Annotated in this window: 395 protein-coding genes, 1 tRNA gene, 4 pseudogenes and 2 riboswitches (2 of these 402 cut by a window edge); of the genes and pseudogenes, 155 read left to right on the top strand and 245 right to left on the bottom strand. The window is 37.3% G+C overall.

What is annotated here, in order from left to right; genetic code table 11:
• Positions 1-1025, bottom strand: the 5' portion of a protein-coding gene (locus ABXH06_RS00760) for a DegT/DnrJ/EryC1/StrS aminotransferase family protein (RefSeq protein WP_353516965.1). The gene continues 64 nt to the left of window position 1, outside the view; the window shows 1025 of its 1089 coding nt (coding positions 1-1025); the start codon lies at positions 1023-1025; its stop codon lies off the left edge, out of view.
• 186 nt (positions 1026-1211) lie between these two features.
• On the opposite strand from ABXH06_RS00760, the gene ABXH06_RS00765 reads away from it, so the two are divergent.
• Positions 1212-1967: a Stf0 family sulfotransferase gene (locus tag ABXH06_RS00765; RefSeq protein ID WP_353516966.1), complete on the top strand. Its 756-nt coding sequence runs from the start codon at positions 1212-1214 to the stop codon at positions 1965-1967.
• Entirely contained in the window at positions 1968-3926 is a 1959-nt protein-coding gene (locus tag ABXH06_RS00770; protein ID WP_353516967.1) for a hypothetical protein, read from the top strand.
• Between the two features lie 75 nt (positions 3927-4001).
• Here the strand turns inward: ABXH06_RS00770 and ABXH06_RS00775 are convergent, their stop codons facing one another.
• From ABXH06_RS00775 to ABXH06_RS01005, 47 genes are all read right to left on the bottom strand, one after another.
• On the bottom strand, positions 4002-5837 hold the full coding sequence (locus ABXH06_RS00775; protein WP_353516968.1) for a tetratricopeptide repeat protein: 1836 nt from the start codon (positions 5835-5837) through the stop codon (positions 4002-4004).
• Between the two features lie 95 nt (positions 5838-5932).
• Complete coding sequence (locus ABXH06_RS00780; RefSeq protein WP_353516969.1) at positions 5933-6511, bottom strand: hypothetical protein; 579 nt, start codon at positions 6509-6511, stop codon at positions 5933-5935.
• A gap of 97 nt (positions 6512-6608) precedes the next feature.
• Positions 6609-7967, bottom strand: coding sequence for a Slr4 family S-layer protein (locus tag ABXH06_RS00785; protein ID WP_353516970.1), 1359 nt, complete (start codon positions 7965-7967; stop codon positions 6609-6611).
• A gap of 404 nt (positions 7968-8371) precedes the next feature.
• On the bottom strand, positions 8372-10441 hold the full coding sequence (locus tag ABXH06_RS00790) for a secretin GspD/PilQ domain-containing protein (protein WP_353516971.1): 2070 nt from the start codon (positions 10439-10441) through the stop codon (positions 8372-8374).
• Positions 10431-10892, bottom strand: coding sequence for a hypothetical protein (locus ABXH06_RS00795; RefSeq protein WP_353516972.1), 462 nt, complete (start codon positions 10890-10892; stop codon positions 10431-10433). Before ABXH06_RS00795 ends, ABXH06_RS00790 begins: the two co-directional genes overlap by 11 nt.
• The gene (locus ABXH06_RS00800) at positions 10889-11437 is read right to left on the bottom strand and encodes a hypothetical protein (RefSeq protein WP_353516973.1); all 549 of its coding nucleotides are present in this window, start codon (positions 11435-11437) and stop codon (positions 10889-10891) included. The genes ABXH06_RS00795 and ABXH06_RS00800 overlap by 4 nt, the downstream gene beginning before the upstream one ends.
• Positions 11427-12539, bottom strand: a complete 1113-nt coding sequence (locus ABXH06_RS00805; RefSeq protein WP_353516974.1) for a hypothetical protein — start codon at positions 12537-12539, stop codon at positions 11427-11429. Before ABXH06_RS00805 ends, ABXH06_RS00800 begins: the two co-directional genes overlap by 11 nt.
• Positions 12539-13441: a type II secretion system minor pseudopilin gene (locus ABXH06_RS00810; protein WP_353516975.1), complete on the bottom strand. Its 903-nt coding sequence runs from the start codon at positions 13439-13441 to the stop codon at positions 12539-12541. The genes ABXH06_RS00805 and ABXH06_RS00810 overlap by 1 nt, the downstream gene beginning before the upstream one ends.
• 2 nt (positions 13442-13443) lie before the next feature.
• Positions 13444-14175, bottom strand: a complete 732-nt coding sequence (locus ABXH06_RS00815; protein WP_353516976.1) for a prepilin-type N-terminal cleavage/methylation domain-containing protein — start codon at positions 14173-14175, stop codon at positions 13444-13446.
• Positions 14169-14585, bottom strand: coding sequence for a PilW family protein (locus ABXH06_RS00820; RefSeq protein WP_353516977.1), 417 nt, complete (start codon positions 14583-14585; stop codon positions 14169-14171). Before ABXH06_RS00820 ends, ABXH06_RS00815 begins: the two co-directional genes overlap by 7 nt.
• Complete coding sequence (locus ABXH06_RS00825) at positions 14566-15054, bottom strand: type II secretion system protein (RefSeq protein ID WP_353516978.1); 489 nt, start codon at positions 15052-15054, stop codon at positions 14566-14568. The genes ABXH06_RS00820 and ABXH06_RS00825 overlap by 20 nt, the downstream gene beginning before the upstream one ends.
• Entirely contained in the window at positions 15041-16240 is a 1200-nt protein-coding gene (locus tag ABXH06_RS00830; RefSeq protein ID WP_353516979.1) for a type II secretion system F family protein, read from the bottom strand. The genes ABXH06_RS00825 and ABXH06_RS00830 overlap by 14 nt, the downstream gene beginning before the upstream one ends.
• Positions 16240-17898: a GspE/PulE family protein gene (locus tag ABXH06_RS00835; protein WP_353516980.1), complete on the bottom strand. Its 1659-nt coding sequence runs from the start codon at positions 17896-17898 to the stop codon at positions 16240-16242. Before ABXH06_RS00835 ends, ABXH06_RS00830 begins: the two co-directional genes overlap by 1 nt.
• Positions 17895-18290 carry a type II secretion system major pseudopilin GspG gene (gene gspG / locus ABXH06_RS00840; RefSeq protein WP_353516981.1) on the bottom strand — a complete coding sequence of 132 codons (396 nt, stop codon included), beginning with the start codon at positions 18288-18290 and terminating at the stop codon, positions 17895-17897. Before gspG ends, ABXH06_RS00835 begins: the two co-directional genes overlap by 4 nt.
• 100 nt (positions 18291-18390) lie before the next feature.
• Positions 18391-19443: a UDP-N-acetylglucosamine--undecaprenyl-phosphate N-acetylglucosaminephosphotransferase gene (wecA, locus tag ABXH06_RS00845; protein ID WP_311577859.1), complete on the bottom strand. Its 1053-nt coding sequence runs from the start codon at positions 19441-19443 to the stop codon at positions 18391-18393.
• Positions 19444-19668: 225 nt separating this feature from the next.
• Positions 19669-22401, bottom strand: a complete 2733-nt coding sequence (locus ABXH06_RS00850) for an SLBB domain-containing protein (RefSeq protein ID WP_311577862.1) — start codon at positions 22399-22401, stop codon at positions 19669-19671.
• A gap of 96 nt (positions 22402-22497) precedes the next feature.
• Positions 22498-23283: an MlaA family lipoprotein gene (locus tag ABXH06_RS00855; RefSeq protein WP_311577865.1), complete on the bottom strand. Its 786-nt coding sequence runs from the start codon at positions 23281-23283 to the stop codon at positions 22498-22500.
• A 123-nt stretch (positions 23284-23406) separates the two neighbouring features.
• Complete coding sequence (locus tag ABXH06_RS00860; RefSeq protein ID WP_353516982.1) at positions 23407-23853, bottom strand: DUF2802 domain-containing protein; 447 nt, start codon at positions 23851-23853, stop codon at positions 23407-23409.
• Positions 23854-23928: 75 nt separating this feature from the next.
• The gene (locus ABXH06_RS00865; RefSeq protein WP_311577871.1) at positions 23929-24423 is read right to left on the bottom strand and encodes a chemotaxis protein CheW; all 495 of its coding nucleotides are present in this window, start codon (positions 24421-24423) and stop codon (positions 23929-23931) included.
• A gap of 90 nt (positions 24424-24513) precedes the next feature.
• Complete coding sequence (locus ABXH06_RS00870; protein WP_353516983.1) at positions 24514-25329, bottom strand: chemotaxis protein CheW; 816 nt, start codon at positions 25327-25329, stop codon at positions 24514-24516.
• A 6-nt stretch (positions 25330-25335) separates the two neighbouring features.
• Entirely contained in the window at positions 25336-26112 is a 777-nt protein-coding gene (locus ABXH06_RS00875; RefSeq protein WP_311577878.1) for a ParA family protein, read from the bottom strand.
• A gap of 42 nt (positions 26113-26154) precedes the next feature.
• Complete coding sequence (locus ABXH06_RS00880) at positions 26155-27279, bottom strand: protein-glutamate methylesterase/protein-glutamine glutaminase (RefSeq protein ID WP_353516984.1); 1125 nt, start codon at positions 27277-27279, stop codon at positions 26155-26157.
• 32 nt (positions 27280-27311) lie between these two features.
• Positions 27312-29423: a chemotaxis protein CheA gene (locus tag ABXH06_RS00885; RefSeq protein WP_353516985.1), complete on the bottom strand. Its 2112-nt coding sequence runs from the start codon at positions 29421-29423 to the stop codon at positions 27312-27314.
• A gap of 13 nt (positions 29424-29436) precedes the next feature.
• Positions 29437-30180 carry a protein phosphatase CheZ gene (locus ABXH06_RS00890; RefSeq protein ID WP_311577887.1) on the bottom strand — a complete coding sequence of 248 codons (744 nt, stop codon included), beginning with the start codon at positions 30178-30180 and terminating at the stop codon, positions 29437-29439.
• A 30-nt stretch (positions 30181-30210) separates the two neighbouring features.
• Positions 30211-30594 carry a chemotaxis response regulator CheY gene (gene cheY, locus ABXH06_RS00895; RefSeq protein ID WP_303448718.1) on the bottom strand — a complete coding sequence of 128 codons (384 nt, stop codon included), beginning with the start codon at positions 30592-30594 and terminating at the stop codon, positions 30211-30213.
• A 63-nt stretch (positions 30595-30657) separates the two neighbouring features.
• On the bottom strand, positions 30658-31377 hold the full coding sequence (locus ABXH06_RS00900; RefSeq protein WP_311577893.1) for an RNA polymerase sigma factor FliA: 720 nt from the start codon (positions 31375-31377) through the stop codon (positions 30658-30660).
• An 18-nt stretch (positions 31378-31395) separates the two neighbouring features.
• Positions 31396-32238: a MinD/ParA family protein gene (locus ABXH06_RS00905; RefSeq protein ID WP_311577896.1), complete on the bottom strand. Its 843-nt coding sequence runs from the start codon at positions 32236-32238 to the stop codon at positions 31396-31398.
• A gap of 43 nt (positions 32239-32281) precedes the next feature.
• Complete coding sequence (gene flhF, locus ABXH06_RS00910; RefSeq protein WP_353516986.1) at positions 32282-33814, bottom strand: flagellar biosynthesis GTPase FlhF; 1533 nt, start codon at positions 33812-33814, stop codon at positions 32282-32284.
• 65 nt (positions 33815-33879) lie between these two features.
• Positions 33880-35982, bottom strand: a complete 2103-nt coding sequence (flhA, locus tag ABXH06_RS00915; RefSeq protein WP_311577901.1) for a flagellar biosynthesis protein FlhA — start codon at positions 35980-35982, stop codon at positions 33880-33882.
• A 94-nt stretch (positions 35983-36076) separates the two neighbouring features.
• Positions 36077-37207 carry a flagellar biosynthesis protein FlhB gene (flhB, locus tag ABXH06_RS00920; protein WP_311577904.1) on the bottom strand — a complete coding sequence of 377 codons (1131 nt, stop codon included), beginning with the start codon at positions 37205-37207 and terminating at the stop codon, positions 36077-36079.
• Positions 37207-37989 carry a flagellar biosynthetic protein FliR gene (gene fliR / locus ABXH06_RS00925; RefSeq protein ID WP_353516987.1) on the bottom strand — a complete coding sequence of 261 codons (783 nt, stop codon included), beginning with the start codon at positions 37987-37989 and terminating at the stop codon, positions 37207-37209. The genes flhB and fliR overlap by 1 nt, the downstream gene beginning before the upstream one ends.
• Before the next feature lie 16 nt (positions 37990-38005).
• On the bottom strand, positions 38006-38275 hold the full coding sequence (fliQ, locus tag ABXH06_RS00930; protein WP_311577908.1) for a flagellar biosynthesis protein FliQ: 270 nt from the start codon (positions 38273-38275) through the stop codon (positions 38006-38008).
• Complete coding sequence (gene fliP / locus ABXH06_RS00935) at positions 38275-38955, bottom strand: flagellar type III secretion system pore protein FliP (protein WP_311578900.1); 681 nt, start codon at positions 38953-38955, stop codon at positions 38275-38277. The genes fliQ and fliP overlap by 1 nt, the downstream gene beginning before the upstream one ends.
• A 147-nt stretch (positions 38956-39102) precedes the next feature.
• Positions 39103-39615, bottom strand: coding sequence for a flagellar biosynthetic protein FliO (gene fliO / locus ABXH06_RS00940; RefSeq protein WP_353516988.1), 513 nt, complete (start codon positions 39613-39615; stop codon positions 39103-39105).
• Between the two features lie 33 nt (positions 39616-39648).
• The gene (gene fliN / locus ABXH06_RS00945) at positions 39649-40038 is read right to left on the bottom strand and encodes a flagellar motor switch protein FliN (RefSeq protein ID WP_311577912.1); all 390 of its coding nucleotides are present in this window, start codon (positions 40036-40038) and stop codon (positions 39649-39651) included.
• A gap of 12 nt (positions 40039-40050) precedes the next feature.
• Complete coding sequence (gene fliM / locus ABXH06_RS00950; protein WP_311577915.1) at positions 40051-41118, bottom strand: flagellar motor switch protein FliM; 1068 nt, start codon at positions 41116-41118, stop codon at positions 40051-40053.
• A gap of 73 nt (positions 41119-41191) precedes the next feature.
• Positions 41192-41740 carry a flagellar basal body-associated protein FliL gene (gene fliL, locus ABXH06_RS00955; RefSeq protein WP_311577917.1) on the bottom strand — a complete coding sequence of 183 codons (549 nt, stop codon included), beginning with the start codon at positions 41738-41740 and terminating at the stop codon, positions 41192-41194.
• Positions 41741-41818: 78 nt separating this feature from the next.
• The gene (locus ABXH06_RS00960; RefSeq protein ID WP_353516989.1) at positions 41819-43804 is read right to left on the bottom strand and encodes a flagellar hook-length control protein FliK; all 1986 of its coding nucleotides are present in this window, start codon (positions 43802-43804) and stop codon (positions 41819-41821) included.
• 95 nt (positions 43805-43899) lie between these two features.
• On the bottom strand, positions 43900-44340 hold the full coding sequence (gene fliJ, locus ABXH06_RS00965; protein WP_311577921.1) for a flagellar export protein FliJ: 441 nt from the start codon (positions 44338-44340) through the stop codon (positions 43900-43902).
• A 56-nt stretch (positions 44341-44396) separates the two neighbouring features.
• Positions 44397-45764: a flagellar protein export ATPase FliI gene (fliI, locus tag ABXH06_RS00970; RefSeq protein ID WP_311577924.1), complete on the bottom strand. Its 1368-nt coding sequence runs from the start codon at positions 45762-45764 to the stop codon at positions 44397-44399.
• 29 nt (positions 45765-45793) lie between these two features.
• A complete protein-coding gene (gene fliH / locus ABXH06_RS00975; RefSeq protein ID WP_311577928.1) occupies positions 45794-46591 on the bottom strand; it encodes a flagellar assembly protein FliH in 798 nt (265 codons plus the stop codon).
• A 15-nt stretch (positions 46592-46606) separates the two neighbouring features.
• A complete protein-coding gene (gene fliG / locus ABXH06_RS00980; protein WP_311577929.1) occupies positions 46607-47656 on the bottom strand; it encodes a flagellar motor switch protein FliG in 1050 nt (349 codons plus the stop codon).
• Positions 47649-49394, bottom strand: a complete 1746-nt coding sequence (gene fliF, locus ABXH06_RS00985; RefSeq protein WP_432280208.1) for a flagellar basal-body MS-ring/collar protein FliF — start codon at positions 49392-49394, stop codon at positions 47649-47651. The genes fliG and fliF overlap by 8 nt, the downstream gene beginning before the upstream one ends.
• A gap of 74 nt (positions 49395-49468) precedes the next feature.
• Complete coding sequence (gene fliE / locus ABXH06_RS00990; protein WP_353516990.1) at positions 49469-49804, bottom strand: flagellar hook-basal body complex protein FliE; 336 nt, start codon at positions 49802-49804, stop codon at positions 49469-49471.
• 321 nt (positions 49805-50125) lie between these two features.
• A complete protein-coding gene (locus ABXH06_RS00995) occupies positions 50126-51466 on the bottom strand; it encodes a sigma-54-dependent transcriptional regulator (RefSeq protein ID WP_311577934.1) in 1341 nt (446 codons plus the stop codon).
• Positions 51453-52658, bottom strand: coding sequence for a sensor histidine kinase (locus tag ABXH06_RS01000; RefSeq protein ID WP_353516991.1), 1206 nt, complete (start codon positions 52656-52658; stop codon positions 51453-51455). Before ABXH06_RS01000 ends, ABXH06_RS00995 begins: the two co-directional genes overlap by 14 nt.
• Before the next feature lie 155 nt (positions 52659-52813).
• Positions 52814-54292: a sigma-54 interaction domain-containing protein gene (locus tag ABXH06_RS01005; protein WP_311577939.1), complete on the bottom strand. Its 1479-nt coding sequence runs from the start codon at positions 54290-54292 to the stop codon at positions 52814-52816.
• A gap of 307 nt (positions 54293-54599) precedes the next feature.
• Here ABXH06_RS01005 and ABXH06_RS01010 point away from each other — a divergent pair, with 307 nt between their 5' ends.
• The 8 genes from ABXH06_RS01010 (at position 54600) to pseI (ending at position 62813) form a co-directional block, all read left to right on the top strand.
• Positions 54600-54893: a hypothetical protein gene (locus ABXH06_RS01010; RefSeq protein WP_311577942.1), complete on the top strand. Its 294-nt coding sequence runs from the start codon at positions 54600-54602 to the stop codon at positions 54891-54893.
• Between the two features lie 176 nt (positions 54894-55069).
• On the top strand, positions 55070-56071 hold the full coding sequence (gene pseB / locus ABXH06_RS01015; RefSeq protein ID WP_311578904.1) for a UDP-N-acetylglucosamine 4,6-dehydratase (inverting): 1002 nt from the start codon (positions 55070-55072) through the stop codon (positions 56069-56071).
• The gene (gene pseC, locus ABXH06_RS01020) at positions 56068-57216 is read left to right on the top strand and encodes a UDP-4-amino-4,6-dideoxy-N-acetyl-beta-L-altrosamine transaminase (RefSeq protein ID WP_353516992.1); all 1149 of its coding nucleotides are present in this window, start codon (positions 56068-56070) and stop codon (positions 57214-57216) included. Before pseB ends, pseC begins: the two co-directional genes overlap by 4 nt.
• Positions 57213-58103: an aldo/keto reductase gene (locus ABXH06_RS01025; RefSeq protein WP_353516993.1), complete on the top strand. Its 891-nt coding sequence runs from the start codon at positions 57213-57215 to the stop codon at positions 58101-58103. The genes pseC and ABXH06_RS01025 overlap by 4 nt, the downstream gene beginning before the upstream one ends.
• Positions 58104-58149: 46 nt before the next feature.
• The gene (locus ABXH06_RS01030) at positions 58150-58911 is read left to right on the top strand and encodes a cytidylyltransferase domain-containing protein (RefSeq protein WP_353516994.1); all 762 of its coding nucleotides are present in this window, start codon (positions 58150-58152) and stop codon (positions 58909-58911) included.
• Positions 58908-60200 (top strand): aminotransferase class III-fold pyridoxal phosphate-dependent enzyme, encoded by a 1293-nt coding sequence (locus ABXH06_RS01035; RefSeq protein WP_353516995.1) that lies wholly within the window; start codon positions 58908-58910, stop codon positions 60198-60200. The genes ABXH06_RS01030 and ABXH06_RS01035 overlap by 4 nt, the downstream gene beginning before the upstream one ends.
• Positions 60201-60202: 2 nt before the next feature.
• Positions 60203-61738: a UDP-2,4-diacetamido-2,4,6-trideoxy-beta-L-altropyranose hydrolase gene (pseG, locus tag ABXH06_RS01040; RefSeq protein WP_353516996.1), complete on the top strand. Its 1536-nt coding sequence runs from the start codon at positions 60203-60205 to the stop codon at positions 61736-61738.
• Between the two features lie 22 nt (positions 61739-61760).
• Positions 61761-62813 carry a pseudaminic acid synthase gene (gene pseI, locus ABXH06_RS01045; RefSeq protein WP_311577954.1) on the top strand — a complete coding sequence of 351 codons (1053 nt, stop codon included), beginning with the start codon at positions 61761-61763 and terminating at the stop codon, positions 62811-62813.
• A gap of 62 nt (positions 62814-62875) precedes the next feature.
• Here pseI and ABXH06_RS01050 read toward each other — a convergent pair whose 3' ends face one another.
• Positions 62876-64639 carry a B12-binding domain-containing radical SAM protein gene (locus ABXH06_RS01050; RefSeq protein ID WP_311577956.1) on the bottom strand — a complete coding sequence of 588 codons (1764 nt, stop codon included), beginning with the start codon at positions 64637-64639 and terminating at the stop codon, positions 62876-62878.
• Between the two features lie 269 nt (positions 64640-64908).
• On the opposite strand from ABXH06_RS01050, the gene ABXH06_RS01055 reads away from it, so the two are divergent.
• From ABXH06_RS01055 to ABXH06_RS01080, 6 genes are all read left to right on the top strand, one after another.
• Positions 64909-67053 (top strand): GSCFA domain-containing protein, encoded by a 2145-nt coding sequence (locus ABXH06_RS01055; RefSeq protein WP_353516997.1) that lies wholly within the window; start codon positions 64909-64911, stop codon positions 67051-67053.
• Between the two features lie 163 nt (positions 67054-67216).
• Positions 67217-68614: a flagellar filament capping protein FliD gene (fliD, locus tag ABXH06_RS01060; RefSeq protein ID WP_353516998.1), complete on the top strand. Its 1398-nt coding sequence runs from the start codon at positions 67217-67219 to the stop codon at positions 68612-68614.
• Positions 68615-68641: 27 nt separating this feature from the next.
• Positions 68642-69058 carry a flagellar export chaperone FliS gene (gene fliS / locus ABXH06_RS01065; protein WP_311577963.1) on the top strand — a complete coding sequence of 139 codons (417 nt, stop codon included), beginning with the start codon at positions 68642-68644 and terminating at the stop codon, positions 69056-69058.
• Positions 69059-69061: 3 nt separating this feature from the next.
• Positions 69062-69385: a hypothetical protein gene (locus tag ABXH06_RS01070; protein ID WP_353516999.1), complete on the top strand. Its 324-nt coding sequence runs from the start codon at positions 69062-69064 to the stop codon at positions 69383-69385.
• Between the two features lie 16 nt (positions 69386-69401).
• Complete coding sequence (locus ABXH06_RS01075; protein WP_353517000.1) at positions 69402-71522, top strand: motility associated factor glycosyltransferase family protein; 2121 nt, start codon at positions 69402-69404, stop codon at positions 71520-71522.
• 70 nt (positions 71523-71592) lie between these two features.
• Entirely contained in the window at positions 71593-72570 is a 978-nt protein-coding gene (locus ABXH06_RS01080; protein ID WP_353517001.1) for a GNAT family N-acetyltransferase, read from the top strand.
• 22 nt (positions 72571-72592) lie between these two features.
• On the opposite strand, the gene ABXH06_RS01085 is transcribed toward ABXH06_RS01080, so the two are convergent.
• The 18 genes and pseudogenes from ABXH06_RS01085 to ABXH06_RS01165 all read right to left on the bottom strand — a co-directional run bounded on the left by ABXH06_RS01085 (position 72593) and on the right by ABXH06_RS01165 (position 90023).
• Entirely contained in the window at positions 72593-73045 is a 453-nt protein-coding gene (locus ABXH06_RS01085; protein ID WP_353517002.1) for a flagellar protein FlaG, read from the bottom strand.
• A gap of 107 nt (positions 73046-73152) precedes the next feature.
• Positions 73153-73431, bottom strand: a pseudogene (locus ABXH06_RS17865) (flagellin); the annotation flags it as partial.
• A 167-nt stretch (positions 73432-73598) separates the two neighbouring features.
• Positions 73599-74067 (bottom strand): annotated as a pseudogene (locus ABXH06_RS17870) (flagellin N-terminal helical domain-containing protein); the annotation flags it as partial.
• 327 nt (positions 74068-74394) lie between these two features.
• A complete protein-coding gene (locus tag ABXH06_RS01095) occupies positions 74395-75312 on the bottom strand; it encodes a flagellin N-terminal helical domain-containing protein (protein ID WP_311577977.1) in 918 nt (305 codons plus the stop codon).
• Positions 75313-75941: 629 nt separating this feature from the next.
• On the bottom strand, positions 75942-76856 hold the full coding sequence (locus ABXH06_RS01100) for a flagellin N-terminal helical domain-containing protein (RefSeq protein WP_311577980.1): 915 nt from the start codon (positions 76854-76856) through the stop codon (positions 75942-75944).
• Between the two features lie 503 nt (positions 76857-77359).
• Complete coding sequence (flgL, locus tag ABXH06_RS01105; protein ID WP_353517003.1) at positions 77360-78574, bottom strand: flagellar hook-associated protein FlgL; 1215 nt, start codon at positions 78572-78574, stop codon at positions 77360-77362.
• Between the two features lie 9 nt (positions 78575-78583).
• Positions 78584-80605, bottom strand: coding sequence for a flagellar hook-associated protein FlgK (gene flgK / locus ABXH06_RS01110; protein WP_353517004.1), 2022 nt, complete (start codon positions 80603-80605; stop codon positions 78584-78586).
• A gap of 56 nt (positions 80606-80661) precedes the next feature.
• Positions 80662-81621, bottom strand: a complete 960-nt coding sequence (gene flgJ, locus ABXH06_RS01115; RefSeq protein ID WP_353517005.1) for a flagellar assembly peptidoglycan hydrolase FlgJ — start codon at positions 81619-81621, stop codon at positions 80662-80664.
• Positions 81622-81636: 15 nt separating this feature from the next.
• Positions 81637-82728, bottom strand: a complete 1092-nt coding sequence (locus tag ABXH06_RS01120; RefSeq protein WP_503012477.1) for a flagellar basal body P-ring protein FlgI — start codon at positions 82726-82728, stop codon at positions 81637-81639.
• Between the two features lie 49 nt (positions 82729-82777).
• On the bottom strand, positions 82778-83461 hold the full coding sequence (flgH, locus tag ABXH06_RS01125) for a flagellar basal body L-ring protein FlgH (protein ID WP_353517007.1): 684 nt from the start codon (positions 83459-83461) through the stop codon (positions 82778-82780).
• Positions 83462-83478: 17 nt separating this feature from the next.
• Entirely contained in the window at positions 83479-84267 is a 789-nt protein-coding gene (gene flgG / locus ABXH06_RS01130) for a flagellar basal-body rod protein FlgG (protein WP_311577993.1), read from the bottom strand.
• Between the two features lie 20 nt (positions 84268-84287).
• Positions 84288-85031, bottom strand: a complete 744-nt coding sequence (gene flgF, locus ABXH06_RS01135) for a flagellar basal-body rod protein FlgF (RefSeq protein ID WP_311577996.1) — start codon at positions 85029-85031, stop codon at positions 84288-84290.
• Between the two features lie 174 nt (positions 85032-85205).
• On the bottom strand, positions 85206-86555 hold the full coding sequence (gene flgE / locus ABXH06_RS01140; RefSeq protein ID WP_311577999.1) for a flagellar hook protein FlgE: 1350 nt from the start codon (positions 86553-86555) through the stop codon (positions 85206-85208).
• A gap of 57 nt (positions 86556-86612) precedes the next feature.
• The gene (locus ABXH06_RS01145; RefSeq protein ID WP_311578001.1) at positions 86613-87299 is read right to left on the bottom strand and encodes a flagellar hook assembly protein FlgD; all 687 of its coding nucleotides are present in this window, start codon (positions 87297-87299) and stop codon (positions 86613-86615) included.
• Between the two features lie 19 nt (positions 87300-87318).
• Positions 87319-87738, bottom strand: a complete 420-nt coding sequence (flgC, locus tag ABXH06_RS01150; RefSeq protein ID WP_311578003.1) for a flagellar basal body rod protein FlgC — start codon at positions 87736-87738, stop codon at positions 87319-87321.
• A 16-nt stretch (positions 87739-87754) separates the two neighbouring features.
• Positions 87755-88150 (bottom strand): flagellar basal body rod protein FlgB, encoded by a 396-nt coding sequence (gene flgB, locus ABXH06_RS01155; protein ID WP_311578006.1) that lies wholly within the window; start codon positions 88148-88150, stop codon positions 87755-87757.
• 71 nt (positions 88151-88221) lie between these two features.
• Positions 88222-89055, bottom strand: a complete 834-nt coding sequence (locus ABXH06_RS01160) for a CheR family methyltransferase (protein WP_311578007.1) — start codon at positions 89053-89055, stop codon at positions 88222-88224.
• 35 nt (positions 89056-89090) lie between these two features.
• On the bottom strand, positions 89091-90023 hold the full coding sequence (locus ABXH06_RS01165) for a chemotaxis protein (protein WP_353517009.1): 933 nt from the start codon (positions 90021-90023) through the stop codon (positions 89091-89093).
• A gap of 177 nt (positions 90024-90200) precedes the next feature.
• Between ABXH06_RS01165 and flgA the strand changes: the two genes are divergently transcribed.
• The 3 genes from flgA (at position 90201) to ABXH06_RS01180 (ending at position 91746) form a co-directional block, all read left to right on the top strand.
• Complete coding sequence (gene flgA, locus ABXH06_RS01170; RefSeq protein ID WP_353517010.1) at positions 90201-90893, top strand: flagellar basal body P-ring formation chaperone FlgA; 693 nt, start codon at positions 90201-90203, stop codon at positions 90891-90893.
• A 74-nt stretch (positions 90894-90967) separates the two neighbouring features.
• Positions 90968-91282: a flagellar biosynthesis anti-sigma factor FlgM gene (flgM, locus tag ABXH06_RS01175; protein ID WP_311578014.1), complete on the top strand. Its 315-nt coding sequence runs from the start codon at positions 90968-90970 to the stop codon at positions 91280-91282.
• A 32-nt stretch (positions 91283-91314) separates the two neighbouring features.
• Positions 91315-91746: a flagella synthesis protein FlgN gene (locus tag ABXH06_RS01180; RefSeq protein WP_353517011.1), complete on the top strand. Its 432-nt coding sequence runs from the start codon at positions 91315-91317 to the stop codon at positions 91744-91746.
• Positions 91747-91828: 82 nt separating this feature from the next.
• Here ABXH06_RS01180 and ABXH06_RS01185 read toward each other — a convergent pair whose 3' ends face one another.
• A complete protein-coding gene (locus ABXH06_RS01185) occupies positions 91829-92296 on the bottom strand; it encodes an LPP20 family lipoprotein (RefSeq protein WP_311578018.1) in 468 nt (155 codons plus the stop codon).
• A gap of 12 nt (positions 92297-92308) precedes the next feature.
• The gene (locus ABXH06_RS01190; RefSeq protein WP_311578020.1) at positions 92309-92956 is read right to left on the bottom strand and encodes a FlgO family outer membrane protein; all 648 of its coding nucleotides are present in this window, start codon (positions 92954-92956) and stop codon (positions 92309-92311) included.
• 143 nt (positions 92957-93099) lie between these two features.
• Here ABXH06_RS01190 and ABXH06_RS01195 point away from each other — a divergent pair, with 143 nt between their 5' ends.
• Together ABXH06_RS01195 and ABXH06_RS01200 are read left to right on the top strand one after the other, a co-directional pair.
• Positions 93100-94260: a flagella assembly protein FlgT gene (locus ABXH06_RS01195; protein ID WP_353517012.1), complete on the top strand. Its 1161-nt coding sequence runs from the start codon at positions 93100-93102 to the stop codon at positions 94258-94260.
• 143 nt (positions 94261-94403) lie between these two features.
• Positions 94404-94479 (top strand) — tRNA-Arg (locus tag ABXH06_RS01200).
• 174 nt (positions 94480-94653) lie between these two features.
• On the opposite strand, the gene ABXH06_RS01205 is transcribed toward ABXH06_RS01200, so the two are convergent.
• On the bottom strand, positions 94654-94788 hold the full coding sequence (locus ABXH06_RS01205; RefSeq protein WP_311578024.1) for a hypothetical protein: 135 nt from the start codon (positions 94786-94788) through the stop codon (positions 94654-94656).
• A 534-nt stretch (positions 94789-95322) separates the two neighbouring features.
• Between ABXH06_RS01205 and tkt the strand changes: the two genes are divergently transcribed.
• The 7 genes from tkt to ABXH06_RS01240 all read left to right on the top strand — a co-directional run bounded on the left by tkt (position 95323) and on the right by ABXH06_RS01240 (position 103436).
• Positions 95323-97308, top strand: coding sequence for a transketolase (tkt, locus tag ABXH06_RS01210; protein ID WP_353517013.1), 1986 nt, complete (start codon positions 95323-95325; stop codon positions 97306-97308).
• Between the two features lie 65 nt (positions 97309-97373).
• Complete coding sequence (gene epd / locus ABXH06_RS01215; RefSeq protein ID WP_353517014.1) at positions 97374-98387, top strand: erythrose-4-phosphate dehydrogenase; 1014 nt, start codon at positions 97374-97376, stop codon at positions 98385-98387.
• Between the two features lie 52 nt (positions 98388-98439).
• Complete coding sequence (locus tag ABXH06_RS01220) at positions 98440-99612, top strand: phosphoglycerate kinase (RefSeq protein WP_353517015.1); 1173 nt, start codon at positions 98440-98442, stop codon at positions 99610-99612.
• A 379-nt stretch (positions 99613-99991) separates the two neighbouring features.
• Entirely contained in the window at positions 99992-101056 is a 1065-nt protein-coding gene (fba, locus tag ABXH06_RS01225) for a class II fructose-bisphosphate aldolase (RefSeq protein WP_311578032.1), read from the top strand.
• 280 nt (positions 101057-101336) lie between these two features.
• Positions 101337-102167 (top strand): mechanosensitive ion channel family protein, encoded by an 831-nt coding sequence (locus ABXH06_RS01230; protein WP_311578034.1) that lies wholly within the window; start codon positions 101337-101339, stop codon positions 102165-102167.
• Complete coding sequence (locus ABXH06_RS01235; protein ID WP_311578036.1) at positions 102157-102927, top strand: DUF481 domain-containing protein; 771 nt, start codon at positions 102157-102159, stop codon at positions 102925-102927. The genes ABXH06_RS01230 and ABXH06_RS01235 overlap by 11 nt, the downstream gene beginning before the upstream one ends.
• Positions 102928-103025: 98 nt before the next feature.
• Positions 103026-103436, top strand: a complete 411-nt coding sequence (locus tag ABXH06_RS01240) for a GNAT family N-acetyltransferase (protein WP_353517016.1) — start codon at positions 103026-103028, stop codon at positions 103434-103436.
• Positions 103437-103506: 70 nt separating this feature from the next.
• On the opposite strand, the gene ABXH06_RS01245 is transcribed toward ABXH06_RS01240, so the two are convergent.
• Complete coding sequence (locus ABXH06_RS01245; protein ID WP_353517017.1) at positions 103507-104001, bottom strand: GAF domain-containing protein; 495 nt, start codon at positions 103999-104001, stop codon at positions 103507-103509.
• Between the two features lie 128 nt (positions 104002-104129).
• On the opposite strand from ABXH06_RS01245, the gene ABXH06_RS01250 reads away from it, so the two are divergent.
• The 9 genes from ABXH06_RS01250 (at position 104130) to ABXH06_RS01290 (ending at position 114799) form a co-directional block, all read left to right on the top strand.
• Complete coding sequence (locus tag ABXH06_RS01250) at positions 104130-104294, top strand: hypothetical protein (protein WP_353517018.1); 165 nt, start codon at positions 104130-104132, stop codon at positions 104292-104294.
• Between the two features lie 175 nt (positions 104295-104469).
• Positions 104470-106143, top strand: a complete 1674-nt coding sequence (gene ettA / locus ABXH06_RS01255) for an energy-dependent translational throttle protein EttA (protein WP_353517019.1) — start codon at positions 104470-104472, stop codon at positions 106141-106143.
• Positions 106144-106271: 128 nt separating this feature from the next.
• Complete coding sequence (locus ABXH06_RS01260) at positions 106272-106634, top strand: PilZ domain-containing protein (protein ID WP_353517020.1); 363 nt, start codon at positions 106272-106274, stop codon at positions 106632-106634.
• A gap of 55 nt (positions 106635-106689) precedes the next feature.
• A complete protein-coding gene (locus ABXH06_RS01265) occupies positions 106690-107187 on the top strand; it encodes a glycine cleavage system transcriptional repressor (protein WP_353517021.1) in 498 nt (165 codons plus the stop codon).
• Positions 107188-107284: 97 nt separating this feature from the next.
• Entirely contained in the window at positions 107285-109384 is a 2100-nt protein-coding gene (ppk1, locus tag ABXH06_RS01270) for a polyphosphate kinase 1 (protein WP_353517022.1), read from the top strand.
• A gap of 11 nt (positions 109385-109395) precedes the next feature.
• Positions 109396-110934, top strand: coding sequence for an exopolyphosphatase (gene ppx / locus ABXH06_RS01275; RefSeq protein ID WP_311578055.1), 1539 nt, complete (start codon positions 109396-109398; stop codon positions 110932-110934).
• 336 nt (positions 110935-111270) lie between these two features.
• On the top strand, positions 111271-113484 hold the full coding sequence (locus tag ABXH06_RS01280; protein ID WP_353517023.1) for a TonB-dependent hemoglobin/transferrin/lactoferrin family receptor: 2214 nt from the start codon (positions 111271-111273) through the stop codon (positions 113482-113484).
• A 477-nt stretch (positions 113485-113961) separates the two neighbouring features.
• On the top strand, positions 113962-114207 hold the full coding sequence (locus ABXH06_RS01285) for a DUF6868 family protein (protein ID WP_349254879.1): 246 nt from the start codon (positions 113962-113964) through the stop codon (positions 114205-114207).
• 127 nt (positions 114208-114334) lie between these two features.
• Positions 114335-114799 (top strand): GNAT family N-acetyltransferase, encoded by a 465-nt coding sequence (locus ABXH06_RS01290; protein ID WP_353517024.1) that lies wholly within the window; start codon positions 114335-114337, stop codon positions 114797-114799.
• A 63-nt stretch (positions 114800-114862) separates the two neighbouring features.
• Here ABXH06_RS01290 and ABXH06_RS01295 read toward each other — a convergent pair whose 3' ends face one another.
• The gene (locus ABXH06_RS01295) at positions 114863-115429 is read right to left on the bottom strand and encodes a bacteriohemerythrin (RefSeq protein ID WP_353517025.1); all 567 of its coding nucleotides are present in this window, start codon (positions 115427-115429) and stop codon (positions 114863-114865) included.
• A gap of 308 nt (positions 115430-115737) precedes the next feature.
• Here ABXH06_RS01295 and ABXH06_RS01300 point away from each other — a divergent pair, with 308 nt between their 5' ends.
• From ABXH06_RS01300 to ABXH06_RS01320, 5 genes and pseudogenes are all read left to right on the top strand, one after another.
• Entirely contained in the window at positions 115738-117366 is a 1629-nt protein-coding gene (locus ABXH06_RS01300; protein WP_311578068.1) for a cytochrome D1 domain-containing protein, read from the top strand.
• A gap of 87 nt (positions 117367-117453) precedes the next feature.
• A pseudogene (locus ABXH06_RS01305) lies at positions 117454-118002 on the top strand (NapC/NirT family cytochrome c); the annotation flags it as partial.
• Positions 117991-119241, top strand: a complete 1251-nt coding sequence (locus ABXH06_RS01310) for an ethylbenzene dehydrogenase-related protein (RefSeq protein ID WP_503012478.1) — start codon at positions 117991-117993, stop codon at positions 119239-119241. The pseudogene ABXH06_RS01305 and the gene ABXH06_RS01310, both read left to right, overlap by 12 nt.
• Positions 119242-119561: 320 nt before the next feature.
• The gene (locus tag ABXH06_RS01315) at positions 119562-119741 is read left to right on the top strand and encodes a hypothetical protein (RefSeq protein ID WP_353517026.1); all 180 of its coding nucleotides are present in this window, start codon (positions 119562-119564) and stop codon (positions 119739-119741) included.
• Between the two features lie 584 nt (positions 119742-120325).
• Positions 120326-122200, top strand: coding sequence for a TonB-dependent receptor (locus tag ABXH06_RS01320; RefSeq protein ID WP_353517027.1), 1875 nt, complete (start codon positions 120326-120328; stop codon positions 122198-122200).
• 32 nt (positions 122201-122232) lie between these two features.
• On the opposite strand, the gene ABXH06_RS01325 is transcribed toward ABXH06_RS01320, so the two are convergent.
• The 8 genes from ABXH06_RS01325 to ABXH06_RS01360 all read right to left on the bottom strand — a co-directional run bounded on the left by ABXH06_RS01325 (position 122233) and on the right by ABXH06_RS01360 (position 129553).
• Positions 122233-123288: an ABC transporter ATP-binding protein gene (locus tag ABXH06_RS01325; RefSeq protein ID WP_353517028.1), complete on the bottom strand. Its 1056-nt coding sequence runs from the start codon at positions 123286-123288 to the stop codon at positions 122233-122235.
• The gene (locus ABXH06_RS01330; RefSeq protein ID WP_353517029.1) at positions 123285-124877 is read right to left on the bottom strand and encodes an ABC transporter permease; all 1593 of its coding nucleotides are present in this window, start codon (positions 124875-124877) and stop codon (positions 123285-123287) included. The genes ABXH06_RS01325 and ABXH06_RS01330 overlap by 4 nt, the downstream gene beginning before the upstream one ends.
• 72 nt (positions 124878-124949) lie before the next feature.
• Positions 124950-125960: a Fe(3+) ABC transporter substrate-binding protein gene (locus ABXH06_RS01335; protein ID WP_353517030.1), complete on the bottom strand. Its 1011-nt coding sequence runs from the start codon at positions 125958-125960 to the stop codon at positions 124950-124952.
• A 124-nt stretch (positions 125961-126084) separates the two neighbouring features.
• Positions 126085-126990: a sulfite exporter TauE/SafE family protein gene (locus tag ABXH06_RS01340; RefSeq protein ID WP_353517031.1), complete on the bottom strand. Its 906-nt coding sequence runs from the start codon at positions 126988-126990 to the stop codon at positions 126085-126087.
• Positions 126987-127484: a YcxB family protein gene (locus ABXH06_RS01345; protein ID WP_311578083.1), complete on the bottom strand. Its 498-nt coding sequence runs from the start codon at positions 127482-127484 to the stop codon at positions 126987-126989. Before ABXH06_RS01345 ends, ABXH06_RS01340 begins: the two co-directional genes overlap by 4 nt.
• A gap of 124 nt (positions 127485-127608) precedes the next feature.
• Positions 127609-128070, bottom strand: a complete 462-nt coding sequence (locus ABXH06_RS01350; protein WP_353517032.1) for a hypothetical protein — start codon at positions 128068-128070, stop codon at positions 127609-127611.
• Between the two features lie 299 nt (positions 128071-128369).
• Positions 128370-128927: an NAD/FAD-utilizing enzyme gene (locus tag ABXH06_RS01355; protein WP_353517033.1), complete on the bottom strand. Its 558-nt coding sequence runs from the start codon at positions 128925-128927 to the stop codon at positions 128370-128372.
• 164 nt (positions 128928-129091) lie between these two features.
• Positions 129092-129553 carry a GNAT family N-acetyltransferase gene (locus tag ABXH06_RS01360; protein ID WP_311578090.1) on the bottom strand — a complete coding sequence of 154 codons (462 nt, stop codon included), beginning with the start codon at positions 129551-129553 and terminating at the stop codon, positions 129092-129094.
• Between the two features lie 326 nt (positions 129554-129879).
• Between ABXH06_RS01360 and ABXH06_RS01365 the strand changes: the two genes are divergently transcribed.
• Positions 129880-130965 carry an aldose epimerase family protein gene (locus ABXH06_RS01365; RefSeq protein ID WP_353517034.1) on the top strand — a complete coding sequence of 362 codons (1086 nt, stop codon included), beginning with the start codon at positions 129880-129882 and terminating at the stop codon, positions 130963-130965.
• A gap of 109 nt (positions 130966-131074) precedes the next feature.
• Here the strand turns inward: ABXH06_RS01365 and argR are convergent, their stop codons facing one another.
• The 4 genes from argR to ABXH06_RS01385 all read right to left on the bottom strand — a co-directional run bounded on the left by argR (position 131075) and on the right by ABXH06_RS01385 (position 136360).
• Positions 131075-131545 (bottom strand): transcriptional regulator ArgR, encoded by a 471-nt coding sequence (gene argR, locus ABXH06_RS01370; RefSeq protein WP_311578094.1) that lies wholly within the window; start codon positions 131543-131545, stop codon positions 131075-131077.
• A 197-nt stretch (positions 131546-131742) separates the two neighbouring features.
• Positions 131743-132786, bottom strand: coding sequence for an ACP S-malonyltransferase (locus tag ABXH06_RS01375; RefSeq protein WP_353517035.1), 1044 nt, complete (start codon positions 132784-132786; stop codon positions 131743-131745).
• Positions 132787-132796: 10 nt separating this feature from the next.
• Complete coding sequence (locus tag ABXH06_RS01380) at positions 132797-135091, bottom strand: dehydrogenase E1 component subunit alpha/beta (protein ID WP_353517036.1); 2295 nt, start codon at positions 135089-135091, stop codon at positions 132797-132799.
• Positions 135092-135178: 87 nt separating this feature from the next.
• Entirely contained in the window at positions 135179-136360 is a 1182-nt protein-coding gene (locus ABXH06_RS01385) for an acyl-CoA dehydrogenase (protein WP_353517037.1), read from the bottom strand.
• A 142-nt stretch (positions 136361-136502) separates the two neighbouring features.
• Between ABXH06_RS01385 and ABXH06_RS01390 the strand changes: the two genes are divergently transcribed.
• From ABXH06_RS01390 to ABXH06_RS01415, 6 genes are all read left to right on the top strand, one after another.
• Positions 136503-137336 (top strand): LysR family transcriptional regulator, encoded by an 834-nt coding sequence (locus tag ABXH06_RS01390; RefSeq protein ID WP_311578105.1) that lies wholly within the window; start codon positions 136503-136505, stop codon positions 137334-137336.
• A 210-nt stretch (positions 137337-137546) separates the two neighbouring features.
• Positions 137547-138398, top strand: coding sequence for a MipA/OmpV family protein (locus tag ABXH06_RS01395; protein ID WP_311578107.1), 852 nt, complete (start codon positions 137547-137549; stop codon positions 138396-138398).
• Positions 138388-138843, top strand: a complete 456-nt coding sequence (locus ABXH06_RS01400) for a DUF3019 domain-containing protein (protein ID WP_311578110.1) — start codon at positions 138388-138390, stop codon at positions 138841-138843. The genes ABXH06_RS01395 and ABXH06_RS01400 overlap by 11 nt, the downstream gene beginning before the upstream one ends.
• A 24-nt stretch (positions 138844-138867) precedes the next feature.
• The gene (locus ABXH06_RS01405) at positions 138868-139569 is read left to right on the top strand and encodes a response regulator (RefSeq protein WP_311578112.1); all 702 of its coding nucleotides are present in this window, start codon (positions 138868-138870) and stop codon (positions 139567-139569) included.
• A 3-nt stretch (positions 139570-139572) separates the two neighbouring features.
• A complete protein-coding gene (locus ABXH06_RS01410; protein WP_311578114.1) occupies positions 139573-140874 on the top strand; it encodes an ATP-binding protein in 1302 nt (433 codons plus the stop codon).
• 98 nt (positions 140875-140972) lie between these two features.
• Positions 140973-141605 (top strand): DsbA family oxidoreductase, encoded by a 633-nt coding sequence (locus ABXH06_RS01415; RefSeq protein ID WP_353517038.1) that lies wholly within the window; start codon positions 140973-140975, stop codon positions 141603-141605.
• 45 nt (positions 141606-141650) lie between these two features.
• Here ABXH06_RS01415 and ABXH06_RS01420 read toward each other — a convergent pair whose 3' ends face one another.
• Positions 141651-142328, bottom strand: a complete 678-nt coding sequence (locus tag ABXH06_RS01420; protein ID WP_311578118.1) for an alpha/beta hydrolase — start codon at positions 142326-142328, stop codon at positions 141651-141653.
• Between the two features lie 168 nt (positions 142329-142496).
• Between ABXH06_RS01420 and ABXH06_RS01425 the strand changes: the two genes are divergently transcribed.
• From ABXH06_RS01425 to ABXH06_RS01480, 12 genes are all read left to right on the top strand, one after another.
• Entirely contained in the window at positions 142497-143420 is a 924-nt protein-coding gene (locus ABXH06_RS01425) for a 4Fe-4S binding protein (protein WP_353517039.1), read from the top strand.
• A gap of 14 nt (positions 143421-143434) precedes the next feature.
• Positions 143435-143794, top strand: coding sequence for a cupredoxin domain-containing protein (locus ABXH06_RS01430; RefSeq protein ID WP_353517040.1), 360 nt, complete (start codon positions 143435-143437; stop codon positions 143792-143794).
• Positions 143795-144016: 222 nt separating this feature from the next.
• Positions 144017-145201, top strand: a complete 1185-nt coding sequence (locus tag ABXH06_RS01435) for a hypothetical protein (RefSeq protein ID WP_311578125.1) — start codon at positions 144017-144019, stop codon at positions 145199-145201.
• A gap of 174 nt (positions 145202-145375) precedes the next feature.
• Positions 145376-146191 (top strand): CbbQ/NirQ/NorQ/GpvN family protein, encoded by an 816-nt coding sequence (locus ABXH06_RS01440; protein WP_353517041.1) that lies wholly within the window; start codon positions 145376-145378, stop codon positions 146189-146191.
• Positions 146184-146765 (top strand): cytochrome c oxidase subunit 3 family protein, encoded by a 582-nt coding sequence (locus tag ABXH06_RS01445; RefSeq protein ID WP_311578130.1) that lies wholly within the window; start codon positions 146184-146186, stop codon positions 146763-146765. The genes ABXH06_RS01440 and ABXH06_RS01445 overlap by 8 nt, the downstream gene beginning before the upstream one ends.
• 30 nt (positions 146766-146795) lie before the next feature.
• Entirely contained in the window at positions 146796-147047 is a 252-nt protein-coding gene (locus tag ABXH06_RS01450) for a cytochrome C oxidase subunit IV family protein (protein WP_353517042.1), read from the top strand.
• 21 nt (positions 147048-147068) lie between these two features.
• Entirely contained in the window at positions 147069-147419 is a 351-nt protein-coding gene (locus tag ABXH06_RS01455) for a hypothetical protein (RefSeq protein ID WP_353517043.1), read from the top strand.
• 134 nt (positions 147420-147553) lie between these two features.
• A complete protein-coding gene (locus tag ABXH06_RS01460) occupies positions 147554-148000 on the top strand; it encodes a c-type cytochrome (RefSeq protein ID WP_303448891.1) in 447 nt (148 codons plus the stop codon).
• A gap of 5 nt (positions 148001-148005) precedes the next feature.
• The gene (locus ABXH06_RS01465; protein ID WP_311578135.1) at positions 148006-149391 is read left to right on the top strand and encodes a cbb3-type cytochrome c oxidase subunit I; all 1386 of its coding nucleotides are present in this window, start codon (positions 148006-148008) and stop codon (positions 149389-149391) included.
• A gap of 78 nt (positions 149392-149469) precedes the next feature.
• The gene (locus ABXH06_RS01470) at positions 149470-149748 is read left to right on the top strand and encodes a hypothetical protein (protein WP_353517044.1); all 279 of its coding nucleotides are present in this window, start codon (positions 149470-149472) and stop codon (positions 149746-149748) included.
• A 103-nt stretch (positions 149749-149851) separates the two neighbouring features.
• Positions 149852-151696 carry a nitric oxide reductase activation protein NorD gene (locus ABXH06_RS01475; protein ID WP_353517045.1) on the top strand — a complete coding sequence of 615 codons (1845 nt, stop codon included), beginning with the start codon at positions 149852-149854 and terminating at the stop codon, positions 151694-151696.
• Position 151697: 1 nt separating this feature from the next.
• Complete coding sequence (locus tag ABXH06_RS01480; protein ID WP_353517046.1) at positions 151698-151916, top strand: DnrP protein; 219 nt, start codon at positions 151698-151700, stop codon at positions 151914-151916.
• 121 nt (positions 151917-152037) lie between these two features.
• Here ABXH06_RS01480 and eda read toward each other — a convergent pair whose 3' ends face one another.
• The 7 genes and pseudogenes from eda to ABXH06_RS01515 form a co-directional block, all read right to left on the bottom strand.
• Complete coding sequence (gene eda / locus ABXH06_RS01485; protein ID WP_311578145.1) at positions 152038-152658, bottom strand: bifunctional 4-hydroxy-2-oxoglutarate aldolase/2-dehydro-3-deoxy-phosphogluconate aldolase; 621 nt, start codon at positions 152656-152658, stop codon at positions 152038-152040.
• Positions 152659-152713: 55 nt separating this feature from the next.
• On the bottom strand, positions 152714-153652 hold the full coding sequence (locus ABXH06_RS01490; RefSeq protein ID WP_353517047.1) for a sugar kinase: 939 nt from the start codon (positions 153650-153652) through the stop codon (positions 152714-152716).
• A 68-nt stretch (positions 153653-153720) separates the two neighbouring features.
• A complete protein-coding gene (locus ABXH06_RS01495; RefSeq protein WP_353517048.1) occupies positions 153721-155016 on the bottom strand; it encodes an MFS transporter in 1296 nt (431 codons plus the stop codon).
• Positions 155016-155414, bottom strand: coding sequence for a cupin domain-containing protein (locus ABXH06_RS01500; RefSeq protein WP_432280211.1), 399 nt, complete (start codon positions 155412-155414; stop codon positions 155016-155018). The genes ABXH06_RS01495 and ABXH06_RS01500 overlap by 1 nt, the downstream gene beginning before the upstream one ends.
• Before the next feature lie 10 nt (positions 155415-155424).
• A pseudogene (locus tag ABXH06_RS01505) lies at positions 155425-157633 on the bottom strand (heparinase II/III domain-containing protein).
• 36 nt (positions 157634-157669) lie between these two features.
• On the bottom strand, positions 157670-159925 hold the full coding sequence (locus ABXH06_RS01510; RefSeq protein ID WP_353517049.1) for a polysaccharide lyase 6 family protein: 2256 nt from the start codon (positions 159923-159925) through the stop codon (positions 157670-157672).
• A gap of 109 nt (positions 159926-160034) precedes the next feature.
• Positions 160035-163334: a TonB-dependent receptor gene (locus tag ABXH06_RS01515; protein WP_353517050.1), complete on the bottom strand. Its 3300-nt coding sequence runs from the start codon at positions 163332-163334 to the stop codon at positions 160035-160037.
• Between the two features lie 312 nt (positions 163335-163646).
• Here ABXH06_RS01515 and ABXH06_RS01520 point away from each other — a divergent pair, with 312 nt between their 5' ends.
• On the top strand, positions 163647-164384 hold the full coding sequence (locus ABXH06_RS01520) for a FadR/GntR family transcriptional regulator (RefSeq protein WP_353517051.1): 738 nt from the start codon (positions 163647-163649) through the stop codon (positions 164382-164384).
• 414 nt (positions 164385-164798) lie between these two features.
• Here ABXH06_RS01520 and ABXH06_RS01525 read toward each other — a convergent pair whose 3' ends face one another.
• A complete protein-coding gene (locus ABXH06_RS01525; RefSeq protein WP_311578164.1) occupies positions 164799-165683 on the bottom strand; it encodes an NAD(P)-dependent oxidoreductase in 885 nt (294 codons plus the stop codon).
• Between the two features lie 803 nt (positions 165684-166486).
• Here ABXH06_RS01525 and ABXH06_RS01530 point away from each other — a divergent pair.
• Together ABXH06_RS01530 and ABXH06_RS01535 are read left to right on the top strand one after the other, a co-directional pair.
• The gene (locus ABXH06_RS01530; RefSeq protein WP_353517052.1) at positions 166487-166966 is read left to right on the top strand and encodes a hypothetical protein; all 480 of its coding nucleotides are present in this window, start codon (positions 166487-166489) and stop codon (positions 166964-166966) included.
• Between the two features lie 48 nt (positions 166967-167014).
• Complete coding sequence (locus ABXH06_RS01535; protein ID WP_353517053.1) at positions 167015-167377, top strand: hypothetical protein; 363 nt, start codon at positions 167015-167017, stop codon at positions 167375-167377.
• A 205-nt stretch (positions 167378-167582) separates the two neighbouring features.
• Here ABXH06_RS01535 and ABXH06_RS01540 read toward each other — a convergent pair whose 3' ends face one another.
• From ABXH06_RS01540 to ABXH06_RS01600, 13 genes are all read right to left on the bottom strand, one after another.
• Positions 167583-168275, bottom strand: coding sequence for a PEP-CTERM sorting domain-containing protein (locus tag ABXH06_RS01540; RefSeq protein ID WP_311578169.1), 693 nt, complete (start codon positions 168273-168275; stop codon positions 167583-167585).
• A 346-nt stretch (positions 168276-168621) separates the two neighbouring features.
• Entirely contained in the window at positions 168622-169908 is a 1287-nt protein-coding gene (locus ABXH06_RS01545) for a tetratricopeptide repeat protein (protein WP_311578172.1), read from the bottom strand.
• A gap of 24 nt (positions 169909-169932) precedes the next feature.
• The gene (locus ABXH06_RS01550; RefSeq protein ID WP_311578175.1) at positions 169933-170577 is read right to left on the bottom strand and encodes an energy transducer TonB; all 645 of its coding nucleotides are present in this window, start codon (positions 170575-170577) and stop codon (positions 169933-169935) included.
• Between the two features lie 8 nt (positions 170578-170585).
• Complete coding sequence (locus tag ABXH06_RS01555; protein WP_311578178.1) at positions 170586-170999, bottom strand: ExbD/TolR family protein; 414 nt, start codon at positions 170997-170999, stop codon at positions 170586-170588.
• Positions 171000-171066: 67 nt separating this feature from the next.
• Positions 171067-171594 carry a MotA/TolQ/ExbB proton channel family protein gene (locus ABXH06_RS01560; protein WP_311578181.1) on the bottom strand — a complete coding sequence of 176 codons (528 nt, stop codon included), beginning with the start codon at positions 171592-171594 and terminating at the stop codon, positions 171067-171069.
• Between the two features lie 3 nt (positions 171595-171597).
• Positions 171598-172974, bottom strand: a complete 1377-nt coding sequence (locus tag ABXH06_RS01565; RefSeq protein ID WP_353517054.1) for a MotA/TolQ/ExbB proton channel family protein — start codon at positions 172972-172974, stop codon at positions 171598-171600.
• Between the two features lie 9 nt (positions 172975-172983).
• Entirely contained in the window at positions 172984-173772 is a 789-nt protein-coding gene (locus ABXH06_RS01570; protein WP_353517055.1) for a DUF3450 domain-containing protein, read from the bottom strand.
• Positions 173773-174070: 298 nt separating this feature from the next.
• A complete protein-coding gene (locus ABXH06_RS01575) occupies positions 174071-176758 on the bottom strand; it encodes a TonB-dependent receptor domain-containing protein (RefSeq protein ID WP_353517056.1) in 2688 nt (895 codons plus the stop codon).
• A 74-nt stretch (positions 176759-176832) separates the two neighbouring features.
• Positions 176833-178434, bottom strand: coding sequence for a beta-helix domain-containing protein (locus ABXH06_RS01580; protein ID WP_311578190.1), 1602 nt, complete (start codon positions 178432-178434; stop codon positions 176833-176835).
• Positions 178435-178763: 329 nt separating this feature from the next.
• Positions 178764-179723 carry a PstS family phosphate ABC transporter substrate-binding protein gene (locus tag ABXH06_RS01585; RefSeq protein WP_353517057.1) on the bottom strand — a complete coding sequence of 320 codons (960 nt, stop codon included), beginning with the start codon at positions 179721-179723 and terminating at the stop codon, positions 178764-178766.
• Positions 179724-179971: 248 nt separating this feature from the next.
• Positions 179972-181276, bottom strand: a complete 1305-nt coding sequence (phoR, locus tag ABXH06_RS01590; RefSeq protein WP_353517058.1) for a phosphate regulon sensor histidine kinase PhoR — start codon at positions 181274-181276, stop codon at positions 179972-179974.
• Positions 181277-181287: 11 nt separating this feature from the next.
• Positions 181288-181989 (bottom strand): phosphate regulon transcriptional regulator PhoB, encoded by a 702-nt coding sequence (gene phoB, locus ABXH06_RS01595; protein WP_311578198.1) that lies wholly within the window; start codon positions 181987-181989, stop codon positions 181288-181290.
• Positions 181990-182160: 171 nt separating this feature from the next.
• The gene (locus ABXH06_RS01600) at positions 182161-183087 is read right to left on the bottom strand and encodes a porin (RefSeq protein ID WP_311578201.1); all 927 of its coding nucleotides are present in this window, start codon (positions 183085-183087) and stop codon (positions 182161-182163) included.
• Between the two features lie 300 nt (positions 183088-183387).
• Here ABXH06_RS01600 and ABXH06_RS01605 point away from each other — a divergent pair, with 300 nt between their 5' ends.
• A complete protein-coding gene (locus tag ABXH06_RS01605) occupies positions 183388-185127 on the top strand; it encodes an ATP-binding protein (protein ID WP_353517059.1) in 1740 nt (579 codons plus the stop codon).
• 104 nt (positions 185128-185231) lie between these two features.
• Positions 185232-186152 carry a recombination-associated protein RdgC gene (gene rdgC / locus ABXH06_RS01610; protein ID WP_311578208.1) on the top strand — a complete coding sequence of 307 codons (921 nt, stop codon included), beginning with the start codon at positions 185232-185234 and terminating at the stop codon, positions 186150-186152.
• Positions 186153-186228: 76 nt separating this feature from the next.
• On the opposite strand, the gene ABXH06_RS01615 is transcribed toward rdgC, so the two are convergent.
• Positions 186229-187071 carry an HDOD domain-containing protein gene (locus tag ABXH06_RS01615; protein WP_311578211.1) on the bottom strand — a complete coding sequence of 281 codons (843 nt, stop codon included), beginning with the start codon at positions 187069-187071 and terminating at the stop codon, positions 186229-186231.
• A gap of 240 nt (positions 187072-187311) precedes the next feature.
• On the opposite strand from ABXH06_RS01615, the gene trhP reads away from it, so the two are divergent.
• Together trhP and ABXH06_RS01625 are read left to right on the top strand one after the other, a co-directional pair.
• Complete coding sequence (gene trhP, locus ABXH06_RS01620) at positions 187312-188682, top strand: prephenate-dependent tRNA uridine(34) hydroxylase TrhP (RefSeq protein ID WP_311578214.1); 1371 nt, start codon at positions 187312-187314, stop codon at positions 188680-188682.
• On the top strand, positions 188682-188927 hold the full coding sequence (locus ABXH06_RS01625; RefSeq protein WP_311578218.1) for a YfhL family 4Fe-4S dicluster ferredoxin: 246 nt from the start codon (positions 188682-188684) through the stop codon (positions 188925-188927). The genes trhP and ABXH06_RS01625 overlap by 1 nt, the downstream gene beginning before the upstream one ends.
• 50 nt (positions 188928-188977) lie before the next feature.
• Here the strand turns inward: ABXH06_RS01625 and ABXH06_RS01630 are convergent, their stop codons facing one another.
• The 4 genes from ABXH06_RS01630 to rppH form a co-directional block, all read right to left on the bottom strand.
• Positions 188978-189811: a thymidylate synthase gene (locus tag ABXH06_RS01630; protein WP_311578221.1), complete on the bottom strand. Its 834-nt coding sequence runs from the start codon at positions 189809-189811 to the stop codon at positions 188978-188980.
• A gap of 121 nt (positions 189812-189932) precedes the next feature.
• Positions 189933-190724, bottom strand: coding sequence for a sulfite exporter TauE/SafE family protein (locus ABXH06_RS01635; protein ID WP_311578224.1), 792 nt, complete (start codon positions 190722-190724; stop codon positions 189933-189935).
• A 59-nt stretch (positions 190725-190783) separates the two neighbouring features.
• Positions 190784-193060, bottom strand: a complete 2277-nt coding sequence (gene ptsP / locus ABXH06_RS01640; protein WP_311578227.1) for a phosphoenolpyruvate--protein phosphotransferase — start codon at positions 193058-193060, stop codon at positions 190784-190786.
• A gap of 166 nt (positions 193061-193226) precedes the next feature.
• The gene (gene rppH, locus ABXH06_RS01645) at positions 193227-193730 is read right to left on the bottom strand and encodes an RNA pyrophosphohydrolase (protein ID WP_311578231.1); all 504 of its coding nucleotides are present in this window, start codon (positions 193728-193730) and stop codon (positions 193227-193229) included.
• Between the two features lie 185 nt (positions 193731-193915).
• On the opposite strand from rppH, the gene mutH reads away from it, so the two are divergent.
• Entirely contained in the window at positions 193916-194593 is a 678-nt protein-coding gene (mutH, locus tag ABXH06_RS01650) for a DNA mismatch repair endonuclease MutH (protein WP_353517060.1), read from the top strand.
• A 27-nt stretch (positions 194594-194620) separates the two neighbouring features.
• Here the strand turns inward: mutH and ABXH06_RS01655 are convergent, their stop codons facing one another.
• From ABXH06_RS01655 to ABXH06_RS01695, 9 genes are all read right to left on the bottom strand, one after another.
• Entirely contained in the window at positions 194621-195505 is an 885-nt protein-coding gene (locus ABXH06_RS01655) for a D-hexose-6-phosphate mutarotase (RefSeq protein ID WP_353517061.1), read from the bottom strand.
• A 343-nt stretch (positions 195506-195848) separates the two neighbouring features.
• Positions 195849-197093, bottom strand: coding sequence for an amidohydrolase family protein (locus tag ABXH06_RS01660; protein WP_353517062.1), 1245 nt, complete (start codon positions 197091-197093; stop codon positions 195849-195851).
• A 17-nt stretch (positions 197094-197110) separates the two neighbouring features.
• Positions 197111-198493 (bottom strand): amidohydrolase, encoded by a 1383-nt coding sequence (locus ABXH06_RS01665; protein WP_311578244.1) that lies wholly within the window; start codon positions 198491-198493, stop codon positions 197111-197113.
• A gap of 175 nt (positions 198494-198668) precedes the next feature.
• Positions 198669-199280, bottom strand: coding sequence for a protein-methionine-sulfoxide reductase heme-binding subunit MsrQ (msrQ, locus tag ABXH06_RS01670; protein ID WP_353517063.1), 612 nt, complete (start codon positions 199278-199280; stop codon positions 198669-198671).
• Complete coding sequence (gene msrP, locus ABXH06_RS01675; protein ID WP_353517064.1) at positions 199280-200284, bottom strand: protein-methionine-sulfoxide reductase catalytic subunit MsrP; 1005 nt, start codon at positions 200282-200284, stop codon at positions 199280-199282. Before msrP ends, msrQ begins: the two co-directional genes overlap by 1 nt.
• A gap of 119 nt (positions 200285-200403) precedes the next feature.
• Positions 200404-200766, bottom strand: a complete 363-nt coding sequence (locus ABXH06_RS01680) for a glutaredoxin family protein (protein ID WP_353517065.1) — start codon at positions 200764-200766, stop codon at positions 200404-200406.
• Positions 200767-200912: 146 nt separating this feature from the next.
• On the bottom strand, positions 200913-201464 hold the full coding sequence (locus ABXH06_RS01685; protein ID WP_353517066.1) for a DUF2058 domain-containing protein: 552 nt from the start codon (positions 201462-201464) through the stop codon (positions 200913-200915).
• 86 nt (positions 201465-201550) lie between these two features.
• Positions 201551-202162 (bottom strand): nucleotidyltransferase family protein, encoded by a 612-nt coding sequence (locus ABXH06_RS01690; RefSeq protein ID WP_353517067.1) that lies wholly within the window; start codon positions 202160-202162, stop codon positions 201551-201553.
• Between the two features lie 83 nt (positions 202163-202245).
• On the bottom strand, positions 202246-203511 hold the full coding sequence (locus ABXH06_RS01695; protein ID WP_353517068.1) for an aminotransferase class V-fold PLP-dependent enzyme: 1266 nt from the start codon (positions 203509-203511) through the stop codon (positions 202246-202248).
• Positions 203512-203804: 293 nt separating this feature from the next.
• Between ABXH06_RS01695 and ABXH06_RS01700 the strand changes: the two genes are divergently transcribed.
• The 3 genes from ABXH06_RS01700 to pheA all read left to right on the top strand — a co-directional run bounded on the left by ABXH06_RS01700 (position 203805) and on the right by pheA (position 208075).
• Positions 203805-206210 carry a penicillin acylase family protein gene (locus ABXH06_RS01700; protein WP_353517069.1) on the top strand — a complete coding sequence of 802 codons (2406 nt, stop codon included), beginning with the start codon at positions 203805-203807 and terminating at the stop codon, positions 206208-206210.
• A gap of 16 nt (positions 206211-206226) precedes the next feature.
• On the top strand, positions 206227-206610 hold the full coding sequence (locus ABXH06_RS01705) for an MAPEG family protein (protein ID WP_311578267.1): 384 nt from the start codon (positions 206227-206229) through the stop codon (positions 206608-206610).
• Between the two features lie 289 nt (positions 206611-206899).
• Positions 206900-208075, top strand: coding sequence for a prephenate dehydratase (pheA, locus tag ABXH06_RS01710; protein WP_311578270.1), 1176 nt, complete (start codon positions 206900-206902; stop codon positions 208073-208075).
• 70 nt (positions 208076-208145) lie between these two features.
• On the opposite strand, the gene ABXH06_RS01715 is transcribed toward pheA, so the two are convergent.
• Positions 208146-208547 (bottom strand): hypothetical protein, encoded by a 402-nt coding sequence (locus ABXH06_RS01715; protein ID WP_311578273.1) that lies wholly within the window; start codon positions 208545-208547, stop codon positions 208146-208148.
• Positions 208548-209072: 525 nt separating this feature from the next.
• On the opposite strand from ABXH06_RS01715, the gene ABXH06_RS01720 reads away from it, so the two are divergent.
• From ABXH06_RS01720 to ABXH06_RS01730, 3 genes are read left to right on the top strand one after another with little or no spacing between them, the layout of a single operon-like run.
• The gene (locus ABXH06_RS01720) at positions 209073-209822 is read left to right on the top strand and encodes a hypothetical protein (RefSeq protein ID WP_353517070.1); all 750 of its coding nucleotides are present in this window, start codon (positions 209073-209075) and stop codon (positions 209820-209822) included.
• Between the two features lie 43 nt (positions 209823-209865).
• Entirely contained in the window at positions 209866-210465 is a 600-nt protein-coding gene (locus ABXH06_RS01725; RefSeq protein ID WP_311578278.1) for a hypothetical protein, read from the top strand.
• Between the two features lie 43 nt (positions 210466-210508).
• Positions 210509-210682, top strand: coding sequence for a DUF3012 domain-containing protein (locus ABXH06_RS01730; RefSeq protein ID WP_353517071.1), 174 nt, complete (start codon positions 210509-210511; stop codon positions 210680-210682).
• Between the two features lie 56 nt (positions 210683-210738).
• On the opposite strand, the gene ABXH06_RS01735 is transcribed toward ABXH06_RS01730, so the two are convergent.
• The 4 genes from ABXH06_RS01735 to acs all read right to left on the bottom strand — a co-directional run bounded on the left by ABXH06_RS01735 (position 210739) and on the right by acs (position 215861).
• On the bottom strand, positions 210739-211230 hold the full coding sequence (locus ABXH06_RS01735; RefSeq protein ID WP_353517072.1) for a thioredoxin family protein: 492 nt from the start codon (positions 211228-211230) through the stop codon (positions 210739-210741).
• A 30-nt stretch (positions 211231-211260) separates the two neighbouring features.
• Positions 211261-212388 (bottom strand): bifunctional chorismate mutase/prephenate dehydrogenase, encoded by a 1128-nt coding sequence (gene tyrA / locus ABXH06_RS01740; RefSeq protein ID WP_503012472.1) that lies wholly within the window; start codon positions 212386-212388, stop codon positions 211261-211263.
• Positions 212389-212436: 48 nt separating this feature from the next.
• Positions 212437-213531 carry a 3-deoxy-7-phosphoheptulonate synthase gene (locus ABXH06_RS01745; RefSeq protein WP_353517074.1) on the bottom strand — a complete coding sequence of 365 codons (1095 nt, stop codon included), beginning with the start codon at positions 213529-213531 and terminating at the stop codon, positions 212437-212439.
• Between the two features lie 386 nt (positions 213532-213917).
• Positions 213918-215861 (bottom strand): acetate--CoA ligase, encoded by a 1944-nt coding sequence (gene acs, locus ABXH06_RS01750; protein ID WP_353517075.1) that lies wholly within the window; start codon positions 215859-215861, stop codon positions 213918-213920.
• A gap of 423 nt (positions 215862-216284) precedes the next feature.
• Here acs and ABXH06_RS01755 point away from each other — a divergent pair, with 423 nt between their 5' ends.
• From ABXH06_RS01755 to ABXH06_RS01765, 3 genes are all read left to right on the top strand, one after another.
• A complete protein-coding gene (locus tag ABXH06_RS01755) occupies positions 216285-217904 on the top strand; it encodes a methyl-accepting chemotaxis protein (protein ID WP_311578297.1) in 1620 nt (539 codons plus the stop codon).
• Between the two features lie 83 nt (positions 217905-217987).
• Entirely contained in the window at positions 217988-219172 is a 1185-nt protein-coding gene (locus ABXH06_RS01760; protein ID WP_311578301.1) for a hypothetical protein, read from the top strand.
• Positions 219173-219181: 9 nt separating this feature from the next.
• On the top strand, positions 219182-219592 hold the full coding sequence (locus ABXH06_RS01765) for a type 2 periplasmic-binding domain-containing protein (RefSeq protein WP_311578304.1): 411 nt from the start codon (positions 219182-219184) through the stop codon (positions 219590-219592).
• A gap of 94 nt (positions 219593-219686) precedes the next feature.
• Here the strand turns inward: ABXH06_RS01765 and rplS are convergent, their stop codons facing one another.
• The 5 genes from rplS to ffh all read right to left on the bottom strand — a co-directional run bounded on the left by rplS (position 219687) and on the right by ffh (position 223341).
• Positions 219687-220040, bottom strand: a complete 354-nt coding sequence (gene rplS, locus ABXH06_RS01770) for a 50S ribosomal protein L19 (protein ID WP_311578308.1) — start codon at positions 220038-220040, stop codon at positions 219687-219689.
• Between the two features lie 37 nt (positions 220041-220077).
• Positions 220078-220830 carry a tRNA (guanosine(37)-N1)-methyltransferase TrmD gene (gene trmD / locus ABXH06_RS01775; protein WP_311578919.1) on the bottom strand — a complete coding sequence of 251 codons (753 nt, stop codon included), beginning with the start codon at positions 220828-220830 and terminating at the stop codon, positions 220078-220080.
• 40 nt (positions 220831-220870) lie between these two features.
• Positions 220871-221401, bottom strand: a complete 531-nt coding sequence (rimM, locus tag ABXH06_RS01780) for a ribosome maturation factor RimM (RefSeq protein ID WP_311578923.1) — start codon at positions 221399-221401, stop codon at positions 220871-220873.
• Positions 221402-221433: 32 nt separating this feature from the next.
• Positions 221434-221682, bottom strand: coding sequence for a 30S ribosomal protein S16 (rpsP, locus tag ABXH06_RS01785; RefSeq protein WP_303449102.1), 249 nt, complete (start codon positions 221680-221682; stop codon positions 221434-221436).
• Between the two features lie 273 nt (positions 221683-221955).
• Positions 221956-223341, bottom strand: a complete 1386-nt coding sequence (ffh, locus tag ABXH06_RS01790) for a signal recognition particle protein (RefSeq protein WP_311578312.1) — start codon at positions 223339-223341, stop codon at positions 221956-221958.
• A 199-nt stretch (positions 223342-223540) separates the two neighbouring features.
• On the opposite strand from ffh, the gene ABXH06_RS01795 reads away from it, so the two are divergent.
• The 3 genes from ABXH06_RS01795 to ABXH06_RS01805 all read left to right on the top strand — a co-directional run bounded on the left by ABXH06_RS01795 (position 223541) and on the right by ABXH06_RS01805 (position 226899).
• On the top strand, positions 223541-224629 hold the full coding sequence (locus ABXH06_RS01795; protein WP_311578316.1) for an SO_0444 family Cu/Zn efflux transporter: 1089 nt from the start codon (positions 223541-223543) through the stop codon (positions 224627-224629).
• A 106-nt stretch (positions 224630-224735) separates the two neighbouring features.
• Positions 224736-225533, top strand: coding sequence for a cytochrome C assembly family protein (locus tag ABXH06_RS01800; RefSeq protein ID WP_353517076.1), 798 nt, complete (start codon positions 224736-224738; stop codon positions 225531-225533).
• A gap of 79 nt (positions 225534-225612) precedes the next feature.
• Positions 225613-226899: an HlyC/CorC family transporter gene (locus tag ABXH06_RS01805; protein ID WP_311578323.1), complete on the top strand. Its 1287-nt coding sequence runs from the start codon at positions 225613-225615 to the stop codon at positions 226897-226899.
• Positions 226900-227634: 735 nt separating this feature from the next.
• On the opposite strand, the gene ABXH06_RS01810 is transcribed toward ABXH06_RS01805, so the two are convergent.
• Both ABXH06_RS01810 and gshA read right to left on the bottom strand, forming a co-directional pair.
• Positions 227635-228252, bottom strand: coding sequence for a transglycosylase SLT domain-containing protein (locus tag ABXH06_RS01810; protein ID WP_311578326.1), 618 nt, complete (start codon positions 228250-228252; stop codon positions 227635-227637).
• Between the two features lie 871 nt (positions 228253-229123).
• A complete protein-coding gene (gene gshA, locus ABXH06_RS01815; protein WP_353517077.1) occupies positions 229124-230698 on the bottom strand; it encodes a glutamate--cysteine ligase in 1575 nt (524 codons plus the stop codon).
• A gap of 313 nt (positions 230699-231011) precedes the next feature.
• On the opposite strand from gshA, the gene ABXH06_RS01820 reads away from it, so the two are divergent.
• Together ABXH06_RS01820 and ABXH06_RS01825 are read left to right on the top strand one after the other, a co-directional pair.
• Positions 231012-232370: a Na+/H+ antiporter NhaC family protein gene (locus ABXH06_RS01820; protein WP_311578334.1), complete on the top strand. Its 1359-nt coding sequence runs from the start codon at positions 231012-231014 to the stop codon at positions 232368-232370.
• Positions 232370-233068: a TIGR01621 family pseudouridine synthase gene (locus tag ABXH06_RS01825; RefSeq protein ID WP_353517078.1), complete on the top strand. Its 699-nt coding sequence runs from the start codon at positions 232370-232372 to the stop codon at positions 233066-233068. The genes ABXH06_RS01820 and ABXH06_RS01825 overlap by 1 nt, the downstream gene beginning before the upstream one ends.
• 47 nt (positions 233069-233115) lie before the next feature.
• Here the strand turns inward: ABXH06_RS01825 and ABXH06_RS01830 are convergent, their stop codons facing one another.
• Complete coding sequence (locus ABXH06_RS01830; RefSeq protein ID WP_353517079.1) at positions 233116-233997, bottom strand: LysR family transcriptional regulator; 882 nt, start codon at positions 233995-233997, stop codon at positions 233116-233118.
• Between the two features lie 110 nt (positions 233998-234107).
• Between ABXH06_RS01830 and trxA the strand changes: the two genes are divergently transcribed.
• Positions 234108-234422, top strand: a complete 315-nt coding sequence (trxA, locus tag ABXH06_RS01835; protein WP_353517080.1) for a thioredoxin — start codon at positions 234108-234110, stop codon at positions 234420-234422.
• A 60-nt stretch (positions 234423-234482) separates the two neighbouring features.
• Here trxA and ABXH06_RS01840 read toward each other — a convergent pair whose 3' ends face one another.
• The gene (locus ABXH06_RS01840; RefSeq protein WP_311578342.1) at positions 234483-235829 is read right to left on the bottom strand and encodes a sodium-dependent transporter; all 1347 of its coding nucleotides are present in this window, start codon (positions 235827-235829) and stop codon (positions 234483-234485) included.
• Positions 235830-236634: 805 nt separating this feature from the next.
• On the opposite strand from ABXH06_RS01840, the gene nhaD reads away from it, so the two are divergent.
• The 3 genes from nhaD (at position 236635) to ABXH06_RS01855 (ending at position 239100) form a co-directional block, all read left to right on the top strand.
• A complete protein-coding gene (gene nhaD, locus ABXH06_RS01845; RefSeq protein ID WP_311578345.1) occupies positions 236635-238056 on the top strand; it encodes a sodium:proton antiporter NhaD in 1422 nt (473 codons plus the stop codon).
• Between the two features lie 117 nt (positions 238057-238173).
• Positions 238174-238473, top strand: coding sequence for a hypothetical protein (locus tag ABXH06_RS01850; protein ID WP_311578348.1), 300 nt, complete (start codon positions 238174-238176; stop codon positions 238471-238473).
• 63 nt (positions 238474-238536) lie between these two features.
• Complete coding sequence (locus ABXH06_RS01855; protein ID WP_311578351.1) at positions 238537-239100, top strand: CBS domain-containing protein; 564 nt, start codon at positions 238537-238539, stop codon at positions 239098-239100.
• Positions 239101-239488: 388 nt separating this feature from the next.
• On the opposite strand, the gene ABXH06_RS01860 is transcribed toward ABXH06_RS01855, so the two are convergent.
• Entirely contained in the window at positions 239489-241438 is a 1950-nt protein-coding gene (locus tag ABXH06_RS01860) for a BCCT family transporter (RefSeq protein WP_311578354.1), read from the bottom strand.
• Between the two features lie 229 nt (positions 241439-241667).
• Between ABXH06_RS01860 and ABXH06_RS01865 the strand changes: the two genes are divergently transcribed.
• The 3 genes from ABXH06_RS01865 to ABXH06_RS01875 all read left to right on the top strand — a co-directional run bounded on the left by ABXH06_RS01865 (position 241668) and on the right by ABXH06_RS01875 (position 247681).
• Positions 241668-244328 carry a TonB-dependent receptor gene (locus ABXH06_RS01865; protein ID WP_353517081.1) on the top strand — a complete coding sequence of 887 codons (2661 nt, stop codon included), beginning with the start codon at positions 241668-241670 and terminating at the stop codon, positions 244326-244328.
• 130 nt (positions 244329-244458) lie between these two features.
• Positions 244459-246438 carry a tetratricopeptide repeat-containing sulfotransferase family protein gene (locus tag ABXH06_RS01870; protein WP_353517082.1) on the top strand — a complete coding sequence of 660 codons (1980 nt, stop codon included), beginning with the start codon at positions 244459-244461 and terminating at the stop codon, positions 246436-246438.
• Between the two features lie 55 nt (positions 246439-246493).
• A complete protein-coding gene (locus ABXH06_RS01875; protein WP_353517083.1) occupies positions 246494-247681 on the top strand; it encodes an esterase in 1188 nt (395 codons plus the stop codon).
• Between the two features lie 196 nt (positions 247682-247877).
• Here ABXH06_RS01875 and ABXH06_RS01880 read toward each other — a convergent pair whose 3' ends face one another.
• Positions 247878-248360: a YajQ family cyclic di-GMP-binding protein gene (locus tag ABXH06_RS01880; protein WP_311578366.1), complete on the bottom strand. Its 483-nt coding sequence runs from the start codon at positions 248358-248360 to the stop codon at positions 247878-247880.
• 122 nt (positions 248361-248482) lie between these two features.
• On the opposite strand from ABXH06_RS01880, the gene ABXH06_RS01885 reads away from it, so the two are divergent.
• Positions 248483-248839: a VanZ family protein gene (locus tag ABXH06_RS01885; RefSeq protein WP_353517084.1), complete on the top strand. Its 357-nt coding sequence runs from the start codon at positions 248483-248485 to the stop codon at positions 248837-248839.
• The gene (locus ABXH06_RS01890) at positions 248836-249753 is read left to right on the top strand and encodes a ketopantoate reductase family protein (protein ID WP_353517085.1); all 918 of its coding nucleotides are present in this window, start codon (positions 248836-248838) and stop codon (positions 249751-249753) included. Before ABXH06_RS01885 ends, ABXH06_RS01890 begins: the two co-directional genes overlap by 4 nt.
• 42 nt (positions 249754-249795) lie before the next feature.
• Here the strand turns inward: ABXH06_RS01890 and thiI are convergent, their stop codons facing one another.
• The 3 genes from thiI to pomA form a co-directional block, all read right to left on the bottom strand.
• Positions 249796-251250 (bottom strand): tRNA uracil 4-sulfurtransferase ThiI, encoded by a 1455-nt coding sequence (thiI, locus tag ABXH06_RS01895; RefSeq protein WP_311578375.1) that lies wholly within the window; start codon positions 251248-251250, stop codon positions 249796-249798.
• A gap of 141 nt (positions 251251-251391) precedes the next feature.
• On the bottom strand, positions 251392-252342 hold the full coding sequence (locus ABXH06_RS01900; RefSeq protein ID WP_311578378.1) for a flagellar motor protein MotB: 951 nt from the start codon (positions 252340-252342) through the stop codon (positions 251392-251394).
• Positions 252343-252353: 11 nt separating this feature from the next.
• Entirely contained in the window at positions 252354-253118 is a 765-nt protein-coding gene (gene pomA / locus ABXH06_RS01905) for a flagellar motor protein PomA (protein WP_311578381.1), read from the bottom strand.
• A 294-nt stretch (positions 253119-253412) separates the two neighbouring features.
• On the opposite strand from pomA, the gene ABXH06_RS01910 reads away from it, so the two are divergent.
• The 4 genes from ABXH06_RS01910 to ABXH06_RS01925 all read left to right on the top strand — a co-directional run bounded on the left by ABXH06_RS01910 (position 253413) and on the right by ABXH06_RS01925 (position 258317).
• Positions 253413-253661 carry an exodeoxyribonuclease VII small subunit gene (locus ABXH06_RS01910; protein WP_311578384.1) on the top strand — a complete coding sequence of 83 codons (249 nt, stop codon included), beginning with the start codon at positions 253413-253415 and terminating at the stop codon, positions 253659-253661.
• Positions 253661-254551, top strand: coding sequence for a (2E,6E)-farnesyl diphosphate synthase (ispA, locus tag ABXH06_RS01915; protein ID WP_311578387.1), 891 nt, complete (start codon positions 253661-253663; stop codon positions 254549-254551). Before ABXH06_RS01910 ends, ispA begins: the two co-directional genes overlap by 1 nt.
• A gap of 41 nt (positions 254552-254592) precedes the next feature.
• Positions 254593-256455: a 1-deoxy-D-xylulose-5-phosphate synthase gene (dxs, locus tag ABXH06_RS01920; RefSeq protein WP_353517086.1), complete on the top strand. Its 1863-nt coding sequence runs from the start codon at positions 254593-254595 to the stop codon at positions 256453-256455.
• Between the two features lie 320 nt (positions 256456-256775).
• Entirely contained in the window at positions 256776-258317 is a 1542-nt protein-coding gene (locus tag ABXH06_RS01925; RefSeq protein ID WP_353517087.1) for an amidase, read from the top strand.
• Between the two features lie 80 nt (positions 258318-258397).
• Here the strand turns inward: ABXH06_RS01925 and ribBA are convergent, their stop codons facing one another.
• The 11 genes from ribBA to ABXH06_RS01980 form a co-directional block, all read right to left on the bottom strand.
• Positions 258398-259507 (bottom strand): bifunctional 3,4-dihydroxy-2-butanone-4-phosphate synthase/GTP cyclohydrolase II, encoded by a 1110-nt coding sequence (gene ribBA, locus ABXH06_RS01930; protein WP_353517088.1) that lies wholly within the window; start codon positions 259505-259507, stop codon positions 258398-258400.
• A 22-nt stretch (positions 259508-259529) separates the two neighbouring features.
• Positions 259530-260192, bottom strand: coding sequence for a riboflavin synthase (locus ABXH06_RS01935; RefSeq protein ID WP_353517089.1), 663 nt, complete (start codon positions 260190-260192; stop codon positions 259530-259532).
• Between the two features lie 19 nt (positions 260193-260211).
• The gene (gene ribD, locus ABXH06_RS01940; RefSeq protein ID WP_353517090.1) at positions 260212-261339 is read right to left on the bottom strand and encodes a bifunctional diaminohydroxyphosphoribosylaminopyrimidine deaminase/5-amino-6-(5-phosphoribosylamino)uracil reductase RibD; all 1128 of its coding nucleotides are present in this window, start codon (positions 261337-261339) and stop codon (positions 260212-260214) included.
• Positions 261340-261366: 27 nt separating this feature from the next.
• Positions 261367-261822, bottom strand: a complete 456-nt coding sequence (gene nrdR / locus ABXH06_RS01945) for a transcriptional regulator NrdR (protein WP_311578404.1) — start codon at positions 261820-261822, stop codon at positions 261367-261369.
• 135 nt (positions 261823-261957) lie between these two features.
• Positions 261958-263214 (bottom strand): serine hydroxymethyltransferase, encoded by a 1257-nt coding sequence (gene glyA, locus ABXH06_RS01950; RefSeq protein WP_311578408.1) that lies wholly within the window; start codon positions 263212-263214, stop codon positions 261958-261960.
• Between the two features lie 302 nt (positions 263215-263516).
• On the bottom strand, positions 263517-264230 hold the full coding sequence (locus tag ABXH06_RS01955) for a hypothetical protein (protein ID WP_353517091.1): 714 nt from the start codon (positions 264228-264230) through the stop codon (positions 263517-263519).
• Positions 264227-264871 (bottom strand): RNA polymerase sigma factor, encoded by a 645-nt coding sequence (locus ABXH06_RS01960; protein ID WP_311578414.1) that lies wholly within the window; start codon positions 264869-264871, stop codon positions 264227-264229. Before ABXH06_RS01960 ends, ABXH06_RS01955 begins: the two co-directional genes overlap by 4 nt.
• 36 nt (positions 264872-264907) lie before the next feature.
• Positions 264908-266071: an ABC transporter permease gene (locus tag ABXH06_RS01965; protein ID WP_311578417.1), complete on the bottom strand. Its 1164-nt coding sequence runs from the start codon at positions 266069-266071 to the stop codon at positions 264908-264910.
• Positions 266068-266814 (bottom strand): ABC transporter ATP-binding protein, encoded by a 747-nt coding sequence (locus tag ABXH06_RS01970; RefSeq protein WP_311578420.1) that lies wholly within the window; start codon positions 266812-266814, stop codon positions 266068-266070. Before ABXH06_RS01970 ends, ABXH06_RS01965 begins: the two co-directional genes overlap by 4 nt.
• A 10-nt stretch (positions 266815-266824) precedes the next feature.
• Positions 266825-268297, bottom strand: coding sequence for an alpha/beta hydrolase (locus ABXH06_RS01975; RefSeq protein ID WP_353517092.1), 1473 nt, complete (start codon positions 268295-268297; stop codon positions 266825-266827).
• Between the two features lie 216 nt (positions 268298-268513).
• The gene (locus ABXH06_RS01980; RefSeq protein ID WP_353517093.1) at positions 268514-271474 is read right to left on the bottom strand and encodes a TonB-dependent receptor; all 2961 of its coding nucleotides are present in this window, start codon (positions 271472-271474) and stop codon (positions 268514-268516) included.
• 452 nt (positions 271475-271926) lie between these two features.
• On the opposite strand from ABXH06_RS01980, the gene ABXH06_RS01985 reads away from it, so the two are divergent.
• Positions 271927-272145: an EF-hand domain-containing protein gene (locus ABXH06_RS01985; RefSeq protein WP_303449056.1), complete on the top strand. Its 219-nt coding sequence runs from the start codon at positions 271927-271929 to the stop codon at positions 272143-272145.
• Positions 272146-272278: 133 nt separating this feature from the next.
• Complete coding sequence (trhA, locus tag ABXH06_RS01990) at positions 272279-272914, top strand: PAQR family membrane homeostasis protein TrhA (RefSeq protein ID WP_311578432.1); 636 nt, start codon at positions 272279-272281, stop codon at positions 272912-272914.
• A gap of 24 nt (positions 272915-272938) precedes the next feature.
• On the opposite strand, the gene ABXH06_RS01995 is transcribed toward trhA, so the two are convergent.
• The 21 genes from ABXH06_RS01995 to ABXH06_RS02095 form a co-directional block, all read right to left on the bottom strand.
• On the bottom strand, positions 272939-275149 hold the full coding sequence (locus ABXH06_RS01995) for a carbohydrate binding family 9 domain-containing protein (RefSeq protein ID WP_353517094.1): 2211 nt from the start codon (positions 275147-275149) through the stop codon (positions 272939-272941).
• A gap of 290 nt (positions 275150-275439) precedes the next feature.
• Positions 275440-276582 carry a pyridoxal phosphate-dependent aminotransferase gene (locus tag ABXH06_RS02000; protein ID WP_353517095.1) on the bottom strand — a complete coding sequence of 381 codons (1143 nt, stop codon included), beginning with the start codon at positions 276580-276582 and terminating at the stop codon, positions 275440-275442.
• Positions 276575-278701: a 5-histidylcysteine sulfoxide synthase gene (gene ovoA, locus ABXH06_RS02005; RefSeq protein WP_353517096.1), complete on the bottom strand. Its 2127-nt coding sequence runs from the start codon at positions 278699-278701 to the stop codon at positions 276575-276577. The genes ABXH06_RS02000 and ovoA overlap by 8 nt, the downstream gene beginning before the upstream one ends.
• 14 nt (positions 278702-278715) lie before the next feature.
• On the bottom strand, positions 278716-279912 hold the full coding sequence (locus tag ABXH06_RS02010) for a hypothetical protein (protein ID WP_353517097.1): 1197 nt from the start codon (positions 279910-279912) through the stop codon (positions 278716-278718).
• Positions 279913-279939: 27 nt separating this feature from the next.
• Positions 279940-281835, bottom strand: a complete 1896-nt coding sequence (locus tag ABXH06_RS02015) for a tetratricopeptide repeat-containing diguanylate cyclase (RefSeq protein ID WP_353517098.1) — start codon at positions 281833-281835, stop codon at positions 279940-279942.
• Between the two features lie 324 nt (positions 281836-282159).
• Positions 282160-284079 carry a TonB-dependent receptor domain-containing protein gene (locus ABXH06_RS02020; RefSeq protein ID WP_353517099.1) on the bottom strand — a complete coding sequence of 640 codons (1920 nt, stop codon included), beginning with the start codon at positions 284077-284079 and terminating at the stop codon, positions 282160-282162.
• A 36-nt stretch (positions 284080-284115) separates the two neighbouring features.
• Positions 284116-284252, bottom strand: a riboswitch (cobalamin riboswitch).
• A 43-nt stretch (positions 284253-284295) separates the two neighbouring features.
• Positions 284296-285144 carry a cobalamin-binding protein gene (locus ABXH06_RS02025; RefSeq protein WP_353517100.1) on the bottom strand — a complete coding sequence of 283 codons (849 nt, stop codon included), beginning with the start codon at positions 285142-285144 and terminating at the stop codon, positions 284296-284298.
• Between the two features lie 57 nt (positions 285145-285201).
• Positions 285202-285804 (bottom strand): cob(I)yrinic acid a,c-diamide adenosyltransferase, encoded by a 603-nt coding sequence (gene cobO, locus ABXH06_RS02030; protein ID WP_311578456.1) that lies wholly within the window; start codon positions 285802-285804, stop codon positions 285202-285204.
• Entirely contained in the window at positions 285801-287282 is a 1482-nt protein-coding gene (locus tag ABXH06_RS02035; RefSeq protein WP_353517101.1) for a cobyric acid synthase, read from the bottom strand. The genes cobO and ABXH06_RS02035 overlap by 4 nt, the downstream gene beginning before the upstream one ends.
• Positions 287282-288022, bottom strand: a complete 741-nt coding sequence (locus tag ABXH06_RS02040; RefSeq protein ID WP_353517102.1) for a histidine phosphatase family protein — start codon at positions 288020-288022, stop codon at positions 287282-287284. The genes ABXH06_RS02035 and ABXH06_RS02040 overlap by 1 nt, the downstream gene beginning before the upstream one ends.
• Positions 288015-288620 (bottom strand): bifunctional adenosylcobinamide kinase/adenosylcobinamide-phosphate guanylyltransferase, encoded by a 606-nt coding sequence (gene cobU / locus ABXH06_RS02045; RefSeq protein WP_353517103.1) that lies wholly within the window; start codon positions 288618-288620, stop codon positions 288015-288017. The genes ABXH06_RS02040 and cobU overlap by 8 nt, the downstream gene beginning before the upstream one ends.
• Entirely contained in the window at positions 288620-289435 is an 816-nt protein-coding gene (locus tag ABXH06_RS02050) for an adenosylcobinamide-GDP ribazoletransferase (RefSeq protein WP_353517104.1), read from the bottom strand. Before ABXH06_RS02050 ends, cobU begins: the two co-directional genes overlap by 1 nt.
• An 11-nt stretch (positions 289436-289446) precedes the next feature.
• Entirely contained in the window at positions 289447-290514 is a 1068-nt protein-coding gene (gene cobT / locus ABXH06_RS02055; protein WP_353517105.1) for a nicotinate-nucleotide--dimethylbenzimidazole phosphoribosyltransferase, read from the bottom strand.
• 2 nt (positions 290515-290516) lie between these two features.
• On the bottom strand, positions 290517-291506 hold the full coding sequence (locus tag ABXH06_RS02060) for a FecCD family ABC transporter permease (RefSeq protein ID WP_311578474.1): 990 nt from the start codon (positions 291504-291506) through the stop codon (positions 290517-290519).
• A complete protein-coding gene (locus ABXH06_RS02065; RefSeq protein ID WP_311578477.1) occupies positions 291499-292281 on the bottom strand; it encodes an ABC transporter ATP-binding protein in 783 nt (260 codons plus the stop codon). Before ABXH06_RS02065 ends, ABXH06_RS02060 begins: the two co-directional genes overlap by 8 nt.
• A 104-nt stretch (positions 292282-292385) precedes the next feature.
• A riboswitch (cobalamin riboswitch) is annotated at positions 292386-292618 on the bottom strand.
• 68 nt (positions 292619-292686) lie between these two features.
• Positions 292687-293565 (bottom strand): sugar phosphate isomerase/epimerase family protein, encoded by an 879-nt coding sequence (locus ABXH06_RS02070; RefSeq protein ID WP_311578480.1) that lies wholly within the window; start codon positions 293563-293565, stop codon positions 292687-292689.
• A 49-nt stretch (positions 293566-293614) separates the two neighbouring features.
• The gene (locus tag ABXH06_RS02075) at positions 293615-295348 is read right to left on the bottom strand and encodes a GMC oxidoreductase (RefSeq protein ID WP_311578483.1); all 1734 of its coding nucleotides are present in this window, start codon (positions 295346-295348) and stop codon (positions 293615-293617) included.
• Positions 295349-295376: 28 nt separating this feature from the next.
• Positions 295377-296015 (bottom strand): gluconate 2-dehydrogenase subunit 3 family protein, encoded by a 639-nt coding sequence (locus ABXH06_RS02080; protein WP_311578486.1) that lies wholly within the window; start codon positions 296013-296015, stop codon positions 295377-295379.
• A gap of 28 nt (positions 296016-296043) precedes the next feature.
• Positions 296044-297288: an MFS transporter gene (locus ABXH06_RS02085; protein ID WP_311578489.1), complete on the bottom strand. Its 1245-nt coding sequence runs from the start codon at positions 297286-297288 to the stop codon at positions 296044-296046.
• 41 nt (positions 297289-297329) lie between these two features.
• On the bottom strand, positions 297330-298451 hold the full coding sequence (locus ABXH06_RS02090) for a sugar phosphate isomerase/epimerase family protein (protein ID WP_311578492.1): 1122 nt from the start codon (positions 298449-298451) through the stop codon (positions 297330-297332).
• A 1-nt stretch (position 298452) separates the two neighbouring features.
• Positions 298453-299613 (bottom strand): Gfo/Idh/MocA family protein, encoded by a 1161-nt coding sequence (locus ABXH06_RS02095; protein WP_432280219.1) that lies wholly within the window; start codon positions 299611-299613, stop codon positions 298453-298455.
• Positions 299614-299775: 162 nt separating this feature from the next.
• On the opposite strand from ABXH06_RS02095, the gene ABXH06_RS02100 reads away from it, so the two are divergent.
• Entirely contained in the window at positions 299776-300510 is a 735-nt protein-coding gene (locus ABXH06_RS02100; protein ID WP_353517106.1) for an AraC family transcriptional regulator, read from the top strand.
• A gap of 24 nt (positions 300511-300534) precedes the next feature.
• Here ABXH06_RS02100 and ABXH06_RS02105 read toward each other — a convergent pair whose 3' ends face one another.
• The 3 genes from ABXH06_RS02105 to ABXH06_RS02115 form a co-directional block, all read right to left on the bottom strand.
• On the bottom strand, positions 300535-301263 hold the full coding sequence (locus tag ABXH06_RS02105) for a pseudouridine synthase (protein ID WP_353517107.1): 729 nt from the start codon (positions 301261-301263) through the stop codon (positions 300535-300537).
• Between the two features lie 42 nt (positions 301264-301305).
• Positions 301306-301632 carry a hypothetical protein gene (locus tag ABXH06_RS02110; RefSeq protein ID WP_353517108.1) on the bottom strand — a complete coding sequence of 109 codons (327 nt, stop codon included), beginning with the start codon at positions 301630-301632 and terminating at the stop codon, positions 301306-301308.
• A 99-nt stretch (positions 301633-301731) separates the two neighbouring features.
• Positions 301732-302079: an EF-hand domain-containing protein gene (locus ABXH06_RS02115; RefSeq protein ID WP_311578504.1), complete on the bottom strand. Its 348-nt coding sequence runs from the start codon at positions 302077-302079 to the stop codon at positions 301732-301734.
• Between the two features lie 350 nt (positions 302080-302429).
• Between ABXH06_RS02115 and ABXH06_RS02120 the strand changes: the two genes are divergently transcribed.
• From ABXH06_RS02120 to ABXH06_RS02130, 3 genes are read left to right on the top strand one after another with little or no spacing between them, the layout of a single operon-like run.
• On the top strand, positions 302430-303920 hold the full coding sequence (locus ABXH06_RS02120) for a sensor histidine kinase (RefSeq protein WP_311578507.1): 1491 nt from the start codon (positions 302430-302432) through the stop codon (positions 303918-303920).
• A gap of 2 nt (positions 303921-303922) precedes the next feature.
• Positions 303923-304495, top strand: a complete 573-nt coding sequence (locus ABXH06_RS02125; protein WP_353517109.1) for a hypothetical protein — start codon at positions 303923-303925, stop codon at positions 304493-304495.
• Complete coding sequence (locus tag ABXH06_RS02130; RefSeq protein WP_311578512.1) at positions 304492-305889, top strand: sigma 54-interacting transcriptional regulator; 1398 nt, start codon at positions 304492-304494, stop codon at positions 305887-305889. The genes ABXH06_RS02125 and ABXH06_RS02130 overlap by 4 nt, the downstream gene beginning before the upstream one ends.
• A gap of 105 nt (positions 305890-305994) precedes the next feature.
• Here ABXH06_RS02130 and ABXH06_RS02135 read toward each other — a convergent pair whose 3' ends face one another.
• Positions 305995-307314 carry an amidohydrolase gene (locus tag ABXH06_RS02135; RefSeq protein ID WP_311578514.1) on the bottom strand — a complete coding sequence of 440 codons (1320 nt, stop codon included), beginning with the start codon at positions 307312-307314 and terminating at the stop codon, positions 305995-305997.
• A gap of 247 nt (positions 307315-307561) precedes the next feature.
• On the opposite strand from ABXH06_RS02135, the gene ABXH06_RS02140 reads away from it, so the two are divergent.
• Together ABXH06_RS02140 and ABXH06_RS02145 are read left to right on the top strand one after the other, a co-directional pair.
• A complete protein-coding gene (locus ABXH06_RS02140; RefSeq protein ID WP_311578517.1) occupies positions 307562-308674 on the top strand; it encodes a DUF3083 family protein in 1113 nt (370 codons plus the stop codon).
• A 249-nt stretch (positions 308675-308923) separates the two neighbouring features.
• Positions 308924-309535, top strand: a complete 612-nt coding sequence (locus ABXH06_RS02145) for a LysE family translocator (protein WP_353517110.1) — start codon at positions 308924-308926, stop codon at positions 309533-309535.
• On the opposite strand, the gene ABXH06_RS02150 is transcribed toward ABXH06_RS02145, so the two are convergent.
• Together ABXH06_RS02150 and ABXH06_RS02155 are read right to left on the bottom strand one after the other, a co-directional pair.
• Positions 309525-310649, bottom strand: a complete 1125-nt coding sequence (locus tag ABXH06_RS02150) for a PepSY-associated TM helix domain-containing protein (RefSeq protein WP_353517111.1) — start codon at positions 310647-310649, stop codon at positions 309525-309527. The two genes, ABXH06_RS02145 and ABXH06_RS02150, sit on opposite strands and share 11 nt — an antisense overlap.
• Before the next feature lie 135 nt (positions 310650-310784).
• Positions 310785-312917 carry a TonB-dependent receptor gene (locus ABXH06_RS02155; protein WP_353517112.1) on the bottom strand — a complete coding sequence of 711 codons (2133 nt, stop codon included), beginning with the start codon at positions 312915-312917 and terminating at the stop codon, positions 310785-310787.
• Between the two features lie 208 nt (positions 312918-313125).
• On the opposite strand from ABXH06_RS02155, the gene ABXH06_RS02160 reads away from it, so the two are divergent.
• Positions 313126-313476, top strand: a complete 351-nt coding sequence (locus ABXH06_RS02160; protein WP_353517113.1) for a MazG nucleotide pyrophosphohydrolase domain-containing protein — start codon at positions 313126-313128, stop codon at positions 313474-313476.
• Positions 313477-313609: 133 nt separating this feature from the next.
• Here the strand turns inward: ABXH06_RS02160 and gabT are convergent, their stop codons facing one another.
• Positions 313610-314887 carry a 4-aminobutyrate--2-oxoglutarate transaminase gene (gene gabT, locus ABXH06_RS02165; RefSeq protein WP_353517114.1) on the bottom strand — a complete coding sequence of 426 codons (1278 nt, stop codon included), beginning with the start codon at positions 314885-314887 and terminating at the stop codon, positions 313610-313612.
• Between the two features lie 27 nt (positions 314888-314914).
• Entirely contained in the window at positions 314915-316372 is a 1458-nt protein-coding gene (locus ABXH06_RS02170; protein WP_353517115.1) for an NAD-dependent succinate-semialdehyde dehydrogenase, read from the bottom strand.
• A gap of 99 nt (positions 316373-316471) precedes the next feature.
• Between ABXH06_RS02170 and ABXH06_RS02175 the strand changes: the two genes are divergently transcribed.
• Complete coding sequence (locus tag ABXH06_RS02175) at positions 316472-317392, top strand: LysR family transcriptional regulator (RefSeq protein ID WP_311578536.1); 921 nt, start codon at positions 316472-316474, stop codon at positions 317390-317392.
• 12 nt (positions 317393-317404) lie between these two features.
• Here the strand turns inward: ABXH06_RS02175 and ABXH06_RS02180 are convergent, their stop codons facing one another.
• Entirely contained in the window at positions 317405-318337 is a 933-nt protein-coding gene (locus ABXH06_RS02180; RefSeq protein WP_311578538.1) for a LysR family transcriptional regulator, read from the bottom strand.
• A 193-nt stretch (positions 318338-318530) separates the two neighbouring features.
• Between ABXH06_RS02180 and ppc the strand changes: the two genes are divergently transcribed.
• The 4 genes from ppc to ABXH06_RS02200 all read left to right on the top strand — a co-directional run bounded on the left by ppc (position 318531) and on the right by ABXH06_RS02200 (position 325729).
• Entirely contained in the window at positions 318531-321092 is a 2562-nt protein-coding gene (ppc, locus tag ABXH06_RS02185; RefSeq protein ID WP_353517116.1) for a phosphoenolpyruvate carboxylase, read from the top strand.
• A 332-nt stretch (positions 321093-321424) separates the two neighbouring features.
• A complete protein-coding gene (locus tag ABXH06_RS02190; protein WP_353517117.1) occupies positions 321425-323110 on the top strand; it encodes a hypothetical protein in 1686 nt (561 codons plus the stop codon).
• Positions 323100-324788, top strand: a complete 1689-nt coding sequence (locus ABXH06_RS02195; protein WP_353517118.1) for a zinc ribbon domain-containing protein — start codon at positions 323100-323102, stop codon at positions 324786-324788. Before ABXH06_RS02190 ends, ABXH06_RS02195 begins: the two co-directional genes overlap by 11 nt.
• On the top strand, positions 324788-325729 hold the full coding sequence (locus tag ABXH06_RS02200; RefSeq protein WP_311578547.1) for a hypothetical protein: 942 nt from the start codon (positions 324788-324790) through the stop codon (positions 325727-325729). The genes ABXH06_RS02195 and ABXH06_RS02200 overlap by 1 nt, the downstream gene beginning before the upstream one ends.
• Before the next feature lie 52 nt (positions 325730-325781).
• On the opposite strand, the gene ABXH06_RS02205 is transcribed toward ABXH06_RS02200, so the two are convergent.
• The 11 genes from ABXH06_RS02205 to ABXH06_RS02255 all read right to left on the bottom strand — a co-directional run bounded on the left by ABXH06_RS02205 (position 325782) and on the right by ABXH06_RS02255 (position 332154).
• Positions 325782-326381, bottom strand: coding sequence for a hypothetical protein (locus ABXH06_RS02205; protein WP_353517119.1), 600 nt, complete (start codon positions 326379-326381; stop codon positions 325782-325784).
• A 45-nt stretch (positions 326382-326426) separates the two neighbouring features.
• Positions 326427-326879 carry a hypothetical protein gene (locus ABXH06_RS02210; RefSeq protein ID WP_311578555.1) on the bottom strand — a complete coding sequence of 151 codons (453 nt, stop codon included), beginning with the start codon at positions 326877-326879 and terminating at the stop codon, positions 326427-326429.
• A gap of 90 nt (positions 326880-326969) precedes the next feature.
• Positions 326970-327614 (bottom strand): hypothetical protein, encoded by a 645-nt coding sequence (locus ABXH06_RS02215; RefSeq protein ID WP_353517120.1) that lies wholly within the window; start codon positions 327612-327614, stop codon positions 326970-326972.
• Between the two features lie 331 nt (positions 327615-327945).
• Complete coding sequence (locus ABXH06_RS02220; RefSeq protein ID WP_311578561.1) at positions 327946-328326, bottom strand: VOC family protein; 381 nt, start codon at positions 328324-328326, stop codon at positions 327946-327948.
• A gap of 107 nt (positions 328327-328433) precedes the next feature.
• Entirely contained in the window at positions 328434-328892 is a 459-nt protein-coding gene (locus tag ABXH06_RS02225; RefSeq protein WP_353517121.1) for an ASCH domain-containing protein, read from the bottom strand.
• Positions 328893-329014: 122 nt separating this feature from the next.
• The gene (locus ABXH06_RS02230) at positions 329015-329380 is read right to left on the bottom strand and encodes a cupin domain-containing protein (RefSeq protein ID WP_353517122.1); all 366 of its coding nucleotides are present in this window, start codon (positions 329378-329380) and stop codon (positions 329015-329017) included.
• A 128-nt stretch (positions 329381-329508) separates the two neighbouring features.
• Positions 329509-329733 carry a hypothetical protein gene (locus ABXH06_RS02235; protein WP_353517123.1) on the bottom strand — a complete coding sequence of 75 codons (225 nt, stop codon included), beginning with the start codon at positions 329731-329733 and terminating at the stop codon, positions 329509-329511.
• Between the two features lie 206 nt (positions 329734-329939).
• Positions 329940-330329 (bottom strand): RidA family protein, encoded by a 390-nt coding sequence (locus ABXH06_RS02240; protein WP_311578576.1) that lies wholly within the window; start codon positions 330327-330329, stop codon positions 329940-329942.
• A gap of 114 nt (positions 330330-330443) precedes the next feature.
• The gene (locus ABXH06_RS02245) at positions 330444-330851 is read right to left on the bottom strand and encodes a GFA family protein (RefSeq protein ID WP_353517124.1); all 408 of its coding nucleotides are present in this window, start codon (positions 330849-330851) and stop codon (positions 330444-330446) included.
• A 144-nt stretch (positions 330852-330995) separates the two neighbouring features.
• Entirely contained in the window at positions 330996-331307 is a 312-nt protein-coding gene (locus tag ABXH06_RS02250) for a hypothetical protein (RefSeq protein WP_353517125.1), read from the bottom strand.
• Positions 331308-331410: 103 nt separating this feature from the next.
• Positions 331411-332154, bottom strand: a complete 744-nt coding sequence (locus ABXH06_RS02255) for a toll/interleukin-1 receptor domain-containing protein (protein WP_353517126.1) — start codon at positions 332152-332154, stop codon at positions 331411-331413.
• 599 nt (positions 332155-332753) lie between these two features.
• Here ABXH06_RS02255 and ABXH06_RS02260 point away from each other — a divergent pair.
• The 4 genes from ABXH06_RS02260 (at position 332754) to ABXH06_RS02275 (ending at position 337000) form a co-directional block, all read left to right on the top strand.
• The gene (locus tag ABXH06_RS02260; protein ID WP_353517127.1) at positions 332754-334154 is read left to right on the top strand and encodes a site-specific integrase; all 1401 of its coding nucleotides are present in this window, start codon (positions 332754-332756) and stop codon (positions 334152-334154) included.
• 639 nt (positions 334155-334793) lie between these two features.
• The gene (locus tag ABXH06_RS02265) at positions 334794-335120 is read left to right on the top strand and encodes a hypothetical protein (protein ID WP_353517128.1); all 327 of its coding nucleotides are present in this window, start codon (positions 334794-334796) and stop codon (positions 335118-335120) included.
• Positions 335121-335177: 57 nt separating this feature from the next.
• The gene (locus tag ABXH06_RS02270; protein ID WP_353517129.1) at positions 335178-335651 is read left to right on the top strand and encodes a hypothetical protein; all 474 of its coding nucleotides are present in this window, start codon (positions 335178-335180) and stop codon (positions 335649-335651) included.
• Positions 335652-335662: 11 nt separating this feature from the next.
• The gene (locus ABXH06_RS02275; protein ID WP_353517130.1) at positions 335663-337000 is read left to right on the top strand and encodes a relaxase/mobilization nuclease domain-containing protein; all 1338 of its coding nucleotides are present in this window, start codon (positions 335663-335665) and stop codon (positions 336998-337000) included.
• A 176-nt stretch (positions 337001-337176) separates the two neighbouring features.
• On the opposite strand, the gene ABXH06_RS02280 is transcribed toward ABXH06_RS02275, so the two are convergent.
• Both ABXH06_RS02280 and ABXH06_RS02285 read right to left on the bottom strand, forming a co-directional pair.
• On the bottom strand, positions 337177-339888 hold the full coding sequence (locus tag ABXH06_RS02280; RefSeq protein WP_353517131.1) for a TonB-dependent receptor: 2712 nt from the start codon (positions 339886-339888) through the stop codon (positions 337177-337179).
• 277 nt (positions 339889-340165) lie between these two features.
• Positions 340166-344275, bottom strand: coding sequence for a polysaccharide lyase family 8 super-sandwich domain-containing protein (locus tag ABXH06_RS02285; protein ID WP_353517132.1), 4110 nt, complete (start codon positions 344273-344275; stop codon positions 340166-340168).
• 333 nt (positions 344276-344608) lie between these two features.
• On the opposite strand from ABXH06_RS02285, the gene ABXH06_RS02290 reads away from it, so the two are divergent.
• From ABXH06_RS02290 to pgi (ABXH06_RS02315), 6 genes are all read left to right on the top strand, one after another.
• Positions 344609-347185, top strand: a complete 2577-nt coding sequence (locus ABXH06_RS02290) for a DUF4962 domain-containing protein (protein ID WP_353517133.1) — start codon at positions 344609-344611, stop codon at positions 347183-347185.
• A gap of 24 nt (positions 347186-347209) precedes the next feature.
• On the top strand, positions 347210-348862 hold the full coding sequence (locus ABXH06_RS02295; protein WP_353517134.1) for a sulfatase family protein: 1653 nt from the start codon (positions 347210-347212) through the stop codon (positions 348860-348862).
• A 177-nt stretch (positions 348863-349039) separates the two neighbouring features.
• Positions 349040-350569 (top strand): sulfatase family protein, encoded by a 1530-nt coding sequence (locus ABXH06_RS02300; protein WP_353517135.1) that lies wholly within the window; start codon positions 349040-349042, stop codon positions 350567-350569.
• Between the two features lie 101 nt (positions 350570-350670).
• Positions 350671-352125 (top strand): sulfatase, encoded by a 1455-nt coding sequence (locus ABXH06_RS02305; protein WP_353517136.1) that lies wholly within the window; start codon positions 350671-350673, stop codon positions 352123-352125.
• A complete protein-coding gene (locus tag ABXH06_RS02310; protein WP_353517137.1) occupies positions 352113-352964 on the top strand; it encodes a DUF1961 family protein in 852 nt (283 codons plus the stop codon). The genes ABXH06_RS02305 and ABXH06_RS02310 overlap by 13 nt, the downstream gene beginning before the upstream one ends.
• Positions 352965-352989: 25 nt before the next feature.
• Entirely contained in the window at positions 352990-354639 is a 1650-nt protein-coding gene (gene pgi, locus ABXH06_RS02315; protein ID WP_353517138.1) for a glucose-6-phosphate isomerase, read from the top strand.
• Positions 354640-354725: 86 nt separating this feature from the next.
• On the opposite strand, the gene ABXH06_RS02320 is transcribed toward pgi (ABXH06_RS02315), so the two are convergent.
• The 14 genes from ABXH06_RS02320 to ABXH06_RS02385 all read right to left on the bottom strand — a co-directional run bounded on the left by ABXH06_RS02320 (position 354726) and on the right by ABXH06_RS02385 (position 369792).
• On the bottom strand, positions 354726-355973 hold the full coding sequence (locus ABXH06_RS02320) for a glycoside hydrolase family 88/105 protein (RefSeq protein WP_353517139.1): 1248 nt from the start codon (positions 355971-355973) through the stop codon (positions 354726-354728).
• Positions 355974-356127: 154 nt separating this feature from the next.
• Positions 356128-357744, bottom strand: a complete 1617-nt coding sequence (locus tag ABXH06_RS02325) for a sulfatase (RefSeq protein ID WP_353517140.1) — start codon at positions 357742-357744, stop codon at positions 356128-356130.
• 23 nt (positions 357745-357767) lie between these two features.
• Positions 357768-358715: a DUF4861 family protein gene (locus ABXH06_RS02330; RefSeq protein WP_353517141.1), complete on the bottom strand. Its 948-nt coding sequence runs from the start codon at positions 358713-358715 to the stop codon at positions 357768-357770.
• 13 nt (positions 358716-358728) lie between these two features.
• Complete coding sequence (locus ABXH06_RS02335; protein WP_353517237.1) at positions 358729-360030, bottom strand: TRAP transporter large permease; 1302 nt, start codon at positions 360028-360030, stop codon at positions 358729-358731.
• A 2-nt stretch (positions 360031-360032) separates the two neighbouring features.
• The gene (locus ABXH06_RS02340; protein WP_353517142.1) at positions 360033-360530 is read right to left on the bottom strand and encodes a TRAP transporter small permease; all 498 of its coding nucleotides are present in this window, start codon (positions 360528-360530) and stop codon (positions 360033-360035) included.
• Positions 360527-361510, bottom strand: a complete 984-nt coding sequence (locus ABXH06_RS02345; protein WP_353517143.1) for a TRAP transporter substrate-binding protein — start codon at positions 361508-361510, stop codon at positions 360527-360529. The genes ABXH06_RS02340 and ABXH06_RS02345 overlap by 4 nt, the downstream gene beginning before the upstream one ends.
• Positions 361511-361629: 119 nt before the next feature.
• On the bottom strand, positions 361630-362475 hold the full coding sequence (gene kduI, locus ABXH06_RS02350) for a 5-dehydro-4-deoxy-D-glucuronate isomerase (protein WP_353517144.1): 846 nt from the start codon (positions 362473-362475) through the stop codon (positions 361630-361632).
• Positions 362476-362490: 15 nt separating this feature from the next.
• Positions 362491-363255: an SDR family oxidoreductase gene (locus ABXH06_RS02355; RefSeq protein ID WP_353517145.1), complete on the bottom strand. Its 765-nt coding sequence runs from the start codon at positions 363253-363255 to the stop codon at positions 362491-362493.
• Between the two features lie 262 nt (positions 363256-363517).
• Complete coding sequence (locus tag ABXH06_RS02360) at positions 363518-364762, bottom strand: MFS transporter (RefSeq protein ID WP_353517146.1); 1245 nt, start codon at positions 364760-364762, stop codon at positions 363518-363520.
• Positions 364763-364873: 111 nt separating this feature from the next.
• A protein-coding gene (locus tag ABXH06_RS02365; RefSeq protein ID WP_353517147.1) for an IS3 family transposase occupies positions 364874-366024 on the bottom strand; the annotation gives its coding sequence in 2 pieces (ribosomal slippage) (positions 364874-365754 and positions 365754-366024; 1152 coding nt in all).
• 78 nt (positions 366025-366102) lie between these two features.
• Positions 366103-366876 carry a glucosamine-6-phosphate deaminase gene (gene nagB, locus ABXH06_RS02370; RefSeq protein ID WP_353517148.1) on the bottom strand — a complete coding sequence of 258 codons (774 nt, stop codon included), beginning with the start codon at positions 366874-366876 and terminating at the stop codon, positions 366103-366105.
• Positions 366877-366892: 16 nt separating this feature from the next.
• Positions 366893-367882, bottom strand: coding sequence for an ROK family protein (locus ABXH06_RS02375; RefSeq protein WP_353517149.1), 990 nt, complete (start codon positions 367880-367882; stop codon positions 366893-366895).
• A gap of 213 nt (positions 367883-368095) precedes the next feature.
• Complete coding sequence (locus tag ABXH06_RS02380; protein WP_353517150.1) at positions 368096-368845, bottom strand: IclR family transcriptional regulator; 750 nt, start codon at positions 368843-368845, stop codon at positions 368096-368098.
• Positions 368846-368886: 41 nt separating this feature from the next.
• Entirely contained in the window at positions 368887-369792 is a 906-nt protein-coding gene (locus ABXH06_RS02385; RefSeq protein ID WP_353517151.1) for an ROK family protein, read from the bottom strand.
• Between the two features lie 352 nt (positions 369793-370144).
• Between ABXH06_RS02385 and ABXH06_RS02390 the strand changes: the two genes are divergently transcribed.
• Both ABXH06_RS02390 and ABXH06_RS02395 read left to right on the top strand, forming a co-directional pair.
• Entirely contained in the window at positions 370145-371089 is a 945-nt protein-coding gene (locus ABXH06_RS02390) for a sugar kinase (RefSeq protein WP_353517152.1), read from the top strand.
• Positions 371090-371524: 435 nt separating this feature from the next.
• On the top strand, positions 371525-373909 hold the full coding sequence (locus ABXH06_RS02395) for a hypothetical protein (protein ID WP_353517153.1): 2385 nt from the start codon (positions 371525-371527) through the stop codon (positions 373907-373909).
• 63 nt (positions 373910-373972) lie between these two features.
• Here the strand turns inward: ABXH06_RS02395 and ABXH06_RS02400 are convergent, their stop codons facing one another.
• The 8 genes from ABXH06_RS02400 to ABXH06_RS02435 all read right to left on the bottom strand — a co-directional run bounded on the left by ABXH06_RS02400 (position 373973) and on the right by ABXH06_RS02435 (position 379140).
• Positions 373973-374776 (bottom strand): ADP-ribosylglycohydrolase family protein, encoded by an 804-nt coding sequence (locus tag ABXH06_RS02400; RefSeq protein WP_353517154.1) that lies wholly within the window; start codon positions 374774-374776, stop codon positions 373973-373975.
• A gap of 9 nt (positions 374777-374785) precedes the next feature.
• Positions 374786-375007 carry a hypothetical protein gene (locus tag ABXH06_RS02405; protein WP_353517155.1) on the bottom strand — a complete coding sequence of 74 codons (222 nt, stop codon included), beginning with the start codon at positions 375005-375007 and terminating at the stop codon, positions 374786-374788.
• Positions 375008-375070: 63 nt separating this feature from the next.
• Positions 375071-376240 carry a hypothetical protein gene (locus ABXH06_RS02410; RefSeq protein WP_353517156.1) on the bottom strand — a complete coding sequence of 390 codons (1170 nt, stop codon included), beginning with the start codon at positions 376238-376240 and terminating at the stop codon, positions 375071-375073.
• Positions 376233-376664 (bottom strand): hypothetical protein, encoded by a 432-nt coding sequence (locus ABXH06_RS02415; protein ID WP_353517157.1) that lies wholly within the window; start codon positions 376662-376664, stop codon positions 376233-376235. Before ABXH06_RS02415 ends, ABXH06_RS02410 begins: the two co-directional genes overlap by 8 nt.
• Positions 376657-377022 (bottom strand): hypothetical protein, encoded by a 366-nt coding sequence (locus ABXH06_RS02420; RefSeq protein WP_353517158.1) that lies wholly within the window; start codon positions 377020-377022, stop codon positions 376657-376659. Before ABXH06_RS02420 ends, ABXH06_RS02415 begins: the two co-directional genes overlap by 8 nt.
• Positions 377023-377030: 8 nt before the next feature.
• The gene (locus tag ABXH06_RS02425; RefSeq protein WP_353517159.1) at positions 377031-377228 is read right to left on the bottom strand and encodes a hypothetical protein; all 198 of its coding nucleotides are present in this window, start codon (positions 377226-377228) and stop codon (positions 377031-377033) included.
• Positions 377229-377282: 54 nt separating this feature from the next.
• Positions 377283-377657: a hypothetical protein gene (locus ABXH06_RS02430; protein WP_353517160.1), complete on the bottom strand. Its 375-nt coding sequence runs from the start codon at positions 377655-377657 to the stop codon at positions 377283-377285.
• Between the two features lie 826 nt (positions 377658-378483).
• Positions 378484-379140 carry a TetR/AcrR family transcriptional regulator gene (locus tag ABXH06_RS02435; protein WP_353517161.1) on the bottom strand — a complete coding sequence of 219 codons (657 nt, stop codon included), beginning with the start codon at positions 379138-379140 and terminating at the stop codon, positions 378484-378486.
• A 137-nt stretch (positions 379141-379277) separates the two neighbouring features.
• Between ABXH06_RS02435 and ABXH06_RS02440 the strand changes: the two genes are divergently transcribed.
• The 3 genes from ABXH06_RS02440 to ABXH06_RS02450 all read left to right on the top strand — a co-directional run bounded on the left by ABXH06_RS02440 (position 379278) and on the right by ABXH06_RS02450 (position 384441).
• Entirely contained in the window at positions 379278-380378 is a 1101-nt protein-coding gene (locus ABXH06_RS02440; RefSeq protein ID WP_353517162.1) for an efflux RND transporter periplasmic adaptor subunit, read from the top strand.
• Positions 380379-380388: 10 nt separating this feature from the next.
• Positions 380389-383433, top strand: coding sequence for an efflux RND transporter permease subunit (locus ABXH06_RS02445; RefSeq protein ID WP_353517163.1), 3045 nt, complete (start codon positions 380389-380391; stop codon positions 383431-383433).
• A 507-nt stretch (positions 383434-383940) separates the two neighbouring features.
• Positions 383941-384441, top strand: a complete 501-nt coding sequence (locus ABXH06_RS02450; RefSeq protein ID WP_353517164.1) for an RDD family protein — start codon at positions 383941-383943, stop codon at positions 384439-384441.
• A 14-nt stretch (positions 384442-384455) separates the two neighbouring features.
• Here ABXH06_RS02450 and lptG read toward each other — a convergent pair whose 3' ends face one another.
• The gene (gene lptG / locus ABXH06_RS02455; RefSeq protein WP_311578599.1) at positions 384456-385523 is read right to left on the bottom strand and encodes an LPS export ABC transporter permease LptG; all 1068 of its coding nucleotides are present in this window, start codon (positions 385521-385523) and stop codon (positions 384456-384458) included.
• A gap of 2 nt (positions 385524-385525) precedes the next feature.
• Positions 385526-386656 (bottom strand): LPS export ABC transporter permease LptF, encoded by a 1131-nt coding sequence (gene lptF / locus ABXH06_RS02460; RefSeq protein WP_353517165.1) that lies wholly within the window; start codon positions 386654-386656, stop codon positions 385526-385528.
• A gap of 274 nt (positions 386657-386930) precedes the next feature.
• Here lptF and pepA point away from each other — a divergent pair, with 274 nt between their 5' ends.
• The 5 genes from pepA (at position 386931) to ABXH06_RS02485 (ending at position 393218) form a co-directional block, all read left to right on the top strand.
• The gene (gene pepA, locus ABXH06_RS02465; RefSeq protein ID WP_311578605.1) at positions 386931-388439 is read left to right on the top strand and encodes a leucyl aminopeptidase; all 1509 of its coding nucleotides are present in this window, start codon (positions 386931-386933) and stop codon (positions 388437-388439) included.
• Positions 388440-388458: 19 nt separating this feature from the next.
• The gene (locus ABXH06_RS02470; protein WP_353517166.1) at positions 388459-388944 is read left to right on the top strand and encodes a DNA polymerase III subunit chi; all 486 of its coding nucleotides are present in this window, start codon (positions 388459-388461) and stop codon (positions 388942-388944) included.
• 28 nt (positions 388945-388972) lie between these two features.
• Positions 388973-391828 (top strand): valine--tRNA ligase, encoded by a 2856-nt coding sequence (locus ABXH06_RS02475; protein ID WP_353517167.1) that lies wholly within the window; start codon positions 388973-388975, stop codon positions 391826-391828.
• A gap of 311 nt (positions 391829-392139) precedes the next feature.
• Positions 392140-392349, top strand: coding sequence for a cold-shock protein (locus tag ABXH06_RS02480; protein ID WP_303454427.1), 210 nt, complete (start codon positions 392140-392142; stop codon positions 392347-392349).
• Between the two features lie 188 nt (positions 392350-392537).
• Positions 392538-393218 carry a lamin tail domain-containing protein gene (locus tag ABXH06_RS02485; protein ID WP_353517168.1) on the top strand — a complete coding sequence of 227 codons (681 nt, stop codon included), beginning with the start codon at positions 392538-392540 and terminating at the stop codon, positions 393216-393218.
• A gap of 38 nt (positions 393219-393256) precedes the next feature.
• Here ABXH06_RS02485 and hemH read toward each other — a convergent pair whose 3' ends face one another.
• Genes hemH through ABXH06_RS02510 form a run of 5 tightly spaced genes read right to left on the bottom strand, consistent with a single transcriptional unit; the run spans position 393257 to position 398604 of the window.
• Entirely contained in the window at positions 393257-394288 is a 1032-nt protein-coding gene (gene hemH, locus ABXH06_RS02490) for a ferrochelatase (RefSeq protein WP_503012473.1), read from the bottom strand.
• A 51-nt stretch (positions 394289-394339) separates the two neighbouring features.
• A complete protein-coding gene (ccmI, locus tag ABXH06_RS02495) occupies positions 394340-395593 on the bottom strand; it encodes a c-type cytochrome biogenesis protein CcmI (RefSeq protein WP_311578618.1) in 1254 nt (417 codons plus the stop codon).
• Positions 395594-395596: 3 nt separating this feature from the next.
• Positions 395597-396052, bottom strand: a complete 456-nt coding sequence (locus tag ABXH06_RS02500; protein WP_353517169.1) for a cytochrome c-type biogenesis protein — start codon at positions 396050-396052, stop codon at positions 395597-395599.
• Positions 396052-396603, bottom strand: coding sequence for a DsbE family thiol:disulfide interchange protein (locus ABXH06_RS02505; RefSeq protein WP_311578624.1), 552 nt, complete (start codon positions 396601-396603; stop codon positions 396052-396054). Before ABXH06_RS02505 ends, ABXH06_RS02500 begins: the two co-directional genes overlap by 1 nt.
• A complete protein-coding gene (locus tag ABXH06_RS02510) occupies positions 396604-398604 on the bottom strand; it encodes a heme lyase CcmF/NrfE family subunit (RefSeq protein ID WP_311578626.1) in 2001 nt (666 codons plus the stop codon). It abuts the gene before it with no gap.
• 319 nt (positions 398605-398923) lie between these two features.
• On the opposite strand from ABXH06_RS02510, the gene ccmA reads away from it, so the two are divergent.
• The 5 genes from ccmA to ccmE all read left to right on the top strand — a co-directional run bounded on the left by ccmA (position 398924) and on the right by ccmE (position 401756).
• On the top strand, positions 398924-399565 hold the full coding sequence (ccmA, locus tag ABXH06_RS02515; protein WP_311578629.1) for a cytochrome c biogenesis heme-transporting ATPase CcmA: 642 nt from the start codon (positions 398924-398926) through the stop codon (positions 399563-399565).
• Positions 399566-399648: 83 nt separating this feature from the next.
• Positions 399649-400302, top strand: a complete 654-nt coding sequence (gene ccmB / locus ABXH06_RS02520; protein WP_503012479.1) for a heme exporter protein CcmB — start codon at positions 399649-399651, stop codon at positions 400300-400302.
• Entirely contained in the window at positions 400302-401048 is a 747-nt protein-coding gene (locus ABXH06_RS02525) for a heme ABC transporter permease (RefSeq protein WP_311578632.1), read from the top strand. Before ccmB ends, ABXH06_RS02525 begins: the two co-directional genes overlap by 1 nt.
• Positions 401048-401287 (top strand): heme exporter protein CcmD, encoded by a 240-nt coding sequence (ccmD, locus tag ABXH06_RS02530; RefSeq protein ID WP_353517170.1) that lies wholly within the window; start codon positions 401048-401050, stop codon positions 401285-401287. The genes ABXH06_RS02525 and ccmD overlap by 1 nt, the downstream gene beginning before the upstream one ends.
• Positions 401271-401756 carry a cytochrome c maturation protein CcmE gene (ccmE, locus tag ABXH06_RS02535; protein ID WP_353517171.1) on the top strand — a complete coding sequence of 162 codons (486 nt, stop codon included), beginning with the start codon at positions 401271-401273 and terminating at the stop codon, positions 401754-401756. The genes ccmD and ccmE overlap by 17 nt, the downstream gene beginning before the upstream one ends.
• A 100-nt stretch (positions 401757-401856) precedes the next feature.
• Here the strand turns inward: ccmE and ABXH06_RS02540 are convergent, their stop codons facing one another.
• From ABXH06_RS02540 to ABXH06_RS02565, 6 genes are all read right to left on the bottom strand, one after another.
• On the bottom strand, positions 401857-402078 hold the full coding sequence (locus ABXH06_RS02540) for a TIGR02922 family protein (RefSeq protein ID WP_311578639.1): 222 nt from the start codon (positions 402076-402078) through the stop codon (positions 401857-401859).
• Positions 402079-402398: 320 nt separating this feature from the next.
• Positions 402399-403691: an N-acetylglucosamine MFS transporter NagP gene (nagP, locus tag ABXH06_RS02545; RefSeq protein WP_353517172.1), complete on the bottom strand. Its 1293-nt coding sequence runs from the start codon at positions 403689-403691 to the stop codon at positions 402399-402401.
• Positions 403692-403726: 35 nt separating this feature from the next.
• Positions 403727-404860: an N-acetylglucosamine-6-phosphate deacetylase gene (gene nagA, locus ABXH06_RS02550; RefSeq protein ID WP_353517173.1), complete on the bottom strand. Its 1134-nt coding sequence runs from the start codon at positions 404858-404860 to the stop codon at positions 403727-403729.
• Complete coding sequence (gene nagB-II / locus ABXH06_RS02555) at positions 404860-405858, bottom strand: glucosamine-6-phosphate deaminase NagB-II (protein ID WP_311578648.1); 999 nt, start codon at positions 405856-405858, stop codon at positions 404860-404862. The genes nagA and nagB-II overlap by 1 nt, the downstream gene beginning before the upstream one ends.
• A 65-nt stretch (positions 405859-405923) precedes the next feature.
• On the bottom strand, positions 405924-406817 hold the full coding sequence (nagK, locus tag ABXH06_RS02560; protein WP_353517174.1) for an N-acetylglucosamine kinase: 894 nt from the start codon (positions 406815-406817) through the stop codon (positions 405924-405926).
• 214 nt (positions 406818-407031) lie between these two features.
• Positions 407032-409710: a beta-N-acetylhexosaminidase gene (locus ABXH06_RS02565; RefSeq protein WP_353517175.1), complete on the bottom strand. Its 2679-nt coding sequence runs from the start codon at positions 409708-409710 to the stop codon at positions 407032-407034.
• Positions 409711-410001: 291 nt separating this feature from the next.
• On the opposite strand from ABXH06_RS02565, the gene ABXH06_RS02570 reads away from it, so the two are divergent.
• A complete protein-coding gene (locus ABXH06_RS02570) occupies positions 410002-411519 on the top strand; it encodes a tryptophan halogenase family protein (RefSeq protein WP_353517176.1) in 1518 nt (505 codons plus the stop codon).
• 77 nt (positions 411520-411596) lie between these two features.
• On the opposite strand, the gene ABXH06_RS02575 is transcribed toward ABXH06_RS02570, so the two are convergent.
• The 4 genes from ABXH06_RS02575 to pgi (ABXH06_RS02590) all read right to left on the bottom strand — a co-directional run bounded on the left by ABXH06_RS02575 (position 411597) and on the right by pgi (ABXH06_RS02590) (position 420009).
• Complete coding sequence (locus ABXH06_RS02575; RefSeq protein ID WP_353517177.1) at positions 411597-413111, bottom strand: tryptophan halogenase family protein; 1515 nt, start codon at positions 413109-413111, stop codon at positions 411597-411599.
• 16 nt (positions 413112-413127) lie between these two features.
• Positions 413128-414645, bottom strand: coding sequence for a tryptophan halogenase family protein (locus ABXH06_RS02580; protein WP_353517178.1), 1518 nt, complete (start codon positions 414643-414645; stop codon positions 413128-413130).
• Positions 414646-414990: 345 nt separating this feature from the next.
• Entirely contained in the window at positions 414991-418002 is a 3012-nt protein-coding gene (locus ABXH06_RS02585; protein ID WP_353517179.1) for a TonB-dependent receptor, read from the bottom strand.
• A gap of 360 nt (positions 418003-418362) precedes the next feature.
• Complete coding sequence (gene pgi, locus ABXH06_RS02590; RefSeq protein ID WP_311578669.1) at positions 418363-420009, bottom strand: glucose-6-phosphate isomerase; 1647 nt, start codon at positions 420007-420009, stop codon at positions 418363-418365.
• Positions 420010-420231: 222 nt separating this feature from the next.
• Here pgi (ABXH06_RS02590) and ABXH06_RS02595 point away from each other — a divergent pair, with 222 nt between their 5' ends.
• Positions 420232-421251, top strand: coding sequence for a LacI family DNA-binding transcriptional regulator (locus ABXH06_RS02595; RefSeq protein WP_311578671.1), 1020 nt, complete (start codon positions 420232-420234; stop codon positions 421249-421251).
• Between the two features lie 74 nt (positions 421252-421325).
• On the opposite strand, the gene ABXH06_RS02600 is transcribed toward ABXH06_RS02595, so the two are convergent.
• From ABXH06_RS02600 to ABXH06_RS02610, 3 genes are read right to left on the bottom strand one after another with little or no spacing between them, the layout of a single operon-like run.
• Positions 421326-421487 carry a hypothetical protein gene (locus tag ABXH06_RS02600; RefSeq protein WP_303454866.1) on the bottom strand — a complete coding sequence of 54 codons (162 nt, stop codon included), beginning with the start codon at positions 421485-421487 and terminating at the stop codon, positions 421326-421328.
• A gap of 27 nt (positions 421488-421514) precedes the next feature.
• Positions 421515-421865 carry a ribonuclease E inhibitor RraB gene (gene rraB, locus ABXH06_RS02605; protein ID WP_311578677.1) on the bottom strand — a complete coding sequence of 117 codons (351 nt, stop codon included), beginning with the start codon at positions 421863-421865 and terminating at the stop codon, positions 421515-421517.
• A complete protein-coding gene (locus ABXH06_RS02610) occupies positions 421862-422578 on the bottom strand; it encodes a 1-acylglycerol-3-phosphate O-acyltransferase (RefSeq protein ID WP_353517180.1) in 717 nt (238 codons plus the stop codon). The genes rraB and ABXH06_RS02610 overlap by 4 nt, the downstream gene beginning before the upstream one ends.
• 383 nt (positions 422579-422961) lie before the next feature.
• On the opposite strand from ABXH06_RS02610, the gene ABXH06_RS02615 reads away from it, so the two are divergent.
• The gene (locus ABXH06_RS02615; RefSeq protein WP_353517181.1) at positions 422962-423693 is read left to right on the top strand and encodes a MipA/OmpV family protein; all 732 of its coding nucleotides are present in this window, start codon (positions 422962-422964) and stop codon (positions 423691-423693) included.
• Between the two features lie 109 nt (positions 423694-423802).
• On the opposite strand, the gene ABXH06_RS02620 is transcribed toward ABXH06_RS02615, so the two are convergent.
• The gene (locus tag ABXH06_RS02620) at positions 423803-425584 is read right to left on the bottom strand and encodes an acyl-CoA dehydrogenase C-terminal domain-containing protein (RefSeq protein WP_353517182.1); all 1782 of its coding nucleotides are present in this window, start codon (positions 425582-425584) and stop codon (positions 423803-423805) included.
• Between the two features lie 165 nt (positions 425585-425749).
• Between ABXH06_RS02620 and ABXH06_RS02625 the strand changes: the two genes are divergently transcribed.
• Complete coding sequence (locus ABXH06_RS02625; RefSeq protein ID WP_353517183.1) at positions 425750-426811, top strand: hypothetical protein; 1062 nt, start codon at positions 425750-425752, stop codon at positions 426809-426811.
• Positions 426812-426861: 50 nt separating this feature from the next.
• Here ABXH06_RS02625 and dbpA read toward each other — a convergent pair whose 3' ends face one another.
• The 3 genes from dbpA to ABXH06_RS02640 all read right to left on the bottom strand — a co-directional run bounded on the left by dbpA (position 426862) and on the right by ABXH06_RS02640 (position 431331).
• A complete protein-coding gene (gene dbpA / locus ABXH06_RS02630) occupies positions 426862-428250 on the bottom strand; it encodes an ATP-dependent RNA helicase DbpA (RefSeq protein WP_353517184.1) in 1389 nt (462 codons plus the stop codon).
• Between the two features lie 119 nt (positions 428251-428369).
• Positions 428370-430940: a sensor domain-containing phosphodiesterase gene (locus tag ABXH06_RS02635; protein ID WP_353517185.1), complete on the bottom strand. Its 2571-nt coding sequence runs from the start codon at positions 430938-430940 to the stop codon at positions 428370-428372.
• 97 nt (positions 430941-431037) lie between these two features.
• Entirely contained in the window at positions 431038-431331 is a 294-nt protein-coding gene (locus ABXH06_RS02640; protein ID WP_311578698.1) for a hypothetical protein, read from the bottom strand.
• Between the two features lie 155 nt (positions 431332-431486).
• On the opposite strand from ABXH06_RS02640, the gene ABXH06_RS02645 reads away from it, so the two are divergent.
• The 4 genes from ABXH06_RS02645 (at position 431487) to ABXH06_RS02660 (ending at position 437362) form a co-directional block, all read left to right on the top strand.
• The gene (locus ABXH06_RS02645; protein ID WP_353517186.1) at positions 431487-432326 is read left to right on the top strand and encodes an isopenicillin N synthase family dioxygenase; all 840 of its coding nucleotides are present in this window, start codon (positions 431487-431489) and stop codon (positions 432324-432326) included.
• 278 nt (positions 432327-432604) lie between these two features.
• Positions 432605-435529 carry an RNA polymerase-associated protein RapA gene (gene rapA / locus ABXH06_RS02650; RefSeq protein ID WP_353517187.1) on the top strand — a complete coding sequence of 975 codons (2925 nt, stop codon included), beginning with the start codon at positions 432605-432607 and terminating at the stop codon, positions 435527-435529.
• An 83-nt stretch (positions 435530-435612) separates the two neighbouring features.
• Positions 435613-436245, top strand: a complete 633-nt coding sequence (gene rluA / locus ABXH06_RS02655; protein ID WP_353517241.1) for a bifunctional tRNA pseudouridine(32) synthase/23S rRNA pseudouridine(746) synthase RluA — start codon at positions 435613-435615, stop codon at positions 436243-436245.
• Between the two features lie 133 nt (positions 436246-436378).
• A complete protein-coding gene (locus ABXH06_RS02660; RefSeq protein WP_353517188.1) occupies positions 436379-437362 on the top strand; it encodes a DUF3530 family protein in 984 nt (327 codons plus the stop codon).
• Positions 437363-437453: 91 nt separating this feature from the next.
• Here ABXH06_RS02660 and ABXH06_RS02665 read toward each other — a convergent pair whose 3' ends face one another.
• From ABXH06_RS02665 to ABXH06_RS02680, 4 genes are all read right to left on the bottom strand, one after another.
• Entirely contained in the window at positions 437454-438002 is a 549-nt protein-coding gene (locus tag ABXH06_RS02665; RefSeq protein ID WP_311578710.1) for a lipid-binding SYLF domain-containing protein, read from the bottom strand.
• Between the two features lie 109 nt (positions 438003-438111).
• A complete protein-coding gene (djlA, locus tag ABXH06_RS02670; protein WP_353517189.1) occupies positions 438112-438909 on the bottom strand; it encodes a co-chaperone DjlA in 798 nt (265 codons plus the stop codon).
• Positions 438910-439623 carry an N-acetylmuramate alpha-1-phosphate uridylyltransferase MurU gene (gene murU, locus ABXH06_RS02675; protein ID WP_353517190.1) on the bottom strand — a complete coding sequence of 238 codons (714 nt, stop codon included), beginning with the start codon at positions 439621-439623 and terminating at the stop codon, positions 438910-438912.
• A complete protein-coding gene (locus ABXH06_RS02680; RefSeq protein ID WP_503012474.1) occupies positions 439620-440633 on the bottom strand; it encodes an aminoglycoside phosphotransferase family protein in 1014 nt (337 codons plus the stop codon). The genes murU and ABXH06_RS02680 overlap by 4 nt, the downstream gene beginning before the upstream one ends.
• A gap of 135 nt (positions 440634-440768) precedes the next feature.
• On the opposite strand from ABXH06_RS02680, the gene ABXH06_RS02685 reads away from it, so the two are divergent.
• The 7 genes from ABXH06_RS02685 (at position 440769) to ABXH06_RS02715 (ending at position 449640) form a co-directional block, all read left to right on the top strand.
• Positions 440769-443048 (top strand): LPS-assembly protein LptD, encoded by a 2280-nt coding sequence (locus tag ABXH06_RS02685; protein ID WP_311578721.1) that lies wholly within the window; start codon positions 440769-440771, stop codon positions 443046-443048.
• A 19-nt stretch (positions 443049-443067) separates the two neighbouring features.
• Positions 443068-444366: a peptidylprolyl isomerase SurA gene (surA, locus tag ABXH06_RS02690; protein ID WP_311578724.1), complete on the top strand. Its 1299-nt coding sequence runs from the start codon at positions 443068-443070 to the stop codon at positions 444364-444366.
• Entirely contained in the window at positions 444366-445349 is a 984-nt protein-coding gene (pdxA, locus tag ABXH06_RS02695) for a 4-hydroxythreonine-4-phosphate dehydrogenase PdxA (RefSeq protein ID WP_353517192.1), read from the top strand. The genes surA and pdxA overlap by 1 nt, the downstream gene beginning before the upstream one ends.
• A 55-nt stretch (positions 445350-445404) precedes the next feature.
• The gene (rsmA, locus tag ABXH06_RS02700) at positions 445405-446232 is read left to right on the top strand and encodes a 16S rRNA (adenine(1518)-N(6)/adenine(1519)-N(6))-dimethyltransferase RsmA (RefSeq protein WP_353517193.1); all 828 of its coding nucleotides are present in this window, start codon (positions 445405-445407) and stop codon (positions 446230-446232) included.
• Position 446233: 1 nt separating this feature from the next.
• Entirely contained in the window at positions 446234-446653 is a 420-nt protein-coding gene (gene apaG, locus ABXH06_RS02705) for a Co2+/Mg2+ efflux facilitator ApaG/CorD (protein ID WP_353517194.1), read from the top strand.
• Between the two features lie 2 nt (positions 446654-446655).
• Entirely contained in the window at positions 446656-447486 is an 831-nt protein-coding gene (locus ABXH06_RS02710; protein WP_353517195.1) for a symmetrical bis(5'-nucleosyl)-tetraphosphatase, read from the top strand.
• 135 nt (positions 447487-447621) lie between these two features.
• Positions 447622-449640, top strand: a complete 2019-nt coding sequence (locus ABXH06_RS02715; RefSeq protein WP_353517196.1) for a HAMP domain-containing methyl-accepting chemotaxis protein — start codon at positions 447622-447624, stop codon at positions 449638-449640.
• A gap of 96 nt (positions 449641-449736) precedes the next feature.
• Here the strand turns inward: ABXH06_RS02715 and ABXH06_RS02720 are convergent, their stop codons facing one another.
• Positions 449737-450087, bottom strand: coding sequence for a phosphorelay protein (locus tag ABXH06_RS02720; RefSeq protein ID WP_353517197.1), 351 nt, complete (start codon positions 450085-450087; stop codon positions 449737-449739).
• A 292-nt stretch (positions 450088-450379) separates the two neighbouring features.
• Here ABXH06_RS02720 and folE2 point away from each other — a divergent pair, with 292 nt between their 5' ends.
• The 4 genes from folE2 (at position 450380) to ABXH06_RS02740 (ending at position 458593) form a co-directional block, all read left to right on the top strand.
• A complete protein-coding gene (gene folE2 / locus ABXH06_RS02725; protein ID WP_311578745.1) occupies positions 450380-451303 on the top strand; it encodes a GTP cyclohydrolase FolE2 in 924 nt (307 codons plus the stop codon).
• 459 nt (positions 451304-451762) lie between these two features.
• A complete protein-coding gene (gene gltB, locus ABXH06_RS02730; RefSeq protein WP_353517198.1) occupies positions 451763-456223 on the top strand; it encodes a glutamate synthase large subunit in 4461 nt (1486 codons plus the stop codon).
• A gap of 30 nt (positions 456224-456253) precedes the next feature.
• A complete protein-coding gene (locus tag ABXH06_RS02735; protein WP_311578751.1) occupies positions 456254-457669 on the top strand; it encodes a glutamate synthase small subunit GltD family protein in 1416 nt (471 codons plus the stop codon).
• Positions 457670-457840: 171 nt separating this feature from the next.
• Positions 457841-458593, top strand: a complete 753-nt coding sequence (locus ABXH06_RS02740; RefSeq protein ID WP_353517199.1) for a substrate-binding periplasmic protein — start codon at positions 457841-457843, stop codon at positions 458591-458593.
• An 86-nt stretch (positions 458594-458679) separates the two neighbouring features.
• Here the strand turns inward: ABXH06_RS02740 and ABXH06_RS02745 are convergent, their stop codons facing one another.
• Positions 458680-460581: a beta-ketoacyl synthase gene (locus tag ABXH06_RS02745; RefSeq protein WP_353517200.1), complete on the bottom strand. Its 1902-nt coding sequence runs from the start codon at positions 460579-460581 to the stop codon at positions 458680-458682.
• A 137-nt stretch (positions 460582-460718) separates the two neighbouring features.
• Here ABXH06_RS02745 and ABXH06_RS02750 point away from each other — a divergent pair, with 137 nt between their 5' ends.
• Positions 460719-461373, top strand: partial view of a GlxA family transcriptional regulator gene (locus ABXH06_RS02750; protein WP_353517201.1) — the 5' portion only. 341 nt of this gene lie beyond the right edge of the window; the window shows 655 of its 996 coding nt (coding positions 1-655); the start codon lies at positions 460719-460721; its stop codon lies off the right edge, out of view.

The following is a 461373-nucleotide window of genomic DNA, read 5'->3' on the forward strand; positions in this document are numbered from 1 at the left end:
AGCGGTAAACACAGCACCCGATTAGCTATATCTGAGCACTTTTCCAAACCTTGTAATTCGGGCAGTTCCAAAAACTTATAATGCTGAGGTAAAAAATATCGTCGTGCAAATACTCCTTGAGCCTTAAGCGCTTCCTCTACTGAACAAAGTAGTCTTTCCGTAGCAAATTGAACTGGCATATATATTGGTTGACTTACACAAGGAAATGGCGTCGTTTGAAACTGTAATAAATCACCTAGTTTTTGCTTATAGTAATCTACTAAATAATCTCGCTCGTTAACAAGCTCATCAAGTTCATCTAACACACAAAGCCCCATTGCTGCATGAAACTCACTAAGCTTACCATTTATCCCCGCATCATGAATATCACCCAACTCATCTATACCAAAATTAATCAGATTTTTAGCTTTTATGTAATCAGCTTCTTGGTTGAAAATTAAAGCCCCACCTTCAATACAATGAAATAATTTTGTAGCATGAAAACTAATGCTGTGTATGTCACCGTATTGATAAATATTTTTACCTTTATATTCACTCAATAAAGCATGGGCTGAATCATAAATAAGGGGAATATTATATTTTGACTTTAACTCTTCAAATGCATCTAAATCACAAGGTACTCCAAAAAGATTAACAGGTACAATTGCATCACCTTTGCCTGTAGCAAGTTTCTGCTCTACACTTTCCGGTGATAAATTCCAGTGAGAATTATCTATATCAGCAAATAAAACATTAGCACCAAGCCATTTTATTGCTGTAGACGTCGCTGCAAAAGTATATGGTGTAGTTATTATGGTTTTATTTACTAAGTTTTTAATGTGATAAGCAAGCAATAATGACGTAGTTCCATTATTAACTAATAACAAATATTTAACTCCAAGCTTTTCTTTTAGTCGCTGGGTTAATTCTTGAACTAAAGGGCCATTATTGGTCAATATATTTCGTTGATATATTTGATCGATATATTGGTTTAATTTTATTTTTGAAGGCAAATAGGGCCTAGAAACATAAATGGATTTTTTCACAATAACGCCGCATATAAAAAGAATGCAGATCATAAAGCGAGTAATCAAGCTTTACAAGCTATCAAGCTATTATTTAATAAATAATATTGTCTCTTTAATAGTTTATACGAGCCAAGAATATAGATGCTTTTATAGTAGATCGTTATACTATGTTCATAATCAATAATTTAATCTCGGGACTTCTATATGAAAATGGCCTATGAACTTTTATTAGAATTAATGCAACGACTTTCTAAGCAAAAAGTAACAGCAATAAAAAGTATAACTAAAAAAATTCTAATTTTATCAACACCACGTTCAGGTTCTACATTATTTTGCAACGTATTGAATAACACCGAATGTATAGGTGAGTGTGCTGAATGGTTTAATCAGAAATACATCATCTCATATGGCCGTATGAACAACACTACAACCGTTGATATTAATGAATATTTACAGTTTATTATGGAAAGAAGCGCTTCCAGTGATGGTGTATTTTCAGCTAATGTCCACATAGAAGATGTTATAGCGATGCATAAAAAAGGAGTTGATATATTTAAACTCAATTTTGATCACATCATATACCTAAACCGAAAAAACAAATTAGCTCAAGCTGTTTCATTAGCAAAATCGAATTTGACCGGTTCATGGAGCAAGGAAATAAAGGGAGACGGCCAAGCATTAGAGTTATTAAATCACACTCATATAGTTAATGCTTTGAAGCAAATCATAGACTCTGAGGATCACTGCCGTACACAACTACAAAAGTTAATCAACGCCAGCTACAACTATGAAGATTTTGTTAACCTCAAGGATACTCACGTTTACCATGAGTTTTTTGCTTTGGTTGGCCTTAATGCTAATTTTAGTGATTTACACTCAAATATGAGAAAACAAAGAGACGAGCACTCTATCAACAGCACAGAAGATTTTCTTAAATACCTAACAGGGAGTGAAAGCTAAATGTCTGCCAAAACCCAGCAAGCACTAGAACTCGTAAAAACACATAAACACAAAAAAGCATTAGCTATACTTAAAAAAATAAATCAAAAAAAATCAAACCAGTCTTTTCTTTCTTTACATTTAGAAGGCGTCTGTCTTGCTCAAATGAAACATTATCCTTTAGCTGAAATGACGCTCAATAAAGCCCTTTTATTGGCCTCAAAAAGTGATGAAGAAGTAGATGTATTAACTAATCTTTCTAAAATAGCTATCGTACAAAAAAAACAACAACAAGCGTATAAGATAATAAAGAAACTTTTTATTCTAGATACACCACAAAAAGCAAGTTTGCATTTAAAAAACATCTGCTCATTAAGTTTTGATGCTAATAACTTTTCAACAACTATAGAATACGCAGATAAATTATCACTATCGACAAATGAAGAAGACCAAGCTTTCAGTCTAGTTTACTTGTTACTTTCTTCTGCCGCCTTAAGAGACAAAAAGAAACTAGAAAAATACTTTGAATTATTAACCCAATGCTTAAATTATTTAGAAAAAGAACTTATATTATTTACTGTAAATAACTTAAAAAGATTGGAACATATAGAGTACATACTGCCTATTTTAAAAATAATTTCACCTAAATTTGAACATCAGCTTTGGTACAGAAATGCAATTGAGGAATATTCTAATAGTACGCATAAAAAAAATGATACAACAAAAGACAATTTAAATGATGTACCATCAGAAATTGTAATCAGCGACAATTTAGAAATAAAAAAAATCATAGAAAAACTCCTAGACCAATTAAAACTAATGGGTGCTAAATTCCACAAAGATCTACGATTCATAGAAAAGAATGAAGAATTATCAATACATTCATATGCCAGCCAAGATAAAGCAGCTCTTTTAATGCAAGTACCCGTAAAATGCATGCCCCTAATACACGATTTTAAATTTTCATTGTCCGGGGATGAATTATTAGTAAAAGCACACAAAAATTTAGATAATCCGACTGCTGAACCCATAATGATGCTCATGGTTGAGTTATATAATAAAACACATAAAATTTCGCATTGGGTCAATACCTATCCTCTTTTAGTATTTCAAGATTACCCAGCCGTAATTGATAGGTTATTTCATTTTAGACCTATGGGGGAAAAACTCACACAATACAAAGAACGCTTTGACGAAAAAAACACAAATGAGCTGTTGATCTCAAGTTTTCTAGGGGCCAGAGAGTTCATCTATAAAAAAGAGCTTTTAGTAAATGCCGGTATAAAAACACAACACAATTCTGACAAAGGCCTCCTTTCGATAATTGATTTTCTTAATCATAAAATGGGAGACTCTTTTTATCTTACAGATAAAAAACAAGGTCTAGTAGCAATATCAGCGAAACCTGACGAAAAAACAAAAGAAGTTTTTGTACAATATTCCGTAATGGATCCAATATTAACTTACCTCACTTACGGTTTTGTAGATGAAGCCTCGCCAATACTATTTAGTGGGTGTTTATCTTTTGAAACATTAACCAAGCTTAAATTTCAAATTGTAAGCGTTTCTGCTGTTTTGGAAAGTAAAGTTAGTGATCCACAAAATGCTCACTTAGAATACTTCTTACCCGCAGGGATAGAAAGAAAGGAGAATGATATTTATATTAGTGACATCATAATCCCTAATAAGTCAGCAGAAAATACATTGACTCAAGTACTTTCAATAATACTAAAAAAAATAGATAAAGAGGGGTTCTATCAAAACGATGAATATTTACAAAAAGAAATTAATCATTTAAAACAACAAATCATTTTTGGTAATTACAATTTTTGGCAACAATATAAAGACTGGTTAAATGAATACTTACCTGAAAATAAGATAGGATTAGACGCTAAAACAAGTCTAATTATGTTGTGTGATAATTCATTAGAACATATAAGTGATTATGCAAAGTCACAAAATATAAGCATCAGTAACTAGAGGTTCAATCAGCAGCTATATTTCAACTTATTAAATATAGCTGCTGAAAGCAATTCATTTAGAAAAAATTAAACTTTATTCAATCAAGTTATTGAGAGAGCGCAGGAGACGATCATCAGATTTTTCTGTCCCTGTACTAAAGAACCTTTCAATATCAATTTTAGACACTTTAGCTTTAGCTTCTAATAACTTTTCAGGTTGATTAACAAACTCAACCGCCCTTTCTATCATCTCCTCAACATTACTACATAAACCGCTTAACTCATTAAACTCTTTCCACATATAATAATCGGTTGCTCCCGGTAAATCTGATTCATCTAAAATATATAGCTTAGGTATTCCTAAACGTACAAGGTCAATATTACTATTTGCTCCTCCGAAAGGGAGTGTTGGTAAAGCAAAATCGCAAACAGCAAGATTATTCATGTAACTATTGTAATCGCCAAAAGGATGTATTGTTGCATTTGGTAATATACGTCTCATGACACTCAAAGCTGAAAAGTACTCAATATCATGGGTCGGCGAGTTCATAAAAAAATGGAAATGAACTTTATTTTGCCCTTGTATTGTTATTTTTTGACAAATATCTATCAAAACTTCTGTTACTTTTGGAATAACACCGTTAATTGCAATATGGGTAACATCAGTCGGGCTTAGTTCTTCAAGCTTATAATTGATTGGCACTACCTTTATCTGCTTGGAGGCCATGATTATCGGTTTCTCTGTCAGAATATTTTCAAGGTTATTTTCAGAGATTCCTAAATCTTCTAAGATCATATAGTCGATATTATTGAAGTAAGTACTAGAAGGGTGACCTGGTAATACGCATTGAATTGGTGCTAAACGCTGAGTTGCCATAAATAATGAAAGATTATTCATTCCTAATGACGTATACATCAAAATATCAACTTTCAATGCTAACACTTCATTAATTGTTTCATTTATACGGCGCTCATCTTCAAACTCGATAAATTCATGATGGTCTGCCTTACCAATATCATCAATAATACCTTTTTGCCCAATACCAACCACATGAAATTTTTCTTGTAAACTTATAATTAAGCTATGGTAACAACGATACATAGCATGGTTTTCGCTATAACGTTCATGAAAAATTGCTAAGACAGGTTTTTCTTTTCTAATTTTTGGGTTACTTATTTCTGCAATTGCGCGTTTATTATCAGCTGTTAAATAGGTATCCATAAAATTTTCGATATGCTTAACAACCCACTTTTTGAATACATACTTTCCAACACCAGTGAGTGTACTCACATTAAAATAAGTACTGCTTAAAAATGAAATGGTACCTGGTTTATCAAATGTTAAAGTCGGTAGTTTATCAGCTAACAAAGCAAGTTCATTTAATTGCTCTGAAGATCTTTTAGAAAAATTAAACTCGGCACAATACATTAAGCCTATATAAGTTCGTAAGGTTTCCATTGGCAGAAATTTAGCTAATTGCAACCAAGGTAAATCAAAACTGGTTTCCGGGGTTACAAGCATAAAAAGTTTTCGAACATCAGAGCGGCTGTAGTTATTTTTACCATTTAGACCTAAGGCAATAACAATATGTTCTGTATTTCTATAGCTACTGGCAGTAAATAAATTATTTATAAATCGTTTATTCGCGACGAATATAGAAAAAAAGCCATCTGATGCTTCATAAGATTTGTCACATAGTAATTGAGATAGCAAACAGGTTAATCGTTCAATAGATTGATAAGACATGATTTCCATTTGGCTAGCTGTCAAATTATTTACATCACTTTGTGAAACAAAATTTAATTTAGCTCTTAACTGCATATCAATAAATGCACCAATTATCCCTTCAGCTCGACTATACTCACGATTAACAACACAAGAAGATAGCTCATTTAAATCTAATGGTTGTGGTGTTTTTTCTTTACTCATTTACTTACCCATAATTTTTAATTTTTGATTTTTGATTTTTGATTTTTGATTTTTGATACACTCTAGTTTAATTTAGGCAATCATTGATTTTCAAATCACTCAAAATTGATAGCATTAGTCACTTGTTTAAATTCATTTATAACTTGTTTTTCAATCATACTATGACCACTCACTGAAACCGTATACAGTGTATTTGATGCTTTATTTAATATGGTTAAATTATAAATCATTTGATCACCTTCGTTAAAAGTGCCAAAAAATTTATATTCTCGAAATGGTAAGTTCCCTTTATATACTTGTCTGTCTGTACCTACAATAGTCATTTTTAGGTTTTTCACGCCTTTTTTCGACAAAGTATTTATTGAATTATTGAAAAAAGTCTTCCACTCCTCTTCACTCCCAGAATAGTCCATACCCTCGATAGATTGACAGGTTATATTAGTCGCTATAGTTGCACCAGAGACAACCCTAGTTGATAAGAATTGAAATATACTTAAATTTACTTCATTAGAAAGCGAATATTGACTTCGACTTTCTTTATAAGGAGTTGTAAATAATACTGCTAAACCACAAACATTTGCACTTAATGGCTCCTCTTTTTGAGAGGTTCCAAAAGCAAAGGCTTTAAATTGAACAAGCGATACTATTAATACAATAAAATACTTAACTAACATTTAACACCTACTATAAAATAAATTGTAATCACCTATAAAATAAAAACCCAGCAATAGCTGGGTTTTTTAATTTAAAACTTACGATGCGTAAGAAATATTAGTTACCACGTTGTTGTGACGTAGAAATCTCTGTACGACCAGTTGAGTCAGTAGTAAATGCATAACCATTAACATCACCTTCGTTTGCATCGATGTTAAACGTTACACTTAACTTAGACTCAGCAGGAGCACCTAATAAAGTCATTAGAGCACCTTGAGTAATTTTAGTTACTGTTTGCTTAGGTAAGTCCATACCTAAATCAACAGCTGGGTAAACATTACCAGCTTGGTCAATCGCTGAAACAATTACGTCAACAGCAGTAGTTTTTTCATTAGATAAATGTACTGAAGATGAAGTACCTTCAAAACCTACTGGTAAGTAAGGAACATTGATGATTGTAGCATCAATTTTCCACTGACCTGCATCAGCATCTGTAACGATTTGCTTTTTATTTAATGCAGCAGCACCAAAGTCATTAGAGTTAACAATGAAGTCTAACTCAACCGCACCTGTTGCAGCAATTGCCGATACGCCATGTTCAAATATAACAGAATAAACATCAGCAGAGCCATTAGTAGTCGGTGTTGCCCCACCATCAATATCGAAAGTAATAAAGTCAGCACCGCCGTTTACAGTTGCAGCAGCAGAAGTAGCTGGAACGTTAACTTCACCAGATGTAACGCCTGTAAAAGTACCTGTAAGTACAGCGTCATATGCTGCGTTAGCACCAGCATCAACTGTAATACTCATATCTAAATCATCGTAGTTAACAATTGAAAGAGCAAAAGTATCGTTAGCTGTATTGTCTGTATAAATAGTATTAGTAGTACGGTTAATAACAGCATCTAATGGTGTTTTAACTGAAACTGCAAATTGAGTATATTCAGCAGCAATTGTACCTGTACCTGTATCAATTACAGAACCTGCGTGAGAAGCAGAGTAATCTGCAGTAGCTGCACCTGAAACTTCACCATTAACGATTGCAACATTAAATGCAGCATTTTTAGCTAAAGGTTGACCTAAGCTAATATCGAAAGTAATAGTATCCATACCGCCTTTGCTGTTGTCGTTATCTGTAACTACAACATTGTTAAACGTAAAACTACCATTACCATAGTTGAAATCGATATCGCCTGCATCACCTTGTTGTGGTGTAGTGTTATCAACTGCATTGTTAGCAGCAACATTTACTAAATCTACAGCATTGCTGAAAGTTAAAGTAACTGTAGCACCTGCTGGATGTTCAGCACCAATAGTTACGTCAAAATCAAAAGCACCATTATATGCAGCTACACCAGCAGCTACACCTTCAGCAGACAATTTAAGTGCTGATGTAGATGGCTGAACTGTCGCAGCAGAAGCACCAAATGATGCAACGATAGCTGAAGCTACTAAGCCTTTTTTAAAAAAATTCATTATATTCTTTCTCCTAGTTTCATGAAACTAGTATATCGTTAATCTTCAATATACTAATATTTTTATCTGTACGGCTAGGCGCCTAGCCGAACCAATGCAAATTTAATGATAAAGCTCAACAGATGTCAAGTAAATAGGTTTTTATTTTTATATTTTTGTTGGTTTTACAACCAATTAATACTTTAACCAGGTTATTTACTACATTTTTGAGCATTATTTACTTAATATCTAGTTTATTTACACATACTAAAAATAGAATTTCATTATTTGAAAAACTATTTTTAGTTTTATGGCGCTTCTTTCTAATTATTATAAAAATACTTAAAAAAATCGCCAGTAAAAAAACTTACGCTAAATTAACCCTTATTTTTTTTATTTACAAGTACTTCAAATCAAAAAAACATTCAAAATTTAATATTTTCTAATCCCTTCATAAAGCTTTGCTGAATTCTTTGCCATTCTTGAGGATTGCTTACAATCCTTGGAGTTACCAATACTACTAATTCAGTTTTATCTCTACTCTCAGAATCATTTCTAAACAAGTGTCCAATAACAGGGATAGAACCTAGAACAGGCACTGATGATGCATTAGAGCTTTTATTTTCACTAATTAAACCACCTAGCATAACTGATTGTCCGTCAGCCGCAACGACTTCTGTTGATATTTTACGTTCAAATACAGAAGGTGAGCCGCCAACACTTAAACCGTCAGGTGAAATATTTGAAATGTTTTGTACGATCGTCATAATAACCGTACCTTGTGCATTTATAGTAGGGGTTACTGATAGGTCAACACCTGTTTTTCGATATTGTATTGTCGTTGTTTGACGTTCACCATTAATTGGGTCGGATGTGGTACTGCCTACTGTTGGAATATCGTCACCTACGCTTATAGAGGCAGAAACACCATCTCTAACTAAAATAGTCGGACGCGACAATACATTTATTAAACCGTCGGTTTGATTTAAATTTATATTCACATTGCCATTTAAACCTACAACTGAGTAACTAAAACCTTCCTTACTGGCATAATTAAAATTTTCAGTTTTAGTACCCGTAGGCCCATTTTGAATCGCAAAGTTAACTCCTTTAGCAAAACTACCGGTTAACTTGACTTCTGCTATGACAACTTCAAGCATGACTTGTTTCGGCATTACATCCAAGTTTCTTACAATAGGCAACAGTTCTTGATAAAACTTACCCGTAGAATAAAAAATTAGCGAATTAGATCGTTCATCAACCACTAAACGTAAATTATCTCCTTCAATTGTTTGTGTGCTACTTTGACTATTTGAGTTAGTTATTTGTTGGTTATTTATACTACTTCTTTGCAGTCGGTTATCATTTGCTTGACCATCAAAACTGTTAGAAGCACTTATCAATGGAGCTAAGCTTTCGCCTAAGTCAGTTGCTCTCGCATATTGAGGATGATAGGTATAAAAACTTTGTTCCGAACCAGTTGCCGGTTGGTCTAATTGCTTTGTCCAATATTCAACCCTATCTAATATTTTTTCAGATGTAGCGAAAACAACTACCTTGCCTAAGTGCTCTATCGGTACAAATTTAATAACAACAGAATTAGCAACACTTCGACTTGCTTCAATACCTTCCAGTGCTAATAACTCAGTAATTTTTTCAATAAATGTTTGAGAGTCAATATAGTTAAAACTGAGCATAGCGACGGCTTTATTTTTTAAACGCTCACTGTCAAAAATCGCGATTAATGATAGTGCTCTTATTATTTGATCTCTTTTTCCTTGAAGAATAGCCAAGCCTTGTGCGCTATCCATCGAAATTTTGACATTTACTAAAGATGCAATAACCCCTCTCAAACTTCCGGAGGTCCCATAAACAAGCGGCACCATCTGTATTATATCACTAGATACTGAAGGTACATTTTCCTCACTTGCGCCATAACCAAAGGCAATATTATCTTTAGTCCCATTATCGATAAGAGGATGAACAAAAAATATGTCGTTATCTAAAGCTATAGTTGTATTATTTTGATTTAAAATTTGCTGTAATAATTGAAAAAGACGCTTGGCTGATACTTTTTCTTTTAAATCTAATGTGACTGGCGTTACGTTAGATTTAACGCTAGGTTCAATTAAGTAAGATACCTTTAAAAGATCGCCTAATACATAATGCAACAAATCATTCAATGGTAATTCATTTACAGCAAACTGATAGACAGATTCACTGTCAAACTTATTAGAAAGATCAATCTCTAACTTAATCCCTTCTTCTACGCCTGAATTATTAAGGCGCGTAAACTCACCATTCTTTAATTCTGATGATACTAAATCAGCATTTACTATAGTTGTAGTGAGATTATCCTGTTTAAGATAGGAAGAATTAACAGAAACATTATCAGCCGTAACTGATTCATTTGGCTTCCAAATAGATGAAGCACACCCGCTAACAAATAAGACGAGTAAAGTTAAGAGGATTTTATTACAGTTATTATTTTTCATTATATTTACGTTCAAAAAGTTTAAATTTCACTTGTTTATCTCCATTAACAAAAACAATTGTATTTTCATTAATACTTGTTAATACATATTTCCCAGGTAAGGCTTGTCCAATATATAATTTGATAACCTCATTCTCTTCATTACGAAATGAAACGAATTCAAGCTTACTCTTCTTAAATATACCTAATAGGTCATATTTTTTGTTGCCTAATAATATTTCATTATTATTCTCAATAACTGGCTCTTCTGTAACAACAGCTACATCCTCTTTCTTTGATGCTATCCACTTTGATTCTACTGAGAGTTCATTACTCGGAAGCGGTTTGGGAATAATCATTGTGAAATTTTCATTTTCATCACTATGAACATTCATGTTATCACTAGTAAGATCTAAATCTAGTATTAAGATAGATAATGTAAATAATGAAAAAAAAACTGCCAAAAGTTTCATTGCTTACTCCATATTTCAAAAGTCATTTGCGCATTAAACATACCGTCAACAACCTTAGTTAACCCCCTATGATTAAAGTTATAACTAAAAATTTTCACATATGGAGTTAAAGATTCAATTGCACGAGTTGTACTTACTAAACAACGAATGTCGCCACGATACCTTGTTTCAAGTTGCCAGCGTTTAATGTTGGCACTTATAGGAGTATCACCTTTAAAGCCAATTCGCTCTATTGTGCACCCCCCTGTCATGATAGCTTTCTCTATTATTGATTGTGCTATAAGCTTAAAATCTTCGTCATTATCCGCATCAAAAAGAACTGTTTCATAATTCTTTACTCTATTGCTTGATTCTTGTAACGATTCATTCAAAAATTCTTCACGCTGAAACAATGACTCAACTTTTGTCTGTTTTTTAACCAACAAAGTTAAGCTTTCTTGTTGTTCATCAGTATATTCAACTAAGGGTATTATAAGGTAATTAACTAACATTAAAGCAGATATAATAATTAAATAATGCTTATACTTTGCAAAATTAATTAGCATCGTTATTTCTCACTTCTAGATTAATTTCAAATAGGTCCAACCCTTGTGATTTTCGAACTTCCCCTTTAAAGGTTGCACTTTTTACTTTTGGGTGTTTAGAAATAGCCAATAAAACGCTTGAAGCTTTATCAGCTAAGCCACGAATAGACAATATACCTTCACTGTAATTAATACGAATAATATTCATATCCATGTCTAATAGTTCATCTATCAATAACCAATGATAATGAACGTATTGGTTGCTATTTTTAAACTCTAACGATAAAGCAGCAAGTATTTTATTATATTCATCAATTTTATTTTTATTATTTATAAGTCTACTGACTTGCTGACTATCAGTAAGCAATTCACTTTCTATTTCTGAGCCTTTTAAGTAAAGATACCCCGTAAAAGTAAGGTAAAAAAACAAAGAGGAAAGTATAGGCGCCCAATACAAAAGGTGTAAGTGAGAACTATTAAACCATGCTTTTATATCAAAAGTACTTACTCTGCCAAATTGAGAAAAATTAAGTTTTAATAATTGAGTCAGTAAAAATTTGGAAAAATCTTTAACCTGAATGTTTAACACTTCTATGTTTAAAGGTAAGCCAACACTTAACTTATAAGTATCGATGTTATTTACAATTCCTTTTGCATAAGAGGTTCTTATTTTATTATCTACTTGACTACAAAACATACTCCCAGCTATTGTTTCAATTTTTAGCAATTGATTTTCTTGATAAGGATTAAATAGCTCTGTTTCAGGAATATACACTCTATCTTTTCCTAAAATTTCAATAATAGATGAATTAATCTTTATAGTTTTAACTTCATAACCATCAATAGCTTCATTTCTATATGACTGAAACAAAAGGCCAATTTTAGACTCAGTAGCTTTTTTCAGTGTAAGTATTTTTTCTAAGTCTTTTTTACTGATAGACGAAAAGGTCTGCCATGATTCACTGTAATGACACTTAGCGATAATAATAACTTTGGTATTCACTTCAGGTGAATAAACTAACTCTTCGTCATTAAATATATACAACTGTTTTGAGTAATAGCCTACATTATTTACTAGCCAATTTTTTATTGCTGGGTACTGATTAACAAAGTTTAAAGTCACTATTCATTCCACTTCACATTAGAAATTGTTATAGGCCGGAGATTGGCAATTGGACGTAATTCTACCTGAAAACTCTTACTTAGTTGATTACTTTCTCTAGTAACAGTTATTTTAATATTGATAATACTTCCAGTTAAGAACGTAATAAAATTATCTGCTTCTATTCCTGTTGCTTGATAAAATGAAAATGTATTTAAGCGTTGTTGTGACCTTAAACTCATAACCTGAGTGAAAGCTCGATCGTTATCAATAAAAGCTTTAATAATTTCAGGTGACGAATTCAACGGATTAAACTGTGATACAAGCGCTATTGAAAAATACTTTCTCCATTGTTCTTGGGTTAATATATTTGCTCCCTTAATATTCATAACCTCATCTATACTTTGTAAAAAGTTATTTCTAGGTAATGGTAACCTTTCTTTATCATAGTAATAACTTTCTGCCCCATTTAAATGTTTTAAATCGTCCTCATCTTTCCAGTCTTTTAGTGAATCTAAAAATATTCGAACATCACTTTCAGTAAACCCCAACTGTGAAAACAACCTTAATGCCACACTGTTGCTCATATAATTAAGACTAAGTAATCCATTAAGATCTTGCATTTGTATGCTTACATTATCATTGAGATGAAATACCTCTCCATGAAAGTTCCAGCTTTTAACCCACTCATTCAGGCTACTACGGTCTTTATACCGCTTTTGAGTCAATAAAGCATGAATTAATTCCGCTTCAGTACTCTCAAGTAGCAAATCTAAATGATGGTTGCTTTTTATTAACTGTGCTGTTTTTATCTGAGACCCAATCGTCTGATTAATAAATATACCGAGCATAGTTAATATAATGGCAATAATTAATACTTGGATAAGTGCCATACCTTTTTGATTTGCGCTTGTATAACTCATAATCAAGCATCGTTTCTAAAGTTGGCGATTAATAAAAAAATAGTATTATTAGGTAAGTCTATATTAAACAAGCTTTGATTTTTATTTTTACTCAAATGAAGTTTAACACTAGCAGGTAAGATTCTTGTGTTAGCTAATTCATGCTTTGTATAAAATTTTCTTAATTCTATTTTTTGATTATTCCCTGCAATATTAGCTTGTTCTAATGCGTCGGCAAATGAAGTCCAACCATAATAAGACCAAGATATTGATGAATAGCCTTGAAATAATATCGCTTGCTTTTGCCATTGAGTAATTTTTTCAAATCCATCGAGTGTAAATACCGGTTTATTTAAAAGGTTACTCTCTCGGTAGATTAAACTTTCTTTATCACCAACACGCAATACTTCCAATTCTACAAGTGCCGTGCCTTTTGAAAATATAGGTGAATTTGACACGAAACGTAAATGCTGTTGATCTCCTTCAAAGTAGATACTTTCTTTATCATTATTATTTTTAACCACATAACTTACTGCCGAAATAAATAATTTGTTAACAGCATCTAAACCTATGCCTTGATTTGTACCCTGCCAAAACACATCCACTCTTTTCTGCCATTTTTGACTGTATAAACTGTAAGCATAATACCCCGTAAACATAATCATCATTAGTAACGACGTTGCTAACATTAATTCTATTAGTGTAAAGCCTTTACTTTTTTGTATGCACTGTATATGAGTTGTTTGAATTACCATGAGGCCACCTTAAAAACAAAAGGGGGATATACTTTTTCATTAACTTCTGCGGTCACATTAACACTGAACAAGCTAAACTGTTTATGTGGTGGTTCAGCATCTGATAACTCTATTGCTCTCGATTCGAATTTTTCCCGCACAGCTTTCCATTGAAAATTTATACCGCTAATTAGTACTTGCCCTGAATGCTCTGCTAGTTTTCTATTTTCAGCGAGCTTTCTTAAATCTGATTTAATTGCTTGTACTGCGACAATACTTGATTGTGAAAATCTTGCACTTTCAGTAATTTTATTAGCAGACAAACTAGAAGCATTGTATAGCTCAGCTGTAAGTGCCAATGCAGTAAATAATATTACTGCAGCAATTAAAACTTCTATTAAGGTGAAACCTTTATTCTTCTGTAATTTCATTAAAAATAGCATTTAATGGTAAGTGTTTTATTTCATTTTTTAAGATAAAACCGAAAGTGTTCGGTGAGACTACACCTTTACTTGTAATAAAATAATCTTGGGCGACAAAGGTTAGCTGCTTAAATGTTAATAATTGAGATGTTAATTCTGCGCTATATTTTTGCTCTGATAGTTCATTTTCATTAATACTAGGATCTATTTCTTCACCGTAGTGGCTTACAGTGTTTTGCTTAATTAACGTAATTTTATTTTCTTGTAATCTAACAGTTATTGGTCCTTTGCCATAATATGACTGGTAAGCGAGTTGATGAAATAGTTGCGTTACTTGTTCAAGTTCTACTACACGTTCTTGTTTAGCTATATTTTGTTGCATAATACCGCCGGTTAAAGTGAGTAACACTGCGACAATGGCCATAACAACCATTAGCTCAATTAAGGAAAATCCTTGATTATTGTTAGAATGGAACATCGTTAATCGACACCATACTCATTAACATTGATATCACAATGCCACCAACAAAACCTCCCATAAAAACTAACATAAGAGGTTCTAACAAGGTAGTTAATTTTTTGATAACTGCATCTAAATCAATTCTACTTCTACTTGCAACTTCATTAAACACTCGAGGTAAAGTACCCGTTTCCTCACCTACCTTAATAATTGATAAGAAGAACTCGGGAAATATTTGAGTTTTAGATAACACAAAACTTAACTGTTTACCTGACTTCAGTTGTCCTAGAGCTTGTTTGGCTTCGCGTTTTAGATCTTCATGCTTCAACGTATTACTTGTAAGTTCAAAGGTTGTATCTAATTGAAGTCCCGCTTCCAACATCATAGCCATAGAGGAAGCAAAACGAATTCGTTCAGAGGTTAAAATTATCTTTCCTATCCCTGGAATTTTCGCTGCGGTTACATAACACCAGTTTCTAAACTTAACCTGTTTATAAGCGTAACTCATTCCAATTAAAGCCGCGACTATTCCCCCAACAATTAAATGTTCGTTGGCAACAAAAAAATTACTTACCCCAATTATCATTTGTGTATACCAGGGAGCTAGCGATAAGTCGGTAAATATACCGGCCATTTTAGGTACGATAAAAGTTAAAACAAAATAAACTGCGGCTAAACAAACAAACATAATGACGCTTGGATAAGTTAATGCTTGCGAAATTTGAGATTTGAGCTCTTTTCGAAATTTTAGGTCATCAGCCAATCGTTGCAATACTTCCGGTAAATTACCTGATGTTTCACCTATTTCTAATAAACTAATATAAAGAGGGTCAAATAATTCATCATGTTCAGCAAAAGCTTTACTTAATGATGAACCTTTTTTTAGAGAAGCTGATATTTTAAATAATAATTGGTTTAATGCAGGTTGAGAGTTTGTTTGTTGAATAATTTCAATACCTTTATCAACTCGCACTCCACTTTCTAATAATAACGACAATTGTGAAGTAAAAAACTCTAACTCATCTAAAGTAATACCACGTTGAAAATAATCTTTAAGCGTTTTTTTATTACTTAACGCAATGAGCTCAATAACATGAATACCATCTTTTTGAAGTTTTTTTTGTGCGTCAGCATTATCTATCGCTGTAATACTACCTTGATGCCTGCTACCTTCAGCATCTATGCCTTTATATTGAAAATCCATTAGCCTGCAACTCGTAACACTTCTTCGATAGTAGTGACGCCTAGCAAAGCTTTATAGAAGCCATCTTCCAAAAGGTTTCGACGTTGAAGTGCATCGTTATGAGCTTGTGCTTGACGAATAAACTGATCATTTTTGGGTATTTGCTTAATATCGTCATCGCAACGCAAATATTCATTGATCGCTATTCTACCTTTATAACCAGAATGATTACATTGCTCACAACCAACCGCTTCTAGTAAAGTTATAGAATCCAGTGACGCTTTCTCTTTTACTTTTTGTAAAGGATAATTGATAAATAATTCATCTATATTTTCTGCAGGTTTAGCGCAGTGTGTACAAACTTTACGCGCTAAACGCTGAGCAACAATAGATACAAGTGCTGCATTTAATAAAAACTCATCCACTCCTAAATCAAGTAAACGAGTATAAGCACTTGCGGCATCATTAGTATGTACCGTAGAAAAAACTAAATGACCTGTTAATGCTGATTGCAATGCTATTCGCGCTGTTTCAGCATCACGAATTTCACCAACCATAATAATATCTGGATCTTGTCTTACAATTGAACGAAGACCAGCCGCAAAATCGAAACCTATCTCTGGGTTCACATGCACCTGATTAATACCTTCTAGTTGATATTCAACAGGGTCTTCAAGGGTAATAATTTTGACGTCTTCACTATTTAATTCATTTAAAAAGGTATAAAGCGTTGTAGTTTTACCTGAGCCGGTTGGGCCTGTTAATAGAATTACACCTGTTGTTTTAGCTAAATCTTGTTGAATCAATAATTGTGTATCGTTGGCCAACCCTAATACCGACATATCATATCGAATAGCATCTTTCTTTAAAAAACGTAAAACAATGCTCTCGCTTTCATTTAACGGCAATGCTGACACTCGAATATCCAATTCTTGATTGGCAATTCGCATTTCAATTTTGCCATCTTGAGGTCGCCTTTTTTCTGCAATATCCATCCCTGATAATATTTTTAACCGGGTGATAATTGGCATTTGCATTTTCGTCGCCAAATTTTCAACCGTATGTAAAACACCATCAATTCGATATCTCACGCGATATTTATTGTTGTAAGGTTCAAGATGCATATCAGAAGCGCCTCGAGCAAGCGCTTTGGTGATCAACGTATTGAGTAAATTAACGGTTGGCGCTTCAACTGCTAGCTCTCTAAGCCTAGCTTCTTCATCACCACTTAATTCATCTTCATCAGGTAAACTTTCAGTTAAGGCTTGTATTTGATAAAAATAAGCTTGTAAATCTGACTCTTTAGCCAGTTCAAATTCAACATCTAAATTATTGTTTTGAACGTACTCAATTAATTCAAGGTTTAAAGGATCTTTGGCTGCTACAATCCTTTTATTATCATTTGATTCGAGTAATAAAGCATTTTTAGATTTAAAAAAACTTAACTCTTCTAAAGATTGATCATCAGCCTTCCAGTCTTGCCATTTACTTGCGTCAAAAATTGGCAGACTCAATAGGGTAGAAAACAATGGAATAAGATCGTCTTCAGTAAGACATCCCATATTTACTAGGATTTGTTCTAAACGACCACCATTTCGACTTTGAAATCTTTTACCTTTTTCAAGGTCAGATTTAGTCACTTGAAAGGTAGTTAATAATTCATTTTCTAATGAGATCATTGATGAATAATATCTTCATTTTCGTCGGTACCACCAACTTTACCATCAAGACCATATGACATTAATGAAAATGGCATGCCATTTTCTCCTGGCGTTTGATAAACGTATGGTTGACCCCATGGATCTAATGGAATAGCTTTAGGTAAATATGGACCGTCCCAATTTGGATTAGTACTTGCCCGTAATTCTTCTAATGAACTAGGTACCGAACCGATATCTAATCGGTAAGTGTCAATAGCGGTTTCAAACATTTGCATTTGTGCAACAGCAGTTTTCTTTTTTGATGAACTTACTTTTGAGAATAATTTTGGTGCTACTAATGAGCCAAGAAGTCCAAGAATGATCAATACGATCATTAACTCCATTAAGCTAAAGCCTTTAGATTTTTTCATAATAAAATTGTTTTACTATCTGATATATACTAGTTGAAAGTATATTAACGTTTGACGCCTATCTTAAGCAATGAAAAACTTATAATTCAATTGTTATAAATTATTTTAACGCTCGAATAAATTTCCAAGCGTGTTGAATCGCATATGAATATGTAATAAAGGCAACTAGATAAAGCGATAATAAAATCCACTCAGCCACCATAAAAATTTCACCAAGAATACCTACTAATGCAAAAGAAATCGCTAAAGCACTAATTGCCCATAATGATTGGCGAGATGATAAACCTAAACGCATGCAAATATGATGAAGATGCCCATTATCAGCTTTAAAGGGTGAATCTCCTTTACGAATACGACGGATCATAATAGCGAACATATCCATCAGAGGAATAGCAATGATCCATAAGGCAGTAACTGGTCTAAAAGCAGCTTCTGATAACTCCGTAGTTTGGGTACTAAGCGCTAATAGCCAAATAACGGTGAGTCCCATAAACATGCTACCGGCATCTCCCATAAATATTTTTTTACCTCGAGGATTACGAGTACTAACGTTATAAAATAAATAAGGAATGATAGCTACGACTAAAATAAGCGGTAGCAAAATATCGGCTGAGTTATCATTTAATACGGTAAGTATTGCCACTGAAGAGATAGTCACAATACTCATGGAGCCTGCTAAACCATCTATCCCATCTATCATATTAAAAGCATTGATAGCAGCTACACAGGCTAGCATAGTAAATATCATGCCGAAATTTCCTAACTCAACGGGCCCAGTCGCAAAAAGGTTACCAAAATCATGAATATAGATACCTGCGCCAAACACCATGATTGTGGCAACTATGCCTTGGAATATCATCCTAGGTGCAACTTTTAAGTCGTAAATATCATCCATCGTGCCGATAAACACTAACAGGGCTGATGAAATAAAATATAAATTAAGTAATTTACTTTGATCAATAAAAAGAGTCGAGGCAATTAGTACCCCAGTATAAATCGAGATCCCGCCGATTAAAGGAATTGCACCATCATGCTTTTTTCTTGCATTAGGTAAATCAACTAAGCCAATCTGCGGCGCTAGCGGTAATAAAATTTTAATAGTAGAAATAGAAACAACAAAAGCGACTAAAAGTGCACTTATAGTAAATAGCATTAGATAACCCTGTTTATTAGCCTTAAAATTCCTTTTTTAGCTAATTTTTTATATTTAAATGTTACAAATAAAAAGCGCGCTAATTATAGTATTCAATTAGCCGCTAATCTAGGCTTTGACAAAAATATTACTCGTAAAATTAACATAAATGTAAATAAATTTGCTTTTTACCAGTAAATGCCATTATTGAAGAGTGATATTTACTGGTATTCAATCTAATTATTTTTATAAACCTGAAATTGCCGCTACAGCAACCGCTGCCTGATAAACGATTTGTGTAGCTGCCTGCCATAAAGATAAATCTTCCATAAAATATGAATCTAAAGGTACTACCACTGTATCGCCCGGTTTTAAGCTTTCATCGGTTGATTCAAACCAGTTACTGTTATTTGGTATTTCAACCGCGCCATTGGCTTTAATAACATAAATTCGATCATTATCTGCTTGTTTTTTACTACCGCCACTTAAATCCACATAATCATATGCGGTTAAGCCTTCCTGATAGATATGTGAAGAAGCCACTTGTACCTGACCAACAACATTGATGGAGTTTTGTTTCGATGGAATATAAAGCACATCGCCATCTTCCAAGATAACATCAACGTCAGTATTTGCAGTGATTTTTGGTATATCAATAACTAAGCGACCAATCGGTTTTATGTTAGTTAGATCCGCAAGTAACTGACTGGTTTGTTTATAATCAAAATTAGCAGAGCCTTCACGTTGTGATAAGTTTTTAGAAGCTATCTCCATTCTTAAACTTTCAGACACTTTAACCAGATTTTTCAATTCAAGTTGCTTTAATTTTTCACGTGTAAATAACGACGCTTCTATATAAGCAAACTCAGTAAAGCCACCAACGCGTTCGATTAATTGCCCCAATGTTTCACCGCGTTTAATGGTGTATTTTCCTGGGAATTTAAACTCGCCTTTTAGCTCTACATTATGGTTTTCTTGCCAAGAAGGAATATGGTGTACATTGATACGATCTTTACTTTCCAATAAATGGTTATCTTGCTCACTACCATTTAAAGCGGCTGATAATTTAAAATTAATCGACGTTTTATCGGCTTTCTCATTTACGATAACGTTTCGTGTAATTTCAGACTTCATTAAATAGGCTGACTCTAGTAAGCCACCAGAAGCTTTAATTAAATCGTTGACTCTGCCATTTTTCGGTAAAGGATACAGACCCGGATATTTTACCGCGCCATCAACTTCAACCATTTGAATAGGTTGTCCAGAAGCGGCTTGTCGTTTAAGTTGTTCTATAATTGGCGCTAATAATCGTTTACGAGAGAAAAAACCTAGCTCTCGAATTTCAAGTTCTTTATTTGTTTCACCCGCAAGCTCTTCAATTGACTGGTATGTTTGTTTTAGCGTTTCTTTTGCCTGATCAACTTCATTAATCTCTTTTATTGCTGTACTGGAATCTTCATCGCCGTAATGATCCCAAAACTTTCGAGATTCATATTTTTTTTCTGCATTTTCTTTTTCAAGATCAAACAGTTCAGTTTTTGTTAGGGCAAAATCATCTAGCGAATCAATATTTGAAGCAATAGTTTCAATATTTGAGAAAACAACAATTTTATCACGTGGTTGTAATGTTAAATTATCTGTTGAAGAAGTGTCGCTTAAAGCATCGAATAAACTAAATTGCAGTACTTCAATATTTCTTCCAATGTCTTTTTCACGAATAATTAAACTATAAGTTAGATCTGCATCATCTTCTAAATACGCATGAATATCAGGGATTAGATCCGTCACTTTTTGATGTTCTTTCCACTGGTAACGACCTGGACGAGCGACAGCACCAATAATGGTTACGGCATCCTCATATAAATCAGAAGTTTTCATCACACGGATAACATCACCTGATTTAACCGAATGTTTTAATGATTCTTTATCTGTTAAATCAACACTTTGAACAATCCTAAGATTTTCGTCATTGAAACGTTCTACAATCGTAGATGCTGGGTAAGCTGAAGGTAATAACCCACCAGCCATAGATAATGCCGATGCAAATGTATCTTGCTTGGAAAGTTCATAAATTGCAGGACGAGTAACTTCACCATCAACGGTTATTTTATCGCCAACAGGATTGATAAAGACGACATCACCAGATTTGAGCATTACATCGTTAGAAGAATCACCTTTAATTAATAAGTCGTATAAATCTAACGTTGTAATTAATTTACCGGCTCTTTTTAATTGGATATTTCGTAATGAGCCAATATCATTAATACCACCAGCGGCAAATAAAGCATGGGTAATACTTGATAATGAATTCATCACATAAGGACCAGGTTTAAAAGCTTCGCCCAAAACAAATACTCTAATAGAACGCAAGTCACTTAACGTTATAATGGCTTCTACACCTAAAATTTTACTGCTAATTTGATTTGCTAAATATTTTTTGACCTCTAAAAAGGACATGCCAATCACTGAAAATGCTCCGAGCTCTGGCAGAATGATTTGTCCTTCTCGAGTTACTTCTACGTCGTACTGATTATTTTCTTTACCAAAAATTTGAACGGTTAAAACATCTCCAGGACCAATTAAATAAGACTCTGGCACTGCGATATCAATGTTGGGTGCAAAGGTTAAAGGTGCGTTAGCAAAAACATCATAGCCAAAAGGTTGAGGGCCTTTTTCTTCTTCCTCGGTATCTGTTGTAGGTTGGTTATCGAAAATTGGATTACCAAATTCATCGAACTGAGTGCCTCTTGGGTAATACTGTTGTAGTGTTTCTGCATTTTCAGTGGTGTTACTTTGGCTAGTCGACATTTGACTTTGAAGCGCAGAAAAATTGATTCCCATGCTTTGTGCCAACGATTTTTGTTGGGCAGGCGATAACTTTTTAAATTGCGCAAGTTGCTGTGGAGTAATATTACTTGGCATTTGCGCCGCAGATAATTCACCAACAAACATCACACTCAAAAAAAGAGCTATAAACATACTGAAAATTTTACTTACTTTAATCATTTATCACGCCAAAAGTTACTTAATTCAAACAAAGGTTTAATTATTTTTATCTTCAAAATTAATTAGTTGTTAATCAATTTCTTCAAATTCATCCATAAAAGCTTCTAAATCTGCTTCACTTTCATCTACCTCGATTGGAGGGTTACCATCATACACTTTATAGTTAATATTTTGAAAGTATGCGTTTTTAACAAATTCATAAGAGTCTACTGAATCGTTGATTAATTGCTCTTGATCAGCAAGTGCGGCTCGTTTCTCTAATCCGATCACGCCAACTCTTAATAAATTTGGCCAAAAATCTATAATCGCAAGAGGCCAATAATATCGATCAACATAGTCACCAACTTCTTCTCTAACAGACGTTGGACCCATTGCAGGTACGACTAGATAAGGCCCATCACCTACTCCATAAACGCCGAGCACTTCACCAAATTCTTCTTGCTCTCGTGTCCAACCAAAATCACTGGCAGGATCAAAGATCCCGAATAAGCCTATGGTCGAGTTTAAAACAAACCGGCCAGTATTTTTAGCCGCCGCTGAAAACTTACCTTGCAATAAATGATTAATAATTGACGATGGCTCATTCAAATTCATCGCCATATTAAATAAGCCTGTACGCACATCTTCATTAACATATTCAACATAGGCTTGCGACGTGGGTTTTAAGACATATTTATCGGCATAATTCCAAGTAAAATCCCAAAAAGGTCGATTAATAGACTCTAACGGATCTAACGGTGCATTCGCATTTTGTTCAACTTTGGGTGTTGACGAGCAACCAGCAAGAACGAATAAAAATACACTCGCTAAAAGTTTACTATTTGTAGAAAAGTTTTTTATAAAAGCAAAAGACAAAACAATCTTTCCTTGGTTCAATATTGTACGTCTGTAAATTGCTGAGGAGTTTAACATGCAAGACCGCTACACGGTACTTTTTGATGTTTAAAAATGATGGAAATATTAATAAAAATTGTAAAATTAGGTGTTTTTCTGTTTATGCATAGCGATAAGTATTTCTGCTTCCGCATGAGGTAGATCACATTCTCGAACGAGTTCTTCAACATCTGCCCCTAACTTCACCATTTTTTGGGCGCGACTATACAACTTATCTTCGGGTTGCTGCTGTTGAATTTGTTCTATAATTTCATGGGTTTGCGTGAGTTTTTCTTGCAAAACTTTTATTCGATGTTCAAGTTGTTGACTAATTTGTTGGTGCTCTAACTGCCAGGCTTGCAGGGAATTTTCTTTCGCCGTTAACTCACTTTGTTGTTGTTGATTAGCAAGTTTTAATTCATTAATTATAAACTCGTAACTTTCAATTTGTACTTCTAACGCACTGAAACGAATTTGATTTTTTTTGTTTTGAAAGAAAATGAGTACAAATAAAAATAACACTAGTGCTAAAGCAGCAAGACTATAAACCATCAATACATCCATAGCAGTCGTTTCTTTTCCATACTCATTTCAAAAGGCACTCAATACCGTTAAGTGCCTGATCAGTTAGAATTGTTTCAATTCATCCCATTCATCATCAGAAAGTAATTTATTCAAGTCGACTAAAATAAGTAATTCACCATCTCTATTTGAGACACCTTGAATGAATTTAGCACTTTCATCATTACCAACATTTGGCGCAATATCGATTTCAGAAGCTCTTAAGTAAACAACTTCGGCAACACTATCCACTAAAATGCCAATTACTTGCTTTTCAGCTTCAATAATAACGATGCGAGTATTATCAGTGACTTCTGATGATTCGAGACCAAATCTAGAACGAGTATCAATTACGGTGACAACATTACCACGTAAATTAATAATCCCTAAAACATACAAAGGTGCACCTGGAACGGGTGCTATTTCGGTATAACGCAAGACTTCTTGAACTTGCATAACATTAATACCATATGTTTCACTATCTAATTTAAATGTTACCCATTGTAGAACTTCATCATTGGTATCAACATTATCATTTGCACTGCGTCTTTCTTCAGACATACCGCTTGCCTCTTAAAGTTATTCACTTTTCCACTAGAATATTATTAATATAGTCTATCGTTCAAGTTTTTAATATTAATTCTATAAATATTAATGTGTTGACTGATTTACATTCGCACCTTCTTCAAGCATATGGATTAATGCATCAACATCTAATAAAGCGCACATTCGCTCTTTGACTAATCCTGCTAACCAAGGCCTTTTCTGAGAATCTTCTAACCATTTCACATCTTCGTGCTCTAAAGTAACCGTATCAATTAAATTTTCAGCCATCAATCCCCAAGGACTATTATTTAACATGATGATATATTGATAGTTTAGCGAATCTTTTAGCGTTTGGTTACATTTTTCTGGCATGACCCAAACGGCAGTATCAACAACATTGATTTTTTCTTCTCGATGAAGCATCACGCCTGTAAACCACTCAGGTTTACCGACTAAACTATTAATTTTATCTACGTTATGAATACCACCTAATTCAATCAGAGGTACAGCAACGGTTAAGCCTGCCACATCAAAAAACATGGCTTGAAAACTACCCTTTCGATAATTTTTATCGGCGTCAATTTTAAACTCAGCTAAGCTTTTTTTCGTTTGAATTTGCGGCTCTGTTTCGATCTCAACTTCAGGAATGACTTCAACTTCAGGCGGTGTTTTACTTTCAACTTTAACCTTAGCAGGTTCCATTATTTTATTTGCTGATTTAGCAGAGGTGACCGCTTCAAGCGTTGATTTTTCAATGTTGTTAGCAACACTTGCTTGTTGTAATAATTTATCGAGCTTTTCTTTCTCGGCAGTTTTAGATAGTGCTTCAGCTTCCAAATTTGGACTGTTCTCTTCTTCTGTCATTAACTCTGACAGATAGTTTTGCATTAATTTTTGGCTCGCAGCTAAAGACTTTTTCATAAATAATTAGCTCTTTTTCTTATGAAGTTTAATTAAATAGTCTAGCAGTTTTTTATAAGCTAAAACCCCTCGACTAGAAGGAGAATAGTCAGATGGCACACGTTGAATATTACTAGCATTTCTAAAATTGGTGTCAATCGGCACAACGCCATTCCAAACAGCATCACCGTATAAGTCTTGTAATTTTTTGTATGCTAATAAAGAAGCTTTAGTTCGTTTATCAAACATGGTCGGAATGATGGTATAAATAAAAGGCTTTTGTTGTTCACCTTGCATTATTTCCATTGTTTTCATCATTCTATCTAAGCCTTTTAGCGCAAGAAATTCTGTTTGCACCGGAACAATGATCCTATCAGATGCAACTAGCGCATTTACCATTAATACGCCAAGAACGGGTGGACAATCCATTAAGACATAATCGTATTCATCTGAAAGCTTTTGGATGGCTTTTTTAAGAACTAGCCCCATGCCTCCTTTAGCACCTAAAGATCTATCTAATGTAGCTAAGCCCATTGTCGCCGGCAAAATATCAATATTTTTATAGGCGGTAGGACAAAGTGTTTGCATGATTTGTTCTTTGGTCGAAACTTGAACGAATAGATCATAAACACTTAGCTCAAGATCTTCCGATTCTATACCAAAATAATAACTAAGAGATGCATGGGGGTCAGTATCCACTAATAAAACTCTTTTGCCACGTTCGGCTAATAATCCGCCTAACGAGATAGTTGAAGTAGTCTTACCTACACCACCTTTTTGATTTGCTATTGTCCAAACAACCAAAAGTTCACCTATTGTGTTATTAAATTAATCAAAAAATGAAAGCTATTTATAATTAATCTCTTTCAAGATAGCTTTAGAAAAATCAAGTAAGGGTAATTCAAGCGATGAAATTCCAGCATTGGCCACAGCTTGCGGCATACCATAAACGACACATGTTTCCTCATTTTGAGACCATATCACTGACCCTTTGCTTTTTAACATTCTTGAGCCATCACGTCCGTCAGATCCCATCCCTGTTAATATTATAGCTAAAACATTATTAGAAAATATTTTTGAAGTAGAACCAAAAGTTATATCAACACTTGGTTTAAATGCTATTCGTGCAGAATCATCATCTAAAATTTTAATTCTAGGGTTACTTTCCTTCCCTTCTAACACCATTTGTTTACCGCCGGGCGCTAAATATGCACAACCGGGTTTAAGTGAATCACCATCTTCCGCTTCTTTGACGGTTATTTTACATAAGGAATTCAGCCGAGTTGCAAACGCTTTAGTAAACGCTGCCGGCATATGCTGCACCATAATAATAGGTAGTGGGAAATCACTCGGTAATTGAGTTAATATTTTTTGTAAGGCAACTGGCCCGCCGGTAGAAGTTCCTATGGCTAAGAGTTTATAGGTATTTCCTGACGCTTTATTGAAGCTAGTTGACCTTGGTGTCGTTTTGTTAGCATCAAGCGGTACTTTTTCTTTCACACTTTGAGTGCTTCTAGACGTTTTTAACGCGGACGATTCTTTATTAAAACTAGTTCGCGGTATCCTACCAACTTTTTTATTGGCTAACTCTAATACTCGTTGCTTTAATACACTACCAGCATCGCCTGACGTTTTTGCTATCTCATTAAATTTTTTAGGTAAAAAATCTAATGCCCCTGCATCTAAAGCTTCTAGCGTTGCTTTTGCCCCTTGGTGAGTTAATGAAGAAAACATTAAAATAGACGTGGGTGAATTCGCCATAATCTGCTTAACAGCTTCAATACCATTAAGCAGCGGCATTTCGATGTCCATAGTGATGACATCAGGTTTTAATTCTTTTGCTTTTTTTACTGCTTCGACACCATTTACAGCAACATCTATTACCGTTAAGTTTCTATCACTATTAAGGATATCACTGACTCTACGACGGAAAAAACTTGAGTCGTCAACAACCAAAACCTTATAGGCCATTTATCATCTCTTTAAACTTGCTTTATCAGCAATTATGAACGCAATTTTTTATTTACGATGGATTTTTTTGCGTAATACTTCAGCATACTAGGCACATCAATAATAAGCGCAATACCACCATCACTTGTAATTGTTGCACCAGCCATGCCAGGAGTGCCATGTAAAAGTCTATCTAAAGGTTTAATCACAACTTCTTCTTGACCAATTAAGCTATCAACAACAAAACCGATTTGTTGTGCGCCTAACTGAACAATAACAACATGCCCTTTATCTTTAGGTTTATCATCACAGCCTTTCACTAACCATTGATCTAAATAAAACAATGGAATAGCTTTTTCTCGAACAATAATGGTTAATTGACCATCAACTAAATTAGTATTGGTTAAATCTAAATGGAATATTTCATTCACTCCAGCGAGCGGTAAAGCAAAAGTTTGCTCGCCAACAACCACCATCAAAGTAGGTAAAATCGCTAATGTTAATGGAACTTTAATCTCTAAAACCGTACCTACACCCATTTCAGAGTCAATATTTACAGTACCGTTTAATTGGGTGATTTTTGTTTTAACCACATCCATACCAACGCCACGACCAGAAACTTCTGAAATTTCTGTTTTCGTTGAAAAGCCAGGGGCAAAAATTAGATTAAACGCATCTGAGTCAGACATTCTATTGGCAGCATCGGCATCTAAAACGCCCCTTTCAATAGCAATTTCTTTTAATTTTTCAGCATTCATGCCGGCACCGTCATCTCTAATGGTTAATAAGATATGATCACCTTCCTGCGATGCTGATAACACAACTGTCCCTTCTCGAGGTTTACCAGTAGCTTCTCTTCGATCGGGCTCTTCAATACCATGATCAACAGAGTTTCTAACTAAATGCACTAATGGATCCGCTAAAGCCTCCACTAAGTTTTTATCTAAATCGGTTTCTTCGCCTTCGAGAATTAATTTAATTTCTTTATTTAAACTTCTCGCTAAATCACGTACAACGCGCGGAAAACGTCCAAAGACCTTTTTAATCGGTTGCATACGAGTTTTCATTACAGCCCCTTGAAGGTCTGTAGTAACGGCATCTAAATTGGAAACCGCTTTGGTTAAGTCTTCGTCTTCTTTGGTCATTCCTAAACTAGTTAAGCGATTTCTCACTAACACTAGTTCACCTACCATATTCATAATTTGGTCTAGACGTTGAGTATCAACACGAACCGTTGTTTCGCCCTGTGGTGCAGCTGGAGCAGCTTTTTTATCTGCGGCTTTTTTAGCTGGCGCTTTTGCCGGAGCTGGTTTAGCTGCCGGAGCTGGTTTAGCGGCCGGAGCTGGTTTTGCTGCTGGGGTTGGTTTTGCTGCTACAGGTTTTTCAACTGGCTTAGGGGCAGATGGTTTTGTCGTATTTTGCGGAGCTTTACCTTGACCATGCAATTCATCAAGTAAGCTTTCAAATTCATCATCATCAATTTCATTAGAAGACTTTGCCGGCGTGTTTTTACTCTCAATATCAGGAGAAAATGCGCCTTGGCCATGTAATTCATCAAGTAAATTTTCAAACTCATCGTCTGAAATTTCATTACTATCGCTTGAAACTGGTGCAGGTTTTGCGGCAGAAGCGGTCGGAGAGCCACCATGTAATTCATCTAAAAGACGTTCAAATTCATCTTCACTCATTTCATCATTTGAGGAAGAGTCGGTTGCTGCTGGTGTTTCTACTTCTGCCACAGGTTCTGGCTCACTTGCAACTTCTGGCTCTGCACCTTCAGGTGTACTTAATCGATGCAATTCTGCAAGTAATTCTGCATCTGCGGCAACCAGTTCTTCTCTTGCTTGTACCAAAGCAAACATCTCATTAATCGTATCTAATGCTTGTAAAATAACATCCATTAAATCCGATGAAACTGAACGTTGACCATTGCGAAGCAAATCGAAAATATTTTCAGCACCATGACAAACATCGACAAGTTCAGTTAAGGCTAAAAATCCCGCGCCACCTTTAACGGTATGAAATCCCCTAAAAATCGCATTAAGTAAATCGGCATTGTCAGGATCATTTTCTAGTTCTACAAGTTGCTCAGATAAACTTTCAAGTATTTCACCAGCTTCGATTAAAAAATCCTGAAGAATTTCTTCATCCGCTTCATAAGACATCCAGCAACTCCTATTAAAAACCTAAACTAGATAAAAGATCATCAACGTCATCTTGGTCAGCGACCACGTCATCTCTTTCTTTTGCATTAACAATTGGACCTTCAACTAGGTTCTCACCTACTTTAGGTTTAGCTGATTCATCAGCCTCACCAGAAGAAATACCAAAGGCTGTTAACATATTAATTAAACTATCTTCAACTTCTCTTACTAAGTCGATAACCTTACGAATCACTTGTCCGGTAAGATCTTGGAAATCTTGCGCCATTAATACATCGGTCATCAATGCATGCATATGTGCAGTATCGCGGTCTGTCGTTTTTAATAACGCATCTATGTCTTTACATAGCACTTTAAACTCGGTCACCGATAAATCATTGTTCATTAATTTATCCCAGAGCGGGTTCACTGCTTTAACTTGCGCTTGAATATTATCAACGACCGGAAAGATTGATTCTACGGCATCCATCGTTTTATTAGCCGCCTCTTCTGTGCGAGTAATAACGTAATTTAGTCGCTCTTTAGCATCTGGAATATCAGCATTAGCAAGATCGTTCAAGCGAGAATCAACTTGAAAATTCATAAGAGAATCATGAAGTTGTCGCGTTAACTTGCCTATTTCAGCAAATAATTCAGTGTTGATAGGATTCTGAATTTCAGCGATTAAGTCGTCCGCTTTATCTTGCTGCCCTGTTTCTATGTATTCAACAAGCATTTTCGCTTGTTCCAAAGAAACATGCACACCATTATCTTTACTCATGCAACATCCTTACCTGACAGAGAGTGCCAATTATCCTAAGCGTTCAAAAATTTTATCAAGCTTAGTTTTTAACGTTGCTGCGGTAAATGGTTTAACAATATAGCCATTAACACCCGCTTGGGCTGCCATAACAATCTGCTCTTTTTTCGCTTCAGCGGTTACCATCAATACAGGTATATGAAGTAACTTTTCATCAGCGCGAATCGCTTTGAGAAGGTCTATACCTTGCATTCCAGGCATGTTCCAATCAGTTACTACAAAATCAAATTCACCTTCTTTAAGCATAGGTAATGCAGTACTACCATCATCAGCTTCTTGAATGTTAGTGAACCCTAAATCACGCAATAAATTTTTAACTATACGTCTCATTGTTGAAAAATCATCAACAACAAGCACTTTCATATTTTTATCCAAGGCACCCTCCAGGGAGATCATTCAAAATTTTTAAATCTAAAAAACTACTGGTATATATTGTACTTAACTTTGCCAAGATTGCATACGAGCTTTTAATCTATGTAATGCTTGACTATGAATTTGACTAACTCTTGATTCACTCACATCGAGAACTTGGCCAATTTCGCGTAAATTCAATTCTTCATCATAGTATAGTGACAGTACTAAAGCTTCTCTCTCGGGTAAAGTAGTAATGCATTCAGAAAGCGCTTTTTTAAAGATAATTTGTTCTATGTCCTCATAGGGGTCATGATTGTTTTTATCTTCAAATGATTGAATGACATCTTCACTCACGCCGAGGTCATCAATTCCTATTATTTTACCCGAACTTACCTCACTAAGAATATGATGGTACTCATTGAGCGAAATATCAAGTTTTTCAGCAACTTCAATATCTGTTACATCACGACCAAGTTGTGCTTCTAAGGCTTTTATCGCTTCACTCACCATTCGGCTATTTTTATGAACCGAACGAGGAGTCCAGTCACCGCGGCGTATTTCATCTAACATGGCACCGCGGATCCGTATACCAGCGAAAGTTTCAAAGCTTGCGCCTTTGCTAGAATCGAAATTATTTGCCGCTTCAAGTAAGCCAATCATGCCTGACTGAATAAGGTCATCAACGATGACACTAGAGGGGAGTCTTGCCAATAAGTGATAGGCAATACGTTTGACTAAAACGGTATGCTGTTCAAGCAATGCGCTTTTATCAATGTGAACATTATAAGTATTAGCTTTTACCAAAGTAGTCTACTCTTTTGACTAGTTTTCTAATAACTGCTCAATGAAAAATTCAAGATGGCCAGATGGGTGATGGGGAATTGGCCATTTAGTAATTTTACTCGCTAATGCTTTAAAGGCTTTAGCGGCAGGTGAGTCTGGAAACGCCTCAACAATTGCTTGCTGCTTTCTTACTGATTTTCTGATATTTTCATCGAAAGGGATTACGCCAACTAAATCCAAAGCGACATCTAAAAATCGGTCAGATACCTTGGAAAGTTTAGCAAAAAGTTGTTGGCCTTCTTTTGGACTTCTCACCATATTTGCCACAACTTTAAATTTAAAGACATCGTGATCACGACTAAGTAGTTTCATTAATGCGTAACAGTCAGTGATTGACGTTGGTTCATCACACACCACCAATAATACATCTTGTGCGGCACGAGTAAAACTTAGCACCATATCTGATATACCTGCTGCGGTATCAACAACTAACACGTCAAATTGCGTTCGCATATCACTAAAAGCACGAATTAAACCAGCGTGTTCTGACGGGGTTAAATCCACCATAGATTGAGTGCCCGAGGTAGCAGGAATAATATTGATTCCAGCAGGGCCTTTTAAAATAATATCATCAAGCTCACATTCACCTGATAATACATGTGAGAGATTACGTTGAACTCTTAAACCTAGCATTACATCGACATTGGCGAGGCCTAAATCAGCATCTAAGACTAAAACCCTTTTCCCCAATTGCGCCATGGCAATTGACGTATTTAATGAAACATTGGTTTTGCCTACCCCACCTTTACCACCAGAAACTGCTATGACTTTTATTTGATGATTTTCTTGCATTTTTCGTAAGCCACTCGCCTGATCTATCATTAATTTTTTTCTCTATTTTGCTCAATATCTGCGTCGATATTGTTTACATACTCACTGCATGACTTGTTGGCATTGGCCGCCATGAATTTTGGCAATTTACTTTTGTTGCTAATCTATCTGCAAGCGTAACTAACTTTTCAGCATTTGCAACTTTAATATCTTCAGGAACTCTTTGTCCATCAGTAAGATAACCTATTGCTAATCCATTTTGAATAGAAGTTGCAATGATTTCGCCAATACTTAGACTTTCATCAAGTTTAGTATAAATAGCACCCGCTAATGGTACTTTTTTAAATCGTTCCACATTTTCTTGCATCACACGCTGTTGCGTATTCGCAGCCAGCACTAAATAATTACGAATTCTAACACGAGAATTTGCCATTAATGCGGTTAAATGTTCAGAAAGACGCATATCTCGTTGCCCCATTCCTGCAGTATCAATTAAAACTAGTTTTTTATCAGCATATTGCTCTAATAGAGTATCTAACGCTTTTGCATCTTTAGCTAGCTTTACTTGGCAACCAATAATACGTCCGTAAGTAGAAAGTTGTTCAAAACCGGCAATTCGGTAACTGTCTGTTGAGATCATAGCCACTTTGTCCGCGCCATGAATTTGAGCAAATCTTGCCGCTAATTTAGCGATAGTGGTGGTTTTACCCACCCCCGTAGGTCCCACTAATGAAACCACGCCACCACGATGAATAATATCATTGTTAGTGGTGTTTAATTGTTGAGCTAATAATTCTTTCGCCGTCTCCCACGCTTGTTCTTCATTATTGTGAACAGGAATTGCGCTTGAGATTTGATCCGCAACTTGATCATTAATGCCAATATTTAATAAACGGTTGACCATCAAGGCTTTGCAAGGATCTTTTTTCGCCATATCTTGCCACATTAACCCTGATACTTGGTGCTCAAGTAATTCTCTGATAGACGCCATTTCTTTACGCATCTTTTCAACTTCTTCCGACGCGCCAATATCTACACGATTATTTTTACTTGATGGACTGATCCCTGACGCTTGATGATTTTCTAAGGGTTCATTAGCCTGTTGTTCATTTTGGGTAAAATTATGTTGATTGTTTACAGGTTCGCTAGTGATCTGTTTTTCTGAATTATTGGATGTATAAAGCGAACCTTGTTCCAATCTATCAGTGAAACTTTTTAGCTGTTGTTCTATGTCTTGTTGCGCGAGGTTAGATTGAGGCTTTGCTTGTTGACTAGCTTGTTCACGTTGTACTTTACGTTGAAGCAATGCCGATAAACTATCAACACCCCCTGCAGAGTTTTGTTCGTTAGGTATAGGCTGTTTTAAATTTTTACTAGACGACAGTGACACCACGTCATTTTCAACATCTCTTGATTCCATGGATGCCTGAGTAGAAGTACTTTCTTGATTGTTAGCCTTTTCGCTTGCAGGTGCTGGGGTTTGCTGACTGTAATCAACTGCCGCCATTAATTCGACACCTTCAGGAATTTTTTTATTTGACATAATGACGGCATCAACACCTAATTCGTGTTTGATTTGTTCTAATGCCGTTCTCATATCTTTTGCTACAAAACGTCTAATTTTCACGAAAAACCCCTTACCGAATACTTAACGGCTATAGTCATTTACCAATACTTTTGCTTTACAGGTGATTACTGGCCAATCGAACTAACAATCTTGATTTGCTTGTCATCTGGTATTTCCTGATAAGAGATAACTCTTAAACTAGGAATAGTATATTTAACAAACTTAGCTAAGACCGTTCTTAAAATTCCTGAGGTCAACAATATTGGGGTATTTCCTGCCAATTCTTGTTGTTGTGCTCCGTCAGTTAAAGAGGTTTGTAGTCGTTCAGCTAAGCCTGGTTCAATACCGGCGCCATCATCACCTGCCATTTGCATTGACTGGTGCAACATTTGTTCCAACTCTGGTGACAAAGTTATGACAGGCACTTCAACATCAGGACCCACTAACTCTTGAACGATAAATTTACGTAAAGTAATTCGCACGGCAGCGGTTAATACTTCTGGATCTTGACTCTTACCTCCGTATTCAACAAGGGTTTGAATAATGCTTCTCATATCACGAATTGCAACACCTTCATTCATTAAGTTTTGTAACACTTTAACTATAGTGCCTAAACTTAAGATATCCGGAATTAATCCTTCGACTAATTTAGGGTAATTTTTCCCTAAAATATCTAAAATATTTTGTACTTCTTCATGCCCTAATAATTGTGAAGCATTATTAGTGAGGATTTGACTTAAATGTGTCGCTAAGACAGTTGCAGAATCAACCACGGTATAACCAAGCGCTTGTGCTTGTTCACGTTGTGATTGCGTGATCCACACGGCGTCTAAACCAAAGGCGGGATCTTTCGTCGCAATCCCCTCTAATTTTCCATAAACCTGACCAGGATTAATCGCTAAATCATGATCATGTCTTATTTCCGCTTCCCCAACAGTGACGCCCATTAAGGAGATTTGATAGGTGTTAGGATCTAAATCTAAATTATCACGAATATGCACCGCGGGAACGAGGAAACCAAATTCTTGAGACAGTTTTTTCCTCACCCCTTTGATGCGATTAAGCAACTCACCACCTTGTGATTTATCTACTAATGGGATCAAGCGATATCCGATTTCCAAGCCAACTATATCAACATGGTTAACATCATCCCAACCTAAGTCTTTTACTTCCGCTTCTTGTTGCTTCGTTTCTATTTGAGCCGCTTCTTTTTGTTTTTCCAGATCTATAGCTTTTGCCGCTTTAAATTTACTACTGAAAAAAGCACCGCCGGCAATCAGAACTGCAAACAACAAAAAGGCAACATGTGGCATACCAGGCACTATTCCCATGATAAACATCACACTAGCAGCTATATATAAAGACTTTTCTTGACCTAGTTGTCCACTCACTTGCGAGCCCATGTCTTCACTCGTATTTTGTCGAGTCACAACAATCGCAGTACCAACAGACAACAATAATCCCGGAATTTGGGCGACTAAGCCATCACCTATGGTCAGTAACGTATAAATTTCCACCGCACTATCAAAATTCAAATCATGTTGGATCATGCCAATGACTAACCCACCAACAATATTGATAAAAAGAATTAAAATGCCAGCTATTGCATCCCCTTTAACAAATTTACTTGCACCATCCATCGAGCCATAAAAGTCCGCTTCATTGGTGATTTCAATACGACGCTCTCGCGCTTGATCCGCATTAATAAATCCTGCGTTTAAGTCAGCATCAATCGCCATTTGTTTGCCAGGCATTGCATCTAAGGTAAAACGGGCTGTTACTTCTGCAATTCTGCCAGCCCCTTTTGTCACAACAACAAAGTTGATAATGATCAGGATAATAAACACCACTAAACCAACCGCGTAGTTACCACCGATAACCACTGAGCCAAACGCCTCGATAACTTTACCTGCGGCATCGGGACCTTCATGCCCTTCTAATAAAACAACACGGGTACTAGCAACATTTAAAGCCAGTCGTAAGATAGTCGCGATCAATAATACCGCTGGAAATGAGCCAAACTCTAAAGGTTTAAGGGTGTAAACTGTAATTAATAACACCACTAAAGATAACGCGATATTAAAAGAAAAAAGAATATCGAGTAAAAAAGCCGGCATAGGTAAAATCACCATACCTAAGGTCGCCATGACTAATAACGGTGTTCCCAGCCCTGACAGAAAGCTAAACTTTTTTTGTTTTATTTGATTTAAATGAGCGACTAGTTGCATTTAATTACATGATAAATTTTTGACACATACCTTGGCAGAGCAATAGTTATACCAAAAGTAACGGGAAGAGTTAAAAGCTTATCGTAGTAAGAAATTAATATTTGAAATCGTCTGGGATCGGTAGGTTTTTAGCAAGCGGAATGGGTCTATTCGCTTTGCCTCTTTTATGCGCATTTAATTGAAAAATAAAAGCAAGTACTTGAGCAACTGCGCCAAACAATTCTTCAGGAATGTCCTCATTCACCTCAGCGGTATAATACAAGGAACGAGCAAGTGCTGGCGATGCTATAATTTCAACGCCATGCTCTTTGGCAATGGTACGAATATGAATTGCCATTTCATCCACACCTTTCGCCACTAACTGCGGCGCCCCTCCTTGTTCAGCATCATATTTTAAAGCTACGGAAAAATGCGTAGGGTTAGTGATCACAACATCAGAATTAGGGACTTCAGCCATCATACGACGTTGCGACAATTCATATTGAGTACGCTTGATCCTACCTTTGTTTTCTGGGCTACCTTCCGAGCTTTTATGTTCGTCTTTCACTTCTTGTTTAGACATTTTTAGCTCTTTATTATGAGACCAAGTTTGATATGGCGCATCAACAATGACGATTATCACCAAAGACAATGCAAGCGCTAAAAACATCCAAAGTAATAAATCGACTGCATGTGCAAAATTAAATGGAATAGCCTCAATACTTAAAGATAATATTTGTTCAAATAAACTCGTTAACAGCAAATAGGCCGAGAAAAAAACAACAAAAAATTTCAATAATGATTTAAATAATTCAACATAGGCTTTTAGGCCAAACATCCTTTTAAAACCAGCAATGGGAGACATTCGACTGGCTTTTGGTGACATGGCTTCCCATGACCAACTAATACCACCTAGCATAGTATTTCCAATAAAACCCGCCAGCATTACAATGGCAAAAATCCACGCCAACGGGGTAAAAATTAAAGAAACATTTTTTCTCACTTCGCCAAATAACGCATTGACATCCATGATTTCTTCACGGGTCAAACTAAATTGATTTTTCATGACATGTGAAAGGCTTTCAACCAGCGAATCCCCCATTAGCATCAAAGAAATGGCGCTGCCAACTAACACAAACATAGTACCGAGATCTTTAGAGCGAGCTATCTGGCCTTTTTTCCTCGCATCGGCCATTTTTTTCGCGGTGGGTTCTTCGGTTTTTTCACCACTATCAGACTCGGCCATTACGGTGCCTCACAATCAATAAGGTAACAGCTAAAATCAAGCGCTCGCTGCCACTGAGCTTCAAAATGGGTCAGAAAATTCCCCATAGTCAACCACATAATTAATAAGCCTGAACACATAGTGATGGGAAAACCAATAGCAAAAATATTCAGTTGTGGTGCGGCTCTTGTCATAATACCAAATGAAAAGTTAATCAATAACATGGCCGTCAGTGGTGCCATAGATAAAGAAAGTGCGGTGGCAAACATCCAGCCGCCCCATTCAACCAACTCTTTAAACTTCATCGAGTTAAAACTTTCCATGGGAATAGGCATAGTTTCAAAACTAGCAACAACAAAATGCAAGTAAGCAAGATGACCATCCATCACCCAAAAAAGTAAGGTTGAAAGGATCAGAAAAAATTGACCAACAGCGGGAACATTCATACCACTGGCAGGATCGACCAAAGACGCAAAACCTAAACCAGTTTGCATGGCGATAATTTGGCCAGCCATGGTAAATGTATTCACCACCATAATGGTCATTAACCCCAACATGACACCAATAATGGTTTGTTCAGCAACTAATATCACCGTCTGAAAAGAAAATAAGGCTTCAATACTGGTTGGCGGAATAGCTGGCATAATAGCGACAGTGATCGCAATCGACAGATAAATTTTGATATTACGAGGGATTGCTTTCGCACCAAAGCCCATCATCGACATAATTAATGCTGAAACACGCGATAACGGCAGTAAAAAATCAGCGAGATATTGGTTGATAACGGCTTCTGAAAATTCCATCAGCTAAGTTCACTTCTCAACTTACAACACTAGGAATGCTCGAGATTAATCGTATGGCATAATCCATCAACTTTTGAACTAACCAATGTCCTCCTAGTATTAAGGCTAATAAGGTAACGATTAAACGAGGTAAAAAACTTAAGGTTTGCTCGTTAATTGAAGTGGCAGCTTGAAAGACGGCAACAATTAAACCAACAATTAAACTCGGCACTATCACGGCACTAACTAATACTATGACTAAGAAAAGTGCATCCCGTAGAATATCAACAAAGACCTCTGGGCTCATTACGTGACTCCCATACCGTAACTGGTTGCAATTGTGCCAATCACGAGGTTCCAACCGTCAATTAACACAAATAGCATCAATTTAAACGGCAAAGAAACTATCATTGGGGATAACATCATCATCCCCATCGCCATCAAAATACTCGCGACCACCAGATCAATAATCAAAAAAGGAATAAATAACATAAAGCCAATTTGAAATGCCGTCTTTAATTCACTGATGACAAAGGCAGGAATGATCACTGTCATGGGTAAATCTGTTGGTTTATCCACACTAGTAATACCTGCCATTTGCGCCAAAGTATCTAAATCTTTTAACCGGGTTTGCTCTAGCATAAAAGCCCGCAGTGGTACTTTAGCTGAGTCGATTGCTTGAACAGACGTCATTTGATCCGCCAAATACGGCTGAATGGCGGTTTCATTAATTTTATTATATACCGGTGTCATAATAAAAAGTGTCATGAACAAAGTAAGGCCAATAATCACTTGGTTTGACGGCGTTTGTTGCAAGCCAAACGCTTGTCGTAATATGGACATTACCACGACAATTCGAGTGAACGAAGTCATCATAATGACCGCTGCAGGTATAAAGCCCAACGCGGTCATAAAGATCAATATTTGTAAGGTAACTGAGTATTCTTGTGAGCCATCAGGGTTTGTAGTGAGCTTTAAAGCTGACATGGATAAATCATCCGCAGCATGCGCTGAAGACAAAAACAAAAAGCTTACAATGACAATAAAGTAAACCAAATGAATTGGCGTAATATTTTTGCTGTTAACGCTTTTTGGGAATACTTTATTTAACATAATGATGATTAGCCCTAGTTACTAGACACTCGATGAAGCATTATTTTCTGCTTGTTTATTGGCAGTATTTTTTTGCGGGGAAGGTTGTTCTGTTGTTTGACTACCTGCTTTTTTGGCCATAAACCGATTCAATGTTTGACTTAAATCAGAAGTAATCGGAGTGTTGATTGCCAACGGTTTATCTAACGTTTTTATTAAATTAATTTGCTGGCTACTAACGCCTAACAATAATTGTTCTTCTGCAATTTGAACAACGACTAACTTTTCTTTATGTCCTAAAGGCAAACTTGAGATCACTTGCATGCCTGATACCGATTTATTCGCGAGATTAAACTTTTTCAATACCCACGCACTTATGACAATTAACGCTAATACCATAAGTAAAGAAAGCACCATACTCATAGCATCCAAATTAGGATTCGCGTGTTTACCAACCTCAACCGTTTCTTCTTGCGCAAAAACATTCATAGAAGCGGCCAAAAGAGTAAACAAGGTTATTTTAAATTGAGTACGTTTAATCGCCAACCCCTTCATAATTATTGATGCTATTAGCTGAATTTAACACGTTTACTTAAGCTTTTTAATGCGTTCAATTTGACTGATCACGTCAGTTAATCGAATACCAAACTTATCGTTCACAACAACCACTTCGCCATGGGCGATTAACGTGCCGTTAACCATTACATCTAATGCTTCACCCGCGACTCTGTCAAGCTCAACCACAGAACCTTGGTTTAACTGTAATAAATTACGAATACTAATATGACTTCGGCCCACTTCCATTGAGATAGTGACAGGAATATCGAGTATCGCATCTAATTTACGTTTTTCATCGCCTGTAATAGGAACATCTTCATCTTGAAGTTCGTCAAGTTCAACAGTTTCTGCTTCAGCATCAGCCTGTTCATCCATCGCTTCATCCCACATGCTTAGATCTTCGTTTTCTTCATCACTCATGCTTTTGCCTCTCTAATACTCTAAATCATCTTCTAAAAGATGTAACTCTGCGTCACTGTCTAATCGTTTACCACCTTTCGTTAAGATAGTAAGTTCGTTTTTAACAGACTCAGGACGTTTAATTTTTTCTTGAATTTGTAATGCCACATGGTCACGACTTCGACCAAGTTTCGCTCTAAAGCTCGGCAAGTCTTCAATTAATACCGTGATATGTTCCGGCATTTCTATGGGGATAATATCACCAGCTTCTAAGCTCATGACTTTCGTTAACGGAATATCGACTTCTAAGAATTTTGTCGACAACTCAACCGGTACATCTAAAATTTCATCACGTAGCGCCTTAGACCAACGCATATCTGTGTCTTCTTTATCACTTTGTACACCAGCATCAAGCAATTCACGAATAGGCTCTAACATAGAATATGGCAAGGCAACATGGAAATCTCCGCCACCACCATCGAGTTCAATATGAAAAGAACTGATCACGACAACTTCTGTTGGACTGACAATATTCGCCATCGAAGGGTTAACTTCAGAATCAAGGTATTCAAAAGACACATCCATTACCGGCGACCATGCTTCTTTATAATCCTCAAAAATGAGTTTTAATAACATTTGAATAATACGACGTTCAGTAGGAGTAAATTCACGGCCTTCAATTTTAGCGTGATAACGACCATCCCCACCAAAAAAGTTATCCACTAAAATAAACACTAAACGGGCTTCCATAGTAATAAGCCCCGTACCTTTTAATGGTCTAAATCGCACCATATTCAAACTTGTAGGTACAAATAAGGTGTGAACATACTCACCAAATTTGATCATTTGAATACCATTGATAGATACTTCTGCCGTTCTGCGCATCATGTTAAACAAGCTAATTCGCATATGACGAGCAAAACGTTCATTAACCATTTCAAGCGTAGGCATACGACCACGCACAATACGATCTTGTGAAGAAAAGTCATAGTCACTGGTACCTTGCTCTTCAGCAAAGTCCTCTACTATTTCTTCTTCTTCAACTTCATCAACGCCATGCAGTAGTGCGTCAATTTCGTCTTGCGATAATAAGTCACTCACTCGATTTCTCTTTATTAACTCGTTTAAATGATTAAATGTTCAACGTTATAAATGCGTATTAGCTGCTGGTTTGCTATTGCATAACAAAGCCAGTAAACAATACTTTCTCAACGATGTTACTTCCTTCAACGTCAGTCATAATTTTATGAACTTCTGCTAAAGACTTTTGCTTTAATGATGTTTTACCTGCACTGGTAGCTAGATCATCAGCGTTTGATTGTGAAAAAACAGCAAGCAACGTACTTTCTATCAGTGGCACATGCTTTTTCGCAGCTTCTTCATTATCTGCGCCACGAACTAACAATTGAACTCTAATTTCGACAAATCTATCTCGCGCTGATCCTGGAACATTAAACCGAAAAGGTCTTGGCATTGGTACATATAACGCTGTACCTATACTTGCTCCAGACGGCGCAGAAGCAGCACCATCCGCTGAAGCTTCACTGCCGGAATTTAAGGCTGCATCTAACTCTGCTTGGCTAACTTCGGGTTCTCCGCCTAAAAATAAAAAGGCCCCACCACCTATGGCTAATAACGCGACTACGGCACCAATAATGATTAGTTTTTTCTTTTTGCCAGAATTGTCTAATTCTAATTCTTTATCTTTTTCTTCATCTGCCATGAACAATCCTTAACGTTTTGATACTTTAATATCTCAACTATATCCTTGATTAAGCTAAGTGAAAACGCTTTTCTGAAATTATGCGTAGTAATCAACACCACTTGCTGAAGCTTTATACAAATTTGCTGCGGACAAGGTTAATTCTTCAACATCAGTGTCTTGTCCAGCCATCGCATCTTTTGCGCTTTGGCCTTGAGCGGTTTCTTCGCCTTCATTGGCTTGTTGATTTCTTTGTTCTATATTCGCATCACCAACATCAACGCCAGTTTGCGCTAACATATCTTTAAGCTTATCGATATTTTGTTCTAATGCTTCTTTCGCTTGTTGATTTTGTACAACAAAATTGACCGCGGCTTGTTCGTTCTGCAAATTCAATTTTACATGCATGCTACCTAATTCAGGTGGATCAAGTCGAATTTCTAGTTGTCTAATTTTTTGATTAATCATCACCATCACTTTGTCTTTTACGGCATCGACAAAGTCTTTTCGATTAATAGAAATAGTTTCCGCTTGGATATTAAAGGCTGATTTAGCCGACTGAACAGAAATTGAATCAGCGGTGGCTTTAACAATACTGCTCTGAATCGCTTGCTCTTCTGCATAATGTAAACTTTGTTGTGATAAAACTTGATGATGAGAAGTTTCTCTTACTTGCGATTGCACCGCACTTTTTTCCGCCATATTCGCGGTTGTTTTTTCATCAACATCAATTTCAAATGCTTGCTTTGCAGCTACTTGTTGTGTTTCTTTAGTAAATTCTGCGTCACTTTTTTCTAACGGTTGCTGTGACATATGTTGCTGTTTGGTCGATTGTTCTTTTGACTGACCTTGTGAATCTGCTGTTTGATTATCAGCTAAAGAGCCACGATTGTTAATCGTTTGGCTAATCGCACGTTCAGCAGTTTGATCGCTTTTAGCGACATTTTTCACTTCTTCTTTGCTTATCTCTGAATCTTTGGTGACAACGGGAGTTACTCCTTGCGGCTCTGTTTGAACTTGACTCGTATCAACTTTGTCAGCCTTGCCTTTCGTCGCCGCGCTCTGCTCAGTTATCAATGTTTCTACGTTAGAATTTTTACTTGCCTTTGCATCTTTATTAATTGCTTGAGGAATTTCTTCATCCGCAACCTTCTCCTCAATTATGTTGGCATCAGTTGCTGCAACTTGCGCAGGGTTAACCGATGGACTTTTTAGTTTTTCATCGATTGCCGTGGCTACGCCATCAGTTGCCAGTGAGTTATCCACCCAAATAGCTTCTTTCACCGATTTTGCTGTTTGGGTTAAGGTTAAATTTTCCGCTGAGTTTATTTTATCGGCTGCAGTAATTGATGCGGCATTAGTTTTATCAAGCGTAACTTTTAATTCACTCGTCTCTTTCGACGTTTTTTCCGGTTCAGTTGTTATTTCACTGGTGTTGGTTTGATCGCTATTTGCTACTGTTTTATTGATGACCTCAGATGTTGTCGATGAAGATGATGCCACTTTACCTTCAAGATCATGCTTTTTATCGGTAAAGTCTGCTTTTATCCCAATAGTTTTGTCTGTTTGTGAACGGCCTTCTTGCGTTGCGTTAAATTTGCCATCAATCGTTTCTGTTGATACTTCATCTGAAGCCGCAATAAATGATAACAGTTGTTTGGCAATATCATCTGCCGTGTTTAAACGAGAAGAGGTATTCCCCTCAATCGCAGGCTTCTGCTCGATATTTTCTTCAATGTTTTCATCGACACTAAGTTGCGTTTGTTCTTTATTTTCGGCATCAGATAGATCTGATGTATCATCTTTTATTGGAGTTTTACTTTCTGAGCGAGTTGCTTTATCTGCTTTTGGCTCAGCACTTTTAGTTTCAGTATCCGTCAGCTTAGTTTGTTCGTCGGTCACCTCTTGATGACTTGCCTTGCCACTTTGCTGCGATTGTTTGCCGCTTTCTTGTTCTTGATGTTTAGCCATCATCGCTGAAAAGCTGGCAGATTGCTGCTCACCTTGATCTAAGTTTTTTGTTGAAACAGCAGTATTATCAACACTTTGAGCTAAATCGATCGCTAACAAATTAACTTGTGACATAAATCAACCTTTGAAAAAGTTATCCGAGAAAACATGTAAATTTTGTCTGTACTGGTACTACAAAGCAAAACCCGTTCCAATTAAGTAATCTGGCCTTACATATGTCGTCGAATAAATTGTTGTTGTGCGATTTCATCAAACATCTTTTGTTCTAGTTTGTTGGCTTTGACTTGCATCACTTTTAATTTTTTTGCTTTTAAATGCTCTACGGCTTGTACCTTTTGCCTTTGAGCCAACCATTGTGTTTTTCGTTGTGCCATTAATGATTTTGCTTGCTCAATAGCAATTTCAACCTGTTTTGCCGCATTATCCAGTTTGGCGACAAACGCATGAAAATGTCGATAAGTTGCACTATCAATCCCTTTTAATGATCGTTGATTTAATCGTTTCATATATTCCAAACGATAATCTCCCACATTTTGTAATCGCATCAGGTTATCTTGATAATCGTGCTCAGCCAATTGTAATTGTTGTGCAGCCTTGCGTTCTTTATCACTTTCATATTTATACAAGGTATCTAGTTGTTTCATTGACATAATTCACTCAACCTCTTTTTACAGTTTACCGCCCAACTCATCTTTATTTTTAAAGATTATTGATTCGGCATTTGTTGATTGTTTGCATGTGCTTGCGCAGCAGATAAAATTTCTTGTAACTGAGTTAAACTTTGATCATATGGAATGACGTCTGTCATTTTTTGTTGCAAGAAAAAACGAATAACCGGCAATAATTGTATTGCCTGATCAATGCGAGGATCACTACCTTTGCTATAAGCACCAATAGCAATCAAATCTTTGTTTTGTTGGTATAACGAATAAACTTGTTTGAGTTGCTGAGCAAGTTCTTGATGCTCAGGACTCGTTACCATAGGCATAACTCGACTAATAGAGCCTTCAATATCTACAGCCGGATAATGTCCCGAATCGGCTAACTCACGCGATAAGACAATATGTCCATCTAAGATTGCTCGAGCGGCATCAGCAATAGGATCTTGCAGATCATCGCCTTCAGTTAGAACGGTAAAAAAAGCAGTAATAGCACCTTGTCCGTCCCCTCCATTTCCTGCACGCTCAACCAATTGAGGTAACTTTGAAAATACCGATGGTGGATATCCTTTCGTGGCAGGCGGCTCACCTACCGCTAAGGCAATTTCGCGCTGCGCTTGGGCATAACGCGTGATTGAATCGACTAGCAGCAAAACATTTAAACCTTGATCGCGAAAATATTCACTGATTTGTACCGCAGTTTCACATCCTTTTAACCGCATTAAAGGGGAATTATCGGCAGGTGCTGCAACTACTACGGCACGTGAACGGCCTTCCTCGCCTAGTATTTCTTCAATAAATTCTTTTACTTCTCGGCCACGTTCTCCGACGAGTCCAACAACAATAACATCAGCCGTGGTACCACGAGTCATCATACCGAGTAATACACTTTTCCCAACCCCTGAGCCGGCAAATAACCCCATACGTTGACCTTGCCCTACGGTGATAAAGCTATTAATAGCGCGCACACCAACGTCTAAAGGTTCTGTAATTGCTCGACGAGAAAGTGGATTAATAGGTGAACTATTATGGTGATAATTTTCTGTGGCTTTAATGGGTCCTTTGCCGTCAAGGGGTTTACCAACCCCGTCGATGACTCGACCTAGTAAATCCATCGACAAAGGTAAGCGTGTTTTCTTTGATAAAGGTACAACCCTTGCTCCAGGTAAGACCCCTTGTAAACTCTGCTCTGGCATTAAGTATGTAATATCATTGGCAAAACCAACAATTTCTGCAATTAAATCACCTTGTGCGGTTTCCACTAGGCATTGACTACCTACAGCCGCTTTCACACCTACTGCTTCTAAAGTTAGCCCGACAACTCGCACTAATCGCCCCGCCACAGAAACTTTATGTGGATGGATAAATTTTTGGCTATTCTCTAGTCGTTGATTGAGTCGTTGTACATCTATCATGAATGTTTTTTTGACACTTTCAGGCTATTTTACTGGTGTAATGCTTCTTGCAAAAACGATTCCAATACTTCTTTTATACGAGATTTAATCGACAGGTCGATATTTGAGGTGCTGTTTTCAATTTGGCAACTACCTTGCGCCAGCTGTGGGGCTGAAACAAAACGCCAACCTTGTTCTTGAATATGTTCTGAACTGAATTGCTGTTCAATTAAAGTGATATCATCGGGATGAAGTAATATTTGCGTTTGCGCTTCATGGCTCGGTAATGCTTTCATGCCTTCTGCAAGTGCCGACAAAATGATATCTGGATTGGTTTTAGCTTCTTGTAACGTCACCGCTTCTGTGAGTTGTACTACAAGCTGCAATAATTGTTGTTCAACATTTTTTTCAACCACCGATAAAGGTTGATGTAATTGCTCGGTTAATAATGACCATTGTTCAGCCAATGCTTTTATCTCTTCTTGGCCTTGCTCTAGTCCTTTAGCTAGGCCCTCTTCGTGACCTTGTGATAAGCCTTCTTCATGGCCTGATTTTTTTCCTTCATCAAAGCCGGTTGAAAAACCTTCTTCTTTTCCTTGATTAAAACCTTCTTCATATGCCGCTTGTCTAATCTCTTCAATTTCTTCAGCAGTTAAAGGTTGTACTTCTTCTTCAACTTCCTCTGGTGGCTCAAAACGCCAGGTTGGCTTTCTACCTAAGGCATTCGTTTTAAGCGTTGATTCGTCTATTTCTACTTCGACAGATGGCAGTGGCCAAACATCTAGCTCGTCTTCACCTTCGACTTTAAGCAGCTCATCAGCACTTTGATTAGTAGGAAAATTTTTCATGAACTAATGCATTCCCTATAAGAATTCGTCACCGCCGCCAGCACCACCTAGCATAATTTCACCCGCGTCAGATAATCGTCGTGCCACCGATAGAATTTCTTTTTGTGCGGCTTCAACTTCACTAATACGCACTGGACCCATAGCTTCAAGGTCATCCGCCATCATTTCAGCTGCACGTTTAGACATATTTGACATGATTTTTTCTTTCAGTGCATCGTCGGCACCTTTAATCGCTTTCATTAATGCATCTTGTTGTACATCACGTAAGATAGCTTGGATACCACGATCATCAACGTCAGCAAGGTTTTCAAAGACAAACATCAAGTCTTGAATTTGTTGACTCATTTCCTCGTCATGCTCACGAATAGAATCCATTAACATACCTTCAACATTGGTATCTAAGTAGTTCATAATATCTGCAGCCGCTTTCAAGCCGCCCATTTTCGCTGCTTGTGCACCGGCTTGACCAGCAAATTGTTTTTCCATAATTTCATTCAATTCTTGTAATGCCGCTGGTTGAACTTCTTCTAAATTCGCAATTCGCATCATGAGATCTAAGCGGGTTTTCTCAGCAAACTGACTCATAATTTCGGCAGATTGTTCTGGTTCTAAATATGACAATACAATGGTTTGAATTTGAGGATGTTCATTTCGAATAATATTGGCAACTTGTTTAGAGTCCATCCATTTCAATGAATCAAGGCCTTTCGCGCCGCCTCCCATCACAATTTGATCAATTAAATTACCCGCTTTATCTTCACCAAGCGCAGCGGTTAATGCTTTACGCACAAAGTCATCACTGTTAAAACCTATCGTACTAAAGTTTTGAATTTCATTGATAAATAACTTATGCACCGCGGTGATTTTTTCTTGAGTAAAATCTTCCATGGCCGCCATCACAGTACCCACTTGCTGTACTTGCTTAGGTTCAAGGTGCTTTAATATTTGCGCGGCATCTTCTTCGGAAAGGCTCAATAATAAAATTGCTGCTTTCTCTGCGCCATCTAATTTATCAACATCAAAACCTGACGGAACTGGTGCTAATTCTTGGGTTTCATCACTCATCTTCTATCAACCAACTTTTCACTACTTGAGAGGATAATTCAGGCTCATTTGCCACTAAAGCTCGAACTGCTTTTAAGACATCTTCATCACGATGAAGATCAGGTAATTGTAAGCTACCATCTGGTGCAAACCCTACCGCACCTGCATCAAACTCTGATGTTAGCATATCCATAGTTTCATCACCTAAGTCAATATGAGAATCAAGTGATTTGTCACCATAGTCTGACGGTGTTTGATCTGGGTAAATTAAGCGTTTTAACATTGGACGAACAACCGCTAATATCAAGATGATAATAACTAACGCTCCCATGCCTAGTTTTAACATTTTAAAGAACCAAGCTTCTTGATAAAACGGTACTGCTTCTACCTCGTCAACAACAGAACGAGAGAAAGGTAAAGTAACGACTTCAAGAGCATCACCCCGTTGTAAATCAAAGCCTATGCTTCCTTGCAATAAACGGCGGATATTTGAAAGTTCTTCAACCGAGCGAGGAACTTGAGTCGTAGTCGGTTGAGCATCTTCAACCCCTTCAGCTGGCGGTACTGTCGATGATAAGTAATCAAGGGCAACTGACACACTGATACGACGAATAACGCCCGTTTGTTGTTTCGTATAACTAACAGCTTCATCTAACTCGTAGTTTTTTGTCGACTCGACATGCTTACGACTTGGCATAGCTTTTTGTGCATTGCCTGAGGTTGCATTTTCTGGAATATTTGAATCTAGTGGAGGTTGATTGGTTAATGCCCCTGGAATACCACCTAAAGCGCCACCTAATGTATTATCTTCTACTTTCATTTCACTGCGAAGGGCTGGTAAATCAGAATTGTAACGTCGTTGTGTTTCTTCGGTATTAGTGAAATCCATGGTTACGTCAACCTGCGCGGTATAGTTACCTAACCCCACAACAGGAATAAGAATACTGTCAATTTTATCCATATATTCTTTTTCACGTTTTTGTTCTATTTCAAACTCTTTTCTTGAACGTGATGAAACAGAGTCTTGCGAACCAGAATTTAATAATCGACCATTTTGATCTGTGACAGTGACTCGGTTTGGATCTAAACTTTGTACCGCAGAAGCAACAATATCAACAACCGAATCAACTTCTTCTTCTGATAATAAACGCCCTTTACGTAACGTTAGTACCACAGTTGCCGATGGATTTTTCTCACGTTTTGCAAACACATTATCTCGTGGAATAGCTAATAAGACCCTTGCACGACTAATGGTTTGTAATTCTTCAATCGTTCTTGCTAATTGTTGCTCACGCGAATGTTTTAATCTTTCTCGTTCAAGGCGCTGACTCACACCAAACCCCATATCTTGCATAATGATATCACTACCTTGATCAGGCTCATCAGCTAGGCCTTCACGAGCCAACAATAGACGGATGTTTTGGTATTCTTCGGCAGGAACAGAGATAGTATTATTTTCTTGACGATAATCAACTTTATTCGCATCAAGAAAATCCATGGTTTTTATTAATTGTTCAGTCGGCAGCTTTGTCAGATAGCGATATTCAGGTTGATTCGCCCACATAATTACAAATACCGCAATCGCTAAACAAATAGCTAGTGCCATAATCAGAGTCAACTGACGTAAAATATCAACATTGCCCATCGCAGATGCAAAGCCTGATTTTTGCTCATCAATGTTACTCTCTGCATTATCCGCAGCGACTAAATCTGATCCTGAATCAGGTGCTGCTAATGCTGTATTGCTTATATCTGCCACTTCACTTCTCCGCTTGCTTCAACTGCGTTACTACGTTTTTTTACTCTAATTGCTTGACTAAACTGATTAAACACCTAAACCTGCATTGACATGATTTCTTTATAAGCTTCAACAAACTTATTACGTACTTGCACCGTTGCATCAAATGCTATACTTGCTTTTGCTGCGGTTACCATAGTATCCGCTAACGTTACGCTTCTATCGCCCATCTCAAAAGCATTACGCTTATCTTTGGCTTCATGCTGCACATCATTAACCGCATTAACGGCTTGCTTAAGCATACTGCCAAAGTCGCTTGTTGATTGGTTAACAGAAGTAATATTGTTTTCAACATTTGACATACGATTGCCCATCGCTTCAAGCTGCATATTTTGCATCTGGGCATAAAGTGAATTCGTTTTGATATCCATGTTTTTTCTCGCTTGTGTCAATATTTTGTATATTTAACGCTGTAACGAGTTACTGCAAGCAAGGTGCCAAGAATAAACTCAAGATTTTCGGAAGGGAATTAAGCAAATTAATTCATTTGATATCAGTTAGTTATATTGTTACTAATATTTGAAAAACTATGTATTAAAGCTGAGTTTATGAAAGAATCTTAGGTTAATATCAGAGAAATCCTCCGTGACTCTGCATTTAAAACCAACAGAAATAAAAGAGTGGTATTAAACGAAAACAATAGAAAAAACACCAACAAGCTAAGCTCATTGGTGTTAATGCTTTAATATAATTTAAGCCGGTATTTGAATACCTGAATCACGCATTCGTGCAATTTTATAACGTAAAGTGCGTGGACTGATCCCTAATCGTTCAGCGACATCCTTTCGACTTCCTCGACATGCTTGTAAAGTATCGAGAATAATTTGATGTTCTTGCAGTTTTAACTCATGACCTAATTTATCTTCAGTGACGGTTTCAGTTGGCGATTCAATCAGTACCGGCGTATCAAAGTTTTCGATAAGTAAATCGCTAGCATCAATTTTTTGCTCACTATGTAAAATTAATGCACGTTGCACAACATTATCAAGTTCCCGCACGTTGCCAGGCCAATGGTAAGCAAGTAGCTTGCTGCGCGCAGCTGCAGTGAACTCCGGTATCGCTTCGCCACTTTTTTGACATAAGCGTTCGACTAAATGTTTAGCAAGTGGAATGATATCGTCGCTTCGTTCAGACAGCGCTAACCAAGTCAGTGGGAAAACATTTAAACGATAATATAAATCTTCCCTAAAAACTCCCGCTTTCACCGCTTCTTTTAAATCACGGTTACTGGTTGCTATGACACGAACATCTAGTTGAATGGTTTTTCTTCCAGCCAAGCGCTCGACTTCACGCTCTTGTAAAACACGAAGAATTTTTGCTTGTAATGCTAAATCCATCTCCGTGATTTCATCTAATAAAATGGTACCACCTTGCGCTTGCTCAAACTTACCAGGACAAGCTTGAACCGCCCCAGTAAATGCCCCTTTTTCGTAGCCAAATAAGGTAGCTTCCAACATGTTTTCAGGGATCGCCGCACAGTTAATTGCGACAAAAGGAGCTTCGTGTCGAGCTGAATTGTAATGAACATATTGAGCCAGAACTTCTTTACCCGATCCACTAGGGCCAAGCACCATCACAGATGCATCCGTAGTCGCAACTTTTTTCGCAAGTGCTAATAATTTAATACTTTTCTTATCGGCAACAACGGGTTCAAAGATGTCTTGCGTTTGCAAAGGGATATACTGGTTAACCATGTTTAATAAAACTTCTGGAGCGAATGGCTTTGCCATATAATTGCTCGCCCCGTCTTTAATTGCCTGAACAGCATCATCAATAGTACCATAAGCGGTCATGATCAACATCGGAATTTTCGGATAGGTAGATTTAATACTTTTCAGTAAAGATAATCCTGACATGCCGCCCATTTGAACATCGCTGACAACCAAATCAACCGCCTGGTTTTTCAATAACAATAACGCTGTTTCTCCTGAATCAGCTTCTACACATTGGTAGCCTGCTAAGTGCAGAGTATCAACTAATGCTTCGCGCAAGCCTTCATCATCTTCTACTACTAAAATTTTACTTTGAGTCATGCGCATTCTCCTGTTGAAAGTTAAATTCACTCTCTTTGGTAACACTACTTTTTGAAAAGCCTTCACTCACCAATAATGGTAACTTAATGCAAAAATGTGCGCCTTCATTGGGTTTACTCAATAAATGCACGGTGCCTTGATGAGCTTGAGTCACTGATTTCACAACGGCTAATCCTAAACCTGTTCCTTGAACCCGAGAGGTATAAAAAGGTTCAAAAATTTTCTCTGCTAAATCGGCACTGATACCCTTGCCATTATCTTTCACACTAATGTAGGCAAATTGATCCTGACAATAAGACGAGATTTGAATCTGCGCCTCACTCTTAATCACTTCTAAACTATTATGTATAAGATTTTGGATAGCCCCCGTTAAGGCACTTTTATTACCAAGAATATGACAATCATCAGGACAAGGCTGAAAAGTAATCTTCGCCTTAGCTTTATCGATCAAAGCTTCTAATCCTGCGGTTGACTCATTCACTAATTCATTAATAGATAAAGGTTCGACGACTTGTTGCTGACCACTTTTCGCAAACAACAACATGTCATTTACTTGCTGCTCTAAATCTTGCAAACGTGACATGAGTTTGCCTTGAAAGTTATCTCGGTCTTGATCGGTTATTTTTTTATTTTTTAAATTAGCCCCATATAACATTGCCGCCGAAAGAGGCGTACGTATTTGATGAGCTAATTTTGATATCATTTGTCCCAGCGAAGACAATCGTTGTAATTGACTTAATTTATCTTGTAATAAACGCGTTTCGGTAAGGTCTGTGATCATAATAAGCTGACCAGGCTGATCTTCTAATGCAGATATTTCTAATTTTACTCGCCTGCCATCATTCAGTGACACTTCATGCCAGTCATCAGCGCGCGGTTTGAAAGAGCGTCGAATAACGTCAAACCATGGGTAACCTAAAATAGGTTCATCAAGTAGTTTACTGGCAATTTTATTGATTTTTACCACCACACCATCACCATCTAGCATGATCATACCTGTCGGCATTGCATCAATAATTTTTTCGAGTTGACTAGATTGCTTTCTTAGATGAGGTAATTCACCTTGATAAGATTCTTTTTGTAAACCTGAGCTAGCGTGCAGGTACGATTGTTCAATAAACGGAAAGACCGTTTGATGATGCGAACTGCTAGTACCACTATTTGTAGATTGATTTGAATAGGCAACGACCATAATGCTTCACTCGGTTTACTAATAACAACCAGATAAAGCATTTTTTGTGCCAGATGAAAATACCCTTTAATTTCAGATAATTACAAGGTATTTATTATGGGTCAAGAATTTGGCTTCCTTGTAATTCGATTAAATATCAATAAAGATATTGCCGACTAAACATCATTTTTTTGTAAGGCATATTTTCGCATTTTTTCCACTAAGGTGGTGCGACGCATGCCAAGCAATTCCGCGGAGCGAGCGACTACCCAATCATTTTTATCCAGAGATTGGGTGATCAGTGATACTTCTAATTCCGCTAAATACTCTTTTAAGTTTAAGCCTTCGCTAGGTAAAATATCAACTTGCTTTCCTTGGCTAGCTTCGTCTTCATAACTATCTGGCTCAGTGTCATCATCGTCACTGTATTCAAATCCAGCAAAAAGTTCATTTATTGCTTCACGCTCTTGCAGCTCTTCAGGGTATTCCGGCGTATATTCTTCAACATCAATATGACGATATTTATTTGGCAGCTCGCTAACATTCACCACTTGTTCAGCGTACATAATAATCATACGCTCAATTAAATTCGACAGTTCACGAACATTACCCGACCATGCATGCTCTTGCAGTGAGGCAATTGCTTGCTCAGTAAAACGCACCGTTTGACCTTGGTCTTGCTCAAAACGTGCGACTAACTCTTTTAGCAATAAAGGGATATCTTCTTTTCGATCACGAAGCGCCGGCGTTTCAATCGGAAAAACATTTAATCGGTAGTATAAGTCTTCCCGAAAGCCCCCTTCTTTGATCATTACTTCAAGGTTTTGATGGGTAGCGGCAATAACGCGAACATCAGCTTTTATACTTTTAGCCCCGCCAACACGTTCAAAGGTACGCTCTTGGAGAACTCTCAGGAGCTTTACTTGCATCGGTTGTGGCATATCACCGATTTCATCGAGAAATAATGTACCGCCTTCGGCGAGTTCAAAACGACCTTTGCGTGTTGAAATCGCGCCAGTAAATGCACCTTTTTCATGACCAAATAATTCACTCTCTAATAAATCAGGTGGGATCGCGCCACAGTTCACAGGAACAAATGGTGCTTTATTACGATGGGAAAGATTATGAATATTACGCGCAACCACCTCTTTACCTGTACCTGACTCTCCTAAAATCAATACATTGGCATGAGTACTAGCCACTTGTTCAATTAAAAAACGTACTTGCTGCATTGGTTCGCTTGTACCAACTAAAGAGCGAAATAACAATTTGTTGCCCGCATTCCCGGCTTTTTTATGGGGTAACTTATTATGATACTGATGACAATGATGAATCATTTCCGTTAATTGTGCGTAATTTAATGGCGTGGTCATTTCACCAATAACATTGGCACAATTTTCTATCGCATTTTTATCAATAACATCATGAAGAATGAAAGGACAAGCAGGGTTACTTTTTATAAATTCAATTAAGTTAGTCGATATTTCACCACACAATATAACGGTCAAAATATTATTATTCTGAGCAAAAACTTGTTCTATTTGATGATCAAGACAGGCATCAGAATTTTCTCCGATAAACGATAACACTGTTTCTATTTGCTGACGCCTTGCAGCGTCATTATCAATAACAATTATATGTTTATGACCTTGCATAATTCTTTGATAAACCTGTAAGTTCTTATTCTAATATTTAAGATTGTATCTGGCACCACAGATTAATCAACAAATTTTTGACGCTTTTTTGCTTTCTAGGCATTTTTTTGACACTTGACGGTGACTCTCGTAAAAGCTGTCATCAAGCTGTCATTTTCATGGGAAAAAATCAGCAATTTAGCGATTCATTGTCCCAATAAAAAACAAATTACCTTCAATCATACAAATTGGTTTGAAAAATGCTTTGCCTTAGTTCAGGTCAAATAGATGTCAGTAACAATGTCTGGCACGAGTAAAAGAGGTTATTATGATAGTAATTAGTGGTTTTGCCGAGTATGCAATAGAAGACGACAGCAAGTTTACCAAAGGTGACCGACATTCTATCGGGCTGTTTTCAAAGAACAAAGATTGTCCTAAAAATCGCGATGCGTTGAAAAGTTTCGTCAATCAATTAGGTTGGGGCTCAATCATGTTCACTCATATTGAAGAAATTAAAGATACTGAAACTATCACTCATGATATTTTACGACAAGCATTCAAACGTGCTTCGAAAAATGGTCAATCATTTGTGGTCAATGATTTACCAATTCGTGTTCATTAAAGCACATGAACTTTATGATTCGCTGATTAACTCAAATAATTCTATAATAAAATTCGATTAAATATGGCTAAAACATTGTATTATAGAAAGATTCAATGGATAGTAATTAATTTGAACAATAGTCAGATACATCATCCGTTACATAGGGCAAAGCAAGAAGGTTTTCAATGACAACTATTTTCGACAATAAAGTAATTTTAATTACTGGTGGTACAGGTTCGTTTGGCAAGCTTTATGTGAAAACATTATTGGCTCGATATAAACCGAGAAAAATCATTATTTTTTCACGAGATGAATTAAAGCAGTTTGAAATGCAGCAAGTTTATAATGATCCATGCATGCGTTACTTTATTGGTGATGTTCGTGACGGACACCGTTTACGTCGTGCCATGCGAGGTGTTGATTACGTGATTCATGCCGCCGCCTTAAAACAAGTTCCGGCAGCTGAATATAACCCTATGGAATGTATTAAAACCAACATTAATGGCGCCGAAAATGTCATTGAAGCCGCTCTTGATAACAATGTTGAAAAAGTTATCGCCTTATCGACTGATAAAGCCGCAAACCCAATCAATTTATATGGAGCAACAAAACTCGCATCAGATAAGTTATTTGTTGCAGCAAATAATATCAGCGGTGGACATAAAACCTCTTTTTCCGTGGTTCGTTATGGCAATGTTGTTGGTTCTCGCGGCTCGGTAGTGCCATTTTTTGAAAGTTTAGTTAAAAATGGCAGTGATCATTTGCCTATCACTCACCCGAATATGACCCGCTTTTGGATTTCATTACAAGGTGGAGTTGATTTTGTTTTGAAAAACTTTTTGCGAATGTTAGGCGGTGAAATATTTATTCCCAAAATACCGTCTATAAAAATAACCGATTTAGCCACGGCAATTGCCCCTGATTTACAACAAAAAACCGTCGGTATTCGCCCAGGGGAAAAATTACATGAAGTGATGTGCCCTGCTGATGACTCTTATCATACTTATGAATATGAGGATCATTTCGTGATCGCGCCAAGCATTAATTTTAGTAGTCGTAGTAATGATTTTACCAAAAACGCTATTGGTGAAAAAGGTAAATTAGTGACTCAAGGATTTGAGTACAATTCAAATACTAATCCAGATTTTATGTCTGTGGAGCAAATTAAAATTTTTAATTATGAGGCACATGAATGATCCCTTACGGTAAACAAAGTATTACCACAGAAGACATCAATGCCGTTACTGATGTTTTACAGGCAGATTTGATCACTCAAGGCCCATTAGTTCCAGAGTTTGAACAATCCATTGCTGATTTATGCCAAGCTCAATATGCTACTGCGGTAAGTAATGCGACGGCGGCTTTACATATTGCTAATTTAGCCTTGGAAGTTGGAGCAGGCGATATCGTATGGACAACCCCGATTTCTTTTGTTGCCTCGGCTAATTGTGCCCTCTATTGTAGCGCTACCATTGACTTTGTCGATATTGATATAAACACCGCCAATATTTGTCCTATTCAATTACAAGGAAAATTAGCAAAAGCTCAGCGGGAAAATCAATTGCCTAAAGTGTTAGTTGTCGTACATATGGCAGGAGCAAGTTGTAACATGCGCGCCATTGCTCAACTGGCTAAACAGTATCATTTCAAAGTTATTGAAGACGCTTCTCACGCTATCGGAGGAAAATACCTCGACCAACCTATCGGTAGTTGTCAGTATTCTGATATTACGGTCTTTAGTTTTCACCCTGTAAAAATTATCACCTCAGGTGAAGGCGGCATGGCGCTCACGAATAACCAACAATTAGATAAGAAATTAAAACGTTTACGATCTCATGGAATAACGGCTGATCCAGCAGCTATGACCCAAGAAAGCCATGGGCCATGGTATTATGAACAAGTTGAATTAGGGTTTAATTATCGCATGACCGATATACATGCAGCCTTAGGATTAAGTCAGCTAAACCGCTTAACCAGTTTTGTACAAAAACGGAACGATATTGCCAAAAGATACGATAATGCATTTAATCATACGAATGTTATGCCAATCAAGCCTGAATCAGACTGTTACAGCGCCTATCATTTATATTTAGTGCGATTGCCAGAAATGTCACTTGCCGAACAAAAGCATTTATTCGAAAAACTAAGAGGCGATAAAATATTTATTCAAAAACATTATATTCCTATATATTTACAGCCTTATTATCAACAATTCAATTTTGACCCTGCTGATTACCCGCAAGCCCAAGCTTATTATCGAAGTGTGATCACTTTACCTTTATACCCTGAATTAGATATAGCTCAACAAGACTATATTATCGATAAAATTTTACGCTTATGATGAAGCTGGCATTAGGCTGTGTACAATTTGGTCTCGCTTATGGTGTAACCAATAAAATGGGTCAAGTGCCATTGACTGAAATTGAAAAAATATTGGCTTGTGCGAAACAAGTGGGTATTAACACGTTAGATACGGCTGCAGCGTATGGCAATAGTGAGCAAATATTAGGGCAATTAGCCCTGACCAATAGTTTTGATATCGTCACCAAAATCCCCACATTATCAAACGGTGACACTCAAAGTATTCATGAAATCGTAACAGAGAGCTTAGCGAAACTTAATGTTCAATGCCTTAAAGCATTAATGTTTCATAATGCTGATGACTTACTCACGAGTAATGGTTCTTTATATTACCAAGGAGCTAAGCAATTCAAGACTGATCGAACCATCGCTCAACTAGGTATTTCTGTTTATCATGTTCAGCAATTATCTACATTACTCAATCAATATTCATTCGATATTGTTCAGCTTCCCGCAAATTGGTTAGATCAACGATTTCTGACCACAAAGCTGCTGAACCAACTTTCAAATAAACACATTGAAGTGCATGCTAGATCCTTATTTTTACAAGGCATATTGATACAACCATTCGAAGAATTACCTGATTATTTTTTACCGTTTAAGGCGTGGATAATGGCATTTCATGCACTTTGCCAGCGCTGTAACTGTCAACCCTTAACCTTAGCTTTAGCACTTATTCATCTACATCCAATGATCGATAAAGCCGTTGTCGGTTGTTGTTCGCTACAACAATTAGAAGAAATAATCGAGCATTACCAAAAAGCAGAACAACTCACACATCAATACCATGAATTATTAACACGAGTAGGCGCAAATATTGCTTCTGATGAACAGGAGCTAATAAACCCGAGTCTTTGGTCGATATAAATAATAACTCGCTATAACTAATCAAGATAAAGTAAACGACAATATCATGACAATACATGCAATTTTACAAGCAAGAATGACGTCAACACGTTTGCCCGGTAAAGTGTTAAAAGAAATTTTGGGGCAACCCATGTTAAGCAGACAAATAGAACGCTTACAGAAAGCTTCTATGATAGATAAAATCATTATTGCTACCAGTAATGAGCCAAGTGATGATCCTATTGCCCTACTTTGTCAACAACTCTGCATTCCCTGTGTTCGAGGCAGTCTTCATGATGTACTAGGGCGTTATTATTTAGCCAGTCAAACCTATCCAAGCCAACATGTTGTTCGCATTACCGGTGATTGTCCATTAATTGACCCTGCGATTGTCGATCAAGTCATTCAATTACATTTAGAAAAACTTGCGGATTATACCAGTAACTGTCTTCATCAAAGTTTTCCAGACGGTTTAGATATAGAAATTTTCACGCAACAAGCACTGATACAAGCGTATCAATTTGCCAAAAAGCCTGAAGAACGTGAGCACGTCACCCCTTATATTTATAATCACCCCGATCAATTTTCACAAAGGGAATTATATTACCCGCACGATCTTTCTTTTCATCGTTGGACCGTTGATCAACCCGAAGATTTCACGTTAGTGAACAAAATATACGAACAGCTTTATCCTGAAAATCCAAACTTTGCCTTAGCTGATATTTTGCGACTTATTGAACAACAACCCTCATTGTCCAGCATTAATGCCAAACACCCCCGCAATGACAGTTTACTTTCACCTACAACGCGACAAGAAGTTCAATCATGAATAAAAAAACTTTTCAGCAATCGCTCACTTTTTTAAACCGCGCCGAAAAAAGTATTCCGCTAGGCTCCCAAACCTTTAGTAAAAGTAAAGTCGCCTTTCCAAAAGGTGTAACCCCGCTTTTTATCAATCAAGGTAAAGGGTGCCAAGTATGGGATTTAGATGGTAATCAATTTACAGATTATGTCAGTGGCTTGTTAGCGGTTTCCATCGGTTATTGTGATAATGATATCGATCAGGCAGTGATTGAACAGTTAAAATCTGGCGTGAGTTTCTCATTGCCACACCAATTAGAAACCGAAGTGGCGGAACTCATTATCGATTCAGTTCCATGTGCAGAAATGGTTCGTTTTGGTAAAAATGGTACAGATGCAACGTCTGCGGCTATTCGTTTAGCGCGAGCATACAATCATAAAGAACATATCGCGGTATGTGGTTATCATGGTTGGCAAGATTGGTATATTGGCTCAACCACTCGAGATCTTGGCGTTCCTCAATCAACGAAAGCGCTCACCCATAAATTTGAATATAACAATATTGCTTCACTTACTGCGATATTTGAGCAATTTCCAGATCAAATATCTGCAGTCATGTTAGAGCCGATGAATATTGCTTACCCAGAGAAAGACTTTCTTGAACAGGTAAAAACCTTATGTCAGCAACACAATGCTGTGTTAATTTTTGATGAAACCATCACAGGTTTTCGATTTTCTATCGGCGGTGCACAACAATTATTTGGAGTTACGCCTGATTTAGCGACTTTTGGTAAGGGAATGGCAAATGGTTACCCTATTTCGGCGGTCGTAGGAAAGCGTGAAATAATGACATTAATGGAAGATATCTTTTTTTCGGGTACCTTTGCTGGGGAAACTTTGTCATTAGCAGCTTCTAAAGCAGTATTAACCAAGATGAAAAACGAAAAGGTTTTGAGCCATATTCACGCTATGGGTGAGTTATTACACACTCAGTTGCAAGCGACTATCGACCAGTATCAGGCGCACAAATGGTTGAGTATTTCAGGTCACCCAAGCTGGTTATTTTTCATGATCAAAAGTTGTGGTGGTTATTCGGATCTACAATTAAAATCCTATTTTATACAAGAGATGATACAACAAGGGATACTGATCAATGCTAGTCATAACTTAAGTTATGCCCACAAAGAAAAAGACATACAATCACTAGTAAGTGCTTACAAACACGTTATTCCTTTAGTGAATGAAATGATCAAACAACAAGATTTTGACCAGCGTTTTCACGGCGAAGTATTACAACCGGTTTTCAAGGTACGTTAAACATGCATATTGCTTTTCGAGCCGACGCATCAGCAAAAATCGGTACCGGCCATATTATGCGCTGCTTAACATTAGCTGATTTGCTAAGCCAATATTACCATTCACGACAATCGAACAATGTACCACGTTTAATGATCAGTTTTTTATCTGCGCCATTACCCCAAAGTCTTCAACAAAAAATTATCACTGCCGGCTATCATTATCGTGAACTAAAGTTAGATAAGCATGATCATTCACAAGAACACGATGCTTCCTGTTGTCATACATTGTTAAAACGCTTACCAAAAATAAATTTATTAATCGTCGACCATTATCAATTAGCACAAAAATGGCAACAATTACTCACAGCAGATTACGATAAAATCATGGTGATTGATGACTTAGCTAATCGTCAGCATCAATGCGACTATCTTCTCGATCAAACCTTTGCTCGTCGTAGTCAAGATTATCAGCCATATGTTAATAGTCATTGCCTTACATTTATTGGTCAGCACTATATTTTGCTGCGTGATGAATTTTTATCTGCTGTAAAAACTGCCGAAAAGCGTCGCGCCAGTACTGAAAAAATAGACAATATTTTAGTGACGATGGGTGGTATGGATGAAGACAACTCCTCGACAACCATTATCAATTATCTCATTGCGCTTAGGACACAAGAACAGCTAAGTTTTAGTGTAACTATAGTGCTAGGCAGTCAAGCGCCTAATTTAACGTCATTAATGGCATTAATCGAACCCTATCAATGGATAACACTGCAGATCGATAGTAATTCGATGGCACAATTAATGTTATCCGCTGATCTAGCTATAGGTGCAAGTGGTACTACCGCATGGGAAAGATGTAGTTTAGGACTTCCGACTTTAGTGGTTATTATGGCGGACAATCAAAATTTAGTTGCCAGTAACTTAGCTAAGCAAGGTGCCGTCATCAACCTTGGTGATTTTCAATCACTAAGTTATTTCAAACTTGAACAAGCATTTTTACAGTTAACTGCCAGCCCTAAAGCGTATCAAACCTTAGTTAGACAATGTTTTGACACCATTAAACAAAGTAAAGTATCAACAATGCTTGATATCATTATGACTTCAATCAAACTGGCCCCCGCAACGAATGACGACAAAGACATTATATTCAGTTGGCAATCAAACCCCGATATACGACGCTTTTCAAGAAACAATCAAGCCATTCCTTATCAAGAGCATTGTCAGTGGTTTAGTCAAGCGATAGCAGATCAAACAAGACATATTTACTTAATTCAACAATGCTCAAGCTCTGAACAAGCCAAAAATGCAGGCATGATCCGCTTTGATGAAATAAATGCTCGCGAAGTTGAGGTGTCTATTTTAGTCGCGCCTGATTTGCAAGGTAAAAAAGTAGCACTTAGAGCATTATTTGCCACACCTAAAATATTTAAACAAAAGACTATCCATGCTTATGTCCATCCAGATAATATTGCATCGCAACACTTGTTCCGTAGCGCGAATTATCGTCAAATAGCAGACGATCACTTCATATTATCGTCAGAAAATAATCAGTGAGTTAACCTGTGAGAGTAAAATAATGCTTAATCATGAAATATCTATCAATGGCCGTAAAATAGGGAAAAATCATCCTCCATATATTATTGCCGAAGTTTCAGCCAACCATAATGGTTCAATTGAAAAGGCGTTGCAGACTATTTCTATGGCTAAAAACATGGGGGCTGATGCGGTAAAAATACAAACCTATACCGCTGATACAATGACCATAGACAGTGAATTAGATGATTTTAAGATAAAAGGCGGATTATGGGATGGCCATAATCTTTATCAGCTTTATCAACAAGCTCATACCCCATACGAATGGCATCAAGAATTATTTGAACATGCCAAGAAAATTGGCATTACATTATTTAGTACGCCGTTCGACGACAGTGCCGTTGATTTATTAGAACAACTCAATACCCCAGCTTATAAGATTGCTTCATTCGAATTAACCGATATACCATTAATTACCCGCGTTGCAAAAACGGGGAAGCCTATGATTATGTCAACGGGTATGGCTAATGAACAAGAAATCACTGAAGCTGTGACTGCCGCGACGCAAGCAGGTTGTCAGCAACTGGTATTATTACATTGTATCAGTGCTTACCCTGCCCCAATTGCCCAATGCAATTTAGCAACTTTAGTAGACATTGAACAACGATTTAACACATTATCCGGACTTTCTGATCACACATTAAGTACGACTGTCGCCATCACGGCTGTTGCATTAGGGGCTTGTGTGATAGAAAAACATGTGACATTAAGCAGAGAAGATAAAGGACCTGATTCAGAATTTTCTATCGAGCCAGCGGAATTAAAAAACTTATGTCAGGAAAGCCGTATAGCTTGGCAAGCTATTGGAAGTGCTGGCTATGAACAAAAACAAGCAGAACGTGATAATGTTAAATTTAGACGTTCCATCTACTTTGTTGAAGATATCGCTAAAGGAACAACTATCACAGCTAAACATATTAGGCGTATTCGCCCTGGTTTTGGTTTGGCACCAAAATATTTTCAAGAAATTATCGGCAAGGTAACGACTGAGGATATTAAAAAAGGCACGCCGACAGAATGGCGATTATTCAACTAAAGACTAGTAAGAATCTCGCGTGATAAGTTTTCACTTATCACGCGATTCAATACGATTAACGCTTAAGCACCGCTTCCTGTCAGTAACATTTCTTCGTTATAAACGTCGATTAACGCTAAAACAATCGTCTGTTTCATTTCAGTTGTAATCGCCAGTTTTAATAGTTTGCTAAACAAAGTAGGCACTTGCACATCTAGATCTAAAGTCGTGAGTGCCGAATCTTCTGCAATTAAGTCAGCTAACGAGGTCGTTGGTAATGTCGTATTAGATAATTGTGCGACAGTAAGTTTAGTTAGCTCATTTAAAAAGACATTCCCCAATTCAGTTTGCGCTTCGGCAAAATAAATAACCGGATATAAGCCTTTGGGTAACATAAGATATAAATTAAACGTAGAACGAAGGCCAAGCAATTCGTCTGACGACATTTCAGAGAAACCTAAGGTATGGCCAATATCAATGGTTGGAATATTTCCTTCACCATCGCGTAATGGAATTTTTTGTTCAACGGCAATTGGCGTGCCATGATAAGGATATAATACATAAGCATTCGCGGCGTTAGAGCCAATTTGTCTGTTTAACTCAATCGTTTCAAAAACATTTTCTCGTGTTTCACCAGGGAAACCAATGATGTTAAAAGTCGAGACGCGAATCCCGTAACTTTGCGCCATTTTCAGTTTTTTCACTACGTTATCATTTCGATAAAAACGTTTCACGGAACGTCTAACTTCATCGTTGCCACTTTCAATGCCGACACTCATCGCGACACAACCCATTTCAACGGCAAGCTTAACTTTGTCTTCACGAATAGTATTAGGCATTACCGAACAACCAAACATAATGTTTAGCGGTGCAATTAAATCACGCAATTCTTCTAAGTGGCTGATTTGTGGCATTAAAAACGTATCATCAACAAATTTAAACCAAGTGGCATTAAACTGTTCTTTTAACTCACTTAGTTGATTAAAGGTGACTTGCGGATCTTGAATTCTAAAGTAATTTTTACGACCACCGGTTATCTCAGCAATCGTAGGGTCGACACAATATGTACATTGCATTGGACAACCGCGCGCTTGAGAATAAAAAGAGCCTTGATAAATTTCACCATCAAAAGGTCTAAATAAGTGACGAGAGTCAAACAATCCCCAATCAGGAGTCGGTAGATCGTTTAATTCAACACGAGGGGCAATAGGATTTTTGATAATTTTGCCATCAGGGAGTTTAAAATTCATTGACTTAACATGGAAATAATCTTCGCCTTTATCCATTAAATCTAACAATTCTAAAAAGGTATCATCCGCTTCCCCGACACAGGCAATATCGATGACATCTTGCGCCAAACAATCGTCACTTGCGATAGTTGGATGAACACCACCAACAATCACTTTTGCGTCATAAGTCACTTTACGTAATAAATTTACCGCCGAATCAAACGTTGCTGTCATCGTTGATAACGCGATCACATCCGGTTTAAATTCGTCGATTTTTTTCTGTAATTCATCTTCTAGAACAACATAAGGATCATCACGAATTAAGTCGTCCATACTGTACGCTGTTTCTTTAAACAAACCGGCAGATTGTTTCCCAGCCAGTTCGCTATTTTCTTCGTCATCAATAGGAACATCAAAGACATCACCCGCTGAAGCGTTTTTACTATCATCATTGACTTCAAGGTGATGACCATCATTTTTATCTTTAGTTTTTAAAAACGTAGTATCAAATAAATCAACGGTATGACCTGCTTTTTTAATAATGGCACTTAAAATTGAGATTCCCGCGGGAATTCCATAGTTTAAATACTTTTCTGGATGAAAAAATAAAACTCTCATGATTGTCCCTCAATCTATAAGTTGTTACCAATTGCTCTTAATCATTAAATAAAGCAATTTATGAACCAACATTATCAAAAAATTACTACCGTATATTGAAGCAGTAAAATAGACTTTACTAAACTTCGATCAACATAACCATTATCTTACTTGTTATCTTCTGTTTGGTCGAAAACTTTAATTTATTTTGAAATACGCCCCTTATTTTATGGCATAAAGTATGCTTAAAATTAGACAATAACGTTGCAAAAAAGGCGAGATAAGAAACAATGAAATCTATCAAAAAAGTGAATTTATTTCATGGCGCTTCCGAACATGAGATCACAACAACCATTGAAGATGAAACTTACCACTTAATGCCTGATGCTCATTATAATTTACATAGTTATTTTGAAAAAAAACACCGTTATGCCGAATTAAATAGCATCGCGAAAAAAGCCTTTACCCGCGAAAGTGATTTGATCGACAGTGAACTTAATCATCATCATCAAATGCATTATAAACATGCTATTCCTGCTGATTTATGTCAAAAATTTATCCAACAAGTACTTGAAGATAAAACAGCATTTAATCACCATAAAGTTATCACGAGCATTTTGGATCTGATCCTTGATAAAAATTTAGATCAAGTGCTGAGTTCATATTTTAACAGTGAATATACACTGTCTTGGTACTCGTACCTTGAGACGTTACCTGATAGAGAAAATCGCTCTTATTCATCCTATTGGCATTGCGATGGTGGACCAGAAAATCATTTAAAAATATTAATCTATTTAAACCCTTATAAAGAACATTTAGGGAACACAAAATTTTTAACGAAGGAAACCACAGATCAATTAAAAAAAATTGGTTGTTTATTTAATGACATTGAAAAAAGAACTGAAAATTTAGCCCCGTTAGCAAATGCAAAAGGCATTGAACTAGAAGAAATCATGTATGAAAATATTGAGGCTGGTGATGCCTTAATTTTTAATCCAAATCAATTAGCTCATATTGGAAAAATTCCAGAAACGGGAACTCGTCATGTTCTTCAATTGTGTTTTATCCCTTCTCCTTTTCATTGGAAGGATACCATTAACCATGCGGCCCCGATCCAAATTGGTTGTCAGCCTTTTGAAGGATTAGCAGAAAAATTATTAAATTATTATGATAAAAGTGCGCATCAAGTACCTGATAATATCATGATCCCAGATGACGGCACTATCCAATCAAGCATGCAATTACGTTGGTTAATAGAAAATATTTTTCCCGACAAAGTCTTCGCGGAAACGATGTTTACACGGCTGATTGAATTAGATCCAAAACTAGAATATTTGCATGCGTATGACAATGTCTTTGAAACATTAAAATTATCGTTTAGAGACAGTATTAATTGGGGCGGCGAAATTGACCGTGAAGACATAGAACACTTAGCGCAATTAACCGAGTATTTAAACGAGTTTACCCATAGTTGTGAACGATATGCGCCCACCAACAAACCGAATCATAAAGCGATTTATTGGCCGAACCCTGAGCACGAACATCACCCCTCTTCAAAATATCAGGTTTTACCTTACGTCAAAAAGTACCCTATCATGGATAAATCGACACCGATAGGCTCTGCGGGAAGTTGTTTCGCGTTTGAAATTGCTCGAGTTTTTCAAGAGTCGGGGTTCAACTATGTTGTCACTGAACGTAATGATGACCCCATGTCAGGAGTATTGGTTGATGGTTATTCACCAGGTGATCAATATGCAAAATTTTGTGCTAATTACGGCATTTTATTTAACAGTATCAGTTTTAAACAATTAGCAGAAAAAGCCTTTGATACTAAACCCATTAAACAACTATTATTTCAACAGCCACAAGGATACTGGGTAGATCCTTACAGAGAAGGCGTCGCATTTTTAGATAGACAAAATTATTTACTTGATTACCCACAGCATATAAATGCCACAAGAAATGCGCTAGAAATGGCCGAAGTATTTATCATTACCTTAGGTTTGAACGAATGTTGGGAGTTTAGAGATGGTACGGTATTATCTAGAAACCCGCGTGATAATATGTATCCCTATGTGAAACATAAAACGCTGAGCGTGCAAGAAAATATTGAGAATATACAAAGCTTTTTCGATACGGTTAAAAAATTTAACCCTAATTTTAAGCTCATCATTAGTATTTCACCTATTCCATTTCTTGCAACAGGTCATGGTGAAACCAAGCATGTTATTACAGCCAATACTCACTCAAAAGCAACATTAAGAGTTGCCGCAGAAGAATTAGTAAACAACAACGAAGATATCTATTATTTGCCAAGTTATGAGTTAGTAACCGAATGTATCGAAGATGCTTGGGATAATGATCAAAGACATGTCAAACGAAGTACCGTAGAAAAAGTTGTTGAAATGTTTAAAGACATTTTTGTCAAAACATAATAGTTCGCTGGGCGGGTAACAAAATAACTTTGCAATGCTAAACAGTATTCAAGTTTTACTAATACTTGCCGATATAGGAAAACAAGTCATACTTTATAAATAAAGTTCAGTCATTAATAACCAATATTCAGTCAGTTTTATGAGTATTTAGAGGAAATTCACTATGACAGGTATCACATCAGCAGGCGTTGGTTCTGGTTTAGATTTAGAAGCAATTATTGAGGTAACTGTTAATGCTGAAAATCAACCTAAAGTTGAAGCATTAGATAAAAAAGAATCATCATTAGACATAAAATTGACGGCACTTGGTCAAATGAAATCTGACATCAGTGCTTTAGAAGATGCAATTGAAGCTTTGTCTGATATTGAAAATTTTAATAAAAGATCTGCGACAGTGAGTCAACCAGCCAATGGCGACGTTATTTCGGTATCAGCAGAAAGTACTGCAACGGCTGGAAATTTTGAAATTGAAGTGAAACAACTTGCTCAGGGTAGCCGAGCTGTTCAAGATGACGCAAATTCTTACAGTTCAACAACCGATGTGGTTACAGCTTCCGGCGGAACGCTAACCTTAACAGCAGGTGCTAACACCTTCGACGTGACTTTAGCGGCGGGTGCCACTTTAGAAGATTTAAGAACAGCAATTAATGAACACGCTGATAACTTTGGTCTGTCTGCTAATATAATAAACACTGGCGGTGCTACGCCTTTATCTAAATTAGTGATCACCTCATCAGAAACCGGTACAGGTAATGATCTTGTGATCACCAATAATACCGCTGAATTAGATAAAGTTTCGACGGTTGCTAACGGTGGTGGCAACGGTGGTTTAGTGATAGCAGCAACCGACCAAGCACAAGATGCCATTATTCTAATTGATGGCATCACAACAAATAGCAGCACCAACACTTTTACCAATACCATTCAAGATATCACCATAACCGCGTTAAAAGTAGATACTGAAAAAGCATCGTTAACCGTTGATACTGACAAAGAAGCGGTAAAAGAAACCATCGAAAGTTTTGTTGATGGCTTCAACACTGCAATGAATACTTTAGATCAAGTGGTGACTTCGAGAGTTACTGATGGCACGGCACGTGGTTTAAGAACAGCCTTGATCAATCAAGTAAGTAGCATAGTATCTGGTGCTGGCTCACTCACCAGTGTTTATGACTTAGGCTTATCATTAAATAAAAATAATGAATTAGAAATAAACAATACAGGTGTCAATACCTTAGAAGATAGTTTAAATGAAAATTATGATGATATTGGCAACTTGTTTGCCGGTGCTGGGGGGATTGCGCAAATTTTAAATGATACCGTTGAGTTATACACAAAGTCTGGCGGTATCATTGCTCAACAAGAAGATTCTGTTAATCAACAATTAAAAGATGTAGAAAATGATCGAGAACGGCACGAATATCGCATGGAACAATTTGAGAAACGATTAAGAGAGCAATACGCCTCGTTAGATGTATTAATCGCCTCAATGAGAGCACAAGGTACTGCGGTTACTTCGGCACTATCTAACTTACCAGGCTTTTCAAGTGGTAAAAGCTAACGATCATTAACCTTAGGAATTATGATTATGAACAAGAACTTACAAGCTTATGGCAAAGAAAATATTAAAAGCCAAATAGCAGGAGCAGACTCATATACAATTATTAAAATGCTGATGCAAGGGGCTTTAGATCGTCTAGCTCAAGGCAAAGGTTTCCTTGAAAGAAAAGATCTTCATGGTAAATCTAAAAGCTTATCTGGCGCAGCCGCCATTATTAAGGCGCTTAACGAGTCGTTAGATTTTAATGCTGGCAGTGACGCTGTCGAAAATTTGTCAAGTCTTTACGAATATATGGATGAGCGTATTTCTGATGCAACCATCAACAATACCACAGACCCAATTGTTGAAGTTATCTCGTTATTATCAGAGATAAAAAGTGCATGGGATGAAATACCTAGTTCAGAAGTAGAAAAAGCGTTAGCGATTCAAGCTAGTCAAGGTTAACGTATGCCTGACTTATTTCACCAGCGATTATCAGCTTTAGAGCAGTGTGAAGTAAACTTAATGAACTGCTTTGACAATGAAGATTGGGACGCAGCTCTGGCTATTTCAGAAAAAAGAGCCGCGCTCATCTCAGATGTCATAGATACCATAGGCACTTGTAATGATGAGCAACTCATTCAAGTAAGAAAATTATTAGAAAAACTTGCCGCATCAGAACATAATTTCATCTCAACAGCCTCTGAGAATCAAAAAAACATTGCGGCACAATTAAAAAAAATGAAAGATGCCCAAAAGGCGTCAATCGCCTACCAGGCATGTAAAGAATAAAGGTGGTAACCTAAAAATGTCATTTTCAGATGATTATAATGAGCTATTAAATTCAGCAGAAAAAAATCTCGAAAAGTTAAAGAAAAAACATCAGTTAGAGCAAGAACTTGTCGAAAAAATGCAAAGCAAGTTCGATAAAAATATTATCGCCTTTCAAAAGTATTATCCTGATATTGCAGAGAAGTTTAAACAAGATGCGCCTCAAAATTTACCTTTCTTCTGTGCGCCTTCCGGTGATGCTAATATCTTATTTGGTCCTGATAGTGCACCACTCTATAGTGAAGATCCTGTTTCGCAATGTAAAACTCAAATAGACATAGAAATCGCAAATCCTAAGTTTAGTTCACTCAGTTTTACCCTAGAAGATAAAGAGAATAGAGAAGATAATTTTATTCATTCCAAATATCTAAACCAGATCCATGATGTTTATTTGGAAAACAAAGAGAAACTTGAACCACTAAAACAAATGCCAGATCACATAGGCAGTATGATCGTTTTTGGTATTGGATTAGGTTATCACTTAGACTATTTAATTGAAAAAATAACCATTGGTCACCTCTATTTATGTGAGCCAAGTTATGAGCTGTTTTATGCCAGTTTGTATACTTGTGATTGGTCAATGATTTTAAAAACTTTAGATGAGCGAAACGGCTATTTACATCTTCACATTGGTGTCAGTTACGAACAGTTTACCACTGATTATATTAATGAAATTAAAGATAAAGGTTCATTCAATTCCGTCAATGCTGTCCTTATTCAACATTATCCTTCGAAAGAATTACGACAAATAATCGATCGATTTTGTGAAGAGTTTCACCTTGTAGCTATCGGCTGGGGATTTTTCGATGATGGTGTTATTAGCATCGCTCACGATTATGCAAATGCGAAAAACAACATCCCTGTCCTTAAACGAGATGTTGTTTTACCAAAGAAATGGCAAAACACTCCTGCTTTTGTGGTGGCAAATGGTCCTTCATTAGATGCAACGATAGAAACAATTAAAGCCTATGAAAAAGATGCCATTATTTTCAGCTGCGGTTCCGTTTTACCTAGTTTGATCGCACATAACATCATTCCTGACTTTCATATAGAATTAGAACGAACAAAGCTTACCTTTGATTACTTAAATGATCTTATTGATCATGAACATATGAAGCAGCTTAACTTCTTAACGTTAAATATCATGCATCCAGATTGTCCACAGCTTTTCAAATGGACAGGTATTGGCTTTAAACCAACAGAATCTTCTACGATAATTGCTTGTGATTTTATTAATAAAAATAAAGATTTTGTGCAAATGAAGTTTTCTAATCCTGCGGTGGCCAACACAGGAATGTCGTTTGCCTGTTATATGGGATTTAAAGATATTTATTTATTTGGCGTAGATAACGGATATAAAGACAGGAAGCATCATCACTCTAAAAAAAGTTTGTATTACACTGATGACGGAAAAGAAAAAGAGGCTATTGGTGATATCGTTAGAGCGGGCGAAATTGAAGTAGAAGGCAATTTTGGAGAACCTATCCTTAGTACCGTTTTTTTCAATACCAGTAACTTTTATGAAGGCAAGCTGTTAGAAAATTTCCCACAGGTAAATTGTTATAATTGCAGTGACGGCGCCAAAATTGAGAATACCTATCCTTTAAGAGTTGATGATATTTTACTGGCTAAATCGAACGCAGATAAGTCAGAATTAGTAGAGTACCTAAAGGCTAACGTTTTTATTGATCGTGAATTCTCAGAAGAAATCTATAAAAACTGTATTGCTGTAAATATGTTTGATGAAATATGTGATAATTTGGTGTCATATTTAGATAAAGAATTTGATTCTCGTGCTGAAGTTCTTGAACAATTAATGCAACAAGTTCGATATCTACATTCATTTGCCTATACCCCTTACCGTCATATATTCTTTATGTTGGAAGGGTCATTAACATATATTCAAACGATGTTCAGATTGATGTTATTTGATTTTGCTGATGAAAAAGCCACCTTACAATGTGTCCATCAAAGCATCGAAATTTTTAAAACTTATATGCATGAAGCGAAAATTAAATATGCTAACGTATTAGATGAGGTTGATAGCCATAATTATAATGTTATCAGTATGTTTAAAGAAAAAGATACCGCTGAATAACGCAACGGACAAACGCAAGCCTATAACAATATAAGCTTGCGTTGAAATTTTACAAATTAGAGAAAGCTCCTTGAAAATCATACCCGCTAATGATCCAAAGTTTATTCGTTATAAAGCTGATTTACTTCATCATAGCAAAGATATTTCACCTTTATATCAAGAAACTAACAGCCGTTATTATCGGTGTTATTATCAAGATGACTTGGCTGATATCTCTTTTTGTATTGAGCTAGGCTCTACGGCTGTATTGTTAGTATTATTAACAGCCCCAAATAATAACCTGATCAGTTTTATAAATATGCCAGTGCAATTTGTTTGGCATCATCAAATCAGCGAACAACAAAAAAAAGGCGCTAATAAAGTCGCCATAAAACACCTAAAACAATTAATGGCAACATCAAATGCTAGTATTTTTTATCAAGAGTCTAGTCAGTGTTCATTATCTGAATTCGGTCAATTTTTATTAAAACAGCATTATCATATTCAACCTTTTTTTTCGCAAAAAATATCATTAACACTTGATGAACAACAAATTTTTACTGGTATAAGAAAAATATTTCGGGCAAATATTCGCTGGGGCGAGGAAAATTTACGTTTTAACATTATCGATAAGTCTACGTTAACACCAGGTGATATTTTCGATTTTCAGCAGTTACATATTCAAGCTGCCGGAAAAGAAACAAGAAGTGATGAAAGTTGGAGAATTCAAGAGCAAATGATTGTTGCCGAAGAAGCATTTGCTATCTATGGATATCTTGACAATAAACTCGTCTCTACAGGGTTATTTCCTTACAACCAACATGAATGTTATTACGGCGTTGGCGCATACGACCGAGCATTATTTGATAAACCCTTAGCGCATGCCTTAGTTTGGTTAGCGATAAAACATGCAAAAGGGTTAAATTGCCAGTATTTCAATTTTGGAGAAAGCCATTTCCCCGGTATAGAAACCCAAGGAGGTTTACCGTCAGAAAAAGAATTAGCAATTGCTCATTTTAAGCAAGGCTTTGGTGGCAATTTTCAATCTATTTTACAGTTTAAAGGGTAAAATGAGTCAAAGTATTGTCATATTACACTTTAGAATCAAATAAAATACCTTTTGTAGAAGAAAGCTCATCTAACAGATCATTAATTTTATTGGCCACTTGCAAAAATTCTTCCGACGGAATCTGACGAATGACTTCGTCTGTATCTTTATCGACGACCTTAACGACAACATCACCTGAGTCATCAACAATATCAAAATTTAGATGCCGATTTTGTACCGAAAATAGATTTTGGTTATTCTCCAATAAAGATTGGATCGCTTTCGCAGCGTCTTCACTTTCTTTTTTTTGTGTTTCACGGTCAATCAGTTGTTGCGCACTAATGTTTTCATTCACCAAAGATTGGGTATTACTTTCTGAATAGGCAACATTTTGCCTCTGTATTGATTGATTATCAGACGAATTATTACTCAATTCACTTGAACGTTGAACCTTACTTAATATATCGCCTTGTTTAATCACTATATCGTTATTCATATCATCCTCACGAACAAATATAGCGATGAGTTAAAATAAGCTCTCCACAGTTACTTACTTCAACTCCCCACTTACTTAAATAGCATGTTTCACAATATATCTTTATATTAACCTAATAAAGATAACGCCGTTTGCGGACGTTGGTTTGCTTGTGAAAGAATTGATGCACTTGCTTGCTGTAGGATTTGAGCCTTAGTCAAGTTAGCAGTTTCTGTTGCAAAATCAGCATCTTGAATTCGTGAACGTGCAGATGATAGGTTTTCAATGATATTCGTTTGATTACGAATCGTTGAACTAAAACGGTTTTGTACCGCACCTAACTCAGCTCGTTTAGCATCAATCGCACCGATCATTGCATCAACACCAGCTAAAATAGACTGTGCTTTATCAATTGAAGTGAATGACATGCTAGTTAAATTAGCAAAAGAAGTTACCGCTGTACCAGCAGAAGTACCGGCAATATCACTGGCAACGGCCGCAACATCACACATTTTAAAGCTGGTCATAGAAACGGCAGAACCGTCAAAACTAGTAACGGCAGTCATTGTCATACTTATGACTTGACCCGCATCAGCACCAACCTGAAATTCAGCCGAAAATGAGCCATCAAGTAAGTTTGTACCACCAAAACTTGTATCACCAGCGATTCGGTTAACCTCTTCCCCTAACTCACGCATCTCTAATTGTAGAGCCGCACGGTCAGAATCTGTATTTGAACCATTTGCCGCTTGCGCCGCTAAAGTTCTAATACGCTGATACATACTGGTCATTTCATCCATTGCACCTTCAGCAGTTTGTGCTAAAGAAATACCGTCATTTGCATTACGGTTACCTTGCATTAAACCGCCAATTTGGCCAGTAAGTCGATTTGAGATTTGCATACCAGCAGCATCATCTGCTGCGTTATTGATACGTAAACCAGATGATAAGCGTTGAAATGCAGTATCTAATACATCTGACGACTTATTTAACTGTCTTTGAGCATTTAAACTCGAAATGTTGGTATTGACATATAAAGCCATATAGCCTCCTGTTTATGATTTATTTAGGAATCCTTGTTTAGGCTTCTTTAACGAAATTACAAACGCCCGAATGATTGCAATCAAATTAAAGTAAACAATGTTCCTACAAGTAATCAAATATATAAAATTACTCCATCTTTGTTATCGACAGAGCAAAAGAAAGCTTTAGTGGTTTTTTAAAATAAATTGAAAAAAAACCAATAAAAAATAAAATAACTATATTTTACATATAGTTATTTTATATATTTTTTTGGTTTTTTTATCGATTCAAACAAATCAAAAAGGATTTTGAGTTGTTTGAGTCGATAAGAAAAGAAAGCTAATTCATTATCCTTGTAGTAAAGATAAGGCTGCTTGAGGACGTTGATTCGCTTGCGCTAAAATAGTACTACTTGCTTGTTGCAATATTTGCGCGCGTGTTAACGCTGCTGTTTCAGTAGCAAAGTCAGCATCTTTCATTCGAGAGCGTGCCGCTGATAAATTTTCAATTACGTTCGTTTGGTTACGAATGGTTGAACTAAAGCGGTTTTGCACCGCACCTAATTCAGCACGTTTAGCATCAATCGCACCAATCATTGCGTCAACACCAGCCAATATAGACTGTGCTTTATCAATTGAGGTAAATGACATACTGGTTAAATTAGCAAATGACGTCGCAGCAATACCTGCAAATGTTCCTGCAATATCACTTGCTACAGCAGCTAAGTCACACATTTTAAAACTAGTAATAGAAACAGCAGTACCGTCAAAACTAGTAACAGCTGTCATTGTCATACTTATGACTTGACCTGCATCCGCACCAACCTGGAATTCAGCTTTAAAGGTGCCATCAAGTAAGTTGGTACCACCAAAACTAGTATCTGAAGCAATACGATTTATCTCACTACCTAACTGACGCATTTCTAGCTGTAATGCTGCTCGGTCAGTAACCGTATTTGAACCATTTGCCGCTTGCGCCGCTAAAGTTCTCATACGTTGGTACATATTAGTCATTTCATCCATGGCACCTTCGGCAGTTTGTGCTAATGAAATACCATCATTAGCATTTCGATTACCTTGAGTTAAACCATTGATTTGCGATGTTAAACGGTCAGAAATTTGTAATCCGGCAGCATCATCTTTTGCACTATTGATACGTAACCCAGAAGATAACCGTTGAAAAGCAGTATCTAACGAGTCACCTGATTTCATCAAGTTACGCTGTGCATTTAAACTTGATATATTAGTATTTACAAACAAGCTCATTTTATTTCTCCTGAGTTAAGAAAACAGTCAGTAAAATTACCTTGCTGTAACAAAAGCAAAGAATGAGCCAAGTGATAACAAACCTGCTCTATTATTAAACAAAAAATTATTTATCACCAAAATAATCAATAGGTTAACAGTTTAAAAAATTAAGTTTTTTGATATTAGTTTATCAATAAAGCATGCATATTTAAGAAAATTAAAGGGGAGTAAATCGTGCTGACAGATTTTTGCCGCTAGCGGTGGCAAGTGTTTTCCTAATAACAGTGGTAAAAAAATTGAAGGCTATATAAAGCAGAGGTTACTCCACAATATATTTTTGGCATACATAATGCTTAATTAAAATTGATTAATCTTATTGACGTATTGCGTTAATAAATTGACGGACTAACAAAAAGGATTACCCGAATAATGCTTTTTATTAGAAGAATACCAAAACAATTAACGCCTCCTGTTATTGCTTAATTTATTCTTTTATCCGTTGTCTTGATTAATCTATTATCGAGAAGCTCTTGGGAGTTTGATTTTGAATCAAATTTCCCAAGGGTTTTCTTGACTTCCCATCCAATCTTAACCTAGTGACACCTTTCCAATTAAAGTTATGTAACACTATAGTTTGCTTATCGTGCTTACCCTAGTAACGATAATGCAGCTTGTGGACGTTGGTTTGCTTGCGATAATATTGTACTACTTGCTTGCTGCAAGATTTGCGCTTTAGTTAACGTTGCCGTTTCTGTCGCAAAGTCCGCATCTTGGATACGTGAACGTGCAGCTGATAAGTTTTCAATGATATTCGATTGATTACGAATCGTTGAGCTAAAACGGTTTTGAACAGCACCTAACTCAGCGCGTTTTGCATCAATCGCACCAATCATTGCATCAACACCGGCTAATATAGACTGTGCCTTATCAATTGAAGTGAAAGACATACTCGTTAAATTAGCAAAAGAAGCCGCAGGAGCCCCAGCCGAAGTACCGGCAATATCACTTGCTGCTGCCGCGAGATCACACATTTTAAAGCTGGTCAATGAAACGGCTGATCCGTCAAAACTGGTAACGGCAGTCATCGTCATACTAATGACTTGACCTGAATCCGCGCCAACCTGAAATTCAGCAGAAAATGTGCCATCAAGTAAGTTAGTACCACCGAAACTAGTATCACCAGCGATACGGTTAACCTCTTCGCCTAACTGACGCATCTCTAATTGTAGTGCCGCTCGGTCAGAAGTCGTATTTGAGCCATTCGCTGCTTGCGCCGCTAAAGTTCTGATACGCTGATACATGTTGGTCATTTCATCCATAGCACCTTCAGCCGTTTGCGCTAAAGAAATGCCGTCATTGGCATTACGATTACCTTGCGTTAAACCATTAATTTGACCAGTTAAGCGATTTGAAATTTGCAAACCTGCGGCATCATCTGCTGCATTATTGATACGTAAGCCAGAAGATAAACGTTGAAACGCAGTATCTAAAGTATTACTTGAATTACTTAATTGTCTTTGAGCATTTAAGCTCGATATATTAGTATTGACATATAAAGCCATAACTAAACTCCCATGCTATTTATTTGCCTTAGAAGAATAATCCTTCTAAGTAATACATCTAAGAGAACAAGTAAAATGACGTGAAAGGTATTATTCGAAGCACTCTTTAACTAGCGTAAACTTGATTATTTTTAACTTTATTCTGTGGAAATAAAACTAAAAATTTCAAACTTAAAATACTTCTGAACTCACTTCCTCTACTAGCTGTTTTAACTCTTAGAACGTAGCTTTTATCAAGCTTACTAATGATATCGACACGATTATTGAAACCTTTAGAAAAAATTTAAAATCAATCCTTCTGATTAGACAAATAGATTTTTATTTATTGATTTATTTAGACTTTTTTGATTGGAGTGTATTTTATTTAATTGTGAAAAGGCAATATATTGACAATATTCCCAAGAAAAAAACGATGAAAAAACAAACAGGCGGTAAGCGGGAACAATCAAGATTGCTCCCTATTTTTACCTTAATTGAAAGACATGAATTAAACGGCCTTTTGCTTAAATATAATTAAATAAGGAAAGGTCTTTTATTTGTATAAATGACTGTTGCGCAACTTGAAGCGCGGTTTGTGCTTGATCAAACTCAGAGACAGCTTTTGCGTAGTCGAGATCTTCAATACTCGAACTACTTTGCGCTAAATATAATGCAGTATCAGCATGTTTACTTTCTTGATTTTCTGTCATCTGTAAACGTATGCCCACTTCTCCTCGTTGAGTACTCATGTAATTTAAAGAAGCATTCACCTTATTCAACACATCAGAGTATTCGGCCGCGTTTATTGCACTATTACTCGTTGAAGTAACCCAATCAATGGCAGACTTAATTGTTTCGAAGACACTAATTTCTTGTTTAGGCTCAATATCAATTTGATCTCCTGGTTCAGGAACGCCATCAAACTGTACTTCTAAACCATTAAAATTAAGTATCTGCCCAGCAGTATATGGATTAACTACTAAAAGAGTGTTCGATGCGCTGTCTGTCACAGTTACTTGATTAGCTTCACCATCAGCGGTGGTATCAGTAAAATCAAAACGAAAATTTGGTGCATTAGTTAAAGGATCATAGGTGCTAGGATCGATAATAACCGCTTTATTGATAGATATACCGCTGGTGTTATTTTGATAAATAGCTGAAAAATCACCATCTGGATTAGGAATTTTTAAAAAAGCAAGATCGCCTGGTTGATTCGTTGCTACAGCAAGATTTTTACTTATTTGTAATTCTCTCACTCCAGAATCACCTTCATAGCTAACTGAATTATCTAGTTGTAAGGTAAAAGGTGTTTTATCTGTTTGATAACCTGCAAAAATATAACTGCCATTTTCATCTTTAGTGTTCGCTATATCGAGCATTTGATTTAATGAATTTTTAGCTTGTGCCGCAATAACATTACGTTCAGTTGAGCTTAACGCGCCATTATTAGCTTGGATCATCATTGTTTTAATTTCTTGCATGACATCTTCAGCTTGCGAAAAAGAAATTTCTTGAAGACTATTTCTATTAGTCGCTTGAGTTATATTGGTTTTATATTTCTCAATCGCTGCTAGCTGTTCTTTATAACCGATCAACGTACTATATTGCACCGCATCATCTTTTGCCGTTAATACACGTTTACCACTGCTTAAATATTTAGCTTGTTCATTTAGCCCAGATTCTTTATTACTCATCTGTAAAGCATTTTGATAATAAAATTGAGTCGTTGATACACGCATTTTAAAGCCCTACCTTGCCGCAGCTAATAAAGTATCGAAAATAGTGGTGGCTACTGAAATTATTTTTGATGACGCTTGATATGCTTGTTGAAACCTCAGCATGTTGGCAGCTTCTTCATCTAAATTCACCCCAGCTGTTGCTTGATTACGATTAAAAGCTTGCGTATACATAGCCTCTGCAGTGCTTGACACTAATTCCGCTGAGTTAGCTTTTGAACCAACATTTGCCGTAGAAATCCCCATACTTTGGCCAAAAGTTTGTTGATTCCCATTAATAATTCCTGTTTCTTGGGTTAACGCCATAAAACTAGCATTAGCACCATTGCCTACGCCAAACGCATCATTAATTTCATAGATTTCAGGAGCTAATGGCCCTTGGCCAACAGGATCACCACTGATCTCAATTTGAAAAGCCATCGTCCCAGGAGCTGGAGGTAAGTCAACAACAGCAGAGTTTCCAGCAGTAAAACTCCCCGAAGCTATTGCACCAACAACTGAAGGAGGTGTCGGCGGCAAACTCGCAGGATCGCCATCATAAACTCGGTAAGAATATGTACCAGGTGCGCTTTCATAAACATCTACCCTCAACCCTGTGTTGGTTGTGCTTGTAAATGTTCGAGCGGCAACTGGATCATCCATTGTTATAATACTTACACCGCCAGTGCTGACATTGTTTGATGATGCCTTTGCTTCAATTGGGGTACTTGCCGCAATACCATTAACATCACGTAAAGTAACGTCCATAAACGAAGCACTATTTTCTGTCGGATGAATAACAAATTTATCGCCAACAGCAGGAGAACCACCATCAATAACAAATGAAAAACCAAGGCCAGTGTCATATTCATTTGGCGGGGTCAAAACTAAGGTCTGATTCGTGCCGGTATTTAAATTTGTCATGGTATAGTTTGCACCATCCCATTCAATTTCGTATTCATCAATCGGTACTAAAGAAACATCCGTTATTCGCACACTAGCCGCTACAGTACCGGTATTATCTGATGGAATACCTACACGCCCTTGCATCAACTTAGTGGTATTAATATCGGTAAATATATTTAGCCCTTGTTGCTGGTTTAGATCTAATCCGTCAGCCTGAGCATCATTGAAGGTACCTGAAATAGCCATGGCAATGCGATTAATTGAACTTCGCGTTTCGGCTAAATGCTGATCCCTAAATTCAAATTTAGCTTCTAAAATGCCACCTAAATTGGCAGGGTTCATAGCAAATGTGCTGTTTGGACCTACGAGTTGTATTTCCGTTTTTAAGGGATCAGGGTCCCCTGCTTTTACGGTAGCCGTTAACGGAGTTATACCCGCAACCAAGGTTGAGCCGTTGCCGATAATCACGTTCATGACACCATTAGCATCATGAACGGTACTAACTGTGGTATATTCACCCAGTTCATTAATTAATTGATCACGACGATCTAATAAATCGTTAGGCTGCCCACCAACTGATTGCCCTTGGCTCTGTAACACTTGCTCATTAATTTTTGCTAGTTCGACAGAAATTTCAGAGATTTTATTCGCAATTTGATTGATTTCACCATTAACAGACTTCTCAATTTGATCAAAATTTTCATTCAGGGATTGAAAGTCCGCCGCTAAAATTCCCGCTTGACTCAGTGCAATACTTCTTATTCCTTGGTCATTTGGATTATCAGCAACACTATTTATGGTTTGATAAAGCTTATCAATAGAATTTAATACCGAAGTGCCTGAGAAGCTCATGACTTCGTTTAATTGATTTAAGTCTTTATGAAGAGAGTCTGCATTGCCTAAGTTACTGGTGGTAAACAACTGTTCTTTATAAGTAAATTGATTATATAAACGAGTTACATCCTCAATATAAGTACCGGTGCCAAGATAGTTTCCGCCACTTGCTAGACCGATACTTGCATTTTGCTCAGCTCTTTGACGGGTATAGCCTTCAGTATTAACATTGGAAATATTATGACCAGTAGTCGCTAACTGTTGTTGTGCAGCTAATAAACCACTCACTCCAGTTTGAAATAAACTAACCGCCATAATGAACACTCCTAATGATGCACATATCTTTTCTCAATGAATTAAATAACGCTTCGTTATTTGTTAATTAAACCTGTTACCGTACGCAGTGTTCCCATTATTTTGTTAGCATAGTTGGGATCTGTCGCATAACCAGCACCTTGTAAACTATGCAGAAACTGTTCCACATTTTTAGCTTGTTTAAGTGCACCTTGATAACGTTCATTTGAAGAAAGAAAATTAATGTAGTCATTGATACTGTCACCAATGCTTTGATAGACACGAAAAGGTTCACGTTTTTTAACCATTGCACCTTGCTGATATTCTAAGGTTTCTTTATGAGTTTTATCGCCAGACCAACGTGCATCGGCTTTGATATTGAACAAGTTATTTGAACTTTCTCCTTGAGCCGTTTTGATCACTTTTTGTCCCCAGCCCGTTTCTAACGCGGCTTGTGCAATCACAACTTCAAAGGGAATATTTAGTTTTTTCTCAACATGTTTTGCCGGTTCAGTTAATGCCGTAACAAAATCTTGCGGCTCATTAAAGGCATGATTTGCAACGTTATTGTTCGTTGTAGTGTCTGAAGTTTCAAGCGTCGTATTGTCAGGAAATTGACGACGATGAGGTATTTGGAGATCATTCTTTTTCGTTGCTTCTTCTCCACCTTGAAAAACATTCGCTTTAAAATGGCTTTTGGGCGTAAAGTTCTCGCTATCACCACCTAACTGTCTAACAATTAATTCAGATAAACCTAACGAACCATTATTCGATAGCTCTAATGACATTTGCTGATCGTGCATATCACGATAAAATTTAGTGGACTCAGAATTAAAAGGGCTATCTGATTCTAAAACTTCTTCGGCTTTTCGCATGCTTTTGAGCAACATTTGCATAAATATCGCTTCAAATTGTTTTGCTGCCGTTTCTAATGCCTGTTCTTTCGAGGCTTTATCGTCAGAATTTGACTGTTGACGAATATTATTTAAGCCATTTAAATCTAAGAAGTTTTGTGCATCAGCAAGTTTAGTATTCATAGCGATTTCAGATCATTAAATAATGATCAGCTCTCCTCGTAATGCGCCTGCCTGTTCTAACGCTTCCAATATCGCCATCACATCTCCAGGCCCTGCCCCAACATTATTGATGGCTCGAACTAAGGTATCTAAGGTGATCCCAGGGTCAAAAACAAACATGCGATTATCCGTTTTATCAACGTCAACAATGGATTGCGTTGTAACTACGGTATCCCCTTCAGCAAAAGCATCAGGTTGGGTAACATCTTGTGCCTCATTTATTGTCACTGTGATGCCACCATGGGTAATTGCCGCGGGTAACAATCGAACATCAGAGCCAATAACTATGGTGCCCGTTCTAGAATTAACAATGACTTTTGCCGCAGGTGTGTCTGGCTCAAATTCTAAATTTTCTAACACGGCAAGAAAGCTAACACGTTGGCTGGCATCTCTTGGTGCTGATACTTGAACTGACGTAGCATCAATGGCTCTGGCAATAAAAGTAGATGGATCATTAGGGTTAGCAAACTCGCGATTGATCGCTTTTTCTAAATTTTTAGCCGTACTGAAATCAGAATTTCTCAAGTTAAAGGTAATATGATCTCCTGTGGCAAAGGGAGACAGCACTTCACGCTCTACAATGGCTCCATTGGCAATACGTCCAACCGTTGGCGTATTAACGATAACTTTCGAGCCATCTAATCCTTCCGCGCCTAAACCACTAACCACTAAACTCCCTTGAGCCACGGCGTAAGCATTACCATCAATTCCCATTAAGATGGTTTGTAATAAGGTGCCGCCACGTAAACTTTTCGCACTCCCCATGGAAGAAACAGTAATATCAATGGTTTGTCCCGGTTTAGCAAAAGCAGGTAACTCAGCATGTACGGCAACCGCAGCAACGTTTTTAATTTTAGGCTTTAAACTAGCTGGCATAGTAATGCCGAAATTACTTAACATCGTCTTAAAACTTTGTTCTGTAAAAGGGCTTTGCTCCCCCGTACCAGGCAGACCAACCACCAAACCGTAACCGACTAGCTGATTCGATCTTACGCCGGCAACATCAGTTAAGTCTTTTACCCGTTGAGCATTTGACGACTGACTAGCAAAAGTAAGCGCTAATAACATTACTATTTGAATAACAACTTTCATATTCATTTCCACCTATATATGGCAATTATAAGGGCCACCAAGAACTACTAAAAAACTTAGATAACCAGCCTTGTTCTTGTACTTCCGCAAAGGCACCTGTACCAGCATATTGAATACGAGCATTGGCAACTTTCGATGAAACTATGGTATTACTTGAACTAATATCTTGTGCGCGAATAATGCCTGTTAAGCGAATATATTCATCGCCATTATTTAATGACATCCATTTTTCACCCCGGATCATTAAATTGCCGTTAGGTAACACTCTTAATACATGAACCGAAATATTACCGCTTAAGCTATTGCCTTGGTTTGACTTTGAATCACCTTTAAAATCAGAGGTTTGATTTAAGCCAAATTGAATCGCATCATCTTTAAAGGTAATCGGAGAAGCTCCCAAACCGGTTATCGGATCCAGTACGGCACTATTTTCTTTTTTCAGCTCGGTTTTGGCATTTTTTTGAGCTTGCGTACTCTCACTTAAAATTACCGAAATAATATCGCCTACGCGGTGTGCTTTTGAGTCTGAATAAATATTATTGACATAATTAGCTTGGAATAAAGAGCCTGTAGGTACAATCGGCGATTCTTGCATTTCAGGTAAGATCGGCGCAAAATCAGGATCATCAGGTAAAGTTTTCGCCTGTTCAATACTGGCACAGCCAGATAACGTCATCCATGCACATAATATTATCGTTACAATTTTCATATGACGCTCCCTATTGGTTATAACTGTTGATTGATATAGCTAAGCATTTGATCAACCGCAGAAATGACCTTTGAGTTCATTTCGTAAACCCGTTGACTCTCAATTAAATTGACCAGCTCTTCTGTCGTATTGACGTTGGAGGTTTCAAGTGCTCCTTGTAAAATCATGCCGAAGCCCTCTAAACCGGGAACACCTTCTTGTGGCGCACCACTTACCGAGGTTTCAACAAATAAATTTTGTCCGATGGGCTCTAATCCCGTTGGATTAACAAAGTTAACTGTGTTTAATTGTCCAACGACAGCGGGCTCAGCTTGACCTTGTAAGGTCACCGACACTTCGCCATCTTGAGAAACAATAATACTAATAGCATCAGGCGGTATCGTGACTTGTGGTTGTACTAAATAACCAGCACCAGGCGTTACCATATTGCCTTCTTCATCCATAGTAAATTGGCCATTCCTTGAATAAGACAACGAGCCATCAGGCATTTGTACTTGGAAAAAACCTTCCCCTTGAATCATTAAATCCAACGCATTATCCGTTGAAATCATATCCCCTTGGGTATGAATTTTTTGCGTGGCGACAACTTTTGAACCAGCCCCTAACATTAAGCCGGAGGGCATTTCGGTGTCTTGAGCAGAACGACCACCAGGTTGATTAATCGTTTGATAAAGCAAATCTTCAAAGACTGCTCGACTCTTTTTAAAGCCAACCGTACTCGCGTTTGCTAAGTTGTTTGAAATAACGGCAATATCTTTCGTTTGCGCGTCTAAGCCTGTTTTACTGATCCACAATGCTGGGTTCATAAATCACCTCAATAATTAGTTTAGAAAGCACGCAATAGCGATGCACTAGCTGAATCAATTTCTTCAGCGGTTTTCATTAATTTCAAATGCATTTCAAATTGACGTTGAATGGAAATCATGTCTGTCATTTCGCTGACAGGATTGACATTACTCGATTCCAACATGCCACTTTGAACGGTAATACTGATATCGGCATCTTCATTAGTACCGTTACCCCCTCGAAATAAACCATCGTTACCACGCACTAACGTACGAGTTTCAGGGTTAACAAGTTTAATTTTACCGACTTCTTCTTGAATGGTCGTAGGGGCACCGGCTGGCTGAACCATGATAGTGCCATCTTTAGTGATCTGAATATTATTAACCGGTAAAGGTAAAGACACAGGTCCGGCATCGCCAATCACCAAATCACCATTTGGAGTTTGTAAAAAACCTTCTTCGGTTAATGTTAAATGACCGTCACGTGTATAGGCTTCGGTACCGTCCTTTGCTTGAACGGCAATCATGCCATGCCCTTGAATCGCAATATCTAAATCTCGGCCTGTGGTTAAAAGTGCGCCACTGTCAAAGTTTTGGCTAGCTTTTTCTGTCATAGCAAAAACACGGGTTGGTAAACCTTCACCAAAAGCCTGCATTGAGCGAGCCTGTGCTAAGTCAGCTTTAAATCCCGTGGTCTTAGCATTGGCTAAGTTATTGGCATTTATCGCTAAAGCTCTCATATTTTGCTTGGCGCCACTCATGGCAATGTAAAGCATCTTATCCATCATGAACCCAGATTTATTAAGTATTACGTAGATAAATGCAAAGAAAGTGCCAACTAAAGAAGTTAATTTTGAGGGGGAAAACTTATGACTTGTCGTGTCGTATTTGATGATGATAGCAATAAAAAAGCCCTTAAGTAATCTACATTACTTAAGGGCTTTTCCTAAGAGGGTCGATTAACGAATTTGTAAAATCGTTTGGTTCAATTGATTATCAACTTCTAACGAACGAGAGTTTGCTTGGAAGTTTCGTTGCGCTGAAATCAAATCAATCAACTCACTGGTTAAGTTGACGTTAGATGACTCTAGAGCAGAAGCATTAATAGTACCGTATGTACCTGCCCCTGCTTCACCTGCTAAACCTTCACCAGAGAGAATACTTTCTTTCCAGTTGGTATTCCCCACTTGCGTTAATCCTTGGTTATTTGCAAAATTTACTAATGCTACGCGAGAGAGCGGTTGCGAAGTACCATTACTATAGGTCGCCATAACTAAGCCATCAGGGCCAATATCAAGCCCGGTTAAACGTCCAACCGGTAAACCATCTTGCTCAAGTGACGTCACTTCAAAATTTGAAGCAAACTGCGTAGGTTCATTAGGGTTTGCGCCAGCAGTATCAAGGTTAAAGTCGATAACTATTTGCTGAGTGTCATCAGAGCCGTTAGTCAAAATACCAGCACCTAATGCCGCCGTTTGAAATCCTGCAGCAGGTACTTGTGAGAAAAAGTCACCACCAGGGCTAAAGTTTAATCGTGCGCCATCGAAACCATTTATATCAATACCTGTTGCCGCATTAGCCGGATCAACTAAATCAACCCGTTGATTATCAACCGCAGCTGTAACTAACCAAGGGTTAGAGGCCGGAGGACCAGCAACGGGTGCTTCTTTAATAAAGTAATATGTCATGATATGACTATCACCTAACGAATCAAATACCGTTACCGAGGTAGAATGGTTAAACGTTAATGGGTCAGTTAAATCGAAATTGCCTGGAGAACCAGTGATCACAGCATCACCTGCAGGTAAATTCATTCTTACGTCTACTTCACTAGTTTGAGCAGGCGCACCAGATGCTGTTGGAATTCTAATTGGCTCAGAAGTACTTAAACTAACCGAAGATGAACTACCATCAGGGTTTACTGGAAACCCTAATAAATGCTCACCCGCAGAGTTAACAATAAAGTTATCGTTATTTAACTTGAATTGGCCTGCACGCGTATAAGAAAACTCTAAACTATCGATATCAGGAACAACAGCAAAAAAACCATTACCTGTAATTGCAAGGTCTAGTGCATTGTTTGTAAATTGAATACTACCTTGACTAAATTGTTGAGCAACATCTGATGTTAACACACCATCACCAACTTTTGTTTTGCCGGCAGCAAGTAATGACGCAGCATACACATCAACAAATTCAGCACGAGATTCTTTAAAACCTACGGTACTCACGTTTGCAATATTGTTGGATGTTACATCCAAATCTTTTTGAGCAGCGTTTAAACCACTTAGTGCTATATTAAATGACATAACTATACCTCATTGTAAACAATTGTTTTTTAACCTAAATAGGCTATAAAATTCGATTTAACTTTCTGAAACTTCAACAACATCTATTAATGCCATTGAACTACCACCATTTAGATTTAATACTATATTTCCGCCAGCTCCAGCTAGTGTGACACTATCTACTTTACGATAAGTCATGGCCTGAATTTCAGAAGCTTGGCCATCAACTAAACCTGCAATTCTAAATCGATAAGCACCTTCTGCGGCAGGCTCACCAGCTGAAGTCATACCATTCCAAGTAAAGCCAAATTCCCCTGACTCAACATTACCAACAGGAACAGTTTGAATAATTTCACCGGCTGCATTTTCCACATAAATATTAACGTTACTTGCCGGTTGATCAGTCACTAGCTTACCTTTCACCTCTTCACCTGTAGACATACCAAAGACATTGTCATCAACTAAAACACTTCTTCCTACTAGTGATGAAGCTTGTAATGCTTGGCTTGAAGACATAGATGTAGCGAAATTTGTAAACTGCTCATTTAACTGCGAAACACCATCAGTGGTTGAAAAAGCCGTCATTTGAGAGATCATTTCATTGTTATCAGTAGGATTAGTTGGGTCCTGATGCGCAAGCTCTTGCGTGAGCAACGCGAAAAAATCTTCTTGCGTCAACATACCTTGATTGCCGTCAGAAACCTTAACTTCTTCCTTCTGCCATCGCATTCCTTCTAAAGGACTACCACCTGTAACCGATTCCATAATTACTCCTAACTAAGTATTATTTCTGACCTAACAACAAGGTTTTATTCAGCATGTTTTTTGCTGATTCAGCCAGTTGAATATTAGTTTGATATGAACGAGAGGCAGATATCATATTCGTCATCTCTTCAATCACATTAACATTAGGCTTATATATATAACCTTCCGAGTCTGCCATTGGATGCTCTGGTGAGTATTCAACATTTAACGGTTTGTTACTTTCAACAATACCAAGTACCTTAACTCCAACAGACTGATCTTGCCCAGCGGCAGCTTTTTGCATCTCAGCGGCAAAAACTGGATGGCGAGCACGGTAAGTTTGATCGATGCTACTACTAACACTATCTGCATTGGCAATATTACTTGCCGTTGTGTTTAAACGTACTGACTGAGCACTCATGCCCGTGCCAGAGACATCAAAAACATTAAATAAACTCATTAGCCTTGCCCTCCTGTTACTGTCCAGTTATTGCTTTTTTCAAGCCTTTTATTTTGCCATTCATAAATTGAAGACTCGCTTGATAATGCATTGAGTTTTCTAAATACAAGTTTCGTTCCACTTGTGCATCAACTGTATTACCATCACCTGTATCTGGTTGATTTGGAACGCGATAATCTACACCGTTATTTATTTCAGTGCGTACATCAAAGTGCTTTTCATTAGTACGGGTCATGCCGGTTTGTTGCCGGCTTGCCGCTTGCGCTAAAGCAGATTTAAAATCCATTCCTTTAGCTTTGTATCCGGGAGTGTCAGCATTAGCAATATTTCCAGCAATCACTTCCGCATTTTGGGCGCGAATTTGCAAACTTGCTGGGTGAATACCAAACGCTTTTTCGAAACTAATGGCCATAAGGCTACCTCCAATCTAATGAAGATAGCTATTCAATATTTGTGCCATTAAAAAATATACGGGGAAAGGAATTAAGATTTTTTTTGATAAACTATGCCAGGATTACAACGGATCATATCGAAATCTTGACTCAAATTAGAAAGAGATTCAGAGGCACCTAAAAACAGATACCCCCCTTTATTTAATACACCATGAATCTGAGAAAGTATTTGCATTTTTATTTCTGGGGCAAAGTAAATCAATACGTTACGGCAAAATACAATATCAAACCGTCCCATTAAACTATAACTGCCTAACAGATTTAATTGTCGAAAACTAACAGATTTTTTTACCGAGTCTTTCACTTTTGACATGCCGTTATCACCGTTCTCAAAAAAGAGTCTTTTTCGTTCAGGAGATAAACCGCGAGAAAGTGCTAAAGAATCATAATGCGCATATTTACAGTGTTCTAACATGGTGTTTGAGATATCAGTGCCAATAATTTGAACATTTCCCGGTAAACTACCAGGATTAGCTTGTTGATATTCAAGTGCAGACATAGCAATAGAATAAGGCTCTTGTCCTGAAGAACTCGCCGCTGACCATATTTTTAATGGTGTTCTTTGGCCAGTAAAGCTAGGAAATAATCTCGACTTCAATAACTCAAACGGGTATTCATCACGAAACCATAAGGTTTCATTCGTTGTCATAGCATCTATCACAGCGGCACGTAATTGACGTTCGGTAGGACTTAAAGTGCGAGAAACAAGATCGCCTAATGAGTCAACATTAAACTTTGCCATTAAAGGAGCAAGGCGGCTTTTAACTAAATATTGTTTATTTTCTCCTAGAACGATACCACATTGTTGTTCTAGAAATTCTCTAAACTGATGATAGCTTTTATCATCTAGCTGTCTAGCTGACACTATATTATTTCCGCCTTTAAACTACTATTATACAATTAGGATACATCACTAGGTTTCAACCATTTTTTCACTGCTGTTGCCAGTTCATCAGGATGAAACTTAGGAATAAAATCTTCTGCACCAACTTTTTCAACCATGGCGTTATTAAATACACCACTTAACGATGTATGTAAAATCACCGGCATTTTTCGTAATTGTTCATTACTTTTTATTTCAGCGGTAAGTGTGTAACCGTCCATTTCTGGCATTTCAATATCAGAAATCAATAAAGCGACTTTTTCAGTGATACAATTTAATCCCTCGGCGAGGTCTTTTAATTGATCCAACGCATCTTGGCCATTTTTAGCTAAGACCATATTTAAACCAAGTGGCTCTAATGCTCTTTTCACTTGGTTACGAGCAACAGTAGAGTCATCCGCAATCATAATGACACGTTCACCGATGCTATCACCTACACTATCATCTATGACATCATCACTGAGTTCAGTGGAAATAGGACTAATTTCATTCAGGATTTTTTCAACATCTAAAATAGAAACCATTTGTTTATCGATTTCTGTTACTGCGGTTAAATAACTTGATTTACCGGCACCTTCAGGAGGAGGCATAACATCTTTCCAACTTAAGGTAACTATTCGTTCGACAGCAGCAACTAAAAAGCCTTGAACACTTCTATTATATTCAGCAATAACCACAAAAGAGTTTTCATCAGGGATAATTTCAGGACCGCCAGTCGCTTTACTTAAATCGATGACTGAAATAGTTTGTCCCCGAATATGAGCAACACCTTTAATGTACTTATCTTGTTTTGGTAAAGATGTTAAGCGCGGACATGGCATGACTTCTCGCACTTTAAAAACGTTAATACCAAAGCGTTGAGGCCCTACTAATCTAAAAAGTAAAAGTTCAAGTCGGTTTTGCCCCACCAATTGGGTACGTTGATTAACCGAGTCTAAAATTCCTGCCATACAAACCTCTTATAAAGCGCTTCTATTTATACTATGTGTCTAACAAGGCACAATTCTTGATAGTAAAAGAGTAAATGAAATGAGTCGACTGAAAATTGACACTATTTTTACATTTACAATATCTCTACTAAGCATAGACGAGTATTTAAATTTCCCTAATAAAAGATTACAAAATTTATGAGCAAATTAAAGATATTTATAACTTTTTTATTTTTGATAAGTCATTTTCCATCTTTAGCTTATTCAAATATTTATGATCGTGCGTTTATTATAAACCTCGCCAAAGAATTTGTAGAAAGCAATACACCCGTTCCTATAAGAGGTAAACGTGTTATTGAACCTGCATCAATTGACTCAAGGATTACCTTAAAACCTTGCGCAATTCCATTAACGGCAAATATACCCGATAATTACTCAAGTAGAAATGTAAATGTTAAAATTTCTTGTGAAAGTTCAACGCCATGGCATTTATTTCTTCCAGTTAGAGTCACAGTAACTGTTCCCGTGTTAGCGACCAAATATAAAATAAATAAAGGAACTATACTTGATAAAAGTAATATTATGGTTGAATGGCGAGAGTTAAATAGCATACGTAGTGAAATTTTAGACGACATAGATTTAATTATCGGCGCTCGCTCTAAAAGAACACTTTCTCAAGGTGCCATCATCACCAAAAGAGCAATTTGCGTTGTATGTAAAAATGAGAATGTCACCATCATTGCAAAGTCTGATAATTTTATGATTAAAACGGCGGGTATTGCACTTAAAAATGCTACTTTTGGTGAACAAGTAAAGGTGAAGAACACGCGTTCAGGTAGAACAATAAATGCGCAAGTTAACGCTATCAACCAAGTAGTAATTAATCTATAATATTTTTTAAAGATTTTAGGCGTTTGGCCGATAACAAGATAGTAATAAAGTTTAATTGCCGATAGGAATTAATTATGGCTATAAATATCAATAACTTGTCGAATAACAATCAAGTTAAACAAAAAGTTGATCAGCAAACCCAGGTTAAACAACAAGCAACACAAAGTTCAGTTGTTGCCGAACAAGCCAAGGTTGCCAGTAAAGATTCTGTTTCTATTACACCTCAAGCAAAACAATTAGGTGAATTACAGAAAAAAGCAAATGATGCGCCTGCCGTCAACCAAAAGAAAGTTGAGCAGTTGAAAAAAGCGATCATTTCGGGTGAATATAAAATTGACCCAGAAAAATTAGCAGCAAGTATTGCTGGCTTTGAGTTTAAACTTAATTAAAACTTTTTTTCAATCTGTGAAAGGATTTTTGTGTGACAACTGAAGCAACTAATTTGAGTCTAATTGAAAAGCAATTAATGCAATTACAACAATTAGAAATAATAATAGATCGCGAAAAAGATGTATTACAAAAACAAGATCCTGACAAATTACTAGAAATTACCGACGAAAAAAATCACTTACTCGTAGCAATTCAAACTCTTGATCAACAGTTTGAGCAAAGTATTTTGTTTAAACAAGAGAAATCTCAAGGACTGTACGAAGAGCAATTAAGTTTGATTGAAGAAATATTGTTACGTTGCAAAGACAAGAATCATGTCAATGGCCAAATCATTGCGCAATCTCAATTGGCAGTAGAGCGTATGAAAACCTCTCTGCTCCATAGCCATAATAAGTCTTCAATGACTTATGATAGCAAAGGTAAAACAAGTGGTGGTTTAAGTAGTTTAGACCTCAAAGCTTAATAACTTTCCTTTTTAAACTTTATAAAAAAACGCCAGTATTTACTGGCGTTTTTTCTAGCTGTCTGAGCAGTACGAAAGTTCGTTAATAATATCGAACTTCTTTAATTTCTTTATGATGACTTGAGGCAATATATAATTCATAAACGTCTTTAAAATCCAAATGAAGCTCTGTTGTATAAGTATCGCCAACAGGATAACTTTTTATCACTTTTGCCCCACGGATAACCCCTTGCACTGACGTTTTAAACTCTTGATCATTTAATATTAAGTTAGACATAGACGTTGAACTATTAATTTGTTGCCCATACACTTGTTCGGCAAGTTCAGCATACGCGGCAATTTTTGAGGCATTAATGGCCATTAACATCCGTTGAGTTTCATTATTCGATTTTTGTAAGCTGATTGGAGCCTGGCCTATTGCAGTAATCACCGGAAAACTTTCAGGCTTTATCGTTTGCCATTGCACATGCTTATCATAAATCGTACTGCAACTCGTTAATGTAAGAATAGTAATTCCCAATAACGCAACTTTCTGTAATGAATTAATCATAAAGTTTACCTTTTATTGATGAATTTCAACTGCACGAGCATCTTCAGTCAACATGTCACTTTTACGTAAAATCATACCGTCTTTTATTCTAACGTTTTCATCTCGATGCAATTCATCACCGACAACCCAATTGGGAATAAAAGACTGGGCGGTAGCAACAACAACCCTTGATTGCATACCAATCATTCTGGCATTAACCAAAATACCATTTTCTTGCTTCATCATGGTACCTGTAACTACATAGTCAATAATCTGGCGTTCTGGTAATTCTTTCCAATCGCGACTAAAAACATAATCGCCATCTTTCGTCACACGAATATGGCCAGTGGTTTTAAAGTCCACTAAGATAAGCCCATGACGTTGCAGTTCATGTACAAAGCTTTCTGAAAGTTGATTCCCTAGCCAGTTAGTCGACTCTAAATCTTTTAGATCAACAAATGAGGCAACGGCTATAGGTGTTTGAGGATTTACAAAGGAGCTGCTTTCAAGCATTTGATAAGCTAATCCTTTTACAACATCGTTAATCGCATGCTTTGGCAGTTCATAACTATCTATTTCACTCTTTTCTTGTTGTGAAATTCGATAAAAGTCATCATCAGATGAAAGCATACTGCAGGATACCAAAGTTGGTACCACTAAAACTAATAGCCAATTTTTCATTAGGCGCCCCTCAATTACAACGCGATATTTTAGGTTTTACAAAGCATAAATTAAGCCAACTTTCACAACTCTACTTTTAGGCATAAAAAGTGCATACGTCAGGTTAATTAAAATATTCTCCGTGGTTTAAAGTCGAGATAGTTATGCGCAGCTTAATTTTTATCATATTTACCGCTATTTTCAGTGTGCCATCGTTTGCACAATGGTATGAAACACAAGGGCATGCAATCATCAATAGCTCTAAAATGCAGGCAAGAACTAAAGCCATTGAAAATGCGCTAAAAAAAGCATTGTTAGTTGCGGGGGCTTCTGTATCAAGTGTCCAACAAGTCGTTAATGGTTTATTAATGCAAGATGAGATCAATATTAGAGCCAGTGGTGAAGTAAATTCATTTGAACTAATTGATGAACTATATAGTGGTAATGTGGTAACTGTCACTATTCGTGCAGATATTTTCCCTAAAGAACGGCAATGTTTCTCCGCTGATTATCGTAAATCCTTATTAATTACTAAAAGTCATATTAAAAACCGTGAACAAGCCAATATTGGTGGTATTTATTCACTAGATAAAGTACTTGTTAAAAGACTTGCGAAAAAAATAAATGCTGACGGTTTATATTTAGACACTAAACTTGTACTAAAAAACAATACGGAATTTTCACGTTATAACTATAGCTTACAAGCAGATAAAATAAAAAAACTGACGATGTCTCTATCAGATCTCAGTGGCAGTCAATATGTATTATTTTCTGAAATTAACGATATTTCTTTTGCGAACGTAGAAAATAATAGTTGGCAATTTTGGCAAGAAGATATTTACGATCGTCATTTTAATTTTAGTATCTATATATACAATGGCAGTAATGGCGAACTAGTATTTAATCAAAATTACAAAAACTCTGCGCCTTGGCATTACTCTATTAGAGATCAAGTAGACGTTAACTCTAATACCTTTTGGCAAGGTGAATATGGCAATATTATCAATCAAACTTTAAATGCCGTGATCACAGACATTGATGACAATATGATGTGCCAACCCACCAGAGGGAAAATAGTGAAGGTTTCTGGTAATGAAGTGATGATCAACCTTGGCAAACGCCAAGGAGTAAAAGAAGGTGATGAGTTTTCTTTATTACACACCAAAAATTTTACCTCTGATTTAGGAAAGGTTTACGCGGGCTTTAATATTAGTCCTTTTACAGTAAAAATAATCCAAGTATCTGAGGAAAGTGCGTTAGCCGTATCATCAAAAGGTGAAATGCTCGATAATATACAACAAGACGATTTAGCGGTTAGGTATTAAAACTACGATTGTTATGAACTCCCCCACTAGTTTCTCGATTTTGTAGAATAAAATGGTTCAACTGCATTTCATTCTACAAAGTCATTTTACTTTCCCGCGCAAGCAAAATATTATTAGCCTAGTTCATTTTAAATAAAACCTACGTCCTCATAGTTTAACTGGATAAAACTGCGGCCTCCTAAGCTGCTGCTCCAGGTTCGAGTCCTGGTGAGGACGCCACTAGCTTTTCACTATTTGAAAGATTTACCAATGCCTTTTAACGATTATAAAATGACGAATATTTGATAAAAGGAAGTATTCATTTCCTAGCAAGAAAATTTCAGCCGCAAAACATTATTTTATTGATAAAAAAAACCCCGTAAGTACGAGGTTTCATTTATATTCACTCGAAAACTAATTCGATTGTTCTGTCGTTACGTCCGTGTCTCCAGCTACTGAGGTATTACTCAATATGGCTGACAACGCTAATACAAGTACGGCAAATATTACGGTTGTCAGTTTTATCCCTTTCGAAGACGATTTGTTCATTATAGATCCTGCCAGCAAGGAATATTTTTATTATTAAATTTTACTGCGGTTAAAACTTATACGATTCAGATTGCTATTTCAATGATTTTAATAGAAAAAGTAAATAATGAGCCACTTTTTATTCTATTGCAAGGCAGCACCACCTATTTATCCATGAATGTTTGACGAAAACAGAACATCAAAAACGCCTCAGTATTTACCGTAATTATTGCGCCCTTGAAAGTGTTCCATTTATTTAGTCATGAAGAAAATAACCAGTAAGCGTAGTAATTATTCTTTGGTGCGATATAACTAACCCAACGAGTTAACCCCTACTAACCCAATTCAACTAACTCGATTTCACTAAAAAAGAGGTTAGAAAAAGTCATTTAATTTAGTAATCAACTGAATCAAGGCCGATATGTTCAGTGAAGCACATTTTTAGCAAGAAAATATAACAAATAACGTAATAACATTTGCAGTGAAGGGCTACTCTAGGCGAAAATAGCGGCACTTTTATATACCCTCAATAAAATTAGAATAGTTGGAGCTATTATGCCGTCGCGTCAAGAACTCGCCAATGCCATCCGTGTATTAAGTATGGATGCCGTACAAAAAGCAAAATCTGGTCACCCTGGTGCCCCAATGGGCATGGCTGACATCGCCGAAGTATTATGGCGTGATTTTTTAAAGCATAACCCTACCGATCCTAATTGGGCAGATCGTGACCGTTTTATTTTATCGAATGGTCACGGTTCGATGCTTATCTATTCTTTGTTACATTTATCAGGATATGACTTACCGATTGAGGAAATTAAAAACTTCCGTCAATTACATTCTAAAACTCCTGGCCACCCAGAATATGGTTACACACCGGGCGTTGAAACCACCACAGGTCCATTAGGTGCGGGGATTTCAAATGCCGTTGGTATGGCTATCGCAGAAAAAACCTTAGCCGCGCAATTTAATAGAGAAGGTCACGATATTGTTGATCACTTCACTTATTGCTTTTTAGGTGATGGCTGTTTGATGGAAGGTATTTCTCACGAAGCCTGTTCACTCGCCGGTACTTTAGGCTTAGGTAAGCTGATTGCTTTTTGGGATGATAACGGCATTTCTATCGATGGTGAGGTAGAAGGTTGGTTTACTGATAATACGCCTCAACGCTTTGCCTCATATGGTTGGCACGTTATTGCCGATGTTGATGGCCATGACCCTCAAGCTATTACTGCAGCTATTGAAGAAGCTAAATCAGTCACCGATAAGCCAACCATGATTTGTTGTAAAACAATTATCGGTTTTGGTTCGCCAAATAAAGAAGGGACACACGATTGTCATGGTGCACCTTTAGGCGATGACGAAATAGCTTTAACACGCGAAAAATTAAATTGGTCGCATGGTCCTTTTGAAGTGCCTGCCGATATCTATGCTGATTGGGATCAAAAAGAAAAAGGCCAAACAAGCCAAGTTGCTTGGAATGAAAAATTTGCTGCTTACCAAACCGCACACCCTGCACTGGCGGCAGAATACGAACGTCGTGTTTTAAAAGGTGAATTGCCAAAAGAGTTTGAAGCAAAAGCCAATGATTTTATTCAACAATGCCAAGCTAAGTCAGAAAATATCGCCTCTCGTAAAGCATCACAAAATATTATCGAAGAATTCGGCGCTATGTTGCCTGAATTATTAGGTGGTTCAGCTGATTTAGCCGGTTCAAACCTTACGTTATGGTCGGGTTCAAAAGGTATACAAGACGATGCTGCAGGTAATTACATTTTTTACGGTGTTCGTGAATTTGGCATGTCAGGCATAATGAATGGTATTTCGCTACACGGCGGTTTTATTAATTACGGTGCGACTTTCATGATGTTTATGGAATATGCACGAAATGCTGTTCGTATGTCAGCGTTAATGGGGATTCAGAATATTTTTGTTTACACCCATGACTCTATTGGCCAAGGTGAAGATGGTCCAACCCATCAGCCGGTTGAACAATTAACTAACTTACGTACGACACCAAATATGGTGACATGGCGTCCAGCTGATGCAACAGAATCTGCTGTAGCCTGGAAAAATGCCGTTGAGCGTCAAAATGCTCCGACGTCATTGATCTTCTCTCGTCAAGGTTTACCTGCACAAACGCGTACAGCAGAACAAGTCGCTTTAATTAAAAAAGGTGGCTACATTTTACGAGACAGCCAAGGTACACCTGAAGTTATTTTAATTGCGACTGGCTCTGAAGTAGCCCTAGCAGTCAAAGCTGCTGAAGCACTTGGTGACCACGTTCGTGTTGTATCTATGCCTTCAACAAACATTTTTGATGCACAAGATGCTCAATATAAAGAGTCGGTATTACCTAGCTCAGTAACAAAGCGGGTCGCAATAGAAGCGGCACATACTGATTTTTGGTATAAATATGTTGGCTTTAACGGTGGTGTTGTCGGTATGACTACTTTTGGTGAGTCAGCACCAGGCGGAGTATTACTCGAACACTTTGGTTTTACTGTTGATAATGTAATAAAAACAGTAAACAGCCTCGCTTAAACATAAGGCACCCTAGCAATTAACTATCTAGGGTGCCAGTTAATTCTCTTAAATGATCTTTCTATATGTCTGTAAATATTGCTATTAACGGTTTTGGTCGTATCGGCCGAAGTGTTGCGCGCGCTCTTTATGAAAATAACCATAAAACTGATATTAATTTAGTTGCTATCAATGAAATCGCAGATCCAGAAGGTATTGCTCACTTATTAAAGTATGACAGTACCCATGGCCGATTTTCATGTCCGGTTCAACTCATTGGCGAGCATTTAAATATCGCTGGTGATGATGTAATGCTTTCTCATCACAAAAATTTTCAAGAAATAAACTGGGCCGAAAAACACGTTGATATTGTTTTAGATTGCACAGGCTTTTATGCAAGTAAGGCTGATGGTTTACAACATATCGCCAATGGCGCTAAAAAAGTTTTATATTCACATCCGGCAGCAAATGATGTCGATGCCACCATTATTTTTGGGGTAAATGAACAAACCTTAACCCCGTCAGACAATATTGTCAGTAACGGTTCATGCACAACCAATTGTATTGTCCCTGTCATTAAAGTCATTGATGAAGCTTTTGGTGTCGAAAGTGGTTCTATTACTACGATTCATTCATCCATGCATGATCAACAAGTAATAGATGCATATCATCCAGATTTGCGCAGATCACGTGCCGCTAGTCAGTCGATTATTCCGGTAGATACCAAACTTTCAATTGGCATAGAGCGAATTTTACCTAAATTCTCAGGCCGTTTTGAAGCCATTGCAGTGCGAGTGCCGACCATCAATGTAACCGCAATGGACTTAAGCTTAACAGTATCAAATGATGTTTCTATTGCCGATATAAATCAGGCAATCATCAATGCGCAAAAAAATGGTTTACAGGGGATCCTTGGTTATACTGAAGAACCTCTGGTTTCTATTGATTTTAATCATGACCCTCATTCAGCCATAGTGGATGGTAATCAAACTCGAGTGAGTCATAAACGCTTAGTAAAAATGTTAGTGTGGTGTGATAACGAATGGGGCTTTGCCAACAGAATGTTAGACACCACAAGGGTACTATCTACCCTACTTTAACAATAAACTTTAGTATTTAGCTTTATAAACATTAACGAACAGGAAATTTACCATGTCAGTTATTAAAATGACCGATTTAGATTTAGCAGGAAAAAGAGTATTAATTCGTGAAGATTTAAATGTGCCAATTAGCGAAGGAAAAGTAACTTCCGGTGCTCGTTTAAGAGCCGCATTACCAACCATAAAGCTTGCCTTAGATGCAGGGGCAAAAGTTATGGTAATGTCTCATCTTGGCCGTCCTACCGAAGGTGAATTTAATCAAGAATTTTCATTGCAACCTGTTGTTAATTACTTAACAGAAGCATTATCAGCACCTGTTAAGTTAGTTAGTAATTACTTAGACGGTGTAGAAGTTGGCGCGGGTGAATTAGCCGTATTTGAAAATGTTCGCTTTAATATCGGTGAAAAGAAAAATGATGATGCGTTAGCAAAAAAACTTGCAGCATTATGTGATGTATTTGTTATGGATGCTTTTGGCACAGCTCACCGCGCCCAAGCAAGTACCCATGGCGTAGCAAAATTCGCGCCTGTTGCCTGTGCAGGTCCTTTATTAACAGCGGAATTAGATGCTTTAGGTAAAGCACTAGATAACCCTGCTAGACCATTAGTAGCAATTGTTGGTGGTTCAAAAGTTTCAACGAAATTAACTGTTTTAGATTCGTTATCAAAAATTGCTGATACGCTAGTTGTTGGTGGAGGCATCTCAAACACTTTTGTTGCTTCCGCTGGTAATGAAGTGGGTAACTCGTTATACGAAAAAGATTTGATCCCTGAAGCACAACGTCTTTGCCAAGAAACACAAGTAATTTTTGCTGATGACGTTACCGTAACAAGAGACGGTTTCAGTGATTGGAAACATGATTCTAAAACAGCAATAAAAGCATTATCTGAAGTTTCAGCAGAGGATGACATTATTGATTACGGACCACAAACAGCAGAAAAAGTGGCTGAAATTATCAAGGCTGCTGGAACCATTTTATGGAATGGTCCAGTAGGCGTTTTTGAAATTGACGCTTTTGCAAAAGGTACTGAAGTAATTTCACACGCCATTGCTGAAAGTCCTGCTTTTTCTATTGCCGGTGGCGGAGACACATTAGCAGCGGTTGATAAATATGATATTGCTGATAAAGTTTCTTATATCTCTACAGGCGGTGGTGCTTTTCTTGAATTTCTTGAAGGGAAAAAATTACCTGCGGTTGAAATTTTAGAACAACGCGCGAAATAAAATCGTATTATCCACCGTAATACTTAAGTAAAAAACCACAGCTTTCGGCTGTGGTTTTTTATTTTAATCATATATTTAAAAAAAAAAATAAATAGTTTGTTTGCTTTCATTTAACTCTAAAACGTACTTTCGTAGTAAAATTACTAAACAACCAATTTACCTTTCGTTCCTCTTTCGTTTTACAGCGCATTTTGTTGTAATTTTTCTATAAAGTTGACTAACATTAGAATAATTACTGCTTAAATATAAACATCTAATCGTTTTAGTTAGTGCCAAAGTGTTTTTTTTTCTGATACAATTACGACTTGAAAGAATATTGTTTCGTTATGAAACTTATTTATAGTGTGTATTGTTACAATGATAACTTAGGAGTTCATTCATGGCTTTAGTCTCTATGCGCCAAATGTTAGATCACGCCGCGGAAAACGGATACGGCATCCCGGCATTTAATGTTAATAATTTAGAGCAAGTTCGCGCAATTATGATTGCCGCAGATAAAACCAACAGCCCTGTTATATTACAAGGCTCTGCGGGTGCCCGTAAATACGCTGGAGCTCCTTTTTTACGTCATTTAATTTTAGCCGCTATCGAAGAATTTCCTCATATTCCAATTGTTATGCATCAAGACCACGGTACTTCACCTAGTGTTTGTCAGCGTTCAATTCAATTAGGCTTTTCATCTGTCATGATGGATGGTTCATTAATGGATGACGGCAAAACACCTGCAAGTTATGAGTACAATGTAGATGTAACTCGAAGAACTGTTGAAATGGCTCATGCTTGTGGCGTTTCAGTTGAAGGTGAACTAGGTTGTTTAGGTTCATTAGAAACCGGTGAAGCTGGTGAAGAAGACGGCATTGGCGCGGCAGGAAAGTTAACAATGGATCAAATGTTAACTGACCCAGAAGAAGCGGCTGATTTTGTCAATAAAACACAAGTAGATGCATTGGCAATTGCTTGTGGTACATCACATGGAGCCTATAAATTTACTCGCCCACCAACAGGGGATATATTAGCCATTGACCGCATTAAAGCGATTCATGCTCGCATTCCAAATACACATTTAGTGATGCACGGCTCTTCATCGGTTCCACAAGATTGGTTAGCGATTATCAATGAATATGGTGGAGCGATACCTGAAACTTATGGTGTGCCTGTTGAGCAAATTTGTGAAGGAATCAAATACGGTGTGCGAAAAGTAAATATCGATACGGATTTACGTTTAGCTTCTACCGGAGCAACACGTCGATTTTTAGCCCAAAACCCGAGCGAATTTGACCCTCGTAAATTCTTAGCTGAAACAACCAAAGCGATGACAGATATTTGTATTGCTCGTTATGAAGCCTTTGGCACTGCTGGAAATGCCGATAAAATCAAACCGATTTCTCTTGAGAATATGTTTGAAAAATATCAACGCGGCGAATTAGCAGCTTTAGTTAAATAAGCATAAGTAGATCAAGTCCCAAAAGTATTCCTTGGGCAATCAATAAAGGCGTTATCTTTGAGGTTACGCCTTTTTTAATGGCAATTTTTTGCCACCGCTTCACATACAACTCACTTAAAATAACTGTAACTTTCGCTTGCAACCTTTATTAACAAAATATTAACAAGTTCACCTAGGTTTCGTGGTAATCCCTTCTTTTATGTAAAAATAACCAAATTATAGTTGGTAAGCAGTTAATCATTGATTATAATTCGCACTCACAATAAACGGGAGATTTTTTATGGAATTTATCACATCGTGGTTTAATAACAACCAAGTAATGCTTCAGGATATAGCAATTAAATTTATTGTTGCTTTGCTTATTTTATTTATTGGTAAGATGGTCGCCAAGCTAATACGTAAAGGCGTGCAAAAACTGCTCGAACATAAAAATGTCGACAACACCGTTATTTCTTTTACCTCTAGCTTGGTTTACGGTTTAGTTATTTTAATCTCGTTTATTGCTGCTATTTCGCATTTAGGATTTAACACCTCTTCATTGGTTGCTATTGTAGGTGCTGCTGGTTTAGCGATTGGTTTAGCCTTACAAGGCTCATTATCTAACTTTGCTTCTGGAATTTTGCTGATCACGTTAAAACCTTTTAAATCAGGTGACTTCGTTGAAGTATCAGGTACTGCAGGTGTCGTTGAAGAAGTGAATATTTTTTCAACACAGCTTCGTACCGGCGACAATAAAACCGTAATAATCCCTAACGGCTCTATCACCAGTGGCACAATAACTAACTACTCGAAAAAGCCAACCAGGCGTATCGATTTAATTATTGGTGTTAGTTATGATGCTGATCTTGCCAAAACACGCGAAATTTTAACTCAAATTACGTCAAATCATGAACTCGTCTTGAAAGATCAAGCGGTTACTATTGGTGTGAGTGAACTGGCTGACAATTCAGTTAATTTTGTAGTACGTCCTTGGGTTAAAACCGAAAATTACTGGCCTGTTTACTTCGAATTATTAGAAAGTATTAAATTAGCTTTAGACGAAGCTGGCATCGAGATTCCTTATCCACAACTATCTGTACACGTAAATCAAGAGAATTCAAATGAATCATAAAATTATTATCGCAACGCTTTGCTGTCTGCCTTTTATTAGTGTTGCACAAGAAGATGAAGAAAAATCCCCAATTACTGCTTCTGCAGAATTAGGCTTACTTTATAAAACTGGTAACACGAAAAGTGCCGATATAAAAACTGGCTTTGACGTTAAATATGAAGAAGCGCTTTGGCGTAGTACTTTTGCTATGGATTTATTAGTAAAAAAGACAGAAAAAACCGATGCAGACGGCAACGAACAATTTGAAACGTCAGACCAAAAATGGACTGTAGAATCTAAAACAAATTACACTTTAGATAAATCCAGCAAAAACTATATCTATGGTGATATCGCCTATGAAGATAATCGCTTCAGTGGTTTTGAAAACCAGAGCTCTATCTCTGCTGGTTGGGGTCGTGAATGGTTTAAAAATAAAAAAGCATCTTTGTTTGCTGATATTGGTCCTGGTTATAAACGAGATGTAATTAAAGCAACAGATACCATGGAAAGTAAAACGCAAAGTGCATTTATTATCCAGGCTCAAGCGTTATATTTAAGAAAAATCAATGATCATGTTAACTTTAAACAACTTTTAAGTGCTAAATATGCACCTGGTAGTGGTGATAATAGTAAATACAAAGCTGAAACTTCAATAACGACAAAATTAATTGAAACCTTAGCGTTAAAATTCTCCTTTATTATTGATCACAATACAGAAGTAGATGAAGGTACGGATAGAACCGATACTCAAACAGCGATGACTTTAGTTTATAGCTTTTAATCATCACATCTACTTAATTAACTGACTTAAAAGCAACCATTTATCTTAACTGGTTGCTTTTTTTAACGACAAAAATCAAGAGAACATAAAAGATTAACATGCAGTATTGTATAAAACATGAGCCGCCTTCCCCCGAAGAGTTTGCTGCATTAAGGGAGCTAGTAGGCTGGGGGTCTATTGATTTAGCAATGGCTCAACAAAGTCTTGAACAATCTTTATTTCACGTGAGTGTATACCTTGAAAACAAACTGATAGGTATGGCTCGAGTGATTGGCGATGGTGTTATGTATTTTTATATTCAGGATCTCGTCGTATCGCCACAGTTTCAACAAAAAGGTGTTGGTCATGCGATTATGCAGGAACTAGAAAGTTATTTAGCGAAAACGGTTAAACAAGGTGCTACAATTGCTTTATTGTCGGCTCAAGGTAAGGAAGGGTTTTATACTCGATACGGTTATATTGAACGTACAGGGCTCCCCTTAGGGAAAGCAATGTGTAAATTCATTTAATTACTTATTTTATATTAACTTATTTTTACTTTGACTGAAAACTTGTACGCTTTTTAATGAAAGGTTGAGACTAATAACTATTACTGATAAATAAAGATGCCTTAGTTGAAATATTTTTTAATATTTCTATTTCATCCGTTTTCCACTTCGCTATATTGCCTGTTCGTTCACAACAGATAATCCCTAAAGGGGTATCGTTATCTTTTGTGAAGGTCACATCAAGCAACGAATAAATATTATGTACATCAAAATATCCAAGGTTAAAGCACTTAGAAATAGCATGCTCTCTCGCATCTGATGCGACTAAAATTTGATGGTTAATTATATGAGAGAAATAATCACCATAATCTTTTGAAAATAACTTTTCTCCTGCCGATTTTTGCCCGTTTTCATCAATACAGATTAATGACGTCATTTCAGAATAATCATCATTAAACAGCCAAATACTGACGCGATCACACGCTGAAACATCCGACTTAACGGCTCGACATATTTTATGTAACTTGTCCTTAAGTGATACTCGTGGGTTACTTAAATAGAGCGAGAGCTGAGCAGATTGCGGCATAAAAACATAGAAATATATGATCAATATTGCAATTATAGCGTGAATAAATGATTTCACCGATAAAAGAATTAAATAAATTCCGCAAGCTGTCGATATATAAAGTACCGATACTTAACTAAGGCATTCAAATGGAAGCTAAATTAAAATTACAAACACATTCGATCAAATTGTCTGAAAAACAAATTGAAACGGAAATGGCTCAACATTTCAATTCGCCACAGAAAAATATGTTAAGAATGTTAAATGAAAAAGCACTAGACCGAGCCTTTCAACTTCATACAGCCCATAATTAATTTTGAATTTGGCAACGCTATAGACAAAATAATGACGTACTGGCACATTGTTTTGTCGCACTATCACTTTAAACACTTTCCTCTAACAACTCGTTTAAATCACATTTGCTTGCCCTGCACCTTTGCCCTAAAATATTAATCAGTTAATTTCCTCTTCAAAATAAAAGGTTTCCACATGGCATTGCCAGACAAATTTATATTCTCGATGAACCGAGTCTCAAAAGTTGTACCCCCTAAAAAAACCATCTTAAAAGATATTTCGTTGTCATTTTTCCCTGGAGCAAAAATAGGGGTATTAGGTTTAAATGGTTCAGGTAAATCAACATTATTACGTATCATGGCTGGCGTTGATAAAGAATTTGAAGGTGAAGCCAATGCATTATCTGGAACCAACATCGGTTATCTGCCACAGGAACCTCAACTCAACGAAGAAAAAACCGTTCGTGAAGTCGTTGAAGACGCAGTTTCAACCGTTAAAAATGCGATGGCAAGGCTTGATCAAGTCTATAACGAATATGCAGAAGAAGGTGCTGACTTTGATGCGCTTGCAAAAGAGCAAGGCGAATTAGAAGATATAATCAACAGCCAAGACGGTCATAATATTGATAACGTACTAGAACGCGCTGCAGATGCATTACGCTTACCAGAATGGGATCAAAAAATAGCCGTACTCAGTGGTGGTGAACGTCGCCGCGTAGCTTTATGTCATTTATTACTTCAAAAGCCTGATATGCTTTTATTGGATGAACCAACAAACCATTTAGATGCTGAATCTGTTGCTTGGTTAGAACGTTTCTTACACGATTATTCAGGCACTGTTGTTGCTATTACCCATGATAGATATTTCCTTGATAATGTTGCGGGTTGGATACTAGAGCTTGACCGCGGCCATGGTATCCCTTGGGAAGGTAATTATTCTTCATGGCTTGAACAAAAAGATGCGCGTTTACAACAAGAACAAAAAAGTGAAAATGCTTTACAAAAAACGATCAAACAAGAGCTTGAATGGGTGCGTTCAAATCCAAAAGCAAGACAAGCTAAAAGTAAAGCACGTATGGCTCGTTTTGAAGAGCTTAACAATCAAGATCATCAAAAACGTAACGAAACCAACGAACTATATATTCCACCTGGGCCACGTTTAGGCGACAAAATTTTAGAGGTGAATAACTTAGTCAAATCATACGGAGATCGCGTATTAATTGATGACTTAAGCTTTAGCATCCCTAAAGGCGCAATTGTCGGCATAATCGGGGCAAATGGTGCTGGTAAATCGACTTTATTTAAAGTCTTATCAGGGGCTGAATCGCCTAACTCTGGTACTGTTGAGCTAGGAGAAACGGTTAAACTTGCCAGTGTTGATCAATTTCGCGATGACATGGGGGAAGACAACACGGTTTATCAAGAAATTTCTGAAGGCCATGATATTATTGAAATTGGAACTTACCAAATTCCTAGCCGCGCTTACTGCTCTCGCTTTAATTTTAAAGGTAATGATCAACAAAAATTTATTAAAGACTTATCTGGTGGTGAACGAAACCGTGTACATTTAGCTAAATTAGTGAAAACTGGCGGTAATTTATTGTTGTTAGATGAACCAACCAATGACTTAGATGTTGAAACCTTGCGTGCACTCGAAGAAGCGATATTAGAATTCCCGGGTTGTGCCATGGTGATTTCGCATGATCGCTGGTTCTTAGACCGCATTGCCACTCACATTTTAGATTATCGTGACGAAGGACAAGTCAACTTTTTCGAAGGAAACTTTACTGAATACGATGAATGGCTGAAAAAAACATATGGCCCTGCAGCGGTTGAACCACATCGCATCAAATATAAGAAAATTGGATAATTCACTCTAGTTCAAAGTTAATATTTTGATTTAAGGCATCTTTTTTACCCAAAAATCGTGTAATAAAGATGCCTTTTTATAAAAATGGGGCTATGCTGAATATAACTATTCATCAACTAAACAGTACAATGGAAAATAGACGTCAATTTACCCGAATCTTATTTTCAATCGATGCTCAATTGGAAGTAGAAGAACAAACATATACTGTTAACATTCATGATATATCATTAAATGGTGCGTTAGTTACCGCGCCTAAAAATGCAGAAAAAATTAAAAATAAACTTGGCTTATTAACCTTTCAACTTGCCGATAGTGAGATGCAAGTTGCAATGCACGTTGCCATTGTTCATGTTAAGCAGGATGAAATAGGCCTACAATGTAACGCTATAGATATAGACAGCGTTACCCATCTTCGTCGCCTTGTTGAGTTAAATTTAGGGGATGATAGTCAATTGAATAAAGAGCTTTCGCAACTCTCTAGTCAATCGTAAACCCGTAACAATTAACCCATTCTCATTCTTTTTATTTATGGTAAAAGGACGCTTTATGAACCACCTTATCATTTCATTTATTAGCCCAGATCGCCCCGGACTTGTAGACACTCTTTCTAATGCAGTAAGTCAACACCAAGGCAATTGGCAAACCAGTAGTTTGCATCATTTATCTGGATATTTTGCCGGTGTTATCGAAATTGCTGTTTCGGCTGAACAAACATCAGATTTAATCGATAAAATACAAAGTATTAAAGATTTTAAATGTCAGATTGAAACAGCAAACGCCAATCAAACAACCACACATGCTGATATCGTGATTGAGTTAACTGCCAATGATCGCTCCGGTATTGTTCAAGAAATATCATCGGTGATCCATAATCAAGGTGGCAATTTATTAAAACTTGTTAGCTCTCACGACAGCGCTCCACATTCAGGACAAGAATTGTTTAAAGCTAAGGCGACCATTTCGGTTGCAGAAAATACCGTGGATGATCTCATTAATGCGCTAGAAAGTCTGGCTGATGATTTGATGGTAGATATCTCTCGATAATATAGTTATTTCTTTACAAATTTATGTAATATTTCTCTTTTATACTTATTTTTTTAAACAAAAATAATAAGTTGAAAAATTAATGATTGATGATGGTATGAAGTTTAATAAAGAGCTTAGTTGGTTATCATTTAATGAAAGAGTACTGCAAGAAGCAGCTGATAAAACGGTACCGCTAATTGAACGTATCCGGTTTTTAGGCATTTACTCCTCTAATTTAGACGAATTCTTTCGTGTACGAGTGGCCGATGTTCGTCGCAGAGCCATTTTAGAAACAGCTCAAGAAACTTCGAAAGATAAGTGGCGAACCATCAATAAAAAAATAAACAACAAAGTTAATACCCTGACAAAGAATTTCAACCAAATCACCCAAGAAATTTTTTCCTTATTAAACCAAGAGAATATCTATACCATTTTTGATGATCAGCATAATGACACATTTAATGAAAAATTAAATACTCAACAATTAGCCTGGCTTAAACAGTACTTTGAACATCGAATTATTCGACATATTACCCCGATAATCCTTCACTCAAAAACGCAACTAGCCAACTGTATTGATGACGACGGGATTTATTTTTTAGTCGCATTACATCATCAAAAGCAAATTAACTATGCGTTGGTAGAAATTCCTCGGGAAAATGTTAAACGCTTTATTGAACTACCAAATGAGCACAGTAAGGAATCTAAAGCAAAATACATCGTTCTGCTTGATGATGTTGTTCATTATTTTATCAAAAAACTATTTGTCGGTGTTTTCCCTTTCGATCATATAGAAGCATATTCCATGAAATTAACCCGAGATGCTGAATATAACTTAACGGATGATCTTGATGAAAGCTTACTGGATCAAATGTCAAAAGGGTTAAAACAACGCTTAAAAGCAGATTTAGTGCGTTTGGTTCATGACCAAAATATGCCACAACACATGACAGATTACTTACGAAAATCGTTAAAAATAAAAGATGATGAAGCGCTTTCACAAGGAGTTCGTTATCGTCATTTTAAAGATTTTATAAAATTTCCTAACCTAGGAGGTAAGCACCTCGAATATGAAGAGCTTCCCGCCTTAGACTCGGCACACTTTACACAATGCCCGACGGTATTTGATGCCATAAGCCAGCAAGATATTTTATTATATTACCCTTATTACAAGTTCAAACATTTCACAGAATTTGTCCGCCAAGCCTCATATGACCCATTGGTGCGTCATATAAAAATTAATATTTATCGAGTGGCAAAACATTCACGAATTATTCAATCCTTAATTGAAGCGGTTAAAAATGGTAAAAAAGTAACCGTTGTGATTGAACTTAAAGCTCGATTTGATGAACAAGCAAATATCGAGTGGGCAAAATTGATGAAGGATGCCGGTATTGAAGTTGAACTTGGTATTGAAACATTAAAGGTTCATTCAAAATTATGTTTAATCACCCGCATTGAAGATGAAAAAATAGTGAGATACGCGCATATCGGCACAGGGAATTTTCATGAAAATAATGCCCGTGTTTATACCGATTTCGCCTTGTTTACTAAACATAAAGAAATCTGTCAGGAAGTTGATAATGTCTTTTCATTTGTTACACACAGTTATCTACGTTTTCGTTTTAATCATTTAATTGTCTCACCTTTAACGTCGCGCCGACGTTTATATCAACTCATTGATAGTGAGATAGAATTTGCCGAGCAACAACAAAAAGCGAGCATCACGTTAAAACTCAATAATTTAGTAGACAATGGCTTAATTAATAAGCTGTATGCCGCCAGCCAAGCGGGAGTTAAAATAAAATTAATTATACGTGGTATGTGTTCTTTAGTGCCGAATGAAAAAAACACCAGTGAAAATATCAAAATTATTTCCATTGTTGATCGCTTTTTAGAACACCCACGAGTCATGCTTTTTCATAATGGTGGTAATCAACAACTATTTATTACCTCTGCAGACTGGATGGAACGAAACATAGATCATAGGGTTGAAGTTGCCTGCCCTATCTACGATGAAGTCTTAAAGCAGCAAATTATTGATATGTTAGACATTCAATTTCAAGATAATGTCAAAGCACGTATTATTAATAAGGCGCAAAATAATCGCTATGTAACGCAAGGTAAACGTCCGCCACTTCGTTCACAAATGGCTATATATAATTACTTAGTCGAACATGAACAACAGCTTATACAAGCGCAACAAAAAGCGTAATGATTAAAAAGATGAAAAATACTCGAGACAATTCTTCCATAATGCCTGCTGAACATTATCTAGCAGCACTTGATATTGGCTCGAATAGTTTTCATTTTGTCTTAGCAAGAAAGATCGGTGAGCACATCCAAGTGATCCATCGTGAAAAATATCAAGTTCAGCTTGCTAAAGGATTGAGTGCAAAAAAAATTCTCTCTGAGCAAGCCATTGAACGAGGCTTAGCGACGTTAGAAAAGTTATCGGCTTCCATACAACATATCGATAAAAAAAACGTGCGTGTCGTAGCTACTTACACTTTAAGGCAAGCTAAAAATTCAGGTCAATTTATTTCCGCAGCAAAGCACAACTTCCCATTTAATATTGAAGTTATTTCGGGTCACGAAGAAGCACGGCTTATTTATCAAGGTGTTGCGCATCACCGACAACACAATGATCAACAACTCGTGATTGATATTGGGGGTGGCAGTACTGAATGTATCATTGGTAAACAATATAAAGTTAAAGCCCTTGATAGTCTCAATATAGGTTGCGTCAGCTATCAACAACAATTTTTCCCAGATGGTATTATCTCTGAACAAGCATTTGACAAAGCCATTCATCAAGCGAAACATCAGGTTGAAAGCATAGCTAAACGCTTTAAAAAATTAGGCTGGAAACATGTTGCAGGAACCTCAGGCACGATAAAAGCCATTGTAAAAATTATTAATATTCAACAACAAATTCCTCATGCTATTACCCTTAAGGATCTGAATACATTAAAAAAACAATGCCTAAAGTTTAACCATTTCGAAGCATTAACCATTGATGGTTTAAAAGAAAACCGTCGCTCTGTCATTTGTGCTGGTCTTGCTATTTTAATTGCGGTAATGGAAACTTTAAACATTGACAGTATTGAGTATTGTCAATATGCCTTGCGCGAAGGAGTGCTATTCGAGTTGCTCGAAAATAGCCATCATAACAATGTTAGACAACGGACAATTGAAGACTTTATCCGTCGATTTAATATCGACAAGCCCCACGCAGCAATTGTTGAACAAGTGGCCATGAAAATTTATTCGGCCATCAAAAAACCTTGGCAACTGCAAGAAGATATTTATCAAGAGTTATTATGTTCTGCAATCAAACTTCACGAATTAGGCCTAGACATTAATGCTTCTGGATATCAAAAGCATGGACAATATATTATTGAACAAACCGACTTACCAGGATTTAACCAAGAACAGCAAACAGCCTTAGCTTGGTTAGTTGGTAATCAACGTAAAAAAATAACACCATTAATGAAACAACAGTGGCACCTACTCAATGCTGAATCTTTAGAAAAACTAGCCGTTATTATTCGTTTAAGTGTTTTACTGAACCAACAACGTCATTTAGACGATGATTATTTGATATCGGCAATTGCCACTCCTAAAACACTAACCCTCACTTTAAAAGAGCAATGGTTAATTGAACGACCAATCATAGATACCGAACTGTTTTATGAAAAGCAAAGTATTAACAGCCTTGATATTAAATTAATCATAAATGCTACTGACGCTAAAAACCTATAAAAATTCACCGACAAGTTTATAAATTCATTTCTCAACGAATATTGAAAGTTTGAACAGCAGATTAATGGATAAATTTTTAACTAAAGCTACCTTTCATTGTCAATTCTCATCAACATAACAAGCGTAAAAACATGATATAGATCTAATGTTTATTAGAAAATCAGATTTAATGATTTTTGTACTTAATCAAGTTGATTTAGATCACCTTAATTTTTAAACATTCTTATATAAATACCCTATGAACAAGATGAAGTGTTTAGACGATTCAACAGAATGACCGTATTGATTAAAACGCCGAACTTGAGTTTATTTGTCAATTTTATAATGGAAGGAAATATGTTTAAAAAGTCTTTAATTAATCTTGCTTTAGCTGGTGCTTTATTACCTTCCTATGAACTTTTGGCTAATGCAAATGATGTTATTCATCAAGGTATTGATGATGAAACAGAAGTGTTAGTCGTCATTGGAAAAACGCCTAGAAAAGTACAAGATGTCGTTGGTGCGGTCACCGTCATAAACAGTGAAGCCATTAACCAGCAATTAGTACATAGTATTGCCGATCTTGTTCGTTATGAGATTGGTATAAATGTGATCAATGCTGGTAGTCGATTTGGCGATTCAAATATTGCTATTCGTGGTATCTCAGGTAATCGTATTGCGACAGAAATAGACGGTGTGCCAGTTGCTGAGCAGTTTAATGTGGGTAGCTATTCAAATTCAGGTAGAAACACCATAGATCCTGATTTAATCAAACAAGTCGAAATATTACGTGGGCCGGCTTCAAGTCTATACGGGAGTGACGCGATTGGCGGCGTGATCTCTTACGTAACCAAAAAACCTACTGACTTACTTAGCCAAACAGATAACCGTGTGTATTTAGACTTAAAAGCAGGTCACTACGCTATTGACGATAGTAATGCCATTTCTTTAAATACTGCTTTCGCTGATGGAAAATCGAGCGCACTTATTTCAGGCTCATTAAGAAAAGGACATGAACTTGATCGTCATATTTCAAGTGACTTTGCTAAAGATAGCCAAAATAATGAAACAAAATCTTTATTGGCGAAATATCATTACGATATATCAGACAATCAAGAGCTAAGCATTAGTTACGACTATTTTACCCGTGAAAACCAAAGCGATATTCGTTCAATATTAGGAATAGGACGTTTTGCTTCAACGAATTTATTATTAGGCGATGATGAAATCACCCGAGAAAATATCTTAGTGACATATGACTTTGTTTTAGACAGTGCTTGGTTAGAAGGCGGTTACATACGCCTTTACGATCAAAAAACTGAAACAATACAATTAACCGAAGAAGCCAGAGTTTCAAGAGGGAAAGCCTACTTATACGACAGAAGTTTTTTCTTTGAGCAAGATATCCAAGGTTTACGATTAAATTTTTACACCAATGTTAATAACCAACATACGTCACAACATATAGGCTACGGCTTAGAAATTAGTAACAGTAAAACAACAGAAAGGCGTGATGGTATTCAAACGAACCTTGCCACCGGAGACTCAACCAACACTATTCTTTCTGAAGTATTTCCAGTAAGAGACTTCCCTATTTCTGAGGTGAAAGAAACCGGTATATATATTAACGATGAAATAACACTCGACGGTACAAATTTTACAATCATTCCGGCCATTCGTTATGACAAATATGAGCTATCCCCTAAGCCTGACTCAATATATTTAGAAGATAACCCCGCCACAGAAGTAGTCCATATCAGTGAAGATAGTATTTCTCCTAAATTTAGTGTCGTATATCAAATAAATAACGACAGTAAAGTGTATCTTCAATACGTGAAAGGCTTTCGCGCCCCACCTTTTGAAGATGCCAATATTGGTTTAGACATTCCTATGTTTAAAATGCGCGCCATACCAAATGCAGAACTAAAGTCTGAAACCACACATGGATATGAAGTTGGCTATAGTATTGGTTTAGAACAACATCAATTTAATGTCGTTGGCTTTTTCAATGATTATCAAGATTTTATTCAAACCAAAGTTAACTTAGGTTTTGACCCTTTAGTTCAACGGATAATTTTTCAATCTCAAAATATCGATAACGCAGAAATTTATGGTTTAGAATTTAGCTACAAAGGCCAATTTAAAAACATATTCAATAGCCAGAATAACGTTAACTCCTATGCCAATATTTTTTGGAGTAAAGGGGAGAATAAAGATAGCAATCAACCATTAAACGAAGTGCAACCTAACCATGCCCTACTTGGTTTGCAATGGCTGAATGAAAATGAAACATTCTCAATCGCATTGAATGCCAATATTGTCGATGGCAAGTCAGATATTGATGATCCAGATAAAACTTTGGCAACAACCGCGGGTTACGCCACTTTTGATGTGATCGCTAATTATCACGTGAACGATAAAATAACCATAGCAGGAGCTATTTATAATTTAACTAATAAGCAATACTGGCAATGGTCTGACGTTAATGGTTTCGAAGCTGAAGATCCATTATTAGCGACGTTAGCCGCCGCAGGTATTAATGGCTCAATACAATTAAAATATGCGTGGTAATTAACTTTGGGCCATCATAAGCTTACCTAAGTTTACCATAAACCAAACAATGAGTCAGAGGATTAACGAACAATTAATCCTCTGACTCAATCATACATTCGATAAAGTTGCTAGCTAGCAAAAAGCAGCCATTAAGTGTTGAGTTAATATCGACAACCAGTGCGAAGAACGGTCATTGAAAAAACTCAATATGAATCATTATAGCTATTACTGATCATTCTAAGTAACAAGCAAAAAAATCATATGTTCAACATAACTCCATGTAAATAAACATAAATTTAACACTATAAACTTAGGGTATCATTGTGCATTATCAGTAATTCCTTAATTTTCAATGTGGTGTGACATCATCATGAATTTAACCGATTGTAATATTGCTTTTTTATGATAGGTTAATGAACGAAACGTAGATGGATATTACTGAGACGTCTACATAAGATACTTTTATTCAGAACCAATATTACGGAGATATAATCCATGATTGGCGTAAATGAACTTACTACTTTTTTCGGTTGGTGTACGGTAATAAATCTTGGTGTTTATTTGTTTTCAGCGTTTTTTATTATCGTATTTAGGAGTTTTACGATTACTCTTCACAGTAAAATTGTAGGCGTAGAGGCTTCCGAATTACCAAATATGTATTTTAAGTTTTTGGGTAATTATAAAATAGCCATATTACTGATAAACTTATCACCATATATTGCATTAAAATTAATGGGTTAGTTCAAGGCTCAGCAAAAAAAGTCGACCAAAAGGGGACACAAAACAGTTGGCAGTGTTTCGTTCCTCAACAATTTAAGCCAACTAAATTTTTCCTATTAACAAGGACGTTAGATTACAAGGAGGTTTCGTGTTTAAAATTAAGCTTGATGATTTATCAGGTAAGGAAATATTTGCCCTTATTCAGGAACACCTTGAAGATATGAAGGCAACATCCCCACCAGAAAGTAAGCATGCCTTCGATCTAGATGGATTAAAAGATTCATCTGTTAAGTTTTGGACTATCTGGGATGGTAAAGAGTTAGCCGGTTGTGGTGCGTTTAAAATATTGGATTCTGAGCACGCAGAGATAAAATCTATGCGAACTTCAAATCAATACCAGAATAAAGGTGTTGCTTCTAAATTACTGGTTCATATTATCGAACAAGCAAAGCTATTTGGTTTAAAAAAGTTAAGCTTAGAAACTGGTTCAATGGACTATTTTATTCCAGCTCATGGTTTATATAGAAAACATGGGTTTTCTTTCTGTGGTCCATTTTCTAATTATAATGCAGATCCTAATAGTAAATTTATGTCCTTGGATTTAGTTGGGTGAAGTTGTAACCTAATAAGCGATCCAGCAGAACAACGAATCCATTTTATTGATAGTCAGCAGGTATTATTTTACACCGCACTGAGTTAGGTGTTTTGTGTAGGCTTTATCAGTTCCGTTTATATGATTAATCAACCAATTGGTTAAAAACTGACTAATTTCTTCTAGCGCTTCATGACCTTTGTCAATGTAGAGATCTTCGAATTTTTCTACTTGTTCAAACATTTTTTTATGTTCTGCTTTATGCTCAACTACATCAGGATAATGATGCTTTAGCATTAACGCTTCTTCACGCTCAAAATGATATTTGGTATAAGCGATTAACTCATCTAATGCTTCACGTTCAAAACTTTCACTCATGGCAAAATCGTATGCTGTGATAAATTTATTTAATAAGTCAATCAGGGTTTTATGATCTTGATCTAAACTTTCTATACCAACGCTATATTCCTCTTTCCACACAATTTTTTTTTCTTCTCTACGTGTTCTATCTAGCATAGGAATAAGCAATAACACGGCAATTAACAACCAAGAAACAGGATTGGTGATGCTCGATAAAAAACCAAGGAAAATGGCAACTATGATCAATCCAATAATAGCGGCATACAGTAAGGATTTTTGACGATTATTCATAAAATGTTTCCAAAAAAGTTGTAGAAGCGGTTTAGTAAAAATATAAAAGTACGATGTGTCTATTGTGAATAGTCTATACCGAAAGCATGCTCATTCGTTTAAAAATCCATCATTTATTGACCTCAATCAAGTTGTAAATCACTTCCGTTTAATATTTTTAAAAACTTGATCTGCATCAGGTTTTCAGATTGGTAATTCCCCGATAGTTACGTTTATTTACAGATTAAAAATATTTTCAATCAAGATAATTTCAATCTGAAAATTCCTTTTAAACACTAAATTAGAAATTAAACATCTGGAGAAAACCGATGAAAACAATAAAGTATGGCCTTTCAGCGATAAGCTTAGCTATTGGTTTAGCTGCAAGTGGTATCAGTCTGTCGGTTTCAGCAACCGAGCCAACACTCTCTGAAACTGATTTTGATAAAGCAAAGCTACAGTACTTCCAACGTTGTGCAGGTTGCCACGGTACATTACGTAAAGGTGCAACCGGTAAAAACCTAGAACCCGAAAACACGATAAAGAAAGGGCAAAAACGCCTAGAAAAAATTATTGCATACGGTACTGAAGGTGGCATGAATAACTTTGATGATTTGTTCACAAAAGAAGAAATCACCAACATGGCAACCTTTATTCAAATGACACCACCTGTTCCACCAGAAATGTCCTTAGAACAAATGCGCTCACACACAAAACAGTATGTTGATCCAAAAGATTATCCAAGCAAACCTATGCACGGCTTAAATTGGGAAAATTTCTTTGTTGTCATTGAACGGGATGCCGGTAAAGCTGCGATCATCGATGGCGATACTAAAAAAATCGTCAAACACATTGATACCGGTTATGCCGTTCATGTAATTAAAGGTACTGAGCATCATAAAGTGGATCATGCAAAAGACGTTGGCCGCTTTTGGTACACCATAGGTCGTGACGGAAAAGTCAATAAAATAGACTTATGGCAAACGCCTGACAACATGTTAGTAGCTGAAACTAAAATGGCATATGACGCGCGTGATATCGCTGTGTCTGGCGACGGTAAATATGTTATCGCGGGCGGATACTGGCCGGCTCACTTTGTTATCATGGATGCGGTAACATTAAACCCACTTAAAGTGGTTTCAACCCGTGGTTACAACACCAAAGGTGAGTTTATTAACGAAGCTCGTGTTGCGGCAATTTATACTGCGCCCAATACCTCTTCTTTTATTGTTGCCGTGAAAGAAACCGGGCAAATGTTACAAGTTGATTATAACGACTTAGACAACTTAACGATCACCAGTATCGCTTCTGCCGAATTTTTACATGATGGTTTCTTTGATCCAACAGGTCGTTACTTCCAAATTGCAGCCAATGCGTCAAATGCAATGGTGGTAGTTGATACGCAAGATAGAGCACTCGAAAAAATCATTCCTGTAGATTCGCTCCCTCATCCTGGACCTGGTGCTAATTGGGTTGACGAAGAATGTGGTTCAGTTGCGGGCACAACTCATTTAGGAGTTGGTTTAGTATCTGTTTGGGGTAATGACCCTATGGGTAACCCAGATCAAGCGTGGAAACTTTGTTATGAAGTTGAAACAGATGGCGCTGGTGTGTTTATTCGTACTCACGAAAACTCTGACTATGTTTGGGCTGATCAGTTAAAACACCCTGAGCCAGAAATTCAACAATCCGTACAAGTTTTCGATAAGAAAACACGTGAGATTGTTAAAACTATTCGTGTTACTGAAGAGGAAGGTAAAGCCGCGCTTCATATGGAGTTTAACAAAGGTGGCACTGAGGTTTGGGTTTCTGTTTGGAACCGCAAAGACGCTAAAAATCCTACTGGTGAAATCGTTGTCTATGATGCAAAAACCCTTAAAGAGAAAGCACGTATTAAAGGTTTAACAACACCAACAGGTAAGTTCAACGTTTATAACCGTATGAACCACAAAACCTAATCAACATTTAAACTATTGATTATGCGAGCATAATGCATTGTAAACATTATGCTCGCGCTTTTTCGCTTTATGCTAAACGAGTTAATTATGGTTAATTTAGAAAACAAACCCAGCTTTTGGTCTCGAAGACTCATTTTAGGGACAACTGTCGCCGGAGCCGTGCTCTTTTTTGTTGTCGGTATTATTTTCTGGGGTGGTTTTAACACCGCGATGGAAGCGACAAATACCACAGAATTTTGTATTGGTTGCCATGAAATGGAAGACAATGTTTATCAAGAATACCAACCCACAATTCACTACTCAAATAGAACAGGCGTAAGAGCCGGTTGTCCTGATTGTCATGTTCCAAGGCCTTGGATCCATAAAGTTGTTCGTAAAATCCAAGCATCTAAAGAAGTCTTTTCTTGGTTAACGGGCAAATTAGACACTAAAGAAAAATTTAATGAACATCGCTTTGAACTAGCACAAAGTGTATGGAAAGCTATGAAAACAACTGATTCACGTGAATGTAGAAACTGTCATAACTTTGAATCAATGAACCCAGAATTCCAAAAACCTCGCGCTCGCAAACAACATTTAAACGCCTTTGAAACTGGACAAACTTGTATCGATTGCCACAAAGGTATTGCTCATCACAACGTTCGAGACCAGTTAACGGATGAAGCGTTAGAAGCGATAGAAGCACCAAACCCGGAATATATTCGTGAAGTACCTCAATTATATTTAGAAGGTCTAGCGCGTGTTGAGGCCAAAGAGGCAAAAGAAGCAGCAGAATTAAAAGCGGCTAAAGCCGCCGAAAAAGTAAAAATTGAAGAAAAAATAGCGCAAGCAGTGAATGCAGCATTACAAAAAGCAAAAAGCCCTGCCCCCGTAAATCTTATTGCAGATGAGTCGAACAAGCAAAGCAACCCAGACTGGCAAATTAATTGGTCAAAAGCTCAATCAACGGATATCAGTGTTTTTTATCCAGGTACTGCCTCATTAGAGTGGATACTTGGTAGAAAACATGGTGGTAAACGAGCCTTTACTAAAGGTGATAGATGCGTTGAATGTCATGGCGAAGAAATTGCTGATATCGGTGAAAACATCGTGTCGGGGAAAAGTGAAAAAGACTTAGAGCCTAACGTAATACCAGGAAAACGCGGTAGCTTTCCGGTCACAATAGAAGCAAGTCATGACAATGAAAACCTTTACTTAAGATTTAGTTGGAGTGAAACCGAACACGCGCCTGTGCCTTTTGTCGAAGGTGGAAAGATGGATCCTGACAACTCAATGAAACTTGCTTTCATGTTAGCGACTGATGATGTTGAATATGCAGATAGAGCTGGTTGTTGGGCAACTTGCCATGCAGACGCCAACTCAATGCCATATCAACAAACCCAAGAAACCTTACTAGGCTCTGATATTGCGAAACGGTTAAATTTAAACAATGGCGTCACTAAATATTTGAAAGAGTCTCGAAGCAAACTTGAACTTAAAGGTCGTGGTGGCAAAGCATTAGGCGGCTGGGATAAGCTCAAAGACGAAAATGAGATCAAAGCCGCAGAAGATTCTAATCAATACATGGATATCGTGCGCTTTAAATCCGGCAATAATGAAATAGAAGACGGTATGTTGCTAGCCGAGCGAAAAATGCATGGTGGTCAAGGTGCTCAAGTACATGCAGCACTCAAAGGCGACACTTGGTCTGTCATGATAAAACGTAAACTAATTTCTGTTAAGCCCGGTGATATCAGTATTGAAGCAGGTAAAGTTTATAACTTTGGTTTTGCTATTCACGATGATTACTCATCGGCCCGTTACCATCATGTATCCTTTGGTTATAAACTGGCTTTAGATAATTCAACGGTAGAAATAAACGCAGTAAAGCAGTAAAGCAGTAAACAAGTTAAAATGGAATAAAGACTTAGTATTGAGGAGTTAACCCGTTTAGTTCTTCAACAGTAGTTGTTTTATTTTTACTTAAATTAATTTTAAAAATCGCCTTCCTAGCGTTGATTTTAAGCTTCATGACCATTCATGAAGCTTTTTTTATTCAAAATCCTTACATTTTGCTAACCACTGAAACAAAACAATATTGTTAAGTCTATGAACACAAACAAAAGAATTATCATTTGCATTATATTTACAATACCCGCCATTAAAAATCAGTAGCACATTCTCGCTAATATTGATTCAGAAGCAGAAGGCGGACCATGTCAAATTGGCAACAACATCAAGTTGTTTTACAGTATGGTAAACTCGCAAACGCTTTTAAAAAAATTAACATGCTTGCTAAATCACTTGCAACGCGTGGCGATTACCAAAACAATGGCAATTACCTCATTAAACCGAAAAAATTTCGAAAAATATACAAGCTAAACCGTATCCATTAAAAGGCTGTGTTTCTGTGTTTGGTCAAAATACTATGTTAGCTGACGCGTTGACAAAAATAGTCGTTTTAATGAAACCTAAACTAGCATTGGTTATTTTGCAAAAATTGACAGCCAAAGCGATAATGGTTAATCGCTTTGGTTTTAAAAGACATTTAAAGACGTGAAACACTAAGGTTAAAATAAGCGCTCACATATCACAAAACTATCGATATTTTTTTATACTATGTTGTCATTGAGCTTTGTGAGCGGCTGCACTGTTTGGTTATTAAAAACGTTTGCCATGCAAGAGGGAGACTTTGGAACAGAATCCCGTTTTTTACAATATCCATCCCTTCAGTTTCATGGCTTAGCTGCTTTTTTGATGTTAATGAATTTGGGCGCTATTTTCACTTCACAATTCTTGAAGAATTGGCTTTATCAACGCGGTAAAGTAACGGGAGCCACATTAAATGCTGCTTCTTATCCACATTTTATATATTCATTTTTGATAATTGGCTAAATACCCTATGTTCGCTGTCCACCACTTTTTTAAAGCTCTTCAAAAAACACTGGTCACTTTATTAGCGCTTGTATGTGTGATGCACTTGCAGGCATCTGAAATAGAAAAAATACAGGTCACACATGCTCGAACTGTGCTTTCTGTCGATGATAATTTAACAACAGATAATACTTTTTTAGAAATAAATGACTATATGGCAGGTCAGCACTCTGTAGCAGGTATTTTAAACCCTGCCCCAGGATTAAGCTTAACTGGCCAAGGGGGATTGTTTCAAAGCTACAACATCAGAGGTTTTAGCCGTGCCCGTATCAAAACAGAAGTAAACGGTATTCCAATTATCACTGATCGTCGCGCAGGCAATTCTTTATCATTTTTACCCGCCGCGCTGATTGAGCACATTGACATTAAAAAAGGTCCAAGCTCTACATTATATGGCTCAGGTGCTATGGGGGGCGTCATTAGTTTATCGACATTAAATTTTAATGAATCAAGTCTAAATGTGATGTTTAAACCACAAGACGATACAGTACAAACACTCTTAAAGCTGAGCAATGAGTCTCTGTCAGCAACATTTATGCAACGAAAAGCCAACAATGCTCATGCTCCTAAAACAGCAACCGGTCAAATAAAATTAAATAGCCAACATCAACAATATCATGCCAATTTCGCCAGTCACTTTACATGGCAAGAAATTGAAATTTCGGCATTAACCATGCTAACTCAAGGTAAAGATATAGGTAAAAGTTCAGCTGAATTCCCACACGATAAAATAACCCTTTACCCGAAAGATCTGCATTGGCTTTCAAGCCTTCAATTTCATAAAAAAGACCGCTGGCGTTTGTCGTTTTTTAATCATCAACAAGCGTGGAAGAATAATATATCAACCTTTGAGAATGAGTTAACAAGCACATTAGAACGACGAAACCTTGTGACATATTCATCGACGATTTTTGGGGGGAATGGCACTATTTTAATAGGCAACACTCTGCTCGGTGGGGAATGGATAAAACGCGATAATATCGATATTTCAGAACGAGAATTTAATCAAGCAAACGAACTTGCTTGGCAAAAAAACACCATCGACGGTGCAGAACAAACCATAGGAGTTTTTGCTAATCATACGTGGAAACTCAATAATTTATCTTTAAAATCTGGAATTAGATATGATAAACAAACCGTTGAAAATCATCCTTTACTGACTCACGAACAATACAAAGTACAAGATGATTTTGTCTCGCTTTCACTCAATAGTCATTTGCCGATATCAACCACAACACAGCTAAACATCACCTTCGCCAATGCATTTAGGTTTCCAACCATAAGTGAATTATTTTTCTCGGGGGAAACTCCTCGAGGTAATACCCAAGGTAACCCGTTTTTGATACCTGAAAAAAGTGTTGGTTTACAGTTTGACTACCAGCAACAATTAGCGGGAAATTTTCGCTGGTTAATTAGTAGTTATTATTATCAAGTAGATAATTACATTGAGCGTTATCAACGTGACCATAACAAGGTGATTCGTAGTTACCGCAATAACCAAGAAGTTACATTAAAAGGGATAGAGTTAACCGCCGATTGGCAGACTAATCATCAACTTAGCATGATATTTAGTTATCAAAAACAATGGGCAAGGGACTATTTAAAAAGAACAGTTGACGATGCCTTACCTGAAGAATTACAGTGGCAAATTAATTGGTTTCCAGCGGCCGTGAGTCAGCTAAAAATTGAAAATCACCTCAGTTATCAATTTGAAAAAACACAATTTGGCAATTCAGAACAAGCGTTAAGTGCAGAGTGGAAATGGCATGTTAACGTCAATTATCAAATTTCAGCACAACACAAAATTAATATCACCTTTGATAACTTGACCAATAATCAATATTTAACCAGTGCCGATGAAGATGCACCTTTCCACCCTGAAAGGAGTATAGCCCTTTCTTGGCAATGGCAATTTCATTAAAATAAATCATTCAACAAGTTAAATTCAGCAATTTATTGACTAAATAACTGATATTGATGCGGTACAATTTCAATCGCAATTTTTTCACCTTGAGCAAAAACAAGGTGACTATAGAAACTTAAGTGCTCGAAGCTCAAACGCTTATCGTCGGTTAAACTCGATAATAAATAATGAAAGCCATGTTCAGTGATCCTTACATAGTCAATCACCACATTTGCTTGGCCATTAGGCACTATTTTAATATCTTGAGGCTTCAATAATAACGCATGTCGACTACCACCATTATTTTGCATTGAGTTAAGATCAATACCGATATTACCTATCGCAGTAATACAGTCCCCATTTATTGTAATAACAGGTAACCAACTACCTATTTGCAGAAAATCTGCCACTTGCCAACTACAAGGATGTTGAAAAACATCAACCGGGGTTCCTGATTGAAGTACATGTCCTTGATGCATCACCGCAATCTGATCTGCAAAACTGAACACTTCATCTTTATTATGAGTAACAAAAATAGCCGTAATACTTAACTGCTTTAATAAGCTTCTTAATTCAAGCATTAATTCATTACGTAAACGTGCATCAATATTTGAAAAAGGTTCATCGAGCAACAATAACTTAGGTTGTGGAGCTAATGCCCGAGCAATTGCCACTCGTTGTTGCTGACCACCAGAAAGTTGATGTGGGAACCGCCCAGAGAACTCAGTGAGTTTTAACAAAGATAATAACGTATCGATTCTCGTGGCTTGTTCCGCTTTATTAAAATGTTTTAGGCCAAAGGCGATATTTTTATTGACGGTTAAATGAGGGAACAAGGCATAATCTTGGAAAATCATGCCAATATTTCTTTGCTCAGGTTCAATAAGATTATCAGGGGTAATCACCATATCGGGGGCAATGGTTATCGTCCCTTTATTTTGTTCGACAAACCCCGCAAGGGTATTTAATAAAGTCGTTTTACCACAACCACTTGGTCCAACTAAGCCGAGGATATCTCCGGCAGCTAACGTTAAATTAACATCAGTTAAAATTGGTTTCTGTTGCAAGGCAACCGACAAGTGCTGCAACTTTAACAAAACGGTCAAACGTTACTCTCTTTTTGATTTAAATAGACGATTGGAATTAAGCCGAATAATACTATGAGCAACGCCCCTAATGCACCTTGTTCGAGACGTTCATCAGAAATTAATTGATAAATTTGTGTACTTAACGTTTCAAAGTTAAAAGGCCTAAGTAATAACACTGTCGGTAATTCTTTCATCGCTTCAACAAAAACGAGTAACCATGCTACCACGATTGATGATTTCAACAGTGGTAAATGTACTTTAGGTAAACTTTGGCTTAATTTAACACCCAAGCTTGCCGGAGCTAAGTCTAATGAAGCAGGAATTTGCTCTATGCCACTGCTAATCGTGCCATTAGCAATGGCGGCAAAACGCACTACCAAAGCAAAAATAATCGCAAAGATAGAACCCGATAAAATTAATCCCGGCGATTGTAAACCCACTAACTCAGCGAAGTCATTCAAGCCATGATCAATAGGCCCTAACGTTGCTAACATCGCCATGGCTAACACAGTGCCCGGGATTGCATAACCAAAACCTGAAATCCGCAGAGGATGTTGTCGCCAACGAGAAAAGTGTAACCGTTTAAATAACGCTAATATTAACGCAAATATCGTTGCGATACTCGCGACATAAAATGCAACTTGTAAGCTATTAAACCCCGATGAAAGTAACGTATTAAATTGTGCTACGGTTGCGTAATCTAAAGCCATCACAATCAACAGCAAAAAAGGTAAAATGAAACCGGCAACCACTAAAGTCCAACAAAAACTTAAGGCAACGCATTGTTCAATAAAAGAGAGTTTTTTTTCTTTTATTTGATTATTTAAACGATTAGATTGATGGCGCTGCCCAGCTCGTGCTCTTTGTTCGGCAACCACAGTAAATAATATCAATAACATTAAAATACTAGCGATTGCATTGGCGGTAGACAAATCGCCGTACTCTAACCAAGTGTCATAAATCGCCGTTGTTAACGTGTTAACGGCAAAATATTGAACCGTAGCAAAGTCAGCTAAAGTCTCCATTAATACTAAGCTTGCAGACACCGCAATTGCGGGTCTTGCTAATGGTAACGACACTCTAAGAAAACTTTGAGTTAAGCCAAAACCTAAACTTCTACTTGCTCGGATCAGTTGTTGATTTTGGCATTCAAAGGAGGTTCTCACCAACATATAAACATAAGGAAATAGCACAAGCGCGATCATCATAGATGCGCCAAATAAGCTCCTAATGTCAAAAAACCAATAATCTCCGGGCGAATGCCAGTCAAAACTTGCTCGAAGAAAACGTTGTACCGGCCCTGCGTAATCAAATAAATCCGTGTATAAATAAGCCACTAAGTAAGCTGGCATGGCTAAAGGTAGCATCAGCAACCAACGTAAATACTTTTTTCCATAAACGTTTGTTTGACTAATAATCGCAGCAGCAGGTACACCAAAACAAAGGGATAAAGCCACCACTAAAATGGCAAGGAGTAAAGTATTTGTAAGGTAAGTTGGTAAAACGGTCTGCCAAAGGTGGCTAAATAAATCGCTTGATGAACCGATTCCAGAATATAGCATCACAAGCACCGGTGTCATTAACACCAGTGCTAAAATCCAACTCAAAAACTTCCATGTATTATTTTTATTTCCAACGCTCACTGATTAATAAATCCTGAGCCAGCAAGGTTTACCGAGTTACAGATCAAATTGTGCTTTATCCAATAGTTTAATCGCTGCTTTTCGGTGTTGCGCGATAGTCTCTAACGATAATTCGTCGGCTTTAAATTGTCCCCAAGAACTCACTAGTGCTGAGACTGCAACGCCTTCACGAACAGGATATTCCATATTCGTTTCTGCGTACATCTGTTGTGCTTGTTCAGACACCAAGAACTCCATTAATGCTAATGCATTTTTCGCATTAGGTGCATGTTTTGCCATGGCGACACCAGAAATATTAACATGTGCGCCGCGATTGGCTTGATTTGGAAAATTAATATTTACTGCATCAGCCCATACTTTTTGTTTTTCATCATTTAACATATTGCCAAAGTAATAGCTGTTACCTAATGATAAATCACATAAATTTTGATGAATTGCTTGTACCTGTCCGCGATCACTACCTTGTGGTTTTCTCGCTAAATTTTTCTTTAGATTTTCTAACCAAGTTAAGGTTTTCTCTTCACCATGTGCAGCGATCATTGACGAGACCAATGCGACATTATATGGATGCTTACCACTACGAGTACAAACTCGACCTTTATATTTAGGATCCGCCAAGTCTTCATAACTCAGATCTACTTGGCCAAGTCGCTTAGAGGAATAAATATTACGTACCCGCATCGTTAAGCCATACCAAGTATTGTCTTTTGATTGAAACTTTTCAGGGACTGCTTTTTCCAGTGTTTCAGAGTCAACCGCTTGCAATAAGTCTTTATCATGCAACTCAACTAACCGACTGATATCAGTAGTCAATAAAATGTCTGCAGGGCTATGTTGGCCTTCACGAGCTAAACGTTCTGCCATGCCTTTTTTTGCAAAAACCACATTCACTTTAACGCCTGTTTTTTCTGTGAAGACGTTAAATAATGGTTCTACTAAAAACGGTTGACGATAAGAATAAACATTTACTTCCGCTGCTTGAGATAGAACGCTAGGGATGAACAAACAAATAAACAAAACCTTGCTGAACAATGATTTTTTCAACATACCAGCTCCAATTAAGATAAGTGATAAAATATATAGCTAAACGCGATAAAATTGCCAGCAAGACTAATGAAGAAGCAATAAGCTGTCAAGGTTTTTGAGAATTATTCTCATTTAAGTTTTATCACTACAACTTAATCCCAGCTAAGCCTATTACTAGCAACCAAAAAGCAAAGAATAGTTTTAATCGGGTAGCAGAAAGGTAAGTCACTAATGTTTTTGCAAAAATCCCACCTAATAAAGCTCCAGGCCCGGCAAATATCACCACTTGCCAATAAACTTGATAAGACACTAAAGTATGTTGTCCTATTCCTGCCCATACTAATAAAGCAGAAACAATCACCGCTGCTGCAACCGCCATACTAATATCGAATCGACGAAGTATTAAATATACCGCCAATAATTCGCCTATTCCGACCGAAAGCCAAGCGGTAATTGCGCCGCCAAATAAGCCAATTAAAATGATAGTTATATAATCAAGGACATATAATTGACTACGTTCGCGTGGAGATTTAACAAAAAAAACCGTGATAACGATGAAAAAACCAAGAATTAACGAGAATAAACTAAAACTCTGGTGTAACGTTGAGGGTGCTTGAATATGCGTGCCGTACACAAACCAGAGTCCAATAATACCACTGATAGCGCAAACAGAAATAATCCGTTTAAATCCTTGCCATAACCTTAATTCAGTTTTTTCAGCGCGATAATGATACCACCAAGTAATTGCGCCGCCTGTCATGCCAAAGCATTGAATGGCAAAGCTTGTTGCAATCGCTTGTTGTTCACTAAAATTTAACTCATTAAACGCAGGTATAAAAACCACACCGCCACCAGCGCCTGTTGAACTTGCAAAAATAGCCCCTAAGACCCCCAAAAAACTAAACAATGCATATTCAAGCGTTTGTAAAAATGGCACCGGAGAAAGCGCGATCAAAAGAGCCCAGCCTAAAACAAAAGCTGAAATAAACTTCCAACTTGTTAATCGAATTGGGTTTTGATTAGCTAGTTGTAATGTCGATTGCTCATTCATGTTGCTGTTTTATTTATCTCTTGAGCTTTATCTTGAATATATTGGCTGGCTTGTGCATTTAAAAAGCGTGCTGATATGTAATTCTTTCCGTTACTATGCTGAATAATCCAGCCTTTATCAGTCGCGGTCATTTTACTAATATCTTGCCAATCATAACTATCATCTACATAGAATGAATGACTATTTATCCCTTTGGCATCAATAGTTAAAGTAACTTCACTTTTGGAAGCTTTACCGAGCATTTGTCGGGTTACCCACCATGGTTTTTGATAATAAACGCTTAACGCTTCAATAATACCTATGCCAAATAAAAACCAAGCAACATAAGGATTAATCGGTGTGAAGATGACTAACAAGCCACCAAACACAGAGAAAAAAATCGCTTTAAAATAAGCTTGCCACGTCTGGTCAACATCCACAGACTGTTCAAAACACTCGGTAAAATAACTTTTATCAAGAATAAAAGTGGTTGAATAAGTAAATTCACTGATCATTTTTACGTTTAAAAAGCCGTATTATCATTAACTAATGCATTATTCTAACGGCTAATAGGCAGAGATAACACTAGTATTCATTTGTTCAATCATTATATTTTGTTTTAAGGTATCAACTTATTGTTTAATCGGCCTTATCTTTTTCTGAAATCTTACTCACGGGGTGATTCGCCAGCTTTTGTAAAACCCCATCTAAAGTACTTTTTGCTGAGGTAGTTAAGCCCCCTTTTGCGGATTGTTCTCGGATCAGATCTTCAATTTTGTCGAATAATTGGTCGGCATTTTTTTGTAAGTTTTCATCACCCTCCTGACCAGAGATTGTTCTCTCTTCACTCTTGTTAGCATCATCAGGCGTATAATCATGTTGAGAAAACAAATTAAGCCACAGATCTGTTTTCCCCCCAAACGTCATTAATTTTTTAAAATAACTTTGCTCATCAGGGTTATTTTTTATGATATCAATCAAAGCGCAACCAAAAGAAATGGGGCTTAAGAAAAGGTCCCTTAATGCATCAAACGCTAATTTGACTTGGAAAATTACTAGTTTTTTAAAGATTGACCAGCGACTAGCAGGTTTATCCGTCATTGTTCATACTCAACAAAATCATCAGCCAAATAGCATAAACGTTAATCTTTAAAGGGTAAACAGGGTCATGAAAATGATTGTTATGGAAGTGCTAATTTCAGCATGAAGTGATTCAACGAAAGAATAGTTATATATTCCATTGAAATGATTCAATAAAAATGCGCTTTAATGAATAATCATTAAAGCGCATGGACATGAAACAAAGAAGTAAGTTTTGCTTTGCACTTATAAGTGTAGGCAAAAATTAGCCAATTGCTATTGTTGAACAAGCTTTTTTTATAACTTTTTTTAATAAACTGTTAGGGCATTGATTTCATGAACGTTTGATATTTGTCTCGACCATAAACAACCCAGTGTGGAGATGCATCGCCAGTGCCTTGTGCTTGAATACTAGGAAACTCTTTTATAACACTATCTAAGGTAAATTTTTGTTTAGGTTCAATATCAACGAACAATACATGCATGCCATTAGTCAATAAACGTTTAAAACGCCTAAAATTGATATTATCAGTTTGAATCCCGATAAACCCTCCTTCCCAGGTACAAAACCCAATAATAATAATCGAAAGAAAAACAAAGGGTAACCAACCGCTTGGGCTATTAAACCAATTCATAAAATAGGCAAAAAGCAAGGTAATAATGGCTAAAACACAACCGACCATTGCGCCAATTTTTGTTGAATGAATTACATCTTTTTTTAATACTGATTCAACTTCGTGAAGCTGTAACATAGCAACTTCAGCGTCTTGTTCGCTTAAAACATGAATTTGAGAATCTAACATGCCTTGGCTAATTAACGCTTGCTCAACTTGCGCTAAATCTTCTAACCTATCCGTAATATAATAATGTCTTAACATAAGCTACTCCTTTATCGGTAACTTCCAGCTAACGTTCGGACCTTTCCAGGTTGATTTTTCCCCTAAAAACTTACGCTTCTTCTTCAAGTAATAGCAGATAACGGTAAGTATAGTCCTAAAATAATCTAGATGTTTTATTAGCGATAAATAACAAAATCAAGCGGTTATTTTTGTGAAATATCCATGCGCATTTCGACTAAATATTCTTTAAAGCCGACTTTTTGATAAGCACGGATCGCAGAAGCATTTTCTGTATAAACATCTAAATGCATCATAGTCACTCCTTGTTCTAAACTCCATTGTGTTAATGCGTCGATAACCCGATGGTTCAATCCTTTACCTCGGTATTCTTCTTGAACAAACATAAAACCTAAATAGCTATAAAAGTTATAATTGGCATACTTTTTTGCTTGTTTTATTCGTGCATAACCACAAGCAATAATTGCTTGATTCAATTCAACCACCACTATTTGAGTATCGTTAGCGACAATCAGTGATTCCAGATCATAGTATTCAATAGGATCTACTTGTAAAGTTTCGTCATATGGACGCTCAGCTTTAATGACACCTTGCTCAAAAACCCTCAAAGCTTCAATATCTTGTATAGTCGCAGCTCGAATTTTCATATATTCACATTCGCTAACCCGTTGTTATTTCAATCATCACATGAGATGTTCAATCTTTCAATGGTATTCATTGTAAGTTTACTCGCTCACATAACCGTTTCACTAAGACACACAAAAAGTCATCGAATAATGTTGAAAATTCACTCGCAATAATTCAGCAAATCACCGTGAACCTTCCTGTTTTGATAAATGTTCCTCACAATCATATTTTCTTTGAAGAAAGATGAATTCCCCTGTAGCCTAAGGAGCGAATACTGATGCAATATAGATAAGTGCATTAGTTGTTAAGAAAAGTTGTAACGTATAAATATGAGGTTAAGTTGATAATGACTACCCCCCCTGCCATGGTAAGTATTCACGAAGAAAGTTTTGGTCAACTCTCTAATGGCACTTCAGCATCGCTCTATACGTTAACGACTCCGCAAGGCATGAAAGTTAAAATCACTAACTTTGGTGGCATTATTGTCTCGATTCTTACATTAGATAAAACGCGACGATTAGCCGATGTTGTTTTAGGCTACGACCGTGTTAGTGATTATGAGGCTGATAGTTATTATTTAGGTGCCGTTATCGGTCGATATGCGGGAAGAATCGATAAAGGACAATTTAAACTTAATGGGCATTTATATCAACTAGCGCTCAATGCCCCAGATAGCCAATTACATGGTGGCAAAAAAGCTTTAAATAAACAATTATGGCATGCAAGCACGGCACAAGAAGAAAATAAAAGTAGCATTATACTGTCCTATTCTAGCCCTGATGGCGAAGAAGGGTTTCCAGGAGAAGTCAACTTTACCGTTAAATATCATTTGACGGTGGACAACGAATTAATCGTTGAATATTTTGCGGAAACCAACAAAACCACAATAATTAATTTAACTCAGCATAGTTACTTCAATTTGGCCGGTCACGACTCGGGGAATATTCACCAACATAAAGTATCGATTAACGCTGATTACTTCCTTCCCATGTCAGAAAAAGCCTATCCTACTGGCGAAATCAAATCAGTCACCAATACCGCCCACGACTTTTCTAAAGCAAAATTTTTAGCGAAAGAGATTGATAATAATGACGATGACCAAATTCGTATCGGGCTTGGTTTTGATAATTACTGGCTGTTAAATGAAAACGCCATAGCCATGAATGAATATGCTGCGCAAGCCATTGACGAAAACTCAGGAAGACGTTTAACTATTTTTACCGATCAACCCAGTATGATTTTATATACGGCAAATTATATTGATGGCAGTCATTACGGGAAAAACAATGTGCAATATCAACGCAGAGCTGCACTTTGTTTAGAGCCTCAACGAGCAAATAATAAAGAAAAAGGGGTAAATATAGAAAATTGTTTATTAACGCCTGAACAGCCATTTTATAGCCAAACCCGTTATGTGTTTGATTTAGCCTAGAGTTAAATTGAAATAAACAGAAAACACGCCGACTAAAAAACAAAAAAGAAGTGAACTGCACTTCTTTTTTGTTTTATATTTATCACAAACGCTTACTTGTTTTAAAAGATTAAACGTCTAATAATCTTTTAATATCTTCGGTGATATTAGCGATATTGTTCACATCAACGGGGGCAATAAAGATAGTATCATCACCTGCTAACGTCCCTAAAATACCAGCGGATTCACCCATACTGTCAAGCATTCTAGAAATTAAAGGCGCGCCACCAATTCCTGTTTTAACAATAATTTGTGTATTATTATGTTTAACACTCACCACTACCGATTGAATTGCTTGGCGTGATTTAGGAATTGCCAATTCATCCGGTAAAATATAAACAACCTGATCATTAGCATTTCGCATTTTAACCGCACCGAGTTTTGATAATAAGCGCGAAATTTTAGCTTGAGAAATATTCGTAAATCCTTGGTCATCTAGCGCTTGTGCTAATTGACTTTGCGATCCATAACATTGCTCATGTAATAAAGCTTTAAAAGCGAGTTGAAGCTCAGCTTCATTTTTCTTACGTATAGATGTCATTGTCTTTTTTAATATAAATCCCTGATATAGATATATTAGCCATTTTCCCTGATTAATCCTACTTTTTATTCACTCACATAATACATTAAAACACTAAATCATTGATTGCTAAGAGTAACAAACTAATAATCATTTATTTTTGCTGAATATTTATACGAATATTACGTTTATTCTTAAAATTTCTTGCTATGTTGTCTTTAAATGACTAATTTTCGCTGCTCTGCAATCCCCATAGACAGAATATAAGGGGCTTGTTTTTGCTGGTCGATAAAGGCTTTTTTACTCGATAAACCTAACCAGTTGTGCTCAATCAAACATTGTGCAACTGCCCCCCCTAATGTTGCCCCAGGTCCTAATATAATTAATTTATCTGGCGCATATTCCTTAATCGCGACTTCTATCGCTTTGCTGAAATTATAAGGTTCGGTTACTTGTGTGGTTAATGTGTATTGGTGTAATTTATTGAGATCGGTAGAATACGGTTGCCAAATATTCCCTAAGCCATCAATTAACGGTATATCCGGTGTTGAAAACAAGGAAACCGGAAGTTGCTTCAATGCTTGTTCAGAAACACCCGACAACATAGGTGTGTGAAATGCAGCATGATTAAAAAGGTTCATTGGATAGCGCTCATCAATGATAGGCAAACGATTTTCTAAAGCTTTTAAGCCCTGTTTATTGCCGCCAAAAACCAGATATCCGCCTAAATAAATTGAGACATAAACTTCACAACCTGCTTGTTGATTCACTTCAACCAAACATTGCATCACTTGTGCTTCGCGTGATTTATCTTTTAGCCAATGTTCATCGATAATTGGATATATCAATTGACCGCCAATTAAGCCATTGCTCATCATTGAGCCCATGGTATTAATTAACTCGATAGCTGAATCGTGATTTAATGCGCCAGCTACCGCCAATGCAATATACCAACCCATTGAATTACCCGTTACGGCAACAACATCATAAAGCTCAGAATTAATGGCTTGATGATCATTATATGCACACGCGTAAATTAGAGCAGAAGCATTCTCACCGGCGGTATGCGTACGCATGCTATAGTTTTCCATTGCATCGAGTTCGCTAATGGCAAGCTGACCTTTCAACTGGCGATATTGATCAATATTCTCAATAAAAGTGAGTTTGTCACCATGATAATTTTTTAAATAGCCAAGCTCTTCTTTATTATAGGTACCACGCCCAGGACAAATCACCACAGCGCGTTGCTTTTTACTTGTCATTTTCATTTTCCTACGCTTTTGCTTTAGCATTGGCCTTAGTGCTTGTTAAACACATTTCACTGGCAATTTTAACAATATCCTCTTTACTCGGCAGCACATGATAAGCCGCACTTCCAAGAGGAATAAAACTATCTTGAGCACAAAGTCGTTGTACCGCATGCGCATCATTAGTTGCTTTTTCACAGAGTAACGCCAGAATCGCTTCGCTAATTGAACCGGTTTTTCGACACTCATCCACGATTAACACCTTTTTACAAGCTTGCGCATGCCCAATAATGCCTCTTTCATCTAGAGGGGCTAACCAACGTAAATCAACGACTCGACATTCAATCCCCTTCTTCACAAGCTCTTTTTCCGCTTGACGCGATAAGTAATAACCATTTCCATAGGTTAAAATACATAAATCCGTGCCATCGCCATGCACTGCAACAGCCAAGTCATTTTCCTCACTAGCATTATTCTCTTTCGAGATGTTAGTCGCTAAATCATGCGTGGCCGCGTCAACACTTTGCTGAGCAGGGGCTGGGTATTCAAATGTCCATAATCCATCACCTTCTTGATGTAAATCTTTCGTCATGTATAAAGCAATAGGCTCTAAAAACACCACCACACGTTGCTGCTCTTTTGCTAATTTCACCGACGTTCGTAACAATTTGACCGCATCGGCTCCGTTAGAAGGACAAGCGATAATTAGCCCAGGAATATCACGAAAGACGGCAAACGAATTATCATTATGAAAATGACCACCGAAACCTCTTTGATAAGCAAGCCCAGCAATACGGATCACCATAGGATTGGTATATTGTCCTTTAGAGAAAAACGATAAGGTTGCCGCTTCTCCGCGAATTTGGTCTTCAGCATTATGTACATACGCTAAAAATTGAATTTCAGGAATTGGCACAAAACCATTATGAGCAAGTCCAATAGCGCCACCCAAAATAGATTGTTCATCAAGTAAAGTGTTCATCACTCGATTTTTACCAAAACGTTCTACGAGTTTAGTTGTAACATTATAAACGCCACCTTTCTTTGCAATATCTTCTCCTAACAAGACAACATTTTCATGTTGAGCCATTAAATCGAGTAACGTCCAATTGATCAATTTAGCGAGATGTTGTGGCTTAGTCAGGTTATGTTTTTCGTGTTGAAAAAGCGCTTGTCGTTTTGTTTCGCTCACCAAATTAGGTAGGCTTTCTATGCTGGGCGGCACAATACTTTCCATCACTTCATTGGCATTTTGTAATCGTGGCTTTTTGACGACTTCTTCAGCAATTTTTTCTATGCGTTCAGCCATGTTTTCATAGAGTTCAATAATCTCTTCTACGGTTAAAATATGATTATCCAGTAAAATTTTAGCGCTATGGAGCAAAGGATCATTTTGCTCATTCGCTTCAATCGTTGCTTGTTTACGATACACAAACTCAGCATCTGAGCCGGCATGTCCTAATAAACGAATTAATTTCACATGAAGAAAAACCGGTTGTTGTTTTTCACGAGCCAAATTTGCAGCTTGCTGGCTGACACGATAGGTATCTAAAAGATTTAAACCATCACAAGTTAAATAAGTTAGCCCTGCTTTATTTTTATAGTTAGCTTCAATCCAACCATGGGGCGTTGAAGTGGAAATACCAATGCCATTATCTTCGCAAACAAAAACAATCGGCATAGGAAGCGATTGAAAGGCTGCCCAAGCGGCACTATTGATGGCTCCTTGCGCGGTTGAATGATTTGAGGATGCATCACCGAAACTACAAATAATTACGCTATCATTTGGCATTTCACCTTGATGCCCTAATCGCTTTGCCAAACCAATCGAAAAGGCTGCTCCCATAGCTTTAGGTAAGTGAGAAGCGATAGTGCTGGTTTGAGGGGGGATCGATAACGCTTTACTGCCTAACACTTTATGCCGACCACCCGAAATAGGGTCATCTTTTGCCGCAGCAAATGAAAGTAACATATCGTAGATAGCCGTTTGGCCATCCACTTGTTTACTACGTTGCAAGGTAAACGCGCCACTTCGATAATGTAAAAATGCCATATCATTTGCACGAAAAGCTTTAGCAATAGCAGCATTGCCTTCATGACCAGAGCTACCGATGGTATAAAAACTTTGCCCTTGCTTTTGCATGACTCTTGAATGTAAATCTAAATGACGACTGGTTACTTGTGTTTCAAACAAATCCACTAACGCACTCGGTGTCAAACCAACCTCTTTGGGGGTCAGTTGGCAGCTGAGTGATGGTAAATTTAATTGTTTAACGAAGTGAATAAAGTTTTCTTTTAAACACTGATTGCGATCCGACATTGCTAGTTACCTTCTTGCACTCAAATCATCAGCAATAACAATATTTTTATAGATTTCGTTATTGCTGAACTTAGAAATTATTAAGTTTTAAAAAAAGGCTTGAATGCCTGTTTGGGCACGCCCTAAAATAAGAGCATGAACATCATGTGTACCTTCATAAGTGTTAACCGCTTCTAAATTCATCATATGACGGATCACATGAAATTCATCAGCAATACCATTGCCACCATGCATGTCTCTGGCGGTGCGAGCAATTTCTAGGGCTTTGCCACAAGAATTACGTTTAATTAATGAAATCGATTCCGTGGCTAATGTGCCAGCATCCATTAAACGGCCTACCTGCAAACAGGCTAATAAACCAGTAGTGATTTCAGTTTGCATATCGGCAAGTTTCTTTTGAATCAGTTGCGTTGCGGCTAAAGGCTTACCAAATTGCTCACGGTCTAAGGTGTATTGTCTTGCGGCATGCCAACAAAACTCGGCAGCCCCTAAAGCTCCCCAACCAATGCCGTAACGGGCTTTATTTAAACAACCAAAAGGACCTGACAAGCCTTTAACATGTGGTAATAAATTTTCTTCAGGTACGAATACATTATCCATCACTACTTCACCGGTAATTGATGCTCGTAATGAAAATTTCCCCTCAATTTTTGGCGCTGATAACCCTGACATGCCCTTTTCTAAAATAAAACCTTTGATCACTCCGTCAAGTTTCGCCCAAATAATAAAGACATCGGCAATAGGTGAGTTAGTGATCCACATTTTATTACCGGTAAGTCGATAACCACCTTCAACTTTTTCCGCTCGGGTTGATAAACTCGCCGGATCTGATCCCGAATTAGGCTCCGTTAAACCAAAGCAGCCAATTAATTCGCCAGTAGCAAGTTTAGGTAGGTACTTCATTTTTTGTTCTTCTGTCCCGTAGGCATGAATAGGATGCATCACTAAAGAAGACTGGACACTCATGGCACTTCGGTATCCGCTGTCAACGCGTTCAACTTCACGCGCAATTAAACCGTAGGTGACATAATTAACGTCTGCACAACCGTATTTTTCTTCAATGGTACAACCTAACAAACCTAGCGCGCCTAATTCTTTCATAATCTCAGGATCAAAGGTTTCATTTCGATTCGCTAATAAAACACGTGGCTGTAGCTTTTCTTGACAATATTGGTGAGCGCTATCGCGGATCATTCTTTCTTCTTCTGAAAGTAAAGAGTCAATTAACAGTGGATCTTGCCAGTTGAAATGAGGTTTTGAAGTTGACATTAGGCTTCCTATTTAGATTAGAAAATTAATTGTTATGAACAAAGATTAAGCAAAAATTAGCTAAAGTTAAAATATAGTTTTTCTTTATCAGCTATATAATTTAGCTATAGCTTTTTTTTTACATTTCCTGAATAATCAAATAATGGATTTAAAACACCTTAATTATTTCATCACGGTTTATGAGCAAAAAAGTTTTAGCGCCGCCGCTAAACATTGCTTTATTGCCCAACCTTCAATCTCAGCAGCCATTGCACAACTTGAACTAGAATTACAACAAGCCTTGTTTACTCGCCACGCGCGCGGTGTAACGCCAACAGATCAAGGAAAAAAACTCTACCCTCTTGCCAAACAACTTATAGGTAAAGCAGACGCCATTAAACAAACATTTTTATCTCAAGGTATTCATCAAAGCTTTCGCTTAGGGGTAACCAAAGGGTTAGGAGTAAAACGAATGAGCGCTTTATTAAATGATTTTACTTCTGCCGAGCCCTCTATGGAGCTAACTTTAGTACCACAGCATGAAAACTCAGATGCTCGCATCATCATTAAAGAAGAATTAAAAGATGAGGAAAAGTATCATTTAATTTGGCAAGAAGATTATTTATTAGTGTTACCGATGAACCATCCGCTGTCATTAAAAGACGAAATACGTTTATCAGATCTAGACGGTTTGGCCTTTATTCAACGATCTCCATGCAATGCCTGGCAAATGCTTAATGACACGTTGACGCTATCGGGTATTCAATTAGACATCCGAGCCAAAATTCAAACCATAGATTATGCACTCGGCTTAGTACGAGCAGGTTTAGGTTGTGCGCTGGTGCCCGCACATCCTGAAATTATCGAAAACACGGATCTAACGTTCAAAGCAATCAATAAACTTAAATTAACGCGTGAAATTGTGCTGGCTTACCAACATCCCTCGCCCTTGTTAAACACTCTACGACAACAAGTAAAACTCATCTCAGAGAGCTAAATTTTGTCAAATGCCAAAATTCCTGTTAAAGGACTTCCCCCAACTGCATTCATTCTTACAATTTTTATACAATTCAACTCTCGAACACACAGACAATGCACATTTACATTTGTTAATATAACGTAATAAGTCGCAGGAAGTTCTGTAAAACAGTATAACTTCCTATAAAAAAGTGACGTTTAATAACACCTCAAATGGATACATAATGTAATGAAAATTAGTTTCGCTTTACTATTGATGTTGTTTATCTGCACAAATAGTTTAGCTAATGAAAAAAAACCACTAAAAGAAAGTACCGTCTTTAATAAAACCTTTAGCTGGCAGGCACAAGCGGGAGTTTCATTACAGTACACTACTTCTATTATTAAAGGGGTCAATCAAGATAACCTCGGTAATTATCTTAACATCTCAATATTATTCGACTTCTATTATAAAGGCTTCTTTATACAATCGGATCATCGCCGTGCTGATACCCATAACTTAGGTGCTGAAATTGGCTATCAACTGATTGTCGAAGACGATTGGGAATTAGATGTGATCAGTAAATCATATATTGGTGGTTTTAATCCTGAAGAAGTCATAGACATTGCTGATAAAGATATCCCCATTTTAATGGGTTTAAAATCAAGGGGAACTGCTGATGGCATTGGTATTCGTTATACCCGCTTTCACGATGATAGTATTTTTTCATTCGATATCGCCGCTTTAGCTCCATTAAGTGCGGCTGATGGCTGGGTGATGGACGCCTTTTATAGCCATATTGTTCCTTATCGCAATTGGGATATTTACCTCAACGCTGGCATGACCTATTACTCAGATAAAGTCATGAATTACTATGTTGGTATCGACAGTGAAGAAGTGTCCCCCTTGAGAGAAGAGTTTACCGCTCATCACGCATTGCGCACGCAAGTTGAAGTGTTTGCTCAGTATCCATTATCAAAATCTTGGACGTTTAATATTGGTTTAAGCCAAAATTATTACTTTGGTGATTTAAGCGAGAGTCCAATCGTTGAAACAGAAAATGCTTCCCAAATTATGGCGGGGGTACTGTATGTTTTTTAAACTAGGCGATGGAACTGCGTGGTTGAGATTAACATGGCTAGGCGCATTAATTTGCTTAGTAGCCGCATCAAAAGTAATAGCACAAGAAAACAAGCAAATACAATTATCGGCAAAACTAACCTCAGCAAATGATATTCTTTTGTCGGCCAAACCAGCTAATTGCGTGGCTTTGCACCAAGGACGAACGTGTTATGCAACGGTTGCTATTCAATGGCAAACGCCAACGATTGGAAATTTTTGTCTCTATCAAAAAACAACAAAGACTTTGATGCAATGTTGGAAAAACAGTCAAGGCGAACAAATTCAATTTGAGTTTGAATCTGATATAAAGCGCGAATATCAATTAGTCGCAGAGAAAACTAAGAGCATTATTGCAGAAACCGCTGTCAATGTTAGTTGGGTGCATAAAGCGACACCGAGAAAAAGAAGGTGGCGTTTATTCTAATGAAAATAGTAAAGAGGATCATACATGGCAACCGCTCATAAACTGCTTTTAGTTGAAGACGACCTGACATTAGCCGGTTGGGTGATAGAATATTTACAAGAACAACATTTTATTGTCGAACATGTTGCTCGTGGTGACTTAGTCCAAGAGAAAGTTAGCGAGTTTTCACCCGACTTAGTGTTGTTAGATGTTATGCTGCCGGGTCTAAACGGCATTGAAGTTTGTCGTCTGTTAAGAGAAGACTCACAACTACCGATAATTATGTTAACAGCACGTTCAGATGAATTTGATGAAGTTATAGGCTTAGAAGCTGGAGCAAATGATTATGTCATCAAACCAGTTAGACCCAGAGCGCTATTAGCACGTATTAACAGTGCGTTAAAATTTAACGTTGCGCCACCGCAAAATACCCAAGAGATTACTCTAGGACAATTAAGCATTAACAGCGAAGCAAACCGAGTAATTTATAACGGGAAGGAAATAGAACTATCCACCAGTTTATTCGCATTCCTTTGGTTTTTGGCCAACCATGCCGGTGAAGTGGTTGATCGAGACACCGTATTTAAAGCGTTGAAAAATCGAGAATATGATGGTTTAGATAGGCGATTTGACGTCATGCTTTCTACTTTAAGAAAAATCTTTAATGATGATCCACAAAGTCCAAAAAAGTTTAAAACTGTATGGGGAAAAGGGTATCTATTTGTTGCCGATGCTTGGAATGATTAACCCATGACTCGATTATTTCTCAGTATAATTATCGCAGTATTAGGATCGTTATTTTTTATTGGTTGGGGCTTAGATCAACTTGTTGCCGAACAAGAAAATCCTCAAGAGCAGAGTGATATATATATTTATAAACAACTTGTAGAAGGGTTTACTACACAGCTTAATACCCTGCCTGAAAAAGCAATACACGAGACAACCGAAAATTTTGCGAAACATTACCAACTAGCAATCACATTAGACGACATAAATAATATTGCTCTACCTGCTTCGTTACGATCGCAACTTTCACAACATGGCGGTTTACTGCTTGCTACCGATGAGCAAGCATATATATTACGAAAAATACCGCAACACCCGCAGCAGTTGGTCAAATTACAACTTCCAAGCACTTCGGAAGACAATCAACAATTGAACATAATGTTAACCGCGGTTTTATATATAGGTGTTTGTGCGATATTAATTTTATGGTTATTTCCGCTAGCACGTCGTTTATTTATCTTAACCAATGCCGCGGAAAAAATTGGCAAGGGTGATTTAGGCGTGCGCGTCCCTAATAGTCGCTTTTCCTATATCAATCGTCTTGAAAAAAGCTTCAACCAAATGGCCAGCCAAATTGAAAAATTAATGGCCGATAATAAATTATTAGCGCGTAGCCTTTCCCACGATATTCGTACGCCTATGTCATGTTTAAGGTTTGGCGTTGAAGCAGCACTTGATACTGATAATACTGCCAAGAAAAATGAGTACCTTAATAGAATGGAAGCAGAGCTTACCAATATGGAAGCAATGACTAGTGCTTTTTTATCTTATGCTGGCATGGAAAGACAAGGCATACATTTAAGATCCGAAAAAGTCGATATCAATCAATTTATAAGCAATATATGTCATGATTTTCAATCGCTTGCCGAACAATACAATGTTAAATTAACTTGTCAGTTATTGGATAAAACAATGGTTTACACCTTAGACTCTCATTGGTTTCATCAAGCGTTACAAAATTTGATCAGCAATGCCGTTCAATATGCCAGCAGCCAAGTTGTGTTATCTGTCGCAGTAAAAACGAAAACAATCGAATTTATCGTAGAAGATGATGGCGATGGTTTAGCGCAAGACGATTTAGCTATTATTTTCGATCCTTTTGTTAAGCTTGATACTGCGCGATCGAGAGAGCATGGTCATTTCGGTTTAGGTTTAGCCATTTGTCAAAAAGTTGTTCATTGGCATAAAGGTAAAATTGCTGCGACTAACTCCACAAACTTATCAGGTGCATGTTTTACAATTTCATTACCGCGTTACCTAGCCTAAGTTTCATTGAATTTTACTATCTTTAGCTGGCCTATTAAGGTTTAATAATCGGATTCAATCTAGTGCTTAATTTTCAAAACAAACTATAGAGAAACTAAATGAGTAAACCAATTAAAATTGAATATTTTACAGATGTTTTATGTGTTTGGGCGTGGGTATCACAACAACGCATTGAACGTTTAGAAAAACTGTTTGGTGAGCAAATCAGCTTCCAATTTAGATATCTCGACGTGTTTGGTGATACTCAGCAAAAAATGCAAAACCAATGGGCAGAACGGGGCCATTATCAAGGCTTTGCTGAACATGTGAAAAACTCAGCCAGCTGTGAGCCTAATGCTATCATCAACCCTAAAATTTGGCAGGAAGTACAACCGACTACGTCAACAACCGCCCACTTAATTTTGAAAGCAATTGAGCTGGCATATCATGCCGATAAAAGTAGCGAAATGGCGTTAGTATTTCGAAAAGCGTTTTATATTGACGCCCTCGACATCAGTCAGTTATCCATATTAATGCAGCTAGTTTCTGAGCACGGTTTAGAAACAACGCTTGTGCAAAAATTCGTGGAAAATGGCCAAGCTATCGCCGCCTTAATGACCGACTATCAATACGCGAAACAACAATCATTAAAAGGTAGCCCTACATTTATCATTGATAATAGTCGGCAAGTTTTATTTGGCAATGTCAGTGACAAGGTTTTACAAGCCAATATTAGTGCGCATATAAGTTAGGGCTTTCATACCCTAACTTAGTTACAAGAGAATGACTCGTTTCGCTTAATCAGTAAGTAAACAAATTTTTAACCAATTGCCGATATCAATGAGTTGCTCAGGTAAAACACTGTGAGGCATAGGGTAACTTTTCCATGTAACCGGGTAACCCGCTTGCTGAAGTAATTGATTGGCAACTTTCCCCGCAGCAAGTGGAACCACTTCATCTTGTTCGCCATGGTGTTGTAAAATCGCCGTAGATGAATTTTCCGCACTTAGCTTTTCAGGTAAAGTATCAGCACTGGGTAAATAACAAGATAAAGCAAGAATGCCCGCAAGTTTTTTAGGATATCTTAAACCGCTAAACAAGCTAACCACACCGCCTTGGCTAAAGCCCGCCAACACGATATTCTGTACATCAATGCCCGCTGCTACTTGTTCTTCAATTAATTGATGAACCAATTGCTCTGATTTTAATACGCCATCCATATCGGCTCGATTATGTAAATCCATACTTTTAATGTCATACCAAGAACGCATCACATAACCCTGATTAATCGTGACGGGTTGCTCTGGCGCATGTGGAAAGACAAAACGAATACTATGATGAGCAGGTAAACCTAACATAGGGACAACCGGGGCGAAACCGTCTCCCGAATCACCAAGTCCATGCAACCATATCACGCAAGCGGTGGCCGCATTTTTAGGTTCTATAATAATTTTTTCTAGAGATTGTGCTGACATTACTTTTCACTAACAAGAAGATTATGTCGCGTATGATAACAGCCCTTTATGCTAATCAAAACAATCTATATTTCCTATGATCTAGATTAATATCGTCATAGCGAAAGCTTGTTATGCTCGTGTTAGTTAAATTATGTAGATCACACGATGACCATGCAACGTTACCGAATGACGACTAAAATCGCATTTTTTCTATTATTTATTTTTGCTCCGTTATGCGATGTTTTTCGTTTTGACCTTGAACTGGGCCATTTCATCATTTTCGGTCAAGCATGGACAATTAGTATTGAACCTATCCTTTTTGGTGGAGGCGATAGTATTGATGCAGCGGTAAAGATATTCTCTCGGGTACTCCTTCCTGGCATAGCTTTCGTCGTATTCTCATTTATCTTAATTTGGCGGTTTGGTCGCATCTATTGTGGTTGGTTATGCCCACATTTTTCCGTGGTTGAATTACTAAATGATGTGATGTTGAAACAACTCAACAGAGTGACGTTATGGGAAAAAGCCAGCAAAAAAAATGCGGGATTGTTACCAAAGATAATTGTTACTTTAACCGCCATTTTTATCGCGTTTATATGGGCTATTTCGCTCTTAAGTTACTTATTAAACCCGGTGCAGTTACTCAATGATTTAGTGACTTTTCAGTTAGGGTTTGGCGCAACAATTTTTATTACGGCTGCAACAATTATATTTTCAATCGACTTTATTTTTGCTCGTCATCTGTTTTGTAAATATGGCTGTGCCTTAGGATTATTTCAAAGTTTAATATGGATGGCGAACCCAAAAGCAATGGTAGTAAAATTTGACAGAAAACGTGCCAAAGCTTGCCGAGAATGTAGTTTATCAAACGAAAATAAACCTTGTGATCAAGCTTGCCCTATGCGCCTACCTACTCGGAATATAAAGCGAGCAAAGTTTACTTGTACTCAATGCGCACAATGTATTGCAGCTTGCGCACAGGTACAAAAGAATAATCCCCATGGCAGTTTATTAACCTGGGTTGATGGTCAAGCGGCTAAAGAAGTAGATCGAGCGGCGGGAACAGTGAAAACATCACAGCAGCTCATTAAAAGTAAAACGATTACATAATTGAGGGAATAACTATGTATGCCATGGCAATGCAAATGCGAGTTAAAAATATGAACGTTAAATACGCTAGTTTCATTCCATTGTTACTGGTACTCACTTTCAGTAGCAAACTACCCGCAAAAGAAGTGGTCGTAGAAATATATAAAAAAGCCTTTATTCCTGCCGATATTAGGGTTGAAAAAGGAGATACCGTGATATGGAAAAACATTGAAAAGCGTCAATATCATAATGTTTGGTTTAAACAATTTAATACAGAAGAGCCTGATTACTTTTTCCCTGGTGAAAGTTATCAACGTACGTTTAATGACACGGGCGTATTTGTTTATGAATGTGGACCACACCCGAAAATGACAGGGACAGTTACCGTGCAATAAGTAAACACAGGGGTGTCACATTGATGAAAATAAACCTGTAAATCATAGTGAAAATATCTGCTCCAATAATAGGATGTTTAACGACAGCGCGCTAAATTTATTTAGCCAAATAATTTTAAAGCTCAATAACATTAAAACCTGATGATTAAGCATTGCATTGCTGAATAATTTGGGTATGATGCGCGACCTTTATTTATGTTGTGCTGGAGCTTTAAAAGTTCAATGAGAAAGTTGTTATCTTCCCCTGTAAAAATGCCTTTATCTGAAAGTGAAAACTTTATTTACCAAAACATATTAAAATATGTCCCCGAACTTAGCCTGAACTTAATGGCAATTAAAGTAGATGAACACCCGAATGACTTCTTGGGATGGTGTCATCAATTACTCAAGTTATCTCGCGATAGCATCAATATGGATTTGCTTGAGCCGGCACAATTACCGAGCCTAAAAAAATTACACGACATTCTCAAAACAAGTATTAGCCGTGCGCAAATAAAAATGACTCGCATAGCACCATGGCCGATATTTTGTCAGTTTATTCAGCAACAAAAAATAGCGCATGCCTTAGATGAGCGATTAAGATTACTTCAATATATCAACGAGATAAAAACACAGCCTTTGAGTGAAATGATTGAAGAAGACAAACTAGCCTTTGCAGGTAAACACACAAACAAACACGACATTAGCTTATATCAATTTGACGTAGAGTGGTTTGCCTCAACCAAAAGTGCGAAAGTGTTTCATCAATTATTCATTGAACAGCCACAAGCTTTTGATCAGGCTTTAAGTCATATCCCGTTAACCGGAGAGGTAACGTTAAATGAGTATGATAAATTTGTCAGTGCTTACCAAGATATCTTTTCTTCTTACTCATCTGATAAAGCGAATGACAAAAAAGCACCACTGGCGCCAGCAACACGTTTATTGGCAATGAGAAGACCCGATCAATTTATTGCCTTAACCGCCAGTAAAATCGAAACTTTCTGCCAAGGTTTTTCAATAGCCAAATTTAATAACTTCGATTTTTCTGCATATTGGCAGGACATGATAGGTACGATAAGAACTTGTGCTTGGTGGCATCAAGCATCGCCAGAGAATGAGCAAGAGCTTATTTTATGGAATAACCGCGTAATTTTACTTGATGTATTTTTGCATGCGGAAAAAGGCAGTGCGGAAAAATCTAACTACATCAAACTTCGTGATAAGCCTCTTAAGAAAACGACCAAATCAGCCCCCATGGTAAGAAAAAGAAGCAAAGAATCAGCAGAAGCGTTAATTGATCGCGCCTTAGAAGATGAAGAATTACCGGCATATTTACTCAACAAACGTGACACGTTAATTCATCAAGTGAAAGAAGGTAAAACGGTTGAGCAAGCGATCTCATTGATGCGAGCAATTTTTGGTTAAAGCCTCTTTAATTCAATACCAATATGCCCAACAAAATTTAGCAACTTGATAGCGATCTGAGCAAAATTCATATCAATGATTTGATCGGTATCAAGTAAGCATCAATCAAATTTGCAGCCATTCCCAGAACCAAGTAATTTTACCTCAGATAACGTCATTTCTTAGTAGGTTCATATGAGCGCCGTAAGTTTAGAAGCAGCAACTCAATTAAAAACTGAGTTATATTATCAAGCACAAGGTAACGAAGTTACCCTGTTTGAATACGCAAATCAGCACCAATTGCCAGTATTAATTAAAGGGCCTACCGGCTGTGGGAAAACGCGTTTTGTTACTCACATGGCTAAAAAGCTGCAAAAACCCTTGTATACAGTTTCATGTCACGATGATTTAACTGCCGCTGATTTAGTTGGTCGTCATTTGATTGGTCCTGATGGTACTTATTGGCAAGATGGACCGCTAACTAAAGCGGTACGTGAAGGCGGCATCTGTTATTTAGATGAAGTTGTTGAAGCACGTAAAGATACGACGGTGGTATTGCACCCTCTCGCTGATGATCGTCGTATTTTACCGTTAGAACGAACAGGGGAACTTATAGAAGCAGCGCCGGACTTTATGTTAGTAGTTTCTTATAATCCTGGTTATCAGAATTTATTAAAAGGGATGAAACCTAGCACTCGTCAACGCTTTGTTGCCTTGCGTTTTGAATATCCTACAATGGAGTTAGAACAAGAAATTCTTATTAAAGAAGCTGGCGCCACACCCAATTTAGCTTTCAAATTGGTTGAGTTAGCTCAAGCATTGCGCCGTTTAGAACAAAATGATTTAGACGAAGTCGCTTCAACACGTTTATTAATTTATGCAGCAAAAATGATGTCTAGCGGGATGAATCCTCTGGATGTTTGCCGCTGTTGTTTAGCAGAGCCTTTATCGGATGATCCTGAAACGATTAAAGCCTTAATGGATGTTGCCCGTATATATTTTGATGAATAACACCCAAGCATTAACAATGCATGAAGATAAAAAGCTACCTGGCGATTTAGCCATGTGGTTTTTTATTTTAGCTGAATTAACTGTTTTTGCTATATTTTTCATTAGCTTTGCCGTTACTGAACAATTAAATTCTGACATGTTCAATCAAGGAAAAGCGCAATTACACCCCATAGCGGGACTGTTAAATACACTAGCATTGATCACCAGTAGTTTTTTTGTTGCATTAGCCCTTAACACCGTCCATCAAGGTCATAGCAAGATTTCTGTCAAATGGCTGATCACAGCCCTTGTATTCGCAGTTTTATACTTAGTGGTGAAAATGTGGGAATACCAATCGCTTTTTAGGCTAGGGATCAATCTAGAAACCAACACATTTTTTACTTTGTACTTTTTAATCACTGCATTTCATTTTTTACATGTCATTTTAGGTATGATTATTCTTAGCTATATCACAATTAGAACCTACAAAGGTGCTTATCGCGACAATATTTCTGGTTTCGAAGCGGGGGCAAGTTATTGGCATATGGTCGATTTATTATGGATTATTTTGTTCCCTTTAATCTACGTTATCTAATACAAAAAGCTCAAACAGAGACAAGCAACTATGACTCGAAAACAAATTATTCTCAGTTGGTTAAGCTTAATATGCCTAACATGTATATCTGTATTTGCGAGTGATTTTATCGATAATATTCAGTTATTTATCATCGTAGTCATGTTAATAGTTTTTATCAAAGGTCAACAAATTGTCGATGTTTTTATGGAATTAAAAGCGGCCCCTACCTTTTGGCGATTATTGTTGATAAGTTATACCTTTTTAATCCCCTTAATTATTTCAATAATTTATCTCATTTAGTATAAAAACGGAGTATGGTTTATGTCACAGACAAAAAACACTTTACATTCCGCGACTATTTATCAAGCATTATACTTGACGAATTTATTATTATTACCTGGGGTATCTTTTTTGTTGCTGTTGTGGCTTTTTAGCAAAAATAGGCACCAAAAAGATTGGCATCGCATTCACTTATACCGAGCACTCCAATTTTCAATTCTTGCCGGTATCTTACTGGTGTTAATTCCTGTGCTTGTTGTATACGGTGGTAATACATTTGAAGCATCAGTAATGGTTATGTTAGTTTATTTTGTCACCATGCATGCTTTATTGGTGTTATTAGGAATGCTCAATATCTCTCGTGCGATGGCAAAAAAACTGCCCATTTATTGATGTAGCATAATGAAATCCTACTTTTCTTAACATAATTTTATACATCCCTAAAAACTTGATTTCCATCAAGTTAAATATTCTCACTGACGTTTATTATTCAGCAGCTTTTATTACTAATTAATAAGGGAAATACCATGTCAGAAAGCTTTACGAAAGGTATGGCTCGGAATATTTACTATGGGGGAAGTGTCTTCTTCTTCTTAATATTTTTGAGCCTCACTTTCCATACAACAAAAGAAATGCCAGAGAGAGACAATCGTGTCAATCTTACCGAGTCTGTAGCGCGGGGTAAGGCGTTATGGGAAGACAACAATTGTGTAGGTTGTCATTCTTTAATTGGTGAAGGTGCCTATTTCGCGCCTGAATTAGGTAATGTTTATATTCGCCGCGGTGGTGGAAATATTGATGCTTTCAAAAGCTTCATGAGAGGTTGGATGAACGCACAACCACTCAATATTCCTGGTCGTCGCCAAATGCCTAATTTTCATTTAAATGATCAACAAATTGATGATTTAGCTGAGTTTCTGAAGTTTACAGCAGAAATGGACGTTAATGATTGGCCACCAAATGATGAAGGGTAAGTAAGATGAGTACTTTAAAATTTCAATCTCAAGCCGTTGCAAAACCTTATTTTGTATTCGCACTAATCTTATTTGCAGGTCAAATCTTGTTTGGTCTGATCATGGGGTTACAATATGTTGTTGGCGACTTTTTAGCTGGCGCTATTCCTTTTAACGTTGCACGTATGGTTCATACTAACCTACTGATTGTTTGGCTATTATTTGGCTTTATGGGCGCAGCTTATTATTTAATACCTGAAGAAGCTGAAACAGAACTTCATAGTCCTAAACTGGCTATCGCCTTATTTTGGGTTTTTGCGGCAGCTGGAGTGTTAACTATATTAGGTTACTTATTAGTGCCTTATTCAACGTTAGCGCATATCACAGGCAATGAATATTTCCCAACGATGGGACGTGAGTTTTTAGAACAACCCACCATTACCAAAATAGGTATTGTTGTTGTTGCATTGGGCTTCTTATTTAATATAGGTATGACCATATTAAAAGGCCGTAAAACAGTAATAAATATGGTGCTTTTAACTGGTTTAGTTGGTCTAGCGGTTTTCTTTTTATTCTCTTTCTATAACCCGGCGAATATTGCCCTAGATAAATATTTCTGGTGGTTTGTTGTTCATTTATGGGTTGAAGGCGTTTGGGAATTAATCATGGGGGCAATATTAGCGTTCATCTTAATCAAGACGACGGGTGTTGATCGCGAAGTCATTGAAAAATGGTTATATGTCATTATCGCTATGGCACTAATCACCGGAATTTTAGGAACAGGCCATCACTTCTATTGGTTAGCTACTCCTGAGTATTGGCAGTGGGTAGGCTCTATTTTCTCAGCGTTAGAACCATTACCATTCTTTGCTATGGTGCTATATGCCTTTAACATGGTGAATCGTCGTCGTCGAGAACACCCGAATAAAGCCGCTACTTTATGGGCTTTAGGTACGGCAGTAATGGCATTTTTAGGCGCAGGTGTATGGGGTTTCTTACACACATTAGCACCAGTAAACTATTACACACATGGTTCACAAATTACCGCAGCTCATGGTCATATGGCTTTTTACGGCGCTTACGCCATGATAGTCATGACGATTATTTCGTATGCAATGCCTAAGATTCGCGGTATTGGCGAAGCCAACTGTAATCGTGCACAAGTATGGGAAATGTGGGGCTTTTGGTTAATGACTGTCGCTATGGTTTTCATCACACTGTTCTTAACCGGTGCTGGGGTATTACAAGTGTGGTTACAACGGTTACCAGAAACAGGTGAAGCTTTAAGTTTTATGGCAACACAAGACAAACTGTCTATTTTTTATTGGTTACGTGAAATAGCAGGGGTGTTTTTCTTAATCGGGTTACTTGCATATTTTAGAAGTTTCTTCGTCAAAGAAAAAACCGCTTAAATCATTGTTCGCTTATAATTTAACTCAAGCTCATCAGTTGAGTTTGAGTTAAATTTTTCATTAAGCCATGGAATATCAATGCTTACTTTAAATTTTACTGTAGAAGGCGAGACAATGAATGATCAATTACCCGTAAAACGGACAAAGAAACGTAAGTTACAAAAAGTAGCGACTTTTATTAGCTATGTTGCTATTTTAATTGCTATCGCATGCGCAGCTTTTTTATTGATGGTTGATGCAGAAGAAAAAGTGATGCGAGCCAGTCTAGGTGCCACCAGTTTTTTCTTTTTTATGGTCGGGTTAGTACTTCACACCATCGGCAATAGCGACTTACCAGATTTAACAATAAAAAAATAATTTTTGCCGCTAAAATCCTCTCTCTATTGATGTATATCACATAAATCTTCTTTACTTATTGTTACAGTGATCACATGTTTTACTGATTAATTAACAGGTTTTTATGGAAGAGTGGGTTGGCGAGCTTTGGCATAAATATATCACGCGTAAAGCAAGCACAAGTTTTGCTGATGCTAAAGTTAATTTTTCACAAGTCAGTAAATCTATCGGTATGGTTTATCGCGCACTTGGCGGTGAACATATTAAACGTGTGGAAGCCGCAACACCTCGTGATTATCTTGTCAGACGCACTATTCTTCAAAAAATATCAGGTGAAAACAAACAAATTAGTTTGGCATGGCAAGACGAAGATAGCCTTCGATTACCTGAATCTTTAGCCGTATTTCCCTCCACTGAATTAAATTATGACCTTTATATATGGTTAGCGGTTCTTGCTGCTAATCATCATGGAAAATTTCAGCATTGGGCTAATGATAATCAACGTTTAGTTGTGAAGGTACTCAAAAAATATCCGGCCATGAAACCGCGTTATCAACGATTAGCACAAGCGACGGTTGATATACGACCAGTTTTTGGCAACCTCCCAGACAATGAACAAGCCATGGAAAAGTCTATCATTGAGGCGATATTATCTCCAGGTTCAGTCAGTCATTTTCCGATCGTTAATTTTGCCCCGCAAGCGGTCCATTTGTGGCTATACCCGTCGGCGCATGTTGATCCTCAACTTTTACCTGAGTACCAAGAGAAAGATGATTTAGCGCAAGGGAAAGAAAAAACGAAACCATTAGCTAAGAGTGCGGCTAGTAGAAAAAAGGCTGAGCGCATTGACTCACCAGAAAATCGAGATGGCATGATGATTTTTCGTTTAGAAAGCATGTTTTCATGGAGTGAGTTTTCAAAATTAGACAGAGGGACTGACGATACCGAAGAAGAAGATGAACAGTATCAGAGCGTTGCAGAAGATCTTGACCAAATTTCATTATCTCAACAACAAAACCAAAAAAGTGCTTCGATAAAAATTGATCTTGACCTCCCTTCCGCATCAGAAGATGACTTTCCCATAGGGGATGGCATTTCCTTGCCAGAGTGGCATTATAAAAAACAGCAACTCGAAGCGGATCGTTGTTTGCTCCAACCTATGCTCCCAAAAGGTGCCATGCCACAAAAACTGCCAATAAAATTGCAAAAATCAGCAAAAATCATTCAAAGTCAGTTTGAACAGATGCGTAATCTACGTTATTGGTTGAAAGGACAAGCCCAAGGTGAAGAATTAGATTTAAATGCCTGGTTAGATTTTCATGTTGAAAAGCAAATATCTGCCACTCAAGAAAAAGGACTCTATCAAAGTTTTCTTGGCAATAATCGCGATATATCGACCTTGTTGTTAGCCGATTTATCCATGTCTACCGATGCATACCTTGATAATGAAAACCGGGTCATAGACGTCGTTAAAGATTCGATGATGTTATTTGCTGAAGCATTAAACAGTGTCGGAGATAATTTTGCTATGTATGGTTTTTCTTCAGTAAAAAGAAGCCATGTAAGATTTAGTTTATTAAAAAACTTTAATGAAACATACAATGATGACATTCGTGGCCGAGTTCAAGCGATCCGACCTGGTTTTTACACCCGCATGGGGGCTGCAATTCGTCAAGCCACTCAGGTGATTCACGAACAACAAAACAGTCAAAAACTATTATTGATTTTAACTGACGGTAAGCCCAATGATATTGATTATTATGAAGGCAGGTTTGGTATTGAAGATACACGTCAGGCGGTTAAAGAAGCAATAAAACTCGGTATCAAGCCATTTTGTATAACCATTGATGTAGAAGCACAAGACTACCTACCTTATTTGTTTGGTAGTGATGGCTTTACCGTTATTTTAAAACCTTCGCAGCTGCCTTTGCGTTTGCCTCAGCTATATCATCAATTAACGAGTCATTAATATGTCAAATAAAATGGTTACTTGCTTGTTTTGCCAGTCGATAAACCGTCTTGACGTTCAGCAAGAGACATCAAAAGAATATGGAAACTGTATTAACTGTGGCATGCCGCTAAGTAAAGAAACTCCCAATAGTACCAGCGCCAGAAAAAAACGTTTTCTCCCTTTATTCTGGTTTGTAGTTATTTTTTGTTTAGTGATGATCTTTTATTTACCCAGATAACTTTATTCCTGAAAAATATATAAGACGTAAAACAAGCGAGAATACATCACGCCCGTTAAAACCAAGTATAAAAAAACCGCCTAAACAGACGGTTTTTCGTGAATATCTATCTTGTATGATTTTAACTTTGATTGGCTAATTTACACGCGTCGGTAATTTTATCCCACTGGCCATTTTCTACCCAGCTTTTCGGTGCAACCCAGCTACCTCCAATGGCAAAACAATTACCTAACTTAAGGTAATCTTCCTTATTTTCCTGATTAACTCCGCCCGTTGGACAAAAACTCGTATCTGGAAATATCGAAGACATTGCGCCTATAAAGGGTGCACCGCCAGATAATGAGGCTGGAAATAGTTTTAATTCATTAAAACCAAACTCATTCGCCAATAAAATATCTGAAGTATTCGAAACCCCCGGTAGTACCGGTAAACCACATTCAGTTAATTCTGCTAATAAATTTGCTGAAATCGCTGGGGTAATAATAAAGTCAGCACCAGCTTCCTTAGCCCCTTGTAAAATCTTTTTAGATGTAATGGTACCAGCACCAACAATTAGTGATGGAAAGGCTTGTTTAATTGCTTTTAGAGCCTCTAAAGAAGCTTCCGTACGTAATACTACTTCAATTAAATGCAAACCGGCTTTAACCATAGCCTCGGTAATGGCAATACCTTGCTCTGGTGTATCTGCTTGCACAATTGGTAGCAAGACTTGTGATGCCATTAATTCTTTAAATGATTTCATATAAATACCTGTAAATTTTTATCAATAATTTAGATAAGATAATCAAGAAATCATCTTAAAGTTGCTGAACAAAGTCATTAAATAATGCTTTTGGAGCAATCGCCCCTTTGTGTTGAATAACAAAGCCCGCAGCCTTAGAGGCTTTATCAACAGACTCCGCAATTGAAGCATCAGCTAGACGAGCTCCTAAGTAGACCCCATTAAATGAGTCGCCTGCAGATGTTGTATCAACAACAGTTTTCACTGGCGTCACTTGGTGTAACTCTTTTTCACCATCTAATATTGTGATCACAGATGCCGGCCCATTTTTCACCACTAATTCTGAGATCCCGTACGATTGGCAAAAATCAATCACGCCTTCAACACTGTTAATACCGTATAAGCTGTCAAAATCTTCAACGCCAGGTAATGCGATATCCGCTAACTTAAACGCTTGTTCATAAGCTTGAATAGTTTCTTCTTTGTCTTTCCACATTCGAGCACGATAGTTAGGATCAAATACAATTTTTACCCCAGCAGTTTTAAGTTGTACTAATTTTTGCCAAAAACTCGCTCGCGCTTCAGGTTGTATTACCGCTAAAGAAATGCCACTAAAGAAAAACATATCGCCAGTAGTTAGAATGTCCGTTGCCGACTCGTCGATAAAATCCATCACTGTTCTCGCCGCAGAATTTTCGCGCCAATAAGTAAAGCTACGCTCACCTTGATCATCTAATTGAATAGAATATAACCCTGGAATTTTAGACTCTGATTGAAACACTAAATCAGTATCAATATTTTCACTTTCAAAATATTTGATCATATCGAGACTAAAATTATCTTTTCCTACGGCAGTTACTAAACGTACTTTCACGTGTGGGAAAGTGCGCTTAAGATACACAGCGGTATTAAAAACATCTCCAGCAAATGATTGTTTTAACAAATTGGATGTCGCGTCATTTGACGCGGTCATCAACTCAATCATACATTCACCAAAGAGAAAAATGTTTTTCATTTACAGAGCCTTATTCACTTTATTTAAATTTTAATTAAATAGGGTTGATGGCTAAAAGCCATCAACTATTATAGTTTTTGTAATGGCGCGATTTTTGGGATCAGTACCCAAACCGCCAGCATAGCTATCACTGCTAACGATGCACCAATCGCAAATACGGTGGTATAATTACCGTCTGCCGTTAAAATTGGCACTAATGAGGTTAAACCAACTACCGCAAGTTTTGCCGCCATGCCAGAAAAACCAGCTAACGTCCCTACGGCTTTTTTACCGTAAAGATCACTTGGCAAAGTTTGTACGTTACCAATTGAGGTTTGGAAACCAAACAGAATAACCGCCATAATCAATACTGCTGTTGTTGGTCCACCTGGGTTTGCCATAGCTAATAACGCAGGAAGCATAATTAAACAACCTAAGCTAATCGTTAGTTTACGTGTTTTATCCACAGTCCAACCCGATTTAATGCGGTTTTGAGCAAGAAGCCCACCAAACCAAGCACCAAACATTGCGCCAACATAAGGGACCCAACCGTAAAGGCCAATTGATTTAACGTCCATACCGTAAACTTCGTTCAAGTAGATTGGAGTCCACGCAACAAATAGCCACCAAATAGGGTCAATGGCTGCAGAGGCGATAATAACCCCCCAACTTTGTTTACGAGAAAGTAATTCACCCGTTGATGGACTGTATTCTTCTTCATCACACAAAGGTGCATTTTCTGAACTGCGTTGACCAGTAAGAATATATTCACGTTCTTCTGCGGTGATCCAAGGATGTGATTTAGGTGGCGCTTTCACTAAAATTAACCATGGGATCAACCATAAAAGACCAATTAAACCAATAACAACAAAGATCATTTGCCAGCTAAAAAACACCGTCATGTAGGCGATAAGCGGGATTGAAATAATACCACCAATTGCCGCGCCAGAATTAAAAATACCTTGTGCTAAAGCGCGTTCTCTTGAAGGGAACCATTCCGCGTTACTTTTTGTAGCGCCAGGCCAGTTACCTGCTTCAGCGACACCTAATATCGCTCTGAAAATGCTAAAACTTAGCATACCTTGTGCAAATGCATGTAACGCAGTAGCTATAGACCAAACACCGATCGATAAAACGAAACCGATTCGAGTGCCAACCCAGTCAAAAATCTTCCCGAAAATAGCTTGACCAAACGCATAAGAAAAAATAAAAACAACCGTGATATTGGCATAGATTTGTTTACGCTCTAATGCCGTTTCATCAGGAAAAAGATCTTCTACGATATCAGGCCAAAGCACACTTAGTGCTTGACGATCTATATAATTAATTACCGTGGCCAAAGCGATTAATGCAATCACCCACCAACGTAAGCCTTTTAATTGCATTATTCTATCCCCTCAGGTTTGCGATTAAGTTCATCTATATCAATATTATCGAAAGTCCCTTCAGGAAGGAAATCGGCACGAGGTGGACTGAACGTATCAATTAAAATACCACCGGTTGGACAAGTAGCACCGTGATCAGCCCAAGGAGGAATTAAACAGCTGTCCCCTGCTTTCATGATTTTCGTCACACCATCAATATTAAAGTGAAACTCCCCTTCAATGACATAAGTCACTTGTGAGTGTCTATGGGCATGATTATAACCAATAGCGCCTTTTTCAAACCAAATTTTCACCGCCATTAGTTCATGATTAAAACCTAACATTTGACGTTTTAAACCACCACCAATATCTTCGATTTCAGTTTCTTCACCACTTAAAAAGTGTTCGCTACGACTCATAATTAATTCCTCACTTCTCTTTATTGCTAAGTTTGAACAGCTTAAATTGGCCATTGAAACTAAAATTGTTATCTTGATATGTAAATGTATTTTTCGTTTTATTTGCTAACTGACGATTAAAGGCAAACAAATAACTTTGCCCATTGCTAACCCCTATTTCAATCAACTCAATGTCACCAAGGATCTGATGAGTGAGTGACGAAATGCTTGATTTAGCCGCTAAAGTAAATTCTTTCGCTGGGTTATATTGACCATGAGGTTCTAACACACTAATAAAGCGGTGTTGCTTCGCCGAATTTTTTACGATAGATAAACCCTGATTCATTGCGTAAATTAAAATTAGGATCATTGGCGCCTATTCGGGTAAATAACGCTTCAGTTTCACCGTCAACTAGCGAGGTTTGGGTATAGAACTTGCCATTTTCATTTAACCACGTAATTTTCGCTAACCCTTTTTCAGGGAGACTTTTTGCCGTTAGCCATAAATGTTGATAGCCATTTTTACTGCCTAACGCAGATAAAGATTGCGTTTGAGCATTTAATTGAAAATTGGTTTCAATTAATTGACCTTGATAATGTAAAGGTAAGTCGAATTGATGCGCTTTTTCACTACTGTTTACTGCAAAAATATCAATAACAAGAGGCTTATGAATTTCAGGCAGTTTCACTAATGCCATAGTTCTTGTTAATGAAACATCTTTATAAGCCGTATCAATTTGAGCTGAACTAATTGATCCTTGGTTATTGTTAGCAAAAAATAATAATTCTGGATGATGCTTATTGCCTGTTTTCACCTTACCTTTAAAGTGACTAGTTTCGTCTACTACGACGGTATTATGCGCAACGGTTTGTTTAGCAAACGTTTTGTTTTCAGGTAGATAACCTCCACCCGATTTTGCTTCGACATTTAAAAAGCGTGCAGCGCCATAATCAGAAACAATCTCATTACCTTTGTCATAAAATTGCCAGGTTAATTTGTCAAAATGACCATGCCCCAATCCTTGTGCTGCCGGCTTAAATAACAATGCTTGCTTGTCATGAGATTTTTGCCGCATGATCACCAAAGCGCCTTGTTTACCATCGGCACCATCGCCAAACGCCTTGGACTTAAATGGATAAGGTGTTGCTAAATTATCATCTAATGCTTGTGCGACTTTCAGACCATCTCCCGTTAAAATGACTTGCTCTTGTTGCTTAGCAATATCAAGTAAATCAGTATCTTGGGTGAAACCGTAAGCGATAGTTACCCCATGCACTAACTCAATGGTATCAATGCCTTTGCTTTTGATCGCATCGTTAATTGGGAAGAACAATTTGTTGTAGCTCAGCTGAATTGTGGTATCAATAGCTTTTAAAATAATGCCATTACGGTAAGCAAATATTTTTCGCTCTGGTTGATTGTTTTCGATCGCTTTGGCAAAGGTAACAAAAGGCATTAAAGCATAACGCTGATAATAAGGCCCTTCATTGTAATAACCTTCAGGTGAGAATAATTCATCTAACTGTCTTAAAAAGCCACCTTTTCCAGATTTATCTAAACCATAAAGCGCTTGTTCAACCCATTCAAGCTCTCCTAAAACATAGCCAGTCATACCGACGGCGGCAGTTAACCATGTGCCATGATTATGGATTTTATTAAATGTTTTTGGCGAATCAACAGATAAGAACTTAACGATTGGGCGAAAAAGGCCCGTTTCAATTTTCTTTTTATCGGCATGAGTTAATGACGCTAAAATCATGTCGTATGCTTGGCTGGTATACACTAACCAAACGGCTTCATTTAAGCTTTGCCAAAATAGTTTGCCTGGATTTGTTTTGCCTTTTTTTCTTTTCGGATGCAAAGGCAAGGTAGGATATAACTCGGCATAACTAAGTAGCATGTCACGCACATAGTCGGCATAACGTTTGTTTTGCGTTAATTGATATACAATGCTCGCATCATACATCAAGCGATAGTTTTTCTTATGTCTCTCATGCGTAAAACCGCCACCTGAATCTTTTGGTACCGGAATATTAATAGCTTGCGCTATCTGAGAATCGACCTTAGCTTTAACTTGTTCAAAAGCCTCAGTAAAGCGTCCTTTCGAGGATAAGGCTTTTTTCATTGCAGGTACATCAGTATGACTGATCACAAGATTGGGCGTATCGCTCGCCACACTATTTATGCTAAATAGTGCAGACCAACAAACCACGACAGCAAGCGCCAAATGAATCTTCATTTTTTTGAAAAAAGCCAATAACATGCTTAGCAAGCCCTACTTATTTACAATTTTATTATCAGAAAGTTCAGCGGTATGCGGACCTTCGACTCTAAGTTCAACGACACTCACCGCTTGTGAAAGTTGATTATTTGCAATACTGGTTTTCGGCTCGCCCACTGTGTGCTCAACTTTAATCGGCGCACTGTTAACCACCGTGTTGTTGTTTATATTCGTAACTTGAACACCATGTAAGTACAAACTAGCCTTAGTTTTATTTCTTTTCCCTTCACCGATGGCGGTTAATTGGTTATTCGACATGTTCAGGTGTGGACCAAAAGTACTTTCATCGGTTCCACCACGGTATAATTTAATTAATGCACCAGATACGTTTTCAATACGGTTATCTGCAAGTGTCACGTATTCAGCGTTATAAATACCTAAATCTTCTATTTCTTTATCAAGACGTAAAAGATCACCGGTGATATTAGTAAAGGTATTGCCGTTTAGTTCAATTAAGTTAGCAAAAGCGCCTTTACCTGATTCAAAAAAGTGAAATGAGTGGTTAATGTCTAAATTTTTCACGACACTATTGTGCATCACAAAACGATAGTTTTGAGTCATGCCCCACTTTTGGGTTCTTATTAAAGTATTGCCAGAAGAGTCAGGGCTGTTAACCCCATCAATCGTCAGGTTTTCAACTTTTAAGCTGCCACCATCAGAGATTTCAAACAAGGTGCCACGCTCAAAGGTAATGACTACGTCAGTATTTTTCGCGGCTTTCACCGTTAAAGTTTTCGCAACTTTCAGGGTTTTTCTTACGTTATAATTGCCTTTTGCAAGTACAAGCACATCACCATCTTCAGCCGCGATAACAGAATCAAATAAATCGTCGCCATTGCCTTTAACTTGAATTTCTTTTCCTGAACCGAACGCTGTTTCTTCGACATTTTTAGCATACCAACTTGGTCCTGTGGCTGACTTAGCGATTGGTTGTATCGTTTTATCTGCACCAATCGATTCGCCAACAGGGTATAACAAGCCATTTTCAGCTCGCTCTAAGCGTAATTCTTTGACTTGAAAGCCCTCAGCAATTTCTGCTAATGGTTTACTGTTAGTGATATTACCTTTGAAGGCAATACCAGAAACATCGTCAAACAAGGTAAAAGGTTGTTGGCCATTTTCATTAAAAATTAAATTGTTTTGTATTTTACTATTCAACGGTGCTGCTGAACGTTCAGCGTCGCTACCTGCCGCTAATTGAATATGATCAACGTTCACCATTGAGTTGTTTTCAATGAGAGCATTTTCTACTTGGTGATAACGATTGATAGGAGAATTAGGAACACCATTCATCACAGTAAAACCACTACCAAAGCGGTAACCCGTTAATCCTTCCATGTAATTGTTACGAATGATTTGATCTTTGTTGATCACGCGAATACCGCCAGTATGGTCAACTCCATTACCAAAGAAAACATTATTCTCAATGACATTACCATTACCGTGACGTAGGGTTAATGTGCCGCGAGATTCAAAAAAGGTATTATTAAGTAATTGATTTTTTCCTGATTTAACCGAGATGATTTCAACTTCACCGTTACATCGATCAAAATAGTTATTCTCAACTTTGGTAAATGAGTTACTTAACGAATAATGACTGGTTCCAATGCGAAGTGTTTCACCACCGTTTGAACCTAATATAGGGCGTGGTCCAAAGTAATTATGATCAATTTGATGATAGTTTTCTTGGCTCTCTTGAGTGTTTAAACGCACCGCCATGGTTACGCCTTTATTGCGTTTACCCGCTAGATAGCTATGGTCAAAACGATTATGTTTCCCGTATAAACTTACCCAATAATCATTTTCAGCTTTATCAGGGTTGGAATAATCTTCTATCACTACTTCGGTAACTCGAGAGTGATAGGCTAAATTATTTTTATTTTGTCTGTATTCAATAACAGCACTACTTGGCGTATAGCCATCTTTAAACACTAGACCTGAAACGATCAAATGCTCTCCCGCCAATCTCAAGTTCGATTGACCCGTTAAAAATACTTTACCTTTATTTTGCGCAGTTAAAGTAATTGGGTTTTCTTGAGTACCTTGAGCTTTAAATAAGATCTCAAAATTTTTCCATGTTCCATCAGACAAAACAATTTCATCGCCGGCTGATACTTTATCAAGGGCAGCTTGATATTCCGCTTGGGTAGTCACTAACCATGATTTTGCCGTTGTTTGCTGACAAGCAGCAGTGACCAATAATAATAAACTTGATAAAAATATCGATTGAAAAAGTTTAGACTTGTACATAATTACCTCAAAAGAGTCCTACTTAAAAATATTGAGTTCTCAATTACTTCCGCAAAAGAGAACTCCAATTTCACTTAAATTGATTGATAACTTTCAATATAAGCTAAGGTTAAAAGCTTGCTTTAACACCTAGGAAGAATTTACGACCAGAGAAAGAGTAATCAGATACTGTTCCAGGGCCACGTGTCATCACTTGTGCTTCTTCTAATAAGTTCAGTGCTTTTAACGATACTGAAACTCTCTTGTTGATTTTGTACTTAATCGCCGCATCAACATAGTCGCTATCTTCTACCCAACGATTACTTTTATGAGGAAAAGGTAAGTTGTTTGGTTGGAAATAACGTGAACGATATTTATACATTAAACGCATAGACAAGCTATCACCTTCCCAGTAAATAGAACCTGAAGCTACGTTTTTAGAAAAACCCATTAAGTTTGCATCTGGGCTAATACCCCAGTTAGCAGGTTCTTCAGAATTAAAGTCCGAAACCGCATGGTTCCATGCCCCTTTAATCCCTAAACCACTCCAAATACCCGGCAATTCAGTAAAATGCTTTTGAAAGGTTAATTCAAACCCTTTAATGGTTGATTCATCTTCAGCCACTTGATTCACGCTGTAAGGAATTTCATGTGAATATTCACCAACCGTTACTGTGCCGTCTGCCGCAACATTTGTCACTGTAGGAACACGATTTTCAATCACTAACTTAGTGCCGCCAGTGAAGTTTTTCCAATAACCGGCTAAGGTTACCGCCATATCTAAACTAGGATACCACTCTAAAGAAAGGTCATAGTTAGTCGCGGTAAATGGATTCATCATATTACCTTGTGCATAACCCGAGACTAATTGTGAATCATAGCTATCACATGTTGCACTCTCACTGGTATCAGCCGAGTTACAGTCAGTAAGGTTTTGTCCTGCAGACATAGCGTTCATCGCAAAACGAGACATTGAACGATAGACAGCAGTTCTTAAATATACTTCGTCATTAAGGTGGAACGTAAGGTTAAGGCTAGGTAAGAATTCTGAGTAGTCATCTTCTAAAAAGACTTCACCGGTTTCTGAAGAGTAATTCCACGTTTCAAGACCTGTTTCATCAATATCAAGCGTCGTGGGATCATCCGTTAAAAAGGATTGAGTTAAAATCGCTTTCTCACCCCAAGATTTAGAGCTAGTTTCTGTTTTAACATAACGTAAACCTACGTTACCTGTGACAGGAATACCCGAAAATTCGGTATCAATCCACGCCATTGCATATAAAGCCGTAGTATCTTCACGAACATCAACTAACTGACCACTTCGTTTATCAGGATCTTCACCAATATCGTAATAACCAATATTCGGGTTGTTTCCGCCTGGTGTTAGGAAACCCACTTGACCTAAATAAGCTCCAATTAAACATTGGGCATCAAACGTTAAGAAATTGCCTGCGTCGGCTGCACCACCAGAATTCGCCATAAATCCTTCAAGGCTATGACCATTATCTCCACACGCAGCTGCCGCGGCCGTAACTTGCGCATGCTCATCAGGATATAAGCTGTCAAAGTCATTATTTGCGCCATCTCTATCAACATGATCATCTGAATTCCAGTTGTCATCAATAGGACGACGAGAACCGTCATCTACATTAAATGCGGTTTGAATACCTGAGTAATCATATAAGTGTTCACGTGAATAACGAACACCTGCTTCTATAGATGAGAAAATGTTGTAATCGTCAAAAGAATATTGAGTATCAAATTTTACCGCCCAAATATCATCTTCACGTTCATCGTTCTCACGGCCATATTCTAAATAAGCACCGCCATCACTGCCGATGAAACTAGCCATATCGCTAACATCAAAAGCTGCGCCACCATAATTCGGGTTTTCGACTAACGTGCCACCTTGTGATGTATAGAAGAAGTTGGCGTTTTCAATTTGTTCGTGATCACCGAGATACAATTTAGGTACACTGCCACGAGAATCTAATGAATACGCAGTGGTTGATTCATGGCGGAATTTCGCTCGTTGGCGTAAACGGTAACGATAAGATTTTGAGTAAGAAGCATCAAATGAAAGTACAAGGTTATCATTAGGCTCAAAATCAACATTTAAGCCAAAGCCATCGTACTCATCTAATTGATAACGGTTTTCACCTTGAAGCGTCAGTTTACCTTCACCTTCTTCATAGATAAGGTTACCGTGATCATCAATAATTAATGTATCTGGATTTAAGTTTTTACCGCGCTCTTGAGCGAGCTCCATGCGATTTTCTGTATATTCAAGACGAGAAGAAGCGTAGTCTATATTAATATCCCATTGCTCATTAGGTACCCATTGGAAAGTACCGACTATATTACGACGTTCATCTTCATCATGGCCTGTACGCCAATATGAATCATCAGGGATAAAGAAAATTGAATCTGGATCAAATTTCGCTAAATGATCCGCACCATTAACACCAAATCTATCAGGATCAGCGTTTGGACCTAAGGTCACTAAATCAGCAGAACGGCCTGGACTTACCATAGAGTCATTATCAGGCATATTGTTATTGCTGCTATTTAAATCACGATCACCACAACGTTCATTATCGCCATTGTTAGTAGTCAGGGGAGATCCGTCAGCGGCTCTAAAACTACAAGCGGCTAAAGTGGTACTACTACCGTAGTTTTCTTCTGGATTGGCAGAATTACTTTGTACAAAACCTAAACTGAAACCCATATCGCCAAACGATTCGGTTTCAAAACTTTGCACGGTAGAAAGGGTAAATTTATTACCCCATTCTGATTGGTTATCAGCCGCAGTGTAATAGCTGTTATTCGCCACTTGTGCTTCTACCGTGGTTTTGCTTTTACCGTAATCAACGGCACGTAACGAACCCACTTCGATAGTACCTGAGGTACCACCTTCAACTAAATTAGCTTGTTGTGATTTATAAATAGTAACTTTATCAACTAAACTAGAGGGGAATTTTTTAAAGTTAACTGCACGACCAGGGCCAGCATTGGTAATAGTTCGACCATTAAACGTAGCGTAGCCCCAATAAGAGCCAAGACCACGAATTGAAATTTCGTTTTGACTACCTTTTAAACGATGACCAGAGGCACCCGAAACATTTTCAATAACATCAGAAAGAGACAAGCCCGGTAAATCACCAAAATCTGCCGCTGCGATGGCATCAACAATAGCCGTTGTATTTTTCTTTTCATTTAGTGAACGAGTCATAGTGCCTCGCATTCCGCGCACTTCAATAACTTCTATTTCACCAGTTTTGCTCGCTACTTCTATCGTTGTTGCATCATCACCACTTTGCTCTGCTTCTTGAAAGGCATGAGCCGGTCCAGCAAGCAAAGCAGTTATTGCAGTACTTGCAATAAATGTTCGGTTGTTTCTTAGAGCGTTACTAATTTTATTAAGTTTCACGTTCATCTCCCCCAGTTAAATTTTATATTTTAATTTTATTTCGCTGCGTAATTTACTTACAACAGCATTATTGACTAAATTTAACCAATACAATACCGAATTGTCAACCACTCATTTGACCAATTACTTCTTACTCAATATTATTTGTTATTACCAATAATTTATTGTAGTCTTTACATGGTATTAAAAATATGTAATGTAATGCTTATTTAAGCAAGGTAATGAACAGATATATTTTGCCAATGTTGATCTATGGCGATATTATGTGTCTTTGTTGTGAAAATAGAATTTCAGAGATAAGAAGGTACTCTCATGGCTAACCGTCGTATGTTTTGGCAAATTGTTGATAAAATTGAAGCGTCTATTAATGCCGGTGAATATCCTGCAGGCAGCCGCTTACCGCCAGAACGAGAACTAGCAGAGTCTTTTCAGGTAAGTAGACCAACCGTTCGCGAAGCTATTATTGCCCTTGAAGCGAGAGAGAAAGTTGAAGTAAAAACTGGCTCTGGGGTATATGTACTTGATACTGCAAATACCACCCTCGCTAAAAACAAAGTCAATGCTTTTGAAGTAACACAAGCCAGAGCACTTATTGAAGGGGAAGTGGCAGCACTAAGTGCGACAACCATCACTGAACCAGAACTTGCTGATTTACATCAAACACTTGTGGATATGGAAAATGGTAAAGATATCCCAGAAGCAGATAAAAAATTCCATAACATTATCGCATCATCAACTCGTAATGCCGCGATGATAGCTTCCGTACAAAATTTATGGGCGCTACGAAGTTCATCTCAAGAAATTATCCGTGATTATGATAGTGTTTGTAGCAAGAGTAATTCTCAAACTATTGCTGAGCATCGCGCTATTTATCAAGCATTGAAATCTGGCGACTCTACCAAAGCTAGACACGCTATGCATGGTCATTTTAACCGCTTAATCAATAAGTTATTTGACGCTGAAGAAACCAGAGCTCTGGAAGAAATAAAGCGTAAAAATAGTGAAAAGCGCGGTCTTTATTCAATTGAAAACCTAGTACCAAGAGTTTAATCATTCTATTAAACTCATACTTTCCTCATTTTAAGTTTAACGTTAACGCGGCCTAACAACGATTTAAAACACTTTGCTCTCTAGGCAATTGTAGTTTATCCCTGTCAGTATTAACTTACTAACGCCTGCTTTTGCGAACTTTTCTCTAGGAAACGTCTAATATTGCCAGGAAACGAAGCGAATCAATCCTGTCGATTTTTTTTGAGATAACACTAACATGTCAAATACCACTGTGCGAAAAAAGCATAAAAAAAGCCTCTCAATGAGAGGCTATAACAAAATTAAATCCATTTAATTCTAATCATCTAAACAATTTACTGAAATACATCGAAATCAGTTTTTATAGTACGCGAGCACCTAAATCACCTTAGTTCTGCAATATATTCATGACTCCAGAATAAGGATTTTAACCTTCTACTTTTCTAACTGACTATTAAAGTAGTCAAAAATTACCGGTACATCATTTTGACCTAAACCAGCATCAACAGCTGCTTGTAAGTTTGCAGAAGTACCTTGTGCGATAAGCGATTCTGAACCTAAATCTTTTACCATTTGGTTAAAATAACCTAAGTCTTTATTAGCATTTGCCACTGAAAAACCTAATTTCTCATCGCCATCTACCGCATAAAATTTACAAAATTGCATAAATGGAGAGTTAGAAGGACCCGCAGACATAATGTCAAATAGCTGTTGACCATCAACCCCTGCAGCTTTAGCTACCGCGAACGCTTGTGACATAGCTGTCACCGTTGTCATACCAATGAAATTATTAATTAATTTTGTTGTATGACCGGCACCAAGCGCACCAAGATGGAAAACATTTTCACCTTGCTCGTCAAGTACTGGTTTAACTTTATTGAAAGTTTCGATATCACCAGCAGCCATTATGTTTAATAAACCATCTTTAGCATGTGCAGGAGTGCGACCTAGTGGCGCATCAATCATGCCAGCACCTTTTTTAGCAAGGTCAGCACCAATTTTACGGGTAGACGCTGGAATAGACGTACCAAAATCAATTAAGGTTTTACCTTCAGACATACCGGCTAAAATACCATCTTCTGCATAGACAACTGATTCAACAACAGCGGATGTCGTTAGCGCTAGCATTACGATATCACTCTTCTCTGCAAGCTCTTTACCAGAAGATACTTCTGTAGCATTACCGCGAGCAAGCACCTTTGCAACAGCATCTTTATTTAGATCCATTACGTTTACGTTAAATCCACGCGTTTGAAGATTCTCAACCATGTTACCGCCCATAAGACCAAGGCCGATGAAACCTATTGTAGGTTTTGTCATGTTTAACTCCTAAATATTTGCTGTTTGTTTATCTGAGTATGAGAAATGCTCACTTTATTAATTAAGGCTTTTTATAAATCAAAACAATTACTTAATTAATACTCAGTTCAATGTCTAATAATAATCAGAACATTAATTTTTTTATGAAGCAGTTTTAAGAACCATGCCATTAAAATGATAACGACTACTCTTGTGAAACTACTTCTCTAAATTCTACTGGGTTTGATAATGCTGATTAAGTTGTTATCAAACCGCCGAAACAATACTAACCAATGCAAAGAGTTATTGTCAACCAATTTTATAAATATTACTTACCAAAATAACGATTAATTTAAAACCACCTTTTAAAAGGTTTAATTGCATGACTAAATTAACATTTCATTAAGAAAGAAAAACATCAAAAGGCACCTCGACGAATAGGCTTCTATGACTAGCCAATGTAAAAGTTGATTTTTTATTCAGAGCTTTTATAGCTCAATCAGCACAGAAGATAAGTAACCTGTTAACTTAGACCTACTCGATTGCTACAATAGCCGTTAATTAAATATCCACTTGATTCAAGTTTATTAGACTCTTCTACAGCTAATGCTAAGTGTTAAATATGCAATTTTGTTCAATTTGTAACGGTTAAATGCAAACAAGCCTTTACTGATACGCAACACTAAATTGGTAAGAACCTCTATTTTACCACAGAGCATTTTCTATTTTATTTCGTTAACTTTATTACTAATCAATGAAAAATTGGTTTTGGTGTTTAAAAAAAGTAGGTCTACACTTGAAAATATCAGCTAACAGAAAAGAAAATGACTATTTATTCTTTATTTAAAACCTTACTCGTCACTTTATTTTGCCTAACAAAACTTGGCTTACCGATAAAAGTTTATGCAACCGATACGGTTAGATTTTTAAAACCTTTAAAAGGCCATGAAAAAAGAACGTTACATAAAGATGAAGTCATCTTGCGTGCACTACAAATAACAGAGCCTGAATTTGGCGACTATCAATTAGAAACTTTACAAGTTGATATAACCCCTGATCGTGCGCGGCAATATATTCAAGAAGGAAAAATTCTCAACACATTCATTAATCCTAGTAATACAAAATGGGATGAATACGCAATTCCGATAAAGATACCACTACGTCTTGGTTTAATTAGTTACCGATTACTTTTAGTGAATAAAGATAAACTTTCTGTATTTAAAGAGGTGAAAACGTTTGCACAATTAAGTCAGCTAACAGCGGGGTTACAATCAAGTTGGGTGACGACTCAAATTTTTACATAACTTGAAATGAATTTAGTTAAGTCACACACGTTTGAAGGGCTATTTTTAATGTTAAATAAGCAACGGTTTGATTACTTACCACGCGCTATTTACGAAGTATTTGATGAATTAGATATTCGCAAAGGACATTTAGCCAATGTCGTGATTGAGCCTAACATCGCGCTCTACTTGCCTATGGTGACTTATGTTTACGTGTCTAAAACTGAGCCCCGTTTAGCAAAACGGTTAAAAATAGGCTTAGAGAAATTGTTAGTCAGTGGTGAATTAAAAACCATCTTAGATAAATATTATCAAGAAGATATTAAACGAGCGGATTTGAAAAATCGCACTATTATTGAAATCCCCAATCCAAATTTTACCGATAAGGCGGTACTTAAGGAAAACTTATATTGGTATAAAAATTACTTGTAAAACATTAACGGTAATGAATACCTTTGGAAAGATTAGCGACAAACTAAATTATACGATTGCGGTTTGTTATTGATGAGCAAGATTTTTATTGGCAAAGAAAAGCAAAGTATTGAACAATTATCACTAATTATTTAATTCAGTTGAAATAAAAAACACTAGGTTTAAAACTAGTGTTTTTTAGCTTGTTGAATTTAAATAAAGCCAGTTATTGTTTAATTTTGCGCGAGGCTAAACCTATCAATCCTAATGCAAAGATCGCGATAGTTGAAGGCTCTGGTACTTCAACACCTTGGATAATATCAATACTTGATGAGGCCAACAGTGTAGAACCGTCAAATGCTGAAAGTTTAATGGTGTATACGCCAATATCAGTATTATTATAAATTAAAGGTCCGTCAAAAAATTCCATGTTCCAAGAGTTTTGTTGTGATGCTCCTGAGTTAGCATTATCGTTAGGGCTGTTAATTGGATCAAAAGATAAAAAATTGGTTGACGCTGAAGGATCAAAATCAATCTCCATTAAATAACTCAACTCTCCAAACTCAAATTGAGTGCCTGAAATGTCGATACTCCAATCCCAACTCCAAATGGAAGTGGTCGAGGCATTTGGAGCCCAGCCAAAACCAGACGGCGGTGCTATATTAGCAAAAGAGTATGTCCCATCCCCATTGCTATTATATATAGGCTGAGGATTATTATTTTCATCAAAACGTAATTTTCCACGAATACCTATTTCAATACCGTTATTTGTGTCAACAGTAAAACTGCCATTTTGGTTACCAGAGCCAAAGTGAACACCATTGACTAAATTTTGATCATAAAGTAAGCCAGCATTAGCTGCTCCACTTAATATCATCACCGTGCCTGCTATTGCTGAATTTATAAAATTAAATTTCATTTATTTCCCCTCATTTTCTCCCTTTATAAACAACAAACTAGAGAGTCACTTTAAATAATCACTTTGATTTTTTGTACTTTAATACAAAGAATATACCAAAAAGCAAATATATATAATTTACAGTAACTTAAAAGTTAGGTGGAATGCACAAAGACAGATACTGTAAAATTAATCGACACTAGGTAAATTAATTATTTGATTAATCAATGAATTTAAGTAGATATTGTGAATGCGTGAGAAGTGAGAAAACTTAATGAACATGGCCGTTACTTGTGAAGAAAAGTGAATACTAACTTCTCTTCCACACAAGTAACTTTAAATTGATTGATAAGTAACAAGTGTCAATCTAATTTAACATGGCTAATTGATTATGCTGCACTTGTTCACGCTTAACATATTTATACCATTGGCTGGCCATTTTTGCTGAACTGGTAATTTGTTCCGCTTCTTTTAGCGCCGCTAACGATTGTTCAAACTGTGCTAAATTAAAATAACTCATTCCTATAATAAGATGCATATCTCCGACTCGATCAATACCGCCTTTTGTCAGGGCACTATCGGCTGATTTGATCGCTAAATGCCAATTTTCAAGGTTTAGATACGCTTGCGCCAGTTGTGCGTCAAACTTACCGGTTTCATTAATTTCACCGGCCTTAATTAAGGCAGGAATCGCTTTTCTATCATTTTTAGCGGCTAAATACGCTTGCGCTAACATTTCATAATGACGTTCATTTGCAACAATTCGACCATCAGCAATGGTTTCTTCTAACAAAGTTGCTGCTTTGTAAGGAATGCCATTGAAACGGTAGAGTTGCGCTAACGTGACAATATCTTGTGCTTTCGTGATATATCCTGCCTGCCATGCGGTTTCCATAGCTGCTAATTGTTTAGCTTCTTGACCGATTTCACCATACATGCCACTCAGTTGTAACCAATATTCAGGTTTTTCATAATACTTAACTAATGACTCAAGTACTTCTGTCACCTTCTTAGGCTGTTTTAACTCATAATAATTCGCACGCTGAAGAATTAGCCAATTTTCTTTAGGTAGCTTATTTTTTGACTTAGCTTCATCGATCGCTTTGTTTATTGACGCAAGTGATGGCGCAAACTGCTTGTCTTGATAATAAACTTGAGCAAACAAGATATGTTGATCTGCCGTTAATTCTTTGGTGTTCACCTGTTGCCACTGCTTAAGATAAGTCAATGTTTCACGGTATTTTTGCTGCTGCATTGATAACTGCGCTAATGAGTATAATGTTGATAGTCTTAATGGCTCGGGGATCGCAACTTCAGCAATCACTTTCTCAAAACTGTCAATGGCAGCATCTAAATCTTCATTGCCGTAATGCATAAAACCATAAAAATTCCATAACATGGCTTTTTCATAGCTATTTAAGCTGTCAATACGGTTTTCTACTTCACCAAGTACTTCTAAACCTGCTTGCTTTCCTTCCTCATCTGCCAACTTTTGCGCTCTGGCAAGTTGCGCATATACGCGATTACGCATCGCCGGAACTTTTACCGATTGCTTAACAGGCTCAGCGGCATAACTTGCTGAAATATTGTTATCTGTCACTGGTAATAGATACAAGCTTCCCAGAGCTAACATTGAAATATATAAATTTTTCATTCGTTTTCCTCCGTTTATTTTTATTTAGCCATCAATTTCAAAAGAAATTTTATTTTGTACACCGGCTACTTCAGTTGGCGTACCATCAACAACACGCGGCTTATATTTAAATTTAAGTGCAGCATCAAGCGCCGCTCTGTCAAAAACCCCTTCAGGTTGTGCTTCAATGACGATAGGATCTCGAACTGAGCCATTTTTTGTCACGGTAAATTCAACAATGACATATCCCTCTAAGCCTCGTGATTGAGCACGTCGAGGATATATAGGCGCAACTTTTACTATCGGTAAATAATCGCCATCACTACTACCTAAACTAATTCCACCCGTTAATCCTGACGCAGTATCAACTTGTGCGGTAAAGTTGGTGCTCACGGCATTGACATTAGGATTAGCTTGCTGCATTTGCGGTTGTTGCATTTGCGGCGGTGGTTGTTTGGGTTGCGGTGGCTTTTGTGGTTTACGATCTTTTTTCACGATCGACTCTTCTTTTTTCAGACGAATAAAATCTAGCACGTTGCCACGTGGAGCTTCAGTAAGCACATCATTGCCACCAGCAATCAGTGCTTGCATACTCCACAGCAAGGCAAACGTAACTGCAATAGATAACGCGAAGCTAATGCCATATCGCCCGATATTATTTAAGCGAATATTGTTTAAGTTAGTATTCATCGGTTTTGTTAAACCTCTTGTGCGGCAATAGAAACGTCAAATACACCGGCCGCTCTTGCTGAGTCCATCACTTTAATCAAGATATCGGTCGTGGCTTTTTGATCCGCTTGAATCACTACCGTACCTTGTGGGTTTTCTGCTTTTAATCGCTCGATATTGGCTTGTACAGCACGTACATCGACTTTTCGCTTATTGATCCAAATATCGCCTTTATCACTAATGGCAACTAAGATATTTGCTCGTTCTTTCTTAACAGCAGTCGCCGCTTCTGGGCGATTCACTTCAATACCGGCTTCTTTGACAAAAGACGCGGTCACAATAAAAAAGATCAATAAGATAAAAACAACATCCAACATCGGCGTCATATTTATTTCTTCAGCTTCTTCTTGCTCTTGTAACACTTTTGATAATTGAGAACGCATGTTCTTAATCCTTATACTTTGTTAACTATTTTTATTAATGGCTCTTCTACTTTAACTAACTTGCTTATTAGTGAGCCATTGGCAATGAGTCTTCCATTTGTTCAGTACGACGTTTAGTTTTTCTTTGTAACCAAGTCACCATAAAAACACCGGATAATGATCCCACCATGCCTGCCATAGTTGGAATAGTGGCGCGAGAAACACCTGATGCCATAGAACGAGCATTACCGCTTCCCGAAATTGCCATCACATCAAACACTTCAATCATGCCAGTCACTGTTCCCAATAAACCCAGTAGTGGACATAACACCACCAAACTTTGAATGATGGCGACATTATTATTGAGTAATTCTGTGATGCGAGACACTTGGGCGATGCGTATTTGTTCCGCATTCCACGAATGTCGCTCTGCTCTATTTTGCCAATCGGCAATCATCTCGTTTCTAATATCTTTATAACTTTTCAAAAAGAAATATAAACGTTCAAAAATGAGCAACCACATTAAACAAATAACACCTGCGATGACGGTCAATACTTGACCGCCCGTATCAAGAAACTCACGAATGCTATTCATCATGTCGATGAATAAAACCATGACTTACGCTCCTTTCTCAGCAGGTTCTGCCATTTCAGCACGCTCTGCAATAATGCCAGCACTTTGTTGCTGTAAAACATTAATGATGCCGCGTGAACGGGTATTAAGCAGGGTTGAAATAAATACCATTGGAATTGCCACTACTAGACCCAATACCGTAGTAACAAGCGCTTGTGAGATGCCGCCTGCCATTAATTTTGGATCACCCGTACCAAATAATGTGATGGCTTGGAAAGTATTGATCATCCCGGTCACGGTACCCAACAAACCAATTAGAGGCGCGACAACAGAAACTATTTTAATCAAGGTTAATCGGCTCGTAAGCACTGGCACTTCTTTTAAAATACGTTCAGATAATTTCAATTCAAGCGTCTCAATATCCGCATCAAGATTATTATCTTTAACGAGCATCACGCGACCTAACGGGTTATCGTCTGAGGCAACTGATGTTTTTAATTGACGATTTACTTTATTGCCAATGAAGAATAATGAAATAAAACGCTCTAAAGCAATGAGAAGTCCAATAACACCTAACGCAATAATCACGTTACCTACCGGACCACCTTGTTCAATACGCTCTTGTGTATCAGGAGCTTGAACTAACAACCCTAAAATCGAACCGCCTGTTGGGTCTAAAGCAAATGGAACGGCGCCAGTATTGGCTTGTGTTAACTCGGCTGCGCTCTCTAAATATCGATTTGATGGTTGTCTAATAAGCTCAGCAATAGAACCTGTTTCATCAATATATTCTAAATATTTGCCGTTTGAAACTAAGTTAAAACCACCAACGCGAATCACGTCACTTTGAACTTTTTCACCATTTGCAGCCACAACCTGAGCACTAAATTTATGCACTTTACCGCTTTCAGTCATTTCACGTTGAAGCTCAAACCATAAACGCTCAATTTCTTCGATAGAAGCAAGCTTTGAACTTGAACCCATACTTTGTGCAAATTCATCTAGAAACTTCCCTCGACCAGGAATTTGCGCAGAAATAGTAGATGTTTGAAATTTACTTCTCGTATCGCCGGCCACTTGTTGCAGTACACCAAACAGTTCTTTTAATTCACCCATTCGCTTATTTAACGCGTCGGTTTTATTGGCAATATCTACTTCATTAACTTGATACGTATTTTCAAGCTCAGTACTTTTTGCAACCGCTTGCTCTCTTGAGGTAATAGCCTGTTTTAACAGCTGATCTTGTTGCGATTTTTTTGCCATAAACTCAGCTTCACGTTCGATATTTTGCTGAGTTTGAGCAATTTGACCTTTTTCAAGTTGCTTTAATAAGTCATCTAGGTTTGTGGCTTGTTGTGCATTGGCCGCTAAAACAAAAGAACATAGCGCAATTGATGTAAAAAATTTATTAAGTGTTTTCATGATAAAGCCTTATTCTGCTGAATCTTGTGCGATTGGCACAATAATAAGATCGGGGGCAAGCTGCTTACGTGCAATACGAAGTGCTTTATTAATATCGGTACGGTAATCAGCGGCTAAAGGCTTCCATGACTGGCTAGCTTTATCCCATATGCCCATTTTTTCACCATCTCGCGTTTGATAAACAAAACTCACTCGACCAATACGAAGAAAATCAACGTCTCTTTCTATGCCATCCACTAATTGAGTACCACTGTAAACTTCGATAGTACGGCCATAATCTACTTCTACTTGATATGCCTCTAAAACTCTGCGAAATTTTTCAGCAACCGAGACATCAGCTTGTTCAAGTAATTTTTCTAAATCTGCCGTTCTTTTACTGCGCTCTTCGGGTAAAAAAGGCACATCTAAGCGTACAAAGGTAATTAAGGTTTCAATCATTCTTGCCATTAATGGCGAGATTTGGCGTTCAATGATGCTGACTTGCTCCATCGAGGTTGCTAACTGTTGAAGTTCGGTTAGTTGATTATTTAATTGCGCCTGCATCTGTTTGTTGTAAACATTTAATCCATCAATTTCTTTATTAACTACTTTAAATTGTTGTAGTTTTGACTGAATTTGTTCATTGATTTTGTCGACTTTTTGCTGAGAAACATTGGCCGATTGATTAATTTTTTTACCAGCATTAACCACTTTGTTTAATTCTTCGTCTGAAGAAGTGTAGCCAATTGAATATCCATACATTGAAAAGGCTGACATGCTTATAAACAAACTTGTTTGTGCCCATTTTGTGACTTTCATATTAAAACCCTAAACGTAAATGTTTCTGCACTATTTTTCACATTATTTAAATAGCGCGATGACTAGTAAGTAAACTGCTTTTACTAGTTTGATAGATTACTGGGGATGAATTTTAATAACGAAGTGTTACACTAATGTTTCACTAATATTGCAACTTTATTAAATGACAAAAAAGTGACATTTTTCTTACAGTTAAAAGCATGTCGTGCAATATTCAATAGCTGACATAAAAATTGGTATCAAATAAAAAACCCGTCATGCGACGGGTTTTACTCATTAAATTTATCAGGCGATAAACTTAAAAGTCGTAGGTATAACTTAAACTAATTGATGTACCTATTTCTTTTTCACGTACGGCAATATCTGATTGGGTTACTTCTTGAGATTCATCTAAAAGGTTTTTCACTTTTAATTTGATCTGTGAGTTAAAATCAGGGTAGTACGTATATACCAAATCCAGTGCATGGAAAGGTTGTTCAAGAGCGTCCTCTCGACCACCGACACCAGAAGCAATAATGCGCTCACCGAAGACATTGTAAACCAATGAACCTGAGTGATTACCATCAGCTGAATCATAGTTTAATTGTAAATTTACTACGTATTCAGAATGACCACTCATGCGTTTAGTAGGATTTGTTAAGTTACCTGCTAAGGCTGGATCTATGCTGACTTCTGAATCACTTAAGGTAATATTACCTGAGGTAAAGAATCCGTCGGCAACTTTCACTAAGTCAACCATCCATTCAAACTCAACACCTTGCACTTCACCTGTTTCGCCATTAACAAAGGTGGCTGAATAATCTTCATCACCTACTTGTAAAACGGTTTCAATGGGAGATTCAATGTCTTTATAAAACGCAGCAACGGTATAGCTGTTACCATTATCAGCGTAATATTCATAACGTAAATCGTAGTTTTTAATTGGACTACTTTCTAAGCCAACACGACCAAAGGTTCTGATATCAGTTAGAGGATCATAGTAGGCTACCGGCACAACTTCACGTAGATCAGGCCTTACGATAGTTTCACCGTAGCTCGCGCGAATTTGATATTTTTCATTCGCCAAATATGTAAACGCAAGCGATGAAAATAAATCATCCGTAAAAATACTACCGGCTTCAATTTTCTCTGGCGCCCAAAAGATATTGAGATCTTCTTGACCAAAAATTAAACTAGAGGTACCCACCGAAGTTTGTTTAAACTCTTCATAACGGACACCACCACTGACTCTAAACTTATTATCAATAATGACATCAAAAGCGCCGTATGCCGCATCAATCTTTTGCGCAGCAATATAGTCATCAGCATCAGGGGCTGAAGGTTCGTTAAAATCAACTAATATACGTTGACCCGAAATAAATGAGTCACTTAAATAGCCACTATTTGAGAGTGGCGATTGTGAACCATCATTAATTTCGATACCAGAACCTGATTTATTATGAACAGCAAAACTTGACGTTGTATAATTACGGCCACGGTCTGAAAAGTCATAACCGGCTTTAAATTCTAATTCAAAACCTTTTGCATAAATAGGTAACGTAAGGTTACCGCCGTATGAATTAACTCTGTCTTCCATATCCGTATATGAATATACAGCTCTGTTGTCATCACCGGTTATGGTTGAATTTGCATAGCTACCATTGGTGAAGTTATCTCTAAAGTTATATTTACTGCTAAACGGGATTTCTGTTTCAGCTTTAGACCGGGTATATTGCCAATCAAAACCTAATCCCCAATAATCAACAAAGGTATGCTGACCCAATAATTGAGAAACATGTAAAGTGCGTTCTTCATAATCAAATTCATGAACACGATTTGCTCTATCGTCAACTGCCACGGTATAAATTGTACTACCGCCAGCACTTTCAACTTGTGAAACTTCTACTTCATCTTCGTTATCAACTAAATAGAGGTTGTTCCAAGAAATTGAATGATTATCAAGCTTATAACCTAAGTTTAATACGCCGCTATAACGTTCATTTTCAGTGGTTTCTGTTGAATGCTTAACGGTATTGAAACAAGAACTTGCAACATCTTCTGCCGTGGCTAAGGTAGTGGAACAATCCGCTTCAACATCTTGTGCAATTACCGAAGTTTTCTTTTCAGCTGAATCCCACTTAGTTTCATAAGCGATAGATGCTAGGAAGCCCAATTGACCACCAAAATAATTTTCATCAAAGCTATTACCAATATGTGCTTTTATATTGTAAGCAGGATCTAATGATTCTTCTGAAATCACTAAATCTCTTGGTAATGAACTTAACAAGCCATTATTTATTGCAATAGCTTGTTCTGAAACGGTTTGGCTTTCAGTATCAGTTAAATTTGAACGCTTGATAATATTGTCAATGGTAAAACGACCACGATAATCAACAATCGCATTCTTCAAGGCTGTTGAAATACCACCGCTTGGGCGATTATACGTTAAGCCGTCACTGGCACTGGTATCATGTGCTAAACCAATTTCAATGCTTGAGGTGAAGTCACTTGGTACTGATTTAGTTCGAATATCAATAGCACCACCACCAAAAGCGGCCGGCATATTGGCTGAAAATGCTTTTTGAACCGCCATACTTTCAATGATACTTGAAGGGATAATATCAAGCGGTACCACATTACGTGTTAAATCAGGACTTGGGATATTAGCGCCGTTTAATCGAGCACTTGAGTAACGCTCACCCAAACCACGTACATAAATAAACTTGCCATCAACCAGTGTTAAACCAGTAACACGTTTAAGCGCTGAAGCGGCATCACTATCACCCGTTCTAGACATCTGCTCTGCGCCAAGAATGTCAGCGACAAAAGCTTGGTTTTTTCGTTCAGCAATTACCGCAGCAGCACTACCTTGCAAACGAGTTGCTTTTGCTACAACTTCTTCCATCACCTGTTGCTCTTCTTCTTGAGCAATAGCAACGCTAGTATAGCTGAACAAACCTAGCCCCACAGCAACAGCGAGCTTTTGGAGTTTATATTGATTTGTCATTTCTTTTTCCTAATTCAGTTCAATAAAAAGGCGCCTTTAATAAATTAAGTGGCGCCTTATTAAATGGTTGGTATTTAGTCGTTGTTAGCTGCAGTAACTGCTGCTTCAACCCACTGATACCAAGCTGAACTAGTGTCTTGGTCTGATACAGCACCGATATAGTCAACTGTATCGAAGAAGCTTGAATCTAAACCAGATAAATCGTTAGCTGAAATTGTCACATCGGTAGAGCTAGTGTTAGTTGAGAAACCATCCGCAGAAATTACATCAGCATCGCCACCTACACGTTGGTTTACACCACCGTTTTCATACCATTGCTCAACTGACATATTTGCCGGCATTTGCGTAGCGTCAGCAAATTCAGATGCACAAGCTAATACTGAGTTGTTGAAAGTGATTTCAGCTGCATTTTTCAAACCGTCTGATGAAAACGCGATACAGTCTGTACCATTTGAAGCATCAGTTTTAACATCTAACACGTTGTAATAATTCGTTTTGATTGAATCATCAAACTTATGAGCTGTTGAAGGGTCACCATCACGTACTGACGAACCATCGGTAGTAATTACCGTTACATTTGCAATAGTTGGGAAAGATGCAGGTGCGTCACTGTAATCGTCACCGCCATTTTTCTCACCATCTGTTTCAAAACCATTGTTACCCATGTATGCAGTCGCGCCATCACGTGTAGTTACTGTACCGTGTTGAATAAATAAGAATTGAGCGCTACCTTGCCAGCCTGCATCGATATCGATGGCATCATCTTGCGTATCTGTTACTACGATATGTTTGATGTTTGAAGCACCACCGAAAAACTCGATACCATCATCAAAACCTTGGTGAATATGAAGATAATCAAACGAAGAACCTGAACCAACAGCGTTTAGTGTTAATGAGTTCAAATCATCACCTTCACCACCTACGCGAGGACCAGAACCAGCATACCAAATTTTTGCCCATTTGATGTTACCGCTTCCGTCAGTATTATCATTACCACCAAAGTAACTCGTAATACCTTCTGAACCAACATCACAAGTGCTTGCAGCACGTTGAGCATTAGTACATTGGTTCGTTAAACCGTTACCGTTAATGATGATTCCGCCCCAATCAGCGTATTGTGCACCATTACCTTCAAGATCATGACGATCATAAGCAAATGCAGAAGTAAAAGTGACTGGCTTAGCAGCAGTACCTACCGCTTGAATTTTCGCGCCACGTGCAATACGAATAATCGCTTCACCTGATTTAAATGCTAATGTAGCACCAGGTTTAACCGTCATAGTAGGACCATTTACTGGCACTTCAAAACCTTCTGATTTACGGCCATCAGCACCAATTAATAACGCATCTTCAAACACATGAATACCACCATTAGGTAATTCTTCAAACGTAAGGTTTGCTGTAATAGAGATGTTTTTGCTGGCAAATGAGTCATTGTATAAACAATCTAAACCGTCAAAAGCACCTTCTACTGTACCGGCTTCAGTTTCATAACTTGTACATTCAACGGTTTCAGTTGCACCATTATCAACAGTATTATTTGAGTTATTGACACTGTTGTCAGTTGTTGAACTATTGTCATTTACTGTAGGGGTGATCTGAATATCGCCACCACAACCAACTAATGTTAAAGCACATGCTATCGCGCTTACTTTGAATAGTGATTTCATTTGCATTTCTTTTTGCTCCGAAGATATATAGTTTTAAATGTGTTCAAACTGGCTAAATGAAGATTTATCATGGTTTTCTCTCTTTGTTTTTTTTAGTAACAAAGACATCAAAAAAACTTCATTTAGACAGCTTGACTAAAAGTTGTAGCTATCCTACTGGGGAAAAATGACAGAAATGTTTTAGAAATATGTAGTTTTTGTTGCTAAAGAATGACAGTAATATGACAAGGCATACGCCTATTCTAAAATGATGATTTTTGTACAAGAATACAAAAAAAGGCCTAGAAAATGCTAGACCTTTCAATGAGTTAATTAAACTTTAGTTAGTAAATAGTTTACAAACCTAACTTTTTATATTCTTTTTGTACAACAGAGTTTGGCAATGGAATATAGCCATCTTTTTCAACTATTTTTTGTCCTGACTTAGATAAAACCATTTTCAAAAATTCTGCTTCCATCGGTGCTAAAGGCTTATTTGGGTGCTTGTTAACATACACATATAAAAAGCGAGATAATGGGTATTTTTTCGATACGGCATTCGCCATATTCGCTTCTACGAAGTTATCACCTTTCTTTGATAAAGGTAAAGCACGTACACCTGATGTTTGGTAACCAATGCCAGAATAGCCAATACCATTTAATGAAGCAGAAACAGATTGCACAACTGATGCAGAACCAGGTTGTTCATTGACATTGTTTTTAAAGTCACCTTTACAAAGGGCTTTCTTTTTGAAGTAACCATAAGTACCAGAAACTGAGTTACGACCGTAAAGCTGTATATCTTTACCTGTCCACTCACCAGAAAGACCTAAATCGCCCCAACGATCTACTTCTTTTAACGCACCACACTTACGGTTGTTAGAAAAAATGGCGTCTACTTGGTCAATACGTAACCCTTTTAATGGATTATCTTTATGAACAAACACCGCTAATGCATCAATTGCAACACGAACAGCAGTCGGCTTATAACCGTAGCGCTTTTCAAATGCTTCGATTTCACGAGACTTCATTTTACGACTCATTGGCCCTAAGTTTGATGTTGCTTCAGTTAATGCTGGTGGAGCAGTAGAAGAACCGGCCGCTTGAATTTGTACATTAACGTTAGGGTAAGTACGTTTAAACTCTTCTGCCCAAAAGGTCATCATATTCGCTAAGGTATCAGAGCCAACTGATGACACATTACCTGAAACACCACTTACTTTTTTGTAAACAGGTAAATCTTTAACTACCGCGACAGATGAAAAACTCACCATACTTGCTAAACCAATGATGCCTAAGGCACGTTTGATACTCATAATTTTCTCCAATGAGACTTGTATACCAAATTGATTATTCAATGGTATAACCTTGTTAATTTGTGAACACTATATAAAGCTAATATGACAATTATATTTAAGGTTTGTGACACTTATATGACAAAGGTAAAATAACTGTCATAAATTTGAAGTATTGTTACCTTTGATTGAAAAACCTTTGCTAGTCAGTATTTTTCAGTGAGGGAAACCATAAAAGGTGAAGAAATCGTTTAGATAGATAAAAGGATTTAAGGGACTGTTCGAATACATTTAGGATCAAAGTAAATAATAAATTCACTCCCCATTCCCCATTTAGAATTAATTGAAAGTTCAGCATGATGATGATTCAAGACGTGCTTAACAATCGCTAACCCTAAACCTGACCCACCGGTGTCACGAGATCTCGATTTATCGACTCGAAAGAATCGTTCAGTAATTCTATTAACGTTTTCAGGGCGAATACCAGGGCCATCGTCTTTGACTGAAAATTTAGCTTTATTTCCATCCATTTGCCACGAGATATGAATATTGCCATTGGCTTGTGTATAACTAATTGCATTGGATATTAAATTTAAACAGGCACTTTTAATTTCGTTATCAATGCCTTCTATCGCAAGGTGATCATCAATATTTGCTGTTATATGATGTTTTTTATCTTGATTAAGCCATTTACTGTCTTCAACTAAGGCACGAATCAACTTAGGCATATCAATTAACTGTTTATCATCTTCATCAATATTTATTTCTACCCGAGAAAGTATCAGTAACTGCTCAACTAAACGATCCATTCTCGATACTTGAGTATCCATGGTATTGAAGACTTTTTGCCAATAAGGATCTAACGCATGTTCAGTCATTTGTACCATTTCTACATAACCACGCACCACAGTCAGCGGCGTCTTTAATTCATGAGAAACATTAGCAACAAAATCACGACGCATTTCTTCAAGGCGATGCACTTTACTGACATCTCTTGCAAGAAATAACACTTGCTCGCTGCCATAGGCCATTAAACGTAACTCTAAAACCAATTCAGCATTAATCGGTGAAGGGATATGACAAGGGGATTCAAAATTTGCATCTTCTAGGTATTGGCTAAACTCTGGAAATCTTAATAAGTTATCAATTCGTTGACCAATATCGCCTGGCCAGCGAATGCCAAGTAAACGTTGTGCTTTTTTATTGCCCCATTCAATGGTTAAGTCATCTGACAAAACAAGCGCAGCATCAGGTAAAGCCTCAGCACCATCTCTAAATTGACGAATTTTGGCATTAAGTAACTTGTGTTTTTTACGGTGTTTTTTTGTCTGATGGTAAAGTCCGTCATATATTCTGCCCCAGATACCTTCGGCTTCTGGTGGAGATATAGCTTTACTGCGCCACAACCATGTTATTAATTTAAATAAATGGTGATAATGCCAAACTAAAATAGTTACCGCGCTAAGCGCAACAAATAAAAAAGTATTGCCAACTAAAAAGCCAACAGCTGCACTTAATACTAAAATAACGATTAAACGGCTAATTATGGTTCTTGCAGATAAACGAAAAAACATATTTGCGAACTTTAGAGACTCATTTTTATTTTGCCAGAGAAGCGATATCCCGAGCCGCGTACTGTTTGAATAAAGTCTTCATGACCTTCTCCAGCAATCGCTTTTCGTAATCGTCTTATGTGAACATCGACCGTTCTGTCTTCAACATAAACATTCGTGCCCCAAACATTATCTAATAATTGTTCACGACTATAAACTCTTTCTGTGTGTGTCATAAAAAAATGCAAGAGTCTAAATTCTGTAGGGCCTAAATCTAATGCTCTTTCATTGATCGAAACTCGATGCGCAACAGGGTCAAGCTTCATGCCATGAAATTCAATCGCTTCTTCAAGTGCCGTTGGTGAAACTCGACGAATAACCGCTTTAATACGTGCGATTAATTCTTTCGGCGAAAATGGTTTCGTCACATAATCGTCAACGCCGACATCAAAACCTTTTACTTTATCATCTTCATCCGCACGTGCGGTTAACATAATAATAGGAATTGAACGGGTGTATTCATTCTGTTTTAAAGTTTTTGCTAGCTTAACGCCAGTTCCACCAGGAAGCATCCAATCAAGTAAAATAAGATCTGGATAGGGTTCAACAATCTTTGACTTTGCCTCCTCATAGTCTTCTGCTTCAATGGTATTAAAACCATTTTGCTCTAACACAAAGGTGATCATTTCCCTGATCGGCGTTTCATCTTCCACAACTAAAATCTGTCTGTTCATGTAAAAAATTTCCTGATGGTCTATCGACAACTTCTAATGAACATTGTGATAAGTTTTTGTGACAATTTTATTACACACTTGAAATTTTAGTTAATCATTCACTATCAAGTTACTTAAGGCAAGAAAAAAGCGACCTAAAGTCGCTTTAATTACAGATATTAGAAAAAGAGATTAAAACTTATACTCAATCCCAGCCCCTAAGTAGTCTTCATCAGCACCACTGTCCATATCAAATGTAGTATAAAAACCATATAATTTGGTATTTTTAGCAAGTTTATAGTCAGCACCTAGAGTCACACCTGACTTATCATCACCGCCATCAAAATTCGCGGTTTGTAATTGCGCTTTTAATACCCAGCTATCGATAGAATATTTAGCTGAGGCAAGAAAACCATCCATTTCTTTTCCAGAAGACACTTCTTCTTGAGTTTGTAACATTGCGCCTAAAGTAACCCCTGCTAACTTACCTTGAACCGTTGCACGAGTGACATCGTATCCTTTCATTTCAGAATCAAACGCTAAAGCAGCATACCATTGAGATTTTTTTAGTGCGGCATCACCGTAAGTAACAGCAAAAGAGGTAGCATCATCACCATCTACGCTATCTTCAACGACATAAGTAACACCCACTTGAAAGTGATTAAAGCTCTTAGATTTATAAGTAATGGAATCAGACATACGGTTTTCACCTTTCCATAAACTTTTAATATCACCATTTAAATCACTAAATAAATCAACTTTTCCTTGAGACTGTTTCAACACGGTATCATTGTTTCCAAGCAATACTTGACCAAAATTTCCTTTTAAGCCAATGTACTGATTTCTATCTGTGATGCTGTCACCTTTCGCTGAATCACCATCTAGGTCAACTTGAAATTCAGCTTTATAAACGACCGTTAAATCGTCTGACAATTCATGGGTGCCTTTAAAACCAATGCGAGAGGCATTACTTTTAACCTCAGTAAACGAACCTTCCCCTTCATCAGAAGATTGAACTGAAACATTGGCTTTACCATAAATAGTAACATCGGCAGCCAATGACGACACAGATAATGTGGCTAATAATGCTGTAGCCAAAGTGCTATATGAAAGTTTCATATCTAAACCCTTAAAATTTGCTTAGTATTTATTTACCGCATATTGTGCCGATCAAAGATGACACTTTTGTGACAATATGTACGTTTTTTTACAGAAAAGTGAAATAATAGAGATGTTTTTATGTCAGTGTTATTTCACTTTTATGACATATCAGCCATTTTTAATTTTTAAAAGTATAGTCTATAGTATGGAAAACTAAGTCTTTTTTTACTAATTTTTGCCAAATAAACAAAAAAACACTTTAATCATCTATCAAAAGCGCTATTATCAAATAATCAACGGGGCTATAAAGAAAATAAAATGAAAGTAACTAGCATTTCTCGAAAGCTTTTAACTCGTGTATTGTCATTTTATTTTGTCTTAACCTTTTTAGTGACCTGTGTTCAAATTGGTGCTGAATATATCAATACCAAAAGTCATATCAATAGCGAATTACTCACCTTAGAAAAAACCTTTAGTAGTAGTTTAACTCGCGCCGTATGGGAGTTAAACACGCAACAAGCTATCGACATTGCTGAAGGTTTAGTTGCGATCCCTATGATAAAAGGGATAAAAGTTACTGATGAAAACAATCAAATCATTACGCAATTAGGTGAGAATAGAACACAAGACGGCGACATTAAATTAGATAATAAAGAAAAAAGTTATTTTAATATAAGTTCATTATCTGAAGGGCTCTTTGGCTATAGTTTCCCACTGATTTTTGAGTTTTCCGGTCGTACTACCAAAGTCGGTACGGTGACATTGCTTTCGAGTAATCAGGTAATTTTTGATCGTATTGAAGTCGGGATATATTTCCTTATTGGCAACGCCATGGTGAAAACCGCCGCATTAGTCTTTTTATTTTCGATTGCCTTTTCACAACTATTAACCAACCCGCTTAATGAATTAACTGAACAAATTAACCAATTCGATATCGACGATCCAGAAGCATCCAAACTTCATATTGTCAATTATGAAAGAAACGAATTGAGTATTTTACAAAATGCCTATAATAATCTTTTATCCGAATTATCCCGCTATAAAGAAGAGCTCGCCACTGCGCAAAGTGAGATTATTGACTCAAATAACAAACTCGATGAACAAAACTTAATGTTAGAACAAGAAGTTGCGAAAAAAACCTCTTCATTAAGTACCACTATGTTAAAAATGGAAATGCAGCAAAGAGAGTTACTCGCTCAACAAGGGCAACTCAAAGCAGAAAATAGTCGAAGAAGCCAAACAGAAAAAACATTAACCAATACCAATGATGAACTTAAGAGTTCGATTCAAGAGCTTAGGAAAGCCCAAGAAAGATTATTAGATGCCGAAAAAATGGCGACACTTGGAACCTTATCAGCTGAGATTACTCATGAAATTAACACCCCAATTGGAGTAAGTATTACTTCAACGAGTTACTTATCTGATCTACTGACTAAACTTAATGATGAAATAGACAGTAATAAGTTAAGTAAGCGTGGCCTAGATGAATTTAGACAAAATGCGAATCAAAGCGTTGAATTATTAATTAATAATCTCAATCGAGCTTCCGATCTCATTAGTAGCTACAAACAAGTTGCCGTTGACCAAACGAGCGACAAGATCCGTCATATAAATCTGGCAAAATATATCAATGAAATAATCAAATCATTACACCCTAAACTGAAAAAAACCAAGCATGAAATCAACATTGATTGTTCTGATACTATCGAAGTTTATTGTCATGCTGGCGCTATCTCGCAAATTTTTACTAACTTAATCATTAACTCAATTATTCACGGTTTTGAAGGTATTGAACAAGGTGAAATCAATATTAAAGTTGAGATGCAAAATGATGAAGTACAAATTACCTATGCTGATAACGGCTTAGGCATTCCAAAAGAATCTTTACCCTCATTATTTGACCCATTTTTTACAACTAAGTCAGGTAGAGGCGGTAGCGGTTTAGGCACACATATTGTTCAAAATTTAGTTACAGATACGCTAAACGGCACTATTGTTGCGAGTTCAGAAGAAAACCAAGGTTTAAGTTACCTCATTACCTTTAAAGATATGCGCTAAACAAACCATTATCTCACCATGAAATGTATGACTCATTAAATGAATTAAGTTAAGATAGTTTCCTTTTTGTTTACCGGCCTAAAAATGGCCGAAGGATAGCTTTAATGTGGTTCAAAAACCTCTACTTTTTCGCCTTTACTCGCCCGTTTGAATGGTCAGAACAAGATCTCGAAAAACACCTTGGTGAGCATCTATTTACTCCTTGTGGTTCAACTGAAATGTCACATTTTGGTTGGGTAAATGCGCTTGGAAAAAATGGCAGCAGTACTGTCCACTCAGTCAATGGCAATCACTTATTGTGTGCAAGAAAAGAAGAGAAAATTTTACCAGCACCAGTAATTAAAGATATGCTTGAAGAAAAAATAGCCCTGTTAGAAACAGAGCAGTCGCGTAGTGCAACTAAAAAAGAAAAAGAACAATTTAAAGAAGATATTATTTTTGAATTATTACCGCGCGCTTTTTCTCGAGTGACAGACACTCATGCTTATATTAATCCTGAACACAATATTATTGTGATCAATACCAGTAGTAGAAGTAAAGCAGAAGACTTTCTTGCCTTGTTAAGAAAAGTCTTAGGCACCTTACCTGTTACGAGTGTATCTCCTGAAAAAGCACCCGATGAAATGATGACCGATTGGCTTACCGAGCATAACCTCGGTGATAATTTTCAATTAGGTTTAGAAGCTGAACTTCATGGTTTAGGTGATGATGGCGCCGTTGTCCGTGTTAAAAATCAAGAGCTTGATAGTGATGAAATTAAAGCGCATTTAGATGCCGAAAAGTTTGTTGTTAAGCTTGCTTTAGAATGGGATGATGCTATGTCGTGTATTTTATGTGACGATCTGGCAATAAAACGCGTCAAGTTTTTTGATGTTATTCATGAACAAAATGAAGATATTGATAAAGATGACATAGTGGCTCGTCTAGATGCTGATTTTGCGTTAATGGCCGGTGAAATAAATCGTTTCATTCATGATTTATTAGCAGAATTTTCTGTCAAAACTACCGATTATTTAGAAGACTAACCAATCATTAAACATCAAAAAGGCGCTTGATCGGCGCCTTTTTATTTATGTCAAAACGATTGTTCTCTAATAAACTTTAACTAAACATGGTTTTCACATCAGAAACCATGGCTTTAAACTCATCACTCTCCATAAAGTTAACATCAGGCATGATCCCTTTCGCGACGTAACGCTTAAGTAAAGTCTCTTTCGTCGATTCGTTTTTAAATATATTATGGTAAATTGCCCCTGAACGAATAAAATCTAAATAATGAACTTCTTCAGGTAATATCGTTAAATCACTCCAAGTTTGTACAATTTCTGTAAAATCTTCTGATAATCCCCACGCTTTAGTAACCTCAGCGCCAACACGACTCGAAAGCTTGATAATAGCTTGCTGTAAAAAGGTTGGATTAGCAAACACATCAGGATGACTTTCTGCTTCCGTTAAAATGGGTAAAACACCAATACTATGAATTAATGCAGCTAAGGTAACCGTTTCTAACATTAATGGAGAATGTTTGTTTTTCTTTAAATAAAACGTCATTAAAGAAATAGCGACTGAAGCGACATCAACAGTTTTAGACCATGATTTTTTCAAATACATGGAAACTATTTCATTTTCAGAAATAAATACTTGTTCTAATGCCATTGCGGTAGCAATGCTTTTTATTTGCCTTAAGCCAATTCTTGTAACGGCTTGATTCACAGTTTCAACTTTAATACCACGGCCTAACATAGCGCTATTAGCAACTTTTAGCATACCCATTGATAAAGCAGCATCATGAGAAATAATCTCACTCATCTGGCCAAGATTAATTTCTGGATCATCTGCTGCTTCTCTCACTCTTAAAGCAACTTCAGGTAATGTCGGTAAGACTAAAGATTCTTGTTTAATTTTTTCCACCAATATGGTGTAAAGCGCATTTTCCGTTCCCATAAAGAACCTCTTAAAAAATTATTTCTCTTTTTTAAAAGTAGCACATATTTCTGATAAAACTGGAAAAAATCAATTTTAAACAAAATATTTTGCTAATTGTTATTTCCAGTTTTGCAAAATAAAATATTGAAAAAAAATACAAGCATTTTCTCCCATTATTTAATGTTTTCTTGATCAGACAGTTTGAATGCTCACTCAACGATTTTTAAAATGTTTGCTTTTAAAAATCGAGTGCTTTATATGATAAAACCAGAATTACTTTCACCTGCAGGCAGTTTAAAAAACATGCGTTATGCCTTTGCGTATGGCGCAGACGCGGTTTATGCCGGACAACCTCGTTACTCATTACGGGTTCGAAATAATGAATTTAATATTGAAACCATTAGACAAGGCATAAATGAAGCGCATCAACTCGGCAAAAAATTCTATCTAGTCAATAATATTGCACCTCATAACAGTAAACTTAAAACTTTTTTAACCGATATTGCACCGATTATTGCCATGAAACCTGATGCATTAATTATGTCAGATCCTGGATTAATTATGCTCGTTAGAGAAAACTTTCCAGATATGGCAATACATTTATCAGTGCAAGCTAATGCGGTTAATTGGTCAACCGTCAAATTTTGGCACCAACAAGGAATTGAACGCGTTATTTTATCGCGAGAATTATCATTAGATGAAATAGAAGAAATACGATTTCAGTGTCCTGAAATGGAGTTAGAAGTATTTGTTCATGGTGCGCTTTGCATGGCTTATTCAGGGCGTTGTTTATTATCAGGTTACATCAATAAACGAGATCCAAATCAAGGCACCTGCACAAATTCTTGTCGTTGGAAATATCAGGCCCATGCAGCGAAAGAAACTGAAACGGGTGATGTTATTGCACGACCTGTAGATATTTATAAGCCTGATCAGTCTCCTTTTAATGACCTTGTTCTTTTGCAAGAACAAGGTCGCCCCGGTGAGTACATGCCCGCCTTCGAAGATGAGCACGGCACCTATATTATGAACTCAAAAGATTTACGCGCGGTAGAACATGTTGATCGCCTGGTAAAAATAGGAGTGCATTCACTCAAAATAGAAGGTAGGACTAAGTCTTTTTATTATTGCGCCAGAACCGCACAAATTTATAATCAAGCAATGCTAGATTCACTTGCGAATAAGCCCTTTAATCAATCCCTTAACACTGATTTAGAACATTTAGCGCATCGAGGCTATACCGAAGGTTTTTTACAACGACACCGTCATGGTGAAACACAAAACTATGAATATGGTTATTCAAAAAGTGATACTCAGCAATTCGTTGGAGAAGTTATAGGCAAAAGTGAAGATGAAAAGTTTATAAAAATTGACGTTAAAAATAAGTTTTTAACGGGGGATACTTTAGAGCTGATGACACCTTCAGGTAATTTATCCTTTACCCTTGAATATATGACCAATATCAACAATGAAGAAATTACTGATGCTAAAGGCTCTGGACATGAGGTGTACATTAAACTGGCTACAGAACTCGAGTTGAAATTCGCGATTATCCTGCGTTACTTAAAACCAGGAGGAACAACTCGTCATCCATATCCCCAGAAACACCATCAGCAGGCAACCGCATAATGGCCTTTCTAATTGAAGCATCTTGTATTAATTGTGATATGTGCGATCCAGAATGCCCAAATAAAGCGATATCATTAGGTGAGAACGTCTATGAAATTAATCCAGAAAAATGCACTGAATGTCTAGGTCATTATGATAAACCAACTTGTGTGTCAGTGTGCCCGATAGATTGTATTAAAAAAGACCCTAACTATTTAGAAGATAAAGATATGTTACTGGCAAAGTTTATGCAGATGCATGGTTAACGAGGCCACTAAGCAAAAAAGGAGCTAAGCTCCTTTTTATCATTTAATGATTAAACAGATATCGGTGCTTTAATGTGTGGGTGCGATTGATAGTTTTTTAATTCAAAATCTTCAAAAGTGAAATCAAAGATGCTTTTAACCTCTGGATTAATCGCCATAGTTGGTAACGGTAATGGCTCACGCGAAAGTTGCTCTTGCACTTGCTCCATATGATTTAAATATAAATGCGCATCACCAAAGGTATGAACAAAGTCGCCTAACTCAAGATCACAGACTTGGGCGATCATCATAGTAAATAATGCGTAACTGGCAATATTAAAGGGTACGCCTAAGAAAATATCAGCACTGCGTTGATATAACTGACATGACAATTTACCTTCAAGCACATAAAACTGAAAAAGAGTATGGCACGGCGGTAATGCTTGTTTGCCTATAGCTGCATTGGCATCAGGGCTAATAGAAGTATCAGGTAATAATGCAGGGTTCCAAGCGGTAATAATATGGCGACGTGAATCGGGATTGTTTTTCAAATCATCAATTAATTGCGCTAACTGATCAATCGTTTCACCATTGGCTGCTGGCCAATTACGCCATTGTACTCCGTAAACAGGTCCTAATTCGCCTTCAGGTGTAGCCCAATCATCCCAAATTTTCACGCCATTCTCTTTCAGATAAGCGATATTCGACTCGCCCTTGATAAACCATAACAATTCATGAATGATTGACTTTAAATGACATTTCTTCGTCGTTACTAAGGGAAAACCTTTAGATAAATCAAACCGCATTTGATGGCCAAAAATACTTTTTGTCCCTGTGCCTGTTCGGTCTGACTTTTCTACCCCATGCTCGTAAACATGACGCATTAAATCTAAATAAGCTTTCATTAATTTTTCCTAAAATTGATAACGGTAATGACGCAATTTATACGTGTAAATTATGCCGAAAATATCTGATGAATACTATGAAAAATGATTAGGCAACACTCAAATAAACAGAATTTTCGAGCTATAAAACCATTTTTATCGCAACTAAAATTAAGAAGCCAGAAAAAATACGTTTCAAATATCTTACCGGAAGTTTTTCTGCCATTTTCACACCAAAAGGCGCGAGTAAAGAAGAGGTAGAAATGATGCCAAATAAAGCAGGTAAATAAATATAACCTAGACTCCACGAAGGTAAACTAGCTTGATCTAACCCTGTGATAATAAAGCCGGTAGCGCCAAACAAGGCCACGACAAACCCGCAAACCGTAGCGGTACCTATCGCTTCTCGTAGTGACAATGAATAATAAGTTAATACGGGAACCAAAATAGCCCCACCGGCGATCCCCATCAAACTAGAAATATAACCAGTGCCTAAACCAATGGCTTTAATTACCCAGTGATTAGGTAAAGGCTTACTTTTTTCAATTCGAACAGAAAATAACATGTAACTGGCAAGAATAGTTACCGCTACGGCAAATATATAAGTCAATAATTCACTTGATAATGAATCGGCGATATAGGCACCAAATAATGCTCCAATCGCAATCATAATCATTAATTGTTTCGCGATAGCCCAAGGAATATTATTATTTTTATGATGAGCAAAAGTTCCGGATGCAGAAGTAAAAACGATAGAAGCGAGTGATGTAGCTATAGCAACAGGCATAACTACTTCAGGTGAAAAGCCTAAACTTGGTAATAAATAAACTAAGGCGGGTACTATCACTAAGCCACCACCAATTCCCAAAAGGCCCGCCAAAAATCCGGCTAAGCAACCTAATGCTGCACATACAAGTAATACACTGATAAACATAAATTTATCCTAAATTGATGCGAAGAAACCGGCACAAAATTTTAGTGAATAAGCAGTCACTACATACCGGCGCGAACAAATCCCCCTAACTCGAGTAGTTCTAATTGTTCATTTAAATAATTATGTACCTGTTTTGCATTGGATAAAGTTAATACTTTTGCCAAAATAGATTGAGCCTTCTTAAACTCAACATGCCTTATCACCCATTTAATTCTCGAAATATTATGAGGGTTCATACTTAATTTATCATAGCCCATTGCTAATAATAGCAGTGCGCCAGCTGGTTCACTGGCAAGTTCACCACATAAACTTAACGGCACTGCATATTTTTTTGACTCTTGGGCGATCATTTGCAACGCTTTTAATACCGCAGGATGATACGAACTATATATGCTGGCAACCCGCGAATTATTGCGATCTACCGCTAATAAGTATTGGGTTAAATCATTACTTCCCACCGAGAAAAAGTCGACTTTCTTAGCTAATTCTTCTAATTGAAAAATAACACTTGGCACTTCAATCATTATACCAATGCGTGGACGAGCTAATACAGTGTTTTGGTCAGTTGCTAACTCAGAAGACAACTCAAAATACGCCTGGTTAATGAGCCTTATCGCTTCATCTACTTCAGCGACACTAGAAATCATTGGCAGCATAATTTCTAAATTTTGATAGGCTACACTTGCTCTGATCATAGCGCGTATTTGTAATAAAAAAATCTCGGGATGATCTAAAGTAATGCGAATACCACGCCAACCTAAAAAGGGATTTTCTTCATGGATAGGAAAATATGGTAAAGATTTATCACCGCCAACGTCAAGCGTACGCATAGTGACAGGTTGTTGAGGAAATGCTTCTAACACCTGACGATAAAGTACCGTTTGTTCAAGCTCAGACGGAAAACAACTTTTGCTCATAAACGGAATTTCGGTACGGTACAATCCGATTCCTGCTGCGCCTGAGTTCTTTGAGTGCTCAAAACCTGATGATAACCCCGCGTTTAATAAGAGTTCGATTTCTTTACCATCAGGCGTAATAGCAGGTAAAAGTTGTACTTGCTTTACTTTATCAGCGAGTGCGCTTTCCTCTGCAATTAAGTGTTCATATTCACGAATTAATGCTTCATTAGGATCAACAAATAATTCACCACTATAGCCATCGATAATACACAAATGTTTATCAAGTTTGCCTAAGGGTATTCGTTCAATCCCCATCACCGCAGGTAAAGCTAATGCACGAGCTAATATTGCTGCATGCGAGTTATTAGACCCTTGAAGAGAAACTATGCCCTTTAAACCTTGGTGTTGATACTCTGCAACCATAGAAGCGGTGACATCTTCCGCCACGAGAATAAACTCTTCAGGCACAGCTTTAGGGATTTTACTAAAAGATTGAATATTAAATAATAAACGGTTGCCGAGATCTTTAATATCACTCGCTCTTTCACGCAAATAACTATCTTCTAAACTCTCAAATTGAACGACATAACTGTCAATAATTATTTTTAATGCACTTTCAGCATTCCAACGCTCATTAATTTTATCAGCAACTTCACGTCCTAAATTAGCGTTATCAAGTAACTGTTTATACATTTCAAAAATATCTAAGCTGTTATCGACAATAATGGCTTCAAGCTTACTTGCCATTTGAGTATAGTCTTCGCGTGTTTGATTAACCGCTTGCTCAAACTTCTCACGCTCTAAAGCAACATCTTGCGTTTTAGTCAGCGCGATCGCCGTTAAATCTGCATGAGGCTGCACTAATAACATTGGTGCGACAGCAACGCCTGATGAACCTGCCGCTCCTTGAATGGCTTTAGTCCAATGATTATTGCCCTGATGTTGAGCGATTAAGCCTGTCGCTTCTGCATTGGCCATGGCGGTGGCAATTTGTGCCGCCAAGGTAACTAGAAAGGCTTCTTCGTTTTCATTGAAAAAACGAGCTTTTTCTTGTTGAATAGAAATGACGCCAATGACTTTTCGTTGATGAATGATTGGTGTACCTAGAAAGGCATTTAAATTTTCTTCTTTAACTTCAGGGGCATGAATAAAATGAGGGTGTGAACGAGCGTTGGCAATATTGAGTGGCTCTTCTCGCTGCGCAACTAACCCAATTAATCCTTCCGTAAAACCAATAGTCGTTTGGCCTAATGACTTTTCATCTAAACCATCGGATGCCATTAGAATAAAATGTTGTTTTTGATGATCCGCCAAGTAAATTGAGCAACATTGGGTTTTCATCACTTGTTTTATTTGACTAACAATACGACGTAAAGCACTTTCTAGCTCAGTGTTCTGGCTAAACTCAAGCACAATGCGACGTAAACTAGTTAACATGAGATCCCTACAGGTGTTTAAAAATACGCTGAATAATGTCCATTTCTCGAGAAAAATACGCTGAAATATCTTGGTATTTTTTAGAAAAAAATAGCTCACATAATTTTTGCGAGCTATTTTTATTCACTGATTAACAAAATAATGATGACAACACAGTGATAATCAATTACCGCTTTTTTCGACGTTCATGTCGATAATTAGGTAAACTATTTGCGACAAACTCTTTCATTACTTTACGATAAACCTCGCGTTTAAATGAAACAACTTGCCTGACAGGATACCAATAACTTACCCATCGCCAATCATCAAATTCCGGATGTTTAGTATGAAGTAAATCAACCGCTGACTCTTTCGCTGTTAGTTTTAACAAAAACCATTTTTGTTTTTGTCCAATACACACAGGTTTGCTGTCATGTCTGATTAATCGTTTTGGTAATTTGTACCTTAGCCAATGTTTTGTTGAAGCAATTATTTTAACATGTTCAGGTTTTAAACCGACTTCTTCACGAAGCTCCCGATACATAGTTTGTTCTGGTGTTTCTCCCTCGTCAACGCCCCCTTGAGGATATTGCCAAGAATGTTGCCCATAACGCCTTGCCCAAAAAACTTGTCCCCTGTCATTGATTATTACTATGCCGACATTAGCTCGATAGCCTTCGGCATCTATCACAGGTTTTCCTAAAAAATTTCTATATACCCTGATTCTTCCATAATCTGCCCTTCTGAGCAAATAAAAACTGCTTAAAATTTTTGATAATATTTCAGTCAGTTATTAATTTCCATAACGCTAAAAACCACTTGCTTCGCGATTACAGGCAAAAGATAATAGCAATAAAGCCATCATAAACCTTTTTAATGATAACGACTAAAATTCCTGAAAGTGAAGCAGAATTAATTGCCAGAGCTCAAGCTTTAGCGGGGTTAACTTTGGGAGAAATTGCTCGTCAAGAAAAGATTAAAATACCCACGAATTTAAATAAAGAAAAAGGTTGGATAGGCCTATTACTCGAACAAGTCTTAGGAGCCAGTGCTGGCTCAAAACCTATTCCCGACTTCCCTCATCTAGGCGTTGAATTAAAAACGATTCCCATTGATCGTCATGGAAAACCACTAGAAACAACTTTTGTTTGTGTTGCCCCATTAACGGGCTTAGTTGGCGCAACCTGGCAAAACAGTCATATCAAAAATAAACTCAGTAAAGTCCTTTGGGTGCCAGTGATCTCAGAGCGTATTATCCCTGTTGCCGATCGCATTGTGGGCACCCCCTTTTTATGGAGTCCATCAGTGGAAGAAGAGCAGTTATTAGCTCAAGACTGGCAAGAATTAACCGATATGATAGTGTTAGGTGAAGTAGAAAACATCCATGGCAAACACGGTCAAATTCTACAATTACGTCCAAAGGCCGCCAATAGCCAAGCGAAAACAAAAGCTTTTAATAAAAACGGTAAACCCTTTATGACATTACCTAGAGGATTCTACTTAAAAACAGCATTCACTCAACAATTAATTAACCGATTTTTACGGATTAATTGACTTAAACCAACTTAATTAAAAAGCTGGTTAAAACTTATCTACAGATATACGTTGTGAAAATTCAGCGTGTTCGCCCGCTTCAATAGTTTGCCATTGTGTATTCGCGGCTTCTAAACAGACAAATTCATTTTCACCTTCATCATGAATATCTTGCATTGTTTTGGCTATTTCATGTCCTGGATTCCATAACACCCATTGTTGGCAATGCGTGGAATCAAGAGTGATTTTTCTTTTTAACCCCGAATCGATAAGCAGTTGTTGCTCAGCGCTATAATAAATGCGATCTATCGGTCCAACACAATCGGCTAACTGATTTTTCTGCTGTTTTTGATTGGTTATTTTATCGTCAAAACATACCGAATGAAGATTTGGTACTTGTACATTGCTCGGATGACTGACTTTAAAATAACTATGTAAAGCCGAAGAATAATTGACGTTTTCTTGAGACAAATTACTGATAGTCAGTTGCTGATTAAACGTCGAAGAAAAAGTTAATGTCTGTATGACTTTAAATTTAGCCGGCCATAATTCATGCGCTCGCTCGCCAATAAATGCTAATGTCAAAATCACATCATTTTCAGAAATTTGCTGACTGATGAGTTGCCAATGATTATTGCGAGCAAAACCATGGTTACCACCATGAATACCATTTTTATCAATATATGCCCCAAACCAAGGCCAACACAATGGAACTCCTCCCCGTATTGCTTTTCCTTGTTTAAATTCTGTGCTGTTACTCTGCCAAAAAACCTCTTCATGTCCCTTTGGTTGCCAAGATAAAACTTGCCCACCATATAAACTTAATGACGCAGTAAATAACGGATGTTCAATTTCGAGAATCACCATATCTTGATTTAATGAGCGTTGAGAAATCGTCGCGAAAGCAGTAGAAAACAAAATTTGATCAGACATTAGGCCATTACTCGATGTGAAAAAACAATATGTTAACCAAACACCTTTTGGTAATAAAGCATAAAAGTATTCAACCAGCATTCACTAATTTTATTGAGAAGTCGCTTAAACCACTTTGAGTGACCAAACGATTTGCGTTATGAGTTATTTCACTCACCTACTTGCATGTTAAAATATCACCACAAAACATTCGATTATAAAACCAGTCAAAGTTAGTCGTGATTGACTAGTGCACTCAGCGTAAACAAAAAATGAAATATTGAGAAAATAGAAAAGCCAAGAGTATTAATTAAAGTGAACTCTTGGCTTTTTAATGGAGTGTTAGTTAGTAAGCAAACACTTACTACTTAGTATATGCTCTGGGCATATCACTCTCAGTAATGTAACGGTCACGTAACGCATCCTGGCGACTTTGAGTATCATGCTCAACACCATCAATCCACATTTTTTCAACACGGCTACTTAATTCAAATGGGTCTGCACTCCAAAGTACTAAATCCGCTTTTTTACCCACCGCAATTCGACCGGCATCATAGTTAAAAGCATCGGCAACATTAGCTGTTACTGCCGCTAACGCTTGCTCTTTTGACACACCATTAGCGATAGCAACGCCAGCATCATAACGTAATTGATATAAATTATGTGTATCACCATTCACTTTAAAAGCAACAGTAACACCGGCATCCATTAACACAGTTGCGCTTTTTAATGACTGATGCAAGGCATCGAAACTTGGTAAGTTATCAATCGTCGCAATAATGACCGGTACTTTCGCTTCGGCTATTTGTTTTGCAACACTCACAGCATCACCTGCATCGGCAATCACTAAATCAAGTCCAAAATCTTGCTTTAATTTAATCAAAGCTAATATATCTGTCGCTCTATCTGCTTTCGCAATCAAAGGCTTTTCACCCGCTAACAAAGCGTTGATAATTTTTTCATCACGTTTTGGCTCTTTCGCGTCTTTCTTTTTATCTGCTTTAGCTTCTGATTTAGCTTTTGCTAACGCTGATTTTGCATCTTCAAGTTTATTTCGAAGATTTTGTAAAGCTAAGGCACGAGAACCTTTGCTTTTTGAGCCTACATTTAGCAAAACGGCAGAATTAGTTTCAACAATACTATCGAATTCACCTGAAAGATCAGCAATAAAAGCTTGTCCTTTGAACATGCTTTCACCGCCTCTAGGTGTCACAATATTGGACGTGATACCACCTTTGCGACTGTAAGCAATAGCAGCTGATTTCGGATTAAACGCCGTGCTGGCATCAAAAGTAATATCTGCTTTTTTATCGCTGGCGTCACGTGTTCGCGAAACCGCCGAGACTTCAACTAAACCTAGTGTATTCATTGACCCAATTAAGCCAGGCGTTAAAATTTTACCCTGAGCATCAATAGTTGAATCAGCCGTAACTGTTTTAGGATTAATAGCCGTAATGACGCCGTTGTCCATAACAACAGTCGCATTTGTTAACGTGCCTTGTTCGGTCACGGTATGAACGGTGGCATTGGTAATAGCAATACTTTCTGCATAAACCGATGATGCTGAAGCAAGTGCTAAAGCGATAAGTGAAGATTTAAATAGTTTCATAATTTTTACCCCTTTCCTTACTTCTGACCTAACATGAAATCGCTTTTCGCTTGATATTTTTCATCAAAACGATCGTATACTTTGGCGCCATCGACAAACACTTGTTCTGCTTGGGCATAAACACTAAATGGGTTTTGGTTCCACAGCACAACATCTGCATTTTTTCCTTTCTCTAAACTACCTGTTTTATCAGCTATACCTAAAGATTTCGCAGAATTTAACGTGATCCAAGTAATTGCATGCTCTGGTTTGATATCAAAACCATTTTCATTGGCACGATACATCACTTTGCCCGCTTCTTGGTTTAATCGTTGAATCGTCGTTCCTGAGTCAGAGTGGACAACCGCACAAGAATTCGCTTTTGCATCAACGATGGCAACATTCTCTTGTACCATATCGTAGGCTTCCATTTTAAAGCCCCACCAATCTGGCCACATGGCAGCACAGTTTCCGTTTTCAGCTAATATGTCTGCAATTTTATATGCTTCAATGGCGTGGTGGAAAGTCCCCGAGTGATAATTAAACTCTTTACCTAAATCAATCATCATCGCCATTTCTTCTGCTTTATAACAGTGGTTATGAATTAAAATATCACCATCTAAAACACCTTTTAATGTATCTAATTCTATATCACGTTTTGGCGCTTCAGGGTTCTTACCTGCTGCATAATCGGCTTCATATTTATCCCAAGCGCGCTTATATTCGGTAGCTTCACTCCATGCCATACGGTAACCAGCCATGTTGCCCATTCGTGTAGCAGGAGACACTTTACGACTTCCATAAACACGTTTCGGGTTTTCACCACACGCCATTTTCAAACCATATGGGGCTTCAGGAAACTTCATACCTTGCATGGTATGACTTGGGACATTTCTAAGTGTTACACCACGGCCACCAAATAAATTAGCTGATCCGGGTAAAATTTGTAATGTAGTAATACCACCTGCGCGTGCTGCTTGAAAACCAGGATCTTGTGGCCAAACACTATGCTCTGCCCATACTTCAGAGGTATTTGGTTGAGTTGCTTCATTACCATCCGAATGTGATTCGGCCGAAGGACTTGGATAAACACCTAAATGAGAATGCACGTCAATAACACCAGGTGTTACCCATTTGCCGCTACCATCAACTTCCATGGCATTTTCAGCGGATAAATTTTGACCCACTTGCTCAATTTTACCATTACTCATTAATACATCAGCATTATCGATACGTTCACCAGCCCCAGTTAATACGGTGGCATTTTTGATCAATACCGTTTTACTTGGTATTGCTTGATAGGTGCTTGGGTAAGGGTTTTTATTGAAAACAACTTTTTCATCTTGTTTTTCTGACTGCATGCACGCACTTAATGACACTGAAATAGCCGCCACCAAGAGTGTTGGTATAAACTTTTGCATTTGAGGTTCCTAGTAATATGGTGTTTTTACTCATGTAACAATGAGTTTTTAATTATTTCACCAGATTACATTATTACGATTGCAACATTTCGACAAGTTTATTCATCATTAAACCTGTTTGGCTGCGACGAAAAGCAATTTTGTAACGATGAATAACCATGTGAAGGATACAAATTTAAAACGAGCGGAACCAACGACGTATTTTATTTTTTCTTAGATAAAGCAAAAATACACTAATGACAATATAGATACTCGGTTCGATAATGTCAGATTTTACGGACCAATAAAAATGCAGCGCCACTAAACATAATGCAACATAAACCGCGTTATGTAAGGATTGCCAGTTTCGTCCCATGGTCTTTTTAATTGATGAAACAGAAGTAATCGTTAGTAAAAATAAAATCACTACAGCAAACATGCCCACAGTGATGTAAGGTCGGTCGATAATTTCATTTAAAAATAATGACCAATCAAATTGCACTTCAAACGCTAAAAAACTAACTAAGTGACACAAGGCATATGTGAAACTATACAAGCCGATTAGTCGTCTAACTTGGAGCAAAAAAGACCATTTAAATTGTTGCGCTAACGGTGAAACTAACAGGCTCAATAGTAATAAATTAAAGGCCCCTATGCCGGTAAAATGCAATACTGCTTCAACAGGATCAGCACCTAATCGGTCATTAAATGCTTGAAAATAAAGCTTTGCCAATAAAAATAAGCTAATAAAGTGAATCGCTAATTTTAAGCTAAAAACGATCTGGCGAGTTTTGACTGTTGCCGCCATTAGTAATATTTCCGTAAATCCATATTTTTATATAAGTGCGCAACTTGTTCACCATAGCCATTAAACGGCAATGTATCGATCCGGTTACGAGCAAATAAACCTCCTGAAGTAAGGCGACGTTCACTCGCTTGACTCCAACGTGGGTGATCAACCTTAGGGTTAACATTCGCATAAAAGCCATATTCACGAGGCGCTAGTATATTCCATGTAGTTGGCGGCATTTTTTCAACAAGTTTGATAGAAACAATTGATTTTATGCTTTTAAAACCGTACTTCCACGGCACTACTAACCGAACGGGGGCACCATTTTGTGCCGGTAATGTTTTACCATAAAGCCCAACGCTCAATAAGGTTAACGGATTCATCGCTTCGTCAAGGCGTAATCCTTCAACATAAGGGTAATCTATCCCGCCCCCTATTCTTCGACTGGATTGTCCGGGCATTTGTTTGGGATCATATAAGGTTTCAAAAGCGACATACTTAGCTTTACTATTTGGTTTCGCTTTTTTAATGAGATCCGCTAATGGAAAACCAATCCATGGGATCACCATAGACCATGCTTCCACACACCTTAATCGGTAAATTCGCTCTTCGAGAGTGAAGCTTTTAAATAAGTCGTCATAATCTAAGGTAATGGCATTATCTACTTCTCCAGAAACCCTTAATTGCCAAGGATTGACTTTAAATTGTTGTGCATTTTCAACTGGATCGTTTTTAGCGGTTCCAAATTCATAAAAATTATTATGACTGATCACTTTAGCTTCAGGGGTAAGCATCTCATCTGTGACAATTGTTTGTTGAGCAGATAATACTTGTCTAGCAAACGGTTTAATTGGTGTTTTAGAAAACCAGTCTGCTTGGGAATTGGTGGATAAAAGTGCTGCAGCGCCAACAAACCCCATTTTTTTAAGTGCTTGCCTGCGATTTACATAAAAGGTTTCGTCGGTAACTTGACTCTCTGACAGTTGCCATGGCGATGACTTTCGAGTGATATTGTTGAACATAATTGCTACTTACCGGTAATTAAAACATAAAGGCGTTTTAAAACTAGACCATTAAAGTAGCAAAATAATTCGATTTATTGTGATTAAACTCCGTTTTAAACACCAAGAAGTTGGTATTTTTAACGAACAAATTGTTGAAGATATTGATTAATCTCAGATGACTCATATAACCAATTGACGGTTTGATCCTCTTGAACAATGCGCAAACAAGGCACCGTTTTCTTACCGCCTTGAGCAATCAACTCTGCACGATAATTTTCATTTTGATTAATATTTCTTAGCTCAATATTCAAACCACCACGTTTTATTGCACGGCGAACTTTCACACAAAATGGACAGGCAGGTAATTGATATAAACTTAAGTGCTCTGTACTTGCATCAATTTGTGCTTGTTCCTGAGCGGCTCTTTTAGGTTTTGAAGGCGAAAAAATAAAATCAAAAAATAAAATAATTCGGCCAAGCATCCAACGAATAATAAACATAACAACATCCTAGAAATCGCAAGCCAGTAAAAACAGAATAATGTGTTAACCGACTAAAACAGCATAAAAATTAAGCGCGCGAGTTTAACAAAACAATGACTGAGTTACTATTAAAAGTGCACGAATCATCTAAAGCATTAAAGCTATTACCACATCAAATCATCAGGAATTTGATAATCTGCATACGGATCATCTGCTTCAATTTCATCTGATTGTACTTTTTCATTTTTTAATAGAATGACCGAAGCATCTAACTCCGCTAACTTCTCGGCGGTTTCACTTGTCACTATGTAAGTAATATCATCTTGCCCACATAACGCTAAACGCCCGTTAACTAAGGCTCGGTGTGTTACTTCATCAAGGTATAATTTTTTAATTTTATTGTCGAAAGTGTAATTATATTCGCTTTCACCAGTGCAATTTTTTAACTGGTGATGTTGTAAAATTTGCAGAATTCTTAGTTTTTGTTCTTTTTTCTCGAGTTGGAGTTTTTTCTCTTCATTAAGCGCTTGGTCTTTCGCTTGTTTTTCTTGCTGAGCTTTGGCTAAATCTTGTTTGATTTTTTCTTGTAATGATGTTTCAACTTCAACGCCACTACGCTTTTGTTTATTCTTTTTTCTTTTATCACTGTTGGCTTGTCGTGCTTTTTGCTTTGTAGTAAGCCCTGCTTTCAGTAATTGCTCTTGTAGAGATGCCATCTCGACCCCATCAACGCTTAGTTAAAATTTAATGGCCGTTATTTTATCAAGTAAATTTAGATTTAATAGCACCTATCGAGGTTTATTCAAAATTTTTGACTCATTTCGTTGTCCTTTAGTTTTTGCAATTGTTCTGGAACATCTAAATCAACAAAAGCCTCAGGCATTATTTCAGAAATTAATTGATGGTGGAAATGTTTGATCACAGACTTTGCTCCGCTGCCGCTATGTAACTGAGACAGTAATGAAAAACAATAAGCCGGAAAAATAACGGGTGGAGAGGTTAACTTTTTATCATGACTACATTGTCCGGCACTAATGATATGTTCAGGATTTTTAAGCCACAGATTTTTAATACGAAGAAAATGTTTCACCTCTAGTTGCCATTGATCAACTAACATTAACATCACGGCATCGGTATCTTCGTCGAGTTCGGACACCCCCTTAGCAATCGATGAAGCAAGCCCTGCTTGCCAATGGTCATTTACCACAACCTTGATATTCGCGTCATCAATCTGATTTATCATTTCTTGCGCTTGAAAACCTACAACACAACTGACATGTTCACTCATTTGTTTGGCTATTTTACATTGGCGAGACAGTAAACTTTCACCGTTCAACGTGACTAGTTGTTTAGCTTGTCCTAATCGAGAAGAACTTCCTGCGGCAAGAATGATAATTTCGAGTTTTTCTGACATATACAATATTTACTAACCAAAGCTTAATACATAAGAATAAAGATAGTAACGACGAATACCTCAACTGCAAAGCAATATATGGCTTACACTAAATCTTCTAATGCCATCATTTGATGACAATGACTCAAACTCGCGATGAGTTTGTCAATATCAGCATATCCGTTATATATGCCAAGGGATACTCTCAGTGTTTCTTCTATAGCTAAGGCACTATGTAAGGGTTGCGCAGCATGATTGCCACAACTTAAAGCGATATTTTCACTTCTCAATAAGCTTGCTACATCCTGACAATGTATATTTTGGCACTGAAAACTTACCAACGTTGACATTTTAGCTTGCCTTAACGTGATTTTTTTATCGACAACGGGCCGATAAAAAGCTAATTCACTCAGTGATTTGTGCATATACATCGCAAGATCATCAAGGTATAAGTTAATCTCTTTAAGCGATAAGTCATTAAGATAATCAATCGCTTCGACTAAACCTACGATACTTGCCATATTAGGTGTGCTTGATTCAAACCTAGAGGGTCCACTGAAAAACTCACTTTCTTTATAATTCACATTTTTCGCCATGCCTGCCCCCCATTGAGATGGGAGCATTTCCCTTAGAATGTCAGGCTTAACATATAAAACACCGCACCCGGTAGGACCATAAATTTTATGAGCGGAAAAAACGTAAAAGTCACAATCAATCGTTGCCACGGTACAATGACTTCGAAGTACAGCTTGTGCTCCATCAATTAACGTGGCAATACCTTTACTTTTTGCTAATTGACAAATCTTTTCTACTGGATTCATTTTTCCAATAACATTTGAGCAATGACTAAAAGCTAAGATACAAGTATTTTCATCAAGCAATAAGGCTAGTCTTGCGATATCAATTAAGCCATCAATGGCTAAAGGAGCTATTCTCAGCTCTACTTGATACGCTTTTACTAATCGTTGCCAAGCCAGTATGTTCGAGTGATGTTCAGCCGCTGAGATAACAATATTACAATGTTGACCTTTTTTTAATGCAGCGACAATTATTGGTTCAACATAACCATAGGCGACTTGATTAACCCCATCAGTTGCACCTGTATTAAAAACAATGCTTTGCCTTTGCTGGGCCCCGATAAAACAGGCTACTTTTTCACGAGCTTGCTCCAATTTATCTATTTCAGATGAATTAATTTGATCTTTTTCTTGGTGGCTATTGGCATGTGAATAACACTGATAATGAAACATTGCTTCAGCCACATGTTTAGGAGTTAAACAAGTGGCTGCAGTATCTAAATAGCATAAATAAGGCTGAGCTTGTGGTACAAAAATAGAGAAGTCTTTCTTCCATGGACTTATATTTGACATAATAAAACGTTAACCAGCGAAAAGTTATCGTTAAAGTATCAAGCTAAAAATGTTGTAACAATCGGACAAGTGTAACGGATAATGACAGATTAAACAGTTAGAAACATTTCAACGTTTACCTCGGTGAACAACTTTTTCATCACGGCTAGATTAATAATTTAAATAATAAATAAAACAATTAGTTAGATAATCTGCAACAAGATTAAATAATCTTAACGAGGTTTGTTAACCCTAAGTTTTTAGGGTACTCTTTATTCTCTTTTCAGATAATAACTTTTCAAGGTAAAAGCTCGATGAAAAAAATAAAAAAAGTACTGTTGAGTAGCTTACTAGTTTTATTATTAATTTTCTCAATGTTTGCTACTTGGATTTATAGCCAAGTTGATAGTGCCTTACCTGTACTAACAGGGAAAACCACCATTATGGGATTATCAAGTAATGCGACAGTAGACCGAGATATTCAAGGTATACCGACAATCAAAGCAGAAAGTAGATTCGATCTGGCTGTAGCTACCGGTTTTATTCATGCCCAAGAGCGCTTTTTTCAAATGGATTTACTGAGAAGAAATGCTGCTGGTGAACTTGCCAGCCTGTTTGGTGCAATGGCGATAGATTACGATAAGTCGATTCGATTACACCGTTTTCGTGATCGCGCCATAACCATTCTTAACCAACTTCCAAAAGAACAATTAGCCTTAATTAAAGCTTATACAGTGGGAGTCAATGAAGGATTAAGAGCACTCAAAGCCAAACCCTTTGAATATTTATTACTTCAGCAAGAGCCTGTTGGTTGGCGAGAAGAAGATAGCATTCTTACCGTATTAAGTATGTATTTGGATTTACAATATAAAGACGGCGCCAGAGAAAGAGCTTTAGGCTTAATTCAATCCACTTTTGATCCTGGCATTTATGCCTTTTTAAATCCTAAAGGCAGTATTTGGGATGCCGCCATTGATAATAGTCAATATTCACCTGCCCCGCTACCAGAGGTATCATGGTTTGCACAACAAGCTAACCTCCCCTCACCTTCAACTTCATTAAACACAAATACTGATTATTCTAGTGAAGAATTTCCAGGTTCAAATAATTGGGCCGTTTCAGGTGAAATTAGTAGTACAGGAAGTGCTATTGTTGCTAATGATATGCATCTAGGTATTCGAGTACCTAACACCTGGTTTCGCGCTTCATTTGAATATCCAAATACTAAAGCACAAGCAATAAAGGTTACCGGTTTAACCCTTCCAGGCACCCCGTTAATGGTCACTGGCTCAAACGGAAATATAGCTTGGGGATTTACCAATAGTTATGGTGATTGGAATGATGTCATTATTTTAGAAACAAATGATGATAACAGCCAGTACCTGACACCTGACGGTTATAAACATTTCACTTATCACAAGCAAATGATAGCGGTAAAAGGTCAACCCTCAGCAGAGATAACAATTAAAGAAACTATTTGGGGCCCGGTAATTGGCAGTAATGAAAAAAAACAATTACTCGCATTTCGCTGGGTAGCACACGATATTCAAGCAGTTAATCTTTATGCTCAACAACTCGAAAATGCCACCAATGTAGACGAAGCGTTTATTATCGCCAGTAAATCAGGCATACCCGCTCAAAATATGATGGTTGGCGATAAATCGGGCGATATTGGTTGGACAATCGCCGGCCCAATTCCCAAAAAATCATCAGATTTTGGTGAAGTGCCAACGTCTTGGGCAACAGAAAAAAATCATTGGCAGGGCTATTTGACAACGGCGCAATATCCTAAGATCAAACAACCACAACAACATCGATTATGGACTGCAAATTCACGGGTTGTTGGTGGTGAAATGTTAGCTAAAATAGGAAATGGCGGTTACGCTTTAGGGGCAAGATCACAACAAATTAGAGATAACTTATTCGCGAAAGAAACCTTTGATGAAAAAGCCTTACTAGCGATAGCGCTTGATGACAAAGCGAAGTTTTTAGAACGCTGGCAACAATTTATTCTTGAAAATGTTCTGAATAAAAAAACTGAACAACAAGCATCACTAGTAAACGACAAAGACTGGCAAGAAATTAACAAAATTCTTGCTGTCAATGACTTAAGAGCAACAACAGACTCGGTGGCGTACCGCTTCGTTAGAAATTTTCGAATTAACTTAAGAGACGCGGTCTTTGATGAGCTAAATAAGCAGTTAATTCAATTAGATAAAGGTTTTAAGTTTCATACTATTCGCCATCAAATTGAAACACCTTTATGGCAATTAATTAATGAGCAGCCAAAGCATTTTTTAAATGGAAAACATAAAACCTGGCAAGGTTATTTTCAAGCTGCCCTTGCAAAAACTTATCAAGAAATGACCATTAATCAACCTCTTTCAGCTGCAACCTGGGGGCAACAAAATACCACAGATATTCGCCATCCTATCACCAATGGAGTGCCATTATTATCTTCATGGTTAAATATGCCAGCCACCGCTCTGCCAGGCGACAGTTACATGCCATTAGTGCAAGGGAAAGCATTTGGTGCCTCTGAAAGAATGGTTGTTTCACCAGGACATGAAGAATCAGGAATATTACATATGCCAACCAGTCAAGCAGGTCACCCTTTAAGCCCTTATTATGGTTTAGGACACAAAGACTGGGAGCAAGGCAAACCATCTGCATTTTTGCCCGGTGAAACAAAATATTCATTAACCTTATTAAGCTATTAACATAAAAGAGAAATTTATGACTACATTGATCATTTGTTTATTTATTGCGTTACTTTTACCCTTTATCGCAAAACTTCCTGTGGCACTTGCCATGCAAAAACTCAATGGCTATGACAACAAACACCCTCGCAGTCAACAGGACAAACTTACCGGCTTTGGTGCAAGAGCACTGGCGGCACATCAAAACGCTTTTGAGTCGGTGATCATTTTTGCTCCCGCAATTTTATTAGCGATAATCACTCAACATACTGGTGAATTTATTCAGCAACTTGCTATCACACATGTTGTCGCACGCGTCATTTATAATGCGTTATATTTGTATAACAAAGGGACGTTAAGATCATTAGTATGGGGCGTTGGTATCTTTTGCTCATTTACCATTATATGGCAATGTATTTAATGATTAGTTATAAGAATAAAGCAACAAAGTAAATAAAAATGGTATAAACAATTGCTTGAAAGATCACCTTCAGCTAGATAGAGTTAAACTATGAAAAACACTAACCGCACGTTTATATTTCTCTTTTTGTTTCTACTATTTAAGTAGGGAGCGTTAGTGTCGTTTATTTCACGATAAAAACCTCCATTAGGAGGTTTTTTTTTGAGCGAACTTTAAGATATTCGTAACCTAGCATCATACGAATATTAAAACCGAAATCAGTAAAGTATCAATTTATAGTAGGTGTCATGTGAACGAAGAATTAGACTTAAATAAAATACGCGAAAAAATAACAAAACTTGATCAACAGCTTTTAGCGCTATTTGCTGAACGTCGTTCATTAACGTTAAATGTCGCAAAAAGTAAAGCTCATCAAGTTCGCCCTGTCAGAGATCAGCAACGAGAACAAGAGTTATTAATCCGTCTTATCAAACAAGGTAAAGAGTACGGTTTAGATGCTCATTATGTTACCAGTGTTTTTCAAATGATCATTGAAGACTCGGTATTAAACCAGCAAGCTTATTTACAAACCTTAGCCAATCCAGCAATAGAGTTGCCAACTGTAAGTGTCGCTTTTCTTGGTAATAAAGGCTCTTATAGTTATTTAGCCAGTCATCGTTATTTTTCTCGACGTGCCGAAAATATTATTGAATGCGGCTGCCAAAGTTTTGCCGATATCATGCAGCAAGTTGAATCAGGACACGTAGATTACGGTATGTTACCAATTGAAAATACTAGCTCTGGCAGTATTAACGAAGTTTACGATGTATTACAACATACTAACTTATCAATTGTTGGTGAAATTACCCAGCCAATCGAGCATTGTTTATTAACTGCCGTTAATACCACGCTCAGTCAAATTAAAACCATTTATGCCCATGGCCAACCATTGGCACAATGCAGTAATTTCCTTGATAAACAACAAAACATACGCATTGAATACTGTGAAAGCACTGCAGAAGCTATGGCGCAAGCAGCAGAGCTGCAAGATGAAACAGTGGCGGTTATTGGCAGTGAAGAAGGCGGTCATTTATACAAGTTAGCGGCATTAGAAAAGTCAATTGCTAACCAAAATGAAAATCATAGTCGTTTTATTCTTGTTGCCCGAAAACCCATTGATGTTGCTGAACAAATTCCGGCCAAAACAGCTCTTATTTTAGCAACAGGACAAAAGCCAGGTGCACTAGTTGAATGTTTATTAGTATTGAAAAACAACGGTATTAATATGTGTAAACTAGAATCAAGACCGATCCAAGGGCGTCCTTGGGAAGAAATGTTTTATATTGATGTAGAAGCGAATATTAAGAATATGGCTTTACAAGAAGCAATTAATGAAATCACAAAATTAACTAATTTTATTAAAGTGTTAGGTTGTTACCCTATTGAGCATATCAGCCCAACCAATGTGCCAAGTGATAAATTGTGATCTTAGTCCATCGCCACTAAAACCCGTTCAATCAACAAAGGCTTTGACATTGCAAAGCCTTTTTTCTTTTTTATATGGTTTTCAATTTACGTTTGGTTAGCCTAAAGACAACTGCCGTTGAAACCATCACCATTAATGCCGGAATAACAGCAAATAACATCGACGTTAATAATTCAAATGCAGAAAGCGTCGTTAATGCAATAAAACATAACGATGGTAATATTAACCAGAAAGGATGTTCACTGGCGCAAAGATTAAATCCTTTTCCCATGATAATCACCATTAATGCAGTGATCATTATTGCGCTTAGAGCCGTCACAAGACCTGAATAATAATCTAGAATAAAAAATGTATGAGGATGCAATACCTCAGGAACTGGAGCGGTATTACCAAAACTGACTAACCAAACAAATGAAAACGCGATTAAACAACCAAAATTAAACGACCAGAGCTTTTTATTTACCTTCAGCAAAACTCATTCCCCTATTTATTATAATTATGTTTATTATTGTTATTTTTTATAACTCAGTTTTTATATCTCAAGTTCACTTTTTAAGCAAGTCGAATACAAAACAATCTATAGATGTTTAATTTTTAGAACACGTTAAAAGTGACCCCATAAAAACACCTATAGAAAAATAATTAAGAAAATTTCAAGCTATTGTAAAACTAGCTTTAATATTATGAAGTAACGATATTTAGTTTGTAATCGTAAAAAGTTAAGTAAAGGGATTAAAAGGCCGATAAATCTTTTATTTTTTATGGCACTTTTTGCTTCCATTGTTCGAAAAACAGATTGAACGATTCAAACCAGTATAAAAAGCCAAACTTCCCATTTTGCCCAATCTGCAACCTTTTACTTTATAAGCCTGCATTCCCCCCTAAATTCAATAGTCATAAGTAAATTTATTATTTTTTCCATACTTTCATGTTATTAATATATAATTATTTACATCACAACTTTCTTCACATTTATCAATTTTATAGGAAATAAAATATGAAATTTTTAGCGTCAATTGTCGTCGTCATTTTACTTGCTTGTGGTGGCGCATTATGGTTTTTAGCAGGAGGCTCATTAAATGAGTTTGTAAAAGGTCAAATTGAGACCGTTGGTAAACAAATTACAGAGCAGAAAGTTGCCGTTAATTCAGTTGATATCAAATTAACCCAAGGTGCGGGCAGTATTATGGGTATCAGTTTAGCCAATGGCAGTGAGTACAATTATCCCCATGCTTTTACTTTAGGGGAAGTGACTTTAGATATTAATGTAGAAAGTTTAACCCAAGAGCCAATAATTATAGATGCGATTATTATTAAAGATCCAAAAGCGTTTGTAGAGTTTACCGCTTCTGGTGCTTCAAATATGAAAGACTTAATAGATACCATTCAGAAAAATATTCCTAATGCTGGCCAAAAAAATGCCGACACAGAGTCAGCTTCAACAAAAGCTGAGCCAAAACTAAGTGTAAGTAAAGTAGTATTAGCCGGTACAGCTTTAACCGTCGATCTTTCTGCACTTGGCAACAAAGAACATAGTGCAACACTACCTGATATCATCCTAAATGATATTGGAGGAAAAGACGGTTTACCGGCAAGTGAATTAGGGGGGGTTATTGTAAAAGAAGCGCTTTCCGCCATTTGGAAAGAAACCAAAAATACCCAAAAAGAACAATTAAAAAAACAAGCTACCGATAAGTTGAAAGATAAAGCGAAGAAAAAACTTTCAGAATTGTTCAATAAATCCTAAGCTTAATGATGCAAAATATACTTAATGAAAAAGGAATAAATCAATGATTTATCAACGGTTTTTAAAGCAAGCTTTGGCGCTATATTTATCTGTATTCTCATTATCAGCCGTTGCTACTGAGTTTGAGGTTTCAGCTTTTTTAGGTCAAATGTATAGCTCTGATCTAACCGGAATTTCCACTGAAGATGCCTTATCAGTTGATGCCGGTGGTAATGTTGGTGTGGCTGTCGCTTGGCAAGACTCCCCGAATGGTCAAGGACAGATAATGCTAAATGTAGTCAGTCATGATTTTAAAAGTGAAGCGACTGAGCAGAATTACTCTTTAGATATTATGTATGCTCACTTTAATGGGGTAGCACAATTTCGTCAGCAAAGTTATGTCACTACCGTTTCTTTAGGCTTAGGTGGCGCATACTTTGATAGCAATATTAGTGAAGAGTTATATCCTTCAGCAACTTTAGCTTTTGGTACAAGATATGAGTTTTCTGAAACCGTTGCGATGATCACCGAATTAAGAGGTTACGCCACTTTAGTGGACGCCGATGATAATATGTTTTGTGAAAACGACATTTGCCATGCCCAATTTGAAAACTCTTTATGGATGGAATCAAATATTTCTATCGGCTTAGCGATAAAATTTTAAAGTGATTACTTTTTATTTACTAACTAATGAAACAGAGAAAACAATGAAAAAAATATTAATTTCAATTTTTAGCTTAATACTCATTTCCGCCTGTGCACCTGAAGTTGGTAGTAAAGACTGGTGTGCGCAATTGCAAGAAAAGCCAAAGGGAGATTGGAAGGCAACTGAAGCAAAAGATTACGCAAAGCACTGTTTATTCAAAAGCGACGATGAATAATCCTTCTTACCTATAATCATAATCATAATCATCAAGTTGTAGAGTAGTTCAATACTCTACAACTTACCTTTTAATTGTATTATCTCATCAAGATCATTAAGTAATGTCGTCTTTGGACGTTCAATTATTCTGCCCAATTCTTTCTTATTTTGAAAAACGATAAAAGTTGGCGTGAACTTAATATCATCTTTTATCGCCACACCTGTCGGTTCTGTTTTCTGATAATCAAGTGCGATTAAATTGTAGGTTACTGTTTGATTATGGCTTAGTATCTTCAATAATTTAGGTACTTCTCGCTGACTATCATGACACCAAGTGCCAAAATACACTTCAATATGTACCGAACGAGGCCATTGCTTAACTAAAGCTATTTGTCGGTCAGAAAGGCTAAATTGTCGATGTGGTGTGTGAAAGCTTTGATAATTAGATAACAACGCTTGAGCGTCAATCTTCCCAACAGTTAACGCGTCATGTTCAGTTGTGTGGACACAGCCTAATAAAAAGGAGAACGAAGCCGCCAAAATCAGTTTTGTTATCACTTTGTTCATAGAATCTCAATAGTAAAAGTATTATCGGGTTTATTTTTTTAATTCGTTAGCTTTTAATAACATAGCTTTACTTTCTTGTAAAAAGATATCCGCATAATCACCAAACCAGTTTGACACTTCATTAAACATAGCAACGAAAGACGTTTTATCTCCTTGTTCTATACCAGCTAATAATTCAAGAAACCGATGAGCAAAACGCTTCATCATGGCAATGTTTTCTCGGTTTGAAAAAATGATGTCTGTGTAAAGAATAGGATCTTGAGCAAATAACCGACCAACCATGACTAATTCTAAGCGATAGATAGGAGAACTCATCTCAACTAATTGTGAAATATCGGCTCCTTCAGTCATCAAATGATAGCCGTAAGCAATGGTTGAAAAATGCCTCATCACTTGCACCATCGCCATTGCCTGATCGTGTGCTTTGGCATCAACCTGATAAATTTTTGCTCCCCAAACTTGAAACTGATCAAGTAACCATTGATAACGTTCAGGCGCTCTTCCTTGACACGCAATGATCGTTTGTTTTATCAAGCCAGAGACATCAGGACCAAACATCGGATGTAATCCAATGACAGGGCCTGAATGTATTTTCAACATTTCGGCCAACGGTTGCTCTTTAACGCTCGTTACATCCGCTAAAATACAATCACTTGGTAAGTGATTGAGTTGTTGAATGATCTCGGTTGTTAAACGAATGGGTACAGCAACAATAACGACACTGCTATCAGTCAATATCTGTTCACTATTAACCCAATCTTCTTGTTCTAAGGTAACAACGCGATAATTAGAACGATAAAACAAATCAACAAATACTTTTCCTAGTTGACCTTTTCCTCCCACCACAACAACTTTTTTGCACTCAGGATTAACGCATCGATAACCACTCGCATCTTGGCTAATATAAGAGTCTCGCATTACACGACGTAACACATCTTCAATCAACTCAGGAGAAATACCTGCTTTAGTAGCTTGCTCTCGGCGCAACTTGATTAACTGATCTTCTCGTTCAGGCGCATAAATTGGCATACCTACTTGGCTTTTTAACTCACCAACTTTGCTGGTAACTGCTCGACGTTGCGCCAATAACTCGACAAGTTGACTATCAATAATGTCGATGTCGTCTCTTAGCGCTTTTAATTGAAGTTCGATGTTCATTGTTTCCATCTATCTTTGCTGATGCTGCACTATTTAATCTATAAATAATTAAGCAATTCTATTTTTTAACACGTCACGTAATATCACTTCACCATCGACAAAAAGCTGCTCTGTTGTTGCAAAGTCAATACAAGCATCAGTGACTGAAACACCATATTTTAACTGCTCTTGTGGTAAATCAGCACTTTGATTACCTGCATTTATATGACTCTCTAACATTATACCAATAATAGATTTATTGCCTTGAGTAATTTGCTTAAAAACATCGTGTGCAACCAAAGGCTGACGTTGATAATCTTTATTAGAATTACCATGAGAGCAGTCAATCACTATACCTAACTCTAAATTATGTTTAGCCAGATCTTGTTCACAAATTGCGACATTTTCTGCATCATAATTAGGTTTTTTACCGCCACGTAATATCACATGACCATCAGGATTACCTGATGTTTTGATCAAAGCAACTTGTCCTTGACGATTGATTCCCATGAAACGGTGTGATGACGCCGCAGACTGCAATGCATTAATCGCAACATCTAAACTACCATTGGTGCCATTTTTAAAGCCTATAGGCATGGATAATCCAGATGCCATTTCGCGATGAGTTTGCGACTCTGTAGTTCTTGCTCCTATCGCAGACCAACTAAATAATTCAGCTAAGTATTGCGGACTAATCGGGTCAAGCGCTTCTGTTGCCAGCGGTAAACCAAGTTCAGTAAGATAAATGAGTAATTCTCTCGCCTTACGTAATCCACCTTCAACATCAAAAGAGCCATCCATATGCGGGTCATTTATCATACCTTTCCAACCGACAGTTGTACGAGGTTTTTCAAAATAAACACGCATCACCACATAAAAATTATCTTGATACTGCTCTTGTAGCGTTTTCAGTTTTCTCGCATATTCTTTCGCTGATTCAACATCATGGACAGAACATGGTCCACTGATCACTAACAATCGATGATCTTTTTTATGGATAATATTAGAAATATCTTGCCGAGCTTGTTTAACAAACTCACGCGCTGCTTCAGACATCGGTAATTCGGCACGTAAAGCGTGAGGAGTAATTAATACTTCTTCAGCATTAATATGAATATCGTTTAATGTACTCTTTTGAGTATTAGGTGTTGTGGTGTTAGACATAATTTTTCCAGTTGTTACAGCGATGATTTTATAAATATAGAGTAAAAAGTGCTAAAGCTTACGCTTAGCAAAAGAAAGGGAGGTAATAATATTGTGATTTATGATTAAACATTTTCTAAACTTTAACTTTGTAAACTTAACTTTACTCGATTTGTAATGAATATCTTACACACGAATTTTAGTGAAGGCAAAGTTTTTTTCACATTCAGATATAAATATTGTTGTCTGAAAATAATTCCATTGAAAAACAAGTAATTTCATTTATACCATAATGGCTGATTGGGCATTAATTTCACGAGTAGCTGAAATACATCAGTGAACATTGATGTTTAGATATAAAAAAAGCGCTAAAAATAGCGCTTTTAACATGAATAAAAATCAACCAATTAACTATGTACAATTCGATTTGCAATAAGGTTATCGACCACAGCAGGATCTGCCAACGTTGAGGTATCACCTAAAGTATCAATTTCATTTTCGGCAATTTTACGCAAGATTCGGCGCATAATCTTACCTGAACGAGTTTTAGGTAACCCTGGCGCGTATTGAATGTAATCTGGTTTTGCAAAACGGCCTAATTCTTTAGCAACAAACTCTGTAAGTTCTGCTAACAATTCATCCGACTCAGCCGCATTCCCCATTAACGTAACGTACGCATAAACTCCTTGGCCTTTAATTTCATGCGGATAACCTACAACTGCCGCTTCTGCAACAGCGGGATGAAGTACTAATGCACTTTCAATTTCAGCCGTTCCTAAGCGATGACCAGAAACATTAAGTACATCGTCAACACGACCAGTGATCCAATAGAAACCATCTTCGTCACGTTTCGCACCGTCACCAGTAAAATAATTACCTGGATATTGACTTAAATAGGTTTGATAAAAACGATCATGATCGCCATAAACACTTCTCAACTGCCCTGGCCAACTGCCCGTCATAACTAACAATCCTTGGTTCTCTCCTACTAGGGTGTTACCGTCTTTATCAAACAAAGCGGGTTTTACACCAAAGAAAGGTTTACCTGCTGCACCTGGTTTCATATCCACAGCACCTGGTAAGGAAGTAATTAAAATGCCACCAGTTTCTGTTTGCCACCACGTATCAACAATTGGGCAATTAGACTTACCAACAACTTCATAGTACCAGTGCCAAGCTTCAGGATTGATTGGCTCACCAACGGTACCTAGAATACGTAAAGATGATAAGTCAGATTGATTAACTAACTCATCACCAACACTCATCAAAGCACGAATGGCAGTTGGCGCGGTATAAAACACATTGACCTTGTGCTTTTCACACACTTGCCAAAAACGCCCTGCATCTGGATAAGTTGGTACGCCTTCAAAGACTAAAGTCGTAGCACCATTGGCTAATGGACCATAAAAGATATAAGAATGACCTGTGATCCAACCAGCATCTGCAGTACACCAATATATTTCTCCGTCCTTATAGTCAAAAACATATTTGTGAGTCATCGCCGCATAAAGTGAATAACCACCACAAGTATGAAGAACACCTTTTGGCGTACCTGTTGAACCTGATGTGTATAGGATAAACAATGGATCTTCAGCGTCCATCACTTCAGGCTCACACACTGGTGATTGGTTGGCTACCGCCGTTTGGTATTTAACATCTATTTGGTCATTCCATGCGACATCACCACCAGTGCGTTCTACAACGATAACGGTATTAACATTCGGACATTCAGCAACCGCTTCATCTACGTTTGTTTTTAATGGAATGACACGACCGCCTCTAAGACTTTCATCTGAGGTAATGACAACTTTACAATCGGCATCAATAATTCTTGAACGAATGGCTTCTGTAGAGAAACCACCAAATACCACAGAATGAACGGCACCTATTCGAGCACAAGCTAACATGGCGTAACCTACTTCTGGGATCATAGGCATATAAATGCAAACACGATCCCCTTTTTTAACACCGCGTTCTTTTAATAAATTTGCAAAACGACAAACATGATCATGTAATTCTTGATAGGTTATTTTTTGATCTTCACTCGGGTCATCTCCTTCCCAAATAATGGCGGTATCGTTTGCTTTTGTAACTAGATGACGATCAATACAGTTATAACTAACATTAAGCTTACCACCTGAAAACCAATTAATATCAGCGGTTTTTAAATCCACTTTTGTAACGCTGTCCCAAGGTTGATACCAATCAAGAAACTTTTCAGCCTGTTCAGCCCAAAACACATCCGGTTGTTCAATTGATTGTTTGTACATTGCATCATAGGTAGCAGTATCAATGTGAGTATGAGCTTTGGCTTGCTCTAAAATCGGATAAAGGCTTTTTAATTCTTGCATGTTATGTCCTTCAATTCTTATTTATAAGATCTGTACGTTGCTTTTTATTTGCTAAACCTAATGAATAGTAAAGGGAGAGCAAATAAAGCTTAAAATTATTTTTTAGATGGCTATTATCATATAGCAACTAAATTCGTTCGCCTACTCAACTAAAGTCGAATAAAAGCACAATATATATTAAATTTTTCAAACATTAGCACTTTAACAACACGATGACAACGCTGTCATATAAATCATGAATACCACAATCCTTAAAATACCCTTATTACATTGATAAAAATACATAATAAAATAACTTCATTCATTTATAGGCAATTAAATTGGGGGAAGTTTGAAAAATGCCTGCTAATTCTTTTACATATTTAAACATTTTGTCCTACATTTGATAATAGATGTCCAAACAATGAGATTAAAAAGTAATTTATGAATATTCTCAATCAATTATCTATATCAAAAAAAATATACTTGATCCCTATAATTGGAACAATCAGCTTTATTTTTTATTTATCACTTTCGACAATTACAGCCAAAAACAATGTTCAACTGCTTTCTGAAGCTAGAGATGTACAATTTCCTGTTGTGCAATATTCAAAAGAAGTATCAGTATCTATTGTGCGTATATCTGAGATGCTTAATAGTGCGGTCACCACAGGAGAAGAAGAAACAATTGAAGTAGCGGACGAATTATCTAAGCAAATTTCCGCACGGATAAATGATATAGGTAAAAGTCATGCTAAATTTTCATCAGATAAACGGCAAATGCAACAGCAGTTTGATGATTATTTTGCACAAGCTAAAGCCCTCTCATTGGGCATGATTAATGAAACGATAGACTTTTCAAAGCTTCCAGAAATGGGGAAGTCGATGAATCAAGCTTATGAGAAAGTCACAAGCACTGTCGAAAATTTCAATATAAAGAATGTTTCTGCATTTGAAAATAGTATAAAAGAAGCGAATGATTCTGCCGAAAGCTTGGTGACCACAGGTTTTATTATGGGCTTTATTACCATAGCACTATTATTTGGTACCGCAGTCCCTATTATTTTAGGTATCAAGTCATCACTTTCTAATGTTATTGCCTCTTTAAGTGATTTAGCCGATGGCGAAGGTGATTTGACGGCAAGACTTGAGACCAAAACGAATGATGAAGTTGGTGAGCTTGTTCAATGTTTCAATCGATTTATAGAAAAGCTTCAACTTACCATCAAGCAAGTTGTTGAAATAGCGCTACCATTATCAGATATGGCATCTACGGTCAGCTCTACTGCTGAAGAAACTAATAAAATAACCATGGAACAACAAAAAGGCACTCAAAACACCAAGGATGCTGTTGAAAGCTTAAACATTAGTGTTCGTAGTGTGGCAGACAATGCAGCTCAAGCCGCAGTGGCAGCAACTCAAACCTCGAAAGTATCTACCGAAGGAGCAGAAGTTGTCTCAATTACCGTTAATACTATCCATCAACTCGCACAAACTGTTGAAAGATCATCTGACGTTATTGACCAACTTGACAGTGATGCGAATCAAGTAGGCGCAGTGTTAGATGTTATCCGTTCAATTGCAGATCAAACAAACCTTTTAGCATTAAATGCGGCAATAGAGGCCGCTCGAGCGGGAGAGCAAGGTAGAGGCTTTGCCGTAGTTGCTGATGAGGTGAGAACTCTTGCTTCGCGTACTCAAGAGTCAACCATTGAGATTCAAACCACCATAGAGAAACTTCAAGCTGCAGCTAAAGAAGCCGTTAACGCTATGAGTAGTGGTAAACAGTTAGCCGATGATAGCGTTGAACAAGTCAGTGAAGCAGGCAAGTCTTTAGATGAAATTACCACCTCTGTCGCACAAATTAACGCCATGACCGAAGATATTGCCAATTCAACAGAAGCACAATCGGAGTCCGCGGCACAAATCGTTTCTCATGTTGATGAAATTAGCCACAGCACCCAACAAACGCATACGGCCTCTGAAGAGTTAGCCGGCGTAAGTGGGAAATTAGCTTGCTTAGCAAGTGATTTAGGCATTATCGCTAAAGGTTTTAAGGTTTAGATCATTTTAATAAATAATAAAACTGAAGCACTATCTGAAAATGACACATTATTAATAATACTAACACTCAGGGAGCTTAGTATATGAAAAAACTGCAATTATGCACCGTAGGGTTGTCACTTCTCTATATGCCGCAAAGCTTTGCGGATATTACCTTTAATGGCTTTGCTTCAATACGGGCCAGTCAAATTAACTCAGATGGAGGAAGTGTCCCTTTTGGTAACTTTCAAGATGGTGAAATTTCATTTAAAGATGAATCTTTATTTGCCTTACAGGCTTCTGCTGATTTAAGTGAAGGTTTAACAGCGACTATTCAATTTTACGCTGATGGGCTGAATGATTTTGATGTTGAAGCAAGATGGGCTTATATCAATTATCAATTGGCAGATAATCATTCTATTAGTGTGGGTAAATTAGCAAACCCAACATTTCACCAATCAGAATATCAAAAAGTAGGTTATGCCCATAACTTTTCTCGTTTACCGAAGGCTGTTTATGAAGAATTTCCGTTTTCTACGGTTGAAGGCATTGCCTTAAATAGCCAGTTTGAGTTAGCCGACGGGGATTACACATTAGATACTAAGTTACTCTATGGTAGTTGGAATGGAGATATCAGTTTAGGCGGTATTGGCACCACAGAATTAGGGATCAAAGATATTTTATCAGTAAATGTTACATTGTCAGGCGACTGGTGGAAAGTATTTACTGGGGCATTTACAACAGAAATGAAAGCAGAGTCAGTAGACGCCAATTTTTATATACCTGCTATTCAGCCTGGCATTCAAGCAGCATTAAGTTTAGGCGCAACTCAAAGTGATGTCACTAAATTTACTGATGCTGTTATCTGGAATAAAAAGGATGGTCTTTATTGGTTTACCGGCTTTGGCCTTGATTATGATGACTGGCTACTCGACTTTGAATACACAAATTACGGTGTGAAAGATTCAGTAGATGCAGCAAACAAAAACTGGTATTTGGCATTAGGTCGTCGATTCGATAGTTATGTAATAACGATACACGCCGAAGAATCAGAACAACCAGCAGATTATGGTTTTCTAAATGGAGTTAATCACCCTGTTTTGCAAGCGACAGGTAAAGGGCTACAACAAGCTATATCAGAAAGTGAGTTTGACGGTTATGGTCTTTCATTAAGGTATGACTTTCATCCAAGCGCAGCATTAAAAGTTGATTACTTTACTGGCGAGCACCAGTTAACCAATATTGGTGATTATCAAATAATGTCAATTGGCGTTGACTTAGTCTTTTAGGAGAAAGTGATGAAATATGTTAATTCAATATTAATTTTAGCATTAAGCTTAATCGCTTTGAATGTACAGGCAGTAACAGTAATCGTGCATCCCAGTAACTCTAATACTTTAAATAAAAAAGCATTTAAAAAAATATTTTTAGGAAAAAGTAAAAAGTTTCCTGACGGTAACGAAGTTATTCCTATCGACTTAACAAATGGAGATGCGAGAAATCAATTTTTAGACAGCGTTATTGGTAAATCTGAAAGTCAATTAAAAGCTTATTGGTCAAAATTGATTTTCACAGGCAAGGGTCAAGCGCCGAAATCAGTTGATAATGAAGCAGAAGTTATCAAGTTAATAAGCCAAAACCCTAGCTTTATCGGCTACGTAAGTGATGGTGCGGTTAACGACTCGGTAAAGGTTGCAGCTAAGTTTTAAAGATTTGTTAATACTTAATTAATTTTATAATCAAAAATGCCTGAATAACGAATTATTCAGGCACTTTTATTAAGCTACTTTTGATAAAAAGAGATTATCTTTTTGCCAATTTCTCTTTGATACGTGCAGATCGACCTGAACGTTCACGAAGATAGTAAAGTTTAGCTTGACGAACATCACCGCGGCGTTTGACTTCAATTGAGTCAACGATTGGGCTATGTGTCTGGAATACACGTTCTACACCAACACCGCTCGAAATTTTACGAACCGTGAATGCAGAATTGATGCCGCGGTTTTTAACAGCGATGATTACACCTTCATATGCTTGAAGACGTGTTTTATCACCTTCTGTAACTTTTACTTGTACAACTACCGTATCGCCTGGTGCGAATTCTGGTAAGTCTGTTTTCATTTGCTCTTGTTCGAGCATATCAATAATTTTACTCATAATACCTTCTTCCTAGAGTTCACAGTCATCAACAATATTACTTATTACTATTTTTAATAGTTTCAAGCATGTTAACTTGTTCTGCTGTCAGAGCTAGGTCAGTTAAAAGTTCTGGCCTTCTAGTCCATGTTCTTTCTAATGACTTATATTGTCGCCATTGCTTTATATGTTCGTGATTACCACTAAGTAGCACTTTTGGTACTGACTTCCCCTCTTCGGTTCCATCATCAAAAACTTCGGGCCTTGTGTAATGGGGACAATCTAACAAACCATCTGAGAAAGAATCTTGCTCAGCAGATTGATTATGTCCTAATACACCCGGTACAAAGCGTGCTACGGCATCAATTACATTCATCGCAGGAAGTTCCCCTCCGCTTAAAACATAATCTCCGACAGACCACTCTTCGTCGATATCCGACTCAATTAGTCTTTCGTCTATGCCCTCATAACGTCCTGCTATAAATATCAGTCGGTCATGCTGTGCTAATTCGCGTACACCAGCTTGGTCCAATTTACGTCCCTGAGGTGATAAATAAATGACCTTAGCTTTCCCTTCTGCTGCGTCTCGTGCAGCATGAATGGCATCTCGTAACGGTTGAACCATCATCAACATGCCCGGACCTCCGCCATAAGGACGGTCATCAACGGTACGATGTCGATCATGAGTAAAGTCTCTTGGATTCCATTTATGAAATTCAATTAACCCGTTTCGGATCGCTCGGCCTGTCACCCCATACTCAGTTATTGCGTCAAACATTTCGGGAAAAAGGCTTATTACCCCAATCCACATTTTCTTATCACTAAGATTATTTTTAACGCCGTCACTCAAGTTAGAAACCTGGGTCCCAGTCAACACAAATTTGTTTATTTTCAATGCTTACCGATTTAATTACTTGGTCCATAAGATACGGAATTAATCGTTCTTTCTTTCCAAAGCCATCATTTCGGTTTGCTTTTACAACCAATACATCGTTGGCACCAGTTTCTAACATATCGGAAACCTCGCCAAGATCGTAACCATTGGCCGTCACAACTGCCATTCCCATTAAATCTCGCCAATAAAAGTCACCCTCAGGTAACTCTGGCAAAGCGTCTTCAGTGGTTAAAATTTCTGAGCCGACAAAAGCTTGCGCTTCATCACGATCATCAATTCCACCAACTTTAACAATGAGTCCGTTGTTATGTCTGCGCCAATCGGTAATTTCTACTGATTGTGTTTTATTTCCTAATTTTAACGACCAAGGAAAATAGTCAAGTATGGCTTCGGGTTCATCAGTGAATGAATGTATTTTCAACCAACCTTTGATGCCATAGACTGCGCCTATTTTGCCAAGGATAATTTCTTTTACTTCTGCCACGATTGCTCCTAAACCTACCTTTTATAACTAAGCTATTAAGCTGCTACTTGAGCGTCTTTTACTAACTTGGCCACACGATCAGATACCGTTGCACCCTGACCAACCCAATGGTTGATACGGTCTAGGTCTAAACGTAATTTTTCCGCTTGACCTTGTGCTGTCGGGTTGAAGAAACCAATTCTTTCGATGAAACGACCATCGCGAGAATTACGGCTATCTGCAACAACAACCTGATAGAATGGACGCTTCTTAGCGCCGCCTCGAGCTAAACGAATGGTAACCATATCGTCCTCTATATATTTAAGTGTTAAAACGAATTTTCCAGACATTTCCTGACACCTGGGTGACAGAAAAGCTCGCGTATTCTACGCTTTTTTAATAAAAACGCAAGTATTAACGCAAACTATCAAGCTAATTGAAAATTTCTTTTTGCTGCTACTGTAAAACTCAGTTGAACGAAGCGAAACAGTTAGCTGTTCAAAAAAGAACAAGGTAAAAAAACAATAAAAAAGGCAACGTATGTTGCCTCTATAAAACGTAACTTTTACAAAATTCGCTTAACGGCCAAACATACCGCCGCCACCGCCCATGCCTCCTGGAGGCATCATGCCTTGCATGGAACGCATCATTTTCTTCATGCCACCTTTACCTGACATTTTTTTCATCATTTTTTGCATTTGAGTAAATTGTTTTAATAATTTATTCACGTCCTGAATTTGAGTACCGGAGCCAGCGGCAATTCTTCGCTTGCGTGAACCTTTGATAATATCAGGGCGCTCACGTTCACCAGGTGTCATAGAGTTAATAATCGCTTCCATACGAATGGTCACTTTATCATCCATTTGGTCTTTCACTTTATCTGCCATTCCTCCCATGCCAGGCAACTTATCCATCATGCCCATCATACCGCCCATATTTTTCATTTGTACAAGCTGGTCACGGAAGTCTTCTAAGCTAAAACCTTTTCCTGATTTAACTTTCTTGGCTAATTTTTCGGCTTGTTTACGGTCAACTTTTTGCTCAACTTCTTCGATAAGCGATAAAACATCGCCCATTCCTAATATTCGAGAAGCAATACGGTCAGGATGAAATGGTTCTAATGCTTCAATTTTTTCACCAACACCCATAAATTTAATGGGCTTGCCAGTGATATGGCGAATAGAAAGAGCAGCACCACCACGGGCATCACCATCTGTTTTGGTTAAAATAACACCTGTTAGTGGTAAAGCGTCATTAAATGCTTTTGCTGTATTTGCCGCATCTTGACCTGTCATGGCATCTACAGTAAATAAGGTTTCAACTGGATTTATAGCTTGATGAAGATCTTTGATTTCATCCATCATGCTTTCATCAACATGTAAACGACCGGCTGTATCGACAATTAGTACATCAAAGAAATGTTTTTTGGCATGATCAATGGCAGCTTTGGCAATATCTATTGGCTTTTGTTTGATATCACTTGGGAAAAAACCTACTTCAATTTCATTTGCTAATGTCTCGAGTTGTTTAATAGCCGCGGGACGATAAACGTCAGCACTAACTACTAACACTTTTTTCTTTTCGCGCTCTTTTAAATATTTAGACAGCTTTGCCACTGAGGTGGTTTTACCCGCACCTTGTAAGCCGGCCATTAAGACTACAGCAGGAGGTGTTGCTTTTAAGTCAAGTGCTTCGTTGACTTCACCCATCGCAGCTTCAAGTTCTTTTTGAACAATTTTTACGAAAACTTGACCTGGTGTTAAGCTTTTAGATACATCAGTGCCAACAGCACTTTCTTTTACTTTAGCAATGAATTCGCGAATAACAGGTAAAGCAACATCGGCTTCGAGTAATGCCATACGCACTTCACGCAGGGTATCTTTAATATTATCTTCAGTAAGTCGGCCACGACCACTGATATTTTTTAGCGTTTTGGTTAAACGATCAGAAAGATTTTCAAACATGTAATACTCGAATGTTAGCTAAGTAATAAACAACGCATTTATTGCGCGGTGAATAATTGTAATAAGTATAAAATATTCTTAAAGATATGGCTTGTCATTTTTAATTTTCAAGGGTGAAAGCACGTAGAAATATGGTTTACTCTATCCTTCCCTTTTTAAATTCTATGATAAGCTATCGACAAGATAGATATAGAGTAACATGGCTTTGGCAAATCTAACGCAAACAATGAATGAACTATTAAGTAACTTTCTATTTTTAAGTGCTGAGGCGAGTCCATGGCTTTTATTAGGCTTAATTATTGCGGGTATGATGAAAGCTTGGACGCCCACCAATATATTAAGTCATCATTTAGGTGAAGGTAAATTAGCCATAGTCAAAGCAGCATTGATCGGTGCCCCCTTGCCGCTTTGTTCATGTGGGGTGATCCCCGTTGCCACCGAATTAAAAAGAAGTGGCGCTTCGTCTCCAGCAACCGCCTCTTTTTTAGTCGCAACACCTGAAACAGGTGTCGATTCAATCACCGTTTCTTATGCGTTATTAGGACCTATTTTTGCAATTTACCGACCAATTTCAGCAATTATATCCGCTATTTTTACCGGATTATTAGTAACAACAGCTAAAATAGCACCAACATCCAGCGACACATCAACGTCATGTTGTGCAAGTAAAACAAAACAAGAAAAACCAAGCTGTTGTGGTACTTCATCAGAAACCAAACAAGTTTCTTTTATCAGTAAAACATTCAACGGTTTACGTTATGCAGTTACACAATTAATTGATGATTTAATCATTTGGTTACTCATTGGGCTTATATTTGCTACGTTAGTAAAAACCTTTGTGCCAACGTCTTTTCTCTTGAGCTATGGCAGTGGTTTACCTGCCATGTTATTGATGATTGCGATTTCTATCCCTATGTATATTTGTGCCACGGCTTCAACACCAATTGCGGCAGGTTTTATATTAGCGGGTATTTCACCAGGCACTGCGTTAGTTTTTATGATGGCGGGTCCAGCCACTAATATTTCCACATTAGGGATCATCAAAAAAGAAATGGGCATGAGTGTATTAATACGTTATTTAATAGGTATTGCTAGTTCAGCAATTGCTTTTGGCTTATTGCTTGATTGGGGTATCGATTATTTTGCAATAAATATTAGTCAACAGATGCAGCACAATCATGAAATGCTACCCTATTGGTTTGGTTTATCCTGTGCTGGAATTATTGCATTTTTTGCCATTAAACCCTTGAGACATAGCACTAGCCAATTTTTCTTAAAGACTAGCTAAGCTAGGAGTTTCTGATAAGATCGAGTAAATTTACGTGATATCAAATATTCCTTGGTAAAAGTTTGATATTATTGCCTGTAAAACAAACATATAAATGGAGTGATTGGTGGAGTTTTCTCATTTTGGTGCTTTAACGGCGTTTATTTGCTACATATCAGCAACCTTAGCCGTCGTCTTTCGTTTATTTCACCCTAAAGGTCCCCATCTTGTTACTATTTTAACTTTAGGTTGTCTGGCAATAATTGCTCATACTTTAAATACCGTTGAGTACCTTTTTAACCAAGATAATATCAACTTTTCTTTACCTAATGTTGTTTCATTAGTTAGTTTAATTATTACCTTAACCGTGACTTCATTAGCCTTACGTTTCAAAGTTAATTTATTAATTCCTGTTACTTATGCATTTGCTGGTTTGTGGCAATTAATTATGTTATTTACGCCACAAGGCCATGCTGCCCCAGTTATTAGTGCCGACTTCACCGTACTTAGCCATATTACACTTGCTTTAATAGCGTATTGTGTTTTAGTCATTGCCATGCTCTTTGCTTTTCAAGTTGCGTATATAAATATGAAACTCAAAAGTAAAAACTTAGCGGCAGTGAGTCATCTCCCGCCATTAATGCAAGTAGAAACTCAACTCTTCATTATTTTATTTATCGGCACAACTTGCCTGTTATTAAGTCAATTAACGGGCTTTATTTTTTTAGAAAACTTTCTAACAAAAGAAACCGCCCATAAAACGGTATTGTCGCTTTTAGCGTTATTATTTTATCTGGTGATTTTATGGGGACATTACAAGCAAGGTTGGCGCGGACACCGTGTTCTTACCTTAACCGTTATTGCTACTAGCTTATTAACATTAGCTTATTTTGGCAGTCGATTTGTTAAAGAGTTTCTCTTATAACACTTTTTAAGGTATAACTACCCTTAACTTAATGTTGTGTTGAATTAAGTTATTTTTTTAGTCATATAGGATCCCTTTTTTGGATAACATATCAACGAATATGCTGTTTACCATCCTTGGTATACTCGTATTAATCTCTGCCTATTTTTCTGGTTCAGAAACAGGCATGATGTCACTTAATCGTTATCGATTACGTCATTTAGAAAAACAAAAACATAAAGGTGCTAGGCGAGTCAGTAAATTGCTTGGCAGACCTGATCGCCTTATTGGTTTGATCCTTATCGGCAATAATCTAGTGAATATTGCTGCATCTGCTATTGCGACAATAATTGGTTTACGATTATTTGGTGATATGGGCGTACTAATCGCCACTATCGCACTCACCTTAATCATTTTAATTTTTGCCGAAGTAACCCCAAAAACATTAGCGGCTTTATATCCAGAAAAAGTGGCTTTTCCTAGCTCGATTATTCTGTCGTTATTGTTGAAAGTGTTATTTCCGTTCGTGGTTGCCGTTAACTGGATCACAAACGGCATGTTAGCCCTGATAGGGATTAGTCATAAACAACGTGAACATCATAGTTTAAGTTCGGAAGAGCTTCGCACGGTAGTAAACGAATCAGGCGCGCTGCTAGCTGATCGCGACCAAGACATGCTCGTTAGTATTTTAGATCTCGAAAAAGTAACCGTTGAGGATATTATGATCCCTCGCAGTGAACTTGTTGGGATTGATATCAACGAAGACTGGAAGAAAATTCAAAAACAACTCACGCAATCTACGCATACCCGTGTTTTACTTTATCGAGACACAATAGACGACGTAGTGGGCTACATTCACATGCGTGACGCGTTAAAATTATTGTCGAAAAATCAGTTTAATAAAACCACCATTATTCGTGCGGTACGTGAACTGTATTTTATTCCTGAAAGCACAACATTAAACGTGCAATTATTAAAATTTCAGGACGCGAAAGAACGTTTAGGCCTAGTCGTAGATGAATATGGTGACATTCAAGGCTTAGTGACCTTAGAAGACATCTTAGAAGAAATAGTTGGCGACTTTACAACGACCATGACACCGGCCGCGAGCGATGAAGTAAATGTACAGCCTGATGGGAGCTTTTTAGTCGATGGCAGTGCTACCGTTCGAGATATTAATAAAGAAATGGGCTGGGCATTTCCAACCGATGGGCCAAAAACACTCAATGGATTAATTTTGGAATATTTAGAAGATATCCCTGAAGCGAACCTAAGTGTGCGAATCGCAGGTTATCCGGTAGAGATAATTGACGTGAATGATAATATGATCAAAACGGTAAGGATATTGCCTGATTATTATCAATCTCAACATAGAGATCATGACTAAGCAATATCGCCTAGCTTAGATTTTTATCGACAACCGTTCTTAAAATATAGAAAACGACTTAATCGACTTAAAGTCGTTTTTTTATGGCCAGGTTTTTATTTCTGAAAAACCTTAAAATAAATCTCCTTAATCTTTTTGTACGCCCCACCAGTTTGTTAATTGATTGTTTCATTAAACACGCTCCGTGTTTTAAAACTTTACTTGCGAATAATGGCATTTAATTGATGAAATTAGCGATGTGATAGTTTTAACTATTTTTCTTATCCGTGCGTTAATGTGGATAATACTGACATGGACTTAAATTACTCACAAAGTTATTCACAGGCAATTATACAAAAATCATGTTTCCACAATTTCTGTGGATAACAATTGCAAGACCAATAGAATAACGACTTCTGATTTTGCAAACAATTTTTGTTAAAAAAATGAAGTTTTTTTTACATTTTTTTAAACATCAAAGAGGGCGTGGCTTAGCAATAAATTCCTATAAAATTGGACATTTTGGCAAGAAAAATGCTATTGATTACAAACTACTTTTTTACGTCTAATTAGAAATCATTATGAAAGTATTCGTAGTGAAAAAATTCAAAAAAAGGTTACATGCTGATTCATGTATCTCAGCCTTAACTAACCTAGTTGAAACAAAAAAACAGCCCTAATTTGACTGTTTTTTTGTATATCGTTCGAAAGTTATCCAAAGGATAAATCTGTGAACAAGGCGACTAATGTCAGCCGTTAACCGAAGAATAAACGCCAGAACCAACTTTTATTTAAATCAGCCTCACAACTTTTCAACTGACGGCTATATTGTCTCGCTCGATTATCAACTTTACGGGCGACTTTAACCAACCAAGCTTTTTTCTTATAGGTTTTTCGTTTAAAACCACCCCAACCTTCATGATAATTAAGATATTGGTTATAAGCATCCCATTTGGACACTTTATTAATTTTTTGCGTTTTATAAATAAACCAGCCCATAAAATCGATAGCATCGTCAAAATCATCTCGATCAGCGCCACCATTGCCTGTTTCTTTAATATAGTCATCCCAAGTCATTGTCTTCGCTTGTGAATAGCCATAAGCGGAACTTACTCTTCCCCACGGGATAAACCCCAACAAAAAATCTCGTGGTGGTAAGGCATCTTCTTTAAAAGAACTTTCTTGATACATCATGCTCATTGGCACATGGATAGGCACGCCCCAGCGCTCGCGTGCGTCTTTCGCTGCAAAATACCAATCTCGGTGTTCATTAAATATTTCACATAAGTTTTCAGGGTTCTTAGGAGGAGGTGTTGCACAACTACTTAAGAGAAACGCACTCAAAAGCGCAACGAAAAAAGAAAGTTTGTTCATAATATTCATACATATTTTACAATAAAGTTATCATGCCAGAAATTTTGAAATTAGGTAACAAAACTCAGCAAAGAATTATAATTCTCTCAATTTTTTGAACTTTTAGACAATCCTCTCCTCTTAGTAATAAGCATTTATTTTATGTTTCCCTTAGATTGTTTTTTTAGCGCGTTCCTTTAACAAGTGACGCGCTTTTTTTTATTCAATTGAATGGGATCATTTTTCTTTAATTTATTTTGAACTTAATTGAAAACTTATACTCTTATTTAATGAGAGGTTTATTTCCCTTAGTGTTTCATGTTTTAGGCGCGTTACTTTATTAAGTTAACGCGTTTTTTTTATCTTTTTTTGTCTATTAATTTAAATAACAATTTATTTGAACTTTTCAAAAAAACACGGCTCTTATTATACGAGACTTTTATTTCCCCTTAGTGTTTCATGTTTTAGACGCGTTACTTTATTAAGTTAACGCGTTTTTTTTATCTTTTTTTTTGCCTATTAATTTAAATAACAATTTATTTGAACTTTTCAAAAAAGCACGGCTCTTATTATACGAGACTTTTATTTTCCCTTAGTGTTTCATGTTTTAGGCGCGTTACTTTATTAAGTTAACGCGTTTTTTTTATCTCAAATTTTTATTAGAAAAATACAAATAAAAGAGTTAGATAGCAAAGCGAGCTTAAAAAAGAAATGAAAAACTGAATAAATAATGAACTATTAAAAAAAGCGTCTGTCATAAATTATGAGAGCGCAAACCTCCCTGGACTGCTTTCTTACTATTACGGCGCGTTACCCTAACGCGCTTTTTTTTGCCTGCAAGTCAAGGAAACGTTAATGTAATAGAGCCATTAACGTCTACTATTTTAGACAGTTAAACTTCTTTAAAATACTCATGTATAAACGTATCAAAATCAACTTTGTCTTCTTGCTCAATTTCGGCTTGTTTTTGGTGGGATATTTCAGCCTGATCAATAAAATACTGTTGAGAATAATATTGATAGTCATTTTTTAAGGTTTCTACTCGATAGCTTTTTGCTTTCGCTAATGCAAATTGAGTCAAACTTTGTTCTTTCTCAACAACAATGGCAAGAATTTTAGCAGAAGGGGTTAAGCTTGAATCTGTCAGTTTCGCTTTTTCAATGGCGATGGCTTCACTATATTTATCGCACTGATAGGCTTTATCCAGTAATCTTGCCACTTTTTCCATATCATAAAAAAGCTCTCCTCCCCACGTTTCAATCGATTTTTCAATACCTTCATCTGATAGTAATAACTGAGGATCTCGTCCCCTCACTACCACTTCATCCATATTTTCTTCACAAATATTTTGCTTATCACAATCTAATGTCGGACTTTCCATCAATGCACAAAACGTTAAGAATATATCAAGGAAGTATATTTGCTGTTGATCAATTCCGGTATCTGCAAAAGGGTTAACATCTAACGCTCTCACTTCTATGTATTGAACGCCTCGACTTTGCAGTGCTTGAGATGGTTTCTCACCAGAATTGGCAACTTGTTTAGGGCGAATAGGTGCATAAAGTTCATTTTCGATCTGTAAAACATTACTGTTTAATTGTTGATACTTGCCATCAACTTTAATTCCTATTTTTTCAAATTCTTCTGATTTGATATTAATCGCTTCTTTTACGCCATTGAGATAACCTTCAAGGTTGTTATAACAAATATGCAAAGATGATTGTTCGCTGTTGGTATAACCTAAATCACTCATTCTAAGTGATGTGGCATGTTCAAGGTACAAATAACCACTTTTAGATTTTTTAAAGGGTAATGTTGTGGCTTTATTTTGTAAGAATGACGGACAAATAGCTGGTGAGCTGCCATACAAGTATGGGATCAACCAGCAGTAACGTTTATAGTTTCTTAAAAGCGAAAAATATCTTGCAGAAACATAATCTTGCATTTCATCATGATTATCATCTATGACTTTAAGTGTTTGCCAGAAGCTATCTGAAAACGAAAAATTAAAATGAATACCGGCAATAACTTGCATCATACTACCGTAACGGTTTTTTAAACCTTGACGATATACCGTTTTCATTTTGCCAACATTTGAGTTGCCAAATTTAGCTAGAACTATTTTATCATCGTCGTCTACGAAGCAAGGCATGCTCATCGGCCAAATTAATTCGTCATTAATTTGTGACAATGTAAATTTCTGAGTATCTCTTAGTTGAGCTATTGCCTCTTCTGGCGAATGACTTACCGGCGTAATAAATTCTAATAAACACTCTGAGTAATCTGTGGTGATATTGGGATGAGTCAGCGCTGCACCTAGGTTGTGATAGTGATCGTGCTCCGATAATCTTCCTTGAGAAAGCACTCGTAACCCTTCTCGTTCTATGCCTCTTCCAATGCCAGTTAAAGCTTGAATGTGTGTATCATCACTTAGTGTGTTGATATATTGTTGAAAAGATAATGTCAAAATAATCCTTGTTGCATGAAGCAGTTACTGATTACCTATTTAAGGGGTAATGGTTGATATTTCAATGGCCATTGAATTTTTTTATTGTGTTATTTTCTTCTAAGAATATAACTAAAATACTATCAAATACCCAGAACGATTATGCTATTGATCAATTAGACCGAACATTAATAAAATATATTTCTATCAATGTTTTCGATTGAAATTGTTTCTTACTTGTCGTTTTAACCAGTAATTTTTGCATGAGCTATTTCTAATATATAGAACATCAGGTAAAGTTTAGCGAAATAATAACGTGTAGAATTAACCTAATATGCAAGATAGTCCTTTAACCCTTTTACCTCCTGTCATTGCTATTATCATTGCTATTTGGCGAAAGAATGCATTACTCGCTTTATTTAGTGGTATGTTGCTCAGTTTTTTGATGATCGCTAATTGGCAACCTATTGCGGGCATAACCAATAGCGCTGTAGGGCTTATTCAAGTATTTTCGTCTATTGGCAATGTTTATATTGTCACCTTCAGTTTATTAATTGGTGCCCTTGTTGCGCTAATGAACCAATCCGGTGCGGTAAATGGTTTTATCGCGTTATTAGCACGGTTAAATCTTGTGAAAAATTCACGCCAAGCCGCCATACTGCCAACAGTGGTAGGTACCAGTATTTTTACTGATACGAATTTAAGTATGTTTACTGCCGGAATGGCGAGTCAAAAGTTATTTGATCAACATAATCTTAGCCGGGCTCGATTAGCTTATTTAGTTGATTCAACATGTGCTCCTATTAGCATTTTATTATTGATTAACGGTTGGGGAGCTTATGTATTAGGTTTACTCGATGGATATAGTTTTGATGATCCCGTTGGAATTTTAATTGGCACGGTAGGCTATAATTTTTACGCGATTATTGCCGTACTTATGGCTTATTACACAGCTTTTAGCGGCAGAGTATTTGGCCCTATGAAACATGCTCAATCGATTATTAATAAAGACAACACCCACCATGTTGAGCATCACGCCCCAGCAGTGATCATGTGGTTACCTTTGTTAGCCTTATTAGTTATCACATTAATCTTATTATGGATCACAGGTGATGGAGATATGCGCAGAGGCTCAGGTTCATTTTCAGTATTTTGGGCCATCGTAAGTGCGTTGATTATTTTAGTTACAATGATTAAATCATATCAACTGATGACATTTAACAGCATCTTAAATCATTCGTGGACTGGGATTAAGCATATGGCACCAGCCGTGGCAATTTTAGTGCTTTCTTTTGCTTTCGGTGATGCCATTAAAGAGTTAGGTACCGGTGTTTATGTGAGTCAATTATTGAATGTCGAAGTGCCTCAATATCTACTCGCCCCTATTTTATTTATTGCCGCAGCATTTATGGCGTTTGCTACGGGAACTTCATGGGGCACATTTGCGATTTTAATACCGATTGCAATTCCTATCGCCCAACAAACCGGTTTGCCGATTGAGTTTTTAGTCGCTGCCGTATTAGGTGGTGGTATTTTTGGTGATCATGCCTCTCCAATTTCAGATACGACAGTTGTTGCTTCAATTGCCAGTGGTTGTGATCATTTTGAACATGTGAAAACACAGTTACCCTATGCGCTTGTTGGCGGGGGAATGACGCTCATCATATATACACTCATAGGCTTCACTTTTTAATGCAGACTAAGCAAAACTATGATCTTGAAATCATTGATGAGCAAGCTGACTTTATTATTACTAATAAACCGCCGGGCGTTGGTTTTCATGACGAAGCGAATCAACAGGGTTTCTTTAATCAAATAAAATCTACATTATCTTTAGACAATTTATATCCAGTCCATCGATTAGATAAAATGACATCTGGTTTGCTCATTTTTGCTAAAAACAAAAAGGCTGCTAACCAATTTCAGCAGTTATTCGAAAGTAGAAATATCGAAAAATACTATCTTGCCATTAGTGATAAAAAACCCAGTAAAAAACAGGGCTTAATCAAAGGAGATATGGAGAAAAGTCGACGTGGCACGTGGAGACTCGCACGAAGTCAACATAACCCAGCCATCAGTCAATTTTTCAGTTTTGGTCTTACTCAAGGGAAACGCTTATTTATTGTCAAACCTTACACAGGAAAAACTCATCAAATAAGAGTTGCGCTGAACAGCTTAGGAGCCCCGATTATCGGTGATCCTAATTACTATGCAAATTCAAGCTCAGATCGTGGATATTTGCATGCCTACGCGTTAAAGTTCGTTTTAGATGAGCAGGAGTACCAGTATGTTTTACCCCCTTCAATAGGGAAAGAATTTCTTGATGAGCGCACACATCACGTTTTAACAAAAATAATCGTTCCATGGGCTTTAGCTTGGCCCAAAATCTAGAATCATAGATAAACATAAAACTGTTATTTATAAGGCCTTTTAGTCTGCTAATCATTTGTTAAACAACCAAGTTTACTTTGAAAGTAATCAATAAATGTACGCGTTTTTGCCGGTATATTTCGACTCTGAAATAATATAGTCAACTGCTGCGCCATCACATTATGTTCAACAGAAATCGCTTTAATTTTATGATTATTTTTCGCAATATAATCGGGTAATTTGACAATTCCCATACCACGCTGACAAGCCTCTAACCGCATTTCATTACTGGTAAGCACCATGGCAATATTGGGTGTGAACACTTGTACACTATTGTTGTGTCTAAATAGCCATTGCTCGCTTTCAGATGCAGTGATCGCTTTATGAATGAGCAATTCTTCAACCGTATTGTTGTTATCAGCTAATTGACTATTTTTACATGCAAAAATGGATTGAGGAAAACTTAATAAGGTTTTACCAATCCAATGTGAGGTAGGTAAAGCTTTTTCATGTAAAACAAACACTAAATCATATTGGTGATCAAATTCAGGATAGGCATCTGAATAATGATGGCAATGAATCTCAATATCAGGATATTTAAAAGCAAACTCTGTGATCAATGCACTGATCACTTTATTAAAAAACTCTAACGGCAGTAATAAACTCAATTTCCCTTTAATTTTATTTTGTTTGTCATGCACTAAACTCTCCATAACATTCAAGGCTTCAACATGTGGTTTACAGGCCTGATACAGTAATAATCCACTTTCTGTTAACTGTTGCTTTCGAGTAGTTCTTATTAATAATTGACTACCTAACTGTTGCTCTAGCTGAGCTAGACGTCGGCTTAGTTTTGATTTAGGTATTGATAACGCACGAGACGCTTTCGTTATCGAGCCTTGTTCGACAATCGTAACAAAGTATAAATAACCATTTAAAGCATCAATCAATTTTATTATCCTATTTTTGAAACAATCTTTTTCATTTAACCGGACTAATCATATGAAAGCAACCGAAATACACTACTGATCTAGATGAACAAAGTAATTAAAGGAAAAATATGAGTAAAGTTAGCGAAATTACAGCAGAGCAGTTTAATGAAGAAGTTAGTCAGCATACTGGCAAAGTTTTAGTCGATTTTTATGCTCCTTGGTGCGGACCTTGTAAAATGATAGCTCCTGTTGTAGAACAAGTAGCGAATGAGCATCAAGATATTAAAGTGGTAAAAATTGATGCGGATCAAGCACAAACACTGATGAGTCAATTTTCTATTCGAGGGATCCCTACCTTATTACTAGTAAAAGACGGGGAAGTGATTGATAGAAAAGTTGGTGCCGCTTCAGTAAAACAAGTACAAGAATTTGTTTTACAGTAAACACCAATCATAAAAAAACCAGTCATTAAATGACTGGTTTTTTTTAGGGTATTAAGTGAATTAAAGTGAATGAATAAAAACAATTAAGATAGCAGTAGGACAAATAAACTTGGTATACCACGGCCAAATTTTCCAAAACAAGCTATTTTCAACTGTTTCATTACCTTCTTGAAGTTCTTTTAAAATTTCACTTCTATGCCAAATCCAACCAACAAATACACAACACAGCATGGCAATAATAGGTTGTCCATATTCAGTAGCCAGCGTAGCAACAAAATCTAGCATCACACCGATATTACTGATAATAGCTGTACTCATTATGAAAATAAGAATACCGATAAAAGTGGTCGCTTTTTTACGTTCAACATTATGGCGTTCTACAACAAAAGAAACGGGACCTTCAAGCATAGATATAGATGAGGTTAACGCTGCAACCGACATTAAAATGAAAAATGCAAAAGCGACAAATAGCCCCATTCCCCCCATCGTTTCAAACAAACTCGGCAAAACAGTAAACACTAAGCCTGAGCCAGAAATCAAACTACCATCTTCAGCAAAGATAGCAACACCTTGCGCTTGTGCAACATACATTGCAGGAATAATCAGCAAGCCAGCTAAGAAGGCGATAGAAACATCAATTAACGTCACTTGTGCACCTAGTGTGACTAAATTTTCTTTTTTAGAGATATATGAACCATAAATCACCATAACACTGGTACCCAATGACAATGAAAAGAATGCTTGTCCCAGTGCGCTAATTAATAAATCAGGTTCTAAGACACGCGAAATATCAGGGTTTAGATAAGCATTTAACCCCTCTGTTGCACCGTCTAAGGTGAAAACATAGCCGATCAAAATGATTAACAGAGTAATAAGCAAAGGCATTAACCGCTTTGACCATTTCTCAATGCCGTCTTCAACGCCTCGTCGAATCACAAAAACCGTTAAGAACATAAAAATTGCAGTAAATAAAACATTTCTCGCTAATGATTGAGAGATCACCCAAGTGGCCGTGGTATCACTGCCAATTACTTTGGCTATGGGCTCAATGGCATAAGAAACCATCCAGCCCGCTAATATCCCGTAAAAACTAAGAATTAACGCTGCGCATATTACCCCGCCAAAGCCCACTAAAAAGGCAAAACGTTTATGGAACAAGGTCCGAGACATTTTTTGTAATGAAGTTACGGCGTTTGCTTGGCCATATCGACCAATTAATAATTCTGCCATAAACGCAGGGTAAGCTAAGCAAAAAGCTAAAACTAAATATACAAGCACAAACGCAGCACCACCATTACTTGCCGTTTGTGTTGGGAATCCCCAAATATTTCCCAGTCCAACAGCAGAACCTGCTGCTGCCATGATAAAACCAATACGAGAACTAAACTCGCCTCTTGAAGCTGCCATTGAAATTCATCTTTGTTATTATTAATATCGCCTTAATTTACTTAATCTGGCGCAAGAAAAATAGTATTTTCAACTTCTTTTCATGGTTTAATTTTTTCTACCTAAGATCAAAACGTAAAGAAGGAATTACCAAAACGATGGTTTTTCATACAAATTACAACCATTAGATTAACGTACTTAACGATATCTTTGATATAAACTATGTTCCGTCAATAATTTAACCAAACAGAATTGCAATGCTGAATATCAAGCCCTGCAAGATTTAAATGTATCCATCGACAAAAATATTCTTATTCATTATCCAACCGCCTATTATTTTTATGTAGGAAAAAATAACTCATGGTTAGCAAATGATATTTTATTAGGTTTAGAGCGCGCCATTGCCGATGGCAGTTTTAATACAATATTGAATAAACACTATGGTGAAATCGTCAGCGCGGTTCGTAAAACAAGGCGAAACGTCATTTCTTTAAAGAACCCGTATTTATCCGAAAAAACGCCCTTGTTTCGTAAAAATCTTTGGATAGACTTATACCCAGCGCCTCCACTTTAATTATTGAGTCATTTTATTTGAAAATAGAAATGTCTACCAATCATTCGTTAATTTATCGAATAAATAACAATAGATAGATTTGAAATAACTTAATTAAAGAAAGACTTATTTAGTCTTCAAAATAGCATGCTTTGCGACAAGGTTATTTATATAATAGTTAACATAACGTTAATAATATAAATCCTTGTAGATACAGAGCCTATAAATCGCGTTTATCTACGATATATTTATAGTTTTTGAGAATACCTCCTCATGTTCAAACCATTGTTATTTTGTTTTTTATACTTCATTTGTTCTTTTTCTTCATTCGCATCTGAGCCGGGTAGCATTGACTTAACCAACTCTATTTTTGGTTTCACTGCACTAAGCTTATTCGTTATCGCCTATTTACTGGTAATTGGTGAAGACTTAATTCACCTTAGAAAATCTAAACCTGTATTAGTCGCAGCAGGGATAATTTGGCTGATCATCGGCTGGATTTATACCCAAAATGGCATTCCAGATGAAGCTGAGCATGCTTTTAATCATAATCTTTTAGAGTATGCGCAACTCCTGTTATTTTTACTTGTTGCGATGACTTATATTAACTCGATGGAAGAAAGAGGCATTTTTGACCGACTTCGCATTTGGATGGTCGCAAAAGGGTTAAGCCTTAGATCGTTATTTTGGTTAACGGGTATTTTAGCTTTTGCAATTTCTTCCTTTGCCAATAACCTGACAACAGCCATGCTAATGTGTGCCATAGTTCTTAAAGTGGCGAATAAAGATAAAAAATTTATCAACATTGCATGTATAAATATCGTGATTGGCGCAAATGCTGGCGGGGTCTTCAGTCCTTTTGGCGATATAACCACCTTAATGATATGGCAAGCAGGTTTAGTTAAGTTTGAACAGTTTATCGTGTTATTTGTTCCTTCATTAGTTAACTTTTTAGTACCCGCCATTATCATGAGCTTTTTTATTTCCAACGAAAAATCAGAAGCGATACTTGATGAATCATTTCAATTAAAACGCGGAGCAAAAAGGATTGTTGCCTTATTCGTATTAACCATAGCTACAGCGGTAATGTGTCATAGCTTTGTCAATATGCCACCCGTTTTAGGTATGATGATGGGCTTAGGTTATTTGAAATTTTTTGGCTATTACTTACGATTAAGCCTACCTCGTTCACTTGACAAAAAACGTTCAAAAGCCCAAGCGAATAACGATGAAAAAGCATTGAAAATGCATGGAAATATTATCCCGTTTGATATTTTCGAAAAAGTAGCCCGTGCAGAATGGGATACGCTACTTTTCTTTTATGGCGTAGTTATGTGTGTTGGCGGTTTAGGTTTTATGGGGTACTTAAGTTTAGTTTCTGAAGCTATGTATAGCCATTGGAGCCCAACTTATGCCAACGTCGCGGTAGGCGTATTATCTGCTATTGTCGATAATATCCCTGTTGTTTTTGCGGTATTGAGTATGCATCCAACCATGGATTTACAACAATGGTTATTAGTGACTATGACCGCCGGTGTAGGTGGAAGCTTATTATCTATCGGGTCGGCATCGGGTGTTGCCTTAATGGGACAAACGAAAGGCGTGTATTCATTTCTTGGTCACCTAAAATGGTCTTGGGCAATTGTTTTAGGCTATATAGCAAGTATCGCGGTGCACTTTTTGATCAATGGCTAAAACCATAAAATTAACGCCGAGCATTAAAAAATCGGCGTTAATTTTAGTTCTCACCTTTAAATTGAGAAAACTTGACCTTACTTAATAAGTATAAGGTTTCGATGAAAAGCATGATCAATGATTTATAGATACTTAAAAGTACTCTTTATTCTACAGGCGATTATTTCTTCAAGTGAAATAAATAGCGCTGGATCTGATCATCCGCTCTTTTCAGACAATGAAAATAGTTATGCTGAGTTAGCATTTTTTACAGATATCGAAGACCCTAACTCAGAAGATGCTGATGTGATTGTATCTTCTTGGCTGAAATTTCAACAAGCCAAAAGAGTTTTTCAACAACCTCAATATCAATCACCTTTTGTTCCTCGTACCTACTTAGCGTTAAATTATACTCGCGCTCCGCCTCGTTACATTTAGTTGTTATTTACATTCAATACCCATTAATTATTTGCACTAAATTTAGCAAGAATCGAGGTCATCATGAAAAAATTACCCTTAGTCAACTTGACAGCGGTCGATAATATTTTATCGCCCAATTACAATGAAAATATCAACCTTTCCTCTTCAGCCATGTCCGTATTTACCGACTTTAAATATCAAAAAGCACAGGTTATTGAAGCGGATACTACGGCAACTCAAGCATTACAATTAATGCAAAAGTCCCATGTTCGAATGAAAGTCGCCATTTCAAATGAAGAAGATTTTTTAGGTATTATCAGTACCAATGAAATATCAGAACAAAATATTATTGCAAGACTTTCAAAAGGTATTCATCGAGATGATATTTTAGTGAAAGATTTAATGATCCCAAAATTTCAACTCCATGCTTTTGAACTGAATGATCTTGTCAACGCTACCGTAGGAGATATTGTTACAACATTGGGAAATTATAAATTAAGGCATTGTGTGGTGTTAGATAAATATAATCATCACATTCGAGGTGTTATCTCTTCAAGCGATATTGCCAGAAAACTCCAAATGAATGCTGGTAACGATAATGAATTTTCATTTAACACCATTTATGAAGAGGCATATATTCAATAATTCCGACGAAAGCCAACGATATATGTTTAATACCATTCCGTATAAAGAAGTGCTCACTTAGAACTATATGAACGACATTAGAACAAACAAAATTGATGAAGATATAGTCATTCTACATCAAGAAAATTTTGTGCAGTTATCATGGTGTTCATATGTTCCTAAAGGGCGAGTTTTAAAGGTTCATATGCTGCGTTATTGATTTTGATAAGGGAATAACCATTCTCTGCAATCAAAGCCTTGCCTCTGAACCTTTAAATTCTCGCTAAGCGATCACTTACTTATACGGATTGGTATAAAGCGCACACAACATTATGCGCTTTACACATGATCTAACAGGAAAACAATTGGGATAAAGCACCAGTAAATATATACCCTGTCGCCTTAATCGTTAACGTAATAAATGTAAAAAATGCAGATGTTTATGGTATTGATCAATAATGTTATTGATCACCGCATCTTTCGACCAGCCCATAATGTCATAATCTTGTCCACCTTCGACTAAATGAACTTCTACTCGATAATAACTTTGTTCATCATCATCGTCTTCTACAACAAAGTCAGGCTGCGAATACTTTTGAGCGATCACTTGGTAAATAAACGTTTGTTCTTCACCATGTTCAATCGTTAAACTCAAACCGTTTTCATCTGATATTTTTACCTTGATTTGGTTTGCTTGTAATTCTTTTGCAACCAAATCAAAAGCCGGAGCAACCGTTTGACTAATAAACTTATTTACATTGGCTTTATTAGGGTAATCAACAACACTCTTTAAGCGCATTTGCCAACTATTATTATGCTCATTAGTCGTATGTGGTATTGCCGTTAATTGTTGACTCTCTTGTTTACACGCTTCTACCCTTAATGCTTTGATTAAACCAATAATGGCGAGTATTAATACAATTGCAAAAGGTAAAGCACTCGCGATGGTCATAGTTTGCAAGGCATTAAGCCCGCCTACTAACAACAAAATGGCTGCCACTATTCCAATGCCAACCGCCCAATAAACACGCTGCCACAATGGTGTATCGTTTTTTCCGTGCGAACAAAGCATATCAACTACCATGGCCCCTGAATCACAGGAAGTTACAAAGAAAATCACTATCATTAACACACTAAAAAATGACAGTACGGAAGTTAACGGGAAGTTTTCAAGAAAGACAAATAACGCTACGGACGTGTCTTTACTAACCATCTCACCCAGTTCAGCCACACCTTGATTATAAACAAGATCGATTGCACTATTTCCAAATACTGTCATCCAAAATAAGGTAAACACGGTAGGTATCAGCATCACCCCCACAATAAACTCTTTTATCGTGCGACCTCGAGAAATTCTCGCAATGAATAAGCCAACAAAAGGTGCCCAAGCAAGCCACCAACCCCAATAAAATATAGTCCAACCACCTATCCAATTCGTTTTTTTATAGGCAAATAAATTAAAGGTGTTGTGAACAATATCTGCCAAGTATTCACCAATGTTTTGCAAATATGCTTGCAATAAAAACACGGTAGGGCCAACAATAAAAACAAGTAATAACAAAATCACCGCTAAAACCATATTGGCTTCTGATAATCTTCTTACCCCTTTATCTAAACCTGTTGCAACAGAGATAACCGCCAACAAGGTTATCGTTGCCATGATCACGATTTGATTAGGGATAGAAACATCAATATCAAATAAATAACTAAAACCCGCATTCACTTGTGAAGCGCCTAAACCAAGTGAAGTAGCCACACCAAAAACAGTACTTACCACGGCAAAAATGTCCACTAAATGCCCCGGCCATTGATAAATTCGTTCTCCAATTAACGGGTATAAAGCTGAGCGTAATGTTAACGGTAAATTATGACGATAGCTAAAATATGCCAATACTAGAGCCACTATCGCGTAGATAGCCCATGCATGAAGTCCCCAATGAAAAAAGGTCATTTTCATGGCTTCTTGCACTGCCGCCACTGTACCTGTTTCAGCAGTAGGTGGTGACAAATAATGCATAAGCGGCTCTGCTACACCGAAAAACATTAGTCCTATGCCCATACCTGCAGCAAACAACATTGAAAGCCAGGTTAGCAGTGAATAATCGGGAATCGCATGATCAGGGCCTAAGCGAATGTCTCCATAACGGGAGAAGCCTAAAAAAATAACGAAAAAGAAAATAAACGCTACGGTCAGTACATAAAACCAACTGCCATTATCAACAATACTTTTTTGCATAAAGTTGAATAACAACTGTGCCTGACTAGGTAAAAAAGTAGTAAATATAAGCAGTGCAATAATAACGGAAGAGGCACTGACAAATACTTTCTTATTTAATTGGCTATTGGCGGCTACAGACAAAGCATTTCCCTTAATTTAATTTGAATTGATATTATATATCGATAAAGCGCCATGTAAACATTCAAGCACATAAACAAATAGAGCATTACTGGTTTATCAAAAAAAACCAATAAAGCCAAGCTTTTGAATAAATTCACTTATATTGCTAAACTACAGAAAACAACAAATATAGTTAGAACTCTAACAGTATTTACTAAAACTGAAGATATAATTATTAGGGATAAATAATATGAAATTCACTAAGCTACACTGCGCAGTTTTAACTGCAATAGCGGCGTCGAGCTCTCTCAGTGCTGAAGAAGTCACAAAAAAAGCCAAATCAGCGATTGAAGTCATCGAAGTAACGGCGACAAAACGAGCCGAATCCATTCAAGAAGTGCCTGTTACCGTGACCGCGATAACCGGTGATAGTTTGGAAAAGCTTGGCGTAGCCAATTTTGATGAGTATGTTGAGTTTTTACCTAGCGTGTCTTTTCAGGGTACAGGCCCTGGACAAAATGAAATAATCATGCGCGGCGCGGCAACAAACCAAACGAATATTTCCGTATCTTCAGTGCAAGCATTACAACCATCCGTGGCTTTTTACTTGGATGAGCAACCCGTTTCCATGCAAGGTCGTAATTTAGATGTGTACGCAACTGACGTTGAACGTGTTGAGGTACTTCCTGGTCCGCAAGGTACGCTCTTTGGTGCAAGTTCTCAGTCAGGTACAGTACGTTTAATCACGAATAAACCCACTCATGATGGCTTTGCTGCCGGTTTTGATACTAGCATTAGCAGCACGAAAGGCGGCGACATGAGTAACTCTGTTGAAGCTTATTTTAATATGTCTTTATCAGATGATATTGCGGTACGTGTTGCCGCCTATAATGATCATGCGGGTGGTTGGATTGATAACATTCTCAATGTTCCTGGCGAAGGTGGCTATATTGGGAGTGCCGTTGTTGTAGATAGAATTTCTGCAGGTTGGGGCAAGTTAGCCGATCCTGAAAATACGCCAATAGTATCTCCCAAAAATGATCATTTAGTGGAAGAAAACTTTAATACCACCAATTATGCGGGTGCACGTTTCGGTTTATCTTATTTAATCAATGATGAATGGGAATTGCTTGTACAGCACACGCAACAATCTCTCGATACTGAAGGGGTATTTGCTTATGATCCAAACCTTGAAGGTGAGGAATCAACCAATCGTTTTCAACCTGAAAATAACAATGACGACTTTGGTTTAACCACTTGGACATTAGAAGGACGCCTTGAGCAACTCGATATTGTTTATACCGGTGGCTATTTAGATAGAGATATTAACTCAACGATTGATTACACGGGTTATACCAATGGCGGCTTATTTGCTACTTATTACCTTTGTAATTATGCAGCAGCACCTGAAGTTCAAGAATGTCTTGATCCGACAAAATATTATAAAGAAGAGACCAGTGCATCACGTATCACGCATGAATTACGGGCAAACACTTCATCTGAAAACCGCTGGCGTGTTACAGCCGGTATCTTTTATGACTCACAAGAATTATCTACCGTTGGTCAATTTAATATCGCGAATACGGATTTACCTCTTTTTACTAACTTACAACGCACACTGCCAGGGAATGAAGGTATTAACAGTGATGGAGGGCCATTCTCATCCGAAGTTAGCTTCATTAATGATGTCACTCACACCATTGATCAAATCGCGGTCTTTGGTCAATTTGAGTTCGACTTAACCGATACAGTCACCGCCAGCTTTGGTGCGCGTTGGTATCAAATAGATGACATTTATAAAGGCTCAACTTCTACCGTAGATGTAAGTGGTCGATTACGTGCTTTTGGTGACGGTAGTGACGCCGCATTAACTGAATTTTTTGGTGCTGATGAAGCCGCGGCAATACAAGCGGCGATTGCCAGTGGTCAGTTAGAGACTAGCTTACTTGGTGATAACGGTGTTCTGACGGTAGATGATACTATTATTAAAGCATCGATTGACTGGAAAGTAACAGAAGATGTCATGGTATTTGCGTCTTACTCAGAAGGTTTTAGACCACCGGTTACTAACCGAGTTGGTGGTGGCTCAGCCACGTCTCAAGAAGGTGCATTTGAAGGCTTTCGCATACCTGTCTACTCAACGACGGATAGCTTAGATAATATTGAATTTGGCATTAAATCAAGCTTATTCGATCAAACGCTACGCTTTAATGCTACCGCCTATTATTCAGAAATATCTGACTTACAAACCTCGCGATTTGACCCTACCAATATCAGCTTCTTAGTATTTACCGATAATGTCGGTGATGCAGAAATTAGAGGGATTGACGGTGACTTTACTTGGGCTGCAACAGATAACTTAATGATATCGGGGGCATTTAGCTGGATTGATACCGAACTGACTTCAGTCAATGATGAACTCGTCGGTATTGCACCACCAGTGGGTAGTCGCTTACCTTTTACCGCTGAATTTTCAGGGAATTTACAAGCAAATTACTATTACCCTATCAAAGGAGATATGTCGGGCTATATCAACGGTTCTATCAGTTATACTGGCGATAGATTAACGGGTATGACCATGAATGCTAATGTGGTAGAAGATGCCAGTCATTTAATTTATGGCACAGGCTCCGGTTTAAGTATTGAGAATGAAGCGAATGTCTATTCAGGCGTTAATTACCAAGACCGCAATGGCAATACCTACAAAGGCGGTCGATATGTGGCAGATAGTTACATTTTGGCCAATTTAAGCTTTGGCGTAACAAATGATGAATGGAAAGCAGAGCTTTTTATCGATAACTTAACCGATGAACATGCCATTTTAAATATTGATACGCAACAATTTACCCCGAAAGTTGTAACGAATAGACCTCGTACTATTGGCTTTAGGTTCTCTTACGATTATTATTAAATCGTCGAAACGCTAACAGCAATTATAGCGAGTAAACAAAAGCCGTTTGATGTCTGTATCAAGCGGCTTTTTATTGTTAAAGTATTTTCTCTAAAAATGTCCACGTTAAAACGTAAATGGAGCTTAATCGTTGAATACCCCAAAATTTTCCGCTATTGAACAGCAACTAAAGTCAATACAAAAACTCATTCAAACGGCAAAATTCGACGATGCTATTTCATTAGCAAAGCAATTACACCAAGAATCAATTGAAACCACTCATCTCATTGAGTTGTGGTATTTAACGGCCGTTGCTCAGCGCTACAAAAAAGCATTTATCGAGGCCAATAACAGCATTCAAGCATTATTAAAACTCAATGACTCACACGCCAGAGCCTATCAAGAACAAGGTTACAATAACCTTGCCTTAAGAAAAAACTCACAAGCAAAGGTATCATTTGAGCAAGCAGTAAAACTCAACCCAAGCTTAGTGGCCAGTTGGCAAGAATTAATAAACTTGTATCGAGACGACAAGCAATTAGAAGAAGTACAAAACGCTGCCAATCAACTTGCAAAGTTAAAACAATTACCGCCGCCCTTATTAGCCGTTACCGAGCTCATGCATGAAGGAAATTTCCACAAAGCCGACCAAATTTGTCGTCACTTTCTTCAACAAAATAAGCAACATATTGAAGGTATGTGTTTACTCGCGGAAATTGGCATCCAATTAAAAGTATATGATGACGCTGAGTTTTTATTAGCGAGTGCGCTTGAACTCTCTCCTAAACATATTTATGCACGTTCACAATACCTTAACCTACTGATTAAAATTGGAAAATACAAAGTAGCTGAGCAACAGGTTGAAAAACTATTAAAAGAACAACCTAACAATCTTAGTTTTAAAGTCGCTAAAGCCAATATTTTAACGGGTTTAGGAAAAATAGAACAAGCTATCACCTTATTTAAGCAAGCCATTGCTCAAGACAATAATGTCGCTGAGTTTCATTTACAATTAGGTCATGCACTTAAAGCAAAAGGTGATATCTCGAAGGCTATTTCTGCCTATCAAACCGCTTACCAGCTTAAACCAAATTATGGCGATGCCTATTGGAGTTTAGCGAATACCAAAACATATCGTTTTAGCGATGAAGAAATTAACCAAATGCAAACACAACAAGCGCAAAAAGGCTTATCGCTCGTTGATAGTGTGCAACTGCATTTTGCCACAGGTAAGGCATTTGAAGACAGGAAGGAATACCAAAAATCTTTTGAAGCATACCAACAAGGTAATGCATTACAATCAAGCCATAATAATTTTGATATCCATAAAATAGAGCAACAAGTCAATGATCAAATAAAATATTGTACTGCCGAGTTATTTAAAAACCGTGGCAACTTAGGCCTAGATGTACCTGATCCTATTTTTATTGTTGGCTTACCCCGAGCAGGCTCCACTTTGCTTGAACAGATACTCGCATCACATAGTCAAGTCGACGGCACGATGGAACTTCATAATATTTTAGGTTTAGCATCACGACTGCGAGGAAGAAATAGAGCTGACAATCAATATCCTAAAAATTTACACGTAATAAAAGACGATTATTTCCAGCGCTTTGGACAACAGTTTATTGACGAAACAAAGGTATACCGAGAACATGCACCATTTTTTATCGACAAAATGCCGAATAATTTTCTCCATATTGGCCTGATCAAGCTAATTCTACCGAATGCCAAAATAATTGATGCACGCCGCTCACCTATGGCGTGTTGTTTTAGTGGCTTTAAACAACTCTTCGCGGAAGGCCAAGACTTTAGTTATAACCTTGAAGATTTAGGCCGATATTATCAAGCGTACTTAAAATTGATGTCACATTGGGATCAAGTATTACCTAACCAAGTTTTAACCGTTCACCACGAAGATGTCGTTGAGGATTTAGAAACACAAGTACGTAGAATACTGAATTATTGTGGCTTAACGTTTGAACAGTCATGCGTAGATTTTCATAAAACTAAACGAAATATAAAAACTCCAAGCTCTGAACAAGTGCGCCAGCCTATTTATAAAAATGCTACCGAACAATGGCAGCACTTCGAGCAATTTTTAACACCCCTGAAAAAAGCGCTGAAATAAATTTAAAATTCCGTTAGCCACTTATAAAAAACATTTTAAGAAAAGGGATTACACAATGATAAAAGTACTAGTAATTAGCCTAAGTGTTGTAATTAGTGCACTATCATTTTCAGTAGCAGCGACAGATATCAAAGCGCTCAATCCCATTCAATCACTAAAAGTCACCTCTAAATTTTTTAAAAATCCCATAGAATACAATGTTACTTTACCGAAAAGCTATAATGAGCCCAAAACCAAAGATAAAAAGTACTTCGTTATTTTCGATTTACATCCACGCAGCCAGCCTTATTTAAGCGGCTTACATGATTGGTTAAGCCATAATGGTGATTGGCCTTGGCTTGAATCGATTGTTGTAACACCCGCAAGTTATAATGCTGAATTTGCCAAGTTATTTGAACAAATAGCAGCAGATCCAAATAACCATACAATGCTTGATTATTTTGAGAATGACCTGTTACGAACTGTTGATAAAACATATAGAACTAATGGTTTTAGAATCTATAGCGGCTTTATGGGCAACGGCGCATTAGGGTTATTTGCTTTACTTAATCGTCCTACATTATTTAATGCCTATATTATTTCTAGTCCTTCATTAGCGAATGACTTTGGTTTGATAACCTCTCAAGCCAAACTAAAGCTCACCAAAAAAGATGACAACATGCGATTTTTGTATCTCTCAACAGGTGAGCACCAATATGAACAAGCGAACCTGCCTGCTTTTGGGTTATTTGAACAAGCACTTAACACTTCAGCCCCGAGCACACTCGATTGGCAGGTACATCGCAATAATAACAATCATTATATGTCGCAACCTATCATTTCAATGATAAATGGTATTGAAGCACTTTTTAGTGATATTCATAATGATCTTAAAGCAGACTCTGAAATATCGAAAAAAGGTGTCCAAGCGATTATTAAGTATTACGAACGAATATCTGAGAAAAAATATGGTTTTAAAGTATCCGCAGAAGGTTCATTAAAAGCATTAGCGAAGTCAGTAACGGAAAAAGATAGTCAAAAGGGGTTAAACATCTACCAAAAAATAGCCGAATTATACCCTGAATCGGCCTATGCTTTATCGGCGTTAGCAAAAGCATATGCTGATCTTAATGACATTAACAAAGCGATAAAATATCAAACGCTTGCGGTAGATAAGTCAAAATCAATGATTATCTGGCATCAAAAAAAACACCAAAAATATTTAGAACAATACCAAGAAAGCCTAGTCAATCAACTTCAATAGTAGCTTAACATAAACACCGATAACGGATTAATAAGCAGCGTGTATTTACCCTATTGAGGTAAGTAAATAAATAGCGACCTATTTTCAATGACATGAATATTTTCCTCAACGAATAAAACGCCGAGAATGAAAGTTATCGGCGTTTATGATGAGGACCGTATAATAGTTTACAATTAAACTTGATTAACCGATTCAGTTAATCTCTGAAATTGTTAAATTGAAAGGATTGTTCAAGATCAGACTCTTTAACTAAGCGCATAACCGCTTGTAAATCATCACGCTTTTTACCTGTCACTCGTAGTTGTTCACCTTGAATTGACGCTTGCACTTTAAGCTTACTATCTTTGATAATTTTCACCAATTTTTTAGCAACCGGTTGTTCAATGCCTTCTTTAAATGAAATTGTTGCAGAACAATTTCTACCAGAAAATTCAGGCTCACCAACAGTCATTGCTTTAGCATCGACTTGACGTTTTGTTAATTGCGATCTCAACATATCAACTAATTGCTTTACTTGAAAATCCGCTTCAGCTTTCACCACAACATTTGGTTTTTTCCATTCTAAACTAGCTTCAACACCTCTAAAGTCAAAACGGGTACTTAATTCTCTGCTGGCATTTTCAGTTGCATTTCGAACTTCTTCTATATTAATTTCTGACACAATATCCATTGAAGGCATTTTATTCTCGCTTAACTTAACTAATTCACAACGTTTAGAAGGCTATAATACCAAAAAGTATATCTTTGAAAAACTAATAATCCTCATAGCATGTAGTCAAATTCTCATGTTATGATTTGGTAATGAAAACCAGACAACCTCTTATAATTTTACTGCTTATTATCTTCACGATAATGTTACTCACCTTCGCTTCTTTTGATCTCCACGTTATTATTGAGCAAAGCTTACAATTAGACACTATCGGTCATTTTCTAGGTTTTTATTTTTTAACCTGGTTTTTACATAAAAACTTATCACTGCCTTTGTTAAATATCTGTCTTTGCATGATTTTTTATGCTGCCGTAACAGAATTAAGTCAAATGTATTTAGGTTTTAGAAAGGGTGAAATGAGTGACTTTATTGCAGATATTGTCGGCATTTCACTTTATTTGGCGATAGTTTGGCTTAAACGTCCATTACTTAAAAAAGAACCACGATGAATATTGTTATTATTGGCCAAGGTGCTATTGGCTTATTATGGTATTTTAAACTTAGCCAATGCGCGAATAATCACGTAACTCTGCGATGTTCAGGCAATGTCAACAATGTACCAAACAGCATGACATTTACCGATAGCAAACAACAGCAACACCAACAAATATTGGCCCTTGCAAGTGATGAACATTTACAACAAGCTGAGCTGATCATTTATTGTTTAAAAGCTTATGCACTTGAGCAAGCACATCAGCAATATCAGTCATTCTTTAACAAAAATGCCACTCTCATTTTCTCTCATAATGGCCTCCTAAACGTTCAATCATTCGACGTACAACTGAACAGTGACCAAGCGATAGCTGCAATGTTAATGACACATGGTAGTTTAAAAAATGATAATTTTAATATTACTCATACTGGTGAAGGAAAGAGTGATATAGGTTTAATAGCGGGTAATATTCCAGAAAAAAGACGCATCAAATTAGTAGATACATTAGATAAAGCCTTACCGTTAGTGACTTGGCAAAAAGATATCAAAATACAGCAATGGATTAAGCTCGCCATAAATTGCGTGATCAACCCACTAACCGCTATTAATAATTGCAATAATGGTGAAGTAACCAAGATAAAATTTAAGCAAAAAATTGAAGGGATCTTACATGAAGTGGTAATGATTGCGCGCAAGCATACTGTCTCTTTATCGTTAACCGAATTAATCCAAACGGTATTAAATGTCGCAAACAATACGGCATTAAACTGTTCATCAATGCGCAGTGATATCCTTACCAGTAGAAAAACTGAAATCGATCATATTAACGGTTTTATTCATCAGCAAGGCCTGATATATCACATATCAACCCCGCATAACACGGCTCTGTGGCAACAAATAAAAAAGCTAGAAACCGAATATAGCTCCTAGCTTCATTAAATAATGACTGTTAATTGTTGCTAAAAGCGTAACTTAGGGACGATACACTTTCGCGTTTTTAAAGCCATTATCAATTAAATAAAGTGCTTGTAGTTTACTCATCACCCCTTGGTCACAATAGAGTAAATAATCTTTAGATTGATCTAAATCGCCATATTGCGTTGATAATTTATAAAAAGGTAAATGCTTTACTTCTACGCCGTCTAATTCTAACGGGTTCTCGTCTTCTTCTTCCGGACTACGAATATCAAGAACAATGGCATTGTCACCAATATTAGCGACCTCATCAACAGCATGAATTTCTTCTTCCGCAGCATCACCAATATCGCGAATATCAAAGATTCTAGTAGCTTCAACAACTTGATCTAAAATAGAAAAATCAAAGTTTTCTTCTTCTGCTTCAATTTTCGATAAAACAGCTTTTACTGTCGGCTTTTTCGAAATAACACCACAATACTCAGGAATCGTTTTTGAGAAGTCTTCGGTGCCAATTTCACGGGCGATATCGATAATATCTTGTTTATCATATGCCGCCAAAGGACGTAAAATTAAAGTATCGGTGACACGATCAATCACATTTAAATTCGTCAAAGTTTGACTCGATACTTGCCCTAAGGCTTCACCAGTTACCAGTGCTTGGATGCCACGTTTTTCAGCGACCTTTGCCGCAGCACGCATCATCATACGCTTTAACACAACCCCCATTTGACCGTTTTCAATTTTCTCTAAAATTTCGGCAACAACCGGTTCAAAATCAACAGCAAAAAACTTAATGCGATGTGATGCGCCAAATTTATTCCATAAATAATGGCTAACTTCTTTGACGCCAACTTCATGGGCAGAGCCACCAAGGTTGAAAAAACAAAAGTGCGTGCGCGCCCCTTTTTTAATCATTTGAAAACTGGAAACCGCTGAGTCGAAACCACCTGACATTAACGATAAAACATCTTCTTGAGTCGCAATAGGAAAGCCACCTAAACCTTTAAACTTATGAGTCACGATAAAGAGCTCTTGATGTTTAACCTCTAAATTAATTGTCACTTCAGGTTTTTTTAACTTAACCTTTGCGCTCTCTACGGCTTGATTAAGACCACCACCAACATATTGTTCAATTTGTAGTGAACTAAAGTCATGATCGCCATTTCGTTTCGCTCTGACACAAAAAGTTTTATCTGCAATTGTATCGGCATGCACCGTGAGAGTTTTCTCAAAAATATCATGTAAATCAGTAAATTCTGTGCGCTTCACTTCGATAAATTGAGCTACACCAGGAATACATTGCAGTGTTTCAATTAATTGTTCGCGATTTTTTTCATCAAGATTTTTAGTATTAACTTCAATACTGTCCCAGTTAATCTTGGTGGTCACTTGCTCATCAACACGGCGTAAAACGTTTTTAATATTAGACTCTAATATTTTGGTAAAACGCTTACGTACAGGGCGACTTTTTATCGCAATTTCTGCCTGTAACTTCACAATAAACTTCATAAATAATACCGATGTTGAAAACCCAAGAAAATAATTGGCGCGCATTATACCTTATGCCTTAGCGATATGTACAAAATTTGACGCACAAAAAAAGATCTCAACTGAGATCTTTTTAAATAGCTTAAATTTTCAATTACTTACTTAATTATCACTTTTAATCACTGAAAATGGCTCGGTTTCTTTAGGCTTACCTTGATTGATCGATATTTCAACACGACGATTACGACGTCTGTTTAGCGCATTGGTATTTGGCACCAAAGGACGAGAGTCTGCGTGGCCTGCTACTAACATACGCGAATCATCAAATCCCGGCACTTTCACTAACTCGTGAGCTATTGCTACAGCACGTTTGCTCGATAGATCCCAGTTAGAGGTAAATAACTCAGAGCTAATCCCTTGATTATCAGTATGACCTGAGACCATGATTTCACCAGGCACTGTTTTTAATAACTCGCCTATTTCTCTCACAATAGGCTTAAACTTAGGCTGTAAAAATGCTGAGCCAGATGGAAAGGCACCATTTTCACGAATACGAATGATCACCTGTTGACCTAAGGATTCCAGCTCTATCGCGCCATCTTGAATCTGTTGTTCTAATTGTTGTGCAATTTTTTTCGCTAAGTCGTTAACTTGTTCTTCCGAAGCTTGTTCCAGCTCATCTTTTGCTTTTTGCATTGCTTGAGCTGACATTTCATCAGCGGTACTTTGCGATTGACCACCGCGTTCTGTACCTCGTTGCTCTTGACGACCACCGGCAGATGTTTCATCTCCCGCTTGAAATTCTAACATTTGTTGCGTCATTTCAACGGTTTGCTGTTGAATTACTTCTATAGGCGTTGGCTCAGGTTTACCTGGTCTAAATTCTTGCGCGATAATGCTAGTGCCTTTAGGAATATCTTTGACTTCAATTTTGTTTTGCACACCAAAAGCAAACTTCATTGAACCGGCAATCTGCTTAAACTTTAAAACATCCATTTCTGAAAAAGATAAAAGCAGTACAAAAAAGCACATCAGTAACGACATCAAATCAGCAAAAGTACCCATCCACGCTGGCAACCCCGGTGGTGGACATTTACATTCTTGATCAGCCATAAATCCCTCAATTACTCTTCGGTAGTGTCAATTTTACGTTTACCTTCAGCAAGATAATTCTTCAGTAAACCTTCAATGACTCTTGGGTTTTGACCATCTTGAATACCTAACACCGCATCCAAAATAAGTTCTTGGTTAAGCTTTTCTTCGCTTAAACGAATTTTTAATTTATTCGCAATAGGAATGGCAATCACGTTCGCTAAAAATGCACCATATAAAGTTGTTAAAAGTGCAACTGCCATTGCCGGACCAATCGCTTTTGGATCATCCATGTTTGATAACATGGCAACTAAACCTATCAGGGTACCTATCATGCCCATAGCAGGTGCTACATCCGCTAAGGCCATCATCATACCAATACCCGTTTCATGGCGTTCGGTAGTGAGATTAATATCTTTTTGTAATGTGCCACGCACCACATCGGCATCATGACCATCAACAAGCATATCAACCCCTTTTTGCATAAAAGCATTGGTGATTTCAGCTTCTTCAAGAGCTAAAAACCCCCCTTTACGAGCAGCATCCGCCATTTCAACAGATTTCTCAATTAATTCATCAGGTTGTTCAATTTTAAACATGAACGCTTTGCCCATGATTTTACCAATACCGAAAAACTGTCCGAGATTATAGTTAGACAAAACAACAAATAAGGAACCACAGAATACAATCAGAACCGATTGAGTATCCACAAACATGCTGATATCGCCACCTAAAATCATTGCCATGACAATAAAACCAATGGCACCTAATATTCCCAGTAGCGTAGCTAAATCCACATAAGCCTCCAAAATATGTTACTAAATCCTACACCTTTAAATTGATAATACCTCAAGGTTTTAGGATACGCGAATACAAATACTAAATTCAGCTAAACATAAACGACGTAATTAAGTTGAAAAGTGAAGTTGGTATTTTTCTTTGTTATACAGTTATTATCGTCCATATTGTCAATAACTTAACCCCAATTGAAGATTATTTTTTTTATCGAATAAAAATAAGCGCCATTGACCAATTAGACGAGCTAAGGTAACTTGCGCGTTACCTATAAAAATAGTGATATATTTTTCCTAATGGCACGTAAAAAAATTGAAAATTTAAGCTTCGAAGATTCTTTAAATGAGCTTGAAGATATTGTCCAAAGCCTCGAAAAAGGTGAGTTAAGTTTAGAAGACTCGATGACCTTATTTGAACGAGGACTTAGTTTAAGCCAAGTCAGTCAAACCAAACTAAAAGAGGCTGAGCAAAAAGTCCAAATTTTAATGGACAATAAAGGCGTAAGCAAACTCGAAGACTTTAATTATGATGAGAGCTCTCAGTAGTGACTAAGCTAGCGCAGCTTGAATATTTTCAAGAAAGAACGAACCAGTTTTTACTAAAAAAACTAGACAGTTTACCTATTAATGATCCAAAACTGCTTGAAGCGATGCGTTATGGTTTATTAATTGGCGGAAAACGGATGCGTCCATACCTTGCTTATATTACCGGCGAATCCTTATCCGTCAGTGAAAATGACCTTGATGGTATAGCTGGCGCATTAGAATGCATTCATGCTTATTCTTTATTACATGATGATCTTCCTGCGATGGATGACGATGATCTCAGGCGAGGTAAGCCAACATGTCATATTGCTTTTGATGAAGCGACGGCTATTTTAGCTGGCGATAGTTTACAAACTTTAGCATTTGATATTTTAGCGAATCACCCATTCTCCTCAGCGATTGCAAGCAAGCGTATCCATCTGATCCAACAGTTAGTAAAAGCTAGTGGCTATCAAGGTATGTGTGGTGGTCAAGCACTTGACCTTTCGGCAACTAACAAAACTATTTCTTTAGATGAATTAGAAAAACTACACACGCTAAAAACCGGTGCTTTGCTTGAAGCATCAGTATTAATGGCAGCGGAATGTTCTCACCAGATAACCGAACAAGAAAAAGAACAACTCTCAACGTTTGCTAAATTAATCGGGTTAGCTTATCAAGTGCGTGACGATATCATCGATATTACTTCTAGCGAAGAAGTACTCGGTAAACCCGCAGGTTCTGATATAGAAGCGAATAAAAGTACCTACCCTGCACTGCTTGGTTTACAGGGTGCACAGCAAAAAGCTGACAACTTATATCAACAAGCACTACAAGCTTTACATCATTTGCCTTACAATACACAGAATCTATCGGAATTTGCGACTTTTATCATTAGCAGAACTAGCTAAGTTGCTGCCAAGTACAAGTACAGTTGCTGAAAATAATAACTATGACTATAAACCTGAACGACTACCCTTTACTCTCGAAAATCAATTATCCGGCTGATTTACGTCAATTAGATCAAGCCAGCTTACCGCAAGCAAGTGAAGAATTGCGTCGTTATTTATTAAATTCCGTTAGTAATAGTAGTGGTCATTTTGCTTCAGGGCTAGGCACTATAGAACTAACCGTTGCTTTACATTATGTGTATAACACGCCATTTGATCATGTTATTTGGGATGTTGGCCACCAAGCTTATCCTCATAAAATTCTTACGGGACGTCGAGACCAACTGCATAGCATAAGACAAAAAGATGGCTTACATCCTTTTCCTTGGCGCGAAGAAAGCGAATACGACGTTTTAAGTGTCGGTCACTCTAGTACTTCGATTTCTGCGGCGCTTGGCATGGCAGTCGCGGCTGAAAAAGAAGGCAAAAATCGTAAAACAGTTGCGGTTATTGGTGATGGTGCGATGACTGCTGGCATGGCATTTGAAGCATTGAACCATGCCGGCGATATTCATAAAGATATGTTAGTTGTGCTAAACGACAATGAAATGTCGATCTCTGAAAATGTTGGCGCATTAAATAATCATTTAGCAAAAATGCTTTCTGGTAGTTTATATACCGGAATTAGAGAAGGCAGTAAGCGCATACTTAAAAATATTCCGCCAATCAAAGAACTTGCCAGTCGCGCGGAAGAACATTTAAAAGGTATGGTTGTACCAAGCACCTTTTTTGAAGAGTTAGGCTTTAATTATATCGGACCTATTGATGGCCATGATGTTAATGGTTTAGTGGACACCATCAGTAATATGCGTAGCCTAAAAGGTCCACAATTACTGCATATTGCCACCAAAAAAGGTAAAGGCTATCACGCCGCCGAGCAAGACCCTATCAAGTATCATGCTGTACCTAAGTTTAATCCTGATGACACGAGTCTGCCCGCCAGTAAGCCTAGCTTGCCAACCTATTCAAAAATATTTGGTGATTGGTTATGTAAAACGGCAGAGCAAGATGAAAAACTTGTCGCTATCACTCCAGCAATGCGTGAAGGATCAGGCATGGTAGAGTTTAGCCAAAGATTCCCGGAAAAATATTTTGATGTGGCGATAGCAGAGCAGCACGCCGTTACTTTTGCCGCGGGTTTAGCCATTGCAGGACATAACGCAATTGTGGCAATTTATTCTAGCTTTTTACAACGTGGTTACGACCAATTAATTCATGATATCGCCATACAAAATTTACCGGTTTTATTTGCTATAGACAGAGCGGGAATCGTTGGCGCGGATGGCCCAACGCATCAAGGAGCATTTGATCTCAGCTTTATGCGTTGTATCCCCAATATGATGATCATGACACCGGCAAATGAACGTGAATGCCAATTAATGTTAACAACCGGGCATAAAGCACAGGGCCCTGCTGCCGTGCGTTATCCACGTGGTAATGGTACAGGTGAAGCATTACCTGACATAAATGAAACGATTGAAATAGGTAAAGGCCGAGTCATTGTTGAAGGTAAAAATATTGCGATTGTTAATTTTGGTACCACGTTAGCAGAAGCAAGCAAAGCAGCAGAAGCAATCAATGCAACCGTTGTCGATATGCGCTTTGTTAAACCGCTTGATGAAACCTTAATTGATGATTTAGTTAAGAATCACACCTATTTAGTCACGGTAGAAGATAATGCCATTGCAGGTGGTGCTGGCTCTGCTGTGAATGAATACGTATTGAGTCAAGCCCATGCCATTAAAGTATTAAATATTGGTTTACCTGACTCCTTCATCAAGCATGGTACTCAACAAGAGATCCACTTTGAACTTGGCTTAGACAGCACGGGCATCCTTGAAAAAATAAAAGCATTTACCCAGTAAGACATTTGTCATATCGAGTAATGTATGAAGCCTAAATAGTGGTAAATCACACTATTTAGGTACAATGATTTCACCTAACAAATGAGGCATTTTTTATATACATGCATCCAAGAGATAAAGCATAAATAGATTATTTATCTGCCCTGTTAATGATGAATCTCTTGTCATCAATCCAATGATTTTCCTGTTACTCCTGACAAGTGTAAGAATAAAATTCCACATCAGCCCACGCTTATCTATTCCATTACCACATTTTCACTAGACCTAAGCCTAAAATTCACGTTATAAAAGCCACTACAGTAATCATTTGGCTCTATCATATGCGCAAATTATTTGGATTGGTCTTTGTAACATGTTTCGTCAGTAATCTCTGTTTTGCACAAGTTAAAATCAGAGATGCACAGACAATTAATGATCTTCATCAACAAATGAAAAACGGACAACTGACCAGCGTAGCACTGGTACAATTTTACCTTGACCGTATCAATAAAATTGATAAAAACAACGCGACATTAAATGCTGTATCACAATTAAATCAACATGCTTTGCAACAAGCCAAATCGTTAGACGAACAATTTATTAAGCGCGGTTTTGTTGGGCCATTACATGGTATTCCAGTATTATTAAAAGATAATATAGATACCCTAGACAACATGGCTAATACCGCAGGATCACATGCATTAGCTAACAATTTTCCAGAAAATAACGCCTTTTTTGTCACACAATTGATAAAAGCGGGAGCAATAATTTTAGGAAAAACTAACTTAAGTGAATGGGCAAATTTTCGTTCTACGTCCTCTTCAAGCGGATGGAGCGGATTACACGGACAAACTCTCAATCCTTATGATCTAAGCACCTCCCCATGTGGATCAAGCTCGGGCTCAGGCGTTGCAATTGCCGCTAACTTAGCAACGGTTGCGGTTGGAACTGAAACGGATGGTTCAGTCACTTGCCCTTCCGCAATAAATGGCATAGTAGGCATTAAACCAACATTAGGTACGGTAAGTCGAAGCGGCATTATCCCTATTGCCCATAGTCAAGACACTGCAGGTCCAATGGCGCGCACGGTAACTGATGCGGTAATATTACTCAGTGCTATGGTAGCCGAAGATCCACAAGACCCAGAGGCAAACTCTTCTGTCATTGATTACCTTTCTCATTTAAAAACGGATGGATTATCAGGCAAACGAATAGGCGTTGTGAGAAACTTGATGGGGTATCATAAAAAGTTAGATGCGCAATTTGAGCAAGCTATTGAAACCATCAAGGCTCAAGGCGCTATTATCGTCGATAACACAAATTTTGAGAATATGGAGAAGTGGGGCGAAGCAGAATTTACGGTTTTATTATATGAATTTAAAAACGACTTAAATAAGTATTTAGCCAATACCGCCAAAGGGTTACCTAAATCACTGACGGATATAATTAACCACAATCAGCAAAATAAAAGTTTAGCAATGCCTTACTTTGATCAAGAAATTATGATCATGGCCAATGAAAAAGGTCCGTTAACAGATAAAGACTATCTAGAGGCACTAACATCTTCAAAAAAAATGACACAAGAAAATGGCATAGATCTATTACTTAAAACGCACAATTTAGATTTGCTGATAGCTCCAACAACAGGGCCAGCATGGAAAATAGACCATATTAACGGCGATCATTATTTAGGTGCCGCATCGAGTGCAGCAGCAATTTCAGGGTATCCCCATATTACCGTTCCAATGGGCTTTGTACATCACTTGCCCGTTGGCATTTCTTTTATCGGGGGTAAATTGCAAGAGGGTAAATTAATTGAAGCCGCTTTTTCATATGAACAAGCGACACAACATAGAAAACCGCCGAGCTTTATTCCTAAATAAGCTGATGTTATCGCGAATGTAAATAGATAAAAAAACACGAGTAAACTCGTGTTTTTTTGTGAGCTTTTCTGGCTGAACAATTATTCAGAAATATATTCAACCACTTCTAACCCAAAACCTGATAACGAATGATATTTCACTTGAGAGCTCAACAAACGCATTTTCCCTACCCCTAAATTAGAGAGAATTTGTGAGCCAACACCTACATTTCTTGAACCGACGTGTCGTTGTACTTCTTTCACAGTTTCACCAGCATCTAATTTAGCGTACTTAGTTACCGTCGCAATAAGCTCTTCTGGTGATTCATGTTTTCCTAGAAGTACCAATACACCGCCTTCTTGGCCAATTTTTTCTAAGGCATTGCCGATTGGCCATTTTGCAACACTTTCACGTTGACTAAAAAGCAAATCGCGGAAAGTATTTTCTAAATGAACACGAACTAACGTAGGCTTCTCAGGGTTAATTTCACCTTTCGTTAAGGCAAAATGCGCTTGACCGTCGATGGTATCTTTAAAAACTGTTAAGTCGAACTCACCAAAAGCCGTTGGCAGTTTACATTGAGAAATACGTTCGATGGTAGTTTCGTTAGCATTTCTATATTCAATTAAATCAGCAATCGTGCCCATTTTTAAGCCATGCTTTTGAGCAATAACTTCTAGATCAGGACGACGTGCCATAGTGCCGTCTTCATTTAAAATTTCAACAATCACGGCTGCGGCTTCTAACCCTGCTAAACGAGCTAAATCTACACCGGCTTCGGTGTGACCCGCTCGATTTAACACTCCACCATCTTTTGCCATTAAAGGAAAGATATGGCCTGGTTGTACAATGGAATGCTGATTAGCGTCTTTACCGATTGCAGCAAGCACAGTAGTTGCACGATCTGCAGCCGAAATACCCGTAGTAACGCCTTCTGCAGCTTCTATTGAAACCGTAAAGTTAGTAGAAAATTGCGCATCATTTTTATCGACCATTAACGGTAAATTAAGTTTTTTACAGTGCTCAACGGACATCGGCATACAAATTAAGCCACGGCCATGAGTAGCCATAAAATTTATCGCTTCAGGAGTCACTAACTCCGCGGCCATAATAAAATCGCCTTCGTTTTCACGATCTTCATCGTCCATCAAGATAACCATTTTACCTTGTTTGATATCTTCGATGATCTCTTTTGGAGAGTGTAAATTCATGATTTCCTCTTAATTTTTCTTTCTAACCTTTAAGAAAGCCACTTTGTATTAACAAAGCTTCTGTTACGCCAGAAGGCGCTTGTTGGGTATTACTTTTTTTCAATAATAATCGCTCAATATAGCGAGCCATTACGTCAACTTCTATATTCACTTTACTGCCAACTTGATAACTTGGCATAATAGTTTGCTCACTGGTATGCGGTACAATTGTCAGCCTAAATTGGTCTTGCGTTAAACTATTTACCGTTAGACTTACGCCATCAATAGTAATCGAGCCTTTTTCAGCGATATAAGGCGCAATTTCTTCTGACATGCTGAGCCAGTATTCAATACTGTTTCCGTTTTGCTTTATCGAATTGACTATCGCAACGGCATCAACATGACCAGAGACGATATGACCACCAAAACGAGTGGTCGGTAGCATGGCTTTTTCTAAATTAACCTGTTGATTAGCACCGTAATGCGCAAAGCCCGTTCGAGTTAATGTTTCATTAGAAACATCGGCAGTAAAGCTATGTTGATCAAACGCCACCACAGTTAAACAAATGCCGTTTGTCGCAATAGAGTCACCAAGTTTAACGTCACTCATATCCAACGATTGTGTATCAATGGTTATGCGCGCGCCGTCACCACTGATATTAACTTGTTTAATTTTTCCAACCGCTTCAATAATTCCAGTAAACATGTAGTGTCTCTAATAATTGCTAGGTAAATTTTGCGGTGATTTTCAAGTCAGCACCGACTAAAGTAATGTCTGAAAAGGTAAGTGTTTTTGCTTGCGATAACGCTTGCACAAAAGGCATATTTAATAAGCCTTTTCCTTCATGTCCCATCAGCTTGGGAGCTTGATATAACACAAGTTCATCAACCAAGTTTTGTTCAATAAAAGCACCGGCTAAGGTCATGCCTGATTCAATTAATACCTCATTATACTCTTTTTTTGCTAATGTATTTAACAAGGCGGATAAATCAACGTGCTCGTTATTCAACGCTTTTGGCAAGATCACTTCTTCTACAAAATGAGGCCACTGTTGATTATTTTCAATGCTAGTTCTGATTAATAAAATTGGCGAGGCCTCAGAGAAAAAAGCTAAATCAGGCGTTAAACGATTTTTCGTATCGATGACCACGCGTACCGGTTGTCTAACTGCTTGCTCTTTGTAATGTAACCGCGCATCACCTAACTCTGACCATCGAACATTCATTCGAGCATTATCGACTAAAACAGAGTCCGCTCCGGTAATTACGGCACAACTTTGTGCCCTTAATTTTTGTACATCTTGGCGTGCTGATTTGGACGTGATCCATTGACTCTCACCACTCGCCATTGCTGTTTTACCATCAAGACTTGCGGCAAGTTTACAGCGCACATAAGGAAAACCTAAAGTCATTCGGTTAATAAAACCTAAATTTAACGCTTTTGCGTCTTGTTCAAGTAAACCCGAATAAGTTTCAATGCCTGCCTGTTCAAGCAAAGCTAGTCCTCGACCAGAAACATGAGGATTTGGGTCAACCATAGCGGCAATGACTTTACTAACGCCGGCATCAATCAAAGCGTTTGCACAAGGAGGAGTGCGACCAACATGTGAACAAGGCTCTAACGTCACATAAGCCGTTGCACCTTGTGCATTTGTGCCCGCCATTGCTAACGCATGTACTTCAGCGTGTCCTTGCCCCGCTTTTTCATGAAAGCCTTCTCCGACAATTTGACCATGATTAACGATCACACAACCAACTCTCGGATTTGGCGATGTCGTATAAATTCCGCGTTCAGCCAATCGTATAGCTTGTGCCATAAATTGATGATCTGATGGAGTAAATGTATTCTTCATATGGAATATGTTTGCCAAATTAGCGCATTATTTATCGCTGCCGAGTCGGGCAATTTCTTCACCAAACTCTTTCACATCTTCAAATGAGCGATACACAGAAGCAAACCTTACATAGGCGACTTTATCGAGGTCTTTCAATTGCCCCATAATAATATTGCCTAACAGTTCGCTACTAATTTCACGTTCGCCTGTTGCCCGCATTTGCGACTTCACTTTATTGATAGACAATTCAACTTGCTCAACGCTTACAGGTCGTTTTTCTAACGCGCGAACTAAACCACTGCGCATTTTATCTTCATTGAAAGGCTCTCTTGAACCATCTCGTTTAATAATGCGAGGCATCACTAATTCTGCAGATTCAAAGGTTGTAAACCGCTCTTGACAAGCTACACACTCACGACGGCGGCGAATTTGATGTCCGTCAGACACCAGTCGAGAATCGATCACCTTAGTATCGGTAGCCGAGCAAAATGGGCAATACATGAAACGCTCCAAAAATTTTATTACAGCGCAAAAATAACAATGGCCGCTAAGGCGGCCATTTTAATCTAAATACATTGATAATAAAAACGTTAATAGCAATTAAGCTTATTATCAATTAATACGCCAATCGACGTGCTATTTATAAACAGGGAAACGTGAGCATAATTCTTTCACGTTTTCTTGTACTTTGACGATGGTTTCTTCGTTATTAATATCGTCTAAAATATCACAAATCCAACCCGTTAATGCTTTCGTTTCTTCAAGACCAAAACCGCGACGAGTAATTGCTGGAGTTCCTAAACGTAAACCAGAAGTTACAAATGGTGAACGAGGATCATTTGGCACTGAATTTTTATTTACAGTTATATGAGCACGACCTAAAGCGGCATCAGCGTCTTTACCCGTAATATCTTTATCAATTAAATCAAGCAATAATAAGTGGTTTTCTGTACCATTTGAAACCACTTTATAGCCACGTTCTTGAAGTACCGCAACCATAGCTTTAGCGTTATCTAAAACGTTTTGTTGATACACCTTAAACTCAGGCGCTAACGCTTCTTTAAATGCTACCGCTTTAGCCGCAATAATGTGCATTAAAGGACCACCTTGGCCACCTGGGAATACCGCGCTGTTTAATTTTTTATAAACATCTTCATCATCACAACCTGAAATAATTAAACCACCGCGAGGGCCTGCTAATGTTTTATGCGTTGTGGTAGTAACGACGTGAGCATGAGGAACTGGGTTCGGGTATAAACCTGCAGCAATTAAACCTGCAACATGAGCCATATCAACGAAAAAGTAAGCGCCAACTTTATCAGCAATTTCACGCATACGTGCCCAATCTACAACACCAGAGAATGCAGAGAAACCGCCGATGATCATTTCTGGTTTGTGCTCAAGCGCTAATGCTTCAAGTTCTTCATAATTGATATCACCAGTTTCTGGGTGAAGGCCATATTGAAATGCTTCGTAAGACTTACCAGAAAAGTTAACATGCGAACCGTGAGTTAAATGGCCACCATGAGCAAGGCTCATGCCTAACACTTTACCGCCCGGCTTAACTAATGCTTGGAAAACAGCGGCATTGGCTTGTGAACCAGCATGTGGTTGAACGTTTGCGTAAGTAGCACCAAATAATTCTTTCGCACGATCGATAGCTAATTGCTCTGCAACATCCACATATTCACAACCACCGTAATAACGCTTACCTGGGTAACCTTCAGCATATTTATTGGTTAATTGCGAACCTTGTGCTTCTAACACTCGTGGGCTACAGTAGTTTTCTGAAGCGATTAGCTCAATGTGTTCTTCTTGACGCACCACTTCACTACTCATTGCCTGATATAATTCAGGGTCAAAATCAGCAATATTCATATCACGTGTAAACATATTTTATCCTCAAGTAATGAGCCAGCAGCTAAACCAACAGGCTATCTTGTTAAGTTCAATTTTAATGCCGCACATTCTGCCCTAAAGAGGCTCATTTGTACATGTAAAAACCCACTTGAATTAGCTCATTTTGTACTGAGCTATTCCAGTGAGTATTGGTTAAAATGCGGTAAAAGTTTTTAATAACGAAATCTAATTCGTCTTGAAGATAATATATCGAATAAAAAACCAAAGAACAACAAATAAAACACAGCTATCAATAGTGATCCCGAATTTAATTTATCTTTCTTATGAGTATTCCGTTATAAGTTTGAAATCTTTGCATTGAGCTCTTTGAACTCTTTTTTACGTTTTCGATGAATTAACTCTGTGATTAAAAACATTACCGCAATAAAGACATTAATAAATATCAATGCCCCCAACATAGGTTTGTCGCCTTCTTTACCGACAGAATACACAAACCAATTGGCTAAAACACCAAAAGGAAGACAAGACCATTTAGTTAACGACATATATTTCATTGAAGATTCACAGCCTGCTAAGGCGTTTTCTATGGCTTGATCTGGACTATCACTAATTTGGCGCCATGTTTTTGCCCGAATTTTCATTTCGTAATACACAAAAATAAGCGACATAAGTCCGGCACCACCTAGATATAGATTCCATGGCGTGCCAAACTCGCCAATCATGACACCATAAAAAAATGAAATAAATAACCCTGCAGTAGCGAGGATATTTAAAGCAAAACAAGTTTTTGCCCAAGTAGTACGGCGTTTCGTTTGTTTTAACAAAGCTTGAATATCTGTTTTTTCAACAGGTTGCGACTGCCAGTCTTGGCTTAAACTTTGCCATTGTTCATCTAAAATTGTCGCTTCATCAGGATTGTTTTCATCAACGGCATTATTATCGTCAACGGCATAGTGATGAGCCTCGTCTGTGTCGGTCATTTGAGTTTGCTCTGCTATAGACGCTTGCGTTTCTTTGTCCATATTTAACGATGATTCATTGTCTTTCATTTCGACTCCAATAACTGCGTTAGCGCTTTTTTAGCCCGCTGTAACCGTACGCCGACCAGGTTAGTGGTAATAGATAAAACTTCGGCAATTTCTTGATAACTCATGCCTTCTAACGCAAGAGTGATCACTTGTTGCTGGTCAAGCTTCAATTGACGAATAGCATGAGCTAAGCGCTGTTGACGTTGCTTTTGGTCAAGTGATTGAAAAGGAGTGGGTTGAGTTAAGTCTTGTTCAGCCTCTGAAGGTACCGCGGCTAAATCTTTATCCGCTTTTACCGTACGCACAGATTTTGCTACATGCGTGGCCAAAACATTATGGGCAATTCGAGCAATAAATGTTTTAACAGCAGAGTCGAATCTAAACGTTGGTAATGCCCGCCAAACGTTTAAAGCGATTTCTTGAAAAAGCTCATCTTGAATTGCCGGTTTCGCTTCAAAACCTGTAATGATGTGACGAAGCAATTTTTCATGCTCCGTCATCCAATCAGCAAATACTTCTTGGAAGTTTTTTACTTGCTGACTTTGACTTTTATCGCTATCAGCTTGTTGGTTTATAGATTGATTCAATGAATAACTCGCATCATAAGTGAATGTCGTTTGAAAACGATCTTGTTGTCTGATGAATTCTACCGAGTTATTCATATTTAACAATTAATTTACAAACCTTTCTAAGTTAAATCAGCTTAACGACATGACTACTTTTTCAGAAGTCAGTTTTTTTGCTAACGTGATGACTAGTCCTGCTGTTAAAGCAAGAGTTGCTGCGCTGGTCACTAAAAGTACCATCCAGTCCACCGGCAAACCTTTAAAGATGTCTTCCATCAATAATGATTGACCAGAAATTGGCAACCATTCAGTCCAAGCAGGCTTGTCATCCATCATCATCATTGCCATCGGCACAAAACTTGGCAGCATAATTAACATAGTGACTGTCGATTGCGCCTCTTTAAATGTTTTCGCTTGAAAGGCAAAAAACAACTGTAATGATGATGCTAAAAAGCAAATGGGGATCAACATCAAGATTAACGTCAAGGTTGTCATTAAGTCGATATTAAAGGTTGCGCCAATTTTAGCTAAGTCGACAAAATTCATTGAAAATGAGGTTAACGTCAACATCAAAGATATTGAGATCACCGCGATAATGCTCGAACAAAATAACTTAGCTAAAACGATTTTTACCGTGCTGACTGGCTGACATAACAACATTTCTAAGACATTACGTTCACGCTCACCGGCACTGGAGTCGATGGAAATTGATAATCCAGACATAAACGCACCCATCATTAAGTACATGCCTAATATTAATGAAATCATCACAGCATTACTGGTCGGTAATGAAGTATCTTGTTCTTGAAGATCAACAGGTTGCAATAATTTTACATCAATGCCCCTCACTAATAGACGTTTAAAGCCAATCGTTCGAGAATAATCACGCACCACATCTTTAATTCTACGAATTGGCGATGCTAAGGATTTTTCCCCGTATTCGGCCCGTAGAATAATTTCAATCGGTGTACCTTCCTTCATGTCTTGAGCAAAAGTGTCGGGAATGATGAAATCAATATTGCGTTCATTCCAATTACGCTTCTCATCATCTGGCACATCTTTAAATGACAAAATATTGGCATCTTTAAACGCTTTTATTAACTTGGGCGCATACTGCTCACCGGTAAATTTCACATAGATAGCGGGGTTATCAACAGCTTCTTTGATCATCACTTTTGACATCACCATGATCATTATTGGCAGTAAAACCCCCATGCTTAATGCCACCATCAAGGCACGCTTATCACGAAAAGCTTCTTTTAATTCTTTAAAAAGTAATGCTTTAAACTGGATCATGCTGCTACTCCCTCATCTGAACCAATCAATTTTACAAAGGCTTCTTCTAATTGGGTTTCACCTGCTAATTCACATAATTCTTGTGGCGTGCCCTGCGCTGCTAATTTACCATTGGCAACGATAATCACCCGATCACACAATGCTGCAACTTCTTGCATAACATGTGAAGAAAATAAGATACAGTGACCTTTCGCTTTAAATTTACTTAAGTAGTTTCTCAATACTCGAGTACTCATAACATCCAAACCACGTGTTGGTTCATCTAAAACAAAGTTTTGCGGCTGATGCACTAACGCTTGCGCTAGAGTCACTTTCATCCGTTGACCTTGTGAAAAACCAGCCGTTTTACGATGGGCTAATTCATGCATATCTAAATCTGTCAAAACAGACTCAATGGCTTGTTTTTTCGCCTGTCCTGTTAAGCCATGTAAACTCGCGAAATAATCAATTTGCTCATAGGCAGTTAAGCGTTCATACAAACCAAATTTATCGGGAAAGATCCCTAACTTGGCACGTGCCGCCAATGGATTTTCTGTTACGTGAATACCGTCAATAGTGGCATAACCTTCATCAGCCGAAAGCAAACCGTAAAGGGTACGTAAACAAGTAGTTTTACCTGCGCCATTTGGCCCTAGTATGCCGGTAATTTCGCCATCTTTTGCTTGAAACGAAAGACCATCTAATGCTTTAACTGTATCTTTTTTCGAGGTAAAGCTCTTATGTAAATTATTTACTTCAATCATAATTATCTCCCTATATGCCGCCATTTAAGCCAGTCATAAATGACTCAGCAGGTATTTCATCTAAACAAGATTCATCCAAGTCATTTGGATCTTTTTTATTTAAAAACTCATTAATAACGTTAATTGCACAGCCTGAAACACCGGGGGTATGACTACTGTTTTTCATAATAATATGTCTACTATTAGGCAGTGTCTTATGAGAGTATTCGCCATTACTTGGTGGGGTAACAGGATCAAGTTCGCCTGAAATGATCAAGGTTGGAATATCAGCAGTTACAGGATTATAAAAATCGTCACTTGGACGGTATTGAGGCCACAATGGACAAGCTGTTTGCCATGCAACATGACTCAAATTACCGTTAAAATTGTTATCAGAATCAGCAAGAATCATGTCCTCCGTGACTTTTGGCATGTCTTCGTTACAAACGATATTGAACGTTAAGCCAACAAACATATTCATACCACCTTCACTCATTGCCGTTAATCCAGCAAATGGTGCAAAATTTCCTAATGAAGCTTGATGAATAATCAACGGCACTAAAGAGCGTCCTTCAATACTATAGAGCTGCATAAAGATGGTAGATAAAAATTTGCTTTTATTAACAACTAATGGAGTTTGAGTACCTAAACGTGGATGCGGAATACTGATAGAGAGAGGATTCTCATCTAATGTAGCGAGTACTTGATTAAACTCACTAGCTAAATTGGGATAGGCTTGTTGACAACTTGCTTCTTTCTCACAGTTTGCTAATAACATTGAAAAAGAGCGTGCGGCACTTTTGCCAAACAATCCAATAGGTACTTCAATAGGGCCTACACTATCTAAAACCACACTACTTAACGACTCGGGAAATAAGCGCATATAAACCAAACCAGCTCTAGTGCCATATGACCCTCCATAAATGGCAATTTTTTCATGGTTCAGTGCAGCGCGAACTGCGTCAAAATCTCGAATAGCATTTTCAGAATTATACTGACTTAAGTCACCGGTAAATGTCGCTAAACAGTCTTTAACATCTTGAGCTGAAAACTCTTCTGGTATAGTGCTATAAACATCTTGCTTGATATTTTCTTCACACTGTAATGGATGCGATTCACCCGTACCACGTTGATCAACTAAAATTAACGCACGTGATTTTCTTACTTCATTAAAAGCTTTATATAACCCACCTGCAAGGCTGACAGCTGCTTGACCAGGACCGCCAGCAAGAAACATTAATGGTTCTTTCTTTTGGCTTTTATCAATTGCTGGTAAAACGGCAAAATTTATCGTGATTTTTTCACCATTAGGTTTATCGTAATTTTCAGGGACAAGTAATTTGCCACATTGTACTTGTTGTTTAATACCATCAAGATGGCAATCTTTCAGGGATAAGTTCGATTCATTGGCTATAACCGCACTGTGAACTGACAGTAAACCAAATGCGATAACACTTTTGATTGTTATAGTTAATGCGGAAATGCTTTTTCGATTTATTTTCATTTTATCCTTCCTTTTAAAATGTCCCTTACTTAGTCTTAAGAAAAATATATTTATTACACTTTTTATTTATTTTTCTTAATAATCTTCTTTTCAACAGGTAACAATGGCTTAATCATTAAGTTTCAAAAGACAATTAACTAAAGTATTTTCAATAGGTTAAAAACAAAAAGCCGCTGTGGGAGAACAGCGGCTTTTATAACGTAAAACTATTGTCGTTTAAAAGTCATAACGAAGCGATAGTTTCACATAACGCGGTGTTTGAAAGTCATCGGCATAACCAAATCGAGGGTTATTGGTCCCACTATCAAATTCTGATTGTTCATCAACACCTTCAATACCATCCCTATTAAAGACATTAAATACATTCATCTTAAACGTTAAAAGTCCAGCGTCTTCAAGATCTACTCGATACGTTAAGTTTAGGTCTAAGTTGTAAACCCATTCAGTGGTACCTAAACTACCTCGAGCAGTCGCGACACCGTCATTATAAAAGGATGCAGCTCCATACCAATCACGTCCATAGCACACACCATCAACAGAGATAGCGGTTACACAATAGCCATCGTCTTCTGGATGAACACCAAAGGCACTCTTTGGTTTACCGGATTTTGCCCAAAAGTTATAACCGACGCTAAAGTCTTCCGTCACATTATAAATACCATAAGATTTAATGTTATGACGACGATCATTAGGTAAATTACCGTAGCCATTATCCATTAACTCAGGGTAGTCAAATGAAGTAGTCCAACCGGGATCCGCTTGACCATTGTCAGAACGAACCAGCCCTTCGGTATTACCATAACTATGAGACCAGGTGTAAGATGCAGCAATAAAAAAGTCCGTGGTAACATAACCTGAAACATTGAATTCTGCCGCATAATATTGACGTTTAGAGTCAGGAAAACCGAGCATATCAGCATTAACTGTTACACTTTCTTTGGTTCCGTCGCCATCAACATCATACGACATAGTCACGTCACGGCCAGGATTTGTTAATGTTGGAAACCAACCTCCAACTAAATAGTCGTTTAGATTAGGATCGTTGGCGTAATTTTCTTTGATCCATTGATTCATGCCATAGTTGAACGATATATCTTCAATCGATTGCTTTAATTCACGAGAAACTAAACGTACACCTGCTGCCCAATCATCATTGATTTGTTGCTCATAACCAATGACAATTTCGTCTGAATACATAGACTCAGCTTGGTTATTAAAAAGTTGATCTGCATCTGGCACTGTACCGTCTGCCACAATGTCGGTACGTAATTTTTCACCCAGTTGTGGCGTACCGTCAGCATTCACACCTTCTAAACGATAGATATGATGAATATCATAAGCGGCTGAAGCCATACGAACATTGGTATTTGGTGAAACAGGTTGGAAGTAACGACCGTAAGAGCCATAAAGTTTACTTGAGCCGTCTCCCATCAGATCATAAGTAAAACCAACTCGTGGTGCTATTTGATCTTTTAAATCAACGTATTTATCACCAGAGCCTGTTGTATTACTAAACTCACTAGCACGTACACCTAAATTAAGTACGAGTTGATCATTAACTTCCCATGTGTCGGTGAAATAAATAGCATTTGACTGGTTTTCCGTTTCACTTTCTTTGCCCCAAATACGCAGATCAGCATATTCTTCTCCGGCTAAAATTGGTAAACCCGCTGCGCCATCTTCGGCTGCACGGTAATAATCGTACCAACCATCACCATGGGGCTCATAGTAATCTGAGATTTCCAATGTTTCATGGTCGAAGCCGAATCGAAAGGTGTGATCACCCATCACATAATCAAAATCGACTCGATATACTTTACGCATATCTTTGGTGGAACTATCACCACTGCCAACCCAATCTCCTAAGGGTACCCAGTAACCATCGCGATTATCCCACACTCTGGATAATTCAGGTGTTCCAGAAGGGACGCCCGTTTCATTTTCAACATGACCATACATTGCCGATACGGTAAAATCATCGCTTAAATAACCGGTATATTGGACGTTCCAAACTAAGCCACCATCTTTACCTAAGGTTTCACCCGGCTTATCTGCTTTATTAAAGTTACCATCGGTATCTTTGCGCCATTCATTAGATTGATACGTCGCGCCATTATCAAATGCCATCGCACTTATAGAGTGGTTTTCACTGATTTCCCAATCTAACTTGGCAAACCACATATCTCGCTCCCACTCATTTTCTATATAGTTAGTATCACTATCGCTTGAGCCATCACCGCTTTGTGGGTTATATAAACCATAAAAGAATAATGTATCTTCAATGATTGCACCGCTTGCCCAGAGATTGATCTCTTTTTCATCATAATTGGTGGTGTCACTTTGGATCATTTTGCCTTCGTTATTGATCCAAGGGTAAGGTTCACGTAACGATTGAGGTTCAATTTCAATTTTTCCACCAAAGCTCCACTCGTTATCACCAGACTTTGACACTAAGTTCACGACACCGCCAATGAAGCGACCATATTCTGGCGAGACACCACCAGTAATCACTTCAGTTTGTTGAATAGCTTGCCATGGCAGTTCAATATCTCCCATACCTTTACGAACATCAGTAATATTCAAGCCATTGAGCATATAACCATTTTCAGCGACTGAAGAGCCACCAATGGCAACACCGCCAAAGGACGCATCACCACCAACCGTACCTGGTGCTAACATAGCAATGGCTGAAGAGTTCAGTTCAACAGGTAATAGATTTAATCTTTCCGTTGAAATAACTTGTGAGGCTTGCGTAGAACTAGTATCAATTTGACTAATTCTTGCACCTGATACTTCGATTCTTTCAATATTTGAGGTGTCTGCCATCGTCGCGTCAAAGACTAAACCAGCAACATTAATATTGACATGTTCTTCACTCACCGTAGTGAAGCCGTCTTTTGTTACCGTAATTGTGTAATCCCCTATCGGTAATCCTTTTAACGAGAAGTCACCTTTTTCGGTTGTGGTGGTCGTTCTAACTATCCCTTTCCCTTCATGCTTTATGGTGATTACGACATTATTTAAGTCTGTCCCAGCGACTGACTCAATATGACCATGAATAGACGCTTTACCATCGGTAGCTAGGACACTTGGCGAACTCAAGGCAATTGCAGTACCTACAGCTAATGCTGCAATGGTCTTACGTGGCTGAAAACCACTTTTATTGTTTTGAAACATTGTGAAACCCTTATATGAAAAATGTTATGTTCATTACTGTTAACTACAGCTTATTTTTATTAACAACATATTGTATACAATATATTGGATCCATAGTTTATTGAACAAAAAGTCATCATTCAATGGTTATTTAGTAAAAAGTACTAACATTCCATTAACATCCATATAAATCATAGGTTTACAGTTTAAGTTTTTTATTTTGCCACCCCGCCATTTTTTATTTTGTATTTAAGGTAAAAACTAAATAAAATTTTTATAATCGTTATGATATTCAAATATTTCCTGTTAATTTTTTAAATCTATCTAGCTAACATTGCTAGTTAAACAATCAATAAAAGAACAATCGATTAGAAATAATTCGATAAATACCAAAAAAGAGAATTAAACATTCACAACGCCTTCAAATAGCGATAAAGTCATAGGTAAGATGTATTTTAATTTAAGGATTCTTGATGGAACTTAATCAGTGGGTAGATGAGCTTTTTGAAGTGTTTGATGTAGATAAAGACGGCGTCATTAACCGCAGTGAATTTGTTGAATTGATTGATTGTTTACTTCAAGACAAAGGCATTCGGATGTGTGAGTCAATCTTCAAACGATTTGATACTAACCATGATAATTCGATTTCGAAAGAAGAATTAAAAGAAATGGTTATTGAACTCGCACTTTAATCAGCGTTAATTTTTCGTCATAAATTATTAAAAGAGCCTTAAAGGCTCTTTTTTTCAATCTGGTCTAACCTCTTTTTATCTCAGTGATACTCTGCTATCATTTCAGCTAACATGTGTAAGCTGAAATAACTCAATGCAATTAACTCCCCAATACAGCCTTGCTGAAGAAATAGCGAATGCGGTTAGTCACGGCATTGGTGCACTGTTAAGTGTTGCCGGATTAACCTTACTAGTCTTTTACGCCATGCAACAGCAAGATTTTTTGCGAGCTGCAAGCTTTGCTATTTATGGAACAAGTTTAGTCATTCTTTTCTTAGCTTCCACGCTTTATCATGCGATGGTTACGCCAAAAGCCAAACGTTTCTTTAAGTTATTAGATCACTGCGCAATTTATTTATTAATTGCCGGCACTTATACCCCATTGATGTTGATCACACTGAGTAATCGACTAGGTTTTATTATGCTCACCCTGATATGGCTGTTAGCGTTTGCAGGAATTACTTATAAAATATGTTGTAAAAATCACAATAAAGCGCTCTCTGTAGCGAGTTACCTTGGACTTGGCTTTGTTTCGGTATTTTGTTTACAACAACTAGCGAATGCTATTGATATTAATGGCTTAATACTACTTTGTTTAGGTGGTGGGTTTTACGCCTTTGGCGTGATCTTTTACGTTAATCATAAAATTCCTTTTAACCATGCCATTTGGCACCTGTTTGTATTAGCAGGTGCCGCCTGTCATTATTTTATGATGTGGTTTTATGTGTAATGATACAACAGACTATGTATAAAGTTACAACTGCCACGCATAACTAAATTTAGTAAAAATGGTACGCTGATCTCGTTCTAAGCTATCTAAGTTATCATCTTGGTAGCCGCCATCCGAATAACCGATAAAAAATAATGTTTGCGGATTAATTTTATAAGAATAAACAAGTTGGCTAGAGAAGTAGCGACTATTTCTATCGGGTCTATCTTCAATATCATCGTAAATATATAGATCAGGATTTCTTTCAATATCAGTATATTGCACAACAAACTTTAAGATGCTCCGCATATCGAATTGATAACCGATTCGCAAGTCTGATTGATGCGCCGTATAAATACGGTCATCGTTCACATCTAATTGGCTATAACTATAATTTAGATCTATTTTAACATGCTCATTTACATCCCATTCTATATAAGGATCAACATCAATGACGTCACCTAAACGAGTATTAGCAAAATCAATTTGTTTACCAAAGCGATAAAAAGTACCTAACTCAATATTTCTTCTTGGCCTAAATCTGGCAAACTGCATAAATTGAGTTTCATCAAACATTTCACCGTCATATAGTCGCTTGCGATGAACAATACCGAAGTTTGAGTAGAATTGTTTCTTGCCTTGTAAGTTGCCATGGATCTCGTACTCTTCTTCCAGCATATTTCCATCTTGATCATAGGTTTTATCCCAATCACCAAAATAGCCCCAACGCGTAAACATATCCTCTTCATCGCCATAATAATAACGGTTACCGCCAAGGACAACACGTTCGATGTTCGAACGAGATTCAAAACCTAAATCTGCTCGAAAATCTTCACCAATATTGCTGTAATTCGCTCTTAAATTATAATCGCGAGTACTATGTGAGTAATTTATGCTTAACGCTTGATCACTTTGTTCTTTATTCACGTCAAACTCTTCAACCACCAACTCAGGATTATCGGTTTCTGAACGCGCAACTTGGTAACTAATGTTATCTCGTTGACTTATCCAATAGCTGCCATCTACGGATAATAATGTATTGTTATAGTGACTCGCTTGCCGATGCGTCATCAAGACCCCAATATTATTTCTCTCGCCCACATCCATTTTATAACGCGCAATAGCGACTTCTGATTTTTCATCTAAGGTTGCAATGTCAGATCCTTGATTACCAGGCATTAGAAAGGATGTATTGTTATCATTTGCTAACATCACACCGTAACTATGATCATTGGTTTTACCTGTCACTTTAGCCCCAACATCAGGTTCAGCAATGTTGCGGGTATGGACAAAATTAAAATTAGCGGTATCAAAGTATGAGGCTCCATCTAAAAAGAAAGGCCGTTTTTCAGGAAAAAATAACGAATAAGTATTATTAACATCTAATTGTCCAGCATCAGCTTCAACCTGCGAAAAATCAGGGTTGATCGTGGCATTTAAAACAATGTCTTGGGTGATCCCCCAACGAATGTCCAAGCCAGGCTCTACATCCACACTCCCCGATTGCCAATCACCGGGAACCTCAGGCTTTTCATCTTGCTTAGAAAGCGTCAGGGTAGGAGTTAACTGAAAGTTATTGCCCGCTTTAATATTTTGTAATCCAACAAGTTGTTGAAATTGACACAAATTACATTTTATATTTCTATCACGTTTATACGTGGCCATTTGAATGCGAACATCTCGCGGGTAATTTCGCCAACCGGCAACATTCCATACTTTCTCTTCTTGTGTTTCCGCAAAACGTAATGAGCTAAATGGAATACTCATTTCAACAACGTAGCCAAAGTCTGTTATTTTTCCTGCGCTATCCCAAATGGCATCCCAGGAATCATCTTCATTCCAACCGTCGGTATCATCCATTTTCATATCGGCTTGAGCACCCAACGGATTCACGAAAAACTCATACGCCCCACGTTCGTCATTAAAGGTGTCAATAATAATTCCAACATTGTCATCCGCCCATAATGCATCACGGTCTCGTAATGAAACACGGATAAGCTCTGGATTTGGATCATACGCTTTGAAAGCCACATTCAGGTATGTGCCATCTTGATAAAAATACACCTCGGTTTTTACCGGAGCTGGTGTTCCTTCACCAGGATTGTTTTCATACGCTAACAGCATTTTTGTCGCCTGTTTCCACGACGGCTCATCTAAAACACCATCCACAGTAATAGATTGATTTATTTCCGCCAAAACTTGGCTATTACATTGTATTTGTTGAGAAAAAGCATAATGAGAGTTGAATAACATCATTAGTATAAATACGAATATAGACTTGTTTAGGTAGTACGAAGGTATAATATTTTTTAATTGAATAGGTAACGACATGGTTATGTTCACTTTTTTATAGTTATTAATGGTGAGGTAACTAAAGGTATTGTCGCTTGAAATGATGAAATAGTTTATCTGTATATGTAACAAAATATTTTAAAAGTGTGTATTTTAAACAAAAAGCATAACTAACTGATTAATAAAAAGTAAGCGAACCTACGAAGGAATAGGTAGTAAAGGTTTAATGCGAAAGGGATATGAGGTATTTTTTATCATCTTAAATAGTTATCAAGTTTTGTTAATAAGTTTTTAAAATTATTTTTTCCTAACCCTAATCTAAAATACTGGCCTTTTTGACCAAACATTGTTGCCGGTAACGCTAAAATCCCTGTGTGTTCAGCTAAACGTCTAGCCCACAGCTCTATGGGTTGTTTAGTCATGACTTCAACTAAACTTAGCAACCCTGCTTGAGGTGGATGCCATTGAAATATGTCAGAATGTGTCTGAACAAAGGTATTGAAGTGCTCAATATTGACTTTAATCAATTGATTATTACCCCTGATAATTTTCGCACTTTGTTCAAAGGCGATTTCCGCTAACTCTTCATCAATGGCAGAGCAACAAATTGAACTCAAACTCTTCGCCACTAATAGTTGTTCTAAAACGGCTTCATTGTTACTGATCACCCAACCAATTCGAATTCCCGCTAAGCCAAAACTTTTCGACATAACAGACACGACCAGTGCTTTGTCATAATCTAAATACCGATGTGATAAAGCCAAGTTGTTATAGTTACTTGCTTGAGAAACATCATCAGCAATTAAGTAACAATCATATGCTTTAGCAAGGGTTAATAGTTGTTCGGCAAGTGAACTGTCAATAATACTTCCCGTTGGGTTGTGAGGTGAGTTAAGGACAATCAATTGAGTTTTTTCACTGATTTGTGCTTTTATATCTTCAATTGTAAATTGCCATTTTTGCAACGATGACAATTCAATGGTTTTTACCTTACACCCTAGTTTTTCTGCCATTTGAGTCAAAGATGGGTAATTTGGCGTTACAACAATAACTTCATCTCCTGGCTGTAATAAACTCTGATATATTGCCGACAAAGCCTCTTGTGCGCCACAAAAGGTCAAGACATTATCTTCATTTAGTTGGCATTGATGATGGTTCAATTGATGATGAAAGTTAACAATGGCAGTACGTAATGAAACACGACCTTTTAAAGAAGCATAACCAAGTTTAAGCGCATTGATTTTCTCAAGTCCCTGCCCTGACATTTCCACAAGCTGACCTAATGTTAAGCTATGTGCAGTTGAATCACTTAAACTGCCGTGAATCGGACATGTTAAAGATTGAGTAAATTGAAGATGAGCCGGTAACTCATCTTGAGTTGGTTGATGACTAACCATTTTTTAACTGCCAAACCGATATCATGATACAACTTTGTTGAGTTTGATGAGCATTAATTGCCAGCGTTTGCTGAAGGCTGGTTGTGGTCACTAAGTTAAAATTTGACATTAATACTTGTGATATACCTTCAAAAACCGTGACATTTTCGCCATTTATTTTAACCCCACCCAACCATTTTTCTTTCTGAGTGACTTGTTCATTAAAGGTATTATTAGTCGCAACAATCAATAAAGCACCTTTATTAAGACGGTGGGCAATATTTTCTAATACAGCTTTGGGATCATAACTTTGCTCTAAGACTTGCTGTAATAATACCACGTCATAACCTTGAAAAATCGGTTTTAAGTTCACGGCGTCGCCTTGTGAAAAATGGACATTTCCTCGATAATTTTTCACGTATTGCGCCAAAGCCACTTCGTTAAAATTAACTATATCTCCTTCGACAATCGATTGATAACGCACATTTTCATTATTTTGTAACTTCACCCCGTATTGTATAAATCGAGCAGAGAAGTCAACGGCGTCAATGTGATCAAACATGGCGGATAATTCAAAAGCGGCTCTCCCAACAGAGCAACCAAGATTAAGTAATTTTGTCGGAGTCAATGAATCAGAAAATTCACGACAAACAGTTTGCACAACATTTGCAAGTTCAACGGAAAAGTTAGCCTCATGATGTGTTGAGTGAGGATAATGACTGGCTAATTGCTGACAAACAATTTTATCCGTTTCTATTGGGTTAACCGGAGTTATCGGGGTTTTAGCTCGATCACTTTCCACATAGCGAAATCCAGCATGTTGGAAAAAATGACGGCGAAAAGCATATCTTGATGATTTAATGGTTTCGTTTCCCGTAGAAATCCAAGAGCCACCTTTAATTAAATTATGCTGACCATCGAAGGTTGGCGTTGAAAAATCATCATATAATGGGTGTACTTTAAAACCATCAAAACCATCGATCGCTGACTCTGTCCACTGCCAAACGTTCCCAATCACATCATAAAAGCCTTGTTGTTCAAAACTATCAATAGGACAAGAAGAGGCATAATGCGCCAAATTTATATTACTAAACGATGCATGGCGATCGAGCCTATCTGGTGAAATGTCCTCTCTTAAACAATACCATTCTGCTTCGGTTGGCAAGCGAATAAATCCTTTTGTCTGTTTATCTTTCCAATGACAAAACGCATTCGCTTCAAGGTAATTAACTTCGACAGGCCAATTCAATGGTAATGGAATTTCTGCAAGTAAATTTCTTTGCCAATAGTCATTTCCGCGTTTTAGCCAAAATCGGGGCATTTTCGCTTGTGTATAACTTAGCCACTGCTTTCCTTCTTCATTCCAAAGATCAGCAGTTTGATAACCACCAGCTTCAACAAACTGTAAAAACTCTTGATTAGAGACTAAGTATTTACTGGCTTTAAACGGTGATACTTCAATGGTTAACTGGCCGTATTCATTATCCCAGCCATAAGTATAATCATCGTCTGCTTTACCTAATGTAAGTGTTCTCCCTAACACCCTACGTAATTCATTTTCTGGTGGCTCACTTGAATCTTTGCATGCAAGCCAATGACTTGTGCTCGATAAATATTTTAACGGCAACATACGCATGATCACCGAAGAGGTTTCTAAATGAATACGCTCATGCTCACAGCCCATCAAAATTACCCACGCCAGCGAATCTTGACTGATAGGTAATATCAACTCCATGCTATCAATCAATTGATTGACTAAAGTAAAAACTTGCTGACGATAGCTTTTTACTTCAGATAAAGTTGGCCATTGGTAGTGATTGCTGTCTAAATCATCCCAGCTCATCTCATCAACACCAACCGCGCAAACGGCCTCTAACTTTTCATTCAGTCGAGATGACAGGTATTTTCCAAGTATTAACTTGTTAATAAAAAACGTCGCCGTATGGCCATAATAAAAGATTAATGGATGCCGTAAGCGCTCAGGTCTTAAGTAATAAGCCTTTTCATCATTGATTAAGGCAAACAAAGACTCATAAGTTTGCCAAGTATTGGCAAAATAGTTTTTCAATTCTAGCCTTTTTTGCTCGACGTCTTCACCGATTAATAAAGGTGTGGTTAGTTGCTTTAAAGTACTATTCATAAATTTTTATCGAACTATTTAATAATTAAAGACTGAATTTGATAAGCAGATAAAATCATCGATTTTAATTTATCTCCTAGTTTTTCATCTTTCTTGAGAAAAGTCATATTTACAGCGTTATTCGCTTGATGAGCTTTTAACGAATAAACTGGTTGTTGCTGCATTTTCTCATCAATGCGATTAATGCTTTTAGCAAACCAGTTATCTTTTTCAAAAAGCTCAATAGCACCTTCAGATTTTTCATGGCTATATAAAGATAGCGGTAATGATTTTGGCATTTTTCTATCATTCAGGTTGTCTTGACACTGATGATCAACAAAAGCCTCTATCGCATCAATTACATTTAATAAGCCGTATATGACATTTAAATAAGGATTATAATACATACTTGAAGCGCCTAACCTATGTTCTATTCTGGCGGTTTTTTGCCAAAAACTTTCACTGACTAAAACCTTATTATGTTGATCGTACAATAAGGGCTGCTCTCCCATCGCTTGATTATGTTTACCCAACTCTTTGTACAAAGCGATACTTCCTTGGTGACCACCTGAAATATCTGTTGGTGAACATAATTCTGCCGACAAACCATATTTAGTTTTTAAAGCAAAGCGTTCAAATGCTTCTTCTTCAGGCAAATATAACAAGCAACAACCTAAACTTGTTTTTAAAAAACATTGTTGCAAATATTCACCAAAATAGCGCTCAGCCACGATATTTTCACCACGTGTATTCTTAACACTTACATTCATTTGGATAGCATTAGGAATATGTACATCGCGCGTTTCACCACTAAACACATTGTCACAACCAAGGGCTACTTTTCCTTTATCACCTGCCCAAACAACAGGCTTAATTAAGGTTTTTTCAATACCCTGCTGAGCAAACAGTTTGGGGATATGATACAAAGCTAACGCTAAATTTTCCGCTTCTTTTAGTGGTAGTTGACCGTTGAATAAAGATACATATTCCCATTGTTTTTGCCAATATTCAGGTATTACTTCACCATCAATCTTTAATTGTTTAAGCGATTGGTTAATCAATGAAAAATTAATTGTCTGATTTTTTACTTGCTCATTGATTTGATAACACCCCTCTAATTCGAAGTGAATTAGCGGGGTGTAATGTAAAGAAGTAAGATAATTTTGTAATACCGCGATGATCTCTTTTGAGAGTTGGGTAAATTCAGTGGTTAATAACAGAGATAAGTTCATTAAACTTTATTACATTGTGGGCTAAATTTAAAAAACATTCACACGATTTTTACCTGTTTCTTTTGCTTGGTAAAGTGCTTGATCTGCTAGCCCGTATAAAGCCTTCGAATCGCTTACCTCTTCATTGTAGCATGAGATACCGACACTGATAGTGACGGAAAAAGATTTGTCATCTTTCACATCAAATTTATAGGCGCTAATTTCATTGTTCATCCGTTGTGCAATTTTTTCAGCGATGTCTGTATCAGCTCTTGGTAATACACAAAGGAATTCTTCACCACCAATTCGACCCATAACATCTTCCGTTCTCAAGGCATTTTTTGCGAGCGCTGATACCACTTCGATGACCCGATCGCCGATAGGATGACCATAAGTGTCATTGATCTTTTTAAAATCATCAATATCGATAACTAAGATCGATAAATGGCCCTTAGGTATCGTTGTTGCCGCAATTAATTTATCAAGATATTGAAAAATATAACGACGGTTATAAAGACCTGACAAAGGATCCGTGATTGATAACTCTGCCATTTTACGATTGTTACGATATTGGAAAGTCACTACAGCAATGACAACCATTAATAAAGTCAGTAAAAAAATAATTAAATAACTTTGTTGGATGTTCGATTGTTCTCGATTTCTTATCTCTAATAATTCAGCTTTAGAACGTTGATTTATCAATGCCTTTTCAATACCTTGACGTTCTAACTCCATTGCTGAACGAATGGTTATTGCGCGTGTAGAAGAATTTTTAATTAACAATTTTGTGTATTTATCATTATATCGTGAGAGCAGTTGATACCCTTTTTCAAAATTACCTCGTTCACTTTCTAGTTTTGCGGCAATTTTTAACGATTCTAACTGCCAAGCCGTCCCCATTAACTCAGGTAAAGCCTGAAATAACTCATTAACTTTTGTTAAAGCAATTTCAGCTTCATCAAAACGCTTTAATTGAATTAAACAGCTTGCTTTTCGTTTATACAATTCAGCATCATAATCATCTAAGCCATTTAAATTAAGCGCATGCTCTATCATTGGCAAGGCTTCATTGCAGCTACCTTTTTCAGCTAAAGACATACCTAAGCCATAAGCACCAAAATAAGTAATATTTTCATTCGGTGTAAAAGCAACATTTTTTTGATACCGCTTAAAGTACTCGATAGCAAGATCATATTTTTGCCAATAACGATAAGTACTAGCGATACCGTAGATTGCCTCTGACGCATGTGCTTTATAATTTAAGCTTTCATAGCTATCTAGTGCTTTTTGGTAATACTCGATTGATTTTTCATGTTCAAGCATATAGCCATAAATAGCCCCGTAAGTTTCGTTGATGATTGCCACTAAAAAGCGATCATTTAACGCATAGGCTTCTACATACGCTTCTTGCATATCTTTTAACGAGATTTCAAATAATTCAGCCAAGCTATAAGTATAAGCTAACTCTTTTTTTGCTTTAATATAGAGGTGGCTGAAGTTTCCTTGTTTCGCAAAGTCCATACTGCGTCGATAAAATTCTCGCGACTTGTGATAGCCGCCTTTTCGCTGCAGAGAAAGTCCTTCAAAATAATGATATCGAGCTTGTTGTTCAACATTTGTTTGGTTGTTAATTAACGGCGCTATTTGAGCCAAGGTTTGGTCAAGATCTTGGTAAAAATATAATAAGTTTTCACACTGAGCTTTGCGAAGCAACCACCATATTTTAGCTTCTTTTGTCATGCTAGGATATTCTGGAGCCAGTTGTGAAAGTGCTTGTAGGGATAACCAAGGATTAATAAATATCTGATCATCAAATGTAGCAAGGTTTGCCGTGCTGATTGACTTAATGTCAAATTGGCCTTGTTCATTCGCGGAACCATTCACCATAAAAGCAAATAAAATTGTAATGATTACAAATTTAAATATATAAATAAATTTCAACAATTTAACATCCTTGAAGCACACTCCTGTCTATTTAATCATTATTCGTAATTTGAGTAAATAACATTCAAAAAATGACGATTAAAATTACGCTTTAACTATCAGAAAAGGAGGGCGCTATTTAAACTATCGAGCGGCCATTCAGAAATAAAAACAATCATATTTTCTAGATAAATAATATCAGTTATTAGTTGAAATATCATACGTTTATTCACCCAAAAAAGTATCGTTTTAACATAATAAAAAAACCGCTTATTCATGTAAATAAGCGGTTTACCGTTAAGATATTGACCTGCTAGCGGTCAACCATTCTTTGGCTAATTGAGATTAAAAAGCATACGAAACACTAACATGGTATTGCGTGTCATCCGCTTGATAATTTAATGCCGATTGATAGCTTTTATTGAAAGCATTAGAAACTTTACCTGCTAACTTTAAAGCGTCGTTCACTTGATAACTAGTGGTTAAATCCACTATCCAGTAATCATCTAAATCAACATTACCGCTATCTTTTGCTTCATCACGATAGCTAACGATAGTGCCAAATAACCACTCTTGCCAATGGTAATTCACAACAATGTTAGTGTTAAATTTAGGACGTCTTAGCAGTGCTTTACCTGTTGATTTATCTTCCGTTTCGACAAAAGTAAAGGCTAGTTGATAATCAAAGTTTTGATAGTTACCAGAATAATTAATATCAATACCTTGCATATCAGCTTCGTTGATATTAGCCGGTTGCCATTGACCAAATTCATTTGGATTCCAAGCGATTAAATCTTCAACTTCAGTATCGTAAATGCTAATTTCAATTAACGAGTTTTCAGCATGTTTTCTTAATAACACTTCATTGGTGGTAGAGCTCTCAGGACGTAAATCAGGATTACCGGATCCTGGCCAATATAAGTCATTAAAAGTAGGAGCTTTAAAACCAGTTCCGCTATTAATGCTAATTAACCAGTTTTTAGGTAACTGATAACCTATTGAAGCGTTATAGTTTGATTCATTGCCAATGTTTTCAATATCATCATAACGACCCGCTACTTCAAAAATAAACTGATTCGCTTGATGTCTCGCTTGCAGAAAAACAGCACTAACGGCACGTTTATCAAGCTCCCAAGCCTGAAAGCCTGGTTGCCACGAAACTTTATCCGTATTGGTTGAAACCGATTCTTGATACCAATCGGTACCGAATGAAAAACCCGTTTGCTCCGATAACTGATAATTACCCACTAATGAAAATTGCTCACGTTGTGTTTTTATTTCATCAGCATCGCCTTTTAATATACCGTTGCCGTAGGTTGCACCTTGATCTTGGTTTGTCGCAATAGACGCTTCGAACGACAATTTATCAGTTTGATAAAGCCCTGCCACTTTCACATGATAATTTTCAGCGGTTTGTTGATTGGCATAAAAACTAGGGCACACTTTGGTATAATCGTCCCAACACGGCGAATCAGGATAAGATGCATCGTAATCACTGTTACTTTCTTCAAAACGGCCAACTAATTTCATCGATATTGTATCAGTGAATTGGCTATTTCCTATCACGGAAACCGATTGACGCTTATAACCGTCGTCATCAGGCTCATTGATATCATACGGATTATCAGGATCAGACAAATAAGCATTAAAACCATCCGCTTTTTCAGATGATACGTTCAAAGTATACTCATGGGTTTCATTACCAAAACCAATAGAAGCCGCTCCTTGCATTAAGCCATTACTGCCTAATCCAAAACTAACACTCCCTTCACCTTGACTATGTTGCTTGGTAAAAATTTGGATTACACCACCAATAGCATCAGAACCCCATAATGCCGCACGTGGACCTTTGACGATCTCAATTCGCTCAATTTGTTGCGCTGAAATAGCCGATAAATTTACCGAACCTAATGTCGCTGAGCCAACTCTTACTCCATCCATAATGACCAAAGTATGATTGCTATTGGTTCCTCGAGTATAAACAGAGCTAATTTGCCCCGCGCCACCTTGATTTGCTACATGTATACCTGCAACTGTTTTCAAAATGTCACTAACGCTTGTTACTTGCAATTGTTCAATCGCTTCACGGGTAATAATTTCATTCGCCGATAAGGCTAAAAAACTATCTTGTTGAGAACGATTTGCCGTCACTAACATTTGTTCGTCAGTTTGAACATCATCTGAAATAAGTTCATCTGCCAAAACAGAGTAGGCGTTAAAGGTACATGTCGCGATAATCGACGACGCTAAAAGTGTTTTTTTCATAATCTCCTCGCCACCAATGCCACCCGCATCAGTTAAACAAAATGATGAATTTAAGTCGGTCTCCGGACTTATCAACCCAAGGTTGAATTACCGTTGCGGGGGCAGTACAAGTTTTTCACTTGTTTCCCAAAATGTTCAGTTTTTCGCTAAACACTTAAATTCGTAATTTCACTATTTACTTATTAAGAAAATAGTACGTTGGTTTTCTTATTAAACTTACTGTCTAAATTGATCTATTTGCTGACAAAGTAATGATAATTCATCTAATGAACGTAAGGTCATACGATGTAATTGATCAGCATCAGGATGTAAAAAAGCGTTGTTCTTAACAGCTGGTATTGCTGGCCATTGTTGCCAATTCACCTTATCTGGCGAACTTACCCCGTGAGAGCTGGGCTGAATAATGATTTGCGGCGCTTTTAACACTACGTTTTCTACATTAATTTGCGGATAATCGGTTTCACTATCAAAAAACGGATTGCTGGCTCGACAAACGCTTAATTGTTGCTGTGGCCAAGCATTCTTGGCTACTGTGGTCAGTGGCCTGGGCCATAACTCATAAAAAACACTGATTGCCGCTTTATCCTTATAATGATCAGCAATATTAGTTAATTGCTGCAAAAACTCTTTTGCTTTTTGTTCACCTAATGCCTGATTACCAGTTAACTCGCCAAAATAACGTAATTCTTGTGCAACAGACTCCAAGGTTTCAGGTTGAGAATACACTATGTTCAAGCCTAGTTTTTGTAAACGTACTAAGTCATCACTTGGGTTACTTTTCCAAGCAATAATTAAGTCAGGATCCACCGCGAGTACTTGCTCAATATTCAACTTGGCATAATTACCTATTCTAGGGATACTATTAGCCTGCTCAGGGTAATCAGCATGTTCGGTTGTACCAACGATAAGATCCCCTGCACCAATGGCATACAAGTTTTCTACAATATGTGGCGCTAATGCGATGATTCGTTTAGCCGCGTTAACCTGCTGTTTTACACTTTCATTTCCAAAACAATTAACACTAACTAGGGAAAGGAATACAGCAATTATTGTATTGATTTTCATCTTGAACTCTCTATAACTTCATTGGTAAATATCTTAGTGTTTCTTAAATAACTTGAACTACCAGTCGATGCCTTTTTGTACTTTAATACCGTTTTCAAAAGCATGTTTTATCGATTGTACTTCTGAAACCGTGTCAGCCATTTCCACTAATTTACGATGCGCTGCTCGGCCAGTAACAACCACATGTTGTCCTTCAGGACGATTACTTATAGCATCAAGCACTTCATCTAAATCTAGGTATTTATAACTCAGCATATAGGTCAATTCATCTAATAAAATGGTATTAATGCTAGGGTCTTTCAGTAATTTTTTGGCTGCTTGCCAAATTTTTTCTGCCGCGGCAATATCTTGTTCTTTATTCTGAGTTTCCCATGTAAAGCCGGTATTCATCACATAGAAAGGTACCCCATGACTTTCCAATAAATTTCGCTCTCCGCAATCCCATGTGCCTTTAATAAACTGACAAACAGCGGCGTTTAATCCATGTCCGACAGAACGTGTCACTACCCCAAAACCTGCTGTAGATTTTCCTTTACCATTGCCGGTGATCACCAATAACAAGCCCTTATCGTCGGTTGCAGCGGCAATACGCTCATCAACTTTCTCTTTAAGTTTTTGTTGGCGCTGTTGATGTTTTTCTTTTTTATCTTGTTCGTTCATGAATTTCTCCACTGTTGTAAAATGTGTTCTAGCTTTTCGATATCCATATGGGTTTGACAAACGTCGGCTAATTTTTCTATCGCTTGTTCTTGTATTTCTTCTAAATCTTGACTGTTCTGTAAACTTGCACCACACCAAAGAGCTAAGGTGTCTATGGCATCGGCTTGATCAAATACGCCATGTAAATAACAACCCGCCACTTGTTCGTCTTCACTGATTGCGCCGTGACTTTGATTATTTATCGACAATAAAGGTGTCAATGCTGAAAAGTGTTGGCTTTGGCCAAGGTGAATTTCATAACCTTGCACAGTAATATTGTTTCCGGCTAAAGATAATGTCCCTTGCTGATTTTTCAGAGTTTTATCTGCTGATAACGATGTACTCATCGGTAAAAGATTTAGTCCTGATGTTTCCCCTACTTCGCCTTCAATACCAAAAGGGTCGATAATGGTTTGCCCTAACATCTGATAACCACCACAAATACCAAAGACCTTTCCCCCGTAACGTAAATGTTTTTCAATTTGTTGATCCCAGCCTTGTTGCTTTAAAAAAGCTAAATCAGCGCGACTGTTTTTACTGCCCGCTAAAATAATCAAATCAGCAGGAGGCAGAGCCGTTGACTTTAATTCTGACGCGTAAATAAATTGAAAATCTATTTCGTTATGAATGCGTAACGCATCAAAGTCATTATGGTTACTCATGCGAGGCGTTACCGGGACAATGACTTTAAGTTTTGCTTGGCCGACTTGTTGTTGTTCAGAAACCGCGTCTTCGGCTGCAATATGTAAACCATGAATATAAGGTATTACCCCTAAGACAGGCTTTTGAGTTCTTTCTTCAAGCCAAGTTAATCCTGATTCAAGTAATTTAATGTCGCCACGGAAGCGATTAATGACGAAGCCAACAACTCGAGCTTGCTCTGTTTTTGATAACAAATCCAACGTGCCAACTAGGTGAGCAAAAACCCCACCTTTATCAATATCGGCAATAATGATCACAGGACAATCGGCTTGTTCAGCAAACCCCATGTTAGCAATATCACCCGCACGTAAATTAATTTCGGCTGGACTGCCTGCCCCTTCAACAATAACTCGTTGAAAGTTTTGTGCTAACCGCTGATGGGATTCAAATACCGCATTTTTCGCTATTGTTTTATAGTCGTGATAATCCTGAGCATCCATACTTGAAAATACCTGACCATGAATAATCACTTGGGCATTTTTATCTGATTGGGGCTTTAATAATATTGGATTAAAATCAACTGACAGCTCAACCTTGGCCGCTTGCGCTTGTACCGCTTGGGCTCTGCCAATTTCTCCACCACATGCCGTTACCGCACTATTTAACGCCATATTTTGTGGTTTAAAAGGCGCAACCTTCATACCTTGTTTGGCATAAATCCGACACAAAGCCGCCACTAACGTGGTTTTTCCCGCATCGCTGGTTGTGCCTTGTACCATTAAGGTTTGTGAGGCCATTAGTTGAGCTCCCGTAAATACTCAGATTGTGACTTTGCCAATAAGTTATAGGGGAATTTACGGCTTGAAACCGCGTATTTATCACATGGTTTCGGATCGTTCTCTTCCGGTAATAACGGTTTAGCGATCTGTTTTACTCTTGGCTGCTGCTGGTTGATTTCAATTGACGTTAAACTCGCATTGGCGATAGATAAATTGGTGTACCAAAGTGGATTTCTGAAATCGATATTTAATAAGTGCGCTAAAATCATGCGAATAATGCCGCCATGACAAACTAACAAGATATTTTTCGCCGATTTTTCACCCACCACTGGCAGTTTATTAATATCATCAATAATGGCTTGCCATGCGTTTTTCACTCGATAAGAAAAGCCGGTGAGCAGTTCTGCGTTGGGCAAAGGGTGCTGAACAGGGTTTTGCCAAAACCGCTCAAGTTGATGCCAAATATCTTTATCTAGATGGAGTTGATCAAAAGCAATGCCGTCATAAAGACCAAAATCCATTTCTTTTAATTGCGCTTCTATTGAAACTGATCGTTGTAATTTTTCGCCGATAAGCATAGCTAGGCTTGAACAGCGTACTAATGGCGAGGTGATCACCGCGTCAATATTAAGGTGCTGCGCGATAAACTCTTCGGCAATTTGCTCATTTATCTCAGGAAGCACGGCAACATCTGTTTTACCGTATAAAGCGGCTGCTCCACTGACCTTTCCATGTCGAAGTAAATAAATATTAGCCACTATAGTTCACCTTTGCGTTTTTAGATGACTTTAAGGTCAACGGAATGCCTGCTGTTACTAAGGTAACTTGCTCAGCAACTTTTGCTAATTGCTGATTCAGCCAGCCTGCGTGATCGACAAATAAACGCGACGGTTTTCCCAATGGCACAACCCCTAATCCAACTTCGTTAGCAACTAGCATGATTGTCGCTGAATGCTCAGTCAATATATCGATTAACTCTTTGATTTTATTAATTAAATAATCAGTTATTGGGTTGTCATCTTGGCTTTGTTCAAGCGCCACCATTAAATGATTCGACAACCATAATGTCAGGCAGTCCACTAGCACAAACCTAGGTTCATCGCTTAATGCTAATTGCTTATTATCTAACTCCACCAATAAATCAGTTAAGTGCAAAGGACACTCAATCAACTCCCATTCAAAGGCAATACGCTGCTGTTGATGATGAATAATTCGTTGTTGCATTTCTTCATCTAACGCTTGTGCGGTAGCCACGTAGATAGGAAGCTGTTGCTCCTTCCCTCTTTGTGCTTGTATCCATTGTTCGCTAAAAGACGACTTTCCAGAACGCGCGCCCCCTAATACTAAATGCAACATTAGAAGACACCTGTGTTTGAGATGTGATGTATCAAGACTAAGTAAATAATCAGCTCGCTTACTTGTTGTGCTGCCCCTAAACAATCGCCGGTATAACCAGCGATTTTACTGATTAGCCAATACCTAAAAGCTAAGCGTAAAAGTAATAAAATAACGATAATCGAGAGAAGTAATGACCAGAAACCAACAAAAAACCAAGGAAACAGCAATGCCGGTAAAAAGGCTACTGCGAGTAAAATCATGAGATCAATACCTGATTGTTGGCAAGCAATCGGTTTACTTTTGCTGCTGTCATCTTCCGCCACATAAGGGGTATCAAAAATTAAGCTTGCCGCAAAAGCTCGAGACATAGCATAGGCAAAAACTACCGAAATCATTAAGATTGAATGCTGCTCAAGTTCTACTAGTAACTGAAATTTTAGTAATAAAGATAAAACTAACGTGACTGTTCCATAAGTGCCGATACGGCTGTCTTTCATAATAGTTAAACGCTTCTCAGCACTGTAGCCTCCCCCCATACCATCGGCCATATCAGCTAAACCATCTTCATGAAAAGCACCTGTAATATAAACACTGGTGATCATGGTCAATATAATCACGAGATGAGTCGAAAAAAAGTGATCAAAAAGGGAATAGCTCAAGCAAACGAGTAAACCAATAACAATCCCCACTAATGAGAAATATCGATTGGCACGGTTCATTCGTTTTTCAGAATAAGGTAACGACTTAGATACAGGTAGCTGGCTAAAAAACATCAGAGCAAGACAGAACAACTGCCATTGATAACGGATTTTAACCAAATATCTTTTTGACAAAAAGGCCTGCATTAAACCGTGACCCCAGCACTTTCAAAACTCGCCATCTCGTTATAAAAACTAGCCGCCGCTTTTAATAAAGGTAAAGCCAACGCAGCGCCGGTGCCCTCTCCTAAACGAAGATCTAAATTCAATAACGGTTTTGCTTCAAGCATAGTTAACATGAGTTGATGGGCATGTTCATTTGATTGATGCGCAAAGATTAAATAATCGCGGACATTAGGATTGATCTTTTCAGCCATTAAAGCGGCGCTGGTGACAATAAAGCCATCAATTAATACGGCAATACCTTGTTCTGCGGCTGCGAGAATGGCGCCAACCATTTGCACCATTTCAAAGCCCGCTAATTCTTTTAATAGATAATAAGGGTCTGTGAATATTTTCTCGGGATCTAACCTTGATACAGCTTGCGCTACTAAGTGCTTTTTAATTGAGAGTTGTTGCGAATTTATACCTGTACCCTTGCCAACACATTGCTCACAATCTTGTTGAGAATAAGCGCTTAAAATGGCTGATGCCGCACTCGTATTGCCAATGCCCATTTCACCAAGCAATAAAATATTACAACCTTGGTTAATAATATCTGTGGTAATTTTTTTACCGTATAACAACCCTTGCTGAACCTGAGAGCTTGTCATAGCGCTCGTGGTAGAAATATCATTGATGCCAGCCCCTAAGCGCTGCTCAATAAAGTGTTCACTTATAGATTTTTCTGCCGAGGTTAAAGGGGTGTTGATACCAGCATCAATGACTTTCATCGCAATATTGTTACTGCGACAAAAGCAATTGATAGCAGCACCACCATGTAAAAAATTCAACACCATTTGACGTGTCACTTCACTTGGCGCGATACTGATACCTTGTTCAGCCATACCGTGATCAGCAGCAAAAACCAACATGGTAGGTTGCGAGATAATCAGAGTCTTTGTAGCAAGTTCACAATTTTGGCTTTGAATTAACATGAGCTGTTTCGCCAAACTTTCAAGTTGGCCGAGGGCAGCTAATGGCTTAGTTTTGCTATCAATAACCTGTTGTATTGCCGTTGATTTATCGGTATTTAATGGCTTTATTGAAAACACGGCTATACCTTTCGCATAATAAATAAAAAGAACAGGCTGCCAATCACAGAAGTTATCACTCCAATAGGGATCTCTTGTCCTGGCACTATGGTTCGTGCAACCACATCCACCCAAATTAAAAAGCAGCCGCCGACTAACCCAGAGCTTAATAATAGTTTTGCGGTAGTTAAGCCAAAAAAAGGTCGAACAATATGTGGGATCATCAAACCAACAAATCCAATACCACCACAGTAAGAGACAATCACGGCCGTCATTGCGGCACATACAATTAGCGCTAATAACCGCAATTTATCAACATTAACCCCAAGCGTTCTTGCGCTTTCGTCACTTAATAACAATGCATCTAATTGTCTAGCAAAAACCAAAGCTAATATTAAACAAATACAAATAACCGGAATCACCCAAGATAAGGCGTAGTAATCAGCGCGAGCTAGTGAACCCATCATCCAAAAAATCACTCGATTACTTGCAAAGGCTTCTCCAAAATATAAAATAAAACTGGTAAAGGCGCTGAGTAAGAAAGACACGGCAACACCGGCAAGCAGTAAATGTTCAACTCGTCGCCAATTATTACCCATCAAAACAACCACAACGATTGATACAGCAAATAATGCGCCGATAAATGCCGCTAACGGTAATGAAATGGCTTGTAAGTGTTGTGGGAGTAGCCCTGATAAAGTAGCGCCTAAGCCAGCGCCAGCAACAATACCAAAGAGATAAGGGTCGGCTAATGGGTTACGAGTAACATTTTGCATCAGTGCGCCAGCCGCTGCCAAAGCAAAGCCAGCTAAAAACCCCATCAGCACTCGTGGAAAACGTATATCCCATAAAATTGTTTGATAAATAGGTCGTTGACACTCATCTGTCAAACATTGCCAAACCTTTTGATAGCCTAGTTCTGCGGTGCCAAATCCCATTGAAAGAAGAATAGAAAACATCACCAAGATGATTAGAATGCCAATTTTACTTAACGATTTTCCTTGATTAGTCATGCGAAGCTCCAGCATAAGTCACTCGCATTTTACGGGTAAGTGGGTTTCTATCGACCAAACAGTCAATATGAAAAGTCTCTTTGATTAACGTTTCATTCAATACTTTTTCCGTATCATCAAACGCGCGAACTTCGCCTTGAGAGAGCAATAACAATCGATCACAATACTGCGCAGCTAGGTTTAGATCATGAATGGTCATAATTAGGGTTAAACCGAGTTGTTTCACAATCGATAAAATTTGGTGTTGATAGTAAATATCTAAGTGATTGGTTGGTTCATCCATAATAAGAATTTCTGGACGTTGAACTATCGCTCGAGCAATTAAACAGCGTTGCTGCTCGCCACCTGATAAGGTATTAAACACTTGATACTTTTTTTGTTGTAAATTGACTTGCGTTAACGCCTGATCAATTAATTGTCGATCTGAGTTGGTATTACTTTCAAAAAACGCTTTATGAGGGATCAAGCCCATATTCACAATATCAAATACGGTTAAATTAAATACTGCTTCATGTTGCTGTGCAACCACCGCCACTTTTTTGGCAATCTCTTTTCGATCGAATAAATCTAATGAAATTTCAGACAGCGTAACCTGCCCAGAGGTCATTTTATTTTCTTGATACAAGCATTTTAGTAACGAGGTTTTACCGGCACCATTTGGACCGACAATACCGACGGTTTCGCCTTGCTTTGCAGTAAAACTAACATCTTTGATAATGTGTTTATTATCAATCTGCCAAGATATATTTTCAGCTTGTAAGTGAATAATTGTCATAAATACCACAAGGTTAAATAGGCGTGGTATTAGCAAGGAAATTTTGTGCAGAAATGAAATCGTGAAAGTGCAACAAAATACCTACTATGTTACCCGCACAGTATATTCGTATTATTTTTATGGCAGGTCTCCTGACTTATAGAGATAACCCAAATTTATCCTTCCCAGCACCTTATGCCAGTGGTAATAAAATTCAGCTCTACTTACAGTTGCGGGAACAGTTGCGGACTAATACCTACTATTATTGTCAATAGTTGATATGCACCACATTCCCTTTTAAGCCGTGTTGAGTATTCTGTTGAATAAACACACAGACACCATAAAATTTGCGCTACTTTATCATAGCTAAATAACGTTGACTAGCATTTAGCTATATAGACGTCTAAAATATTTTCAAACTTTAAATTATAACTGTTGTAATACCTTATCTAAGCCACGCTTTGATTCAGCGACAGCTTGCAATGGGGTTAAACCATTTGGGTATTCTTCTTGCTCTACGACCAGCCATAATGTACCGCCAACTGTCATATTGGCCTTAGTTAAATTCAACCAATCAATTGTATCTTGACCGATAATAGGCAGCTTTCCTTGAGTACCTTTAGGTAATTTAACTTTGTAATGGGTGGTTAATGTTCTGCCTGGATATTTTTCCACATAAGCAATAGGATCTTTCCCTGCATACGTTGTCCAACCCACATCTTGTTGAAGCACTACATTTTCAGGGGTGTTCATCGCTAGATAATCCCAATATGTAGTCCCAGCAAAGGCATTAAATTCGTGATCATGATTATGAAAGCCAGTTTTCATGCCGTATGGCGCTAATTTTTTTGACAGATGATTCAATAAACCCACCACTTCTTTTATTCCTTGCGGATGCCAAGCTCGTTCATCCCAACCAACAATTAACATGTCTATCCCTAAGGTTTGATAAAACTTCACCGTGTCAGCAAAATTTTTCTCATTGAGTTGTTCAAAGGACACGTGTGCACCGCTACCTTTTAACGACAATGAATCTAACACTTGTTTGATCGCAGTGGCATCTCCTGCAAACTCACCAAATTCATTGGCAAATTCCACCCCATCAAAACCCATTTCTGCTAATGTTTTAAGAGTCCCTTTAAAATCAGCTTTGACTTCATCTTTAACCGACCAAAGTTGCACACTCAACTGTGGTGTAGTGGTAACGTGAGATTTTTCATGCTCCTCATGCGCTGACACTACAGGGTTAAAAATCAGAACACTGGCGGCAATAAGCACATTGAAGATATCTTTTAATTTTTTCATTATTTTTCTCGTATATTTCTGTGTATTTTGTCAAAGGTTAATTTCGACACTAAATTCGTTTTGCATTCATCTCTTTCACGGCATAATCAACCGCTCTAACGGTTAGCGCCATAAAAGTAAGCGATGGATTCACCACGGCTGTCGAACAAAAACTTGAGCCATCAGTCACAAATAAGTTCGGAATATCATGGCTTTGGTTATATGCATTGAGTACTGAATCAGACGGATCACGCCCCATGCGCGCCGTTCCAACTTCGTGAATAGCTAATCCAGGCGCATTTTTATCCAGAGATGTGTAACTGGTGACGTCTTTCACACCGGCTTTTACTAGCATATCTTTCGCCGTTTCCGCCGCATCTTCCATCATTAATCTTTCATTCTCTGACCACTGACAGTTGATGTGTAATTGTGGGATCCCCCACTTATCTTTTTTACTTTCGTGTAATGACACTTGATTTTCGAAACGTGGTAGCATTTCACCTTGCGCATGCAAACCAAAATACCAATCTCCAGCTTGCGTTAACTGATGTTTAAAATCAGCACCAATCCCATCTTTAAAACGATTACCTTGCCAATTACTTCGCCCTGCACTGCCCGCTAAAGCATAGCCGCGTTTATAATGTTTTTTGTATTTTGAAGGTTCAAATTGAAAATTAGGAATGTATGCCGCGGTAGGACGGCGTCCCGAATAAAATTCATTTTCATAGCCTTCTAATCGCCCACTCGCGCCTGCATTGTATACATGGTCCATTAAATAATGACCTAATACGCCTGAGCTATTGGCAATGCCATTAGGGAATTTTTTCGATGTGGAATTCAACATGATTTGTGTTGAACCAAGGGTTGAAGCACATAAGAAAATCACTTTGGCAAAGTATTCTCGAGTCGTTAAGTTGTCATTGTCGATCACTTTAACGCCTTTAACCCGATTAGTTTTTTCATCGTAAATTAAACTATGAACCACACTATTTGGAGCAATATGCAAGTTACCGGTTTTCGCTGCTGCTGGTAAAGTAGAGCTTTGCGTAGAAAAATAAGCCCCAAATGAACAACCTTTTTGACACTCATTTCTTGCTTGGCATTGTACGCGGCCTTGTGAAATATGAAGTGCTGTCGGCTGAGTTAAATGTGCCGTTCGCCCCATAATCATTGGTCGGTCAGGAAAAAGGCGAGCAAACTTTTTTTGTAAATCTTTTTCAGGTTTAGTCCACTCAAAAGGCGGTAAAAACTCGCTATTAGGAATTTGTGGCAAGTTATCATAATTTCCACTGATCCCAGCATGCTTTTCAACGTGGCTATACCAAGCTTCAAGATCTTTATAGCGTACAGGCCAATCATTGCCAATACCATCGGCTTTATTTGCGTTAAATTCATTATCACTAAATCGGTACGATTGACGGTGCCATAGTAGCGACTTTCCGCCGAGTTGATTTGCCCTGATCCAGGTAAAATCCGTACCTTCTTCAGTTGAATAAGGTAAGTCTTTATCATTACCAAAGAAATGTTTTGTCGCATCATGAAACGCATAGCACTTTTTTTGTACTTGATATTGTTCTTCTACCAGCAAATTATCTACTTGCATACGGTTCGCAAATTCCCATGGACCTTTGTTTTCGCCAATATAGTCTTTGCGATGTTCAACCACCCGTCCGCGTTCTACCATTAAGGTTTTTAAGCCACGCTCGCAAAATTCTTTTGCCGCCCAGCCACCTGAGATCCCAGAGCCAATGACTAAGGCATCGTATTCTTCTGTACTGTTATTTATATATAATTCTTGATCCATAACTTCTTCTCAATTAGCAATTTCTGACTTAGTAATACGCCAAAGATCCCCATGATTTTTTTAACGATGAATATGCCACTGAGCCTTTAAAGCCCCCGGGCACTGCCTGATAATTTAACGCTTGAGTTGCGCCAACTTCAGTGGTAAAAAAACCGAAGACTAATAACGACTTTACTGCTTTAAACGCGTGTTTATCTTGCGAAGTGAATCCTAACTTTTCGGCTTCTAAGCCAATCAGTAAATTCTGTTGATTTGAGCCAGTTAGCTCAATAAAACTCTTATTGTAATGACGGGTACTTTGATGGTTTATTTTATCAATAATAGCAACAGCTTGTTGCTGGTCTTTTTGGGGAAAACACACAGATAATTGATGATCTAAAAAACCATGAACATCCAAATCAGCGGCACTAGGTGTATCGGTTCTCGGTAATACCACTGCGCAAATATCATGTAAAATTTTCATTTGTGTTAACGTAAAAAGCTTACCCGCTTGCAGGGCACTATTGCTTTTTGGTTGATAACTAAACGCTACTGCTAACGCATCACCGCTGATCAAAGGGGATACCGCAGCGGTTCCCATAAATGCTGTTAAGCCACGTAAAAATTGTCGCTTACTTTGTTCAACTTGCGATGATATTTCAGAACTTGTAGCTTTTGGTTGTTTCATCTTTTTGACAAGCCTTGAATGATTAACGTTACTTTTCAATGCCCACCTCCGTAGAGTCTGTTGATACTTGGATAACCGCAGCTTTACGCATCACTAAAACTAAGCCAGTAAAGGCAAAAATCAGCACAAACGGAAAGATGCTTAAGTTTGCAAGGGTTGCTTGACCCGCCGCTAATTCAGCAAGTGCAGGATCACTATTAAGCGTTAACGCTTGTTGACGTGCCTCATCTATCCACCGACCGATCACAGGGTTCCACATGCTTACCGCAAACATACCAATTCCGCCTAATAAAGACATACCTAAAGCGCCTGAATCAGGAATATTTTCCGCGACAAATCCCACCATTGTCGGCCAAAAATAAGTCACACCTAAGGCAAATAAAAGCGCGGAAACATACACCATATTCCCAGTTGCAACACTCATTGAATAGATACCTATGGTGGTCACTACCGCGGAATAAAGCAAAACACCAGCAGGGTTAAACTTGTGAACAATAGGACCAGCAAAGTAGCGCCCGACAGCCATTACACCTGTGATCATCGCCATAATCAACATTGGTGAAGCACCAGATGAACCTAGAATTCGCTCTATCCATTGTTGCGTGCCTAATTCACTTGTTGTGGTAAGTGTCATACAAATGGCCATGAAGATAAAAAGAGGTGAAAAAAGTGCTTTTATATTTTTACGGGTAGAGGTTTCTATATTGTCTGATTCTGGAAATTTTTGAGAAAGAATAAGATAACCATAAATAACTGTCGGTACTAACATCACGGCAATTTGCGCTTGCCAGCCAAAACTCATATCTGTCATCATTTTCGATATTAATGCCCCAACAACGATGCCGCCAGGAAACCAAACATGGAATCGATTAAGCATAGTCGTTTTGTTTTTATGGTACATATCGGCAATTAATGGATTACAACCTGCTTCAACTGCACCATTGGCAAAACCAATACAAAAGCTTGAAATTAATAGCGACCAAAACCCGTCTGCGCTGATGGTTAATATCAAGCCAACGATATGGCCAACAAAGGCGATAGTTACTAATTTTTTAGCGCCAAATAAGTTATACAACAAGCCGCCAAGCATAGTAGCAATAGGAAACCCTAAAAAGGCCATTGCATTTATCCAACCTAACTGAGTATCTGTTAAGGCATAATCTTGACTAAGTTGACCTAATATTCCCGCACGAATAGCAAAAGTCATTGCTGTTACTGTGAGCGCTAAACAACTCGCAATAAAAAGCTTATTTTTATTTATGTGTTCTGACATTTTTTCATTCCTATTTTAATTCATCTTTGACTCATTCAGACCTACAACCCCAGAATTTGACGATTTAACGACGCATCTTCCCCACTAGATGCAAAATCATCAAAAGCATGTTCAGGTGTTCTAATTAAGTGCTTTTCAATAAATGGTGCGCCTTCTTTAGCACCATCTTCAGGATGTTTTAAGCAACATTCCCACTCTAATACCGCCCAACCTTGATAACCGTATTGTGTTAACTTGCTAAATATTTGTTTAAAATCGATTTGACCATCACCTAATGAGCGAAAACGCCCTGGACGGTTTTGCCAATCTTGGTAGCCCCCGTAAACACCACTTCTACCGTTTGGTCTAAATTCAGCATCTTTGACATGAAATGCTTTAATGCGCTCATGATAAATATCAATAAATGCCAAATAATCAAGCTGTTGTAAGATAAAATGACTTGGATCGTAAAGTATATTGACACGCTGGTGGTTACCAGTTGCTTCAAGAAAGCGTTCAAAAGTTACACCATCGTGCAAGTCTTCACCTGGGTGTAATTCATAACAAATATCTACACCAGCTTCATCAAACTTATTGAGGATGGGTAACCATCGCTTAGCTAATGCTTTAAAGCCATCTTCAACTAAACCCGCAGGACGTTGCGGCCAAGGATAGACAGTTTGCCACAACAAAGCACCGGAAAATGAGGCATGCGCAGTCAAGCCAAAGTTAGCACTTACTTTTGCCGCCATACCTACTTGTTCGATTGCCCATTGAGTTCTAGCTTGTGGATTGTTTTTTACTTCATCCACAGCAAAACCATCAAACTGCTTATCATATGCCGGATGAACCGCCACAAGCTGCCCTTGTAAATGCGTGGACAATTCACTAATACTTAAGCCAGCTTCACTTACAATACATTGTATTTCATCACAGTACCCTTTACTTTCATGAGCCAGTGATAAATCAAATAATCGTTTATCCCAGGTAGGTATTTGTACGGCTTTGTACCCTAAACTAGCAACCCAAGCACATAGAGCTTTTAAATTATTAAAAGGCGGCTTATCTTGGCAAAATTGGGCAAGAAAAATGCCGGGTCCTTTAATTTGTGAGCCATGAGATTGCCCGGCTTGCGTTGTGCCCTTAGACGTAACTGAATGCGAATTGGAGGTGTTTTTAGCCATTTTACTCGCTTCCTTTTTCAACGGAGTTAGATAATAGAGGCTGCCATTTAAGTTCAGATTGGCTCGCGGTTATGACACCTTCAATAAATGCCATGCCGCGTATTGCTTCATCAATACCGGGTACATCAAAGGTTTGGTTGTCGCATGCTTCATTCGCTTGGAATGCACGAATTTGCTTAGCAAAATTAAGATAAAGATTAGCGAAAGCTTCTAAATAACCTTCAGGATGACCGGCTGGCGTTCTCATTGCACTTTGCGCAGCATTACACATTGTTCCAACACCCGCTCTTATTTGCTGAGTAGGCTCATAATTAGATTTCAGCAATAAAGTGTTCGGCGTTAAATGTGACCACTCAATACTTTTTTTATCGCCGTAGATACGCAGGGTTAAGTTATTTTCATCACCTATTGATATTTGACTGGCAAGTAAAACACCTTTCGCGCCATTCGAAAATTTTAACATCACAGTGCCATCATCATCTAACGTTCTACCGGCAATAGTGGAGGTTATATCAGCACAAATATTATCGATGGTTAATCCAGAAACATACTCAGCTAGGTTTGCCGCATGTACGCCAATATCCCCCATACAACAACTGACGCCTGATTTTTCAGGATCTAATCGCCAACTCGCTTGTTTACTACTTTCATCAGATTTCGAGGCAAGCCAGCCTTGACTATACTCAACAACGACCTTGACTATATTACCTAGCTCGCCCTGCTCAATTAAGTGTTTAGCTTGTTTTATTAAGGGGTAACCCGTATAGGTGTGAGTTAAACCGTAAAGCATGGCATGTTGTTCAATTACCGCTTTTAATTGGTAAGCTTGCGCTAAACTTAAGGTAGCTGGTTTATCTGACATGACGTGAAAGCCATATTCCATCGCAAGTTTAGCTACCGGAAAATGTAAATGATTGGGCGTGACTATGGCAACAAAATCCATCCGCTCATTTGCTGGTAGCATGGCCTCTTGCTTAAACATTTCTTGATAACTTTCATAGCACCTTGATTTATCAAGATACAAGCCTAAACCGGATGAAAGACTTTTTTCTTTCGTTGAACTAAACGCCCCACAAACCAATTCAATCTCGCCATCAATTGCAGCTGCGATACGATGAATCGCGCCAATAAAGGCCCCTTCACCACCGCCAACCATGCCCATACGAATTTTTTTCACTCTGATAAATCCAAATCAATGTTCAAATACTTGCTATTTACTATAGGAGCTTGCCGGAAAAATGTGTTATTAATAAATCGGTTTTAAATGCAATAAATTCGGCGTTTAAATTTTAATAGCGTTTTTTCTTTACAGGATTATAAGTCGATGACTGAGCACAATGTCTCACGTTTTATTGCCCAAATGGGGGGTGAACAATTGATCACTATGTTTGATTTATTGCCTGGTGTACTATTTTGGATAAAGGATAAAAACCATAACTTTATTCATGCAAACCAAGCTTTTATCGATCACAAAGGTGTGAAAGGTTTACCCAAAATCGTCGGAAAAACTGACTTTGATTTTTCTCCACCTCACTTAGCGAAACAGTTTATTCGTGATGACAATAAAATTTTAGCTGGGCAGAGTGTCACCGAACGACTTGAAATGAATATGACAGAAACCGGTGACGCCGCATGGTATGCAACTTCCAAAAGACCTATTACTAATCGCCAAGGAGAAATAATCGGCTCTTATGGTATTACTCGACATTTACAAAAACAAACCATCGCGCTGTCTGGGGTTGATGCGGTGAAAGTACCTGTGGACTATATTCGCTGTCATTATCAGCAACACTTCACCATCAATGAATTAGCAGAAGTTGCCCATTTATCAGTCAGTGCATTAGAGCGTCGCTTTAAGAAGTATTTGGCAAAAACGCCCAAGCAGTTTATTAATGAAGTACGTTTAGAAAATGCCCGTCGCTTATTAGTAGAAACTAATACGCCTATTTCTCAAGTTGGTGATGAAACTGGTTTTACTGATCACAGTTATTTCAGTAAACAATTTAGATTGTTCTTTGGTGAATTACCGTCTGATTTTAGAAAAAATAGTCGCAAATAACCATGAAGCGTCAGCGGTATCCGTTTACGCTTTGCTAAATATATTATTCACTTCGTCGCGAGTTAACGGGCGACTTTCCCCTGGCATGAGCTTCGCATCTAACTCGAGTGAGCCCACCGACCTGCGATGCAATGCAATAACGGGGTTTCGGAAACGGCCAAACATCCGTTTAATTTGATGATACTTACCTTCATATAACTGAACTTCTAACTGATGTTCATCAATAACCGTTAAAAAAGCGGGCAGAGTGGTAATATCTTCATACTGAAAATACATCCCTTTAACGAAAGCATCGATATATGATTGTTCTTGCTCTTTGTTAATGGCATGTTCAACGGTTACCAGATATTTTTTTGCCACTTTATGCTCAGGAGACATTAATCGCTCCGACCAACGACTATCATTGGTGAGTAATACGAGTCCTGAGGTATTAAGATCTAAACGACCGACAATATGTAGTTCATTTTTAGCCGGATGATTGATTAAATCAATCACTGTTCGATGCTGTTCGTCAACCGTGGCGCACACCACACCAACAGGTTTATGTAGCATTAAGTAAAAAGCTTGATTATTTTGCAGTGTTTCGCCGTCTAACTGAACATGAGAAAATTTATTAATAATATAGCCAATTTCATTAATCGCCTGTCCATCAACTGAAATTCGCTTTTGCGCTAACATTAATCGCACGTCACGACGACTAATGTGCAAATGCTCACCAATAAAACGGTCTAAGCGAGTATGTGATATTGACATAGTAAATAAATACACTAAAAAGTTTAGTGAAAGTTTACCAAGTTATTTCACTAACTTTAATATCGACTGAGGTTTTTCTGGTTGGATAATCACACTTTGTGATCTTAATTGATCGTTTTTAAAGCGATCAAAATGTGCAGTTTTAGCGCCCATTTTGCGGCAAAACTGCTTAAATGTTTGAAGATCTTGAAAAGTATACGGGTTATCATCTGCTGTCATTAATCCATCAATATATATAGCATCTCCGTTACAATTAATATTGGCGATAGCACTATATTTATCACCATAGTTTTTTGTTCTCAGTGCTCTTACGGTTTTAATTTCAAAAAACCAATCGTCCATTTTTATATAACGTTGCATGTCATTCATTCGTCTTACCTTAAAAAAAGAGCCGACTGAGGTTGGGAGAAACAGCCGGCTTAAATGGGGGAATAAGCAAAACTTACTTGATGTCTTTTATCAAAAAAATTACTTCACTTGTGCTATATATTGGTTAAATTCCGCTTCACTAATACCTGAATCGGTATTGAGATCCATTTTGGCAAATAGAGCGACTAATTTCTCACTTTTGCTTGATTGAATTTCGGCTTTACTTAATAAACCATCTTTATTTACGTCAAATTTTTCAACCAAGCTTGCAAACTTACTTGGTGCTTTAGTTTCAGAAATCACTTTAACTTCGCTGGTTTTCACTGCTGCTTTCATGTCATTATTAACCGCTAGTTTTGCATCACCTTCGTTAGCATGTGCTACATAAGAACCGATGGCACAAGTTAAAACTACTGCAGTTACTTTTTTTAAACTAATTGTATTCATTATTTTATCCTTTCTTTTTGTTATCAACGTCAGTCTCTAACATGAGACATACAAACAGACATTGCACACGACGTACCAAGTATTTAAGTAATTGATAATAAAGAAATTAAATAAAAATCATTGTCAGTTATTGTCGCTAATAAGAGACAGTTAAATAAATTTATAATTATTCCCCCCTAACTACTGAGTTAAAGAATAAAAATTTACTATATTTATCAATAAGTAAGGTCGATAAACAACCACAAAACAACACTGTCACCAATTAGAGACAGTGTTGTTTTTTTGCTGAAATACCGTAAAAATACAACGACATCATTTTACTCATAAAATATATTCATTAAGGTTGCCGATTGAAAAAGCCGATAAAAAAATGGCGGATAGAAACTGTTTTAAATTTTTCTGGTATCCGCCAATGGTCAATAAAGTCACTTACCCTTATCGGTTTTAGTTTAGTTGCTATCCCGCTAACATTTGCCTTGCTATATGGCGCAAATCAAGTCAATAAACTTTCACAACAAGGTAGTTCTGCGATTATCAATGTTGCTGAGTTAGTTAAAATAAACCGACAACTCAGCATTGAAATGAATAAATTGCAACGTTTTGCAAGTCAATATGTGGTGTTAGAAGAACAAGGGTTATACGAACAATTTATTCAACAAAAAGATAAATTAACGCAAATGATCACAACAGAAATGGTGATCTATCAAGACGAGCCACTCAATCAATTAAGCCAGCAACTATTCACAGAAATAGAACAATTAAATCTACATCAACCAAATTCAATCAATGTCAGTAAAAAATCGTTAGAGTTACTCCAAGAAGAATTCAAAGCATTGTCATCGGTCAGTCAAATGATAAATTTTCGCAGTAATGAGTTAATTAGTTCACACGCCCAACAGATGAAAATTTCCGCGGATAGCTTAAGAACAACCATGTTGAACAGTTTGTTAAGTATTCCGCTGACAATTGTGATTGCAGGGGTGTTTATTCTATTGATCATTCGTCCTTTAAGACAATTATCAGCTAAAATTTATCGGTTAGAACAAGGTCATTTTCAACAAAAAATCACTTTTTCGGGTTCGAAAGAAATTAAAGAAATAGCCGACGCGTTAGAGTTAATGCGAGCAAGGTTACATGCCTTAGAATTACAAAAATCAAGTTTCATTCGCCATATTTCTCACGAATTGAAAACCCCGTTAGCGGCAATTCGTGAAGGTACTGAGTTATTGTATGATAATAGCGTGGGCCCATTAAACGACGACCAACAAGAAATCACTAATATTCTTAAAGTGAGCGTGTCTCGTTTACAAAACTTAATTGAAGATTTATTAGATTTTAATATCGTACTTGACTCAACAAGTTTGCAAGATGCTGAAAAGTCTCAATTAACATCTATTATTGAACAAAGTATCAACGACAGAAAATTAGACATTCAAAGTAAGCAAGTCACTGTCGACTCTGATTTAACCCCATTGATAGTTCAAACGAATGCGAAACAACTGTCTGTCATATTAGATAACATTCTCTCAAATGCGATAAAATACTCACCTCAAGGTGGAAAAATCACAATTCAGTCATACCTAGAAAGTCATGAAATAATATTGAAGATTATCGATCAAGGCCCTGGAATCCCGAGCAGTGCTCAACAACAAGTGTTCGACGCCTTTTATCAAGGTCCTCCTCCTAATGATAGTAATATAAAAAGTAGTGGCCTAGGTTTAACCATTGTCAAAGAATTATTAATGCGCCTAAATGGCGATATTAAATTAACCTCTTTTCCCGCTCCAAAGCATGGGTTAATGGTAACCTTACGCTTTCCATATCATGTTCAAGGCAAATAAAAATGATGATTGATTTAATGAAAAAAATTCGCTTTTCACGCTTAAAAATGACGCCGTTGCTATTATTATTCTTTATTCATTTGACTGGCTGTCAGCTCACCGAAAAAAGTAACGATGACTCACAATATAGTCACTATTATTTGTGGTTAAAAAGCTTATCGAATCAAGAGTTACTCAAAGAAACAGACAAACAAAAACAAAATATTACGGATGGGTATTTTAAAGCTGAAGTTAACTTAGCCCTATTGTACGCGCTGCCCAACTCGCCAATATATAATCCATATACAGCAAAAACCACATTAAATAAACTGACAATCCCCCCTGAGCAAGCGGTACAAATGTCAGCGGCAGATTTTGGTTTTATTAGTATGATGAAAGATCAACTTAACCAACAAATATTAACCCTGAACAAGTTAATTTTAACCGAGCAGTTATCTCAAGAAAACCAAAGTTTATTGCAAAGCAAAGCAGCTGAACGGTCGTCGTTAATGTCACAAATTCAAAAACTTAAACAACAAATCAATCAACTTAAAAAAATTGAAATTGATATCAACAACCAAGAGCCGTCATCATGATAACCCCTGAACATTCTGCTGAACTAAAAGAAACCATACTCATCGTTGATGATGATCCGAGTTTATTGCGATTACTCGGTATTCGTCTTTCAGCCGCGGGTTATGATGTGCTACCAGCTAAAAATGCCAAAGAAGCGTTAGGGTTATTAAAAAGTTCTCAACCCCAGTTGGTGATCAGTGACTTAAAAATGGATGGCATGGATGGTATGGCACTGTTTGAAAAAATACGTCAACAACAACCGAATCTTCCTGTTATTATTATGACCGCACATGGCACGATACCTGATGCGATAAATGCCACTAAACAAGGCGTTTTTAGCTTTTTAACTAAGCCTTTTCAAAGCCAAGAATTACTCGATACCGTAGAGCAAGCCATTCGATTACAGCCACAAAATGAAATAGGCCAGCAGCAAGCTGACGAAACTTTATGGCGAGAAAAAATAATTAGCCGTAGTGCGGTAATGTCAACCTTGTTACAACAAGCGAAACAAGTAGCTAAAAGCGACTTTAGCCTATTAATTCAAAGTGAAAGTGGCACAGGTAAAGAGTTATTAGCCAAAGCTATCCATTTGGCGAGTAATCGACATAAAAAACCTTTTATTGCGATTAACTGTGCTGCTATTCCCGAACAATTGTTAGAGTCTGAATTATTTGGCCATCGCAAAGGTGCCTTTACCGGAGCAGAAAAAAATCATGTCGGTTTATTTGAGGCGGCAAATGGAGGCACTTTATTCCTCGATGAAATCGGTGATATGCCGATGAATTTTCAGGTAAAACTGTTACGTGCGTTACAAGAGAAAGAAGTTCGCCCATTAGGTAGTACAGTTGCCGTAAAAGTCGATGTTCGAATCATTGCTGCTACCCATCAAAATTTACAAAAAGCGATTATTAACAAGTCGTTTAGGGAAGATTTATATTATCGTTTAAATGTTGTTGAGCTTGAGTTACCCCCACTTTCAGACAGAAGAGAAGATATTCCCTTATTAGCCCAACACTTTCTGTCAAAATGTAAAGACAAAAGTGCACATTTAATTAATGGTTTTTCTAAAGAAGCCATGGAGTTATTAATTAGCGCGCCATGGCCCGGCAATATTCGCCAATTAGAAAACGTGATTGAGCAAAGTGTTGCGCTGTCTTCAGAGCCCCTGATAAGTGAAGCACTTATTCGCAATGCCTTACGGGATAAAACCTCGCAATTACCGTCCTTTCAAGAAGCGCGCGATCATTTCGAGCGTGATTACCTTGCCAAACTTTTAGATATTACCGCCGGCAATGTGTCACAAGCGGCGCGTATTGCGCAAAGAAATCGAACAGAGTTTTATAAATTGTTAAATAAACATCATCTCCAAGCGGAGTCGTTCAGAGAAGAGAAAAAAGAAGACGACCAGACATAATTTTCAGAGCCGTAATTGCCAGAAATAGAAGAGGATATAAAAAGAAGAAGTAAAACGGTAATTTTACTTCTTCTTTAAAGCTGATAACTCAATGTTTCGAGTTAGCTATTTTTTCATAATATCTAACAATATGTGAACGGTAGCTTCAACACCAGATTTTACCGCAGGCTCCGGGCTAATTTTAAATAACGGGCTATGATGACTTGCAACAGCAGGGCCACCTGCTTTAGCACGTTCAAAATCAGCTTTTGGCGTACCACCTACCGAAAAATATACGCTTGGAATATACGGTTCAGTGGTAAAAAAGCCAAAATCTTCAGCCCCCATACCAGAATTATTTGGTGGCGTTACAGCATCCGCCCCCATTTTATTTACTAAGGTTTGTTTTACTCGTTGTGCGAGCGCTTTATCATTTTGTGTTGGTGGGAAAGAAAATTCACTGACAGTTACCTCAGGTAATTTATCGTCTGGCATACCTGCCGTTTTAGCCGTACCGATAGCAACACGTTCTATCGCAGCAAGCAATTGATCTCGTACTCGAGCATTTAAACTACGTACTGTTAATTGTAAGTGGGCTTTGTCAGAAATAATGTTGTGTTTAGTACCTGAATGAAACGCTCCAACAGTGATAACTCCTGCATCTCTTGGCGCTAATTCACGACTGACAATTGTTTGTAAATTAGTGACTATTTGGCTACCGATCATAATAGGGTCTTTACCTTGGTGCGGATATGCTCCGTGCGAGCCAATACCATGAACAATTATATCTACTGTGTCTGCGCCGGCATAAGGTGAGCCTTCATCAACAGTCACTGTACCCGCTACGTCGCCCGAACTTACATGAAATGCAAAAGCAAAATCGGGTTTAGGGAAGCGCTGCCATAAATTATCATCCATCATCGCGGATGCGCCTGGGCCACGCTCTTCAGCAGGTTGTCCGATCAACATTAACGTGCCTGACCATTGATCTTTAATTGAAGCCATATAGCGAGCCGTCCCGACTAAGCTCGTGATATGAACATCATGGCCACAAGCATGCATAACCCCAACTTCTTCGCCATTCCAATCTTTCATCACCACTTTTGAAGCGTTTTTCAATCCCGACTGCTCAGTAACAGGTAAACCATCCATATCGGCGCGCATCATTACTGTAGGACCGCTACCGTTTTTCATGATAGCCACAATCCCGGTGCCACCAACATTCTCAGTAACGTCAAAGCCTACCGCTCTTATTTCTTTCGCTAAACGTTTTGCAGTTTTAAATTCCATTAATGATAATTCAGGGTTACGGTGAAAGTGATCCCATAACGGAGCTAAATGCTCTTTATAGTCCTTTGCTATCTCTGACTTTATATCACTCGCTTGAACTTGCACGCACAAAAGTGCCAGTGATGTAATGAGTAAACTTTTGGTAAACTTTTTCATATTATTTCCCTAGTAGACTTTTTAATATTACTTATAAAAGAAGTGAGTGCCCGCTTACAGCTCAATAAAAAAACGGTAAGTAGCTTTGCTAAATTATTCTTTAATAATGAAATTATCACGTTTAAAGGCTAAATCACATTATCTATAGTCTTTAAACGAATATTATATTGATTAATATCACTTTTCCTAAATTTAAAATAGCATAGAATTGACCCGTAATATTTAAATTAATCAAACAGGAAGAATAATGTCAATATCACGTATTAGAAGTTCGCAGCATAAAGTTTATATTCCCGCTTCAGTGCGAGAAAACCAATATTTATTGGCAAAATTTACCCTCACCGATGACTTAATTAAAAAAGTGTCAGGAAACATTGATGAGAATGCCGAGCAGCCTTATCAAGATTTTTATCAAAAACTATCTGAGTTGTTTTTCAAAATTTGCCATGATTTAAATATTGAAAGTTGTCACTTTGTCGGCAATGACAAATTCACTCGCGTGCGTTATTCGCCTGAAAAACTAACTGCACAAACCGAGCAACAAATTGTATTTCTTTATAATCCCGTTTATCACTATAGCCAGAATGCTTATTTTGATGGCAGCAAAAAAGCACGCAAAATCAACCTAGTATTTTTAACCAACAGCAATGATATTCGCGCTGACGCTCCTTTACTTCATGAAAAAGTAAATCAAGCTGTCAAACAGTTTATCGAGCAAACAGGTTTAGCCAAGGGCAGCGTCCGATTATGTGATCACCAACACTTAACTTACGATTTATTCGCTAAAGAAAAAGGTATTACTGGGACACAAACCCATAAACTCAGACCCATAGCCGTGCGTTATAAAGCCTCTAACGTTGATGTTGCACCAGAGTCAGATAGCTTAAGCTATGTCACGGTTGAGTTGCCAATCAGTAAACGCATCAAGCAACTGGTTGAAATAGACGAAACAGCTTCAGAACCTTATAACGCACTTTATAATTTTATCGCGGATGCAGTAATTCATGCGGCAAAACAACATAACTTAAACAATGGCGCGGTTATCGCCAATGGTCTAGTGCCTTTTGTTAGAACCAGCGAAGACGAAATCGTTGTTACCAATGGTGAATTACAAAAACTAGGCTACAATCCTGAGAACACTTCAGGGGGTTACACTTGTAAATGGTCAGCCGATAAACTGGTTGATTCCGCACAATTAATTTTTATCGCTTCAAATAAAAACATCACTAGTCATGGCCACGGCAAGTTTTTATCTCAAGTTGAAAGTGCCTTACGTTCGATGGCCGAAAAACTTGAATACATTAACGATAAAGAAGAGTTAAAAGTAAGATTTCATCAGCACATTGCCAATAATATCTAGCTTGTATATAACTATCTGATTACCAGTAACGCCCTTAATAAGCTAACGCGATTATTTAGGGCGTTTTATTTTCTTATCACTTAACTAGTTTTCCTCCCCTAAGCCTAGCTTTAAAGGCCCTTTAACTGTCAAAAGAAAACTGTATAGGTTTTATTTTTAAAATATTGTTTATGTTTTAAAGCAAATAAACTTAATAGACTATGTCTCATCGACTTAATGTCACCTAACGTCCGTAAACAAGCAAAGCACATGGAATTTATTGCGCTGATTTTATTTGTTTTTTCTACTTCAGGTACACCCGGCCCAAACAACATTATGATTTTAACCTCAGGGGTTAATCATGGTATCCGTGATAGTTTACCTCATGTTTTTGGCGTAAACACTGGCTTTTTAGTGATGATAATTTGTGTCGGTTTAGGCATTATGTCGTTATTTCAGCAATGGCCTTTGTTACATCAACTGATACAAATACTCGGTATAAGTTACTTGCTATATTTAGCATTTAAAATTGCCACTATGCCAGTTAATAATGAATTAAATAGCAATAAAAAACCTTTTAGTTTTTTGCAAGCAGCTGCATTTCAATGGGTTAACCCTAAAGCCTGGGTTATGTGTGTCAGTGCGATAATCGCTTTTTCTACACCTAATAATAATGTTATCGAACAAGTACTTATTATTTCAGGCTTTTATTTTGTATTTGGACTTCCGTGTTCATTCGCATGGTTAATGGTTGGCAAATGGCTGCAAAATATTTTAACGCATGAAGTTTACGTTAAACGATTTAACCGCATAATGGCGATAATATTATTAACATCTTTGTACCCAATGCTGAGCGAAACCATTACTGCATTTACCGCTTAGCTCGTTTTAAATCTTCCCTTACTTGCTGATGTTGCCTTATTTTGACACGCTTTAACCATAAATAAGTGCCAGTAAAAACAAAAAATACAGGTAATGCACTGATTAATAACCACAATACTTTTACTGGCCAACCAATGAATTCGCCAATATGAAATTTATATCTAAAATTCCACACTTGAGTTGTCCAAGATGCTGCGCCCGCATTAAAAGTAGATAATACCTCACCTGAATAAGGATTTGCCCAACTCCAACTATAACCATGGCTCTCTTGCGGCATTTTCATGCGCAAAGCAAGTGGCTGTTGATCTGTTTTTGGCAAATAGATACGATAAACACTGCCATCAGCTAAAGCAGATTTTGCATTCATATAGGCTTTATCTAACTGATAATTATTTTTTGAATCGCTCACTTTACCCTTAAATGTATGTTGCTCTACTTGACCTAAAGTTAACCATTGAACTATCGCTTTAGTTTGCGCTTGCCATTGAAAAGTCATACCCGTAAAGGCGATTAAAATTAATGGTAAAGCGAATAACACACCTAAAGTACCGTGTAATTGATGAAGTAATACCCTATTTTTCGCCCGCCACCTTACCTTTAAACGTTTAAGTCGATGTTTTGGTTTTAACCATAGATAAACACCAAAAACTATCTCAATAATTAATATTAAGCTTGCAATCGACATCCACACCTTCATTGGTGTTTTCCCTTGCTCATCGGTGTACAACAACCAGCGATGCCAAGACATCACAAAGCCATAAAAGGTATCGTAGAAACGATGTTCTAATAATATCTCCCCTGTATAAGGATTAATATTAAGATACTTTTTATTCGCTAAACGCGCTTGCCAACTATGATTAATCTGGCTTGCTTGTTCAATAATAATCACTTTCTGTTGAGTTTTGTTTTCAATACGCTCAACGAGTTCACTTAACGGTAGATAAGCTTTATTGAGCGGGTTTGGCTTATCTTCTACTAACCAGTATTGTGGATTGATCCATGCTTGAATATCTTTGGCATACAGTAATAACCCGCCCGAGATACTTAAACTCACGAGAAACAATCCGCTTAATAATGCTAAGACTAAATGTATTCGGCGAAACCAAACTTTCAAGACACTTTCCTTTTAACTGACAAAATGGACTTCATGTCCGTACAATGATTGAAAAACCAACCGACAAAAAGCAAAGCAAGGGTTAGGTTGCTTTGCTTTCAATACTGAAGATTTATGCGTTAGTGTTTAAATATTCTAGAAATGATAATTAACACCAACATTCGCTGTAGTGCCTATTCCTTTAACATTGTAGCCACTGTAGGTATAACCTTGTGATTTTGCTGGGTAATAATCTTTATTGAATAAGTTTTCAATCCCAAAAAATGCCGACCAGTCATTGCTAAAGGCATACTTGCCACTTAAATTCATAATATTGTAAGCATCAATATTGCCGAGATCTCCCACATAACTTCCATTTTCAGGGGTAAACTTATTCCGTTCACCGACATATAAATAAGTAAGCGCAACAGTAGCGTTATCGAGAGGTCGCCAATTAAGATTTAATACAGCTTTTGGTGGACTAATTTGCTTAATACCTAAATAAGCATCATTTGCTTTGTCTTTACCTTCAACCCAAGAATAAGAAGCACTAAAGTCTAATGCCTCGTTCACGTTATAAACGGCTAAAGCTTCATAACCATAAATTTCTTGTGGAGCTCGAACAGGCATATAAACACCGGTCGTTGGATCGTAGCTATTCGTTGTACCAAGTTCAGATGTGCTGCGATAAGCCGAAAATTCAAACCTGAGTTGTTCAAAATTTGAATTAAAACCGAACTCATAGTTATCAATAATTGACGCTTCTGTTTGAATATCGGCGATATCGGTTACGGTTGCTGTCCGTAATAAACGACCAATATCTGAGATGTCTGCGCCTTGCGAATAACTAGCAAAGGGCTGAAAATATTCATTAAAATTGTATCGAATAGCAAAATTATACGTAGTAGCTCGATAATTTAGGGTATCACCCGTGACATCCACAGGAACTGAACATAATGTCGGCGTTTTACAAAGCTTTAACGTGCTATAATCCGCCACGCCTAGGTCAATTTCTTCACGTCTAACACCTGCTTTTATAATAAGATCATCATTAATGACCCATTTACTTTGTACAAAGCCTGCGAGGTTTTCCATATCCATTTCAGGCACCCAAAGGCGACCATCAACAAGCGGTTGTGAAGTATTATCATTTAACGCGTCTACCCCGTAAATCAATGTCGCTTCTACATTATCCCATTCAAACTGGCTATTTAAGGTAACTCGCAAGCCTTTTTTATCAGACTTGATCACCGATTGACCACCTGAATAACCTTCACTCTGGTTTGCTAATGTCGGTGAGTAAAAAAAGATATTTTCAACGGCTTGTGCATAAGCATCAATCACTAGTTGAGTATTTGAAAACAATGCTTCGTCGGTATACTTAAACATTGCATTACTATTGTTCGGACCTTGTGGTTTACCTAAAACATGGGTGCCTTCAGGCGCTGTTATGGCGTAAGTTTTAACTCCTGTATTGACACTTCCAACCACATCTATCAAATCACTCTTTTGTTCTGATTCATAATAGTTATACACAAACTGTACCGACTTATCTTCATCAATTTGATAGGCTAATTTAGTAAAGTAGTTCTGCATTGTGGCGTCTGATAGACCATATTTCAAACCCAACACATCCCCTTCAGCATCACGCTGCACGCCATTTTCTTCATAACTTCCGGTGACAACATAACTAAACTTATCTAACTGACCATTTATTGCGGCTTCAATACGTTGTCCCGTACTATCTTCTAATTTTACGGCACTAAAACGGCTCGATAAACCAACTTTACCTTGAAAGGCCGAGTCACCATCAGCACGTTTTGTTATGTAATTAATGATGCCACCCGCTGCACCATTTCCGTAAATAGAAGTTGCGCCTTTAATGACTTCAATACGCTCAAGTGAATTAGGATCTATGGTTCTAATGCCTAACGCGCCATTACGTAACGGTGTTGATTGCGGTACGCCATCAATCATTACTAACGGTGAACGTCCACGCAATGTTTGCCCCGAATTACTTGATGTTCCAGTACTAGGCGCTAAGCCTGGCACTAACGTAGATAATAATGTTTGTAACTCTGACGACACTTTCAAGTGCTGTTCAATTTGTTGGCGACTGATAACCGTAATTGAAGAGGGTACTTCATCAATACTTTCAACGATACGACTACCTGTAACAACAATACGTTCAACGTCGTCGAACGATGACATTTCATCATTTGCAACAGTTGTAAATGATGTGCTTTGAGCAAGTAACAGGGTAAGTGCGCTCAACTTAGTTTTAAACATTAGTACTCCGAAAAATATGTGAGAAAATAAAAAACGCAATACTAATTAAAATCGTTATCATTTGCAATGGTGATATTTAGTGTTTTTAATGCTAAGTTAAAACATCCATTTAATAGATCACAAATTTCAAACTTTAGTGTGAATAATCAACAAATTATTAACGGTAACTTTCACATTTAAGCATGTTGACCAGAGCCGTTAGAGAAGTTTGATTAACACTCGCCAAGAAGGGCTATTGTGTTACTGTATTCCAAAAAAAGATGAGCGATTAAATATGACGATTAATGAAATAGCCGAGCAAAACTATTTATGGGTAGAAAAAATGGGCTGGCACAATAAAACAACGCTTGAAGCACTTGCCCTTGTAGCTTCTGAAGTAGGTGAAGCAATTAACGAATGTCGCCACGAAAAACCTAGTGAAAATTTTTCTGAAGAATTAGCCGATATCGTACTTAGAGTGCTTGATTTAGCTCATTGGCAAGGCATAGATATGGAAAAAGCGCTATTACTCAAAATGGCAAAAAATGAGCAACGAGGTAGTCGTGGAAGAGTAAAATAAATCGCTAAGTTATGTAAAGTAGCTCATATTCATTGTGAAAGACGTGACTGCCCAAATTAGCAGTCACCTCTTAATATGCTTCATCAATACAGCAAGCTATCCAGTTAAATGAACTGAATTAAGAGACTTACTCTTAAACAACACTTGCGAACAGTTTCTCAAAACTATCAAGTCCTTCATGAATAAGTTCATCAGAAATAGTTAATGCTGGTAAGAACCGAATGACATTACCATAAAAACCACACGCTAATAAAATCAAACCATGCTCAGCTGCATTAGCAATAATAGCTTGAGTTAACGCGGTATTTGCTTGTTCAGCATCACCGTTCTCAATTAATTCTAAGGCGATCATCGCCCCTTGATTTCTGACCTCTAATATTAACTCAGGATAAGCAGTTTTTAATTGCGTTAAGCGTTGATTAAAAAGATCACCAATTTGATTTGAACGCTTGATCAAATTTTCACTTTCAATAACATCTAACACCGCTAATGCTGCTGCACACGCTACCGGTGAACCACCATAAGTACCACCTAAACCACCAGGCAAAGGTGCATCCATAATTTCGCTTTTACCAACAACAGCAGCAATAGGAAAACCACCCGCGATGCCTTTCGCCATAGTCATTAAATCAGCTTCAACGCCAGCATGTTCAAAGCTAAACATTTTACCCGTCCGACCAAAACCAGTTTGAATTTCATCCGCTATCAACATAATGCCATGCTCATCACAAAGCTGACGCAATGCTTGTAAAAATTCAGCCGGAGCAGCATAAAAGCCACCTTCACCTTGCACAGGCTCAACAATAATGGCTGCAACATCGCTTGGGGCAATATCAACTTTAAACAAATTTTCTAATGCCTTTAACGATTGCTCAACACTAATATTGTGACATTCAATAGGAAAAGGAGCATGAAAAATATCACCAGGAAACGGGCCAAATAAATTTTTATAAGGCGTGATCTTTCCTGTTAATGCCATCGCTAAATTAGTCCGGCCATGAAACCCTCCGTTAAAGGCAATGACTCCTCGTCTTTTCGTATGAGCACGAGCAATTTTCACACAATTTTCAACGGCTTCTGCGCCTGTAGAAACAAAAATAGCTTTTTTGTCACTTTCCCCAGGAGCAATATCAATGAGCTTTTCCGCCAACTCTACTGCCACTTCATAAGGGTTAACCATCACACAGGTATGGCTAAATTTTTCAATCTGAGCTTTAACCGCCGCGACTACTTTCGGATGGCTATGCCCGGTATTACATACCGCGATACCAGTACCAAAATCTATGTATCGATTTTGTTCAACATCCCAGAGTTCTGAATTCACCGCATGATCTACATAGACCGGATAAACATTGCCCTGCCCTCTAGCAATAGCTTTAACTTTTCTTGCTTGTAACGTTTTATTTAACATCTTTAATTCCTAATTTGTGACTTTTGATCAGCTATTTAAGCCACCCATGCATAAATATTTTATTTCTAAATAATCGTCTAAACCGTATTTAGAACCTTCTCTACCATTACCTGATTGCTTAACACCACCAAATGGCGCTGCAGCATTTGAAATTGCACCTTCGTTAATGCCGACCATGCCATAATCGAGCTTCTCAGCAACGCGCCAAACACGGCCAATATCTCGAGTATAAAAATAGGACGCTAAGCCATATTCTGTATCATTTGCCATAGCGATGACTTCATCTTCATTGGCAAAAGAAATAATCGGCGAAACGGGGCCAAATATTTCATTCTTTGCAATGGGCATATCATTGGTCACATCACTCATTACCGTTGGTTGGTAGAAGTTTTCTCCCGTTGCATCTCGCTTTCCACCACAGACAATTTTAGCGCCGGCAGCAACCGAGTCTTGAACCAGTTTTTCAACATCAGCAACCGCTGCATCAGAAATCATTGGACCAATATTAATACCTTGTTCAAGCCCATCACCAACCTTTAACGCGTTTACGGCATCAATATATTTGTCAGTAAACTCAGCTAACACCCCTTGTTGCACAAAAATGCGGTTCGTACACACACAAGTTTGTCCGGCATTTCGATATTTCGATGCAATTGCGCCTTGGATTGCGGCATCGATATCAGCATCATCAAAAACAATAAAAGGTGCATTGCCACCTAATTCCATCGAAACTTTTTTAATACCACTCGCACATTGTGCAATCAGTTGACGTCCAACACCGGTTGAGCCAGTAAAGGTGAATTTTGCAACATCAGGATGTTGAGTCAGTACTTCCCCCATACCTCTAGCATCAGTTCCTGTTACCACATTAAAAACGCCCGCTGGAATACCAGCACGTTCGGCTAACTCAGCCATTGCTAATGCAGAAAGTGGCGTTTGTGTGGCAGGGCGAACCACAAAAGTACAGCCTGATGCTAAGGCAGCTGCGGCTTTACGAGCAATCATTGCATTTGGGAAATTCCACGGGGTAATGGAAGCAACTACACCGACAGGTTGCTTTATTACCACGATTCGTTTATCGCCAGCAGGCGCAGGAATAGTATCGCCATAGACTCGTTTACCTTCTTCGGCAAACCATTCTATAAACGCCGCACCGTAAGCTATCTCCCCTTTAGCTTCTGCCAAAGGTTTACCTTGCTCTAACGTTAAAATACGACCAAGATCGTCTTGGTGAGCCATCATTAAATCAAACCACTTTCGTAATAAGCTTGCCCGATCATTGGCAGATTTTGCCGACCACGAAGCAAGCGCGGCTTTGGCTGATTTCACGGCTAATTCAGTTTCTTCTTTACCCGCGTCACTGACTTTGGTGATCACTTCGTTATTAGCCGGATTTGTCACTTTAAATAACGATGAGCTGCTATGCCAACTACCATTAATATATGAAAATTTTTTAATCAATTGAGTATCTTTAATGCCTAGCATTTTATTCTCCTTACAATTACCAATGAAAACTATTGAATAATAAATTTGCTTCAGGTTAAATACCAAACATTAAACCTAAAGTTTTAAACAGGTAAAACTTTGAAAGTATCCATTATCCCAAAACCAATTACAGAATATGATTTAAGGCTTTTACGTATCTTCGTTTCTGTTGTCGAACATGGAGGATTTGCTGCTGCAGAATCAGCATTAGGCATAACCCGCTCAACTATTAGCGTGCATATGTCGAACTTAGAAACCCGCATGAAATTAAAATTATGTTTGCGTGGTCGCGGTGGTTTTGCCTTAACCGAAGACGGACAATCGGTGTATCGAGCGGTAATTGAGTTATTTGACTCGCTAAATGATTTCTCTTTATTAGTGAGTACATTAGGAAAAGAACTCAGTGGTGAATTAGTTATTTTATGCGCAGATAAACTCGACAACGCCAACCAAGCATTACTCGCCAAAACCATTCAGCTAATACACGATCATTCGCCAAACTTACACATCGTTTTAGACAGTGATTCGGTACAAAATATCGAGCGAGATCTTTTAAATAATAAAGCACATATTGGTCTAATTCCACAATACAAAAAAATAGAAGGCCTTGCTTATCAACCTCTGTTTAACGAGCCTATTTATTTATGTTGTGCCAAAGAACATGTACTTTTTAATCAGTTAGATAGTGAAATTACCGCTGAAACGCTCGCAAATACCCCAGCCATTCATCCGGGCATAGACATTTCTTCTGATGGTTTAAAACAATTAAATAAATTAAATCTAGCGGCTAAGTCATACCAATTTGATACCCGTAAAATAATGATCCTCTCTGGCCGTTATATTGGTTATATGCCACAAAGTCATATTCAAGAAGAGCTAAATCAAGGCTTGTTAAGACTTATTAAACCTGGGGAGCTAACCTACACATTTAATTTGTCGTTAGCCTCTAAAAAGTATCCACGAGAAGTGAAAAAAGTAACGCTTTTGCAAGAGGTTTTTCACAACGTGTTCCAACAGTAACTAGTTGTTTAGTTAAAAACTACGATGATTTTTTGCAATGTTTTTCAGTTTTTCTAAGCCTTCTTCTTGCAGATATTGATAAAATAGTTCGGCCAAAATGGTTTGATGGCGTTTTTTGTTGCGTACTAAGTACCACTGACTTTTAATCGGAAAATGTTCAACTTCTAACTTCACCAAATTATCATCTTGCATGTAATCTAAGGTATGACTACTTAAAATAGCTAAACCTAAGCCAGCCGCTACTGAATGCTTGATCGCTTGATTACTTTCAATGGTCATTTTAGCTTTCAGTGAGATATTATGCTGCTGACAAAAATCTTCAATAGAGTGCCGTGTGCCTGAGCCATATTCTCTTAAAAGAAATGGATAGTGAGATAGACGATTCAAACTAATGGGCATTTTCTTCGTTAGTTCATGATTGACAGGCGCGACAACAACCAGAGGGTTCTCTAAAAAAGGCTCAGCAACTAAATTATCGGCTTTGGGATATTGACTAAAAATATAGTAATCATCTTTGTTTTGGTTAAAGCGTTGGATAATTTGCTCACGGTTACCAATATCTAATTGTACATCAATCAATGGATAACGTTTGCAAAATGGGCCAAGTAATATCGGTAAAAAATATTTTGCCGTTGAAACTACCGCCAACTTTAAGACACCAGCTTTGGCTCCTTTGAGATCTTCTAACTCTATGTGTAACTTGTCTAAAGAAAAAAACATTTCTTGCGCCGTATTAACCGCAGCAATTCCAGCTTCTGTAAACTCAAGACTGCGGCCATTGACATGATAAAGCGGACTATCAAACACTTCCGTTAAATTTTTTAATTGTATAGAAACAGATGGCTGAGAAATATGTAAAATTTCAGCTACACGAGAGATATTTTTATGCTCAGCAAGTGCTAGTAATATTTGCATTTGCCGTAAAGTCGGTAAGCGTTTAGGCATTCATTCACCGTTATTTATTTTAAGTAGTAAACCGCTTTAAAGTTCATCAAGAGAATCAATGAACACAACCAAACTATATATATTTATCTATAAAAACTATTAAATATATATATTTTTAATTATTAAAACAGTTTATTACTATCTTGTCACCATTAATCAATATCAGCGTCAGAAACGGCGTAAAGTTATTCATATGCTAGAAAATATTCAACAGAACGTACGTGAATTAGGGACTTTGTTAGGTCAAACAATTGCCGATGAACAAGGTGCTAAATGGATTGATAACATTGAAGAAATGCGTCTTTCAAGTAGAGAGATCTCACCAAACAACCCTGAAGTTATTAAGCAATTACAACAAAAAATTGCCAACGCTACTGAAGCCGAACTCTTAATTTATGCCCGCGCATTTAGTCAGTTTTTAAACTTAGCCAATGTTGCTGAGCAGCAATATACAACGAGTCCTCAGGGCCTTGATGAATTAGACCTACCTCATCCTCTTGAAGATTTAAGCGAAAAACTAAGTCATGTCTCCCCAGAAAAGTTTCAACAAGCTTTAGACAAACTCCATATAGAATTAGTATTAACGGCACATCCAACGGAAGTCAATCGTCGAACATTTATTCATAAATATAATCAAATAGCGCAAACCCTCGACCAAACTAATGATGCTTCAAATCCTCGCATCAATGAATTAGTTCAACAAGCTTGGCACACCGATGAAATTCGTCAGCAGCGCCCTACTCCTTTAAACGAATCGTATTGGGGTTTAAATACTATTGCTGATAGCTTTTGGTTTGCGGTACCAACGTTTTTAAAAGAACTAAATGAATTATCGCAAAAAGTGACCAATCGCGATTTACCAGTTGATTATAACCCAATTACCATGGCGAGCTGGATGGCTGGTGATCGAGACGGAAATCCATTTGTTACCGCAAAGTTAAGCGAGCAAGCATTAATTAACGCACGTTTAATTGCCGCCAAACTTTACCTGGAAGATTTTGAACAATTATTTCTAGAACTTTCGATGCGTAAAGCTACTGATACTTTATTAGAAGCGGATACCGATAACATAGGACCTTATCGATGCCAATTACAAAGCACGATTAAATTATTAAAAGTGAGTATCGAACAATTAAAAGATGGCGAAACCAAAGGGGTTCTAAATCATTCAGAGCAACTTAGAGCGCCATTGATTGCATGTCGTGACAGCTTATTAGCCGTTGGCTTAGATAAAATCGCCAACTCATTAGTTTTAGATATGATCCGCAAAGTAAACTGCTTTGGTATTTCTTTAGTTAAATTAGATATTCGTCAGCATAGTGAACGACATGAAAGCGCCTTAACTGAGATTACTCAAGCGCTAAACATGGGTGACTTTTCAAGTTGGGACGAATCAACTCGCCAACAGTTTCTGATAAAAGAGCTACAAAACCCTCGACCATTATTACCGAATAAAACATGGAGAGCAGACACGCAAGAAGTGCTTGATACTTTTGCCTTGATTGCCAAGCAACCGGCAGAGTTATTTGGCATTTATATTATTTCTATGGCGAGTAAAGTTAGCGACATCCTGACGGTAAACTTATTACTGAAAGCCGCCGGTGTCAGCTGGAAAATGCCTATCGCTCCGCTTTTTGAGACGCTAGATGATCTAAACAATGCCCCAGAAGTCATGAATAACCTGCTAGAAATTGATAGTTACAAAACTTATTGCGATAAGCAGCATCATGTAATGATTGGTTATAGTGACTCATCGAAAGATGCCGGCGTATTAGCAGCAACGTGGGGACAATATCAATGCCAAGAAAAGTTAGTGGAAGTCTTTAAAGCGCAAGATATTGTTTTAAAACTGTTCCATGGCCGTGGTGGCACAATAGGCAGAGGCGGTGGTCCAGCACATGCGGCGATTGCTTCGCAACCTCCAGGCACATTAGACGGTGGCTTACGAGTGACTGAACAAGGTGAAACTATTCGCTATAAATTTGGCTTACCGAGCCTTGCGACCCGCAGCTTACATTTATATGCTTCCGCTATTTTAGAATGTTTAGTGACCCCACCACCTGCGCCAAAAGCACAATGGCGCAAACTAATGGATGACATGGCAGAGTCAAGTTGTGCTTTGTATCGTTCATACGTGCAAACCAATGAAAATTTTGTTAAATATTTTCGCCAAGCAACGCCTGAGCAAGAGCTAGCTTCATTACCATTAGGCTCTCGCCCCAGTAAACGTAAATCAGATGGCGGTATTGAATCGCTTCGCGCTATACCTTGGATATTTGCTTGGAGTCAAAACAGGTTAGTTGTGCCTAGTTGGTTGGGATTAGGAAGTGCAATAGAGCAAGCCTATCAAGAAAACAAAGCATTAATGCATGAAATGTTAGCAACTTGGCCATATTTTAAATCGCGTATTTCACTCACTGAAATGGTGTATACCAAATCTGATGATCAAATTGCCGCGTTATATGATGAAGCATTAGTCGATGATGATTTAAAGTATATGGGTGAAGAGCTACGTAAACAATTATCTCAGGATAAGAAAACCTTGCTTAACCTATTAGCGCAAGACAGTTTACTGAAAAATGATCAATGGAATTATAATTCTTTTGAATTACGTCGAGAATACTTAGCGCCATTGCATTTAATTCAAATTGAAGCTTTAAAACGATTACGTCAGCAACCTGAGCATCCTGATAACGAACAATTATTAATGATCTCGATGGCAGGGATAGCAACAGGGATGAGAAATACCGGGTAAAAACAGCAACAAACTTCAGCCTGGCACCTACCTTTAGAATAAATCTATTACCTAAGTTGTTTTTAGGTATAGGTTTATTCTAAGTTGATAAACCTATGAATGAAAGCCAGCTCATGTTTTACGGTGTAACATCCCCCTTTCTATTAACTTAGCGAGCATTTACTAACCTTAAATCCACGATTAATCCTATTTCGCATTCATAAATACAACATACGTGCTTTTTGCAAAATTCTTAAAAATTTGATACAAAATAATCTCTTAGACAATAGTTTACAACTTCATTTTTTAGCTTTTTAAATGTTAATCAATGAACAAAAAGGATAAACACTATTATGTCCCCCCCTATATTTAAGCAATCGTTTGAAATGGTGAAAGTGACATTTTCACTTTTTGCTTTCTTCATCGTTTGCATCATTAGTTATCCTTTTTTTGTTGACTATGTATATCCGCTTTCACGTGATGCTTATTTTGGCTGTTGCACCCTTGTATTTTCTTTATATTACATAGCTTCATCCCTGTTCAAATCCCACGAAAAAGTCGTTCCTTTTCGAGAAGCAATTCAAACTGAAAATAGACTAAACAAAGACACATATAAGGTAATGTTCCAGTTAATAGGGCAACAAGCAGGCATTATATGGTTTCTCTCTATTTTCTTTACTTATTCATTTTTTGCGTTACTTGATACCCATATTTCAATACAAGATGCTGCGATATTTTTCTTCTTGTCATTAATATTATTTGCGCCATTTACTTTATTGAGTATTAAATTAGTAAAAACCATACCGCCAAGATACAAATTAATGCTTGGTTTCACTGTCTTAGTTAACTTTTTGGGTTATTTTGCTTCATTAGAGTTGTTAGAGTTTTGGTTAGGTGTTTCGCTAACACTGCAGGTCACGAACGTTGTGATAGATCCGCTAATCATGTTGTGTACTGTCGCAATTTTTTATATTGGCTTTATCTTAGGTTTTAGCAGTATTTGGCACTTTATCGATAGGCTTTTTAACCGCAATGTCGATGTAATGCATATCATGGCGACAAGTCAGCGTAATGCAAACCTAGTGAAAGGGCAGCACTATTTACTCCTGATGTTTGCTAACTCGACTTTTCTTATTAACTTTTTCTTTATACCGCTCTATTTTTATAGCCTATATACGTTTAACACTCAGTCGACATTGCTATTTATTATTGTTGCATTAAACCTGCCTTTTTTGATCAAAATAGCTAAATATTTAGAACACTTAACTATCGAGTATTTCTTTATCTTGTTTAAGAGTGTGTTATCTACAATCGCCGTCTCAATAATCTTTTCTCATGCGCTTTATTTAGTGATTTATTTATTACTGAACCAAATGTCTGTTTGGGTGACCGCCAGTGATTCGACAACCACGATAAGTTTACTTCCAGGTTTTTTATTATATTTTGTTAACAATACGCTCTCTCTAAGTTTTATTTTGTCTTATGTCGAAGGGGTTTTTTATGGCGTATTATGTTTAATCATTATTGTTTGGCTTTACGCTATTTTTATTCGCAAAGAGCGCTATAGATTATTTTGGTTTGCGTTTACCGTGTTCATTTTTGGCTTAACCGTGTATTACGACAATAAGGTTACGCCTGAAAAAGTGACGGAAATTGCGCCTTGGATTTTGCCCCCCGAAATTTTCATTTTCACTGCCTTTCCATTTCTTATTCTCTTTATTATTAATTCCGTAGTTGGCCCTTATCGTATCAGCCGAAAATGCGATACATGCCAATTTAAGGCACCAAAATTTGCTACTTATTGTCCATGCTGTGGTAGTTACTTAATCACATCAAAACCTATGAAGCATCGAATATTAGCTGCATACAATAATGTGGAAACAAGTATTAAAGCATCCAACAATGAAAGTGAGATATCGAAAGCAACATATAAACAGTTAGGTATTATTAAAGCGATTAGCTTTCTTGGTTTAACTAAACAAATAAATAAAATTGAAATTGCTCGGTTGGCTAAGCAGAGAAAAAATAATGAAAAATAATAATATTTTTTTATGGGGCCTTTATCTGATCAGCTTATGCTTTATTGCTGGAGGAATGAAATATAGCGTTTTATTGGCTAACTCGACTCAATTCACTCATTCAGAAATCGTCAATATCATGGTCTTGATTCCGGCAATCATTTATCTTCTATTGACCATATTTAAAATTAAAAACAAAACTTACCAACAGTATTTTGACCTAGACTCGTCTGAATTCTCCCAAACAGTCCTAACTCAACAAACTGACTTTTATGAAAAAAGCTTCTCTTTCTCTTTGGCGATAGCAGGTATTTATTTTGTTATTTATATAAGTAATAACGCGTTAATAACAGAGGGCCTATATTTTATTGTCGCAATAATTGTCAGTTTGGGAATCGTAAGAAATCTCAATAGAATGTTAGCAGCAAAACTTTCTGGAGGTGTGTCTGTTGCTTTAGGTTTAATTATAGTAGTACTTTTTATATACCTTACCTACTTATTTGAATTGCAATTAGGTGTCTCAAACCAAAGTTTTTTTTACTTTTTTATGTCGTTCCCTGTCAGTGTAATTGCAATATTTCTTATCATGATTATTACCGCATCGGCACATTCATTTTATAAGGTAATATGGCGTTTATTCCAACGTTTAGCCATTGAATATAAGCTTGTCAATAATAGTGAGGCTTCTTCACGGATTGCGCTATTCGACCTTGAACTATATTTTGGTTTTGTCATAAATAAACAATTATTTCTCGCCATTTTGTGTTCCCCACTTTTTTTTGCATTAGCTAATTATATCGATATCAGAGAGTTAACTGTAGGGTGGCTATTTCTCGCCTTCTTACCTATTTGCTTTAGATTTAGTCGTTACGTCTCTTCGCTTGAAGGCATTAAATACTTCTTACTTCTCAAAATTATGTTTCACTATTTATTTTGGGCACTTTTGATATTAACGTTATTTTTTCAACTGTCTTTTTTTATTTTTTGTTATATAAGCCAGTGGTATGTTGAATCTGATTACTTTTCTAACGGTTTTTTACCTAATTTTTATATCGCATTAAATACTTGGGTTTCATATGAGGTATTACTCAGTCAACTTGAAGGAGTGTTTTATGCCTTTTTGATCTTAATACAAGCAGTTTATCTCCTCGCGGCGTGGTCAACGAAACAGTTCAGTCGCATCATATTACAATGTTTAACCTTAACCGCTTTTTTTACCATTACTGCCTATAACCAAACATTTACTGCTAACGATTTTTCTACCGTACAAGGAGCACTTTTCACCCCTGCAGTTGTATTATTGACGCTTGTACCAATAGTGATTGATATGGCAACACAATCCATGAAAATGTTAAAAGATCAGCGCGTTAAATGCCGTCATTGCCGTCAACCTAATGATGCTAAATTTAACTTTTGTCAGTTATGCGGCGAAAGTCTTTTGGGTGCGGTTCAAAAAATTGATCGTGAAGCAGCTGCACGTTTGACAGCCTTTATTGAACAACTTAATAACCAAATAGCACATAAAAAATACACACTTACTCAAGCATTAGAGCTACTTAACTGCTATATCGAAGGTTTAGAGAAGGTACTTGCGATCACTAAAAACAATCATGGCAAAGTAGATTTATACGACAAATATTCAAGCAAACTAAAGCAATTAGTTAATACATCTGACGATACTATTAACGGTGATCGATAATGAATACTGAAATCGATACGTTATTTAACAAAGCGATTACAGCCTTACCTTGTGTTGCCAAATACACCAGTAAATTCAAAGATGGAGATTATCACGGCTATGTATTCTTACAACCGGACTGGAGGCGATATTCGTTTCTCATTAAGGCTGAAAAACTCAGAGATAATCAAGATCTCACTGAAAAAAAACCGCTTTGTTTAGCACCATTATTAGCTACACAAATATCCAAAATACAACAACTTACCGCCACAAAAAACCATCAGGAACAAGCACTTAAACAACCACTCTTTTCACTCTTGAGCTCAAACTGGCATATTGTTGAACCAAGCAAAGCCGCTCAACTTGCTAAGTCATTGAGTCATTTCGTTGATAAAATTGACAATCACTTAGCATTAACATTTTTTAGTATTGAACTTAGCTTTTATAAACAGAGTAAACTGATTAGCTTTTTGCAATCTGATATTAATAACCATCAAAAATGGTGCTATTTTATCGAAGCAGCAACAGACAAACCGAATCACTACCAGTATTACACTTTAAATGGTTTAAGTGCGCCAATTCATGATTGTAATACCCGCATTCCTGTTGAGTTAACTAAAAGCAATACATTAGATTATCTTTGTTTTTTTTGCTTTTTCGTTCAGTCTGAAGGCGGGTCTTTTTATATTTTACCTGAAGTTAACGATCCCATTATTCCTCCTGTTTTATGGGATAAGAATTTTATTCATAACAACCAATTACTTAACCTAATAGAATGCTTTATACCTCCTAAAGTTAAGCATCAAGGTAAAAACTCTTCGATTTATGAAGCAACAATGTATTTTGATTGTACGATTAGTGTTGTGGAACTCGAGGTGTTTAATTCAGGTCAAGTAAGATTAAAAACGAGTAAAGATATCGCTAGCGCTTTACCTTTTCGTTTACAAATAACGTTAAGTTAAGTTGTTTTATACCAGCTCAACAGACTAGTATTTTCTATGCTAATTTAACAGTTTACGGTAACTGACTTTCTTCATTTACTTCTGATGAATCTTTATGATTTATATTATCCAAATCTTGAGAATTAAGGGTATTCTTTATCTTTAAAATGGTAACTTTTAACTGTTCAAGTAACTCTGTGCATTCACAAACCTTGTCGTTTGAACAATATTCAATATCAAAAGTAGCCAAATTAGCTGCATGCCGAGCTTTTTTGATAAGCAGAGGAGGAAATTGATAGTGTTCGTTAAGATTTTCCATAAATTCAGCAATACCAGTAAGGTATTTCGGTAATCTATCTATGGCAGTTTTTTTGCTTTCTTCACCATCTAAAGATTGTAAGCTACTAATTTCAAGTTCGGTTTTAACTAATAAGTTCTGTAAACCTTTTAACTTTTGAGAAGGGGTTAAAAGTACACATTTACCTGTTTTAAGTTCGTATCTATGGTCTTTGTTACAACTGCAATAAGATGAAAATCCATACTTATTGATGTCTGCTGTACAAGTGGAAAAATTAGAGTAAGGCAATACTTTATGTGAGTATAAAAGAACACTCACACTCATACTCACAATAACAAAATTATAAACGAAAAGTTTTGCACTAGATAATGACATCGTTATAAAGTTACACCTACTAAGGTTAAATTCTTATTGAACCTGTTAATCTATCTTCAACCGCTCAGGCTCCCAACCGTTAGCAATATATTTCTTATCAACCCGTGCTTTTTTCCATGATCGAAGAAACATTCCACCTGCGATAAACAGTGGGCCAAATGCTTTTGCAGTTTCATCTCCCGAGAGAAAGGCAATAAAGGAAATTCCCCCAATAGCAAAAGATATATTAGATAACCATTTAGATTTTGCTACATCATCAGCATAACTTCCCATTGCCCTTTCAATTAAATCATGTAGTTCATTATCAGTCATTGCACCTACTCTTTCTGATGAAGTTCTACGTAAATAATCGGCATAAGCTGCAACTCGCTTATTAACATACTCTTTTACTTCCTTGAAAGCATATTTTTTCATTTCAACTTCATTCGCTTCACTTTTTTCGCTAGCTAGCGAAAAAATGCCAATAACGATGAATACACCTATAAGAATTAACCACATACCCTTTCCCTATTTTAACACTATGAACTATTTAATATTAACTATTGTATGTTTGTATAACTAAGCATACACCATTTATGTATATCTTTATTATTTAACTTTATGTTGCTTAATATACTCAATAAAGCCACTTATCGATCTTATATTGTTTTTGCGATAAGCCGTTTTTACTAATGTTTTGTCATCATTTGATAAGCCATCAAAGAATGCAGACATTTCATTGGCTTCATCGGGTGTATAACCAAAAGAATATGTATTGGAATTAGCTGTTGAATGGCTTTTCTTTAATTTATTTTTTTCAAATTGCTCAAGTTTTTTACTAACTGTACTTTTTACTTTTTGGATATAAGCACTTAAAATTTCTTGATTATTGCCATCATGAACTTGTAAAAGTTGTTTAAATTCATCAACTTCAAGGCTAATGGTAAAACTTTCTCCAATGGCTAATCCAGACTTAAAAGACACGCCCGAGGTAATGCTTTGGTTCGTTGCTTCACTCCAAACATAGACAATTTTATAAAGATATTCTATATGACTATCTAACTTATGAAGAAAGTCTTGGCTAAAAACATTTTGCATTGAATCAGTCGGATGCACTATTTTATTTGTGTTTTTAGCACAATCACCTTGCTTGTGAATTTGGATACATCGAAAACAAAGGTCACGTCCACATTCACAATGATGAATATGCTCAGTTAAAAAGCTTTCTTGACAACTTGAACAAGTCTCTCTCATCTTGAAATAATATTGTGTAAATTTGAAAGGGTGATTTAATATTAACCATATTAGACTACTTCACAAGTATTACTAGCAACGAAAGTCACTCAATTTAGGTACAAAAAGTACAATCACTTGTAAAATAATTAAGCAAAACATTCTCGCAAAAATTGCACTCCTGAGTCTCGTATTCAGACAGCACCGCTACTATTTATTCATGTTGGCACCTAACCTCAATAAAAACTCTGGTTGCTGGGTTGGTTATTACAAAGGCTATATAGATCATATAATCATGAACCTTAATGCACGATTAAAAGTCTGCTGTTTTTAGTCCTGACTAATTGGCTTGTTACGCGCGCTTATCTACGCGCCATGGTGGGTTTAACCTATTTTCACCAGCCCAGTATAGTTTGATTTTATTACCTGAAGGATCGTGTAGTATTGCTTCACGCCATAAGTAGCTTTGATCTGTTGCTTCTTGGTCAAATTTTATACCAAAAGATTTTAGTTCTGAAACCCATTGATCTAGTTTTTCATGTTCGAAATAGATTACTGCACTATTTGAGAAATCACCAGCTTCGAGTACAAGTGAAAAAGTTGAGTTACCCTCAGGACACTCGAAGCGAGCATAATGAGGTGTATCTACAATCTGAGTAAAACCTAGCGTTAAGTAAAACGCAACAGCTTCATCCATATGTTTAACTGGCAACGTAACCTGATTAAGATTCACCGAACCTCCTTATGCACCTAAAGCCCAAATAAAGGGTTGATTAACTGTTGGCTAAAATGTTGATGAACGAAAAAAACCAACGGCTTTTTCCTTATTAAATTAACTTATTATTTGTTTCTGAACACTACCTTAAACCTCTCACAGACAATAGGCATATTTTCAACTGGAGTAAATGATGTGTCATTAAGCTCCCTATGATAATAGTCCCAGTGAACTCTTTTCCAATAGGCCAAACTCTTATCACCTTCTCCTTCAAGTTCAGCATATTCTTCTGTGATTTCATTAAATGGAATTATAGAAACATTCGTCGTTTCAATTATACATTGAGCCTCGCCTTCCCAATTTGTAACTATATTGAGATCACCGACCTTAGGTAAAGGTTCATTATTCGCTTGGTGCCACCAAAGTGAAGGTGAAGTTGCCATTTTTATATTATTCAAAACCAACTCAGCGCACTCATTTGCATCAATTTCATTATCGCAAAAATGCCAACTACTCAGCTCTGTTTTCGGTAGATTGAATTTATCGAAGTAATTTTGACTAATACTTGCTATTGACGGATGCATAATACTCCTAAACACATAACGCCCATTTACAGGCTGATAATAAAAAGTTTGCTAAAATGTGTAATGAAGCGAAACCAAGTAAACTGTTAGCAGATCCGCTTTAAATTCTTTTTAGCAGTATTTTACACCCAAACGTCATTTTCAGCAGTTAGTTCGCTTTCTGAATCGCCGGTATTAACAACCCCTTTAGGTTCAACAATCATGATTTTACATTCACTGTTTGCAACAGGTTTATGTTCTACACCTTTGGGAATGACAAACATTTCACCCGAATTTAGCGTTACTATACCGTTACGAAATTCTATATTAAGGATACCTTCCAAAACGATGAATACTTCATCTGTATCAGGGTGCTCATGCCATACAAATTCGCCTTCAACTTTCACTAACTTAAATTGATAGTCATTCATTTCTGCAATAACACGCGGGGACCAGTGCTCAGTAAATTTCGAGAACTTATCTTTAAAGTTTATAGCATCAAACTTCATTATTACTCCATACATTCAAGTACTGCTAACGCACCGTTAAGAGGCAAAATATTGTTGGCTAAAATGTTGAATACAGTGAAAACAACCAACTGTAAATGTTCCTGCTTTAATGACTTGTCATACGTAAATTATTGCAAAAATGCCAAGAGCAATTGCGCAAAAATCACCACCCCCATTAAAGCCAAATTGAACGATTTAAACTTTGCAAATTGATCTATCTTGGCATCGTTTATTGTTGAAAAGAAACCTGACTTTAGCGACTCATTAAAATTGGCAGTAGCGGCCGACCATGCAGAACCACCCATGCGATTATTCTCTAATTTTTTCCATTCTTCAGGATATTTTTCAGACAAATAGACACACAAGTTTTTGAACATCATAATTTGAATAAAAAGAAGTACAGAAATAAATATTAAGGGAAGAAAACTCACCATATATTAAATATCTCCTTTACGTATAACGCCGCCATAAGCGGCCTAAATTAATTGGCTAAAATGTTGATGAACGAAAAAAGCCAACTATTTTAGTGTCCACTTAATTTGTTTACTAGCTGCCCATTCTAAAGATGAGCAATACATTTAATTTCAATTTTGAGTTCAGGCTGAACAAGTGCCGCCACTTGTACAACTGTTTGACTAACTTCGGGCATACCGCCATATGCAGATTCCCTTTGCCCATAAACAGCTTCAACGTTTTCCATCAATTCGTCCATATTAGTAACAAAGAAGGTTTCATCAACAATATTGCTCATATCCGCCCCGAACTGTGATAAAACATCCTTCATATTTGAATAAGCGATAGCTGTTTGTTCGGCAATGTCTAATGGAACCGAACCGTTACTATCTATCCCTACTTGTCCTGCCATGTAAAGAATATTTCCAACTCGAGTGCCTTGTGCAATGAAATCCTTGAACGGGCCACTTCGATAGGTTTTTTTCTCAATTGCCATTTTTAATATTCCTCTAAATTAATGTGCAACTAACCCCCACAAGAAGGCGCAAAGTAACAGTTGGCTATAATTTTTGATACATGAGCACAGCCAACTGTTACGTGTTTCCTAAATTTAAACTGGTAGCCCTTCTATCATAGGCACCAGTTCTAAGTCTTGATCCCAATCGGCTTTGCTTGAGACAAATATATGCGCGTTTGGTCTCTTTAAAATTTTTGTGTCAATACTTCCGGCAGGTACCGCTAAAAACGCCCCTCCCATTTGAACGTTTGGTAGTGCAGAACCACAGTTCGAACAAAAACTCTTCACATGCCTTGTAGATGGCAAACTATAAGTTTTTACATTGTTCTCGCCTGTTAACCACGTTAGAGAAGCTGCTGTAGAAAACAAGTTAGATGCATGAGCCGAACCAGTATCTTTGCGACAATATTGACAATGGCACATGAAAAAACTTTCAAATTCACCTTCTACTTCAAAGCTTACTTCACCGCAAAGGCAAGACCCTTTATGTTTTATGCTCATTAAAAAACCCCTAATATGCCAAATTGAATAAATACACAAAACGCCTCGTTATGCGGAAAAATCGCTGGCTGAAATTAACGTGGAACGAGCAAAAGCCAGCTGTTATTTTCCTACTGAAATGACTTGTATGGATAATTTACACCGTTATTCTGGTTGTATATGCAGTGGAACTGTGAATTTAATCCTACTTACCGTCTTAGAAGCCGCATTCAAATCTCCGCCGAGAGAACCCACACCAGCAATGGATAGTTTTGCTCCACCATCTTGCGATTTTGATTCCGTTACGGCCATGTCAAATTCAACGGATGTGATAAAACCACCTTGAACGGTTGCTACACTTTTAACCTCTCTTGCTTCGTAAGGTTTTATATTATCAGTATTTAAGCTTGAAGGATTACTCTCAATAGATTCCGTAATCTGTTCAAGTGTTTCTGATATAAACTCTTTGATGTCCACAACTAGCAGTCCTTAAACATAACGCCCCATTCAGGGGCTGATAATAGCTTGCTAAAATGTGAAGCGAAGCGGAACCGAGCAAGCTGTTAGCTGTAATGGCTTGTTATGCTTCGATTATGCCGTGATTGATAAGATAATCACAACCGTCCGTTGTTACTGAAAGTTTATTTAAAACGTTACGCTCAACTAAGCCCTCTGACTCTGCTTGTGATAGATATTTCTCCAGTTTTAATCTGTGGATATTAGTTATCCCTGTGATTTGTCCGATACTTAGCTGGTCATAGGGGCTATTTTCAAAAGCTTGAGCGATAGCAGTCATTGCTGCTTTTAAACCATCCGCAGTTCTATCAGGCTTTGACTCAGCCATAGGTTTGAAAGGACTACTACCTAGTTCAGGTTTTTCATACAGTGGAGCATTTAATAAATGCCTAAGTAGTTCATCAAGAGAATATTCGACATCATTATCATTAGAGAAGTTAATATATAGTTTTGATTTTAAAAATGTAGGTAATTCAGGACTTGATGACTGCCGAACTATTGGAATAATCTTGTTATCATCAATACTTGATAAAAGTGATGCTGTGACAATCATTTTTTCATAACCAACGCCACCTTTACCCGCATTAGCTTTCGCGACATAAGTTTCAGTGCAAACGATCAAAGCATAGTCACACTTTGCTAGCTCAGTTTCCATAAAGTGTGGTAAGTCATCCCCTGGCTTTAAATCCCACTGGTCAAGTACAGCGTCAACACCTCTATTTCTTAAAGTTGTAGCAAAACTAAGAACCCAACTTTTGTGTTCAGCTGAATCGTGCGAATATGAAATAAAGACTCTAGGTGGAACCATTTGGAAATCTTCTCCCTAATTCAATTAGAAGCATAACAGTATATTATGTAGACGTATCAGTAATATCCGCCTACGAACTTGTCTTTAAAGTAGCAGAAAATTCAAATAAATCAATCCATTAAACACACCATTAACTAGCAACATTGTCAATACAGGGATATTACTAAGACTTCATAGTAATACCCATTTTTTCATTTCAGATTTTATTTAATTATTTCAGCGTTTTACTGGCTCTAATGTTACTAATGTCGAGATGTAGTGAGAATTCTCGGTAATATTCTGCAAAAAAGAATGGAGTGATTGGCTAACAAATTTGATATTGCTAGGAATTAATTGAAAAGCACGAAGATCCGCTTTTCGCTGACAACGGGCGTAGAAGTTTCAAACCCTAAAAACAAAAAAGCCCCATCCAATTAAGAATAAGGCTTTAATAATGGTACCGGAGGACGGACTTGAACCGTCACGCCCGAAGGCAACGGATTTTGAATTCAAAGACCCTATCAATCAAACCTTTACAAACAAGGCTTGCAGAGTATACTAGACTGCTAATATACACAAATTATACACAAACACTGATTTTGACCTCTTCAAAAGACTTAATGATTGAGTTACTTCAATACGACGAAAATGTACTAAAAAAAGCACTAGAAGTTGCAAAGCAGCTAGTTAATAAAGAACAATTCGAAGATGAAAAAACAACTGCTCATAGCATACAGCTAAACAGTTATACAACAATCTATAAAGTTAATGATAAATACTATTACACAACAATTAAACTACATGACAAAAACTATGGTATTAATCCTCACTTACTGCCGTCTGAAAAATATCATCGCCAAAGCTTAGGCACTCAAGATCTTGAGCAAGCAAAAATAAACGCAATGCTAATGGCTGAACGTATTAAAACTGAAATCAACAATAATACATATAAGGAGAAAATTCATTATTCACTTGCCCCCATGATCAGAGAGTGCATAAGAAATCTAAAAGATAGAGCAGCTAAAAAAAAGAGTCTTTCAAATTCAGTTCGTAAAAATACTCTAGAAGAGTACGCAGATTTTCTCGAAAAACAATTTGCGCCATTTTGTAGAGAAAATGAAATTAAGCGGGTTGAAGAATTAACATCTGCAAATATTGCTAGATATTTCGAGTACTTGAGAGATAGCGATAAAATAAAATCATCAACAAGATTTAGGGTAAACAAAACAGCTGTAACTGAGCTACTAGATTTGTGTCTTTTTAAAGGTATGTTGAAGAAAGAAAGTTACCCAGATTTTCCAAGCGCTAAGTACCTAAACATTAACTTTAAAAAGAATCAAAAAGAAAAAAATAATGGTAATAGTGATGATAAACGCAAGCCATTTAAGTTAGATGATTTACACAATATCAATTCAAATTTTGATGCATTTATAGAAGCTATTAAACGCAAGAATAAAAAAGTAATTTATAACAGACACATCCTGAAGTTGTATTTCGATTTTCTGTGTGCACAAGGTTGCAGACCTGGTGAAGAAACATTAAATGTTTTGTTTAGTGACATTGAAAAAGAAATGATTAACGACACTGATTTTTATTACAAGATCACATTTACAGCTGGAAAAATGGGAGAGCAAGATGAGCCAAGAACCGTTGAGTTAGTTCCTGCTGCTGCTGATGTAATAATCAAGATAATGAAATATAGAACAGATGAAACAATGACTTTGGATCAGGTTATTAATCTGGAAGGATATTTGTTTTTTGATGTGAATACGCAAAACAAACCTGGGCTAGATAAAATTTGGGAGCAGTATCGCGATTTCTTGTTTGACCAAAAATTACTCAGTCAAAGCTATGTACTGTACTCATGCAGACATGAATACATAAATAAAGCACTTGATGAAGGTCAAGATATCAGAGCTGTAGCAAAACATTGCGGCAATTCTGTTGCGACAATCGAACAGCATTATGATGACTTTTGTATCGTTCGTCAGAAGAAACGTAAGGCTTTAAATAACAAATAATAATTTTATTTTTTTGCCGCTTCGCGAAGTTAATCCAGACTATTAACTCCTTGTAGATATATTTTTATACTGAATGGTTCGCAAACTGTCCAGGCGACTACAATTCATTTTGCAATACAACACTGCCGACACAACATTTAATAAAGCTTGTCACTCTATGTGAGTGCGAAGCAAAATACACTAAATCGATTTCACACTCCGGGAGTGCGACACTAAAAGCACAAAATGGATACTTTCTAGCAGCGCAGCTGCTGCCAACGACAAAAAAATCCCTCTAATAACAAACAAATTGCCAGTAATGGCACTGTAATTGTCATTGGTGACATTTTTACAGGCCCAATAAATACTCAATTAAAATAAATCTTTCAAAAACTTAAAAACTTGACAAAAAATTAGTTTTTAGCAGGTCGTGCATTTTTCATGCAATAGTACTTAAAACCCTGTAAAATAAAGGTATACAGCGCAGTTTAGCTAACAGAAAAACAACAATATATAAGTACTTGTATATTTATAAAAAATGTTAAGCCAGCTATTGTTTATAGGTCCATAAAACAGCTTAACGCTACCGCTACTTTTTTAGGTCTAATAAACACTGGATGCTCAAACCCTTCAGGTTCTGCGCTATTACAAAAAATAAAAATGGCTAAAGCCAATAAAACCAAAAATAATAAAGGTATCCACATGCTAAAACTAACAACTCACAAAACGTTTTTTAACGAAAACATTATCAACTTTATAAAAGAAACAAGTGACACCTACGACCATGGTTTATCAATAAGTGACATTTCTTACGATAAAAAATATAAAATCTTCAGTTTTCAAGCAACAGAAAATACTGCTCATCAAGCAAACGTACTTCCTTTTGTAATAGACCTCTTTAAAGAGCAAGAACAGCCTTATCTACTTGTAATTCACCAAGAAGAAATAGGTGAATTAGACATCGAAATAATTACTGAAGCAGCATAATACCTGCTCAAAATTACAATAAAAAACACCAACAATAATAATAAAAAAGGTAAACACATGAAAAACTCAAACGTAACTCAAATCCCCCCAAAACGTGGTCGCGAACGATTAAACGAAAATGAAAAACGCTTAAGCGTGGTAAAGCTTTACTTAACCTCTGAAGAAAAAGCTTGGCTTCAAGAATTGCGCAAACAAAGCGGCTATAAACAGGACTCACGTTTTATTTACGAATTAATTAAAGAAACAGCCACTTCTGGCCATTTTGCAATCGAGTCACAAATCAAAGTAAACGCTGACTTAACACGCGCAATCCAAGGTGTTGCTAACAATTGTAATCAATCGATGGCCTTTACACACAGTACTGGAAGCAGCATGCAGTTAGAGCAGTTCAGAAAAGAGTTATTTCGCTTCTTACGAATACTTAAAAAAGTATCTGACGAAATTAAGCAACATAAAGAATCAAAACAAATTAACTTTCCAAACGCTCTGACGTTAAAAGAAATGCTTAGTAAATTGCCTAGTGCGGCATAAGGAGATGCCTCATGATACACAAAGTAACACCACGTAGGCCGACTATAGCGCCTTTACTCAAATACATGCTCAGAAACGGTCATGGGCATGAGCACGATTTAAACTTGGTCACTTGGATCAGCAGTACTACTTTTGTTCAAGATCCAATTGAACGCGATAAGTATGGACTTCCAATAACCAAGCAACCTGAAGAGCCGTTAAATGAGCTTATTAAAGAATTTGAAGAGCAATCAACTCTACACAAAGGTAAAGCTGAAAACTTGTATGCGCATTATGTTATATCACAACATCCAGATGATAGACGTTTAACTCAAAGCGAGTGGTACGAACTTATAGCCGATTATTTACAGGCACTTGGCTATGATAATACGTGTAAACATGCATTTATTGAACACTCTGAAAAATCACACAACCATGCGCATATAGCTTCAAGTGTAGTTAAATCTGATGGTTCAATCGTAGACAACACAAACGATGTATTAAAAGGCTTTGATGTACTTAGAAAATACGAGAAGAAATTTGGTTTAAAACAATTGTCATCACCAGAACGAAACTGGGGTAAACATTATTCCAAAGGAGAATTAAAAGCCGCTGGTGGTTCACGTGAGGAAGCTATGAGCAAAGATTGGGCTGCTCGTATTCGTGCCAGGTTTAAAGCCATAGAAATCGAAAATGGTGGCAAGCTGCCTGACACAATGTCCAAGCTTGTATTAGCATTAGCTAAAAAAGGCGTCGCGGTTAAAGCTCGTCAAAATGAGCAAGGTGAAATCACAGGTATAAGCTATAAAGCAGATGATGGCCCGTGGATTTCTGGCTCAAAAGTAAAAGCTTCACGCTTAACATTTCAAAACCTACAAAGTAATGAAAATGTCAGTTACGTACCTGAGCGTGACAACCCTGCTTTACTTGGCAACAACGATTTAAAAGTAAACGTTGCGGTACAAATTACTAAAGCGCAATACAAACACATTAAAGTGCTTAAACCAAGACTTCGCGTATTTAGACGAAACAAGAAACAATACGCGAGCTTTACTTTTTATAACTCTAAGAAGCAGCGTGAATTTGCAGAATTAATGGACGCGATACTTGAGTTATTACGATTACTTTTCGATTCAAATTACGGGATTGATGATGACGAGCTATTATTTTATTTCTCATTAGAAGAGAATTTCGAATACGAATACATCAATCAAGGCATTTCAACATACGATGTTAGTGACTCTGTTGATGCCCTTGATAATTTACTTGTAGAGCACAAACGTTGGATTGGTAACTTTAACCACTGTGAAACCACACATTCATTGAGCTGGACACATGAATCAACGGAGAATGAACTATGCGTCAATTAATCAACTTTCGTCAGTATTATATTTCAGCTGTATTTAATACGGCCTTTGCCACTTCGCGTCAAAGAATTAATCCAATTCAGTAACTCAAATTATCTTGCTACAAACTAAAAAGACCAGAAGCAAGAGCGACTGGTCTTTAATTGGGGAAGTTGATTTCTTCAACTTATATATACATTCTAAAATTTGTATTGAAGCCCAACTCTAACATTAGCACCTGTTTCCCCTGTTTGATAAGGCATGGAAGGTGTACCAAAGTATTTAACATTTTTTTCATCCGTTAAATTAGAACCTTGAATATATGCAGTTAATCCATTTTCAAACTTATAATTAACTTTCATATTCAGACGTTTTATTTCATCACTAAACCTAGATAACTCACCATATTGGTCTAAATAAAACTCGTCTCTATAGTTATATGATAGACGAGCATCCCATGGTCCTTGACTGTAATAAACAACTGCATTGTAAGTATTTTCCGATAAACCAGCTAGTGGCAGGTCTCTCTCCTCACCAGATATAACAGCTGTTTGACCCGAATCAGCATCTAACCATGTATAGTTAAATTGAAAACCGAAACCTTCAATCAATTCATCCAAATTATGTGTAAAAGCAAACTCAAATCCATTAACGCTACCGCCTTCAGCATTTACAGGCTGGTTTACAATCCAAGTATTACCGTCACCTAATAAATCTTCTTCAGTTTCTTCATTTATAACAAATGTTTTTACGTCATAGTAAAAAGCACCTAAGCTAACACTTTGACCTTCATCGTAATACCACTCAACCGACAAATCATATTTATTAGCTTCAAATGGCTCTAACGATGCATTACCTTTTGTGACTCGCCCATTTACTTGATCATCATCATCAATATTTTGGATATCAACAGCTCTCGCTAATTGTGTATATTGAGGTCGACTGATTACCGTTGAAGCCGCGGTTCTAATAACCCAATCATTTTCTAAATCAAAGACCACATTTATTGCAGGCAATGTTTTATCTGAATCACCGTCTTCTACATAATTATAATTAAAGGCATTTTTTTCTTCTTGGGTCGCTAAGTTACTGAAGTTATAGATGGTAGTATCGTTACTCATATATCTAACCCCTGCGTTCCCTCTCAGAACACCCCAATCAAATTCAGATTCAAAATTAGCTTGAACATAAAAAGAAGTAGTTTCTTCTTCAACTTTCCAAGTACTGCCACCTTCAACAGATCTACCTGTAAAAAAGCCACACATAGAATTGAATGTTCCTAAATCATCAGAGCCATTTGAATCTCCACCGATATTTTCACAGTCATAAGCTTCGACACTGTTTGGATCTAAATACTGATATACTGTCGCGACATAATCATTAGTCATATTGCCTAAGTCACCAAACATACCAACATTGAAATTAGAATTTCTTCTCATTGCTTCACGTAACACATTACCTTCTTCATCAACAACAGGAACTCGTGAAGTATTATTATAGATAACACGACTAGACAGTTGCTCTGCTTCTAAATATCTAGCGCCAATATTAATTGAAGTGATAAATGAGTCTTCTAAATAATAGGTATAATCAAGAGAAGCATAGCTATTCTCATTTTCTGTTGAGTCAATTCTTCTCGCATAATTATCCATACGAAGATGGCTAAAATCAGTTAAATCAAGAGCTCCAAAATCATTACTTCCTACTCCATCAGCAATACTAGTAATAACACTACCAGGTACTTCAATATCGGTTTGATTACGATCTCCTTGTCCACCAGCAGACTCTGAACCGCCTATAGCAAAAGTTAAAGATGAATTATCACCAGTCCAAGTGCCTTCAAAAGTTACTATTTTATTAGTAATTTCAGCATCTCTATTTCGATGAGAAGAACGGGCAATCTTCCCTAAATCACCGAAAGCTACTGAAGTAAAAATGCCGTTTTCTTCAGTAAAATTTAAAATATCTGCTTTTTTAAAAATATTTCGATCAGTTACTAAGCCAAAACTTTTGTTATCTCCTTCCATCGTACTATCTAAATAGCTAAAATTTAGATCTAAAGAATCTGTTGGCTGATATTGAAGCGCTACCATCACCGTTTCACGCTTACGCTGTTGTAAGAATGTGATGCCTTGGGCTTGCTCTGGTAAAAAACCAGAAGCAGTATTGCCATTAATATCTGTAAGATTAGCTTCGGTATAACGTGTTATTTCAAAAGCGTCTCGACGAATATCTTTATCTTGGTAATCCAAAGAAATTAATGCACCAAAATTATCGTCATCATTCTTCCAACTGTATAAAGCAGATAAATCTGGATCTGTTTCTTCGGTATTCGAGTTATAATTTAATGATGTATTTACCAGAGCCAATGTTTTGTCTTTTTGAACAAGAGGCTTACGCGTTATAATATTTACTGTGCCCCCAACACCACCATCTGGTAATTTAGCTTCACTTGACTTATAAACTTCAACTGTTTGAGTCATAGTTGCTGGTAATAAACTAAAGTTTGTCGCTCGGCCTAAAGTGGCACCTTGTAACTCAAATCCACTACTTTGAAGCTGTTGACCATTAATTAAAGTTAGATTCTGTCCTGGAGCAAAACCTCGAATACTTACTTGCTCACCTTCACCTAAGACACGAGTAATAGAAACCCCTGGTATTCTTTGTAATGACTCGGCAACATTAGTATCTGGAAAGCTACCAATATCATCAGCTGATAAAGAATCAACCACACCATCGGCATATCGTTTGGAATTTAATGAACTTGTAATACTTTCTCTAATACTAGTTACTTCTATAACTTCAATTTCTTCTTCTGATTTATCATTAGCGTTAGCTGACATTGAAAGAGATAAAGCCGCTGGTGTTAATGCAACGGATATTGCATAGGCTAAATATTTTTGTTTAAGCATGTTAATTCCTCACTTCACGTTTTTATACTCTTTAATGTGCAGAGTTCATTTTGTTGTTTTAATGTTTAGTTCGTTTAAGTACGTCAAATTAATAAATAAATTAACTTCACTATTAATATTTCACATTTAAAAAAAAGATAATTCCAAATATGAAACAAGAAAACAAAAAATTAAATTTATTACTTGATAAGTAAAGTTTCGAGATGAATAAAGCCTTGCATAAATAAAAAGGGCTCCCAAAAGAGCCCTATAATTAAATGATAATAGAAATTTAAAGTTAAGGAGCAGAATCTATAACAACAGTTGCAGGCATTCCTGCGTAAAACTCTTCTCTCTTACCGTAATCATCATCATAGCCATCAGGTAAATCGAATATAATGGTACTAATACCAGTAGAGCCATCGTAAGTTACTTCTGCTTTTTGTCCTAACTGTGCAGCCGTTTTCCCATCTAGCAATGTCAGATAATCAGGTGATTTTACTTCATAATAATAAGTATCTTCTTTCAATTCCTCACTAAATGTCACAGAGATTTGATTCACTTCATTTTTTAGCTCAACTCTAAACCGCTCAGAGTGAGAAGGTAAAGCGTTAACATCGATATGATGAGTTGGATCCTGCACTGTTATATTCCATTGACCATTTTGTTCCACAAGTTGAACTAATGAAGGCTTATCGACACCAACAGTGTACGTTGTCCCATTAAATGTAAAGCTTTGATTAGCAGTTCCTGAACCTACCTCATGAAAGGCCATTTGTATGATCGTAGAACCAGAGTCATTATATATAAGGCCTTGCTTCTCAACTGTATTAACAACTTGTAGATTATTAGTATTTTGTAGAGAAGACATCAATGAGTTCATCGTATTTTTCTTAGTGGAATTACTATCGCTTTCATTAACAGCATAAGGAATTACAGCGTATACATAACTCGCACCATCTGGTGTAGCTCCTGAACTTACATCTTCATTTGCATCACTGTGTTGTATTGCAATTCTGAAGGGATCTGGAATATCGCCCGTTGAAACATCTTCATGAGCTGATGCGTTACCTATATCTTCAGAGCTATTAATACCACCGTCTTCGCTATAGCGAATATCTATAGACGAATCAGTAAATACAATATATCCAGTATTTCCATGATGAAACCAAACATCATCTGAGACGCTAAACACATAATCATTATTATTTGGTGCACTTGAATTGAAGGTATTGTTACTAGAGGACAAGCTTTCATCGTTACTTGTGCCATCACCAAAACGCACAGCAACTTTTTGAGCAGCTTGCTCTATTGTTGTAACAATTGGATAGGCTATGCTTCCACCAGTTTTTGAATCAATCCCATTGCCTATGGCAATCACTTTGTCATCTAAAAAGAAATATGATTTACGTGCTTTAACTAAGCCATAACCGTTTGGATATGTCGTTGAACCAAGATGATCAGTTAATTCATGATGAAAAGATGCTAAGCCTATTTCACCATTACTCAAGACACCCGAAAAGTGATTCTCATTAAATGCCTCTAGTGATGATTGTGTAGGTATGAGGTCACCTCTAAGTGCCGAAGTTGTGCCTGATAATGTATGCCAATCCCAACTGTAACGGGATAAATCATATTCATCACCATAAGTTTTAACCTGAAGAACACCATTTCCGTTATGGTAGCCGGGGTCTGTTCCAAATGATTCTGCGCCACGCGTACGGTCTGACTGCATTTTGACTGACATATAATAAGGATTGGTATCATCAGAACGATGAATTAGAAAGTCGTTAACCCAGTAAGCTCTGTTATAAGCAGCATTAGGGTTATTATCCACCTTATGTAAGCTAGTATTTAAATCAAATCGTAATTGTTTTAAATCACCATAACCTTTAAATTTATTTTCACTTCCTTTAGCATCTAATAAAGAGTTAATTCCATTACCAACAACTTCACTTTTTGCAAAATCCCCCATTTTATGAGAATAAAATGATCTTCCAGCCGCTTGGTAATCTAACCCCCCCTGATATAGTACCGAAGAATAAAAATCACGTGTAAAATCAGAGCTTACATTAAATACACTATTATCTATAGGCCAAGGAGTATCTTTAAGATCTTTACCATAATGAAAGTGTTCGAATAACCAATCAAATCCATATCCATATCCTGCTAGATCAGCTCGATGTCCTACATGATGTGAAATTGTACCATCAGGGTTTAAGCCTGATTGACTATAACGGAAAGTAAACTTGTGAACTGTATTGATCCAAAACTGCAAATCAGAAAAAGCACCTTTAGGTTCCCACCCAGGTAAAATGGACGTTCCCTCAGTGACAAAGTTTTTCAGTGTATCAGTAACACCATCACCATCTACATCAACTAATATACTCGTTCCATCAGTATTTTTAGTTCCTTCATAATCGGAATACCACCACGGCAATTCAGTTAATGGACGATTGTAGTCATTCCATATTACGGGTAACAATGCCCATGTACGTAATCTATGACCTCTATTAGCGTCTCCTAATGCTCCTGGTGACTCACTTAAAAAGTCTTCCATATAATATCTTAATCTCGAAGATACCCTCCACTCTAGAGGTATATCAAATGCAGCAATATTTAAGAAATGATGCAAGGCGTCATGCGCTTCAACCGCTTCAGTAACACCGTTATCAATATCAGCAATAAAATCTTCGGCAATAAAAACGGCCGCCCCAGCTAATGGATCAGTAAAGTTCCATTGATGGGTCAATTTAGCTGACGTATATTGATCAGTCATATCCGCAAACGTTTGGGTTATGCCATTACTTAAATCATCATGTAAATCATTTACATTGCTAGCTTTAACAAATTCTATAATTGCTCGATAAATATCCTTACGTAAGGTTGCATCTTGCAGGTTATTTTCGTAGTAATAAAATGCCATGCCTGCAATTCGGTCAACTATTTCGATATAGTCTTTATCTGAGGTAGTGTCTACTAATGTAGGTTTGGCTGTATATACGTCAGAGCGTGAAAAATATGCTGTATTAGTAGTATCAAATTGACCAACAACACCGTTATTTAACTCTGTTTGTAAGTTAGTAATATCACTAGCCGTATATTCTTTATCACCATTAACTCGGCTAACACCATCAACTTCCAAACGGATTTCATCTCTGAATTTTTCCATAGTGGTTTTTTCACCACTTCCATGAACAACAACAGTTGCTGTAGCTCTAGCTTTTATCAAATCAGGGTTATTTCCAGATTGTGGAGAGCGTAATTCAACCCTTAATTTATAAGTTCCCGCTTGTAAGTTACTTAAATTTCCAGAAGCTAGCTTGATTTTACCAAACACTCTTCCTTTATCATCTTCATATTTCTCTAGTTCAAAGAAATTATAATAATCATTTTGCCCAGAGAATACGTCATTTTGTCCTTGAGTACCGCTAGCTTGATCTGAAGCAAAAGCAAAATAAAAATTATCACTAAAGTGATTATTATCAGCGTACAGACGACGGTTTTCTTGTAAGTTGATTCTTCCTGTTAGTACTGCACCAGAAACAGCATCATCAATAGAAATATCGAAGTATTCAGCTAATATAGTTAAATTAGTGATATCGCCAGCCCCAATAAAGTCATCAACGCTGTCATCAAAACCATCATTATCAACATCGGTAGTTAAATTAGCATCTAACGGATCAGGATCTAAGGTATCAATAACTCCATCACCATCATCATCAGTATCAACACTGTCATCTATACCGTCGCTATCAGTATCAGTCCACACATTGGCATCATTGGGGCTATCATCTTCACTATCCACATAACCATCACCATCAGTATCAATTTCTTGATTAAATGTACCTGTATATAGAATGTCATCTATAATTATCGCGTCTGTTTGATTATCAGATTTATTCCTAATTTGTACTTCTATTTCTTTAACTGTTGAGCCATCGTATACACCAAATACTTGATCTAGATTGACTGAAACACTCATATTGTCGTTCCAGTCATATCCTCCTGATGGCACTATGATCGTTTCTAAATCTTCAAAACCTAAATCATCGCCATTAGCTCGAACAGTAAATTTTCCTCCTTGCGCCATTCCCTCAGTTCTATAATTAAAACTTAACGTTTTATTGGTTACATCTTGGGTACCAATAGTAAACTTAAACCTAACTTGTTCGCCTGTTACAGAATCTGGCCCCTCTACCTTAGCAGCTAAGTTACTTGCGTTGGATGGGGTTGCTGATGTAATAACGGAGATCCTATTTGCATTATTAGGATCACCGCCGCCGACCTCCAGAGGTGGACTAATGTTTCCATCCTCAAAATCTTCATTAATAAAATCGGTAGCTATTGTTGAAAAGCTTGTTGCGCTTATTATTGTTAATAGAGCTAAGTTAATATTTTTACTCATTACTTAATTCTCCTTTGGTTATTTTTATTTCAACTTCTAAAAAAATATTAAATAAGCAAAGTAGAAGCACAACCCAAATTGAACAATAATTAAGCATTTCTTTTAATTATTTCATATATGGTATTTTTTACTTAAAACAGCCAAAAAAATGATTTTTTTATTGAAGTTCATATTTGAAATAATCTAGATAAAATAAACATAAAGCATGAATTTATCTTCGTTATTAAATAGTGAATTGTTATCTTCTTATGACATTCAATAAAACCTATTGCTATTCCAAGTTTAGGTTAGCATCCGTTTTATTACTGACAGCGTAAAAGGTAAGAAATTAACATGCGTGCTTTGATCATTTTTTTAATTGCCTTGATTAATTTTATTAATCAAATTCAAAATTCAGCACATGCTTTTATAGAATTAAACACACCTAATACGCCTCACCCCGAATGGCGAGAAAAAGCAACTCCAAACAATATAACAACTACTGGACCTGTTACATTTTTATGGCCTGTTCCTCCAAAGATGTTACCTAATCAACAACCTGATCTGAGTTTTGACTTTATCTTATCTCGCCATGCCAATTTAGCTAATCCGGTAATCAATAGTAAAAGACAACAATGGGCATTTTTTAATAGCCATAAAGCACTGGAAGCTGGTATATATTATTGGCAAATCACTGAATATCACTCAGGTAAAAAAACAAGCACATCTCCTATTTACCAATTTAAACAAACTAGCAGTTCTGGAGGGTTTATAACCCCCTTATCAAATAAATTTGTTAATGCAATTGCTTCTGAACACCCTAAATTATTAGCAACATCAAACAGTCTTTCACGTATTCAAGTATTTAAAACCGAATATCCTAAAGAGGTTAAAAAGTTAATTAAAAACGCTAACCAGTATCTAAATGTAAAACTACCAAGCATACAATATGGCGGAAAGTTTTATAAAAATGGCAAGCGAGTATTCAAAAATAAAAAATTCCCCGATAACCACCCTAAAGCAAAACCAACTGGTCGTATTTTTAATTCTGCCGTAAATGCACTCGCAAAAGCTTGGTTACTTACCGATGACGAAAAATATCTAAAAGAAGGTATTCGCTGGGCAAAAGTCGTTACTAACTTTGATCCCAATAAAGATAAAATGACTGCTGGTGGCGCTAATGGCTTCATTGAAGATGATTTTGATTATGCTGTACTCATGCCAACACTAGCCATAGCCTACGATACATTTTATCACTACCTAACAAAGGATGAGCGTGAAGCTATCGGTGGTCAATTACTTCGCCGAACCCAAAGATTTTATGATTATTTTCGAAACCGCTTAGAAGCAAGAGTGATGGACAATCATGCATGGCAACACACTTACCTTAACTTTTTAGAAGCATCATTAGCTTTAGCAGGAGATTACCCACAAGCCAATACATTTCTTGAATACGCATATGGTGTGTGGGTCGCTCGCTTTCCAGTACAAAGTATCACAGATGGTGGTTGGCATAACGGTAAATATGTAGGGGTGAACTTTCATACTTGGACTCATGTGCCGTTATATTTTCGCCGCTATGCCGAGGTAAATTATTACCAGCACCCTTTTTTTACAAACCAAGTGAAATGGTTAATGACTCGTATGCCACCTAATTCTGTTGCAGATGGTTTTAGTGGAGATGGATATGAAGTTGATACAAAAATTAAAGGTGGCACGGTCGACTGGTTGCGTATTTTAAATGCTGAGTTAAAACTCCCTGAGATTGATTGGTATTTAAAAGCTTGGAGCAAAGACAAAACAGAACTGCATATTTCTTGGTTACGCATGATTGAAGGGGTCGCTTCCAACCATACTCCTTTGTCAAAAGAAGACGATGAGTTTGACCCTCAAAAATTAAATAAAACCGAGGTATTTAGAGATACTGGTATCGTTAATATGCACAGCAATAGAATAAATACAGCGCTAAATACCTCGGTAAATTTCCGCTCTGCTCCATGGGGAAATTTTGGTCATAATCTTCCATCAAATAATGCTTTTAATATTTTATATGGTGGTGAGCCATTGTTTTATCCAACGGGATACCGTCATGGTGGAGGTAAGCATGCTTATGAGTGGTATCGACATACTCGTAGTCATAACTCAGTATTAATTAATGGTAAAGGCCAGCCCGTATCAAGTGAAGCTTGGGGACATATTTCGCAAGTGTTAGATAATGGTGAAATTAGCTACGCACTGGGAGATGCTTCCAATGCATACTCAGGCACTCCTTCACCACAATGGCTACAACGATTTACCGCTAAAGGTGTAGACTGGTTTAAACATGCTGATGATAAAAGTTTAGAAAAATTTAAAAGGCATTTAGTTTTTATTCGACCAAATATAGTCATTATCTACGATGAGTTGGCAGCAAATAAGGCATCTACTTGGGACTGGCGAATTCATACACCAAATGAAATGCAATTAACCAAAACAGGTGCAAAAACAAAAAATAATAATGGTAAAGGTATCTTACGTTTGTTTACCAGTAAGCCCTATGTTTCAACTATTACCGATCAAGCTTTACATAAACCGTTTAATGTTGATGGACGACTAAACCGAGAAGGAAAAAATAAAGGGGAAACAGCGATTTATCATGATATAGGTTGGCATTACAATGCAAAGATTAAAAATACAAAAAATGCACGAGTATTAGCAATTATCGATGTATCAAGTAATAAACAAAAAACGGCTAAGGTTGAAGAACTACCTGACGGCACAATTCAAATAGATAGTGTAATCATTAAGGCTGAATTAAATGAAAATAAACCCGCAGCATTACAGGTAACTTTCAGTCATGGCGGAGTTCTCAAAGCAGGAAATCAACTCGCCACTTTAACAAATAATAAAAAAGTCCAAACAGCTGAAAAAATAAAGCTACACGGCAGATAATGAATTATTAATTGGGATTTAAAAATGAAAAACTATTATACAAAATACCTCAATAAACTAACGGTTATATCAGCAGTAACATTAGCTTTAATTGGATGCTCAAATAACGACAATAAAGCTAGCCAAGTCAGTCAAAGTAAGCAACTTGAACGGCCAAACATTTTATTTATTATGTCTGATGACCATGCTGAGAGGGCTATTAGCGCTTACGGACATGAATTAATTAAAACTCCGAATATTGATCGTATCGCCAATGAAGGTATGTTATTTAACAATGCATTTGTAACCAATTCGATTTGTGGCCCATCACGTGCAGTATTAATGACAGGTAAACACAGCCACATTAACGGCTTTAAAGACAATGGCCATGATACTATCTTTGACGGTAGCCAAATGACTTTTCCCAAATTACTACAAAAAGCTGGCTACGAAACGAGCGTTATAGGCAAATGGCACTTAGGTAGTGACCCCACTGGTTTTGATAATTGGCAAGTATTAGTTGGACAAGGAGAATACTATAGCCCGCAATTCAAGAGTAAATCAGGTATCAAGCAATATGACGGAGCTTATGTTTCAAATAAGATAACCGATATTGTGCTAGAGCAACTAGAGCAACGTGATAGATCTAAACCATTTGCCATGCTTTATCATCATAAAGCCCCGCACCGCAATTGGATGGCTGATGTCGATTTATTAGCAAAAGGTGGATTTCCAAAAAAGTATCCTTTGCCTAAAACCTTTAATGATACCTACCAAGGCAGGCCTGCCGCCAAACACCAAGATATGCGAATTAAAGATATGTATCTTGGTTGGGACATGAAACTTTGGCCAGGAGAATATGAAAAAGAAACCAGCACTGGTGGCTATCGTCATGCTGATAGCTTTGATCCTAAAAGAGCAAACAATAGATTCGAAGCTCATTATCACAGAATGACCAACGAACAAAAAGCTAAATGGGATGAATACTACAAAAACAATGCAAAAGATTATCAAGCAGTAAAAGATAACCCTGAAGCGTTAGCACAGTGGATGTATAACCGTTACTTACATGATTACCTTGCTACTGTTCGATCAGTTGATGATGGTATTGGCCGAGTGCTCGATTACCTTGACGAAAATGACTTAGCTGATAACACCATAGTAATTTATACCTCAGATCAAGGCTTTTATTTAGGAGAGCACGGTTGGTTTGATAAACGCTTTATGTATGAAGAGTCGATGAGTACCCCTTTGGTGATACGTTATCCTAATATGATAACAGCAGGTCAGGTAAATAGCAGGCTGGTCCAAAATTTAGACTTTGCACCGACATTTGTAGATTTAGCTGGCCTAGACGTACCTAAAGAAATGCAGGGCTTATCGTTAAAACCATTACTTGACGGCACGATTTCTCCTCTTAAAACGGCAGGCAATCAAGAGTGGCGTTCAAGTCTCTACTATCAATATTTTGAATACCCTATTCCTCATGCTGTAATGCCACACAATGGCGTTCGCACTGAAACTCATAAATTGATTCACTTTACCGCAGAAGGAAACGACTTTTGGGAGCTATATGATCTTGAAGCAGATCCTAGTGAATTGAAAAATCAATATGACAAACCAGGTTTTGAATCCGTTCAAGCTGAACTACATAGCCAACTAAAAAAGTTAAAAAAACAATATCAAGTAAGTAATTAAAAACATTTGGTAAACCGAAGTTTATTCGAGCTAAAGGGCTTAAGTTCCAAATATGGAATACAGCTTTATTTTCTTCGGTTATTGTGTCATTTATATAGCTAAAAATCTTACAGATAATTTCAAATAAATTTTTTATTGATAAACAGTCTGTGAAATCTGACTTAAAACAGAGAGAAAATGAATAACATGAAGAAGTTAATTGGGATAATTATAGTATCAATAGCTTGTCTTTCTGGCTGTGATAGCGTTACTGAAAACAAAGCCACTAAATCAAATAAAACCTTCAAACGGCCTAATATATTAATTCTAATGTCCGATAATCATTCTGATATTCATTTAGGAGCTTACGGTGACAAAGTAGTAAAGACGCCTAATATCGATAAGATAGCTAAAGAAGGTATAAAATTTAATAATGCTTTTGGCGCTTCACCATCATGTTCTCCTGCACGAGCTGCTATGTTAACAGGGCAAGACACATGGAGATTAGGTGACGCTGCAAACCTTTGGGGAGGTTTTCCGAAAGTTGCTGTTTACACCGATATTATGGAAAAAGCAGGCTACCATGTAGGCATCGAAGGCAAAGGTTGGGGTCCAGGAAAAGCTGAAGCAGATGGCTGGACAAGAAACCCTGGCGGTGAGCGATACGATTCCTTTGAAGAGTTTTATAACGAAATAGAAAAAGGTGCGCCTTGGATGTATTGGTATTCCAGCCGAGATCCCCATAGACCATTCAAGAGAAATGGTTGGCAAAAAGCTGGCATTGATTTAGATGCTATTGAGGTTCCATCATACCTACCTGATACTGAAGAAGTGCGTAAAGACATCGGTGATTACTATTATGAAATCCAGTCTTTCGATAGAGAAGTTGACTCTTACCTTTCTCTAATCGGTGAGATGGGACAATTAGAAAATACTATCGTTATTATTACCAGTGACAATGGTTGGCAAATGCCGCGTGGTTTAGCAAACCTTTATGATGCAGGTGTAAAAGTTCCCCTAATTATCTCTTGGCCTGATCATTTTAAAGGTAGTAGAGAAATTGACGACTTTGTCACACTAAATGATTTTGCGCCTACATTTTTAGAACTAGCAGGTATCGAAATTCCAGCAAGTATGAATGCAAAAAGTTTAGTTAATATTCTTCATTCAGAAGCTGAAGGTTTAATAGAGAAAGATCGTGATTTTGTCGTAACTGCAAGAGAAAGACATGCTTACGTTAGACAAGGTGGTGCTGGTTATCCAGGAAGAGCAATACGTACTAACGACTACTTGTTAATTAAAAATTATACCCCTGAGGCTTGGCCAGCAGGTCAGCCACCACTTTATGGTGATGTCGATGCGCATATGTTGCAATACCCCGCAGCGACGAAAATGTACATGTTGATGAATAAAGACGATGAAAAAGTTAAACCGCTATTCAATTTAGCTTTTGGAAAACGACCTGCTATCGAATTATTTGATTTGCAAAAAGATCCTGAACAAATGGTAAATGTAGCTGACGATCCAGCCTATGCAGAAGTAAAAGCAAGTTTAGAAACTAAATTAGTTAATCACCTCAAAGCCACTGGAGACCCTAGAGAAACAGGCGAAGGCTTTGATTGGGATGCATCTATATACTACATGGAAAAAGACAAACGTCCACGTCCAAGTCAGAAAGCTATAGAAGCACTCGGCTTAGAAGAAGAATACGACTACACATCTAACTAAGCCAATCAAAGCTACTATTCGGGCTGCTAACAAAAAGTTACTGCCCGAATAGCAAAAACTCAATGCTAACTCAATACTAATAACATGATGGGAAATGATTAATGAATCGTTTAAACCGAGTAATTGCAAACTTAATATTATTGATTGTTTCTTTGCCTATTTATGCCAAACAACCTAATGTTTTGTTGATCCTTGTTGATGATTTAAACGCTGATTTGGGAAGTTATGGCCACCCAACGATTCAAACCCCTAATATTGATGAATTAGCCAAGAACGGCCTACAGTTTAACAAAGCATTTGTACAAGCAACTGCCTGTGCCCCAAGTAGAACAAGCTTTTTAACGGGGTTATATCCACAACAAACCGGCATTACAGATAATGCGTCAGATTTTAGAGAGTTTATACCTAACGTAGTAACTCTTCCTGAACACTTCCGAAATAATGGCTATTGGAGTGCGAGAGTAGGTAAAGTATTTCATTATAAAGTACCTACTGACATAGGCACGAATGGGCATGACGACCTCCAATCTTGGGATGAAGTTGTTAACCCTACAGGCATAGATAGAGAAGTTGAACCTCAACTTAACATTATTAGTGATAATAAAATTGGTGCAACATTAAGCTGGTTAAGCGTTAAAAGTGAAGATAATGAACATACCGATGGCAAAATCACTCAAGCCGCTTTGTCCCTATTAAAAAAACAGAAAAATAAAAATGATAAGCCATTTTTCTTGAGCGTTGGTTATTTTCGACCACACACTCCTTACGTGGCTCCTGAAAAATATTTCGACTTATACCCTGTTGACACCATTTCACCTTACATTATGCCAGAAGGTGATCGTGAAGATATTCCTCTTGCCGCTCTAGCAGATCGAAAAAATCAATTATCACTAACAATGAAGCAACGTAAAGAAATTATTCAAGCCTACTATGCCTCTATTAGTTTTATCGATAATCAAGTAGGAGAGTTATTAGCAGGTATCAAGAAATTGGGGCTTGATAAGGACACTATCGTTGTCTTTATGTCTGATCACGGCTACTTATTAGGGCAACATAACTTATGGCAAAAAGGTGATCTTTTTGATGGTTCGGCTCATACACCATTAATCATATCGGTACCAGATCAGAAAACAAAAGGCCAACAAAGTAATGCCATAGTCGAGGCATTAGATCTTTATCCAACTTTAGTGGAGCTTGCAGGTTTACCATCACCAAAATATCTACAAGGAAAAAGTTTATTACCAATATTAAAGTCAACAAATACAAGTGTTAGGTCGAGTGCGTACACTACAATGCCTAGCAGAGCTTTCCAATATTATGATGAAATGAAGTACCTAGATGTAACTGGCCATAGTATTAGAACCAACAAATTCAGATACACTGAATGGGGTAATGGCGCTTTTGGTGTTGAACTATATGATCTTGAAAACGACCCTCAAGAAATAAATAACCTCTATCACAACCCTAAATACAAAACTAGTGTTATGAAATTAAAACGCTTACTAAATAAAAGAAAAGCTCATGCGGAGTTAGAAGCTATAGCATGGCAAGAGTAATTTGTTATTGCTCACTATTTCAATTATTTATTATATCGATAGCATGGGGAGCTGAAGATCAGCTTCCTATAAATTCACTAAAATATGAGCTATTAAAGTCTTACGACTTCTCCAACTCTGTTCAAATGGAAGATTGGGAGATAGAAGGTCCTGGTAGCTTCGCTATATCGAGTAGCCAAATGCTATTGGTTTCAGATTACCAACAACGATTAATTTCATTATTAAAGCCAGAACAAATATGGCAAGGTAATGGAACCCAAGAAACTTTATTTAGAGAAACGCTATTACCTTTAATAGCTGAAAATAACCCTGAGTATTTACAAAATTACATTAAAGGTACACCTATACGCTACGGCAATATAGTGCTATGGAATAAGCTTTCTTTACCCTCAAACTATGCCATTGAATATGATTTTCAAAGTGCTAGCCCATATCCTTTACACATGTTGTTATTTTCAGCAATGGGTATCAATGAACAAAGTATTTTTTCAACTAGACTACCTAAAAGAAATGGTATCGCTAATCAATACATGAATAGCGATTTGAGTAACTACCGCATATCTTATTTTTCAGGCAAGAGAGCCACAATAAATATGCGAAAATCACCTGGTAGACATTTAATTGCATCTATCCCAGAACTCCCCTCTCTCATTATGGGAGAAAAATATAAAATAAAGCTAATTAAATTTAATCAACATATCCACTTTTATATTAATGACGCATTGATTATTGATTATATAGATACAAACCCTTTGTTAGGTGGTCATTGGGGGTTTCGTTTAATGCTCTTTGCTAAATCTTATTATGACAATATAAAAATTTACTCTCTTAAAAATTAATTCAATAGTTTAGGATCAAATATCCATGTCAAAAAGAACCTCATTAAAAAGCTGGAAGCTATTAGAAAGTCATGCTCAAACAATAAAGTATTGTCATATCAAACAATTATTTGATGATAACCCCAATAGGTTTAAAGACTTTTCATTAAACTTAAATGAATTCTTGTTTGATTTTTCTAAAAACCTATTAAACGAACAAATACTAAAGGATTTATTTTCACTGGCCCGTGAATGTGAATTGGAAGGCTGGCGTGAAAAAATGTTTAAAGGTCATCGTATAAACACAACAGAAGACCGAAGTGTTTTACATGTGGCGCTGAGAGATCGAGCAAATGAAGCTATTTTTCTAGAAGGAGTAAACCTTACAAGTCAAATAAATACTGCCATTAATCAAATCAAAAAATTTAGTGATAAAGTAAGAACGGGTAACTGGAAAGGCTACTCAGGAAAACCAATAAAAGACATTGTTAACATTGGAGTCGGTGGTTCAAACTTGGGTCCTCAGATGGTTACAGAGGCCTTAAAACAATATAGTGATAATAAGCTCAACATTCACTATGTTTCAAATGTAGACGGCACTCAAATAGCTGATGTACTGACACCATTAGATCCATCACAAACGCTATTTATTGTTTCCAGTAAAACATTTAGCACTGTAGAAACCATGACCAACGCAAAAACGGCAATGAACTGGTTAACTTCAGCCTCTTTTAATCAAAGCGCTATTAGTAAACACTTTATTGCTGTTTCTAGTAATAAAAAAAATGCCTGTGAATTTGGTATTGAAGAAGAAAACATTTTTGATATGTGGGATTGGGTTGGAGGAAGGTTTTCATTATGGTCAGCAATTGGTTTACCCATAGCACTTGATTTAGGCTTTGAAAAGTTTATTGAGTTACTGCAAGGCGCACATGAAATGGATCTTCATTTTAGAAACTCCCCTTTAGAAGAAAATGCGCCTGTCATCATGGCGTTAATCAGTTTATGGAATTGCACGTTTCTTGGTTCTCAATCGCAGGCTATTTTACCTTATGATCAACCACTTCATAAACTAACTGCATATTTGCAACAAGCAGAAATGGAAAGTAATGGAAAATCAGTTAACTGGTTTGGAGAGGAAATCGACTACCCAACGGTTCCGTCAATTTGGGGCGAAATAGGCATTAATGGCCAACACGCTTTTTATCAATATTTACACCAAAGTAATAATATAGTTCCTGCGGATTTTATAGGTTCCGTTAAATCAGTCACTTCTGTTCAAGGCCATCATGATACGTTAATGGCCAATTTTTTTGCTCAAACAGAAGCACTAATGAATGGTGTAGATGAAAAACAAGTTCGTACTGACTTAATGGCGAAAGGAAGAACTAAAGAATATATTAATAAAGTTGCACCGCATAAAGTTCATAAAGGTAATCGACCTACAAACACCATATTACTAAACCAAATAACACCAAAATCGCTAGGTAGCTTAATTGCTCTGTATGAGCATAAAATATTCTGCCATGGAATATTTTTACAAATATGTTCATTTGATCAATGGGGAGTAGAGCTAGGTAAAGGTTTAGCAAATAATATCTTATCTGAAATAAAAGATGATAAACCTATTACGTCTCATGACAGTTCTACAAGAGAGTTAATTAATCACTATAAATTAGTGAGTAAACAGGGTTAATAATAGTGATGGTGATTACTATAAAGTATATTATTTATCCACAACCTTGATATAGATTCAAGGTTGTGAATTTTTCCAGCATTACTTTAATGAGCTAAAATGTAAACTTGGCTTGCTGCAAGTAAAAACGCACCTACACCATAGACATCTGTATCTTCTTTTCTAACTGTTCGAGGATCATAACCAGATGATTGAACATATGCTAAGCGACCATCGGCATAAATATTATTGGATAAATTACTCCATGCTTTTTCAACAACGGCTTGATACTTACTTTTTTCCAAAATTCCTTGGTTTACTCCCCACGCAAGGGCGTAAGTGAAAAAGCTCGAACCGCTATTATCTGGCATATCAAACAACTTAGGGTTTATTAAAGAAGGATGCCAACTACCATCAGGTTGTTGAATTTCAGCTAGCTTATTTGCCATTTCTTTGAATTTACCTATGTATTGAGCACGTTTATTATGCTCCTTTGGTAAAATTTCTAACATGCGAACTAAAGAAGAAATCGTCCAGCCATTCCCACGACTCCAAAATATTTTCTTATCATCAACATCTCTAGCGTTAAGAAATCGAGAGTCTCTATAAAGTAAACTTTCTTCCGAATCCCAAAACTTATTAAAAGAAGCCCAATACTCATATTCAGAAAATTCTAGATATTTAGCATCTTCTGTTGTTTTAGCCATGTGCGCCCAAACAGGAGCCCCCATAAATAAGGCATCAATCCATGTCCAGCGCTCTCTACATGTATTAAGCAATTCATGGCAGCTTTGCTCAGCTTCCTTATTTACTGTCGGCCAATTGGCGTAAATATAATCAAGACGTTCTTGTAGAGGAGTAAGATCTACACGTTGAGGATATAAATCATATAACTCAAGGTAAAGCTGACCAATAATATAATCATCTGCATCATATACTCTCCGTTCAACTTGCCAATTATATTGCTCAGCTTGGTTTAGAATAAAGTTCAAATATTTTTCATTACCTTTTATTTGTCCCCATTCAACCATACCTAATGACATAGTACCCATTAGCCAACCACCAAAACTATAACGATTCATTCCTTGAAAGTTTTTGAGAGGGCTATTTAAAAAGGTATTTTGATGACGAATTTGCCAATCAGCAACTAAGTTCGCATGTGCTAAGACACTTTCTTTGGAAAAGTTACGTTCAAAGGAGCTCATAGGTGCTGCTACATCGATGGTATATGGTAATAATCGAGGAGCTTTAAAAACTTGTTGAGTTCGTTCTTTTTCAAGTTTAACACTACACCCCGATAAAGCGACCCATACGGATGTGATCAAAATACATGATACCTTACTGATTTTTTTCATTACCTTGCCTTTAATATTTTAAGAGAACGGTTCGCTTAAGCTTTAAACTAAATAAATAGATACAAACCAATACACCTTTAATATCTGAATAGATTACCTAGTTCAATTGTTTATGTCTTTTGATAGAGTTTCAGTTCAAATATGGAATACACTATTAATTTTTATTAAGTTCAAACCAAAATGGCTCTCCATTTTCTTGCCAATTGCCAATGTGCTTCTCTAAAACATCCCCTTGCCACTCTTTTTTGTTATAAGGTAATGCTACTTTCACAGGAATATAAGCCTTTAGTTTTGCTACAACCTCTTTATTTTCTTCATATTTAACGACATTTATTTGTTCAAGAGGATCTTCTCGGTGGTTATATAATTCCTCACTACCATCACGATACCTGATATAGCGGTACTGATTTGAACGTACAGCAAAATTTTTGTATCGCCATGAAATCAAGACTGGATGATCCCACTCCTTTAAAGGATCAATTAATAAAGGAGTTAAATCCTGGCCATCATAACGTTCTTGCGGAGGTAAGTTGGTCAGAGAGACTAAGGTTGGATAGATATCTATTAAACTGACAGCAGCGGAAACTTTATGACCATTATTTTTGTTATTGGGTGTACTTATAATTAACGGAATTCGTGTTGCTTCTTCCCAAAGAGACATTTTTCGCCAATTCGTTTTTTCTCCTAAATTCTGACCGTGATCAGATGTTAAGATAACAATGGTATTATCATCTAAACCCGCTAATTTGAGTGATTCAAGAACTCTACCGACTTGCTCATCAATAAAAGCAATACTCGCTAAATACCCTTGTATCAACTCCTTCCAATTTCCTTTGAGCGATAAAACCGCACCATGATCACCACTTGGTATACTGCCCATAGTCATCGCTTTACCGTATAAGGGAATATCAGACATATCATCTACTTTAGGTAAATCAATTTTACTTAAAGGAAACATGTCAAAATACTTTTTAGGAACAGCAAAAGGAAGATGAGGCCTAAGAAAGCCTAATGCCATATAAAATGGCTGTTGTTTTGCGTATTTATTGGGTTTATTTTTGGCGTATTGAGTTAGTTGATTTATTCCCCATTCAGCAATTAACTCGTCAGGCATTTTACCATTTGGTAGTTTATCTCGAGAAACTACCCCAGCAGTTAAAGATGTACCCTTGTTAATATTAAGTTCTCGTTTTATCCGAGTGCCGTTATCAGGAAACGGGTAAAACTTATAACCTTTATAACCATCACCATTAACCAACATATCATCTGTTGGCAAAACCGTATCTAATGGCAAGTAACTATCGTATGTTTTGTCATCAAAGGCATCGCTATCATCAGTCACCCATCGATGATAAATTTTTCCAGCACCATATGTTTTGTAACCTTTCTCCCGAAACAACTCCGTTAAATGAGGCCTGTTTTTCACAACACTATGAGCATTTACTTGGTGATCACCATTAGTATAAAACCCAGATTTATGTGGTAGCACCCCTGACATTAAAGCAGCTCGAGAGGCGGCACAAACAGGTACAGCAGTATGTGCATTGGTAAAACTAACCCCTCTTTTGGCCAACTTATCAATATTAGGAGTTTTAGCTAATGGATGAACGTTTAAGTTTCCCACCCATGCATTTAAATCATCAATTGTGATTAGCAGAACATTCTTACTGCTTTCATTTGCTAGACTGCTAAATGATAACAATAATAAAATTAGTAATATTCTTCTCAATAACAGGCTGTTGTTTTTTGTAAATCCTAAGTGATACATCATTAAAAAATTGCCTATCTCACTTATTATTCAAATACTGCTTCAAAATCAGTTAAGTACTTATGCCATGTTTCTTGAGTTTGAATGTCTCCAGCCTTTTCCCAGCCGTAGCCAGAGTAATAAGTAACTTTTCCTTGTGTATTTGTTTTAGTAACAAGTAACGCATGACCTTTATCTTTTTGTCCTTCACTACTTACAATGACCATACTTTTTATATTTTCAGGAGCTATTATTACAGCAGTCCCTAAATATGAGTCATCCAATTTTTCCCAAACACTTAACCAACCAGCTTTATCATTCCAGTCTGAAACCCCCTTTTCATCATGGGTTGTTAAACCAACAGCAATGGGTAAATTAATTGCTACTTCATCATTCACATAAAAGGTGGATTCAGCTTTATATAACCGCTTACCTAATTCGATCGTTACTTTTTTAACTTCTTTGTACTTGTTATTATTAATCGTATTTTCATAGGTTAAAGCAAAAATAGTTTTACCTTTACTTTTCGACAAAATTTTCCATTGGGTAAAGGCTTCTAAAGCATGTCGTTCGTTGTTTATCCATAATGCGGTGCCTCCACAACCTGCCGATGAGCCTACATGATAGTTATCTAAACCTTCACCATTATCCTTATGATAGCTAATCTTTTGTTCGCTATGACGTTTATACCAAAGGTTTATTATTGGATAATCTACCCGCTTTAACCAGCAATCAACACCTGAGTTCTCAGCTCCTGATCTCGCCGCAGGACCATAAGCCCTAAACGCGATCAAATCATTTTCCCATGCGAAGTCATCTTTACGTTCCGGTATAAATCGCGCATAAGTAGATTTAGATTTAGATTTAGATTTAGATTTAGATTTAGATTTATCAAGAGTTGCTGATGATTTATCTTTCAGGGGTTCATTAATGCCATATGACTGTGTTGAGATCAAAGCCGAAGCCAATACAATTGTTTTAATTTGCTTTAACATCTTCTATTTCCTATTAATTCATCAACCCAAAAAGGCGAGGTAAATATTCACTAATTGCGGGAACAAAAGTTACTAGCATTAGTGCAACAAACATTGCAGTGTAAAGTGGCAACATAGGTTTAATAATTTTTTCAATGGAGGTGTTAGCCACCGAACACCCAACAAATAGAACGGCACCTACAGGGGGTGAACATAAACCAATAGATAAATTAAGTACCATCATGATACCGAAATGAATCGGAGACATGCCTAAGCTTTCAGCTATAGGTAAAAATATTGGTGTAAATATTAAGACCGCTGGGGTCATGTCCATGAAGGCACCAACAATAATTAATATCAAATTTATAATTAAAAGAATAATGATAGGGTTTTCACTGATGTGTAATAACGTACTACTAATAATTTCAGGTATATTTTCATATGACAGCATCCATGACATTGCAGATGAAGCAGCAATTAATAAAAGTACAATGGCCGAAATTTCTCCTGCTTTTAAACAAATCTCCATAACTTCACTTCGTTTGACTTGTTTATAAACCACCACAGCTAAAATAAATGAATAAAGAACGGCAACGGCTCCTGCTTCTGTTGCAGTAAATACACCACCAATTATTCCGCCAATCACGATAAAAATAAGCAATAAGCTAGGTAAAGCCGCAATAACTTTTTTAGCAACTATGCTTATTGGTAGTACTGGTTCACGAGCGGAACCATTTTTTATCGCATATAAGAAACATACCAATCCTAACGAAGCTGCGAGTAACAACCCAGGTAAATATCCCGCAATAAATAGTGCAGAAATAGATACACCACCACTGGCTATAGCATAAATAATTAATATATTGCTTGGTGGTATGATCATACCTGTGGTTGCTGAAGCTGCGGTTACTGCCGTTGCAAAGTTTCGGTCATAACCTTTCTTCTCCATTTCAGGGATCATAAAGCTCCCAATAGCACTTGTTGCAGCTACCGCAGATCCCGAAATTCCCCCAAAGAGCGTGCAAGATATGACGTTTACTAGGGCTAAGCCTCCCGGCAACATACCAATTAACGCCATTGCACACTCAATAAGACGTGTCGCAACACCTCCTCGTCCCATTAGCAAACCTGATAATACAAATAGAGGTATTGCTAATAATGCAAAGCTGTCTAAGCCACCAACCATGCGCTGTGAAATCGTTGTTGCCGCTGGAAGTAGATCAATACTAAATAGCATGGCTACTAATGTTGACATACCAATACAAAAACTAATTGGCACGTTAAGAATCAATAATAAAAAAAACATTAACAATAAGATTAAGCCACTAATTTCCATCATTAAACTCTCTTAGTTGTTAATTGAGATAACTGCTGAATAATGTTTTTCATTTTATCAATTGCAGTGAAACAAAAAACTAATCCACTAATAGGAAGAATGGTATATATATAAGCCATTTTCATACCCAAAACAGCTGACGTTTGAACCGGATTTAGAGTGATCGACACTAAATAGCCTCCTCCAAAAACCATGACGATTAAGGAAAAAATAAAGACGATAGAATGGCAAAAAATGTCTAGTCGCAATTTATTCGAAGGCGCTAACTTATTTGCCACTATATCGAGACTTAAATGACTATCTTTCTGATAACAGTAAGTGGCTCCTAAGCATCCCAACCAAATGAGTAAAAAACGCGATACCTCTTCTGAAAAAGCACTTGGCGATTGCAGCACATAACGAGAAAACACTTGCCATAAAACAGTTAAAACAATCGCCAGCATTAAGCCCGCTAATATTCTAGAAACAATTAGTGCTATTAGTTGCATTATCCTATTCATTGCACTTCCTCATTTTCTAAGCGTTTTATGCGAGTTAAGTATTCACCAACAACTGTACCTTTATATTCATCATGTAAACTAGAAACGGCATCCATAAATGGTTTTTTATCAGGGTATACAACATTGACTCCAAATTTTTTAACTTCAGCAAGTGCGTTATTTTCTGCCGCTAACCATAAACCTTTCTGGAACTCAACCGCATCATTCATCGCTAGAGACAACCATTGATTTTCTTCTGCTGATAACTGGCTAACGATATGCTTACTGGCAATAATCACATCTGGAATAGACGTATGTTCATTTAAGGTGTAGTTATTACAAATTTCATAATGGCGTGATGAATAAAAACTTGGAGGATTATTTTCTGCTCCATCGACTACCCCTTGTTGTAAGGCCGCATATAATTCTCCCCAACTTATAGGAGTTGCTGAACCACCAAAAGCATCTACCATATTGACTGCATTTCGGCTATTCATTACACGTATTTTTAATCCTGAAATATCTTCTGGTGAACTAATTGGCTTATCACAGATATAAAAACTGCGGCTTCCTGCATCAAAATAACCGAGCCCCGATATATTGGCTTCATTTAGGGATTGTAAAATATCATGACCAATATCACTTTCTAATACCTGCCAACGGTGATCGCGACTAGAGAAGACATAAGGTAACCCAAATAATCGCATATCATCGACAAATCCTTCTAATGTAGCAGCTGATACTTTTGTAATAGCTAAACTTCCTATTTGCAATAGCTCAACTAATTGTCTTTCTGAGCCTAATTGACCACTAGGATAGATTCTAAGTTTTAACTTCCCCTCTGAATACTGTTCAACTTTTTCTGCTAAGTGAACAAGCCCTTGGTGAACAACATGTTTTGTATCTAGTGTGTGTCCAACTCTAAGTACTTTTACATTACTTTTATAATCACACCCTGCAAGTGCCAAAATAAAAGCCGTCAATATAACTTTATAATTCATGATTATTATTTGGTATTTGTGTGTTACACACTATTAACCACCTCTGCTAGAAATCATATTGAAACTAAGGACAAATATCAGTTAACACCAATACCTATAATTCATAACAATTATCTACATCACCTTAATTCATTAGGAGCATATTTATCCATATCATCGTAATCTAGATTTTCACCCGCCATCCCCCAAATAAAGCTATAGTTCTGAGTGCCGCTACCAGAATGAATAGACCAAGGAGGTGAAATAACTGCTTGTTTATCATGTACCCAAAGATGACGAGTTTCAGTAGGCTCTCCCATAAAATGACATACCGCTTGAGATTCAGGGACTTCAAAATAAAAATAGACTTCATTACGTCTGTCATGTTGATGAGCTGGCATAGTATTCCAAACACTTCCTGGTTTAAGGCAAGTGATACCCATTTGTAATTGGCATGTTTTGACAACGGTATTAATCATTGTTTGATTAATATTCCGCTCATTTGACGTTTCTAAACTACCTAAATGCAAGACATTAGCTTCTGATACTGTAATTTTTTTATTCGGATATGTTTTATGAGCTGGTGCTGAATTTAAGTAAAAGTTAGCTGGATTTTCATGCTCTATACTTTCAAAAAATACTTCTTTAACACCTCTCCCTAGATATAAAGTATCTTTATATCCCATTTCATGCATTTCACCGTCAGCACGAACAATACCGTTACCACCAACATTGATAATGCCTATTTCACGATTATATAAAAAGATTTCGGCTTTTAGAGCATCTAACGTTTCTAGTTTTAGAGGTGTGTTAATTGGCACTGCCCCACCAACCATAAAACGTTCATAATGTGTGTAAATCCACACTACTTTTCCTGATTGCATTAGATTGCCTGCTAAAAACTCGTCACGCAGACTTTGAGTATCCATAGCCTTGACTTCTTTAGGACCTACTGCATAACGGTTTTCAAATACTGTATCTGTCATTTTCATTCCCCTTAATTATCGAGCTAACCAACCGCCATCAACAGCCAATGTATGGCCATTAACATAATCACTTGCTTGACTAGCTAAAAATACAGCTGCACCAACTAACTGCTCAGGCTCACCCCATGCCCCTGTAGGTATTCGTTTTTCTATATCTATACTTCTAACAGGATCATCTTGTAATGCTTGAGTGTTATCCGTTCTGAAATAACCCGGAGCAATTGCATTGACTTGAATATTTTGGCTCGCCCATTCATTAGCTAACGCTTTAGTTAAGCCTGTTATTGCGTGCTTACTCGCTGTATAAGCAGGTACGGTAATTCCACCTTGGTATGACAACATTGAAGCAATATTGATGATTTTTCCGCTACCTTGGGAAATCATAGATTTAGCTATTTCTTGACAAAGAATAAAGCTTGCATCTAAGTTAATTGCAAGTACGTTTCGCCATTCATCCATAGGGTAATCAACCGCTGCTGAACGAGCTATAGTGCCACCGGCATTAAGGAGAATATCCACATTACCTGTGTACTTTAGAGCTTCGATTGCTAAATTACGTACCGAATCCTCATTTGATAAATCAGCTGAGATTTCTATGCCAGGGTTTCCAATAAGTTCTAATTCCGACAATGTCTTTTGACAACCACCAACGGAAGAACTTGAGCAAATAACTTTAGCACCAGCCTTCGACAAACCTACAGCCATTGCTTGACCTAACCCCCGACTAGCTCCCGTAACGAGTGCCACTTTTCCTGAAAGTGAAAACATTTTTTCTAGCATTTATTCAAGTACCCAATTCTTTATTTTTTAATATGCTATCAACCACAATTTTCTTTAAAAAGAAAAGTTGTCAATTACTGATTGAAATCAAATGAAAAGTTCATATTTGAACTCCCAAAACATAACTATTCATTTATTAGGGTTAAATAATAAAAATATGTATAACTGTGAAAAATAATAAATATTCTAAAATTGTTGTTAAGACACAACGGCCATAAAAAAGGGCAACATTTCTGTTGCCCTTCTTACATTCAAAGTGAAATCAACTCACTGAAGCTTCTGTTTGGGAAAATATGGTTTTATTTTTGATAATAGGCTGTGCTTTTAGTCCAATAATAAATATATAAACTAATGGAAGTAACATAAACATCATTCCATATTGCAAACTGCTTACCTGAGCGATATTACCGACAATTAATGGGAAGAATGCGCCACCAACAATACCAGTGCACAGAATACCTGAAAACGCACCATGATGATCAGACAATGAGTTTAGTGCTAATGAGAAGATCACCGACCACATTACTGATAAAAAGAAGCCCACCATCGGAAATGCAATTAAACTCACTTCTTTACTGCCAAATAAAGCCGTTAATAAACAGATAACCGCAGCAACCGAAAAGCCCATTAATGCTAACTTACTATCGATTAACTTAAGAGTAGCTAAGCCTAAAATACAACCTAGCGTTAGTGCTCCCCAAAAATTTGAAATGGTATCGGCACCAACAGTTTTAGGATCAACATCATGATAAATGAAGAGAAATTGTGAAATCCAATTTGCAATACCTTGTTCTGCACCAACGTAACACATAATTCCAAAGAAAAAGAATAATACTGTTCGGTTTTTAAATAACTCAATATAGACTTCTAGTCCCTCAACTTTCTCTTCGTCCGACTTTATAACTTTAGGTAATTTTACAGTTGCCACAATCACCACCATTAACATCGAAATTACCGCAAAAACCCAATATAAAGAAACCCACTGTAAATTCGCAGGAACTAAATTTAGTAGCACATCTCTTAATGAGCTTGAAGATTCAGAAGGTACAACTAAATATGAATAAACTTGGGGACTCAAAAAGGAAGCTAAGCCAAAAAATAATTGTGCCAGTACAGAGTTAAATGCAAAATTTTCTTCTCCGCCAGCAGTTCTTAATAAAGGGTTAATAGCAACTTGTAGCATCGCCATCCCAACACCAATGGAAAATAAAGATAACATTGCTACAAGAAATGATGGGTTAATAGCAAAAACAAATGCGCCTATAGCTGACAATAAAAAGGCGGAAATAATAACGGGTTTCTCAGAATATTTTTCTACCAAAATTCCTGACGGAATAGACATTACACCGTATGCAACAAAAAACGCAAAAGGTAAAAAGCCTGCCAACCCAACACTAAGTTCGAAACTATGTATTATGTCTGGTATTAAAGGTCCTAAAATATTCGTTAAAAACGAAATAACAAAAAAGACTACCAAAACCAAAGCAACTACAATTAAATTAGTCATATTCAACCTTTTAATTTTTTTATTTTATCTAATATAACAAATCAATATCATTTAAAAATCCATATATGAACCCTTTCTAAAACAAGTTCAAAGATGTTCTGCACAACTAAATCAGGACACTTTTCTTAAGGAATTTTTTTCATACTCAACTGGTGATAGATCACCATTAGCCGTGTGAAGCCTTTCTAAATTGTAATAGCGCATATATGCCATCACATCATGTCTCATGTTTTCACGAGTTAGCTGCGGTACTTTCAACAACCAATCATGCTTTAAGCTGCCGAAGAACCTTTCAACTACAGCATTATCCCAACAAGCACCAACATCACCCATGCTAGCTCTGATACCATAATTGGTAAGCAGTTTGCGATAATGCCTGCTGGTATACTGTGAGCCTCTGTCTGAGTGGAATATTAAGCCTTTAGGCGGCTGACGTAAGTTATAAGTTTTAATCATCGCCTTGCTCACTAAGTCAGTGGTCATCCTTTTATCAATGTGCCAGCCAACGATACGGCGTGAATATAAGTCCATCACAATCGCCAAGTACATCCAGCCTTCACCTGTTTTTAGATAAGTCACATCGCCCGCCCAAACTTGATTAGCTGCTACAGGGTTAAAATTCTGATTAACCAAATTATCAGCAACTGCATCACTATGTTTGCGCTTAGTCGTTACTTTGTAGGCAATGCGTTGAGTCACATATAAACCAAGCTTAGCCATTAGCTTTTGGACGCTATATTCACTGACATGTAATCCCTCCTTACATAAACGTTTACGCAGCTCTCGATAACCCAAGCTATTTCGACTTTGCTTGAATATCGCTTTAGCTCTTCGGTATAAGTGAAGCTGCTCAGCAGTAATGACTTTCGCTGGTCGATTTAGCCATGCGTAATAAGCTGAGCGACTAACTTTCATTATCTTGCAAAGCTTCACAATAGGAAAATCTGGAGCTAGCTGTTTAATCGTTTGAAACGTTACTTCGTTTCCCTTAGCAGGAGGGAGCTGGCCTTTTTTAATATTTCTTTTTCCATCCTTAGCTCTTTAACTTCCTTACGTAGCTTCAATAATTCAGCTCGTTCATCGGCATTTAAAATTGCTCCAGATTGCTCTGCTTCAAACTTGGTTTTCCAGTTATAAAGTAATTTATCTGTGATACCTAAAGACGCAGCAGCTTTGGGGACTGAATAACCTTGTTCAGTTACCAATGCTACGGCTTCTTGTTTAAATTCTACTGTGTAACTTCTGTTTGTTCGTTTTGTCATTTAACACCTCAATAATTGGATTATATTCCATTATTAAAGTGTCCTGTTTGATTATTGCAGATCAAGATGACTCAAAACTTAACAATTGGCTTCAGCGGAATTTGCTGCTAGGTAATACTCTGTATTTTTAAGCTTCTTTGCGGCATCAGAATCAATAATCCACGTTACTTTGCTATGCATTTGCAAGCTTGATGCTGGGCAAAATGCACTCACAGCACCTTCAATTGAAGAAGCAACCGCTGAAGCTTTTTCTTTACCTGTTGCCAAAATAACTATTTCTTTTGCTTTGAGAATTGTACCGATTCCCATAGTAATAGCTTTATTACATTTTTGCTCCGTGTCCTTAATTAAGCTAGCGTTATCATTAATTGTGGAATTTGCCAAAGTTACAACCCTGGTTTTTGAAGAAAGACTAGAAGAGGGTTCATTAAAGCCGATATGCCCATTACTACCTAACCCTAAAAGTTGCAGATCAATTCCTCCACTATTTATAATTAACTGTTCATAATCAAAGCAAACTTGATCTAAAGAGCCACTTTCACCATTTGGTATATTCGTATTTTCTCTATTAACATCAATATGCCTAAAAAGATTATCTTCCATATAATAATGATAACTGTCTTCAGATTGATGACTTATGCCAATATATTCATCAAGGTTAAAAGTTATAACCTTTGAAAAGCTAATATCTGAACATTTAAATGTATTTATTATTTCCTGATACGTATTCAAGGGAGTTCTTCCTGTTGCTAAACCTAAAACTGATTCTGGAAAATTAATCACCTGATTACATATTTTCTCTGATGCTAACTTAGCTACTTCTGTAGGGCAATCACAAATAATCACTTTCATTTCATTGATTTCCTAACTAATAATTTGAATCTAGTTGGCAAAATGCATAATGAGAGGCTCCCAAAATACCAGCTTTATTTCCAAGAGAAGCTGCTACTACGTTTATATTGTTCTCATCCCTATGTGCTAAAAGTTTTATTAAACGAGAACGGATTTCATCTATATAAAAAGAACCTCCATCAGAAATACCGCCACCAATGACAATAAGTTCAGGATCAAAAATATGAATTAAGTTTGAAATACCTAAACTCATCCAACCTAAGTTCTCGTCAATAATCTCTTTTGCGATCGGATTTCCTGACTTATATTCATCAAACAAAAATTTTCCATTTATTTCTTTGGGAAAACGTGTACATTTAGCATGTAATTGTTTCGAAAATTTACTAACCATAGCTGAAGTTGAAGCAATAGATTCCCATGAAGGGAAAGAGGTGTTCCCATTTACCCCTTGAGTTAAAAACTGGACATTGCCAAATTCACCAGCGGCATAGCTAACACCACGGAAAATTTTCCCATCAAGTAAAATGGCACCACCTATACCTGTACCTATTGTGATGACAATGACATTTTTCTTTGATTTAGCATCACCAAAGGCTACTTCACCTAAAGCACTTAAGTTTGCATCATTATCAATAAATACAGGTAATTTAATTGTTGAAGCTAATTCACTCCCCAAATTAAACCCGTTCCAACCTGCCAAGTTATCAGCCAAGCCTTCTATAACGCCATTTGAACAATTAACTAATCCAGGAGACCCAAATCCAACACCTTTAACAATTAAATTATTTTGTTTTGCATATTCGAGACTCTCTTCCACACAAGAATATATAGAAGATAAAGTGTTTGCTTTTGAAATTAACCCATGTGAGTTTTTTATTTGACTAAAAAGCAATTCACCATTTTTTGTGGCTAAGCCATATTTAATTGCACTACCACCTAAATCAATTCCAAGGGTACAAATTTCTTGTGTCAGTGTATCACTATTAACTGATGCAACTTCATTCATAAACAACTGCCATTTTGTTATTACTCTGAAAAACTATCCTTTTTAATACGTAATAAAGCTTAGCATTTGAATAATTCCCACGGTTTCATATTAGGAACTTTTGTTGGATGAACAGGTAAATGAAGGTATTAATTTTTTGTTAAAGCCTAGAAATGAAAGCTTCAAGATATTTTAGAATTATTATATGTTTTATTGGGATTAGAGGTGTTTTTATTACTTATTAGCAAAATAGAGTTTAGTGGCATGCTCTTTAACAATAATAGCAATTTCAGGAATTTTATTTCGCGTAAAAACAGCTGAAGGAGCCGTTATGCCTATAGCTGCAACTGCATGACCATTATAATCAAATAAAGGAGCAGCAAGACACCTTACATTCATATCATATTCTTGATCATCTACAGAATATCCTCTATGAACTATTTTTTGAATTTCTTCTTTTAATGCATCTATAGTTGTTAACGTTTTAATTGTCTTTTTAACAAAACCGATTTCCTGTTCTACTTCGTCTAGTTTATCTTGAAGTAAATGAGCTAAAAATATTTTGCCACTACTTGAACAATGTAAATTAGCTTTAGTACCTGGCCTAGAAGCTACTCTAAAGGGGTTTAGACTGTCATGCACATCTAAAATTAATGAGTGATAGCCATTTGGAATACATATATGAGCAGTAAAGCCAGTAGCAGCCGAAAGCTCACTTAATATAGGAACCGAGTTTGTTTTTAATTTATTAGTTAAGTTAGCTTTTAATCCGCAATGAATTAACGAACTACCAAGGAAGTACTTATTATCTACTTTCGTTGAAATATCTTCATGACAAAGCGTCTTCATAATACGAAAAGCAGTTGTCTTAGGAATATCTAACTTGTCATGAATATCCGCAGAAGTTATCCCATCCTCTGATTCAGCTAACAAGTTCATTATCTGACAAGCGTTGACTAAATTTGGTATCAAGTAACTAGACATATTTTTTCCACAAATAAAATTAACTTAAGACAAGTAATTAATTACAAAAATGCCAATAATGCAGCACCCAAACTTATAGCATCTTCACCTAACTTTGCCTTCGTAATTTCAAGTTTTGAAGCAATAGCAGGTAGAGCAGTTTCACTTACACTGAGGTTTAATTTCGTTGTATAGTCTTTATCAATATCACTAAGAGGACTTGTAATAACTATTCTTTCAGGTCCTAAGAGATTTTCTATATTAGATAAACCTAAAGTTAAATGTTCAAGATGCCAATTCATTGTATCAATTGCTGCTTCATCACCATTTTTATATGCTTTTTCAAACATTTGCAGATCAACAGAATAGCTAGCCACTTCTAGTTTTTTACTGTAGTGATTTAAGAAGGCAGGAACAGAAACATAGGCTTCTAGGCACCCTTTAGCACCACATCCACAGGGAGCCCCACCTTTATGAATAATCATATGGCCTAATTCACCACTACGATTATGGTGGCTACTATATAACTCACCGTTAATTTTTAAAGCCCCACCAACACCATGATCAATATTCACAAAAATTACATTAGAAATTTCTGCAACATCCCCATATAAGTTTTCACACAACGCAAATGCAGTACAATCATTTTCAACATATATAGGAATTGGAAATTTAGCTTTTAAATACGCTTTGAGATCGACATCAATCAACGCAGGGATCTGCTCTTCAGCGCCGATAACAGTGCCGTTTTCAACCAGTGCTGGCACAGCTACACCAACTCCAATAATTTTATATTCAGGTGTTTCCAAAATGGGAGTCAAAATAGATTGAAGTAATTCTAAAAATTCAGTTGTGGACGTATTGGACAAGTATTTTTCTTCACCAAAATTAACCTTTCTCCCTGTTTCAGACATAATAATATATGAAATCTTATCAGTGCTGATTTTTATTCCGACAGAACAATTCATCAGGGTATTCCTTATTAATGGTAAATTGTATTTAAGATTATTTTTTATTTATACACATACTATGTCAGTGTGATCTTTTATTTATTGACAGTCAAATGCCTCTTCTCTAAAAGTTCAAATATGGAATTTTCTTATAAATACATATTTAAAATCGTATAAAAAGCATTAACAAGAGATTACTTTCTATTAAGAACTAAGCAAATTTTTTGTAGGTGTAAGGTTTCATATTTGAATCAAATAGAGAATAACGTTTGTTTAGTATTCTCTATTTTCTAAATATATAGCAGAATTCAATTAGGGCTTAAGACTTCTCCTCCCGAATAGACTCATTATAATATAAAGGTTGAATAACTTGAAAAAAGTAGCTTTCTTTGGTGAATGCATGATCGAATTAAACCAAGCACCAACACAATTCGATAGTAAACAGAAAATACTCTTATCATTTGCTGGCGATGTTTATAATTCCGCTACATATTTAAAACGATGCTTCAACAATATAGGTGCCTATTTAGTTACTGCACTAGGAAAAGATCAATACAGCTCATCAATGCGAGAGCAATTAAAAAGTGAAAATATTAATTGCGAATTTGTTTTCTCTTCTGATACTAAAATTCCTGGTTTATATTCCATTCATACTGATGAAGATGGAGAAAGAACCTTTCATTATTGGCGAAATGATTCAGCAGCCCGTTATATTATGGACTTTTTAAATACTGATATAATTGAGCAATTGAAAAAATTTGATATGTTTGTATTTTCTGGGATTTCTTTAGCAATTATTCCTCCTGCAAAACTCAACGATTTTTGGGAAATGCTTAATGAATTAAAAAAAGCAGAAGTTAAAATAGTTTTCGATTCAAATTATCGTTCAAAACTATGGAAGTCAAAGAAGGAAGCTATAAGCCAGTATGAATTAGCCTTTCAAACAACTGATATGTTACTACCAAGCATTGAAGATTTTGAATTATTATTCGAAATAGACAAGCCTGAACAAATAATACAACATTTAAAAAATTACAATATTGAAGAAATCGTAATTAAAAATGGGTCTGGTGATATTAATATTTTTTCTAACAAAACACGCCTTGATGTTCCAATATCACAAGTAGAGTATATTGTTGATACCACATCTGCTGGTGATTCATTTAATGGTAGCTATATTGGAAGTAGGTTATCAGAACTATCAACTGACGAGTCTGCAAAATTTGCATCTCAAATAGCAGGATTTGTAATTCAACACCCGGGAGCGATCGTGGATTCAAATAAACTTTATACATTTTTAGAATCATTAAATTAGTAATTCAATGGTTTTTATAACTATTTTTCGAGTTTGGCCTTTGCCACTTCGCGTCAAAGAATTAATCCAGTCCTTTATTTTAGAGAGGACAAAAGTACCCTTATCCTTATATTATATAAATTTACATTTTGAATAAATTTGTCCCTTTTAAAGCTTTATAAATAACAATCCAAGAAAACAGTTTTAAGCCCCCTTTAGCTCCTAATCAACATTCAAAATATCCTTTCATAAAAATAAATTCAACTTTTTATAAAAAAACCAACCTTTAACCATTTGTTTAACAAGGAATATTTAGCAATCTTGCAATAGAGCATTTTTTTACCCTCTAACGCGATATGGAATTTTTAATTAAGTGATACATTAACTCCATAGCAAGCCACAAAGCGGTTTTAGCACTCACTTGTGTTAAAAAGTGGCGTATTACGGAGTAAAAAAATGAACTTAATAATCACTAGAGAGCACATAGCAACACCTAAAAAAGCAAAAGTAGAAATAACCGAATATATTTCTTCATCAATATATACAGCATTAGAAGCAGGTATAAAGAAAAAACACATCACATTAGTAACAAACCAAGCAAATCTTTATAAAGATGCCTGTATAGCCCGATATCATCAAATCAAGCTTCAACTTGGCAATGAAAAACTAAGCCTTGGTAATAATGCACTAGAAAAATCTCTGTCTATTTTAAATTTAGCTACCCATGAAAAAGATATCGAACAAGAAAAAGTAAGAGCATTTAAAGCGTGTATTCATGCCATCACCAAAATGCCAATGGTGGCATTAGAGCAAGTCATTAAAGAGAGGTTGTTTAAGGATAGTGATAAATTTATTGTTGAGCTAAGACAGAAAATAAAAGATAAAAAAGAAGAGGTAATAAAGTCAATTAGCATCAGTCCTAATAATAAAAAAGTGACCTTTGTTAATGTTGATTATCGCGATGATTTAAATGACTTAGTCACAAAATCAGGGATCCACCTATTTATAGGGGATAGAGGCACAGGAAAGTCAGAGTTACTTAAAAGGCTTTTTGAAGAGGCACATATCGATAAGCGTTACCCCATTTATATGTCAGCTTCTCGCACCCTATCCCGCTCTCTTTTAGATAAAGATGATGTTAGACATTACGACTATGCTTATGCTGATTCATTTGCTCGCGGTGCGCTAGGCGTGATGCTAACTTTAATGCTGGATGATAAGTACCAAACGTTAAGACAAAAATCAGAAACGCTCATTATTGATGAATTAGAAGATGTCATAGATTTATCTACTGCAAAAATTGTTGGAGATGGCTCCTTGGCTGACAGAAAGCTATTGCTTAAGCGCATAGAAACGCAAATTTCACAAGCAAAGTCAGTTATCGCAGCAGATGCTTTTACTTGTGAGCACACCATTGATTGGCTTTTTGAGTTAGCACAAAAATCAGGTAAACGTATTTATGTCTACCCGCAAAAAAGCAAGTTCGCGAAGCCCAGCGTCAAAGTCATGCCTTATGGAGCAAACCTTGCTTTGAGCAGAAGGTTATCACTTAACAATACCAAATTTGGCTGCTTCTCTGATGCACAGCACAACGAAAAGAAATCAACCTTTAACGCTGAAATTAGCGCTATTAATGGCGTTGATCAAGATAATGACAAAGAGCAAGCATATGTTTCGAAACATATTCAAGTCGATGCTGCGTTTACTCAATCAAATAGCCACGGTGACACCGCTGAGCTATCTGCTTTAGCTGATAGTCACGATATTGTGTTTTATAACTCTGCGGCTAAAAATGGTGTAAGTATCTTAAATCCACAATATCAACATGTCTCCTTATTAAGTCACGGCACCATTGCACCCAATGATTTAGTGCAAGCAGATAGTCGATTTAGATATCGACAGGAAGTTTGGTTAAGCTTTAACAAGCCTGAGCGCAGACTTACCACCAACCCACTTAGCATTTTAATTAATATGATAAATGAGGATCATGGCGATGAGCTAACAGAAGACATGTTAAACAAACTAGTTAATGACGTGCACTTAAAGCGTATCGCTGCACGAATGGCATTTAAAAACAAAATGCGACAAAACTACGCCTTTACCGTACTTAGTATCTATGAACATTTGGGACACCAAGTGGAGTTTATCTATGATTCAAAATTACAACATGAAGGCCAAAAAAAGATAAAAAATGCATCAAAAGAAGATCAAAAACAGCGTCACTTTAATATTCTGTCAACAGATAAAATAGACGAGACTCAAGCGAAAGATATTCTCACCTTAGGAGAATACTCAAGCGAAGAAAGCAAACATAAATTACAAAACTATTACTTACGAAAATTCTATTGTGTCCCTGAAATTACACAAGAATTACTTGATTTTGACAATGATGGCCAATCACAATTTATTTTAAGTAAACTACTGCTGACTGAAACGCCCGATAAACACCTTAACATTTCACAACGATTTGAGAAAAAGCTACTTACCGCCTTTATTGATGTTGTTAAACTGCACGATAAAGATCATCGCTATTGTAATGCAGACTGCTCAGCGCTTCATCAATTGTTGCATCAGGGAACAATTACCGTTGGTCATCAAACCCGAGCCGCCAAAACAATATTTTTTGAAGTATTCAAAAATGCTAAATTGTCAGAAAAGTATATCACTTCGACCATTCGCAGTGTCTTTAACATAGAATTTAACTTTCCTGTAGAAAAAGCGCCGAAAAAACTGGGTAATAGAGCCTTTAAAGTTAATATGCCTGAAGATATGCACTATTGGTTTAACCACATTAAAAGCTGTCGTTTAGGTGAAAGTCACATTACAGATATAGCAGCATAAACTAGAGGAGTCTTTATGTTGCAGGTGTATACCTGCAACATAAATTACCATGATTACAAGTCATTAAAAGGGTAGTTTGCATAATGCACGCTTTACTTCAAACTCTCGTGCCATTTGCAAAATAGGCTGAGCATGTTGAAACAGCCAACGCTTAGTTTGATTTAAGTATTTTTTATCAATTGGATGTGATTGTGATTTAATTAATGAGGCCATAGACATGATTGAATCAGTATCACCTCCCCCTGCGCAATATAAACATTTACGAATACAGTCATTCCAATTTTTGCTTTCAAGCGCTAAGAAAATGGATACTGGCACTGTAATTTCAGCACTAGAGCTATATGTTAAATCAGTTTTTAATTGCTCATAATCGTAATACATTAAATAACCATACTCTTTTAACAAGTAGTTATATACGGTTTCTTTTTTGTATCCACTTCGCATAGCAAATACTGTATACGCCATCGCTTTTGCGCCATTTATACCTTCTTCTGAGTTATGAGTACAACGTGCTGATTTTGCCGCCAAGTCCAATATTTCAAAAAGCCCTAAATCCAGCATACCAATGATCCCAGCACGAGCTGCCGCACCATTGCCATAACTTTCATGACAGTAATCAACATCACCTTGCTCTAACCAAAACGAAGTACCTGGACCAAATTCGACATTTGAAAAATGTCGGCCCCATTTCAAATAACAGCGGGCAAAATCTACATCATGAATAAGGGCATCCGCTGTAGCTGCGAGCATCACGCTTTCATCAGTGATATGACTTTTTACGCTGGTTAACTTTAACAAGTTATATGTGCGCAGTGTTTTATGTTCATACTCACTGCCGATGTAATCACCTACCACGCCACCAATCATTTAACCCCCTTAAGCAAAACGTAAACATAAAAATTTATAAGCAACAAAAATGGAAAAATAAATAGTGCCGATTTTGCTCGTCAGCACATCCGCTAACAACATGGCAAAGCCATTACTCAAAAAATTAAGTTTATGAAAAATATACCAGTGAATATCCTCACTAAAGCCATCTAAGCCGATGTAAACGAATCCACCTAGAACTACTGCGCACATTAAATCTTCTGCCTGCATAAACCCTCCTTTGCTACCTTGGCAGCAATAGATGTTGAAATTTTTTTAGAATTTAAGAATTAATTAATGAAATGAACCGTAGTAATTTTCATACTCATCTAATGTCAGCTGAGTACCATCTGCTTTTTTCATGTTTTCATCAAAAGCGTACCTAAAAGAGTCTTTCGATGAATTGTTTAACATGTAGCTTGTATCAGCTTTGCGGTAATACCTAATATCTTCAAGCAAGCTAACCATACTTTCTTTCGGGTTGTATTCAGCAAGATATTTATACGCCAAACCATAATGCTCATAAGCTAATCCTGGGCTTGAAAAATAGGCATTTTCATCAACAATAGTTTTAACATGAACAGGTGTTTGACCATTGACACTTGTAGCTGTTTTTTGACCTGATAAATAAACGGCTTGCCCTTCTGAAAACCAACGGTCTAAAAGCCGCTCACTTTCATCAAGAGGATTGGCAATATTCTTTTGAATCATGTGAATAAGTTCATGAAGAACTAGCGCAGAATTAGTAGTACCGCCTGAGGATTTGGGGCCGATATTCATGCCCAATACTGTTGCTTCACCACCGTCCCCCATCCTTTCATCTAGGCAAACAATGATTTTTTTACTAACTATATAGTTTTCATAATTTGCAGGATAAAGCGCAAAAAATCCTGAGACTAATTCATCGTGTTTTTGGTCACTTAAACTATTCCAGTATGCTACATAGTAAGCGTACTTATCTTCATCACTCATTGTTTCCCAACCAACTGGATATACAAAATCAGAATCAACATCACCTGTACTATAATCAACACCATTAAGGCTATACCCAGATAAATAATTGATAATCGTATTTCTCGCTACAGAGCGGTCATATTTTGGACGATAAGCATCTAGATCAGACTTTGTAATGCCCATTTCTGAAAATGCACTACTTAAATTATTATCAACAAGCGTTGCTGCATTTTTGAAATCATCTTCACCATAATTTTGCAAACCAAAAACTAATACATTCTCTGACTCGAAATAATATCCATCAAGAGCACTTACACAGCTAGAAATATAAAATTCGGGGTAATGATAACCACTTGTGCTAGAGTGCTTAAAATCACCACTCACATATGATGAACTGTCAGGGTTTGCTCCTATCTTCCCTGTTTCAACACTAGAATCATCAGCAGAGCTACCGCAAGCAGTTAAAGCGAAAGCAATTACCGCAATAAATAATAACTTCAATTTATTCATCGACTTCTCCTAAATCATTCGTTTTATTAAATTCTTGCTCACGTAAAATAGTAACTTTGTAATCAAAAAAATTAGCTTGGCTACTATCTTGAAAGTAAATCGGCTTAACAGCCTGGCCCGACTTTTTACATACAAAAGTGATTTGCCAAACCAGGGTTATGCCTTTCATTCGGAAATACCCAAAATTCAAATAATCAAAATCGCTTTTGGGCTGCTGAAAGTTGTTTTGAATAAAAGCTTTTAATCGTTCTTCATTAATCTTGTAGTTTTTAAATTCGTCTCTAACTTTGCTATCAACTTCAAAAATTACATTAGAGTAATTAAGCTTAAAGTCTCTCTGATATGATTTGCCCATTAATAAAGAAGAAATAATTAAACGATTAGTCCAAACGGCAAGGTCGCGTTCTTTTTTTAAGTTAGACAATATCTATATCTCCAAAAACTTTTTCAGCTAGACGCTCACCACGTTCTCGTGCTTCTTTCATATCTAACCATTCAAAATATGCATACACGTCTACACGAAAAGCGCCTTGCGCCTGGTGAGATTCGGCCTCAATTTCGCAAATAACAAACCAAAATTCTTCAAGGTCTGTTGTAAAGTAACCTTCGTTTTCGCTTTCAGATTCCGCAGTAGCTAAAGCTGTATAAAAAGCTAGCTCTTCTATAAACCCCATTTGCTGTTTGGCACGCGAAGATATAAATATTTTTAACAGCTCAAATTCTCTTAACTGCTGACGTTTGTTTTCATCAGCTAACATGTGTCGTAGTTTTGTCTTATTCATTTTCAGAACTACCCTTTGTTGTTGAGCGGTAAATTACGCGTATCTACATCATTAATATTTAAAAAACGGTCGCAATCTTTCTCTTGGTGATCGTATGGTGTTCTTCCAAAATAAGATTGTCTATATAGATTTGGCACGGCGCGGTAGCGATAACATCCAATACGAATTGGGCAACTTTCGCCACGGCACATTGCAATATCAGGCATGACTTCTCCCTTCAAAAAATGATTGAATTCAAAAAGGTGCTGTATTAAATATTTCTAAAAGTGTTTAACAGCAGAAATGCTATAGAACTTATAGCCTTTAAACACTTGCATATAGTGCCTCTCGTTAGCTAAACCGATAAGCACTTCGTTTGTTGAGTTTTTAAAAAATATCGTCTTGTCTTTAAAGTAAAAATAGCCGCCTACGTGTCGGCGCGGATGGTCTTTTTCGCGTTCCCAGTTGTAAGATGCAATAGCATCAAGTAACTGACGTAAGCATCTATTATCACAAAGCCAGTTGGCTAGTACGCTGCAAATGGTTACTTTAAAAGTGCCTTGTTGATCTAATGTGATTAGTTCTTGAATGGATTTGTTGAGTTGTTTCTGTTGCTTGGTTTTGTAATTGCGATAACTATTTTCATCTTTATACATTCAACCTCCAGAACAAAACAGGATGCACACTATACATAAAATGTCAAGAATTGTCAATATGATTTTATTTTAGACATTGAAATCAAGCAGGTAATTTTGGATAATTACGAATTTAAGACATAAAAAAAGCCACCTAAGTGACTGATTTAAAAGATGGTGCCCGGAGAGAGACTCGAACTCTCACACCCGAAGGCGGGGGATTTTGACAGAACCTAAAACTTTCATTATAGAATGGACTATATCATCACCTCAATAGAGGGCTGGACGCTGTTTCACTTAGTCGTTACTTCTAAGCTAATTCCTGTTTTCTACGTATCGCTACGCTCAGGTAGTCTCTGAACCTTTCGTCTCTGACGACTTGGCTGCTGATTGGCATGCTACTTTTGTAGTTTAGCTTTCCAGCAATTCATCCAGTTTTTCTATCCACTGATCACTCAATGGTGGGACCCATATTTTTTTTCAGACTCTTGCGAGCTTCAGACGCTATTATCAATCCCCTGCGTCTACCAATTCCGCCATCCGGGCAATACTCTTTTTTTTGCTTTATACAAATCCTTGTATTTTCTTTATATCAATAAAGATATTCAGAATATTAGCAACTGCAAATTATACACAATTATAATATAAACAGCAACTAATAATATTAATACAAAACCTTTTTAAATCAACACCATGTAGAACAGAATCCATTAAACACGTTGATTTTTGAATCCGTCGTGTCTACCAATTCCACCACTCCGGCGACACAGTGACTACAAACATAGCGTTTGAAGAGGTTGGCATTATACGAGATATCTTTGCTTGTGCAATAGTTTTTCTCGGTAGCTTAACTATTTGCTGATAATTTATTCAATTTATTTTCTACTCGGTAGGCTTTTAAGAATAAATCAACCGCGGTATCAACATGTTGATGAATTTCTTCATCAGTAATTTTATTATTTGGGAGCAAGATCACTTTCAAATGTAAACGCCCTTTTACCATTTCAATTAACATTTGAGTGGCATAAGCAGGGTCGTCAATCGCTAGAATTTTCTTCTCGTTGAGCTGCATTAAATATTCGGTTAATGGTTGCATCCCTTTTAACGGCCCTTTTTCATAAATCAAGCTGCCCACTTCAGGGAGTTTTGGCACAACTTGGATCACTAAGCGAAACAATGACACCAAAGTGTCAGACACCATGCCTTTGACAAACCGAAAGCACATTTCTTTTAACGCTTCTTGATAGGCTAATTTGGTTGTTTTGATCGAGGCAATAGTTTGAGTTTGCAATGAAATTTGTTGATGAAGCACCGCCATCAGCAAACCTTGTTTATTGCCAAACTCATTATAAATTGACCGACGTGAGCCACCTGATTCGGTAATGATCATTTCCAACGAGGTTTCATCAAAGCCATGTTTTAAAAACAACTTTTGAGCGGCATCAAGAATTAATTTCCCACGCGGGCTAAGTTGTTGCTTTTCTAGTTTTTCACAACTGAGCATATTTTTATAACACTTTTCTAAGAATGAGTTGACTTCGGTACTACATAGTACCAAAATATACGGTACTAGGTAGTACCAATTTACTTTTTACCATAAAACACCTTAACTAAAGGTGAGTTTTTACCAATGGAATTAATATGCGTTATTTACTAATAATTTTAACTTCTTTCGTGCTAATAAGTTGTAGTGAGCAAGCAGTAACAACTGAAAAAGCTGTGAGGCCAATAGCTTGGATCAAAGTTGAAGAAACAAAATTACAGCAATTAAGAACCCTATCAGGAATTGTAGCCCCTGTAGAAGCAACCAGTTTAAGCTTTGAAGTGATGGGAAAAGTAGAATCTGTTGATGTAAAGCTCGGTGATCAAGTAGTCGAAGGTCAAGTGTTGGCACAGCTTAATCATCGCAGCTTTGAACTCGCGTTAAAATCGGCACAAGCACAACTTGATAAAGCAGAAACTGCCATGATTGAAGCGAAAAATAGCTTTACTCGCTATAGCCAATTAATTAAACAAGGCTTGGTTGCTCAGTCAGGATTCGATAATGCCAAAGCCAATTATGAATCGAGTAAAAGTGCTGTAGGGGTTGCACAAGCACAACTTGATATAGTGAAAAAAAACCTACAAGACAGTACGTTAAAAGCACCATATCAAGGTGTAATCACTAAACGATTAATTGAGCCTTCTCAGCAAATTTCGGCAGGCCAATCAGCGTTTCAAATTGAAGGTAAACACGGTTTAGAAGTAAACGTAATGGTGCCAGAAACTATAATAAGGGAATTACGACAAGACACTATTTTACCCGTCAGGTTTCCAGTATTAACCGAAACAACCATATTAGGTCGTATTTCAGAAATTGGTACTCGCGCAGAAACAGCCAATGCTTTTCCGGTAACCGTCGTGTTACAAGAAGAGAATCCATTATTAAGAGCAGGTATGACCGCGGAAGTCGATTTCACCTTTGAAGGAATAGGCCAAACTGGCTATCAAGGCGTCACCATCAGTGTGCCATTTTCTGCATTAAAAGCTGGCGTCAATCAAAAAAGTTATGTCTTTGTTTATGATCCAGAAAAACAAGTCGTTAACCAACGACAAGTGCAAACCGAGAACATCCTGAATAATATCGCTTTTCTTTCATCTGGGTTGCAAAATGGTGAAATCATTGCCACTGCAGGCGTTGCATTTTTACGCGACGGTCAAAAAGTAACGCTATTCGATAAAAACATTCAACGTTTTAATTAAAGGAAGGCCAATGAACATTACTCAAATAGCCTTTCAATATCGTAAAACGGTATTTTTAATTGTTGCGTTGTTACTCATAAACGGTGTTTTTGCCTATTTCACTTTACCTGCGCAAGAAGACCCTACGATTACTATTCGAGAAGCGGTAATTTCAACGTCTTTTCCGGGGATGGCACCAGAGCGAGTTGAACAACTTATTACTAAAAAGCTCGAAGAAGAAGTACGTAAAATACCGCAAGTAAAAGAAATAAAATCGTTATCTACAACCGGCAGTTCAACTATTCATGTAAAAATTCATGACCGATATTTCAATCTTGATGATATTTGGCAAGATGTTAGAAATAAGGCGCAAGCAGCCCACTCTAACATGCCTTCAGGCACAGGCACCCCTTATGTAAATACTGAATTTGGTGATGTTTCTGTGGTAACGCTTGCGTTAACCGCCGACGGTTTTGATATGAGTGCTATGTACGATATTGCTCAGCATATTCGTGATACACTTTATGCGGTGGAAGGTACGAAAAAAATTGAAATTTTAGGTCATTTAGAAGAACGAATTTTTCTTGAAGCCTCTAATGCCACCTTATCTCAATTGGGCATTTCTCCACGAGCATTAATTAATGAATTGCAAAATCAAAATATTATTCGCTCGGGAGGAGAAATAGATACTGGCGCAAAAAGCTTTATTGTTGAGCCTTCGGGCAACTTTAACAGCGTTTCAGATATTGCCAATACTTATATTAATATTCCAAACACGGAAGATTTTATCGCGTTAAAAGACGTGGTTACCATTAAGCGTGACTACATTGACCCACCAAATAAAATTGCGTATTTCAATGGAAAACCGGCTATTTTCTTTGCCATTTCCATGTTGCCTCAATACAACATTTTAAAATATGCTCCTCGAGTAAAAACAAAATTTGAAGAAATTATCCAGTCATTACCTATAGGTTATCAACTCGATATTGCTACTTATCAGGCGGAGCAAGTCGAAAAAACGGTCCAAGGAGTTTCAATCAATGTTTTACAAACACTAGCCATTGTTTTGGTAGTGGTGGTGTTATTTTTAGGTGTGCGCACCGGTTTGATTGTTGGCGCTATTGTGCCATTTGTTATGTTAGCCACGCTTTCAATTATGCTATTTTTTGATATGAAATTAGAGCGAATGAGCCTAGCTACATTAATTATTTCATTGGGTTTGTTAGTAGATAATGGCATTGTCATCGCAGAAGATTTTAAACGTAGAATAGAAGATGGTATCAGCCGATATGACGCAATGTTACAAGGCTGTAAAGAGCTTGCCATACCGTTATTAAGCTCTTCTATTACAACTATTTTATTCTTTTTGCCACTTATGCTGGCTGAACATGTTGCCGGTGAATTTACTCGCTCAATTTCGCTAGTTATTCTCATTACCTTGATGACCAGCTGGATTCTAGCGCTTTGTGTAACCCCTATTCTTTGTTATTACTTTATTAAACCATCTGGCCAAACGGTAGAGAACAGCTCAACATTAGCAAAAATGTATTCGGGCTATGAAGCGTTTTTGCATTGGATTTTAAAACATAAAATTTTCTTTATAAGTGTCATATTGGTCACGTTTATTGCTTCAATAGGGGCAATGAAATTTGTCGCTAAACAATTTTTCCCTGAGTCTGATCGCACCCAAATTCTCATGTATATCGACTTACCAAACGGGACTTCTTCACGCGAAACTAATCGACAAATGCAGGAGATTTTCAAATGGCTTGATAACAAAGAAAAGTTTGCTTTTATCGAAAACTACTCAGGCTATGTTGGCTTTAATGGCCCACGTTTTGTGTTATCACTTAACCCAGAAGATCCAGCAAAAAATAAAGGATTCATAGTATTAAATGTAATTGAGGGAACAAACGTCGCTGAAAAAGTGATGGCGTTAGATACCCAGCTTGAAGCAACTTTTCCGAATGTTTCCGCCAGAGTGAAGAAAATGTTTTTAGGTCCTTCCGACGCTAAAACCATTAAAATACAAGTGAAAGGCCCCGATAAAAATGTCATTTATCATAAAGCACAACAAATTATGGATTTGCTTCATGAAATCCCTGACACCATTAATATTCGTAATGATTGGGAAAATTTAATTGTTAAAATTGACGTACAAGTGGACCAACACAGAGCCAAAAGAGCGGGCTTAACGTCAACAGAAATTGCTGATGCTTTACAAACCTACTTTTCTGGCGCTCAAATTACAGAATTTAGAGAAGAAGATGAGATCATTCCTATCGTGCTAAGAGCACAAGAAGCAGAACGTCACAACTTAGACCGATTACGTACGCTTAATGTTTATTCTGAAAAAACAGGCAAAGCGGTGCCATTGTTCCAAGTAGCAACGTTTGCGCCTGTAAATCAATTTTCAGTGATTTATCATGAAGATATGTTTAGAACCATTAGTGTAGAAGCCCGCAATAACAATATGGCTGCTGAAGATTTACAATTGATTATTGATGATAAAATTCAAGCTCTAGCAGCTGATTTACCGATTAATCATCACATTACTTATGGTGGTGCAATTAAAGAATCTAAAGCAGCACAAAAAGCATTAAGCGCAAGTATGCCTATGGTGATCGGTTTTATTTTAATCTTGCTGGTGGCGCAATTTAACTCGTTTAGAAAAGCCGCCATTATCACATTAACTATGCCGTTATCTTTTATTGGTGCCGTCATTGGCCTTCTAGTGATGCAAGCGCCTTTTGGTTTTATGGTTACCTTAGGCTTATATAGTTTGGCGGGGATTATTATCAACAACGCGATTGTGCTTATTGACCGCATCAAGATTGAAATTGACAGCGGTAAGACTCAGTACCAAGCATTGGTTGATGCCTGCTTAACACGATTACGCCCAATTGCCATGACAACAATAACCACTGTGATGGGCTTATTACCACTTATTTTAAATAAAGATCCGCTGTTTTACGGGATGGCAAACGCCATTGCTTTTGGCTTAGCTATTGGCACGATATTAACCTTAGCTGTTGTCCCTGTTTTATATGCGTCGTTTTATAAAATAGCAAAGTAAAATCACAAGAATGTTCAATAACAAATTAAAGCGCGGTAACAAGACGTTTATTCGCGCTTCTTTCAATAATTCACTCGTATTTTGAGCGGTATTTATCAGGAAAAACTTACTGAACCAACTGATAAGTCAACTTATAAAGCTAGGTGATTAATATTGCTGTATTATCGAGTTTTAATATCTTTTTTAATATGACCGTTTAGTATCAAAGTAACATTTTTAGTCTACGTATAGCTATGTATTCAATTTATCTAACGAACCAATAATCGATCAAATTATTTCGTTATATTGTTGTGCATTGAGCGAATAGTGAACAATTGCATAGCTAGATCACTCATTAAATATAACTCAATAGTCGATGAATAATACTATGACACTTTTAGCCTTATATTCTTAAGTAAAGTGCTGATGAAAATCCCCAAAACACTTGAAAAATGATGCTTTCCACTGAAACCACTTTTTCTTTTAACCGAGTCTGCTACACTAGCGAAAATTTTTGTTGAGCTTTTTATGTCTATTTTCGATTTTACCAGTTTTCCACGCGCGGGCTTTATTCGCCGTTTTGCATCTTGGGTTTATGACCTACTGCTCGCTATTGCCGTTTATATGGTTGCCGGTGCTATTGGCTTTCTTATTTTTGCGGTTTTTGCTTACTTTGGTTTAGTTGATATGAATGGCCATCAACATTTAATAGACGCGCAACGCTCCTCTTTGCTTTACAGTACCTTGATATATTCTTGGAATATTGGTTGGGTAAGTTATTTCTTTATTTTCTTTTGGGCAAAAAGTGGCCAAACCTTAGGGATGAAAGCCTGGCGTTTAAGAGTACAAAACCAAGATGGCACCTTAATCAGCAAAAGTACGGGACTAAAACGTTTGCTGCCAACTCTTCTTGGCTTAGGTAATTTATGGTTGTTTATCGATTGGAAAAATAAATTGAGTTTGCAGGATAAGTTAACAAATACCGAAGTTGTTTTACTGACACTAGAAGCTAACAGAGGGCGTTTGTAGCCCTCTACTTATATTTATTGTGTTTTTCTTTTCATGAAATATAGCGCGACACTAGTAAAAATAACACTAGGCATTAAAGCACCAAAAATGGCCGGAAGTTGATATACCAAGCTTAATGATCCTAATACTTGGTTGGTAATAAAAAAGAGTATACCGGTAGCTACACCCATCATAATTCGGGCACCCATTGATACCGAACGCAATGGACCAAAAATAAACGATAACGCGACTAAAATCATTACTGCTACTGTGATTGGTTGCACCACTTTTCGCCAAAAGGCTAACTGATATCGACTCGGGTCTTGATCGTTTTCTTTCAAATAATCTAAGTATTCAAGTAAATCCCTCACAGAAAGTGATTCAGGCTTCACCGTCACAACCCCTAACTTATCAGGCGTTAAAGACGACTGCCAAGTTGTGCTTGCTAAACTTTCACTTTTAATTTCACCATTGTTGATCTGCGTATCCACCACTGAAGACAATAACCAGGCATCATCATGATAAGTCGCGCTATCAGCAGCAAGCCAACTCGTTAATTTTAACTGGTCATTAAACCGGTATATTTGCACGCCTTTTAGTGAGCCAGTATCTTCAACTTCATTAATATGTACAAATAGATCACCATCTTTTGCCCACGTTCCACCAGAAGCTGAAATCAAACTACCACCTGAAATGGCTTGTGCTTTTACTTGTCTTGCTGATGACTCGCCAACAGGGGCAACCCATTCTCCTACCGTCATACTGATGACAATTAATATTGCCGCTGATTTCATTACCGACTTAATTATATCTAAACGTGATAATCCAGAGGCTTGCATCACAACAAGTTCGGAATTACTCGCCAGCATACCAATACCTATCAAACCACCAATTAAGGCAGCCATAGGAAAAAACATTTCTACATCACGCGGGATAAAATAAAGCACATATAAAGCAGCATGAGACAGATCATAACTTCCCCTGCCAACCGCTTTCATTTCCTCAACAAACTTAATAATGCCACTTAAACTTACAAATACAGCTAGCGTTAGAAACGTTGTTGACGCGATTATTCGGCCAATATAAAGGTCTAAAATTTTCACAGTTAAGCAGCTCCCTTACGCGGGAATTGCGGCAATTTTGCTTTTAACTTTAACCCAAAACTTCGCCCTTTCATTAACAAACTTGCACCTAAAAAGAGTGCGATAAAATGGACAGGCCATAAACCAATATGACTAGGTAACGACTCGCTTTCTAAGCCGCGTTTTACGGCGGTTAATAATAAAAAATAACTTAAAAAGAGCAATAAAGCGGGCAGCATTTTCGCAAATTTTCCTTGGCGAGGATTCACGACACTCAAGGGAACCGCAACAAAGGTTAAAATGATGCATGCCAACGGAAAAGCAACACGCCAATGAATTTCTGCTTTATATTCAGCCGGAGTTTCATTGAATAAATCGGCCGTCGGAATCGCTTTAAGTTTACGGCTCTTGTGCTCGACTTTTTGATCTTGAATTTGAATGTAATATTTACCAAAAGATACTTGGCGGAATTCTTCATTTTTTACGTCATTTTGATAACGCGTGCCTTTAGAAAGAATTAATTTTTGCGAGCCTGTCACATCTTCAATGACTTCACCCTTAGCGGCATATACTAAGCTCGAGTTAATAATATTTGTATGTTTTTTATCGTTATCAGGCAACTGCGCAACAAAGACTTTTCTTAAGCTATTATCTTCACGATTTTTATCATGAATAAACACCACTGCTTTTTCATTACCTGTGGTTTGAAAACGCCCAGCAATTAATGAACTTAAGCCAGAGTCTGCTGCTAATTGCTCTTTCACTTGATATTCATACTCTGCCGCCATCGGCGATAAATAAAGGGTAAAAAGCCCGGTAATAATTGCGGTTAAAAAGGCCAGTAACAACGTGACCCGCACCACATACCATTCACTCACACCACAAGCATGAAGAATCGACATTTCGTTATCGGCATATATTCGACCATATGCGAGCAGAATTCCTAAGAAAAAGCTTAATGGTAAAATCATGCCAGCCAGATCAGGAATTTTTAAGCCAATAAAGACCATGACCATTTGGCCAGGGATCCCGCCCTCAGAAGCGTCATCTAAAACACGAACAAACTTATTACTAATAAAGATGGTCATTAAAACGATAAATACGGCGAATTGCGTTTTAGCGACTTCTTTTAATAAATATCGAAAAATAATCACAAAGAGATCCTACAAAAACTTAGTTTTTTTCTGACATATAGACAATTTTTAAGTAAACTTGTCGTTTTCATAAGTAAAATAATTTAATCGCCTTAAGATAAAATTGCTGAGTCCGCCTATAATTATAGCCTTTAGCTTGATAAAATAGAAAGTCAGTTGATTAATTATTTGAAAAAGTATTACAGTAAGCTTATCTATTAAGTGTAGATTTAAGCAAGTTAAACTGCATTTTTTTTAGAAATCATTCAGTTTTACCTAAAAATTAGGAGAGCCCATGGAATTTAGTGTAAAAAGTGGCAGCCCAGAAAAGCAACGCAGTGCCTGTATAGTTGTTGGTGTATTTGAGCCGAGACGTTTATCAACAATAGCAGAGCAACTGGACGAGATCAGTGAAGGTTACATTAGTAATCTTTTACGTCGTGGTGATCTTGAAGGTAAATCAGGGCAAATGCTGTTATTACATCATGTACCTAATATTTTAAGTGAACGAGTTTTATTAGTAGGGTGTGGTAAAGAACGTGAATTAGACGAACGTCAATACCGTCAAATTATCAGTAAAACGATTAATACCTTAAATGAAACCGGCTCAATGGAAGCGGTTTGTTTTCTATCTGAACTACATGTTAAAGGTCGTGATAATTACTGGAAAGTACGTCAAGCCGTAGAAGCAACGCAAGATTGCTTATATAGTTTTGACAGTTTAAAAACGCGTAAAGAAGAGCCTCGTCGCCCGTTACGTAAAATTGTTTTTAATGTGCCTACTCGTCGTGAATTACCTTTAGGTGAACGTGCGATTGCTCACGGTCTTGCCATTTCAGAAGGTATTAATACCTGTAAAAATGTTGCAAACATGCCACCAAACATTTGTAATCCGGCGTATTTAGCCGAACAAGCTAAAATCCTTGAAAACGATTACGACAATGTTTCTACCGATATTGTTGATGAAAAACAAATGACAGAATTAGGTATGGGATCTTACCTTGCTGTGGGTCGTGGCTCAGTGAATGAATCCATGATGAGTGTTATCAAGTATAACGGTGCAAAAGATGATTCAAACCCGATTGTATTAGTAGGTAAAGGCTTAACCTTTGATAGTGGTGGTATTTCAATCAAACCTAGTGAAGCAATGGATGAAATGAAATACGATATGGGTGGAGCCGCCGGTGTTTTAGGTGCTATGCACGCACTGGCTGAGCTTAATTTGCCTATCAATGTTATTGGCGTATTAGCCGGTTGTGAAAATATGCCAAGTAGTAACGCCTACCGACCTGGTGATGTACTGACCACAATGTCAGGCCAAACTGTTGAAGTATTAAATACTGATGCAGAAGGTAGACTAGTGTTATGTGATGCCCTCACATACGTAGAGCGCTTTGAACCAGAATTAGTGGTAGATGTAGCAACTTTAACTGGTGCCTGTGTCGTCGCACTAGGTAAACATGCGACTGGTTTATTAAGTACTCATAATCCTCTAGCTCATGAATTATTAAATGCTTCTGAGCAAAGTGGTGATAGAGCTTGGCGCTTACCTTTATGGGAAGAGTATCAAGATCAATTAGAAAGCCCATTTGCTGACTTTACCAACTTAGGCGGTCGCGCAGCGGGTACAATAACGGCGGCTTGTTTCCTTAGTCGTTTTACTAAAAAATACCATTGGGCTCATCTTGATATTGCCGGTACTGCATGGCGCAGCGGCGGTAAAGATAAAGGTTCAACGGGTCGGCCTGTCAGCATGCTAACACAGTTTTTACTGAATCGTTCTGGCGCAGAACAAGGCGAATAATAGAGTTAACAATTATTAAATGATGAATACTCAGGTAATGTTCTATCTGTTAGAACACGATGAAAATGCAGCAGAACAAGCTAGCAGTAACCCAGATAAGCACTATTTATCTTTGTTACATAGCTGTTATCAAGCGGCGCATTTTTATCGTCAAAACCAACGTGTCTTCATTTTTTGTCAAGACCAAGACCAAGCTCATCAAGTTGATGAGCTATTATGGTCATTTGAACCTGACAGTTTTGTCCCACATAATTTAGTGAATGAAGGACAAAAAAACGGTGCGGCTGTTGAAATTAGTTGGCAAACACCAACCAATCGTCGTCCTGTTTTAATTAATTTAACGAGCTCAGTGCCAAACTTTGCTCATCAATTTTCACAAATCGTAGACTTTGTTCCAAGCGATGAACATTTAAAACAAAACGCACGTGAACGTTTTAAAGTATATCGCCAATTAGGCTTTCAGGTAGGTAATCAGCCTGCAAGCTCAAAACAAACAACGTCTTGATACATTTAAGAATAAAGTAGTTACCCTGATGGAAAAAACATTTAATCCCGCTGACATCGAACAATCACTCTACCAAAGTTGGGAAGAGCAAGGTTATTTTAGCCCAACAGGAACAGGTGATGGTTACTGTATTGCCATTCCACCGCCTAATGTCACGGGTAGTTTGCACATGGGGCACGCTTTTCAGCAAACGATAATGGACACCTTAATCCGTTATCAACGTATGCAAGGTAAAAATACACTATGGCAATCAGGCTGTGATCATGCAGGTATCGCAACACAAATGGTTGTTGAACGCAAAATAGCGGCTGAAGAAGAAAAAACTCGTCATGATTATGGCCGCGACGCCTTTATCGATAAAGTGTGGCAATGGAAAGAAGAGTCTGGCGGAACAATCGGCCAACAAATGCGCCGTTTAGGTAATTCAATTGATTGGTCACGTGAACGGTTTACCATGGATGACGGCATGTCAGAAGCCGTTCAAGAAGTATTTGTTCGATTATTTGAAGATGACCTGATTTACCGTGGTAAACGCTTAGTGAATTGGGATCCTAAATTTCATACGGCAATTTCAGATCTTGAAGTAGAAAACAAAGATAAAAAAGGCCACATGTGGCACTTACGTTATCCATTAGCAAATGGCGAAAAAACCGCAGAAGGTAAAGACTACTTAATTGTGGCAACCACTCGACCTGAAACCATGTTAGGTGATACGGGTGTAGCGGTTAATCCTAAAGATGAGCGCTATAAAGACTTAATTGGCAAACATGTTCAATTACCTTTAGTGAATCGTCTTATCCCTATTATCGGTGATGATCATGCCGATATGGAGAAAGGCACAGGTTGTGTAAAAATTACCCCTGCCCATGACTTTAACGATAACGAAGTCGGTAAACGCCATAATTTACCACTCATTAATATTTTAGATAAAAATGCCGCAATTTTAGCAAGTGCAGAAATATATCAAAACAACGGCGAACCAAGTGACGTATATAGTACTGAACTTCCTGCTGAATTTGCTGGTTTAGACCGTTTTGTTGCTCGAAAAGCCATCGTAGAAAAATTTGACGCGTTAGGCTTGTTAGAAAGCGTAAAAGATCACGACCTAGTTGCGCCTTACGGCGATCGTTCTGGGGTAATTATCGAGCCACTGTTAACCGACCAATGGTATGTACGTGCAGCACCACTTGCTGAGCCAGCGGTTGCAGCTGTTGAAAATGGCGACATTGAATTTGTACCTAAACAATATGAAAACATGTACAACGCTTGGATGCGTGATATTCAAGATTGGTGTATTTCTCGACAACTATGGTGGGGACACAGAATCCCAGCATGGTATGACGAGAGCGGCAACGTATACGTTGGTCGTAGCGAAGCAGAAGTGCGTAGCAACAATAACTTAGCCGATAATATCGTGCTTAAACAAGATGATGATGTTTTAGATACATGGTTTTCATCCGCGTTATGGACTTTTTCAACCTTAGGCTGGCCAAATAATGTTGAAGACTTAAAGAAATTCCACTCAACCGATGTTCTGGTAACAGGTTTTGATATTATCTTTTTCTGGGTTGCTCGCATGATCATGATGACCATGCACTTCATTAAAGACGAAAATGGCAAGCCGCAAGTTCCATTTAAAAAAGTGTATGTAACAGGCCTTATTCGCGATGAAAATGGCGATAAAATGAGTAAATCTAAAGGCAATGTGGTTGACCCACTAGACATGATTGACGGTATTTCTTTAGACGACTTATTAGAGAAACGAACTGGCAACATGATGCAACCTCAGCTTGCCAAGAAAATTACCAAGTTAACGAAAAAAGAATACCCAGATGGCATTGAAGCACATGGTACCGATGCCTTACGTTTCACGTTAACCTCTGTTGCTTCCACGGGTCGTGATATCAGCTGGGACATGAAACGCTTAGACGGATATAGAAACTTCTGTAATAAATTATGGAATGCCAGTCGTTACGTATTAATGAATACTGAAGAACATGATTGTGGATTAACGAATTCAAACCTTGAGTTTTCTCTTGCCGACCGTTGGATCAAAGCCCAATTACAGCAAACCATTAAAACCGTGCATGAAGCCTTTGATTCATTTAGATTTGATCTTGCTTCTCAAGCATTATACGAATTCACTTGGAATCAATTTTGTGACTGGTATTTAGAATTAACGAAACCTGTTTTATTTAAAGGTAGCGAAGCACAACAACGTGGTACTCGCCAAACCTTAGTGGAAACATTGGAAACCCTATTGCGTTTAATGCACCCGATTATGCCATTTATCACCGAAACAATTTGGCAACGTGTTGTACCATTAACTAAGTTTGAAAAGTGTGGTGACACCATCATGCTACAAAGCTTTCCGCAATATGACGAAACCGTTGTTGATAATCAAGCGAGTGAAGATTTAGAGTGGGTAAAACAGTTTATTGTTGCTATTCGTAACATACGTGGTGAGATGGATATTGCACCAAGTAAACCATTGCCGGTATTACTTAAAAATGTGAATGCCAACGACCAACGCCGCTTAACCGAAAATGAGCAGTTTTTATCTGCACTGGCTAAGCTTGAATCAATCCAAGTATTAAGTGACAGTGAAGAAGGGCCTGCTTCAGCAACAGCTGTTGTCGGCGATTTATCGTTATTAATTCCAATGGCTGGTTTAATTGATAAAGAAGCTGAACTTGCCCGTTTAACTAAAGCGATTGAAAAAATAGAGAAAGACTCTCAAAAAGTGCGTGGCAAGTTAAGTAATGAAAACTTTGTTGCTAAAGCACCGGCTACGGTAATCGAAAAAGAGAAAGCAAAGCTTGCTGATGCGGAATCAACCCTGACAAAAATGCGTGAGCAAAAAGCTCAAATAGCGGCGCTTTAATCATTCTCAGACTTAAAATAAAAGCCGGTAAATATACTGGCTTTTATTTTGTCATAAAAAAGTCAAGTAAATTTCACATTTTTTCAAGATCTTGTTGAACTATTGTGTTAGCATGTTGTCGCGTTGAGTTTTTGCGTTTCGGGAGAAGGAAAGATTAATCCATTTTTAAATAAATAGATTAATTACCTAGACGCTTTAGAATTGTGTTATTGGAAACCTTTCTCTGTCTGTACTTTAGGTAGAGGGCATTTACTCCGTATCTGGCTAAATAATTAGCTTTTTTTAATATCTAACCTGCGAGAAATGTTGGTATGTCTGAGACAGTAACTGGTAAAGTAAAATTTTTTAATGAATCTAAAGGCTTCGGTTTTATCGAGCAAGAAAATGGCCCTGACGTGTTTGTTCACTTCAGCGCTATCTCTGGAGACGGCTTCCGTACTTTGACTGATGGTCAAGCGGTATCTTTCTCAGTTAAGCAAGGCCAAAAAGGTCCTGAAGCTGAAAACGTTGTAGCATCTTAAGCTAAACGATTGAAATTTATAAAACGGAGCAATTTATTGCTCCGTTTTTTTATGCTTGTTATTAATCACTTAGCTAAATTTCCCTTTTTATCGAAAAAATCACGGATTAAAATTCGCATAAAATACGTTATTGACTAAAATTTAATCACTCACATGAAGTGAGGTTTATTAACTAAAAGGATTTAGTCATGAAAACTTTAAATCAAATAGTCTTACTATTCGCGTTAGCCATCTCCTATTATTCACACGCAAGTATTATTTTTATCAATGAAATTCACTACGATAATATTGGTACTGATCAACATGAATTTTTTGAATTAATGGCTGAGGCGGGCACTGATCTAACAGGTTGGCAGGTGGAGTTGTACAATGGTAGTAATGGCTCAACTTATAGCAATACCATACATTTATCCGGCGTTATTTCAGACACCAATAATGGTTTTGGCTTTGCCTCGTTTTCACCTAGTAATATTCAAAATGGTGCTCCAGATGGGCTAGCGCTGATTGATAATTTAGGACAAGTCAGACAATTTTTATCTTATGAGGGCACTATAACCGCCACTTCTGGTACTGCAGCAGGGTTAACCAGTACGGATATTGGCATAAGTGAAAGTGGCAGTTCTACACCAAGCCATTTTTCATTACAACTGACAGGCACAGGCAATACTTATCAAGATTTTATCTGGCAAGCCATGGCACACACTTCCGGAGCCATTAATAGCCAACAAACCATAAAATCTAAGCTAAATGTCACCGTTTTAGAGCCTTCAACGGTCCCGTTATTACTTTTTGCCTTATTACTCTTGGTTTTATTTAAACACAACAGACACGACCTATTTAACCCCTTAGATAGTGAATGTCCAAGCTAACTTGAATAGGTTTGCTTCATGCAAATTGAGGTACTTATTTATTGAAGTTGCTTGGTAACGAGTTCTGTAATTAACTGGCAATGATCAGCTCTATCATTCAATGCTGGAATATAGTGATACTCTTTGCCACCGGCTTCAATAAACACCGCTTTATTTTCGTGAACAAGCTCTTCAAGAGTTTCAAGACAATCAGCACTAAAGGCAGGGCTGACAATTGCAACACTTTGACAGCCCTCTTTTGCTAAGTTTTCCAACGTGGCATCTGTGTATGGCTGAAGCCATTCGGCTTTACCAAATCTAGACTGAAAAGTCATGATGTATTCATCACTGGTTAAACCAAGTTCTTCAACTAACAGCCGAGTCGTTTTATGACAAAAGCAATAATATGGATCGCCCTTTTCCAAAAAGTATTTCGGCATACCATGATAAGAAAGCACTAATTTTTCAGGTTTACCTTTTGCTTGAAAATGTTCCTGAATACTATTGGCCAATGCCTTAATATATAACGGGTGATCATAATAACCACTAATAAAATGTAAAGATGGGATCCAACGCCATTTCTTGATTTCATTAACAACTGCATCAAATGTTGACCCCGTTGTTGGCCCGGCATACTGCGGGTACAAAGGGAGTACAACAATATTCTCTATTCCTTGTTGTTGAAAGTTATTTAATGCCTCAGATATTGCAGGCTTTCCATAGCGCATCGCTAAATCTACAACCACATCTTCGTTTGTAGCATGTAAACTCTTGGCAACGTTTGATTTGATTTGTTCACTGATCACCATTAAAGGTGAGCCTGCATCCGTCCATATGCTCTGATATAGTTTTGCCGATTTTTTTGGCCGCACTCTCAAAATTATGCCGTGTAAAATAATCATCCATAACAATCGTGGAATTTCTACTACACGTGGGTCAGATAAAAACTCTCTAAGGTATGTTCTTAAGGCCGCAGCCGTTGGAGCACTAGGCGTACCTAAGTTTGTTAACAGTACCGCTGTTTTTTTCTTTTGGTCATTGTTGCGATTATCATGAATCGACTTATCTCGACCTAAGTAACGGGATTTCAATAAACTTCCTTATATCATCACTAATAAAATTTTCAATTATCAATACTTCAGTTATTCAACGAGACGATCAATCACTAATTCAATAACGTCTGTTGTATCTACACGAACACCGGTTTTTTCAGCTTTATAATCACCCGGCTTAATGCCAACACCACCATTATTAGAGATAATGGCATAAACATTGACCTGCTCTGCATCACTTAATTTTGCCGCTGGTGTCATCGCACGTTGATCATTTAACACGACATCTAATGGCAAATCGCTGGCTTGTACCTTAATTGCAGCTAATGGCATTCGACCACCTTCACTAGGAATAGCATAAATGAATACTACCTTATCTTCACCAGCATTCAGTTGCGTTAGTATTTCTTCACTGATGCTGACATGTAAAGAAAGTTGAGGACCAGCAAGACTGGCGTTATCAGCCACCATACCACCCGTTAATGCTAATCGGTTTTTTGCTTCAACAATTGCACTTTTTAATGCGTCACTATTCACACTAGGTCTATTGTCATTGACAACCGTTTGCCAATAATCAATCGCCTGTTGATAGTTCTTATTGATAAAGTTATTCATGCCCAACAAAATATTAGTTGAGGGGTCTTTTGCATCTAACGACAATGCTTTATCAATATAATATTGCACTTCTTCCGTTATTTTTTGTGCATTTTTGTAATAACTCGCCTGTGCTTTAGCGCCAAATAAATCGGCTTGTTCACCATCAATCCCAATGACTTTATCAAATGCAGTTAAAGCTTCATCAAACTCACCGATACCAACTAAGGCTTGACCTAAACTATACCAAGCATCAGAATTATTTGGTTGTTGCTCTGTCGCTTTCTTTAACTTTTGAATTTCAACAATCAATTGTTGTTGTTCATCAAGTGTTTGATGACTACCATTTTCTTTTGGTGTATTTGCGATAAGCTCCATCGAGCCTCTTTCGCTGTAAAGGGCAACACTAAAAATAATAATAAATAACGATATAGTTGCTGGCCAGACAATTGAAAGCGAAGATTTTTTGTCGATTGACTGATTGGCTTCATTAGCATTATCTTGAATATCTTGTAATAAACTTTGCTCAAGCTCAGCGACTAAATATTCATAACTTTCTTTATCTAAACTACCTTGTTGAAAGTCTTTCTCAATTTCAGCTTTATGTTCATGATATAAACGCACATTGGTTTCATCACGAAAACTATTGTCAATTTTCACATTCTGACGATTTTGATTTAAATAATGTGCCCAAACAATAATGAGCAACAAGAGGATAAAGGCAACAACAAGTACAAGAAGTTCTAACATAAATTATTTATCTTTTAAAATTTGAGCTAATTTATTTTTTTGCTCTTTGGAGAGAGTAACCGTTTCTTTTTTAATTGGTTTTTTACGTAATATTTGAACAACAACAATCACGCCAATCAGCAACAAAAACGCGGGGCCAAACCAGAGAATATAGGTCAAGCTAGAAACTTTAGGACGATATAAAACAAATTCGCCATACCGTTTCACCATAAAATCAACAATTTCACCGTCAGACTTTCCTTGCTCGAGTAACTGATATACTTCACGTCGTAAATCAGCAGCAATTGGAGAGTTTGAATCGGCTAAATTTTGATTTTGACATTTAGGACATCGTAACTCTTTCACTAAAGATTTATATCTAATTTCAGTCACTTCATCATGAAAAACATAGGTATCTGTTTCCCACGCTGTGGTAGTAAAAGCGACTGTAAAAAGTAAAGTAAAAATAAGATATTTCACTAAGATGTTTCTCCCTTTAATTCGTTTTCAAGCGTGATAATTAAAGGTAAGAATTTCTCTTGCCACACTTTGCCATCGATAGGCCCGACATGCTTCATTCTGATAATGCCTTTATGATCTATAACAAAGGTTTCTGGTGCTGCAGTTACGCCTAATTCAATACCCAACTTGCCAAGTGGATCAAAAATAGAAAACTGGTAAGGGTCTTGATAATCTTTTAGCCATTGTCTGGCATCATCGCGATCATCTTTATAATTCAAGCCATATAAAGCGACACGGCCACTTTGGGCAATATCGACTAGGTATGGGTGTTCATACTTACAGTAAACACACCACGTTCCCCAAACATTTAATAGCTTTATGTCTCCAACTAAATCCTTCTCGGTGAGCATTACCTTTGGTTTTAACAATTGCGTGAGAACAAACTCAGGCATTTTTTGTCCAACCAAAGCCGAAGGCAGTGCTTGCGGATTTAAAGCTAAGCCACGATACAAGATGATCCCGAGTGAAATAAATAAAATTAAAGGTATAAAACGGATTATTTTATTCATCTATGAAACTCCTTCGGTCGCAGTGTTTGCTGAGGAAGCTGATACATTAAGCTTAGACTCTGATTTGGCTGTTTTTCGTCGACGGTAACGTTTATCTAACATCGCAAATAAGCCACCAAGTCCCATAAAGATGGCACCTAACCAAATCCACCTAACGAAAGGTTTATAATGAACACGTATCGCCCAAGCGCCATCTTCAAGTGGATCACCGAGTGCAACATAGACATCTCTAAATAAGCCAGGATCAATTCCTGCTTCTGTCATCCCCATAGTTTGTACTAAGTAAGTGCGACGCTCAGGTTTTAACAAAGCAACAAAATCCCCCGCTTGATGGATTTCAATTTGTCCTTGATCAGCACTGTAATTAGGTCCTTTTACCGGCTTAATCCCCTTAAAGGTAACGTCGTAACCTGAGACATTAATGGAGTCGTTAACAAACATTTTAACACTAAGTTCTTTTTCATAACTTGAAACCATAGTGACTCCGACAATCGTAATAGCAATGCCCATATGAGCAATAGTCATTCCCCATTGACTTAAGGTGACTTTACTAAATGCGTATTGACCTTGTTTAGATTTTGCCTGATTTCTTAAATCTTTAACGACAACAAGCGAAACCCAAAGGGCAAGCATAATACCAAAGCTAGCTAATAAATTAAGTTCGCCGTCATATAGAAATGGGAAAATGAAACCTATCACAATACTGATTATTGATGGTTTAGCAATTTGTTTGCGTAGCTCGCCTTTTTTCGCTTTTTTCCAACGGATCAGTGGACCAATTCCCATTATGATAAATAACAAACTCATAATAGGTACAAATACCGCATTAAAATAAGGAGGGCCTACCGAAATTTTTCCTAAAGCAAAGGCATCAACAATTAAAGGGTAAATGGTGCCTAATAACACAGTGACACAAGCAACCACTAAAATAATATTACAGAGCAATAATGCTGTTTCTCTTGAATACAGTGAAAAGCGACTAAAGCTAGCGACATTCGAGGCCCTAAAGGCAAACAAAGTGAAAGAACCACCAACGGCAATTGCCAGTAGTAATAAGATGAACGCACCTCGTGTCGGATCAGAAGCAAATGAATGTACTGAAGTTATAACTCCCGAGCGCACTAAAAATGTCCCTAATAAACTTAAACTAAAAGCAAAAATGGCTAATAATACGGTCCAGTTTCTAAACGTGCCTCGCTTTTCTGTTACTGCTAATGAATGAATTAATGCGGTACCAACTAACCAAGGCATAAAAGATGCATTTTCTACCGGATCCCAAAACCACCAACCGCCCCAGCCTAATTCGTAATATGCCCACCAGCTACCTAAAGCAATACCGAGTGTTAAAAATATCCAAGCGGCAATGACCCAAGGTCTAGCCCAGCGAGCCCAAGCAGCATCTAACTTCCCTACCATTAAGGCGGCAATCGCAAAAGCAAAGCTGACGGCAAATCCTACATAACCAAAATACAACATGGGTGGGTGAATAATTAATCCAACATCTTGTAATAAAGGGTTTAAATCCCGCCCTTCTGCTGGCACCACTGGCCATAATCGATCAAATGGATTTGAGGTTAGTAAGGTGAATAACATAAACCCAACGGCTACCATTCCTAATACGGCTAATACTCTTGCAATAAAAGCTTCGTCCATTCCTTTACTATATTTAGCAACCGCCATTGTCCAAGCCGTTAACGCGAAAACCCACAATAACAAAGAGCCTTCATGTCCCCCCCACACCGCACTTATTTTAAAATAATAAGGCAACAATGAATTAGAGTGGCTGGCAATATACTTGACAGAAAAATCGTCGATAACAAACGAGTAAGCTAAAATAATTAAACTAATCGAGGTGAAAGCAAACATGCCAAATGTTAAAGGTTTAGCGTAACTGGTCAATTTAGCTTGGCCAGTATAAACGCCAATAAGCGGAAAAACGCTCAAACAAATTGCAAATGCCAAACCTATGATTAAGGCAAAGTGGCCTAGCTCAGGAATCATATAAATCTCCGAATGTTATCGGTACTGATCACGTATGAAGGTGATCGTCAGTATCAAAATACGTCTTGAGGGATTTATTCTCAAGTCGATAAAAATTTGCAGCAATGTTAGCACTGTTTATAGGTAAACTTCATCAAAGAGTGACATCTTATTACAAAATTACTACTTGAAACGCTCAAAGTGGTATCAGTGCAGTAATGGTATGATAAATTCATTATCTATAGTAGGATCTAGATCAAGCCATTTAAATTATTTTTCTCTAAAATGATTCAAATTAAAGTTAACATAACGCCATTAGATCAGATCATTATTTAAATAAATGCCAACACACTCACCTTCATTACTTAACGCTCATCAATTAACGTGCATACGCGAAGAACGTATTCTATTTGAACACCTTAATTTAACCATAAATGCTGGTGATATTATTCAAGTTGAAGGACCGAATGGCGCAGGAAAAACAAGCTTGCTCAGAATTCTCGCCGGACTTTCTCAACCTTATGAAGGTCAAGTATTTTTCAATGATATGGCAATTGGTGATGAACGTGAAATTTACAATCAAAACTTACTTTATATTGGACATTTAGCCGGAATTAAAGGCGAAATGACTGCACAAGAAAACCTTGAATTTTCTTTGAGTTTAAGTGGTTTAGATCTATTAACGGCCGAAAAAACATTAGATCAAGTTGATTTACTTGGTTTTGAAGATGCACTTGCAGCTCACTTAAGCGCAGGCCAACATCGACGAATCGCTTTAGCAAAATTATGGCAAAGTAAAGCGCCTGTTTGGATATTAGATGAGCCGTTTACTGCAATTGATAAAAATGGTGTAAAAAAACTCGAAGAATTAATGGTTAATCACGCCCAAAATGGCGGTTGTGTTATTTTAACGACGCATCAAGACTTATCGATTGACCAAAATTTATATAAAAAAGTCACGTTAGAATATCGTTTCTTTTAAATGAAATACCGAAGAAAAAAATGAATAAACGCAATGACATCGCCATCGAAATAAAAGCCGCTATTTCCTATAAAGAGGTTTTTATGCTGATTTTTAAACGTGATTTAACTATTGCTTTTCGTCATAAAGACGACATTTTGAACCCGTTACTCTTTTTTATTATCGTTATTACTTTATTTCCTTTAGGAATAGGACCAGAATCGAATACATTAGCTAAGATAGCCCCCGGTATTATTTGGGTGGCAGCATTATTATCTACTCTATTATCACTGGATCGATTGTTTAAATCAGACTTTCTTGATGGCTCATTAGAACAAATGCTACTCAGTCCCCATCCTTTATTTATCATTGTGCTAGGCAAAGTTATTGCCCACTGGTGTTTAACAGGCTTACCGATTATTTTTATTGCTCCTTTGCTCGGTTTATTGCTGCATTTAGACGAAAACAGTTATTCAGCTTTAATGTTAACCTTATTGTTAGGAACACCGATTCTTAGTTTTTTAGGTGCTATTGGTGTTGCGCTTACTGTAGGCATTAAAAAAGGCGGCGTTTTACTGAGTTTATTAGTACTCCCTCTTTATATTCCAGTATTAATATTTGCGACCAGTGCTATTGATACTGCGGCAATGAGCTTACCCTATAGCGGACAGCTTGCTATAATTGGCGCACTATTAATAGGTTCTATAACATTATCCCCTTTTGCGGTTAGCGCCGCACTAAAAGTGAGTACCAACTAATGTGGAAATGGCTTCATCCTTATGCTAACCCAGAAGTGTCTTATCACTTCGCCGGACGATTAATTCCGTGGTTTTCTAAATTAACGTTTATTTTGCTTTTTATCGGTTTGAGTTGGGCACTTTTATTTGTCCCTGCGGATTATCAGCAAGGTAACAGTTTTCGCATCTTTTATTTACATGTACCTGCAGCCATTCTTTCCATGAGTATTTATGTCGCAATGGCAATAGCAGCATTATCAAGCCTTGTTTGGCAAATTAAATTAGCCGATGCTTCTGCGGCGGCCATGGCCCCAGTTGGTGCTGTATTTACCGCCATTGCGCTAATCACTGGCGCTGCTTGGGGCCGTCCTACTTGGGGCACATGGTGGATCTGGGATGCCCGCTTAACATCAGAGCTTATTTTATTATTTTTATATTTAGGTGTCATAGCCCTGCACAATGCTTTTGAAGATAAAACACTCTCAGGCAAAGCTGCGGGAATTTTAGCGCTGGTTGGGGTAGTCAACATCCCTATTATTAAATATTCAGTAGAATGGTGGAATACCTTACATCAAGGTTCAACGGTTTCGAAATTAGGCGCACCTTCTATGTCTTCAAGTATGTATTGGCCATTTTTGGTATGCTTTATTGGTTTTATCTGCTTTGTAACCTGGATTATATGTCTTCGTTTTCGAAATGAGATTTTAGCTCGAAACGCGATGCGAGCTTGGGTACGTGATCTTGTCAGTAAAACGGAGGGTAAATAATGCAGTTTTCGAGTTTCGCTGATTTTATAGCTATGGGCGGCCATGGTTTTTATGTGTGGTTATCTTATGGGATAAGCATTACGTTATTAATATTATTAGTATTTTTAAGCATCAAAAAGAATAAAGATATCATTAACCAGATACAGCGTCGTCAACAAAGAGAAGCTAAATTCAAACAAGCAGCACAACGTCAAAAAGATAATTTTTCTCAAGAGGTAAGTCATGAATCCACGCCGTAAAAAACGCTTAACTATCGTTTTATCTTTGTTAATCGGAATAAGTATTATCAGTGGTTTAGTTTTATATGCCTTGAGCCAAAACATCGACTTATTCTACACACCTCACGAAGTGGTACACGGGAAAGATGATACAGGAATTAAACCTAAGGTAGGTCAACGAATAAGAGTGGGTGGATTAGTCGTTGTCGGTAGCGTAAAACGCGACGCCGATAATTTAAAAGTACAGTTTGACCTAACCAATAAAGGCGAAGTCATCACCATAAAATATGATGGCATACTGCCCGATTTATTCAGAGAAGGTCAAGGCATAATCGCAAACGGTAAGTTAAGCCAATCACGTGTACTTGAAGCAAGTGAAGTATTAGCAAAACACGATGAAAACTATATGCCGAAAGAGATTGCTGATTCCTTAGGTGAAGGTCACGAAGCGCCAAAATATACCAAAGAGCAATTAAAACCAACAGGATGATAGCGCTGACTTATTAACAAAGCGTTGAAATAGAAAAGCCCTTAATCAAAGTTAAGGGCTTTTATTTTTTAATACTTGACGTCGTTGGTGATAAATTCTGCTAAGCAATTTTATCAGTTGGTAAAATACGCTCTCCAAGCTTATTAATAATTTCAACATCGCCATTACAAACTGCAACAATCGTTTTATCTTTTTTTAAATTTTCAGGAATAATGACTCTTCCTGTCACTGATTTTTCAAATGTGCATACCTGATGTTTCAATTCTAAAGCTGTGTCACAATAATAAATGATAGTGACTAGCTCAACTTCATTACGACTCATAAATAACCCTACTGCTTATCTTATAAAGCCTCAAACTATGTGGTACTTATTGGCTTATAATTATAAATGGTTTACTTCTGTCCTAAAGTTATTGCTAATTTCATTCCATCTTAAACTCAAGCGATACTACTACACTAGGTTTGACTCTGAAACTGCTAACTACTTTTCTAAGTGATTTTGTGACTTGGTTTTCGCACTGTGCAGATAAAAAAAACCCTGAGTACAAGACTCAGGGCGATCAAATACGATCTTTTTTAACGCACCCTCAACTAGTGAGTTCGGATATCCTTAAGGATAAATGCTTTTCTGGAAATAAAGTTTTAGGCTTTCTTTCTTAATTTATGACCTTTTAAGGCATAGAAAATGATAAATAAATAACTTGGCAGCATGAGCGCATAGGCCCCTTGTGCCCCCAATCCTGCAACATTTCCTAATCCTATTAGTAGTGGACCTAACGCTCCACCGGCAATCCCCATAATAAGTAACCCTGAAGCTGTCCCGGTTAATCGACCTAAGCCACTTAACGCTAGAGGCCAAATAGCAGGCCACACCATAGCGTTGGCAAAACCTAATAAAGCAATACACAACAAAGGTTCTGGTAATTCAGGGCCACCAAATGGGACGAGTAAAAGATTCGAAATTAAAAATGAATCATTGCTACCAAAGACAACCGCGGCAACAGTCACAATACCCGCGATACCCGACATCACTAAGGCATTTTGTTGTGACATATATTTAGGGATAAGGGCGATACCAATGGCATAACCTATCAACATACAGGCCATGGTATACGAGGTCATCATTGAGAAGTCAGCAACACCAATTGCTAATGCGTATGAGCCAATAGTATCTGCCGCTATTACTTCTACAGCAACATATAAAGCAATACCAATAACACCAAGTACTAAGTGTGGATGTTTTAGCGCTTCTCTGACTTCACCTTTAGCATTCGGGTTTTCATCTTCAAAAACTAAATCAGGCAAAGGTGAGAATTTTGCAAAAGCGGCAAAAATAAAGATCAGCGATGATACGGCGATATAAGGTAAAACAAGACTATCGGCCATAGTATCTTTTTGCGCTTGGCTTAAAGATGCCCCTTCACCAGCAACTGCGGCAACAGTAACCATGGCAAAAATAATAGGAACAATAACGCCAGCAAACTTATTCAACAAGCCCATAATACAAACACGCACCGCCGCTGAATCTTCTGATCCCATTTTAACTACATAAGGATTAACGGCTGTCTGTAAAATTGTTTGTCCAACGCCAATCAGCAACTGGGCAAATAAAAATATTTCAATCATTTGGAGTTTAGCCGCAGGAATGTACAATAATGCAGAACTCGCCATTACCCCACAACCAATCGCCATACCATTTTTGTAGCCTACCTTTTTGATCAACATAGCTGATGGTATTCCCGCTATGGTAACCGCAATATAAAAAGATGAAATAATAAACGAGGCCTGAATGGGCGACAGCTCAAGCATTTGTTGTAAAAATGGCGTAATAGCCCCATTGAGCCAAGTTATACAACCCAATATAAAAAACATTGAGCCGGCCAGCGTCATTGGTAACAAAATGCTCGGTTTCTCTTGTGACATTGTCATATCCATAGTTTCCTCAAATTTAATCTTTTTATTATAGTTATTTACTTTGTATAAACTCTTTGTCCACCAATCCATGTCGACTCAACACCCAACTGATCATTTAATATAACAAAATCAGCTTGCGCTCCAACCGATAGATTACCCCGAATAGCTCCTTGATTGATATAATCAGCAGGATATTGACTAGCCATTCTAATGGCTTCGTCTAATACAATCCCAATACCTAAATGCGTATTTTTAACCGCTGTCGCCATATCTAAAGCAGCACCTGCTAATTCACCTGTGGTTGAGGTTAAACGTCCATCATTTAAATATACCGTACGATCAAAAAATGAAAATTCAGTTTGATCGGTACCAATGGTTGACATAGCATCGGTGACTAAAAACACTTTTCCTTGAGGTTTAGTTTTTAGTGCCAATTTTGCCGTTGTATAATCAACATGATGACCATCGATAATCATGCCACAACTCGCTTGATCATTTAATAACGCACAGCCAGTTACGCCAGGCGCCCGACTTTCAATTGGAGACATAGCATTAAACAAATGCGTATAACCGTCTGCCCCCACATCCATCGCCGCTTGAGCTGTTTTAAAGTCAGCATTGGTATGCCCTAAACACACCTTGATACCTAACGATACCATTCGATGAATATCATCTGTTGAAACCGTTTCAGGTGCTAAAGTTACTAAGATTTGACCTATGTCTTTGCGCTCAAGTATTTGCCATTCTGCTTCAGAAATTGTCCGAATGTATTCTTGAACGTGTGTGCCTTTTTTCGCAACCGATAAATGAGGTCCTTCAAAATGAATACCTAAAATCCCCGGAACGGCTTCTTTGATAGCTAATGCCATGGCATCAGCAGCCTGAGCCATAACCTCAACTTTATCGGTGATCAGTGTTGGTAACATGCCTGTGGTACCAAACTGTGAATGGGCGGTGATGATGGTTTTTAAATTGTCTAATGAGGGAGAATCATTAAACAGTACACCACCACCACCATTAACTTGTAAATCTATAAATCCCGGTGCAATCATGCCTTGAACAACCACATCTACAGAGGTGGTATCGTCATCAATTGATAGCACTTTTCCACCTTCAATAGTTAACACTTGATGCTCGTAAAATTGCTGGCCATCAAATATTTTATCTGCATGAATGCGTAAACGAGTCATTATAAAGTCCGCGTCACTTTTTTAAGGCCTTTTGGCTCATCAGGGTTAAACCCTCTTGAAACTGAAACTTCAGCTACGTCCAAATAAAAACGTTGTAATACCACTAATGGTGCTAAACGAGGATGTACACTGAGATCTGTTTGACGTAAATGAACTAAATCAGCACCACGTTCCGTCATTTCATTTATTTGTTCTTGATGCGACTGAGCACTTTCATCGTTAACTTCACAATTTAATATCGCTAGCCCTTGCTCAACTAAAGTGACCGGGCCATGTAAAAATTCAGCACTACTAAATGCTTCTGCGTGAATAGAACTTACTTCTTTAAGTTTCAATGCCATTTCTTTGGTGATGGCATAACCTAAACCACGACCAAGCACGACCATATTTTTAACACCGTCAATGGATTGTGAAGTTAATTGCGGCGCTGAATCAATAATGGTTTGCATAGCAGACGGTAATGTATCTAATGCTGAGATAAGCTCGTTATTTTCAGTCCAGTATGCCGTAAGTTGCAATAAGGCTGACAAAGTAGCTAAATAACTTTTAGTCGCAGCAACGGAGATTTCTGCCCCGGCTTTCAGAGGTAAAACTTCATCAACAATATCTTTCAACGGTGAGGTTTCATCATTGACTAATGCAACACAATAGGCCCCTGCTTTTTTTGCCATCTCTGCTTGCGCGATAATATCTGGGCTACGACCCGACTGTGAGATAACAATCACTAATGCTTGTTCTAACTTAAGTTGTTTACCATAAACGCTCGAAACAGATGGAGCTGCGGCAAACGTTGGAATACCCGCTTCAATTTCAATTAAATATTTACCAAAAACACCGGCATGATCCGAAGAGCCACGGCCAATAATCATTACCATTTTCGGAGCAATTTCACGTAATTTAACACCAATTTTTTCTGCTAATGCTTTATTCGCTAATAATTGGCCTTCAACCACAGATGGTGCTTGTTTAGCCTCTTGTTCCATAATTGTTTGTGTCATGTTCAAACCTTTGTTAATTTTTTAATCTTGTAACGATTGATTGATTCAACCATTAATCTACGGATTTACAACAATGCGAGTTGTTGTTGTGCATATATCACTGAGCCAACTTCTGGAGGACATAAAGGCTCTGCTAATTTATTTTTCACATCTTGATCTAACCAAGGCAAAATTCGAGGAGTTAACCCCCCTATTAAGGAGATTCTCGGCGGATTTTGTTTCTCAAGTTGACGAGCAATACCACTGATATAGCCAGCACCTTCTTTTACTATTTCAAGGGCAACTTCATCACCTTCCTCAGCGGCATCAAATACCAAATTGGCCATTTTTGCATAAAAGGCTGCAGGCTTACCGGCAATAGTTTCAACCATTTCTAAGCCATCGCTCACTTTTAATAACGCCAATAATTTTTGATTGATCAACGAGCCAGCTTTTAAGCCATCTAAAGACATCAACACATGATTCGCCGCCTGAAAACCAAACCACGCACCGCTACCTTTATCACCATGAGGGAAGCCATGACCGCCTAATGTGTAGGGGTGACCATTCACATATGAAAACCCACAAGAGCCAGTACCTGTGATCATCACTGCGCCGTCTTGACCATTATGCGCGCCTAAACACGCAATCAATAAATCTGTGGCTAAAAACATTTGCTTAAAGGGATGTTGCCAATTTGACATTTGCTCGAATAAAGCCGGTAAATTAACTCCCGCTAAACCGACCCCTGCAACAATATCTTTAAGTTCAATCGCTTTTAATCCCGCATCTTTAATCGCTAATTCTGCCGATTCAGTAATTGAATTTATCGCTTGCTCATAGCCATGAAGCGGATTTGCAGGTCCAGAAATGCCTGTGCCTAAAATATTATTGCTAGCATCAACGAGTATGGCTTTGCACTTACTACCACCACCATCAATACCTAAAAAGAATTCTTTGTTGTCACTGCTACTAAGCATGTTGACCTCATGTCTACTACATTTATCTACAAGTCATTTGATAAAAATCAAAACTTAAAATTTTTAACTGCTTTCATACTAACCACAAATGACAGCGTTGTCATTTGTTTTTTCATAAAAATCACATTTTTTTTTAAATTTACCGTACATAAAAATTTAACAGATTGATTTTTAACGTAAATCATTAAAAATCAATCTGTGATTAATCATCAATTTAGTTGTATTTAACCACAACCGTTCGGCCTTTTCTTGCTTGATCAACCGTCATAGTTCTAGTTTTCACCTCAGTGTTAACTTTCACCGGTTTGATATATCGTTGCCAATCTTTACCTTGTTCTTGATATTCGATCGCTAAACCAGGAAAAGCAGAATTGGCAGAAAACAATCCATTTTCAATTTTAGCACCGACAGTCGGCAAGCGATATTTCACGTCGGCAACATCTAACTTTGGAAATTCTTTTTGTCCCAAGGCATTAGCAAATAATTGCCATTGTTTATCTCGTTCAGTTTGCATTGCTTGAGTAAACACGTCGCTGTCTTGACTATATTTATACCCAATATAATTATAAGGTACAGCCCATGACGCTTTATGCCACGCACGCTCAGCAAGTGCGATAACTCGAGGGAATATTTTATATTCAGCGATATTATCGGTGCGAACATTTTCGCTCCATAACTGCCCTTGTATTCCCAAAAAGCTTCGACCTTGTTCAAGAGGTTGGTGAATTATTTTCCCCTGTTCATCGGTTTGTACCGTATCGTCTGAAATATAAGGTTGATCTTGACGATCTAACCAAAATTCAGCATGAGCCGGTAAGTTTTGCGGCATAAACTGAAAAACTTTTTCAGTGTTAGTTCGACGAGAGGCCCAGTAATAGCCATGTTCTTTCGGATCAGCTTCGTATGGAAAATCAAAGTAAGTAACGTCAGGAATAGACAAAACTACTTGCCAATTTCTATTCGCTAGTTTGTTGACTTTCGTGTGACCACCCCAAGGTAAATGTTCCCATGCATTCGCTTGAACTACCGCAGGCATATTTTCTTTATTGGTATGATCTAGGCCATCACTCCATGCTGCAGGCTCTATCCCCATGTCAGATATCATATTAGAAACACGTTCAACAAAATAAGCACCAAGTTGCGACATTTTTGTCACGCCATAGTCATTATTGACAATAAACGCTTTACAAACATCAGACTCCAACCACGCACCGGCGGTTTCATCAGCACCAATATGATATCGAGTTAACGGCTGTCCTGCGTCAGCATGAATTTTTTGTACTTCTGTCATGACTTTTTTGATAAAACGATATGACGATTCTTGACAGGCATTAATGGTATTGTCGTTATAAAATTGTACCGATGAATACTTAGTGGTGTCATTGGGATCGTGTAATAAATATTGCTCCGCTTTTTCCTTATCTTCCAGTTGGCTGTATTTAGTATAACGCGCGGCCATTGCTTTAATTGCGGCGCGAGAATGGCCTGGCATATCTAATGAAGGTAATACTTGAATATGTCTTGCCGTAGCCGCTTGTAAAATTTCGGTATAATCAGCGACGGAATAAAAGCCATTCACTGAAGAATTACTATCAACACCAGCACCTAATTGCGGCATTAAGCACGATTGTTCATCTAGATCTAAACAACGTTTACTGCTCAGTTGAGTTAATTCAGGTAGGCCAGGAATTTCAAGACGCCAGCCTTCGTCTTCTCCCATATGTAAATGCAATTTATTCAATTTATATGCCGCCATTTGATCAAGCAGCTTTAAGATAAAAGCTTTACTGCGAAAGTTGCGGGCCGTATCAATGAGCAGGCCTCGAAATTCGTATAATGGTTCATCCTCAACATGAAGATAAGGCACCGTCTTTTTCGCTAATGACACTAAGCTAGCAAGTGATTGTAAGCCATTAAATACACCATTATTGTCAACCCCGACGATAGTGATACCCGTTGAATCAATATCAGCAGTATAACTGCCAATCATTTTCGTTTTATCTACTTCTATACTGAGCTTTAGGTTTGCGCCTTTTGCATGTTGACTTATGCCAAACATTGCTAAACGTTCAATAGCCGCTATTACTAATGATTTATCGGTATTACCAAAATCAATATTGATCCCCTCGGATAAGTCGAGTAGTCCGTTATTTTCTGAATATTTCACAACTTTAGGTGTGGGAATAATGACCTTACTGACATCTAGTAATGTATCACCTAAGGCACTATTTCGCTGATAAAAACCAACACTGTCTAACCAAGGTGTTTTATCGTCTTTCGTCCGTTTAAAATGGTGTTGATAATCGGTATAGTCGTTTACATAAGGTACATATTCTAATTGAGTATCAGGATCAATTTTTGCTCGTGTGCTGTCAATTACTCTGGCTGTTAAATTTTCGCCGCTTATAATATAATTTGGCATAATGTCAGACTCAGCAAGTGACCAAAAGCTTGCCCGAAAGACAATGGTTTTACTTTCCCCTTTAATAAATCCTTTAAATTTTTCCGTTGGCGTTATGGTATGTAAATCACCGTTGAGATGAGTGAAGGTAAATTCTTCGCTATCAAAATTATGCAATGGCGCGATTTGACTAATATAGATTTGCCAGTCAGTTGCTAATATGGTTTTTTGTGGCGTTAGTGTAATACTTGCTTCAAAACATAAGCCATCTGTTTTTGTTTTGTCACACTTCTCGGGAACCGCATTACTTATTAACGAAAAAGATACATCTAATTGTTGCGCTAATGCATCTAAATCAGATTGTCGTACCTTATGAAGCACCTGGTCATCGGATTTTGACTGCGCTGAAGTAACCGGTGTGTGAGGTGCTTTTTCGCAGCCGATAATAAACACACCGACAGAAAAGAGAATACTTAGCAGTTTTTTATTCATATAAACGACTCTTAATTTTAAATGAAGACAATAAATTAATGTAAACATCACCTATTTTGACAGCGCTGTCAAAACTTTCTTTACTTAGTTTATAAAAATATAGTAATTTACTGAGTAGTTTTACAGTAATTACACAGATAAAAATTACCTCTTATTAATCAATTTTATATCTTTATTGATGGGTTAATAAATAATCAATCTTGATACTATGCAATGTTTCGTCTTATTAGTTGTTATATTAAGGCTGCTATAGCTGTAACCATCTGAATTTAATAAAAAGAGAAAAAAATCATGTCAGAAGCAATTAACAAAATAGTAATTGTTGGTGGTGGTACCGCCGGATGGATGAGCGCCGCAAGTCTCGGAAAATTTTTAGCCGATAAAAATGCGGATGTCACTATCATTGAATCTACGGCGATGGGCACAGTCGGGGTTGGTGAAGCAACTATCCCAAATATTGTTAGCTATAACAAAAATTTAGGGCTTGATGAAGTTGAGTTAATTAAAGCAACTCAAGCCACTTTCAAGTTAGGGATTCAATTTGAAGATTGGCATAAAGTTGGCGAGCAATTTTTTCATCCTTTTTCCGATTACGGCATGCCAGTCAATAACATTGATTTTCATCATTATATTAATCGAGCCAATAAAGAAGGCTTAAACCTCGATATTAATGATTATTGTTTTCCGTCGGTTCTGGCAAAAAAAGGTAAATTTGCTCAACCACATCCAAACCCGCCAACGCCTTTGGCTGACTACCAATATGCTTTTCATTTTGATGCCGGTTTATATGCTAACTTTCTAAAATCCTTCGCAATTAATTTGGGAGTTAAACACCTAGATGCCCTGATCAATAAAGTTAATATAGATGAAAAAACCGGTTTTATATCTTCTGTAACATTAGAATCAGGAGAAATCATTGAAGGTGATTTATTCATAGATTGTTCTGGTTTTAAAGGGTTATTAATTGAAGAAGCATTAAAAACAGTTTACGAAGATTGGAGTCAATGGTTAATTTGTGACAGCGCATTAGCCTTACAAACTGAACTCGTCGGTGAGCCTGCACCATATACACGTTCCATTGCCAAACCATATGGATGGCAATGGCGAATTCCATTACAGCACAGAATGGGCAATGGATATATTTTCGCTAGCCAATACCAATCGGATGAAGATGCAGAAAAAGAATTGCGCTCAACAATAGAAGGTAATGCGATTAACAAGGTTCGAAAATTCAAGTTTCAACCCGGCCGTCGTAAACAAGTATGGAATAAAAACTGTGTCGCAATTGGCCTTTCTTCTGGTTTTTTAGAGCCTCTTGAATCGACAAGTATTTCGCTAATTCAATCAGCAATCGACAAGCTACTAACTTTCTTCCCTGATAAGTCTTTTAATCAGCACGACATTAACGAAGTAAATCGCTTACACAATGAAGAATTAGAACATATCAGAGATTTTCTTATACTCCATTACAAAGCGACCGCTCGGGAAGATACTCCGTTTTGGCAACACTGTAAGGATATGGAAATTCCAGATTCATTAGCGCATAAAATAGCGCTTTTCGAAAGCCGCGGCCATATTATTATTCGTGAAAATGAGTCATTTGAAAAAGCCAGTTGGTTAACTATGTACAATGCATTTGGCATTAAACCCTTACGTTTTGATGAACGCGTGAACACAGTACCACTCAATATTTTAGCGACGAACTTATCCCAAATGAAACAATCCATTGACAATGCCGCTCAACAAGTCAATTCTCATCAAACTTTTATCGATATGCACTGTAAAGCCAGTATGACATCAGTAAAATAACAGGAAAATGACATTTGATAAGATAAGCAAAAAGGCGCCCAAGCGCCTTTTTTTAAGTTGACATCAAACCGCTTCTCTTACATTTTCGGTGCAGCACAATATTGTTTTAAAAACTCGTCATGACTGGGTTGTTTATCGGCAATATCGATTAAACCTTGCTTACCTTTGTCTAGAATAGCTTTTAGCTTTTGATAATCCCAGGTGTCCATGGTGGGATTATAGTGATCAGGTTCGACTTTCATACCATTAAATACAGCGTACCAACTCGTAGGTTGAAATAGCTCTTCTGCACCAGGGATGAGCCCGCCAGAAGCCTTAAAAAAGTCTAGCTTTTTCTGTAATGTTGCAGGAATTTCCATATTTTTACACCAACGCCAAAACTCAGAATCTTCACGTTGTGTAGTACAATAATGCAGCACAAGAAAATCTCGAATTTCTTCGTAATCAACTCTAACACGACGGTTATACTCATTGATTAAAACTTCATCACACTGCTTGGTTGGAAACATACGAATAAAATAAGCAATTGTTTTAGAGACCAAGTGAATAGCCGTCGACTCTAACGGTTCAATAAAGCCTTGCGCTAAGCCAAGTGACAAACAATTTTTATTCCATGGTTTATTTCGTAAACCGGTGGTAAATGGAATCACCCTTGGTGATGTAATAGGCTCACCCTTTATATTTGCTAAGAGCGTGTTTATTGCTTGTTCGTCTGTGATGTATTTATCACAAAACACATAACCGTTGCCGGTACGATGTTGTAGCGGAATACGCCACATCCAACCCGCTTCTTTGGCTGCAGAAACCGTATAGGGGTTGGTGTCACCGACATTGTTAGTTTGAACCGTTACCGCTCGATTACAAGGTAAGTATTTATCCCAACTTTCATACCCGGATTGTAACGTTTGTTCAATTAACAGCCCCCGAAATCCAGAGCAATCGATGAAAAAATCTCCTGAAATCGATTGACCTGACGCTAAGAAAACCGACTCAATCTCCCCATTTTTCGTTTGTATAACTTGTTCAACTTTTCCTTCAGTGCGAATGACCCCTAACTTTTCAGCATAGTTGCGTAAATACTTACCAGCTAACCCTGAATCAAGGTGTAACGCATAAAACGCTCGCTCTAATGGCGTATTTTTAGCGGCAAAAGGTAAAAAGAACTTTCCTTTTTCAGCAAGTACAGATTCTGGAGAATGCGCCATTAAGGGGGTTTTATCTCCTTCAGCTTTAGATTTTAACCAGCACTGAAAAAAATCATAGCCGTCAATACTTTTACCAACCGTACCAAACGGATGAAAGTACTTTTCACCTATGGTGTGCCAATCTTCAAATTGAATGCCTAATTTAAAACTTGCTTGAGTTTCTTTAATAAAATCTATTAAATCAATACCTAAGCTATTTAATATAGAAATCAAAGGCGGAATAGTGGCCTCGCCAACGCCAATAATGCCAATATCGTCAGACTCGACCAGCTCAATTGTTAAATCGGTATTTTTAAAAATATTACTGATGGTTGCTGCTGCAATCCAACCGGCAGTGCCGCCGCCGACAATGACTATTTTTTCAATGGGTTCTTGAGTTGTTTTCATAATTTGAATACCGCAATTACTTTTTATGGATAAAATGACAGTGTGCTTTTAAAAAATCACCATGCGTTGGCGCAGCATCGACAGAATGTTTCACCCTATCTTTCATGTATTGTAAATTCTTTTGTAAATAAGCCAATTCCATCGCATCCGCTCGTTTATCATAACTATCAGGGTAGATTTTAAAACCGTCAAAAATTGCTAACCAACTGTCTTTACCAAAAATCTCCCAAGGGTATTGCAAAACATCCCCACGAGATTGATACGCGGCTAATTTTTCGGCTAACTTTTCGGGTAGCTCCATATTACGGCAAAATTCCCATAATGGAGCATCAGTTCGTTGATTTGCTTTATAATGAAGAATGATAAAGTCGCGCACTCTTTCATATTCTAAAATGGTAACTTCATTAAATTTATCAATAGTTTGTTGATTATATTGAGGTTGTTCAAAAGACAATATAATTTTTTCAATGGCCGTTTCGACCAACGCGATACTGGTGCTTTCTAGCGGCTCTAAAAATCCTGAAGATAAACCAACTGCAATACAGTTTTTATTCCACGCTTGCTTCACTCTGCCAGGAGTGAATGAAAACTTACGGGGAGTATGAAGTGGCTTACCTTCAAGGTTCGTTAATAAACATGCTTCTGCCGATTCATCATCAATAAACTGGCTTGAATACACTAATCCATTTCCCATGCGATGTTGTAAAGGTATTTTCCATTGCCAACCTGCCTCATGCGCCTGAGAAACCGTTCTTGCAAGCGGCTCTCCCACTGTTTCACTTTGTACAGCAACGGCTCGATCGCACACGAGCCACTGACTCCAGTCTTCAAATTCAACATTTAACGCTTTTTTTGTTAATAAGCTTCTAAAGCCTGTGCAATCGATGAAAAGCTCACCTTCAATGCTAGTATTGTCTTCAAAAATTAAAGATGAAATACTGCCATCATCAAGTAATTTAACGCTCGCGATCTTATTATCAACAATGTTAACACCGTGATTAAGTGAGTATTCTCGCATTAAGTCAGCAAATAATGTCGCGTCAAAATGAAGTGCCCAATCAAAAATTTCTAATTGGCTTTCAGGTTTTTCAGAAGGCAGAGTAAATCGACTTTCTTGAGCTAATTGTACTCCTAATGAGTAATCAGCCAATGCTGAGTTACCACCACTCACCTTGTCTTTCATCCAATAATGATGAAAGGGTACTTCTTGCGTTCCTTGACCATAAATACCAAAAGGATGAATAAATGATGTGCCTTTTTTATACCAATCTTTAAATTCGATACCGAGTTTGCATGTAGCTGCCGTTGCTTTTATCACATCGAGATCGGTTAAGCCCAATTTACTATAAAAGCGACGTAATGTAGGAATGGTTGCTTCTCCAACTCCTATTGTGCCAATTTGTGATGATTCAACTAAGGTAATTTCAACGGGCATATCTTTAAAGTGTTGACTAAGTGCTGCTGCAGTCATCCAGCCTGATGTACCACCACCGGCAATTACAATTGATTTTATTTGTCTGTTTTTATTATTCATCACTTTTACCTTAACACTCCATTATTATTGCCATGAAATACCGAACAATGATCCAATAAATTATGGAAAAATACTACTTTATCTCAGTAGGTCATTTTACTATATAGTGTCACTGCACCTTTTTCATGTTTAACAAAGCATATCATATTGCTAAAAAATTCTTACCGCGTATTAAAGCGTTATCATATTGATTATTAATTTAAATGTTTTATTAAAAACAAAGCTTCCAGTATTTTTTACCTTGCTGTTTAAACGATTTATTCAATGGATATTTATAAAAAAACCGCCACATTGAATGCGGCGGTTTTTAACGATACTCGTTATACTTTATGTCATTCTAACGAATTAGAACGTTACACGAGCACCCACTGTCCAACGAGCTTCATATACGTTTTGAAATGCTTTTTGCTTTTCAAAGCCGATATAAGTTTGTTGATACTCTTCGGTAATATTTGAACCGTTCACGTAAAAACTTACTGTTTCGCTAAAGTTATACGAAGCATTGAAGTCAAGTTGTGAGTAATCATCTTGATAAAGTGATTGGTTACCTGTACCTGCGCTACCTGCTGTATGTAAGCGAGGGCTACGAGAGTTCCATGCTAAACGCGTTGAGAAGGTATCGTTTTCATACCATACAACAGCATTGTATGTATCTTTTGACATGCCACCAAACGGTAAATCATCGCCGTGTACGTCTTTAGCTTCTTGTGAGCTATCAGCATATGTGTAGTTTAAGTCGAAACCTACGTTAGCAAAAACGCTGTCTTCACCTAAGAAATCACTTAAAGCAACTTTACCGCCGACTTCGTAACCTGATACATCACCACCAACACCTTGAGTTGTTGCATTGAATGGATGAGGACCACGACGGATACCATCTGAATCAGGCTCATCAACCATGATGATAGTGCCTTCAGTAAAGCTTTCAATATCAATGCCGTAAGTTGAGATAAAGAACATTGATGCATCGCCAGCATACCACTCAGCAGAAAGTGAGTAGTTTTCTGAACGCCATGGGTCTAACTCAGGGTTACCGTTAAGCGTACCGTTTTGTACACGCATACAGCCACATTCGTCGTTAAATACTGAACCAACAACTTTACCAGCGCCCCATTGAGCTAAGTTCAATGCTTGCATATTTTCAGAATAAGCAGCACGTAAAACTACGTCATCTGTAACTTGGTAAGCTAAATTCATTGATAATAATTCATCAGTAAAGCTACGCTCTGTTACAACATCACCAATATCTGGACCTAAGCCTGAATGAGGTAAGTTAGGACCAACAAGGTTTTGTTTCACAAATAAATCAGTTTGAATCACTTTAAGGCCAACGTTACCGCTTAATGCTTCGTATTCAAAGTTAACTTGAGTGAAATAAGAAATTTCATCTAAACCAACATTATAGGTAGCGCCACCATTTTCTGTACGAGCAACATTACCAAACGTATCTTTATGGAATTGCTCAGGGTCACGGAAGTTACTTGGGTCAATAACCCAAATGCCTGGGATACCTTGAACATTACCAAAATCTGTCTGCCAAGAAACCGTTGTGTATTGATCAAGCGCTGTAGGCGCTAATAACGTGTAAGGTGTCCACACGCCATCTACGTACTCACCTGTACCTTCTTGTTCATAACAAGGTGTGCCTTCAGCTGCGCCGTTGTAGTTTTGGTCAACTGCTTTCCATTGTGCGATATCACAACCGTTACCGAAATCAGACGTGTAAGTAAATTGGTCATGATCAACTTTACGTTGGCTAAAACGAACACCAAAATCAACGCTTGTGATGAAGTCATGATCATCTAACGCATAATTCCACTTAGTGCTGAAAGTCGATAATTCACCAACATCATCTGTGTTACCTTCTGAAGAGAAAGCACCAATGTGGTATGAATCAAGATCAGCCATGTAATCAGCAACAGACATCATGCCTTTACCGCCCATAACTTGTTGGTCGAAACCACCAAACACAGGGAATTCACCAGAAGCATCATGCGTTAAGAAGAAGTCGCTATCTTGAATACCAGTAGAGTATTGAGCGTTACAACCACCTTCAGAGCCAATGATCTCTTCGCCGTTGGTACAGTATTGTGCAGGGTTAAGACCACCAGGTCCTAATACTAAAGCACCACTGTCGATACTCATGATATCACCTTCACCATATGCATGACGCATTTTAGCGGTTGCACGAGCGTGAGTTGCACGGACAGTACCTGTTAAGTTACCGCCATTATCAAAGTCTAATTGTAAGTTGAAATTTTGAGACTTCTCTTCGTTTACGTTCGCTTGAGTGAATGTTTGTAAACGGTATGGACGCATCTTAAATGCATCAACAGCTTGCCAAGGATTACCAGCAGCATCAGTGAAAGTATCGCCTGTTGCATGAGTAGCAAAACCGTATTGAGCAAATGTTTGCCAGCGGTTGTTATTGTTAAAACCAGAACGTGCATTAAAACGATCTTGTTGGGTGTAGAAGTAATCAGCCGTTAAAACAAATCCTTCGCCTAAATCAGCTTGAAGTGAAAGTTGTAATGCATCACGTTCACGCTCTTCTGTTTTGTTAAAGGCTGTAAAACCATGAGGAACGATGTTATATACATCACCACCTTCTGCCGGCTCACTCCATGTGTGGTTGTTGTTCGTCCAACCTAAACCACCATTTTCTGACGTATCGTTATGACCATTGTAATCAGATGCTAAAGTCGCTTCTTGAGTAACCGCAGAAATTAATACACCGATTTTGCCATTATTATATGCTGCTAAACCATGTAATGTTGGATCTGTTTCTTTAGTAATAGAACCGCGAGTCGCTTCAACACCACCAGCGAATGTCCAACCTTCATCCATATCAAATGGACGACGAGTTTTAAGATCAATAGAACCGGCAATACCTTGTGCAGTATTTGAAGCAGTTGCTGATTTATAGACATCAACACCACCAAATAATTGTGCAGGTAAGTCACCTAAATCAGCACCAGAACTATCGATGGTTGTTGCTGACAAGAATGTTTCACCGTTCATGGTTGTGTCTACTTGAGGTAGACCACGAATTTGTACCGGTCCACCTTCACCAGCAACACGTTCAATTTGCACACCAGAAATACGTTGCAGTGAATCAGTAATAGTAACATCAGGTAATTTACCAATATCTTCAGCAGCTATACCGTCTACTTGAGAATCAGCAAAACGTTTACCGTTGATACTTGCTTTCGTTGAACCACGGATACCCGTTACTTCAATAACTTCAATTTCTTTTTCAGCGCCTTCAGCTGCCATTGCTAATGGTGTAGCACCACCTGCAATGATCATAGCGATAGAGCTTGCTAATACGCCTTTTTTAAATGTTTTAGATGACATCGACTTTCCCTTACACACGTTTTTATAAATATGTTAATTATTTTCATGGAACCTTAATTAACGACAGCGCTGTCTTTTTGGTTCATGACAGCGTTGTCATAGGTTAGATAAAACCATACACAAAAAATCTATCCATGGCTATACTTGATCTCAATATATTCTAAATTTTTCTGTAAGTTACTATTTATTAATGACTTTATTTTTAATAAAAAATCATTCATCGCGAAAAGAAACCATTGTTTTTATATTAATTTGTTAAATATTAGGATAAAAACCACATTTTAGTGAATAAAAATACAATTACAGGCATAAAAAAAGGAATGTTGATTAAACATTCCTTTTAAAATAATAACGATAAGGTTATTTATTTTTAGCTTGTTTATAAAAGTTAATTAAGTTTTCAGTTGAACAATCATGCTTATCGGAAATGCTTTCACCCTCTAATTCTACTTGAATACTTGCCGCTAACCCTTTACCTAACTCAACCCCCCACTGATCGAATGAACATATCTGTAAAATAATTCCTTGTACAAAAATCTTATGCTCATAAGCCGCGATCAGGCTACCTAAGGTTTCAGGATCGATACGTTTCAACAAGATAGTATTGGTTGGTCGATTGCCTTTATGAACTTTATGCGGTGCTACTTTATCAATATATTCAGGTGTACGGCCTTTCGCCTTTAAATCTGCACGCACTTGCTCTTCATTTACACCCGTCATTAATGCTTGTGTTTGTGCAAAAAAGTTAGACATTAATGTTTCATGATGGCCTTGCACCGGTGTCACACTTTCCACTGAGCCAATAAAATCAGCAGGAACGACATTGTTACTTTGATGCAGATATTGATAAAAAGCGTGTTGGCCATTAATCCCTAACTCCCCCCAAATTGACGGTACCGTTGCATAATCAACTTCTTCGCCATCCCATGAAACTGATTTACCATTACTTTCCATTTCGGCTTGTTGTAAATAAGCCGCCAGCATATGTAATGTTTGATCGTATGGAAGAATCGCTTGTGATTTAGAGCCTAAAAAGGTGGTATTCCAAACACTTAACAATGCCATTACCACAGGTAGGTTTTGTTCCAGCGGCGCATTAACAAAGTGTTGATCCATCTCATCAGCCCCGGCTAATAATGCTTTGAATTTATCAAAACCTAAATCCAAGGCAATCGCCAAACCGATGGCAGACCATAGAGAAAAACGTCCGCCAACCCAGTCCCACATACCAAATATATTTTCTTCTTCGATACCAAATGACATGGCATTTTCTTTATTGGCTGTCACCGCAACAAAGTGCTTGCCAACCGCTCTCTCATCAAATGAAGAAGCCGTTAACCACTTTATCGCTGTTTTTGCATTAGTCATGGTTTCAGTTGTCGTAAATGTTTTACTCGAGACAATAAACAGAACTTTTTCAGGATCTAATGGGCGCAATATTTCAACGATTTGAGCACCATCTACATTGGAAACATAATGAACATTGACACTGTGATCACTATAATGTTTTAACGCTTCTGTGACCATTTGAGGACCAAGATTTGAACCACCGACACCAATGTTTACAATGTCTGTGATACGTTTTCCTGAATACCCCTTCCATTTACCTTCTCTAACGCGATTGACAAAACCTTCCATTTTTGTCAATTGAGCTTGCACGCTTTCGGTGACGTTATCGCCATCGACAATGAGAGGTTCTGTGCTATTACGACGTAAAGCAGTATGTAATACAGCTCGGTCTTCGGTTTTATTGATTTTTTCGCCCGCGAACATTTTAGTACGCCATTCAACCACTTCGCATTCATTTGCTAACTCAAATAACGTTGACATGGTTTCACTATCAATTAAGTTTTTAGAGTAATCTAAAAGCATTTTTGGCAACTCAATTGAAAATTTATTAAAGCGATCTTTATCTTGCTCAAATAAATCGTTCATATGTTGAGATTTTTTGTTTAATGCCAATTGGCTTAATTTTTTCCAACTAGTTAAAGATTGGCGACTTGACATAACTCTTCCTAATGCATAGTTTATTATCTGATGAGGTAACCATATTTAAAAATGACAGCGCTGTCAAACCATAAATATGATCAAAGGCTATTTAGTACTTTAACATGTAAGTTAAGTGAAGCTTATGATAAAAGCTTGCTGCTTATTCAATAAAGCAATATTCTACCCATCTCAGTAAAATACTATCAAAATAACAATTATAATTTAAGGCTGTATGGATAGATGAAAGCAACAATTAACGACGTAGCCAAACAAGCGGGTGTTTCTATTAAAACAGTTTCTCGTGTGATGAACAACGAGCCTTCTGTTCGCCAACCTACCCGTGAAAAAGTGATGGAAGCCGTTAATGAATTAAATTATAAACCTAATTTAGCCGCAAGAAATCTTGCTGGTACTAAAGCTTATAGTATTGCCTTTATTTATGATAACCCAAATGCATATTACGTTATTGATATGCAAAACGGTATTTTGTCTGCGTGTAAACAGCAAGGATTTGAATTACTTATTCATCCGTGTAATTCAAATTCTGAAGGCATTGTTGATGAAATAACCAATATGGTAAAACATTCAAGAATCGCTGGTTTAGTCTTAACGCCGCCCCTTTCTGAAATGCCGGAATTTGTTAAACATCTTTTATCATTAGAAATAGATGTCGTTCGGATCATGTCTGGTGACATTGCCCCTGACGACCTTACCCCTTGTATTATGGTGAATGATCACCAAGCATCTATGCGTATCACTCAGCATTTAATTGATTTAGGCCATACCGATATTGGCTTTTTAGCCGGACAATCAGAACATATGTCAACGGTTGAACGATTAAGAGGCTATAAACAAGCGCTAGAAGAAAATGGGATAAAAATCGATCCGCGCTTAATCATCGATGGCGAATATTCGTTTGAATCTGGCGTAAACGGAGCAAAACAATTAATGGCAGGAGACGTACGACCAACTGCGATTTTTTCTTGTAACGATGAAATAGCTGCGGGGGCTTTATTTGCTTCTAGATTAATGGGAATTCCTGTGCCAGAGCAATTATCAATAACAGGATTTGAGAACAGCCCATTCTCTCGACAAACTTGGCCTCGTTTAACCACGGCGAACCAACCTAACCCGAAAATTGCTGAAGGTGCTGCCAACTTATTAATAGCAAAAGCAAGAAAACAAGCAGCTTCGAATATTATCACAGAATATACCCCGCAACTCGTGGTGCGTGACTCCACGAGTCAAATCAATCAATAAATCTATTAATTAAAGGGTATAAAAAAAGTGAAGGTAAACTTCACTTTTTATAGCCGATTCAAGTGTCCGAAAAATTAAAGATTATCAGGATCGTAACCCTGTTTAATTTTCTCAATACGTTCTTGATGCCTATGGTGCGCTTTTAAAGCAGCAACAGCAAAAGCACCGACAATTGCCACTATCGGGATTAATAGAGATAATGTTTCAGCTTTCAATAATTGCTCTAACCACTCCATGATAAACTCCTTTTTTACTTGATATTATTATTCTTCAAAGTAGGTTCCCCATCCATCATAATCAACTTTGCATTGTTTCGCCAACTCAAACATTGATTTCGTTTCATCTTTTAAAATATCTTCATCAAGTGGTTGCTCTGTGATGATATCAAACGCGAAAACTTTGGAGCCATCTTCGAGTTCTGCTTCTTCGGGCTCTTCAATTTCAAAGCCCATTTTAAAAGCAGATACTGCTGCTTTTTCTAATTGCTCAAAATCAGCAGATGAAAAATGATGCTCAATGGTATGGTGAGCCTCTTCATTACTGCCATCTTCAAGTAAAGCAGAAACAAGTGATTCTGTGTGCTCAAACCATTGTTGTAACGATTCATCTATCATTGTTCAGCCTCTTTATTTAAACGCTCAAATTGAGCTATCATTTTATCTCGGGTACTATTTGCAACGATCCGAATATTATCTTTTGTAATACCTTCTAATGAAATAGGTTCCATATATTCGATAATAATTTTACCATTATCCCAGCGGTTAAGGTCCACTTTGTTATGCATATTACTGACACAAATAGGTATTACAGGTACATTCGCTTGCATAGCCGTTCTAAACGCCCCTGTTTTAAAAGATAAGATACCTTTACCGTTACTGCGAGTGCCTTCCGGGAATAACCATACTGAAAGATTCTTTTCTCTGATTTTTTTAGCTGTTAATGCAATGGTATTCATTGCCTTATTAGTATTTTTACGATCGATTAAAATATTACCAGTTAACCAATACATTTGGCCGAAAAAAGGGATCCATTTTAAACTTTTTTTACCAACACTGACCGTATTTGGCAAGACAGCATTGGCTGCAGTAAAAATGTCATAACTATTTTGATGATTACAGATATAGACTGCCGGAGAAATTTTTCTCACAGAATCAGGTACACGCACTTCAACGTCTAATCCAAATATTTTCGTCACTTTCCCTAAGACTTTTGCCGTAATATAAACATTATTGGGATGAAAGGGTCTTAACAAACAATAAAGACAAGAAAATATACAAATAATGACTAAGGCAGTAGTCATTAAAATGATACGAATTAAAGCTAACAACTTACCATCCTACTTTTTTAAAGAAACGCGAGTATACACTAATCTTTCTGAGAAGATCGAATTTTCAATTAACCGACTCCTAAGCGCTACCGGTTTAAGGTCAAATAATAATATTCATCAGTGAGCCAATCATTGTTACCATGAAGTGATTGTTCCTACCAAGATAACACTCAAAAAATACAAATTAAAAACAGCGACTTATAAATTTTCAATTAAACAAGCTTATTTTTTTCCATTCAAGGTCTATAGTTACATTATCGCTGTGGTTAAAATAATCATCTACCCTTAGCGAATAACTGCCAGCGAGTCATCATTAAAAATAATAACGAACACGTACGCTTATAATAACGAACTGACCTGTGGAAAATAAAAGGAAAGACTAAATGAAAAAGTTGTTATGCTTTGTCATTATGCTTATTGGCTTTAACAGTTACGCCTTTACTGAGGTTGAGTTGACGAAACAATTTACTGATGACAAAAGTAAAAAGTTTTCTAATCAATGGGGCTTAGATGCCCTCGATATTCCGAAATACCTCAGTAACAATAGCGCAGAGTCATTGGGGTTAATTCTTCCAGAACAATCAAATGTAAACTTACATAGCAATACATATACTCACGTAAATAATGATCGGCTAACAAGCAATAATTCATCAAGTCTGTATCGACTGTCTTCGGTCAAAAGCACCGCCCAAAGCACTCCGATCAGTAGTGTTAATTTTGCTTACAGTAAAGGACGATTTAGTGCTGAAACTGGGGTGATATCAAATTCTAATAACTTGTTATCCAGCGGCAAAGTTTACCTTCAAGGTGCTTATAGTTTGTATGACAATCATCGATTAAATGTTTCATTGACGGCAAAAGTAGAAGCATTAGATGAAAGCAATGTCCAAAGCTATTTCGGCACAGATATATTTTCAAGTAATGTTTCTATTTTTGAAGAGTTACACGCAACCAATACAACGCTGGGCATAGTGAGTACTTATTCTATTAATAAACGATGGAAAGTATTGGGTATGTTAAGTTCAACAACGCTTGATGACAAAATAGAAAACAGCCCATTAGTTGAAGATAACAATCTGCATATGGCATTAATTGGTACCAGCTACGCTTTTTAAGCATCTGATAAATGCAGATTAAATATGCTGGATAAAAAAACGCTCAACCATATAAGTTGAGCGTTTTTTCATTAGCTAATACAAATGTTAATCTACTTGACTCATTCTATTAGAATAAATCATCTGGGATATTAAACAACGGTTCAGCACCAGCATTAATAGCTGCCATTAACGATAATCTGCGAGGTAATAATTTTGCAAAATAATATCTTGCAGTATGCAATTTACTTTGATGGAAAGCTTCATCTTCACTTACTTTGGCTAATGATACTTCCGCCATTTTTGCCCAAACAAGTGCCATTGCGGTATACCCAAAGATATGGAGAAAATCATTAGCAGAAGTCCCTAATTCTTCAATGTTATTAGAGGCAGCCGATAAAATATTTGACGTTGTTTTTTGTAGGTCATCTACCGCTACTTTAAGGGGAGCGATAAATTCTTGCATATTTTCAGCCGTCGTTTCACTAATAAACGCATTCGCATCATCGATGAAAATTTGCATAAATTCGCCTTTACTCCCTGCAATTTTTCGAGCTAATAAATCCATTGCTTGTATACCGTTTGTGCCTTCGTATATTTGTGCAATGCGAACATCACGAACTAACTGCTCTTGTCCCCATTCACGAATAAATCCATGACCGCCAAAGACTTGTTGACCTGCAACAGTATTCTCTAGTCCAAGATCGGTAAAAAAGGCTTTAGCCAATGGCGTCATCAAAGCAGTTAACTTCTCCGCTTTACTTTGAGCGTCTCCTTCACCATAGGTCGCAATATCTAACTGCATTGCGATATATAAAGAGAGTGCACGCGAACCTTCATTTAAGGCCTTCATATTTAATAACATACGACGAACATCGCCGTGAACCATAATAGAGTCGGCTGATTTATCTGGTGACTTTACGCCTGAAAGAGAACGACTTTGGACACGGTCTTTGGCGTATTCAAGGGCATTTTGATAAGAGCGTTCACCGGCTCCTAAACCTTGAATACCAACCCCGATACGTTCAAAGTTCATCATAGTAAACATACAGGCTAAACCTTTATTTACTTCTCCGACTAAATAACCTTTTGCATCATCAAAATTCATTACACAAGTTGCTGAAGCATGAATCCCCATTTTGTGTTCAATTGAACCACAAGATACATGATTTGCTGTGCCTATGGTTTCATCATCATTGACTAAAAATTTAGGTACTACAAAAAGTGATATTCCTTTTGGTCCTGCTGGTGCGTCTGGTAACTTAGCTAAAACTAAATGAATAATATTTTCAGTTAAATCATGTTCACCCGCGGTAATAAAAATTTTATTACCGGTGATGTGGTAACTACCATCTGCTTGAGGAACCGCTTTTGTTCGGATCATGCCTAAATCTGTACCTGCATGTGACTCTGTTAAACACATAGTGGCTGACCATTCACCACTATACATTCGAGTTAAGTAGCGTTGTTTAATTTCTTCGCTAGCATGTTTTGCTAAAGACAAGCCGGCACCGGCGGTTAAACCAGGATATAATGAAAATGAAATATCCGCAGAACAAAGCATTTCTTCATGTAAGGAAGTGATCACTTTAGGCATGCCCATGCCGCCATAATTAACGTCACCACCTAATGCTGTCCAGCCACCTTCAGCATAAGTTTGAAAAGCAGCTTGATAGCCCGGTGCGGTAGTGACATTACCATTGTCAAAACTCACACCAATTTCATCACCTTCTCTCGATAAAGGAGCGATCACCTGTTCAGCAATTTTGGCACATTCTAATAGAATCGCTTCAGAGGTATCACGATCAACATGCTCAGCTAGATTCGGTAAAGTTGCCCACAATTGATCGTTTTTGAAAACGTCATATAGCAGGTAATTCATATCTTTTATTGGTGCTTGGTAATCAGCCATGTGGTTAACCCTTAAAATTCAAACGTACATTTCAAACAATCGTTTGAATATAGCGTAATTTCAGTAAATGTAAAGTCTTTCACAGTAAAATCCTTGTCCTTCACTGTCAGGTTGCATAAAGTAGCTAATTATTCGATATTGCAACGCATAACGCTTATTATTCAAATGATGATTAAAAAGACTGGTTTTCTTTCTTATATTATAGAAGCGCTAAAAGCATTCTGTTTTATTTTTATGCCATTTTTCTTCAGTGTTTATACTGTTGCAGAGCAAACTCACTTTTCCAAAAAATTAATCGACGCTAACTATCATTTCAGTTATCAATTTCGAGATTATAAGGGTGAGACACAAGCGATCAGCTTTTCACTTCCTCAACAAAAAATATTTGATCGTTATCGGTCATTTTCAATTTATCAACCTAAGCTCGCTCATGAATATGTGAATAAGTCATTAAAAAAGCATTTTAATAAAACACCCATTCAAGGTGTTCAAGTGACATTTAAAGAGGCATACGATAATTTTCAAGCTGAGATAAAAAGTAATAATCCGCAATTACTGCAAGACACTTCAGAAAAAATAGCCCAACTTGAACAAACGTTTACTCAAGAGTACCTAGCCAAAAAATATTATCATCAATTTATAACACCAAACCAAACAATAGCCATTAAACCTGATCACGGCAGAATAGCGTTAGAATCCGTAAAGGATTTAAAATCTCTTAAAGAAATTATTCTAGAAAAATCAAATGTTAAAAATATTCGAATCGTATCAAATTATGTTTTAAATTTTGTCCAAAGTATTCCTTATTCAACATTGGAATCAAGGATCACATCCTCGGGAGCAGGCTTTAGTCCACCACTAAAATTATTATGGGAAAATCAAGGTGATTGCGACAGTAAAGTCACATTAACGGCTTCCCTTTTACGGGTATTAATGCCAAGGATAAAGTTAGCATTGATATATATTGAAAATCATGCTTTTATTGGCATAAAAGTCGCTCCACAAGATGATGATATTACCGTGGAACATCAAGGGATTACTTATGTGCTGGCAGAGCCTACAGGCCCTGCGGTGCTTGCGCTAGGAAAAATAGCGCCAGACTCAGAACAAGCCATTTACAATGGACATTATACGTTAGAAACATTTCACGATATTGTGCGCACACAACAATCAGCACAAGAGCAATCAATTGATGAAGTTGATGAAGATGAGTTTTTAAAACAATAGAGAGCTTTGTGAATAACTAGCTCTCTACCTTTGTTTTTCAAGCAGTACCATTAAAGCTTTAACTTTCTCGCTCGAAATTTTTTGCCTTTTAACTTGCCATTAGTGAGCGTTTTCACGGCTAAATCGGCAACGTTTTTATTCACAGCAACGTAAGCAGCAATAGCGGAAATTTGAATTTTGCCAATTTGCTCACCACTAATGGCTTTATTTCCGGTCAGTGCACCTAAAATATCGCCAGGACGTAATTTTTGTTTTTTACCCCCATCAATATGCAAGGTCACCATTTTAGCTTTGTTAATCGACGAATTTTCAACAACTAAGTCAGATAAGTCTTCTGGAGAAATTGAAATATTTAAATACTCTTCAAGTTTTATCACTTTATGAGCTTCTTTATGGCTGATCAAGGTACACGCCATCCCTTTATCACCAGCACGACCAGTACGCCCAATTCGATGTACATGTATTTCAGGGTCGTGTGCTAGTTGATAATTAATTACCATATCTAAATTATCAACATCTAAACCACGTGCAGCAACATCCGTTGCCACTAAAACATGAACACTTTTATTAGCAAAACAGATCAGGGTTTGATCTCTATCGCGTTGTTCTAAATCACCATTTAGCGCAGCACAGCTAAATCCACGCTCTTGTAAAGCCATGGCCAACGCTTGTGTTTCCACTTTGGTATTACAAAAAACCACCGCTGATTCAGGTTGATTAACCATCAATAACTTTTCTACGCCAGCAATTCTATCTTCGTCATTATCAACCTGATAAAAATGTTGGCTAATTGACGAATGGTCATGCTTAGACTCTACCTTCACCATCAATGGCTCAGTCATAATATGTTCAGTAATTGGTTTGATCTGCTTTGGGAACGTTGCACTAAACAATAAGTTTTGGCGTTTAGCTGGGCAAAGTGAAAAAATAAGCTCTAATGCATCTTGAAAGCCCATTTCTAACATTCTATCTGCTTCGTCTAACACTAGAGTCTTTAACTCATCTAAATTTAATCGACCTTTTCGTAAATGATCTTCAATACGTCCAGGCGTACCAACAATAATATGTGCGCCATGCTCTAAAGATCCAATTTGAGGCCCTGTTGGTGTACCGCCACACAAAGTAAGTACTTTTATATTGTGAATAGCACGAGCCAGTTTTCTAATTTCCTTAGCAACTTGATCGGCTAACTCTCTGGTTGGACATAACACCATAGCTTGCACACGAAAACGTTTTACATTTAAGTGATGCAATAAACCTAAACCAAATGCAGCCGTTTTACCTGAGCCAGTTTTACCTTGAGCAATAACATCTTTACCGGCAATAATAGCTGGTAAACTTTGTGCCTGAATAGGAGTCATTTGCTGATAACCAAGAGAAGCGAGGTTATCGATCAATTCAGGTGTTAGGTTAGTGTTGGAAAAATCAAGATCGGTCAAAATAATGGTCTGTTAAATATAAATGAGGGGGTAAGTATAGCAAGGACTCGCTTACAAGGAACCAGAATTCTCTTTGCCTCATTTAAATCAGCCAAAGTGAAGTAAAAATAATAGCGCTTTTAAGCCAAATAATTATTCATTTCATGCGAAGGCATTGGTTTATAAAAATAATAACCTTGACCATAAACACAATCCATTTGTGTCAATAACTCGGCATCCGCAAGGTTTTCAATGCCTTCACCCACGGTAGCCATTTGTAAATTCGTTGCCAGATCAACAATCGTCTTAATAATTGCCTGATGATTATTATGCTCATGAACATTGTTAATAAAGGAGCGGTCAATTTTCAATACATCAATCGGAAAACGATGAAGATAACTTAAGCTTGAATATCCTGTACCAAAATCATCAAGTAAGATTCTTACCCCCATTTTCTTTAATGCCATCATATTATCTAACACAATATCGCTATTTTCTAATAACGCTCTTTCTGTTAGCTCTATTCTTAAATGACGGGCATTCAGCCCTACTCGTTTAATAATAGTCGCAATATCTTTGGCTAAATTTGGACTAAAGAAATGTTCACAAAATAAGTTACAACTGACGTACAAATCGTCTCGGTCAAACTCAACATGCCAATTTTTTAGTTGTCGACAAGACTTTTCTAAAATCTGGAAATCAATATCGAGGACAAGTTTAGTTTCTTCTGCAAGAGGAATAAAATCATTAGGATAAACAAAACCACGTTTGTCACTTTTCCAACGTGCTAACGCTTCAAAACCAACAATTTCATGATCACTTAATCGCACTATCGGTTGAAAGAATGGCACAAACTCTTTTTCTTGAATCGCTTCACGAATATCAGCTTCCAGTAATAAAGCATTTTGTACTTTTTTATGCATACTGGAATCAAATACTTCATAACGACCTTTACCCATGTCTTTTGCATGATACATCGCGGTATCTGCGTCTCGAAGCATAATTTCAGCACTTTCATAACGATCATCATTAAATAACACGCCGATACTTGTGCCAATAAATACCGGTTGTTCAAGAATGATAAAAGGCGCTGACAATATTTCGGTAATACGTTGCGCAACATCATAGGCTTCTTGCGGGGTATCTAAATCTTCAATTAAAATAACAAATTCATCTCCGCCCAAACGAGCTACGGTATCTTTATTTCTAACGATAACAGAGAGTTCTTTGGCAATTTTTTTTAATAAGATATCTCCGGCATGATGCCCTAAACTATCGTTAACCACTTTGAAACGATCTAAGTCTAAAAAAAGTACTGCAAATTTAAAATCTGGACGGCGTTTATGGCAAGCAATTGCATGATTCAATAAATCGAGAAAAACCGTGCGATTAGGTAAACCCGTTAAGCTGTCGTGAGAGGCAGTATACTTAAGCTGCTCCTCCATTTGTTTCCGCTGTTTTATTTCATCTTCAAGTTCCGCCGTTCTCAATTTAACTTGCTGCTCTAGTAGCTCTTGGGTTTTACGCTCAAATTGTGCAAGCTCACGGCGTTTAATCGCCGTCGAAACATGTTGCGAGACAAAATTTAACAGTTCAGCATCTTGCTCAGTGTAAATAACATTGGTCTGGTAACTTTGAATAACCATGGCACCAATCACTTCGCTCGATTGCATTAAAGGGACACCCAACCATGACTTGGTTTTTCCATCCGGTTTATTCGTTTTCCCTTGTTCGCTTAAAGCCACCATATCATCATGATTGAGAAGAATTGTTTTCCCTTTTTGGATAACCAGTTCAGTATAGCCTTTAGAAAACTTTCTCGGTTCAAATTTGCCACGAATATCATCTGAACCTTCATCTTGCTCGGAATAATACACAAAAGATAAGAGATCTTTCGTTTTGTTATATTTGGCAATATAAAAGTTTTCGGCGTTAATCAATTGACCAACAATATTATGCACCATGTCATAAAATTTATTGATATCGATACTCGAGTCATTGGTTAACTCTGAAATTCGAAATAACGACTCTTGTAATAACTCTGATTTTTCTCGCTCACGGATCTGGCTCATCAACTCTTTAGTTCTAGCATCAACCGCTTTTTGCAAACGTTCTCTATCATGTAAACGTTCCATGGCTGCAACGATATGTTGTCCTGTAAACGTTAACATATCGAGGTCATTTTCTTGATAGCGAGTTGAATCGGTATAACTTTGTACGGCCATCACCCCAATAACAATACCACCGCTCATTAAAGGAACGCCAAGCCAATCAGTCCCCACGGTTCCCATATCTTTAATTTTGCCTTGCTCTTGGAGTTCATTGGCAACTTTTGGCGTTGCTAGTAAAGGTTCACCTGTTTCAATAACATGACAGGTCATTGAGCCTTTTAGATCATCAAAATCAACACAACCAGGAGGGGTACTATCTTTTTCGTCAACATGATAAACAAATTCTAAAGTAGAAAAAACTTGATCATATAGCACGATATAAAAGTTTTTTGCATTCATAATGGATGCAATAGCTTGGTGAACTTGACGGTAGAAAGTGTTGAGGTTAGCACATTCATTTGATAACTGATTAAGGGTAAATAAAGCCGTATAACGCTCTTCTAATTTACGATATTTTTTCAACAAAAGAATAGACTCTTTCGCTAAGTCACCATCTTCTTTTGATAATGAATTCATATAATTAGTTATTTCTTCCGCCATACTTTCACTTATAAACCTTTATGATAGTCAATGCATAATGACTGGAAATTAGATAAATTTCCAGCGTAACCTAGCCTTTATAACAACGATTTAACATTTATTGTTTAATGCCGGTTTTTTTTATTTCTTCGATATTTTTTTTATTACCACAAATACCTTGTTGGTGCTCATCGCGATAATACCTTATATCAATACAATCTTGTTGATACCGTCTTTCTAACTCGGTTCGAATTAAAGGTTTTCCCTTGGCTTGGGTAATTTTTCGTTGTAATAACTGACATTCTTGAATTTGCTCAGACGCCAACGTGACATCTTCACAGGCATTTTCTTGTGTAGCACAAGCGGATAAAACACTGACAGCAGTTACTGCAAAAATAGCCGAAATTTTCATATAAATAAGTTCAATTAATTAAAGATAAGTGATTTGATTATAGCGAGCGATTGCCTTTCTCGATAGTATTTAGGTAAACTCTATTTATTTGACCATTTAGACAAGATTTACATTATACTAGTAAACTATCACATAGACATATGAAGGAAAGGCTCATGAAGGTTCAAGTTGTTGACTATACTTCTGCAGATGCAGGACAACGCTTTGTTGAAAGCTTACGAGAAACTGGATTTGGTGTACTCACCAATCATCCTATACAACAAACATTAGTCGAGTCGATTTATCACGATTGGTATGAATTTTTTTGCCAAGAAGATAAACATAACTATGCATTTGATCCAGAAAAGCAAGATGGTTACTTTGCACCTGAAATTTCTGAAACAGCAAAAGGCCATAAACAAAAAGATATTAAAGAATATTTTCATATCTATCCTTGGGGCCGTGTTCCAGAATCATTAAAAAAAGATATTACTGATTACTATCAAAAAGCCTCAGATTTAGCGGCCGAATTACTCGATTGGGTTGAAAAATATAGTCCCGCTGATGTTGCTAAGAATTATTCTGAGCCATTATCAAATATGATTAAAGACACGCCTAATACTTTATTAAGAGTACTTCATTATCCACCACTAACGGGTGATGAAGAAGAAGGAGCTATTAGAGCAGCAGCTCACGAAGATATTAATTTATTAACTATATTACCAGCCGCAAATGAGCCTGGACTACAAGTACAAGAAAAAGATGGCACTTGGATAGACGTACCGGCGGATTTTGGTCACCTCATTATTAATATTGGCGATATGCTCCAAGAAGCTTCAGGAGGATATTTTCCTTCGACCAGCCATAGAGTGATTAATCCAACCGGAGAGAATGCCAAAAAATCACGTATTTCTTTACCGTTATTTTTGCACCCGAGAGACGAAGTGGTTTTATCCGAGCGACATACCCAAGAAAGTTATTTGCTTGAGCGTTTAAAAGAGCTAGGCGTTAAATAATGCAAAATATATCGGGCTATAACTAACATTTATTTATAGCCCAACCACACTTTATTCGATAACGTTCATTTATCGATAACTCCCGCTATTAACGCTTTTTACCCTATTATAGTTTAGAAAAATTTCATATATTTGAATCACTTTGATACGCGAGTAAAATTTCCAGATATTTTTAATGATCACAACTATGATTAACGTTAACATAGCGGCCTTTTTTTGGCGGTAAACTTTTCCTATGTATACAGCCTAAGTTGACAGAGTATTTTTTGGAGTTATATATGTCGTTTCACCCAGGACAACGTTGGATCAGTGATGGAGAATCAGATCAAGGATTAGGCACAGTAACGAGTGTTGAAAATAGATTTGTCACCGTTATGTTCACCGCAACCGGCGACATTCGAAAATACGCAAGTGATAATGCTCCGTTAACACGAGTTATTTTCAACCAAGGGGACATAATCCCAAGCCATGAAGGCTGGCAACTTGAAGTAAGCGCAGTAACCGAAAAGTCAGGACTTATCACTTATCTTGGCACACGCAAAGATACCGGTGAAGAAACTGAATTAAAAGAAGTGATGATAGATCACTTTATCAAGTTTAATAAGCCGCATGACCGTTTATTAAATGGGCAAGTTGATCGACTAGACTGGTTCCGTTTGCGCAAAGATTGTCTGCATCACCAATGCACGCAACAACAATCGACCTTAACCGGCTTAACGGGTGGTCGCGTTAGCCTAATTCCACATCAATTATACATAGCCGAAGAAGTGGGCAGTCGTTTTGCTCCACGTGTTTTATTAGCCGATGAAGTAGGTTTAGGGAAAACGATCGAAGCCGGTTTAATCATACATCAACAGCTTGTCACTGGCCGTGCCCAACGAATTTTAATTATTGTGCCTGAATCTTTGATGCATCAATGGCTCGTAGAAATGTTACGTCGTTTTAACTTACGCTTTAGTATTTTTGATGAAAGTCGCTGTCAAGAAATAGCCAATTCGGCCGATGAAGGCGAAGAAGTTAACCCGTTCAGTTCAGAGCAATTAGTACTGGTAAACTTAAGTTTTATCACGGATAACCCACAATGGTATGAATCGCTAATCGCCGAAGATTGGGATTTAATGGTTGTCGATGAAGCGCATCACTTGAATTGGCAAGTAGATAACGCCAGTACTGAATATTTATGTGTAGAACAATTAGCACAGACAATTCCAGGCGTATTGCTGTTAACCGCAACCCCAGATCAACTAGGTCATGAAAGTCACTTTGCACGTTTACGCTTATTAGACCCAGACCGATTTTTTGATTACGACACTTTTATTGAAGAAGAGCAGCATTACACAGAAGTTGCTGATGCTGCAAATGCCTTGGTCGCGAAAGAAGCACTAACACAGCCGCAGATTGAAACGCTCCAACACTTATTAAAAGAAAGTGATATCAGTGAACAACTTACCCAGATCAATCAAGCCCACAATGAAGTAGCTCAAGATACAGTTCGACAATCTGTATTAAATCAATTACTTGATCGCCACGGTACCGGCCGTATTTTATTTAGAAATAGCCGTAATACCATCAAAGGTTTCCCAGAAAGAAAACTAAATGCGGCGCCACTCGCTTTACCTGAACAGTATCAAGACAAAATTGAAGACTTTTTACTGAGCGATAATATCGAGCAACTGAAATCCAATAAACAAACGAAATACATCGCGACTCCTGAAATGCTATACGGCTTAGATGGCCTTGAAAATTGGTACGATTTTGACCCCCGTGTCGATTTTTTGATTGAACTGCTGAATACTTTAAATAAAGAAAAAGTACTCGTTATTTGTGCCCATGCCCAAACAGCTATTGAGTTAGAAACAGCTTTACGCGTGAAAGAAGGCATAAGAGCAGCTGTATTCCATGAAGGCTTAAGCATTTTTGAACGTGATCGCGCGGCGGCCTATTTTGCTCAAGATGAAGATAGCGCACAAGTCTTGTTATGTTCAGAAATAGGAAGTGAAGGGCGTAATTTTCAATTTGCTCATCATCTGGTGTTATTTGATTTACCAAGCAACCCTGATCTGTTAGAACAGCGTATTGGTCGACTCGATCGTATCGGACAAACACAAACCATACAATTGCATGTACCTTACTTTGAACATTCTGCACAGAGCATTTTATTTCAATGGTATCAACATGGATTAAATGCCTTTGAACACACTTGTATAACTGGCCGTGCGGTTTATGAATCGTTTTCTGAACAATTAACACAATTAACCTTATCGGCATCTGCAGATGAAAAAGACATTGCTTCATTTATCACATTAAGTCATGAAAAGCATTTATCGTTGAAAGCCGATCTGGAGTCTGGTCGAGATAAATTATTAGAATTAAACTCTTCTGGGCAAGGTAAAGCAGAGCAGCTAGTGGAACGGATTATTAAACAAGATAGTCAAATTCACTTACCACAATTTATGTTTCAAGTGCTTGATGTTTTTGGTATCGCACAAGATGATAAATCAGACAATGCTATAGCCTTACAACCAACAGAGCATATGCTTACTGGCAATTTTCCGTGCTTACCTGATGATGGCACGACCATTACTTTCCACCGAGATACCGCCTTAGCGTGTGAAGATTATCATTTACTGACATGGGATCACCCTATGGTGACCGGCGCGATGGATTTAGTGTTGTCGGATGAAATAGGCAATGCCAGTATTGGTTTATTAAAAAATCCAGCATTACCAGCAGGCACCTTCTTTTTAGAGTGTATTTTTACTATAGAAGCAATTGCTCCTAGTGAATTACAATTGAATCGCTATTTACCCGTGACGCCAATTCGCGTATTAGTCGATAAAAATGGCAATGACTTAGCTGATAAAGTCAGTGAAGCCATTTTAGATCAACAACTGAGTCCAGTTAAAAAACAAGTCTCGTTACAGTTAGTAAAAGCGTTAAAAGATCAAGTTGCTCCACTAGTTGCGAAAGCAGAAAAGCATGCCGAGCAACAAGTTGCGGCGATACAGGCCAGAGCCCAAACAAGTATGCAAGATAAGCTTGAACAAGAATATTCTCGACTTACCGCGTTAAAGGCAATTAATCCAAGTGTTCGCCAAGAAGAAATAGACTATATTAAAGTTCAGCAAAGTGAATTAACCAATTATATTCATAAAGCACAGTTAAAGTTTGAAGCGATTCGTTTGGTGGTTGTCAGTAACTAGTAACTGACAACCCAGCTTATTCAATTAATATAATAAGAGAGTAGAGATTGGCCGCAAATCCTGATTTTATTTATCGCCCACCGATGACGCCTTATCTTGATATAGTTTATCAAGATGACGATATAGTGGTGTTAAATAAACCAAGCGGCCTACTTACGGTTCCTGGCCGTTTAGCTGAACATAAAGATTGCTTACAAAATCGTGTCCAAACAATATTACCAACCGCCACAATCGTTCACCGTTTAGATATGGCAACTTCCGGTATTATTTTAATGGCATTAAATAAACCGGCACATGTTGAGATCAGTCGTCAATTTGAAAAACGTCAGACCCAAAAGTCATATATCGCTCGAGTATACGGTAAAGTAGAAAACCAAACAGGCTCAGTCGATCAACCGTTAATTTGTGATTGGCCGAATCGCCCAAAACAAAAAGTTGATCATCAACACGGTAAAAAATCTCTAACCCATTATCGGGTTTTATCGTATCAAGAAAATTCAACCTTAGTTGAGTTAACCCCTGTAACGGGTCGTTCTCATCAATTGCGAGTACATATGCTGTCTTTAGGTCATCCGATTTTAGGTGATCGACTTTATGCCCATGATAAGGCGCTTACTATTAGTCCAAGGTTACAACTTCACGCACAGTGGTTAACAATAACGCATCCTGTGACAAAGCAATCCATTACCTTTAACGCCACTTGCCCATTCAATTGATTTTCTTACAAATAGTTTTTAAAACTACCCCTAAAAACCATTTGATTCTATCGACTAAAGATAATCTAATGGAGAAAATGGCAAAATGGCCGATATAAATTTCAATATGTTTAATAATTTTTATAGGACAGTTGTGACTCGTCATTCATTACGGTTAATCACAGTAATTTTTGTCTGCTTTTTATTGGCGATGACTAATCTTGCCGCTGCCGTGCAAGCAGAAAATAACGACAATAAAACCGCCGAACAAACAACACAACCAGAAGAAACAAAACAAGACAAGCAAGAAGAAGCTTCAACAAGCGAAACGGAAGATGAAACAGCATCAGCCACTAAAAAAGCGCTAAGAAGTAATATTGATATCAGCGCTCCTATTGATACCTTTATCAATAAAAAAAATGATCTTGAACATTACTTACCTGCTGAAATTATTCAACCAATGTTGGTGGGGCCAAATGACCATATTACTTTGGTAAACACCAATAATGCGATCAGCAATAAAGGCGTGATGATTTTATTACCTGATTGGCAACAAACCGCCGCGAGTCCAAAAGCATTAAATGCTTTAAGAAATAATTTACCGGATCAAGGTTGGACTACTATCAGTATTTTACCCCCCAACAAGCCTAACAATTATCCATCGCAGGCAATCAGTCAAACAGCTAGAGAAGAAGACAACAACAAGATTCTCACAGAATATCAGCAGCAACTTGCTAACCTAGTATCCGCCGTGATGACAAAGGCAAAAAGTTATCCCGGAATTATCGTTATTGTCGCCGAGGGACACCACGCTGCGTTATTGCTCAATATTTATCAAGAAGAATTAGCTGAACAGCCAACAGCATTAATTATGTTAAGTGCACATTTAAATGATACCCAAACGAATGTTAGCTCAGCTAAAAGCTTATCCTTATTAGAACTACCTGTACTGGATTTATACCTAAAAGCTGATAACCACTTAGTTGACAGCAGCCTAAAATTAAGAAAAAAATTCGTCAACCAAGAATTAAAGTCTAATTTTAGACAAATGAAAATTTACAATACCCGTACCGGCTATTACCCTTCAATGCCACTAATTAAAGCGATTAACGGCTGGCTAAAATCAATTGGCTGGTAAGTTTAACCCTGTATAAAAAAGCGTTTATTTAAATAAACGCTTTAGGTAATGAGTCTTGATTGGAAATGACGTTTTCAGAACAATGTGAAAATTAATTAAGATCAGAATCAACCCAATATTTTGTCCCTTGTAAAGTGGCTTGTAACGCTAATCCATTCTCGGTCATTTGATAAATTGACACGCCGTTTACCACAGTGACAGCTTTACTGCCTTCTGCGCCTTTTTTACCTGATTTTGCAGCAACATCCGCTTGACCTGAAAAATCCCAGCCGTATTCAATAAAGTCATTTAAGGCATCGCGAGTATGGAAAATAAACACGGCACTAAAGTCTTTTACTCCAAAGCCTATTCCAATGCCTGCAGAGCCCATATTCATATATGTATTCTTACCTGATTGATTATCATGTACGACTCCACTACCGCCTCCAGCAGAAAAAAAGACTAAATTAACACCAATATTTGAAAACACAGCATAACCTTTTGCCTCCGCTATTTTTTCTTTTACGCTCGGCTCTTCTTGATAAAGTTTAGCTAATACGTCTTTACTCATATCAAGCACTTCTTGTCGATCAGCTTGTTTATCCGCGAGTACATTCAACGATATCAATGCGCAGATCATAACTATTAAATATTTTTTCATTAAACTTTCCTTACGTGAAATAAACTCTAATATTCAAAATACAACTTCAACTGCTCAGTAAAAACACCTGAGGCCCTGTTCAATAATTTATAAGTTTAGTTGAATATCGTTAACTTCCTTTCTTGATTTCAGTAACCATTTCATAAGCGGCTTGAATATCCTGTGTTTTTTGTTTAGCAACATCCATCATTTCTGGCGGTAACCCCTTCGCAACTAATTTATCTGGGTGATGTTGTGCCATCAATTTACGATAAGCTTTTTTGATTTCTTGACTTGTACTAGATTTATTCACCCCTAATAACTTATAAGCATTATCTAACTGTTGTGTCGTAGCAGGACCTTTAGCACTTTGTTGATGAAAATTAGCGCCAGCGATGATCATCTCTAATAATTGGTCTAACTGATGAACTGAAAAGCCTAAAATTTTGGCGATACGGTGTAACGCTTCTCGCTCAGCGATATCTAAATCACCATCGGCAAACGCTACTTGGATTTGGATCTCAAGAAAAAGTAACAATAAATCTTGTCGATTAAAACAACTACGTTTGAACTTTTTTAATTGTTCATCAAGTGGAAAACCCGCCATTTTCCCTTCTCGAAAAGCATCTTGCGCTTGTTGTTTCATTTCGCTATTTAAGCCCAGCTTATCCATATAAGCGCTAGCAAAAGCAATTTCATGTTGTGTTACTTGGCCGTTAGCCTTAGCAACAAACCCCATGGCCGCAAAAGTGCTATAAAAGAAATTCGCCTGACGAGTTTCGTCGGTTTGTTTGGCGAGTCCGTCAAAGTCAAAGCCACTGCCTTGATCAAAACGATGTCCTAACCATAATCCTAACAGAGCACCAAAAATATTTTTACTCAACATAAAGCCAAATAAAAAACCAAATACTTTACCCCAAATCCTCATTTATCCCTTGCCCTGTATGTGTTTATTAAGTTGTTGCAATCGTTCTGGCGTACCAACATCTGTCCATAAGCCAGACAATTTTTCTCCGCTAATTTGCTGTTTTTCCATGGCCGCTTTTAAAATGGGTGCTAATGGCATTACTTTATTTTCGAGATAAGCCTGAAAAAGTGACGGTCGATATAAGCCAATGCCACTAAAGGTAAAGCAGTGTTGCTGTAATGCTGTTTCTCCTTCCATTTCAGCTTGCTGCTTACTCTGTAACACGCCATCTTTTAAAAAAAAGTCGCCGGACAAATTATGTGCAGGATTATCTACCAACCATAAGTGCGCTTGTTGTTGTTCTGTTAACTTGGGTAATTGCGAGAAATCATAATCGATATATATATCGCCATTGACCACTAAAAAAGGTTCGTTTTTCTCTGCTAACTTCGGCAAAGCTTTGATAATGCCACCAGCTGTTTCTAACGCACCATCCTTCTCCCAGCTGTACTGAATATTCACCCCAAATTTTTCACCGTTTTGCAAATAATCAACAATACATTCTCCAAGCCATGCGAGGTTAATGACGATATCGCTGACACCAATATTTGCTAATTTCTTGATGTGATATTCAATCAATGGAATACCCGCAACCTTGAGTAAGGGTTTAGGAAGATGATCGGTTAAAGGTCGCATTCTTTCGCCACGACCCGCGGCTAAAATCATTGCTTTCATACTGCTGCTTCCGCCATTTTTTGAGATAACTTAGGCATGACCGTATTGGTCACTAATGATTCAAGAAAATAACACTCTGGATATTGTGCACTAATATCAACAATATATGACAAGGTTAACGGGATATCACTCAAATAGCCGGGCTTGCCATCACGATGATATAGACGTGCGAAAATACCGCTAGCTTTTATATGACGTTGTAATCCCATCAAATCAAACCACTGTTGCCATTGTTGCGCATTAATATGTTGCAACGAAAACTGCGATGACATTTTACCAACAAAATAATCCAATAAAGGCATGACTTGTTCTCGAGGCCACTTCACATAACAATCACGCAATAATGAAACAACGTCATACGTAATAGGGCCAATTACCGCGTCTTGAAAATCAATAACCGCTAATTCATTGTCGACCAGCATTAAGTTTCGACTATGAAAGTCTCTATGCATCACCACTTGCGGTTGTTCCAGTGCATTGCTAATAAGAAAGTCAAAACAGGTTTGTAATTGTGTTTCTTGTTCGTGCGTCAGTTGAATATCTAAATGTTTATGGAGTAACCATTTTGAAAATATATCCAATTCTAATTGGACAAATGCCTTATCATAAACAGGTAAATTCTGTTGAGATATGGATGCGATTTTTGGCAATAACAATATTGCTTGCTGATAGTATTTAGCCATATTGTCTAACGTTAACACGGTTGACAATTCGCAATTGCCCAAATCACTTAAACACATAAAACCTTGCTGTTCATCACAAGCAAGTACTTCTGGTACCTTAACTCCTACTTGTGTTAATTGCTTTTGTACAGATAAAAACGCGGAGTTATTACATTTATCAACAGGAGAGTCTACCGCAATAAACGACTGTTCATCTTTCTGAAAACGAAAATAGCGTCGAAATCCCGCGTCACCATTCATCGAAGTTAATACGCACTTCTCTAGTAAAAAAAAGTCCATTAACCACTGCGTTAATTGCTTTTGCCTTAAATTTTCCAAAAATACCACCTATCACTATCTATAGCAGCCAATATAACCAATTCGCATGACAAAGAAAATTGCTATATTATTAATGCGTTTAACGTTAAAATATCTTCTGATACGCAAAATGCGTAAAAATGAATTTCACTTATCGGATTTTTAATGCCTTTTTCCCGCACATTGCTATTATTTTTTATTGGCACCCTGATAACAAATACCGTTTCTGCTCAAGCTGAAAATGTTCTAAATAACAGTGCGATTAGCTGTCCTATTCCTGTGCATCCGCCAATCGGTACATTGGATAATAATTTTGACCTCAATGCTCTAAATATTTTATCAAAATCATCGATGATCAAAAAAAATCAAGTGGCGAAATTTTCAGGAGGAGTAACATTATTCAATCAAGCTCATACCATTAAAGCGGATGATATAGAAATAAATCGTGAAAATGCTTTAATTAATGCACAAGGCAATATTCATTTCCAAAACCAAGGCGTTGATATTTTTGCTTCTCAATTAAGTGCCAGTAAAGCAATGCAAGCCACCTTATTATCAAACTCGTCTTACCAACTTGCGGGAAATCCTGGCCACGGAAGTGCTGCAGAAATATCGGTAAATACTGATGGTACTCTGTCTTTAATTGATTCGAGTTTTACAACTTGTTACGGCGAAACACCCGATTGGCAAATGAAGGCCAGTGAAATTAATATTTCGGTGAGTGAAAACTACGGTGAAGCCTATAACGCTCGCTTTAAAGTCTTTGATATTCCAGTACTTTACATTCCTTATTTTACTTTCCCTGTTAATAATGAAAGAAAATCAGGCTTTTTATACCCTAAAATTAGCACCACGAAACGTTCAGGGCTTGAGATCGAAATTCCTTATTATTGGAATATTGCGCCAAATGTAGATGCCACTATCACCCCTAGATACATGTCAAAACGTGGTACTCAGTTACTGACAGAACTTCGTTATTTGTCAGGACTGCAAAACGGCTCCTTCAATATTGAATACCTAAATAAAGATGACGAATTAAAAGCGAATAATGACCCACGATATCTAGCAAGATTTCAACATACCGGTACTTTTTCTGACAACTATCGCGCCTATGTCGATTACACAACCATTAGTGATGACAACTATTTAGTCGATATTAAAAGTAATCAATATAACTCCAATGATGCTTACCTTTATCAAGTGGGCGAACTCGCTTTTTTTGAAAAAAATTGGCAAGCTAAAATTCAACTGCAAGATTTTGAAATACTTGGTGAACATAAAACCAGTTATAGAACGGTTCCACACATTGAATTAAATAGTTTTCAGCCTCTACCCTTTTTAAATGGGCAGTTCGACCTTTATTCAGAAATGACTCGTTTCACTACTTCTAATAGAGATTTACCTGAAGCAGAGCGATATCACTTTGAAGCAGGGGCGATTTTTCCAATATCTAGCCCCGCATGGTTCTTAAATTCAGAGTTTAAATTATTACAAACGAATTACCGTCAAAGCAGGTTATCCTCAACCAGCAAGTTACAAGAAAGTGTCAACCGAACGATCCCAAAAGTGCGTTTTCATGGTGGCGTTAACTTTGATCGTGACATGCCTTTATTTGAACAAAACTACACACAAACCTTAGAGCCACAAATTCAATACCTTTACGTTCCAGATAAAGATCAATCGATGATTGGCGTTTATGATACTGCGACATTACAAGATGATTTTAGTGGCTTATTTAGAGATAAACGTTTTAGCGGAATAGATCGTATCGCGAAAGCGAATCAATATTCATGGGGGGTAACAAGCCGAATTTTAGACCCGTCAAGTATTGAATTGTTTCGTATGAGTGTCGGGCGAATCGTCTATTTAAATAACAGTAATATTGCTGTTGATGCCGAACAAGGTATCGCAGCCGATGAATCAGCGCTAGCGAGTGAAGTATTTATTCAATTAAGTCGAAATTGGCAGTTTAGTGGTGATATTCAATATAACACCAAAGATAACATTACCAATAAAAGCCAAACTAGCTTAGATTACTTATTTACAAATAATCACTCAATACAATTGAACCATAGATACAGTCGTAGTGTCTCAGGTACTAAGTTAGAGCAAGCATCCCTTTTGGCAAACTTTACGATAAATAAAGATTGGCAATTTGTTGGACGTATCGCTCAAGACTTACAAAATAAGCGTAGCCTTGAAACCTATGCAGGATTTCAATATGAAAGTTGTTGTTGGGCGATACGTTTTGCGTATCATCGCCATATCAACTCGAATATCGATGAAGAAGACTTTATTAATGAAAACCGCGATGAATTCGATAGTGGATTTATGGTACAGTTTATCATTAAAGGATTAGGTGGTAGTCAACAACCAATAAATACCGATGAAATGTTCAACGAAAGTATTTTTGGCTATAAACGCCCCTATTTTCTCAACAATTAGATGAAGAAATCAAAATTACATGAAAACCTTATTTAAAATTTTTACCTTAACGATTGCAACCTTAAGTGTTAGTTCATTAAGCTTAGCAAAAGAAGTTGAACTAGATCGTGTTGCTGTCATCGTTAATACCGGTGTGGTACTTGAATCTGAAGTTACTGAATTAATTGATAACATTAAACAGCAAGCAGAAAAAAACAACCAAACTTTACCCCGCGATAAAGCTTTACGTGTTCAAGTTATTGATAAACTCATTGATGATACATTGGTATTAGAAATAGGTAATCGAATGGGGGTTCAGGTAAGTGATGCCCAGCTTGACGAAACAATAAGCAATATGGCGAGAGAAAATAACTTAACCCTGGAACAATTTCGCCAAGCCATTGTAAAAGACAATATCGATTACGAAAAATATCGAGAAAATGTTCGTAAAGAATTAATTTCAGGTGAAGTTCGCCGCAGCAGCGTTCGTCGTCGTATTTACATTTCACCGCAAGAAATTGCCAACTTACTTTCAGTCATGAAAGAACAAACCAATAGCGATGTTGAATATCGTTTAGGTCATATCTTAATAGAATTTCCACCTGAGCCAAACCAAGAAGACATGAATGCTGCAAAAGTGCGCGCTGAAAAAGTTATCGCATTATTAAATGACGGTAGTGATTTTGCTCGTATCGCCATCGCATCTTCTGGTGGTGCTAAAGCCCTTGAAGGGGGAGATTTAGGCTGGAAAAACATCAACGAAATGCCCACTCTATTCTCAGAGATTATCGAAGGAAAAGATAAGGGCACGGTATTAGGTCCAATTAGAACAGGGCTAGGATACAGCATTGTTAAAGTTGTCGACATTCGCGGCCGTCAAGTCGTTGAAATTGAAGAAGTAAACGCACGTCATATCTTAATTACGCCATCTATTATTTTAAGTGAAGCGAAAGCAGAAGAAACATTAAAAGGCTTAAGAGAACAAATTATCTCAGGAGAAGCTGACTTTGCAGATTTAGCAAAAGAGTATTCTGACGGTCCAACATCCGTTAAAGGTGGAGAGCTAGGTTGGGCCGATCCAAGATCTTACGACCCAGCTTTTTCATCAGCGCTTGCGGCACTCAATGTTGATGAAGTCAGTCAACCGTTCCGTTCATCCTTTGGTTGGCACATTGCTGAATTAACTGGCCGTCGTACATTAGATGCCACCAAACAAATGAATGAAAATAAAGCACATCAACTGTTATATCAACGTAAATTTGGCATGGAAAGCGCGCGTTGGATCAAAGAATTACGCGATGAAGCATACATCGAAATTTTAGCACAGGACTCAGAATAATGGTGAGACGAATAGCAGTCACACCGGGGGAACCAGCGGGTATTGGTCCAGATCTTATTATTGAGATGGCCCAAAAAGACTGGCCAGAACAAATTATTGTCGTGGCTTCAGAACAGCTGCTAAGAGATAGAGCAAAAGCACTCAATGTCGAATTAAATTTTATTATTTATGATGAATCACTTGCAGCAACGCCACATCAAGCAAATACGTTGACGATATTACCAATTGAGTTGGATGCACCTTGTATTATTGGTGAACTCGATTCTGCAAACGGACATTATGTTGTTGAAACATTACGTATTGCCTGTGAAAAAAATATCAATGGTGATTTTGATGCTGTCGTGACAGGACCGGTTCATAAGGGGCTTATTAACAAAGCAGGTATCGCATTTAGTGGCCATACAGAATACTTTGCCCATCAAGCAAATTGTAGCGATGTGGTAATGATGTTAGCAACAGAAGGATTACGTGTTGCCTTAGTCACTACACATATTCCTCTGCAATATGTCTCAAAAGCAATTACCGTTGAGCGACTAAAAAAAGTCACCCAAATTCTGCACCATGATTTAGTCACAAAATTTGGTATTGCCGCACCTAAAATTTATGTATGCGGAATTAATCCCCATGCTGGAGAAGATGGTCATTTAGGCCGAGAAGAAATTGAAGTCATGAATCCGGCGTTGGATGAATTACGTGCTGAAGGAATTAATGCCATTGGTCCTTTACCTGCCGATACCATCTTTCAAGAAAAATATTTATCACAAGCCGATGCCATTTTAAGCATGTATCACGACCAAGGCTTACCTGTATTAAAATATAAAGGTTTTGGCAAGTCAGTAAACATCACTTTAGGCTTACCTTTTATTCGTACATCAGTTGATCACGGTACAGCCGTTGAGTTAGCAGGAACAGGACAAGCGGATGCTGGCAGTTTTTATCAGGCGATAAATACAGCAATAACATTAGCGAACAATCAAGCTTAATATACACACTAAGTGATCACACGATACGAACACTTAGTGTAATTTAGAGAAAATAATGAGCAAAAACTCACATTTAGGTCACCAAGCTAAAAAAAGATTTGGGCAAAACTTTCTTCACAATGACGCTATTATCAGTCAAATTGTTGATGCTATTAATCCCGAGCCCAACGAAAACTTAATAGAGATTGGCCCTGGTTTAGGCGCACTAACTGAGCCAGTGATCGAGCGTGCAGGTGATATCTCTGTTGTAGAACTCGATCGCGATTTAGCGCACCGTTTACGTCATCATCCTTTTTTAGCCAAACATTTAACCATTTACGAACAAGATGCCTTAAAGTTTGATTTTGCTAGTTTAGCAACCGATGACAAACCATTAAGAATTTTCGGTAATTTACCCTATAATATTTCAACACCGCTTATTTTTCATTTACTGTCTTTTAAAGATAAAGTAAAAGATATGCATTTTATGCTGCAAAAAGAAGTTGTCGAGCGCATGGCTTCGGGACATAACTGTAAAGCTTTTGGTCGATTATCTATCATGACCCAATATCAATGCCAAGTAATGCCAGTGATGGAAATTGGCCCTGAAGCTTTTATGCCACCACCGAAAGTTGATTCTGCCATTGTTCGATTGATTCCGCATAAAACGATTAAAAATCCTGTTAAAGATTTAAAAGCGCTCAATCATGTTTGTTTAACTGCTTTTAATCAACGGAGAAAAACTATCAGAAATAGCTTCAAAAAACTGATACCTGTTGAACAGTTAATTGCGTTAGATCTTGACCCAACTTTACGCCCGGAAAATTTAGCATTAGATGACTATATTAAACTGGCAAATTATATTACCGATAACCCGGTAACGGACAAACCTATTAGTACTTAATATGACTGATTTTTTATCTTCTCTAATAGAACAAAACCCAGTTCCTAGTGAAAACTCGAACGTAAAGGTTTCAATTGAAACCAATTATATTCCTGAGCATTCAAATGAACTTGAAAAACGCTACGTGTTTAGCTACACCATTACCATAACAAACAATACTGAAGAGAGTGTTAAACTACTGACACGATATTGGCTAATCACAGATGCTAATAAAGATACGTCTACGGTTGCTGGAGAAGGCGTTATTGGAAAGCAACCGGTAATTCCGCCATCTAAATCATTTGTTTATACGAGCGGTTGTGTATTAAAAACTCCGGTAGGCACTATGCAAGGGCATTATCAAATGCTTACCGAGCACAATAAAAATATCCAAGTTGAAATACCAGTTTTTCGTTTAGCTTTACCAAATATACTCAATTAATTATGGCGATTTATTTTGTTGGTGATATTCAAGGATGTTACAGCGAATTAAAAGCATTGCTAAAGCAAGTGAATTTCGCTGCAAAACACGACCAATTATGGGTCGCAGGAGATATGGTTGCGCGCGGTCCAGACTCCTATAAAACAATGAAATATTTAATGTCGCTAGGTGATAGCGTCAAAGCCGTATTAGGGAATCATGATCTCCACCTATTAGCCATCCATGCTGGCATAAAAAAAGCTAAAAAATCTGACCACCTCGATACCTTATTATCAGCACCTGATGTTAAAGAAATCATTAATTGGATAGCACAACAACCATTATTAAGAAAATTACCCGGTGAAGATGTGTATATGTCACATGCAGGCCTACCACCTCAATGGACAATTCCCCAAGCAATAGCAGCGGCAAAAGTTGCTGAAAAAAATATTCAATCAGCTGAGCGTGAAAAGTGGTTAAGTCGAATGTATGGCGAAAAACCAAATGATTGGCAGAAAGCAGAAACAAAAACAGAAAAGTTTAGGTACACAATCAACGGTCTAACGCGTATGAGATACTGTTATCTCAATGGAAAATTAGACTTTCATTGTAAAACAGCCCCGGAAGATGCTGCAAAAAACTTAAAACCTTGGTTTCTTTTAACAAAAAATCAGCTTAAAAAGAGTCACTGGATCTTCGGTCATTGGGCCGCGTTAATGGGAAAAATTAATGTCAAAGGCCTATATGCATTAGACACTGGCTGCGTTTGGGGTGGGCATCTCACGCTTTTACGTTGGCATGATAAAGCCTTATTTATTGAAGGTTCACATAAAAAACTTGCGATAAAGCAATAACTAAAGATGAAAATCATATAAAGATTGGTATACTAATCTTTCAGGGGAGTATTATTTTTATTATCATACGTTTCGAAAACGAATAATAAGGACATATTTCACTAAAATCCTAACTATATACAATTGGTGACGTAAATGAACTTAACTGTTGCAATGAAAATAATTGGTGGCTTCGCCATTATTTCGCTTTTACTGATAATTACGAGTGTTATTTCACTAAGTAATTTAAATAATATTAATGACGCTACCTCAACACAAAGCGAATTGGCTATTCCAACATTAAGTGGTAGTACAGAATTAGCCAACGAATTAATTCAAATTGGCAACTTAACACTTAGAGCTTATTATCAAACCGAACTTGCTCCTTTATCAGGCAACCTAGCAAGTTATAATGAATTAAATACAAGCTTTTCAAATCACCTGAAAAAATTAAAAGTCATTGTCAAAAATGAACAAAGTCTATTAAGCAACTTAAATAAAGTCGACAGTGTTTATTCAACATTACAAAGTGACATTGATGCGGTCTTTGCCAGTAGAAAAACGAGTATCGAACAACGCACTTTATTAATTGATAATGTTGACTTATTAGAAGAAAAAGCGGATGACACAACAACGCTGATGCTTGATTTAGCGGATCATGATTTAGCGGATACCAAATTACGAAGAGCTGTTGAGTTAGGTGAACAACTGGAAACTTATCTTAATGCGATTGTTTCATCAGCATTAGAGTATCGCGGCCTGATTAATCCACAATCAGCTGAAATCGTCGAAAAAGAAATCAATAACTCTTTTAATGATGTCAATCGCGTTATTGCTGAAATTATTGCGGAATTAAACTCAAACAATGCTGATGACATCGCAGATGACGTTAACTCTTCTATTGCAAGCCTTTCAAGATTACTAACTAGTAGTGACAGTATTTTTAATCAGAAATCAACACAGCTTAGTGCCTTAGCTTCAGCAACAGAAAATCTTGCAGCTGCAGAAAAAGACACCAAAAGTGTGAATGCAATATTAGCTAAACAAGTAGAACTGGCTAATTTAACGACAAAATCATCAAGCACTTTAGTGGCAGATTCTGTCAGTGACGGTAATACATTAACAGTTACGCTGATGGTTATCTCAATAGGTTTAGCGGTAGTTATTGCGTATTTCACCTTGATCAGTATTACCCGTCCGTTAACTCGTGTTAACGAGATGTTGAACATTGTCTCTTCAGGTGACTTATCAAGAAAACTTGATGAAAGCGGTAAAGATGAATTCGCGCTTCTTTCTAAAAATTGTAATTTATTAATCGACAGCTTACGAAACTTGATTAATGGCATTGTCAGTCGTTCAACACAGCTAGCTACCGCTGCAGAAGAAACCTCAGCCGTTACCGCACAAAGTACCACAGCGATTGAAGAACAACGAACCCAAGTAGAACAAGCGGCATCGGCTACTACTGAAATGAGTAGCACTTCACAAAGTGTCCTTTCAAGTGCCAATGATGCCCTAGGTGAAATCAAACAGGCTGATGACGAAGCAGAACGTGTAAAAGGTATCTCAGATAGAAACCGTAAAACCATTGAATTGTTGGCTAATGAAGTGGAAGACGCGTCACAAGTGATTAATAAACTTCAACAAGACAGTGCCTCAATTGGCGGTATTCTTGACGTTATTCGTGGTATCGCAGAACAAACTAACTTGCTAGCACTAAACGCGGCAATTGAAGCAGCACGTGCTGGTGAACAAGGTCGTGGTTTCGCGGTTGTTGCCGATGAAGTTAGAACTTTAGCTAGTCGCACACAAGAGTCAACTCAAGAAATTCAAAACATGATCGAAGTATTACAAACAGGTGCTGAGAAAGCAGTAACTGTAATGGATACCGGTAAAAAACAAGCGGCTGATTGTGTTATTCAAAGTGAAGAGGCAGATAAAGCGCTGGAAACCATTACTCATGCGGTCCATGAAGCGTTTGATAGAAGTTCTACCATCGCGACAGCTGCAGAAGAACAAAGTACCGTAGCGCATGAAATTAGTGAAAACTTAGAATCGATTGTAGCGATTGCTGAACAAACTACTGCTGGCTCTAAACAAACCGCTGAATCAAGTAGTGAAGTAGCTAGACTTGCTGAAGAGCTACAACTGTCTGTTCAAGAATTTAAACTATAAGTTTAACTAAGATACCGCTTTTCGCGGTTGAAAAACAAAAATAACAAAGGCTAGTATTGAATCAATACTAGCCTTTTATTTATCGGTGATATTTGGTTAACTTTGTTCAGATAACCAAGCACTGAAGCTATCAATAGCGGCTAAATTTAGCGCTTCTAATTCTTTAGTGTAGGTTTTTTTTACGTCCCACGCGTCTGTTGACTTCTCAATCGCGACCAATTTCGCATGCACTGAAGTTAATCCAACACTTCCGGTTGCGCCTTTCATTTTATGACAAGACTCTTGCCATAAAGATTGTGAACATGCAATCATCGCCTCGTTAATGTCTTTTAAATACACCACAGATTGTTGAATATATAAATCTAACATCTGTTGTACGATGTCCCTACCAAGGTTCTCAACATACCCTGCAAGTAAATCGGTATCTAACCCATTAATATTGTTCACTAATTTATTCCCTATTTTATTATTAGATCTATTGTAACAACTCATCGAAAAAAGTCATTATTGATTTAATAATAACCGAATTGCTTGTAGGATTAAATAAACAAGATTTCATGTTCCTCTCCCGCCATTTATATTGCTTTTATTGGCAATTTCCTTCAAAATAGCCGCCTTTTATCGGGTATGTCAAAAATCTCGCTTTAGGGATTATTTAACAATACCACCTTAATCTTATTATTATGACTGAAGTTAGAGAGACCTAGCCCTTTACATAATACGACACTTCGGAGAAACCATGTCTACATCAATGCCTGATATTGCTAACCATACCACTGCCCAAACTGAAGGGACATTGGACTGGGTTGGTATGAGTAATATAGAAATGCCTATTATGCTCGCTTCAAAAGGCGAATCTCCTCGCATGGTTTCAGCTTTTGTTGACGCTTTTGTTAATTTAAATGATCCTCAGGCGAAAGGTATTCATATGTCTCGCCTATATCTATTACTCGATGATCTTTCAAACAACAACGAATTGAATTATCAAACGTTAGTTAGCTTGCTTAACGGTTTTATTAGTAGTCATCAAGAATTAAGTGATAATGCAAAAGTTGTTTTTAATTGTGACTTCCACCTACGACGCAAGTCACTCATTAGTGGTAAACAAGGTTGGAAAGCTTATCCTATTACTATCACGGGTTTATTAAACCAAGGCAAATTATCCATAGAGCTTGCTGTCGATGTAAGATATTCGTCTACCTGTCCATGTTCAGCGGCATTGGCGAGACAATTGATCCAAAAAGCATTTAAAGAAAAATTCAGCCAAGAAGACATCAACCTTGAAGACGTCCATCAATGGCTTGGTACAACTGATGGCGTAGTTGCCACACCACATAGCCAACGTTCAGTCGCTGAAGTTAAAGTTAAATTAAACGCTGCTACCACAGAATTTCCGATCACCGATATTGTTGATTTGGTAGAAAATGCTTTAAAAACACCGGTTCAAGCCGCGGTTAAACGAGAAGACGAGCAAGAGTTTGCTCGACTCAACGGACAAAATTTAATGTTTTGTGAAGATGCTGCCCGTCGACTACAGCATGCCATGAACTTAACCACTAGTTTTGATGATTTCTGGCTTAAAATAAATCATTTAGAATCATTACATGCCCATGATGCGGTCAGTGTCACAACAAAAGGCGTAGTTGGTGGTTACCAGCCATAAGCTATCCTGTTTATAAACTCCTTAAAAAAACCAGTGTCACACTGGTTTTTTTATACCTCAAACGCCCTCTTGTCTTTAATGCGTCTTGTATAGACAAGATGAATAAAATATGAATAAAAAACATTTAACTTCTAAGCACTTCATTCTCAAAGAAAAACTGTAATAAAATTTCATTTTATCGAAAAATAACCTACAAAAGATTATACGATTGATCTTATTCGAGATAACACATTGCACATTCTCAGTTAAAAGAAGCTAATACCCCTTTAAAAACATATTGTTACCAAGATGTAAAAAAATTACGAGCAAAAACTCTATTTTTATTGACCTTTGCCCAATAAATGTTTAATGTTAGCGGTTCCCCTTGGGCACAAAACAGAGTATTTATGCATTTTTTACATAACTTTATTCTTTTCTTAACTCTGTCACCAAGCCGGTATTTTTATTAGGAGAGAAAACATGCAGCTTTATGATCACAGCAAACAAAAAGATAACTGTGGATTTGGTTTAATCGCGCACCAACAAGGCGAGACAAGTCATAAGCTCATTAAAACAGCTATTCATGCTTTAGACCGTATGCAACATCGAGGCGGTATTGCTGCTGATGGTAAAACAGGTGATGGCTGTGGTTTATTGATGCAAAAACCCGATTCGTTTTTTCGCGCAGTTGCCGAAGAGAATAATTGGAAACTCGGTAAAAAATACGCAGTTGGTATGGTCTTTCTTAATCCAGATCCTATTCAGGCTGCTAAAACTAAAGAAATTCTAGAAGAAGAATTAACCCGAGAAACGTTAACAATTGTTGGTTGGCGCGTTGTTCCTACCAATACTTCAATGTTGGGTAAGATCGCTGCAGGCAACTTACCCACGATCGAGCAAGTTTTTGTCGATGCTCCTCCTGGTTGGAGAAACCGAGATTTAGAACGTCGATTATACATGGCACGACGTCGTGCTGAAAAACGCATCCAAGATGAACGTTTTTATGTAGCAAGTCTTTCTTGTTTAGTAACTATCTACAAAGGCTTAATGATGCCTGTAGATTTACCAAATTTTTATTTGGATCTTGCCGATATTCGAATGCAAACGGCTATTTGTGTTTTTCATCAACGATTCTCTACCAATACGTCTCCGCAATGGCATTTAGCACAACCATTCCGCTACTTAGCTCATAATGGTGAAATAAATACTATAAAAGGTAATCGTCAATGGAGTCGAGCGAGAACTCATCGTTTCCATTCGCCTTTATTACCTGATTTGCGAGATGCCGCCCCCTTTGTCAATGAAAGTGGTTCAGATTCCTCATCATTAGATAATATGCTGGAATTGTTCCTTGCTGGTGGTATGGATTTATACCGTGGTATGCGTTTATTAATGCCACCTGCGTGGCAAAACAGCCCATTGATGGATGATGATCTAAAAGCATTTTACGAATTTAACTCAATGCATATGGAGCCATGGGATGGGCCAGCAGGTGTTGTAGTAACCAATGGTCGTCACGTTGCTTGTAATCTTGATAGAAACGGCTTACGCCCTGCTCGTTATGTGATTACCCGTGATGGTTTTATCACTCTAGCCTCTGAAGTCGGTATTTGGGATTACGGCGAAGATGAAGTGGTTGAAAAAGGCCGCGTAGGACCTGGCGAGATGCTTGCTATAGATACTTATACCGGTAAAGTATTCGCTTCGAATGATATTGATAATGACTTAAAAGAAAGACACCCTTATCGTGAATGGTTAAATAAAAACATCAGTCATCTGGTGCCATTTAGTGAGCTTGATGCAGAACAAATTGGTCAGCGAGTTTTTAGTGATATAGAAATGTCGCAATACCATAAAATGTTTAATTACAGTTATGAAGAAATTCAACAAGTGGTTAAAACCCTTGCTGAGAATGGCCAAGAAGCAACAGGTTCGATGGGTGATGATACCCCTATGGCTGTTCTGTCTAGTCAGCCAAGAACCTTATTTGATTATTTCCGTCAACAGTTTGCCCAAGTGACTAATCCACCAATCGATCCATTACGCGAACGTTACGTGATGTCGTTAGGTACCTGTATTGGTCGAGAGCATAATGTTTTCAATGAAACAACCAGCCATGCCGATCGTGTTTTATTTGAATCACCGATCTTAATGTACACTGGCTTAAAGCAATTACGTGAGCTTGATCCTAAGCATTATCGCAGCAACACCATTGCGCTAAATTATGCACATGAAGAAGGATTAGAAGTCGCCATCAAACGTATTTGTGATGAAGCGGAAGATCTTGTCTGCAATCAAGACACGGTAATTTTAATTTTATCTGACCGTCAAATTCAAAAAGACATGTTACCTATACCTGCTGCGATGGCTGTAGGGGCGGTACAAAAACGTTTAGTCGATAAACAACTTCGTTGTGATTCAAATATTATTGTTGAAACAGCCGCTGCTCGTGATTCACACCAGTTTGCGGTATTACTTGGTTTAGGCGCTACCGCGGTTTATCCATACCTTGCGTTTGAAACGATTGAACAGTTGGTCGATCAAGCACAAATCGATTTACCGGCACGTCAAGCGGTGACCAATTATCGTGATGGTATTAACAAAGGTTTGTTAAAAATACTGTCTAAAATGGGTATTTCAACGATTGCAAGTTATCGTTGTGCGGGCTTATTTGAAGTTATCGGCTTAAACCAAAATATCATGCAATTATGTTTCCCTGATCTGCCAAGTAGAATTCAAGGAGCAGACTTTGAAGATATCGAACAAGACAATATTAATCTTGCACGTAAAGCCTTTTTAGCACACCAAAAAATGAGCCATGGTGGTATTCTTAAGTATGTTCACGGTGGTGAATATCATGCTTATAATCCAAATGTGGTGAATTATTTGCAAGACGCAGTTCGCAGTGGTGAATATGATAAATACCGCAAATTTGCCGATGAAGTCAATAATCGCCCGCCAGCAGCCTTGCGTGATTTACTTGCTTTTAAAGAAGACACCAAGTCAATCAGTATCGACCAAGTTGAAGCTGATAGCGAAATGTTTAAACGCTTTGACAGTGCGGCAATGTCAATTGGCGCGCTTAGCCCAGAAGCACATGAAGCATTAGCGATTGCCATGAACCGTTTAGGAGGTTATTCAAACTCTGGTGAAGGTGGCGAAGATGAGCGTCGTTTTGGTACAGTGAAAAACTCGCGGATCAAACAAATTGCTTCAGGCCGATTTGGCGTGACACCGCATTACTTAGTTAATGCCGATGTTTTACAAATTAAAGTTGCCCAAGGGGCAAAACCTGGTGAAGGTGGTCAATTACCTGGTGATAAAGTATCACCATTAATTGCCAAGTTACGTTTTTCAGTACCGGGCGTGACGTTAATTTCACCTCCGCCGCATCATGATATTTATTCTATTGAAGATTTAGCACAGTTGATTTTTGATTTAAAACAAGTCAATCCAACAGCCGTTATTTCGGTGAAGTTAGTGTCAGGTCCAGGCGTAGGAACTATCGCTTCAGGTGTTGCCAAAGCATACGCTGATTTTATTACTATTTCAGGTTATGACGGTGGTACTGCTGCAAGTCCATTAACTTCGGTTAAATATGCGGGTTGTCCTTGGGAACTTGGTTTAGCTGAAGCCCATCAATCTCTTGTAACAAACGGCTTACGTCATAAAGTGAGATTACAAGTTGATGGTGGTTTAAAAACAGGCTTAGATATTGTTAAAGCAGCAATCCTCGGCGCAGAAAGCTTTGGTTTTGGTACCGCCCCAATGGTGACATTAGGTTGTAAATTCCTCCGTATTTGTCATTTAAATAATTGTGCTACAGGTGTAGCAACACAAGATGAAGTGTTACGTGAGCAATTTTTTAAAGGCTTACCTGATCAAGTAATGAATTATTTTAAATTCATTGCGCATGACGTGCGTGAAATCTTAGCGCAATTGGGTGTTGAAAGTTTAGAAGCAATCATAGGTCGAACAGATTTATTAGTGCCGCTTAAAGGGATCACAGCCAAACAGCAAAAATTAGATTTAACGCCTATTATTGCGCCAGTTGTTGCTGGTGATAATACAGCTTTACATCAAACGGAAGAAAATACGCCATTTGATAAAGGCGCTTTGAATCAAGAAATACTGGCTGCCACATCTGAAGCGGTTGCCCATAGTACTGGTGGTGAGTATAGATTTTCAATTCAGAATACCGATCGCTCTGTAGGGGCATCGCTTTCAGGAGAAATTGCTCGTCAACACGGTGATCAAGGCATGTCTGCAACACCAATCAAGCTATCGCTTACAGGTACAGCAGGTCAAAGTTTTGGTGTTTGGAACGCTGGAGGGTTAGAAATGACCTTAATTGGCGATGCAAACGATTACGTTGGTAAAGGCATGACAGGTGGTAAGTTAACCATTAAGCCTCCAAAAGGTGTCGAATATGCCAGCGAAAAAACCATGATCATGGGTAATACTTGTTTATACGGTTCGACTGGCGGAAAGTTATTTGGTTGTGGCCGTGCAGGTGAACGCTTTGCTGTTCGTAATTCAGGATGTCATGCTGTTATTGAAGGCACTGGCGATCATGCTTGTGAATATATGACCGGCGGTATTGTTACCATTCTTGGTCAAGTTGGGGTTAACTTTGGTGCTGGCATGACCGGTGGCTTTGCTTATGTTTTAGATGAGAACAATGATTTAGATATCCGTTTAAATCATGAATCTATTGAAACATTACCGATAGAAGATTTAACCATTCATCAAGAACATTTACGTGGCATTATCAGTCAACACCATGAAGAAACGGGCAGTCTACATGCTCATAAAATTTTAAATAATTTCGATGCTTATGCGCCATTATTTAGATTAGTAAAACCAAAAGCTACCGACGTAAAAACGTTATTAGGTCACCGTAGCCGTTCATCTGCAGAACTTCGCGTTCAAGCGCAATGATATAAGAACGCGAATTGAGGAAGAAACAGAATGAGTAAAAATGTTTATCAATTTATCGATGTAAAAAGAATCGATCCGCCGAAAAAGGCGATAGAACAACGTAAAATTGACTTCGTTGAAATTTATCAACCGTTAAGTACAGATCAAAGTGCGGGTCAAGCGGATCGTTGTTTAGATTGTGGTAACCCGTATTGTGAATGGAAGTGTCCGGTTCATAATTACATTCCACAATGGTTAGAATTAGTCACTGAAGGTAAGATTTTTGAAGCGGCAGACTTATGTCACTCAACCAATAGCTTACCTGAAATGTGTGGTCGAGTTTGCCCACAAGACAGATTATGTGAATCAGCCTGTACGCTTAATGAAGACTTTGGTGCCGTCACTATAGGTAATATTGAAAAATATATTACGGATACCGCATTCGCTCAAGGTTGGAAACCTGACTTATCAGATGTGGTGAAAACAGGTAAACGCGTGGCCGTGATTGGCGCAGGTCCTGCTGGTCTAGCTTGTGCTGATGTTTTAACTCGACACGGTGTTGACGCTGTCGTGTATGACAAACATGCACAAATAGGTGGCTTACTGACCTTTGGAATTCCGTCCTTTAAACTTGAAAAAGACGTTATTCAAACCCGCCGCGAAATTTTTGAAGGCATGGGCATAGAGTTTCGCTTAAACACCAACGTAGGTGTTGATATTAGTTTTGATGAATTAAGCAACGAATACGATGCAGTATTTCTTGCGTTAGGTACCTACACTGATATGACCGGTGGCTTTGAACATGAAGGCGCGGCAGGTGTTTATAATGCGTTAGACTTTTTGATCGGCAATACGCAGAACTTGATGAAAATTACCGAAAATGCCAAACCATACGTTAACTTTAGCGGTAAAAAAGTGATTGTATTGGGTGGTGGTGATACCGCGATGGATTGTGTGCGAACTTCTGTTCGTCAAGGCGCCACAGATGTTACTTGTGCGTATCGTCGTGATGAAGCCAACATGCCAGGCTCACCAAGAGAAGTACAAAATGCAAAAGAAGAAGGCGTAAATTTCCAATTCAATTTACAACCTCTTGATATTGCGGTGGATAAAAATGGTAAAGCTTGTGGTGTTAAATTTGTTAAAACTCAATTAGGTGCTGCTGATGCTAATGGACGTCGAAGTCCTGAACCAATTGAAGGCAGTGAATTTATTATGGAAGCCGATGCAGTGGTTATTGCCTTTGGTTTCTTACCTAGCCCGCCACAATGGATGAAAGATGCCGGCGTTGAACTTGATTCACGTGGCCGTGTAATCGCCGTTGAAAACAGTAATTTTGCACTTCAAACCAGTAAAGAAAATATTTTTGCTGGGGGTGATATGGTGCTAGGTTCAGACCTAGTTGTTACCGCCGTTGATCAAGGTCGTAAAGCTGCATTAGGTATTTTAGATTACGTATTAAGTTAACGGGTCGCCATTGTATTGATAAAAGAGCAGCTTCGGCTGCTTTTTTTTGGAAAATGTAACAAGATATCTAACAGCAATTAATTTCACTAAATTTCAACTATATTAACTATATCAAGTAAGTATTTTTGTCGTGAAATTATACCAAGCATAACCAAGGGGTAAAAATCGAGTATGTTTAGATACGCACTCAACCTGATAAAATATATAAGTTTTTTATGCTTTACTCTTTCGTCTGAGGCTAAAGAAGTCAAAGTTGTCACCGAATACCTTGCCCCCTACCAAGTCAATAATGCTGATAATAGTTTAGGAGGGTTATCCACAGAAATAGTGCAAGCCATTTTTAAACAAGCGAATAAAACCCCAAACATTATTGCTTTACCTTGGGCAAGAGCTTATGAAACGGCGAGTTCAGAAAAAAATGTCATGATTTACTCTATTGCTCAAACGAAAGAACGTCTGGAGCGCTTTCATTGGATAGGGAGTTTAATCAATGAAAAGCTGTATTTTTGGGGATTAAAAAGCCAATTCCCTGAAGCAATTGATGATCTCAACCAGCTAAAAAAGTTTATTGTAGCATCCGCACGTCATTCAAATGTCGCCCACTATTTAAAGAGAAATAATTTTAAGCATAACTATAAACTTGTCAACGAAGATCAAAACATATTAATGCTGTTCAAAGGCCGCGCTGAGCTAATAATTGCGACTGAATTAACCCTGAAACATAATGCTAAAAAGCTTAATTTATCGTTTGATAAGCTGATGAAAATCAAAGAGTTTACTGATTTAAATAGCGACTTAAATTTAGCCATGAATTTACAATCGGATCCAAAGTTAGTGGCTGAATTTCAACGTGCATACACTGAAATTAAAGCTCAAGGGGTTATTGATGCTATTTATAAAAAGTGGGGCATTACGACGCAATAAAACACGCAGGACTTCAATTAAAAAACCGTCCCAAAGCGAACAGCCTGAGACGGTTTTTATCAAAGTTCATTCAGGTTTTGTGAAAACTACACCATATCATCAAACGGATTATGTTTAGGTAAGGCGATTTTATGGTAAAAGCCTGACATAGCAATATTATCCGCAGTAATATCGAGATCTTCATCTGATAATACCCCATCACCAAATTTATAAATAATATCAAATTGTGCGTTATCGGCTTTTTCTTGGTAAGCTAACTGAGCTTTTTCGACCAAGACTAAACTTGCTTGATAACGTTGCATCGCAGACTCTCCATGACGTTTTGCCATCATTGAAAGTGTCACGTTAGGTGAAAGAATTGTTGCTGTGGCATTATTACCGCCGAAGCCTTTTGAATTGATAAACGCAACGTCCATTTCCTGACAATGCCAGTGATCGGTCGCAATATTTAAGCGTTCGCTATAAACATCGTCAGCTACTTTATCAATAGTAGTAATACCCGGCATAATATTATGTGAGAACACACCTAATGCCATGGCAACTTGGTCGCCACTGGCTGGACCGATAGTATGACCAACATAAGCTTTGGGTGCTGCTACGGGCCAGTTATTTATGTCAAAACTTTGCGCAAGTCGATCATAAATTAATGACTCTGTGACTCTATTTTGTGGTGTACTTGAACCATGTGCCAAAATAAAACTACGATTTTGCACTGAGTCTTTCCCAACAATACTCGCGGCTAATGCAACTGACTTTGCCATAGTAATATAGTTACCAGGACCGGGGGCGGTGATCGATTTTTTAATGCCGTCTGCATTGGTATAAACATCAGCCACTGAGCCTAGAACCTTACATCCCAACTCAACTGTTAACGCATCATCCATTATGACAATAAATTGTGCGGCTTCACCGATAGTAAATCCACAATTATCGCCAAAAGGACGACTGGTTTTACGGTGATTCGCACTACCTTCAGTAATACCGTCTAGCTTTTTCAAGCCTTCTTCATTGGCTAAAGCGCTCATATTGCCGAACCCTTCAATCACTTCAGGCGTAATGGCACAGTCATTACTGCCAACAATGGCAACACGAATTCGTCCAGCTTGAATGTCTTGTACTGCAGCTTTAAGGTTGTATAAAAACGTTGCACAAGCACCCGTTGAAGTAAATGTACTACCAACACTTCCTGTTACATATGCATTGATAAAATCCGTCGACATGGTGTTTAAGCCAAGCGCCAAATTTTTCGTAGAAACACGTTCGCCGCGCATCCGGTTTTGCATCATACCGCCAAGCCCTTCACTCTGTACTTGACCGAACACTGAAGCTGAATATGTACCAACTTCATCAGGGCTAATTTTACTGGCAATATCATCCCAACTGTATCCTGTAGAATGAATAGCATCGGCTGCGCCAAATATAGTGGCTTGTAAACCTCTTGGTTGGTAACGGCTGTTATAAAGGACAGCCGGTTCAAAACCGGTAGGAAATTGACCCGCAGCTTTAATCGGGTTATCACGCGTTGAGTCATGTTTAGCTTCAAATTCACCGGCTATTTCAACACGGACTCTTTTATTATCAAGTTCAGTTATCTTCCATGAACGAGGCAAAGGAGTAGGTAAATCACGCGCTTTAGTTTCAAATGTAATCGCATCATCAGCCTGCCCCATAGTCATCTTTTGCTGCCAAGGCGTTGCATCAGGATCAAAATGATTTTTTTCAATTTTACGGATCAAAGTACCATTTAGGATTTGTTCACCAAATAGCGACTCAACTTGGTTAGCTTCAACAACCGCACCATTTTTATCGAGCAACTTACCATCTTCAAACTTAAGGATATTCATTAAGGTCGCTAAGCCAACAAATGTTTCTTGGCGTGCTTCAGCATTTAGCTTATCAATAACAATTCGGCGAAAGCCTTGGTGAAATGAGGTTCGACCTGCAGCGTTTATACCGCCCATGCCAACAATAATAGGTAAAGCTGTCATTCATATTTCTCTTTATGCAAAACTATCAAACGTAATGTTGACTAGTGTAGAAATATTTCCGGACAATTTATGGTTATTTAAAGCCAAAATTTATGGCAAAATAGCCAAACATGCGTTTATTCATAAAAAACTAGCCAATGAAACGTCCAAAAATCAATATAGCGCTCATTTTATATGACGGTATGTTAGCAACTAGCGTCAGTTTACCCGTCGAAATGTTACGTGCGGGGGAAGCGATAGGCAGACAAGCCAATAAAAAAGCACCGCGTTTATCGATTCAAATGGTCGCCGAAAATGAACAACCGGTTGTCACTCGAGCATTAATAAAGCTTTTACCTGATTCAAGTGTACAAAAGGCTCGTAAGCCTGATTACGCGATCATTCCAAGTTTATGGCGAAATCCCCGCCCTTCAATACAAAAACAGCCACAATTAATCCAGTGGTTGAAAAACATATGGAATGACGGTTCGACATTAATTGGTGGTGGTACTGGCGTTTGCTTTATGGCTGAGTCAGGTTTGCTTGATCACCACCCTGCGACAACCCATTGGCATTATGTTGAACAATTTAAACGGGATTACCCTAAGGTATTGTTAAAACCAGACTTTTTTATTACTCAATCTGATCGTATATATTGTGCAGCTAGCTTAAATGCTCTAGCCGATATTATCGTTCACATTATTTTTCAAATTTATGGGAAAACCGCAGCACAACACGTTGAACGTAATTTTTCTCATGAAATTAGAAAACCTTATGAAGAGCAACGATATTTAGAAGGAGCCGTAGATAAAC

This window comes from Thalassotalea sp. SU-HH00458 (assembly GCF_040362795.1).
In the GTDB taxonomy this organism is placed as follows: Bacteria; Pseudomonadota; Gammaproteobacteria; order Enterobacterales; family Alteromonadaceae; genus Thalassotalea_H; species Thalassotalea_H castellviae.

Excerpts from the sequence above, each read along its gene's own strand:
- ABXH06_RS00765 (WP_353516966.1), top strand. The coding sequence starts at position 1,212 with ATGAAAATGGCCTATGAACTTTTATTAGAATTAATGCAACGACTTTCT.
- ABXH06_RS00770 (WP_353516967.1), top strand. The coding sequence starts at position 1,968 with ATGTCTGCCAAAACCCAGCAAGCACTAGAACTCGTAAAAACACATAAA.
- ABXH06_RS00775 (WP_353516968.1), bottom strand. The coding sequence starts at position 5,837 with ATGAGTAAAGAAAAAACACCACAACCATTAGATTTAAATGAGCTATCT.
- ABXH06_RS00780 (WP_353516969.1), bottom strand. The coding sequence starts at position 6,511 with ATGTTAGTTAAGTATTTTATTGTATTAATAGTATCGCTTGTTCAATTT.
- ABXH06_RS00785 (WP_353516970.1), bottom strand. The coding sequence starts at position 7,967 with ATGAATTTTTTTAAAAAAGGCTTAGTAGCTTCAGCTATCGTTGCATCA.
- ABXH06_RS00790 (WP_353516971.1), bottom strand. The coding sequence starts at position 10,441 with ATGAAAAATAATAACTGTAATAAAATCCTCTTAACTTTACTCGTCTTA.
- ABXH06_RS00795 (WP_353516972.1), bottom strand. The coding sequence starts at position 10,892 with ATGAAACTTTTGGCAGTTTTTTTTTCATTATTTACATTATCTATCTTA.
- ABXH06_RS00800 (WP_353516973.1), bottom strand. The coding sequence starts at position 11,437 with ATGCTAATTAATTTTGCAAAGTATAAGCATTATTTAATTATTATATCT.
- ABXH06_RS00810 (WP_353516975.1), bottom strand. The coding sequence starts at position 13,441 with ATGAGTTATACAAGCGCAAATCAAAAAGGTATGGCACTTATCCAAGTA.
- ABXH06_RS00815 (WP_353516976.1), bottom strand. The coding sequence starts at position 14,175 with ATGGTAATTCAAACAACTCATATACAGTGCATACAAAAAAGTAAAGGC.
- ABXH06_RS00820 (WP_353516977.1), bottom strand. The coding sequence starts at position 14,585 with ATGAAATTACAGAAGAATAAAGGTTTCACCTTAATAGAAGTTTTAATT.
- ABXH06_RS00825 (WP_353516978.1), bottom strand. The coding sequence starts at position 15,054 with ATGTTCCATTCTAACAATAATCAAGGATTTTCCTTAATTGAGCTAATG.
- ABXH06_RS00830 (WP_353516979.1), bottom strand. The coding sequence starts at position 16,240 with ATGGATTTTCAATATAAAGGCATAGATGCTGAAGGTAGCAGGCATCAA.
- ABXH06_RS00835 (WP_353516980.1), bottom strand. The coding sequence starts at position 17,898 with ATGATCTCATTAGAAAATGAATTATTAACTACCTTTCAAGTGACTAAA.
- gspG (WP_353516981.1), bottom strand. The coding sequence starts at position 18,290 with ATGAAAAAATCTAAAGGCTTTAGCTTAATGGAGTTAATGATCGTATTG.
- wecA (WP_311577859.1), bottom strand. The coding sequence starts at position 19,443 with ATGCTATTTACTATAAGTGCACTTTTAGTCGCTTTTGTTGTTTCTATT.
- ABXH06_RS00850 (WP_311577862.1), bottom strand. The coding sequence starts at position 22,401 with ATGTTTATAGCTCTTTTTTTGAGTGTGATGTTTGTTGGTGAATTATCT.
- ABXH06_RS00860 (WP_353516982.1), bottom strand. The coding sequence starts at position 23,853 with ATGGTTTATAGTCTTGCTGCTTTAGCACTAGTGTTATTTTTATTTGTA.
- ABXH06_RS00865 (WP_311577871.1), bottom strand. The coding sequence starts at position 24,423 with ATGTCTGAAGAAAGACGCAGTGCAAATGATAATGTTGATACCAATGAT.
- ABXH06_RS00870 (WP_353516983.1), bottom strand. The coding sequence starts at position 25,329 with ATGAAAAAGTCTTTAGCTGCGAGCCAAAAATTAATGCAAAACTATCTG.
- ABXH06_RS00880 (WP_353516984.1), bottom strand. The coding sequence starts at position 27,279 with ATGGCCTATAAGGTTTTGGTTGTTGACGACTCAAGTTTTTTCCGTCGT.
- ABXH06_RS00885 (WP_353516985.1), bottom strand. The coding sequence starts at position 29,423 with ATGTCTTATGAAGCGGATGAAGAAATTCTTCAGGATTTTTTAATCGAA.
- ABXH06_RS00890 (WP_311577887.1), bottom strand. The coding sequence starts at position 30,180 with ATGAGTAAAGATAATGGTGTGCATGTTTCTTTGGAACAAGCGAAAATG.
- ABXH06_RS00905 (WP_311577896.1), bottom strand. The coding sequence starts at position 32,238 with ATGATAGATCAGGCGAGTGGCTTACGAAAAATGCAAGAAAATCATCAA.
- flhA (WP_311577901.1), bottom strand. The coding sequence starts at position 35,982 with ATGCAACTAGTCGCTCATTTAAATCAAATAAAACAAAAAAAGTTTAGC.
- flhB (WP_311577904.1), bottom strand. The coding sequence starts at position 37,207 with ATGGCCGAGTCTGATAGTGGTGAAAAAACCGAAGAACCCACCGCGAAA.
- fliR (WP_353516987.1), bottom strand. The coding sequence starts at position 37,989 with ATGGAATTTTCAGAAGCCGTTATCAACCAATATCTCGCTGATTTTTTA.
- fliQ (WP_311577908.1), bottom strand. The coding sequence starts at position 38,275 with ATGAGCCCAGAGGTCTTTGTTGATATTCTACGGGATGCACTTTTCTTA.
- fliP (WP_311578900.1), bottom strand. The coding sequence starts at position 38,955 with ATGTCAGCTTTAAAGCTCACTACAAACCCTGATGGCTCACAAGAATAC.
- fliO (WP_353516988.1), bottom strand. The coding sequence starts at position 39,615 with ATGAAGGGGTTGGCGATTAAACGTACTCAATTTAAAATAACCTTGTTT.
- fliN (WP_311577912.1), bottom strand. The coding sequence starts at position 40,038 with ATGAGTGATGAAGAAAACGAAGATCTAAGCATGTGGGATGAAGCGATG.
- fliL (WP_311577917.1), bottom strand. The coding sequence starts at position 41,740 with ATGGCAGATGAAGAAAAAGATAAAGAATTAGAATTAGACAATTCTGGC.
- ABXH06_RS00960 (WP_353516989.1), bottom strand. The coding sequence starts at position 43,804 with ATGTCACAAGTTAATTTGTTAGCGATCGATTTAGCTCAAAGTGTTGAT.
- fliJ (WP_311577921.1), bottom strand. The coding sequence starts at position 44,340 with ATGTCAATGAAACAACTAGATACCTTGTATAAATATGAAAGTGATAAA.
- fliI (WP_311577924.1), bottom strand. The coding sequence starts at position 45,764 with ATGATAGATGTACAACGACTCAATCAACGACTAGAGAATAGCCAAAAA.
- fliH (WP_311577928.1), bottom strand. The coding sequence starts at position 46,591 with ATGAAAAATTTTCCTACTAATCAAAGTGCTGATGAGCTGCTTAAAGTC.
- fliG (WP_311577929.1), bottom strand. The coding sequence starts at position 47,656 with ATGAGTGATGAAACCCAAGAATTAGCACCAGTTCCGTCAGGTTTTGAT.
- fliE (WP_353516990.1), bottom strand. The coding sequence starts at position 49,804 with ATGGATATCAAAACGAATTCACTTTATGCCCAGATGCAAAATATGCAG.
- ABXH06_RS00995 (WP_311577934.1), bottom strand. The coding sequence starts at position 51,466 with ATGACTCAAAGTAAAATTTTAGTAGTAGAAGATGATGAAGGCTTGCGC.
- ABXH06_RS01000 (WP_353516991.1), bottom strand. The coding sequence starts at position 52,658 with ATGGTCGTTGCCTATTCAAATCAATCTACAAATAGTGGTACTAGCAGT.
- ABXH06_RS01005 (WP_311577939.1), bottom strand. The coding sequence starts at position 54,292 with ATGCAAGGTCATAAACATATAATTGTTATTGATAATGACGCTGCAAGG.
- ABXH06_RS01010 (WP_311577942.1), top strand. The coding sequence starts at position 54,600 with ATGATAGTAATTAGTGGTTTTGCCGAGTATGCAATAGAAGACGACAGC.
- pseC (WP_353516992.1), top strand. The coding sequence starts at position 56,068 with ATGATCCCTTACGGTAAACAAAGTATTACCACAGAAGACATCAATGCC.
- ABXH06_RS01025 (WP_353516993.1), top strand. The coding sequence starts at position 57,213 with ATGATGAAGCTGGCATTAGGCTGTGTACAATTTGGTCTCGCTTATGGT.
- ABXH06_RS01030 (WP_353516994.1), top strand. The coding sequence starts at position 58,150 with ATGACAATACATGCAATTTTACAAGCAAGAATGACGTCAACACGTTTG.
- ABXH06_RS01035 (WP_353516995.1), top strand. The coding sequence starts at position 58,908 with ATGAATAAAAAAACTTTTCAGCAATCGCTCACTTTTTTAAACCGCGCC.
- pseG (WP_353516996.1), top strand. The coding sequence starts at position 60,203 with ATGCATATTGCTTTTCGAGCCGACGCATCAGCAAAAATCGGTACCGGC.
- pseI (WP_311577954.1), top strand. The coding sequence starts at position 61,761 with ATGCTTAATCATGAAATATCTATCAATGGCCGTAAAATAGGGAAAAAT.
- ABXH06_RS01050 (WP_311577956.1), bottom strand. The coding sequence starts at position 64,639 with ATGAGAGTTTTATTTTTTCATCCAGAAAAGTATTTAAACTATGGAATT.
- ABXH06_RS01055 (WP_353516997.1), top strand. The coding sequence starts at position 64,909 with ATGAAATCTATCAAAAAAGTGAATTTATTTCATGGCGCTTCCGAACAT.
- fliD (WP_353516998.1), top strand. The coding sequence starts at position 67,217 with ATGACAGGTATCACATCAGCAGGCGTTGGTTCTGGTTTAGATTTAGAA.
- fliS (WP_311577963.1), top strand. The coding sequence starts at position 68,642 with ATGAACAAGAACTTACAAGCTTATGGCAAAGAAAATATTAAAAGCCAA.
- ABXH06_RS01070 (WP_353516999.1), top strand. The coding sequence starts at position 69,062 with ATGCCTGACTTATTTCACCAGCGATTATCAGCTTTAGAGCAGTGTGAA.
- ABXH06_RS01075 (WP_353517000.1), top strand. The coding sequence starts at position 69,402 with ATGTCATTTTCAGATGATTATAATGAGCTATTAAATTCAGCAGAAAAA.
- ABXH06_RS01085 (WP_353517002.1), bottom strand. The coding sequence starts at position 73,045 with ATGAATAACGATATAGTGATTAAACAAGGCGATATATTAAGTAAGGTT.
- ABXH06_RS01095 (WP_311577977.1), bottom strand. The coding sequence starts at position 75,312 with ATGAGCTTGTTTGTAAATACTAATATATCAAGTTTAAATGCACAGCGT.
- ABXH06_RS01100 (WP_311577980.1), bottom strand. The coding sequence starts at position 76,856 with ATGGCTTTATATGTCAATACTAATATATCGAGCTTAAATGCTCAAAGA.
- flgL (WP_353517003.1), bottom strand. The coding sequence starts at position 78,574 with ATGCGTGTATCAACGACTCAATTTTATTATCAAAATGCTTTACAGATG.
- flgK (WP_353517004.1), bottom strand. The coding sequence starts at position 80,605 with ATGGCGGTTAGTTTATTTCAAACTGGAGTGAGTGGTTTATTAGCTGCA.
- flgJ (WP_353517005.1), bottom strand. The coding sequence starts at position 81,621 with ATGAATACTAAACTTGCTGATGCACAAAACTTCTTAGATTTAAATGGC.
- ABXH06_RS01120 (WP_503012477.1), bottom strand. The coding sequence starts at position 82,728 with ATGTTATTAGCGCTTACTTTTGCTAGTCAGTCGTCAAATGCTCAACGG.
- flgH (WP_353517007.1), bottom strand. The coding sequence starts at position 83,461 with ATGAAAATTGTAACGATAATATTATGTGCATGGATGACGTTATCTGGC.
- flgG (WP_311577993.1), bottom strand. The coding sequence starts at position 84,267 with ATGAACCCAGCATTGTGGATCAGTAAAACAGGCTTAGACGCGCAAACG.
- flgF (WP_311577996.1), bottom strand. The coding sequence starts at position 85,031 with ATGGATAAGATGCTTTACATTGCCATGAGTGGCGCCAAGCAAAATATG.
- flgE (WP_311577999.1), bottom strand. The coding sequence starts at position 86,555 with ATGTCATTTAATATAGCACTAAGTGGTTTAAACGCTGCTCAAAAAGAT.
- ABXH06_RS01145 (WP_311578001.1), bottom strand. The coding sequence starts at position 87,299 with ATGGAATCGGTTACAGGTGGTAGTCCTTTAGAAGGAATGCGATGGCAG.
- flgC (WP_311578003.1), bottom strand. The coding sequence starts at position 87,738 with ATGAGTTTATTTAATGTTTTTGATGTCTCTGGCACGGGCATGAGTGCT.
- flgB (WP_311578006.1), bottom strand. The coding sequence starts at position 88,150 with ATGGCCATTAGTTTCGAAAAAGCGTTTGGTATTCACCCAGCAAGTTTG.
- ABXH06_RS01165 (WP_353517009.1), bottom strand. The coding sequence starts at position 90,023 with ATGGCAGGAATTTTAGACTCGGTTAATCAACGTACCCAATTGGTGGGG.
- flgA (WP_353517010.1), top strand. The coding sequence starts at position 90,201 with ATGAGCAAATTAAAGATATTTATAACTTTTTTATTTTTGATAAGTCAT.
- flgM (WP_311578014.1), top strand. The coding sequence starts at position 90,968 with ATGGCTATAAATATCAATAACTTGTCGAATAACAATCAAGTTAAACAA.
- ABXH06_RS01185 (WP_311578018.1), bottom strand. The coding sequence starts at position 92,296 with ATGATTAATTCATTACAGAAAGTTGCGTTATTGGGAATTACTATTCTT.
- ABXH06_RS01190 (WP_311578020.1), bottom strand. The coding sequence starts at position 92,956 with ATGAAAAATTGGCTATTAGTTTTAGTGGTACCAACTTTGGTATCCTGC.
- ABXH06_RS01195 (WP_353517012.1), top strand. The coding sequence starts at position 93,100 with ATGCGCAGCTTAATTTTTATCATATTTACCGCTATTTTCAGTGTGCCA.
- ABXH06_RS01205 (WP_311578024.1), bottom strand. The coding sequence starts at position 94,788 with ATGAACAAATCGTCTTCGAAAGGGATAAAACTGACAACCGTAATATTT.
- tkt (WP_353517013.1), top strand. The coding sequence starts at position 95,323 with ATGCCGTCGCGTCAAGAACTCGCCAATGCCATCCGTGTATTAAGTATG.
- epd (WP_353517014.1), top strand. The coding sequence starts at position 97,374 with ATGTCTGTAAATATTGCTATTAACGGTTTTGGTCGTATCGGCCGAAGT.
- ABXH06_RS01220 (WP_353517015.1), top strand. The coding sequence starts at position 98,440 with ATGTCAGTTATTAAAATGACCGATTTAGATTTAGCAGGAAAAAGAGTA.
- fba (WP_311578032.1), top strand. The coding sequence starts at position 99,992 with ATGGCTTTAGTCTCTATGCGCCAAATGTTAGATCACGCCGCGGAAAAC.
- ABXH06_RS01230 (WP_311578034.1), top strand. The coding sequence starts at position 101,337 with ATGGAATTTATCACATCGTGGTTTAATAACAACCAAGTAATGCTTCAG.
- ABXH06_RS01235 (WP_311578036.1), top strand. The coding sequence starts at position 102,157 with ATGAATCATAAAATTATTATCGCAACGCTTTGCTGTCTGCCTTTTATT.
- ABXH06_RS01240 (WP_353517016.1), top strand. The coding sequence starts at position 103,026 with ATGCAGTATTGTATAAAACATGAGCCGCCTTCCCCCGAAGAGTTTGCT.
- ABXH06_RS01245 (WP_353517017.1), bottom strand. The coding sequence starts at position 104,001 with ATGCCGCAATCTGCTCAGCTCTCGCTCTATTTAAGTAACCCACGAGTA.
- ABXH06_RS01250 (WP_353517018.1), top strand. The coding sequence starts at position 104,130 with ATGGAAGCTAAATTAAAATTACAAACACATTCGATCAAATTGTCTGAA.
- ettA (WP_353517019.1), top strand. The coding sequence starts at position 104,470 with ATGGCATTGCCAGACAAATTTATATTCTCGATGAACCGAGTCTCAAAA.
- ABXH06_RS01260 (WP_353517020.1), top strand. The coding sequence starts at position 106,272 with ATGGAAAATAGACGTCAATTTACCCGAATCTTATTTTCAATCGATGCT.
- ABXH06_RS01265 (WP_353517021.1), top strand. The coding sequence starts at position 106,690 with ATGAACCACCTTATCATTTCATTTATTAGCCCAGATCGCCCCGGACTT.
- ppk1 (WP_353517022.1), top strand. The coding sequence starts at position 107,285 with ATGAAGTTTAATAAAGAGCTTAGTTGGTTATCATTTAATGAAAGAGTA.
- ppx (WP_311578055.1), top strand. The coding sequence starts at position 109,396 with ATGAAAAATACTCGAGACAATTCTTCCATAATGCCTGCTGAACATTAT.
- ABXH06_RS01280 (WP_353517023.1), top strand. The coding sequence starts at position 111,271 with ATGTTTAAAAAGTCTTTAATTAATCTTGCTTTAGCTGGTGCTTTATTA.
- ABXH06_RS01285 (WP_349254879.1), top strand. The coding sequence starts at position 113,962 with ATGATTGGCGTAAATGAACTTACTACTTTTTTCGGTTGGTGTACGGTA.
- ABXH06_RS01295 (WP_353517025.1), bottom strand. The coding sequence starts at position 115,429 with ATGAATAATCGTCAAAAATCCTTACTGTATGCCGCTATTATTGGATTG.
- ABXH06_RS01300 (WP_311578068.1), top strand. The coding sequence starts at position 115,738 with ATGAAAACAATAAAGTATGGCCTTTCAGCGATAAGCTTAGCTATTGGT.
- ABXH06_RS01315 (WP_353517026.1), top strand. The coding sequence starts at position 119,562 with ATGTCAAATTGGCAACAACATCAAGTTGTTTTACAGTATGGTAAACTC.
- ABXH06_RS01335 (WP_353517030.1), bottom strand. The coding sequence starts at position 125,960 with ATGTTGAAAAAATCATTGTTCAGCAAGGTTTTGTTTATTTGTTTGTTC.
- ABXH06_RS01340 (WP_353517031.1), bottom strand. The coding sequence starts at position 126,990 with ATGAATGAGCAATCGACATTACAACTAGCTAATCAAAACCCAATTCGA.
- ABXH06_RS01345 (WP_311578083.1), bottom strand. The coding sequence starts at position 127,484 with ATGATCAGTGAATTTACTTATTCAACCACTTTTATTCTTGATAAAAGT.
- ABXH06_RS01350 (WP_353517032.1), bottom strand. The coding sequence starts at position 128,070 with ATGACGGATAAACCTGCTAGTCGCTGGTCAATCTTTAAAAAACTAGTA.
- ABXH06_RS01355 (WP_353517033.1), bottom strand. The coding sequence starts at position 128,927 with ATGTTAAGACATTATTATATTACGGATAGGTTAGAAGATTTAGCGCAA.
- ABXH06_RS01360 (WP_311578090.1), bottom strand. The coding sequence starts at position 129,553 with ATGAAAATTCGAGCTGCGACTATACAAGATATTGAAGCTTTGAGGGTT.
- ABXH06_RS01365 (WP_353517034.1), top strand. The coding sequence starts at position 129,880 with ATGACTACCCCCCCTGCCATGGTAAGTATTCACGAAGAAAGTTTTGGT.
- argR (WP_311578094.1), bottom strand. The coding sequence starts at position 131,545 with ATGACATCTATACGTAAGAAAAATGAAGCTGAGCTTCAACTCGCTTTT.
- ABXH06_RS01375 (WP_353517035.1), bottom strand. The coding sequence starts at position 132,786 with ATGACAAGTAAAAAGCAACGCGCTGTGGTGATTTGTCCTGGGCGTGGT.
- ABXH06_RS01380 (WP_353517036.1), bottom strand. The coding sequence starts at position 135,091 with ATGTCGGATCGCAATCAGTGTTTAAAAGAAAACTTTATTCACTTCGTT.
- ABXH06_RS01385 (WP_353517037.1), bottom strand. The coding sequence starts at position 136,360 with ATGTCAACTTCAAAACCTCATTTCAACTGGCAAGATCCACTGTTAATT.
- ABXH06_RS01390 (WP_311578105.1), top strand. The coding sequence starts at position 136,503 with ATGGATTTAAAACACCTTAATTATTTCATCACGGTTTATGAGCAAAAA.
- ABXH06_RS01395 (WP_311578107.1), top strand. The coding sequence starts at position 137,547 with ATGAAAATTAGTTTCGCTTTACTATTGATGTTGTTTATCTGCACAAAT.
- ABXH06_RS01400 (WP_311578110.1), top strand. The coding sequence starts at position 138,388 with ATGTTTTTTAAACTAGGCGATGGAACTGCGTGGTTGAGATTAACATGG.
- ABXH06_RS01405 (WP_311578112.1), top strand. The coding sequence starts at position 138,868 with ATGGCAACCGCTCATAAACTGCTTTTAGTTGAAGACGACCTGACATTA.
- ABXH06_RS01410 (WP_311578114.1), top strand. The coding sequence starts at position 139,573 with ATGACTCGATTATTTCTCAGTATAATTATCGCAGTATTAGGATCGTTA.
- ABXH06_RS01415 (WP_353517038.1), top strand. The coding sequence starts at position 140,973 with ATGAGTAAACCAATTAAAATTGAATATTTTACAGATGTTTTATGTGTT.
- ABXH06_RS01420 (WP_311578118.1), bottom strand. The coding sequence starts at position 142,328 with ATGTCAGCACAATCTCTAGAAAAAATTATTATAGAACCTAAAAATGCG.
- ABXH06_RS01425 (WP_353517039.1), top strand. The coding sequence starts at position 142,497 with ATGACGACTAAAATCGCATTTTTTCTATTATTTATTTTTGCTCCGTTA.
- ABXH06_RS01430 (WP_353517040.1), top strand. The coding sequence starts at position 143,435 with ATGTATGCCATGGCAATGCAAATGCGAGTTAAAAATATGAACGTTAAA.
- ABXH06_RS01435 (WP_311578125.1), top strand. The coding sequence starts at position 144,017 with ATGAGAAAGTTGTTATCTTCCCCTGTAAAAATGCCTTTATCTGAAAGT.
- ABXH06_RS01440 (WP_353517041.1), top strand. The coding sequence starts at position 145,376 with ATGAGCGCCGTAAGTTTAGAAGCAGCAACTCAATTAAAAACTGAGTTA.
- ABXH06_RS01445 (WP_311578130.1), top strand. The coding sequence starts at position 146,184 with ATGAATAACACCCAAGCATTAACAATGCATGAAGATAAAAAGCTACCT.
- ABXH06_RS01450 (WP_353517042.1), top strand. The coding sequence starts at position 146,796 with ATGACTCGAAAACAAATTATTCTCAGTTGGTTAAGCTTAATATGCCTA.
- ABXH06_RS01455 (WP_353517043.1), top strand. The coding sequence starts at position 147,069 with ATGTCACAGACAAAAAACACTTTACATTCCGCGACTATTTATCAAGCA.
- ABXH06_RS01460 (WP_303448891.1), top strand. The coding sequence starts at position 147,554 with ATGTCAGAAAGCTTTACGAAAGGTATGGCTCGGAATATTTACTATGGG.
- ABXH06_RS01465 (WP_311578135.1), top strand. The coding sequence starts at position 148,006 with ATGAGTACTTTAAAATTTCAATCTCAAGCCGTTGCAAAACCTTATTTT.
- ABXH06_RS01470 (WP_353517044.1), top strand. The coding sequence starts at position 149,470 with ATGCTTACTTTAAATTTTACTGTAGAAGGCGAGACAATGAATGATCAA.
- ABXH06_RS01475 (WP_353517045.1), top strand. The coding sequence starts at position 149,852 with ATGGAAGAGTGGGTTGGCGAGCTTTGGCATAAATATATCACGCGTAAA.
- ABXH06_RS01480 (WP_353517046.1), top strand. The coding sequence starts at position 151,698 with ATGTCAAATAAAATGGTTACTTGCTTGTTTTGCCAGTCGATAAACCGT.
- eda (WP_311578145.1), bottom strand. The coding sequence starts at position 152,658 with ATGAAATCATTTAAAGAATTAATGGCATCACAAGTCTTGCTACCAATT.
- ABXH06_RS01490 (WP_353517047.1), bottom strand. The coding sequence starts at position 153,652 with ATGAAAAACATTTTTCTCTTTGGTGAATGTATGATTGAGTTGATGACC.
- ABXH06_RS01495 (WP_353517048.1), bottom strand. The coding sequence starts at position 155,016 with ATGCAATTAAAAGGCTTACGTTGGTGGGTGATTGCATTAATCGCTTTG.
- ABXH06_RS01500 (WP_432280211.1), bottom strand. The coding sequence starts at position 155,414 with ATGAGTCGTAGCGAACACTTTTTAAGTGGTGAAGAAACTGAAATCGAA.
- ABXH06_RS01510 (WP_353517049.1), bottom strand. The coding sequence starts at position 159,925 with ATGTACAAGTCTAAACTTTTTCAATCGATATTTTTATCAAGTTTATTA.
- ABXH06_RS01520 (WP_353517051.1), top strand. The coding sequence starts at position 163,647 with ATGGCTAACCGTCGTATGTTTTGGCAAATTGTTGATAAAATTGAAGCG.
- ABXH06_RS01525 (WP_311578164.1), bottom strand. The coding sequence starts at position 165,683 with ATGACAAAACCTACAATAGGTTTCATCGGCCTTGGTCTTATGGGCGGT.
- ABXH06_RS01530 (WP_353517052.1), top strand. The coding sequence starts at position 166,487 with ATGACTATTTATTCTTTATTTAAAACCTTACTCGTCACTTTATTTTGC.
- ABXH06_RS01535 (WP_353517053.1), top strand. The coding sequence starts at position 167,015 with ATGTTAAATAAGCAACGGTTTGATTACTTACCACGCGCTATTTACGAA.
- ABXH06_RS01540 (WP_311578169.1), bottom strand. The coding sequence starts at position 168,275 with ATGAAATTTAATTTTATAAATTCAGCAATAGCAGGCACGGTGATGATA.
- ABXH06_RS01545 (WP_311578172.1), bottom strand. The coding sequence starts at position 169,908 with ATGAAAAATTTATATATTTCAATGTTAGCTCTGGGAAGCTTGTATCTA.
- ABXH06_RS01550 (WP_311578175.1), bottom strand. The coding sequence starts at position 170,577 with ATGAATACTAACTTAAACAATATTCGCTTAAATAATATCGGGCGATAT.
- ABXH06_RS01555 (WP_311578178.1), bottom strand. The coding sequence starts at position 170,999 with ATGCGTTCTCAATTATCAAAAGTGTTACAAGAGCAAGAAGAAGCTGAA.
- ABXH06_RS01560 (WP_311578181.1), bottom strand. The coding sequence starts at position 171,594 with ATGGTTTTATTCATCGACATGATGAATAGCATTCGTGAGTTTCTTGAT.
- ABXH06_RS01565 (WP_353517054.1), bottom strand. The coding sequence starts at position 172,974 with ATGAAAACACTTAATAAATTTTTTACATCAATTGCGCTATGTTCTTTT.
- ABXH06_RS01570 (WP_353517055.1), bottom strand. The coding sequence starts at position 173,772 with ATGAAAGTCACAAAATGGGCACAAACAAGTTTGTTTATAAGCATGTCA.
- ABXH06_RS01575 (WP_353517056.1), bottom strand. The coding sequence starts at position 176,758 with ATGACAAATCAATATAAACTCCAAAAGCTCGCTGTTGCTGTGGGGCTA.
- ABXH06_RS01580 (WP_311578190.1), bottom strand. The coding sequence starts at position 178,434 with ATGCAAATGAAATCACTATTCAAAGTAAGCGCGATAGCATGTGCTTTA.
- ABXH06_RS01585 (WP_353517057.1), bottom strand. The coding sequence starts at position 179,723 with ATGAGTATCAAACGTGCCTTAGGCATCATTGGTTTAGCAAGTATGGTG.
- phoR (WP_353517058.1), bottom strand. The coding sequence starts at position 181,276 with ATGTTTTTTCGTTTATCTGCAAGAACCATAATTAGCCGTTTAATCGTT.
- phoB (WP_311578198.1), bottom strand. The coding sequence starts at position 181,989 with ATGAACAGACAGATTTTAGTTGTGGAAGATGAAACGCCGATCAGGGAA.
- ABXH06_RS01600 (WP_311578201.1), bottom strand. The coding sequence starts at position 183,087 with ATGAAACTTTCATATAGCACTTTGGCTACAGCATTATTAGCCACATTA.
- ABXH06_RS01605 (WP_353517059.1), top strand. The coding sequence starts at position 183,388 with ATGAAAGTAACTAGCATTTCTCGAAAGCTTTTAACTCGTGTATTGTCA.
- rdgC (WP_311578208.1), top strand. The coding sequence starts at position 185,232 with ATGTGGTTCAAAAACCTCTACTTTTTCGCCTTTACTCGCCCGTTTGAA.
- ABXH06_RS01615 (WP_311578211.1), bottom strand. The coding sequence starts at position 187,071 with ATGGGAACGGAAAATGCGCTTTACACCATATTGGTGGAAAAAATTAAA.
- trhP (WP_311578214.1), top strand. The coding sequence starts at position 187,312 with ATGATAAAACCAGAATTACTTTCACCTGCAGGCAGTTTAAAAAACATG.
- ABXH06_RS01625 (WP_311578218.1), top strand. The coding sequence starts at position 188,682 with ATGGCCTTTCTAATTGAAGCATCTTGTATTAATTGTGATATGTGCGAT.
- ABXH06_RS01630 (WP_311578221.1), bottom strand. The coding sequence starts at position 189,811 with ATGAAAGCTTATTTAGATTTAATGCGTCATGTTTACGAGCATGGGGTA.
- ABXH06_RS01635 (WP_311578224.1), bottom strand. The coding sequence starts at position 190,724 with ATGTTTATCAGTGTATTACTTGTATGTGCAGCATTAGGTTGCTTAGCC.
- ptsP (WP_311578227.1), bottom strand. The coding sequence starts at position 193,060 with ATGTTAACTAGTTTACGTCGCATTGTGCTTGAGTTTAGCCAGAACACT.
- mutH (WP_353517060.1), top strand. The coding sequence starts at position 193,916 with ATGATAACGACTAAAATTCCTGAAAGTGAAGCAGAATTAATTGCCAGA.
- ABXH06_RS01655 (WP_353517061.1), bottom strand. The coding sequence starts at position 195,505 with ATGTCTGATCAAATTTTGTTTTCTACTGCTTTCGCGACGATTTCTCAA.
- ABXH06_RS01660 (WP_353517062.1), bottom strand. The coding sequence starts at position 197,093 with ATGAAACTATTTAAATCTTCACTTATCGCTTTAGCACTTGCTTCAGCA.
- ABXH06_RS01665 (WP_311578244.1), bottom strand. The coding sequence starts at position 198,493 with ATGCAAAAGTTTATACCAACACTCTTGGTGGCGGCTATTTCAGTGTCA.
- msrQ (WP_353517063.1), bottom strand. The coding sequence starts at position 199,280 with ATGGCGGCAACAGTCAAAACTCGCCAGATCGTTTTTAGCTTAAAATTA.
- msrP (WP_353517064.1), bottom strand. The coding sequence starts at position 200,284 with ATGTTCAACAATATCACTCGAAAGTCATCGCCATGGCAACTGTCAGAG.
- ABXH06_RS01680 (WP_353517065.1), bottom strand. The coding sequence starts at position 200,766 with ATGTTTATTATTCGTTGGATGCTTGGCCGAATTATTTTATTTTTTGAT.
- ABXH06_RS01685 (WP_353517066.1), bottom strand. The coding sequence starts at position 201,464 with ATGGCATCTCTACAAGAGCAATTACTGAAAGCAGGGCTTACTACAAAG.
- ABXH06_RS01690 (WP_353517067.1), bottom strand. The coding sequence starts at position 202,162 with ATGTCAGAAAAACTCGAAATTATCATTCTTGCCGCAGGAAGTTCTTCT.
- ABXH06_RS01695 (WP_353517068.1), bottom strand. The coding sequence starts at position 203,511 with ATGTCAAATATAAGTCCATGGAAGAAAGACTTCTCTATTTTTGTACCA.
- ABXH06_RS01700 (WP_353517069.1), top strand. The coding sequence starts at position 203,805 with ATGAAAAAAATAAAAAAAGTACTGTTGAGTAGCTTACTAGTTTTATTA.
- ABXH06_RS01705 (WP_311578267.1), top strand. The coding sequence starts at position 206,227 with ATGACTACATTGATCATTTGTTTATTTATTGCGTTACTTTTACCCTTT.
- ABXH06_RS01720 (WP_353517070.1), top strand. The coding sequence starts at position 209,073 with ATGAAATTTTTAGCGTCAATTGTCGTCGTCATTTTACTTGCTTGTGGT.
- ABXH06_RS01725 (WP_311578278.1), top strand. The coding sequence starts at position 209,866 with ATGATTTATCAACGGTTTTTAAAGCAAGCTTTGGCGCTATATTTATCT.
- ABXH06_RS01730 (WP_353517071.1), top strand. The coding sequence starts at position 210,509 with ATGAAAAAAATATTAATTTCAATTTTTAGCTTAATACTCATTTCCGCC.
- ABXH06_RS01735 (WP_353517072.1), bottom strand. The coding sequence starts at position 211,230 with ATGAACAAAGTGATAACAAAACTGATTTTGGCGGCTTCGTTCTCCTTT.
- tyrA (WP_503012472.1), bottom strand. The coding sequence starts at position 212,388 with ATGAACATCGAACTTCAATTAAAAGCGCTAAGAGACGACATCGACATT.
- ABXH06_RS01745 (WP_353517074.1), bottom strand. The coding sequence starts at position 213,531 with ATGTCTAACACCACAACACCTAATACTCAAAAGAGTACATTAAACGAT.
- acs (WP_353517075.1), bottom strand. The coding sequence starts at position 215,861 with ATGCAAGAATTAAAAAGCCTTTATCCGATTTTAGAGCAAGCCAAAGCT.
- ABXH06_RS01755 (WP_311578297.1), top strand. The coding sequence starts at position 216,285 with ATGAATATTCTCAATCAATTATCTATATCAAAAAAAATATACTTGATC.
- ABXH06_RS01760 (WP_311578301.1), top strand. The coding sequence starts at position 217,988 with ATGAAAAAACTGCAATTATGCACCGTAGGGTTGTCACTTCTCTATATG.
- ABXH06_RS01765 (WP_311578304.1), top strand. The coding sequence starts at position 219,182 with ATGAAATATGTTAATTCAATATTAATTTTAGCATTAAGCTTAATCGCT.
- rplS (WP_311578308.1), bottom strand. The coding sequence starts at position 220,040 with ATGAGTAAAATTATTGATATGCTCGAACAAGAGCAAATGAAAACAGAC.
- trmD (WP_311578919.1), bottom strand. The coding sequence starts at position 220,830 with ATGTGGATTGGGGTAATAAGCCTTTTTCCCGAAATGTTTGACGCAATA.
- rpsP (WP_303449102.1), bottom strand. The coding sequence starts at position 221,682 with ATGGTTACCATTCGTTTAGCTCGAGGCGGCGCTAAGAAGCGTCCATTC.
- ffh (WP_311578312.1), bottom strand. The coding sequence starts at position 223,341 with ATGTTTGAAAATCTTTCTGATCGTTTAACCAAAACGCTAAAAAATATC.
- ABXH06_RS01795 (WP_311578316.1), top strand. The coding sequence starts at position 223,541 with ATGGCTTTGGCAAATCTAACGCAAACAATGAATGAACTATTAAGTAAC.
- ABXH06_RS01810 (WP_311578326.1), bottom strand. The coding sequence starts at position 228,252 with ATGAACAAACTTTCTTTTTTCGTTGCGCTTTTGAGTGCGTTTCTCTTA.
- ABXH06_RS01820 (WP_311578334.1), top strand. The coding sequence starts at position 231,012 with ATGCAAGATAGTCCTTTAACCCTTTTACCTCCTGTCATTGCTATTATC.
- ABXH06_RS01825 (WP_353517078.1), top strand. The coding sequence starts at position 232,370 with ATGCAGACTAAGCAAAACTATGATCTTGAAATCATTGATGAGCAAGCT.
- trxA (WP_353517080.1), top strand. The coding sequence starts at position 234,108 with ATGAGTAAAGTTAGCGAAATTACAGCAGAGCAGTTTAATGAAGAAGTT.
- ABXH06_RS01840 (WP_311578342.1), bottom strand. The coding sequence starts at position 235,829 with ATGGCAGCTTCAAGAGGCGAGTTTAGTTCTCGTATTGGTTTTATCATG.
- nhaD (WP_311578345.1), top strand. The coding sequence starts at position 236,635 with ATGTTCAAACCATTGTTATTTTGTTTTTTATACTTCATTTGTTCTTTT.
- ABXH06_RS01850 (WP_311578348.1), top strand. The coding sequence starts at position 238,174 with ATGATTTATAGATACTTAAAAGTACTCTTTATTCTACAGGCGATTATT.
- ABXH06_RS01855 (WP_311578351.1), top strand. The coding sequence starts at position 238,537 with ATGAAAAAATTACCCTTAGTCAACTTGACAGCGGTCGATAATATTTTA.
- ABXH06_RS01865 (WP_353517081.1), top strand. The coding sequence starts at position 241,668 with ATGAAATTCACTAAGCTACACTGCGCAGTTTTAACTGCAATAGCGGCG.
- ABXH06_RS01875 (WP_353517083.1), top strand. The coding sequence starts at position 246,494 with ATGATAAAAGTACTAGTAATTAGCCTAAGTGTTGTAATTAGTGCACTA.
- ABXH06_RS01880 (WP_311578366.1), bottom strand. The coding sequence starts at position 248,360 with ATGCCTTCAATGGATATTGTGTCAGAAATTAATATAGAAGAAGTTCGA.
- ABXH06_RS01885 (WP_353517084.1), top strand. The coding sequence starts at position 248,483 with ATGAAAACCAGACAACCTCTTATAATTTTACTGCTTATTATCTTCACG.
- ABXH06_RS01890 (WP_353517085.1), top strand. The coding sequence starts at position 248,836 with ATGAATATTGTTATTATTGGCCAAGGTGCTATTGGCTTATTATGGTAT.
- thiI (WP_311578375.1), bottom strand. The coding sequence starts at position 251,250 with ATGAAGTTTATTGTGAAGTTACAGGCAGAAATTGCGATAAAAAGTCGC.
- ABXH06_RS01900 (WP_311578378.1), bottom strand. The coding sequence starts at position 252,342 with ATGGCTGATCAAGAATGTAAATGTCCACCACCGGGGTTGCCAGCGTGG.
- ABXH06_RS01910 (WP_311578384.1), top strand. The coding sequence starts at position 253,413 with ATGGCACGTAAAAAAATTGAAAATTTAAGCTTCGAAGATTCTTTAAAT.
- dxs (WP_353517086.1), top strand. The coding sequence starts at position 254,593 with ATGACTATAAACCTGAACGACTACCCTTTACTCTCGAAAATCAATTAT.
- ABXH06_RS01925 (WP_353517087.1), top strand. The coding sequence starts at position 256,776 with ATGCGCAAATTATTTGGATTGGTCTTTGTAACATGTTTCGTCAGTAAT.
- ribBA (WP_353517088.1), bottom strand. The coding sequence starts at position 259,507 with ATGAATTTACACTCTCCAAAAGAGATCATCGAAGATATCAAACAAGGT.
- ABXH06_RS01935 (WP_353517089.1), bottom strand. The coding sequence starts at position 260,192 with ATGTTTACTGGAATTATTGAAGCGGTTGGAAAAATTAAACAAGTTAAT.
- ribD (WP_353517090.1), bottom strand. The coding sequence starts at position 261,339 with ATGAAGAATACATTTACTCCATCAGATCATCAATTTATGGCACAAGCT.
- nrdR (WP_311578404.1), bottom strand. The coding sequence starts at position 261,822 with ATGTATTGCCCATTTTGCTCGGCTACCGATACTAAGGTGATCGATTCT.
- glyA (WP_311578408.1), bottom strand. The coding sequence starts at position 263,214 with ATGTTTACACGTGATATGAATATTGCTGATTTTGACCCTGAATTATAT.
- ABXH06_RS01955 (WP_353517091.1), bottom strand. The coding sequence starts at position 264,230 with ATGAAAGACAATGAATCATCGTTAAATATGGACAAAGAAACGCAAGCG.
- ABXH06_RS01960 (WP_311578414.1), bottom strand. The coding sequence starts at position 264,871 with ATGAATAACTCGGTAGAATTCATCAGACAACAAGATCGTTTTCAAACG.
- ABXH06_RS01965 (WP_311578417.1), bottom strand. The coding sequence starts at position 266,071 with ATGATCCAGTTTAAAGCATTACTTTTTAAAGAATTAAAAGAAGCTTTT.
- ABXH06_RS01970 (WP_311578420.1), bottom strand. The coding sequence starts at position 266,814 with ATGATTGAAGTAAATAATTTACATAAGAGCTTTACCTCGAAAAAAGAT.
- ABXH06_RS01975 (WP_353517092.1), bottom strand. The coding sequence starts at position 268,297 with ATGAAAATAAATCGAAAAAGCATTTCCGCATTAACTATAACAATCAAA.
- ABXH06_RS01980 (WP_353517093.1), bottom strand. The coding sequence starts at position 271,474 with ATGTTTCAAAACAATAAAAGTGGTTTTCAGCCACGTAAGACCATTGCA.
- ABXH06_RS01985 (WP_303449056.1), top strand. The coding sequence starts at position 271,927 with ATGGAACTTAATCAGTGGGTAGATGAGCTTTTTGAAGTGTTTGATGTA.
- trhA (WP_311578432.1), top strand. The coding sequence starts at position 272,279 with ATGCAATTAACTCCCCAATACAGCCTTGCTGAAGAAATAGCGAATGCG.
- ABXH06_RS01995 (WP_353517094.1), bottom strand. The coding sequence starts at position 275,149 with ATGATGTTATTCAACTCTCATTATGCTTTTTCTCAACAAATACAATGT.
- ABXH06_RS02000 (WP_353517095.1), bottom strand. The coding sequence starts at position 276,582 with ATGGTTAGTCATCAACCAACTCAAGATGAGTTACCGGCTCATCTTCAA.
- ovoA (WP_353517096.1), bottom strand. The coding sequence starts at position 278,701 with ATGAATAGTACTTTAAAGCAACTAACCACACCTTTATTAATCGGTGAA.
- ABXH06_RS02010 (WP_353517097.1), bottom strand. The coding sequence starts at position 279,912 with ATGAACTTATCTCTGTTATTAACCACTGAATTTACCCAACTCTCAAAA.
- ABXH06_RS02020 (WP_353517099.1), bottom strand. The coding sequence starts at position 284,079 with ATGAAAAAAACACTTTTAGCGTCGTCGATTATCGCGACATGTACCTTT.
- ABXH06_RS02025 (WP_353517100.1), bottom strand. The coding sequence starts at position 285,144 with ATGAAAATCAATACAATAATTGCTGTATTCCTTTCCCTAGTTAGTGTT.
- cobO (WP_311578456.1), bottom strand. The coding sequence starts at position 285,804 with ATGAACGAACAAGATAAAAAAGAAAAACATCAACAGCGCCAACAAAAA.
- ABXH06_RS02035 (WP_353517101.1), bottom strand. The coding sequence starts at position 287,282 with ATGGCCTCACAAACCTTAATGGTACAAGGCACAACCAGCGATGCGGGA.
- cobU (WP_353517103.1), bottom strand. The coding sequence starts at position 288,620 with ATGTTGCATTTAGTATTAGGGGGCGCGCGTTCTGGAAAGTCGTCTTTT.
- ABXH06_RS02060 (WP_311578474.1), bottom strand. The coding sequence starts at position 291,506 with ATGACTAATCAAGGAAAATCGTTAAGTAAAATTGGCATTCTAATCATC.
- ABXH06_RS02065 (WP_311578477.1), bottom strand. The coding sequence starts at position 292,281 with ATGACAATTATTCACTTACAAGCTGAAAATATATCTTGGCAGATTGAT.
- ABXH06_RS02070 (WP_311578480.1), bottom strand. The coding sequence starts at position 293,565 with ATGAAAAAATTAAAAGATATCTTCAATGTGCTTATTGCCGCCAGTGTT.
- ABXH06_RS02075 (WP_311578483.1), bottom strand. The coding sequence starts at position 295,348 with ATGGATCAAGAATTATATATAAATAACAGTACAGAAGAATACGATGCC.
- ABXH06_RS02080 (WP_311578486.1), bottom strand. The coding sequence starts at position 296,015 with ATGAAACAACCAAAAGCTACAAGTTCTGAAATATCATCGCAAGTTGAA.
- ABXH06_RS02085 (WP_311578489.1), bottom strand. The coding sequence starts at position 297,288 with ATGTCAGAACACATAAATAAAAATAAGCTTTTTATTGCGAGTTGTTTA.
- ABXH06_RS02090 (WP_311578492.1), bottom strand. The coding sequence starts at position 298,451 with ATGGCTAAAAACACCTCCAATTCGCATTCAGTTACGTCTAAGGGCACA.
- ABXH06_RS02095 (WP_432280219.1), bottom strand. The coding sequence starts at position 299,613 with ATGGGCATGGTTGGCGGTGGTGAAGGGGCCTTTATTGGCGCGATTCAT.
- ABXH06_RS02100 (WP_353517106.1), top strand. The coding sequence starts at position 299,776 with ATGACTGAGCACAATGTCTCACGTTTTATTGCCCAAATGGGGGGTGAA.
- ABXH06_RS02105 (WP_353517107.1), bottom strand. The coding sequence starts at position 301,263 with ATGTCAATATCACATACTCGCTTAGACCGTTTTATTGGTGAGCATTTG.
- ABXH06_RS02110 (WP_353517108.1), bottom strand. The coding sequence starts at position 301,632 with ATGAATGACATGCAACGTTATATAAAAATGGACGATTGGTTTTTTGAA.
- ABXH06_RS02115 (WP_311578504.1), bottom strand. The coding sequence starts at position 302,079 with ATGAATACAATTAGTTTAAAAAAAGTAACTGCAGTAGTTTTAACTTGT.
- ABXH06_RS02125 (WP_353517109.1), top strand. The coding sequence starts at position 303,923 with ATGATGATTGATTTAATGAAAAAAATTCGCTTTTCACGCTTAAAAATG.
- ABXH06_RS02130 (WP_311578512.1), top strand. The coding sequence starts at position 304,492 with ATGATAACCCCTGAACATTCTGCTGAACTAAAAGAAACCATACTCATC.
- ABXH06_RS02135 (WP_311578514.1), bottom strand. The coding sequence starts at position 307,314 with ATGAAAAAGTTTACCAAAAGTTTACTCATTACATCACTGGCACTTTTG.
- ABXH06_RS02140 (WP_311578517.1), top strand. The coding sequence starts at position 307,562 with ATGTCAATATCACGTATTAGAAGTTCGCAGCATAAAGTTTATATTCCC.
- ABXH06_RS02145 (WP_353517110.1), top strand. The coding sequence starts at position 308,924 with ATGGAATTTATTGCGCTGATTTTATTTGTTTTTTCTACTTCAGGTACA.
- ABXH06_RS02155 (WP_353517112.1), bottom strand. The coding sequence starts at position 312,917 with ATGTTTAAAACTAAGTTGAGCGCACTTACCCTGTTACTTGCTCAAAGC.
- gabT (WP_353517114.1), bottom strand. The coding sequence starts at position 314,887 with ATGTTAAATAAAACGTTACAAGCAAGAAAAGTTAAAGCTATTGCTAGA.
- ABXH06_RS02170 (WP_353517115.1), bottom strand. The coding sequence starts at position 316,372 with ATGCTAGGCATTAAAGATACTCAATTGATTAAAAAATTTTCATATATT.
- ABXH06_RS02180 (WP_311578538.1), bottom strand. The coding sequence starts at position 318,337 with ATGCCTAAACGCTTACCGACTTTACGGCAAATGCAAATATTACTAGCA.
- ppc (WP_353517116.1), top strand. The coding sequence starts at position 318,531 with ATGCTAGAAAATATTCAACAGAACGTACGTGAATTAGGGACTTTGTTA.
- ABXH06_RS02190 (WP_353517117.1), top strand. The coding sequence starts at position 321,425 with ATGTCCCCCCCTATATTTAAGCAATCGTTTGAAATGGTGAAAGTGACA.
- ABXH06_RS02195 (WP_353517118.1), top strand. The coding sequence starts at position 323,100 with ATGAAAAATAATAATATTTTTTTATGGGGCCTTTATCTGATCAGCTTA.
- ABXH06_RS02200 (WP_311578547.1), top strand. The coding sequence starts at position 324,788 with ATGAATACTGAAATCGATACGTTATTTAACAAAGCGATTACAGCCTTA.
- ABXH06_RS02205 (WP_353517119.1), bottom strand. The coding sequence starts at position 326,381 with ATGTCATTATCTAGTGCAAAACTTTTCGTTTATAATTTTGTTATTGTG.
- ABXH06_RS02210 (WP_311578555.1), bottom strand. The coding sequence starts at position 326,879 with ATGTGGTTAATTCTTATAGGTGTATTCATCGTTATTGGCATTTTTTCG.
- ABXH06_RS02215 (WP_353517120.1), bottom strand. The coding sequence starts at position 327,614 with ATGAGAGAGACTTGTTCAAGTTGTCAAGAAAGCTTTTTAACTGAGCAT.
- ABXH06_RS02225 (WP_353517121.1), bottom strand. The coding sequence starts at position 328,892 with ATGCATCCGTCAATAGCAAGTATTAGTCAAAATTACTTCGATAAATTC.
- ABXH06_RS02230 (WP_353517122.1), bottom strand. The coding sequence starts at position 329,380 with ATGAAGTTTGATGCTATAAACTTTAAAGATAAGTTCTCGAAATTTACT.
- ABXH06_RS02240 (WP_311578576.1), bottom strand. The coding sequence starts at position 330,329 with ATGGCAATTGAGAAAAAAACCTATCGAAGTGGCCCGTTCAAGGATTTC.
- ABXH06_RS02245 (WP_353517124.1), bottom strand. The coding sequence starts at position 330,851 with ATGAGCATAAAACATAAAGGGTCTTGCCTTTGCGGTGAAGTAAGCTTT.
- ABXH06_RS02255 (WP_353517126.1), bottom strand. The coding sequence starts at position 332,154 with ATGGTTCCACCTAGAGTCTTTATTTCATATTCGCACGATTCAGCTGAA.
- ABXH06_RS02260 (WP_353517127.1), top strand. The coding sequence starts at position 332,754 with ATGATTGAGTTACTTCAATACGACGAAAATGTACTAAAAAAAGCACTA.
- ABXH06_RS02265 (WP_353517128.1), top strand. The coding sequence starts at position 334,794 with ATGGCTAAAGCCAATAAAACCAAAAATAATAAAGGTATCCACATGCTA.
- ABXH06_RS02270 (WP_353517129.1), top strand. The coding sequence starts at position 335,178 with ATGAAAAACTCAAACGTAACTCAAATCCCCCCAAAACGTGGTCGCGAA.
- ABXH06_RS02275 (WP_353517130.1), top strand. The coding sequence starts at position 335,663 with ATGATACACAAAGTAACACCACGTAGGCCGACTATAGCGCCTTTACTC.
- ABXH06_RS02280 (WP_353517131.1), bottom strand. The coding sequence starts at position 339,888 with ATGCTTAAACAAAAATATTTAGCCTATGCAATATCCGTTGCATTAACA.
- ABXH06_RS02285 (WP_353517132.1), bottom strand. The coding sequence starts at position 344,275 with ATGAGTAAAAATATTAACTTAGCTCTATTAACAATAATAAGCGCAACA.
- ABXH06_RS02290 (WP_353517133.1), top strand. The coding sequence starts at position 344,609 with ATGCGTGCTTTGATCATTTTTTTAATTGCCTTGATTAATTTTATTAAT.
- ABXH06_RS02295 (WP_353517134.1), top strand. The coding sequence starts at position 347,210 with ATGAAAAACTATTATACAAAATACCTCAATAAACTAACGGTTATATCA.
- ABXH06_RS02300 (WP_353517135.1), top strand. The coding sequence starts at position 349,040 with ATGAATAACATGAAGAAGTTAATTGGGATAATTATAGTATCAATAGCT.
- ABXH06_RS02305 (WP_353517136.1), top strand. The coding sequence starts at position 350,671 with ATGAATCGTTTAAACCGAGTAATTGCAAACTTAATATTATTGATTGTT.
- ABXH06_RS02310 (WP_353517137.1), top strand. The coding sequence starts at position 352,113 with ATGGCAAGAGTAATTTGTTATTGCTCACTATTTCAATTATTTATTATA.
- pgi (WP_353517138.1), top strand. The coding sequence starts at position 352,990 with ATGTCAAAAAGAACCTCATTAAAAAGCTGGAAGCTATTAGAAAGTCAT.
- ABXH06_RS02320 (WP_353517139.1), bottom strand. The coding sequence starts at position 355,973 with ATGAAAAAAATCAGTAAGGTATCATGTATTTTGATCACATCCGTATGG.
- ABXH06_RS02325 (WP_353517140.1), bottom strand. The coding sequence starts at position 357,744 with ATGATGTATCACTTAGGATTTACAAAAAACAACAGCCTGTTATTGAGA.
- ABXH06_RS02330 (WP_353517141.1), bottom strand. The coding sequence starts at position 358,715 with ATGTTAAAGCAAATTAAAACAATTGTATTGGCTTCGGCTTTGATCTCA.
- ABXH06_RS02335 (WP_353517237.1), bottom strand. The coding sequence starts at position 360,030 with ATGGAAATTAGTGGCTTAATCTTATTGTTAATGTTTTTTTTATTATTG.
- ABXH06_RS02340 (WP_353517142.1), bottom strand. The coding sequence starts at position 360,530 with ATGAATAGGATAATGCAACTAATAGCACTAATTGTTTCTAGAATATTA.
- ABXH06_RS02345 (WP_353517143.1), bottom strand. The coding sequence starts at position 361,510 with ATGAATTATAAAGTTATATTGACGGCTTTTATTTTGGCACTTGCAGGG.
- kduI (WP_353517144.1), bottom strand. The coding sequence starts at position 362,475 with ATGACAGATACAGTATTTGAAAACCGTTATGCAGTAGGTCCTAAAGAA.
- ABXH06_RS02355 (WP_353517145.1), bottom strand. The coding sequence starts at position 363,255 with ATGCTAGAAAAAATGTTTTCACTTTCAGGAAAAGTGGCACTCGTTACG.
- ABXH06_RS02360 (WP_353517146.1), bottom strand. The coding sequence starts at position 364,762 with ATGACTAATTTAATTGTAGTTGCTTTGGTTTTGGTAGTCTTTTTTGTT.
- nagB (WP_353517148.1), bottom strand. The coding sequence starts at position 366,876 with ATGAAAGTGATTATTTGTGATTGCCCTACAGAAGTAGCTAAGTTAGCA.
- ABXH06_RS02375 (WP_353517149.1), bottom strand. The coding sequence starts at position 367,882 with ATGAATGAAGTTGCATCAGTTAATAGTGATACACTGACACAAGAAATT.
- ABXH06_RS02380 (WP_353517150.1), bottom strand. The coding sequence starts at position 368,845 with ATGTCTAGTTACTTGATACCAAATTTAGTCAACGCTTGTCAGATAATG.
- ABXH06_RS02385 (WP_353517151.1), bottom strand. The coding sequence starts at position 369,792 with ATGAATTGTTCTGTCGGAATAAAAATCAGCACTGATAAGATTTCATAT.
- ABXH06_RS02395 (WP_353517153.1), top strand. The coding sequence starts at position 371,525 with ATGAACTTAATAATCACTAGAGAGCACATAGCAACACCTAAAAAAGCA.
- ABXH06_RS02400 (WP_353517154.1), bottom strand. The coding sequence starts at position 374,776 with ATGATTGGTGGCGTGGTAGGTGATTACATCGGCAGTGAGTATGAACAT.
- ABXH06_RS02405 (WP_353517155.1), bottom strand. The coding sequence starts at position 375,007 with ATGCAGGCAGAAGATTTAATGTGCGCAGTAGTTCTAGGTGGATTCGTT.
- ABXH06_RS02410 (WP_353517156.1), bottom strand. The coding sequence starts at position 376,240 with ATGAATAAATTGAAGTTATTATTTATTGCGGTAATTGCTTTCGCTTTA.
- ABXH06_RS02420 (WP_353517158.1), bottom strand. The coding sequence starts at position 377,022 with ATGAATAAGACAAAACTACGACACATGTTAGCTGATGAAAACAAACGT.
- ABXH06_RS02425 (WP_353517159.1), bottom strand. The coding sequence starts at position 377,228 with ATGCCTGATATTGCAATGTGCCGTGGCGAAAGTTGCCCAATTCGTATT.
- ABXH06_RS02430 (WP_353517160.1), bottom strand. The coding sequence starts at position 377,657 with ATGTATAAAGATGAAAATAGTTATCGCAATTACAAAACCAAGCAACAG.
- ABXH06_RS02435 (WP_353517161.1), bottom strand. The coding sequence starts at position 379,140 with ATGCTCAGTTGTGAAAAACTAGAAAAGCAACAACTTAGCCCGCGTGGG.
- ABXH06_RS02440 (WP_353517162.1), top strand. The coding sequence starts at position 379,278 with ATGCGTTATTTACTAATAATTTTAACTTCTTTCGTGCTAATAAGTTGT.
- ABXH06_RS02445 (WP_353517163.1), top strand. The coding sequence starts at position 380,389 with ATGAACATTACTCAAATAGCCTTTCAATATCGTAAAACGGTATTTTTA.
- ABXH06_RS02450 (WP_353517164.1), top strand. The coding sequence starts at position 383,941 with ATGTCTATTTTCGATTTTACCAGTTTTCCACGCGCGGGCTTTATTCGC.
- pepA (WP_311578605.1), top strand. The coding sequence starts at position 386,931 with ATGGAATTTAGTGTAAAAAGTGGCAGCCCAGAAAAGCAACGCAGTGCC.
- ABXH06_RS02470 (WP_353517166.1), top strand. The coding sequence starts at position 388,459 with ATGATGAATACTCAGGTAATGTTCTATCTGTTAGAACACGATGAAAAT.
- ABXH06_RS02475 (WP_353517167.1), top strand. The coding sequence starts at position 388,973 with ATGGAAAAAACATTTAATCCCGCTGACATCGAACAATCACTCTACCAA.
- ABXH06_RS02480 (WP_303454427.1), top strand. The coding sequence starts at position 392,140 with ATGTCTGAGACAGTAACTGGTAAAGTAAAATTTTTTAATGAATCTAAA.
- ABXH06_RS02485 (WP_353517168.1), top strand. The coding sequence starts at position 392,538 with ATGAAAACTTTAAATCAAATAGTCTTACTATTCGCGTTAGCCATCTCC.
- ccmI (WP_311578618.1), bottom strand. The coding sequence starts at position 395,593 with ATGTTAGAACTTCTTGTACTTGTTGTTGCCTTTATCCTCTTGTTGCTC.
- ABXH06_RS02505 (WP_311578624.1), bottom strand. The coding sequence starts at position 396,603 with ATGAATAAAATAATCCGTTTTATACCTTTAATTTTATTTATTTCACTC.
- ABXH06_RS02510 (WP_311578626.1), bottom strand. The coding sequence starts at position 398,604 with ATGATTCCTGAGCTAGGCCACTTTGCCTTAATCATAGGTTTGGCATTT.
- ccmA (WP_311578629.1), top strand. The coding sequence starts at position 398,924 with ATGCCAACACACTCACCTTCATTACTTAACGCTCATCAATTAACGTGC.
- ccmB (WP_503012479.1), top strand. The coding sequence starts at position 399,649 with ATGCTGATTTTTAAACGTGATTTAACTATTGCTTTTCGTCATAAAGAC.
- ABXH06_RS02525 (WP_311578632.1), top strand. The coding sequence starts at position 400,302 with ATGTGGAAATGGCTTCATCCTTATGCTAACCCAGAAGTGTCTTATCAC.
- ccmD (WP_353517170.1), top strand. The coding sequence starts at position 401,048 with ATGCAGTTTTCGAGTTTCGCTGATTTTATAGCTATGGGCGGCCATGGT.
- ccmE (WP_353517171.1), top strand. The coding sequence starts at position 401,271 with ATGAATCCACGCCGTAAAAAACGCTTAACTATCGTTTTATCTTTGTTA.
- ABXH06_RS02540 (WP_311578639.1), bottom strand. The coding sequence starts at position 402,078 with ATGAGTCGTAATGAAGTTGAGCTAGTCACTATCATTTATTATTGTGAC.
- nagP (WP_353517172.1), bottom strand. The coding sequence starts at position 403,691 with ATGGATATGACAATGTCACAAGAGAAACCGAGCATTTTGTTACCAATG.
- nagA (WP_353517173.1), bottom strand. The coding sequence starts at position 404,860 with ATGACTCGTTTACGCATTCATGCAGATAAAATATTTGATGGCCAGCAA.
- nagB-II (WP_311578648.1), bottom strand. The coding sequence starts at position 405,858 with ATGACACAAACAATTATGGAACAAGAGGCTAAACAAGCACCATCTGTG.
- nagK (WP_353517174.1), bottom strand. The coding sequence starts at position 406,817 with ATGCTTAGTAGCAGTGACAACAAAGAATTCTTTTTAGGTATTGATGGT.
- ABXH06_RS02565 (WP_353517175.1), bottom strand. The coding sequence starts at position 409,710 with ATGAATAAAAAACTGCTAAGTATTCTCTTTTCTGTCGGTGTGTTTATT.
- ABXH06_RS02570 (WP_353517176.1), top strand. The coding sequence starts at position 410,002 with ATGTCAGAAGCAATTAACAAAATAGTAATTGTTGGTGGTGGTACCGCC.
- ABXH06_RS02575 (WP_353517177.1), bottom strand. The coding sequence starts at position 413,111 with ATGAAAACAACTCAAGAACCCATTGAAAAAATAGTCATTGTCGGCGGC.
- ABXH06_RS02580 (WP_353517178.1), bottom strand. The coding sequence starts at position 414,645 with ATGAATAATAAAAACAGACAAATAAAATCAATTGTAATTGCCGGTGGT.
- ABXH06_RS02585 (WP_353517179.1), bottom strand. The coding sequence starts at position 418,002 with ATGTCATCTAAAACATTTAAAAAAGGCGTATTAGCAAGCTCTATCGCT.
- pgi (WP_311578669.1), bottom strand. The coding sequence starts at position 420,009 with ATGTCAAGTCGCCAATCTTTAACTAGTTGGAAAAAATTAAGCCAATTG.
- ABXH06_RS02595 (WP_311578671.1), top strand. The coding sequence starts at position 420,232 with ATGAAAGCAACAATTAACGACGTAGCCAAACAAGCGGGTGTTTCTATT.
- ABXH06_RS02600 (WP_303454866.1), bottom strand. The coding sequence starts at position 421,487 with ATGGAGTGGTTAGAGCAATTATTGAAAGCTGAAACATTATCTCTATTA.
- rraB (WP_311578677.1), bottom strand. The coding sequence starts at position 421,865 with ATGATAGATGAATCGTTACAACAATGGTTTGAGCACACAGAATCACTT.
- ABXH06_RS02615 (WP_353517181.1), top strand. The coding sequence starts at position 422,962 with ATGAAAAAGTTGTTATGCTTTGTCATTATGCTTATTGGCTTTAACAGT.
- ABXH06_RS02620 (WP_353517182.1), bottom strand. The coding sequence starts at position 425,584 with ATGGCTGATTACCAAGCACCAATAAAAGATATGAATTACCTGCTATAT.
- ABXH06_RS02625 (WP_353517183.1), top strand. The coding sequence starts at position 425,750 with ATGATGATTAAAAAGACTGGTTTTCTTTCTTATATTATAGAAGCGCTA.
- ABXH06_RS02635 (WP_353517185.1), bottom strand. The coding sequence starts at position 430,940 with ATGGCGGAAGAAATAACTAATTATATGAATTCATTATCAAAAGAAGAT.
- ABXH06_RS02640 (WP_311578698.1), bottom strand. The coding sequence starts at position 431,331 with ATGAAAATTTCGGCTATTTTTGCAGTAACTGCTGTCAGTGTTTTATCC.
- ABXH06_RS02645 (WP_353517186.1), top strand. The coding sequence starts at position 431,487 with ATGAAGGTTCAAGTTGTTGACTATACTTCTGCAGATGCAGGACAACGC.
- rapA (WP_353517187.1), top strand. The coding sequence starts at position 432,605 with ATGTCGTTTCACCCAGGACAACGTTGGATCAGTGATGGAGAATCAGAT.
- rluA (WP_353517241.1), top strand. The coding sequence starts at position 435,613 with ATGACGCCTTATCTTGATATAGTTTATCAAGATGACGATATAGTGGTG.
- ABXH06_RS02665 (WP_311578710.1), bottom strand. The coding sequence starts at position 438,002 with ATGAAAAAATATTTAATAGTTATGATCTGCGCATTGATATCGTTGAAT.
- djlA (WP_353517189.1), bottom strand. The coding sequence starts at position 438,909 with ATGAGGATTTGGGGTAAAGTATTTGGTTTTTTATTTGGCTTTATGTTG.
- murU (WP_353517190.1), bottom strand. The coding sequence starts at position 439,623 with ATGAAAGCAATGATTTTAGCCGCGGGTCGTGGCGAAAGAATGCGACCT.
- ABXH06_RS02685 (WP_311578721.1), top strand. The coding sequence starts at position 440,769 with ATGCCTTTTTCCCGCACATTGCTATTATTTTTTATTGGCACCCTGATA.
- surA (WP_311578724.1), top strand. The coding sequence starts at position 443,068 with ATGAAAACCTTATTTAAAATTTTTACCTTAACGATTGCAACCTTAAGT.
- pdxA (WP_353517192.1), top strand. The coding sequence starts at position 444,366 with ATGGTGAGACGAATAGCAGTCACACCGGGGGAACCAGCGGGTATTGGT.
- rsmA (WP_353517193.1), top strand. The coding sequence starts at position 445,405 with ATGAGCAAAAACTCACATTTAGGTCACCAAGCTAAAAAAAGATTTGGG.
- apaG (WP_353517194.1), top strand. The coding sequence starts at position 446,234 with ATGACTGATTTTTTATCTTCTCTAATAGAACAAAACCCAGTTCCTAGT.
- ABXH06_RS02710 (WP_353517195.1), top strand. The coding sequence starts at position 446,656 with ATGGCGATTTATTTTGTTGGTGATATTCAAGGATGTTACAGCGAATTA.
- ABXH06_RS02715 (WP_353517196.1), top strand. The coding sequence starts at position 447,622 with ATGAACTTAACTGTTGCAATGAAAATAATTGGTGGCTTCGCCATTATT.
- folE2 (WP_311578745.1), top strand. The coding sequence starts at position 450,380 with ATGTCTACATCAATGCCTGATATTGCTAACCATACCACTGCCCAAACT.
- gltB (WP_353517198.1), top strand. The coding sequence starts at position 451,763 with ATGCAGCTTTATGATCACAGCAAACAAAAAGATAACTGTGGATTTGGT.
- ABXH06_RS02735 (WP_311578751.1), top strand. The coding sequence starts at position 456,254 with ATGAGTAAAAATGTTTATCAATTTATCGATGTAAAAAGAATCGATCCG.
- ABXH06_RS02740 (WP_353517199.1), top strand. The coding sequence starts at position 457,841 with ATGTTTAGATACGCACTCAACCTGATAAAATATATAAGTTTTTTATGC.
- ABXH06_RS02745 (WP_353517200.1), bottom strand. The coding sequence starts at position 460,581 with ATGACAGCTTTACCTATTATTGTTGGCATGGGCGGTATAAACGCTGCA.